At 63.8% G+C, this 452153-nt stretch carries 461 protein-coding genes, 15 tRNA genes, 1 other RNA gene and 6 pseudogenes (2 of these 483 only partly in view); 227 read left to right on the top strand and 256 right to left on the bottom strand.

Annotation, left to right across the window (positions count from 1 at the left end; genetic code table 11):
* Window positions 1–246, top strand: the 3' end of a protein-coding gene (locus tag A3E1_RS0121805) for a sensor domain-containing diguanylate cyclase (protein WP_051105096.1). 1167 nt of this gene lie to the left of the window's left edge; only the last 246 of its 1413 coding nucleotides appear in the window; its start codon lies beyond the left edge, outside the window; the stop codon is at window positions 244–246.
* A 134-nt stretch (window positions 247–380) separates the two neighbouring features.
* Here the strand turns inward: A3E1_RS0121805 and A3E1_RS0121800 are convergent, their stop codons facing one another.
* Both A3E1_RS0121800 and A3E1_RS0121795 read right to left on the bottom strand, forming a co-directional pair.
* On the bottom strand, window positions 381–1439 hold the full coding sequence (locus tag A3E1_RS0121800; RefSeq protein WP_020522920.1) for an aspartate-semialdehyde dehydrogenase: 1059 nt from the start codon (window positions 1437–1439) through the stop codon (window positions 381–383).
* A 6-nt stretch (window positions 1440–1445) separates the two neighbouring features.
* On the bottom strand, window positions 1446–2711 hold the full coding sequence (locus A3E1_RS0121795; RefSeq protein ID WP_020522919.1) for an aspartate kinase: 1266 nt from the start codon (window positions 2709–2711) through the stop codon (window positions 1446–1448).
* Between the two features lie 143 nt (window positions 2712–2854).
* On the opposite strand from A3E1_RS0121795, the gene A3E1_RS0121790 reads away from it, so the two are divergent.
* The 3 genes from A3E1_RS0121790 (at window position 2855) to leuA (ending at window position 6669) form a co-directional block, all read left to right on the top strand.
* Window positions 2855–3643: a hypothetical protein gene (locus tag A3E1_RS0121790; RefSeq protein ID WP_020522918.1), complete on the top strand. Its 789-nt coding sequence runs from the start codon at window positions 2855–2857 to the stop codon at window positions 3641–3643.
* A 6-nt stretch (window positions 3644–3649) separates the two neighbouring features.
* Complete coding sequence (locus A3E1_RS0121785; RefSeq protein ID WP_020522917.1) at window positions 3650–4900, top strand: MFS transporter; 1251 nt, start codon at window positions 3650–3652, stop codon at window positions 4898–4900.
* Between the two features lie 140 nt (window positions 4901–5040).
* Window positions 5041–6669: a 2-isopropylmalate synthase gene (gene leuA / locus A3E1_RS0121780; protein WP_026208698.1), complete on the top strand. Its 1629-nt coding sequence runs from the start codon at window positions 5041–5043 to the stop codon at window positions 6667–6669.
* A 622-nt stretch (window positions 6670–7291) separates the two neighbouring features.
* Here the strand turns inward: leuA and A3E1_RS0121770 are convergent.
* Entirely contained in the window at window positions 7292–8704 is a 1413-nt protein-coding gene (locus A3E1_RS0121770) for an MFS transporter (RefSeq protein WP_051105095.1), read from the bottom strand.
* On the opposite strand from A3E1_RS0121770, the gene A3E1_RS0121765 reads away from it, so the two are divergent.
* Window positions 8652–9311, top strand: coding sequence for an HNH endonuclease family protein (locus A3E1_RS0121765; protein WP_083929589.1), 660 nt, complete (start codon window positions 8652–8654; stop codon window positions 9309–9311). The genes A3E1_RS0121770 and A3E1_RS0121765 overlap by 53 nt on opposite strands.
* Window positions 9302–9493, top strand: a complete 192-nt coding sequence (locus tag A3E1_RS47300; RefSeq protein ID WP_040391298.1) for a hypothetical protein — start codon at window positions 9302–9304, stop codon at window positions 9491–9493. Before A3E1_RS0121765 ends, A3E1_RS47300 begins: the two co-directional genes overlap by 10 nt.
* Here A3E1_RS47300 and A3E1_RS0121755 read toward each other — a convergent pair.
* From A3E1_RS0121755 to A3E1_RS0121735, 5 genes are all read right to left on the bottom strand, one after another.
* Entirely contained in the window at window positions 9468–10472 is a 1005-nt protein-coding gene (locus A3E1_RS0121755; RefSeq protein WP_020522911.1) for an ABC transporter ATP-binding protein, read from the bottom strand. The two genes, A3E1_RS47300 and A3E1_RS0121755, sit on opposite strands and share 26 nt — an antisense overlap.
* Window positions 10469–11494, bottom strand: coding sequence for an ABC transporter ATP-binding protein (locus A3E1_RS0121750; RefSeq protein ID WP_020522910.1), 1026 nt, complete (start codon window positions 11492–11494; stop codon window positions 10469–10471). The genes A3E1_RS0121755 and A3E1_RS0121750 overlap by 4 nt, the downstream gene beginning before the upstream one ends.
* Before the next feature lie 89 nt (window positions 11495–11583).
* Entirely contained in the window at window positions 11584–12567 is a 984-nt protein-coding gene (locus A3E1_RS0121745) for an ABC transporter permease (protein ID WP_020522909.1), read from the bottom strand.
* Window positions 12564–13568, bottom strand: coding sequence for an ABC transporter permease (locus A3E1_RS0121740; protein WP_020522908.1), 1005 nt, complete (start codon window positions 13566–13568; stop codon window positions 12564–12566). The genes A3E1_RS0121745 and A3E1_RS0121740 overlap by 4 nt, the downstream gene beginning before the upstream one ends.
* An 83-nt stretch (window positions 13569–13651) precedes the next feature.
* Complete coding sequence (locus A3E1_RS0121735) at window positions 13652–15307, bottom strand: ABC transporter substrate-binding protein (RefSeq protein WP_020522907.1); 1656 nt, start codon at window positions 15305–15307, stop codon at window positions 13652–13654.
* 203 nt (window positions 15308–15510) lie between these two features.
* Between A3E1_RS0121735 and A3E1_RS0121730 the strand changes: the two genes are divergently transcribed.
* Genes A3E1_RS0121730 through recR form a run of 3 tightly spaced genes read left to right on the top strand, consistent with a single transcriptional unit; the run spans window position 15511 to window position 18827 of the window.
* Entirely contained in the window at window positions 15511–17877 is a 2367-nt protein-coding gene (locus A3E1_RS0121730; protein ID WP_020522906.1) for a DNA polymerase III subunit gamma and tau, read from the top strand.
* A 38-nt stretch (window positions 17878–17915) separates the two neighbouring features.
* On the top strand, window positions 17916–18221 hold the full coding sequence (locus tag A3E1_RS0121725) for a YbaB/EbfC family nucleoid-associated protein (protein ID WP_040391467.1): 306 nt from the start codon (window positions 17916–17918) through the stop codon (window positions 18219–18221).
* 12 nt (window positions 18222–18233) lie between these two features.
* Window positions 18234–18827 (top strand): recombination mediator RecR, encoded by a 594-nt coding sequence (gene recR / locus A3E1_RS0121720; protein WP_020522904.1) that lies wholly within the window; start codon window positions 18234–18236, stop codon window positions 18825–18827.
* Here recR and A3E1_RS0121715 read toward each other — a convergent pair.
* From A3E1_RS0121715 to A3E1_RS0121700, 4 genes are all read right to left on the bottom strand, one after another.
* Entirely contained in the window at window positions 18787–19605 is an 819-nt protein-coding gene (locus A3E1_RS0121715) for a hypothetical protein (RefSeq protein WP_020522903.1), read from the bottom strand. The genes recR and A3E1_RS0121715 overlap by 41 nt on opposite strands.
* 14 nt (window positions 19606–19619) lie before the next feature.
* On the bottom strand, window positions 19620–20120 hold the full coding sequence (locus A3E1_RS0121710) for a SigE family RNA polymerase sigma factor (RefSeq protein ID WP_020522902.1): 501 nt from the start codon (window positions 20118–20120) through the stop codon (window positions 19620–19622).
* A gap of 70 nt (window positions 20121–20190) precedes the next feature.
* Window positions 20191–20679: a hypothetical protein gene (locus A3E1_RS0121705; protein ID WP_020522901.1), complete on the bottom strand. Its 489-nt coding sequence runs from the start codon at window positions 20677–20679 to the stop codon at window positions 20191–20193.
* A gap of 64 nt (window positions 20680–20743) precedes the next feature.
* Window positions 20744–21517, bottom strand: a complete 774-nt coding sequence (locus A3E1_RS0121700) for a (2Fe-2S)-binding protein (RefSeq protein WP_020522900.1) — start codon at window positions 21515–21517, stop codon at window positions 20744–20746.
* A gap of 159 nt (window positions 21518–21676) precedes the next feature.
* Between A3E1_RS0121700 and A3E1_RS0121695 the strand changes: the two are divergent.
* Window positions 21677–22612, top strand: a pseudogene (locus tag A3E1_RS0121695) (helix-turn-helix domain-containing protein); the annotation flags it as partial.
* Here A3E1_RS0121695 and A3E1_RS0121690 read toward each other — a convergent pair.
* Window positions 22611–23723, bottom strand: a complete 1113-nt coding sequence (locus A3E1_RS0121690; protein WP_020522898.1) for a globin domain-containing protein — start codon at window positions 23721–23723, stop codon at window positions 22611–22613. The pseudogene A3E1_RS0121695 and the gene A3E1_RS0121690 overlap by 2 nt on opposite strands.
* A 96-nt stretch (window positions 23724–23819) precedes the next feature.
* Between A3E1_RS0121690 and A3E1_RS0121685 the strand changes: the two genes are divergently transcribed.
* From A3E1_RS0121685 to A3E1_RS0121675, 3 genes are all read left to right on the top strand, one after another.
* Window positions 23820–24536, top strand: a complete 717-nt coding sequence (locus tag A3E1_RS0121685) for a CPBP family intramembrane glutamic endopeptidase (RefSeq protein ID WP_020522897.1) — start codon at window positions 23820–23822, stop codon at window positions 24534–24536.
* A 75-nt stretch (window positions 24537–24611) separates the two neighbouring features.
* Window positions 24612–24701, top strand: a tRNA-Ser gene (locus A3E1_RS0121680).
* A 35-nt stretch (window positions 24702–24736) separates the two neighbouring features.
* Window positions 24737–24809, top strand: a tRNA-Arg gene (locus tag A3E1_RS0121675).
* A 61-nt stretch (window positions 24810–24870) separates the two neighbouring features.
* Here A3E1_RS0121675 and A3E1_RS0121670 read toward each other — a convergent pair.
* A complete protein-coding gene (locus A3E1_RS0121670) occupies window positions 24871–25095 on the bottom strand; it encodes a winged helix-turn-helix domain-containing protein (protein ID WP_020522896.1) in 225 nt (74 codons plus the stop codon).
* 468 nt (window positions 25096–25563) lie between these two features.
* Here A3E1_RS0121670 and A3E1_RS0121665 point away from each other — a divergent pair, with 468 nt between their 5' ends.
* Together A3E1_RS0121665 and A3E1_RS0121660 are read left to right on the top strand one after the other, a co-directional pair.
* Complete coding sequence (locus tag A3E1_RS0121665) at window positions 25564–26175, top strand: DUF6230 family protein (RefSeq protein WP_020522895.1); 612 nt, start codon at window positions 25564–25566, stop codon at window positions 26173–26175.
* 61 nt (window positions 26176–26236) lie between these two features.
* The gene (locus tag A3E1_RS0121660; protein ID WP_020522894.1) at window positions 26237–27544 is read left to right on the top strand and encodes a DUF6114 domain-containing protein; all 1308 of its coding nucleotides are present in this window, start codon (window positions 26237–26239) and stop codon (window positions 27542–27544) included.
* A 35-nt stretch (window positions 27545–27579) separates the two neighbouring features.
* On the opposite strand, the gene deoD is transcribed toward A3E1_RS0121660, so the two are convergent.
* The 7 genes from deoD to ffs form a co-directional block, all read right to left on the bottom strand.
* A complete protein-coding gene (gene deoD, locus A3E1_RS0121655) occupies window positions 27580–28287 on the bottom strand; it encodes a purine-nucleoside phosphorylase (RefSeq protein WP_026208694.1) in 708 nt (235 codons plus the stop codon).
* Between the two features lie 8 nt (window positions 28288–28295).
* The gene (locus A3E1_RS0121650; protein ID WP_020522892.1) at window positions 28296–29255 is read right to left on the bottom strand and encodes an NAD(P)-dependent alcohol dehydrogenase; all 960 of its coding nucleotides are present in this window, start codon (window positions 29253–29255) and stop codon (window positions 28296–28298) included.
* Complete coding sequence (locus A3E1_RS0121645) at window positions 29252–30160, bottom strand: HAAS signaling domain-containing protein (protein ID WP_020522891.1); 909 nt, start codon at window positions 30158–30160, stop codon at window positions 29252–29254. Before A3E1_RS0121645 ends, A3E1_RS0121650 begins: the two co-directional genes overlap by 4 nt.
* On the bottom strand, window positions 30157–30492 hold the full coding sequence (locus tag A3E1_RS0121640; protein WP_020522890.1) for a PadR family transcriptional regulator: 336 nt from the start codon (window positions 30490–30492) through the stop codon (window positions 30157–30159). Before A3E1_RS0121640 ends, A3E1_RS0121645 begins: the two co-directional genes overlap by 4 nt.
* Window positions 30493–30565: 73 nt before the next feature.
* Window positions 30566–31378 carry an MBL fold metallo-hydrolase gene (locus A3E1_RS0121635; RefSeq protein ID WP_020522889.1) on the bottom strand — a complete coding sequence of 271 codons (813 nt, stop codon included), beginning with the start codon at window positions 31376–31378 and terminating at the stop codon, window positions 30566–30568.
* Between the two features lie 94 nt (window positions 31379–31472).
* A tRNA-Ser gene (locus A3E1_RS0121630) sits at window positions 31473–31562 on the bottom strand.
* A gap of 96 nt (window positions 31563–31658) precedes the next feature.
* An RNA gene (gene ffs, locus A3E1_RS45700) (signal recognition particle sRNA small type) lies at window positions 31659–31754 on the bottom strand.
* Window positions 31755–31805: 51 nt separating this feature from the next.
* Here ffs and A3E1_RS0121625 point away from each other — a divergent pair.
* The 4 genes from A3E1_RS0121625 (at window position 31806) to A3E1_RS0121610 (ending at window position 34207) form a co-directional block, all read left to right on the top strand.
* Window positions 31806–31893: transfer RNA gene (locus A3E1_RS0121625), tRNA-Ser, on the top strand.
* Window positions 31894–32015: 122 nt separating this feature from the next.
* The gene (locus A3E1_RS47295; RefSeq protein WP_157631656.1) at window positions 32016–32156 is read left to right on the top strand and encodes a hypothetical protein; all 141 of its coding nucleotides are present in this window, start codon (window positions 32016–32018) and stop codon (window positions 32154–32156) included.
* 167 nt (window positions 32157–32323) lie between these two features.
* Window positions 32324–33430 (top strand): serine hydrolase domain-containing protein, encoded by a 1107-nt coding sequence (locus A3E1_RS0121615; RefSeq protein WP_245571293.1) that lies wholly within the window; start codon window positions 32324–32326, stop codon window positions 33428–33430.
* On the top strand, window positions 33431–34207 hold the full coding sequence (locus tag A3E1_RS0121610) for a class I SAM-dependent methyltransferase (protein ID WP_020522886.1): 777 nt from the start codon (window positions 33431–33433) through the stop codon (window positions 34205–34207).
* On the opposite strand, the gene A3E1_RS0121605 is transcribed toward A3E1_RS0121610, so the two are convergent.
* From A3E1_RS0121605 to A3E1_RS0121585, 5 genes are all read right to left on the bottom strand, one after another.
* Window positions 34187–35419, bottom strand: coding sequence for a serine hydrolase domain-containing protein (locus A3E1_RS0121605; protein WP_020522885.1), 1233 nt, complete (start codon window positions 35417–35419; stop codon window positions 34187–34189). The genes A3E1_RS0121610 and A3E1_RS0121605 overlap by 21 nt on opposite strands.
* Window positions 35407–36993, bottom strand: a complete 1587-nt coding sequence (locus A3E1_RS0121600; protein WP_020522884.1) for a serine hydrolase — start codon at window positions 36991–36993, stop codon at window positions 35407–35409. The genes A3E1_RS0121605 and A3E1_RS0121600 overlap by 13 nt, the downstream gene beginning before the upstream one ends.
* A 90-nt stretch (window positions 36994–37083) precedes the next feature.
* A complete protein-coding gene (locus A3E1_RS0121595) occupies window positions 37084–37494 on the bottom strand; it encodes a hypothetical protein (RefSeq protein WP_026208691.1) in 411 nt (136 codons plus the stop codon).
* A 69-nt stretch (window positions 37495–37563) separates the two neighbouring features.
* Entirely contained in the window at window positions 37564–37953 is a 390-nt protein-coding gene (locus A3E1_RS0121590) for a VOC family protein (RefSeq protein ID WP_020522882.1), read from the bottom strand.
* A 49-nt stretch (window positions 37954–38002) separates the two neighbouring features.
* Window positions 38003–38365: a cupin domain-containing protein gene (locus A3E1_RS0121585; protein ID WP_020522881.1), complete on the bottom strand. Its 363-nt coding sequence runs from the start codon at window positions 38363–38365 to the stop codon at window positions 38003–38005.
* Window positions 38366–38500: 135 nt separating this feature from the next.
* On the opposite strand from A3E1_RS0121585, the gene A3E1_RS0121580 reads away from it, so the two are divergent.
* The 5 genes from A3E1_RS0121580 (at window position 38501) to rfbB (ending at window position 43186) form a co-directional block, all read left to right on the top strand.
* Window positions 38501–39181, top strand: coding sequence for a response regulator transcription factor (locus A3E1_RS0121580; protein WP_020522880.1), 681 nt, complete (start codon window positions 38501–38503; stop codon window positions 39179–39181).
* Entirely contained in the window at window positions 39174–40589 is a 1416-nt protein-coding gene (locus A3E1_RS0121575) for a sensor histidine kinase (protein ID WP_020522879.1), read from the top strand. The genes A3E1_RS0121580 and A3E1_RS0121575 overlap by 8 nt, the downstream gene beginning before the upstream one ends.
* 36 nt (window positions 40590–40625) lie before the next feature.
* Complete coding sequence (locus tag A3E1_RS0121570) at window positions 40626–41171, top strand: hypothetical protein (RefSeq protein WP_026208690.1); 546 nt, start codon at window positions 40626–40628, stop codon at window positions 41169–41171.
* A 169-nt stretch (window positions 41172–41340) separates the two neighbouring features.
* Window positions 41341–42165, top strand: a complete 825-nt coding sequence (locus A3E1_RS0121565) for a GntR family transcriptional regulator (protein WP_020522877.1) — start codon at window positions 41341–41343, stop codon at window positions 42163–42165.
* A gap of 10 nt (window positions 42166–42175) precedes the next feature.
* The gene (rfbB, locus tag A3E1_RS0121560; protein ID WP_020522876.1) at window positions 42176–43186 is read left to right on the top strand and encodes a dTDP-glucose 4,6-dehydratase; all 1011 of its coding nucleotides are present in this window, start codon (window positions 42176–42178) and stop codon (window positions 43184–43186) included.
* Here the strand turns inward: rfbB and A3E1_RS41390 are convergent.
* The 3 genes from A3E1_RS41390 to A3E1_RS41385 are packed head-to-tail and all read right to left on the bottom strand — an operon-like array spanning window position 43143 to window position 45023.
* Window positions 43143–43733: a hypothetical protein gene (locus A3E1_RS41390; RefSeq protein WP_020522875.1), complete on the bottom strand. Its 591-nt coding sequence runs from the start codon at window positions 43731–43733 to the stop codon at window positions 43143–43145. The two genes, rfbB and A3E1_RS41390, sit on opposite strands and share 44 nt — an antisense overlap.
* Window positions 43730–44170, bottom strand: coding sequence for a MarR family winged helix-turn-helix transcriptional regulator (locus A3E1_RS0121550; RefSeq protein ID WP_020522874.1), 441 nt, complete (start codon window positions 44168–44170; stop codon window positions 43730–43732). The genes A3E1_RS41390 and A3E1_RS0121550 overlap by 4 nt, the downstream gene beginning before the upstream one ends.
* 58 nt (window positions 44171–44228) lie before the next feature.
* Window positions 44229–45023, bottom strand: coding sequence for an alpha/beta fold hydrolase (locus A3E1_RS41385; protein ID WP_020522873.1), 795 nt, complete (start codon window positions 45021–45023; stop codon window positions 44229–44231).
* 76 nt (window positions 45024–45099) lie between these two features.
* On the opposite strand from A3E1_RS41385, the gene A3E1_RS0121540 reads away from it, so the two are divergent.
* Window positions 45100–45744, top strand: a complete 645-nt coding sequence (locus A3E1_RS0121540) for a TetR/AcrR family transcriptional regulator (protein ID WP_020522872.1) — start codon at window positions 45100–45102, stop codon at window positions 45742–45744.
* On the opposite strand, the gene A3E1_RS0121535 is transcribed toward A3E1_RS0121540, so the two are convergent.
* Window positions 45719–46555: a glucose 1-dehydrogenase gene (locus A3E1_RS0121535; RefSeq protein WP_020522871.1), complete on the bottom strand. Its 837-nt coding sequence runs from the start codon at window positions 46553–46555 to the stop codon at window positions 45719–45721. The genes A3E1_RS0121540 and A3E1_RS0121535 overlap by 26 nt on opposite strands.
* A gap of 81 nt (window positions 46556–46636) precedes the next feature.
* Here A3E1_RS0121535 and A3E1_RS0121530 point away from each other — a divergent pair, with 81 nt between their 5' ends.
* Window positions 46637–47176 (top strand): cysteine hydrolase, encoded by a 540-nt coding sequence (locus A3E1_RS0121530; protein WP_020522870.1) that lies wholly within the window; start codon window positions 46637–46639, stop codon window positions 47174–47176.
* A 42-nt stretch (window positions 47177–47218) separates the two neighbouring features.
* Window positions 47219–47413 (top strand): hypothetical protein, encoded by a 195-nt coding sequence (locus A3E1_RS0121525; protein ID WP_020522869.1) that lies wholly within the window; start codon window positions 47219–47221, stop codon window positions 47411–47413.
* A gap of 4 nt (window positions 47414–47417) precedes the next feature.
* Here A3E1_RS0121525 and A3E1_RS0121520 read toward each other — a convergent pair whose 3' ends face one another.
* On the bottom strand, window positions 47418–47924 hold the full coding sequence (locus tag A3E1_RS0121520; RefSeq protein WP_026208689.1) for a DivIVA domain-containing protein: 507 nt from the start codon (window positions 47922–47924) through the stop codon (window positions 47418–47420).
* Window positions 47925–48093: 169 nt separating this feature from the next.
* On the opposite strand from A3E1_RS0121520, the gene A3E1_RS47290 reads away from it, so the two are divergent.
* Together A3E1_RS47290 and A3E1_RS47285 are read left to right on the top strand one after the other, a co-directional pair.
* Window positions 48094–48417 carry a hypothetical protein gene (locus A3E1_RS47290; protein ID WP_020522867.1) on the top strand — a complete coding sequence of 108 codons (324 nt, stop codon included), beginning with the start codon at window positions 48094–48096 and terminating at the stop codon, window positions 48415–48417.
* A gap of 1 nt (window position 48418) precedes the next feature.
* The gene (locus A3E1_RS47285) at window positions 48419–48739 is read left to right on the top strand and encodes an STAS domain-containing protein (protein ID WP_020522866.1); all 321 of its coding nucleotides are present in this window, start codon (window positions 48419–48421) and stop codon (window positions 48737–48739) included.
* Here A3E1_RS47285 and A3E1_RS41375 read toward each other — a convergent pair.
* Window positions 48723–49157 (bottom strand): ATP-binding protein, encoded by a 435-nt coding sequence (locus A3E1_RS41375; RefSeq protein ID WP_020522865.1) that lies wholly within the window; start codon window positions 49155–49157, stop codon window positions 48723–48725. The genes A3E1_RS47285 and A3E1_RS41375 overlap by 17 nt on opposite strands.
* 113 nt (window positions 49158–49270) lie before the next feature.
* Between A3E1_RS41375 and A3E1_RS0121500 the strand changes: the two genes are divergently transcribed.
* Together A3E1_RS0121500 and A3E1_RS0121495 are read left to right on the top strand one after the other, a co-directional pair.
* Window positions 49271–50170, top strand: a complete 900-nt coding sequence (locus A3E1_RS0121500; protein WP_211215965.1) for a 2-hydroxyacid dehydrogenase — start codon at window positions 49271–49273, stop codon at window positions 50168–50170.
* An 11-nt stretch (window positions 50171–50181) separates the two neighbouring features.
* On the top strand, window positions 50182–50796 hold the full coding sequence (locus A3E1_RS0121495) for a dihydrofolate reductase family protein (protein WP_020522863.1): 615 nt from the start codon (window positions 50182–50184) through the stop codon (window positions 50794–50796).
* On the opposite strand, the gene A3E1_RS0121490 is transcribed toward A3E1_RS0121495, so the two are convergent.
* From A3E1_RS0121490 to A3E1_RS41370, 4 genes are all read right to left on the bottom strand, one after another.
* The gene (locus A3E1_RS0121490) at window positions 50797–51156 is read right to left on the bottom strand and encodes a YciI family protein (RefSeq protein WP_026208686.1); all 360 of its coding nucleotides are present in this window, start codon (window positions 51154–51156) and stop codon (window positions 50797–50799) included.
* A 123-nt stretch (window positions 51157–51279) separates the two neighbouring features.
* Window positions 51280–51374: transfer RNA gene (locus tag A3E1_RS47280), tRNA-Ser, on the bottom strand.
* A gap of 950 nt (window positions 51375–52324) precedes the next feature.
* Entirely contained in the window at window positions 52325–53050 is a 726-nt protein-coding gene (locus A3E1_RS0121480; protein WP_020522860.1) for a hypothetical protein, read from the bottom strand.
* Between the two features lie 363 nt (window positions 53051–53413).
* Entirely contained in the window at window positions 53414–53797 is a 384-nt protein-coding gene (locus A3E1_RS41370) for an HAD family hydrolase (RefSeq protein ID WP_157631655.1), read from the bottom strand.
* 54 nt (window positions 53798–53851) lie between these two features.
* Between A3E1_RS41370 and A3E1_RS41365 the strand changes: the two genes are divergently transcribed.
* Window positions 53852–54151, top strand: coding sequence for a site-specific integrase (locus tag A3E1_RS41365; RefSeq protein ID WP_026208685.1), 300 nt, complete (start codon window positions 53852–53854; stop codon window positions 54149–54151).
* Between the two features lie 150 nt (window positions 54152–54301).
* Here A3E1_RS41365 and A3E1_RS47275 read toward each other — a convergent pair.
* A tRNA-Ser gene (locus tag A3E1_RS47275) sits at window positions 54302–54379 on the bottom strand.
* 370 nt (window positions 54380–54749) lie between these two features.
* On the opposite strand from A3E1_RS47275, the gene A3E1_RS47270 reads away from it, so the two are divergent.
* The 3 genes from A3E1_RS47270 (at window position 54750) to A3E1_RS0121450 (ending at window position 57168) form a co-directional block, all read left to right on the top strand.
* On the top strand, window positions 54750–55430 hold the full coding sequence (locus A3E1_RS47270) for a hypothetical protein (RefSeq protein ID WP_157631654.1): 681 nt from the start codon (window positions 54750–54752) through the stop codon (window positions 55428–55430).
* Window positions 55431–55939: 509 nt separating this feature from the next.
* Window positions 55940–56251 carry a hypothetical protein gene (locus tag A3E1_RS0121460; protein ID WP_026208684.1) on the top strand — a complete coding sequence of 104 codons (312 nt, stop codon included), beginning with the start codon at window positions 55940–55942 and terminating at the stop codon, window positions 56249–56251.
* A 446-nt stretch (window positions 56252–56697) separates the two neighbouring features.
* Window positions 56698–57168 carry a hypothetical protein gene (locus tag A3E1_RS0121450; protein WP_020522854.1) on the top strand — a complete coding sequence of 157 codons (471 nt, stop codon included), beginning with the start codon at window positions 56698–56700 and terminating at the stop codon, window positions 57166–57168.
* Window positions 57169–57457: 289 nt separating this feature from the next.
* Here A3E1_RS0121450 and A3E1_RS0121445 read toward each other — a convergent pair whose 3' ends face one another.
* The 3 genes from A3E1_RS0121445 to A3E1_RS0121435 form a co-directional block, all read right to left on the bottom strand.
* Window positions 57458–57997 (bottom strand): hypothetical protein, encoded by a 540-nt coding sequence (locus tag A3E1_RS0121445; RefSeq protein WP_020522853.1) that lies wholly within the window; start codon window positions 57995–57997, stop codon window positions 57458–57460.
* Window positions 57994–58698 carry a hypothetical protein gene (locus A3E1_RS44955; protein ID WP_020522852.1) on the bottom strand — a complete coding sequence of 235 codons (705 nt, stop codon included), beginning with the start codon at window positions 58696–58698 and terminating at the stop codon, window positions 57994–57996. The genes A3E1_RS0121445 and A3E1_RS44955 overlap by 4 nt, the downstream gene beginning before the upstream one ends.
* A 90-nt stretch (window positions 58699–58788) precedes the next feature.
* Window positions 58789–59511 carry a hypothetical protein gene (locus tag A3E1_RS0121435; RefSeq protein ID WP_157631653.1) on the bottom strand — a complete coding sequence of 241 codons (723 nt, stop codon included), beginning with the start codon at window positions 59509–59511 and terminating at the stop codon, window positions 58789–58791.
* Between the two features lie 742 nt (window positions 59512–60253).
* On the opposite strand from A3E1_RS0121435, the gene A3E1_RS0121430 reads away from it, so the two are divergent.
* The gene (locus tag A3E1_RS0121430; RefSeq protein WP_245571291.1) at window positions 60254–60955 is read left to right on the top strand and encodes a hypothetical protein; all 702 of its coding nucleotides are present in this window, start codon (window positions 60254–60256) and stop codon (window positions 60953–60955) included.
* Here A3E1_RS0121430 and A3E1_RS47265 read toward each other — a convergent pair.
* Entirely contained in the window at window positions 60952–61149 is a 198-nt protein-coding gene (locus A3E1_RS47265) for a hypothetical protein (RefSeq protein WP_245571317.1), read from the bottom strand. The two genes, A3E1_RS0121430 and A3E1_RS47265, sit on opposite strands and share 4 nt — an antisense overlap.
* Before the next feature lie 127 nt (window positions 61150–61276).
* Here A3E1_RS47265 and A3E1_RS0121420 point away from each other — a divergent pair, with 127 nt between their 5' ends.
* Complete coding sequence (locus tag A3E1_RS0121420; protein WP_083929588.1) at window positions 61277–61471, top strand: hypothetical protein; 195 nt, start codon at window positions 61277–61279, stop codon at window positions 61469–61471.
* 60 nt (window positions 61472–61531) lie between these two features.
* Here the strand turns inward: A3E1_RS0121420 and A3E1_RS0121415 are convergent, their stop codons facing one another.
* Both A3E1_RS0121415 and A3E1_RS0121410 read right to left on the bottom strand, forming a co-directional pair.
* Window positions 61532–62323 carry a protein phosphatase 2C domain-containing protein gene (locus A3E1_RS0121415; RefSeq protein ID WP_020522847.1) on the bottom strand — a complete coding sequence of 264 codons (792 nt, stop codon included), beginning with the start codon at window positions 62321–62323 and terminating at the stop codon, window positions 61532–61534.
* A 16-nt stretch (window positions 62324–62339) separates the two neighbouring features.
* Window positions 62340–63116, bottom strand: a complete 777-nt coding sequence (locus A3E1_RS0121410) for a GntR family transcriptional regulator (RefSeq protein ID WP_020522846.1) — start codon at window positions 63114–63116, stop codon at window positions 62340–62342.
* Window positions 63117–63871: 755 nt separating this feature from the next.
* Between A3E1_RS0121410 and A3E1_RS41355 the strand changes: the two genes are divergently transcribed.
* The 9 genes from A3E1_RS41355 (at window position 63872) to A3E1_RS0121365 (ending at window position 69638) form a co-directional block, all read left to right on the top strand.
* Window positions 63872–64141 (top strand): DUF6284 family protein, encoded by a 270-nt coding sequence (locus tag A3E1_RS41355; protein WP_020522845.1) that lies wholly within the window; start codon window positions 63872–63874, stop codon window positions 64139–64141.
* Complete coding sequence (locus A3E1_RS41350) at window positions 64141–64602, top strand: hypothetical protein (protein ID WP_020522844.1); 462 nt, start codon at window positions 64141–64143, stop codon at window positions 64600–64602. The genes A3E1_RS41355 and A3E1_RS41350 overlap by 1 nt, the downstream gene beginning before the upstream one ends.
* Window positions 64599–65603, top strand: coding sequence for a hypothetical protein (locus A3E1_RS0121395; protein ID WP_020522843.1), 1005 nt, complete (start codon window positions 64599–64601; stop codon window positions 65601–65603). The genes A3E1_RS41350 and A3E1_RS0121395 overlap by 4 nt, the downstream gene beginning before the upstream one ends.
* A gap of 46 nt (window positions 65604–65649) precedes the next feature.
* A complete protein-coding gene (locus A3E1_RS0121390) occupies window positions 65650–65907 on the top strand; it encodes a hypothetical protein (protein WP_020522842.1) in 258 nt (85 codons plus the stop codon).
* Between the two features lie 101 nt (window positions 65908–66008).
* On the top strand, window positions 66009–66464 hold the full coding sequence (locus A3E1_RS0121385; protein ID WP_020522841.1) for a single-stranded DNA-binding protein: 456 nt from the start codon (window positions 66009–66011) through the stop codon (window positions 66462–66464).
* 103 nt (window positions 66465–66567) lie between these two features.
* Complete coding sequence (locus tag A3E1_RS0121380) at window positions 66568–66846, top strand: hypothetical protein (RefSeq protein WP_020522840.1); 279 nt, start codon at window positions 66568–66570, stop codon at window positions 66844–66846.
* Window positions 66846–68924, top strand: coding sequence for an ATP-binding protein (locus A3E1_RS41345; RefSeq protein ID WP_020522839.1), 2079 nt, complete (start codon window positions 66846–66848; stop codon window positions 68922–68924). The genes A3E1_RS0121380 and A3E1_RS41345 overlap by 1 nt, the downstream gene beginning before the upstream one ends.
* Before the next feature lie 166 nt (window positions 68925–69090).
* Window positions 69091–69324: a hypothetical protein gene (locus A3E1_RS41340; protein WP_020522838.1), complete on the top strand. Its 234-nt coding sequence runs from the start codon at window positions 69091–69093 to the stop codon at window positions 69322–69324.
* A gap of 89 nt (window positions 69325–69413) precedes the next feature.
* A complete protein-coding gene (locus tag A3E1_RS0121365) occupies window positions 69414–69638 on the top strand; it encodes a hypothetical protein (RefSeq protein ID WP_020522837.1) in 225 nt (74 codons plus the stop codon).
* Window positions 69639–69873: 235 nt separating this feature from the next.
* Here the strand turns inward: A3E1_RS0121365 and A3E1_RS47260 are convergent, their stop codons facing one another.
* From A3E1_RS47260 to A3E1_RS0121355, 3 genes are all read right to left on the bottom strand, one after another.
* Window positions 69874–70032, bottom strand: coding sequence for a hypothetical protein (locus tag A3E1_RS47260; protein WP_020522836.1), 159 nt, complete (start codon window positions 70030–70032; stop codon window positions 69874–69876).
* A 72-nt stretch (window positions 70033–70104) separates the two neighbouring features.
* Window positions 70105–70572 carry a hypothetical protein gene (locus A3E1_RS0121360; RefSeq protein WP_020522835.1) on the bottom strand — a complete coding sequence of 156 codons (468 nt, stop codon included), beginning with the start codon at window positions 70570–70572 and terminating at the stop codon, window positions 70105–70107.
* Between the two features lie 44 nt (window positions 70573–70616).
* Entirely contained in the window at window positions 70617–70955 is a 339-nt protein-coding gene (locus A3E1_RS0121355; protein WP_020522834.1) for a PadR family transcriptional regulator, read from the bottom strand.
* A 348-nt stretch (window positions 70956–71303) separates the two neighbouring features.
* On the opposite strand from A3E1_RS0121355, the gene A3E1_RS0121350 reads away from it, so the two are divergent.
* From A3E1_RS0121350 to A3E1_RS47750, 4 genes are all read left to right on the top strand, one after another.
* A complete protein-coding gene (locus tag A3E1_RS0121350; RefSeq protein ID WP_020522833.1) occupies window positions 71304–72200 on the top strand; it encodes a bifunctional DNA primase/polymerase in 897 nt (298 codons plus the stop codon).
* Window positions 72197–73699, top strand: coding sequence for a YfjI family protein (locus A3E1_RS0121345; protein ID WP_020522832.1), 1503 nt, complete (start codon window positions 72197–72199; stop codon window positions 73697–73699). The genes A3E1_RS0121350 and A3E1_RS0121345 overlap by 4 nt, the downstream gene beginning before the upstream one ends.
* Before the next feature lie 317 nt (window positions 73700–74016).
* On the top strand, window positions 74017–74244 hold the full coding sequence (locus tag A3E1_RS48840) for a helix-turn-helix transcriptional regulator (RefSeq protein WP_051105122.1): 228 nt from the start codon (window positions 74017–74019) through the stop codon (window positions 74242–74244).
* Window positions 74241–75770, top strand: a complete 1530-nt coding sequence (locus tag A3E1_RS47750; RefSeq protein WP_020522830.1) for a tyrosine-type recombinase/integrase — start codon at window positions 74241–74243, stop codon at window positions 75768–75770. Before A3E1_RS48840 ends, A3E1_RS47750 begins: the two co-directional genes overlap by 4 nt.
* Before the next feature lie 67 nt (window positions 75771–75837).
* On the opposite strand, the gene A3E1_RS0121330 is transcribed toward A3E1_RS47750, so the two are convergent.
* Window positions 75838–75924: transfer RNA gene (locus A3E1_RS0121330), tRNA-Ser, on the bottom strand.
* A 28-nt stretch (window positions 75925–75952) separates the two neighbouring features.
* Here A3E1_RS0121330 and A3E1_RS0121325 point away from each other — a divergent pair.
* Window positions 75953–76867, top strand: a complete 915-nt coding sequence (locus A3E1_RS0121325; RefSeq protein WP_026208680.1) for an NAD(P)H-quinone oxidoreductase — start codon at window positions 75953–75955, stop codon at window positions 76865–76867.
* Here the strand turns inward: A3E1_RS0121325 and A3E1_RS41330 are convergent.
* The 3 genes from A3E1_RS41330 to A3E1_RS0121310 form a co-directional block, all read right to left on the bottom strand.
* A complete protein-coding gene (locus A3E1_RS41330; RefSeq protein WP_020522828.1) occupies window positions 76770–77549 on the bottom strand; it encodes a glycosyltransferase family 2 protein in 780 nt (259 codons plus the stop codon). The two genes, A3E1_RS0121325 and A3E1_RS41330, sit on opposite strands and share 98 nt — an antisense overlap.
* A 75-nt stretch (window positions 77550–77624) precedes the next feature.
* Complete coding sequence (locus A3E1_RS0121315) at window positions 77625–78554, bottom strand: rhomboid family intramembrane serine protease (RefSeq protein ID WP_026208679.1); 930 nt, start codon at window positions 78552–78554, stop codon at window positions 77625–77627.
* 9 nt (window positions 78555–78563) lie between these two features.
* The gene (locus A3E1_RS0121310; RefSeq protein WP_020522826.1) at window positions 78564–79088 is read right to left on the bottom strand and encodes a peptidylprolyl isomerase; all 525 of its coding nucleotides are present in this window, start codon (window positions 79086–79088) and stop codon (window positions 78564–78566) included.
* A 255-nt stretch (window positions 79089–79343) separates the two neighbouring features.
* Between A3E1_RS0121310 and A3E1_RS44950 the strand changes: the two genes are divergently transcribed.
* Window positions 79344–79886, top strand: a complete 543-nt coding sequence (locus A3E1_RS44950) for a hypothetical protein (RefSeq protein ID WP_157631651.1) — start codon at window positions 79344–79346, stop codon at window positions 79884–79886.
* A gap of 12 nt (window positions 79887–79898) precedes the next feature.
* Here A3E1_RS44950 and A3E1_RS0121300 read toward each other — a convergent pair whose 3' ends face one another.
* The 4 genes from A3E1_RS0121300 to A3E1_RS0121285 form a co-directional block, all read right to left on the bottom strand.
* Window positions 79899–81032, bottom strand: a complete 1134-nt coding sequence (locus tag A3E1_RS0121300; RefSeq protein WP_020522824.1) for a magnesium and cobalt transport protein CorA — start codon at window positions 81030–81032, stop codon at window positions 79899–79901.
* Between the two features lie 343 nt (window positions 81033–81375).
* Window positions 81376–82470, bottom strand: a complete 1095-nt coding sequence (locus A3E1_RS0121295; RefSeq protein ID WP_020522823.1) for an aminotransferase-like domain-containing protein — start codon at window positions 82468–82470, stop codon at window positions 81376–81378.
* A gap of 28 nt (window positions 82471–82498) precedes the next feature.
* Window positions 82499–82903, bottom strand: a complete 405-nt coding sequence (locus tag A3E1_RS0121290) for a CBS domain-containing protein (protein WP_020522822.1) — start codon at window positions 82901–82903, stop codon at window positions 82499–82501.
* A gap of 79 nt (window positions 82904–82982) precedes the next feature.
* On the bottom strand, window positions 82983–84083 hold the full coding sequence (locus A3E1_RS0121285) for a glycosyltransferase family 4 protein (RefSeq protein ID WP_020522821.1): 1101 nt from the start codon (window positions 84081–84083) through the stop codon (window positions 82983–82985).
* An 18-nt stretch (window positions 84084–84101) separates the two neighbouring features.
* On the opposite strand from A3E1_RS0121285, the gene A3E1_RS0121280 reads away from it, so the two are divergent.
* From A3E1_RS0121280 to A3E1_RS47250, 6 genes are all read left to right on the top strand, one after another.
* Entirely contained in the window at window positions 84102–84959 is an 858-nt protein-coding gene (locus A3E1_RS0121280) for an Fpg/Nei family DNA glycosylase (protein ID WP_020522820.1), read from the top strand.
* Window positions 84960–85187: 228 nt separating this feature from the next.
* Window positions 85188–86693 (top strand): sugar transferase, encoded by a 1506-nt coding sequence (locus tag A3E1_RS0121275; protein WP_051105121.1) that lies wholly within the window; start codon window positions 85188–85190, stop codon window positions 86691–86693.
* A gap of 41 nt (window positions 86694–86734) precedes the next feature.
* On the top strand, window positions 86735–87406 hold the full coding sequence (locus tag A3E1_RS0121270; RefSeq protein ID WP_020522818.1) for a response regulator transcription factor: 672 nt from the start codon (window positions 86735–86737) through the stop codon (window positions 87404–87406).
* Window positions 87403–88527, top strand: a complete 1125-nt coding sequence (locus A3E1_RS0121265) for a HAMP domain-containing sensor histidine kinase (RefSeq protein WP_020522817.1) — start codon at window positions 87403–87405, stop codon at window positions 88525–88527. The genes A3E1_RS0121270 and A3E1_RS0121265 overlap by 4 nt, the downstream gene beginning before the upstream one ends.
* On the top strand, window positions 88496–90103 hold the full coding sequence (locus A3E1_RS0121260; protein WP_020522816.1) for a DUF4153 domain-containing protein: 1608 nt from the start codon (window positions 88496–88498) through the stop codon (window positions 90101–90103). Before A3E1_RS0121265 ends, A3E1_RS0121260 begins: the two co-directional genes overlap by 32 nt.
* A gap of 72 nt (window positions 90104–90175) precedes the next feature.
* Window positions 90176–90319, top strand: a complete 144-nt coding sequence (locus A3E1_RS47250) for a hypothetical protein (protein ID WP_020522815.1) — start codon at window positions 90176–90178, stop codon at window positions 90317–90319.
* A 439-nt stretch (window positions 90320–90758) separates the two neighbouring features.
* Here the strand turns inward: A3E1_RS47250 and A3E1_RS0121250 are convergent, their stop codons facing one another.
* On the bottom strand, window positions 90759–91658 hold the full coding sequence (locus tag A3E1_RS0121250) for a hypothetical protein (RefSeq protein WP_020522814.1): 900 nt from the start codon (window positions 91656–91658) through the stop codon (window positions 90759–90761).
* Here A3E1_RS0121250 and A3E1_RS0121245 point away from each other — a divergent pair.
* The 4 genes from A3E1_RS0121245 (at window position 91642) to A3E1_RS0121230 (ending at window position 95041) form a co-directional block, all read left to right on the top strand.
* On the top strand, window positions 91642–92592 hold the full coding sequence (locus tag A3E1_RS0121245; protein ID WP_026208676.1) for a hypothetical protein: 951 nt from the start codon (window positions 91642–91644) through the stop codon (window positions 92590–92592). The genes A3E1_RS0121250 and A3E1_RS0121245 overlap by 17 nt on opposite strands.
* Window positions 92593–92715: 123 nt before the next feature.
* Window positions 92716–93948 (top strand): MFS transporter, encoded by a 1233-nt coding sequence (locus A3E1_RS0121240; protein ID WP_020522812.1) that lies wholly within the window; start codon window positions 92716–92718, stop codon window positions 93946–93948.
* 23 nt (window positions 93949–93971) lie between these two features.
* Window positions 93972–94460 (top strand): NUDIX hydrolase, encoded by a 489-nt coding sequence (locus A3E1_RS0121235; protein WP_020522811.1) that lies wholly within the window; start codon window positions 93972–93974, stop codon window positions 94458–94460.
* A 23-nt stretch (window positions 94461–94483) separates the two neighbouring features.
* Window positions 94484–95041: a hypothetical protein gene (locus A3E1_RS0121230; protein WP_020522810.1), complete on the top strand. Its 558-nt coding sequence runs from the start codon at window positions 94484–94486 to the stop codon at window positions 95039–95041.
* Here the strand turns inward: A3E1_RS0121230 and A3E1_RS0121225 are convergent.
* Window positions 94994–95629: a hypothetical protein gene (locus tag A3E1_RS0121225; protein WP_020522809.1), complete on the bottom strand. Its 636-nt coding sequence runs from the start codon at window positions 95627–95629 to the stop codon at window positions 94994–94996. The genes A3E1_RS0121230 and A3E1_RS0121225 overlap by 48 nt on opposite strands.
* Before the next feature lie 84 nt (window positions 95630–95713).
* On the opposite strand from A3E1_RS0121225, the gene A3E1_RS41320 reads away from it, so the two are divergent.
* Both A3E1_RS41320 and A3E1_RS47245 read left to right on the top strand, forming a co-directional pair.
* Entirely contained in the window at window positions 95714–96166 is a 453-nt protein-coding gene (locus A3E1_RS41320) for a hypothetical protein (RefSeq protein WP_020522808.1), read from the top strand.
* A 40-nt stretch (window positions 96167–96206) separates the two neighbouring features.
* A complete protein-coding gene (locus A3E1_RS47245; protein WP_020522807.1) occupies window positions 96207–96365 on the top strand; it encodes a hypothetical protein in 159 nt (52 codons plus the stop codon).
* A 56-nt stretch (window positions 96366–96421) separates the two neighbouring features.
* Here A3E1_RS47245 and A3E1_RS0121210 read toward each other — a convergent pair whose 3' ends face one another.
* From A3E1_RS0121210 to A3E1_RS41315, 6 genes are all read right to left on the bottom strand, one after another.
* Window positions 96422–96763 carry a VOC family protein gene (locus A3E1_RS0121210; protein WP_020522806.1) on the bottom strand — a complete coding sequence of 114 codons (342 nt, stop codon included), beginning with the start codon at window positions 96761–96763 and terminating at the stop codon, window positions 96422–96424.
* A gap of 21 nt (window positions 96764–96784) precedes the next feature.
* The gene (locus A3E1_RS0121205; protein WP_026208673.1) at window positions 96785–97297 is read right to left on the bottom strand and encodes a DinB family protein; all 513 of its coding nucleotides are present in this window, start codon (window positions 97295–97297) and stop codon (window positions 96785–96787) included.
* A 43-nt stretch (window positions 97298–97340) separates the two neighbouring features.
* Window positions 97341–97844, bottom strand: coding sequence for a hypothetical protein (locus tag A3E1_RS47240; RefSeq protein ID WP_157631650.1), 504 nt, complete (start codon window positions 97842–97844; stop codon window positions 97341–97343).
* 234 nt (window positions 97845–98078) lie between these two features.
* Window positions 98079–98396: a hypothetical protein gene (locus A3E1_RS0121190; RefSeq protein WP_020522802.1), complete on the bottom strand. Its 318-nt coding sequence runs from the start codon at window positions 98394–98396 to the stop codon at window positions 98079–98081.
* An 84-nt stretch (window positions 98397–98480) separates the two neighbouring features.
* Window positions 98481–98554, bottom strand: a tRNA-Gly gene (locus A3E1_RS0121185).
* 39 nt (window positions 98555–98593) lie between these two features.
* Window positions 98594–99058, bottom strand: coding sequence for a hypothetical protein (locus A3E1_RS41315; RefSeq protein WP_020522801.1), 465 nt, complete (start codon window positions 99056–99058; stop codon window positions 98594–98596).
* Between the two features lie 122 nt (window positions 99059–99180).
* Here A3E1_RS41315 and dcd point away from each other — a divergent pair, with 122 nt between their 5' ends.
* Window positions 99181–99762, top strand: coding sequence for a dCTP deaminase (gene dcd, locus A3E1_RS0121175; RefSeq protein WP_020522800.1), 582 nt, complete (start codon window positions 99181–99183; stop codon window positions 99760–99762).
* Here dcd and A3E1_RS0121170 read toward each other — a convergent pair.
* On the bottom strand, window positions 99757–100392 hold the full coding sequence (locus tag A3E1_RS0121170) for a GNAT family N-acetyltransferase (RefSeq protein WP_020522799.1): 636 nt from the start codon (window positions 100390–100392) through the stop codon (window positions 99757–99759). The two genes, dcd and A3E1_RS0121170, sit on opposite strands and share 6 nt — an antisense overlap.
* Before the next feature lie 118 nt (window positions 100393–100510).
* Here A3E1_RS0121170 and A3E1_RS0121165 point away from each other — a divergent pair, with 118 nt between their 5' ends.
* Both A3E1_RS0121165 and A3E1_RS41310 read left to right on the top strand, forming a co-directional pair.
* Window positions 100511–101635, top strand: coding sequence for a PP2C family protein-serine/threonine phosphatase (locus tag A3E1_RS0121165; protein WP_026208672.1), 1125 nt, complete (start codon window positions 100511–100513; stop codon window positions 101633–101635).
* Between the two features lie 58 nt (window positions 101636–101693).
* Window positions 101694–102437: a hypothetical protein gene (locus tag A3E1_RS41310; RefSeq protein ID WP_051105091.1), complete on the top strand. Its 744-nt coding sequence runs from the start codon at window positions 101694–101696 to the stop codon at window positions 102435–102437.
* A 68-nt stretch (window positions 102438–102505) separates the two neighbouring features.
* Here the strand turns inward: A3E1_RS41310 and A3E1_RS48835 are convergent, their stop codons facing one another.
* Entirely contained in the window at window positions 102506–102637 is a 132-nt protein-coding gene (locus A3E1_RS48835) for a hypothetical protein (protein ID WP_020522797.1), read from the bottom strand.
* Between the two features lie 221 nt (window positions 102638–102858).
* Between A3E1_RS48835 and A3E1_RS0121150 the strand changes: the two genes are divergently transcribed.
* Both A3E1_RS0121150 and A3E1_RS0121145 read left to right on the top strand, forming a co-directional pair.
* Complete coding sequence (locus tag A3E1_RS0121150; protein ID WP_020522796.1) at window positions 102859–104691, top strand: acyl-CoA dehydrogenase; 1833 nt, start codon at window positions 102859–102861, stop codon at window positions 104689–104691.
* 107 nt (window positions 104692–104798) lie between these two features.
* Window positions 104799–105293 (top strand): SixA phosphatase family protein, encoded by a 495-nt coding sequence (locus tag A3E1_RS0121145; RefSeq protein WP_020522795.1) that lies wholly within the window; start codon window positions 104799–104801, stop codon window positions 105291–105293.
* Here the strand turns inward: A3E1_RS0121145 and trhA are convergent.
* Window positions 105290–105970: a PAQR family membrane homeostasis protein TrhA gene (gene trhA / locus A3E1_RS0121140; protein WP_020522794.1), complete on the bottom strand. Its 681-nt coding sequence runs from the start codon at window positions 105968–105970 to the stop codon at window positions 105290–105292. The genes A3E1_RS0121145 and trhA overlap by 4 nt on opposite strands.
* Window positions 105971–106113: 143 nt before the next feature.
* Between trhA and A3E1_RS0121135 the strand changes: the two genes are divergently transcribed.
* The 4 genes from A3E1_RS0121135 to A3E1_RS0121120 are packed head-to-tail and all read left to right on the top strand — an operon-like array spanning window position 106114 to window position 108992.
* On the top strand, window positions 106114–106926 hold the full coding sequence (locus tag A3E1_RS0121135; RefSeq protein WP_020522793.1) for a hypothetical protein: 813 nt from the start codon (window positions 106114–106116) through the stop codon (window positions 106924–106926).
* 24 nt (window positions 106927–106950) lie between these two features.
* Window positions 106951–107496, top strand: coding sequence for a 5-oxoprolinase subunit B family protein (locus A3E1_RS0121130; RefSeq protein ID WP_020522792.1), 546 nt, complete (start codon window positions 106951–106953; stop codon window positions 107494–107496).
* Window positions 107489–108280, top strand: coding sequence for a 5-oxoprolinase subunit C family protein (locus tag A3E1_RS0121125; protein WP_020522791.1), 792 nt, complete (start codon window positions 107489–107491; stop codon window positions 108278–108280). Before A3E1_RS0121130 ends, A3E1_RS0121125 begins: the two co-directional genes overlap by 8 nt.
* Window positions 108270–108992, top strand: a complete 723-nt coding sequence (locus A3E1_RS0121120) for a LamB/YcsF family protein (protein ID WP_020522790.1) — start codon at window positions 108270–108272, stop codon at window positions 108990–108992. Before A3E1_RS0121125 ends, A3E1_RS0121120 begins: the two co-directional genes overlap by 11 nt.
* Here A3E1_RS0121120 and A3E1_RS0121115 read toward each other — a convergent pair.
* Window positions 108989–110788 carry an NHL domain-containing thioredoxin family protein gene (locus tag A3E1_RS0121115; RefSeq protein ID WP_040391290.1) on the bottom strand — a complete coding sequence of 600 codons (1800 nt, stop codon included), beginning with the start codon at window positions 110786–110788 and terminating at the stop codon, window positions 108989–108991. The genes A3E1_RS0121120 and A3E1_RS0121115 overlap by 4 nt on opposite strands.
* Window positions 110789–110924: 136 nt before the next feature.
* On the opposite strand from A3E1_RS0121115, the gene A3E1_RS0121110 reads away from it, so the two are divergent.
* Complete coding sequence (locus tag A3E1_RS0121110) at window positions 110925–111377, top strand: hypothetical protein (protein WP_157631649.1); 453 nt, start codon at window positions 110925–110927, stop codon at window positions 111375–111377.
* A 45-nt stretch (window positions 111378–111422) separates the two neighbouring features.
* Here the strand turns inward: A3E1_RS0121110 and A3E1_RS0121105 are convergent, their stop codons facing one another.
* From A3E1_RS0121105 to A3E1_RS49195, 9 genes are read right to left on the bottom strand one after another with little or no spacing between them, the layout of a single operon-like run.
* Window positions 111423–111851, bottom strand: coding sequence for an acyl-CoA thioesterase (locus tag A3E1_RS0121105; protein ID WP_020522787.1), 429 nt, complete (start codon window positions 111849–111851; stop codon window positions 111423–111425).
* An 8-nt stretch (window positions 111852–111859) separates the two neighbouring features.
* Window positions 111860–112483 carry a TetR/AcrR family transcriptional regulator gene (locus A3E1_RS0121100; protein ID WP_020522786.1) on the bottom strand — a complete coding sequence of 208 codons (624 nt, stop codon included), beginning with the start codon at window positions 112481–112483 and terminating at the stop codon, window positions 111860–111862.
* 48 nt (window positions 112484–112531) lie between these two features.
* Window positions 112532–113431 carry a diacylglycerol kinase catalytic domain-containing protein gene (locus A3E1_RS0121095; RefSeq protein WP_020522785.1) on the bottom strand — a complete coding sequence of 300 codons (900 nt, stop codon included), beginning with the start codon at window positions 113429–113431 and terminating at the stop codon, window positions 112532–112534.
* Complete coding sequence (locus A3E1_RS0121090; RefSeq protein WP_020522784.1) at window positions 113412–114413, bottom strand: SPFH domain-containing protein; 1002 nt, start codon at window positions 114411–114413, stop codon at window positions 113412–113414. The genes A3E1_RS0121095 and A3E1_RS0121090 overlap by 20 nt, the downstream gene beginning before the upstream one ends.
* Window positions 114413–115408: a C40 family peptidase gene (locus tag A3E1_RS0121085; RefSeq protein WP_020522783.1), complete on the bottom strand. Its 996-nt coding sequence runs from the start codon at window positions 115406–115408 to the stop codon at window positions 114413–114415. Before A3E1_RS0121085 ends, A3E1_RS0121090 begins: the two co-directional genes overlap by 1 nt.
* A 57-nt stretch (window positions 115409–115465) precedes the next feature.
* The gene (locus A3E1_RS0121080) at window positions 115466–116200 is read right to left on the bottom strand and encodes a LamG domain-containing protein (RefSeq protein ID WP_020522782.1); all 735 of its coding nucleotides are present in this window, start codon (window positions 116198–116200) and stop codon (window positions 115466–115468) included.
* Window positions 116201–116222: 22 nt separating this feature from the next.
* Window positions 116223–117236, bottom strand: coding sequence for a hemolysin family protein (locus A3E1_RS0121075; RefSeq protein ID WP_020522781.1), 1014 nt, complete (start codon window positions 117234–117236; stop codon window positions 116223–116225).
* Complete coding sequence (locus A3E1_RS0121070; protein ID WP_026208667.1) at window positions 117233–118522, bottom strand: hemolysin family protein; 1290 nt, start codon at window positions 118520–118522, stop codon at window positions 117233–117235. The genes A3E1_RS0121075 and A3E1_RS0121070 overlap by 4 nt, the downstream gene beginning before the upstream one ends.
* 34 nt (window positions 118523–118556) lie before the next feature.
* Entirely contained in the window at window positions 118557–119879 is a 1323-nt protein-coding gene (locus A3E1_RS49195; RefSeq protein WP_407637383.1) for a (Fe-S)-binding protein, read from the bottom strand.
* A 928-nt stretch (window positions 119880–120807) separates the two neighbouring features.
* On the opposite strand from A3E1_RS49195, the gene A3E1_RS0121060 reads away from it, so the two are divergent.
* Window positions 120808–123462, top strand: a complete 2655-nt coding sequence (locus tag A3E1_RS0121060; protein WP_020522778.1) for a M4 family metallopeptidase — start codon at window positions 120808–120810, stop codon at window positions 123460–123462.
* 73 nt (window positions 123463–123535) lie between these two features.
* Here the strand turns inward: A3E1_RS0121060 and A3E1_RS0121055 are convergent, their stop codons facing one another.
* Window positions 123536–123799, bottom strand: coding sequence for a cell division protein CrgA (locus A3E1_RS0121055; protein ID WP_026208665.1), 264 nt, complete (start codon window positions 123797–123799; stop codon window positions 123536–123538).
* Window positions 123800–123974: 175 nt separating this feature from the next.
* Between A3E1_RS0121055 and A3E1_RS0121050 the strand changes: the two genes are divergently transcribed.
* From A3E1_RS0121050 to A3E1_RS0121035, 4 genes are read left to right on the top strand one after another with little or no spacing between them, the layout of a single operon-like run.
* On the top strand, window positions 123975–124706 hold the full coding sequence (locus A3E1_RS0121050) for a DUF881 domain-containing protein (RefSeq protein WP_020522776.1): 732 nt from the start codon (window positions 123975–123977) through the stop codon (window positions 124704–124706).
* Between the two features lie 16 nt (window positions 124707–124722).
* The gene (locus tag A3E1_RS41305) at window positions 124723–125808 is read left to right on the top strand and encodes a class E sortase (RefSeq protein WP_245571288.1); all 1086 of its coding nucleotides are present in this window, start codon (window positions 124723–124725) and stop codon (window positions 125806–125808) included.
* Window positions 125808–126095, top strand: coding sequence for a hypothetical protein (locus A3E1_RS0121040; RefSeq protein WP_020522774.1), 288 nt, complete (start codon window positions 125808–125810; stop codon window positions 126093–126095). The genes A3E1_RS41305 and A3E1_RS0121040 overlap by 1 nt, the downstream gene beginning before the upstream one ends.
* Before the next feature lie 5 nt (window positions 126096–126100).
* Entirely contained in the window at window positions 126101–126748 is a 648-nt protein-coding gene (locus A3E1_RS0121035) for an aminodeoxychorismate/anthranilate synthase component II (RefSeq protein WP_026208663.1), read from the top strand.
* 15 nt (window positions 126749–126763) lie between these two features.
* Here the strand turns inward: A3E1_RS0121035 and pknB are convergent, their stop codons facing one another.
* Genes pknB through A3E1_RS0121000 form a run of 7 tightly spaced genes read right to left on the bottom strand, consistent with a single transcriptional unit; the run spans window position 126764 to window position 135200 of the window.
* The gene (gene pknB, locus A3E1_RS0121030; protein ID WP_020522772.1) at window positions 126764–128467 is read right to left on the bottom strand and encodes a Stk1 family PASTA domain-containing Ser/Thr kinase; all 1704 of its coding nucleotides are present in this window, start codon (window positions 128465–128467) and stop codon (window positions 126764–126766) included.
* Entirely contained in the window at window positions 128464–129636 is a 1173-nt protein-coding gene (locus tag A3E1_RS41300) for a serine/threonine-protein kinase (protein WP_020522771.1), read from the bottom strand. The genes pknB and A3E1_RS41300 overlap by 4 nt, the downstream gene beginning before the upstream one ends.
* Entirely contained in the window at window positions 129636–131153 is a 1518-nt protein-coding gene (locus tag A3E1_RS0121020; RefSeq protein ID WP_020522770.1) for a peptidoglycan D,D-transpeptidase FtsI family protein, read from the bottom strand. The genes A3E1_RS41300 and A3E1_RS0121020 overlap by 1 nt, the downstream gene beginning before the upstream one ends.
* A complete protein-coding gene (locus A3E1_RS41295) occupies window positions 131150–132556 on the bottom strand; it encodes an FtsW/RodA/SpoVE family cell cycle protein (RefSeq protein ID WP_083929566.1) in 1407 nt (468 codons plus the stop codon). The genes A3E1_RS0121020 and A3E1_RS41295 overlap by 4 nt, the downstream gene beginning before the upstream one ends.
* A gap of 28 nt (window positions 132557–132584) precedes the next feature.
* Entirely contained in the window at window positions 132585–133943 is a 1359-nt protein-coding gene (locus A3E1_RS0121010) for a PP2C family protein-serine/threonine phosphatase (RefSeq protein ID WP_020522768.1), read from the bottom strand.
* Window positions 133940–134419: an FHA domain-containing protein FhaB/FipA gene (locus tag A3E1_RS0121005; protein ID WP_020522767.1), complete on the bottom strand. Its 480-nt coding sequence runs from the start codon at window positions 134417–134419 to the stop codon at window positions 133940–133942. Before A3E1_RS0121005 ends, A3E1_RS0121010 begins: the two co-directional genes overlap by 4 nt.
* 7 nt (window positions 134420–134426) lie before the next feature.
* Complete coding sequence (locus tag A3E1_RS0121000; RefSeq protein WP_026208662.1) at window positions 134427–135200, bottom strand: FhaA domain-containing protein; 774 nt, start codon at window positions 135198–135200, stop codon at window positions 134427–134429.
* 205 nt (window positions 135201–135405) lie between these two features.
* Here A3E1_RS0121000 and A3E1_RS0120995 point away from each other — a divergent pair.
* Window positions 135406–135488: transfer RNA gene (locus tag A3E1_RS0120995), tRNA-Leu, on the top strand.
* 159 nt (window positions 135489–135647) lie between these two features.
* On the opposite strand, the gene A3E1_RS0120990 is transcribed toward A3E1_RS0120995, so the two are convergent.
* Complete coding sequence (locus tag A3E1_RS0120990; RefSeq protein WP_020522765.1) at window positions 135648–136070, bottom strand: protealysin inhibitor emfourin; 423 nt, start codon at window positions 136068–136070, stop codon at window positions 135648–135650.
* 112 nt (window positions 136071–136182) lie between these two features.
* Between A3E1_RS0120990 and A3E1_RS0120985 the strand changes: the two genes are divergently transcribed.
* From A3E1_RS0120985 to A3E1_RS0120970, 4 genes are read left to right on the top strand one after another with little or no spacing between them, the layout of a single operon-like run.
* Window positions 136183–136755: a winged helix-turn-helix domain-containing protein gene (locus tag A3E1_RS0120985; RefSeq protein WP_020522764.1), complete on the top strand. Its 573-nt coding sequence runs from the start codon at window positions 136183–136185 to the stop codon at window positions 136753–136755.
* The gene (locus A3E1_RS0120980; RefSeq protein ID WP_020522763.1) at window positions 136752–138026 is read left to right on the top strand and encodes an MFS transporter; all 1275 of its coding nucleotides are present in this window, start codon (window positions 136752–136754) and stop codon (window positions 138024–138026) included. Before A3E1_RS0120985 ends, A3E1_RS0120980 begins: the two co-directional genes overlap by 4 nt.
* The gene (locus tag A3E1_RS0120975) at window positions 138023–139090 is read left to right on the top strand and encodes an NAD-dependent epimerase/dehydratase family protein (RefSeq protein ID WP_020522762.1); all 1068 of its coding nucleotides are present in this window, start codon (window positions 138023–138025) and stop codon (window positions 139088–139090) included. The genes A3E1_RS0120980 and A3E1_RS0120975 overlap by 4 nt, the downstream gene beginning before the upstream one ends.
* Entirely contained in the window at window positions 139087–139881 is a 795-nt protein-coding gene (locus tag A3E1_RS0120970; RefSeq protein WP_020522761.1) for a WecB/TagA/CpsF family glycosyltransferase, read from the top strand. Before A3E1_RS0120975 ends, A3E1_RS0120970 begins: the two co-directional genes overlap by 4 nt.
* A gap of 1 nt (window position 139882) precedes the next feature.
* On the opposite strand, the gene A3E1_RS41290 is transcribed toward A3E1_RS0120970, so the two are convergent.
* Window positions 139883–140179, bottom strand: a complete 297-nt coding sequence (locus A3E1_RS41290; RefSeq protein WP_020522760.1) for a hypothetical protein — start codon at window positions 140177–140179, stop codon at window positions 139883–139885.
* Between the two features lie 145 nt (window positions 140180–140324).
* Between A3E1_RS41290 and A3E1_RS0120960 the strand changes: the two genes are divergently transcribed.
* Window positions 140325–141002: a hypothetical protein gene (locus A3E1_RS0120960; protein ID WP_026208661.1), complete on the top strand. Its 678-nt coding sequence runs from the start codon at window positions 140325–140327 to the stop codon at window positions 141000–141002.
* Between the two features lie 65 nt (window positions 141003–141067).
* On the opposite strand, the gene A3E1_RS0120955 is transcribed toward A3E1_RS0120960, so the two are convergent.
* Together A3E1_RS0120955 and A3E1_RS0120950 are read right to left on the bottom strand one after the other, a co-directional pair.
* Complete coding sequence (locus A3E1_RS0120955; protein WP_083929565.1) at window positions 141068–141301, bottom strand: DUF397 domain-containing protein; 234 nt, start codon at window positions 141299–141301, stop codon at window positions 141068–141070.
* Entirely contained in the window at window positions 141256–142161 is a 906-nt protein-coding gene (locus A3E1_RS0120950) for a helix-turn-helix domain-containing protein (RefSeq protein ID WP_026208659.1), read from the bottom strand. Before A3E1_RS0120950 ends, A3E1_RS0120955 begins: the two co-directional genes overlap by 46 nt.
* 421 nt (window positions 142162–142582) lie before the next feature.
* Here A3E1_RS0120950 and A3E1_RS0120945 point away from each other — a divergent pair, with 421 nt between their 5' ends.
* Entirely contained in the window at window positions 142583–142831 is a 249-nt protein-coding gene (locus A3E1_RS0120945) for a hypothetical protein (protein WP_020522756.1), read from the top strand.
* Between the two features lie 101 nt (window positions 142832–142932).
* Complete coding sequence (locus A3E1_RS47235) at window positions 142933–143205, top strand: hypothetical protein (protein ID WP_157631647.1); 273 nt, start codon at window positions 142933–142935, stop codon at window positions 143203–143205.
* On the opposite strand, the gene A3E1_RS0120935 is transcribed toward A3E1_RS47235, so the two are convergent.
* Both A3E1_RS0120935 and A3E1_RS0120930 read right to left on the bottom strand, forming a co-directional pair.
* Window positions 143180–143923 carry a PASTA domain-containing protein gene (locus tag A3E1_RS0120935; protein WP_020522755.1) on the bottom strand — a complete coding sequence of 248 codons (744 nt, stop codon included), beginning with the start codon at window positions 143921–143923 and terminating at the stop codon, window positions 143180–143182. The genes A3E1_RS47235 and A3E1_RS0120935 overlap by 26 nt on opposite strands.
* Window positions 143924–143958: 35 nt before the next feature.
* On the bottom strand, window positions 143959–144582 hold the full coding sequence (locus A3E1_RS0120930) for a PASTA domain-containing protein (RefSeq protein WP_020522754.1): 624 nt from the start codon (window positions 144580–144582) through the stop codon (window positions 143959–143961).
* Window positions 144583–144687: 105 nt separating this feature from the next.
* Here A3E1_RS0120930 and A3E1_RS41285 point away from each other — a divergent pair, with 105 nt between their 5' ends.
* Window positions 144688–145611, top strand: coding sequence for a hypothetical protein (locus A3E1_RS41285; RefSeq protein ID WP_051105090.1), 924 nt, complete (start codon window positions 144688–144690; stop codon window positions 145609–145611).
* On the opposite strand, the gene A3E1_RS0120920 is transcribed toward A3E1_RS41285, so the two are convergent.
* The 14 genes from A3E1_RS0120920 to A3E1_RS0120855 form a co-directional block, all read right to left on the bottom strand.
* On the bottom strand, window positions 145507–146730 hold the full coding sequence (locus A3E1_RS0120920) for a CapA family protein (protein ID WP_020522752.1): 1224 nt from the start codon (window positions 146728–146730) through the stop codon (window positions 145507–145509). The two genes, A3E1_RS41285 and A3E1_RS0120920, sit on opposite strands and share 105 nt — an antisense overlap.
* 23 nt (window positions 146731–146753) lie before the next feature.
* Entirely contained in the window at window positions 146754–148232 is a 1479-nt protein-coding gene (locus A3E1_RS0120915) for a glutamate--cysteine ligase family protein (protein WP_020522751.1), read from the bottom strand.
* A 355-nt stretch (window positions 148233–148587) separates the two neighbouring features.
* A complete protein-coding gene (locus A3E1_RS0120910; protein WP_026208658.1) occupies window positions 148588–150987 on the bottom strand; it encodes an ATP-binding protein in 2400 nt (799 codons plus the stop codon).
* Entirely contained in the window at window positions 150974–152893 is a 1920-nt protein-coding gene (locus A3E1_RS0120905; protein ID WP_020522749.1) for an MMPL family transporter, read from the bottom strand. The genes A3E1_RS0120910 and A3E1_RS0120905 overlap by 14 nt, the downstream gene beginning before the upstream one ends.
* A 34-nt stretch (window positions 152894–152927) precedes the next feature.
* On the bottom strand, window positions 152928–154073 hold the full coding sequence (locus A3E1_RS0120900) for an acyl-CoA dehydrogenase family protein (RefSeq protein ID WP_020522748.1): 1146 nt from the start codon (window positions 154071–154073) through the stop codon (window positions 152928–152930).
* Window positions 154074–154083: 10 nt separating this feature from the next.
* Complete coding sequence (locus A3E1_RS0120895; protein WP_020522747.1) at window positions 154084–155598, bottom strand: acyl-CoA carboxylase subunit beta; 1515 nt, start codon at window positions 155596–155598, stop codon at window positions 154084–154086.
* A gap of 107 nt (window positions 155599–155705) precedes the next feature.
* Window positions 155706–156464, bottom strand: coding sequence for a chaplin family protein (locus tag A3E1_RS44945; RefSeq protein ID WP_020522746.1), 759 nt, complete (start codon window positions 156462–156464; stop codon window positions 155706–155708).
* A 99-nt stretch (window positions 156465–156563) separates the two neighbouring features.
* Window positions 156564–157454 carry a hydroxymethylglutaryl-CoA lyase gene (locus A3E1_RS0120885; protein WP_020522745.1) on the bottom strand — a complete coding sequence of 297 codons (891 nt, stop codon included), beginning with the start codon at window positions 157452–157454 and terminating at the stop codon, window positions 156564–156566.
* Window positions 157455–157510: 56 nt separating this feature from the next.
* A complete protein-coding gene (locus tag A3E1_RS0120880; RefSeq protein WP_020522744.1) occupies window positions 157511–158389 on the bottom strand; it encodes a chaplin family protein in 879 nt (292 codons plus the stop codon).
* A 71-nt stretch (window positions 158390–158460) separates the two neighbouring features.
* A complete protein-coding gene (locus A3E1_RS0120875; protein ID WP_020522743.1) occupies window positions 158461–159783 on the bottom strand; it encodes an acetyl-CoA carboxylase biotin carboxylase subunit in 1323 nt (440 codons plus the stop codon).
* Between the two features lie 51 nt (window positions 159784–159834).
* Window positions 159835–160422, bottom strand: coding sequence for a TetR/AcrR family transcriptional regulator (locus A3E1_RS0120870; RefSeq protein ID WP_020522742.1), 588 nt, complete (start codon window positions 160420–160422; stop codon window positions 159835–159837).
* 45 nt (window positions 160423–160467) lie between these two features.
* Complete coding sequence (locus A3E1_RS0120865) at window positions 160468–163275, bottom strand: hypothetical protein (RefSeq protein WP_020522741.1); 2808 nt, start codon at window positions 163273–163275, stop codon at window positions 160468–160470.
* Window positions 163272–165020 (bottom strand): HSP90 family protein, encoded by a 1749-nt coding sequence (locus A3E1_RS0120860; protein ID WP_020522740.1) that lies wholly within the window; start codon window positions 165018–165020, stop codon window positions 163272–163274. Before A3E1_RS0120860 ends, A3E1_RS0120865 begins: the two co-directional genes overlap by 4 nt.
* A gap of 45 nt (window positions 165021–165065) precedes the next feature.
* On the bottom strand, window positions 165066–165803 hold the full coding sequence (locus A3E1_RS0120855) for an SGNH/GDSL hydrolase family protein (protein ID WP_026208655.1): 738 nt from the start codon (window positions 165801–165803) through the stop codon (window positions 165066–165068).
* 24 nt (window positions 165804–165827) lie between these two features.
* Here A3E1_RS0120855 and A3E1_RS0120850 point away from each other — a divergent pair, with 24 nt between their 5' ends.
* The 6 genes from A3E1_RS0120850 to A3E1_RS0120825 all read left to right on the top strand — a co-directional run bounded on the left by A3E1_RS0120850 (window position 165828) and on the right by A3E1_RS0120825 (window position 176661).
* The gene (locus tag A3E1_RS0120850; RefSeq protein ID WP_020522738.1) at window positions 165828–166502 is read left to right on the top strand and encodes a DsbA family oxidoreductase; all 675 of its coding nucleotides are present in this window, start codon (window positions 165828–165830) and stop codon (window positions 166500–166502) included.
* Window positions 166503–166589: 87 nt separating this feature from the next.
* Window positions 166590–167072, top strand: a complete 483-nt coding sequence (locus A3E1_RS0120845) for an APA family fibronectin-binding glycoprotein (RefSeq protein ID WP_020522737.1) — start codon at window positions 166590–166592, stop codon at window positions 167070–167072.
* 134 nt (window positions 167073–167206) lie between these two features.
* Window positions 167207–169327, top strand: a complete 2121-nt coding sequence (locus tag A3E1_RS0120840) for a hypothetical protein (RefSeq protein WP_020522736.1) — start codon at window positions 167207–167209, stop codon at window positions 169325–169327.
* A gap of 131 nt (window positions 169328–169458) precedes the next feature.
* Window positions 169459–171549: a hypothetical protein gene (locus A3E1_RS0120835; RefSeq protein ID WP_020522735.1), complete on the top strand. Its 2091-nt coding sequence runs from the start codon at window positions 169459–169461 to the stop codon at window positions 171547–171549.
* Between the two features lie 136 nt (window positions 171550–171685).
* Complete coding sequence (locus A3E1_RS0120830) at window positions 171686–174118, top strand: choice-of-anchor D domain-containing protein (protein ID WP_211215963.1); 2433 nt, start codon at window positions 171686–171688, stop codon at window positions 174116–174118.
* A 113-nt stretch (window positions 174119–174231) separates the two neighbouring features.
* On the top strand, window positions 174232–176661 hold the full coding sequence (locus A3E1_RS0120825; RefSeq protein ID WP_020522733.1) for a choice-of-anchor D domain-containing protein: 2430 nt from the start codon (window positions 174232–174234) through the stop codon (window positions 176659–176661).
* A 59-nt stretch (window positions 176662–176720) separates the two neighbouring features.
* Here A3E1_RS0120825 and A3E1_RS0120820 read toward each other — a convergent pair whose 3' ends face one another.
* The 7 genes from A3E1_RS0120820 to gyrB all read right to left on the bottom strand — a co-directional run bounded on the left by A3E1_RS0120820 (window position 176721) and on the right by gyrB (window position 184560).
* Window positions 176721–178775: a hypothetical protein gene (locus tag A3E1_RS0120820; RefSeq protein ID WP_157631646.1), complete on the bottom strand. Its 2055-nt coding sequence runs from the start codon at window positions 178773–178775 to the stop codon at window positions 176721–176723.
* Between the two features lie 73 nt (window positions 178776–178848).
* Window positions 178849–178924: transfer RNA gene (locus tag A3E1_RS0120815), tRNA-Ala, on the bottom strand.
* A gap of 8 nt (window positions 178925–178932) precedes the next feature.
* A complete protein-coding gene (locus tag A3E1_RS47995) occupies window positions 178933–179061 on the bottom strand; it encodes a DLW-39 family protein (protein ID WP_020522731.1) in 129 nt (42 codons plus the stop codon).
* A gap of 42 nt (window positions 179062–179103) precedes the next feature.
* Window positions 179104–179177, bottom strand: a tRNA-Ile gene (locus tag A3E1_RS0120805).
* A gap of 108 nt (window positions 179178–179285) precedes the next feature.
* Window positions 179286–180071: a DUF3566 domain-containing protein gene (locus A3E1_RS0120800; protein ID WP_020522730.1), complete on the bottom strand. Its 786-nt coding sequence runs from the start codon at window positions 180069–180071 to the stop codon at window positions 179286–179288.
* A 3-nt stretch (window positions 180072–180074) separates the two neighbouring features.
* Window positions 180075–182561: a DNA gyrase subunit A gene (gyrA, locus tag A3E1_RS0120795; protein WP_020522729.1), complete on the bottom strand. Its 2487-nt coding sequence runs from the start codon at window positions 182559–182561 to the stop codon at window positions 180075–180077.
* A gap of 61 nt (window positions 182562–182622) precedes the next feature.
* Window positions 182623–184560: a DNA topoisomerase (ATP-hydrolyzing) subunit B gene (gene gyrB, locus A3E1_RS0120790; protein ID WP_020522728.1), complete on the bottom strand. Its 1938-nt coding sequence runs from the start codon at window positions 184558–184560 to the stop codon at window positions 182623–182625.
* A 288-nt stretch (window positions 184561–184848) separates the two neighbouring features.
* Between gyrB and A3E1_RS0120785 the strand changes: the two genes are divergently transcribed.
* Window positions 184849–185403 carry a hypothetical protein gene (locus A3E1_RS0120785; protein WP_020522727.1) on the top strand — a complete coding sequence of 185 codons (555 nt, stop codon included), beginning with the start codon at window positions 184849–184851 and terminating at the stop codon, window positions 185401–185403.
* Between the two features lie 307 nt (window positions 185404–185710).
* Here A3E1_RS0120785 and A3E1_RS0120780 read toward each other — a convergent pair whose 3' ends face one another.
* From A3E1_RS0120780 to A3E1_RS47230, 7 genes are all read right to left on the bottom strand, one after another.
* Complete coding sequence (locus A3E1_RS0120780) at window positions 185711–186097, bottom strand: RidA family protein (RefSeq protein ID WP_020522726.1); 387 nt, start codon at window positions 186095–186097, stop codon at window positions 185711–185713.
* 10 nt (window positions 186098–186107) lie between these two features.
* Window positions 186108–186647, bottom strand: a complete 540-nt coding sequence (locus A3E1_RS44940; RefSeq protein WP_020522725.1) for a hypothetical protein — start codon at window positions 186645–186647, stop codon at window positions 186108–186110.
* 35 nt (window positions 186648–186682) lie between these two features.
* On the bottom strand, window positions 186683–187150 hold the full coding sequence (locus tag A3E1_RS0120770) for a DUF721 domain-containing protein (RefSeq protein ID WP_020522724.1): 468 nt from the start codon (window positions 187148–187150) through the stop codon (window positions 186683–186685).
* Window positions 187143–188237 carry a DNA replication/repair protein RecF gene (recF, locus tag A3E1_RS0120765; protein ID WP_020522723.1) on the bottom strand — a complete coding sequence of 365 codons (1095 nt, stop codon included), beginning with the start codon at window positions 188235–188237 and terminating at the stop codon, window positions 187143–187145. The genes A3E1_RS0120770 and recF overlap by 8 nt, the downstream gene beginning before the upstream one ends.
* Before the next feature lie 12 nt (window positions 188238–188249).
* A complete protein-coding gene (gene gnd, locus A3E1_RS0120760) occupies window positions 188250–189122 on the bottom strand; it encodes a phosphogluconate dehydrogenase (NAD(+)-dependent, decarboxylating) (protein WP_020522722.1) in 873 nt (290 codons plus the stop codon).
* A gap of 7 nt (window positions 189123–189129) precedes the next feature.
* Window positions 189130–190266, bottom strand: a complete 1137-nt coding sequence (dnaN, locus tag A3E1_RS0120755) for a DNA polymerase III subunit beta (protein WP_020522721.1) — start codon at window positions 190264–190266, stop codon at window positions 189130–189132.
* A gap of 396 nt (window positions 190267–190662) precedes the next feature.
* Window positions 190663–191085: a hypothetical protein gene (locus A3E1_RS47230; RefSeq protein WP_157631644.1), complete on the bottom strand. Its 423-nt coding sequence runs from the start codon at window positions 191083–191085 to the stop codon at window positions 190663–190665.
* A gap of 138 nt (window positions 191086–191223) precedes the next feature.
* On the opposite strand from A3E1_RS47230, the gene A3E1_RS0120745 reads away from it, so the two are divergent.
* On the top strand, window positions 191224–191481 hold the full coding sequence (locus A3E1_RS0120745; RefSeq protein WP_157631643.1) for a hypothetical protein: 258 nt from the start codon (window positions 191224–191226) through the stop codon (window positions 191479–191481).
* Between the two features lie 54 nt (window positions 191482–191535).
* Here the strand turns inward: A3E1_RS0120745 and A3E1_RS0120740 are convergent, their stop codons facing one another.
* Both A3E1_RS0120740 and dnaA read right to left on the bottom strand, forming a co-directional pair.
* Window positions 191536–192906 carry a glycoside hydrolase family 16 protein gene (locus A3E1_RS0120740; protein ID WP_051105118.1) on the bottom strand — a complete coding sequence of 457 codons (1371 nt, stop codon included), beginning with the start codon at window positions 192904–192906 and terminating at the stop codon, window positions 191536–191538.
* Window positions 192907–193018: 112 nt separating this feature from the next.
* A complete protein-coding gene (gene dnaA, locus A3E1_RS0120735) occupies window positions 193019–194539 on the bottom strand; it encodes a chromosomal replication initiator protein DnaA (protein WP_020522717.1) in 1521 nt (506 codons plus the stop codon).
* A 486-nt stretch (window positions 194540–195025) separates the two neighbouring features.
* Here dnaA and rpmH point away from each other — a divergent pair, with 486 nt between their 5' ends.
* The 13 genes and pseudogenes from rpmH to A3E1_RS41270 all read left to right on the top strand — a co-directional run.
* A complete protein-coding gene (rpmH, locus tag A3E1_RS0120730; RefSeq protein ID WP_020522716.1) occupies window positions 195026–195163 on the top strand; it encodes a 50S ribosomal protein L34 in 138 nt (45 codons plus the stop codon).
* 17 nt (window positions 195164–195180) lie between these two features.
* The gene (gene rnpA / locus A3E1_RS0120725) at window positions 195181–195537 is read left to right on the top strand and encodes a ribonuclease P protein component (RefSeq protein WP_020522715.1); all 357 of its coding nucleotides are present in this window, start codon (window positions 195181–195183) and stop codon (window positions 195535–195537) included.
* Window positions 195538–195572: 35 nt separating this feature from the next.
* Window positions 195573–195806: a membrane protein insertion efficiency factor YidD gene (gene yidD / locus A3E1_RS46255; protein WP_407637382.1), complete on the top strand. Its 234-nt coding sequence runs from the start codon at window positions 195573–195575 to the stop codon at window positions 195804–195806.
* 11 nt (window positions 195807–195817) lie between these two features.
* A complete protein-coding gene (gene yidC, locus A3E1_RS0120720) occupies window positions 195818–196708 on the top strand; it encodes a membrane protein insertase YidC (protein ID WP_020522714.1) in 891 nt (296 codons plus the stop codon).
* A 35-nt stretch (window positions 196709–196743) separates the two neighbouring features.
* Entirely contained in the window at window positions 196744–197361 is a 618-nt protein-coding gene (locus A3E1_RS0120715; protein WP_020522713.1) for a Jag family protein, read from the top strand.
* The gene (rsmG, locus tag A3E1_RS0120710) at window positions 197361–198035 is read left to right on the top strand and encodes a 16S rRNA (guanine(527)-N(7))-methyltransferase RsmG (RefSeq protein WP_020522712.1); all 675 of its coding nucleotides are present in this window, start codon (window positions 197361–197363) and stop codon (window positions 198033–198035) included. The genes A3E1_RS0120715 and rsmG overlap by 1 nt, the downstream gene beginning before the upstream one ends.
* A gap of 450 nt (window positions 198036–198485) precedes the next feature.
* Window positions 198486–199505: a ParA family protein gene (locus tag A3E1_RS0120705; RefSeq protein ID WP_083929582.1), complete on the top strand. Its 1020-nt coding sequence runs from the start codon at window positions 198486–198488 to the stop codon at window positions 199503–199505.
* Window positions 199502–200509, top strand: a complete 1008-nt coding sequence (locus A3E1_RS0120700) for a ParB/RepB/Spo0J family partition protein (RefSeq protein WP_020522710.1) — start codon at window positions 199502–199504, stop codon at window positions 200507–200509. The genes A3E1_RS0120705 and A3E1_RS0120700 overlap by 4 nt, the downstream gene beginning before the upstream one ends.
* Before the next feature lie 41 nt (window positions 200510–200550).
* Window positions 200551–201576 carry a S66 family peptidase gene (locus tag A3E1_RS0120695; protein ID WP_020522709.1) on the top strand — a complete coding sequence of 342 codons (1026 nt, stop codon included), beginning with the start codon at window positions 200551–200553 and terminating at the stop codon, window positions 201574–201576.
* Between the two features lie 198 nt (window positions 201577–201774).
* Window positions 201775–202050, top strand: coding sequence for a GNAT family N-acetyltransferase (locus A3E1_RS0120690; protein WP_407637379.1), 276 nt, complete (start codon window positions 201775–201777; stop codon window positions 202048–202050).
* Between the two features lie 2116 nt (window positions 202051–204166).
* Window positions 204167–204550, top strand: coding sequence for a nuclear transport factor 2 family protein (locus A3E1_RS0120685; RefSeq protein WP_245571284.1), 384 nt, complete (start codon window positions 204167–204169; stop codon window positions 204548–204550).
* Window positions 204551–204615: 65 nt separating this feature from the next.
* Window positions 204616–205284 (top strand): class I SAM-dependent methyltransferase, encoded by a 669-nt coding sequence (locus tag A3E1_RS0120680; protein ID WP_020522706.1) that lies wholly within the window; start codon window positions 204616–204618, stop codon window positions 205282–205284.
* 3569 nt (window positions 205285–208853) lie between these two features.
* A pseudogene (locus A3E1_RS41270) lies at window positions 208854–209426 on the top strand (hypothetical protein); the annotation flags it as partial.
* Window positions 209427–209434: 8 nt separating this feature from the next.
* On the opposite strand, the gene A3E1_RS0120670 reads toward A3E1_RS41270, so the two are convergent.
* Together A3E1_RS0120670 and A3E1_RS41265 are read right to left on the bottom strand one after the other, a co-directional pair.
* Complete coding sequence (locus tag A3E1_RS0120670; RefSeq protein ID WP_020522704.1) at window positions 209435–210373, bottom strand: D-alanine--D-alanine ligase family protein; 939 nt, start codon at window positions 210371–210373, stop codon at window positions 209435–209437.
* On the bottom strand, window positions 210370–211629 hold the full coding sequence (locus tag A3E1_RS41265) for an aminotransferase-like domain-containing protein (protein WP_020522703.1): 1260 nt from the start codon (window positions 211627–211629) through the stop codon (window positions 210370–210372). Before A3E1_RS41265 ends, A3E1_RS0120670 begins: the two co-directional genes overlap by 4 nt.
* 93 nt (window positions 211630–211722) lie before the next feature.
* On the opposite strand from A3E1_RS41265, the gene A3E1_RS0120660 reads away from it, so the two are divergent.
* The gene (locus A3E1_RS0120660) at window positions 211723–212394 is read left to right on the top strand and encodes an N-acetyltransferase (RefSeq protein ID WP_026208652.1); all 672 of its coding nucleotides are present in this window, start codon (window positions 211723–211725) and stop codon (window positions 212392–212394) included.
* Here A3E1_RS0120660 and A3E1_RS0120655 read toward each other — a convergent pair.
* The 6 genes from A3E1_RS0120655 to A3E1_RS41260 form a co-directional block, all read right to left on the bottom strand.
* Entirely contained in the window at window positions 212383–213525 is a 1143-nt protein-coding gene (locus A3E1_RS0120655) for an N-acetylmuramoyl-L-alanine amidase (protein ID WP_020522701.1), read from the bottom strand. The two genes, A3E1_RS0120660 and A3E1_RS0120655, sit on opposite strands and share 12 nt — an antisense overlap.
* Before the next feature lie 129 nt (window positions 213526–213654).
* Window positions 213655–213978 carry a thioredoxin gene (gene trxA / locus A3E1_RS0120650; RefSeq protein ID WP_020522700.1) on the bottom strand — a complete coding sequence of 108 codons (324 nt, stop codon included), beginning with the start codon at window positions 213976–213978 and terminating at the stop codon, window positions 213655–213657.
* 15 nt (window positions 213979–213993) lie between these two features.
* Window positions 213994–214917, bottom strand: coding sequence for a thioredoxin-disulfide reductase (gene trxB / locus A3E1_RS0120645; protein WP_020522699.1), 924 nt, complete (start codon window positions 214915–214917; stop codon window positions 213994–213996).
* A 96-nt stretch (window positions 214918–215013) separates the two neighbouring features.
* Window positions 215014–215847 carry a hypothetical protein gene (locus A3E1_RS0120640; protein ID WP_020522698.1) on the bottom strand — a complete coding sequence of 278 codons (834 nt, stop codon included), beginning with the start codon at window positions 215845–215847 and terminating at the stop codon, window positions 215014–215016.
* Entirely contained in the window at window positions 215844–216452 is a 609-nt protein-coding gene (gene sigM / locus A3E1_RS0120635; RefSeq protein ID WP_020522697.1) for an RNA polymerase sigma factor SigM, read from the bottom strand. The genes A3E1_RS0120640 and sigM overlap by 4 nt, the downstream gene beginning before the upstream one ends.
* Window positions 216449–217912: a protein kinase family protein gene (locus tag A3E1_RS41260; protein ID WP_020522696.1), complete on the bottom strand. Its 1464-nt coding sequence runs from the start codon at window positions 217910–217912 to the stop codon at window positions 216449–216451. Before A3E1_RS41260 ends, sigM begins: the two co-directional genes overlap by 4 nt.
* A 128-nt stretch (window positions 217913–218040) precedes the next feature.
* Here A3E1_RS41260 and A3E1_RS0120625 point away from each other — a divergent pair, with 128 nt between their 5' ends.
* Window positions 218041–219561, top strand: coding sequence for a helicase HerA-like domain-containing protein (locus tag A3E1_RS0120625; RefSeq protein WP_020522695.1), 1521 nt, complete (start codon window positions 218041–218043; stop codon window positions 219559–219561).
* On the opposite strand, the gene murJ is transcribed toward A3E1_RS0120625, so the two are convergent.
* Entirely contained in the window at window positions 219558–221291 is a 1734-nt protein-coding gene (gene murJ, locus A3E1_RS0120620) for a murein biosynthesis integral membrane protein MurJ (protein ID WP_020522694.1), read from the bottom strand. The two genes, A3E1_RS0120625 and murJ, sit on opposite strands and share 4 nt — an antisense overlap.
* A 67-nt stretch (window positions 221292–221358) precedes the next feature.
* Between murJ and A3E1_RS0120615 the strand changes: the two genes are divergently transcribed.
* Window positions 221359–222786 carry a CCA tRNA nucleotidyltransferase gene (locus A3E1_RS0120615; RefSeq protein ID WP_020522693.1) on the top strand — a complete coding sequence of 476 codons (1428 nt, stop codon included), beginning with the start codon at window positions 221359–221361 and terminating at the stop codon, window positions 222784–222786.
* Here the strand turns inward: A3E1_RS0120615 and A3E1_RS0120610 are convergent.
* Genes A3E1_RS0120610 through A3E1_RS0120580 form a run of 7 tightly spaced genes read right to left on the bottom strand, consistent with a single transcriptional unit; the run spans window position 222781 to window position 228911 of the window.
* Window positions 222781–224106 carry an MFS transporter gene (locus tag A3E1_RS0120610; RefSeq protein ID WP_020522692.1) on the bottom strand — a complete coding sequence of 442 codons (1326 nt, stop codon included), beginning with the start codon at window positions 224104–224106 and terminating at the stop codon, window positions 222781–222783. The two genes, A3E1_RS0120615 and A3E1_RS0120610, sit on opposite strands and share 6 nt — an antisense overlap.
* Before the next feature lie 42 nt (window positions 224107–224148).
* Window positions 224149–225624: a flotillin family protein gene (locus tag A3E1_RS41255; RefSeq protein WP_020522691.1), complete on the bottom strand. Its 1476-nt coding sequence runs from the start codon at window positions 225622–225624 to the stop codon at window positions 224149–224151.
* 4 nt (window positions 225625–225628) lie between these two features.
* On the bottom strand, window positions 225629–226123 hold the full coding sequence (locus A3E1_RS0120600) for an NfeD family protein (protein ID WP_020522690.1): 495 nt from the start codon (window positions 226121–226123) through the stop codon (window positions 225629–225631).
* Window positions 226124–226158: 35 nt separating this feature from the next.
* On the bottom strand, window positions 226159–226656 hold the full coding sequence (locus A3E1_RS44935) for a DUF6584 family protein (protein WP_157631640.1): 498 nt from the start codon (window positions 226654–226656) through the stop codon (window positions 226159–226161).
* Window positions 226657–226707: 51 nt separating this feature from the next.
* Window positions 226708–227172, bottom strand: coding sequence for a DUF6584 family protein (locus A3E1_RS41245; protein WP_157631639.1), 465 nt, complete (start codon window positions 227170–227172; stop codon window positions 226708–226710).
* 57 nt (window positions 227173–227229) lie between these two features.
* Window positions 227230–228309 (bottom strand): inositol-3-phosphate synthase, encoded by a 1080-nt coding sequence (locus tag A3E1_RS0120585; protein WP_026208650.1) that lies wholly within the window; start codon window positions 228307–228309, stop codon window positions 227230–227232.
* A gap of 20 nt (window positions 228310–228329) precedes the next feature.
* A complete protein-coding gene (locus A3E1_RS0120580; RefSeq protein WP_020522686.1) occupies window positions 228330–228911 on the bottom strand; it encodes a PadR family transcriptional regulator in 582 nt (193 codons plus the stop codon).
* A gap of 155 nt (window positions 228912–229066) precedes the next feature.
* Here A3E1_RS0120580 and A3E1_RS0120575 point away from each other — a divergent pair, with 155 nt between their 5' ends.
* The 4 genes from A3E1_RS0120575 to A3E1_RS44930 all read left to right on the top strand — a co-directional run bounded on the left by A3E1_RS0120575 (window position 229067) and on the right by A3E1_RS44930 (window position 236501).
* Window positions 229067–229513, top strand: coding sequence for a DUF5318 family protein (locus A3E1_RS0120575; RefSeq protein ID WP_020522685.1), 447 nt, complete (start codon window positions 229067–229069; stop codon window positions 229511–229513).
* A 3-nt stretch (window positions 229514–229516) separates the two neighbouring features.
* The gene (locus A3E1_RS41240; protein ID WP_020522684.1) at window positions 229517–232315 is read left to right on the top strand and encodes a transglycosylase domain-containing protein; all 2799 of its coding nucleotides are present in this window, start codon (window positions 229517–229519) and stop codon (window positions 232313–232315) included.
* A 75-nt stretch (window positions 232316–232390) separates the two neighbouring features.
* On the top strand, window positions 232391–234820 hold the full coding sequence (locus tag A3E1_RS41235; protein WP_020522683.1) for a transglycosylase domain-containing protein: 2430 nt from the start codon (window positions 232391–232393) through the stop codon (window positions 234818–234820).
* 82 nt (window positions 234821–234902) lie between these two features.
* Window positions 234903–236501, top strand: coding sequence for a glycosyltransferase family 87 protein (locus tag A3E1_RS44930; protein ID WP_157631638.1), 1599 nt, complete (start codon window positions 234903–234905; stop codon window positions 236499–236501).
* A 56-nt stretch (window positions 236502–236557) separates the two neighbouring features.
* On the opposite strand, the gene A3E1_RS0120555 is transcribed toward A3E1_RS44930, so the two are convergent.
* Together A3E1_RS0120555 and A3E1_RS0120550 are read right to left on the bottom strand one after the other, a co-directional pair.
* Window positions 236558–238363, bottom strand: a complete 1806-nt coding sequence (locus tag A3E1_RS0120555) for a hypothetical protein (protein WP_157631637.1) — start codon at window positions 238361–238363, stop codon at window positions 236558–236560.
* A 7-nt stretch (window positions 238364–238370) separates the two neighbouring features.
* On the bottom strand, window positions 238371–239144 hold the full coding sequence (locus A3E1_RS0120550; RefSeq protein ID WP_020522680.1) for a deoxyribonuclease IV: 774 nt from the start codon (window positions 239142–239144) through the stop codon (window positions 238371–238373).
* Window positions 239145–239212: 68 nt separating this feature from the next.
* Between A3E1_RS0120550 and A3E1_RS0120545 the strand changes: the two genes are divergently transcribed.
* The 5 genes from A3E1_RS0120545 (at window position 239213) to rplI (ending at window position 241830) form a co-directional block, all read left to right on the top strand.
* Window positions 239213–239959, top strand: coding sequence for a hypothetical protein (locus A3E1_RS0120545; RefSeq protein ID WP_026208649.1), 747 nt, complete (start codon window positions 239213–239215; stop codon window positions 239957–239959).
* Between the two features lie 204 nt (window positions 239960–240163).
* Window positions 240164–240454: a 30S ribosomal protein S6 gene (gene rpsF / locus A3E1_RS0120540; protein WP_026208648.1), complete on the top strand. Its 291-nt coding sequence runs from the start codon at window positions 240164–240166 to the stop codon at window positions 240452–240454.
* A 97-nt stretch (window positions 240455–240551) separates the two neighbouring features.
* Complete coding sequence (locus tag A3E1_RS0120535; RefSeq protein WP_020522677.1) at window positions 240552–241082, top strand: single-stranded DNA-binding protein; 531 nt, start codon at window positions 240552–240554, stop codon at window positions 241080–241082.
* 44 nt (window positions 241083–241126) lie between these two features.
* A complete protein-coding gene (rpsR, locus tag A3E1_RS0120530) occupies window positions 241127–241366 on the top strand; it encodes a 30S ribosomal protein S18 (protein WP_020522676.1) in 240 nt (79 codons plus the stop codon).
* A gap of 14 nt (window positions 241367–241380) precedes the next feature.
* Window positions 241381–241830 (top strand): 50S ribosomal protein L9, encoded by a 450-nt coding sequence (gene rplI / locus A3E1_RS0120525; protein WP_020522675.1) that lies wholly within the window; start codon window positions 241381–241383, stop codon window positions 241828–241830.
* A 60-nt stretch (window positions 241831–241890) separates the two neighbouring features.
* Here the strand turns inward: rplI and A3E1_RS0120520 are convergent, their stop codons facing one another.
* Window positions 241891–243321, bottom strand: a complete 1431-nt coding sequence (locus A3E1_RS0120520; protein ID WP_020522674.1) for a vWA domain-containing protein — start codon at window positions 243319–243321, stop codon at window positions 241891–241893.
* 81 nt (window positions 243322–243402) lie between these two features.
* Entirely contained in the window at window positions 243403–243945 is a 543-nt protein-coding gene (locus tag A3E1_RS0120515; protein WP_026208647.1) for a hypothetical protein, read from the bottom strand.
* Between the two features lie 327 nt (window positions 243946–244272).
* Between A3E1_RS0120515 and dnaB the strand changes: the two genes are divergently transcribed.
* The 3 genes from dnaB to A3E1_RS0120500 all read left to right on the top strand — a co-directional run bounded on the left by dnaB (window position 244273) and on the right by A3E1_RS0120500 (window position 249237).
* Window positions 244273–246498, top strand: a complete 2226-nt coding sequence (dnaB, locus tag A3E1_RS0120510; protein ID WP_051105087.1) for a replicative DNA helicase — start codon at window positions 244273–244275, stop codon at window positions 246496–246498.
* A gap of 103 nt (window positions 246499–246601) precedes the next feature.
* On the top strand, window positions 246602–247354 hold the full coding sequence (locus tag A3E1_RS0120505; protein WP_020522672.1) for a tyrosine-protein phosphatase: 753 nt from the start codon (window positions 246602–246604) through the stop codon (window positions 247352–247354).
* Window positions 247355–247422: 68 nt separating this feature from the next.
* Window positions 247423–249237, top strand: coding sequence for a glycoside hydrolase family 9 protein (locus tag A3E1_RS0120500; RefSeq protein ID WP_020522671.1), 1815 nt, complete (start codon window positions 247423–247425; stop codon window positions 249235–249237).
* Window positions 249238–249285: 48 nt separating this feature from the next.
* Here A3E1_RS0120500 and A3E1_RS41225 read toward each other — a convergent pair whose 3' ends face one another.
* From A3E1_RS41225 to moaC, 8 genes are all read right to left on the bottom strand, one after another.
* Window positions 249286–249696: a DUF6463 family protein gene (locus tag A3E1_RS41225; RefSeq protein ID WP_020522670.1), complete on the bottom strand. Its 411-nt coding sequence runs from the start codon at window positions 249694–249696 to the stop codon at window positions 249286–249288.
* A 75-nt stretch (window positions 249697–249771) separates the two neighbouring features.
* Window positions 249772–250428, bottom strand: a complete 657-nt coding sequence (locus tag A3E1_RS0120490; protein WP_020522669.1) for a response regulator — start codon at window positions 250426–250428, stop codon at window positions 249772–249774.
* Entirely contained in the window at window positions 250425–251630 is a 1206-nt protein-coding gene (locus A3E1_RS0120485; protein WP_020522668.1) for a sensor histidine kinase, read from the bottom strand. Before A3E1_RS0120485 ends, A3E1_RS0120490 begins: the two co-directional genes overlap by 4 nt.
* A gap of 45 nt (window positions 251631–251675) precedes the next feature.
* Window positions 251676–252041: a fluoride efflux transporter FluC gene (locus tag A3E1_RS0120480; RefSeq protein ID WP_157631636.1), complete on the bottom strand. Its 366-nt coding sequence runs from the start codon at window positions 252039–252041 to the stop codon at window positions 251676–251678.
* Entirely contained in the window at window positions 252038–252445 is a 408-nt protein-coding gene (locus A3E1_RS0120475; RefSeq protein WP_020522666.1) for a molybdenum cofactor biosynthesis protein MoaE, read from the bottom strand. Before A3E1_RS0120475 ends, A3E1_RS0120480 begins: the two co-directional genes overlap by 4 nt.
* Window positions 252442–253611, bottom strand: coding sequence for a molybdopterin molybdotransferase MoeA (locus A3E1_RS0120470; RefSeq protein WP_020522665.1), 1170 nt, complete (start codon window positions 253609–253611; stop codon window positions 252442–252444). The genes A3E1_RS0120475 and A3E1_RS0120470 overlap by 4 nt, the downstream gene beginning before the upstream one ends.
* Window positions 253611–254072 carry a MogA/MoaB family molybdenum cofactor biosynthesis protein gene (locus A3E1_RS0120465; protein WP_020522664.1) on the bottom strand — a complete coding sequence of 154 codons (462 nt, stop codon included), beginning with the start codon at window positions 254070–254072 and terminating at the stop codon, window positions 253611–253613. The genes A3E1_RS0120470 and A3E1_RS0120465 overlap by 1 nt, the downstream gene beginning before the upstream one ends.
* Window positions 254069–254545: a cyclic pyranopterin monophosphate synthase MoaC gene (gene moaC / locus A3E1_RS0120460; RefSeq protein ID WP_040391390.1), complete on the bottom strand. Its 477-nt coding sequence runs from the start codon at window positions 254543–254545 to the stop codon at window positions 254069–254071. The genes A3E1_RS0120465 and moaC overlap by 4 nt, the downstream gene beginning before the upstream one ends.
* A 276-nt stretch (window positions 254546–254821) precedes the next feature.
* Between moaC and A3E1_RS41220 the strand changes: the two genes are divergently transcribed.
* Entirely contained in the window at window positions 254822–257359 is a 2538-nt protein-coding gene (locus A3E1_RS41220) for a putative bifunctional diguanylate cyclase/phosphodiesterase (protein ID WP_020522662.1), read from the top strand.
* A complete protein-coding gene (locus tag A3E1_RS0120450) occupies window positions 257319–258530 on the top strand; it encodes a glycosyltransferase 87 family protein (RefSeq protein ID WP_051105085.1) in 1212 nt (403 codons plus the stop codon). Before A3E1_RS41220 ends, A3E1_RS0120450 begins: the two co-directional genes overlap by 41 nt.
* Here the strand turns inward: A3E1_RS0120450 and A3E1_RS0120445 are convergent.
* The 11 genes from A3E1_RS0120445 to A3E1_RS41205 form a co-directional block, all read right to left on the bottom strand.
* Window positions 258462–258866, bottom strand: coding sequence for a PPOX class F420-dependent oxidoreductase (locus A3E1_RS0120445; protein WP_020522660.1), 405 nt, complete (start codon window positions 258864–258866; stop codon window positions 258462–258464). The two genes, A3E1_RS0120450 and A3E1_RS0120445, sit on opposite strands and share 69 nt — an antisense overlap.
* 47 nt (window positions 258867–258913) lie before the next feature.
* Window positions 258914–260296, bottom strand: coding sequence for a glycosyltransferase 87 family protein (locus A3E1_RS0120440; protein WP_020522659.1), 1383 nt, complete (start codon window positions 260294–260296; stop codon window positions 258914–258916).
* Window positions 260297–260427: 131 nt separating this feature from the next.
* Entirely contained in the window at window positions 260428–260916 is a 489-nt protein-coding gene (locus A3E1_RS41215) for a DoxX family protein (protein ID WP_157631635.1), read from the bottom strand.
* Window positions 260917–260926: 10 nt separating this feature from the next.
* Window positions 260927–261319 (bottom strand): LppU/SCO3897 family protein, encoded by a 393-nt coding sequence (locus A3E1_RS44925; RefSeq protein ID WP_020522657.1) that lies wholly within the window; start codon window positions 261317–261319, stop codon window positions 260927–260929.
* 9 nt (window positions 261320–261328) lie between these two features.
* Window positions 261329–264232 (bottom strand): UvrD-helicase domain-containing protein, encoded by a 2904-nt coding sequence (locus A3E1_RS0120425; RefSeq protein ID WP_020522656.1) that lies wholly within the window; start codon window positions 264230–264232, stop codon window positions 261329–261331.
* Between the two features lie 8 nt (window positions 264233–264240).
* Entirely contained in the window at window positions 264241–265551 is a 1311-nt protein-coding gene (locus tag A3E1_RS0120420) for a metallophosphoesterase (RefSeq protein WP_040391382.1), read from the bottom strand.
* A 37-nt stretch (window positions 265552–265588) separates the two neighbouring features.
* Complete coding sequence (locus tag A3E1_RS0120415) at window positions 265589–265819, bottom strand: MoaD/ThiS family protein (RefSeq protein WP_040391284.1); 231 nt, start codon at window positions 265817–265819, stop codon at window positions 265589–265591.
* Window positions 265816–266814 carry a GTP 3',8-cyclase MoaA gene (moaA, locus tag A3E1_RS0120410; RefSeq protein ID WP_407637378.1) on the bottom strand — a complete coding sequence of 333 codons (999 nt, stop codon included), beginning with the start codon at window positions 266812–266814 and terminating at the stop codon, window positions 265816–265818. Before moaA ends, A3E1_RS0120415 begins: the two co-directional genes overlap by 4 nt.
* Before the next feature lie 20 nt (window positions 266815–266834).
* Window positions 266835–267710, bottom strand: a complete 876-nt coding sequence (locus A3E1_RS0120405) for a fructosamine kinase family protein (RefSeq protein WP_020522652.1) — start codon at window positions 267708–267710, stop codon at window positions 266835–266837.
* A complete protein-coding gene (locus tag A3E1_RS0120400; RefSeq protein ID WP_020522651.1) occupies window positions 267710–268531 on the bottom strand; it encodes a hypothetical protein in 822 nt (273 codons plus the stop codon). The genes A3E1_RS0120405 and A3E1_RS0120400 overlap by 1 nt, the downstream gene beginning before the upstream one ends.
* Window positions 268532–268549: 18 nt before the next feature.
* The gene (locus A3E1_RS41205) at window positions 268550–269497 is read right to left on the bottom strand and encodes a DUF4192 domain-containing protein (protein ID WP_157631634.1); all 948 of its coding nucleotides are present in this window, start codon (window positions 269495–269497) and stop codon (window positions 268550–268552) included.
* Between the two features lie 88 nt (window positions 269498–269585).
* On the opposite strand from A3E1_RS41205, the gene mobA reads away from it, so the two are divergent.
* From mobA to A3E1_RS0120380, 3 genes are read left to right on the top strand one after another with little or no spacing between them, the layout of a single operon-like run.
* The gene (gene mobA, locus A3E1_RS0120390) at window positions 269586–270152 is read left to right on the top strand and encodes a molybdenum cofactor guanylyltransferase (RefSeq protein ID WP_020522649.1); all 567 of its coding nucleotides are present in this window, start codon (window positions 269586–269588) and stop codon (window positions 270150–270152) included.
* Window positions 270149–270370: a DUF6457 domain-containing protein gene (locus A3E1_RS0120385; protein WP_020522648.1), complete on the top strand. Its 222-nt coding sequence runs from the start codon at window positions 270149–270151 to the stop codon at window positions 270368–270370. Before mobA ends, A3E1_RS0120385 begins: the two co-directional genes overlap by 4 nt.
* 36 nt (window positions 270371–270406) lie before the next feature.
* Window positions 270407–271423 carry a T3SS (YopN, CesT) and YbjN peptide-binding chaperone 1 gene (locus tag A3E1_RS0120380; protein ID WP_020522647.1) on the top strand — a complete coding sequence of 339 codons (1017 nt, stop codon included), beginning with the start codon at window positions 270407–270409 and terminating at the stop codon, window positions 271421–271423.
* Here A3E1_RS0120380 and A3E1_RS0120375 read toward each other — a convergent pair.
* The 3 genes from A3E1_RS0120375 to A3E1_RS0120365 all read right to left on the bottom strand — a co-directional run bounded on the left by A3E1_RS0120375 (window position 271418) and on the right by A3E1_RS0120365 (window position 274842).
* The gene (locus tag A3E1_RS0120375; RefSeq protein WP_245571282.1) at window positions 271418–273121 is read right to left on the bottom strand and encodes a beta-propeller domain-containing protein; all 1704 of its coding nucleotides are present in this window, start codon (window positions 273119–273121) and stop codon (window positions 271418–271420) included. The two genes, A3E1_RS0120380 and A3E1_RS0120375, sit on opposite strands and share 6 nt — an antisense overlap.
* A gap of 35 nt (window positions 273122–273156) precedes the next feature.
* A complete protein-coding gene (locus tag A3E1_RS0120370; protein ID WP_026208640.1) occupies window positions 273157–273582 on the bottom strand; it encodes an Lrp/AsnC family transcriptional regulator in 426 nt (141 codons plus the stop codon).
* Window positions 273583–273657: 75 nt separating this feature from the next.
* Window positions 273658–274842, bottom strand: coding sequence for an ABC transporter substrate-binding protein (locus tag A3E1_RS0120365; RefSeq protein ID WP_157631633.1), 1185 nt, complete (start codon window positions 274840–274842; stop codon window positions 273658–273660).
* 55 nt (window positions 274843–274897) lie between these two features.
* Here A3E1_RS0120365 and A3E1_RS0120360 point away from each other — a divergent pair, with 55 nt between their 5' ends.
* Complete coding sequence (locus tag A3E1_RS0120360; RefSeq protein WP_040391379.1) at window positions 274898–275410, top strand: bacterial proteasome activator family protein; 513 nt, start codon at window positions 274898–274900, stop codon at window positions 275408–275410.
* Here the strand turns inward: A3E1_RS0120360 and A3E1_RS0120355 are convergent.
* The 21 genes and pseudogenes from A3E1_RS0120355 to pdhA all read right to left on the bottom strand — a co-directional run bounded on the left by A3E1_RS0120355 (window position 275407) and on the right by pdhA (window position 293138).
* On the bottom strand, window positions 275407–276222 hold the full coding sequence (locus A3E1_RS0120355) for an HAD family hydrolase (protein ID WP_020522642.1): 816 nt from the start codon (window positions 276220–276222) through the stop codon (window positions 275407–275409). The genes A3E1_RS0120360 and A3E1_RS0120355 overlap by 4 nt on opposite strands.
* Window positions 276200–277456 (bottom strand): serine--tRNA ligase, encoded by a 1257-nt coding sequence (gene serS / locus A3E1_RS0120350; RefSeq protein WP_020522641.1) that lies wholly within the window; start codon window positions 277454–277456, stop codon window positions 276200–276202. Before serS ends, A3E1_RS0120355 begins: the two co-directional genes overlap by 23 nt.
* Window positions 277457–277466: 10 nt before the next feature.
* Window positions 277467–278150, bottom strand: a complete 684-nt coding sequence (locus A3E1_RS0120345) for a hypothetical protein (RefSeq protein WP_020522640.1) — start codon at window positions 278148–278150, stop codon at window positions 277467–277469.
* A gap of 70 nt (window positions 278151–278220) precedes the next feature.
* Window positions 278221–278955, bottom strand: a complete 735-nt coding sequence (locus A3E1_RS0120340; protein WP_020522639.1) for an AIM24 family protein — start codon at window positions 278953–278955, stop codon at window positions 278221–278223.
* A 99-nt stretch (window positions 278956–279054) separates the two neighbouring features.
* Window positions 279055–279399, bottom strand: a complete 345-nt coding sequence (locus A3E1_RS0120335; RefSeq protein WP_026208639.1) for a metallopeptidase family protein — start codon at window positions 279397–279399, stop codon at window positions 279055–279057.
* 9 nt (window positions 279400–279408) lie between these two features.
* Complete coding sequence (gene pheA, locus A3E1_RS0120330) at window positions 279409–280365, bottom strand: prephenate dehydratase (RefSeq protein WP_020522637.1); 957 nt, start codon at window positions 280363–280365, stop codon at window positions 279409–279411.
* A gap of 18 nt (window positions 280366–280383) precedes the next feature.
* Window positions 280384–280857 (bottom strand): hypothetical protein, encoded by a 474-nt coding sequence (locus A3E1_RS0120325; RefSeq protein ID WP_020522636.1) that lies wholly within the window; start codon window positions 280855–280857, stop codon window positions 280384–280386.
* 37 nt (window positions 280858–280894) lie between these two features.
* Window positions 280895–281338, bottom strand: a complete 444-nt coding sequence (locus tag A3E1_RS0120320) for a transcriptional regulator (protein WP_026208637.1) — start codon at window positions 281336–281338, stop codon at window positions 280895–280897.
* 12 nt (window positions 281339–281350) lie between these two features.
* A complete protein-coding gene (locus A3E1_RS41200) occupies window positions 281351–282016 on the bottom strand; it encodes a nuclease-related domain-containing protein (RefSeq protein WP_040391282.1) in 666 nt (221 codons plus the stop codon).
* 146 nt (window positions 282017–282162) lie between these two features.
* Window positions 282163–283026: a DUF5926 family protein gene (locus A3E1_RS0120310; RefSeq protein ID WP_020522633.1), complete on the bottom strand. Its 864-nt coding sequence runs from the start codon at window positions 283024–283026 to the stop codon at window positions 282163–282165.
* 58 nt (window positions 283027–283084) lie between these two features.
* A complete protein-coding gene (locus tag A3E1_RS41195; protein ID WP_083929562.1) occupies window positions 283085–283501 on the bottom strand; it encodes an ATP-binding protein in 417 nt (138 codons plus the stop codon).
* Window positions 283498–284685, bottom strand: a complete 1188-nt coding sequence (locus A3E1_RS0120300) for a sensor histidine kinase (protein ID WP_026208636.1) — start codon at window positions 284683–284685, stop codon at window positions 283498–283500. Before A3E1_RS0120300 ends, A3E1_RS41195 begins: the two co-directional genes overlap by 4 nt.
* 20 nt (window positions 284686–284705) lie before the next feature.
* Entirely contained in the window at window positions 284706–285473 is a 768-nt protein-coding gene (locus A3E1_RS0120295) for a glycerophosphodiester phosphodiesterase (RefSeq protein WP_040391377.1), read from the bottom strand.
* Complete coding sequence (locus A3E1_RS0120290) at window positions 285457–285792, bottom strand: rhodanese-like domain-containing protein (protein ID WP_026208635.1); 336 nt, start codon at window positions 285790–285792, stop codon at window positions 285457–285459. The genes A3E1_RS0120295 and A3E1_RS0120290 overlap by 17 nt, the downstream gene beginning before the upstream one ends.
* The gene (locus A3E1_RS0120285; RefSeq protein ID WP_020522628.1) at window positions 285793–286818 is read right to left on the bottom strand and encodes an LCP family protein; all 1026 of its coding nucleotides are present in this window, start codon (window positions 286816–286818) and stop codon (window positions 285793–285795) included.
* A 46-nt stretch (window positions 286819–286864) separates the two neighbouring features.
* A complete protein-coding gene (locus tag A3E1_RS0120280; protein ID WP_020522627.1) occupies window positions 286865–287989 on the bottom strand; it encodes an LCP family protein in 1125 nt (374 codons plus the stop codon).
* Between the two features lie 24 nt (window positions 287990–288013).
* Window positions 288014–288976 carry an NAD-dependent epimerase/dehydratase family protein gene (locus A3E1_RS0120275; protein ID WP_020522626.1) on the bottom strand — a complete coding sequence of 321 codons (963 nt, stop codon included), beginning with the start codon at window positions 288974–288976 and terminating at the stop codon, window positions 288014–288016.
* A 9-nt stretch (window positions 288977–288985) separates the two neighbouring features.
* Window positions 288986–289486, bottom strand: a pseudogene (locus tag A3E1_RS0120270) (flavin reductase family protein); the annotation flags it as partial.
* 11 nt (window positions 289487–289497) lie between these two features.
* Window positions 289498–290940 carry a dihydrolipoamide acetyltransferase family protein gene (locus A3E1_RS0120265; protein WP_020522624.1) on the bottom strand — a complete coding sequence of 481 codons (1443 nt, stop codon included), beginning with the start codon at window positions 290938–290940 and terminating at the stop codon, window positions 289498–289500.
* Between the two features lie 4 nt (window positions 290941–290944).
* Window positions 290945–291931, bottom strand: a complete 987-nt coding sequence (locus A3E1_RS0120260; protein ID WP_020522623.1) for an alpha-ketoacid dehydrogenase subunit beta — start codon at window positions 291929–291931, stop codon at window positions 290945–290947.
* Window positions 291932–292010: 79 nt separating this feature from the next.
* Complete coding sequence (gene pdhA, locus A3E1_RS0120255) at window positions 292011–293138, bottom strand: pyruvate dehydrogenase (acetyl-transferring) E1 component subunit alpha (protein WP_020522622.1); 1128 nt, start codon at window positions 293136–293138, stop codon at window positions 292011–292013.
* Window positions 293139–293382: 244 nt separating this feature from the next.
* Between pdhA and A3E1_RS47225 the strand changes: the two genes are divergently transcribed.
* A complete protein-coding gene (locus tag A3E1_RS47225; protein ID WP_157631630.1) occupies window positions 293383–294189 on the top strand; it encodes a hypothetical protein in 807 nt (268 codons plus the stop codon).
* Here A3E1_RS47225 and A3E1_RS41190 read toward each other — a convergent pair.
* Window positions 294128–295399, bottom strand: a complete 1272-nt coding sequence (locus A3E1_RS41190; RefSeq protein WP_020522620.1) for a P-loop NTPase family protein — start codon at window positions 295397–295399, stop codon at window positions 294128–294130. The genes A3E1_RS47225 and A3E1_RS41190 overlap by 62 nt on opposite strands.
* Window positions 295396–296022, bottom strand: a complete 627-nt coding sequence (locus A3E1_RS0120240) for a GTPase (protein ID WP_020522619.1) — start codon at window positions 296020–296022, stop codon at window positions 295396–295398. Before A3E1_RS0120240 ends, A3E1_RS41190 begins: the two co-directional genes overlap by 4 nt.
* 139 nt (window positions 296023–296161) lie before the next feature.
* Between A3E1_RS0120240 and dnaK the strand changes: the two genes are divergently transcribed.
* From dnaK to A3E1_RS41185, 5 genes are read left to right on the top strand one after another with little or no spacing between them, the layout of a single operon-like run.
* On the top strand, window positions 296162–298012 hold the full coding sequence (dnaK, locus tag A3E1_RS0120235; protein ID WP_020522618.1) for a molecular chaperone DnaK: 1851 nt from the start codon (window positions 296162–296164) through the stop codon (window positions 298010–298012).
* Window positions 298009–298728, top strand: a complete 720-nt coding sequence (gene grpE, locus A3E1_RS46250) for a nucleotide exchange factor GrpE (RefSeq protein WP_020522617.1) — start codon at window positions 298009–298011, stop codon at window positions 298726–298728. Before dnaK ends, grpE begins: the two co-directional genes overlap by 4 nt.
* Before the next feature lie 16 nt (window positions 298729–298744).
* Window positions 298745–299908, top strand: coding sequence for a molecular chaperone DnaJ (dnaJ, locus tag A3E1_RS0120225; protein ID WP_020522616.1), 1164 nt, complete (start codon window positions 298745–298747; stop codon window positions 299906–299908).
* A 5-nt stretch (window positions 299909–299913) separates the two neighbouring features.
* A complete protein-coding gene (locus A3E1_RS0120220; RefSeq protein ID WP_020522615.1) occupies window positions 299914–300324 on the top strand; it encodes a heat shock protein transcriptional repressor HspR in 411 nt (136 codons plus the stop codon).
* Window positions 300325–300380: 56 nt separating this feature from the next.
* Complete coding sequence (locus A3E1_RS41185; RefSeq protein WP_020522614.1) at window positions 300381–300659, top strand: hypothetical protein; 279 nt, start codon at window positions 300381–300383, stop codon at window positions 300657–300659.
* Between the two features lie 34 nt (window positions 300660–300693).
* Here A3E1_RS41185 and A3E1_RS0120210 read toward each other — a convergent pair whose 3' ends face one another.
* Complete coding sequence (locus tag A3E1_RS0120210; RefSeq protein WP_020522613.1) at window positions 300694–301128, bottom strand: hypothetical protein; 435 nt, start codon at window positions 301126–301128, stop codon at window positions 300694–300696.
* A 114-nt stretch (window positions 301129–301242) separates the two neighbouring features.
* Between A3E1_RS0120210 and A3E1_RS0120205 the strand changes: the two genes are divergently transcribed.
* From A3E1_RS0120205 to A3E1_RS0120175, 7 genes are all read left to right on the top strand, one after another.
* Window positions 301243–302277 (top strand): WD40/YVTN/BNR-like repeat-containing protein, encoded by a 1035-nt coding sequence (locus A3E1_RS0120205; protein WP_020522612.1) that lies wholly within the window; start codon window positions 301243–301245, stop codon window positions 302275–302277.
* 27 nt (window positions 302278–302304) lie between these two features.
* A complete protein-coding gene (gene clpB / locus A3E1_RS0120200) occupies window positions 302305–304860 on the top strand; it encodes an ATP-dependent chaperone ClpB (RefSeq protein ID WP_020522611.1) in 2556 nt (851 codons plus the stop codon).
* 83 nt (window positions 304861–304943) lie between these two features.
* Window positions 304944–305585: a hypothetical protein gene (locus tag A3E1_RS41180; protein ID WP_051105084.1), complete on the top strand. Its 642-nt coding sequence runs from the start codon at window positions 304944–304946 to the stop codon at window positions 305583–305585.
* A 55-nt stretch (window positions 305586–305640) separates the two neighbouring features.
* Complete coding sequence (locus tag A3E1_RS0120190; RefSeq protein WP_020522609.1) at window positions 305641–306474, top strand: SDR family NAD(P)-dependent oxidoreductase; 834 nt, start codon at window positions 305641–305643, stop codon at window positions 306472–306474.
* Window positions 306475–306521: 47 nt separating this feature from the next.
* Complete coding sequence (pyrE, locus tag A3E1_RS0120185; RefSeq protein WP_020522608.1) at window positions 306522–307052, top strand: orotate phosphoribosyltransferase; 531 nt, start codon at window positions 306522–306524, stop codon at window positions 307050–307052.
* 57 nt (window positions 307053–307109) lie between these two features.
* Complete coding sequence (locus A3E1_RS0120180; protein ID WP_020522607.1) at window positions 307110–307487, top strand: ArsR/SmtB family transcription factor; 378 nt, start codon at window positions 307110–307112, stop codon at window positions 307485–307487.
* Between the two features lie 164 nt (window positions 307488–307651).
* Entirely contained in the window at window positions 307652–309298 is a 1647-nt protein-coding gene (locus A3E1_RS0120175; protein WP_026208631.1) for a VWA domain-containing protein, read from the top strand.
* A 37-nt stretch (window positions 309299–309335) separates the two neighbouring features.
* Here A3E1_RS0120175 and A3E1_RS0120170 read toward each other — a convergent pair whose 3' ends face one another.
* Both A3E1_RS0120170 and A3E1_RS47220 read right to left on the bottom strand, forming a co-directional pair.
* Window positions 309336–310049: a DedA family protein gene (locus A3E1_RS0120170; RefSeq protein ID WP_020522605.1), complete on the bottom strand. Its 714-nt coding sequence runs from the start codon at window positions 310047–310049 to the stop codon at window positions 309336–309338.
* Between the two features lie 83 nt (window positions 310050–310132).
* The gene (locus A3E1_RS47220; RefSeq protein ID WP_020522604.1) at window positions 310133–310291 is read right to left on the bottom strand and encodes a hypothetical protein; all 159 of its coding nucleotides are present in this window, start codon (window positions 310289–310291) and stop codon (window positions 310133–310135) included.
* A gap of 68 nt (window positions 310292–310359) precedes the next feature.
* On the opposite strand from A3E1_RS47220, the gene A3E1_RS0120160 reads away from it, so the two are divergent.
* From A3E1_RS0120160 to A3E1_RS0120150, 3 genes are all read left to right on the top strand, one after another.
* Window positions 310360–310746, top strand: a complete 387-nt coding sequence (locus A3E1_RS0120160; protein WP_020522603.1) for a phage holin family protein — start codon at window positions 310360–310362, stop codon at window positions 310744–310746.
* Window positions 310747–310863: 117 nt separating this feature from the next.
* Window positions 310864–311886: a class II fructose-bisphosphate aldolase gene (gene fbaA, locus A3E1_RS0120155; protein WP_020522602.1), complete on the top strand. Its 1023-nt coding sequence runs from the start codon at window positions 310864–310866 to the stop codon at window positions 311884–311886.
* A gap of 22 nt (window positions 311887–311908) precedes the next feature.
* Window positions 311909–312451 (top strand): hypothetical protein, encoded by a 543-nt coding sequence (locus tag A3E1_RS0120150; RefSeq protein ID WP_245571278.1) that lies wholly within the window; start codon window positions 311909–311911, stop codon window positions 312449–312451.
* An 8-nt stretch (window positions 312452–312459) separates the two neighbouring features.
* Here the strand turns inward: A3E1_RS0120150 and A3E1_RS0120145 are convergent, their stop codons facing one another.
* Together A3E1_RS0120145 and A3E1_RS0120140 are read right to left on the bottom strand one after the other, a co-directional pair.
* Window positions 312460–312945 carry a DUF488 domain-containing protein gene (locus tag A3E1_RS0120145; protein ID WP_020522600.1) on the bottom strand — a complete coding sequence of 162 codons (486 nt, stop codon included), beginning with the start codon at window positions 312943–312945 and terminating at the stop codon, window positions 312460–312462.
* Between the two features lie 36 nt (window positions 312946–312981).
* Entirely contained in the window at window positions 312982–313383 is a 402-nt protein-coding gene (locus A3E1_RS0120140; RefSeq protein ID WP_211215961.1) for a RidA family protein, read from the bottom strand.
* A 62-nt stretch (window positions 313384–313445) separates the two neighbouring features.
* On the opposite strand from A3E1_RS0120140, the gene A3E1_RS0120135 reads away from it, so the two are divergent.
* Entirely contained in the window at window positions 313446–314414 is a 969-nt protein-coding gene (locus A3E1_RS0120135) for a helix-turn-helix transcriptional regulator (RefSeq protein ID WP_020522598.1), read from the top strand.
* Here A3E1_RS0120135 and A3E1_RS41175 read toward each other — a convergent pair.
* Window positions 314411–315001, bottom strand: a complete 591-nt coding sequence (locus A3E1_RS41175) for a DUF2165 domain-containing protein (protein WP_020522597.1) — start codon at window positions 314999–315001, stop codon at window positions 314411–314413. The two genes, A3E1_RS0120135 and A3E1_RS41175, sit on opposite strands and share 4 nt — an antisense overlap.
* A 54-nt stretch (window positions 315002–315055) precedes the next feature.
* Between A3E1_RS41175 and A3E1_RS0120125 the strand changes: the two genes are divergently transcribed.
* Window positions 315056–316222: an LOG family protein gene (locus A3E1_RS0120125; RefSeq protein ID WP_020522596.1), complete on the top strand. Its 1167-nt coding sequence runs from the start codon at window positions 315056–315058 to the stop codon at window positions 316220–316222.
* Window positions 316223–316230: 8 nt separating this feature from the next.
* Entirely contained in the window at window positions 316231–316632 is a 402-nt protein-coding gene (locus A3E1_RS0120120; RefSeq protein WP_026208629.1) for a DUF3151 domain-containing protein, read from the top strand.
* Window positions 316633–316683: 51 nt separating this feature from the next.
* Here the strand turns inward: A3E1_RS0120120 and A3E1_RS46660 are convergent.
* Both A3E1_RS46660 and A3E1_RS0120110 read right to left on the bottom strand, forming a co-directional pair.
* Window positions 316684–317610, bottom strand: a pseudogene (locus A3E1_RS46660) (MinD/ParA family ATP-binding protein); the annotation flags it as partial.
* 1294 nt (window positions 317611–318904) lie between these two features.
* Window positions 318905–319828, bottom strand: coding sequence for a diacylglycerol kinase family protein (locus A3E1_RS0120110; RefSeq protein ID WP_020522593.1), 924 nt, complete (start codon window positions 319826–319828; stop codon window positions 318905–318907).
* Window positions 319829–319904: 76 nt separating this feature from the next.
* Here A3E1_RS0120110 and A3E1_RS0120105 point away from each other — a divergent pair, with 76 nt between their 5' ends.
* Genes A3E1_RS0120105 through purD form a run of 3 tightly spaced genes read left to right on the top strand, consistent with a single transcriptional unit; the run spans window position 319905 to window position 323784 of the window.
* Window positions 319905–321200: an adenylosuccinate synthase gene (locus A3E1_RS0120105; RefSeq protein ID WP_020522592.1), complete on the top strand. Its 1296-nt coding sequence runs from the start codon at window positions 319905–319907 to the stop codon at window positions 321198–321200.
* Entirely contained in the window at window positions 321200–322546 is a 1347-nt protein-coding gene (locus tag A3E1_RS0120100; RefSeq protein WP_020522591.1) for an extracellular solute-binding protein, read from the top strand. The genes A3E1_RS0120105 and A3E1_RS0120100 overlap by 1 nt, the downstream gene beginning before the upstream one ends.
* Before the next feature lie 14 nt (window positions 322547–322560).
* Window positions 322561–323784, top strand: a complete 1224-nt coding sequence (purD, locus tag A3E1_RS0120095) for a phosphoribosylamine--glycine ligase (RefSeq protein WP_026208628.1) — start codon at window positions 322561–322563, stop codon at window positions 323782–323784.
* Here the strand turns inward: purD and A3E1_RS0120090 are convergent.
* The 3 genes from A3E1_RS0120090 to A3E1_RS0120080 all read right to left on the bottom strand — a co-directional run bounded on the left by A3E1_RS0120090 (window position 323762) and on the right by A3E1_RS0120080 (window position 327052).
* Window positions 323762–325303 carry an AMP-binding protein gene (locus A3E1_RS0120090; protein WP_020522589.1) on the bottom strand — a complete coding sequence of 514 codons (1542 nt, stop codon included), beginning with the start codon at window positions 325301–325303 and terminating at the stop codon, window positions 323762–323764. The genes purD and A3E1_RS0120090 overlap by 23 nt on opposite strands.
* Window positions 325304–325376: 73 nt before the next feature.
* Window positions 325377–326594, bottom strand: coding sequence for an acyl-CoA dehydrogenase family protein (locus tag A3E1_RS0120085; RefSeq protein ID WP_020522588.1), 1218 nt, complete (start codon window positions 326592–326594; stop codon window positions 325377–325379).
* A gap of 5 nt (window positions 326595–326599) precedes the next feature.
* A complete protein-coding gene (locus A3E1_RS0120080) occupies window positions 326600–327052 on the bottom strand; it encodes an SCP2 sterol-binding domain-containing protein (protein WP_020522587.1) in 453 nt (150 codons plus the stop codon).
* Window positions 327053–327111: 59 nt separating this feature from the next.
* On the opposite strand from A3E1_RS0120080, the gene A3E1_RS0120075 reads away from it, so the two are divergent.
* Window positions 327112–327747 carry a TetR/AcrR family transcriptional regulator gene (locus A3E1_RS0120075; RefSeq protein WP_026208627.1) on the top strand — a complete coding sequence of 212 codons (636 nt, stop codon included), beginning with the start codon at window positions 327112–327114 and terminating at the stop codon, window positions 327745–327747.
* Here the strand turns inward: A3E1_RS0120075 and A3E1_RS0120070 are convergent.
* From A3E1_RS0120070 to A3E1_RS0120060, 3 genes are read right to left on the bottom strand one after another with little or no spacing between them, the layout of a single operon-like run.
* Window positions 327744–328376, bottom strand: a complete 633-nt coding sequence (locus A3E1_RS0120070) for a nucleotidyltransferase domain-containing protein (protein WP_020522585.1) — start codon at window positions 328374–328376, stop codon at window positions 327744–327746. The genes A3E1_RS0120075 and A3E1_RS0120070 overlap by 4 nt on opposite strands.
* Window positions 328377–328416: 40 nt before the next feature.
* Entirely contained in the window at window positions 328417–329568 is a 1152-nt protein-coding gene (locus A3E1_RS0120065; RefSeq protein ID WP_020522584.1) for a sensor histidine kinase, read from the bottom strand.
* Window positions 329565–330221 (bottom strand): response regulator transcription factor, encoded by a 657-nt coding sequence (locus A3E1_RS0120060; RefSeq protein ID WP_026208626.1) that lies wholly within the window; start codon window positions 330219–330221, stop codon window positions 329565–329567. Before A3E1_RS0120060 ends, A3E1_RS0120065 begins: the two co-directional genes overlap by 4 nt.
* A gap of 112 nt (window positions 330222–330333) precedes the next feature.
* Here A3E1_RS0120060 and A3E1_RS41170 point away from each other — a divergent pair, with 112 nt between their 5' ends.
* The 4 genes from A3E1_RS41170 to A3E1_RS0120040 are packed head-to-tail and all read left to right on the top strand — an operon-like array spanning window position 330334 to window position 333804.
* The gene (locus tag A3E1_RS41170) at window positions 330334–330957 is read left to right on the top strand and encodes a hypothetical protein (RefSeq protein WP_020522582.1); all 624 of its coding nucleotides are present in this window, start codon (window positions 330334–330336) and stop codon (window positions 330955–330957) included.
* Window positions 330954–331970 carry an efflux RND transporter periplasmic adaptor subunit gene (locus tag A3E1_RS0120050; RefSeq protein WP_020522581.1) on the top strand — a complete coding sequence of 339 codons (1017 nt, stop codon included), beginning with the start codon at window positions 330954–330956 and terminating at the stop codon, window positions 331968–331970. Before A3E1_RS41170 ends, A3E1_RS0120050 begins: the two co-directional genes overlap by 4 nt.
* Window positions 331967–332620: an ABC transporter ATP-binding protein gene (locus tag A3E1_RS0120045; RefSeq protein ID WP_020522580.1), complete on the top strand. Its 654-nt coding sequence runs from the start codon at window positions 331967–331969 to the stop codon at window positions 332618–332620. Before A3E1_RS0120050 ends, A3E1_RS0120045 begins: the two co-directional genes overlap by 4 nt.
* Window positions 332614–333804, top strand: a complete 1191-nt coding sequence (locus A3E1_RS0120040) for an ABC transporter permease (protein WP_020522579.1) — start codon at window positions 332614–332616, stop codon at window positions 333802–333804. Before A3E1_RS0120045 ends, A3E1_RS0120040 begins: the two co-directional genes overlap by 7 nt.
* A gap of 100 nt (window positions 333805–333904) precedes the next feature.
* On the opposite strand, the gene A3E1_RS0120035 is transcribed toward A3E1_RS0120040, so the two are convergent.
* Window positions 333905–335578 (bottom strand): DUF885 domain-containing protein, encoded by a 1674-nt coding sequence (locus A3E1_RS0120035; RefSeq protein ID WP_020522578.1) that lies wholly within the window; start codon window positions 335576–335578, stop codon window positions 333905–333907.
* Window positions 335579–335684: 106 nt separating this feature from the next.
* Here A3E1_RS0120035 and A3E1_RS41165 point away from each other — a divergent pair, with 106 nt between their 5' ends.
* Window positions 335685–336644, top strand: coding sequence for a DMT family transporter (locus tag A3E1_RS41165; RefSeq protein WP_020522577.1), 960 nt, complete (start codon window positions 335685–335687; stop codon window positions 336642–336644).
* On the opposite strand, the pseudogene A3E1_RS41160 reads toward A3E1_RS41165, so the two are convergent.
* A pseudogene (locus tag A3E1_RS41160) lies at window positions 336595–337359 on the bottom strand (PHP domain-containing protein); the annotation flags it as partial. The gene A3E1_RS41165 and the pseudogene A3E1_RS41160 sit on opposite strands and share 50 nt — an antisense overlap.
* 66 nt (window positions 337360–337425) lie before the next feature.
* On the opposite strand from A3E1_RS41160, the gene A3E1_RS41155 reads away from it, so the two are divergent.
* On the top strand, window positions 337426–338388 hold the full coding sequence (locus tag A3E1_RS41155) for a hypothetical protein (protein WP_157631629.1): 963 nt from the start codon (window positions 337426–337428) through the stop codon (window positions 338386–338388).
* 20 nt (window positions 338389–338408) lie between these two features.
* On the opposite strand, the gene A3E1_RS0120015 is transcribed toward A3E1_RS41155, so the two are convergent.
* Entirely contained in the window at window positions 338409–339551 is a 1143-nt protein-coding gene (locus A3E1_RS0120015) for a hypothetical protein (RefSeq protein WP_020522574.1), read from the bottom strand.
* A 39-nt stretch (window positions 339552–339590) separates the two neighbouring features.
* On the opposite strand from A3E1_RS0120015, the gene A3E1_RS0120010 reads away from it, so the two are divergent.
* From A3E1_RS0120010 to A3E1_RS0119995, 4 genes are read left to right on the top strand one after another with little or no spacing between them, the layout of a single operon-like run.
* Window positions 339591–340589: a prephenate dehydrogenase/arogenate dehydrogenase family protein gene (locus tag A3E1_RS0120010; RefSeq protein ID WP_020522573.1), complete on the top strand. Its 999-nt coding sequence runs from the start codon at window positions 339591–339593 to the stop codon at window positions 340587–340589.
* Window positions 340586–340882: a hypothetical protein gene (locus A3E1_RS0120005; RefSeq protein ID WP_020522572.1), complete on the top strand. Its 297-nt coding sequence runs from the start codon at window positions 340586–340588 to the stop codon at window positions 340880–340882. The genes A3E1_RS0120010 and A3E1_RS0120005 overlap by 4 nt, the downstream gene beginning before the upstream one ends.
* Window positions 340870–341451, top strand: coding sequence for a tRNA adenosine deaminase-associated protein (locus A3E1_RS0120000; RefSeq protein ID WP_020522571.1), 582 nt, complete (start codon window positions 340870–340872; stop codon window positions 341449–341451). The genes A3E1_RS0120005 and A3E1_RS0120000 overlap by 13 nt, the downstream gene beginning before the upstream one ends.
* A 13-nt stretch (window positions 341452–341464) precedes the next feature.
* Window positions 341465–341881 carry a nucleoside deaminase gene (locus A3E1_RS0119995; RefSeq protein WP_040391270.1) on the top strand — a complete coding sequence of 139 codons (417 nt, stop codon included), beginning with the start codon at window positions 341465–341467 and terminating at the stop codon, window positions 341879–341881.
* Here A3E1_RS0119995 and A3E1_RS0119990 read toward each other — a convergent pair.
* On the bottom strand, window positions 341859–342626 hold the full coding sequence (locus tag A3E1_RS0119990; RefSeq protein WP_157631628.1) for a MaoC family dehydratase: 768 nt from the start codon (window positions 342624–342626) through the stop codon (window positions 341859–341861). The two genes, A3E1_RS0119995 and A3E1_RS0119990, sit on opposite strands and share 23 nt — an antisense overlap.
* On the bottom strand, window positions 342623–343870 hold the full coding sequence (locus tag A3E1_RS0119985; RefSeq protein WP_020522568.1) for a 3-oxoacyl-ACP reductase: 1248 nt from the start codon (window positions 343868–343870) through the stop codon (window positions 342623–342625). The genes A3E1_RS0119990 and A3E1_RS0119985 overlap by 4 nt, the downstream gene beginning before the upstream one ends.
* A 16-nt stretch (window positions 343871–343886) precedes the next feature.
* Here A3E1_RS0119985 and A3E1_RS0119980 point away from each other — a divergent pair, with 16 nt between their 5' ends.
* Window positions 343887–345134: an acetyl-CoA C-acetyltransferase gene (locus A3E1_RS0119980; RefSeq protein WP_245571275.1), complete on the top strand. Its 1248-nt coding sequence runs from the start codon at window positions 343887–343889 to the stop codon at window positions 345132–345134.
* A gap of 9 nt (window positions 345135–345143) precedes the next feature.
* Complete coding sequence (gene purB / locus A3E1_RS0119975; protein WP_020522566.1) at window positions 345144–346562, top strand: adenylosuccinate lyase; 1419 nt, start codon at window positions 345144–345146, stop codon at window positions 346560–346562.
* Here the strand turns inward: purB and A3E1_RS0119970 are convergent.
* On the bottom strand, window positions 346538–347617 hold the full coding sequence (locus tag A3E1_RS0119970) for a phosphotransferase (protein ID WP_020522565.1): 1080 nt from the start codon (window positions 347615–347617) through the stop codon (window positions 346538–346540). The genes purB and A3E1_RS0119970 overlap by 25 nt on opposite strands.
* Window positions 347618–347682: 65 nt before the next feature.
* Between A3E1_RS0119970 and A3E1_RS0119965 the strand changes: the two genes are divergently transcribed.
* The 6 genes from A3E1_RS0119965 (at window position 347683) to A3E1_RS0119940 (ending at window position 353034) form a co-directional block, all read left to right on the top strand.
* On the top strand, window positions 347683–348285 hold the full coding sequence (locus A3E1_RS0119965; RefSeq protein WP_020522564.1) for a TMEM165/GDT1 family protein: 603 nt from the start codon (window positions 347683–347685) through the stop codon (window positions 348283–348285).
* Between the two features lie 77 nt (window positions 348286–348362).
* Window positions 348363–348602 carry a phosphoribosylformylglycinamidine synthase subunit PurS gene (gene purS / locus A3E1_RS0119960; RefSeq protein WP_020522563.1) on the top strand — a complete coding sequence of 80 codons (240 nt, stop codon included), beginning with the start codon at window positions 348363–348365 and terminating at the stop codon, window positions 348600–348602.
* Window positions 348599–349276 carry a phosphoribosylformylglycinamidine synthase subunit PurQ gene (purQ, locus tag A3E1_RS0119955; RefSeq protein ID WP_020522562.1) on the top strand — a complete coding sequence of 226 codons (678 nt, stop codon included), beginning with the start codon at window positions 348599–348601 and terminating at the stop codon, window positions 349274–349276. The genes purS and purQ overlap by 4 nt, the downstream gene beginning before the upstream one ends.
* The gene (purL, locus tag A3E1_RS0119950; RefSeq protein WP_020522561.1) at window positions 349273–351516 is read left to right on the top strand and encodes a phosphoribosylformylglycinamidine synthase subunit PurL; all 2244 of its coding nucleotides are present in this window, start codon (window positions 349273–349275) and stop codon (window positions 351514–351516) included. The genes purQ and purL overlap by 4 nt, the downstream gene beginning before the upstream one ends.
* 22 nt (window positions 351517–351538) lie before the next feature.
* The gene (locus A3E1_RS41150) at window positions 351539–352078 is read left to right on the top strand and encodes an RNA polymerase sigma factor (RefSeq protein ID WP_157631627.1); all 540 of its coding nucleotides are present in this window, start codon (window positions 351539–351541) and stop codon (window positions 352076–352078) included.
* The gene (locus A3E1_RS0119940) at window positions 352075–353034 is read left to right on the top strand and encodes a hypothetical protein (protein WP_020522559.1); all 960 of its coding nucleotides are present in this window, start codon (window positions 352075–352077) and stop codon (window positions 353032–353034) included. The genes A3E1_RS41150 and A3E1_RS0119940 overlap by 4 nt, the downstream gene beginning before the upstream one ends.
* 47 nt (window positions 353035–353081) lie before the next feature.
* On the opposite strand, the gene A3E1_RS0119935 is transcribed toward A3E1_RS0119940, so the two are convergent.
* Both A3E1_RS0119935 and A3E1_RS0119930 read right to left on the bottom strand, forming a co-directional pair.
* Window positions 353082–353954: a transketolase family protein gene (locus tag A3E1_RS0119935; protein WP_020522558.1), complete on the bottom strand. Its 873-nt coding sequence runs from the start codon at window positions 353952–353954 to the stop codon at window positions 353082–353084.
* The gene (locus A3E1_RS0119930; protein ID WP_020522557.1) at window positions 353947–354612 is read right to left on the bottom strand and encodes a hypothetical protein; all 666 of its coding nucleotides are present in this window, start codon (window positions 354610–354612) and stop codon (window positions 353947–353949) included. The genes A3E1_RS0119935 and A3E1_RS0119930 overlap by 8 nt, the downstream gene beginning before the upstream one ends.
* A 47-nt stretch (window positions 354613–354659) precedes the next feature.
* On the opposite strand from A3E1_RS0119930, the gene soxR reads away from it, so the two are divergent.
* Window positions 354660–355082 (top strand): redox-sensitive transcriptional activator SoxR, encoded by a 423-nt coding sequence (soxR, locus tag A3E1_RS0119925; RefSeq protein ID WP_020522556.1) that lies wholly within the window; start codon window positions 354660–354662, stop codon window positions 355080–355082.
* A gap of 12 nt (window positions 355083–355094) precedes the next feature.
* Here the strand turns inward: soxR and purM are convergent, their stop codons facing one another.
* From purM to A3E1_RS47745, 3 genes are all read right to left on the bottom strand, one after another.
* A complete protein-coding gene (gene purM / locus A3E1_RS0119920; RefSeq protein WP_020522555.1) occupies window positions 355095–356201 on the bottom strand; it encodes a phosphoribosylformylglycinamidine cyclo-ligase in 1107 nt (368 codons plus the stop codon).
* Window positions 356202–356229: 28 nt separating this feature from the next.
* Window positions 356230–357729 (bottom strand): amidophosphoribosyltransferase, encoded by a 1500-nt coding sequence (gene purF / locus A3E1_RS0119915; RefSeq protein WP_020522554.1) that lies wholly within the window; start codon window positions 357727–357729, stop codon window positions 356230–356232.
* Between the two features lie 107 nt (window positions 357730–357836).
* Window positions 357837–358199: a sterol carrier family protein gene (locus A3E1_RS47745; RefSeq protein WP_083929559.1), complete on the bottom strand. Its 363-nt coding sequence runs from the start codon at window positions 358197–358199 to the stop codon at window positions 357837–357839.
* A gap of 155 nt (window positions 358200–358354) precedes the next feature.
* Here A3E1_RS47745 and A3E1_RS0119910 point away from each other — a divergent pair, with 155 nt between their 5' ends.
* From A3E1_RS0119910 to amcA, 3 genes are read left to right on the top strand one after another with little or no spacing between them, the layout of a single operon-like run.
* Window positions 358355–359971 (top strand): hypothetical protein, encoded by a 1617-nt coding sequence (locus tag A3E1_RS0119910; protein ID WP_157631626.1) that lies wholly within the window; start codon window positions 358355–358357, stop codon window positions 359969–359971.
* A gap of 33 nt (window positions 359972–360004) precedes the next feature.
* On the top strand, window positions 360005–361144 hold the full coding sequence (amcB, locus tag A3E1_RS0119905; RefSeq protein WP_157631670.1) for a cyclophane-forming radical SAM peptide maturase AmcB: 1140 nt from the start codon (window positions 360005–360007) through the stop codon (window positions 361142–361144).
* Window positions 361074–361268, top strand: a complete 195-nt coding sequence (gene amcA / locus A3E1_RS46235; RefSeq protein ID WP_083929558.1) for a multiple cyclophane-containing RiPP AmcA — start codon at window positions 361074–361076, stop codon at window positions 361266–361268. Before amcB ends, amcA begins: the two co-directional genes overlap by 71 nt.
* Before the next feature lie 10 nt (window positions 361269–361278).
* On the opposite strand, the gene A3E1_RS0119900 is transcribed toward amcA, so the two are convergent.
* Both A3E1_RS0119900 and A3E1_RS0119895 read right to left on the bottom strand, forming a co-directional pair.
* Window positions 361279–361497, bottom strand: a complete 219-nt coding sequence (locus A3E1_RS0119900) for a DUF3073 domain-containing protein (protein WP_020522551.1) — start codon at window positions 361495–361497, stop codon at window positions 361279–361281.
* Between the two features lie 230 nt (window positions 361498–361727).
* Window positions 361728–362789 carry a Glu/Leu/Phe/Val family dehydrogenase gene (locus A3E1_RS0119895; RefSeq protein WP_020522550.1) on the bottom strand — a complete coding sequence of 354 codons (1062 nt, stop codon included), beginning with the start codon at window positions 362787–362789 and terminating at the stop codon, window positions 361728–361730.
* Window positions 362790–362898: 109 nt separating this feature from the next.
* Between A3E1_RS0119895 and A3E1_RS0119890 the strand changes: the two genes are divergently transcribed.
* The gene (locus A3E1_RS0119890; protein WP_020522549.1) at window positions 362899–363711 is read left to right on the top strand and encodes a hypothetical protein; all 813 of its coding nucleotides are present in this window, start codon (window positions 362899–362901) and stop codon (window positions 363709–363711) included.
* Window positions 363712–363915: 204 nt separating this feature from the next.
* Window positions 363916–364125 carry a BldC family transcriptional regulator gene (locus A3E1_RS0119885; protein ID WP_020522548.1) on the top strand — a complete coding sequence of 70 codons (210 nt, stop codon included), beginning with the start codon at window positions 363916–363918 and terminating at the stop codon, window positions 364123–364125.
* Between the two features lie 11 nt (window positions 364126–364136).
* Here A3E1_RS0119885 and A3E1_RS41145 read toward each other — a convergent pair whose 3' ends face one another.
* The gene (locus tag A3E1_RS41145; RefSeq protein ID WP_157631625.1) at window positions 364137–364760 is read right to left on the bottom strand and encodes a TetR family transcriptional regulator; all 624 of its coding nucleotides are present in this window, start codon (window positions 364758–364760) and stop codon (window positions 364137–364139) included.
* A gap of 54 nt (window positions 364761–364814) precedes the next feature.
* Here A3E1_RS41145 and A3E1_RS0119875 point away from each other — a divergent pair, with 54 nt between their 5' ends.
* Together A3E1_RS0119875 and A3E1_RS41140 are read left to right on the top strand one after the other, a co-directional pair.
* Window positions 364815–365378: a hypothetical protein gene (locus A3E1_RS0119875; protein WP_026208622.1), complete on the top strand. Its 564-nt coding sequence runs from the start codon at window positions 364815–364817 to the stop codon at window positions 365376–365378.
* Window positions 365375–366700 carry a PrsW family intramembrane metalloprotease gene (locus A3E1_RS41140; RefSeq protein ID WP_157631624.1) on the top strand — a complete coding sequence of 442 codons (1326 nt, stop codon included), beginning with the start codon at window positions 365375–365377 and terminating at the stop codon, window positions 366698–366700. Before A3E1_RS0119875 ends, A3E1_RS41140 begins: the two co-directional genes overlap by 4 nt.
* 26 nt (window positions 366701–366726) lie before the next feature.
* Here the strand turns inward: A3E1_RS41140 and A3E1_RS0119865 are convergent, their stop codons facing one another.
* The gene (locus tag A3E1_RS0119865) at window positions 366727–366963 is read right to left on the bottom strand and encodes a hypothetical protein (protein ID WP_020522544.1); all 237 of its coding nucleotides are present in this window, start codon (window positions 366961–366963) and stop codon (window positions 366727–366729) included.
* Between the two features lie 79 nt (window positions 366964–367042).
* Window positions 367043–368329, bottom strand: coding sequence for an ABC transporter substrate-binding protein (locus tag A3E1_RS0119860; protein WP_157631623.1), 1287 nt, complete (start codon window positions 368327–368329; stop codon window positions 367043–367045).
* A 201-nt stretch (window positions 368330–368530) separates the two neighbouring features.
* Here A3E1_RS0119860 and A3E1_RS0119855 point away from each other — a divergent pair, with 201 nt between their 5' ends.
* Window positions 368531–368920, top strand: a complete 390-nt coding sequence (locus A3E1_RS0119855; protein ID WP_020522542.1) for a hypothetical protein — start codon at window positions 368531–368533, stop codon at window positions 368918–368920.
* Here the strand turns inward: A3E1_RS0119855 and A3E1_RS0119850 are convergent.
* The 10 genes from A3E1_RS0119850 to A3E1_RS0119805 all read right to left on the bottom strand — a co-directional run bounded on the left by A3E1_RS0119850 (window position 368917) and on the right by A3E1_RS0119805 (window position 374011).
* Window positions 368917–369333 (bottom strand): SRPBCC family protein, encoded by a 417-nt coding sequence (locus A3E1_RS0119850; protein WP_026208620.1) that lies wholly within the window; start codon window positions 369331–369333, stop codon window positions 368917–368919. The two genes, A3E1_RS0119855 and A3E1_RS0119850, sit on opposite strands and share 4 nt — an antisense overlap.
* Complete coding sequence (locus A3E1_RS0119845; RefSeq protein WP_020522540.1) at window positions 369317–370135, bottom strand: nucleotidyltransferase domain-containing protein; 819 nt, start codon at window positions 370133–370135, stop codon at window positions 369317–369319. The genes A3E1_RS0119850 and A3E1_RS0119845 overlap by 17 nt, the downstream gene beginning before the upstream one ends.
* 52 nt (window positions 370136–370187) lie before the next feature.
* A complete protein-coding gene (locus tag A3E1_RS0119840; RefSeq protein ID WP_020522539.1) occupies window positions 370188–370940 on the bottom strand; it encodes a hypothetical protein in 753 nt (250 codons plus the stop codon).
* Window positions 370941–371033: 93 nt separating this feature from the next.
* Entirely contained in the window at window positions 371034–371441 is a 408-nt protein-coding gene (locus A3E1_RS41135; RefSeq protein WP_020522538.1) for a hypothetical protein, read from the bottom strand.
* A gap of 79 nt (window positions 371442–371520) precedes the next feature.
* Window positions 371521–371597, bottom strand: a tRNA-Phe gene (locus A3E1_RS0119830).
* Between the two features lie 18 nt (window positions 371598–371615).
* Window positions 371616–371689: transfer RNA gene (locus tag A3E1_RS0119825), tRNA-Asp, on the bottom strand.
* A gap of 45 nt (window positions 371690–371734) precedes the next feature.
* Window positions 371735–371807 (bottom strand) — tRNA-Glu (locus A3E1_RS0119820).
* Window positions 371808–371910: 103 nt separating this feature from the next.
* Window positions 371911–372450 carry an isopentenyl-diphosphate Delta-isomerase gene (idi, locus tag A3E1_RS0119815; RefSeq protein WP_020522537.1) on the bottom strand — a complete coding sequence of 180 codons (540 nt, stop codon included), beginning with the start codon at window positions 372448–372450 and terminating at the stop codon, window positions 371911–371913.
* Window positions 372447–373655, bottom strand: coding sequence for a phytoene desaturase family protein (locus tag A3E1_RS0119810; protein WP_157631622.1), 1209 nt, complete (start codon window positions 373653–373655; stop codon window positions 372447–372449). Before A3E1_RS0119810 ends, idi begins: the two co-directional genes overlap by 4 nt.
* 65 nt (window positions 373656–373720) lie before the next feature.
* A complete protein-coding gene (locus A3E1_RS0119805) occupies window positions 373721–374011 on the bottom strand; it encodes a hypothetical protein (protein WP_020522535.1) in 291 nt (96 codons plus the stop codon).
* A gap of 22 nt (window positions 374012–374033) precedes the next feature.
* On the opposite strand from A3E1_RS0119805, the gene A3E1_RS0119800 reads away from it, so the two are divergent.
* Window positions 374034–374324, top strand: coding sequence for a hypothetical protein (locus A3E1_RS0119800; protein ID WP_020522534.1), 291 nt, complete (start codon window positions 374034–374036; stop codon window positions 374322–374324).
* A gap of 43 nt (window positions 374325–374367) precedes the next feature.
* On the opposite strand, the gene A3E1_RS0119795 is transcribed toward A3E1_RS0119800, so the two are convergent.
* Window positions 374368–376983, bottom strand: a complete 2616-nt coding sequence (locus A3E1_RS0119795; protein ID WP_020522533.1) for a cellulose binding domain-containing protein — start codon at window positions 376981–376983, stop codon at window positions 374368–374370.
* Window positions 376984–377103: 120 nt separating this feature from the next.
* Between A3E1_RS0119795 and A3E1_RS0119790 the strand changes: the two genes are divergently transcribed.
* From A3E1_RS0119790 to A3E1_RS0119765, 6 genes are all read left to right on the top strand, one after another.
* The gene (locus A3E1_RS0119790) at window positions 377104–377640 is read left to right on the top strand and encodes a hypothetical protein (RefSeq protein WP_020522532.1); all 537 of its coding nucleotides are present in this window, start codon (window positions 377104–377106) and stop codon (window positions 377638–377640) included.
* An 81-nt stretch (window positions 377641–377721) separates the two neighbouring features.
* On the top strand, window positions 377722–378891 hold the full coding sequence (locus tag A3E1_RS0119785; protein WP_020522531.1) for a sensor histidine kinase: 1170 nt from the start codon (window positions 377722–377724) through the stop codon (window positions 378889–378891).
* Window positions 378888–379625 (top strand): LytR/AlgR family response regulator transcription factor, encoded by a 738-nt coding sequence (locus A3E1_RS0119780; protein WP_020522530.1) that lies wholly within the window; start codon window positions 378888–378890, stop codon window positions 379623–379625. Before A3E1_RS0119785 ends, A3E1_RS0119780 begins: the two co-directional genes overlap by 4 nt.
* Window positions 379626–379961, top strand: a complete 336-nt coding sequence (locus A3E1_RS0119775; RefSeq protein WP_020522529.1) for a hypothetical protein — start codon at window positions 379626–379628, stop codon at window positions 379959–379961. It abuts the gene before it with no gap.
* A complete protein-coding gene (locus A3E1_RS0119770) occupies window positions 379954–381573 on the top strand; it encodes a sodium/solute symporter (RefSeq protein ID WP_020522528.1) in 1620 nt (539 codons plus the stop codon). The genes A3E1_RS0119775 and A3E1_RS0119770 overlap by 8 nt, the downstream gene beginning before the upstream one ends.
* A gap of 59 nt (window positions 381574–381632) precedes the next feature.
* Window positions 381633–381905 carry a hypothetical protein gene (locus A3E1_RS0119765; RefSeq protein WP_020522527.1) on the top strand — a complete coding sequence of 91 codons (273 nt, stop codon included), beginning with the start codon at window positions 381633–381635 and terminating at the stop codon, window positions 381903–381905.
* A 62-nt stretch (window positions 381906–381967) separates the two neighbouring features.
* Here the strand turns inward: A3E1_RS0119765 and A3E1_RS0119760 are convergent, their stop codons facing one another.
* The 4 genes from A3E1_RS0119760 to A3E1_RS0119745 all read right to left on the bottom strand — a co-directional run bounded on the left by A3E1_RS0119760 (window position 381968) and on the right by A3E1_RS0119745 (window position 387115).
* On the bottom strand, window positions 381968–383608 hold the full coding sequence (locus A3E1_RS0119760; protein WP_020522526.1) for a solute symporter family protein: 1641 nt from the start codon (window positions 383606–383608) through the stop codon (window positions 381968–381970).
* The gene (locus tag A3E1_RS0119755) at window positions 383605–383898 is read right to left on the bottom strand and encodes a DUF485 domain-containing protein (protein WP_051105113.1); all 294 of its coding nucleotides are present in this window, start codon (window positions 383896–383898) and stop codon (window positions 383605–383607) included. Before A3E1_RS0119755 ends, A3E1_RS0119760 begins: the two co-directional genes overlap by 4 nt.
* A 162-nt stretch (window positions 383899–384060) precedes the next feature.
* Complete coding sequence (locus A3E1_RS45690; protein ID WP_020522524.1) at window positions 384061–385674, bottom strand: SigE family RNA polymerase sigma factor; 1614 nt, start codon at window positions 385672–385674, stop codon at window positions 384061–384063.
* Window positions 385675–385717: 43 nt separating this feature from the next.
* Window positions 385718–387115: a trypsin-like serine protease gene (locus A3E1_RS0119745; protein WP_020522523.1), complete on the bottom strand. Its 1398-nt coding sequence runs from the start codon at window positions 387113–387115 to the stop codon at window positions 385718–385720.
* A gap of 34 nt (window positions 387116–387149) precedes the next feature.
* On the opposite strand from A3E1_RS0119745, the gene A3E1_RS0119740 reads away from it, so the two are divergent.
* From A3E1_RS0119740 to A3E1_RS0119705, 8 genes and pseudogenes are all read left to right on the top strand, one after another.
* Window positions 387150–387896: an SDR family NAD(P)-dependent oxidoreductase gene (locus A3E1_RS0119740; RefSeq protein ID WP_020522522.1), complete on the top strand. Its 747-nt coding sequence runs from the start codon at window positions 387150–387152 to the stop codon at window positions 387894–387896.
* 3 nt (window positions 387897–387899) lie between these two features.
* Window positions 387900–389762, top strand: a complete 1863-nt coding sequence (locus A3E1_RS0119735) for a M3 family metallopeptidase (RefSeq protein WP_020522521.1) — start codon at window positions 387900–387902, stop codon at window positions 389760–389762.
* Between the two features lie 136 nt (window positions 389763–389898).
* Window positions 389899–392265 (top strand): putative bifunctional diguanylate cyclase/phosphodiesterase, encoded by a 2367-nt coding sequence (locus A3E1_RS0119730; RefSeq protein ID WP_020522520.1) that lies wholly within the window; start codon window positions 389899–389901, stop codon window positions 392263–392265.
* 65 nt (window positions 392266–392330) lie between these two features.
* Window positions 392331–392933: an alpha-ketoglutarate-dependent dioxygenase AlkB gene (locus A3E1_RS0119725; RefSeq protein WP_020522519.1), complete on the top strand. Its 603-nt coding sequence runs from the start codon at window positions 392331–392333 to the stop codon at window positions 392931–392933.
* Window positions 392930–394891, top strand: a complete 1962-nt coding sequence (locus tag A3E1_RS0119720) for a carbohydrate-binding protein (protein ID WP_157631621.1) — start codon at window positions 392930–392932, stop codon at window positions 394889–394891. The genes A3E1_RS0119725 and A3E1_RS0119720 overlap by 4 nt, the downstream gene beginning before the upstream one ends.
* Window positions 394892–394949: 58 nt before the next feature.
* Window positions 394950–395604 (top strand): annotated as a pseudogene (locus tag A3E1_RS41125) (response regulator transcription factor).
* Window positions 395604–396977: a sensor histidine kinase gene (locus tag A3E1_RS41120; protein ID WP_020522516.1), complete on the top strand. Its 1374-nt coding sequence runs from the start codon at window positions 395604–395606 to the stop codon at window positions 396975–396977. Before A3E1_RS41125 ends, A3E1_RS41120 begins: the two are co-directional and overlap by 1 nt.
* Window positions 396974–397846, top strand: coding sequence for a TAXI family TRAP transporter solute-binding subunit (locus A3E1_RS0119705; protein ID WP_020522515.1), 873 nt, complete (start codon window positions 396974–396976; stop codon window positions 397844–397846). The genes A3E1_RS41120 and A3E1_RS0119705 overlap by 4 nt, the downstream gene beginning before the upstream one ends.
* A gap of 10 nt (window positions 397847–397856) precedes the next feature.
* Here the strand turns inward: A3E1_RS0119705 and A3E1_RS0119700 are convergent, their stop codons facing one another.
* The gene (locus tag A3E1_RS0119700; RefSeq protein ID WP_020522514.1) at window positions 397857–398438 is read right to left on the bottom strand and encodes a TIGR03086 family metal-binding protein; all 582 of its coding nucleotides are present in this window, start codon (window positions 398436–398438) and stop codon (window positions 397857–397859) included.
* Window positions 398439–398473: 35 nt separating this feature from the next.
* Between A3E1_RS0119700 and A3E1_RS0119695 the strand changes: the two genes are divergently transcribed.
* Window positions 398474–399034, top strand: a complete 561-nt coding sequence (locus A3E1_RS0119695; protein WP_020522513.1) for a dihydrofolate reductase family protein — start codon at window positions 398474–398476, stop codon at window positions 399032–399034.
* A 71-nt stretch (window positions 399035–399105) separates the two neighbouring features.
* Here A3E1_RS0119695 and A3E1_RS0119690 read toward each other — a convergent pair whose 3' ends face one another.
* The 3 genes from A3E1_RS0119690 to A3E1_RS41115 form a co-directional block, all read right to left on the bottom strand.
* On the bottom strand, window positions 399106–400107 hold the full coding sequence (locus A3E1_RS0119690) for a serine hydrolase (protein ID WP_020522512.1): 1002 nt from the start codon (window positions 400105–400107) through the stop codon (window positions 399106–399108).
* A 61-nt stretch (window positions 400108–400168) separates the two neighbouring features.
* Window positions 400169–400798, bottom strand: coding sequence for a response regulator (locus tag A3E1_RS0119685; protein WP_020522511.1), 630 nt, complete (start codon window positions 400796–400798; stop codon window positions 400169–400171).
* On the bottom strand, window positions 400795–401850 hold the full coding sequence (locus tag A3E1_RS41115) for a sensor histidine kinase (RefSeq protein ID WP_020522510.1): 1056 nt from the start codon (window positions 401848–401850) through the stop codon (window positions 400795–400797). Before A3E1_RS41115 ends, A3E1_RS0119685 begins: the two co-directional genes overlap by 4 nt.
* Window positions 401851–401898: 48 nt before the next feature.
* Between A3E1_RS41115 and A3E1_RS0119675 the strand changes: the two genes are divergently transcribed.
* Complete coding sequence (locus tag A3E1_RS0119675) at window positions 401899–402519, top strand: GlcG/HbpS family heme-binding protein (protein ID WP_020522509.1); 621 nt, start codon at window positions 401899–401901, stop codon at window positions 402517–402519.
* A gap of 83 nt (window positions 402520–402602) precedes the next feature.
* Window positions 402603–403184 carry an ankyrin repeat domain-containing protein gene (locus tag A3E1_RS0119670; RefSeq protein WP_020522508.1) on the top strand — a complete coding sequence of 194 codons (582 nt, stop codon included), beginning with the start codon at window positions 402603–402605 and terminating at the stop codon, window positions 403182–403184.
* On the opposite strand, the gene A3E1_RS0119665 is transcribed toward A3E1_RS0119670, so the two are convergent.
* Complete coding sequence (locus A3E1_RS0119665) at window positions 403167–403373, bottom strand: DUF6158 family protein (protein ID WP_020522507.1); 207 nt, start codon at window positions 403371–403373, stop codon at window positions 403167–403169. The genes A3E1_RS0119670 and A3E1_RS0119665 overlap by 18 nt on opposite strands.
* A 108-nt stretch (window positions 403374–403481) precedes the next feature.
* Between A3E1_RS0119665 and A3E1_RS0119660 the strand changes: the two genes are divergently transcribed.
* A complete protein-coding gene (locus A3E1_RS0119660; protein WP_026208614.1) occupies window positions 403482–404339 on the top strand; it encodes an alpha/beta fold hydrolase in 858 nt (285 codons plus the stop codon).
* Window positions 404340–404365: 26 nt separating this feature from the next.
* On the opposite strand, the gene A3E1_RS0119655 is transcribed toward A3E1_RS0119660, so the two are convergent.
* Window positions 404366–405163, bottom strand: a complete 798-nt coding sequence (locus tag A3E1_RS0119655) for a helix-turn-helix transcriptional regulator (RefSeq protein WP_020522505.1) — start codon at window positions 405161–405163, stop codon at window positions 404366–404368.
* A 101-nt stretch (window positions 405164–405264) separates the two neighbouring features.
* Here A3E1_RS0119655 and A3E1_RS0119650 point away from each other — a divergent pair, with 101 nt between their 5' ends.
* Window positions 405265–405621 carry a VOC family protein gene (locus tag A3E1_RS0119650; protein ID WP_020522504.1) on the top strand — a complete coding sequence of 119 codons (357 nt, stop codon included), beginning with the start codon at window positions 405265–405267 and terminating at the stop codon, window positions 405619–405621.
* 405 nt (window positions 405622–406026) lie between these two features.
* Window positions 406027–406563: a hypothetical protein gene (locus A3E1_RS46230; RefSeq protein ID WP_157631619.1), complete on the top strand. Its 537-nt coding sequence runs from the start codon at window positions 406027–406029 to the stop codon at window positions 406561–406563.
* A 60-nt stretch (window positions 406564–406623) separates the two neighbouring features.
* On the opposite strand, the gene A3E1_RS0119640 is transcribed toward A3E1_RS46230, so the two are convergent.
* The gene (locus A3E1_RS0119640) at window positions 406624–408579 is read right to left on the bottom strand and encodes a proprotein convertase P-domain-containing protein (RefSeq protein WP_020522502.1); all 1956 of its coding nucleotides are present in this window, start codon (window positions 408577–408579) and stop codon (window positions 406624–406626) included.
* Window positions 408580–408756: 177 nt separating this feature from the next.
* Window positions 408757–410028, bottom strand: a complete 1272-nt coding sequence (locus A3E1_RS0119635; RefSeq protein ID WP_157631618.1) for an ATP-grasp domain-containing protein — start codon at window positions 410026–410028, stop codon at window positions 408757–408759.
* A 134-nt stretch (window positions 410029–410162) separates the two neighbouring features.
* Here A3E1_RS0119635 and A3E1_RS0119630 point away from each other — a divergent pair, with 134 nt between their 5' ends.
* The 7 genes from A3E1_RS0119630 to A3E1_RS0119600 all read left to right on the top strand — a co-directional run bounded on the left by A3E1_RS0119630 (window position 410163) and on the right by A3E1_RS0119600 (window position 415418).
* Entirely contained in the window at window positions 410163–411089 is a 927-nt protein-coding gene (locus tag A3E1_RS0119630; protein WP_020522500.1) for an ABC transporter ATP-binding protein, read from the top strand.
* 2 nt (window positions 411090–411091) lie between these two features.
* Window positions 411092–411847, top strand: coding sequence for an ABC transporter permease (locus A3E1_RS0119625; RefSeq protein ID WP_020522499.1), 756 nt, complete (start codon window positions 411092–411094; stop codon window positions 411845–411847).
* Between the two features lie 2 nt (window positions 411848–411849).
* Entirely contained in the window at window positions 411850–412662 is an 813-nt protein-coding gene (locus tag A3E1_RS0119620) for an ABC transporter permease (protein WP_020522498.1), read from the top strand.
* A 205-nt stretch (window positions 412663–412867) separates the two neighbouring features.
* Window positions 412868–412939: transfer RNA gene (locus A3E1_RS0119615), tRNA-Lys, on the top strand.
* 89 nt (window positions 412940–413028) lie between these two features.
* Complete coding sequence (locus A3E1_RS0119610; protein ID WP_020522497.1) at window positions 413029–413544, top strand: DUF1877 family protein; 516 nt, start codon at window positions 413029–413031, stop codon at window positions 413542–413544.
* Window positions 413545–413631: 87 nt separating this feature from the next.
* Complete coding sequence (locus A3E1_RS47215; RefSeq protein WP_020522496.1) at window positions 413632–413796, top strand: hypothetical protein; 165 nt, start codon at window positions 413632–413634, stop codon at window positions 413794–413796.
* A 212-nt stretch (window positions 413797–414008) separates the two neighbouring features.
* On the top strand, window positions 414009–415418 hold the full coding sequence (locus A3E1_RS0119600) for an FAD-dependent monooxygenase (RefSeq protein ID WP_020522495.1): 1410 nt from the start codon (window positions 414009–414011) through the stop codon (window positions 415416–415418).
* Here the strand turns inward: A3E1_RS0119600 and A3E1_RS0119595 are convergent.
* On the bottom strand, window positions 415406–415837 hold the full coding sequence (locus A3E1_RS0119595) for a nucleoside deaminase (RefSeq protein ID WP_020522494.1): 432 nt from the start codon (window positions 415835–415837) through the stop codon (window positions 415406–415408). The two genes, A3E1_RS0119600 and A3E1_RS0119595, sit on opposite strands and share 13 nt — an antisense overlap.
* Window positions 415838–416371: 534 nt before the next feature.
* On the opposite strand from A3E1_RS0119595, the gene A3E1_RS0119590 reads away from it, so the two are divergent.
* The 7 genes from A3E1_RS0119590 to A3E1_RS0119560 all read left to right on the top strand — a co-directional run bounded on the left by A3E1_RS0119590 (window position 416372) and on the right by A3E1_RS0119560 (window position 421891).
* On the top strand, window positions 416372–416707 hold the full coding sequence (locus tag A3E1_RS0119590; RefSeq protein WP_020522493.1) for a MerR family transcriptional regulator: 336 nt from the start codon (window positions 416372–416374) through the stop codon (window positions 416705–416707).
* A gap of 91 nt (window positions 416708–416798) precedes the next feature.
* The gene (locus tag A3E1_RS0119585; RefSeq protein WP_020522492.1) at window positions 416799–417656 is read left to right on the top strand and encodes a peptidase inhibitor family I36 protein; all 858 of its coding nucleotides are present in this window, start codon (window positions 416799–416801) and stop codon (window positions 417654–417656) included.
* A gap of 15 nt (window positions 417657–417671) precedes the next feature.
* Window positions 417672–418130 (top strand): methyltransferase family protein, encoded by a 459-nt coding sequence (locus tag A3E1_RS0119580; protein WP_020522491.1) that lies wholly within the window; start codon window positions 417672–417674, stop codon window positions 418128–418130.
* 171 nt (window positions 418131–418301) lie between these two features.
* Window positions 418302–419516, top strand: a complete 1215-nt coding sequence (locus tag A3E1_RS41105) for an Ig-like domain-containing protein (protein WP_020522490.1) — start codon at window positions 418302–418304, stop codon at window positions 419514–419516.
* Between the two features lie 94 nt (window positions 419517–419610).
* Window positions 419611–420207, top strand: coding sequence for a DUF998 domain-containing protein (locus A3E1_RS41100; protein ID WP_020522489.1), 597 nt, complete (start codon window positions 419611–419613; stop codon window positions 420205–420207).
* An 11-nt stretch (window positions 420208–420218) separates the two neighbouring features.
* Window positions 420219–421256 (top strand): sensor histidine kinase, encoded by a 1038-nt coding sequence (locus A3E1_RS41095; protein WP_020522488.1) that lies wholly within the window; start codon window positions 420219–420221, stop codon window positions 421254–421256.
* On the top strand, window positions 421253–421891 hold the full coding sequence (locus A3E1_RS0119560; protein ID WP_020522487.1) for a response regulator: 639 nt from the start codon (window positions 421253–421255) through the stop codon (window positions 421889–421891). Before A3E1_RS41095 ends, A3E1_RS0119560 begins: the two co-directional genes overlap by 4 nt.
* Here the strand turns inward: A3E1_RS0119560 and A3E1_RS0119555 are convergent.
* The 9 genes from A3E1_RS0119555 to A3E1_RS0119515 form a co-directional block, all read right to left on the bottom strand.
* Window positions 421888–422772, bottom strand: a complete 885-nt coding sequence (locus A3E1_RS0119555) for an NADP-dependent oxidoreductase (protein WP_157631617.1) — start codon at window positions 422770–422772, stop codon at window positions 421888–421890. The genes A3E1_RS0119560 and A3E1_RS0119555 overlap by 4 nt on opposite strands.
* Window positions 422773–422813: 41 nt before the next feature.
* A complete protein-coding gene (locus A3E1_RS0119550) occupies window positions 422814–423101 on the bottom strand; it encodes a DUF2218 domain-containing protein (RefSeq protein WP_020522485.1) in 288 nt (95 codons plus the stop codon).
* Between the two features lie 11 nt (window positions 423102–423112).
* On the bottom strand, window positions 423113–423739 hold the full coding sequence (locus tag A3E1_RS0119545) for a GTP cyclohydrolase II (protein ID WP_020522484.1): 627 nt from the start codon (window positions 423737–423739) through the stop codon (window positions 423113–423115).
* Window positions 423740–423842: 103 nt separating this feature from the next.
* Window positions 423843–424307, bottom strand: a complete 465-nt coding sequence (locus A3E1_RS0119540; RefSeq protein ID WP_020522483.1) for a MarR family winged helix-turn-helix transcriptional regulator — start codon at window positions 424305–424307, stop codon at window positions 423843–423845.
* Between the two features lie 19 nt (window positions 424308–424326).
* Window positions 424327–424647, bottom strand: a complete 321-nt coding sequence (locus A3E1_RS0119535) for an NIPSNAP family protein (RefSeq protein ID WP_020522482.1) — start codon at window positions 424645–424647, stop codon at window positions 424327–424329.
* Between the two features lie 67 nt (window positions 424648–424714).
* The gene (locus tag A3E1_RS0119530; protein WP_063825138.1) at window positions 424715–425365 is read right to left on the bottom strand and encodes a hypothetical protein; all 651 of its coding nucleotides are present in this window, start codon (window positions 425363–425365) and stop codon (window positions 424715–424717) included.
* A 117-nt stretch (window positions 425366–425482) separates the two neighbouring features.
* On the bottom strand, window positions 425483–426133 hold the full coding sequence (locus A3E1_RS0119525; RefSeq protein WP_020522480.1) for a DUF4386 domain-containing protein: 651 nt from the start codon (window positions 426131–426133) through the stop codon (window positions 425483–425485).
* Between the two features lie 90 nt (window positions 426134–426223).
* The gene (locus A3E1_RS0119520; protein WP_020522479.1) at window positions 426224–426796 is read right to left on the bottom strand and encodes a hypothetical protein; all 573 of its coding nucleotides are present in this window, start codon (window positions 426794–426796) and stop codon (window positions 426224–426226) included.
* 49 nt (window positions 426797–426845) lie between these two features.
* The gene (locus tag A3E1_RS0119515) at window positions 426846–427172 is read right to left on the bottom strand and encodes a rhodanese-like domain-containing protein (protein WP_020522478.1); all 327 of its coding nucleotides are present in this window, start codon (window positions 427170–427172) and stop codon (window positions 426846–426848) included.
* 35 nt (window positions 427173–427207) lie between these two features.
* Here A3E1_RS0119515 and A3E1_RS0119510 point away from each other — a divergent pair, with 35 nt between their 5' ends.
* Window positions 427208–427831, top strand: a complete 624-nt coding sequence (locus tag A3E1_RS0119510) for a TetR/AcrR family transcriptional regulator (RefSeq protein WP_169454429.1) — start codon at window positions 427208–427210, stop codon at window positions 427829–427831.
* Here the strand turns inward: A3E1_RS0119510 and A3E1_RS0119505 are convergent.
* The 5 genes from A3E1_RS0119505 to A3E1_RS0119485 form a co-directional block, all read right to left on the bottom strand.
* On the bottom strand, window positions 427825–429036 hold the full coding sequence (locus A3E1_RS0119505) for a hypothetical protein (RefSeq protein WP_020522476.1): 1212 nt from the start codon (window positions 429034–429036) through the stop codon (window positions 427825–427827). The genes A3E1_RS0119510 and A3E1_RS0119505 overlap by 7 nt on opposite strands.
* Window positions 429033–429548: a SigE family RNA polymerase sigma factor gene (locus A3E1_RS0119500; RefSeq protein ID WP_020522475.1), complete on the bottom strand. Its 516-nt coding sequence runs from the start codon at window positions 429546–429548 to the stop codon at window positions 429033–429035. The genes A3E1_RS0119505 and A3E1_RS0119500 overlap by 4 nt, the downstream gene beginning before the upstream one ends.
* Window positions 429549–429609: 61 nt before the next feature.
* Window positions 429610–430416, bottom strand: a complete 807-nt coding sequence (locus A3E1_RS0119495; RefSeq protein ID WP_020522474.1) for an SAM-dependent methyltransferase — start codon at window positions 430414–430416, stop codon at window positions 429610–429612.
* A gap of 53 nt (window positions 430417–430469) precedes the next feature.
* Window positions 430470–431303: a helix-turn-helix domain-containing protein gene (locus A3E1_RS0119490; protein ID WP_051105111.1), complete on the bottom strand. Its 834-nt coding sequence runs from the start codon at window positions 431301–431303 to the stop codon at window positions 430470–430472.
* 153 nt (window positions 431304–431456) lie between these two features.
* Window positions 431457–431723: a DUF397 domain-containing protein gene (locus tag A3E1_RS0119485; protein WP_020522472.1), complete on the bottom strand. Its 267-nt coding sequence runs from the start codon at window positions 431721–431723 to the stop codon at window positions 431457–431459.
* A 142-nt stretch (window positions 431724–431865) separates the two neighbouring features.
* Here A3E1_RS0119485 and A3E1_RS41090 point away from each other — a divergent pair, with 142 nt between their 5' ends.
* The 4 genes from A3E1_RS41090 to A3E1_RS41085 are packed head-to-tail and all read left to right on the top strand — an operon-like array spanning window position 431866 to window position 436821.
* Complete coding sequence (locus A3E1_RS41090; RefSeq protein ID WP_020522471.1) at window positions 431866–432612, top strand: GGDEF domain-containing protein; 747 nt, start codon at window positions 431866–431868, stop codon at window positions 432610–432612.
* 9 nt (window positions 432613–432621) lie between these two features.
* Window positions 432622–433308 carry an HAD family hydrolase gene (locus A3E1_RS0119475; protein ID WP_020522470.1) on the top strand — a complete coding sequence of 229 codons (687 nt, stop codon included), beginning with the start codon at window positions 432622–432624 and terminating at the stop codon, window positions 433306–433308.
* 12 nt (window positions 433309–433320) lie between these two features.
* On the top strand, window positions 433321–433878 hold the full coding sequence (locus A3E1_RS0119470) for a TetR/AcrR family transcriptional regulator (protein ID WP_020522469.1): 558 nt from the start codon (window positions 433321–433323) through the stop codon (window positions 433876–433878).
* A gap of 45 nt (window positions 433879–433923) precedes the next feature.
* Complete coding sequence (locus A3E1_RS41085; protein ID WP_157631616.1) at window positions 433924–436821, top strand: glycosyl hydrolase; 2898 nt, start codon at window positions 433924–433926, stop codon at window positions 436819–436821.
* 51 nt (window positions 436822–436872) lie between these two features.
* Here the strand turns inward: A3E1_RS41085 and A3E1_RS0119460 are convergent, their stop codons facing one another.
* From A3E1_RS0119460 to A3E1_RS0119450, 3 genes are read right to left on the bottom strand one after another with little or no spacing between them, the layout of a single operon-like run.
* Entirely contained in the window at window positions 436873–437370 is a 498-nt protein-coding gene (locus A3E1_RS0119460) for a hypothetical protein (RefSeq protein ID WP_026208609.1), read from the bottom strand.
* 23 nt (window positions 437371–437393) lie between these two features.
* Complete coding sequence (locus tag A3E1_RS0119455; RefSeq protein WP_020522467.1) at window positions 437394–438050, bottom strand: NAD(P)H-binding protein; 657 nt, start codon at window positions 438048–438050, stop codon at window positions 437394–437396.
* Between the two features lie 28 nt (window positions 438051–438078).
* Complete coding sequence (locus A3E1_RS0119450; RefSeq protein ID WP_281167384.1) at window positions 438079–439176, bottom strand: winged helix DNA-binding domain-containing protein; 1098 nt, start codon at window positions 439174–439176, stop codon at window positions 438079–438081.
* A 103-nt stretch (window positions 439177–439279) separates the two neighbouring features.
* Here A3E1_RS0119450 and pulA point away from each other — a divergent pair, with 103 nt between their 5' ends.
* Window positions 439280–444328, top strand: coding sequence for a pullulanase-type alpha-1,6-glucosidase (gene pulA / locus A3E1_RS0119445; RefSeq protein WP_040391252.1), 5049 nt, complete (start codon window positions 439280–439282; stop codon window positions 444326–444328).
* A 281-nt stretch (window positions 444329–444609) separates the two neighbouring features.
* Here the strand turns inward: pulA and A3E1_RS0119440 are convergent, their stop codons facing one another.
* Entirely contained in the window at window positions 444610–446694 is a 2085-nt protein-coding gene (locus A3E1_RS0119440) for a S9 family peptidase (RefSeq protein ID WP_020522464.1), read from the bottom strand.
* Window positions 446695–446812: 118 nt separating this feature from the next.
* Here A3E1_RS0119440 and A3E1_RS0119435 point away from each other — a divergent pair, with 118 nt between their 5' ends.
* The 6 genes in view from A3E1_RS0119435 to resB are tightly spaced (at most 21 nt apart) and all read left to right on the top strand, a layout consistent with a single transcriptional unit that may run on beyond the window.
* Window positions 446813–447910, top strand: coding sequence for an FAD-binding oxidoreductase (locus tag A3E1_RS0119435; RefSeq protein ID WP_157631615.1), 1098 nt, complete (start codon window positions 446813–446815; stop codon window positions 447908–447910).
* A 21-nt stretch (window positions 447911–447931) separates the two neighbouring features.
* Entirely contained in the window at window positions 447932–449230 is a 1299-nt protein-coding gene (gene hemL, locus A3E1_RS0119430) for a glutamate-1-semialdehyde 2,1-aminomutase (RefSeq protein ID WP_020522462.1), read from the top strand.
* A 14-nt stretch (window positions 449231–449244) separates the two neighbouring features.
* Complete coding sequence (locus A3E1_RS0119425; protein ID WP_083929578.1) at window positions 449245–449847, top strand: histidine phosphatase family protein; 603 nt, start codon at window positions 449245–449247, stop codon at window positions 449845–449847.
* 7 nt (window positions 449848–449854) lie between these two features.
* A complete protein-coding gene (locus A3E1_RS0119420; RefSeq protein WP_020522460.1) occupies window positions 449855–450385 on the top strand; it encodes a TlpA family protein disulfide reductase in 531 nt (176 codons plus the stop codon).
* Entirely contained in the window at window positions 450382–451116 is a 735-nt protein-coding gene (locus tag A3E1_RS0119415) for a cytochrome c biogenesis CcdA family protein (protein WP_020522459.1), read from the top strand. Before A3E1_RS0119420 ends, A3E1_RS0119415 begins: the two co-directional genes overlap by 4 nt.
* Window positions 451074–452153, top strand: partial view of a cytochrome c biogenesis protein ResB gene (gene resB, locus A3E1_RS41080; RefSeq protein WP_040391330.1) — the 5' portion only. 396 nt of this gene lie beyond the right edge of the window; 1080 of the gene's 1476 nt are visible here — the first part of the coding sequence; its start codon is at window positions 451074–451076; the stop codon falls past the right edge of the window. Before A3E1_RS0119415 ends, resB begins: the two co-directional genes overlap by 43 nt.

Raw genomic sequence — 452153 nt, 5'->3', positions numbered from 1 at the left:
GGAGATGAGCTGTTCCGCATCGGTGGCGACGAGTTCGTGGCGGTCATTGAGGTGCCGTCGCTGGAAACCGCGATCGCCCTAGCGGAACGGCTCGTTGAGGCCGCCCGCGGCACAGGCCGCACGATCAGCGCTGGCGTCGCCGTGCAGAAGGCTGGAGAGACGCCGGTACAAGCGTTACACCGAGCCGACCGCGCGCTCTATCGTGCGAAGGCGTCCGGTCGCGACGCCGTCCAAGTCGCGCAATAAGCGATTGGCGTGCTTGCCGCTTCATCGTGATCCACAGCCCAAGACGTGATCCACAGCCTGCCAGACGTGATCAACAGGCGAGTTGATCACGTCTCAGCGGATGTGGAACACGAAAGGGAGAAGGCGGAAGGGTCCTACTTGGACAGTTCTACAGCGAGCAGCTCGGCGATCTGAGCGGCGTTCAGGGCCGCTCCCTTGCGCAGGTTGTCGCCGGTCACGAAGAAGTCCAGGGCCCGCGGGTCATCCACGGAACGCCGGATGCGGCCAACCCAGGACGGATCGGTGCCCACGGCGTCGATCGGCATCGGGAACTCGCCCGCGGCCGGGTCGTCGACCACGATCACACCAGGAGCGCCCTCAAGCACATTGCGTGCCTCAGCGGCATCCACCTCGGACCCGAAGACGGCGTGCACAGCGATCGAGTGTCCCGTGATCACGGGCACGCGCACACAGGTCGCGGAGACCTTCAAGTCGGGCAAGCCAAGGATCTTGCGCGATTCGTTGCGCATCTTGAGTTCCTCGCTTGACCACCCGTCTTGCTTCAAAGAGCCCGCCCAGGGGACGACGTTGAAGACGAGGGGTGCGGGGAACGGGCCGAGGTCATCGCCCACCGCGTGCCGCACGTTACCGGTGCGCGAGCCGAGCTGACGGTCCCCTGCGACCTTGACGATCTGGTCATACAAAGTCTCTGGCCCGGCCACGCCAGCGCCTGACGCAGCCTGGTACGAGGCGAGCACCAGCTCCTTGAGCCCGTATTCACGGTGCAGTGGAGCGATGGCGACGATCATGGCCAGAGTCGTGCAGTTGGCGTTGGCGATGATGCCCTTGGGACGGTTACGCACCTGCTCCGGGTTGATCTCCGGAACCACGAGCGGAACGTCAGGGTCCATCCGGAACGTGCCTGACTTGTCGATGACGATCGCGCCACGGGCCGCGGCGATCGGCGCCCACTCGGCGGAAACCTCATCGGGCACGTCCATCATCGCGACGTCCACACCGTCGAACGCTTCCGGCGACAGGGCGATGACTTCTACTTCTTCTCCGCGCACGACGAGACGACGGCCAGCCGAACGCGCTGAGGCGATCAGCCGGATCTCTCCCCACACGTTGGCGCGGTTGGACAGGATGTCGAGCATGACGGTGCCAACAGCACCGGTCGCCCCGACGACGGCAAGGGTAGGCAGCTTGGACATCTCAGATCACCTTCCGGTCCCGGCGTAGACAACGGCCTCTTCGGAGCTACCCAGGTCAAAAGCATCATGCAGGGCGTGGACAGCCTTATCCAGGTCTGTGTCACGGCAAACTACTGAAATCCGGATCTCCGAGGTCGAGATGATCTCGATGTTCACGCCCGCGCGGGCCAGGGCCTCACAGAAGGTCGCGGTGACGCCCGGGTGCGACCGCATACCGGCGCCGACCAGGGAAACCTTGCCGATGTGGTCATCGTAGAGCAGACCCTTGAAACCGACCTGTTCCTGGATCTTCTGAAGGGCAGCCATAGCGGCCGGTCCGTCGTCCTTCGGAAGAGTGAAGGAGATATCGGTACGTCCCGATGCCTCAGTCGAAACGTTTTGGACGATCATGTCGATGTTGATCTCAGCGTCAGCCACGGCACGGAAGATCGCCGCCGCTTCACCCGGCTCGTCCGGGACGGACAGGATCGTGATCTTCGCTTCGCTGCGGTCATGCGCCACACCGCTGATCAGGGCTTGCTCCACGGGAAGATCCTCCATCGATCCGGACACGATCGTGCCTGGTTTATCTGAGTAAGACGAGCGAACGTGAATGGGAACGCTGAACCGGCGGGCGTATTCAACACTGCGCAAGTGCAGGATTTTCGCCCCGCAAGCGGCCAGTTCGAGCATCTCTTCATAGGTGATCTGGTCAATGCGACGGGCGTTAGGCACGATACGCGGGTCGGCGCTAAAAACACCATCGACGTCAGTGTATATCTCGCAGACGTCGGCCTTCAGCGCAGCCGCTAGAGCCACTGCCGTCGTGTCCGAGCCGCCACGGCCCAGCGTCGTGATGTCCTTCGTGTCCTGAGCGACGCCCTGGAAACCCGCCACGATCGCGATCGCGCCCTCATCGAGGGCACCGCGCAGACGTCCCGGCGTCACGTCGATGATCCGCGCCCGGCCGTGCGACGACGTGGTGATCACACCAGCCTGGGAACCCGTATAGGAACGGGCCTCATAACCGAGGTTGTGGATCGCCATCGCCAGCAGGGCCATCGAAATGCGCTCACCAGCCGTCAGCAGCATGTCGAACTCACGTCCCGGCGGCAGCGGGCTCACCTGGTGAGCGAGGTCAATCAGCTCATCCGTCGTGTCACCCATAGCCGACACGACAACACAGACCTCATTGCCCGCCTTGCGCGTCGCCACAATCCGCTCCGCCACGCGCTTAATGCGCTCAGCATCAGCGACCGACGAGCCACCATATTTCTGCACCACCAGAGCCACGCAGACAGCTTAGCGGCGACTGCGTGGGCACTCTCCGTGTCAATCTCACGCTATGAGCATCCACAGAAGATCCTCAACCAGCCGGTACTGGTTGAGCCCACCCTTGCGCGGTTAACACCATCGTGACCGGAAGAAATCGCGGTGTGACACGCGCCACCAACGTTCCGCTGTCGGCCACAACCGCGAGAATGTTCCACGTGCGCCTTTTGATCGCTCCGCTCTCGGCGGCCTTACTCGCGTTATCAGCCTGCGGATCCGACCCCGTTCCCGCAGCGACCCCGGCACCCAGTGCGAGTGCTCAAGGCGTACCAGCTGAAGCGACGCAACCAAGGTCGAAGCTGGCGGCCCGCGCGGCGGCGGCCAAAGATCTGCGCCAGGTGGCGTTTTATGTTCTTAAGACGAAGGACCGTCCAGATCGGACAGTCGCGATCACCCGGGCCACCGATGGCTCTTGGCGCGTCGATATTCCCAAGTCGGCGCACGGCGGCACGATCGACATCGCGATCGTGTTCCACCAGAACGCGCTCTATCAGTGCGCGCTGCCAGGCAATTGCGTGAAGGTAGACGGACAGCTCCCCGGCACGTCCGACCCGAAGATCAGTCACCTGATCACGGACTGGCTGGCCGTCATGCTCGACCGGCAGCAGGCGATCGCGGTCAGCATCGCCCAGCCGCTGCCCGGAGCCGCGGGCGAATGCTACGCGATCGAGTCGTCGGCGGTCGCGCTGCCGATGCCGCTCGATGCCGGAATCTATTGCTACGAAAAGGACGGCACGCTCACGGCGGCTCGCCTGAGCATCGGGACGCTCGTGCTCGCCGGGCAGCCCGGACCGCCCCCGCCGACGGTCACGTTGCCCGGACCTGTCGTCCCTGGAGCACCATTGCCACTAGCCGCACCGGCCCCAACGGCGAGTTCAACTCCTGTACCTTGATCGTTTGTGAGCAGGATTCGCGAAAATCTGATTCCCCCGGCTGGACTACCCAGAAAACTCGCGATCCAGAGCCTGCTCTTCGGCATCGGCCGGGGCGCCTTCACGACCGGAAGCGCGGTCTACTTCCTCAAGATGGTGCACCTGAAACCGTGGGAAATCGGTGTCGGACTGTCCGTCGCGGCCGGCGTCGCCATGGTCAGCGCGGTGCCGATCGGTGCGCTCGCTGATCGTTTTCGCTCACGAAGTGTTTGGTACACAGGCGTTTTCATCTGTGCTCTACTGTTCGCGCTCTATCCGGCGGTGCGGGGGTTCTGGCTTTTCACGCTGCTCCTGATCGGGCTGGAGTTGGCGCAGAGCTTTGCCACGACTGGCCGCAACGTTTATCTCGTCGAGAGCCTTGAGCCCGAAATTCGCGTGGTCACGCAAGCTTTCAACCGCTCTTGGCTCAACGTGGGCTGGGGCCTGGGCACGGGCGCCGCTGGGTTCGCCTTGGCTGTGGACAAGCCGTGGGCTTATCACGCCATGGTTTACGTCAACGTCGCGGTGATGCTGATCAACGTCGTGATGATCTCGCGGCTGCCGCGATCACCGTTGGAGCACCACCCGCGAGTCGTTCACGCTAAGCGTGTCGTGTTCAAAGACCGCCCCTATCTGACCGTCCACTCACTGGTCGCCGTGCTGCTCATCCACGGGACCATCTCGCTTGAGGTCGTCCCGCTGTGGCTCGTCGTGCACACCGACGCTCCCAAGTGGATGCTCGCCGTGCTCACCTGGGTCAACACGATCATGGCCACGACGCTTCAGGTCGCGATGACCCGTGGGTCGCACACGATTCCGGGCGCCCGCCGGGTCCTTCGTTACGCGGCCTGGGTGGGTGCCCTGTGCTGCCCCATTTTCTACTTCTCGGGGCTCACCAGTGGGTGGGCCACGATCGCGCTTCTCGTGCTCGCGACGATCCTGGTCACCATGGCCGAACTGTGGCAGTCCGCCGCCCAGTGGACGCTGATGGCCGAGTTGGCACCGCACGACCGCAAGGGCGAATACATGGGTGTCGCCCGCATGTTCGGCTCCGGCCAGCACATGATCGCCCCCGCCGCGCTCATCGCGCTCGCCGTCACCACGGGCGGCTGGGGCTGGTTCGCCATCGCGCTCATCTTCGTCGCCGTCGGCCTGGCCGGCGGTGCCGCCGTCGACTGGGCTGAGCGCACGCGTCCCACAGTCCGGGCAAATGATCCCGTTCCGGCGGTCGCGGCGTAGGGTGAGATCCATCATGTGGTGCGTGGTGCTCCTCCTTCCATGCCGCAGCGAGGCCTGACCTAGCCGTCGACCAGCCTCTCGCTGCGGGATGTGGTGCTGGTCATGTTTGTCAGGACCTCCCAGGAGTGGAGCATTAACCCATGAGCGCTGCAGCCCAGCGACCAAGCAAAATGCCTTTTCATCGATACGAGCCGTACCCGTTCAGTGTTGAACTGGTTGACCGCACGTGGCCGTCCAAGCGCGTCGAGAAGGCACCCCAGTGGTGTGCCGTAGACCTGCGCGATGGCAACCAAGCCCTGATCGACCCCATGTCCCCCGAGCGCAAGCGCCGCATGTTCGAGCTGCTGGTGCGTATGGGATACAAGGAGATCGAAATCGGATTCCCCGCCGCGTCAGAGACTGACTTCGCGTTCGTCCGGCAGCTCATCGAAGAAGACCTGATCCCATCTGACGTGACGATCCAGGTGTTGGTCCAGTGCCGCGAACACCTGATCGACCGCACGTTTGAATCCCTGCGTGGCGCTAAGTCGGCCATCGTTCACTTCTACAACTCGACTTCCGTGCTGCAGCGCGAGGTCGTCTTCGGGCTCGACAAGGACGGCATCACCGCCATCGCCACCGACGGGGCCCGACTGTGCCAGAAGTACGCCTCGATCCACACCCCAGACACTGACATCCGATACGAGTACTCGCCGGAGTCGTACACGGGCACGGAATTGGAGTACGCGCTGGAAGTCTGCTCGGCCGTCATCGAGGTCATCGACCCCCGCCCCGACTGGCCGCTGATCATCAACTTGCCCGCCACGGTCGAGATGGCTTCCCCCAACGTTTACGCCGACTCGATCGAGTGGATGCACCGCAACCTGCCCCGCCGCGACTCCATCATCCTGTCGCTGCACCCGCACAACGACCGTGGCACCGGCGTTGCCGCCGCTGAACTGGGAATCCTGGCAGGCGCTGACCGTGTTGAGGGCTGCTTGTTCGGCAACGGTGAACGGACCGGAAACGTCGACCTGGTAACCCTGGGCTTGAATATGTTCAGCCAGGGCATCGACCCGATGATCGATTTCTCCGACATCGACGAAATCAAACGGACCGTCGAGTACTGCAACCAGCTGCCCGTCCACGAGCGGCACGCTTACGCGGGCGACCTGGTCTACACGTCGTTCTCCGGCTCACACCAGGACGCCATCAAGAAGGGCTTTGACGCCCTGGCCAAGCGCGGGCCGTTCTGGGGTGTGCCTTACCTGCCGATCGACCCGAAGGACGTTGGCCGGTCCTACGAAGCCGTCATCCGCGTCAACTCGCAGTCCGGCAAGGGCGGCGTGGCCTACATCATGAAGTCCGAACACCACCTCGACCTGCCGCGCCGTCTGCAGATCGAGTTCTCGGGCGTCATCCAGCGTCACACCGATGGTGAAGGTGGCGAAGTCACCCCGACGCAGATGTGGGACATCTTCTCCGCTGAATACCTGTCTTCAGTGCTGCCACCTTACGAACTGTCCACTTCGGACGGCAAGGTGGAGATCGTTATCGCTGGCTCGCGAGGCGTAGGTAACGGTCCGATCGACGCCTACACCCACGCTCTGGGCCGTTCCGTGCGCGTCCTCGACTACGCCGAGCACGCCCTGACCTCCGGTGGCGACGCCCAGGCAGCCGCCTATGTCGAGTGCGAAGTGGACGGCGAAGTCCGCTGGGGCGTAGGCATCGACGCCAACATCGTCACCGCCTCACTCAAAGCAGTAGCCTCCGCGGTCGCCCGCGGCTAGTCCTTGTTTCCTCCGGCCGCCGCCAGGTATTCGCTCACCTGGCGGCGGCCATTTCCTTGCCCAACTTCCGTGTTCCTTCCTCCCGCTTGACTGGCCGCACTGCTTCCGCTTCCCTTGCGCGCCCGCCCACCATCGACTCCCTTTCGCCTGCCCCGCCTCCCCAGCGTTCTTGGACCGGTGGCGGAGCCGCGGGATGAAGATCGGGCACCGACGGCATCGCGGGCCCGGGACGCGCGGACATTGAGGGCCTCGCGGGAGGGACGGTCTGGGCCACGGCGGGCATCGGAAGTGGGAATTGAGGTTCTTCGCTTGGATCTGGATCTTCTGATCTGATCCACAGCCCGAAAGGGGTGATCGAATGGCCCGTTGATCACCCTTATTGGGATATGGATCAGCGTTGGAGATCCACATTGGTGCGGGCGGTCGGCAGCGATGCCGCTTCATCGTGATCCACAGCCCAGACGGTGATCCACAGCCACTGAGGCGTGATCAAACCGCCTGTGGATCACGTCCTGCGGGATGTGGATCACGACCCCCAGCGGTGGGGCGCCACAAGCGGATGGCGGGCACGGGCAAAAGGCGGGGCGGAGGCGCGGGCGAAGGGAGGGAGGGAGGGAGGGGGTTAGGCGGGAGGGGTGGGGGAAGTCCGGGCTGGCGGGCGCGATAGGAAGAGGGCGATCAAACCGCCGAGGGCGAGGAAGGCGGCGCACCAGATGGTTGCCGAGCGGTAGGCGGAGGTGAGCGGGCCGGCCTGTTCGTATTCGGCGCCGGAGAGCCCCACCAGGAGTGGCAACGCGGCCACGGCGAGGAGGGAGCCAGCGCGGGCGGCGGCGTTGTTGATGCCGCTGGCGACTCCGGCGTAACGGTCTGCCAAGGCGGCGAGGACCGTCGTCGTCAACGGAGCGACAAGCAGTGTCAAGCCAACGCTGAAGATCACGACACCGGGAAAGATCGACGTCCAGTAATTCGGGCCGGCCCAGCGCAATAGCAAGGCGCCCAATGCACACAGCAAAGGTCCGGCCACCAGCTGCAATCGAGGGCCGATCTTCGAGGCCACGGCACCCGAGCGCGACGAGAACACGAGCAAGAAGATGGTGATCGGCAACGTCGCCAGGCCAGCCTGCAAAGCCGAGTAGCCAAGCACGTTCTGCAGGAAGATCACGAGCAGGAAGAACAGTCCGCCGAAGGCGCCGTAAACAATTACGGTGTAGACGTTCAGCACCGAGAACACGCTGCTGCTGAACAGGTGCAGCGGCATCATGGCCCGTTCGCGGAGCGAACGTTCGATGAGCACGAAAGCCAAGCCCAGCACGACAGCCAGCACACCAAACGGCCACGAGGGCGCGATCAAGGCGTAGGTCAAGAAAGCCAACGTCAGTGCGCCAAGGACAGCACCGCCGAAGTCGAATCGCCCGCTGGCCGAGGCATCGGAGCTCTCCGGAACGTACCGCCACGTCAACAGCAGCACAGCCAACGCGAACGGCACGTTGATGAAGAAGATCCAGCGCCACGACGCTTGATCGATCAGGAAGCCGCCGATGAACGGGCCCAGGGCGGTGGTCACGCCGGACAGTCCGGACCAGGCGCCGATGGCTTTACCGCGCTCTTCTGAGGCGAAGGAAGCCTGAATCAGGGCAAGCGATCCGGGCGTCAGGAGCGCGGCCCCGATGCCCTGGACGATCCGCGCGATGATCAAAGTTGTCGGTTCCTGCGCCGCTCCACACGCGACAGACGCGAGCGTGAACCAGATGACGCCGATCAGAAAAACGCGCCGGCGCCCAAACTTGTCGCCCAGCGCACCGCCCAGCAGCACGAACGCGGCCAAGGTGAGCGTGTATCCATTCACGACCCACTGCAGCTCCGCCAGCGATGCTCCCAGCTCACGCCCGAGGGCCGGCAGGGCGACATTGACCACAGTGGAGTCCAGGAATGCCATTCCTGAGGCCAAAACCGCGGCTGCCAGCGTGCCGCGCCCGGCCGCGCTGCCGAGTCTGAGCTTAGAATCCACTGTGCTCTCCCCTCGTATTGCCTCCATTTTGCTCAGTCTTGCCCTCATCAGCGGTTGTTCAGGCCCGGGCTCGCCGAGTCAAACAACCAGCAAAGGCCCCGCGAACAGCGGCAGCACCAAGGTTTCGCTGCAGAGCCTGAGGATCGCCGACCCCCGTCCGATGAAGGATTACACCCGTGATCGCTTCGCGCACTGGAACAAGGCCGGCTCCAACTGCGACGTTCGCGACACGGTGCTGGAGCGAGACGGCAAGAACATCAACAAGACGGGCTGCAACATCACCGGCGGCGAATGGTTCAGTGTCTACGACGGACAGACACTCACCGATCCGCTGAAGGTCGACATCGACCACATGGTGCCGCTGGCTAACGCGTGGCGGTCCGGCGCGGATGTCTGGGACGACAAGAAACGGTCCGCCTTCGCCAATGACCTGGAGCGCCCGCAGCTGCGCGCGGTTTCCGCGTCGAGCAACCGTTCCAAGGGCGACCAGGACCCGTCGCAGTGGAAGCCGCCGAGCAAAGATTTCTGGTGTCAGTATGCCCAGGAGTGGATTGCGGTGAAGAGTTTCTGGGAACTCACCGTAACCAAGGACGAAAAGGCAGCTCTCACTGAAATGCTGGGGACGTGCAGTTAGATGTGATTGCCCCACCGGGCGGAGTAATGACAGATGAAGTCGGTGCTATCACCGGCGAACTGACGCTGGCGGCGTCCGAAGACACCGCCAGCGTGAAGGTTCAGTACAAGGACGCGGCCGAGTGGTACACGGTCTCGCCCGAGTCGATGGACTGGGTCAAACAGCAGCTAGAAGGCCACTGAGCTCTTCGGCGTAGTGGCAGGCCACCTTGTGGCCGTCCACTTCACGCAGCTCCGGACGCTCCTGGGCACAACGTTCCTTCGCCCAGGGGCACCGGGTGCGGAAGCGGCAACCGCTCGGCGGGTTAGCCGGTGACGGCAGGTCACCCTTGAGCAGGATCCGCTCACGGCGCTCTTCCACCAGCGGGTCCGGCACCGGAACCGCTGACATCAGTGCCTTCGTGTACGGGTGCAGCGGCCGCCGGTAAAGGTCGTTACTGGACGCTTCCTCGACGAGTGCGCCCAAGTACATGACCCCGACCGTGTCGGAGATGTGCCGCACCACGGCGAGATCGTGCGCGATGACGAGATAGGTCAGGCCGAGCTCGTTTTGCAGCTCGTCCAGCAGATTGATGACCTGCGCCTGAATCGACACGTCCAAAGCCGACACAGGCTCATCGGCCACGATCAGTTCCGGGCTGAGCACCAGCGCCCGCGCGATGCCGATGCGCTGCCGCTGACCTCCAGAAAATTCATGGGGGTACCGCGAAAGCGCCCACTGAGGCAGCCCCACCGCGTCAAGCGTGCGTGAGATGAGCGCCCTGCGGCCGTCACGGTTGCCGCCGATGCCGTGGGCCAGCAGCCCCTCGGACAGAATCGACTCGATGTTCTGCCTCGGGTCCAAACTCGACATCGGATCCTGGAAGATCATCTGCATCCGTTTGCGCTGGGCACGCAGTTTCTCCGGCGGCAACGTCGTCAGATCGACGCCGCCGAGCTTGACCGAGCCCGCTGTCGGTTTCGTGAGCTGAAGCAAAGCCCGGCCGAGCGTGGACTTGCCACAGCCCGATTCGCCGACCAGTCCATAGGTTTGCCCCTGCCCGATGCTGAGCGACACCCCATCGACCGCTTTGACGTGGCCAATGACCTTGTCGAAGATGATTCCCTTCGTGATCGGGAAGTGCACCTTAAGGTCGTCGATCTCGACGAGTTTGCCGGTCATTCGATTGCTCCTGAAACCTCGCGTGAATAGAGCGCAGCTTCGTCCTGGCCGGACTCTTCGAGGACCGGGTTGACACAGCGGAACGCGTGAGCGCCACCGGTCAGTTCAGGCGGACCCTCCACACACGCCTCCGTCACCCGGTCACACCGTGGCGCGAAGGCGCAGCCTTCCAGCCACGGCAGCAGGTCACGTACCGAGCCGGGGATCGGGTTGAGCCGTTCCCCGCGCACGGAATCGAGCCGTGGGATCGACGACAGGAGGCCATGTGTGTACGGGTGCGTCGGCTTAGCGAACAGCGCGTGGCGCCCTGCGGTCTCGACGACGCGGCCGGCGTACAAGACGTTGATCCAGTCACACAATCCCGCGACCACGCCCAAGTCGTGCGTGATCATGACCATCGCGGTGCCATCCTGGTGCACGAGTTCCTTAAGCAGCTCAAGGATTTGCGCCTGGATGGTCACGTCGAGCGCCGTCGTTGGCTCGTCTGCGATCAAAAGCCGGGGCCGGCAAGCCACCGCCATAGCGATCAAGGCCCGCTGCCGCATCCCGCCCGAGAGCTGATGCGGGTACTCCTTGAGGCGCCGCCGTGGATCCGGAATGCCGACGCGATCGAGCAGCAGCTCGGCCTCCTTCTTGGCGGCCTCGCCCTTCATGCCACGGTGCCGCGTCAGCACCTCTGTCACCTGGTCGCCAATGGGCACGACAGGGTTAAGTGAGCTCAGCGGGTCTTGGAAGATCATGGCGATCTCCCGTCCGCGAAGGTCACGCATGGTGCGCTGGTCGGTGCGCAGCAGATCCACGCCGTTGTCGAAGATCGCCTTACCGCCGGTCTTAACACCCCGTGGCGGCAACAGTCCCATCAGCGCCAGCGACGTGACCGACTTGCCGCAGCCGGATTCTCCAACCAGGCCAACGATTTCGCCGGAACGCACCTCGAACGTGACACCGTCGACCGCGCGAACGTCTTCTCGCCCTTTGCTATGAAAGACGACCGACAGATCCTGAACATCTAGCAAACTCACGCCGAAGCCTCCCTTCGGTCGGCTTCGCCGCGAGGCACTAGCGACCCTGCAATCCTGATTCGCTCGAGCAAGCTCTCGCTCATGTCACATCACTTCCGCAGCTTCGGGTCGAGAGCTTCCCGCATCGCCTCACCGAGCAAGGTGAACCCGAGGGCCGTGATGATGATGCCGATGGCCGGGAAGAGTGCCAGGTGCGGCGCGTAGTCGAACCGGCTGTTGAACAGGCCGTCGGCGAGCATCGTGCCCCACTCGGCCTGCGACGAGTCGGGGTTGCCCAGTCCCAGGAACGATAGGCCGGCCGCCTCGATGATCGCCGTCGCGAGCGTGAGCGTTGCCTGCACGAGCACCGGTGCGATCGAGTTCGGCAGGATGTGGCTCAGCGCGATCTTGCGCTTGTGTACGCCGAGAGACGTAGCCGCCACCACATATTCCGCATTGGACTGTGCGATCATCGCGCCTCGCAGCAAGCGGGCGAAGATCGGCACCGAGATGAACCCGACAGCGATCATGACGGTCATCAGGCTCGGCCGCAGCAAGGCGACCAAGCTGATCGCGAGCAACAGGCTCGGCATCGCGAGCAGCATGTCGATGAACCGCATGAGCACGTTGTCGATCGTCCGGCCCCGCTTGCCCCCCAAACCGTAAGCGGCACCGGCGATGCCGCCGATGAGGCAGCCGAGCGTGAGCCCGATCGCGGTCGCCACGACGCCCACCAGAAGCGTCTGCCGCGCGCCCACGATCATGCGGCTGAACATGTCGCGGCCCTGGTGATCCAGACCTAGCCAGAACTCACTGTTGGGGCCGGGGTAGATCGCCTGGCCTTCCTTGACCTCCAGCCCAAACGGAATGCCCACCCCGATCTGACCCGGGTCATAGGGCACCAGGAACGGGCCGAGGACGGCGATCAGGATGAACACGCCCAGGATGCTGGCGCCGACGATGGCTGACGGATTGCGGCGTACGCGCTTGAGCGCCTCACGCCACAGGCTCTCGCCCTGCTCTTTGGAGTGAACGGCGGCGAGCTCAGCAAGCCGTTCCAGCTTCGCGATCTTCTTACGGGCCAGTGCTGTCATCGCACACGCACCCTCGGGTCGATGAACGTGTAGGAAATGTCCACGATGAGGTTCACGATGACGTAGACCACGGCGATGATCAGGATGAAGCCCATCATGACCGGATAGTCGCGGTGATCAATGGACTGCGCGGCGAACTGCCCGATCCCGGTGAACGAGAACACCGTTTCCGTGAGCACAGCTCCCGACAGCAGGCCACCGGTCAGCAACCCGATCACGGTCACGACCGGGAGCATGGCGTTGCGCAGCACATGCCGTCCCCTGATCCGCCGTTCCGTGAGGCCCTTGGCCTGAGCCGTGCGCACATAGTCCTCATTGAGCACTTCGAGCACGCTCGCCCGCGTGATCCGGACGATGATCGCCAGCGGAATACTCGCGAGCGTCAGCCCAGGTAGGACGAGATGCCAGAGCGCGTCGAGGGCTGCGTCCCACTCCTGCGTCATGATCCCGTCAAGCACGTAAAAGCCGGTGATGTGGGTCGCGTCGATCGTCGTGTCTTGCCTGCCGAACGTGGGGAACCAGCCCAGCTTCACCGCGAACACGGCTTTGATCAAGTACCCCAGGAAGAAAATGGGAATGCAGATCGCCACGAGCGAGCCGCCGACGGACATGTGGTCCAGCCAGCTGGCGCGGCGTTTCGCGGCGAGATAACCCAGCGGAATCCCGAGCCCGATCGCGAAAAGCATCGCGACGACAGTCAGCTCGATGGTGCCGGGGAAGCGTTCGAGGAACAGATCGATGACGGGGCGTTTCTCGCTGAGCGAGTTGCCAAGGTCACCTGTGAGCAGTTGTTTCAGGAACCGTCCATATTGGACGAAGATCGGATCGTCGAGGCCCATGGCCTCACGCACAGCCGCACGGGTTTCGGGGGTGGCCCGTTCGCCGAGGAGTGCGGTCTCCGGACCGCCTGGCAGGCGGTGCAACCAGATGAAAAGTAAAAGCGACAGCCCGAGCAACGTGGGGATTAGCTGCAACAGGCGCCGGACGATGAAGCGCAGCATCGCGGGCTCGTCTCAGTCTCGAGGGTGGCACCGGCCCCTGTAGAGCACCGGGGTGCGGTGTCCACAGGGGCCGGTGTTAACCGTTATTTGAATTCAGCCGAGGCGTAGCGCTCGTTTGTCAGCGGGCTGGGCTTAACACCGGTCACGTTCTTACCGAGAACCAGTGCGTTCGGCCCGTGCGCGATCGGCACACCTGGCAGGAACTTCAAGAGTTCAGCGTTCAGAGCCTTGTAGAGCTCAACGCGCTTGTTGATGTCCGGCTCCTTGTCGGCGGCCTTGAACTGGTCGAACAGGGCCTGGTTGGTGAAGCCCCACTCGTCCTTGGCACGGTCGAAGAAGGTGCCGATGAAGTTGTAGGCGTCACCGTAGTCACCGGTCCAGCCGAGCAGGTGCAGGTCGTGGTTCTTACCGGTCTGCACGGCGTTCAGGTATTCCGGGTTCCACTTCAGCGGAATCGCCTCGACCTCGATGCCAACAGCCTTCAGGTCAGCCACCATCATCTCGTGGATGTCCTTCGGGGCCGGCATGTACGGCCGGGTGACCTCGGTCGGGTAGTGGAACTTCAGCTTCAGACCGGTAACACCGGCGGAAGCTAGCAGCGCCTTGGCCTTGGTCGGGTCGTAGTCGTACTTGGTGACGCCTGGGTTGTGGCCCGGAACCGTCGGCGGCTGGAAGTTGATCGCGACCTCAGAACCGATGGGGTACTTCGAGTCGATGATCGCCTTCTTGTTGATCGCGTGCGCGATCGCCTGACGCACCTCTGGCTTGGCCAGCGCCGGGTTTCCACTCTGGTTGATCGCCAGGTAGAGGATGTTGAACGCGGGACGCGGCAGCAGGTTGTAACCAGCGTCCTTCAGAGCCTTCTGGTCGGCCGGCGCGACAAGGTCGTAGCCGTCGATGTCGCCAGCTTCCAGCGACTGCTTCGCCGAACCGGTCAGGGTCTTGAAGTGCAGGTTCTTGATCTTCGCCTTTTCACCGTGGTAGTTGTCGAACTTGGTCAGCTTGATGACCTTGTTCGCGCGGTCCCACGCCTCGAACTTGTAGGCGCCGGTGCCGACTGGGCTGTCCGTCGCGTACTTCGGGTAGGTGATGCTCTCCGCGGTGCCACCGATCTTGTCGGCCTCGAAGTCCTTCAGCGCCTTGGGGCTGGACATCGAGAACGACGGCAGCGCGAGGGCGGCGGGGAACTTGCTGGTAACCGAGGTGATGGCGATTTCAGCGGTGTCCGCGCCCTTGACCGTGCAGGACTTGAACAGGCTCGGCGGAAGCTTCGGGTCCTCGCTCTTGGCGAAGCCACCGAAGATGTCCTGCCAATAGGAGGAAACGTCGGGGCTCTGCAGCAGACCGCTGTAGTTGAACCAACGGTTGAAGTTGAAACAGACAGCCTCGGCGTTGAAGTCGGTGCCGTCGTGGAACTTCACGCCGGTCTTGAGCTTGAACGTCCAGACCAGACCCGTGGAGTCGGGGGTAAAGCTCGTCGCGAGGCCGGGCACGATCTTCGCGCCGCCTTCCTCGGGCTGAACAAGCGTCTCGAAGATCTGACGCGCCACGCGCAGCGACTCACCGTCGCTAGCGAATGACGGGTCGAGCACCTTCGCGTCGCCGGCCACACCGAAGACGAGCGTGTCCTTCTTTGGCGCTTCCGGGTCGCGACCGCTCTCCGCGCAGCCCGCCGCTGCGAGGGCGAGTGCCGCGGCCGCGGCGACCGCAATGGCGGTCTTGAGCCGTGGTGCACGCATGGGGGTTCACCTCTGTCTTAGTCCGTCGCCGCTTGCACGCAAACGGCAGGTGACTGTGGTCACCGTTTGGCCGAACCTTAGTAGCAGTTAGGTAGCCAAGCGTGTTTTGGATCAATAGTGATACCGAACCGTTGCATCGATCATGGTCGCTGGCAGGAACGGGCCGAGCGCTGATGGTCATACCCGGGCGGTAAGTTTGCGGCGTGGCATTGGCGCTTTACCGCAAGTACCGCCCTCGCTCATTCGCCGAGATGATCGGCCAGGAGCACGTGACTGATCCACTAAGTCAGGCCCTGCGTAGCGGGCGGCTCAATCATGCCTATTTATTCTCTGGCCCCCGAGGGTGCGGCAAGACCTCCAGCGCACGCATTCTGGCGCGCTCGCTGAACTGCGCCACGGGCCCGACGCCCGAGCCGTGCGGCACCTGCGATAGCTGCATCGCACTGGCACCCGACGGTCCCGGCTCGATCGACGTCATTGAGATCGACGCCGCTTCGCACGGCGGCGTGGACGACGCACGCGAGTTACGCGAGCGTGCCTTCTTCGCCCCAGCTTCGAGCCGCTTCAAGGTTTACATCATCGATGAGGCGCACATGGTCTCGTCGGCTGGCTTTAACGCGCTGCTCAAGCTGGTGGAAGAGCCGCCTGACTACGTCAAGTTCGTCTTCGCGACGACCGAGCCGGAGAAGGTGCTGGGCACGATCAAGTCCCGCACGCACCATTACCCCTTCCGGTTGATTCCGCCGAGTGTTCTGCGGCCTTATCTGGAAAAGCTCGCCGACGCCGAAGGCGTGAAGGTCGAGCCACAGGTCTTCTCGCTCGTCGTTCGCGCTGGCGGTGGATCGGCCCGTGACTCACTGTCCGTCTTGGACCAGTTGATCGCGGGTGCCGGTGCTGACGGGGTGACCTATGCCCGCGCGGTTTCCTTGCTGGGAGTCACCGACGTCGCGTTGATCGACGAGATGGCTGACGCCCTGGCGGCTGGGGATGGGGCCGCAGCCTTCGCCACCATCGACCGGCTGGCCGAGGCAGGCCACGACTCGCGGCGCTTCGCCGCTGACCTGCTCCAGCGTTTCCGTGACCTGATCATCCTGCGCCAGATCCCCGACGCGGTCGAGAAGGGCCTGCTCGACGCTCCCGACGACGAGCTGGCCCGCATGCGCACACAGGCCGGTCAGCTCGGCGACGCGACGCTGTCCCGGTGCGCCGACATCGTCCACAACGGACTCGTCGAGATGCGAGGCGCGGCCTCACCACGCCTGCTCCTCGAGCTGATCGTCGCGCGGATGCTCCTGCCGGCAGCAGAAGAGTCCGTGTCAGCCCTCCTGCAACGCGTCGAACGCCTCGAATCCGGCTCCTTCATCCCCGCCTCGGCTGCTGCGGCCAGTGGTTCCGGCGCTGGTTCGGCTTCGGGCGCTTCCGGCAACGGAGCTGGCTCCGGTTCGGCGCCTGGCGGCCCGGGTGCCGGTGCGGCAATTGCTTCCGGCAGCGGCGGTTCAGCCGGCGGCACTGGTTCGGGCAGCGGTGCGGCAAGCGCTTCGAGTGCTTCCGGCAGCGGCGGTTCGGCTGGTTCCGCAGTCGCTTCCGGCACTGCGGCTTCCGGTGCGGGTGCGGCAGGCGCTTCGGGTGCGGCAGGCGCTTCAGGTGCGGCAGGCGCTTCAGGTGCGGCAGGCGCTTCAGGTGCGGCAGGCGCTTCAGGTGCGGCAGGCGCTTCAGGCGGCGCGGGCTTCGGGGGCGGTTCCGGACCGGGATCGGCACAAGCGGCCGCTAGGGCTGCCGCTTCGCAAGCCGCGTCACGTTCTTCGTCCGGGGCGCAAGCAAGCCGGGGCAAGGACAAGGCGCCTGCGGCACCAGCCGTACCAGAGGAGTGGCCCACCGCCGCGACACCCGGCGCTCCGTCCACAAAGGACGACAGCGCCTGGCCCGAGGCCGCCGCACTGGGAACAGCCACCGCGACGGAAGCCGAGCCCACGTCAACTCCAGCACCACGGTCCGCTTCGGACACCGGCGTTGACGCGGCGACGTTCCGCCGTCACTGGGATGAGATCGTGCGCATGGTGGGCCAGGGCAGCAAGAAAGCGGCCGCTTTCGCGCGCGAAGCCGTTGTCCGGGAAGTCGAAGGCAACGCTCTCGTCCTGGTCTTCAAGCACAAGATCCATGCCGATGGCGTGAACAACGATCCCGCCCCGCTGCGCGAGGCTGTGCGTCAGGTCATGGGCGGTTCGTGGGAGTTGCGCTGCGAGATCGGTGGCGATCAGCGCCAGCAGGCGGCCCGCCCGGTCAGCGCTCCCGTCCCGCAACGGCAAGCACCACCGCCAGCGAGTGCGAGCCCGCCAGCCGCGCCAGCTAAAAAGGCAGCACCCGCCAAGGCGGTGCCAGCTAAGGGAGCGGCTCCCAGCGACGAGGACATCCCGTTCGACCCTGAGTTCGATGGCGGCGGCTTCGACCCGGGTGATGAACCCGACGTGGAGACTGATTCACTGGCAGTGCGCCAAACTAGCGAGGAGCAGGCGCTCGAGTCGCTGCGCAAAAGCTTCAACCTTGAGAAAATCAACGAAACAGGCCGCTAAAGAGGAGCCTCACCATGCGCCCGGGTGGACAGCCCAACATGCAGAAGTTGATGAAGCAGGCCCAGCAGATGCAGCAGAAGCTGGCGTCAGCACAGGCCGAGCTCGCCGAGGCAGAGGTCACCGGCACCGCCGGGGGCGGCCTGGTGACCGTGACCATGAGCGGGTCCGGTGACTTCAAAGCCATCTCTATTGATCCGAAGGCTGTTGACCCGGAAGACGTTGAGACGCTGGAAGATCTGGTGGCCGCGGCGGTCACCAACGCCGCTGAAGAGGTCCGCAAGCTCACCGAGAAGACGATGGGCCCACTGTCCGCCGGTCTCGGTGGCATGGGCTTGCCGTTCTAACGGGCGACTGCTGTGTACGAGGGGCCCATTCAGGATCTGATCGACGAGTTCGGGCGGCTGCCCGGCATCGGGCCGAAAAGCGCTCAGCGCCTTGCCTTTCATGTGCTGGCGGCTGACGCGACCGACGTCAAACGGCTCGCGCTGGCATTGACGCGCGCTAAAGAAGAGGTTCGCTTCTGCACCTCGTGCTTCAACGTGGCTGAGGCTGAGTTGTGCCGGATCTGCCGTGATCCCCGGCGCCGTGACGATGCGCTGTGCGTCGTTGAGGAGCCCAAGGATGTGGTGGCGATCGAGCGTACCGGCGAGTTCCGGGGCCGCTATCACGTGCTGGGCGGGGCGATCAATCCGCTCGAAGGCATTGGCCCCGATCAGCTCAAGGTCCGGGAACTGATGTCGCGCTTGAGTTCTGGCAGCATCAACGAGCTGATTTTGGCGACCGACCCGAACACCGAGGGCGAGGCCACGGCTACGTACCTCGCCCTGATGGTGAAACCGATGGGAATCACGGTCACCCGTCTTGCTAGCGGTTTGCCGGTCGGCGGCGACCTTGAATACGCCGACGAAATTACTCTCGGACGGGCATTTGAGGGGCGCCGGAAGCTGTAGGCAGACCCGGGCCGAAATCCTCCACTTTGGACGGCACGTCAACGTGAACTGGCTCGCCGTAGCCGGACAGTTCATAGGTAACGTCTGAAGTGGTCGGACCGTCGTTTGAGGAGCCAGCGGAGTGCAGCGTTATCTTGGCGATGCGCCCGTCTCCGTCGAGGGTGATGTCGCCGCTCATGCTGCCACGAACGTAGTGGAAGCTGCCGTCAGGGTTCTGCGTGACCGTGGCGCCATTGTCTTGCAGGCTCTTGACGAAGGCGACCGGGTCGCCTGACCGCAAACCGCCCTTCGCAAGCAGAACGAGCATCGTCGATAGATAGGCTCGGTTGCCCGGATGCTTGATCCACACGCCGTTGGCAGCCACACCGCATTGGTAAAGCGTGCCGTTGATGACCCGGCTTTCGTCCTCGGGGCGCGCCGTATTCTTCAAGTATCCGGTCGCGGAAGCCGGATCGAAGGCGCCTTCGGCACCCAAGGTCCACGACTGTGAGCCGACTTTCAGTTCCTCGGTGATCTTCAGCTGATAGCTCGTCCCCGAGCTGGCCGTCGCCGCGGCGGTCAGCGCCATGGCGGGAGTGGGTGCCCTGACTCCCACGGCGATGAAGATCGCTAGTGCGGCAAGGCCGACGAAGCCAGTGGCCAGTCCCGACCGCAGCATGACGGTGCGCCGGCCGTGCCGTTTACGGGCCGCGGCCAAGACGTGAGCCGACAACGGACCAGCGCCATTAGCCTGATCACTTAGCCCAGCGGACAGTTCTTGTTCGAGTTGAGTGTTCATCGCGAGTGCTCCGTTCAAACCTGGGCGGGCTCGTTGTCCCAGGCCGCGGTTAGTTCGCGGAGCCGGGCGAGCCCTCGGGCGGCGGTGGATTTGACGGTTCCAATGGAGCATCCGAGCACTTCGGCGGCTTCGGCTTCACTGAGCTGCTCCCAGTACCGCAGGACGAGCACGGCACGTTGCCGGGGCGGCAACAGCCCCAAGGCTTGTACGAGTGCCTGTCGCAAGTGGACGGTCTCGGTGCCGTCGGGCTGACTCGGCGGCTCGACCGGCGCGAAAACGAGTGGCTTGCGGCGCCGCAGCCTCCACTGGTCTATGGCCAGGTGGTAGAGCGTGCGGCGTAAATAGCCTTCACGATTGCCTGGTTCGACCCGCCTCCAGCGGCGCATGAGCCGTTCGAGTGCGGTTTGGAGCAGATCCTCACCAGCGGCACGGGTGCCGGTCAGCAGTACAGCTGCCGCCAGCAGTCCGTCACCGCGTTCGGCGATGAGTTCGTCGAGCCCCTCAAAGCTGCGCACGGGTTCTCCTTCCGTCGCCCACCAAGGACGACAGGAGACCCGCGATGGTTGAGTGCGAAGGAGAAAAAATCTAGACGCGCACGAGCCGATCGGCGAATCCGACATAGGGCTCGGGCTCGCCCACGCGTGGCGTGAGCATCCGGGGCCGGAAGATGTGGCTGAACAGGGCGTCGAGGTGCCACACCTGTTTGGGGTGGCCGGCGTGGATCCAGAAGCGTTCGCGGATGCCGTCGATAGCGGTCGCGGCGAGCTCGATGGCTGCTAGCCGCGGGTCCGGGTGCCACGTGATGTTGGCCAGGTGCCGCAGTTCCGTGTTCAGGTGCAGGCGAAGCCGTTTGAACACGCGGCTTTCCTGGGTCACGACGAGCCTGCGGTAGGTGAGCAGAATAAGGAACTCCTGACCGAGCGGGCGGTCAGGGCGGTTGGCGCGGGTGACGAGAACTGTCGCGTCATCAGGCTCGACACAGCGCCGGAAGATCGGCATGTGGCGGCTGACGGTCGGCATGGGGAGGCCGGCTTCGTTAGTGGCGGGGAGGAACGTGCGTGAGAAGACGTCCATGCAAATGCAACGAAGCGATTGCATCCGGCGTTATGCGTTATTCACTCACGTGAGGAGGGGTTGACTAACAGCTACGAAGACAGCACCCTGCGCAAATCTTCGGCTGAGGCAGGGTGAAGGCCAGGCAACATGTCTTGCGGTGGATGCCGGCCGGGGTCAGATCGACTAGATCGCTGAGATCCAAAGCTTCCAAAACGGTCGTGATTTCGGTGTGCCCGAAGCCGCCACGCGAAAGCGAATAGGACACGCCTGAGGCGATCGACCCGGCGAGCGTGCGGCGCCCCAGCTTCACGGAGTCGCGAATCTTGTCCAGCAACGGATCCAAGTGCCGGTCAAGCAAGCTAACCCGAAGAGCTTTCAAAAGATCTTCTTCATTTGGTACGACATGAATCCCGCTGTTCCCAGAACTCGCCAGTGGATCGTCCGGCAAGACGGCGAGCGAGAGCGACGACAACCCGGCCTGCAGCAGGGGTGAGCCGGAGTTGATATGCACGAGCACGTTCTCGGCATCCATGAGGGGCACGCGCCGCGCGGCGGCCCAGCTCAGGACGGCGGGCATGCTGACCCAGTAGCTATAGGACTTCCAGGCGAGCGTGGCAGCCGCGTGCGCTGAGGCACCCCAGCGATGGCGGGCGGCGCTCAGCAAAGCTGGCAGTTTCGTTCCATCGATGAGTTCCGTTGCTTGAATCCAGTCAAGCCTGTCGCTCACGATAAGGGGACTTGCTAGGCCGTTCTGCGGGCCCATCGCACTGAGAGTGACCGTGAGGGGGCGGAGCGCAGCGGAGGTGTCGGAGGTGACAAGTGTGCTCACCGGACCATGCCACCTCGCCTTCACCATGGAGGACTTCCAGACGCGTTACTGTACCCGTCTTAGGCTAGCCTAACCAGACCCACCGTGAAGGAAACTACTGACTGTCACTCATCGGACCTGTCAAGGCATTCGTCAGGAAATCAGCATTACTCGGTAGTTGATCCGATTGACACGAAGAATGAACCCATGAGTGTCTCGCCGGTGGAGCGGGCAGCAGAAGCTTTTGCCAATGAGTTGGCGCGGTGGCGTGTAGACCGGGGAATGACAAAAAAGCAGCTGGCCGCCCGCATGGGTTTCGATCCCTCGTACATCAGCCACATCGAGGGGCGTCGACATCGACCGACGGAAGATTTCGCCCGGCGGGCCGAGGCTGTGCTCAGTGCCAGTGGCGCGATCTGGCGCCGCTTTCAGGAATATGACGAGGCCCGCCAGGTGCGCGGCCCGGTCACCTTGCTGACCCGTGAACCGGTGATCCCGACCCAATGGCTGCCTCCGGGCGCCGGTCTGGTCATCGAGCTGGAAGAAGCTCAGCTGACCTATCGCGACGGCTCTTACGAACTCGTCGTGCGGCGCGCGCTCTATAACGCGGGTGGCGAGCCGGTCACGCGCTACCTCATCCGGGTCGCGGTGGACCGCTTCCCCGGGCAGCCGCAGAGATCTAACGCACACCACCGCATCCATCCCTTGTTACTGGACCAGCTCGCGCTGCAAGCCGAGTGCGGGGCACCCGGCACGACCGAGCCGATGCAGTGGCGGGCCAAGGTGGACCGCGACGCGTTCAAAGAGATCTGGCTGCTGTTCGAAAACCACGACGGCCGGTTTCCGCTCTACCCTGGCGAACGCACGACAGTCGAGTACCGGTACCGAGTCAGCGAAGTCCAGTGGGGCACGTGGTTTGAGCGCGCGGTCCGGCTGCCGACCCGGCGGCTCGTGGTGCAGTTGCGGTTTCCCGTAGACCTTGGTCCCCAAGTCTGGGGCGTCGAGACCTCGATGGCGGCGGAGGAAGCTCCACTTAGGACACCCATCATCCGGGAACGCGATGGCGAGCTGGAGATCTTCACGTGGCGCACCGAGGACCCGACGCTGAACGCGCGGTTCCAATTGCAGTGGCGGTTCCGGACTAATGGTCGCTGAAGGCGTCGAAGCGAATACGCGTATGCGGTACCCGCATCTGGTTGAGCTTGCGAAGCGTGGAGCGCACCATGGCCGGGGAGCCGGACACGAAGAAGTCGTGGTCTTTCCAAGGTCCGTAGCGCTCGACGGCCTCGGCGAGCGTCCCCTCTTCCCCACCCCATCCCTGATCGTGGCTGCAAACCGGGACGAGCGAAACCCACGGGTACGCCGAAGCCAGCTGCCGCAAGCTCTCCAGGTCATAGAGGTCGTCTCGGTCCTTGGCCCCAAACAGCACATGCACCCAGCGCGTCCGGTTAAAGCTGGTCAGCTCGTCGAGCAGCGCCTTGATCGGAGCGAGACCGGTTCCCCCGGCGACGAAGACCATGTCGCGATTGGACCGCCGGTCGAGGGTCATCGATCCCATCGGGGCGGCCAGGCGCACCAGGTCTCCGGCCTTGACGCGGCGCACCAAAGCGCCCGAAAGCCAGCCCGCGCCAAGGGCCCGCACGTGAAAGTCCATCGTCCCGTTAGCACGCGGCGCGTTCGCGATGGAGTAGGTGCGCCACACCCGCGGGTGGTGCGCTGGTGACTCGACCGAGACGTATTGACCAGCGCGATAGTCGAGTTGCTGCAGCGGTTTGACAGTCATGACGGCGATGTCGCGGCTGCGCCTTTCGTGGTGGAGCACTTCGGCGTGCCACCAGGCGGGGTTGCAGTCGGCCTCGGCTCCGGCCAGCATCTTGCGGGCGATGACGTCATAGGCATCGCGCCAAGCTTGGTCGTATTCGTGCGACCACTCGGCTCCGGCGAAAGCGCGCAGTGACTCGATGAGCGCCGCCCCGACGACTTCATACTGCTGCGGCACGACGTTGAACTTGCGATGGTCCCGCCCGAGTGAGCGCAGATGCTCGTCGAAACGGTCTGGGTCATCGACGGCCTGGATCGCGGTAACGATGGCTCCCAGCAGGCGTGCGCGCTGGACGTCCATCGTGGCCGGGAACATGTCCCGGATCCCGGGCTGCTTGAGGAAGATCCGTGCGTAGAAGTATCCGGCTAACTTGTCCTGATGTTCTTCGACGAGTGTCCAGCTTTCCTTTAACAGCCGCTGAAGGTCGCTCACATTCAGGATTTTCTTCACGCAGCGCGTTCGGGAATCGCACAATCTGTGCGACCCTACCTACTCGTGACAGAAGTTAAGGTTCGCTTACGGTCCGAGATGTGGCTGGTCCTTGGCGTCTCCTTAGGACAGTCCGCGGTCTATGCGATGCTGCGCATGGCCGACTTGCTGACCCGGGCGAAACCGCTGAATGAGCAGGCATCGAATCTCAACGTTTCACTCACGCCGGACCGGCCGTGGCTGGACCTGGCCTACCAGCTAGCTGGCATCTTCTTTGGCCTGGTCCCCGCGCTGCTAGCGATCCACTTGCTGAGCCGGCACCCGGGCAACGCCAGGGGACTGCTCGGTTTGACGCCCCAGCGCTGGAAGTTCGACCTTGGCAGCGGCACGCTGCTGGCTCTCGTGATCGGACTGCCCGGCCTCGGCCTCTATATCGGGGCTCGTGAGCTCGGCTTCAACACGACCGTCCAGGCGGCCAACCTCATCGATGTCTGGTGGACGGTCCCGGTGCTCATCTTGGCCGCCGCTCAAAACGCCATCCTGGAAGAGGTTGTGGCGATCGGCTATCTCTTCGAGCGGCTGAAAGACCGGTGGGGCAGCTGGACGATCATCATCGCCAGTGCGGTTTTTCGTGGCTCGTATCACCTCTACCAAGGCTTCGGCGCTTTTGTGGGCAACGCCATCATGGGTGTGATCTTCGGCTGGGTCTATCAGCGCTGGGGTCGCCTCGGCCCATTGATCGTCGCGCACACGTTGCTCGACATCGTGGCCTTCGTTGGGTACTCCCTGCTGGCAAAGCATTTGCCCTGGATCTAAAGAAACCGGGATACCGTTTTGCTTCGGCTTACACCGGCACGGTATTCTCGTCCGGCGGTGGTCATGTGCCATCGAGGAGGCTTCGCCTAGTCCGGTCTATGGCGCCGCACTGCTAATGCGGTTTGGGTTTAACGCCCATCCGGGGTTCAAATCCCCGAGCCTCCGCGCAAAACCAGGTTGTGTATGCTGGTCGAGCACGAGCGCCCGTAGCTCAATGGATAGAGCATCTGACTACGGATCAGAAGGTTAGGGGTTCGAGTCCCTTCGGGCGCGCAATACAGTAAGGCCCCGCCAAATTTGGCGGGGCCTTTACAGGTCTTTAGGAGGTAGCGGCTTAGTTCTTCGCCTTTGGGTCCTTGACGAAGACGCCGTCGCCCTGACGGCCTTCAACCAGCTGTTCAGCCTTGAGGACCAGCATGGCACCACGCACGGAGCCATAGCTGACCTTGAACTGGTCGCGAAGCTGGCTGATCGAGGGCAATTTGTCACCGGGTTTTAGTTCCCCGGATTTGATCTGATCGCGGATGGCGTTTGCCAACCGTTCGTACTTAGCAGTCATTCGGTCATCTCCCATGGCTCGCCCCAGTAGTAGATCACCGCCACCCGTTCGAATCAACTCCCAGGTTCTCCCACTAGACATAGTCAACTAACTCAACTAGTGTAGCTCTCGGTCCTGCGGCATCTCCTGGCTCGCACCCCGAGAGCATGGCGTAGGACCGCATGGGTGGGCCGGTTGCCGCAATCGGTGCGTAGCCGGTTTGCCGGGCGTGGTGGCTCTTTAGGGAGAGCCACCACGCCCTCCTTCGTTACCAAACCGTTACTGCCGGGTTAACCAACACTCATCGTGACGATCATTGCTAGCGAAGCGCTCAAAAGTGGGCAACATTCGCGCATTCCATAACGGACAGTGAAATTTGGTGCCCGGCGCATCAACGTCCTGTTACCGGTCGGTAGCTTCGCCTCTTGTGGTCTGCGTCATAAGCCGGAAACATCTTGCCCACTCAAACCCCATCGCGAGGAGGACTCTGTGAAGGACTCGCACGGCCATCTGGTACTGGGGCGTACCAAGTGGCGGCGGTTCGCCGCCGTGGTGGTGCCGGCCACCATCGCCATGACCGCTCTTATGGGCGGGATCGCAAGTGGCGCGACCCCGGTCGCGCTTAATGTCTCGGGCTCGACGGCGATGCTTTCCGCCGACCAGCTCCAGGCGTGGAATTTCAAGCAGTTCCCGGGAACGGTGAAAAAGCCTGATGGCACCGTTATTCCGGTCGCTGCGACCACCGCTGAACGCGCCGAGATCACCAACCTTTGCCAGTCGGTCAAGGTCGGCCCGATCACGCTGTTCATCCGGGGCGGGCGGGAGCCCGGCAAGCCGGTCAAGGCCGAAGACCTCGTCATGGGTATGGACTACATGTCGGGCGACGCGGTCTTTGAAAAGATCCACATTGGAACGGACGCCCACCACCTCAACTCGCAGCTCGGTGAGGTCGGAGGGTTCGGCCAGAACGCTGACAAGGCGACGGTCAACGGGGTGAACCAGCGCTTCTACAGCACCTACGCTGGCAAGTTCTACCTCACTGGCATGAGCTTGAACCTCAAGTTCGACGGCTCGGAATGCTTCACCACCATCAAGAACTGAACCCGCTCGCGATCCGGGTGTGGGTGCCACACCCGGAACCGCAAAGCTATTGGAGGCACTCGTGACCGTGTGGCAGCGGTTCCGCCTTTGGCGGCAGAGCCGGCCTTTCTGGGGTGGGCTCTTTGCTGTGCTGTCCGGGCTCGAGTTCATCCTCAGCATGAACCTCGAGCTTGAGGGTGGCACGATTTCCCTTGGCCAAGAAGGCTTTCCACAGTACCTGCTCGCCTTCTTGATGATCGTTTGTGGTGCGCTCGCGTGGTACTTGCCCACGCACCGGCACCTCTACGGTCTCATCGCGACCTTCGCCGCGGTCTATTCCCTGCTCGGCCTCAACCTCGGCGGCTACTTCGTCGGCATGCTCCTCGGAGTCGCCGGTGGTGGCCTCATCTTCGCGTGGAATCCCGTGTCAGACGCCGAAATCGAAGCGGCGCAGGACGGCGAAGACGAAGCCAGCGAGACCGAAGAAGAGGTGGGCGACCCGGACCCAAAAGCACCTTCGCTGCGTAACGGCGTCCCTTCGCCCCGGCAGGCGGCAGACGACGACAACCTTCCAAAGGGGTTGCCACCCTCCCCGCGGCACGCAGCGTTGCTAGTCCTTGTGGTGGCTCTAGTAGTAAGTCTGCTGACCGCGACGAGCGGGCCGGGCACGGCAAGCGCCGCTATGGCGCCGTGTCTTAGCCCGACTCCCTCGCCGAGCAGCACGGGCCCGGGCGGCATCATCGGGGACATCATCGACTGGTTCGAAGATCTCTTCGGCAAGAAGAAGCCAACGCCCACACCGACTCCCACCGTGACGCTGAGCCCATGCCCGTCTCCTAGTAAGACGGTCAAGCCATCTGGCACAGCGGTGCCAACGGCATCGGGGACGGCTACACCCCCCTCTGGGACTCCGCTGCCGACGGGCAGTTCAGGGTCAGGTCCGGTGAAGGTCATCAAGGCAGCTCCAGGTCAGCCGCCGGTAGGCAAGAAACCGTCGCGGATGACCGGCACCCGGGTACAGATGATCAATCTAGTTTTCGTTGGCGTGGTCGACCTGCCCACCGCCGACGGGACCATCCGGGTGCTGAAGTTCTCGATGTCACAGTCGGACACCGACAACTTCAAGCTGCACGTCTATGGCAACGCGGGCAAGGACACTGACTTGTTGAGCAGCAAGCTCACAGTCAAGGGCGACACGGTCTACTTCTACACCAACCGGTTCCGTGCCAACCTGTTTGGCCTCATCCCGGTGGACTACACGCCGGAGAGCTTGCCTCCGCCCATTCCGCTGCCGTGGGTGTTCTTCACGAACCCTGACGTCCAGTTGGTCTGGGTGGACTCGCCGGTGCTCCTAGCGCCCAACCTGCGGATCAAGCAGGTCGCGTCCTGACAATTGGCTCCCCGGTTTCCCGGGGAGCCAATTGCTTAAGCGATAGCGGTGTCGAGCGCGATCTCGACCATCTGGGAGAAGGTCTGCTCCCGCTCTTGCGCGGTCGTCGCCTCACCACGCTTGATGTGGTCGCTGACGGTCAGGATGGTGAGCGCGCGAGCGCCATAACGGGCGGCGATGGTGTAGAGCGCGGCCGACTCCATCTCTACGGCGAGAACGCCGTAGTCAGCCAGCGCGTCATAGAGATCCGGACGGTCTGTGTAGAAGGCGTCAGCGGCGAGGACCGGGCCGACCCGCATCTCGATGCCACGAGCTTCGGCCGTCTCGACCGCCTTACGCAGCAAGCCAAAGTCACACACCGGCGCGTAGTCGACCAGTCCGTCGAAACGCATGCGGTTCATATTGGAGTCCGTGCTCGACCCGATCGCGGCGACGACATCGCGCAGGTTCAGCGAGTCTGCGAGCGCTCCGCACGATCCCACCCGGATCAGCGTCTTGACGCCATATTCGTTGATGAGTTCGTGCGCATAGATCGAGGCGGATGGCATTCCCATGCCTGACCCTTGCACCGAGACACGCACACCCTTATATGTTCCGGTGAACCCGAACATATTGCGGACCGTCGAATAGCACTCGGCACCTTCAAGGAAGTTGTCCGCTATCCACTTTGCCCGGAGCGGGTCGCCCGGCATCAGCACCCGCTCCGCAATGTCTCCCGGCTTACCGCCGATGTGCGTGCTCATGTGCTCGATCATTCCACAGAAAGAATGACCTTTCCCCGGGCATGCTCTTTCTCCAGCATCCGGATGGCGTCAGCGGCCGCACTCAGCGGGTACTCCCGGTCGATCACCGGTATGACGGCTCCATCAGCGATGTGCCGCAGCAGTTCATCGAGATCCCTGATGTCGCGCTTGGCCACGAGCACGCGCAGCTTCTGCCGGGAGAACATCGAGATCAGCGAGATGCTGAGAAACTTGCCGACCGGTCCGAGGACGGGACCGCCGTTGCCGAAGGACGCGATGTAAATCCCCTGCGGCGCAAGCACCCTGCGCATCGCGGCGAGCGGGTGATTGCCGACCAGGTCCACGATCACGTCATAGATCTTCGTGCCCTGGGTGAAGTCGGCCTTCGTGTAATCAATCACATGGTCGGCCTTCACCAGATCGACATTGCGCGTACTGCACACCGCCGTCACCTCAGCGCCCGCGAGCCTGGCCAGCTGCACCAGGAACGTGCCTACCCCGCCGCTAGAGCCATTCACGAGCACTTTCTGTCCTTTTTGGACCCCAGCCAGTCGCACCGCCCGCAGTGCCGTCACTCCAGCCACAGGGGTGGTCGCTGCTTGTTTTGCTGGTACGCCGTGAGGGATCGATGACAGGTAGCTTTCCTTGGCTGACACCAGCTCGGCGAACCCGCGCTGCTCCACCTCACCCGCGACCCGGTCACCCGGCCTGAACCGGGTTACCTTGGCTCCCACGGCTTGCACCACACCGGCGATATCGCGGCCGAGCACCGTCGCCTTAGGACGCGTCAGGCCGAAGGCCAGGCGCATCAGCCGCGGCTCACCGCGCATGGCAGCCCGGTCGGCGAAGTTGATCGACGTCGCCTCTAGCCGCACCAGCACCTCATCGTCCTTGGGGACAGGAGCGTCTATCTCTGCATACCGCAAGACTTCTGGCGGGCCATATGTTTCGTAGACGATGGCTTTCATCTGCGTACCCTCTTAAATGCTTCGATGACCGAACTAAGGATTGTGCCGATCGCTGTCAGGATGAGCACGATGTTGATCACACGGACCGTTCCGCCGGATAGTCCAGCCGCCGCAACGAACGCCGGGTTGAGCACGTGGTCGGTGACCGTGAGCCAGATGAGCAGCAAGGGCGCGGCCAGATCGACGAGTGTCGCGACGATGGTCAGCGGGACCGTCCACTTGAGGTAGTAGCGCGCGAACGCGACCAAAAGGCCTGTGCTGGCAACGGCGACGAAGACATAGACCATGCCTGTTTCCCACAACCACGGTGAGAGCACCCCGATGGGCTGGCCGTTGGCGTCCGTCTCCCAGCTGAGCCGCGGCGACAGGAGAATCAGCGACGCCGTCAAGACGGTCACCACCGTGAGCGCGACCAGCTCGGCGAATTTCGCCTTACGGCTCGGCGGTTCCGGCAGATCCGAGAGCTGCCAAGGCTTCGATAGCTCCCTTTGCAGATCGGGCAGGCGTTCGATCGCGGCGAAGGCGAGCGTGGTCCAGAACACGACGTGTAGCGCGGTCGTGAACGCGGCTCCCAGCGTGCCCGTGATGATCTGCCCCACGGGTGCGGCATCGAGCGCACGGATGAGTCCCGTGATCGCGGCCACCGCCGGAACAATCGTTGCCAGCAAAGCACTCAGGACTCTCGTGTAGTCCAGATAGAACCGTGGGCCGATCAGCTGAAGTGGACGGTCGGCGTAGCCAGCCGCCAGCTTCGCCGGGTCGCCCAGCTCCGTGAGCACCTCAGTTTCGCTCTGATCTTCCATGGCGTCGGCGATCGAGGCGCGCAACTCCCGCTCGATCTCGGCGCGCTGCTTGTTAGGCAGGCGCCGCAAAACCGCGTCTATATAACGATCCGTCAGGCTCATTGCTCCCCCTTCAGGGTGCGGAATGCTGCATCAAGCTGATCCCAGTCACGGGTGAGCGCGGCGGCGAGCTCCAGCCCTTGCTCACTCGTGCGGTAGAACTTGCGTGGCCGCGCTTCCTCGGTGTTCCAGTCGCTGCTCAGCAGCCCTTGCTTCTCCAGCCGGCGCAGCAGTGGATAGAGCGTGTTGGCATCGACGCCAAAGCCACGTTTTTCGAGGAGGTCGAGCAGCGCGTAGCCGTAGTTTTGCTCTCGCAGGACGAGCAGGCACGCGAGCACGACTGTCCCCCGCCTCAGTTCCTGCAGGTGTGCCGCTACAAGCTCATCTTCTAGCATGTCTCACACGATACTGTGTTTCACACACTATAGCAACATGCACATCATTGTGATGCGGCGCGAGTCGTTGGATTTAGTGGCCGAGGCGCTGAGCTTGTCCCTCGTGGATGTCGCTGACCCATTCCCAGCCGGGCTTAGCCGACGGGCCGAGGCGCGTGTCATCGGGATCACGGCCCTCACGCAAGGCGAGGAGGTAGGCCCGATCCAGCTCGATCCGTGCGCGTGCCTGACCGGACCCGCCGACTGACCCGTGGCCCGGGACGACGACATCGACATCGTCTGCCACGGCCTCCAACAGGCGCAGCGCGGCGAGGTAATCCTCGATGGGGTCGGCGCTGTCCATGTCGAGCATCGGGACCAAGACATCGGAGAGCATGTCGCCCGCGACGAGGACCCGGCGCTCTTCGATGAAGAGCGCCGCGTGCCCCGGCGCATGCCCCTGATGCTCGATGATGCGGACTTGAGGACCATCCCAGGGAACCTGCGTCGTGCCGGCGGGCAGGGCGGTGACCAGAGCGCAGTGGTCCAGCGAAACCCGCCCGGCGACTTCCGTCTCAGCCAGGTGGTCGATGACCTCAGCCTTCGCGTTCGGGTTGGACAGCTGCTCGGCGACCGCCGCCGCGCAGCGGGCCGTGCTGTAACGCGGGGGCGCACCAAACTGAGCGTGCCAGAGCAGGTGATCCCAATCCGGATGCGTCGAGAAGCCTGCCACCACGGTCTGGTCCAAACCGGACAGATCGTTCGCGAGGCAGGCCAGTTCATCGTCCTGAATCCCCGGATCGATAAGCAGCACGCCCGCTCGGCCCTGCACGACAATGCCGTTGCTCAGGATGAACTCGCTCTCGTGGACCAGCACACCATCCGCGACCTGCCTCAGCACAGCCATCTCCTCGTCTCGATAGGGCTGAGCTTCATTATTGAGACCAGGAACGACAAAAGGCGCCCGATAGAGATCGGTCGCCTTTGGTCTTGCTGCTAACTGGCGGTGGCGGCGGGATTTGAACCCGCGGAGGGCTTGCACCCTCACACGCTTTCGAGGCGTGCTCCTTAGGCCACTCGGACACGCCACCGCCGCAGAGCTTACACGAGCGGTTAGGAGACCCCGAAACCCGTATTGACCGCAGACGTGGGGTCACCCGCTTCAGTGACGTGCACAACACCTAAGCACGTAAGCGCCCCCGTGCACCCGGTAGAGCCCGCTTATCCTTGCTGCCTTCCGGCCCTGGGGAGGTTCACAGGTTGCCGCCGCACGGGGGCAAGAGCAACTGTACCTGGTTGTGTGAACCCGTGGGCAAGCCGCTATCCTTCTCGACGGAGGATTCGCCTAGAGGCCTAGGGCGCACGCTTGGAAAGCGTGTTGGGATAAAACCCTCACGAGTTCGAATCTCGTATCCTCCGCCACGTAAGCAGGAAAAACGGGAGCCACCCGCCAGGGAAGGCTCCCGTTTCGCGTTCATGGAATCAGCCCTTTTGCCGTCACAGCGACGCCTAGCATGGCGATTGAGCGGCAGGGAGGCAATGTGATGACCACGCCAGCCAGTGATGACGCGAAGGCCAAGCAGGAAGAACGCGCTGAGGACCAGCAGGCCCAGGCCGATGCCTGGGAGACGGAGCTGGCCGAGTTCGATCCCGAGACGCCACTTGACGACGATCCCGGTGCCTAGGGCTATCTCGTGAATATCAGCGTCAGCTATCACTCCTCCAGAGACAATTCATTATGTCCATTTCGCGGAAGCTTGTGACGGTTACCTGCACGCTGAGCCTCCTGGCGGCGTGCTCAAGCGCTCCGGCGGCCATGCAGCCTGTGGATCCACAGCAGGCTGACGCCATCATGAGAATCGTCCGTGACTACATGGCCGAGGCTCATCTGAAGGCTGTCATCGTCCGGGTAACCGTGGATGGCAAGGAAACTGTCACCGCCGCTGAAGGCGAGTCGATGACGGGCGTACCCGCTACGACCGACATGCATTTCCGCAACGGAGCCGTCGCCATTTCTTATGTGTCGACGCTCCTGCTCAAGCTCGTCGATGAGAAGAAAATCAGCCTCGACGACAAACTGTCGAAGTTCCTGCCGGAAATCCCGCACGCTGACGAAATCACCATTCATCAGCTCGCCCAAATGACGTCAGGGATTCAGGACTTCGTGCTGGGCAACGAGGAGTTCGCGAAAATCGCTTACGCCGACCCGTTCAAAGCGTGGACGACTCAGGATCAGCTCAACCTCGCGATTAACAAACCCCTCTGGTACCAGCCGGGAACGAACTGGAATTACGCGCACACGAACTATGTGATTCTTGGGCTGGTGCTGGAGAAGGTCACCGGCAAGCCCATGGCGGATCTGTTGCAGGAGAACGTGCTCGACCCTCTCGGGCTCAAGAACACCACGCCGAACCTCACCGCCGTGATTCCGGAGCCGGCGTTGCACGCCTTTAGTTCCGAGCGCCGCGCCTTCTTCAAGATTCCGAATGGGGAGCCTTTCTACGAAGAGTCGACTTATTGGAATCCTTCGTGGACCATCAACCATGGCGCCATCCAAACGTCGAACATCTATGACCTCGAGCGCAGCGCTGTCGCTATTGGCACGGGCGAGCTCATCTCCGACGAGTCATACAAGCTCATGACGACGACTGACTTGCGGGGCAAGACAAGTGCGGTGCCGGGTTGTGGAAACTGCCGGGAACTCGACGACTTCGCGACCTATGGCCTGGGACTGTGGATTACCGGAAACTGGTATTTCCAGAATCCGTTGTTCTACGGGTACGCCGCCGTCAACGGCTACCTGCCATCGGAAAAGATAGCGATCGCCGTGGCGGTCACTTACAAACCGGAGGCGTTCAACGACGAGGGCCTTTACTCCAACGGTGGCGATGCTTTGTTCCGTAAGATAGGCGCCTATCTCGCGCCGAACGACGCGCCACCAACGCGGCCGGGGCAGTAGATGGCCGATTGGGACGGCGCAGGTTACGCCCACATCAGCGGGTTGCAGCGCGCGATGGCAACGGCTGCTCTGGAGTCGGTAACGGTTGCGGGCACGGAGCATGTGCTCGACGTGGGCTGTGGCGATGGATACGTCACGCGGCTGATCGCGTCCCGCGTACCAGAAGGTTCCGTCCTCGGCGTGGATCCGTCACCGCGCATGATCGAGGCGGCGCGAGCCGCCGATGACCAGTTGACGAACGTGACGTTCCAGGTCGGCGATGTCACCACGATGACGTTCGGCCCGGACTTCGATCTCGTGGTTTCGTTCAACACGCTGCACTGGGTGTCCAAACAGGAGACTGCTTACCGCAATATCGCCGCGGCGCTCAAGCCCAGCGGACGGGTGCTCGTGCAGTACGTGTGCCACGGTTCCCGGCCGAGCGTCGAGCGCGTCGCGATGGAGGTGACGCGGGATCCGCGCTGGGCGCACGCTTTCGCTGACTTCACGCCACCGTTTGTGCACATCGATCCCGACGACTTGCCAACGATCGCCGGCAGCGCCGGCTTAGAAGTCACGCGGCAATCGGTCACTGATCGCGAGTGGGACTTCGGCTCGCGGGAACAGTTCGCGCAGTGGTGCACGGTCGGGTTCTCTGACTGGACGTCACGACTGCCGGCCGCTGACGTGCCCGCGTTTGTGGACGCCGTCGTCAGCAAATACGAAGCGGTCGCCGGTCAGCCTGGAGTGGTTCGGTTCCTGCAACTGCGGGCAGAGTTAGCCGTGCTGCTTGTCTGATTCCGCTGTCGCCACAGGCGGAGCCTCGTCCGGAGCGAGCAGGGCACCGATCTTGCGGAACAACGCATCGCCACCGTTGGGGTAAGCACCCTTGTCGCTAAAGGCTTCCGGTAGATACGTCACGGCGACGGCGATGGCTACCTTCTTTGACGGCAGATAAGAGTCGACCGCCGCGTAGCCATAGAAGAGCGGGTTCTGGAAGATCCAGCTACCGCTGATCCAAACGCCGAGGCCGTAGGTGCGAAAGTCGTTGAGGGCAACGCAGGTACCGCAACCGTCAACGGGCGTCGTCTTTCCCCGCATGCCAGTGGAGACCAGCGCTTGGTGCGACTCAGGCGACAGCAGTTTGCCCGTGCCGATAGCGATGGCCGTGGTGTGCAGATCGGTGATGTTGCTGGTCTGGATCGCACCGTGGTTGATCGTCCACGAGGGATTCCAGAAGGTCGACTCTTCGTAGAACGACTGCCCGTCAGCAATGTTGAAGAACGACCGGCGCTCCGAGGTGAACGCGTGCAGGACCGGTTCCGGAATCTGCGCGGTGAGGTTCGGCCTGGTGTTCTTCAGCCCCAACGGGTCGAGCACCTTCTCCTGCAACAGATCCGCCATGGGCTTGCCGGTGGCCTTCTCCAGCACCAGCCCGAGAATCACATAGTTCGTGTGGGCGTAACTGAAGTTCGTCCCCGGCTCAAACCACAGTGGTTTGTTGACCGCCAGGTCGAGCTGTTCCTGAGTGGTCCACGCCTTGAACGGATCGGCCAAGGCGACGTTGGAGAACTCCTCATTGCCCAGCACGAAGTCGTGGTACCCGGAGGTCATCTGAGCGAGCTGGCCGAGCCTGACCCGATCGCTGTTTGGCAGGTCCGGCCGGTATTTCGACACCAAGTCGCCGAGGCTGACTTTCTTCTCGTCCACGAGGATCATCAAAAGCGTTGACACATAGGAGATAGCGACCGCGCCGTTGCGAAAGTGCATGTCGACGGTCGCGGGCACGCCGGTCATCGATTCGCCGACAGCGGTGGTCACGATGTCTTGCCCGTCGACGGATACCTTGAGGATGACGGACTTGAGGTGGGCTTCCTTCATGTAGTCGTTGACGATCCGCATGATTTCCGCCGCCTTCGCGGGATCAGCCGACGACACCGCGGGCGGCGAACCCGAGGCACAGGACGCCATCACGGCAACGGCACAAAGCGTCGCGATTACTTTGACCACGTGCCCATGCCTTCTTCGTCGAAGTACTCAAGATTGAGCTGACCGCCGTTGAAGGTCGCCTTTGAAATGGAGCCCGGCGGAGCGTTTTCCGTGTCGAGCACAAACATGAACGTGCCGCCGTCCCAGTGCTTGAGCGGGAAGGTCTTGCCCACACCCATCGCGAGCACGAGGCTGCCGTTCTGTTCAGTGATCGTGGCGGGGCCGTAGTAGGCGTTGGCGTAGGTGCCGGCATAGTCCGCGAGTGGCTTCGCTGGAGCTGGGCTAGCGGGAGCCGATTGGCCGACCAGCGATCCGACGGGCGCCGTGAGCGGTCCGAGGGCTTTGCCCAGCAGGTCGTAGTAGTCCACCTTGATCCGTCCAAATTGGACCAGGTCGGTGAAGCTGTCGTTGATGGTCTCCGGAATGCCGGTAGGCCAAGCGTTGGTGAGCGTCACGATGCCGACGTCAGCCGAGGGCAGGACAGAGATGTTCGTGGCCGCGCCGGAGACGAAGGCACCAGAGTGGTTGAAGCCGGTGCGTCCCGAAAGCGACGTCGTGACGTTGAACCCGAAGCCATAGAAGCTGGCTCGCGCGTCCATCTCCTTGGGCTTCATCGCGACACTTTGGACCGTGATCGCGGGCTGAAAGTCCTTGGGGTCGTAGATTTTCTTGCCCTCAAATGTTCCGTCGCCGAGGATCATGCGCAGCCACTTCGCCATATCGTTGACCGACGAGCTGACGCCACCCGCTGGGTCCTGCTGATCCGGATCGCGTTCCAGACCGCGCACATACTTGCCGTCGATCTTCTGGTGGAGCGTCGCCTTGTTTGTTCGCTTGACGAATTCGTCGTGCCAGGAGCTCGTCGAGGTCATGCCCAGTGGCTTGTAGATCGCCTCGGCGGCCAGGTCAGCCCACGGCATTCCGGCCTTCCTCGCGACGGCTTCCGCGCCGGCGGTCAGGCCGAAGTTCGCATAGGCGTAGCTGGTCCGGAAGGGATTCAACTTGTGCATGCGCAGGCGGTCGAGGATGTATTGCCGGTCGAAGCCCAGATCTTCGAGCTTGTCGCCTGCCGCACCCGGAAGCCCGGTGCGGTGCGAGAAACCATCGCCCACGGTGACGTGCTCGGAGACCCAAGGGTCGGCGAGCTGGAAGCCGGGCATCGCTTCGGCCAGCGGGGTTTCCCATGTGGCGACACCCTTGGTGACTTGGCTGGCGACAACGGTGGCCGACACCGACTTCGACACCGACGCGACCTGGAAGACGGTGTCAGGATCGATTTTCTCGCCGGTCTCGACGTCTTTGACGCCAAAGCCTTTGGCGTAGATGACTTTGCCGCCGTGCACGACGGCGACCGCCGCGCCCGGCAGTCCTGACTTCTTCATGACGTCGTTGACGATTTCGTCGAGTTTGGCGACGGCCCGGTTCACGCTGTCTTTGGGAAGCGGGATGCCAGCCTGCACGTTGGGCGGCTCACCGACGCTCGTCGGGCCAACAGCGGAGAAGTCGTCTGCGGAGCCCGACGAACATCCGAAGGTAAGACCTGCGGTGGCGAGTAGGACACCCGCCACACGCAGGCCAGTCGGTAAGCGTTTCATCGGGTTCCCCCTGCGTCTCAAACCAGGCAAATAGACAAGAATGAGACTAACGTCCGCAATTCAGTTTTGTATGGCGAATAGCGGACGCCCTCAGGCGGCGTCGAGGGCTTCGGTGATTTTGCGGGTCATCTCGGCCTCGGCTGGGCGCGGCTGGCGGCCGAAGGTCGCGGCTTCGATCGCGGTGAGTACCGTGCTGCGGAAGTTGCTGGCCTCTTGCGGGGCCTGCTTCTTGAGCACGCTCATCGCCTGGGTCAGGGCTGGGAGCACGTGATCGGCGATCGCGGCTACGGACTTGCCGTTGAGCTCCTTGCCCTTGGGGTATTCGGCGAGCACGTGCCCGACCAGGCCGGTGGCCGAGCCGAGCGCGATGCTGCCGTTAGTAGCGATCTTGTGTGGTGAACCGCCGGCCGCGCCCGCGGCCGACAGCAGCGTGACCGCGCCGTAGGCGGCGATGCGGATCGTGGTCTTGTCAGTGTCAGAAAGAGTGGCGTTGTTTGTCATGCCGCAACTATCAGCGGCCGTGCTGACGCCAGCCTGCCGTCGCGCTGACACGACCGCTGACACGAGTTCTCAGGCTTCGGTGGCGACTTTCCACAGGTAGCCGTCTGGATCGCTGAAGTAGCCGGAGTAGCCGCCCCACTCGGCGGCGGCCGCTTCGCTGACCACGGCGCCGCCAGCGGCCACGGCCGCCTGCATTACCTCGTCCACTGCTTCCCTGGAGTCGGTGAGGTGGTGCAACGAGAAGCCCCGGAACCCGGATCCCTCAGCGGAAACGCCAGCGTCCGCGGCGACCGCGTCCCAGGTGTAGAGCACCAGCTGCGACGATCCCTCGCCGAGGTTGATCCGGGCGAATCCAGGAAAGGCCTGGCCGACCTTGCCGCCCAGGCCCTCGGCATAGAACTTCTTGGCGCGGTCCACGTCTTTGACGCCCAGCATGATCACGTTCGCTTGCAATGACATGCCCTCATGCTACGAACTGCCTGGTCCGGGCCGCTTCTCGAATCCTGCGCTACTTGCGCAGGGCGTACTCATCGATTTCGCCAAAGTCGAGGAACACCACCGGTTCATCGCCAACAACTTCCGCGTCGTGGCCGGGCGGGATCGCGGCGGCTTCACCCTCGGACATCTCTAGCTCTGTCCCGTCTTTCATGGTGACCCTCATGCGGCCAGACACGACGTAGCCGAGATGGGAAAACTCGCAGAGCTCGGTTTTGACGATCGGCTTGACGTTGGCTGACCAGCGCCAGCCGGGCTCGAAGGTGCCTCGCGCTACGGCCTTGCCACCGAGATGCAGCAGGTCAGCATGGCCTTTGCCTTCAAATGGACGGACTTCATCTGGCTTGTCGAAGCTCTTAACTTCACCAGTGGTCATTGCCTTCACTCCCCCCGAAGTGCGACTCAACTAACCATAGGCGCGTTCAAAAGGGCGACGTCAATGCACGTTCGGCCGCAAAGTGTCTAACAGTTTCCTTACCTGGTTCTTACAACGTTCAGACATCATGGGCCGGTGAGTGAGAAAGGCCTGATCCTCGTCGTAGAGGATGAGCGGCCGATTGCCGAGCTGGTGCGGATGTATCTGCAGCGCGACGGCTACGGCGTGGAGATCGAGTCCGACGGGCTCGCGGGGCTGGCTGCCGCGCGAAAACTCAAACCCGCGGCCTGCGTTCTCGACATTGCCTTACCGAACATGGAAGGCACCGAGATCTGCCGGCGCTTGAGGGCTGAAGACATCTGGACGCCGATCATTTTTCTGACCGCCCGAGACGACGAAGTCGACCGGATCGTCGGGCTGGAACTGGGCGCCGATGACTATCTCACCAAGCCTTTCAGCCCACGGGAGCTGGTCGCGCGGGTGCGGGCGGTCCTGAGGCGATCGTCAGGCACGCCAGAGCCCGACCGCGCCAGGAAGGTCGGACCGGTGCGCATCGATCCCGCGACGCGCAGCGTGACCGTCAACGATGAACAGGTCCACCTCACGAGCACCGAGTTTGATTTGCTCATGCATCTGATGAACCGGCCCGGCCGCGTGTACACACGCGACGAATTGCTGAGCGCGGTCTGGGGATATGCCGCGCATGGCGGGACGCGCACGGTGGATGTCCACGTCGCTCAGGTGCGCGGAAAGCTGGGCGATGCCGCCTCGGTCATCCGCACCGTTCGGGGAGTCGGATACACCGCCGATGCCTGACCGCAGAGATCTCACTGTGCCGATCAACCTGCTCAACAAGCCGCCCAAGCAGGTGAAAAGCATGAGTGTCACGGCTCGGGCCGTGCTCGCGGGCTGCATCGTCGCGACCATCTCCGTCGTGGTCACCGCGCTGATCGCCATTCCGCTCGCGATTCAGGCCACGGAGAAAGCAGCCAAGGAAGCCCTTGTCACGCAAGCGAACGCGGTCGCGATCACCTTACGTGCCCGTGCGCTACGGCCCAATTCGCCTGACGAGCAACGGATTTTGGAGCAACTGCGCAAGCAGGGCATCGAGCCGTTCTTTATCGCCGACGGCAAGTCTGATCCCGCCGGTGTTCCCGAGCGGATGGTCGAGCAGATCAGCAGCGGCAAGCCGGTCAGCACCCGCGCGACACTCATCGATGGCAAGCTCTACATGATCGAAGGCCGCCCGATCGGTGATACCGGCACGGGTTTCATCCTGGCCAAGCCTGCCCGCACAGGCATTGGCGCACAGGTTGTCGCCTGGGTCTGGTGCCCCCTCCTGGCCGGTCTCATCGCCGGAGTCCTCGCTGGGATCATCCTGGGCCGCCGTTTAGCCCGTCCTATTAGGAATGCCGCGATCGCCGCCGCGCGCCTGAGCTCAGGTGACCGTGGCGTCCGGCTCGCGGTCGAACCACCCGCCGACGTCGAGCGGTTAGCCCTGGCGATCAACGATCTCGCCGAAGCCCTGGCCACGAGTGAAGGACGGCAGCGCGAGTTCCTCCTATCCATTTCTCACGAGCTTCGAACCCCTTTAACCACCATCAGGGGGTACGCCGAAGCGCTCTGCGACGGCGTCGTGGATTCCGCGGCGGCCAGTTCCGTCGGGCGCACCGTGCTCACGGAGGCCGAACGCCTGGACCGTCTGGTGGCGGATCTGCTTTCGCTCGCCCGGTTGGAAGCAGCCGACTTCACGATCGAACCCACCACAGTGGACCTTCCCGAGCTGGCCCGTAGCGCACAGAACGCGTTCGCGCAGCGGTGCTCGCGGCACGGCGTCGAGATCCGAACAGAGCTGCCCGCCTACTCAGTCAACGTTTACGCCGATCCGGTCCGGCTGCGGCAGATCGTTGACGGGCTGGTGGAGAACGCTTTGCGGGTCGTCCCGCCGGGCCAGGCCATCGTGCTCGCGGTCTCCTCCGCCGGACGCGAAGCCCTGATCCAGGTGCGTGACGGCGGCCCGGGGCTGACCGACGACGATCTCCAGGTCGCCTTCGAGAAAGGTGCCCTGCACGCTAAGTACCAGGGGATAAGGAAAGTCGGCAGTGGACTCGGCCTGGCACTGGCCGCGGGCCTGGCGCGGCGCCTGGGCGGGAGGCTTGAAGCGGGTCACGCGCCGGAGGGCGGGGCGGCCTTCACGGTTTACCTTCCCCAAACACCGAGCTGACCTGCGGTTCGCCAGTTCAGGGCACGCTCTGGTGTCATGAGAAGGATTGTCTTGACGTTCGTGATCGGGTCACTTGCCGTGTTTGGCGCGACGGCGTGTGGGCCGGGAAACGCCGCTGCGGAAATGGTCGCGTCAGCGGAAGCTGAAGCTCTTGCGGCGATGGGTGTCGAGCCCGAAGACATCGTGGTGGCCGAGCAGGCCATGAGCGCGGCCGAGCCCTCCAAACCGGCCAAGGGCGACAAGGACGCTCGCCTGGACAAGTGGCGCAAGCGGCACGCCGCCAAGGTGGCGCTGCACCGCAACGTGCTGCACGGCGAGGCTGTGGTCGAGACGAAGGAAGGCACGATCACGGTTGCCGTGCAACGCGGCGTGATCACGGCGATCTCTGGCGACTCGGTCACGGTCAAGTCCTCAGACGGCGTCACGTGGACGTGGAAGTTCCACAGCGATCTGCGAGTCGTGGAGAAGCGCGCCAAGATTCAGCCGAGTGAACTGAAAGCCGGCGCGACGGTGGCTCTGGCCGGCCGCAAGGAGGGCGAGACGCTGACGGCCCGCCTGATTGTCATTCCTCTGGCTAAATAGGACAGAACGCACCCCGTTCGAACCGTTCCGAACAACCCCGAACTGCGAACCTTGTTGTCCTGACCCAGAAACCTTGCTTGTATCAAGACGAGGCCGGAAACCTGCCATCCGGCCTCGTTTTTGTATCTAGGGTTCCCAAAATAAGTATGGGGATCTAGCATACAGATTTATGACAGGCCCGCGTTTCCAGTGGCTAGCGGCTGAGCTTCGTGAGCGCATCGCGCTCGGGGACTTTGCCCGCACGGGGGCACTGGACAGCGAGGCCGAACTGGTCCGGCGCTACGACGTCAGCCGGGTCACGGTCCGCCGGGCGCTGGAACACCTCCGTGACGAGGGCTTGATCGCCTCGCGCCGGGGCTCGGGGTGGTATGTCGCGTCCGGAGCCGCTTTCGGTCAGTCCTTGGCACTGGGGTCGTTCCAGCACGCCCAGTCAGCGGTGTCCGCGGCGGGCATTCCCCTCACCCGCAAGGTCATCCAGTACGAGTACTGCCCAGCCCCCGCCGACGTCGCCCGCCTGCTCGACATCGCACCCAACAGCGAAGTGCTGCACGTTCGCGCCGTTCGGCACACGGCCTCCATGCCGCCGGAGTCGCCGTCGGGTCCCGGTCGTATCCCCTCCTCTCGCACGCGCACCGCCGAGCACCCCCTAGATGTGACCACCGAGTGGGTGCCGCTCGCGTTCGGAGCACCGGTCAGCCGTGCTGAAGCCGAAGATCCAGGTGTCTGGGAGACGTTGCGCCGCAGCGGTCACACGATCGACGTCGTGCGGCAAAGCATCGCCGCGACAGCGGCGAGCGAATCCACAGCACCGTTGCTCGACGTTCAGCCCGGGACACCCGTTCTGCTCGTCCGGCGGCTCGCCTTGCTGGCCGAGGGAAGGCCGCTGGCGCTATCGGAACACCGCTACCTCGGGCACCGGTTCCGGCTCGACGTCGAATTCCGGGGCTGGCCGGGCACCGTCACCCCTGATCCACCCGGCATGACAACGATTTAAGGAGTTCGTTTTGAGACTGCTCGTCACGGGGGCCGCTGGCTTTATCGGCACCAACTTCGTTCGCTACTGGACAGAGCGCCACCCGGCCGATCACGTTGTCGCGCTGGACGCCTTGACCTACGCCGGCATCCGCGACAATGTCGACCCGGCGATTCCCTTCGCCCACCTCGACATTGGCGACCTGCCCGCGGTCACCGCGCTACTCAAGCGCGAGCAGATCGACGTCATCGTCAACTTCGCCGCCGAATCACACAACAGCCTGGCCGTCCTCGACCCGCGGCGGTTCTTCCAGACCAACGTCATGGGGACACAGCATCTCCTCGAAGCCGCCCGTCAGGCTGGGGTCAAACGGTTCCACCATGTGTCCACGTGCGAGGTCTACGGCGACTTGGCTTTAGACGATCCAGGGGCGTTCACCGAGGAGTCGCCTTACCGCCCACGTACGCCCTACAACGCCAGTAAGGCGGGAGCCGATCACGCTGTCCGCGCCTATCACGAGACGTTCGGGTTGCCGATCACGATCACTAACTGCGCCAACAACTATGGGCCATACCAGTTCCCGGAAAAGGTCATCCCGCTATTCGTGACCAGGGCACTCAACGGCCTGCCGCTGCCCGTCTATGCCTCCAGCGCCAACCGCCGCGAGTGGCTGCACGTGGACGACCACTGCTCAGCGATCGAGGCCGTGCTCTCCAAGGGTCGCGTGGGCGAAACCTACAACGTCGGCTCCGGCGTCGAGGTGAGCGTGGCCGAGCTGGCCGCCATCGTGCTCGACCACTTCGGGCTGCCCGGCACCCTCATCGAGACAGTCCCCGACCGCCCCGGGCACGACCGCCGTTATCTGCTCGATTCCAGCAAACTGCGCACAGAACTGGGATGGCGGCCGTCGACCGAATTTGAATCCGGTATCGCGGCCACCATCACCTGGTACACCCAAAATCGCTCTTGGTGGAACGGTTTGCTGGAGCGGACCCTCGTCAGTGAGTCGGCGTGGGCTGCTTCCGCAACGCGGCCTTCGTAAACCCGGACGCGTCGTCGGCATAGATCCGCAACTCGCTGATGGGCTCCTCGCTGTAGCGCAGCTGAATCGGCTCGCGCAACACGATGTCCACATTGGTCTGGCTGAAGATGACCAGGCTAAGCACACCGTCGTTCACCTGGATCGTCCGTGACTTCTCGAAATTGCGGTTCTTCTGGCGGATCGTCTCGATGTTGCTCCACGGCACGAAAACGTTGTGGCTGAAGGCATTGCGGATCCGGATGCCGCCCGATTCGACGACGTGTGGGTGGATCTTCTGTGCGGCGAGGAGCCCGATCATCCAAAATAGACCCCACGTGCCCAGGCCCAATCCGATGTACTGAACGGTCCGCCACGGCACGAGCAAGTGGAACACGGGAATCTCGATCGCCGAGATGGCGATGAACGCCCACATCACCGGCGCGACCGCCTGCGTGTAGCCGAACGGGAGGTCCTCGGGCGACGAAGTGACCGGCCGCCGGAAGGTCCAGCGAAACAGGCTGCGCCAGATCGCCAGTTCATACCGCACCGCTATGAGCGCCCACTTCATTTGCCCGCCTCCTCTTCGATCGCTTTCTGCAGTTGTGCCAGCACGTGATCCATGTTTTTGATGAAGCCGTCCAGCTCAGGAAGACCGCCGAACAGCATGTCGGCCAAGTGCTTGTGGTCCTTGGCCATCTGAGCCATGACGTCGGCGCCGTGTTCAGTGAAGCTCACCAGCGTCGCGCGACGGTCCGTCGGATGCGGCTCCCGCGTGACGAAGCCCGTCGACACCAGCCCATCGACCAGCCCGGTGATGTTGCGGGCGCTGACTTTCAGCGCCTGCGCCAGATCCCGTTGCGTGGCCGGGCCGTTTTGCTGAAGCTCCCACAGCAAGTGGGTGCGCGACGTGGTTAGCCCCAGCTTCCCCAGCGCCTGCGTCATGTCCTCGTTTAGCAGGATGCTGAGCTGAAGCAACTGCCCTAGTGCCGTTAGCCGCTCGCTCATTCCCCCATATTAGTGATGTACCTTCACTATGTACAAGCGTAATTAAATGTCGGTGCGCTCACACCTGGAGCAGGTCGCGGAGGCGGACAGCGAAGGCTTCCGGTTTTTCCAGGAAGCCGAGATGGCCCCCGGGGAACATGGCTGGAGATGTGTTCAGTTCCCGGGCTAGCGCACGGGAGACGCGGTCACACAGTTGGCCAATGGATGACTCTCCAATCCCGACGACGATCTTCGGAGTACCAGAGCGGAGTTTTTGAAGGTCTGGCTCCCAAGCGACCGTGCCGCGAAGCATGTGGACAAAGGAGTAGTGCTGGTCGGCATTGTGCTGTGGGTCAGGTTCGGCTGGCGCCATCGAGGCCATCTCTTCTTCACTGAGCTGGATGTTGGCGTTGACCAGAAACTTGAACCACGCACCCCCGATATCGCCGGCCTTGAACGTCGCGATGATGTCTTCGGCCCCTGCCATCCGCTCTTCGCGGTCCTCTAGCAGGGAGTAGAACGGTGGCTCGTGGGCGATGACGGTGTGCACTTGATTTGGGTAAGCCTGCGCGTGCGCCAGTGCGGTAACCGCACCACCGCTTGAGCCCAGCACGACAGCCGGTCCCCTGCCGAGGTGCGTCAGCAAACGGGACAGGTCCTCGGCCCGCAGCTCGGGGGTCGAGTCCCGGCTGGGGTCGTTTAGCCGGCTGCGATTGATGCCACGGGGATCCGTGGTCAGGACCGTGTAGTTCGGCGCCAGCAACTCGGCTAGCGGCTGGAAGGAGCTGGCGTCCATCGGGGCCGCGATGAGCGCTATGAGCGGGCCGTCCCCCCGCACTTCGTAGTGCAACTGGCCGTCGGGAATCTCAAGCATGACTTTTCCCCCTCAGTTTCAGTACTAGACGGGACAGTACTCGTTTGGGTACTGATCCGTCTAGTACTATCGGGGCATGGTGGAAGAAGGCCGGACGGCGCGCAAACGTGGCGCCATCGTGGAGGCAGCGCGGAAACTGTTCCTGCGCAACGGTTACGCGGGCACGAGCATGGACGAAGTGGCCGCGCACGCGCACGTCTCCAAGCAAACGGTCTACAAGAACTTCGTGGACAAGCAGAGCCTGTTCACCGAGCTGATCACCAGCGATATCGGCCAGATCGAGGGACCTGAGCATCCGCTTATCGAGGGCATGCCTCACACCGACGATGTCGAGCGTGATCTGCGCCTTTTCGCCCGGCATCACCTGAGCATCGTGATGCGGCCCGATCTGCTGCGAATGCGCCGCGTCATCATCGGTGAAGCGGACCGCTTCCCGGAGCTAGCCCAGGCTTGGTATCAAAACGGTCCCGTGCGCTCGGCCATGCTATTCGCCACGTGGTTCCAAGCCCTGCACGAGCGCGGACTGTTGCATGTGGACGATCCCGAGATGGCCGCGCAAATGTTCAACTGGCTGGTCCTGTCGATCCCCGTCAACTGCGCGATGGCCTGTCCCCTGGACGAAACCCTTTACTCCGACGAAGAACTTGACCGCATCGCCGCTGAAGCGGTGCGCGTCTTCCTCGCCGCCTACGGCCCTAAAGGATCGGCTTCCCGCCGGTAACGGCGATCATCGCGCCGGAGATGTAGGAAGCCTCGTCGGAAGCCAGCAAGACGAACGCGGGAGCGACCTCTTTTGGCTCTCCTGGGCGGCCCAACGGCGTGTTCTTGCCGAACTCCTCCACGTGATCGGGTGGCATCGTGGACGGGATGAGCGGTGTCCAAATAGGACCAGGCGCGACGCTGTTGGCGCGGATGCCCCGCTTGCCGAGCATCTGCGCCAGCCCTGCCGTGAAGTTCGCGATCGCGCCCTTGGTCGTGGCATAGGGCAACAGCGTGGGCCGGGGCATGTCAGCGTTCACCGACGCGGTGTTGATGATCGAGCCACCTTCGCCCATATGTGGCAACGCTTTCTTGACGAGGCGGAACATTGCGGTGATGTTCACATCGAAGGTGTACTCCCACTCCTCGTCGCTGATCTCCTCGATCGTTTCGTGCGTCATCTGATAGGCGGCGTTGTTCACCAGCACATCGATGCGCCCAAACGATTCCACCGCTTTGTTGATGACGGCATCGCATTGCGCGCGGGTGGCGATATCACCGGCGATGACTTCGGCTTGCCTGCCAGCCTTCTGCACCCAGGAAGCCGTGTCGCGGGCGTCGTCGTGCTCAGACAAGTAGGAGATGAGGATGTCGGCACCTTCACGTGCGAACGCGATCGCGACGGCCCGGCCGATCCCGCTGTCACCACCCGTGATGATGACTTTCTTGCCCTCCAGGCGGCCCGACCCCTGGTACGACTCCTCGCCGTGATCAGGTTTGCGGCGCATCGCGGAAAGGGTTCCGGGCGGTTGCTGCTGCGGTTCCTCTGGCATGCGAATCTCCCCTCTACAGAGCACGAATGCCCTAACCCCTCATGGCGTAAACCAAGGCGTGGTGGGTAAACACACGGCGTTATGGAGGCGACGCCAGCTACCGCACTGGTGGCCGTAGACCTGCAGAACGGTTTCCTCGGCCCGGAAACCCGGCACATCCTGCCCGTGGTCAAAGCGCTGGCGAAGTCGTGGATCGCTGCCGGGGCACCGGTCGTCTTCACCCGCTACCACAACTATCCCGGCAGCCCTTATGAACGCTTGCTGCATTGGTACAAGCTGCGCGGAGAACCGGAGACAGCGTTAGCCGCTGAACTCGACGAACTGCTGCCTCATGCCGCTGGCGTCATCGACAAGACGGGCTACACGGTATTCGTGCCCGAACTCGACCGGCTCATCGCTGACAACGGCTGGACCAGCGTCGTGCTGTGTGGCCTGGACACCGAAACGTGCGTGCTCAAAAGCGCCGCGGACGCCTTCGAACGTGGGCTGACACCCTGGCTCGTCGAAGACGCGTGCGCCAGCAACGGAGGCGAACGCTTCCACCAAGACGGCCTGCGCGTGACTGGACGTCTCATTGGCCTCGAGCAGATCGTGAAGTCCGCGGACGTCTTGACCGTTTAGCCTCGTGTGGACTAGCCGAATGGATCACTAGCGTCGGCGTGCATGACCTCTGGCGCCAGCTTCTACGTCCTGCGTGAATCCGCGACGGTCGCCCATCTCGTTGCGGCCTACGGAATGCGGGACGACGAAGCCAGGCGTGTCTTCGGCGAGATGCTGCTAGACGTGGGCTGGGACTTCATTTTCAACAACCCGCCCGCCGAACTGGCCGCCATCGCCTACTTCGACTACCGCGAGTAGAACGTCATCGCGTGTTGCGGCGGCGCTCTTTCGCGGCTGGCGCGGCGATGGCGAGTTTGCTGGCCGTGCCGTTTCGACGCCCATTTCCGTTGTGGCCGTTGCCGTTGCCGCTGCTATTGCGCAGCGCGGCCGCGGTGATGAGGGCGTCTTCGCGTGCCTGACGGCGGATGCGATCGGCCTCTAGCTCCGCTTGAGCGACCAGATCGTGCGCCTGGGCACGGTAAGTCAGCGCCGCCGCTTCGGCTGAGCGCATCAACTCAGTTATCTCAGTGCTGGCCGCCATGGCCGGGCCCTTGGCCGCCGCCAGGCGTTGCAAACTAAGGACTTCCGCCTGCGCGGCGGCGAGCTCCTGTTCCAGGGAGGCCACCCGCCGGTTGTCTCGCGCGAGCACTCCGGCGTGCTCCAGCAGGTCGTCGACATACGCATCAACAGCGGTGCGGTCATAGCCGAACATCACTACAGGGAATTGTTCATCGATCGGCTCGTAGCCGGATTCGCTGTCAAAAGCCATGATGCCGATCGTATTAAGGTGCTGAGCGCGACATTCCGTGTTTAGCGAGATTGCCGGGTGTGAGATCCGCATGAACATTCGAGTCTCGCGCTACCGTGCGTCGTGCGTCATAGTTTGCGATTACCGACAACCCTTGCGCTCATCGCATGATCGAGTAAGAATCAGCAACGTGAGTACTCGTCGTGTAGTTGCCGATGTCAAAGCCGTGCTGGATTCCATCAGTGGCCCGTCCTCCGTGGCCAGCCACGACGCGGTCCTGGCAGCGCTCGCCGATGCCCACGCTCGCCGGATGCGGGCCGAAGAAGAGATCCGGCTGCTGCTGGCCTACGCGCGGCAGTTTGTCTACCCGCACCCTTACACGTTCGGCGAGCTGGCGAACGCCGCGGGAATGTCGGTGTCGGGAGTCCGCACAGCTTTCGGGCCACACGACGTCGAGAAGGTGTCTGCTGCTACCGGGCTGGACCCGGTGCCCTCTGAGGGAGAGGAAAGCTGACGTGAACGCCGCGCACATCGACATTCAGGGAAACGGCGCCGGCAAAGTCGTGGTGTCCGTGTCTGGCGAGATCGACCTGGCGGTGCATGACCTACTGACCGAGAAGATCGACTCTGCAGTCAAAATGACCACCGAGGGCCCGGTCGTCATCGACCTGTCAAAGACCACATTCCTTGACTCGTCTGGCATCCGTGTGCTCATCGAAGGACTAGAGGCGGCCCGTCACCGGGAGCTTTCGTATCACGTGACGGGTGTGACAGGCATCGTGCACCGGGTCATGGAGGTCACGGGCGTCCTGGAAGTGCTCACAGGCGAGTCCTGATCGGCAGCGCCGCAAGGACAGTCGTGCCCTCTTGCCCCGAGGTGATCGTCAGCTGAGCTGACAGCGTGCGTACGACCCACAGCCCACGCCCATGCTCTTCGCCGGGTGCGGGCTGCTCACGGCCGGCCGCGCCCGGGTTCGGCATGCCTGGCCCGCTGTCGGCCACTTGCAGATAGACGTGCCCGCGATCGGCCCACATGCTGAGCTGCCCAACACCGCCACCGTGCCTGACGGTGTTGATGACCAGCTCACTGGCGATCAGGACCAGCTCATCGATCAGCGCCGTGCTGAGCTGGGCCTGGCTGGCGTGTGCGGCCACGGTGGAGCGTATTTGGTACAGGTATCCCTCGGTGAACGGCAGATCCAGCAAAGGCATGTGGGCAATCTCCTGGAGGTCTTCACCGGCCCGGTCTGGCATGCGATGCCCCGTTTCCGCGATCCGCCAAGGGTAAACATTAAATCGGTGTTAGTTGGGCCACTGGCCCGGCGCGCTCGGTGCTTGAGCACGCGAACCGCAGCATGATTGTCGCCGTGCGCTACCTGATCTCTCACCCCGACGCACTGGCCGAGCTTGGCGATCTGGATGTCGCGTTGTACGACGGCACGCAGCCCTTGCCCGAGAAGCTGAACGACGTCGAGTTCTACGCGGTTCCCTACGGAGTCATCGATTCGCGACTTTGCGAGCCCATTGCGCTAATGCCCCGGCTCAAGGTGGTGCAGACCATCACGGCTGGCTACGACCACGTCCTGCCCTTCCTGCGGCCCGGGCTCACGTTGGCTAACGGCCGGGGCGTGCACGATGCGGCCACCGCTGAGCTGGCTGTGACGCTCACGCTGGCCGCACGGCGGCGGCTGCCGGACTTTGTCCGGGCGAGCGACCAGGGCCGCTGGGCCACAGCCTGGTCACCTGGGCTGGCCGACGCCCGTGTGCTGATCGTCGGGTACGGGTCGATCGGTGCCGCGATCGAGCGCCGACTAGCCGGGTTCGAAGTGGAGATCACTCGCGTGGCCCGCAACGCCCGCCCTGGAGTGCGGCCCATCTCCGAGCTAGCGGAAGTGCTGCCACAGGCGGATGTCGTCATCGTCTCCACGCCGCTGACCCCGGAGACCGAAGGCCTGGTGGACAAGGATTTCCTCGCCACGATGGCCGACGGTGCCTTGCTGGTCAACATTTCCCGGGGCCGCGTGGTCGACACCGAAGCGCTGCTCGCCGAGCTCAACACGGGCCGACTGCACGCCGCCCTGGACGTCACCGATCCTGAGCCGCTGCCTTCGGAGCACCCGCTGTGGTCGGCGCCCAACGTCCTGATCAGCCCACACGTCGGGGGCTTGACCGCCGCGTTGGCACCCCGTGCCCGGCGGCTGCTGGTGGACCAGGTCCGCCGCTACGAAGCAGGCGAGCCGCTGGCGAATGTCGTTATTGGACCGTAAAGATAGAAGCCATGAAGCTCACCACCATCACCTGGGTCACCGTCGACGGCGTGATGCAGGGCCTCGGCGGGCAAGACGAGGACCGCAGCGGTGGATTCGAGCGCGGCGGATGGGCCACGCCGTATTTCGATGACGAGGCCGCAGCCTTTGCCTACCAAGTCTTTCAGCGCGCAGACGCGTTCCTGTTCGGGCGGCGGACCTACGAGATCTTCGCTGGGTACTGGGGCGTGATGCCCGACCCGGACAGCAATCCCATCGCCGGGCCGCTGAACCGGCAGCCCAAGTACGTCGCGTCGACCACGCTCACCGAAGCGCGGTGGGCACACACGACTGTCCTGTCCGGAACGGACGCCATCCGTGAGCTGAAAGCCCAGCCGGGAGGCGAACTGCAAGTCCACGGCAGCGGCAACCTCATCCGCTCACTGCTCAACCACGGGCTTGTGGACGAGATGATCCTGTTCACCTGCCCGATAGTCGTCGGCCAGGGCACCCGATTGTTCCCCGGTTCCGGCCCTGACCTGGCGCTTGACCTGGTCGAGTCACGCACCACCGCGATAGGCGTGACGATCCAGGTCTACCGGCCGGGCGGCCGCCCACGGTACGAAACGGCCGCCTCGAACCCGTAGTCACCCCTCGATTTGGGGCACCCGGCCGAACCGGCGAACCTCTTGAGGCCAGCCGCACGCTTCGGCGATCTTGCCGGCCCACATTCTGGCCCTCTCCTCGTCGGGCACGTCGACCACGGTCAGTCCGCCCAGGAACTCCTTAGTTTCGACATACGGCCCGTCGGTGAACAACACCGTGCCGCTCGTGGCGTCGGCGCTGAAGACCGGGCCGTCCTCCTCTAGCCCTCCGGCGAAGAGGTATTCCCCGGCAGCCTTTATCTCGTTGACGACCGCCATGGCGAGTGGTGCGCGCGTGCCGTACCACTCCTCGGGGTGATCGCCCACCCATTGCTGGTTGAAGTAGATGAGGTACTCGGGCATGTTCGCTCCCTTTGCTCGGCCGGACCCGGTGTCCGCCTCCACCTACGCTACGAACGGCGACCGCCGGATCCGACACGAAGAAAGGGCTAGTTCCAAGAAAATCTTGGAACTAGCCCTTTTCCGCAGAGGGTGAGGGATTCGAACCCCCGAGGGGCTTGCACCCCTAGTGGTTTTCAAGACCACGCGTCTTCTTGCTCTTACCTGCTGAAACTCGCTCTATGTTTGGATTTTTCCGCGTATTTTCCGCAAGCCCCCCGTGATCGCGGTTTCATACATACGCCCTGAAGGCTTAGTGATCTAGCCAGTGGCCCTAGAGGTGCTGAGTCAGACGGGCAGACGGCTACGAAACGTGATGGGTTTCGGTCCGGACGAGGGACGCAGATACCCGCAACGCAACCGCACAGGTCATGTGCTACTTGAGATCTTCGTGTCCCGATGAATGAGACGGATTCGGCCACCGGCTGACCTCAAACGATCTCTATTTTGGCGGTGAAATACGGTCTGAGCTGCTCGGTTGCGGGGGTTGCGGCCATTGCAGGAAATCTGAGGGATGCAACTCACGTTGCCGTCAAGTGATTGGCTCGCGTTCACTTTGTTCGCCCTGTTCCCACCTAAGCGCTCTGCCGGGAGGTCTTCCTAAGCAGGAAATGCCACACCACGTAGCCCGCAGCGAGCAGTGGTAGAACGACGTGGCCTGCCGCAAGTGCCTTTTGGAAAATGAACAACTCGATTACCCACACCACCCAGAAAACGACAAAGGCCAGTGTGAGTGCGCCGACTGTCCGAGCGATGTCAGCTTTCACGTTCTCAACTCCGATTACGCTATAAAACCTGACCCTGCTATTTGCTGATAGAGAAACAACGTGGTGGACCGGGCGCCTGCCGGTCCACCACGCATGGAACGTAGTCAATCTATCTAGTTGGCTGCAGGGCTTGCGCTAACAGCAGCAGTACTTGACGGGTTGGTTGACTGGCGTTGGTCCGAGGAAGGTGTGTTGGCCAGAACTACGCCAACGAGGCATATCAGCAGAAGTACGGCTGCGACCACGGCAAGGCCTGTTAGGACCTTTCGAGTGTTGCTCCAAGGTTCACGTTCCGTATTGGACTCCACCTAGTCGCTCCTCATCGAAACTTCTGAGTATATCTTGCAAAACAGCGTATCAATGCCTTATCCGAGGTGCCACTCCAGTTCGACGATCTGACCCTGAGCGCCGTGGCGGAATTTTGCCCAGAAAGTGCGGGTGTGCCCGCAGGTTCCCCACAGAGGTATCCACGCGTCGCAGAGCTGAAGTACGGTCTTGACATCCCAGGCGCTCCAGTTCACGCCGTAGGTTTCGGACATCGTGCAGCTCAGGAATTCGTAACTTGGGTAGCCGCCATCGATGCCGAAGCAGTTCTTCCACACGTCGGTGATCCAGGTGCCGTCACTGCACCACGTGAGTTCGGTCCGCCCGTGGAGCCCGCCGCCACCGGACCAACCCTGATACCACCAGTCGTCCCAGCAGCTAAGGATGCCAACGCCCGCCGGTGCAATCGCGTTCGATGGCTTCTGAGTGGGCACTACTGGCGATTTCGCCGCAGTTGCTTTGACGACAGTCGGAGCAACGACTCGAATCTCGGCATTTGGAGCGTTCTTGTTTAGGCCTCTAGCCACGATCTCGTCTGGCTGTAGTGCACGTGCGAAATGGACTTTGCCGTCCATCGCGGTCCACGTGATGAAATTGGGGTCGCTGGGTCCGAACACGGTCCGGGCAGGCGTCGTAACCGTTGTAACGCCCCGGCTCTCGGCGCCTTTCTCGTCGGCCGGGTCGGCAACAGCCGGAGACGAAGAAACTGCCACCAGACTCACAGCGACGAAGGTCACCGCCGAGATGAACTTGGTACCTGCGGTCATGTCACTCCTTTGCTTGGGGGATAAGGACCGCTAGCCTCTGTCCCGGTGTGGAGCGTAGACAGAGGGGAAACTTGGCACCAAGGTCGCATTCGTGATCCGCAAGGTCCACTGCTGCTAGTTGTCTTGCACAAACTCGCAAAGCTCCACCGGGGCATTCGAGCACTTCTATGCCTAAATGGTCCGCACTGCCTCGATCAACGCCTGAAAGGCATCGTGACTCTCGACAACAGCGGTCGCACCAGCCGAACGCAGTAGATCCGCCTTGCCAGCCTTGTTGGCGAATCCAATGGAAGCGACCCCCCGCCTCATTGGATACCTCAATATCGCTGCGGGAATCTCCTAACAGGACGGCTGCTTGCGCACTTACGCGAAGATCTCTAAGTGCCCGCTGCACTGGGAAACGTGCGGTTTCATCAGATCCGGCCTCCTGTAAGCCCGTCCAATCACGACTTCAACAGAGACTGACGCCGTCACCCTCTCCAAATTTGCCTGAACTGCCTCTGAGCCGTTATTACTAACAATCGCCAGACGCTTGCCTGACTCACGGACAGCGGCCATGAACTCCACCGCGTACAGCCTTGGTCCGGCCAACTGAACCGCTTCCACTTCGACCGCTATCAACGCATCCCCAACTGGGATCACCAGATCTTTATGACCTGAGGCGAATTCCAAGACCGCAAGCGGGTCATTGGTCCGCGCCACATCGCTGGGCAGACTGACACCGTTGCGCCGCAAGACTTCTCTCATGCGGTCAGCCACTTCGATAAGCAAGATCCGGATTGCGAGGGAGGCTGGTGCAAGTTGGCCAGCCCGCACCTTATCCAGAGGTTCGGCCAGCGCGCCTGCCAGAGTCTCTACACCAAAGCCCGCGAATACGACCTGCGGCACTTTGCTATCTCGTTCTGGCTGCTCGCCGGGGTTTCGATCAGCCAGGCCGCTGCTTGGGCTGGCAACAGCGAGAGCGTGATCTGGGCTTTCTACGCCAAGCTCATGAGCGGTCAGGAGAAAGCCGCACTCGACATGATCGACCGTGCGACAACCCTCTACGGAAGGCCAGTTGACTCCGTAACCGCGCCAGATAGCGAAGCCGACCAGGCATAACGCGGCTCAGAAAACTCCGCGCATACTCCGTGAACACCCGCAAACAACAAGATCCAGCCGTACACAGTCGTACACGGGTACGAAAGAGGGGCTAGTCTCAAGATTCCTTGAGGCTAGCCCCTACCTGCGTTTATGCAGGTCCACCAGCAGAGGGTGAGGGATTCGAACCCCCGAGGGGCTTGCACCCCTAGTGGTTTTCAAGACCAGATGATCTACATGCTCTGAGCTGCTGTTTTCTTAGAATCCACCGACGTTTGGCCGCCAATAGGCCGCAGCACATCATCAATTAGCTACTCACCCAACGCACGCTTGTCTAAATATAGTTAGTATATTAAGTTTGCAAAATTTCATCCATGTAGGGCGCGAGTCCGGGGTGACAGATCAACAGCGGCTGAACCATTAGCTAATGGTTCAGCCGCTGTTTGTGTCGAGACACGACTGACGCTACTTGGAGTTTGGCAGGTTCCACGGTTCATACCGATGAGCATCTGAATCAATGTGATCGGCCGATCCCAGCCAATTTCGAAGGTCGGATCATATAGATGTTTGTTGACGGGTCGGCCCAGGCTCGCGAACCAGCGGCGAATCGGAGCTACAGATGCATGAGGACGCGTTCAAAGAACTGCTCCAAGCAAGCATCGAGGCCGACCGTACTGCGGCTGAGCTCGCTGCGCGAGCCGCAGCGGTGCGGGCCGCAATTCAAGCTCAGACAGAGGCCATAGCACTTGAGTTCGAAAGGCGCGACGCCGCGTTAGAGGGTACAGACCCGGAATCTGCTCTCGGCGTCGGTGGTAGCACGCTTTGCAGACAGTTTCTTGAGTTCATGGCAACGAAAGGCTATCCACGAAGCGTGGGCCTCTCTGGTCCGCATAAACCTGAGAAAACAAGACGCTCGCTTTGGAAGCGCCGTCCCCTCACCGCTGGCGCCATGATGAGGGGCTATCCCATCGGTGTTCTGTCCGACTACCGGCCGGATCGCGTCGTCGATCGACTTCCGATCGCCTTCCTGTGCGAAGACGGCAAGCTCAGACGAGCACGGGGCACCGTATTGGAAGGTGGCATGCCGCTCAGATTCGGTGTCGTGGATCGGGAACGAGACGGCAGTTACTACGTCCTCCCACCGCATGTTGGAACCATTACTTACGAGGAGTATTCAATACCGTGCAACTGCCCCGCAGATAGCGCGCCGCACGACTGTAGGCCTTCCAAAGCTACTGGCCACATCCATCGACCAATGGATCTCGCCACGCTTCTCATAACGCTGGCAAAAGGCGTATAGCAACACGTGCTTCTTGAGTAGGGCTTAGTAGCCGCAACCGGGGTAGACCCTCTCTCGGTGCATGCGGAACGATGACAGCGGTGACACGGTGACAGTCATCGTTTGGATCTCAATCGCCGCAGTTGGGGGAAGGTTTGATGTTGTCACCGTCCTGTGATGACAGGCGGTGACAGCGGGCCGCGTTTCGCGACCGAAGGTCGCTCAACGGTGAGCTGCCGAAGGCGGCCAATCATGCTCTTGGGGTGTCCGTGCCGAGCGATGACAGAAGGCCAGGATGACCCCAGCACGGACCGGTGCGACGTTACAGAACCCTTGGCACACAAAGCAATCGAACATGCTGAGTCGTTTGTGAACTGTCGAGGCGACCGGGCGGAAGCTCGTAATCGCCACGATCAGTTTGGTGTCTTCACAAAGTGTGGCAATAGCGCGTATATACAGCGCATCAGGCCAGACCCCGGTATACAGGACTAGAAACGATGATGTCAGCGAGTCCAACGGGGGTACAAGATATGACTCAGCCTGCCCGGGATTTTGGGCCGTTGGTCCAGTTCGGCGTCAATGATGGCATCAAGCGCGCCCTGGAAATGGACCTTCACCCCGTGGACCAGGCAGGTCTAGAGCCCAAAGACATCAAGCTGATTCAGCAGGAGACAATACGTCTCGTTCTTAAGGCGCTGGACCACGCCCCGCAGACACCCGATCCGCATGTGAGGGCTCTGGCTGAGTTCGTGGCTATGGCGTTCGCCTCGGGCAGGACGCGTGAACAGGTGCGTCAAGCGGTCGCGTCGCTCTGCGGCACCTGGGACAAGCCTTGGGACTGAAAAGAATCGACCCGCCTACCGTGGGGGAGCTGAAAGCAAAGCTAACCTCGTTAGATACACAGCTAAAGGCGATGAGTGGCGGTCTAGTCGTCCTCGTTGCGCTCGGATTCAGTGACTTGACCAGCAAATTCGCAGATGCCGGCCTGCGGTGGCCGATTGCAATTTTCGTCAGTGCCGTGCTGGTTGCGGGGTTCTGTCTGACTCATGCATGGGGTGCCGCGCACGTTGCAGGCATCACCGTTAAGCCGCTTCAAGACGTAGCAGGGCTCAAAACTGGCGGTGCCTTGGCTGCGCACCGCCACTATTCGCTTAGCCTTTGGTGGGCTTTCTTCACCAGGCTCTCTGGCGGGTTTGCCGCAGCGGCGTATCTCCTGGCGTGCTGGCTGTGGGCGCTTTGAGAACGATTGCATCTAAGATTGTCGCTGGGTAGCGGTACCGTAATCGCCATGACCGAAGACCGATCAACCGATGACGAGACTCTGGCCTGGTCATTGGCCACCAACTGCCTCCTGTATGAGGAAGACCCTGGCCCGCGACTGCTCAACATCGGTTCGCCCACAGAGCCGAAGATGGTCCCACGGCGCGAGGCGTGGCGGGAGCTGTACAGCAGGCTTCTCCTCGAAAACATCGACGCCGACCAGGCACGTCTGGAGACCGCGCTCAGCGGATGCCGGGAACAACTTGCCCAGTGTCCCGAAGGTCAGATCAAACCTGTTTGGGAGTGCGCCGTCGACCTATGCGAACAGGCTCTCGGCATGATCCGTGGCGCCGAAGTCCAGGACGAGGCCACACGTGAGCGATTCCTTGCTAGCGTTCGGCACGCCAACACCAGCGATGTCCTCCGGCCCTTCCCTGAACTGGTCGAAGACAGCGCACAAGATCTAATTAAGCAGCTGGGCAAGCTCGAAGACAAGTAGCTCGCAGATGTGTTGACACCTGGCCCGGCGGTTATGCGACCGAAGGTCGCTCAGCAATGAGCCGCCGAAGGCGGCCAATCATGCTCTTGGGTGTCCCTGCCGAGGGGTGACAGCGGTGACAGGGTGACAATCACGGCTTTGAGTTCCGTTGCCGCAGCTAGGGGAAGATTTGATGTTGTCACCGCCCGGTGATGACAAGCGGTGACAACAGCGCACACTCCCGCTTTCAGAGGCCTTAGCTTCGTTCAGCAGCGTTCGTTGAAGCTAGAACCGATCACATGAATGTTGATCAGGCTTCGCTTGTGGGGGCCGCGCTAGCGGTGGCAAGCGGGGCGAATGTGAAGTTAGTTGGGTTGCCGTCTGCACGGAGGAGGCCCAGCGTGATCGCACCGAGTCCGAGCTTCATGGACATATCCTGGATTGTCGCCCGCAGGTACGGGAAGACTACGAAGTAGGCCACTTGCTGGACAAAGAGAGTTAGTAGTTCCTGCGGAGGTCCGCCATCGATGTCCCTGAGGTCGCCTGGAACGTCGAACGACGCAACAATGTGCACTGCGATCCGCGCGCGTTCCTCTCCGTCTCCGTCGAGGATCCGGCTGTCAACATCAAATTTACAGTCAAACCCATCAATGCGATAACGTATCTGCGGCCGGATCTTCTGAGTCATACCGACTGCCGTCACGGGATCTTCACTCTTTACCGCGCCGAAGACAGAGGTAAGCCTGACCCCAGTTAGCTCCGCCTGCTCAATGAAGGCAGAAAGATCGTGCTCAAGTGCGCCCTCTGGATTCGAGTCAACGAGAAGTGGCTGGCTTGTTTCCTGACTCATTTGCTTCCAACTTTTCCAGCGTCACGTCGACGCGTGCCAGCAGAAATCTCGGAACCGCGAATCGACGACCCCCAGCCAGCCTGAGCAGAACCCGACAGCACCTTGTCTTTCAAGGCGGCCGTGATGTGCCTCGGTAGGGACTTGTCCACTGCGACACCTGTGGACGCGGCAGTTGTGGTCATGCTGCTTGCGATCTGCACAAGATCCCACTCGTAATCGATGTTCTCCACGACACGCTGAATGGCGCTGTTTATCCGGGCGATCTCGTCGCCCGGCAATGCCTTGTCGTCCTCGACCAGGCCGTAGTGCTCCTCAAGCCAGCCAGCTACCGCACCCCACCGCCAAACCTTCTGGTCTCCGCCAGGTGTTCCGCAGTGAATAGGGAAGCCACCAGGGCCTCGCTTGCCGTCAACCCAGTTCCGGACGGCCTCACGAGTGAACCCAATCCGGTGTGCAATATCAGAGATGTTCACGAGGTCTTGGTCTACCTCGTAAACCACGGCCGTCGGCAGCTTGTGAAGTATCTTGCGTACAGCTTGGAGTGCTTCGCCTACACGGTCGGTTGAATCTGTGTAGACAATGGCGAGCACTCTCCCGCTGACTTCAGTCCAAACGACGTCCGTCAGGCACTGCTCGATGACTTCAAGCGTTTCAGGACTCTTTAGATCGACACCGCTTACATGCAGGGGAATGCGGTACATGGCTTTCACCCACCACCTCAGACAAGAGGGTTCAGCATAGGTCGACTGTTGGCATCTGCCAACAGCCTACCTCAATGAGATATTGGTTTGTTATAGGCCGCCCAAATGGGCACGAATCTCTCGGATCCGATCCTTGATCTGCGAAAGCCGTGCCATGAGAAGACGCCTTGGGCTCCGCTGCGTAAGGAGTTTCACCTTCTGTTTGGCGGCGTCGGCGACGCCTTCGGCCACATCCACGACGGCCGCTAACGGAAGGTCACTTGCTACCTCGGCTTCTGCCAGTTTCTCCCTAGCGTCAGTCTCGAATGCAAAAGCCTCTTCACCTAGGGCCTGCGCTGCCGCCTCGATCTCCATGGCTTGCTCAAGGATCTCGGCACTCTCATCCGCCCGGAAATTGGCCTGCTCAAGCAACTCCTCGACTCTCAACAAAGTCTTGCTCGAACGATCTAACGACTCATCCCTGTTGAGGAGGGACTCAGCGGCATCCGTAAGTCGTTCGGCCTTTTCGACCATCTGCGCCGCCCTGCCGACGGTCCCGCCGTCGGCGGCGTGGGTGCAATTTCGAATCTTGGTTTGAAGTTCCCTAGCGGCCGATTCTCCGGCCTTGCCAGTTTTGAAGATTGGGAACTCACAATGTGGCTCATCACCGTAGGGGTCTTTACAAGCGGCCAGACCGAAGCTGTAGCCGCTGAACTTGATCAATACCCAGCCAGCGGCCTTGGCTTCCGCTAACGCGTCTCGGAACCATGATTTCGGATGATCAGGCCATTCATCGTCTGGACCGAGGTGGCGGGTGTCGTTCGTGGGTGCCAAGATTCACCACGCCCTTCCAGGTGGCGAAAGCTCAACCCCCATCATCCCATGGTGACGGTGCATCGATCTCCCGATCAATTGCTCGAAGGGATACCCAATTAGTCCGTTTAGATGCTAATTGGAATTGAAAGTTCGTTACCGAAGATCATCGCGCGGCCGCCGCACCCCAGCTACGCAGAGCAATACTCACTCATTTGCATCAGTCCAGATCGGACGCCTGCTCCGACCAAGATGGGACCGTACACCTCGTAAATCCTCAAAGCCAGGACTTCATGTGGACAGAGGTGTGGACAACGTGTGGAAAAGGTGTGGATAACGCTGGATAATCTGTGCATAGAATGTGGACAACCACATCCTTAACAATGTGGATAGAGCGCCGACCTGCAATTTTTCGATCGTCATGCTGTGGAAAAAAGATTCTTGACGAACTTTCGATAAGCGCGACGTTGGCCACGCTACGTGATGGGCGCCACAGGGTGTCGCACGCAGGTTCGAAGAATACGAAACCTTAGGTTTCGGGGCAAACTGAGCAGTCTGGAGTTCTGGCTCAATTCGCACAAGCCTGGTCTGAGCCGGATTACCGGCCGCCGAGCTGAGGCGTTCGCTTTGATTAAACGTTCGCTCGCATTTCTGGCGGCGCTTTGCGCCAGTAGGTACTGGATTTGGGCACAGCTTGCAGCTGACGCTAGAGGCTGGCACAGCCTCTCACAAGTTCGAACCTATGTTCGATAGCCTGGATGGCGTGGGTAAGCCGTTAGCGGTGCCGGGTGTGAAGCGGGCGAGTGATCTCGCCTCGCCCGCGGCTGGCCTCGCGACGGATAAGGCGCTGCCGGTGATCCCGGAGTTGCGGCATCTGTTTCCTGGTCAGGGTTTGCGCCGTGGATCCACCGTGGTCATCGAGCGTTCTCTCGGCTCGCTGTATCTGATGTATGCGGCTTTGGGTGAGGCGACGCAGGCAGGTTCGTGGGTGGGATTCGTTGGCATGCCGTGGCTTGGCGTGATGGCGGCCAAAGAACAAGGCATCGTCTTAGACCGTATGGTCATGGTCCCTTACCCGCGCGATCTGTGGCTGGAAGTGGTGACCACGATGATTGACGGGTTCGACCTCGTGGCGTTCGCCCCGGCCGCGCCGGTCAAACCTGGTGAGGCAGCACGAATCTCAGCCCGCCTACGGGCACGGGAAAGCGTGCTGTTGGTGCACTGCTCCGAGCCGGGCATGTGGCCCGGCGCCGATCTGATGTTGCGCACGACCCAGCAGACCTGGTTCGGCCTCAACCACGGGCGCGGCCGTCTGCAAGGGTGCGTGATCCAAGCCCAGTCACAAGGCAAAGGCAGCGCCAGCCAGCCCCGCCAGGTGACCCTGCATGTCCCGCGTGACTGGCGCCCACCACAGGCTGCCGAGGCTCAGCGCCCGGCGCTGCGCGTCGTGAAAGATGTTGCCTAGCAGGGCTTTTCAACCTCGGTCATCCGGTCCAGCACACCGTTTTGGGCGAGCACCGCGGCGACCTCGTGCGGGTTGGCGAAATCCCCGACGTAGTGGCGTCCGTTGGTGATCCGCAGCCGCTGACGTGCACCGTAGCGGGGAACGGAGATCACGATGGTCTCCACCCGCCACTGGCCGCAGCACGTACAGATCATCACCTTGGCGAGTATGCAGATCAGCAGCTAAGCCAGCTAGAGCAACGCATCATCGCAGGTCAAACGCGGTGAGGTTTAGCCGTTCGGCTGTAGCCAGCTCCCCCAAGTGGATCACTACGGTCAGGCCATGGTCTCCGGTACGAGCTTCTACGTGATCCGTGAAGCCGCGACCCTCGCGGTCATGGTGGCCAAGTACAGCCTCACCCAAGACCAGGCACGCGAGATCTTCACTGAGATGCTGCTCGATGTCGGCTGGGACTTCATCTTCAACCACACCGCCCAGGAGATCGCCGCCATCGCCTACCACGACTACCGCGACTAGAAACCACAGGTTCAGAAGACGACCCAGCCGAGCTAGAGGCATGTCTCAATCACGACCAGATCAGCTAATCCGGCGCCAGATAATCCCGGTGGCATCGTCGTGTGTCTTGCCGCGCCACCGTGTCGGGTCTGGGTCGGCGATTTCAGCTGCTCGCACATCTGCGACCAGGGAATGCATACCTTTGGAAGCGGCCAAGGCGAAAATGTCCAACCAGGACCGACCGTAACGCTCGGCGAGCCGACTGAGGCCATCGGTAAAGACCCCAATGGTGACGATGTCGGCTAGGGCGAAAGAGCCCGTCAGAGCTTCGTTTGCCGCGTCAGATTCTGATGCTGCGACCCAAAATCCTCCGGGACGGTTCCGCACCTTCATCACGAATTCAGGGTCATACCGTCGAACGTCGCTAATGACGATAGGTGCGTTGGGCAGGTGCTCAAGTCTGTCGTCCGTAACAGAGCCGGGCGAATCGTCTTTACTAAGCCACGCAACGGTTACGTCGCCCAGGACCAACCAGTCGAGGCTAGTGCTCGTCTGCCGAACGATGCCGACTGTGGCAGCGGGAGTCAACGGGGTTGAAAGATCGCATTCCGGCCCGTGCAGCGTTGCAGTGTGTCCGATCGCTTCCGCTAGCAGCTGCTCCAACGGTGCGCTGTCGGACGCGTTTGACAGGGAGGCCGCAAGCTCAGCGCCCAAGTGATTAACGAACCATCGAACGCCATGTGTGCAGCCGTTTGCCTGCCCTGGCGTCGGAGCGACGCCGTCCATGACGATCAGCCATTCTCCGGAGGCTAAGTAGAAGTCCTCATTCGGCCGACCAGGGGCAGCCTCGGTTACCGCGTATGTCTCGAACATTCGAAAGCCTTCTTACCTAGTCAGGGATTGGGAATTCGTAAGCGAAGCCGACCATGTCCCCCGCCAGCGTTGCCAGCATCACCTCTACTGCGCGGCCCTTTACGTCGTAAGTGGTCCGAACCAAATCAACGACCGGAGTTCCTGCGGGCAATCGCAGAGCCACAGATTCCGGACCCGTTGGCATGCGAACGGCCAGCTCCTCACGGATGCGATCGAGTCTGTGACCCGCTTCCTCCAGCCGGGCGAAGCCGCCGCCAGGGCCAGTGTTTTCCTCCTGAATCCGTGTTCCCCGAACAACATCGAGTTCGTAGTACGAGTCCGCTAGCTGATTCGGCCGATTGTCGATGAAGGTCGTGCGGCGACGGACCCAAACGGGGGTGCCTTCGGGAATTCCAAATTGGTCTGCCACAACTGCGGGAGCGGGAACTTCCGCGAGTTCGCGTAGCTGTTGGCCCGCGCTCCGTCCCTGCGATTCGGCTTCAGCAGTGTGCAGCGCCTTTCCCTGCGCCCAAGTGCTCCGGGAGTAACGGTCGATACCCCGTCGCCTTGTGGACGGTCGTTCCCGCACGTACGACCCCTTGCCTTGCACAGTCACCACGAGACCTTGCTGGCGAAGCAGATCTAAGGCCTTCCTGACTGCGGCCAAGCTTGTGCCGTACTCGTTAGCGATTTGATCGAGAGTCGAAAGCTGCTCACCTGGCGCCAGCCGACCCGTCTCGATCTTCATTCGAATGTCGTCTGCGATCCGCACCTGTAGCGGACGTGCGTCTGTGAAACCCCCTGCGGCACTCATGCACAACACCTTACCTGCCACTTTGAAGGTCTGCATACAGACGTGTTGACATCGACCCAATCGTGGGCTTAGCCTCTGTGCATGCTTGTAGGTCTGCATACAGACCGACAGACATACAGCTAGGCCGGTTCTTTGAAAACTTCACAGCGACATACGAAAACTCCTAGGTCAGGGCAAGCCCATTGGCGGTCCTGAGCGGCAAGTGACAGGGCGATTCCTTCACTGCGAGGTGCGTGATGGTGGGTGTATCCACAAGGCGTGTGTGGCCGCGAACCATTAGGCGGTTGATGCGTAAGTGCACTCCCCACCGGAACGGCCAAGTGCGGTGGCAGGCGGAACTCTGGATCAAGCTGTGAGCCCCCGGTTGGCTACCGGGGTTCCCGCATACGCGGCCAGTTCCACTGGTGGGCCGTGGTAAGGGTTCGAATCCCTGTGCGGGAGCGGTTTTGGCCAGCGTTCTAGCTGGCTGACCTTCTGTTTCTCTTTCGCCAAGGCGCGGCTGGCCTCGCGAACCAATGTGCCGCGCCCTGGCTTCCCTGTCTCCCCATTAAGGAAGAGGTGTTTGCCATGGTCTCATCCGTCGCTTCGGCTGTGCGGATTACGTGCCGCAAGTCGTCCGTGTACCGGACCTGCGAATGTGGCGCGCTGTTCGCCACGTCTGCCACTGAGGATCGCTGCCCAAGCTGTTCTGGCGCGCGTAAGCCGCGCCGTTCTGGCCCTGGTACGCAGCGTCGTGGAAGGAACTGAGACTTCTCATGAAATCCCTGCATGAACTGTCTGGCCCCTCCGACGCGGAGTTGGCCGCTATCGAGCTTGAGTGGCCGCTCATTGAAGCGGAGCTAGACATCGTGGATGCCGAAATCCGGCTTCTGACCGCACCGAACGGGCCGACTGAGCTGGACTGGCGCCGTTTGCGCCGTGCCGAACACCGCAGGCTCAACGCGCTGCGCGACCTGCTCGACCTCACCGCGGCTAACCTCATCCCCGCCGCACCTGTGGCCCCCGTCCTTGCGGCGGTGGCCTGATGAGCCGCTTCCCTCTCGATCGTCACGTGGCTGACAGCCGGTTCTCGTTCGGTGTGACAGCTGAGGTGGCGAAAGTCCTTGCCCGGTTTGGCTATCCGAACATCATGAGCTTCTACGACGGAGCGCCCGCCGACGCCGACCGGCTACAAGCCGCACTGCTCGCCTTCATCTACGGCCCGGCCGACACTGCCGAGCCTGCTCCGATGGAGTTGCCGGAATGGATGGCACAAGCCACCTCTGAGGCTGTCGCCGAGTCTGGGCCTGCTCCGTTGCGTCCGGTCGGTGCGCCGGTCGAGTTCCGGCTGATCAGCAACCCTGCGGCCGCAACGCATGCGGCCGAAATCCTTCACCACGTCTTCAACGTCACGTACGTGTCCGATCCCCACCCGAGCCGTGACGGCAGGGTTCGTATCTACCTGACCGGGCACCGTGCCGCACCCTACAAGGGAGGCATCAAATGAACCCCGAAACCATGTGGGCGTGGCTGGTGACGAACTGGCCCGCCCTGCGCATCCCCGCCGCTGTCGTGCTCGGCCTGGTGCTGCTGCTTCTGTTGCGGCGCAAGACACGCGGCACCAAGCTATCGATGATCGCGGGAAACATTGCCGCACCTTTGGTGCTGCTGTGGGAAGCCCAGGGCGTCTTCGAACTCGCCCTGACTATGAACATGCCACGCCTGATGTCGTTTGTGGTCTCTGGTGTCGGCGCGGCCGTCCTCATCACGATTGCTGCCAGGGCGCATGAGCACTGGAAGACCTACGGCAACCTTGGCCCTAACGGGCGTCTGCTGTGGCGTATCGCCGTCCCGATGGGCGTCGTGGTGGCGCTCTCGGCACACAGCCTCGCTGAGGCCGCCGCACGGATTTTGCTGCCGCTGCTGGCTGCCACGGTGGTCATGTCGCGGTATCTGCCCGACGAGCCTGAGGGAACACCACGCAAGCGGCAAGAGCGTGGTAGCTGGCGCTGGACGCCACGGCGTATCGGCGTGAGCCTTGGCCTGATTGATCCGACCGACGCAGACCTTTCCCAGGTCCACGCAGAGCGGCAGATCCGCCGCCTCACGGCGACAGCGCACAAGCTCCACCACGGCAAAGTATGGCGCCGTATGCGTGAGAACCGGCTGCGCCGCCTGGCATTGCTGGCCACCCCGGAAATGATCGCCGAAGTACACCGGCGTATCTCACTGGTCAACCAGATCGCGGAACTGACCGCACCGGCACCGGTCGTGCTGGCGCCAGCAGTGACGGCACCGAAGCCGAGCGCCGACGCCAAACCCAAGCCGCGCACCGCAACCAGCAAAACGGCAACGACAGCTGACCGTGTCGCCAAAGCGGTCGTGAAGATGCCGTCAGCTACGCCTGCTCAGGTGGCCGCGAAGCTTGCCGTCTCTGAGCGCACGGTGCAGCGGTACTGGCCCAAGGCCAGCGAAACCCTGGCAGAGCTTGCCCCCTCTCCTGCGTAACCCCGTGTACGGGACTGCCAGCGTGCGGGCCGAACCGTGAGCCGCTGTGCCGGTTCGGCTCGCCGCGCTGGCCGCCATCGTGGCGGCACAACGGGAAGGAGCACCCCTGATGAAAACTGCCCTTGCCTGCCCCGACAACCCCAACCACACCAGCACCCTTGCCGAGCGCACCGCCAAGCAGCTTGAAGCCATCAGCGGCTGGATTGACACCGCAGTCACCCAGCGCCGCGACCCAGCAGAGCTGCTAGAGCAGCTGCAAAACGACCTATGCGACATCGCTTGGCGCCTACGTGAAGGCATCTAACAGTGACCGCCATCATGGCGGGCCAAACCTGCTCTCTTGCAACCGTTTGGCCCGCCCGTGCTGGCCGCCACCGTGGCAGGCCATAGCGAAGGAGCATCCTCGTGGCGAACGAAACGACGCTCACCATCGTGGGCAACCTGACCGACGATCCCGAATTGCGTTACACCCCAACCGGTGTGGCTCTGGCTAAGTTCACCGTCGCCTCGACCCCGCGCATGTTCGACCAGGCTTCTAGTCAGTGGAAGGACGGCGACGCACTATTCATGAACTGCTCAGCGTGGCGGCAGCTGGGCGAGAACATCGCTGAATCCCTAAAGCGCGGCTCCCGTGTGGTCGTGACGGGCCGGTTGCGCCTGAACCGGTGGGAAACCCCGGAAGGCGAAAAGCGAAGCGCTATGCAGCTTGATGTGGAAGACATCGGGGCATCACTCAAGTACGCGCAGGCCAAAGTCATGAAGATGGCCCGCAAGTCCGATGTGGACGCCGCAGGCGGCGACCCATGGGCCACGACGAGCGGCAAGACCAGCGCGCCGCAAGATGACGAACCGCCCTTCTGAGCAGCCGCCAGCGAATCGCACGCAGGGCACAGCACGGTTTCCTAGGCCAGCCGCTGTGCCCTGCTTCATCCCTCACCTCAAGAAGCGAAGGAGCACCAAGAGTATGGGCCAGCAGGCGTGCGGGACGTGTCCCGCCCTGCGCAAGCAGGTAAGCGACCTACAGCAAGCCAACAACACGCTAAGACGGCAGGTCAGCATGCTTGAGCAGCACATCGCGGTGCTTCACGAGCGGCTGGCCGCGTGGCGGGCCAGTATCACTGCCGCAGTAACCCTGATCGTCAGGCAGAACGAGAAACCCACCATGCCTTTGAAGACGCTCATTCTCGCGCTGCATGAGCGCATGAGCGACGCGCTGGAAGCCGATGCCGGAAGGAGACGCTAGTGAGCACATTGGACGATGGCCACCTGTACCGGCCCGATTCCCTGACCGGCGAAACCTTCGATTCAGACGCGGAGCGGGTGACCGAAACCGTTTCTCCGCTTGGCCCGTCAGCCGACAACGCTGATGTTCCGGTCACGTTCACCTGGGCAGACCTAGCCACGGCACCAGGTAAGCGTGCTCCGATCCTGCCCGCGTGGCTGACCGACAAGCGCCAGCGCCGCGCCACACTGCGAGCCATCACCGCGAATGTGTGGTACTGGCTGCGGTTCCACGGCGTGCGCAGCCCGAAATACCTGCTCAAGACCGGCTGGTATGCCCTGACTGGTTTCGGCCGGTCAGCGGGCAAAGTGCTCAAGTGGGCCAGCGCGGAGGAGGGCAATTTCGCCCTGCGGCAGCACGCCGCAGACACCAACGACGCCTACACCTGGCAAGCCCTGAACCGCACCAGGGCGAAGGAATCGCGTGCCCGCTGGTGGGCTGTTGCCGCTGTGACGTTGTTGCTCGGTTGCGGTCTGCCTCTCGCGTATTACACGCGGCTGGTTCCCATGTGGGGCTGGTATACGGCCGCAGCACTTGCGGCCGTTGGGCTGGCGCGTGTTGGGCGTCCCGCTGACAAGCCGATCACTGACCGGATCACCGCCGCGAAGCGGTTCACCCGCCTGACGGCGGAGATGGTCCGCAATGCGTTGCTGGCGCTCAATATTCCGGCGATGAAGGACGCGGCCAGTATCGAGTTCGTTCACCCCGGTATTCACCGCGACGGGCCGGGCTGGCTCGCAAGGGTCAACCTCCCGATCGGCTTGGAGGCCGTGAAGGTGCTCGACCGGCGCGGGGCGCTGTCGTCATCGCTGCGGCTGCCCGTGGATCAGGTGTGGCCGTCAGCCGGGCCAGACCACGCCGGGCAGCTTGATCTGTGGGTGGGCTATCAGCCCGCTTCTGCGATGGGGCAACCGAAATGGTCCCTAGCGGCAGCTGACGCCATCACAAGCGTGTTTGCTGAGAACGAATTCGGCACCGACGAACGACAGCGACCCGTCAAGACATCGCTGTTCGCCCGGTCGTTTCTGATCGGCGGGCAGCCCGGTTCGGGTAAGTCGTATGCCGCCAGAAGCCTCGCGTTTGTGGCGGCACTCGACCCATACGCGGAGCTGAAAATCGCCGAGTTTAAGGGCACCGGGGATTTCATCGACTTCGCGCCCTTGTGCTCCACGTATGTGGTCGGTGTTGACGACAAAGCGCTAGAAGAAGGTGCCGCCATCCTGCGGTGGGCACTCGCGGAAGCCGAACGGCGCGGCAAGCGCATCCTTGCCGCCAAACAGCGCGGCGACGCACCCGAAGGCAAGGTGACACCAGAGCTAGCCCGTAAGGCTGGGTCAGGGTTGCATCCTGTCGTCATCATCATTGACGAAGCGCACGAACTGTTTGCAGCGCTTCCGAGTTCAGCTGACGACGCCGAACGTGCCATCAAACGGTGCCGCGCACTTGGCATCATCTTCGTTCTGGCAACGCAGATCCCGGACAAGACCAGCCTTCCACCGAACATCACCCGCTGTGTCACCAACCGCTGGTGCCTATCGGTCGCAGGGCAGGTCGAAAACGACATGATCCTGGGAACCGGTGCGTACAAGCGCGGTATAACGGGCACGGTCTACCGGCCGGTGCTCGATGCAGGCTGGGGTGTGCAAACCGGTGGCGCCGCACCGGTATCGGTGCGCAGCCAGTACCCCGATGCCGCGACAGCTAAGGCCATGCTGGGCAGGGCACTGGCGTTGCGTGGCGGTACACCTGTTGGCGGGCAAGAAGATTTGCCGCAAGCGCGTGATCTCGTGGCGGACCTTGCCGCGGTTGCCGGTTCAAACGGGCAGCACTGGGCACCAGCGGCAGCCGCGCTAGCCGAACGCTGGCCCAACGCCTACCCCGGTCTCACCGCAGAAGCTCTGTCCGAACTGGCCAGAGCAGCAGGCGTGCCGAGCGTGGACCTGAAAATCTCGCGCCGCAACCTCAAGGGATACCGCCTCGACGCGGTGCGCACGATCATCAGCCAGCGCAACGGCCACCACGACCCGGCGAACAACTAGACCGGAATCGCGGGTAGCGCGCGAGGTAGCGCCACAAGCAGAGGTAGCGGCTGCGCTACCCGTCGCGCTACCCCTTAAAACCGCTCCCAGCCAGCACAAACAGATGGTGCTGGCTGGGTAGCGGCTACCCAAAAACAGCCCTGCAAACGGCCCCAGGAGGCACCTGGTGACACCGGAACTACTCGCTACCCTCACCCTATTCACAGCGTCCGGCGTCTATGCGCTGGCGTGCTGGCTCTACCCGTTCGGTAAATGCCGCACCTGCAAAGGAACCGGCACCCGCCAAACCCTGATCCGCAAGAAGTTCAAGCCCTGCCGCTCGTGCAGCGCCTCCGGTCTCAAGCTGCGCTACGGGCGGCGGCTGTTCAACTACGGCCGCAAGGTGGTGAAAGGCCAATGAACGCCTGGCGCTGCCCCGACTGGTGCGCATCAGATCACCAGTGCACCGCTAGAACCGGCTCACCGGCAGGAGTCCACGCCTCTGATCCGATGCGGTGGAACACGGCCTACGGCTCCCTCGTAGCCGTCCGGTATCAGAACCTCAACGGCCGCAACTGGATTGAGCTACGCGCAACCGCATCGCTCAACCAGACCGGCGCCAACACCCAGGAGCAAGCCTCACAGCTCGCCATCCACGTTGACCTAGCCATTCGCCGAATCGCGTTGCCGCCACTGAAGAGACCGGCCCCGGCCGTCACGAAAGGACCGCACTAGTGAACACGCCTGCTCTGCTGGCGCCCGGTCGTTCAGCTCGGCACCACACGCACCTGTCACCGCTGGGCGACGATGCCCGGAAATTGGGACCGGCTCAACACCCGCGCGCTCTACCCCTCGCGGAATCGTTGGGGTATCCCTGATCTGCCGCCACCTACTACATTCCGAGGCGGCTGGTGGCCCGGCAAGGGTGCGCGCCCATCACGGGAAGCGCACCCATCAGGTATGGCGGGGGCTAATGCGATCCTTGAGCCACCCCCCACCAAATGCCGACGGCGTAGGCGACTGCGGCAAGCGCATGGACGATCACCGCTATAGCCACGATCATGGCGAGCTTGCCCTGCCCGCCCGGTTCGGCAGGCGGTTCCGGCTGAACGGGAGTTGGGTTTACCATTGCATTGTCCTTACTGCTAAAAGGGACAATCGGGCGGGCAGCCGACCAATGGCTAGCCCGCCCACCGCTGGGCTAATCCACTGCCCGGCGACGTTTGAACCGCACCTGAAAAGCGGTGCCCGGCGCGAATAGTGCGAGGCCCAGCACGTAACGCACCTGCCCAAGCCACGACGCACCCGCTTCCCGGCAGCAGCACAGCTCGGCGCGCCACTCTTCCTGGTAGCGCCGACGCTCACCGTGCGGAAAGATCATGCAGATTGCGTTAATCCAGGTGTCGATCGCGGCCACCTGCCGCCGCCATGACACGGTCAAAGTAGAGCTCGGCAAACTGAACAAGATCTTGTGGTCCGCGAAGGATTCATCATCGGCACTGATGAAAAGGTTGAGTTCGTCATCGAAGAACGTTGCTTTCCCTGAAAAACTCGATTGTGGGTCCTGTTCCCGGTACGTGGAAATAGTGCGTACGAGGTGCTCGATTTGGTCAGTCCTGAGGCCGGTCTTCGAACACACAGAGCGGAAGTTGGCGGTGTCAAGGTCCACACCAGGTATTGAACGGAATTCGATCATTATCACGGGCTCGCCGCCTACATGCCGTCGGGAATGGGGACCACACCACCGAAGTGGCCACTTCCAGCGGCGCGGCGACGTATGTTGTCGGCTGCCGCAAGCGTCACGCGGGCGTACTCGGCCCCGTCCGGCGTGAACCGGTAGTACCGTCGGCGCGGTCGTGTTTGAGGCGCGGCATCAGCATCGAGATCCTCCCAATAGCTCTCCAGGATCCCGGCCTTCTCCCAGCGGGCAAGGATCGGGTGGACCGTCCCTGATGGCAGCCCAGACTGCCGTCCGAGCTCAAAACCATGAAGGCCTTCACCGAGGTCACTGCTCAGCAGTGCCCTGAAGATGCGCTCAGTCTGCTCAGTCATTCGTGGCATCGCCACCACGCTCACCACCCTAGGTAGAGATTTACTCGCTAGGTAGCGAACCATTGCTTAGGGTGTCGTGTCAAATCACGCCATCACGTCGCGCCCGATCAGGGCACCAGTTTGGACTGGCAAGGATGGCAATCGATGCATCCGTCTCAATCGGAGGGCAGTGGATGCGGAGCCCTTGGGTCGCAATCAAGGGCGAAGCGCCGATAGCCGCGATCCCCTCTAGCCGCCCAAACCGCAATAACCACAACACATTTCAGCTCCAGCTGGTGCGCGCCTGTTCCGTTTGCGGCGCGCACCAGCTGCGTCCCGGACCACTCAGAGCATGAAAGGACACCTTCGGTGAACTCATCATTGCAAGCGGCTGCGCTTCGCTACGCCGCGCGAGGCTGGCACGTCTTTCCGGTCGCCGTCAACGGAAAGATCGCGGCGATAAAGGAATGGGAGCAGCGGGCCACCACGGATCCAGACCGGATCACCCGCTGCTGGGCGCAGGCCCCCTACAACATCGGGATCGCCTGCGGCCCATCGGATCTGGTCGTGATCGACCTGGACCGGCCCAAGCTCGGCCAGCAACCGCCCGCCGAGTGGCAAATCAGCGGCGTAAACGACGGTTTCGACGCCTTCGCGTTCTTGTGTGAGCGGGAAGACCAGCCACTTCCCGTGCTCACCCACACCGTGATTACCGGTAGGAAAGGTACCCACCTGTACTTCACCCACCCTGCCGGGGAACAGCTGCGCAACACCTCCGGTACCAGCGGGCGCGGGCTGGGCTGGCTAATCGACACCCGCGCGCACGGCGGTTACGTACTCGGCGCTGGCAGCGTCGTCAATGGACGCACCTACCAGACCTTGCACGAGGAAGAGCAGCTGCTCACGTTGCCCGGCTGGCTGGCCGAGCGGCTCACACCCGCCCCACTACCTGAGCCCAAGCAAGTCACGGTGGCGCCAGTGGCAGACCGGCGCGGCCGGTACCTCAACGCAGCAGTTGCGAGCCAAGTCGAATCGGTCGAGCAGGCTGGAAGCGGTGAGAAGAACATCAAGCTGTTTGCCTCCGCTGTTGCGCTCGGGCAGCTCGTTGCGGGCGGATCGTTGCAAGAGCACGAGGTGATAAGTCTGCTGACGCAGGCCGCCTTCCGCGCCTACGGGGCAAACAGATTTCCTGCCCGCGAGGTGTCCCGCACGATCGCCTCCGGACTCAAGACCGGCGCCAAGCGGCCCCGGATGGTGAGCGCATGACGGGCCAAGTGCGTCACCTGGCGGTTGTGTCCGATCAGGACGTCCCGACGTGGGAAGCACCAGTGCCGTTCGGCCGCGCCGAGCAAGCACCGCCAGTGTTCCCGCTTGACGTGCTTCCCCAATGGGCTGCGGCAATGGTCGAAGGGGTCGCCGTTGGCACCCAGACGTGCCCGTCGATGGGCGCGGGGGTGCTGCTCGCGGTGCTGTCCACTTGTGCTGGGGGTCGTATCGAGGTCGAGGCACGGCCAGGCTGGCGCGAGCCGGTCAATGCCTACATCGCCGTTATCGCCGATCCTGGCGAGCGGAAAACGCCTGTCCACAGTGCTTTCGTTGGACCGTTGTACGCGACGGAGCGTGTGATGGCCGATCAGGTAAGGCCGCTCATTGAGCAGCAGGCGGCGCTTAAGGATATCGCTGAGCGCACCGCCGAACAGGCTCGCGCGACCGCTGCGAAAGCAGATGGTTCCCGGCGCGACGAGCTGACTGCCGAAGCGGTCGCCGCTGTCCTGTCTGCTGAGGCGATCACCGTTCCGACGCTGCCCCGGCTGATCGCAGACGATCTGACCCCGGAGCGGCTAATCGGTTTGATGGCGGCCAACGGTGGCCGCATGGCCCTGATTTCCGACGAGGGTGGCATTTTCGATGTGCTCGGCGGGCGGTTCGGCAGCAGTCCCAATCTGGACCCGTATCTGAAGGGCTACAACGGTCGGCCGATCACCGTTGACCGGCAGAGCCGCCAGGGCGAATCGGTGGAGCGTCCGGCATTGACAGTCGGAGTAATGGCCCAGCCGTCAGTGCTGCGCAAGTTCGGCTCTAATGCTGAGCTGTTCGGGCGCGGGCTTCCAGCGCGGTTCTGGTTCATCGTGCCGCGCAGCCTCGCCGGATGGCGCAGACAGGACGCGCCACCGGTACCCGGCGCGGTCATGGCCGGTTATGAGCTGACCGTTCAGCAGCTCGCCGCAACGCTGGCCGAATGGGAAGACCCAGCAGTGGTCACTCTGCTGCCCGACGCCGAACGGGTGCGGGTGGAAGCCGCAGAGGAACTGGAAATGGAGCTCCGGCCTGGCGGGGACCTCTACGAGATGCGTGAGTGGGCAAACAAGCTCGGCGGCTCGATGCTGCGCATCGCTGGGCTGCTGCATGTAGCTCACCACCCTGCCGACGCATGGAGGCGGCCAATCGATGCCGCGACCATGACCGGTGCGGTGAAGGTCATCGGGTGGCTCATTGCCCACTACCGCGCAGCGCTGGGCATCGTCCATGGCGATCCTGCTGCTACCACGGCGCTGCATGTGCTCGACACGCTCATCAACAAAGGCATGGGGCGGTTCACTCGCCGCGAGATCCACAGACGGGTCCAGCGGCAACTCCCGCGAGTCGAACAGGTCCAGGCGGTACTCGCGATGCTCGCCGCTCACGGCTGGGTCCGCTCGACCGTGCTCGGTGACTACGAACTGCATCCCGACGCCGCTGCCTACCGCGCGGCAGGCACCCGATGACTGTCACCGCTTGTCACCGCGCTGCGGTGACAACATCAAATCCCCTTCTAGCTGCGGATAAGGAGATCAAGAAGAGGGATTGTCACCGTGTCACCGCTGTCACCGGTCCTTCGAGGCCACCGACCCGGCTGGCCGTCCTATCCCGACAGTCCAAACCAGACCCTGACCCAACCTGGATACGTCAGAGATCTTGGCTCAAAAGCGCTCTCAGGCGGTTTCTGAAGCTCATGTACGTCGTTCAGACCGCTCCGGCACGGAATGCGACCCCAGGCCGGAGCGACCCCTTCACACCCCTAGATGACGGGAGTAACGCAATCATGACAGCCCCGACGATCGCCCGGAATCGCCCTGCGGAGGGAAAGCAGAAGCAGATCTACCTCACCGTGCCCGAGGTCTGTGCCGAGCTGGACATCACCCGGAGCACCTTCTATGACTGGCGCGCGAAGCGGACCGGGCCGCCGTGCGTGAAGTTGCCCAACGGATCGATCCGGATTCGGCGAGCCGCGTTTGACGCCTGGATCAACAGCAGGGAGGAGAGCTGGTGAAGCCAGCAAACAAGCCCACGATCACCTCATCGAGCCTTGACCTCACCCACAAGGTGAAGATCTGGAAAATCCAGACGCGAAAGGGCAAGCGCCGCGACACCTACCGCGTGCGCTGGGAGACAGCAGGGGTGGAGCAGTGGGAGACCTTCCACGGGTGGTCTCTTGCGGACTCTTTCCGAGCGGAGCTGATCCGGCACGCACGCGCCGGGGAAGCCTTTGACATCGGCTGCGGGCTGCCGGTGCCGATGATCCGTAATGGATCTGGCCGGAGCTGGTACGAGCACCTGTGCCAATTCATGGACGCGAAGTGGAACGCGCTCGCACCCAACTCGCGGAGATCGCTGGCCGACGCGATGGCCTCGACCATCGAGCCGCACCTCACTGGGACGGCCACCGGCCGTCCCTCGGTGGCTGAGGTGCGCCAGGCGGTCTATCTGTGGGTGGCCAACAGCTCGCGGCGAAAGGGCGATGCTGCCCCGCCAGCTGAACTGCTCACGACGGTCCGATGGCTGGAACAACACACGGTTGGGCTCGACATCTACCGTGACCGGCAGACGGGTCCGGATCTCGCACGCCGCGCGCACGAAGCGCTCGCGACCCTAGTGAACGGCGAGAGGGCGAGCGCGAACACGGTAGGCAGGCGGCGTGCGGCGTACTACAACGTGCTGGAATACGCCGTGGAGTCCGGCCAGCTCGACTTCAACCCCGTCAGCCTGATCAAGTGGAAGCTGCCCAAGGCCCGCACCGCGATCGATCCGACGTCGGTCATCAGCCTTGAGTTGGGGCTGCGACTGCTAGGTGAGTTGGCCAGGATGAGCGGCATGGGCAGGCGGCTCGTCGCCTTCTTCGGGCTCATGATGTTCGCCGCGCTCCGGCCCGCCGAGGTCATCGGACTACGGGCATCCAACATCATCAGACTTCCCGATGACGGGTGGGGATCGCTGAGGCTGCGGCGATCCACACCGACAGTCGGGACGGATTGGACCGACAGCGGTGCGGCGCGTGAGGATCGCTCGCTCAAACACAGGGCGGTTGAGGAAACGCGGCTCGTGCCGCTACACCCGATCCTGGTCCAGCTGCTCAAGCAGCATCTGCAAGAGTTCGGCCACGGCGCAGACGGTCATGTCTTCGTCGGGCCGCGAGGCGGGATCGTGCACACCACTGTTTACCTGGAGGTGTGGCACATCGTCCGGCAGGCCGTTCTTACCCCGGAGCAGCTGGCCGAGGGAGTGTGCGAGCGCCCGTACGATCTGCGGCACTTCGCGCTGTCGTACTGGTTGCGAGCGGGTGTATCAGTGGTGCAAGCGGCGCTCTGGGCGGGCAACTCTGCGGCAGTCATTTGGGCCATCTACGCGAAGGTGATGCTCGGCGAGGAAGCCGAAGCTCAAGTGTCCGTGGCCGAGCGTGTGGACAAAGACTTGGCAGCTCTTGGCCTGTCTCCGGCCAAGTTTTTATTCTCGGCCACAAATAGGCCGCAGATACCCGTGGATGACCCGGCAATGCCAGGCACAGCCGGACAGCTCTGACGAACGAAGCCGGGTCCTGGACGGTTCCAGGACCCGGCTTCACCTGCTGTTATGGCAGGTCCACCAGCAGAGGGTGAGGGATTCGAACCCCCGAGAGGCTTGCACCTCTAGTGGTTTTCAAGACCACCGCCATCGGCCACTAGGCGAACCCTCCAGGCGTCTGGAAATACTACCGTGTCCCTGTGCGAGCGATACGAATCCCCACTCCCGGTGCGCTTGAGTACGCCGAAGTTCCTGATCCCGTGCCCACTGAGGGCGAAGTCCTGGTGAACGTCGTGGCCACGGCGGTCAACCGGGCCGATCTATTGCAGGTGGCCGGGTTTTACCCACCTCCGCCTGGCGCGCCTGAATATCCAGGGCTCGAGTGCTCGGGCGTCACCACCGAGGGCGAAGAGGTCTGTGCCTTGCTCGCAGGCGGTGGCTACGCGGAGAAAGTCGCTGTGCCCCGGACACATCTGCTGCCGATCCCCAAAGGTGTCACGCTGGCGCAAGCGGCGGCATTGCCCGAGGTCGCGTGCACGGTCTGGTCCAACGTGACCATGGTCGCGGGGCTGAAGGCGGGCGAGACGATCCTCATCCACGGTGGCGGCAGCGGGATCGGGACGTTCGCGATCCAGTACGCCAAAGCTTTGAAGGCGCAGGTCATCACGACCGCCCGCGCGAGCAAGCACGAAGCGCTGCGCGAGCTTGGCGCCGACGAGTGCCTCGACTACACCACCGAGGACTTCAGCACGGTCAAGGCCGACGTCGTGCTCGACATCATGGGCGGCTCATACCTCGAGCGCAACATCAAGGCGCTCAAGACCAACGGCCGCCTCGTGATCATCGGGCTGCAGGGCGGCCGCAAAGCCGAACTCGATCTCGGCGCGTTGCTGGCCAAGAGAGCCATGGTCGCCGGCACCACGCTTCGCTCACGGCCGTCCTCCGAAAAAGATCAAATCATTCAGGGGGTACGCCGTGAGCTGTGGCCCTTGATCGAAGACGGACTGATCCGGCCCGTTATCGACCGGTCTTTTCCTTTACGGGAGGCTGCTCAGGCGCATCGGCTGGTCGAGGCAAATGCACACGTGGGGAAGGTGCTGCTAACGGTTGTTTGACGGGCCTAAGACGCTCCTTGAAAAGGATCCAGAGCGCTTCGACGCCATCCTTCCACGTGATCTTCTTGCCCTCTTCACGCGTGCGGGCGGTGTAGCTGATCGGCACCTCGTAAGGGCGGATCTTGCGGCGCAGCAGTTTGCCGGTGACCTCGGCTTCCATGCCGAACCCGCGGGACTTGATGCTCAGGGAGCGGTAAAGGTCCAGCGGCATGAGCTTGTAGCACGTCTCAAGATCGCCGATGTAGGAGTTGAACATGACATTGGCGAACAGCGTGACGCCCTTGTTGCCCATGACGTACCAGAAGGAGTAGGCGGCGTGCCCGCCGAAGGTCCGGTTGCCGTAGACGACCGTGGCCTTGCCCTCAAGCACGGGCTCCAGGAGACGCGGAATGTCACGCGGGTCGTATTCGAGGTCGGCGTCGAGGATCACCATGTAGTCCCCGTCGGCGGCTTCGACGGCCGTCTTGATGGCGGCCCCTTTGCCCTTGTTCTTGGGGTGGTGGATGACCCGAAGACGGGCGTCATCCCAGGTGTCGAGGATCTCGGCGGTCCGGTCCTGGCTGCCGTCGTTGACGACGACCAGTTCCATGTCGCATGAATAGGCGACCGCGAGCGATTGTTTGAGTGCCTCGCCTAGCCGGGCCTCTTCGTTGTAGACCGGCATCAAGATCGATAGCTTCACTGCGGGCGTCTCCCTGTGCGGGGCGTGCAAACGTCGGCGCCGAGTCTATTCGCTGCTCAGGTAGATCGCATAAGTTCAGCGCCCGAGAGTGACAACAACGGCGATTCCTACCAAGGCTAGAAGAGTGCCTCCGAGCGCCAGCGTCTGGACTAACGTCCGGTTTTCCTTGGGCGCATAGGCGAGCCCAAGCCCGCATATGGCGCCGGTCACCAAGCCACCGATGTGTCCAGCCACTGAGATGTAGGCACTGAACCAGAACGTCAAAACGAGGTTCAGCACGATCACTGGCAAGATCGCCATCACGTCGCGCCCGAGCTTGCGCAAGATGATCGCGAACGCGGCGAAGAGCCCGAAGATCGCACCCGAAGCGCCGGCCGCCAGCGAGAACGGTGAGAACACGGCAACCGCGACGCTGCCCCCGATGCCGGAGATCATGTAGAGCGCCAGGAACCGGGCCGGGCCGAGAGCCGCCTCAAGCGGACGGCCGATCTGCCAGAGCGCGAACATGTTGACCGCTAGGTGCAGCACGCCGTAGTGCAGGAACATCGACGTCACGAGGCGGTAGTAGGCGCCGCCGTCGAGCCCGTAGTGGATTGGGCCCTCACCGGGCACGGCGCCGACGTAAACCTCACGGGGCTGCCCCGGAATCTCGGTAAACGTCTGTCCCAGCATCGCCGCCCACTCGTGAATAGGCGTCGAGCCGAACAGCGCCTGCTGCGCGTAGAAGATCAACGTCAGCGCGAAGATAGCGACGTTGATGCCGATCAGAATCTTGGTGACGTAGCCCTGCTCACCGATTTGTGAGCCGCCGAAATGAGTTAAGGCGGGCCGCTGGGTCCGCCTTCCTTCGGCTACGCACTCGGGGCACTGGTGCCCGACGGACGCCACGATCATGCAGTCCGGACAGATTGGACGGTCACAACGTGTGCACCGGATCCACGTCTCCCGCCCCGGATGGCGGTAACAGGTCGGAACCGGCTGGCCGTCCGCGGCGGGAGTCGTCATGTTGCGAGATTAGCGCTCGATCTCAATTCGCTCGATAGTGATGGCCTTGCGCGGCCTGTCACCGCCGTCGGTTTCGGCCTTGGCGATCGCGTTGACGACAGCCTCGGACTCCTTGTCGGCGACCTTGCCGAAGATCGTGTGCTTGTGGTTCAGCCATGTGGTGGCGCCCACCGTGATGAAGAACTGGGAGCCATTGGTGCCCGGCCCGGCGTTGGCCATGGCGAGCAGGTAAGGCACGTTGAACTGAAGCTCCGGGTGGAATTCGTCGCCGAATTCGTAACCGGGCCCGCCACGGCCAGTGCCCGTGGGGTCACCGGTCTGGATCATGAAGCCGTCGATCACACGGTGGAAGGGCGTTCCGTCGTAGTACGGGCCCGTGATCGGGGCGCCGTTGCGCGGGTCGGTGGCGCCTTCCTTCGTTCCTTCTGCCAGCTCCGCGAAGTTGCGGACCGTCTTCGGCGCGTGGAAGGGGAACAGCTCCAGGCGGATCGGGCCTTCAGTGGTGTATATGACGGCGTACTTGGCGTCAGCCACAGTCGTCTCCTAGAAGTTGACGGTTTCGTTCAGCCGAATTCTCCCATGTGAGGAGTTTGGCTGATGAGGAGGCATCAAGCAGGGCAGGATGTTTCTGGTGAGGGACACCTCGGGGGTGTCTCCCTTTAGGGCGGGGGGATCATGCTCGGATTCTCGAAAAAGACGCGCGGGGAGCTGATGCGGGCGGAACTCGGCGAAAGCTGGGACCATTTTCTGCAGGCAGCGTCCCATGCAGCGAATGGCGTCGGCTCTTCCATGGGTCCTCGGACGGCGAAGATGCGCGGCGCCGCGTCGCGCGGCTGGGGCACCACCTCGGCAGCGTTCGCACCGCTGGCCGCGGCATACCGGGAAGGTGCTGCTGACGCGATGAAGCTCTCTGCGAAGGCGAAAGCCAAGAGAGCCAAGAAGGGAAGCCAGATGGCAAACAAGAAGATGGGCATGCTTATCGGCCTGCTCGCGGCGGGTGCTGCCGTGGGCGCGGCGGGCGCGCTGGTCATGAAGCGGCGCAAGCAGAAGAACTGGTCTGAGTTCGACCCGAACGTCGCCTTCGAAGGTGGCAGTGGCATCGGTGACGACGCGAAGTCCATTGTGGGCAAAGCGACGTCCAAGATGGACGGTGCCATGGACAAGGCGGCCCATCACACCGGCAAGGTCATGAACAAGGCGGCTGACAAGCTGGAGCAAACGGCTTCGTCGCTGCGTAACTCAGACTTCAAGGCAAAGATGGATGACGCGGCGGAAGCCGCGAACGATGCCACGGACAAGTTCACGGCTTCCAAGCACAACGGACGGTTCTGACGGGCGGGTGGCTCAGAGCCACCCGTTTCGCCTCAGCCCGCGATATACCGCGAATGAAATAGCCACCATCACCGTGATGACGAGTGGATATCCGTATTTCCACTCGAGTTCGGGCATGATGGCGAAGTTCATGCCGTAGACACCGGCGATCGCGGTCCAGACCGCGGCGATAGCGGCCCATGAAGCGATCTTGCGCATGTCGTTGTTTTGATCAACGGTTACCTGCGCGAGCCGCGCCTGCATGATCGAGATCAGCAGATCATCGAAGCTGGTGATCTGCTCCGTCACACGCGCGAGGTGATCCTGCACGTCGCGGAAATACTTGCGCAGCTCTTTGGGGATCTCGGGGGTGTCCGCGATAAGGGTCATCATCGGCCGTGGCAAGGGAAGCACCGCGCGCTTGAACTCCACCAGCTCCCGCTTGAGCTGGTAGATGCGCTGCATCCGGCCGCTGGACTTGGGATTGCGCGCGAACACGGCTTCCTCAAGCACGTCAACGTCAGTGGCGATGCCGTCGGCAGCCAGCATGTAGAGGTCGACCGCCTGGTCCATGACGCCGTAGGCGACCGCCCACGGGCCTTGTTTGAGCAGATCCGGCTTGCGCTCCAAGCGTTCGCGCACGGGACGCAGCCGGCACGCGTCACCATGACGGACCGAAATGACGAAGTCATCGCCGACGAAGAGCATGATCTGCCCGGTGTCGATGACCTCGGAATGTTCCGTCAGTTCCGTGTGCTCGACGTAACGGGCCGTCCGCAAGACAATGAAGTGCAGGTCGCCGAACTGCTCGATTTTCGGGCGCTGGCCCGCGTTGACCACATCTTCCACCGCCAGCTCGTGCAAGCCGAACGCCTCGGCGATGCCTTTCATCTGAGCGTGTGAGGGTGCGTGCAGCCCGAGCCACACGAAGGCTCCACGCTGTTTACGCGCCGCGTTCAGGGCTTCGCGGTAGTCGAGAATCTCTTTGTTCTGGCGAACTCCGTCAAGGTAGAGCGCGCAATCCACGATCGCTTCGTGCTCTAGGACGTGCTGATTAAGCCTTGCCCGCTCTGTTTCCCCGGAAAGCATTCGGCTCATCGCCCGCGCTGGGGCGGAAAGTGCCCGGGTAAGCCGGCCAGGCTCCTCCCTGAAGTTGTCGTCGGCCATGCCCGCCTCCCTTCTGCTCACGCCCGCGTTCGCCGGCACCGGGAGCAAGAGTAAGGGGCGCCGGGCCAACCGTCCGCATTATCGGGGGGATGGGGGTGCGGGTCGGCTTTCCCGGCGCCGCCGAAGGTGAACTGCTCACCTTCGCCGGAACGGCACCCGGGGTGGGGGGTGGGTGGGCGTTCCTTCTTTGGGGGACGGAGGCAAAACTTGAAGCAAGACTTAGGGGCGGGCGTGAATGAGTAAACCGCCCGACGCATTGTGATCCGCGTTGGATGCCCGAAGGAAGGCGGTGGTTCTGTCGGTTTCCTGACAGAACCACCGCCACATAACTGATTAATCCTATTTAGCCACGAACTGCGTCGATGGCTTCGGCGAGCCGCCGCACGCCTTCGTCGACTTCACCAGCGGTCACGGCGCTAAACGCCAGGCGCAGCTCGTGTTCGCCGCCTTCGAGCAGGAAGTCAGAACCCTTCACCACGGCGACGCCACGCTCAGCGGCCGCCGGGGCGAGCTTGTCCACGTGTACGTCGCTGGGCAGCTTGATCCACAGGAAGTAGCCGCCGTCGGGCTCGGTGAACTCGACGCCCGGAATGCGCGCACGCAACGAAGCGGCCAGTAGCGAGGCCCGCTCGCCAAGAGCCGCACTGACCGTCGCGATTGACCGGTCAATGTCGCCGGACGCGCAGAACTCGTAAACGAGACCTTGAGCGACCTGGCCAGCCGAGATGTAGATGTTGGTGGCCTTCTTCGCCATGTCATCGATCTGGTGCTGCGGGCCGATCAGGTAACCGACGCGGACACCAGGGCAGACCGTCTTCGTGAACGAACTGGCGTGGATGACCACGCCACTGTCATCGAGGTTCAGCATCTGGGGCAGCTTCTCGCCCCGGAAGCGGATGTCGACATACGGATCGTCTTCGAAGATCGTGAAGCCGAACTCCTTCGCGAGGCTAATCAGCTCGTGCCGCTTAGCCAGCGAGAGCGTTGACCCACCTGGGTTTTGGTAGTTCGGGATGATGTGCGCGAGCTTGACGCGTACCCCCGAATCGAGGAGGGCCCGAAGCTCAGCCGTATCAATCCCATCCGGCCGCAGTGACACCTGGTGGATGTTGGCCCCACGTTGCTTGAGGCTGAGCAGCGTCCGGTCGTAGGTCGGCTTTTCCACCACGACGTGATCACCGGGCTTGACCAGGTAGTCGAAAAGGAACGCGTCAGCTTGCAGCGACCCATTCGTGATGAGCACCTGGTCGGCATTGACCTCATGCTTGTTGGCGATCCAGTTGCGCAGTGGCGCGTATCCATACGAGTTGCCATAGGCGGTCAGCCCCGCCGGGTCGTTCGCGAACGCCCGGACGGCAGCGGCAGACAGGCCCGGGACATCAACGATGTCCAGGCTCGGGGCACCTCTGGCAAAAGAGATGAGCTGCTCGGCGGTCATGCCGGACAGCGTAACGAACAGGCAATCCTTAGGCGTTGGCAGCGGCGCGCCGGAGTGACCACGCCCGCATGAGATCCCTCACAGAGATGACACCGACGACCTCGTTGTCCTCGATCACGCCTAGGTGCCGGAATCCGCCGCGGGTCATGACGACCGCCGCTTCCTCCAGGCTCCAGTCGGGGTGGGCGTAGACCGCGTCCCACGTGATGTGCTCTTTGCAGGGCTCGACATCGGGATCGGATCCCGCGCCGATGGCATAGAGGATGTCGCGCTCCGTGATGATGCCCGGACCTTCACCGTCCGGGTCGTGCACCAGCGCGCAACCGATCTTGCGCGCGGCCATTAGTTGTGCGGCTTGCCGCAGCGTGTGTTCTGGGCCGATCATCAGGACCGGCTTGCTCATCGCCTCGCGAACTGCCTGGACATTTTGCATAGCCCAATCACCACTCCTTCGGAACGCAACCCCATTGAAACGCACCGTCACGGACATCGTGGACCGAATCGGCAACTCACTACAAGACTTGTTTTATGTGGGTATAGATATTGATTAATTGCCGCGCGCATGCCTCAGGGCTGAAAATGTCGAGGTAACGCTGCCGTGCCACAGCGCTTAGCGCAGGCGCTTGAGCAAAAGCTCCTGGCAGGGCCCGCGCGAGGTCATCAGCGACCCAGCCCGCCGGGCCGATCATTTCCGGGATTCCTCCTTTGTGGGTACCCAACACCGCGCGCCCATTCGCCAAAGACTCGATGACGATGGTGGGGTGAACGTCTTCGGCTTGCGATGGAACGATTACGAACGCGGCCGCCCGGATCGCCGCCCGCACCCCGTCGGCGGCGAGGTTGCCCACGTAAGACACGTGTCGATGGTGCTGAACCAGCTTCTCCAGCGGCCCGCCGCCAGCGACGGTGAGCGTGCCCAGGGCGGGATCCCAAGCATCCAGCAGCTGACGGATGCCCTTGGCCTCTTCGAGCCGCCCCGCGAACAGAGCCCCCGTTCCAGGCGGTGTGGGCGGGCCAGGGTCCTCGGCCGCGTTGGGCTTGACGACGATGCGTTGCGGGGCGATGCCGTAGCGGGTCAGGTGGTCGCGCAGCACGCTCGATGGCGCGATAAACCCTTCCACGGACCGCCACGCGGGCCGGTGCACCGCCAAAGCCGTTGCCATGACAGCACTTTGCGCCCGTGACCCGCGATAGCAGCCGTGCCTGATGGCTGGCGTCGCGAAAGCCTTGCCCACACAGTCGTGGCAGTCGCTGCCCTCGCGGTAGAACAGTCCGTTCACGCACACGTGCCGGTAATTGTGGACGGTCTGCACGACAGGTACGCCGTGACGGTGTGCCGTGTGAATGACGGCTGGCGAGATCAGCGGATACGGATTGTGCAGGTGCAGCACATCGGGCCGGTGTTGCCTGATCAGCCGGGCCAGTTCCCGTTGCGGCGACCAGATCGGCCGCGTGGGCGAGATGAAGGTGATGTCGTCTGAGCTGCGCAGATAGGGAACAACCGTCACGCCAGCCTCAGCGAGCCAGCGCATCTCGTTGCCGACGACCGTGTTCTCGCCTGAGGGCTGGGCAGAGCGATAGAAGTTATGCGCGACGATGACCCGGAGCCCCACGTGCGCCAGAATAGGTGGGTGCCAGAGTTACCCGAGGTAGAAGCGCTGGCGGCGTACTTGCGAGAGCGGGCCGTCGGACAGCAGATCAAGCGCATCGACGTGTCCGCGATCAGTGTCCTGAAAACCTTCAATCCGCCGGTCACTGCCGCTAACGGCAAGCTCCTCACCGGTACCAGCCGATGGGGAAAGTTCTTAGATCTTGAATTGGGCGATGACCTGCACCTGGTGATCCACCTGGCGCGGGCAGGCTGGCTGCACTATCGCGACAACCTCCCGCCCGCACCACTCAAGCCGGGCAAGAGCCCGATCGCGCTGCGGGTGCACCTGAGCGACGGATCAGGCTTTGATCTGACAGAGGCTGGCACGCAAAAGAAACTGGCCGCCTATCTCGTTCGCGACCCCAAGGAAGTCCCGGGCGTGGCACGGCTCGGGCCCGACGCGCTGTCGCTGTCCACGCAGGACCTGGCCGAGCTCCTCAAGGACAAGAACCAGCAGCTCAAGGGGGTTCTGCGCGATCAGCAAATCATGGCGGGCGTGGGGAACGCCTACTCAGATGAGATCCTGCACGCGGCCAAGCTTTCGCCGTTCATGCGTGCCGACAAACTCAACGCTGAGCAGCTGGAACGTTTGCACACCGCGATGGGTGACATCCTCACCGACGCGGTGACCCGCTCGGTCGGCCAGAAGGCCGCGGAACTTAAAGGAGAAAAGCGCGCGGGCATGCGAGTGCACGGGCGTGCGGGCCAGAAATGCCCCGTTTGCGGCGACGTAGTGAGGGAAGTCTCGTTCGCTGATTCGAGCCTGCAATACTGTGCTACTTGCCAGACTGGCGGAAAGCCGCTCGCTGATCGGCGCCTATCGAAGCTGCTTCGCTAGTGTTCAGTGGCATCGCAGGCCGATATAGTGTGCCGGTCCCGACTCCCGCAGGGTCAACGGAAATGCCGGACAAACCGTGCAAGACTGATCATTGTGGGTGAGATCCGGCACAAGGCACGGGCAACGGAGTTAGGGGAGGGCGCGGGTAAAGTGGCCACTAGCCTGAAACCCTTGAAGTCGCCCATTTATGAGGAGACGCCAAGGGGCCCTTATGAACCGGCCGCCGCCCTGAATCACGTAGATCCCGTGCGCTCAAACAAAACCAACGGCGTCGCCCGCAGCGCCTTTGCCCGGCCGGCCGCACGTCGCGCCAGGTGGCACCGCCCTTACGTGCTCTGCCTGATCCTTGGTGACCTGCTGTGTGCCGCGGCGGCAAGCTACACGGCCATCTCGGTTTTCGCCTCCGACCGGATCCTGTCGGGTTTCGATGACGCCCGGGTCTTCTACTTCATCGCCTACGCCGCACTGCCTCTGGGCTGGATGATCCTGCTGTGGGCCAACGGGGCCTATGACCGCCGCATCATCGGCGCCGGCACCGATGAGTTCAAACGCGTTGTGCGCACGACGATCGCCGTGGCCGCCAGCGTTGGCTTCCTGGCCTTCGGTCTGCAGAAGTCAGGTGAAGAGGGCGGCGTTTCCCGTGGTTCGGTCGCCTTCGTGGTGGTCGGCGCGATGGCTTACATCATCGCGATGCGCCTGTTCGCCAGGAAGATCCTGCATGTGATCCGCAAGCGTGGCCGTCTTGCCACGCACCGGATGCTGCTCGTCGGATCGTTGCCAGAGACGTTATTCGTCCACAAAATCGTGTCCCGCAACATCTCGACCGGGCTGATCCCGGTCGCCATTCACTTATCCGAGCACATGCCGGCCGCACGCCGGGCGCAAGCTCCCGTCCCGGTCTACTCCGGCCGCGACCTGGTCGAGCTCGTCCGGGAACTCAAGGCCGACACGATCGCCGTGTGCGGCTCGGCTGGCGGAGAGCCCGATGAGTTGCGGCGCCTGGCCTGGCAGCTCGAAGGCACTGGCATCGATCTGGTCGTCGCCCCTCAGCTCACCGATGTGGCCGGCCCGCGCGTGCACATCCGCCCGATCGAAGGCTTGCCGCTGCTGCACGTTGAGGAGCCCAAGCTTTCCGGCGTCGCGTGGCTCGCCAAGAACATGCTCGACCGGGTCGCCGCGTTCCTCGGCCTGCTCCTGCTGATCCCGGTGTTCCTGGGCATTTCGCTGGCGATCCGGCTCAACGACAGGGGTCCGGCGTTCTTCCGCCAGACCCGCGTCGGGCACGAAGGCCGCGTGTTCCGGGTGTGGAAGTTCCGCACGATGTATACGGATGCCGAAGAGCGCAAGAGCAAGCTCGCCGCAGAGAACGAAAGCGACGGCATGCTCTTCAAAATCAAGGACGACCCACGCGTCACGCCGGTGGGCCGCTTCCTGCGGGCGACCTCACTCGACGAGCTACCGCAGCTCATCAACGTGCTCAAGGGAGAGATGTCTCTCGTCGGGCCACGGCCGCTGCCGGCCGATGACGGTGACTACCTCGGTGACGTGCGCCGCCGCCTGCTCGTGCGCCCCGGCATGACGGGCCTCTGGCAGGTCTCCGGCCGCTCTGACCTCAGCTGGGATGAAGCGGTCCGCCTCGATCTTTACTACGTGGACAACTGGTCACTGGCTTACGACCTGAGCATCCTCTGGCGCACGATCGGCGTCGTTGTGGCACGTAAAGGTGCTTACTAGCTTCACCACTCCTCCACAACCTGGCACTACAGTCCAGGAACATGACAGAGCGTCGTGTCCTGGTGGTGGAAGATGATCCTGCGATCGCGGGGTCAGTGATCGCCCGGCTCAGGGCCGAAGGGTTCCTCGTCGATCACGCCGCTTCCGGGCCAGCCGCCGTTGACATGGCGTTGAGGGTGAAGCCGGATCTCATGATTCTCGACATCATGCTTCCGGGGTTCGACGGGCTGGAAGTCTGCCGTCGGGTCCAGGCGAAATATCCCGTGCCGGTGCTCATGCTGACGGCCCGTGACGACGAGAACGATCTGCTCATAGGACTGGCCGTCGGAGCCGACGACTACTTGACCAAGCCGTTCTCGCTACGGGTGCTGGCGGCCCGCGTACACGCGCTGCTGCGGCGCGCGGAACGCTCCGGCGCGCCGGAAGCCGCGATTCAGCTCGGTGACCTGGAAATCAACAAGCAGGAACGCCGGGTCAAACGCTCGGGCGAGGTCGCACACCTCACGCCCACTGAATATGACCTCCTCGTCTACCTAGCGGAACGTCACCGCAGCGTCCTGCCGCGCGAGCGTCTGCTCGCCGAGGTCTGGGGCTGGAACGAGGGTTACGGCACCAGAACCGTGGACTCGCACATCAAAGCGCTGCGCCGCAAACTAGGCGCCGATCTCATCCGCACCGTGCACGGTGTGGGCTACGCCCTGGAAGTCTCATGATCGACCGCATTCTCGACCGCCTGACGGGCCCGGTCTACTGGCTGTTAGGCCCCCTGATCGCGCTGTCGCATCGCGTGCTCGACCGGATGCCGCGCCCGCTCGATCCGTTCCGCTCGATCAAACTGAAGCTCAGCATTCTGCTCGGCATCGCTGGCTTCACCGGCATCACCGTGTTCTATCTGGGTGTCGGCTGGTTTCCCTTCCGCACAGCGATTTCCGCGGCTGTGGTTGGCGTGATCACGTTGCAGGTCCTGGCACATGGCATGACGAAACCGCTGCGCGAGATGACCGCCGCGGCCCGGGCGATGGCGCGAGGCGATTACGGCCTACGGGTGCGTGCCACCAGCCGGGACGAGGTCGGTGAGCTGGCGCGAGCCTTCAACCTGATGGCGACCGACCTCGCCGCCGCGGATCAGCAGCGGCGCGAGCTCATCGCCAACGTCTCGCATGAGCTGCGCACACCCATTACAGCCCTTCATGGGGTACTAGAAAATCTTGCCGACGGAGTGAGCGAGGCTGACCCGGCGACGCTTGAGATCGCGCTCGCGCAGACGGAACGGCTTGGCAAGCTCGTCACCGAATTACTCGAACTCTCCAAAGTGGACGCTGGGGCGATCGCCCTGAATCCGGAAAGGGTGGATGTCGCTGAGTTCTTGACCGTGGCGATTTCAGGGGCGCGCCTGAGTCATCCACAGACGACTTTCACGGTGTCGCGTGTGGATCCTGGCCTGAAAATCCAGGCGGATCCTGGCCGGTTGCATCAGGTTTTCGCCAATTTGCTAGAAAACGCGGCCCGGCATAGTCCGCAAGGTCAGCCCGTTACGGTCAGCGCAAAACGTGACTCAAACGTTACGGTCTTCGAGGTGACAGATGCCGGCTCCGGCATCCCGTCGCACGAGCGCGACCGAGTCTTTGAGCGGTTCACCCGCGGCAACGCTGGTGGCACCGATGGCGGGACAGGACTCGGCCTGGCCATCGCCCGCTGGGCGGTCGGTCTGCACCACGGAACCATCGCGGTAGTCGATACCCCCGGAAACGTCGGCTGCCGAGTTCGTGTCACCTTGCCCCACCACATAGGAGACCCCACCGATGACCACAGAAGCGCCCGAAACGGAAGCTGAAGTCCAAAAGCCAGCGCAGCTGTTCGCCCCGCTCCCCCCGCCGCCTCCCAGGTTCATGGAAACCCGGTGGAGCGGTCCTTCCTACGGCGGCGGTCCCGCCGCCTGGGGTGCGGCCCTCGCTGGAGGCATCGCCACCGCTGTGGCACTGCCGCTAACCAAGCCGGGCCTTGGCTGGCTCCTCATTGGAATCGTGATTGCCGCAGCTGTCGCTCACGCGGCCCGTTTCGGGGAGAAGCTCGAAAACCGCGCTGACCGTGCGGCCCGCATCGGCTGGACCCTGCTGGCTCTGGCGCTGCTTTCCGTGGGTGTTTTCCTCAACGCCTACTGGCTGTTCTACATCTGCGTGCTCGGAGCGATCGGCTGCGCCTCGCTGGCCGTCGCAGGCGGTCATTCCGTTCGTGCCGTGATCGTTGCGGGGGCGGCGCTTCCACTCGCGACCTTGCGCTCGATCCCCTGGCTAGCCAAGGGCGCCACCGCCTGGCAGCGCACCCGCGACAAGACCACGACCGGCGGCCGCACGCTCTGGGCCATCGTCGTGACGATCGTTTTGGTTGTCGTCTTTGGAGCGTTGCTCTCCTCGGCCGACGCCGCCTTCTCCAAGATCGTGGGCAACATCCTGCCTGACCTGAGTGCGGACACGTTCCGGCGAGCCCTGCTCTACACGCCGATCGGCATGCTCGTGACCGCTGGCGCGATCTTCATCGTCCTGGCCCCACCGAAGCTCACTGGACTGGAGCAGCCCGCGCGGCGGACCATCGGGCGGATCGAACTCATGCTGCCCCTAGGCGCCCTGATCGTCATGTTCGGCGGCTTCGTGGCGCTGCAGTTCCGCTACCTGTTCCGGCAGGAGGCTCCCGAAGGCAGCACCTTCGCTGAGTACGCGGTGTCGGGCTTCTGGCAGCTCGTGGTCGTGACTTTGCTGACGCTGCTGGTGATCGCGTGTGCCAGCCGTTGGTCAGCCAAGGAAACGGCGCAGGATCGCCTCGTCGTGCGCGTCATGCTGGGCGCCGTAGTCGTGCTCAGCCTGATCATCGTGGCTTCGGCCGCCTTCCGCATGTGGCTCTACATGGATGACCTTGGCTGGACCCGGGAACGCCTGTTCTTCGGTGCCGTCGAGCTCTACCTCGGGTTCGTGTTCCTTCTCGTGGCCTTGGCGGGCATTCAGCTCAAGGCGCCCTGGTTCCCCCGGGCGATCATCGCGAGCTTCGCCGGGCTGCTGCTGGCGATCGCCGCCGTCAACCCCGAGGCCTACATCGCTGAGCGCAACATCGCCCGCTTCGAGGACCGCAAGGACGACCCTTCGTACCTGAAGACTTTCGACCTTGGCTACCTGCAGTTCCAAACGAGCGACGCGATCGACGAGCTGATGACATTGGAGGAGCCTTACCGCTCCTGCGCACTGCGGCGGATCATCGCTCAGCTCGATACCCAACCCGACACTTGGTACTCGTGGAACGAGTCCCGCTGGCATGCCCGCAAGGTCATCGAGGACTACGGATCGCGGTACCGGCCGGACGCGTGCGCGGAATGGCATAAAATTCGCGAATCGTCGGGCTCATCGTCAACTTCCCGATGATTCGTAGGTAGGTAAGGCACGTCACCTAATAAACGTTTGAATGGCTGCCTTCTACATGATGAAATAGTTGGCATGAAGCTTTTCAAGTCCAGCCACCGCAGCCAGTCAGCCGCGCAGCTCCACCAGGAGTCCGGTGACCGGCGCCGGGCCCTCAGGTCGCGTGACGCGCTCCTGAACGACCCGATGTCGGCAGTTCTCCTGCGTTCCCTGCGCTAAACCCTTGCCCACGGCGGGTCTCACCAAGACGGTGAGGCCCGCTGTTGTCATGTGTGGGGCAGCCGGGTTTCCCTCGTTGCGGCGAGCCGGTAGGTTGGCAACGCACACGAGGAGGCCCCTGCATGTCGTCCGACCCCACGCACCCGTCCGGCTGGCCGCCACCGGCCGAGTGGAACGAGCCCGCAGAAGAGTCTGGCCAACAGCGAGCATCCGGGCTCTTCGAAGCGCCTGCGGCGCCTGATGAGTTTCCGGTCTTCACGCCATACACCCCGTCGAACGATTCGTCGTTCCCTCCGGACAGTGAGGCCTTCAGCGGCTTCCCGTCCGAACCGGAGGCGCCTAGCTGGGGCTCAACCGACTCCTACGTTCCAGCGCCGGCCGTCGTGCCGATCCCCGGCGTGCGGCACGACTCGGAGCTCTCCCCGCCAAGCTGGGAGACCTACACTTCCGCTCCCGCCGCAAGCGAGCCGTGGCAGCCGTCCGTGCCCGAACCCGAGGCTCCAAGTGGCTCCTGGTCCGCCTTCGCCGCAGGCGAGTCACCGAAACCCGCGGGCAGCCCGCCCTCGTGGCAGTCCACTCCGGAGCCTGAGCCGTCGTGGGGCAGCAGCACCCCGGCCGAGCCGCAGCCGTCGGCGTGGAAGCCAGAGCCCGAAGCCTCATCATGGACCACCGCCTCCGAGCCCGCCTCGTGGCGGTCTAGCGCCGCGGAACCAGAAGCATCCGGCTGGAAGCCGGTGTCGGAGCCAGCGGGCTGGCAACCAGCCGCCGCGGAGCCCGAGCCAGCCGCGCCGTCTTGGTCCTCCACGCCTGCCCCGGAACCTGCCGCACCGTCCTGGTCATCAACGCCTGCCCCGGAACCCGCCGCGCCTTCTTGGACCGCGCAGTCCGCTTCGGAGCCCGCTGCGTCTTCTTCGTGGCCGTCCAGCGAGCCAGCATCCAACTCGTGGTCCTCGACCCCGGCGCCCGAACCAGCGTCTAACTCCTGGTCCTCTGCGCCCGCTTCGGAACCCGCTGCGTCGTCCTCGTGGCCGTCCAGCGAGCCAGCATCCAACTCGTGGTCCTCAACGCCAGCGCCCGAACCAGCGTCTAACTCCTGGTCGTCCTCTTCGGAACCAGCCGCACCATCTTGGACCGCGCAATCCGCTTCGGAGCCTGCCGCGTCTTCTTCCTGGCCCTCCAGCGAGCCAGCTTCCAACTCGTGGTCTTCCACGCCCGCTTCGGAGCCCGCAGCGGCTTCTGCCTCTTGGTCGCCGTCCACGCCAGCCCCCGAGGCACCAGCAGCCGAAGGCGCCGCGGCGGCAGCGGCGGCCGCAGGAGCAGCGGTGGCCGCAGCGGGCACGACAACCGGACGTGTGCGTGTTGCCGCTTCCGTGCCTCCATCGAGCAGGATCGACCCCAACGAGGCGCCCGCTCCGGCGCAGCCCGCTAAGTCGTCCGGCCGTGTGTACGGATCCGCCGCAGCCCAAGTGCCGCAACAGGTTCAGCCTGTCGATAGTGTTGACGCCAACGCCGCGCCGCCAGCGACCCCAGCGCGGGCGACAGCCCGTGCGGCCGTTTCCGTTGCCCGGCCCGGCGAAGTGCCTCCGGCCCCGCCGCAGCAAGCGCCCCGATCGGCCACCGTTTACGGTTCGTCGGCCGCCGCTGCTGCTCCGGCCGAGGTGCAGCGCCAGCCAGGCCAGCCGCCTTACAGCGACTTGATCGCACCCGCGATGGTGCCTCAGCCGGTAAGCCCGCCCCCGCAGCAACAACGTCCCCCACAGCAGGGGATGCCACCTCAGGGCATGCCGCCACAGGGCATGCCTCCAGGCGGTCCTCAGGTTCCGCAGCAGCGCGTGCCGGAGGAGAAGCGGTTCGAGCAGTTCGCTCCCGAGGCGAAACCGTCCGTCGCGGCGACTCCAGAGCCGAAGCCAGAACGCAAGGGCCGGTTGATCCTGGGCGTCCTCGTCGGCTGTGTGGCCCTGCTGGCGATCGCGTTTGGCGGCCTGATCCTCGTCGACAAGCTGGTCGGTGGCGGATCGTCGTTCGCGGTTGATGACTGTCTTAAGAAGGACGCCAGCGATGCCAACGTCGCGGTTGCCGCTAGCTGCAATGAGGCCGGTGCCTTCCGGGTGACCGGGATGGTGTCGGACGCCAGGCAATGTCCTGACCCGACGCAGCCGACCGTGCAGCAGCGCAAGACCGAGATCCTGTGCCTGGCTCCCGCTAACGGGACTCCGGCTCCGGCGGGATCAACGGCTCCGACCGCCAAGCCTTCCGCCAGCACCACACCGTAAGGACTGACCGGCGCTGTGGTCCTGACCACAGCGCCGGTAATTAAGTAGTCCCACGCCGGGGGTCAGCGAAAGACTGGCGTCATGTTCCGTGATGCCCTGCCCTCCCGTCCTGAAGCTCGACGCATGCTCATCGGGACGGCCTTCTCGTCGCTGGGGCGCGGCTTCACGTTGCCATTCTTGTTCATCTACCTGACGAAGGTCCGCGACATCTCCGACGGCACGGCCGGTCTGCTGATCGGCTGGTTCGGCCTGCTCACCCTCGTCGTCGCTCCCGTGGGCGGCACCCTGATCGACCGGCTGGGCGCCCGCAAGGTCGTGCTGCCAGCGCTCGTGCTGGAGGCGGTGTCGATGGGCCTATTGGCCTTCAGCACCAGTCAGTGGCACGTGCTCGGAGCTTTGACGCTCGCCGGATTCGGTGGCAGCACGATCTGGGCCGGCCAGTCCACCATCCTCACGTCACTGACGTCTGATGCTGAGCGGCAGAAGGTCTTCGGCTTACAGTTCGCTTTGCTCAACCTGGGCATCGGTGTGGGTGCGGCGATCGCCGGCTCCATTGTGGACATTGACCGTCCCGGGACCTTCCAGCTCGTCTACCTGCTCGACATGCTGTGTTACCTAGGCCCGGTCGTCGTGCTGTTGACCCTGCCCAAGGTCGGATTGCGGTTGGTGCAGCCCACGTCAGCGCAACGTTCCAGCGGCGGCTACGCGACCGTGTTGCGCGACAAGCCATTTCGCCGTCTGCTCATGTTCAGCTTGCTGCTCACGATTTCCGGTTACGCACAGCTTGAGGTGGGCTTCTCGGGCTTCGCCCTGGACGTGATCAAGGTCGACGAAGGCGTGATCGGTTACGCGTTCACCGCGAACACGATCGTGATTGTGCTGGCCCAGCTGATCGTCATCAAGCTCCTCAAAGGACGCAGCCGGACGCTCACCCTGGCGGCCGTCGGAGCGGTCTTCGCCATGGCATGGCTCATCCTTGGCTTGGCTGGTCTCGTCAACGGAAAGAACGCTGTGCTCAGCACGGTTGGCGTCATCGCCTTCATGGCGGTCTTCGCGTTTGGTGAGACGTTCCTGTCCCCCACTCAGCCGACGATGGTCAATGCTCTCGCGACGGATGCGTTGCGCGGGCGGTACAACGCTTTGGCCGGCATGATCTGGGGCATCTCAGCGGTCGTCGCCCCCGTCAGTGCCGGGCCACTGCTGGGCATGGGTCTGGGCAGCCTGTGGATCGGCCTGGTCATCGGTGGCTGCCTTGTCGCGTCCCTCATCGCCCTGTCGCTGCGGGGACTGATCGACGCCAAGGCTGACGGCACGGCCGAATCACCCGTCCGGGAGCCGGTTGGTGCGGCCGTCTGACCCGTCATTTGAGACACTCGGTCGTGCTCAAACCTGTCGTCGCGACCCTCGCCTACGTCGTTTCACCGGACCGTCAGCAAACGTTGTTGCTGCACCGCAACAAACGCCCCGATGACATTCACTACGGGAAATACGTCGGCCTGGGCGGCCGCCTCGAGCGTGATGAACACGTGGTCGACGGTGCGGCCCGGGAAATCCGCGAGGAGTCCGGCCTCATCGCCACCGAATTCACCTTGCGGGGCACCGTTTCGTGGCCCGGGTTCGGCAAAGGTGGGCAGGACTGGTTTGGCTTCATCTTCCGCGTTGACACCTTCTCTGGAGTCGCTCACGCTGGAAACCACGAAGGGACCCTCCAGTGGGTACCCATAGAAGCTCTTGCTGATTTTCCTTTGTGGGAAAGCGACTTCCGGTGGCTGCCGATGGTGTTCGATGACGACTCGCGGCCTTTTCACGGCGTGATGCCCTATCACGAGGGCCAGATGCTGTCGTGGACTTACGCCCGCACACATTGACATCAGCTGTTACGGTGCCTCGCATGGGGAACACGGGGGTAGTGCGCGCGCTAGCGGCGTGGGTTGTGGTTGTCTTCGCCGGGATCATTGAGCTGATAGCGCTGGTCGACTGGGCTCTGGCAGCGAAGTCTTCCGACGCGCTGCATGGGATCCTCCAAGTCGCGAACCCGGGCATCTGGCTGGTGCTCCTCTTGGGAGCCGCCGTTACGCTGGGCGGCGGTGTGCGCCCGGTGATTCCTGGCCTTCGGCCCCTGGCGCTATTGGCGTTTGGCGAGTTTGGCATCCTGCTGGCATGGAACGCGATTTACGTCGCGGGCGTCTACTCGCAGCAACTCAGCGTGGAGAGTTACCCCTATGAAAGAGCCGCTTCGACCGGACTGATGGAGCCGGTCTTTCACACAGGGGTAGCCGTTCTCGCCGCAGTGGGTGTCTATTTCGCCTGGCGGCTCTACGTTGTCAACGACCCGCTCGCGCATGAATTCGACGACCTAGCCGGACAACTGGCCGAGCTCGATGATGACGAGTTCGATGAGTCAGCCGCGCAGCAGGGCGAGTCCGCCGATGAGAGCTATCCACGCTAAGGGCATCGCGAGCAAGCAGAAGCCTATGCCCAGCTTGAAGAAGTAGTTCGCCTTCGCGCCTTCCTTGGGTTGCCCGAACAGGTGCAGCGTGAGGACTCCACCGCCGAAGGCCAGCACCGGCATGGCACAAAGCGAGGTCAGCAGCGCGGAGGGACTGGTGCCGTTGCTGGCGACGAGAAGTCCACATTGGACTAACCAGCCGACTAAGCTCCAGCTGCCGTAGACGAGGCCAGCCCGCACGGCGGGCGTGGCCTTAGGAAGCAGCGGAGCGGTCAGCTGCTGTTGAATCTCACGAATGCTTGCCTCAGCTTGCAGGAGGCTGTTGCTGGCTTGGTCAAGCGCTTGGTCGCCACTAATGGAGTCAATGCCGACCTGGTTCAGTTGCTGTCCCGCTAGCCATGGCGCCGGCAGCTGAAGCTGAAAAGCCAAGGCGGACAACCTTGTCCGCTGATCGGCGAGCTGAGCCATGAGCTGCTGCAAGCGAAGGTCGCCAGTGCCCGCAAGCAGCGCTTGTGCGATGTCCACATAGGACGCGGCGCTTCGGTGCTGAGAAACCGCTGTGCCGTATGACGCTGCTGCGGTTGACATTGGCACATCCTATGCGTTTAGTGGACATCTACTGTCAGCTTCGGACACTCGCGAATGCGGACGGGTACGCCTATAGTCGCCTTCGTGACTGATCCGAACACTTTGCCAGAGCCTTATCAGTGGTCCAATCCGGGACCGGCCGAACCAGAGCAAGTGCTGGTGACGATTGGCGACATCGCCATCACCCGCACCTTCGTCATCGTTCCGGCCGGGCGCTATCCGTTGCGCGGCACGACTTGGACGGTGCAGGACTCCACCCAGGTCACTGAGACGATTTCGTCGACTGGCATGGTGCTCGGCATCGTTTGCGCGGTGCTCGGCGTTTTGCTCGCGTTCTTCACCTGCGGGCTTTCCCTGTTCCTGCTGCTTGGCTTGCTGTTCCTCATCATGAAGGACAAGAAGGTCACCGGGTTCGTCACCGTAAACGTTATGGGCGAAGGGCTTTACCACAGTTGCCAATTGGCGCCGGGTGAGCAGGCCGCGGGCTGGGCGATGTATCAGGTGAACCAGGCACGCGCCTTGGCGGCCGCTGCCTAATCTGCGAGCGTTTCGAACGCATGTTCGATAGAATGGCGATGTGTATGACATCGCTGCTTGGTGGCATGGCAAGTGGAGCGACGACCAGTTGAGCCGGCTTGCCTATCTGCGCGACGTTTACTCCCTGCCGCAAACCTCTTCCGAAGACGACACTGCCGCGATGGCTGAGGCCGAATCGCCCGTGCAGCAAAGCTCCTGAGTTCAGGCGACCATCGCCGGTGGGCATTGTCTCACCGGCGATGGGAGCGTCAGGCGCTAAGCCGGGCCGCCGCCAAATCCGATTCGGTTGCCATCCGGATCGCGGAAAGTTATTTTGCGTACCCCGTTTTCATAAGTCTCGCGATCGGACGGTTCCAAGCCCCGCTCCGCGATCTGTGCGACACGCACATCTAGGTCGTCGGTAAAGACGGTGTGATTGGCGTGCCCGGCGTGCTCGGGCTGAACCTCAATGTACACGAACCGGTGCTCGGCTAGCTCCCACACCGCTTCAATGTCGTTGGGAATAAACGATGGCGGGCCACCGAGCAGCCGCTCATACCAAGCCACAGCTTCGTTGTAGTCGCGCACAGGAATGCCCGCGAACAGATCTATGGTCATGAGGCCATGCTAGTGAGCAGGTCAGTCGCCGGTCACGCCGTCGATGAGTTCGCGGATGATGTCGGCGTGTCCGTTGTGCCGGGCATACTCCTCGATCATGCCGATCATGATGCCGCGGATGTCCATCTCCTTGCCGCGCTTGGTGACGATCGTGGCGTTCGGGTCGACGTCGGCTGTGATTCGCCGGATGCGCTCACACAAGGCCACGTAACGATCCACGTCGGCTTGCAAACCCTCGCTGCGGCTCAGATCCCAGTCCCAGTCGATTTCTTCGCCATCGTAATAGGGGTATGGCTCTTTCGATCCGGCCACACATTCCACAAACCAGTACTGCTCGATGGTGGTCAGATGCCGCATCAGGCCATGCAACGTCGTGCCCGACTCCACCGTGGGCTGCCCAGCTTGCTCCGGCGTCAGCCCTTCCATCTTCATCAATAGCGTCGCGCGGTGATAGTCCAGCCAGCTATTCAGCGCACCCAGCTCAGAGTTGATCGCAGGTGGGTCCAGCCGCTCCAGAGGAGATGTGAATTTCATGCCGATCATTCTGCGCCGGTCACCCGCACGCCCCAACCGAGTTTCAGCAGGAGTGGGTTTTGGATTCGGTGCGGTTGAACGAACTGCCGTCTTCGGCGACAAGGCTCCACGCGAACTCAACCGGGCCGGGTCCTTCGCCCGGCAGGCCACCTTTGGCGACGTTGCCGTTGATCGTCATCGGCAGGCCGGTAAGGGCACCGTTCACGTTGCGTCGCACATTTCCTTCGCGCAGCGGTTTGCTGGCCGTCGCTTCGACCACGATTTGGAACTTGCCTGGGAACATCGTGTGGCAAACGATATTCACCGTGTAAGTCGCGGTCAGTCCAGCGTTCGCGGGCCGGCTGGAGGTCTTGACCGGAGCCGGAGTCTTAGTCGTTGCCGCCGGAGACGGCGTAGGCGAGACAGTCGCGGAAGCGGACGGCGAACCGGGCGGTGAGGCTAATGACGACGGAGATTCAGAGGGCAAAGCGACGCTCGGCTGGGCGGTCTGGCCGCAGCCCGCGACCAGCGCCGAACCACAGATGAGCAAAGTCATTAGCTTTCGCACGAACGCAAACGATCGTGGCCGCTGATCCCCAGCACCATCCCCGTTTCGGCTAGAGCTGGAAGGCATTCACAAGTGGAGCGGGTGACGAGAATCGAACTCGCACTGTCAGCTTGGGAATTTCCGATCATCGCGAATGTTTTTCTGAAATACACCCCATGAGCAGCGGCGGAACAGACCGTTCGTGACTGTCTGAGGACCGGGTTACTGGCCCGCTTATGGCCCGGGGGCCGCCGCCTAGCCGTCGAGCTTTTGGCTGATCCGTTCGTAGACTTTGTACCTGGCTTCACTACCTACCAGACGGATGAATCGCTGGCGAGTGGGCAGGTGCTTTTCGGCGGTCGCGACAACCAGGCACAGCACGGCGCCGATGTTCCGTTGCCCGGTTCCCATGTAGAAGAACTGTTCCCTGACCATCATGCCGGAGGCAGTGCACGCCAAGGTCATTTTGAAGCAGTTGGGCTCACCAAACTCGGCGATATCCTCGAATGCTCCAGCGATGCTCATTCCGTCACGTGCAGCCTGTTCGGCGAGGAGCCGGGGAATCTCGGACATTCGACGATTGTATCGGTGTGGGTCCATGTGACAAGGACCTACAGATTTAGCTGATGATCTTCTTTGGACCAGGGCTTTTGTCTTTGGAGCGGGTGACGAGAATCGAACTCGCACTGTCAGCTTGGGAAGCTGATGTTCTGCCATTGAACTACACCCGCAAGGGGCACCAATGTAACACAGGCGCCCCTTTCCAGGCTTCAGACGGCGACCAGCTGCGGCCGCCTGGATCTGGCGCGCCAGCTCATCGGGGCAGCTCCAGCCGCATACCGATGAAGGAACGCAGAGTCGATCGTGAACTCGAACAGCGTCCAGTCCACGCCAGGCGCGGCGCGATGCGACCGCGCCAACGCGTCCACAACGGACACGTTGAGCACTTGACGTGCCCGCCCCGTCAGCACGCCTTCGGCGTCGGTTAGCTCGGCGGGAAACGTGTGCAGTGCGAATCGCCCGTCGCGGAACAGGTCGTCGCGTTTGGGCGAGGCGATGACGAAGCAGTAGAGGCTTTCGTCGGTGACGATCGGTGACACCGGGTGCAGCCGGGGACCCCCGTCTTGGCGGATCGTGGCCAGGTAGGCCATTCCCCGCCCGTACTGATGCAGCAGCTCGCGGATAGGTGTGGCAAGCTCCGGCGCTGCGGCCGCGAACTCACTCCAAGTTGCCATGCCCACACCCTATCGAACACACGTTCGATCAAGCCACTCGACACGCCACAAGTCGCCGAACAGCCTTAACCGAGCAACACACGCCGCAAATCAGACAAACCAAAACCTGTAAGCTCACCCACGTGCTGCTATCGGATCGTGACCTGCTCACTGAGATCAAGAACGGACAGCTGGAGCTCAACCCGTTCGAGCAAAGCCTTATCCAGCCGTCGAGCATTGACGTCCGGCTGGATCGCTGGTTCCGGGTGTTCAACAACCACCTCTACACCCACATTGACCCGGCTGAGCAGCAGGACGACTTGACCAGCCTGGTTGAAGTGCAGGAGGGCGAGTCCTTTGTCCTGCACCCAGGCGAGTTCGTGCTCGCGTCCACTTTGGAATGCATGACGATCGGCCAGCAGCTCGCCGGGCGCATCGAAGGAAAGTCGAGCCTTGGCCGCCTCGGCCTGCTCGTGCACTCCACCGCTGGTTTCATCGACCCCGGTTTCTCTGGGCACGTCACGCTGGAACTGTCCAATGTGGCTACGCTGCCGATCCGCCTCTGGCCCGGCATGAAGATCGGCCAGCTGTGTGTGCTGCGCGTGTCCTCGCCCGCCGAACATCCTTACGGCTCAAGCATTTACGGCTCCCGCTATCAGGGACAGCGTGGCCCGACGCCGTCTAGGTCATATCAGAGCTGGCAGGTTTGGCCGACCGGCTCATAGACCAAGAAACTCCAAAACCTTCTCCAAGCCTTTCATGGGTACGCCGAAAGGCGCGCTCCATTGCTCCTTGTCCAGCCGCAGGCGCTGGTCGACGCGCAGCTTGCCCTGGACTTCTTCGCGCCCGATGCCGTCTTCGCGGTACCCAAGTTTGCGCGAGACACCCAGCGAGGCGGCATTCCCGACGAGCGCCGCCGAGATAGCGCTCTGCGCACCGAGGCCGGCGAAGGCGAACTCCAGCACGGCAACCCGCATCTGGGTGCCAATGCCACGCCCGTGATAGGCCTTGCCCAGCCACGAGCCGGTCGCGACTTCGCGAGTGACGGCGAAGTTCTTGGCGCGGATGGTCTGGACGCCAACCGGCATTCCTTGATAGAAGACTGTAAATGGAATACGCCAGTCCTGGACATCGAACGAACCAATGATCTTCCAGTGGTGCAGGATGACTGAGCGCGCGACCTCGGCTGGGCTTCCTGCGGTCCAGGGAACAAGGAACGGCATGAAGTCCGAATCATGTATTCCCGCGGCGGCGACGTCAGCGAGCGCGGCCAGTTCCTCGTTGTCCGGTAAACGCAGCTCAAGATCAGGTGTCTGGAGCGAAAGTCCCTGCAACGGCCAATGGTCGATCAGCATGGGCCATCTTGGTCCGCAAAAGCCCAGCAAAGCGACCCATTTTCGCCAGGTAATCCATCCGGACACATTGCGATCCCCCGAGCGGCCAATCTGACGAGTGTTCTCACTGAGATCAGGCATGCTGGTTGCCGTACGAATGGTCGGAGTCTTGATGGGCGGACGCCCGCGTAGCCCTGGAGCCCGCGCCGGACTCGGCGCGGCCTTTGTCATGCTCGGACTCATCAGCGCTATCGAGCTGGCTGATGGCCGCCCGGTGCGTTACGTGGGGCTGATGGCGACCGTGCCGTTCCTGGCCGCTGTTTTCGCCCCGTGGAAAGAGGTCCTCGTGGCCGGTGCCGCCGCGACCGCGGTGGGCACCCTGTTCGCGATGCTAGGCGACGCCAGCGACTTCTCCCCGTTCATCAACGTTGTCGCCATCGGCATCGCGACCACGATCGCCGCGTCTGTTGCGGTTGTCCGGCAACGGCAAGCGGAAAGAATCGCTGAGCTGGCCCGTCTCGCGAGCATCGCTCAGCAGGCGGTTCTGCGGCCATTGGGTCCCAAGGTGGGCAGTCTGTCGATCGCTGGCCGTTATATCTCCGCCGCCGCTGCCGCTGACATCGGCGGGGACCTATACGAAGCGCTGGACACGCCCTATGGCGTACGGATGATCATCGGTGACGTGCGTGGCAAGGGACTCGATGCCGTCCGCACGGCGAGCATCGTTCTCGGCTCTTACCGGCACGTCGCCTACGAGCGAGCTGACCTGCGTGCCGTGGTGGCCGACCTTGATCGCGCTGTCGCGCGATCCGTTGGCGACGAAGACTTCGTGACCGCGTGTCTGGTCGAAGAACGCGGCGGCACGTTGACCATCGTGAACTGTGGTCACCCGTCCCCGATTCTGCTGCGCCGCGGCGAAGTGATCACTCTCGATCCACCGGCTCCCGCGCCGCCACTGGGCTTCATGCCGGTGGTCAGGACAAGGGTCGAGCGGCTGGAGCCAGGCGACCGGCTGCTCATGTTGACCGATGGACTCGCCGAGGCCCGTCGCGACGGCACCTTCTTCCCCATAGCGGACCGCGCGTGGAGGTTGCTCGGGCACGGAACGGTCGGCGATGGCCTGGCCTCGGTGGAGGCGGCCTTGCAGGAGTGGGTTCACTACCGGCTTGACGACGACATCGCGATGATCCTCATGGAGTACACAGGCCCGCTACAGCCGTCGCCCACCCCGCAGCCAAGCTGGGAAGTCGGCAGCAACGCCTAATGTCCGATTAGTGACATTTCTCGTTCCTAGATATAGGCACAAATCTCTAGGAGCATGAATGTCGTTTATTTCCCGCCCTGTGCCACGGCTTTTGATCGCCGTCGGGGCAGCAATCTTCGCGGTGGTGGCCGCCATCGCCCTATCCATCCAGACTTCCAGCCCTAAGCCGGCGTGGGCCGACACGCCGGTGACGATCAATCCAGATCACATTGGGGCGACCGCTGACGAGTTTGACGAGCAGGACTGCAGTGGGCCGCTGGGCTCGCCGCCTGGGCCGAACTACGACGGCTGGCACTTTGTCCTGCCGTCGTCATCGGGGGACAACTTCACCTCGATCACGATCCAGTTCACGAGCGTGACCGCAGGTCCCATCACAGCCGTGTTCCCGGACACCGACTCGGGACCTGGCTGGGTGGGCTACCTGGCTGAGGCTGGCAACGGCGATGTCATCCACGCCTACATCTTCACGACGCCCACGGGCCAGGCCATCGTCAACGGATCGGCGACCGTATCGCCTGACGAGACCACGCCTGGAACGTTCAACCTGAGCCACACGTGCCCCGGCATGAGCCAGTCGCCGTCGCCGAGCCCGTCGATGTCGGTTAGCCCGTCACCGTCGCGGTCGATCTCGCCGAGCCCGTCGCGGTCGGTCAGTCCAACGCCATCGGTTTCCCGGTCTCCGCGGCCGACGCCTAGCCGGACTACGCCTGGCTATGGATATGGCGGCCCAACGACGCCGCCGCCTGTGGAGCCGGTGCAGCAGCCGCAGCACCTGTCCTGGTGGGAACGCCTGGTGAACTAAGAACCGCCTAGCTCAACGTCGGCACCGGATCTTCATCGATCCGGTGCCGCTCTCGTTCCGGGAGCGGCTCAGGCAGACAGGCGGTGTGGGCGGCGAACGTTGAGCGTGACTACGGGCACGCCGGTCTGCATCCGGTGACGGCCGACATAGCGCTGCGGGTAGCGCGGCTCAAAGAGCAGAGTGCGCAGCTTCTCGATCATCTGAAGGCTCCTAAGCGAGGGTTTTGCGGGGGCCTGTTCACTCGAAGGAACGAGAACCATGACCCACTAGTAACGCGAGACGGCGTGGCGCCTTGCAATTGTCCTTTTTGCCCCACTCTGAGACATCACTGTGAATTAACAGCGATGCGGTTGCAGCGGGTTACTCATGAGTAATACAGTGGGGTTGCTACTCGGCGGTAACCAGCGGAGGCGGGAAAAGGATGACGCACTACCAGAGCAACCTGCGCGACCTTGAGTTCAACCTGTTTGAGGTCTTTGATTCGCCGTTCGGCATCGGCCCCTACGAGGACGTTGACGCCGACACGGCACGCAGCGTCCTGACTGAGATTGACCGGATGGCGCGCACCGATCTCGCGGCGAGTTATGCCGACGCGGATCGCAAGCCTCCCGTGTACGACCCGGCGACCTTCAAGGTCACTATGCCGGAAAGCTTCCGCCAGTCATTCCAAACCTGGATGGACGCGGAGTTCTGGCGGTTCACCCTCCCGGCAGACCTCGGTGGCACCCCCGCGCCACACACGTTCATCTGGTCTTTTGCCGAGCTGGTGCTCGGATCCAACGCTCCTATTTGGATGTATGGCTCCGGCCCCTCCTTCGCCAACGTGCTCTTCCAAGAGGGCACCGACGAGCAGAAGGAATGGGCCAAGCTCTTCGTGGACAAGAAGTGGGGATCCACCATGATCCTCACCGAGCCCGACGCTGGATCTGATGTGGGCGCCGGCCGGACGAAGGCCACTCTGCAAGAAGACGGTTCCTGGCACATCGAAGGCGTGAAGCGGTTCATCACGTCAGGCGAGCAGGACATGACCGAAAACATCATCCACTACGTGCTGGCCCGCCCCGAAGGCGCTGGACCGGGCACGAAGGGGCTGTCCCTGTTCGTCGTGCCGAAGGTTCACTTCGACCCGAAGACGGGCGCCCTGGGTGAGCGCAACGGCGTGTTCGCCACAAACGTCGAGCACAAGATGGGCATCAAGGCGTCCACCACGTGTGAGATGACCTTCGGTGGCCACGGTGTACCAGCCAAGGGCTGGCTCGTCGGCGAGGTGCACGAAGGCATCCGCCAGATGTTCCTCATCATCGAGAACGCCCGGATGATGGTGGGCACCAAGGCGATCGCCACGCTGTCGACGGGTTACCTCAACGCCCGCAACTACGCCCGCGAGCGGGTGCAGGGCGCCGACCTGTTGCAGATGGCCGACAAGGCCGCGCCACGGGTGACCATCACGAACCACCCTGACGTCCGCCGGTCGCTGCTGCTGCAGAAGTCCTATGCGGAGGGTCTGCGCGCACTGGCGATCTACGCGGCGTACTGGCATGACCAGGCCGAGATCGCGAAACTCGCCGGTGACGAGAAGGCGGCCAAGAAGGCCGTGAAGGTCAACGATTTACTGCTGCCGCTGGTCAAGGGCTGTGGTTCCGAGCGTGCTTTCGAGCTGCTTGGTTCGGAGTCGCTGCAGACGTTCGGTGGGTCCGGGTTCCTCCAGGACTACCCGCTCGAGCAGTACGTGCGGGACGCGAAGATCGACTCTCTGTATGAGGGAACGACCGCTATCCAGAGCCTCGACCTGCTGTTCCGCAAGATTGTCAAGGACAACGGCCGGGCGCTCATGACGGTCGCTGGCGAGATCCAGCAGTTCCTCGACAACGAGGCGGGCAACGGTCAGCTCAAGGAAGAGCGGACGCAGCTAGCGACCGCTCTAGGGGACGTGCAGAGCATGCTCGCCACGTTCACGGGCTGGCTGGCCGAGTCGCAGGGCGACGACCCCCGCACGCTCTACAAGACGGGGCTGCACTCGCGCCGTCTGCTCCTGGCCCTCGGCGACCTCGTCGTCGGCTGGCTGTTGCTCAAGCGGGCTGAGGTGGCCCTGAAGGCGCTCAACACGTCGGGCACCGACGAGGCCTTCTACGCCGGTGTCGTGGCCAGTGCCCGGTTCTTCGCGCGTGAGGTGCTCCCGCGCCTCGGTTCGGACCGCCGGATCATTGAGCTGGCGTCCCTTGACGCCATGGATCTTCCTGAAGACGCGTTCTGAGTTTTAGATACCCGATCGGGCGGCCAGCATCGGCCGCCCGATCTTTTTGTCACTCCGCGCGATTATCCGGGGTGCGAGGATGCCGGAGTTGAGGCAAGCTGTGTGCCATGGGCACGCTTGTCCTGCTGCGTCACGCGAAAGCCGACCGCCCCAATGGGGTTGCGGATATCGATCGGCCGCTGACCGAACGTGGTCACGCCGACTCCGCCGCCGCCGGGGCCTGGTTGCTCAAAAACGGCTATGTACCAGGGCTGGTGCTTTGTTCACCGGCCAAACGCACCCGGCAGACCTGGCACTCGGTGGCCGTCGCCGTCGCCAGTTCCGGTGCCCCACACGTGCGCTACGAGCGTGCGATCTATGACGGCAACGCTGAGGAGCTGCTCAAGCTCGTGCAGTCGATCACCGAAGACGTGGAGACCGTTGTGCTCATCGGGCACAACCCGTCGATCTCCTATCTTTCGGAGCTGCTCGACGCGGAAAGTGAAGCCGATTCTGACGGTCTGCGCACGGGAGGGATCGTCGTGCACCAGGCGGACAGTCCTTGGAGCAGCCTCACGCAGGCTCCCCGCGTCGCCACCCACACCGCACGGGCGGCCGCTTAGGCGAACAAGGCGAAGTAGATCGCGATGTGGTGGCAGACAGCGGCCACTAGCGTGCACGCGTGGAAGAACTCGTGGTGGCCGAACACGTCTGGCCACGGGTTGGGCCGGCGTAGAGCGTAGAAGATGGCACCGATCGAGTAGGCCGCACCGCCAGCGATCAGCAGCACGAGCGCGGTGACGCCACCACTGGCGAGGATGTCAGGCAGGACGGCGACCGCGACCCAGCCAAGTGCCAGGTAGAGCGGAGCTGACACCCAGCGGGGCGCGTGCGGCCAGACCAGGGACATGACGGCCCCACCGATCGCTCCCAGCCACACCACCACTAGCAGCACCGTCGCCTTGCCGGACGGCAGCAGGAGGGTGCAGAACGGGGTGTAGGTGCCAGCGATGAAGATGAAGATCATGGCGTGGTCCAGGCGGCGCATCACCTGGTACCCCCGCTCGCTCCAGACCTTGCGGTGATAGAGGGCGGAGATGCCGAAAAGCCCGCACACCGTCAGGCTGTAAATCCCGACGCTGACTACAGGGGCGATGCCTGGCTGGAAGGCAGCGATCGTGGTGAGCACGATGCCGCAGGCGAGCGCGGCGAAGAACGCGTAGAAGTGCAGCCAGCCGCGCATCCGGGGCTTCCCGATGTCCACGGGGCGCAAGCGCTTGGGAGCGGCGGTGACGGTCATACCTCCAGGTTACGGGACCGTAGGTTACTAGTCCGTAGCTTTTGAGCGTGAACTAGGTTACAGACACTCTTCGCGATCAGGCAGTAACAACTGGCTCATTAGTCTATTTAGGAGAGACAGTTCCTCGGCTAAAACCTCATGACATGAACTCTGGGCAAGGACGCATTGTCGCCATCATTGGCGCGGTCGCCGCAGTGCTGGCGCTGATTCTGGCCTTTCCGGCTTTCGGCAGGGAAATGGGGTGGTGGGGCGAGGAAGCAGACACGGCAACACCATCGACGACGGCGCCTGGGCCAAGCACCACACCCGTTTCGGCAACCCCAGCAAGCGCACAGCCCACGCCAGTGAAGTCAACCCAGCACGGCGGGGGCAATGGCAATCAAGGTGGCCAGCCGACAACACCGCCACCACCAGCGGGCAACCCCTACAGCGGCCCGGCGAACCTGCTCTTCGCCAGCCCGATGACCTCTCAGGGAAGCCTGGCGTGGGGCCACCAAGACGGTGGCATGTGCGGCTACGCGGCCGACGGCTACCACGTCAAAGGCAGCAGCGATTACTCCTGCCACGGGTACTACGACCTGAGGGACCTCACCATAGAGGTCAAGGTCAAGTTCGTCGGCAACAGCAGCGTTGGCGTGACCGTGCGCGATGACAACAACGGGCGCAACTACTTCCGTATCACGCTCGACGCCGGCGGTGAGGTGACCGTGTCCAAGATCGTTGACGGGGTGAGCACGACACTGAGGCAAGACGTTTACGTTGGCGCCAAGGCGGAACGCAAACTGGCGATCACGGCTGTCGGAACGAACATCCGGATCTATGTGGACGGTTCATCGGCTGCGGCGGTTGAGCTCACTGAGTCGGCACTGTCCGCCGCGGGTGGCATTAGCTTCCTGGCGACGGGCTGCTGCAGTCCCACCGAGCGGGTTATCTCGGACGTGCGCGTGTGGACGTGACCGTCGAGGTGCCACGATCAAAGCATGAGGGTGCTCGAGTACGGCTGGGACGGTCTGCTGCTTGAGGTCGACGATCCGGTGGGCTGGTTCCTCGCGCTGCGGGAGCACCTCGAGACCGACGTCGATGACATCGTGCCCGCGGCGGAAACGGTGTTACTCAAGGGAGTGCGGAAACTGCCCGCGCTCGAGACGGTGTCGCCAAAGACAGCGATCAAGACGGATCGTGCGGTCACGGTTCCGGTGCGCTGGAACGGTCCGGATCTTTTCGACGGCATCGTGGAAGCCATGCGCGACACCGTGTTCACGGTCGCGTTCTGTGGCTTCGCGCCCGGATTCGCCTATCTAACCGGGCTTCCCGAGGCGTTTCACCGCCCCCGGCTCGCGACCCCGCGCCGGAGCGTGCCCGCTGGATCGGTCGCCATCGCCGGTCCCTACGCGGGTGTTTACCCGCGCGAATCCCCCGGCGGCTGGCTCTTGCTGGGCGTCACCGAGCTCGTGCTCTTCGATCTGTCCAAAGAGGACCCCGCGCTGCTGACTCCCGGCACGACGGTCAGGTTCACGGATGCTTGAGGTGATGAAGGCCGTTCCGCTTGCCACGATTCAGGATCGCGGCCGACCGGGGCACGCCCACCTTGGGATTCCGCACGCGGGAGCACTCGACCCCGTCTCGCTCGACCGGGCGAACGCGTTAGCCGGCAACAGCTCCGCGGCAGCGGGGCTGGAGCTGGCGCCGGGACGGTTCGTGGCACGGTTCCACGTCGATGGCATCTATGCCGTGGCCGGTGCGGTTTCGGTTGCCCCGATGTCGGTTCGCGCGGGTGACACTGTCGAGATTGGAGGATCGGCGGCGGGCATGTTCAGCTATCTGGCTGTCCGCGGTGGCGTCGACGTCCCAGCCGTGCTTGGCTCGCGCAGCACTGACACGCTTTCCGGGATCGGGCCAGCCGTGCTGCGGCGCGGTTCGCTCCTGCCACTCGGCACGCTCTTCGCCGATCGCTTAGTACCACCAGCTCTTGAGATGCCCTCAGGCGAGATCCGGGTCCGGGTCCGCCCCGGGCCGCGAGCTTCGTGGTTCGCTCAAACCCTTTCCGGTGGGTACTCCGTAAGCACGCTCAACCGCATCGGAGCCCGCCTGACCGGACCGCCCCTAACGCGCACCGTGACAAGAGAGTTGCCGAGCGAGGGCCTCGTAGCGGGCGCCGTGCAGGTGCCGCCCGACGGCCAGCCCATCGTCTTCCTCGCTGATCACCCAACGACCGGCGGCTACCCCGTGATCGCGGTGGTCCATCCCGAGGACCTTCCGCTGATCGCCCAGTGCAGACCGTCAACTAGGGTCGTCTTCTATGGACCTTAACGCCGACCTTGGCGAGGGCTTTGGCCGCTGGACGCTGGGCGATGACGAAGGTTTGCTCGACGTCATCACGAGCGCGAATGTCGCCTGTGGATTCCACGCCGGTGATGCCAGCACGATGCGCCAGGTCAGTGCCTGGGCTAACCAGCGCCGTGTGTCGATCGGGGCACAGGTTGGTTACCGGGATCTGCCCGGGTTCGGGCGGCGGTTCATCGAATACGACTTTGGCCAACTGCGTGACGAGATCGTGTACCAGGTCGGCGCGTTACGTGCGCTGTCCGGCGATGCGGTCCGTTACCTGAAGCCACATGGCGCGCTGTATCACGCCGTCAAGCACGTGCCGGCCATCGTGGATGCTGCTCTGATCCTGAAACTGCCGGTGCTCTGTGCCCCAGGATCGCCCTTGGCCAACGCGGCCGGCGATGCCGGCCTGCCCGTCTACGCCGAAGGTTTCGCTGACCGCGCCTATCGCGCCGACGGCACCCTGTTGCCCCGCGACAAGCCGGGCGCCGTCATCGTGGACACCGACGAGGTCGTAGCCCGGGCCCTGCTGATGGCGGTGGACCAACGGGTCATCGCGCTCGACGGCACGGTGGTGCCGCACCCGGTCGACTCGATCTGCCTGCACGGCGACACCCTGGGCGCGGTCACGCTCGCGATCCAGGTGCGTTCCGCCCTAGAAGACGCAGGTGTGACCCTGCGCCCCTTCGTCTAGGCCTCTTCGTCTAGGCCGCGCAGGATGAGCGCGAGTCGTTGCGCCCCACCGTCTTTCACGATGATCGGCACTCCCCAGTCCTGCCGGGTTAAGTGACAGGCGGCGTGCTCGTCGTGGCTGTCACAGGTCGCGGCTTGAGCCACGACCTGAAGCACGCCAACGCCTTCCTTCAACGTGAGCGTTCGCTTTAGTGACGTCGTCACGCCCTCGCCAGCTACGAGAATCTCGGCCGGTGAGGCGCTGACTTCCAGCCGGGTCGGGTCGCCGAAGCTGTAATCGAGCTTCTGCCCAGGCGGCGGCGTGAAGATGATGTCGAGTGTCACCTCACCCGCAGCCAGTTCCGTGGGCGGGCGCTTCACCTTGTGCCGCTTGGCATCCATCGACTGGTCGCCATCGGTCACTTCGACGATGCGGTGAGCGGCGCTTTCGACGACGTGGATGCGTCCATCCGCGGAGAGGAAGACGTCGCTCGGCTCCGCGAGACCGGTGTCCACGGTGGACACCATGCCGTTGGCGTACTTGCGGATCGCGCCGTTGTAGGTGTCCGCGATCAGCACTTCTCCGTTGGGCAGGGCCTGCACTCCGAGCGGGTGTTGCAAGAGCGCCTGACCCGCGGCACCGTCAGCGTGACCGAAGTCGAAGAGCCCTTGCCCGACAGCGGTTCCCATGACGTTGTTCTCGATGAACCGCAGCGCGCTGGTCTCACTGTCCACAAACCACAGCCGCTGACCGTCCGCGCTTACGCTCAAGCCGGACGGCTGCGCCAGCCACACGTCGGGCAACGGTCCGTCGCGCAACGCTTCAACGGTGGTTCCGGCGTATAGCCCGACGGTCCGCTTCACCGGGTCGAACCACCACAGCGTATGCGTTCCCGCCATGGCGATGATGACTTTGCCTTGGTACCACGCGACATCCCACGGCGAGGACAGGTCCATCGAACGGGCGTCGTGCGCGTGATCATCCACAGTGGACCGCCACTGACGGCCCGTTCCGGCGACGGTGGTGACCTCGCCATTGCTGAGCTTGAGCCCGCGCAGCAGGTGATTCACGGTGTCGGCGACGATGACGTCGTACCCACAAATGTTGGAAATGTTGGTGGGGAGCAGGCAGAGGCCTTGTGGCTCAGAGAAGCTGGCCTGCTCGCTGGTGCCGTCGGCGCGGCCCCGCTGCCCGGAGCCGATGCGGCTGACGACCTCTTCGCCGTTGAGCCGGGCGAGCTGATGCCTCGCGGAGTCGGACACCAGCACCGTGCCATCGCTGAGCGGCAAGGCTTTGCCCGGGAACCGCAACAATGTCTGTGCCGTGGGCGGTGGCACGAACGGCCCCACGCCGCGATGCAGGGTTCCCTTCGCTTCGTGCGTCGCGATCAGCTCATCGATGAGGCGCCGGAGCCCTTCGGCGTGCCCCTCCCCCGCCATCGACGCGACGACATACCCTTCGGGGTCGACGACCGACAGCGTGGGCCAAGCCTTGGCGGCGTACTGCTTCCACGTGTGCAGCTCGGGGTCATCGAGCACGGGGTGCTCCACGCCGTACCGCTCGACGGCTGCCACGACGGCCTCGGCGTCTTTCTCGTGCTCGAACTTCGGCGAGTGCACGCCGATAACCACGAGCACGTCGCCGTACTTGTCTTCCAGCGGGCGCAGCTCGTCAAGGACGTGCAAACAGTTGATGCAGCAGAACGTCCAGAAGTCCAGCAGCACGATCTTGCCGCGCAAGTCTTTGATGCTCAGCTCTTTGCCGCCGGTGTTCAGCCAACCCCGGCCCTTAAGTTCAGGTGCCCGCACTCTCGCCACCGCTCAATGATGCCTGACCAGTGATCAGCGAACTTCAGGCCGGTCGCGATGTGATTAAACACATCTCAACAAGATTCGACATGAAGTTTCATGGCGTTGTACGGTCTCCCGCGATGATCTTTGAGCATCAACGGGGATGCGCGTAGTACCAACGGAAGGCAACACCATGAAGCGTTCACTCAAGGTCCTGATGGCAGCGGCCGCTGCGGCTGGCATCGTCTTTGGCGCGCAGGCTCCGGCGGCGGCGGTTTACGACTCGGTGCAGATTCAGATCGCCGCGGATGCGGAAATCATCGCGGCCGACGCTGAGATCACGTACTACTCGTCGGGCCCGAACCTCAAGTGGACGGTGTGCCAGCACGCGCAATGGCTTGGCACCTATGCGATTTTGCGCGTGAAGGACAACACCACCAACACCTGGCTCGGCCGCATCAACGATGTCGTGGACACGCAGAACGCTTGCAAGACCGTGTGGGCACCGGGAAAGGTCGCTGGTCACAGCTACACGGCCGAGCTATGGATCTCGAACGACCCGAACAGCCAGCCGAGCGGCGCCGCTGGATCGGCCACCTTCACCGCTCCGTACTAGCGAAATGTGGACGCTTGGGTCCGCGCACGGTTCAGCCGGGACCGGTTACGCCAGCAGAGTAGCGGCGATTCTGCGGCCTTCGTCGGTCCACGAGGACGGGCGGCCCGTCTTGCCGTCGATTTTCACCATGACGCGCTTGCCCTCAGCGAAAACCGTTGTGCCATCAGCGGAGAGGAACCTGAACGCCCACACGGCACTCGTTTCGCCCAGGCTGTCGAGCCAAAGGTGCACGTCAACGGGACCGGTCGAGCGAATCGGGGCCAGGAACTTGATGCTGAACTCGGCGACGACAGCCACCATGTCTTCGGTGCTGGGGCCGCCGTTGAAGAACCCGACGCCATGCCCGGCCCAGAAGCTCGAGATCGCGCGCTCGACGAAGATCGCGTAGCGCGCGTTGTGCATGACGCCCACGGGATCGAGGTCGTCAAAGTGGACGGTCAGCGGAACCACAGTGCCGGTAAGGGTTTGCATCATCTGGCCTTTCATTCGGTGGGCAGCAGGCCGGGGTCGGTGGCGAGCGCACGCAGCCGCGTCAGGATCACCCGGCGGGCGATGCTGGAATCACTTCCCAGCAAACGGAAGTTCAGCAACGCGGCCGTGCCTGCGGCGTCAATTTCAAATGCGAGATCTTTTTGTGGCGTACCAGATGAAAGCTCTTGATTTTCAATGGCTTCACCGATCAGACGCTCGATCAGCGTCATCCACTCACCGTGCACCTCGGCGAGGCGGTCTTGGACGACACCCGAGCGGCCGATGTATTCGAACTTCGCGTTGGCGAAGAAACATCCGCCAGGCAGCACGCGCTCGGTGTAGAAAGCGAGCCGGGACGTGTGCAAGGCGAAGAGCCGCCGGATTCCCCGAGGTTCAGCCAAGGCAGGGCTGACGATGTATGCCGTCCACTGCGAGCGCGCGTGCTCGATGGCGGCCAATTGCAGCTCTTCTTTGGAGCGCCAGTGCGCGAAAAGCCCCGACTTGGTCATGTCGAGCCGCTCAGCGAGCTGGCCGAGGGTTAGCCCGTCGAGGCCGACTTCGCTGGCGAGGGCGACGGCCACGTCGAGCACGGCGGCGCGGGTGCGCTCACCACGGGCCAGCCGTCCATCGGTCATGACGGCAGCCTATAAATAAAACCGATCGGTCGTAAAGATAGTTGTGGCTCACGACACAACGAGGTTGAGCTGCTTGTTCGACACTCCGACCGTGATCTGCTGCCCATAGCTGAGCACGAGATGATCGGTCTCGACCCCGTCGGCGAAGGCCACGAGACGTTCGCTCTCGCACGTGATCGTGAGCGCGTCCCGCGCGCTGATCCGGCCCGCGGTCAGCGTGGCACCCGTGCCGGGCGACGGCCAGGCCTCACGGACAAACCAGGCGAGCTCCATCGCGATCGGGGCGGGCAGTTCGGCCTGCATCGAGCGTTCGCCTGCGATCGAGACACACCAGCCGGTTGACCCCGTCCCGGTGCCCACGACGATGCCCGAAGACGAGTGCCGCTCCTGCCGGCCATCGGGAGTGGTCAGCAGATAACGCGAAGACTGATGACTGGAGTGTCCAATGTAGATCTCGTTGAGCCCGCTGAGGCGCTGACCGTCATCGAGCGTCGCCGTCGCCATGGCACGCTTTTGCTGCGCGGCCTTGCCGGACAGAACGCGAGGGAGCACCTTGCCCACCTCAGCGGGCGCGAAACAAGCGAGCACACCGGGATTGCGTCGCGGATCGGTGTTGATGCCGATGACCGGCTGTCCGTCGAGGTACTTCGCGACGTTGGCGACAAGGCCATCCTGGCCGACCGTGATCACGATGTCTTCCGGGGCGAAAAGGAAGCGCGGCAAGTCATCGCGGTCGACGTGGCCACGGCGCCAGTCAGCGGGCAGCGCGGCATTGATGGCATCGAGTGCCTCTTGTAACGAGGTGTGCTGACGTTGCACATCGGACACTTTGCGGCCGCGCTGCTTGAGAAAGTAGCCCGCGGCCGCACTCGTGCCGTGCCGGCTCAGGAGCTCATCGAGCTCGCTGCGCCGGGAAACGACGACAACCCTAGGAGCTAGCGTTGCCATTGAACTTGGCGAGCAAGCTCGTCACCACATCCGGCGTGACCGTGAGCTGACCGATCTCGGGCAGCTGCCCGGCAAACTCCTTGAGCGCCAACGACCTCAGCACCTCGGGCGGCAGATCACGATAGGCCGCGAGACGAGCCGCCTCCGCTTCAGCCTCCGCCAGACCGATCACCCGCACCGACGTCGCCTTGGCTTCAGCCATGGTGCGTTCTTGTTCGGCGGCGGCTTGGGCTCGTACGAGCTGGGCAGCCGCGTCAAGCTCGGCGGTCCTGCGGGCGTTCGCTCCACTTTGCTCAACCAGCTGCTGCTCACGCCGGGCGAGCTCAATCTTGCTCTGCAGCTCGTTTTCAGCGATCGCGCGCTCCTGCTCGACCGCTTGAGCACGGCGGGCATACGTCGCGCGGTCGGCTTCGACCTGAACGGCTTCACGGGTTGGCGTCTGCAACGCCCGCTCGAGTTCCGGTTCTGGCCGGATCGCCACGACCCGGGCGCTCACGACGTGGACGCCCAGATCACTGAGCCGCTCATCGCTAGCCAGAGCGGCTGACACCGCTTCGCGCACGGGAGCGACCGCGGTCAGCGCCTCGGCTAGTGGCTGGCGTGCCAGCAGATCCAGCGCGGGTTGCTGCGCCAGCTCGGCCAGCAGGGTGGCGATTTGGTCCAGGGGGCGGGCTCTCGCCGTACCCTTATGGGGGTCAATCGAGAAGTCCAATCTGGACGCCGCTGTCGCCGGGTCAGAGACGCGGTAAGTAACCGTCGCCTGGACCGTGAGATCGGAATAGTCGCTGCTGCGCGCGTGAAAGAGCAACGGCAGCTCGCGGTCGTCGACTGGGACTTCACTTAGCACAGCGGTGAGGGGCCGGTACCAGAATGCCAGCCCGGCCCCTTCACGCTTGACCTGTCCCTTGACCTGGTGGCGCACCCAGAGGGTGGGCGTGCCACGCAGGTGGCGCCAGAACAGGAGGCGGGAGATATCCGCCATCAGCCTGGTCTGCCGTAGCTGTGGATGTTTCCGCCGGAATCCATCTTGCGCATCTTGACGGGCACGCCCGGCCGAGACGCGTGAACGATCCAGCCGTCACCGGCATACATGCCGACATGATGGAGGTCGGAGTAGTAGAAGACAAGGTCTCCTGGGCGCAACTCGGACCGGCTCACCGACGCGACCACACCACGTTGCGCCTTGGCGTTGTGCGGCAGGCTAACGCCGGCCGCGAGCCAAGCCGACTTCGTCAGGCCCGAGCAGTCGAAACTGTCCGGTCCGTCGGCGGCGAAAACGTAGGGTCGGCCGATCTGAGCACAGGCGTACTTGATCGCCGTGCCCGCGGCACCACCGGGATAGGTGGTGGGGCAAGGCACGGGTGCTAGTTCGCCGATGCCACCGCCGTTGGCGTAAGCCTTGAGCCGCAACTGGTCCAGCTTCGCGATCTCATCCTTGATCACCTGAATGCGGGCCGCCTGCTCCTTTTCGAGGGCGTCCAGCTGAGCGATGATCGCGTCCAGGGGCTTCTTGGCTTCATCCAGCTCTTTCTTGGTCGCCAGGACATGGTCTAGGTGGCCGTTGAAGTGCCTGGCAACCTGGTCCATGGACTGGAGACGCTCGGCGAAGACCGTCGGGTCATTCGCGTCGAGCATGGCGCCGATGCCCGCGAGCGTTCCGCCGCGGTACAAGTAGTCGGCGTAGATGCCGACCTGGGTGCGGGTGGTGGCGACCTCGTCTTCCAGCGGCTTGAGTTTCGCCGTTAGCTCGTCGGCCTTCTTGCGCTCAAGGTCGAGCTTGATCCTGACCGCGTTGTGCTCTTCGACGGTGGGTTCGATCTGGTTCCACTTGGCGTCGATCTGTGCTTCGATCTCGGCCGGGGTGGGATCGGCGTAGGCATGGCCCGCGAATCCGAAGAGCAAGGCAAGGGTTGACAGGACCGTGAGCAGGGTCGTGCGTGCTGCGAGCGGCCTTCGCCGCGTGAGATGGCTACACACGGGGATTTACACTAGGCAGCCCCGTAACACGAATGCAACTCGCGGCTGGGTCAAACCCTAGCCAATACTGACAAAAACATCGTCAATCGTGCCGTGGAACTGGTCGTTGTACGGTCCGTGACCCTTGCCACCGATGCGCAATGGATGATCGTTCTCAATGGACAGTTCTATCGGGACAGACGCCACTCGCGCCTCACGGCCATCGATGAATAGAGTCAGCACGGAGCCGTTGCGCGCGCAAGCCAGGCTGTGCCACGTTCCGTCCGCGACGCCCTCGCGAGACAGCGCCACATAGCGGCCATTCGGTGTCGTAATGGCACAGCTCGGGCGGCCCTCCAGCCCGTCGACTTGAAGCTTGTACTGCGTTCCGTCGACGGAGAGCCCTTTTTGCATGACGTTGGCGCCGTCGCTCTTCTCGTTCATCATCATCTGCACCGACGCGCCCCAGTAGATCGGCTGGGTGCCCGGGTTAAGCAGACCCGCTTGCGCACTCTCCAGGATCACGCGAGGGCAGTCACGAGGCGTCACATCGCACACGAACGGGAAGTGGACCGCCCAGTCATCCCCACGCGGCAGCTGGATCAGCTCACCGCCCTGCATCGCGTCCTCGCGCAGCTGGAGCTGACGGCCACGGTCCCAGATCTCGCCGGTGATCCCGTTGGCAAAGTCGAAATACACGTCGATGCGGGCAGCCGCGGCCTCCGCCAGCGGGCGCGGCGGCGCAGCGCCCGCGCCACCGGCCAATACCCCGGTGACGATGAAAAGACTGGCTACCCTTGCAGCCCAAGCCATTCGCCGCACAAGGACCTAACGATCAATGCTCCTTTGTGGTCATGATCGCCGCAAGAACGTCATCAAGAGTGACGATGCCGAGCGGAACCGCTCCCCCAGAAACCAGCATCATGTGCCTTCGTTCCCGCCTCATGGACAGAAGCAGCTCCGCTAGCGACCGCTCCGGCGGGATGATCGCGAGTGGACGGATCACGTTGGCCGGGATCGGCTGCCGACGGGCTGCGCCTTCACGGCCAATCACGTCCTTGACGTGCACAAACCCGAGCACTTGGCGGGTCGTGCGCGCGATCACGGGGAACCGGGAACGGCCCGTCCTGGTCGCGAGCACCTCCAGCGACGCCGGTGAGGTGTCCTCGGTGACGGCCGTGACCTTAGACCACGGGACCAGAGCGTCGCTGGCGGTGCGCTGATTGAGCGCCAGGGCACCGCTGATGCGGGCGTGTTGTTCCGGGTCGAGCAGGCCCTCGGTGCGCGCCTGCTGCACGAGACCGGCCAGCTCCTCCGCCGTGAAGACAGTCTTGACCGAATCGGCCGCCTCGATCCGCCACAGCTTCAGCACCTTCTTGGCCGCCCACTTCATCGCCAGCAACAGCGGCTTGGTCGCGATGCAGAACGCGAGCATCGGCGGCCCGAGCCACAGCACGCTCGCCTCCGGCCCAGCCAGCGTGATGTTCTTCGGGACCATCTCGCCGACAACCGTGTGCAGGAACACCACGATCGCCAGCGCGATGATGAACGCCGTCGGGTGGATGGCCGACTCGGGCAAATGAATCGCGTGGAATAGCGGCTCAAGGTTATGAGCGATAGCCGGCTCGGCGATCGCGCCCAGGCCGATGCCACAGATCGTGATGCCGAGCTGAGCGCCCGCGATCATCAGCGGGATCTGATTCATCGCCGACAATGCCCAGGCGGCCATTTTGGACTCCCGCGCCTGTGGCTCGATGATCGTGCGCCGCGATGCGATCAGGGCGAACTCGGCTCCCACGAAGAAGGCGTTGCCGAGCAACAGCACGATGGTGATGACTATTTCCGTCACGAGTCCGCCTCGGTTTGCTCGACGAGGCGCACCTGTTCGATCCGGTGCTTTTCCATCTCGACGACGGTGAATTCCCAGTTGTTGTAGAGGAGACTCTCGCCGACCACGGGAATATGGCCGAGGCGAGCCATCACAAAGCCGGCCAAGGTTTCATACGGTCCTTCTGGTACGCGGAAGCCGGTTTGCTCTTCCAGCTCATCCTCACGAAGCATGCCGTCAACGAGCCAGGTGCGGTCTCCACCGGGCACAGTTACTTCGATGGACCCTGATTCCTCTTCGTCGGCCTCGTCGTGCTCATCAGCGATTTCGCCGACAAGCTCCTCGACGAGATCCTCCAAAGTGACCACGCCGTCCGTTCCACCGTATTCATCGACGACGATGGCCATGCTGGCAGCGCCGGTCCTCAGCGTTTCAAAGACTCCATCAAGATCAAGACTTCCTGGTACTAGGACCGGCTCGCGCGCGACCGTCGCCACCCTCGTGAAAGGACGGCGGTTCGGAGGGACCCCGAGCGCGTCAGTCAGCGAGACGACGCCGGTGACCGTGTCGAGTGTTTCCTCATACACCGGGAAGCGGCTGTGGCCGGAGTCGCGCACCACGTCGAAGAACTCAGCCACGCTCGTGTTGGCGGCCAGTCCCACGACATCAATGCGCGGCGTCATCGCTTCAGCCGCGCGCTTGTCTCCAAACCGGACGGTCCGTTGCAGGAGCAGGGCCGTTTCCGTAGGCAGCGCGCCCGCCTGGGCCGAGATAGCGGCGAGCAACCCGAGCTCCTCAGGCGAACGGGCGCTGGCCAGTTCCTCCTGTGGCTCAATCCCCAGCCGCCGGACCAGCCAGTTAGCCGAGTTGTTCAGCCCGTGGATGACCCACTTGAGGACCCGCGAGAACGTGCGCATCGGCCCGGCCGTGCGCAGGGCCGTTGGCATCGGGCGGGACAGCGCCGCGTTCTTGGGCACCAGCTCGCCGAACAGCATCGAGAACAGCGTCGCGATGGTCAGCGCGATGAGCTGGGCGACCCCGGCGCTGACCCCGAGCGGCTTGAGCAGATCAGCGAGCGCGGGCTGGGCCAGGAAACCTGTGAGCAGCGTCGTGATCGTGATGCCGAGCTGGGCCCCGGACAACTGAAAGGACAGTTCACGCAAAGCCTTGCGCACATTGCGGGCGCTGCGGTCACCGCTGGCGGCCCGGGAGTCGATTTCGGCTCGGTCAACCGTGACCAAGGCGAACTCGGCTGCCACGAAGAACGCGGTGCCCAGCGTGAGGAGCACGAAGAGCAGCAGCGGCAGAACGGTACTTAAAGCGTCGATGCGGGTTATTTTCTCATGCCTTTATGGAGCGCAGGAGGACGCTCGCGACATCGATGACCTCAACGTCCTCGGCACCCTTTGATGTCTTGGCGTCAAAGAGCATCGTCGAACAGAACGGGCAGCCCACCGCGATGGTCTTGGCACCGGTCGCCAGGGCCTCTTCGGTCCGCTCAACGTTGATCCGCTTACCGATGGTCTCTTCCATATACATCCGTGCGCCACCCGCGCCGCAGCAGAAGCTGCGCTCCTCTCGACGGCCCATCTCGGTGATGCCGCCTTGCGCCGCCTGGTTGAGCACCTCACGCGGTGGTGTGAACACGCGGTTGTGCCGGCCCAGGTAGCACGGGTCGTGATAGGTCAGTCCGCCCTCGATCGGCTTGACCGGCGTCAGCTTGCCGGTCTTGACCAGGTGGGCGAGCAGTTCCGTGTGGTGGACGACCTCGATGTCGAGCCCCAGCTCCTTGTATTCGTTGCCGATCGTGTTGAAGCAGTGCGGGCAGGTCGCGACGATCTTGAGAGCGCCGGACTCCTTGAGTGTCTCGACGTTTTGCTGCGCGAGCATTTGGTAGACGAACTCGTTGCCGATCCGCCGGGCCGGGTCACCGGTGCACGTCTCGTTATTGCCGAGGATGGCGAAGCTGACACCCGCCTCATTCAGCAACGTCGCGACAGCACGGGTCGTCTTCTTGGCCTTATCTTCGAACGCTCCAGCACAGCCGACCCAGAACAGGTACTCGAAGTCCTCAGCCTCGCCCACGCGTGGCACCGGGAACTCCAGTCCCTTGGTCCAGTCCTCACGGGTGTTGGGCGGGGCACCCCACGGGTTGCCCTTGTTCTCCAGGTTGCGCAGCATGGCGCCGGCTTCGGCCGGGAACGACGACTCGATCATGACCTGATAGCGGCGCATATCCACGATGTGATCGACGTGCTCAATGTCCACTGGACACTGCTCAACACAGGCGCCACAGGTCGTGCAGGACCACAGCGCGTCGTAGTCGATCACGGCGTTCTCGGCCGCCGTGCCAACCAGGGGCCGCTCAGCCTCAGCGGCCGCCAGGGCAACCGGGCTTCCGGTCGTGCCGATGGAGGGCAGCTTGGAGTCTGTGGCGCCCTGGAGCTTGGCGTAGGCGTGATCCCTCAGCGACAGGACCACCAGCTTGGGCGACAACGGCTTGCCGGTGTTCCAGGCCGGGCACTGCGACTGGCAACGGCCGCACTCGGTGCAGGTCGAGAAGTCCAGCAGGCCCTTCCAGGAGAAATCCTCCACTTTGGACACCCCGAAGGTGTCCTTGTCCGGGTCGGCTTCTTCCAGGTCGATCGGCTTGCCGCCCGACATCATGGGCTTGAGCGCGCCAAGGGCTGGGGCGCCATCGGCGTTGCGCTTGAAGAAGATGTTGGGGAACGCCAGGAAGCGGTGCCACGCCACACCCATGGTCACGTTCATGCCGATGACGATCGCCCAGATCATGCTGACGCAGATCTTGATGAGCGCGACGATCGTGATCGCGGTGGAGTTGGCCGGCATGACGGCGCCCAGCGCGTGCGACAGCGGGGTCGCCCAAACCGGATAGTCAAAGTGCTTGGTGGCAACGGACAGCGCCCGGATGATCAGGCCCAGGATCAGCACGGCCAGGATGATGTACTCGACGAAATAGCCCTGCCATTGGGTGCTGCCCGCGAACCGGGACCAGCGCTTCTTCGTCGGCAGGTTGGTCAGGCGGATCACGATCAGGGCGAGGATCGCGGCGATGCCAAGGATGGTCAGCCACTCGGTGACGAAGCCAAACACCACCCAGCCGTCTAGCAGCGGCAGACCAGCATGCGGGTCAACAACCTCGAAGTAGGCCTGGAGCACCAGTGAGCTCAACAGGATGAAGCCCATCATCACGAACCAGTGCGCCGCACCGACGACGGTCCACTTGAGCATCTTCGTGTGACCCAACGTCTCACGCAGCATGGTGATCGTGCGGGTGCCCCGGTCATTGGAACGCGTCGGGTCAGGCTGGCCCATCTTGATGACCTTCGTCATCTGCTGGACCGCTTTGACCACGTAATAGACCGCTACAGCAGTGATGGCAGCCGCGATAACCGTGCTGACGATCTGAACGGCGCCCATGCCGCGACCTTCCGACGTAGTTACTCGCTAGTAATATAAGTGCCTAACCTCACCTTAGGTCAACAGGGGGAGGCGCCACGCTTATGTGACCCAATAGACTTCGGGCTCCCTCATCCACGCTTTTGTTACCACGGGGAGATCCACCCTCATGTCACGACGCCTCCGCGTGACGGGTGTGCTCGCGGCTCTAGGTGCCGGAACGATGCTGCTCAGCGCGGCTGTTCCGACCCCAGGGCCCGCCACCTTCGCGCAACCGCGCCAGCCAGCCGCCGCCACCCGGGCGAACGCCCCGGTCCAGCCCGCCCGACCACCATCGGAGCCACCGCCGGGAGCACTTCCCGCCGACGCGGCCCTGTCCGACCTGAAGGCGCTAGCCAAAGGCGGAACGGCCGAAGTGGACCGCACCGGAACGATCCGCGGCATCACCGCCGCGCCCGGCAAGACCCTCGGCGACAACTCAGCTGCCTTCCTGACTCGCTATGCGGCGGCTTTCGGGCTGAGCAAGGGACACACGCTGGACAAGACGTCCACGGCAGGTCTGCCGGGCGGGGACGAAGTCACGCGGTACCAGCAGAAGATCGGTGGTGTGCCGGTGCTCGGCGGCGAGGTCATCCTCACGACCTCGGGCCAGGCCGTGCGCAGCGCTGTGGCCGACGCCGCCTACCTGAATCCCGTTGATGGCAAGCTCATCGGCACCGCCGCGGCACACGACAAGGCGGCCAAAGCCGCGGCCGCGCAGGGACTGACCAGCACGGTGACGGCCACGTCCGAGGTGTGGCTCTATCAGGCTCCCGGCCGAGGTGAGCTGCGCCCGACCTATTGGGTCAAGCTCGGCCAGCAAGGTGACGAGAACGAGACGGCGAGTGTGCTCGTGGACGGTCTCGATGGTGCCGTGAGCGCGGTCGCGCCCCGCCACCGCTCAGCCGGGAAGGACCGCATCGTCTGCGACCAGCAGAACCGCCGGTTCAACCTCAACTCACTGGGCGAATACAAGTGCACGAGCGCTTCGCTTCTCGGGGCGGAAATCTACGCCCGCCCCGAAGGCCAGGGGCCGTCAGCGTCGTCACAGGTCAACCAGGTGTTCGACCGCCTCGGCGTGGTTTACGACTGGTACTACAACAACTTCGGGCTGAACTCCTTCAACGGCAAGGGCGCCCAGATCCGGGCCAACGTCAACGGCTGCGACCTCGGCGGCAGCTGCCCCATGGTCAACGCGTTCTGGGACAGCAGCCAGTTCGTCTTCGGCCAGGGATGGGGAACCGATGACGTCGTCGGGCACGAGTTCACGCACGCCGTGACCGAGTACTCGTCCAACCTGTACTACTGGCACGAGTCGGGCGCCATCAACGAAGCCCTGTCGGACATCTTCGGTGAGTTCATCGACCTCGCCACGCCAGGCGATGGCACGGACGACACGAACAAGCGCTGGCACGTCGGCGAGAACATCCCGGCCAGCCCGTCGTATCCCTCCGGCGGCGCGATCCGCAACATGATGAACCCCAACATCTTTGGTGATCCTTCGACGGTTTACGGCTCCGGCTGGGTGAGCAGTGACACCGATGGAGGGGGAGTGCACAGCAACTCGGGTCCCGCGAACCGCTTGGCCGCGATGCTCTACGACGGCGCGCCAGGTGTCGCGGCGATCGGCCCGCAGAAGTCCGCGCAGCTGTGGTTCCGGGTCATGCACGTGCTCCCGTCAGGCGCCGATTACCGCGACCTCGGCGTGGCGATCAAGTCGGCCTGCCGGGACCTGATTGGCAAGACCACCACCCCAGCCGACTGCGACGCGGTCTCCACCGCCTACAGCGTCATCAGTCCGTCCACTCAGGACGCGATCAACGTGTGTGAGGACGGCTCGAGTTACGGCACCGGCCGCCTGCCCTCCGCGGTGCACTTCGCCGACGACATGGAGGCCGAACAGAACAAGTGGTACTTCAGCCACAACGTCCACTGGATCCGGCTGCCGCACGCGGATGCCCCCTATAGCTACGCCACCAGCGGCCAGAACGCGCTGAATGGCTGGGGAGCGGGATCCGGCAGCTCGGGCACGGGAACTTACATCGAGACCCGCGACTGGATCTCGATCCCGCCCGCGACCGCTGGAGTCACGCCTTGGGTTGGGTTCCAGCAGAGCCTTTACGCGTCCGGCTACTACGGATCATCCGGCGTCAAACTGCTGGTCAACGACGGCACCGGATGGAAGCCGCTAGAGATCGCGCCAAGCTGGGCCAGTGGCAACTTCATGAACGTGCCGACCCGTGGCTACCAGTTCACCCGGGCCAGCCTGGCCGCCTACACGGGCAAGTCGGTGCTGATCCGATTCGAGCTGTCGCGCGGCATCGGCCAGATTGTGGACTGGTACCTCGACGACTTCTCAATCGTCAGCTGCCACGCCAGCCTTCCGGGCGCACCTCAAGACGCCTACGCGTACAAGGACGGCACCGATCTCAAGGTCACGTGGAAAACCGCGCTCTATCAGGTCGACCCGGCCACTCCGGTCAACTACCACTTCGAACTGACCTACGATCCCCCGATCCCGGGCGCTCCGGCGACGTACCGGCCGGAGGCGGGCCAGAGCGGTGACCTGCGCCGGATGGTCGCTGTTCCGGGAGCTGACCTGAGCAAGAACTACCAGATCACCATCCGGGTCAAGCAGGACACGGGCGCGATGCTCCTGGGCCCAGCGACGACGATCTTCTGGACACCTTTCGCCCCGGCCAACTGCCCGAGCGGACCGGTGGAGACGTTCCTGCCGTCGCCTACAGGCAAGTGCATGGCAAACGTGGCCGTGCCACGGATGTAAATGGCAGCGCAACGGGCGGGCGGATCCATCGACCCACCCGCCCGTTGCGGTTTTCCAAGCTAAAGAGCTGCGCCTATTTCCACTTGGACAGCAACAGCAGGGACGCCACCATCGCGCCGAAGCCGACGGCGAGGTTCCAGTAGCCCCACGCGGCGACCGGGTATTCCTGCTTTGACAGGTAGTAGACAACCAGCCAGCCGATGCCGAAAACGATCAGCGCGACCGCTGTCGCGGGGAGCCAGACCGGGCTGGGGCGCTTGTCAGACGCGGCCGACGACGGCAACACGTCTGAGGGCGGCGTGTAAACCTTCTTCTTGCGAATCTCTGACTTCGGCACGGCTACTACTCCCGGGGTTGCCCGCTATGCATGCGGGCGGCGAATAATGTTCGAGAGCTAGCCTAGTCAAGACATTGGCTTTTGGCACGAAGGGGTTGTGGTGGAGTACACATCGGGCGGATCGTCTTGGCGCAAAGCGGTCGGACGGGCCCTTTCCGTACTTCGCCTCCGCCCGGTGAAGCGGACGTCGTGGGGCTGGGCGGTCCCCATCGTCGCCCTTGTCGCTGGCTTTCTGTTCACCCTGAGCGCCACCACAGCCGCCGGAACGGTGCTCCGGGAGGACCGCCGGCTGGAATTGGCACAGCTCATCGAGCGCAAACAGCAAGATGTGCACGATCTGGAGACCCGGGCGGCCGACCTGCGCGCTCAGATCGACGCGATGACCACGGAACGCGGCTCGACGGACAGCTCGGTGCTCGCTGAGCGATTGCGGGGCGATGCGCTGTTGCAGGCCGCGGGGCTGACTGAGCTGCACGGGCCAGGGCTGACGGTCCGCATGAATGACTCGCCGCGGATCACCGACGGGACGACGTTGCCCGATGCGGTCATCGACAACTACGTGATCCATCAGCAGGACCTGCAGGCCGTCATCAACGCGCTGTGGGCCGGGGGCGCCGAAGCGGTGACGATTATGAACGTGCGGATCATCAACACCTCCGCAGTACGGTGTATTGGCAGCGTGCTCCTCCTTGAGGGCAGGCCTTACACCCCGGAGTATGTGATCAAGGCGATCGGTGACCCTGAACGTATGCGCACCGCCCTGCAGCAGTCCAAAGGCGTAAAGGCTTTCGAGGACGCGGTGCGTGACTATGGCCTGCGCTACTCAGTTACCAACGAGGCTGACATCATTGCCCCTGCGTATCGCGGGTCTATCGATCTGCGTTACGCCAAAGTGCCGGAGCAGTGAGAAAGGTGGGATGGGCGTGAGTCGCCACCGGGCCCCCGACCCTGACGACGAGACGAGCATCTTTCCGGTGATCCGGGAGTCTGCTCCGGAACCTGCGGCTGACGAAACGGCCACGATATCCGTCTATGTCCCGTCGGATCCCACGATGATGCTGCCGTCGGTTCAGCAGAAGCCGTCGCCACGCCCGTCGTCGGACACCGCCCAGCCGATCCCGTCTGTCGTAAGTGGACGAGCGGCCGCCACCGACGAGACCAGCATGCTGGGCATCATCCTTCCGGCGCCGCCACCGGCCACGTTCGTGGAGCCCAAGGAACGCGATCGCTGGTCTGGCGATCCGGAGCCACCTCCCGTTAAGGCGATCAAGGACAAAGACAAGGACAGCTGGCGCAGCATCCACTCCGAGTACACGCGGACCACCGTCGGGTCGGTCATCCGCACGACGTTGCGCGGAACCGGCGAAATGCTGATCACCCTTGGCCTGGTGCTGCTTCTGTTCGCGGCTTATGAATACTGGGGCAACCCGGCGAAGGTCGACGCGCACCAAAACGAGCTCGCGCAGCAGTTTGATCAGCTGACCGCACCCGATCCCACGATCTCGCTCAACCCTGCCGCGTCCGCGAGCCCGGCACCTCAGGCCAGCGCGACACCCGGCCCGAACATGGCCAATGTGATTGGGCGCCTTCACATTCCACGCCTGGGCAAACAGTGGGTCGTCGTCGAAGGCGTTACGCAGGCCGACATTCGTTACGCCCCCGGCCACTACCCGAAGAGCGCCAAGGCTGGCCAGGAAGGCAACTTCGCGATCGCGGGACACCGCAACCGCGCGACGTTCTGGGACCTCGACTTGATGGAACCAGGCATGAAGCTTTTCTTCGAAACGGCAACCACCTGGTACACCTACGAAGTGGTCGAGAAGAAGATCGTGCTGCCGACACAGGTTGAGGTCGTCGCACCACATCCGCCAGGCCGGCCGGAGGCCGCGTTGATCACGCTCACCACGTGTAACCCGAAGCTGGACAACTACCAGCGGCTCATCGTGCACGGCAAGCTCACGGGCAGTCAGCCGCGAAGCGACGGCCGCCCCGACGGGCTGGGGGGCTGATGTACGCCTGGATCTGGCGGAAGCTGCCGTTTGGCTTGTGGGGCAAGCTCACCGGCTCGGTGCTGATGATTGGCGCCGTGTCGCTGGTGCTGTGGATGTTCGTGTTCCCAGCGGTCGAACCGATGCTCACGCCCTTTGATGACGTTCAGGTGGGCGATCCCAACTCGGGCTACAGCGATGTGTCGGATCCCTCCGGTGTCACGCCAAGCACCAACCCCGGCGACCACGAGATCCCTTATGAGACCACGGAGCCGACGATCTCGCCGTCGCCATCGAAACGGCGGTGACCACAGTGGACCTGCTCGTCATCGATAACTACGACTCGTTCGTCTACAACATCGTGCAATACCTGGGCCAGCTCGGGGCACGGTGTGAGGTCAAGCGAAACGACGAGATCACGGTCAGCGAGGCCGGCCGTCTGGGTGCCGATGGCATCCTCCTCTCCCCCGGGCCGGGCGTACCCGAGAACGCTGGCATCTCGATGCCGGTCATCGAGTCCTACGCGGGCAAGATTCCGCTGCTCGGTGTCTGCTTAGGACACCAGGCGATCGGGGCCGTCTACGGAGCGACCGTGCGCCAGGCGCCAGAGCTGTGGCACGGCAAGACTTCCACCGTCGAACACGACGGCACGGGTGTCCTTAGCGGACTGCCTAACCCGTTTACCGCCACGCGGTACCACTCGCTCGCGGTCGTCGAGGACACGCTGCCGGAAGAATTGGAAGTCACCGGGCGAACGTCATCGGGAGTCGTGATGGCGATGCGTCACCGCACTCACCCGATCGAGGGCGTGCAGTTTCACCCCGAATCGGTGCTGACCCAGGGCGGGCATCTCATCTTGGCCAACTGGCTCGCGGTTTGCGGTCTGCCAGCGGCGCGGGACAAAGCCCCAGAACTGGCCGCGGAAGTTGAGGCGCGGCGCACGGCGGCTTTCGCCTCCTAACGCCGCGCCCACACGTCAACTCGTCGGAGTCGCCGTCGGCGTACTAGACGGTTCCACCCGCGAGATGTAGATCGTCACCGTGGTCTTGTCCGCGACGACGAGGTTGTTCGACGCACCCGGCTCCTGCTGTGCCACGGTCCCAATCTTGCTGTTGCCTGCGGGCAGGTAGGTGCCGTGGTTGAGGACCTTCACGTTGAAGCCGTCAGCGGTGAGCTTGGCGCGCGCGTCCTCTTCGGACATGCCGACCACGTTGGGCACCGGCTTCTTGTTGCCCTTGGACACACGCACCTTCACGGTGCTGTTCTCCGGGACGACCGTTCCCGCGACCGGGTCGGTGTTGACCACAAGATCCTTGGTGAGCTCGCTGTCGATCTCCTCGAAGACATACTTCAAGTTCAGGGACTTCAGCGTCGCTTCGGCGCCGAGGCGGTTGACCCCTTGCAGGCTAGGAACCTGCTTGGTGTTGGGTCCGGCGCAGACGCGATAGGTGACCGTGTCGTCCTGCCGGGCGCTCTCGCCCTTCTTCGGGGTCTGCTCCACGATCCGGTCGACCGTGCAGTTGCCCGTCGTGGGGTCACCAGCGCGGCCGGCCAGGCTGGCGCCCGCCAGCACTTGCTCGGCCTCGGCGACGGTGAGGTTGGCCAGGTCGGGCACGACTGTCGTCTTTGGACGGTTGGCCAGGATGAGGCCCGTCGTCAGCGCCGCGACAGCCAGGACACCCAGGGTCGACAGTGCGGCGATCACCCAGCCGGAAGCCTTGCGGCGGCGGGCATCCCCGACACGTGCCGGAGTGTTGCGCCCAGTGCCGGCGCGCTGAGCCGACGACATCTGTGACGTCTCGTCCTCACGCAGCAACGGCGTCGCCAGAACGGGCCGCCCCGCGGCTGCCCGCAGCACGTCGGCACGCATCTCGCCAGCGGACTGGTAGCGGTTGACCGGGTTCTTGGCCAGCGCCTTGAGCACGACCGAGTCGATGTCGGGCGTGACGTCACGGTTGGAGTTGCTCGGCGGTGGCGGATCTTCCCGCACGTGCTGATAGGCCACCGCGACCGGGGAGTCCCCGACGAACGGCGGGTGCCCGCACAGCAGCTCGAACAGCACACAGCCAGCGGCGTACACATCGGATCGGGCATCGACAGCCTCGCCCCGCGCCTGCTCGGGAGAAAGGTATTGGGCCGTACCGATAACCGCGGACGTCTGGGTCATCGTCGTCGCACCGGAGGCAAGCGCCCGCGCGATGCCGAAGTCCATGACCTTGACCTGGCCGTTGGGCGTCAGCATGACGTTGCCCGGCTTGATGTCGCGGTGAATGATGCCGTGCCGGTGGCTGAACTCAAGCGCGGCACATATGTCGGCGGTGATCTCCAGAGCCCGGCGCGGCATGATCCGGCCCTCGGCGGCCAGCACCTCTTTAAGCGTGCGGCCCGCCACGAACTCCATCACGATGTAAGGCAGCGCCTCACCGGTCTGCGCCCGTTCCTCGCCAGTGTCGTAAACAGACACGATGGCCGGGTGGTTCAGCGCAGCCGCGTTCTGCGCTTCCCGGCGGAAACGCATCTGGAACGTCTCGTCCCGAGCGAGATCCGTGCGCAGGAGCTTGATCGCGACATCACGGCCAAGCCGCAGGTCACGGCCACGGTGGACTTCGGCCATGCCGCCGTAGCCGAGTAGCTCGCCGACTTGGTACCTGCCCCCTAGCAGGCGGGCCTGCGCGTTCATCGCGTACTTAGTCCTTCGGTCTGGTGGTGCGCCGAATAGTCCGGCTGGATTTGTGCCGCCGTCATTGTGACTCCCGCAGGCATTGCTTGGTTGCCCCGTTTTTGTTGTTGCTTGGCCCAATAGCCCGCCAGGGCAGAGCAGACGAGGACGGTAATCATCGCGAGCACTACCCATACAACGGCCAGCCGGCTCCGGCCGGTGCTGTCTGGCGCGGCGGGTTTGACCAGCGCAGGCTGCTGATAGGTGTTCACCGGCATCCGTGGCGGTGGCGCAGGCGGTGCCTGGGCGACGCCACGCTGGAACGGAACGTTGCCCGCGGCCGGTTTTACCTGCTGCTGCACTGTCGGCGGGTGAGCCGGCAACGTCGCGGCACGCCGCGCCGCGACGGCGAACTCGGCCGCGGACTTCCAGCGCTTGGCTGGTTCCTTGGCCATGGCCCGCTCGACGACCTGGCGGATCGGCACGGGCACATCCTGAGCCAGCGGCCTGGCTGTGCCGTTGACGTGCTTCATCGCGATCTCAAGTGGAGTGTCACCCTCGTAGGGGCGGCTGCCAGACAAGCACTGGTATGCCACGACACCCAAGGAGTACACATCGGAGGCCGGGGTCGCCGGCTGGCCAGAAGCTTGCTCTGGCGAGAGGTAGGACGCCGTGCCCAGGACCGCTCCGGTGGCCGTCAGCTGCGCCGCGGCGGCGCTGCGCGCGATGCCGAAGTCAGTGAGAATGAGCGTCCCGTTTGGACGGACGAGCAGGTTGCCCGGCTTCACATCGCGGTGGATGACGCCCTTTTCGTGCGCCGCTTCCAGGGCCTCCGCCGCTTGGGCGACAAGGGACATGGTGCGGGCCGGGGTCAATCTTCCAACCCGATTGAGGGTACGCGAAAGGGGCTCCCCCTCAACGTATTCCATGATCAAATAGGCGACCTCGTCGTGCCCGAAGTCGTAAATCCGCACCACACCGGGATGATTGATCGTGGCCATCGTGCGCGCCTCGGTCCGGAAGCGTTCCACGAACCCACGCTCTTCAAGCAGGGCAGTGAGCATGATCTTGATCGCGACAGTGCGGTCAAGAACCTCGTCTGTCCCTTTCCACACGTCACCCATGCCGCCGGTGGCGATGCGCTCATCGAGCCGGTAGCGCTTGCTCAGCAGCACACCCGAGGAGACCATCACTTCCCCGCCCTATCCGCGATCATGCCGCGCATGACCTGTCCCGCGATACGTGCGGCCTCCGCACTGCCGCCCTTGCCGGCATTCTCCAGGAACACCGCAGTGGCCGCTATGGGCTGCCCGTCCTTGAGCGCGAACCCGACAAACCAGCCGTGTGTTTCCTCATCGTCGCCAGTTTCCGCCGTGCCGGTCTTCCCGCCAACTTGATATCCGTCGATGCGAGCGTTCTTGCCGGTGCCCTCTTGCACGACGTTAATCATCATCTGCTGCAACGAGCCCGCCGTCTCCCGTGAACACGAGTCCTGCAAAACCTGCGGCGCGGCCCGGTAGTGAATCGTCGTCAGGTCCGGCCCGACTTGCTGCTGCACCAGATAGGGACGCATCTGCTTGCCATAGTTGGCCACCGTCGCGGCGATCATGGCGCCCTGCATCGGGCTGATCCGCACGTCGCGCTGGCCGATGCCAGACAACGCCAGGGCGGGCTTGTCATCCCCGCCGGAACTCGTGCGCAGTTCACCGAGCGTTCCCTCGGCGACTGTCGCACCACGAGCGATGCCCTTGCCGTCCAGTCGCCCGACGGCGAGGTCCCGTTGATACCACCCGAATTTGGTGGCCACATCGGTGACGCGCTGCGCGCCGAGGTCGACGGCGAGCTTGGCGAAGGCGGTGTTGCACGAGACGGTCAGCGCCTGCTGCAGCGAGATGCTGTCCGCGCAGACGACGCCGGTCGAGTTCGGGATCTTGTGAGTCGTGCCCGGTGCCTGGTAAGTCGCGCCGCCCTGAATCGCCGAGTCCGGTTGCAGACCCAGGCTCTCCAGTCCAGCGGCCGCGATGACGACCTTCATCACCGAACCCGGCTCTTCGATCTCGGAGACAGCCCGGTTGTTGAGCGGCTTGTCCGCGTTGGCGAGCAGATCGTTGTAAACCTTCTGCGCCGCGTTGGTGTCGTGACTGGACAGAGCGTTCGGGTCGAAGCTAGGCATCGACACCATGGCTTTGACGGCACCGGTGGTCGGGTCCAGCGCGACCACGGCTCCCTTCGTGGCACCCACGCGGTTGTTCGCGAGCTCGGTGAAAGCCTTCTCCTGAGCCGTCGGCGAGATCGTGAGCAGAATGTTGCCGCCCGCGGTTTGCTCACCGGTGAAGATGTCGCGGAACCGGTCGCCAAACAGCTTGTCCGACGTGCCCGCCAGGAACTCGTTTTCCGAGGCCTCGATCCCGGTCGGGCCGATGTTCACCGGTTTGTAGCCAAGGAGGTGCGCGTACATCTCCTTGGCCGGATAGGTCCGCAGATACTTCAGCTCGTCTTCGGTCGCCACACTGACCGCGACCTGCGTCCCGTTCGCGAGAATGACCGCGCCCCGCTGGCGCTTGTACTCATCGAGGCGAACCCGGCTGTTATAAGGACTGTTGCGGTATTCGTCGGCCTTGTAAGCCTGGACCCAGTTCAAGTTGGCGAAGAGCAGTCCAAAGAGGACCAAAATCACGACGCCGACCTTGCGCAGTGGGGAGTTCACCGCGCACCTCCCGTCCCCGCGGGCGTCCGTGCCGCGTCTGAGATCCGCAGCAGGATCGCCACTAACAGCCAGTTGGCGACGAGCGAGGATCCACCCGCGGATAGGAACGGGGTGGTCTGACCCGTGAGGGGAATCAGTTTGGTCACCCCGCCGATGATGACGAACACCTGCAACCCAAGAGTGAAGGCGAGACCGCCAGCCAGAAGCTTGCCGAAGGAATCGCGAACGGTCAGCGCGGCCCGCAGCCCACGCTCGACCACGAGCAGGTAAAGCACCAGGAGAGCGGTCAGCCCGAACAGGCCGATCTCTTCACCCATCCCGGCGAAAATGAAGTCGTTGTGCACCTCAGGCACCTCAAGCGGATTGCCCGCCCCAGCACCCTGGCCGAACAAGCCGCCCGTGCCCAGCCCCAGCAAACCTTGGCTGAGCTGATAACCCGACTTGTACGGGTCGGCGAACGGGTCGAGCCAGACGTCAACCCGCGTGCCAAAGCTCGCGAACGGACCGCCGGCTGTTTCGGCGAGCACGTAGGCCATCGTCGCGCCACCGAAGAACAGCAGCAAACCGATGATCAGCCAACTGACCCGTTCGGTCGCGATATAGAGCGTCACGACGAACATGCCGAAGTAGAGCAGCGAGGTGCCGAGGTCCTTTTCGAAGATGAGCACCATGAGGCTCAGCGCCCACACCACGAGCACGGGACCAAGGTCGCGCCCACGCGGGAAGTCGATGCCCATGAAACGGCGGCTCGCCAACGCGAGCACTTCCCGTTTGCGCACCAGGTAATAGGCGAAGAACGCGAGCAGAGCGAGCTTGGCGAACTCACCGGGCTGAATCGCGAACACCGAGCCGAACTTGATCCACAGCTTGGCGCCGTTGACTTCCGAGATGCTGCCCGGCAACACGGCCGGAAGCATCACGAGCACGATGCCAGCAAGACCAAGCGTCCACGCGTACTTGGAAATCTCACGGTGATCACGAATGAACCAGAGCAACGCTGACGCGCCAGCGACGGCGATGAGGGTCCACATGAGCTGGCGGCCGCCGAGACCCATGAAGACGGTCAGCTCCGAACGCTCGCTCGGCTTGGCACGAGCCAAATCCAGCCGTCGCAAGAACGCCACTCCGAGCCCATTGAGCAGGGCCACGGTCGGGATGAGAACCGGGTCTGCCCAAGGTGCCGTGATCCGCGCGACGACGTGCAGCACGAGGAACACCAGACCCAGCACCAGCGCGGGGAAGAAGAAGTCAGGCGAAATCTTCCCCTGCATGTTGGCTTCGACCGCGGCCAGATAGCAGCCGACCAGAACCATCGCCAGCACGAGCAGCCACAGTCGGCGGATCTCGCTAAGCACCCGGGGGAGGCTAAGCCCGCCTGTTTGAATGACAGGCGTAGCTCCCATAGGCGTTGCAGGAGTGGACACAGTAATCCTAATTGGACCGGCAGGGCACCGGGCTTGGTACCACCGCTGGTTCGGTGCTAGGGGGCACGTCGGATGGGCTCGCGGTCGGATCCGGCGTCGCGGATGCCGTTGGCGTAGCCGAAACCGAAGGTGACGGCGACGGGCATCGGGGCAACAGGTTCACGTTGGCGGGATCATCGCGGACGAGGTCGTTGAGACGCTGACGGGCGTCTTCTTCACTCGAGGCGGGGATTCCCTTGCGGACCTGTTCCTGAGCGACAGTGGTGAGGTCAACGAGCTTGATGCCGCTGACTTCCCACTTCTCCGACAGGCTGAAGCCAGCCAGCTGTCCAGGGACTCCCTGGAAGATCGCGACCTCACCGGCCTCCGTGGCTCCGATGTAGAACTGCGAACGCGACCAGCTCCACAGGTACCAGATGCCGCCGGCCAGCATGCCGAACAGCACCAGCAGCACGATGAGCGCCCGGACGGGGTGCCGGCGGCGGCCAGTGGAAGCCGTGGCCGGAGCCGGTTGTTCAGCCGGTGCCGCGGCACGCGGGGGATGAAGCACCGAGGCGCGCTGGGCAGGAGTCGATTCGACCGTGGCCTGCGCGCTCGTGTCTTCCCGGCTCGCCGCCCCACCCACGACCGGGGCCTGCTCGACGATGTTGTCGTCGGTCGCGTCGGCCACGATGATCGTAATGTTGTCGGGACCGCCGCCACGCAGTGCCAAGGCGAGCAACCGCTCGACACACTGCTCGGGATCGACGTATTCGCGCATGGTCTCAGCGATGGTTTCCGCACTGACCACACTGGACAGACCGTCCGAGCAGATCAGGTAGCGGTCTCCGGGCAGAACCTGGCGCACCGAATATTCCGGCTCGGCGTCGCGGCCATCCATCGCCTTGGTGATCAGCGACCGTTGCGGATGGACACTGGCCTCCTCGGGCGTGATCCGGCCTTCGTCGACCAGTATCTGCACGTAGGTGTCGTCCTTGGTGATCTGGTGAAACTCACCATCACGCAAGGTGTAGGCCCGGGAGTCCCCAATGTGGACCATGCCGAGCCTGGTGCCAGAGAACAACATCCCGGTCAGGGTGCTGCCCATGCCGTCGAGACGGGGGTTTTCTTCGACCGTTTCGCGTAGCTGCTGGTTAGCGGCCGCGACCGCTTCCCGCATCGCGTCGATCAAGTTGTCGGGGGCGACGTCGTCGTCCAAAGGGGACAACGCCGAGATGACGATGTTGCTAGCGACGTCTCCGGCGGCCATCCCGCCCATGCCGTCGGCGACCGCCAGCAGCCGCGGGCCGGCGTAAACCGAGTCCTGGTTGCCGTCCCGGATAAGACCGCGGTCGCTTCGGGCCGCGTAGCGCAGGATGAGTGTCATGGCCGTAACTCGAGAGAAGTGCGGCCGATGCGAATCGGCACGCCGAGGGGTACGGGAGTGGGACCGCTAACTTTCGTCCGGTCCAAGTACGTGCCGTTAGTCGATCCGAGGTCCTCGAGCATCCATTGCCCGTCCCTGGGGACAAGACGGGCGTGGCGCGCGGATGCGTAGTCGTCGGTGATAACCAGGGTGGAGTCCTCGGCCCGGCCAATCGTTATGGGGGCTTCGCCGAGCGTGATCTTGGTACCTGCGAGTGCGCCGGCTGTTACGACCAACTGGTGCGCCGCCCGGCCTTTCTTGACTTTAGCCGGGCGGGCTCCCGCTACGACGTTTACCCCACGGGGAGTGGCGACTAGCCGGCTCGCGCGCGAACCGGCGAACATGTCCCGGCGGATAACCCCGACCACGGTGAACACAAAGATCCACAGCAGGACGAGGAATCCGAACCGGGCAGCAGCGAGGACGATTTCAGGCAACGGCTACTCAGCCATCCACCCGGAAGGTCAGCGTCGTCGTTCCCAGCTGGATCATGTCCCCAGGGTTCAGGGCTACAGCGGAGACGCGCTGGCCGTTCACCATCGTTCCATTCGTTGACCCGAGGTCGGTCAGGATCACCTGAGCACCATCGAAGTCGAGCCGGGCGTGCCGGCGCGAGATGCCTACGTCAGGCAGGCGCATGTTGGCCTGATCACCGCGCCCGATCACGGTCTGGCCGATGGCCAGCGGATAGGTGCGCCCATCGCCTGACACGAGCCGCACATTGCGGCCACCTTGCCCACCCGGCATCTGCGGCGCGGGCGGACCCTGCTGCGGATAGTTCGGGTATGCCGGCGGCGGAGGGGGCGGCGGTGGCTGATCGGCCGTATAGACCTCAGCCGACACCCGGAACATCCCGGTGTCCAATCCGTCCCCACGCTCGATCTCGACGATGACGTCGCCATAAACGGTCCAGGCCTGCTCACCGATGAACTCGGCTTGCGACTGGGCCAGCTCCTGTGCCAGCGCTGCGGCATAAGGCGCGAGACGGCTGTGATCATATGGTGAGAGATCAATCACATAGCGGTTCGGTACGAGCGTTCGCCCACCGACCAAGATGGCCTTGTGGGCCTCAGCCTCCCGCTGCATGGCGTTCAAGATCTCCACAGGGTGCACGACACCCTTGAACACCTTGGCAAAGGCGCCCTCTACTAGGCCTTCCAGGCGTTTCTCAAAGCGTTGCAACACGCTCACCGGCTCCTCCTCGGGTTCCGAGGACATGATGCTATCTGCCCTCAACACCCCGCGTCTGCGCCAAGCCCCCCGGATGCATTGAGGGACACATTCACCCTGCTCATACTTCGTGCTAATGTTCTCCAGCCCGCACGGCCAAGCCAATTGGCGGCGGGCCCACGGCATAGCGTAAGCTGTGCCAGCTGTCATGAACAGCTCGCTCACTGAGCAGCGGTTTAGCGATAGTACTGCCGGGGAAGTGGCGGAATGGCAGACGCGCACGGTTCAGGTCCGTGTGCCCGAAAGGGCGTGAGGGTTCAACTCCCTCCTTCCCCACGAGCTGGCCTCGCTTGCTCATTGACCTTCGGTCAGATTCGCCGAGGCCGCAATATGGCCCCGGGGCCCAGCCCCGGGATCCCAGGACAGCGGTGGCCGAGCCCCCTGAAACCCCCACGAAAACCGGCGCGGGTCGGCGTTACGACTGTCGCGAACTGGCTATGAGATCGCCTCGTTGACGAGTTCGACGATTTTGCTGGCTGTTTCGGGTAGTGGGCCATCGGTCGAGCAATCTACATATCGGACAGTCGTCTTTCCGGCGGTAACGCTGTACTCAAAGGCATCCCGGCACTGCGTCTGCGGTCGTGTTTGCGTCGCTTCGGCGGCGAGCTTGGGATTTGCCGCTAGTTCCTGAAGTTGCTGGCTCTTCTCGACGGTGAGCCGGCCGGAAGCCTGACCTTTGGTCCACTTCCCGCTCTCGTCGATTGTGATCTTTTCGGTCACTCCGGCGAAGCCGCCGGTCTTTTCCACCGTCACCGGCACGGGGTCTCCTTTGGACGGTGAAGGCGGGCTGCTGCCCGGAGTCTGGCCCGCCGCGCATCCGGTCAGGAGCAGCAGCAGGACGAGCGTGGATCGAATCATGGTCGCCAATCTATCGGGTCAACGTTCAGACACCTCGTTTGACGGGCCCCGCCACGGCAGCGTTCCAGCAAAGGGATTGTAGAGAACACTTTATAAAGCTATCTTTAGAAACATGTCTGAAGAGATGCCGGAGAGCATCACCCTGACCGACCCCAAAGCGCTGCGGGCCTACGCGCACCCGTTGCGCATGGCGCTGATGGGGCTGCTGCGACGTGAGGGACCGCTCACGGCCACTCAGGCAGCCGAGCGACTGGGCGAGTCCGTGCCTAACTGTTCGTTTCATCTACGTCAGCTAGCCAAATACGGTCTGGCTGAACGCTCCGAAGGTGCCGACGCGCGAGAAAAGCCCTGGCGCGCGACTGCTCGCTACACGAGCTGGTCGACCGGCTCAGACGACCCCGAGATCTTCGAAGCGGCACTAGCCGTGACCCGGGTGCAGATCGGCCGCTATTTCACCTACGCACAGGACTGGCTCGCCCGTGCCCACGAGGAGTCAGCCGAATGGCGCGAGCAACTCGGCGCCGGTGACTACCTGCTGCACCTCACGCCAGACGAGCTACGCCAGATCACGGAACGCATCGAAGCGATCATGGCCGAGTTCGACAACCGCGAAACCATCCCCGAAGGCGCCCGAGCGGTGAGTCTGTTCCAGCTCGCGGTCACGAATGAAAGGCCAGTCCCGTGAGCGTTGCCGAGCTTCCCCTCACCCGGCGCCTGATTCCAAAGCTCCTGTGGGAGCGCGCGTTCCGTCGTTATTGGACCGCTCAGACCATCTCGCTGCTGGGCGATCAGGTCACGCTGCTGGCCATCCCGCTGCTCGCGGTGCTGGGGGCCGGTGCTGGCCCGGCCCAGATGGGTTACCTGACGGCCGCAGGGCTCGTCCCCCACTTGCTGTTCTCGCTTCTCGCGGGCGCGTGGATGGACAAGCTGCCCTACAAACGGCTCAGCATGATCATCGCTGATGTCTTCAGAGCCTTACTTCTTTTGTGGGTACCAGTGAGCTATGCCCTGGGGACGTTGACGCTGACGCAGCTATACGTCGTCGCCTTCCTCACGGGCACCTTCAGTGTCATCTTCGAGGTCTCGCGGAACACTCTTTTCGCGGCACTGGTGTCCAAGGACGACTACATCCCAGCCGAGACGCTGCTCAACGGCGCACGTGCACTGTCCTATGTGGCCGGTCCCAGCATCGGCGGCGTGCTGATTCAGGTGCTGTCAGCTCCGGTCGCCCTCATCGCTGACGCTGTGTCCTATCTCTACTCGGCTTTCCTGCTCAAGAAGGTCGAAGCAGTTGAGCCCGCCCCGCAACCGAGCGAGAAGCTGGGCATCGGCGAGGGCCTTCGCTACATCTGGCATTCACTTCTGCTGCGCAACATGCTGGCTGGCACCACTACCTTGAACCTCTTCAACTACATGTTCTCCGCCCTGGTGCTCCTCTACATCAGCATCGATCTGCACCTGAGCCCCGGCATCATCGGGCTCGTCATAGGAGCGGCGAGTGTGGGAGCCCTGATCGGAGCGTCCGTCACCGGACGGCTGGTCGCGAAGTTTGGCAGCGGGCCCATGTTGATCGTGGGTTACGTGCTGTTTCCGGCTCCGCTGGTCTTGGTGCCCCTCGCCACCGGCTCACAGCCCACCGTCGTGATCATCGCCCTGCTGTTCGCCGCGGAGTTCCTCAGCGGATTTGGCGTGATGGTGCTCGACATCCTCGCTGGGTCGTTTCAGATCGCCGCCGTGCCTGACGCTCTGCGGGCCCGGGTCGCGGGCGCCTACCGCACGGTGAACTACGGCATCAGGCCGATCGGGGCTCTTATCGGCGGCGCTTTGGGGAGCTCACTTGGTACCCGCGAAACGCTTTGGATATCTGCGATCGGAGCTGTCGCCGGCGCGCTTTGGCTGCTCCCGGCGGGGGTTTGGAGAATGCGGGAGTTGCCCGATGTCGTTGATCAGGTGTGAGTGTCGCACTGGTGACCGGCTCGGCCGGGCTGATTGGTTCGGAAGCGGTGCGGCATTTCGCCGGCCTGGGAATGCACGTCGCCGGGGTCGACAATGATCTGCGCCGCTACTTCTTCGGGCCGGACGGCTCGACAGCCTGGAACCGGCACCTGCTGATCACATCGCTCGCTTCGGCGTACACCCATTTCAATGTGGATATTCGCGACCGGGCGGCGCTGGCGAAGATCTTCAAGCGCTATGGCCGCGATATTTCCCTGGTCGTGCACGCGGCCGCCCAGCCGAGCCATGACTGGGCGGTCCGCGAGCCGTTCACCGACTTTGACGTCAATGCCGTTGGCACGCTGAACGTTCTGGAAAACACCCGCTTGCACGCGCCTTCGGCTGCCTTCATCTTCTGCAGCACCAACAAGGTTTATGGCGACACGCCCAACCGGTTGCCGCTGACGGAACACGAAACGCGTTACGAGCTTGAGCCCGAACATCCCAGCTACAACGGCATCGACGAACAGATGACTGTCGACGCCACGATGCACAGCCTCTTCGGGGTCGCGAAGCTCGCCGCTGACGTGATGGTCCAGGAATACGGGCGCTACTTCGGGATGATGACCGCCTGCTTCCGGGGCGGAACACTGACCGGGCCAGGGCACTCGGCGGCCGAGCTGCACGGCTTTCTGGCCTATCTCATGCGGTGCGTGATGGAAGGCCGGATCTACAACCTTTACGGCTACAAAGGAAAGATGGTTCGCGACGCGATCCACTCCCACGATGTGCTGCGAGCGTTCGAGGCCTTCTATCGCAACCCGCGCCAAGGTGAGGTCTACAACCTCGGGGGCGGCCGGTTCGCCAACGTTTCGCACATCGAGGCGTTCGCGCTCGCCGAGAAGATCACCGGCAAGCCAGCGAAGGTGAATTACCAGGAACAGAACCGGCTCGGCGACCATCAGTGGTACATCAGTGACATGAAGAAGTTTCGGAAGCACTATCCCGAATGGGCTCCGAGCTATGACATCCCGGCGATCATGACCGAGATCTACGAGGCCAACGTTGATAAGTGGCTGGAATGAAGCGCTCAGTGTTGGGAGTGCTCGTAGACACGTGTGATTACACGAGTGCCACTGAACAGATCATGAAAGCGGCGGCGGACCGGCGTGGCTTCGCCGTCACCGCGCTCGCGGTCCACGGCGTCATGGCCGGGGTGACCGATCGGGTGCTGTGCCAGCAGCTCAACAGCTTCGACCTCGTGACGCCAGATGGCCAGCCCGTGCGCTGGGCCCTGAACCTGTTGCACCGCGCCGGTTTGCGCGACCGCGTTTACGGCCCTGAGCTGGCGCTGCGCGTGGTTGCCGCCGCCGCCGGGGCGCGGCTTCCGGTTTACTTTTACGGCTCGACAGCGGCCACGCTGCACCAGTTATCCACCGCGTTGCGGCGGCGCTATCCCGATCTGATCATCGCTGGAGCCGAGCCGTCCAAGTTCCGCGGCGGTTCGCTTACGGAGGCCACGCGGATCGCCGAACGAATCACCTCGTCCGGTGCCCGGGTCGTCCTGGTCGGGCTCGGCTGCCCACGGCAGGAACGTTTCGTCTACGCGATGCGCCCACTGCTGCCTATGCCCGTGCTGGCCGTCGGGGCCGCCTTCGCCTATCACGCTGGAGAGCTGCGTGTTCCGCCTCGGTGGATGCAACAGCACGCCCTGGAGTGGGCATGGCGCCTGGGACACGAACCACGCCGCCTGTGGCGCCGTTACGCCTTCGCCAACCCGGCCTTCCTTGCCCTGCTCGGGGCACAAAAGAGCCGGGTCTGGCCGGCCGCTCCCCCGCCTGCCGCGGTGAGGCCACCGGCCATGGTCCCGGTCTGAGTCAGCGCCTGTTGTAGATCAAGTCGAGCACGGCGCGCGCCGCCTCGAACCAGCGATCCATCCACTCCGGAGACGGCTGGGCGCCTTTCGGCGGAAGCTCAAGCAAGAGACCACGCAACAACGGGTGGTCAACGAGCGAGCCGCCCGCGCCCTCCATCCAGGACGATGACGCGAACGTGGGCTCGTCAAATCCATCGAGCACCAGCGAAGGCACCGGCTCTAGCAGCCCCACACCCTGGTCGTTGCGGTGAGCTTGGAACGTGCTGGACGGGGTGGGGCCATGGTCGGGAGTTGCCATACGTCTTCTATCCCCCTTTTCGGCGGGTTGCCGCCATTTGATGCCTGCCATCTGGTACAACGACCGCAGCGGAACACAGGGACGGTTGACCCGCGGTCGTCACTTGTGGTGATCATCGCTAGTTGAGCAAGCATGCGGGGGATATATGGCTATCGGTTCTGAGTGCACACACTGCGTGGCCTGCGGTTCTGCACCCATCCGGTCCTCGGTTCCGGCGGCTCGGGAACCACTGGAAAACCGGAGCGCGTTAGACGAGATCAGCGAAGACGAACGATGGCTCTGGCGCCTTGTCGATGAGGCTGACCGGGTTATGTCGGCTGCCCCGCCCGCACCCGATGAGCAGCGACTGTCCGAAGTAGAGCAGCGGTATGCCATCGTGCGCACAGCCGAAGAACGCGTGCAGGCGCGCATTCGCGCCACTGAGCGGGCCCTTGCCCGGCCCGGCTCCTGGTTGCGCCCCGCGCACCGGTCCGCACTCGTCAAACACCTGCGCGAAGACCGGTCAGCCGCGGTGGCCACTGCTGTCCAAAGAGGACGGGTGGAGGAAGTCCGCAACCGGCTGCTGTCCACGCGCACGGCACGCGAGGCCTACTTGGCGCAGCATCACACGATCTTGTCGGCGGGGCGGAACGCTCGTACCGAATTGGAACGGATCTTCGATGACCTCATCGACAGCTACGCACGGCTGCCCGAACCGCCAGCCTGGTTCCGGTTTGGACTTGAATTTCCACCTGCGCCTGGTACGCAACGAGCGTGGCTAAATCAGGCGCGGGAAGCGGTGGCACAACGGCGTCGTCAAGCTATTCAGCAGCCCATATGGTGAAGGCGCGACCGGTCATTCAGGACCAGATCGCGCCATTCCATAATTGACTGATAGTGCTCATTCAATTACAGGTCGAATTCGCCATCCTTGGCACCCGCGACAAAGGCATCCCACTCACCACGAGTGAAAACCAGTACGGGACCAGTAGTGTCTTTGGAGTCACGCACAGCGATGGCGTCATCCACAAACGCCACTTCAACACACATGTCAGAGTTGCCACCACTACGGGTGCTCTTGCGCCAGCGTGCATTCGTTAGGTCGAGGTCGTATCCCTTGTGCGATCCCAGACTCTGTTCCATCTCGGCTCCTCCGCCAAAAAAGCGATCCGCTTCTTGGAGTCCTCAGGGCTAAGCGCGGTCACCCGAATCCTATCGAAGAGTTCGCGGTAATGCGTCAGTTCCTTTTCTTTATCGAGGAAGAGTCCACCTGTGGCATTTTCGACATAGACAATGCTTGTTCCGTCTGTCGGGGAGAAGTCAAGAATCGCAAACGTCCCTTCCATCCCGGCATGCGCACCGGCATCAAAGGGCAGCACTTGCATCGTCACATTCGGCAACTCCGCGGCTTCAATAAGTCGCTGGATTTGCGCGGTCATGACCTCTGGTCCGCCAACGGGCCTGCTTAGGACTGCTTCATCGAGGACCACCTCGAAGTGGATAGGGTCATCCTGTCGGTTGAGTAACGACTGACGGCCCAATCTGACGCGGGTCCGCTCCGAAATTTGTTCGTCACTGAAATTCGGGTTAGCGGCCTTGAAGATCGCTCGCGCATAGTCTTCAGTTTGAAGTAAGCCAGGAACGACTTGATGCTCGTAAGTCTTGATGTGGTTCGCGGCATTCTCGTTGCCGACGTAGGCACTAACCAGCACGTTGTTGTAGGGATGCCACCAACTGCGCTGGCGTTCCTGCTGGCGTGCGTCGCGGGCCATGTCCATGACATCGCCGGCGGTCTCCTCATCGACCTCATAAATGATCAGGAGATCTCGCACGTCGCGCATGTGGACAGAACTATGCCCGGTTTCAATTCGCGAGATCTTGGATTGAGAGCAATCCATCCGTTCCGCGACTTGCTCCAGGGTCATGCCTCGTAACTCGCGTAACTTTCGCAGTTGCAGGCCGATCCGGCGTCTTCTCATCACCGGCACTTGCTGGCTTGCCACGGTCCGCACCTCCGCGACGAACGTCGGCAATGCCAAAGGCAGCACCGAACAGGGATTTACTCCGCCCCAACCGGCATGTAAGCAACACCGGCCCGTCCCACCCTTTCGGACACGACGCTGCCGAGTCTGCGCCGCCGACCGGCCATAGTTCAAGCACCCGATCGCACAAATCGCCAGGGACCGGCCGCCGCGCGCGACTGGGATCAGTATGTCTTATACCGGACGAACGACACCAGGGCGCAAATCCAACTTGCAACTTGCATCGATCAAGGTCTTGATGCAGAGTGTCGGATATGACACGGCTAAGAGTTGATCGGGCGATTCCATCATCACGATGTGTCAGCCATGTCTCATCTCTAAGTGCTCAACGATTTGGGCGCCCGTGCTGAACGCACTTCCGGTGCGACAAAGGATGGAGATCATGAGTCCTCAAGCTGGAGACATCCTCCACGTGACGCGTGATGCCAGCGTGCAGTTCATGCGGCCGATGATGTTCCGGGTTATCAGGGTGCATGACTGGCCCACATATGACGGCTGGATGTGGCTGGACGGTTACCAGCTCAACTCGGCCGGCGACGCCGTCGAGCGGCGTTCCATCTTTGTGCAGCGAGCAGGTCTGAAAAGAATGGGTGACCGGCTCACAACCCTTGCGGCAGCTGGAGCGAGATAAGTTCGCGATTTCCCAACGGCCACTGTGGAACGAGCTTAGGATTTTAAGCACCCTAAGGTAAACCCTCGCCTGGCCCGGCACCCGAACCTGGGGACGGCGCCATGCATGAACCACCGCACCACTATCAGTACCGGCCGAGACGGCTCATGGCACTGTGCGGAGCTGCACTTGCCGCGGCATTGTTCACGCCGGTTCCTGCTACAGCGGACACATCGGAGCGAGCGCCGGTAAAGGCGCCGCCACCGGCAGTAAAGACGCACACGCCAATGTCGGCGGGTGACCTGTCGCAATCACTCATCTCTACCGGGATGATCGGCATCGGCCTGGCCATGGGTGGCCTGGTAATCGTTACCCACCGCCGCCGGCAGTGGTAGTTGGGCTCGGCGAAGCGGACTTGCTCGGCGGCTGATCGATCGCGATCACCAACGTCACCGTTGACCCGAGCGGCACGAACTCGCCTGGCGCCGGCTTTGACCCGATGACCGTATTTTCTGGAGCCGGCGACGGCTGGTAGTCAAAGTTCCAGAACAAGCCAAGGTCCTTGAGCGCGTTCGCCGCGGCGTCCTGATCCATGCCGACAAGGTTGGCCGGGATGAGCACCAGTTGCTCCGCGGACGCCGATGGCGACGCGGACGGCGGCGTGGGGCTGGCCGTCGGCGACGGCGTGCGGGTCGTTGTGGCGACGGTCGGCGAAGCTGTCGGCTCCGGGCCACCATTGTCACGGGTCATGAGCCAGGCAGCCAGCACCACGATGCCGACCAGCCCAAGCGCTAGAAAGCCCAGCAGCAAAGGTGTCCACCACGTGCGGCCGCCGGTTTGCTGTGGTCCGTGTGGTCCCGGCGGAGCCGACGGTGCCGGTGCGCGGACTTCGGCCCGTCCAGCCCAGGCCGGCGCGTCGTCAACGGGTGGCATGATCCGTGTGCCGTCACTTGGTGGCGGCGTCACTATCCGGGTGGCGTCACCGTCAGCCTCTGGTGCTTCAGACGCCGGGACTATCCGCGTGGCCTCGTCATCAGCCTCCGGCGCTGGGACGATCTGAGTCGCCTCGTCATCGTGCGGACCCTCGTCGTCTTTGCGCTGCTGCTCGGCCATCTAACCGTCCTATCACCTCGGCGGTACAGACACCCTTATTCCACGCAGTAGAGCTTCACCGAAGTTCCCCACACCACAACCGCGGTCGCCGTCGGCTCTATCTTCGTGACTTTGCCCCGGGTGCCACTCGGGTACGAATCGATCTTAAAGCCATGGATGTCGACCAGCTCATCCTTGGCTGCCGTGCACGCCTTGCCCACCACGTTTGGCATGGTCGTGTAGGGCGCGGGCCCCGACACGTAAAGCTGCATGGTCCATCCTTTTTGGATCAGGACGCCCGCCTTGGCTTCCTGTCGCTCGACGGTCCCCTGCTTACGCTCCGACGGTGTGTTGAAGTGCACCTCTACGCCGACCTTCAAGGCGAGCAGTTCAGCGCGGGCCTCACGGAACTCCTTGCCGACCACATTGGGCATCGGGAAAGCGTCAGCCGTGCTCACCACGGTCGTGCTAGCGGACGGTGTTTTCGACGGCGCCGGTGAGGGCGTGGGCGATTTCGTCACCTGGGTCGGGCGTGAAGTCGCTGTCGGCTCCGGGCTCTCCTGGCTCACCGGAGTTCCAGCGCCGCCGGCCAGCCAGCCAATCGACCAGCCAATGATCGCCAGCACCAAGAAGGTGGTGGCAAACGCTGCTGTGGCTGCGGGACTGAATCCGCGCTTCATTGCCCGACCTCGCTGTACGCCGATGGATGTCCTACGCCTGGCAAGAGTAAACCTTCCACACGAGCCAAGCTCGCGTTGAATCCGGGTGCGGGATAGTGTGCGGACATGCCCCTGTCCCAGATGGCTCAGCGGATGGCGACCGCCTTCGGCGCCACCGCCATGGCGGGTGCCGCACAGCTCGGCATCGGCTATAGCCTCGGTGTTTTCTCTTGGCTGCCCACGATCACCGACCCAGGTGACGCCGCTTGGCTAGCGAGTCTGGCGTGGACAGTGTGGATCACCGCGACCAGCGTGGTGATCGGCGCGATCGTGGCCGACCGCAGTGTCGGATTGTCGGCACTGTCGCGTTTGCTGCTTCGCATCGCGATCGTGCTCAGCGCCGCGCTTGGCGGTGTGCTCGTGTCACTGATCATCGCGTTCCCGGCGCGGGCCGCTGTGCGGGCCGACACCTTCGCCCCGCAGATGATCGTTGGCGGGTACGGCATCGCGGGTGTCCTGCTGGGTTTGTTCATCGCGTTCGCCGTGGTGCATGTGCGCCCAGCTGCAGTGAACGTTCTCGCCACGACCGGCTGGCTGTGGCTCCTGGCCGCGATCACCTTCGCGGATTCTCAGGCGGCCGACCGTGGGCTGACCGTCGCGGAGCTGGGTGTGTGGCACGTGACGATCGCCGGCCCGACCTACCGCGACATTTACCTGCCCGGTGCGGTGATGCTGATGGTGGCGACGCTCGTGATTGGAGCGTTGTCGGCGTGGCCCTACGCACGCACGAGCGGCAGCCGGGCCGCGGCAGCCATCTCCGGTGCCGCTGGGCCAGCCCTGCTAGCGGGCGCTTATCTGCTCACCAGCCCAGCCTTCGCCGCGGATCTGTTCGCGCCCAGTGCCGCCGTGCTGTCTGGGCTGATCGGCTCCGTCGTGATGGCCGGTCTAGCGGGAGGGCGAGGGCGACGGGGAAACGCTATAGCTAGTAACAATGACAAGCCCGCTCTTGTCGCCGCCCCGCAGCCGAAGGTAGCCGGAGATGCGGTCTAGCGTGCTCTGGTGAAACCGGCGCGTGATCGCTGACAAGGCTGGATTGGCCAAGTATTTCGGCAGCTCGATGACGCGCAGCTTGGGTGTTTGCTCGGTCCACGTGGGAATCGCCTCGGCTGTCGTCACGCTCCACTTGCCGGGCGCGGTTTCGGTGAGGGTCATCCGGGCCATGATGCCCTCGCGGCTCGATTCGAGGTTCTCGGAGTGCCGGGAGACCTGATTGCCGAGTCCATAGGCGACCCATTTGTCGCCGAGCTTTTCCATCGCCTGCACCGAGTGGGTATTGGTGCCCAGGATGAGGTCGATGTCGGGTGACCCGAGCAGCTCCGTCGCCCAGCGCTGCTGGTCGGCGTTGGGCTCGTGCTGGTTTTCCGTGCCCCAGTGCATGCTGAGCACGACAATGTCGGCTTTGGCCTCTTTAGCTTTGCGTGCCGCCGCTTTGATGACATCGGGCTTGATGATGCTGACCATATATTCCTTGCCGGCCGGAAGCTTCACGGAACCGGTGCTATAGGTATAGGCCAGATGCGCGACCTTTATCCCGCGTACGTCATAGATCTTCGGGGTGGCCGCTTCCTCCGCGGTGCGGGCTGTCCCGGCGTTGCCAAGCCCAGCCTTCTCCATCGCGTTGAGTGTCCGGACCAGACCGTCGGTGCCTTTGTCGAGAAGATGATTCGACGCAGTCGAGCAACCGTCAAAGCCCGCTTTCTTTAGCCCATCAAGCACTTCCGGCGGAACGTTGAACGACGGAAAGCCCGAGGGCATGGCACCAGCCGTGGCCACAGGGGTTTCCAAGTGGCATAACGCCAGATCGGCGCCGGCGATGGTGCCGCTGACGTGTTCGAGGATCGGCGAGAAGTCATAACCCGTGCCGCCACTGTCGAGACGCGCCTGGTCCCACACGGGCGGATGCACGATCACGTCACCCGCGCCGAGCACCGTCAGCTGACGGGGCTTTGCCGGCGCCGAAGAAGGCGAAGCCGAAGCCTTCGGCGCCGGGTTAGCTTGTGCGACGTCAAACTTGCGGATCATGCCGTAAAGCAGCAGGCCCGCACCGGCCACGGTGGCGGTCACCGCGGTCAGGGCGATGAATGTGTTTCGCGTTGGCCGGTCGGACACGGCGTTAGATTAACGCAAACTTGTCAATACTCAACGGGCCAAGTGTGCACTGGTTCGTTCGCTCGTTGCAGTTCGGCATAGCGCGCGAGCATCTCCTGAAGAGCCTGCTGACGCGTACGCCCACGGGCCTCCAACCCTGTCACCATCTCGACTTGCCAGGACGACCCGTTGCGCTCGGTGAGACAGCGCGCCTCGATGATCCCGAGCAGGCTGTCGCGCAGCTCTGGTTCGACACCGAAACGGTCCAAACCTTCGTAGGCCCGTGGCAGCAGGTGATCCAGCAGTAGCCTGGTCGCCCGGATCTCGCCGAGCCTCGGCCACCACACCGGCGCTGTGATGCCCCGGCGGCTGGCGGCGTGGAAGTTGTCCTCGGCGACGGTGAACGGCATCTGTGTCCACAGTGGCCTGTCGTCTTCGGCCACGATGTGCACGAGACCGAAATACAGCGCCGCGTTGGCCATCATGTCCACGACAGTGGGCCCAGCGGGAAGCACCCTGTTCTCCACGCGAAGGTGTGGACGGCCACCCATGATGTCGTAAACGGGACGGTTCCAGCGGTAGATGGTTCCGTTGTGCAGCCGCAATTCGTTGAGCTGCGGCACGCCTCCGGCCCGCAGCACTTGCAGCGGATCCTCTGGGTCCGAGATGGACAGCAAGGGCGGGAAGTAGCGCACGTTCTCTTCGAACAAGTCGAAAATGGAGGTAATCCAGCGCTCTCCAAACCACACCCGTGGGCGTACCCCCTGGGCTTTTAGCTCATCCGGCCGGGTGTCGGTGGCCTGCTCGAAAAGCGCGACCCGGGTCTCCGACCAAAGCTGGTGACCGAACAGATAAGGAGAGTTGGCCCCGACCGCTATTTGGAGACTGGCAATTACCTGCGAGGCATTCCAGTAATTCGCAAACTCCCCTGGTGAGACCTGCAGGTGGAATTGCAGGCTGGTGCAGGCGGCTTCCGGAGCGATCGAGTCCGTGCGCACACGCAGGTGATCCACGCCGCGGATGTCCAAGCCAATCTGCTCGCCGCGGACCGTCAGGATCTCCTCGTTGAGAACCCGGTAGCGCCCCGTCTCGGAAAGGTTGGCGTGAATCGTGTGATCCGTGGTGAGGGTCGGCAAGATCCCGATCATGACAAGTTCGGTGTCGAACCCCTTGGCGTGCTTGTTCGCGTTTTCCAGCGAGTTGCTGATGAACTCGCCGTAGCGAACGAGCCCTTCCCCGGCGATGAGCCGTGGCGGCACGTTGAGCTCTAGGTTGAACCGGCCTAACTCGGACTGGAAATACCTGTCGTTCATCTGAGCGAGTACTTCGGCGTTACGCATCGCTGGCTGCCGGTCGGCATCGATTAAGTTCAGTTCGATTTCCAACCCAGTCATGGGATGGTCAGCGTCGAAGCTGAAGTCATCCAGCATCAACGCGAAAACATCTAAGCAGCGGCGCACCTTGTACCGGTACTGCTCTCGTTCCTCGCGACTGAACGTCCCCCGTGAGATCTCCTTGCCCATGGACGCCCTCCCCGACGCACTGTGACCGAGTGAACTCTCAGAGTACTTTCCACTGACGACGATCGACTCGCGAGTAGGCCACCAATTACCCCCGCTAGCCGATGTGGCACACCGCGTCCGACCACCGGCAGAATCCCCGGCAGAAGTGGCCCGGCTGTTCCGCTAAAGCCGCTAAAGCCGACAAAACACTTGCTCTAGGTTGCTAACGTCAAGGTCCCTTGGGGAGGGCGACCCGCTACCAGCGGGAAACTGGGCGGTTCTTTCGGGAACCAGCGCGGGGGCGCATTTGGCGCGGGCGGAGACGACGGGGAGACTGGGGCTACGTCGGGGGGACCGCCCGCGCCTTACTTTTCTCCTAGTCCAGCTCTTTTAGCCCGGCGATCCGCAGCTCGCGTGGAGTCAGCGTGATCCCGGTCTGTTCGCACAACTCTCTTAGTTGAGCGCGCGTGGGCTCCGTGTCGTCACTCATCGAGATCAACCCGACGAGAGCCTCGGCGACATCGCGCTTGTCGGTCCCGCGCGCGCCAGCCTGTGCCGCGGCCGAGAACCAAGTGGCGGCAAGCATGCGTTCGCCACGCTGCCCCGCGAGCGTCGCCTCGATCATGGTGGTATCCCAGTCTTCCCCGGTCTCGGTGGCAGCTGGGGTGAGCTGACTGGCCCGCATATCAACCAGGACCTTCTCGGCATCATCAAGTGCGCCGCTGAGGGCGTAAGCCAGGCCGATCACGCCCTGCAGCTTGCGCCGCTGAGCCGGGTGCCCGACTTCGGCCAGCATCTCCGCCGCTTGCATCGCGACCCGGATCGACTCGCTATAGCGTTCGTCCAATCGCAACACTTCAGCCAAGTTGGCCCGCGCGAGAGCCCGCAACTGGTGGTCGCCGCACCGCACGGACAACCGGTCGACCGCGGCCAGCCGCCGCTGCGCGTTAACCAGGTCAGCGTTGCGCAGGTCGTGCCAGATGAGGTTGTGTTGCGCGACCGCCATGTCCCTGACACGGCCGGTCTTGGTGGCCAAGGCCAGTGACGCCTCACCTTGCCGGCGCGCATCGTCGTAACGCCCGGCACCCTGGTTGATAACGAGCAACAGCGTGCGGGCAGCTAGCTCGCCCGTGACATCGCCTTCGAGCATGAACTGCTGCAAGGCGTACTCAGCGCGGCTGATTTCCTCAAGCCCCGCATCGTGTTCCATGGCCAGCTGAGCAACCCCAAGCTCGGCCCAGGTTCGCACGTTTTCTGGAGCGTCGGCTGTCCGTGGGTCTTCGAGCAACCGGGTTAGCCAGCGGCGGCCCTGCTGATCGCGACCCCGGAAACGCCACCACCGCGGCAGTTTGGAGGCAAGGCACAGCGCGGTGTGTGGGTCGTGGTCGGTGGAGTAGGCCAGGGCCGACCATAGATCGCCGGCCACATCGTCCAATCTGGACACCGCGCTCGTGAGCTTCGTTCCGGTCAGGTCAGGGGCGATGCGAGCGGCGTAACGGGCGAACACAACACCGTGCTGGCGCTGGATTTCCTCGCGCTCACCGGCCGCCTTAGCCTGCTCACGCGCGTAGGCCTTCACCACGTCAAGCAGAAGGAACCGCATCGCACCCGAGCCACGGACCTGCACCAGGCCCAGCTCCACCAGCCGTTCAAGAACCGGGACCACGTCATAGTCCGGGCCGAGCAGCTCTTCGGCCAGCTCGATGGACCAGCGGTAGCCGAAGCCCGACAGCCAGCGCAGGGCTTGCCTGTGCGCCGGTTCGAGCAGGCGATAGCTGGCGGTCACGACATCGCGCAGCGTTGTGGTGGCGTCTGACCCGAGTTCCAAAAGCCGGTCGCCGTAACGGACCAGCATCTCCGGCGGGTCAAGCACCCGTCCACGGGCGGCGGCGAGTTCGATAGCCAAAGGCAGACCGCCGAGCCGGCGCACGAGCGCGACGAGGGCGGAGATCTCGATGTCGCCCGGGGGCTGGCCGCGCACTTGACTCCACCTGGCGATAAATAGAGCGCTTGCCGGATATTCGAGAACTTCAGCGAGCGTCAACGCGCTCGCCGGTGGCAGCGCGAGCGGGCTCACGGGCCAGACCGTCTCGCCGGGCAACCCGAGTGGCGCTCGCGCCGAGGCCAGCACACGCAGGTGCGGAGCCAGCTCCAAAAGCTCAGCGAGGGCTTCCGCTAACGGGCCACTCGCCCGGTCGACGCCGTCGGCAAGCAGCAAGATCGGTTCTTTGACCCGCGCCGGGATCTGCGATTTGCGCGCGATGCCGAACACGGCACAGATGACTTGGATGATGTCGCCGACGGTGTCGCTCTCAGCGAGGTTGATGCCCGCCACACCACCGGGGAAATACGGCTCGAGGCGGCTCGCGACCGTCCACGCCAGCACGCTTTTGCCGACCCCAGCTAGCCCAACGAGCGTCGTCAGACCTGGCTGGTTCACCAGGTGCCCCGTGAGCACCCCGATCTCGCTCTCGCGGCCCAGCAGCTCGGGCGGCTGGGGCAGGCTGATCACGGGCTGCTGCCGTTGAACCGGGATCTGGCCCCGGGCTGCGGCGAGGAACGTCGCCTGCTCGGGCTGATTCAAGCCGAGCGCCCCGCCCAGCAACTCCACGGTCGAGCGCTGCGGGCGTGCCGCTCTGCCACGCTCAAGATCCCTGACGGTCCGCTCGCCTAGGCCAGCGCGTTCGGCCAGCTCGGCCTGGGTGAGCCCGGAGGAGTGCCGATGCGCACGCAGAAGCGCCGCGAAACTGGCGCTCGGTGCATCATCGGGGGTCATGGCCGCCAACACTACGGCCCCCGGGCCACCAGTTCCACCCTCCGAGTAACTTCATGACGGAGGGAAGCAGCAGGCCACGCACTATCGTTACATCGATGATCAAGGCTACGGCCATCCCCAAGCCGATCTCCTTGACCGGAGCCAGCTCACCGAGCAGGAACCCGAGGAACACCACCACGAGGCAGGCCGCGGCCGCGGTCACGACCGGTCCAGTACCCACGATGCCCTTCAAAATCGCCCCGTCATTGTCCTTTGTGGAGCGATAGGCCTCGGTGATCCGGGCCAGCAGGAACACCTCATAGTCCATGGACAGCCCGAAGATGAACACGAACAACAGCACCGGGGTCGTCATGTCGAGGGTGCCGAACACGAGGGTCAGCACACCGAGCGATGCCGCCAGGGGAAGCAGGTTCAGCAGGAACGCTTTGACCGGGATGATCAGCGATCCGGTCAGCAGGAACAGCAGGCCGAGCATGACGGCAAAGAGCACGGCCAGCACGAGCGGCAGCTTGCCCAGCACGGAATCGCGATAGTCCACGGTCTCGGCGGCTGTCCCACCCACGAGGACGGAGGCGTTGACCGGCACGGCGCGCGCCGCCCGCACGACATCTTGCGCCACGGCTTCACTGTCCGGAATCAGATCGATGACCGTGACGTTCGGCGGCATCTCGATCCGGGGTTCCATGAGCGCGACGCCGTCCAGCTGATTCAGCTTGTTCAGGTAGTCGCGCATCTCGGCCCCGGTCGCGTCGCGCTCGACGATGACCACCACCGGTTCCGGCCTTCCGTGCCTGAAGGTGTTCAGGACTTCCTCGTACACCTGACGCGCCTCACTTGCCGCCGGAAGAATGCGAGCGTCGGTGCCACGCACGTTCACCCCGAGGAAAGGCAGTGACAGGAGCAGCAGCACCACTACCGCACCGAACGCGACCGGGCCTGGCCGCCCCAGCGCATATGAAGCGAGCCGGGGAAGCAACGTGAAAGTGGGCTTGGTAGCGGGTGGAATCCTTTTCGCACCAAGGTTGATCAGCATCGGGACGAGCGTTAACGCCACTGCGGTCGAGACAACCGCGGCCGCCAGGCCACCGAGTGCCATCGACGCCAGCAACGGCTCACCAAAGACCATGAGAGCCGCCAGCGAAAGCGCAATGGCAGCACCGGAAATCAGCACCGTGCGCTTGACCCGGCCGGCGGAACCGTCTTCGCGATAGCGCCACACCATGAGCAACGCATAGTCGACGGTCAGTCCCAGGCCGAGCAAGGTCACGACGTTCAGGGCGAATTCGCTGACCGTCGTCACCTCTGCCAGGCCCCGCAACACGAGCAGGGTCACCGTTATCGAGGCGAGCGCGGCTCCCATGACGATCAGCACGGGGACGGTCCGGCGGAAGATGACGAACAGCAAGACGATCAGCACGGCGATCGCGACTGACTCGCCAAGGGCCGCGTCCCGCACGGCTTGATCGGCGAATTCCTTCTCGGCCACGCTTTGCCCGCCGACCAGTACCCGCGGCGCTTTGATCTTGCGAAGCTCCGCGATGACTTGCTCTTCGTAGCGCGGGTCGAGCAGCTCGGCCCGGATCAGGGTGCTCTTGGTGTCACGGCCGATCCCGCCGCCCGGGGTGTTGTAGATGCTCTCGACCTTGGCGATGCCTGCGAGCGCTTTGGTCACCTCGGTCACGCTGGCGACCAGTTCCGGATCGAACGGCTCCCGGTCCTTAGTCACCGCGAGGATGACCGTGCCCTCGGGTTCGATCTCGTCGAGCCGGGCCTCTGCGCGCATAGCTTCGGCAGAGGCACTCAGCTCGTCGACCGGGGCGGCCTTATCGAAGACCTGCCCGCCGAATACGCCACCGGCGATGGTCAGCGCGAGCCAGATCGACAGCACAAGCCAGCGGGTCCGCATCGCGGCAGCGTAACGGATTCATGTTTGGTAAGCGCTAGCGCAAGCCCAGATCCCGCGCGATGACCATCTTCTGGATTTCCGAAGTGCCCTCGCCGATTTCCAGAATCTTGCTGTCGCGCCACATGCGGGCCACCGGGAACTCGTTCATGAAGCCGTAGCCGCCGTGAATCTGCGTGGCATCGCGGGCGTTGTCGACGGCGACCGTGCTGGAGTGCAGCTTGGCGATCGCGGCCGCGCGCTTGAAGTCCTGTCCCGCGACGAGCCGGGCCGCCGCGTCACGCCAAGCCAGGCGAGCGGTGACCGCACGGGACTCCATGTCTGCGATCATGAACTGGATCGCCTGGTAGCCGCCGATCGCGGAGCCGAAGGCCTCGCGCTCCTTCGCGTACTTGATGGACTCGTCGACACAGCCCTGTGCCAGCCCGGTCGCCAGTGCGGCGATGGCGACCCGGCCTTCGTCCAAGATGGACAAGAACTGGGCAAACCCCCGGCCGCGCTGCCCCAGCAGATTTTCGGCTGGTACTCGGCAATTGTCGAACGTGAGCTCATGGGTGTCCGAGGCGCACCAGCCGACCTTCGAATACCCCGGTGCGACGGTGAACCCGGGCGTGCCCGACGGCACGATGATCGCGGAGATCTCGTCCGGCCCCGTGAGCGCCGTGACGGTCACCAACGAGGTGATGTCGGTGCCGGAGTTGGTGATGAACACCTTGCCGCCGTTGATGACCCACTCGTTGGTGGCTTCATCCAAAGTCGCCGTCGTGCGGATGCGGCCCGCGTCTGAACCCGACGAGGCCTCGGTCAGGCCGAATCCAGCGAGCTTCTCCCCCGCGATCAGGTCGGGCAGCCAGCGCCTCTTCTGCTCGTCGGTGCCGAAGCGGTAGATCGGCATGGCACCAAGGGAAGTCGCCGCCTCCAGCGTGATGGCCACGCTGGAGTCCACCCGCGCCAGCTCCTCAAGTGTGATGCCGAGGGCGAGGTAATCGCCGTCCATGCCGCCGAACTCGCTAGAGAACGGCAGCCCGAACAGGCCCATGCCACCCATCTGCTTGATGAGCTCGTAGGGGAACTCGTGCCGCTCGTAGTACTTGCCGATCACGGGAGCGACCTTGTCCTGTGCGAAGCGGCGCACCGTCTCGCGCAGCTCGCGGTGTTCCTCACTCAGACCGAAGTCAGTCATGTTCTCCCCTTTAGACCGGCGTGACGCCGTGGCGGCGACGCGAGAAGTGGCGATCTTTGCCAGCGGTGGCCGCAAAGCGTTTGATGAGTTCGCCACGCAGCTCTTCTGGAGCCACGATGGCGTCGATGACGAGTTCGCTGGCGAGGCGTACGAGGTCGATGTCCGTCTCGTATTCCGCCCGCTTCGCGGCGACGAAAGCTTCCCGTTCTTCTTCGGGCAACGCCGCGATCTTGTTGGCGTAGACCGCGTTGACCGCGGCTTCCGCGCCCATGACAGCGATCTTTCCGGTCGGCAGGGCGATGGTCGCGTCAGGCATGAAGCCCGGCCCCGCCATCGCGTAAAGACCGGCGCCGTAAGCCTTGCGCACGACAACGCAGATCTTGGGGACGGTCGCCTCACTGATCGCGGAGACCATCTTGGCGCCGTGGCGGATGATCCCCTGCTTCTCCACCGCGCTGCCGACCATGAAGCCGGGAACGTCGGCCAGGAAAAGCAGCGGGATATTAAAGGCGTCGCACAGCTGCACGAAGCGGCTCGCCTTGTCGGCGGAGTCCACAAACAACACCCCGCCCTTGTGCAGCGAGTTGTTGGCCACGACGCCGATGACCTGGCCATTGAGGTGTCCAAAGCCGACGGTCAGTTCACGGGCCCAGCGTGCCTGGATCTCGAAGTATTCGCCGTTGTCGAGCAGGCCCTTCACGAGCTTGCGCATGTCGAAGGCACGACGCTCACTGTCGGGGATCAGATCGGCGGCGATCCCGGGCGCCTCGGCCGGTTGCACCGACGGCGGCTGCTGCGTCCAGTTCTGCGGAAGGTAGGACAGGTAGGACTTGACGACGTTAAGTGCCTCGTCCTCGTCTTTGCACAGGAAGTGACCGACGCCGGACTGTTCACAGTGGACCTTCGCGCCGCCCATGGCTTCCAGCGTTGTCTTCTCGCCGGTCACCATTTCGACCATGCGATCGGATCCGAGGTACATGCTCGCGTTGCCGTCGACCATCGCGACGACGTCGCAGAAAGCGGGGATATAGGCGCCACCTGCGGCACTCGGGCCGAACAGGGCACAGACCTGCGGAATGCTGCCCGATGCTTTGACCTGCTGATAGAAGATGTGCCCCGCACCGCGCCGGCCCGGGAACAGGTCAACCTGATCGGTGATGCGGGCACCAGCGGAGTCAACGAGATAGATCATGGGCGCGCCAGCGGCGTACGCCCGTTCGATGGTCCTAATGATTTTCTCGACCGTGCGGGCGCCCCAGCTGCCAGCCTTCACGGTGGAGTCGTTGGCCATGAGAAAAACGGTGCGCCCATCGATCTGGGCACTGCCCGTGATCACACCGTCGGCCGGAAGGCCTTCGGCCTGGGCGTTGGCGAGCATGGAGTCTTCGGTGAAGGAACCCTTGTCAACCAGGCGCGCGATCCGCTCCCGGGCAAACAGCTTGCCCTTGGCGAGGTTCGCCTCGTGATACTTGGGCGCGCCGCCAGCCGCGACCTTGTCGCGTAGGCCGTCCAACTCATCGCGCACAGCGCCTCCTTCAAGGGGTTTCCTGAACGATCGTTAGGTTACCACCTGATGGGAAGCAAACGAATGGGGCGGCGCTCGTCAGCGCCGCCCCAAGAGATGAACTTTTGTCAGCAGTACGTCGCCGAAGCGCCGCCCTGGCTGTAAGCCGACGCGGTGCCACCGATGGTGGCCGCGACACCCGAGACGTCAACCGGCACCTGAACCGGGACGTAGACCTGGTTGCCATTTAGGACACCGATGTTGCCCACGCTCGTCCAGTTGAGGTCACAGGACCCACCATCGGCACCGCCGTTGTAACGCGCGGCCTTGACTTCCTTGTCACCGATTCCCAGCAGTCCCGTGAGCACACCGCCCAGCGATTCGCGCTTCTTGATGACCTTCGCCTTGGGAGCGTCGGACTTCTTCTTGGCTGGCAGCGTGCGGGCCGGCCTGTGGTCGTAGCCGTTGCCGCCTCCGTTCGACGGAGGCTCGATGACGGCGTCGGAGCCGCCCTTGCAGCCCGCGTTGGCCGAGCCGAGAACGCTGATGGCCACGCCACAGACGTTGATCGGGGCCTGTACCTTCGCGACAACCTGGTTGCCGTTGCCGAGGCCGATGTTGCCGCTGGAGACCAAGTGCTGAGCCGAGCCACCACCGTTGTACACAGCGGATGCACCGCCTTCGCAGCCAGCGCTGGCGTCGCCGAGGATGCCGATCGCCAGGCCGCAGACATTAACCGGCACCTGAGCCGGAATGTAGACCTGGTTGCCGTTCAGCAGTCCGGTGTTGCCCGTGGACGTCCAGTCCAGCGGGGCAGCCATTGCCGGGGCGCCGCCAATCAGCAGCATTCCTGCGGAAATGAGCCCGACGTTGAGAGTTTTGCGCATGGTGAAATGTCACCTTTCCATCCGGGGGGAATGAATTGATGCGTGATACCACTAATGCCCCATTTGGGCATTCGGTTCACTCAACGATCCGGCCGAAGGTCAGGTGATTATCCGGCTCCTTGGTCCTGCGCGAAGAACGCCTGAAGGCAGTTCCCGCCCAACGATTTTCTCGGCCATCGCGGCCACTTCGATCATCTTTTCTAAATCGATTCCAGTGTCTATTCCCATGTCATGCAACATGTGGACGACTTCTTCCGTCGCGACATTTCCGGTAGCGCCCGGCGCATAAGGACAACCACCCAATCCGCCGACACTGGCGTCAAATTCGGTGATGCCAAGATCGAGCGCAGTGAGCACATTGGCCAGAGCGGTGCCACGGGTGTTGTGGAAGTGCAGCAGGAGCGGCAGATCAGGGTGGTTAGCGCGGACTGCTTCGATCACCTTTCTGACACGAACCGGGGTCGCCATGCCGGTCGTGTCGCCAAAAGCGACCCGCTGCGCTCCATCGGCCACGACCCGGTCGACGATGCCGGCCACTCGCGCCGGATCGACATCGCCCTCATACGGACAGCCAAACGACGTGGCGATGATGACTTCAACCGGGGTCTTCGCGAGGATCGACGAGATCTCACCGAGCGATTCCTCGGTGGAACGGTTGATGTTGCGGCGATTGTGCGTGTCGCTCGCCGAAACCACGACCTCGATCTCGGTGAAGCCAGCGTCGAGCGCCCGCTGCGTTCCCTTGAGGTTCGGCACGAGAGCGCTGTAGTGGACACCGGGAACCTTGGTGATCGACGCCCACACCTCATCGGCATCCGCCATCTGCGGAATCGCCTTCGGGTGCACGAAGGAAACCGCCTCGATCCGTTTCACCCCGGTCTGGCCGAGGGCATTGATCAGGCGAACCTTGTCAGCCGTCGGGACGGGTGCCTCATTTTGCAGCCCGTCCCGCGGCCCTACCTCACGAATCGATACGCTGGCCGGCCACATGGGTCCAGCCTAACGTGCGTTAAGGCGACGTGGCAGCGCCGCCTTAACCTGCAAGATCAGCTGCAGTAGTTGGCGGTCGCGCCACCGACAGAGGAGCCCGAAGCCGAACCCAGCAGGGCGATTCCGTTACCGGCGAAGTTGACCGGGATCTGGATCGGCGCGTGCGCCTGGATGCCGTTGGCGATACCCACGTTGCCGAACGTGCTCATGCGCACGTCACCACACCGGTCGTCGTGACCGTGGCCGCCATTGCCGTTGCCGTTGCCGCCAAGGCCCAGCAGTCCGGTAACCGGGGAGAGCACGTTGGCGAGCAGCCCCTGCTCCTTCTTCTTGGGCGTAGCAACCGTGCGGATGTTGTTGGGCAGGGCCTTGTTCACGGCCTTGTTGGCCGCTGGGCGCGGTGCGATGGTGCGCGGCGTCGAGTACGGCATCGGCGGGCGGTGCCGGTGGGTCGACTGGTGTCCACCGGAGAACGCGTTGGCCGTCGCGCCGCTCTTGTAGCAGGACGCGGTGGCGGAGCCAAGGATGCCGATGGCGTTGCCGCAGATGTTGACCGGAACCTGAACGAGAGCGTCAGCCTGGATGCCGTTGGCGATACCAACGTTGAGGTTGCTGCTCAGGTTGGAGTCGCCACCACGCGGGCCGTGGCCGCCACCGTTGTGACCGCCGTAGCCGTTGTGGCCACCGTGGTGGTGGTCATCGCCGGACATGTAGTTGGCCTTCGCTCCGCCAACGCAGCTGGCTGTCGCCGAGCCGAGCAGACCGATGGCGTTGCCGCACACGTTGATCGGGGCCTGCACCGGCAGGTGAGCCTGAATGCCGTTGGCGATGCCGATGTTGAGGTTGCTGCTCATGTTGGTGTCGACCGCTTGAGCCGGGCTGCCGGCGAGCAGGAGCCCCGCCGAAACGACACCCAGTGTGGACGCCTTGCGCATATGTTTAATCCCCCGTGCTTCCTAAATGCGTTAATGCACCGAATGCCTCAACGATCTAGGAAGGCAACAGGTCACCGCATACGTGAGACGAGCGCGGTGTCGTAGTCGCCGGAGCAGAACTCCTCATTGGACAGCAGCTCAAGGAAGAACGGCAGATTGTTCTTCGGCCCCACGATCTCGAAGGCGGCAACGGCCTCTCGTGCCTTCTCCAGAGCTTCCTCACGAGACGCCGCGGAAACGATCAGTTTCGCCATCAGTGAGTCGTAGCTTGGCGTGACCTTATTGCCCGCCGTGTAACCGGAGTCGACCCGCACACCGGCGGGCTCATTCCACACCGTGATTGCGCCCGGGCCGGGCAGGAACCGCTTGGGGTCTTCGGCGTTGACGCGGAATTCAATGGCGTGGCCGGACGATTCGGCCGGGACCTCGACTTCCAAACCGGACGCGACGCGGAACTGTGCCTCGACCAGGTCGATGCCGAAGATCGCCTCGGTCACCGGGTGCTCGACCTGCAGCCGGGTGTTCATCTCCAGGAAGAAGAAGTCGCCACTGGCCGGATCAAAAAGACACTCGACGGTGCCTGCGTTGCGGTAGTTAACAGCCTCGCCAGCGCGCACGGCCGCGGCCAAGAGCTTTGAGCGCTGGTCGCCGTTAAGAGCCGGCGACGGGGATTCCTCGACCAGCTTCTGATTGCGCCGCTGCACCGAGCACTCACGCTCACCGAGGGCGACCACGCGTCCGTCGGCCAGGCCGAGGATCTGCACCTCAATGTGGCGCACCCGGGGGAAGTAACGCTCGATGAGCACGGATCCGTCGCCGAACATGCGCTCGGCGAAGCCGCGGACCTTGTCATACTCGGCGGTCAGTTGGCCGGTGTCGTTGGCAACAGCCATGCCCATGCCACCGCCGCCAGCGGCAGCCTTGACCATGACCGGGAAGCCGATCTCCTCGGCGGCGGCAAGTGCGGCCTCGACAGACCCGGCTGGGTCGGTCGTCCCCGGAGCGACCGGCACTCCGGCCGCGGACATGAGGTTCCGGGCGTTGATCTTGTCGCCCATGGCGGTGATCGCCTCGGGGGACGGTCCAATCCAGACGATTCCCGCTTCGGTGACAGCTCGCGCGAACGCGGCGTTCTCCGACAGGAAGCCGTAGCCGGGGTGAATCGCGGCAGCATTCGTCTTGCGCGCCGCCTCGAGCACGGCATCGACGTTGCGGTAGGACTCGGCGGGGGCGGCCGGGCCGATCAGGACGGCCTCGTCGGCTTCGAGCACGAACGGCAAATCAGCGTCGGCCTCCGAGTAGACCGCGATGGCCCGGATCCCCAATCGCTTGGCTGTGCGGATGATCCGCCGCGCAATCTCACCACGGTTAGCGACCAGCACGGACTCGATCATGGGTTCCTCCTGGGAATGAAGACGGCCGAGGGTAACGGCGACCCAGCCAAGCTAACCCATCAATGCCGCGAGGGTAGCGGCGCGTAGAAGGACAGCTCGGCGAGCGCGGTCGACCTCTCCGCCAAGGAACGGGGTGGAGTTCATCAGGCCAAAGGCGGCGTGAGCGAGCACGCGCGCTTCACCGGCTGACAGCGCCGGGCGCACCTGGGTCAGCACGGCCACCCAGACCTCGACGTATTGCCGCTGCAGACGCCGCACTTCGCGGCGTGGCTCCTCGGGCAGCCGGTCGAGCTCATGCAAATGCAGCGCGATGACGGCCGGGTTGGCCAGGGCGAACTCAACGTGGAAGTCGACTAGCTCGCCGAGCGCGCGGCTTGAGTCACCGTCGCAGGCCTCGACACAGGACTGGCCACCGCTCAGGAGACCTTCGCTCACCGGCTTGAGGGCGGCGGCAAGCATCGCCTCTTTGCCCGTGAAGTGGTGGTAGAGGGCTGGTCCAGTGACACCGGCGGCAGTGCCGATGTCGTCCATGGAAACCCCGTGGTACCCACGCGAGGCGAAGAGGCCGACGGCGATCTCTAAGATCTCGTCGCGTCTTGACCTGCGCTTCGCTGCGGTCAGCTTGGTGGAGACTGTCACCTCAAGAACCTTACTCGCGAGTCAACCCCAGACCTTAACGACCGTTTAGTCCAGTTCAAAACCGAAATGGTCGGCTATGCCCTTTGCTTCCTTGTGCTTGTCCTGCTGCATAAAGGCGTGGGCAAGCGCATAGGCGGCCCGTGGCAGGGCGCCAGCGTCACGCGGCAGTCCGCCAACCACGCGTTGCAGCACGGGTTCCGCTTCGGCGGGCCGCCCGACGGTCAGCAGCACCTCGCCCATGGTCAGCTCAGCGAGGAACGCCTCACCAAACGACTCCAGCTCACGGAATTGGCGGGGCACCGGCGTGATGCGGGTCAGCGCCGCTTCGGCTTCACCCGTGCCGGCGAGCACGCGAGCACCATCGAGCGCGAGCCACGCCAGCTCATAACGCAACTCCGGCAACGGATCACGAAGCTCCGCCGCGACATCGTCGGCGACCGACAACACGTGCTGGGCATGCTCGGCACCGAGCCCGAACATCGCCGCCACCGACTGCCGGCGCAACGCGCGCAAGCGGTCCAACGTGGACCCGGCGACTTCGTAGTCGGTCGCCGCGGCCCCGAACCGTTGCGCCGCAAGAGCATCCTTGTCCAAGTCGAAGAGCAGATCTCCGGCTTGCTCCAGAACCTTCGCCCGGGACTGCGCGTTGTCGAAGCCGTCGAGGTTCTCGGCGAGGCGATCCAAATGCGACAGTGCTTGGTCTGGATCATCGAGCCGCTGATAGATCGCCGCCAGCAACTGCCGCAGCTGATCGGCCAGGCCGTGATTTTCCGACCGCTCCGCACCGTAAAGCGCTTCTTCCGCGACCTCTGCGGCATCGCTGGCCCGGTCGGCGTTGAACAACGCGACCGCGAGCTGGAATCGCGCGTAGTCGGCTTCCTCGTCTTGGCGTTCCGCGACGAGCCGGGCGACCAGCCCAGCGAGGTCGGCGATCGCGTCGGCGGCCCGCCCGGTGCCCGCGAGCAACATCGCCCGCCGCTCCAGGATCTCGCGCACGAGATCCGGTGGCATGCCTTCGTATTGCAGCGCGCGCTCGAAGCTCTGCACCGCCGCCCGGGCGTCCTCAACGAGGAGGTAACTCTGGCCGAGGATGAACTCCGCCAGCCCTGTCAGCTCACTGTCCTGCACATCTTGGGCACCGTCCAAAAGCGACTTCGCCGCGTCGATCGCCAGGCGTGCTTGACCGTCAGCTCCGAGGGCTTGGGCCTTAATCATGAGCGCCTGCAGGCGTACCCGCGGCCCAGGGTCTGGCTCTTGTGCCTCGCTAAGGCGATCGAGAACGGTGACGGCCTCCCCCGGCTGACCCGCGTGCAGGAGCGCGACACCGAGCCGGCGCAACGCACCCGCCCGGTCCTTCGGCGCCCCATGAGCCATCAGGTATCCCGTCGTTTCCCGCACCTCGGCCAGGCCTTGCTCCGGATCGCCGTGACGGCACAGGTGCAAGCCAATGCGGCCACGAGCCCGCTCGGCCTTGACGACTTCGCCCGCCTCAACGTAAAGGTCGCGCGCCTCCGTCCAAACGCGAACGAGTTCCTCGGTTTGCGTGTCGCTCAGGCGCATGCCCTTGAGATCGGCAAGACGAGCCCGTTGCAGGACAGTCAGTTCGGCTCCAGCACTTGCCGCTTCCACGCGTGGCCAAAGCGCCTCGACGCGGGCCGCGTTGTCGCGCCAGAGCGCTTCTTCGGACAAATCAAGGAGAAGATCCAGGCTCGCGTCGGCCGGCACGTCGTCTAGCTCGGCCATTTCGGGGGCAGTCCTTTGCTGGGGTGTACGCCATGAGCCCGCCCCAAGCTGAGCCGTGAGGCTGAGCGGAACGTGCGCGATTTCTGTTGCCTCAAGCACTTCGGTGACGCGACGGGTTTGTTCGGTGGTCCCGTTGCGCGCGTCGAAGAGTGCCGCGAGTTTGCGTGCGCGGTCGGTCAGTGCCACGCGGTCCATCTCCCGGGTGTCGAGCCCGGCTTCTTCGGCTAGCCGCAGCACCAGGGCGGCCGCCGCGCTGAACCGCATTTCCGCGTGTGGCGTGGGCGCTTTGGCCAGCCAGGGCAGGTGCCGGCCGAGCAGTTCCAGCGCGTGCGAGACGTTGCCGCTCACGGCCAGGAAGTGCAGGTGGCTGGCGATGCTGTCGATTTTGGCGGCGTTGCCGCGAACAGCGCGATAGGCGGTGTGGAACGCTGCGCGTGCCTCAGCCAGCCGTCCCGTGCGCAGGTAGGGCAACAGCAGCGAGGTCTGAATGGTGTGCGGCTGCTCGGTGCAGGTGAGCCGTCCGGTCAGGATGGGCTCGGTGAGCGCGATGGCTTCCTCATCACGGCCGCGGTTCGCGAGGTGGTGCACCTGATCGGTCGGGTCGCAGCCGCGGCAGTCGGAGTTGTTGTCCCGTGGCGCTGCTTGCCAAAGTTCATAGTGCTCATCGGCCGCCGTCTGATCACCGATGTGGGTCGCGATGAGCCACCGGTGTTTGTAGACGGCTTGCAGACTGTGCCCGCCTTGGCTGTAGCGGCGCTGCATGTCATCGATCACCGCTTGCGTGCGCGCGAGCGGAATCTCCGGGAACCGGGCCAGCGAGTTGATCATGTATTTGAAGTACCAAAGGAGCAACGGTTCACGGTCGCCAAACCGGCCCGGGTCACGGTCATACCGCGCGAGGCACCAGGAGAAGGTGACGAAACCCTTTCCGGGCTCGCCGCCGTACTGATACGCGGTTGTCGCGACCATCCGGGCGTCGAACTGTTGCTCTTCATCGCCTAGCGCATCGGATTGCGCGATCGCCTCCTCGGCGAGCGCGACTTGAGCCGGGCCATGCGGACTGTCCCAGCAACGCTGAATCAGGTCCGCGATCTTTTCGGGGGTGGTCATGGTTCTTCTCCCGTCACCGCACGGTCGAGCAAGCCCAGAAAGGACCGGTTGAGCAAGGCAGTGTCCGCGGGGCGCATCGGATGGTGCCCCAGCAGAAGGGACTGTGCGTAAAGGGACTCGATCGCCAGCTCTATGAGACTGGAGTCGCTGAGCGACGCGATCCGGCGCACCAATGCGTTGCGGTAGTTGATAACCAGCTGCGGCCGGGCTTGGGCGGCCGTCTGCGCGATAGCCGCGAGCACCCCAGCCCAGTCATCGTCGACCTCGTCCTGGGTTTGGCGCAGGTGCTGGCTAAACGTCGCGTCGCGGTCAACGAGGTAAAGCGCGGGAAGTGTTACGGGATCAAAGCCGCGCACGACAGCTTCACAGCCCAGCCGGTCGAGCACCCGTTGCGCCTGGCTCCGCAGGGGATCGAAGGCCGCCTGCTCCCCCGGGCTCAAGTGATGAAACCGTGTCGTCAGGTCACTGGGATCGAGCCGGTCGACCAGGATCGAGGAGTCGGCCATCCCCAAGCGCTCGATCAGCTCGGCGTCATAGGTGTAGCCCGCGTTGACTACGGCCAGCTGTTGCGCCGCCGCGACAGCGGACAGCTGACGGAACTCGTCCAAAGTGGAGCAGTAACGAATCACGCCGTACCGGTTGCGGAACTCCTCCAGCGTCAGGCGCCCGAGATTCGTCTCCATCGGCCACCACCGGTCGACCAAGCGCAGCATCTCATCGTCGTGTAGCGCCAAGGCTTTGACGCCAAGGTGGTGGATCGCCAGGAATTCCGTCACCCTGGCGGGAGCGCGCTGGGACAGGCCGACGAGCCAGCCGCGCAACTGGTCGCCCAGGCGCTCTCGCGTTTGCTCGAGCAGCCCGTCTTCGTACAAGGCTTCGCGGCTGGCCGTCGGGCGCAGCTCACTCGCGTCGATCACGCACCGCACGAAGAACGCCCAGTCGGGCAGCAGACCTTCGGCACCCTCGGCAAGCAGCATCCGCTTGAGGTAGACGCGATGCCCCGCCTTCGCCGCTGGGCTGGCCGGGGTGGGCAATACGTAGGCGAGCCCTTTGAGGCCCGCCTCGGGAACGTCGAGCTCGATGACGTCATAGGGCGTGAAGCCAAACACCTCTTGGCAGAACTGGACGCGCTCGCCACCTTCCTGCCAGGGCAGCGGTCTGCCAGTGACCGTGTTGGTGCCCACTTCGACCGTGACCGGCAGCAGCGAGCCGAACAGCCGCGCTAATTCCGTAACACGTTGCGGGGCAAGCCAGTCCTGTGCGCCGGGGCGCGGCTTGACCGTGACGGTCGTGCCGGGCTCGTGCCGCTCGGGACCGGCGGACACCTCATAGCGCCCGTCTGAGAATCCGGTCCAGTAGACGGTTGGCGCCTCAGCAGCCTTAGTCACCACCTGGATTTCATCGGCCACCAGGAAGCACGAAAGCAGGCCGATGCCGAACTGGCCGAGGAACTCGTGCCGGGCGAAGCCAAGCTCATCTCGCTTGCCTGAGCGGCCAATCGTGGCAAGCAGCTCGTGGACCTGCTCCTCGGTCAGCCCGATGCCGGTGTCGCTGATCCGCAGCAGATTTCCACCGCACTCGATGCGCACGAGCGCTGGCGCGGTTGGTTCGACGCTCTGGCGGGCCGTGATCGCATCGACAGCATTCTGAAGCAGCTCGCGGAGGTAGACCCGCGGGCTGGCGTACAGGTGGTGGCTAAGCAGGTCAACTACGCCACGGAGGTCGACCTGGAAGGAGTGGCCCACGCCGGACACCGTACCTGCATATTGGCTTGCAAGTGACCCCCAGATTCAGTCGAATGCGGGCCGCTTAGCGGAAATCCCGTCCCCGGAGGACCTTCCCGTGAGCCGGCGCTTGATCCATGGGGCCAGATGTTTACCCGCCCACACCGCGTCAGCCGCGCGCGCCGCAGGCCACGATTTGGCCTTCGGCCACGGCGGAACCGACCACCAATCGGGGTCAGGATCCACTCCCAGCGTGGTCAGAACGTGTGCCGCGGTCCGCCGGTGTCCGAAGGCTGACATGTGCAGCCGGTCTGTGCTCCACATCGCGGGATTGGCATATTCCTCATCCGCCCACAGATCAACCAGCAGCGCACCGTGCCGTTCGGCCGTCTCGCCGACCGCCTGGTTGAGAAAGATCACTCTCGGGGCGATCATCTTGGTGCCTGGCAAGCGCGCCATGACGTCGGCGAACCGGAACACGAGCACATCGGCGCCACTTGAGCGCAGGTCTTGAATCACCTTGTCGTAGCGGGTCATCAGCGTGGGCGGATCGCATTGGCGCCGCAGGACGTCATTGCCCCCGGCCGCGAAACTGATCAGGTCTGGCTTCAGCGCAAGCGCTGGGGCGACTTGCTCGGTGACAACACCGTCAAACAAACGCCCACGGATCGCCAGATTCGCGTATTTCACCTTCAGCGCCCCGGCCACCAGATCGGCCCAGCCCCGGTACGTCCCGTCCGGCAGCCGGTCGTCCATTCCCTCCGTGAAGCTGTCCCCGACCGCTACGTACTTGGTCCATCTCACGTTTCGTAGTTTTACATGAGGGGAATGCGGCTGGTGGCACGGCAGTTGCACCACATCGTGGAAATTGAGATCTTCTCCGACGTCGTGTGTCCCTGGTGCTGGATCGGCGAGCGCCGTCTCGTTGACGCCATATCCGCTAGTGGCGCTGAGGTAACACTGCGCTGGCGGGCCTTCCAGCTCGACCCCACGGCCACCTCAACCGGCACTCCCCTGGTGCAGTGGCTGGGTCGCCGCTATGGCGGAGAACACAACGCCCGCCGCATGTTCACGAACGTGACGTCGGTCGCTTCGCAGGCCGGTCTCACCATGAACTTCGACAAGGCCATCAGCGCCAACACTTTCGACGCGCATCGCCTAATCTGGATGGCGGGCCGCGACGGCGCCGATCAGCGCCCCATGGTCGAAGCGCTCCACAAGGCTCACTTCACCGATGGCCTTGATCTCGGGTCCAGGCCCGCGCTCGCCTCCATCGCCGCCTCGGTCGACCCTTCTTTTTCTGGGGTACTGGATGAGCTCTCCTCTGACGCCGGAGTCGCCGAAGTCCAAGCCGAACTGTCCGCCGCCCGGGATCTAGGGATCACCAGCGTCCCGACCTTCATCTTCGACAAGCAATATGCCGTGTCTGGCGCGCAGGACTCACACACGTTCCAGCAGGTTCTCGCGTCTCTCGACGTGTGTTCCGTCGATGTGCCCTGTTGACATTGTTAATGTTCCACGTGAAACGACATTGTCCGCTTTAGATGCGTGACCTATAGTCGTGCCGACATCACTGTCGCATGTGGAGGTATGGGGTTGACCGCCTTCCGCCCTGGTCACGTCGACGACTCGATAGCTGGCCTCCGCTACCTTCAGCCGGATGGCTGGGCGCAGCAGGAGCACGGCCTGGTGACTCCACTGACGACCGTGCTCACTGACGGATCTGACGCGATCGTCGCTTCAGGGCGCTGGCAGGAACTTCTCGCTGAACCACCCTCGGCCGACGAACTGATGGCGGGCGCCGCTTGGCTCGCCTCCGAATACGGCGAGTTCTATCTGCCTTATCCAGGCGACCGCGTCGAAGTGCGCATGGAGCAAACAACCGCGGCGGGCCGCCCCGCCGCCTTTGCTGGTTATCAACTGGTTAGCCCGAACCGCGAGCCAAGTTACGTTCGCGTGCTCGTTGTCGCGCTTGGCACCGACCTTGTTTCATTTGTTCTCGCGGTCGCACCGATCACGGCACGTCCCCTGATCGACGAGATCCTGGCAAGCGTTCGGCCCCTTGGGATCTGACTGTCCTTTTCGGGCCCTCGCGGCGACTTTTTCCGCCGGCAATACGGGTGCCGAAATTTGACTCCCGCAGTTAGTGTGCTTAACCGTCCGGTGCGGACAGTCGTCCGCACATTCACGGAACACGGGGAGATCATTTGCGCACCCTTCGTGGCGCCCTAGCGGGCGTTCTCCTGCTGACGACCGGAATCGTTGCCCTCACGGCAACGCCCGCGGTCGCGGCACCACCCTCCGTTCCCTATACGGCATTCGTGCTCGATGGCCGCGATCACACGTCCTACCCGCTGTATCGCTCAGTGGTGCTAGACGCGAACAACGCCACCTTCGCGCAATACCCAGGGAGCACCTATTTCCGGCTGGTCGGAACCGAAACGGGCGGCGACTACTTCGACGTCAGCTTCGGGCACCCGGCCGACGCACCGTTCACCCCTGGAACGACCTACACGTTCGGGCCAGGAGCGAACACCGTCGGAATGAGCCTTTCCAGCACGGGCCGGGCATGCAGCACGCATAACCCTGGCGGCACCTTCACCGTGCACGAATTCGCTCGCAACGCGGAGACCTTCGAGATCACCGCGTTGGCCGTCACCTTCAGCATTGGCTGCGACAACGTCGCCAACGCGATGGCTGGTGAGATCCGCTGGAACTCCACCGTTGCCTACACGGGCGTGTCCTCCTCACAGAGCTTCGCCTCGTTCGGCACCCTCCCCTTCGGTGATCCATCCGCGCCCAAGAACATCACGTTCACCTCGGGAGGTTCTTCCTCCGCGGTGTTCGGCACCGCTTCGCTGGGCGGCGCGGCGCCAGGATCGTTCGCGATCACGGCCGATGGATGCGCCGGCAAGACCCTGACCTACGGCCAATCGTGCACGGTCAGCGTCAAGGCAACCGCCTACACCCAAGGTGAAGTCCACGCCAAGCTCATCGTTCCCGACAACACTGTTGGCGGAAACAAGATCGTCAACATGTCGGTCAGTGGCCAGGACAACGCCAAGGGCACGTACTACCCGGTCAACCCGGAGCGTGTGCTCGACACCCGCACGGGCAACGGTGCTCCTGCCGCCAAGGTGGGCACCAACCAAACGGTCTCGTTGCAGGTTCTCGGCCGCGGTGGCGTTCCCACCAGTGGCGTGAGTGCCGTCGTTCTCAACGTGACCGTCACCGAGCCGGAGACAGCCGGGCACGTCACGGTTTATCCCAGTGGCGTAGCTAAGCCCACAGCGTCCTCCCTGAACTACGTCTCAGGCTGGACCGGCGCGAACTCGGTAACGGTCGCTGTTGGCGCGGACGGCGAGGTCAACCTTGCCATCACCGGTGGAAAGCTTCATCTCATCGCTGATGTGATGGGCTTCTACGCACTCAACAACGACATCCTCCAGCACAAGCCCACCAAGGGTGGACGCCTGTTCACCCACCCGCCGGTCCGCATCTTCGACTCCCGTGAAGACTGGGGCGAAAAGCTTCCCGGTGGTGAGTGGGTAAAGACCGCTGTCGGCTACAGCCCCAGCGACACACCGAAAATCCGGGCGCTCGTCGTCAACGTGACGGTGACCGAGCCTAACGGCGCGGGCCACCTTCGCACCTGGAACGGCGTGGGCGAACCACCGGCGACCTCAACGCTCAACTTCGAGGCGAACAAGACGGTGCCCAACTTCGCGATCGTTCCGGCCGTCGCTTGTGACTGGTACCCCTGCGGTTACCAGTACCCGATGATCGGTGTGTTCGTGAACCAGACGACCCACGTCATCGTGGACGTTGTTGGCTTCATCGACGACGGCACGATGACCTACACCGACGCCCTGCGGTTCGCGCCGCAGACGCCGGAACGGATCGTCGACACGCGCATCAACCAAGGCATCGCGGGCCGCATCGGCCAGGGCGTGACCAAGACGGTCACCACCCCCGGCTCGATCGCCACGGACGCCACCTGGGCGCTCGCGCTCAACGTCACCGGCATTCAGCCGACCGTCGACACCAACATGATCGTGTGGGAGAACGGCATCGCCAAACCTGGCGTTTCCAACCTCAACCCGGCCGCGGGACAGATCATCCCCAACGCCGCGATCACCGGCATCGACGTGGACTTCAAGTTCAACGTCTATAACCATGGCGGCACCATCGACACGGTCATAGACGTGGTTGGCATCTTCTATGTCTTCGATTTCGAGACATCGGCGATGCTCGCCAAGGGCGCTACCGCGGGCAAGCCGTCGGTAATAGTGCCTACGGGCGGTTACTCCACTCGGGTAACCGGCTAAGCCTTACCAGCCAAAGGGGTCCTGAGAGATATTCAGGACCCCTTTGCTGTCCTCAGCAAAGATCAGCTAAGTTTCCTAACCGTCAGTGCGCAGCGACCTGCGCGATTAGCCAATTCAACGGGGAGATCACCTTGCGCACCCTTCGTGGCGCTGTTGCCAGCGTCATCGCGCTCGCCTTCGCGGCGCTCATCCCAAGCTCGGCGGCGAATGCCGCACCCCCTGCTGCCCCCTACACCGCCCTCATTCTGGACGGCCGCGCTGGGAGCTACGTGCTCAGCGGAACCCTCGCGTTCGGCAACGGCACCGGAACCGTTACCGCCAGCCCTTTTGGGCAGGGTGGCATCAGCATTGACGCCGACTCGCCGGGGCACGACTACTTCACCAGAATGGCGCCCCCGAGCGGGCAGCTCTTTACGGCGGGGACGACGTATTCCACTGACGTCACGTCCTTTCACCTCAGCGGCGATGGCCGCGGCTGCAACCAGCAGCCCGGTTCGTTCATCGTCCACGAGGCGGTCTACAACGCGGAGAGCACGCTGACCGCCTTCGCCGCCACGGCGAGCATCGGTTGCGAAGGCCCAACCGTTTCCACGGTCGCCGAAATCCGCTGGAACTCAAGCATTGGCTACAAAGCCGTGCTCACAAGCGCTGGCTTCCTGTCCTACAACACGCAGGACCTTGGTGTGGAAACCGCTCCGCAGACCATCACGGTCAGCAACGGTGGCACCGAGGCAGCCGTTTTGGGCGCGGCTTCGCTTGGTGGCGTCACCCCAGGCGCTTTCCGGATCACCTCCGACAACTGCGCTGGCAAGACGCTGGAATTCGGCGCCACCTGCACCATCGGTGTCGCGGCCAAAGCCACCGCCGTTGGAGCACAATATGGCCAGCTCGTCATCCCGGACAACACCAACGCCGGCAACAAAATGGTGACCCTTGGCGTCACCGGCCAGGTGTCCATCAAGGGCATGTACCACCCCCTGAGCCCGTCGCGCATCCTGGACACCCGTTCCGGCAACGGTGCGGCCTGGCGCAAGGTCAACGACTACGAAACGGTGAGCCTTCAGGTCACCGGCCGGGGCGGGGTTCCCGCCAACGGCATCTCCGCCGTCGTCCTCAACGTCACCGTGACCGAGGCAGACCAGGCCGGGCACGTAACGGTCTATCCGACCGGGGTCGCCAAGCCGACCGCCTCTTCGCTGAACTACACGCGCGGATGGACCGGGGCCAACTCGGTCACTGTCAAGGTCGGCGCCGACGGCAAGGTCAATCTCGCCATCACCGGCGGCAAGCTGCACTTGATCGCTGACGTTGTTGGGTTCTACGCGCAGAACAACGACGCGAAGAACGGCTACTACGGCACCAGCGGACGCGTCTTCACACACGAGCCGGTCCGGTTGTTCGACTCCCGCGAAGACTGGGGCGACAAGCTTTACAGCCAGGAGTGGGTGAAGCTCACCGCAGGGTACAGCGCGGCGACGGCACCGCACGTCAAGGCGTTCATCGTCAACGTGACCGCGACCGAACCAAACGGTGCCGGCCACCTGCGCACCTGGAACGGCGCTGGCTCCCCGCCGGACACGTCCACTTTGAACTTCGAGCGCGGCAAGACCGTGCCGAACTTCGCCATCGTCCCGGCGACCACGTGCGACTTCCAAGACTGCAACGGCAAGCCAATGATCGGGGTCTACACCAACACGGACACTCACGTGATCGTGGACATCGTTGGCTTCATTGACGATGGAACACTTGAAGGTGGCATGCGGTTCGAGCCGCGGACGCCGGAACGGATCGTCGACACGCGCATCAACCAGGGCATCACCGGCCGCATCGGACAGGCCGTCACCAAAACGGTGACGACACCGGGAACCATCGCGAATGCTGACACCTATGCCTTGGCGCTCAACGTAACCGGCGTCCAGCCAACGGTCGACACCAACATGATCGTGTGGGAGAACGGCATCACCAAGCCAGGCGTTTCCAACCTCAACCCGGCGGCTGGCCAGATCGCGCCAAACGCTGTGGTGACGGGAATCGACACGGCGAACCAGTTCAACGTCTACAACCACGGCGGCACGATCGACACCGTCATCGATGTCGTTGGTACGTTCTACTGGATCGAAGGCCTAGACGGATTCAGTGCTTCGGCCCGTGGCGCGACTGCTCACTCAGTACCAGCTGATGGTTTTGCACCTGCTATTGGAAGCGTTAGCCGGCAGCGATAAAACGAACCTGAAGGAAACGGCCCCCGGAATTTGTCCGGGGGTCATTTCTTTGGCTCTTCCGCTTGTGTATTGGACGTGCCTAGAGTGAGCGCTCCGGCGCACACCTCTTGTGCGCACTATCAATACGGGGAGTTCAATGCGACGAGCCCTTCGCGGCACCACTATTGGCGTTCTCCTGGCGGCAGCTGCTGTGGTTTTCCCGGCATCGGCCTCCGCCGCCGCACCACCAACAGCTCCTTACACCGCGGCTATTTTGGATGGGCGCGCCGGGAGCTATCTCCTCAAAGGCACCCTTACCTTTGACCCGAATGACAGCATCTTTCCGGGCGGCGGCAGCGAGTGGGGCGTTGGTATGTATCACCAGCGCAACGACGGAAGCCACCTTTGGTACACGTCGTTTAGGGCCATCGGCGAGCGATTCGTTGCCGGACAGACGTACCCGGTGGCGCGAGCCATGCCCGATCCTGGCGATGTCGAACTTGACACCGGTGGCGACGGGCGCGGGTGCAACCAGCAAAACGGCACCATGCTGGTGCGGGAAGCGGTCTACGACGAGGTCGAGAAGAAGTACACGGCCTTCGCCGCCTCTGTACGTGCTGGCTGTGAGGCAACCGCGCCTGACGCCATCGCTATGGAGTATCGCTGGAACTCCAGCATCGGATACACCGGAGTCGACGTCGATGTGGCGCAGTGGAACTTCGGCGAGCAGCCCATTGGCGCCAACGGTTCGGCGAAGACCATTACCTTCACCGGCAAGGGCTCCGAACCGACTACGTTCGGCGCGGCATCCATTGGCGGTGGCAACGCCTTCGTCATCACGGGAAACACATGCAGTGGAACGTCTGTCTCTTATGGACAGACCTGCACCGTGACGGTGACAGCGAAAGCTACGGCGGTGGGCGAGCAGGCGGGCCACCTCGTCATCAATGACAACACCATCGGTGGCAACAAGTTCGTCCAGCTAAGCCTGTCGGGGATCGTTCCGCAGAAGGTGTCGGCATCGCCAAGTTCGATTGACTTCGGCAGCATCCCGATCGAGGGATACACGGTAACCACTGTCGTGGTCTCCGTGACCGGTAGTCACAACACCTTGTTCGGCACGGCATCGTTCGTTGGTGACAATCCGGAGATCTTCCGGACTGGCGGTGATACGTGCTCAGGCGAGCTATTTGGAGACAGCGTCGCCACATCCTGTTACATCCACGTCGTTGCCGATATCTCTAGCCGCGGTCACTTCACCGCAACGCTTCAGTTACCCAGCAACGCACCTGGCAGCCCATTGTTAGTTCCGTTGTCAGCAGACGGCCCGCCGGACGTCAAAGGCAGGTACTACCCACTTTCTCCGAGCCGGATTCTCGACACACGCGACGGCAACGGAGCACCGTCAGGGGAGGTCGGCGGTTTCCAAACCGTCCCCTTGCAAGTACTGGGGCGCGGCGGCGTTCCCGCCTCAGGTGTCAACGCGGTCGTGCTGAATGTGACGGTGACGGAAGCTGGCCAGGCCGGGCACGTAGCGGTCTACCCAGGCGGTGAACCGAAGCCGACCTCGTCCTCCTTGAACTATGTGAGTGGGTGGACAGGTGCCAACTCTGTGACCGTCAAGGTCGGCGCCGACGGGAAGGTCAACCTCGCTGTTACTGGCGGACCTTTGCATCTGATCGCCGATATTGTGGGTTTCTACGCCGCCAACAATGATCCCCAGACGATGTACGGCAACGGTGGCCGCGTGGTCATCCACGAGCCAGTACGTGTCTTTGACTCTCGTGAAGACTGGGGTGAAAAGCTGCCCGGCGGCGAATGGGTGAAGGTAGCCGTTGGCTACAACAGCACCACAACAGCACACCTCAAAGCTCTGATCGTGAACGTTACGGTCACCGGCACCAGCGGGCCTGGCCATGTCAGCACCTGGAATGGCATCGGTTACCCGCCGGGAACGTCAACATTGAACTTTGAAGCGAACAAGACCGTGCCAAACTTCGCGATCGTCCCGTCGGTGAGATGCGATTGGAATCCGTGTAGCGGTCAATACCCGATGATGGGCGTGTTCTCTAATCAGACAACGCACGTGATCGTGGATGTGGTCGGTTTCATCGATGACGGCACACTTGGTTACGGCCTGTTGTTCGAGCCGAAGTCACCCACCCGGATCGTCGACAGCCGCACCGGTTTCGGCATTCCTGGTGCCATTGGGCAAGGGCAAACCGCGACGGTGACCACACCAGGTTCCGTAGCTGACCCGGCCAGCGTTTTCGCGCTGGCGTTGAATGTGACCGGGATCCAGCCGACGGTGGACACCAACATGATTGTCTGGGAGAACGGCATTCCCAAGCCGACGGTGTCCAATTTGAACCCGGCCGCCGGCCAGATCATCCCTAACGCGGTGATCTCCGGTATCAGTGAAGAAGGCAAGTTCAACTTCTACAACCACGGCGGCACTATTCACACCGTCGTCGATGTCGTTGGCACGTTCTATTTCGATGGCGTCTCGTTGATGGCTGCTCGTGGATTCACCGTAGGCAAGCCGTTCGCGGCCGCGCCAACGGATAGCTGGTTCGCCAGGGCCCGTTAATTTTCTGGCACCCCAGCTTTAGCCAAGCTGGGGTGCCATTTTTCTCGCGGTTGCTGTTTACTGTGCGTCGCAGTGTCCACGCTCTGTGGACGCATATCAAAACGGGGAGAGCAATGCGACGCACCCTTCGTGGCGCTCTGGTTGGCGCCATCGCGTTCGCTACCGCCGTCGTGGCTCCGGCTACCACGGCCTATGCGGCGCCTCCATCCGCCCCTTACAACGCGTTCATCATCGATGGACGTGCGGGCAGCTACCTTCTGGACGGAACGCTGACGTTCGATGAGAACAACAGCACGTTCGAGGCGGTCGCCTGGGGCACACCGGGTCTTGATTTCAAGGCCACCATGCCTGGCCACTATGCGCAGGCTTTGTTGTCACCGCCCAAGGACCAGCAATTCGTGGCGGGGACTACATACACGATCATGCACGAGCCCCCGTACGAAGGTGCCTTCGCGTCCATCGGTATGGATCACCGCGGTTGTGGCGCCGACGTTCCGGGAACACTCGCCGTGCATGAAGCCGTGCACGACGCCACTTCCGGTGAGCTAACGGCATTCGCGGCCTCGTTCACTCTTGCTTGTGGCTCACAGGCCGATGCGATCTCTGGCGAGATGAGGTTCAACTCATCCATCGGTTTCAAGGGCGTCGGTCTCAGCGCTGGCGTGGTCGCCTTCGGGGATCAGCCCGTCGGCGCCAACGGCACCTCGCAAGTGGTGACTTTCACCGGTGCTGGCTCGGAATCGACTGTCATGGGTGCCGCTTCGCTTAGCGGCGCGACGCCAGGCGCGTTCACCATCACGGGCAACACGTGCGCTGGGGCAAGTCTCGCCTACGGCGAAACATGCACAGTGACGGTTCGTGCCAACGCCACCGCGTTAGGCGAGCAGACCGCTCGGCTTGTGGTCGGGGACAACACCTTCGCCGGCAACAAGAATGTGCGGCTGTCGCTAAACGGGATCGATCAGCGGTTGGTAACAGCCAACCCGACGTGGCTGAGCTTCGGCACGCAGGACATCGACCGTGACAGCGCGGTGAAGACCGTTACGCTGAAAGCGGCCGGCACGCTGTCGACCACATTTGGTCAAGCGGTGTTCGGGGGCGATAACCCAGGCACGTTCCGCATTTCCAGCGACACGTGTTCGGGCCAGATCATTCCCTCCGGGCAGACATGCAGCATCGGCATTGTCGCCCGGCCTCACGTCACTGGCACCCTTTGGGCTCAGCTCCAGGTGCCCAACAACAGCCTTACCACGCCAACCGTTGTCGGGCTTGGCGTCGAAGGTGTAGACGGGCTCAAAGGCCGCTACTTCCCACTCAATCCGCAACGGCTCCTCGACACCCGCATCGGGCTCGGGGCACCGGGAGGCAAAGTGGGTACGGGACAGACCGTCCGCCTAGAGGTCAAGAGCCGCGGCGGACTGCCCATGACCGGCATCGCGGCAGTCGTGCTCAATGTGACTGTCACCGAAGCCGACCAAGCCGGGCACGTAACGGTCTTCCCAGCCGGAGTAGCCAAGCCAACCGCGTCGTCACTGAACTACGCGCGCGGCTGGACTGGCGCTAACTCCGTCACCGTTGGCGTTAGCCCCGACGGCTTTGTCGACCTGTTCGTCTCCGCAGGAGGAATCCACCTCATCGCGGACGTCGTCGGCTTCTACGCCAGCAACAACGATCCCTACTACTACGGCAAGGGCGGCCGCGTCTTCACCCACGCCCCGGTGCGGTTGTTCGACACCCGCAACGACCCGGACGGCAAACTGCCTGGAGACTCCTGGCTTCAGCTGTCCATCAACTACAACGCGACGATCAACCCCCACATCCGTGGCCTGATCGTCAACGTCACCGCGACCGAACCCAACGGCCCAGGTCACCTGCGCACGTGGAACGGCAGCGGCGACCCACCGTCGACGTCCACCTTGAACTTCGAGCGTGGCAAGACGGTGCCCAACTTCGCAATCATTCCAACGGTTCCGTGTGACTGGTACCCGTGCAGCGGTACGCGCCCGATGATCGGTGTTTACACCAACATGGACGCGCACGTGATCGTCGATGTCGTCGGATTCATTGACGACAGCACCCTCGGCGGCGGCATGCTTTTCCAGCCGCAGACACCGGAGCGGATCGTCGACACTCGGGTAAACCAAGGCATCAGCGGGAAGATCGGTCAGTCGGTCACTAAGACCGTCACGAGCCCGGTCGGCAACGCCGCCACGGGTGCCTTGGCGCTCAACGTAACCGGCATCCTGCCCACGGTCGACACCAACATGATCGTCTGGGAAGCCGGTATCGCAAAGCCGGGAGTGTCCAATTTGAACCCAGCAGCCGGTCAGATCATCCCCAACGCGGTGATCACTGGCATCAACGATGCGAACCAATTCAGCGTCTACAACCACGGCGGCACGATTGACGCGGTCGTGGATGTCGTTGGCTGGTTCTATTGGCTCGGCTTGCCGGGCGCACCAAACGTGCAAACCCGGGGAGCCGACGGGCCTGGGCTGCCAACGTATTTGCCCACACCCGACGGCATGCATCAACGCTCATAAAAGCCAAAGCGGCCCCGCAGGAAACCTGCGGGGCCGCTTTCGTTAGTGGTCGGCTTTCGTCAGCGTTCGACGGCGAAAAGCTTTCCTGCGGCTGGGCTTGCCAAAGCACGCGCGTCCATCACGGCGTCGGCATAGAACATCCCGACGACATCCACGACGACATCGATCGTGCCGCCGTTGTTGCGGATATTGAACTTGTAGTTCTCGTCAATCCCGGTGATAACCGCGTTCGGAATGATTTGGCCAGCAGCGGGATTCAAATTGGACACTCCCGGCTGGGCAATGCCGTTCTCCCAGACGATCAGGTTGGTGTCCATCGTCGGCTGAACGCCAGTGACATTCAGAGCGAGTGCCCAAGTGTTGTCCTGGACGAGAGCGCCCGGCGTGGTGACCGTGGCCGTCTGCCCCTGGCCAATCCGTCCAGTGATGCCTTGGCTGATACGCGTATCCACGATGCGGGTCGGGCTGCTCGCCTCAAACCGCAAACCTCCACTGAGCGTCCCGTCATCCACGAACCCAACGAGGTCCACAATCACGTGCGTGGTCTGGTTGGTATATAGCCCAATCATGAGAAGCGACGGATCGCAGCCCGAAACGATGCAGGGCGATGTCGGAACGATGGCGAAGTTCGGCACCGTCTTGCCGCTTTCGTAGTTCAGCGTCGACGTGTCCGGAGGACCGCTGGCACCATTCCACAAGCGCAGGTGCCCGGACCCGTTCGGCTCCGTCACCGTGACGTTCACGATCAGCGCCCGCACGTGTGGATTCACCTCCGGGTAGCTCAGGGAAAGGCGGAACCAGCCCCCGCCAACGAGCTTCTGGCCACCATCGTCGACGCGGGAATCGAACAGGCGCCCTGGCTCATGTGTGAACACACGGCCCGCCGCGCCCTGGAACACCGGCTTGTAATCCGAAGCCGTGTAAAACCCCACGACGTCGGCGATCAAATGCAGCTTGCCGCCAGTGACAGCGAAGTTGACCTGACCGTTGGCACCGACCTTCACCGTGACCGAATTCGCGCCGGTCCAGCCTCGGGTGTAGTTCAGGGCCGAAGCGGTCGGCTTGGCCTCACCCCCGGGGTAAACAGTCACGTGCCCCGCCTGGTCTGGCTCGGTCACCGTCACGTTCAAGACCACTGCGCTGACACCGGTCGCCGGAACGCCGCCACGGCCAAGCACCTGCAGCGGTACGGTTTCAAAGTCGGTGAGCTTGTGCGCCGCGACGCCATTGCCGGACCGGCTATCCAGAATGCGGGCGGGATCGAGCGGCTTGTAAAGCCCTTTGTAGCTCGGCTTACCCTCGACCTGCATGAGGATGACTTTGCTGCCATTCAGGGTGTTTGACGGCACGACCAGCATGGCTTCTTGCCAGCCAACAACTCTCGGCGATGCCCAAACGGTGACCGTGCACGCTTGCCCGAAACTCAGAGTCTTGCCGGAGCATTGGTCGTCGCGGATGGCGAAGGCGCCCGGTGTGCTGCCGCCCAAGTGGGCGTTGCCGAAGACAGCATCCAAGGATCCGCCCGAAGTGAAGGTGAGTGTCTTCGGATTGGTCAGTTCCCCAACAGGAGCGGAGACGTAGCCGCTGTAACCACTTGTGGCGACGCCGGTGTAGGGAACGCTGGACATCCACCGCAGCTCGCCAGAAATCGCGTCGGCCTTGTTGTGGCAGTCCAGCAGAAACGAGACCGCGAACGTACTCACGAACTGAGTTTCTGCGTCCCGGACCAGTTCGTGCACCGTGAACGACCCGTTTCCGGTGCACGAGAGCATGGTCCCCTGGACGCTCATGGAGACATTTCCGACGCCCGCCTGGTAGGTCTGCCCAGAGCTGAGGCTAGGCGCGTGAAGGTTGACACTCCAATTGCCACCGTCCTGGAATCCAGACAAGCCAACGCTGTCAATCCCGATGTTCGCGGTGAGCTGAGAGTTCGAGTGGTCCATAACGCGGCTTGGTGGCGAGCTCATCGGGTCCGACAGATTGCGGACGTCGAGCACAAAGGCGCTGTAGGGGGCGGTTGGTGGGGCCGCTGAGGCGGCGGTCGCTGGCGCGATCACAGCTGCGGCAATAGCGATGGCGCCCGCTAAGGCGCCACGAAGGGTGAGGGTATGCAACGGTTCTCCCCGTGATGCAGAGACAAAACTCCTGCACCTTAACGGGGTAAAGATCAGAAAGCCAACGAGATGCTGGTGGAGCCTAGGAGAATCGAACTCCTAACCCCCGCCTTGCAAAGGCGGTGCTCTGCCAATTGAGCTAAGGCCCCGTGCGCTGCTAGCGCAGGTCTGGTGCTGTTACCGCTTCGTGCCACAGGGCACGCTCGTCGCTGTTGGCTTTGACCTTCTTGGCCACCAGCGCCACAGCGACCCCGATGCCCGCCAGGACCAGAAGCTTCTTCCACATGACAGCCGCCTCAAGACTTCGTTGACTTCACGCGTGCATAAGTGGGGCTAGAAAGAATCGAACTTTCGACCTCAGAGTTATCAGCTCTGCGCTCTAACCGACTGAGCTATAGCCCCTCAGCGACAACGAACCTTACCTTACCGAGCCGGCGTCTCCCAAATCGGATTACCCATGGCGCGCCGATGGCCGTGACTAAGCACGGCCATCGGCGTTTTCGCCTGAAGTTATTCGCGTTCGGCGAGGGTGACTTCAACGCCGCCGACGAGGTCGGCACACACGTTGTAGACAAAGGCGCCGAGCGTCATCAGCGCGGTGAACAGCACCACGTTGATGGCTCCGAGGGCGGCCGAGAACCCGATCACGCCACCAGCTGTGATCTTGAAGGCGTTCTCCCCGCCACCGTTGGAGGTGAACAGTTCGGCCATGGTCTTGTTGAGTGAGTCGAAGACGTCCATCGCGTCGAGCGCCAGGTAAAGCACCGAGGTCGCCACGATGATGACCACGAGCAGCACGAAGGACACGGCGAAGGAGAACTTCATCACCGACCACGGGTCGATCCGTTTGATGCTCAGCCGTGCGCGGCGTGGGCCACGGGACGCACCCGCGGTCACTCCGCTGCGGGCCGCGCGGACCGCTTCCGTGACGCGCACCGCCCCGGCTGTCGCACTGTTGACAACGGACCGCAGCGTGGCTGCCCCCATTGCCGCACGGCCAGTCGGTGCCTTGCCTGCCGCCACTTTGCCGCCACCGGGGCCCACTTTGGTGGGAACCTCCTGCGGTTTCTGCGTTGGCTCCTCGGCGGGCGCGGGCATGCCGGCCGGCCGCGTGAAGGTAGAACCGGGGGCCGGAGTGGATTCGGCCGTTGGATCGGCGGGGACCGTCGCACGGCCAACGGCCGCCTTACCCGCTGCCGAGGTCGCCTCTGCCGTGGTGGCGGCAGGCGCTTCGTTCTCGGCGGCCGGGTCGGCCGGAGTCCCCGCGGTCTCCGACATCGCCTGTGTCTCGGTCATGCACTAGTCCTGTTCGTCCGGTTCGTCGGCATTACGGGCAATGGCGACGAGGGTCACGCCTTCAGGGAGGTCCATCAGCTTGACTCCCATTGTGTTCCTATCGCGCGTCCTGCGCACGGGCTTCACCGGAGTCCGAATAACTCCGCCATTGCTGGTGATGGCGAAGAGTTCATCGTCCGGGCTGATAACGACCGCGCCCACCAGTCCGCCACGGCGTTCCGTGATCTTTGCGGTGAGGACACCCTTCCCGCCTCGGCCTTGGATGGGGTACTCCTCGATGGGCGTGCGCTTGGCGAACCCACCGTTCGTCGCGACGAGCACATCCATGCCGTCACGCACGACCTCCATCGCCAGAAGTTCATCGCCATCGCCGAACCGCATGCCGATAACGCCGGAGGTCGCCCGGCCCATCGGCCTGAGGGCCTCGTCAGTGGCGTTGAATCTGATCGCCTGAGCCTGCTTGCTCACCAGGAGCAAGTCGTCTTCAGCGGAAACCAAAGCCGCACCAACCAGTTCGTCGTCGTCGCGCAGGTTGATGGCGATGATGCCACCACTGCGGTTCGAGTCAAACTCGCCAAGCGCGGTCTTCTTCACTAGTCCATTCTTAGTGGCCAGCACCAAATATGGGGCGACATCGTAATTCTGGATCTGAATTACTTGGGCAATCTGCTCATCAGGCTGGAACGCGAGCAGGTTCGCCACGTGCTGGCCCTTTGCGATGCGCGAGGCTTCCGGCAGTTCGTAAGCCTTGGCACGGTAGACGCGTCCCTTGTTCGTGAAGAACAGCATCCAGTCGTGAGTGGACGTTACGAAGAAGTGGCTGACGATGTCGTCCTGGCGCAGCGTCGCACCGGAGACACCCTTGCCACCACGCTTCTGTGAGCGGTAAAGGTCAGTCTTTGTCCGCTTGGCGTAACCGGTCCGGGTGATCGTGACAACGACGTCTTCGCGGGCGATGAGGTCTTCCATGGAGACTTCACCGTCAAACGGAATGATCTTCGTACGCCGCTCATCGCCCCACTTGGTGACGATCTCCGCGAGCTCGTCCGAGATGATCTTCCGCTGACGTTCCGGCTTGGCCAAGATGTCGAGCAGGTCGGCGATCTCAATCTCGATCTTCGCGAGTTCGTCGACGATCTTCTGCCGCTCCAGGGCCGCAAGGCGCCGCAGCTGCATGTCGAGGATCGCCGTCGCCTGGATCTCGTCGATCGTGAGCAGCTCGATAAGGCCGGTACGCGCGACTTCAACCGTGGGCGAGCGGCGGATCAACGCGATGACTTCGTCGAGCGCGTCGAGTGCCTTGACCAAACCACGCAGGATGTGAGCGCGCTCTTCAGCCTTACGCAGGCGGTATGCCGTACGCCGCTGAATGACGTCGATCTGGTGGGCGACGTAGTGCCGCAGGAACTGGGCGAGGTTCAGCGTGCGGGGCACACCGTCCACAAGCGCCAGCATGTTGGCACCGAACGTCTCCTGCAGTTGCGTGTGCTTGTACAGGTTGTTCAGCACGACTTTGGCGACGGCATCGCGCTTGAGCACGAGGATGAGGCGCATACCCGTGCGGCCTGACGACTCATCACGGATGTCGGCGATGCCGGTGAGCTTGCCTTCCTTGACGAGCTCGGCGATGCGCTCGGCGAGGTTGTCCGGGTTGACCTGGTAGGGCAGCTCGGTGACGACCAGGCAGGCACGGCCGCGCTTGTCTTCCTCGACCTCCACGACGGCACGCATGCGAATCGAGCCGCGGCCGGTCCGGTAGGCCTCTTCAATGACCGTGGTGCCCACGATCAGACCGCGCGTCGGGAAGTCCGGTCCCTTGACGATCTTGATCGCGGCTTCGAGGGTTTCGGCCTCGTCAGCCTCGGGGTGCGCGAGGCACCACTGAACCGCCTCGCCGATCTCGCGCATGTTGTGCGGCGGGATCTTCGTGGCGAAACCGACCGCGATGCCCTCCGAACCGTTGACGAGCAGGTTCGGGAAACGGGCCGGCAGGATGTCCGGCTCCTGGTTACGGCCGTCGTAGTTCGGGCTGAACTCGACCGAGTCCTCGTCGATGTCCCGCAGCATTTCCATCGCTAGCGGGAACAGGCGGCATTCGGTGTACCGCATCGCGGCGGCGGGGTCGTTACCCGGCGAACCGAAGTTGCCGTTGCCGTCGATGAGCGGATAGCGCAGCGACCACGGCTGCGCCATGCGCACGAGCGAGTCGTAGATCGCGGTGTCACCGTGCGGGTGGTAGTTACCCATGACCTCACCGACGACGCGGGCACATTTGAAGTACCCGCGGTCGGGGCGGAAGCCACCGTCGTACATGGCGTAAAGAATCTTGCGGTGCACTGGCTTGAGGCCGTCACGCACGTCTGGCAGCGCCCGGCCGACGATCACGCTCATGGCGTAGTCGAGGTAGGACCGCTGCATTTCCACCTCGAGACCGACCGGCTCTATGCGGCCGTGAATCGAGTGTTCAGCGGACTCTGGCGTCTCTGTCACTTATTGCATCCTTCTCGGAACTGTCTGTGGATAACCCTGTGGACACTGTGGATAAGTGTCGCTAGATGTCTAGGAAGCGAACATCCTTTGCGTTCCGCTGGATGAAGGAGCGCCGTGACTCGACGTCTTCCCCCATCAACACGCTGAAGAGCTCATCAGCGGTTGCGGCATCGTCCAAAGTGATCTGGCGCAGGGTCCTAGTCGCCGGGTTCATCGTCGTTTCCCAGAGCTCGGGGTAGTTCATCTCACCGAGACCCTTGAACCGCTGAATGTCATCTGGCTTGGCGTTGGGCTTGGACTCCTGCCGGAGCCGGACGATCCCGTCACGTTCCTTGTCGGAATACGCGTACTGGAAGTCGTCACCCTTCTTGTTCCACTTGATCTTGAACAAGGGTGGTGCGGCCAGATAGATGTGACCCAGCTCGACGAGCGGGCGCATGAAGCGGAACAGCAGCGTGAGCAGCAGCGTCTGGATGTGCTGACCGTCCACATCGGCGTCGGCCATCAGCACGACCTTGTGGTAACGCAGCTTCTCGATGTCGAACTCGTCGTGGATGCCGGTGCCCAGTGCGGTGATCAGCGCCTGAACCTCGTTGTTCTTGAGGATCCGGTCGATGCGCGACTTCTCGACGTTGAGGATCTTTCCACGGATCGGCAGGATCGCCTGCACGCGTGGGTCACGGCCCTGCTTGGCCGAGCCTCCAGCGGAGTCACCCTCGACGATGAACAGCTCACAGACCTTGGGGTCGGTGGACTGGCAGTCGGCCAGCTTTCCGGGCATGGAGCCGGACTCCAGCAGCGACTTGCGGCGGGCGAGCTTGCGCGCCTGAGCGGCGGCTATGCGTGCCCGGGCGGCCTGCGAAGCCTTGGTAATGATGGTCTTTGCTTCGGCCGGGTTGCGCTCGAGCCAGTCGGCCAGCCACTCGTTCGACGCCTTCTGCACGAAGCTCTTGACCTCGGTGTTGCCGAGCTTGGTCTTCGTCTGGCCCTCGAACTGAGGGTTGGCCAGCTTCACCGAGATGATCGCGGCGAGGCCTTCCCGAATGTCCTCACCGGACAGTTTCTCGTCGCTCTTGAGGAACTTCTTGTCCGCGCCGTACTTGTTGACGATCGTCGTCAGCGCCGCACGGAAGCCTTCTTCGTGCGTCCCACCCTCGTGGGTGTTGATCGTGTTGGCGAACGTGTAGACCGACTCGCCGTAGGACTCGTTCCACTGCATCGAGACCTCAACCGACATGCCCTCGGTTTCGGCTTCGAACTCGATGACCGACTTGTGGATCGGGCTCTTGGTCGCGTTGAGGTGACGGACGAAGTCGCTGATGCCGTTCTTGTAAAGGAACGTGACCTCGCGCACATCATCGCCCTGTGGGCGTTCGTCACGCAGGTGAATGGTCAGTCCCTTGTTAAGGAACGCCATCTCCTGAAGCCGCCGGTAGATGGTCTCGAAGTTGAACTCGACGGTCTCGAAGATCTTGGCGTCGGGCCAGAACGACACGGACGATCCGCTGCGGGTCGTCTTCTCGCCCTTCTCCAGCGGAGTCGGCTTGGAGTCGTGGTACTGCTGGCGGTAGACGAAGCCGTTCTTGTGGATCTCCAAGGCCATCTTGTAGGACAGCGCGTTAACGACGGACACACCCACACCGTGCAGACCGCCGGAGACCTGGTAGGCCTTGCCATCGAACTTGCCACCCGCGTGCAGCACGGTCAGTGCCACCTCAACGCCGGGCTTCTTGAGCTTGGGGTGCATGTCGACCGGGAAACCACGGCCGTTGTCGATAACGGTCACGCCGCCGTCTGCGAGCAGGATGACATCAATCGTGTCGCAATACCCCGCCATTGCCTCGTCGACCGCGTTGTCCACAACTTCCTGGACTAGGTGATGCAGACCACGCTCGCCTGTCGAGCCGATATACATACCGGGCCGCTTGCGGACTGCCTCGAGCCCTTCAAGCACGGTAATTTGATCTGCGCCATATTCCTGCTTGTCGCCGCTAGCCACACGTATCCCTTCAAATGAAATCCAGGCAACCCAGTCCCGTTTGCCGCGCCCAAGGGGAGGGCGCCTCGCGATTCAGGACGGAATCCTCACCGCAATCCTACTGGGCGACCCCGACACTGCGCGCGCGACGGCACCGTGCGGGTACCTGACAGGTCCACAGCGGGACTAAATCGCCGGGCCGCAACTCCCCCTACGGGCGCGCTCGGGATTGTGAACGTTTTGGGGGTCGCGCGATGGGCCAATTTTGCCGTAAGTTGCGCACGCCAGTTTGATGCAGGGAGAGCACAGATGGGCCTGGACAACGTCGCCGTTCAATGGCCGGCCGAAGGTCGTTTTTACGACCCTGTCGCCCCGGCCGAGTTTGTCGACTTCGCCGTGTTAGCCGATGAACCGCAGACAGCGGCACCCACCGCCGCACTCGCCGGGCATATAGCCCGCACGGGAACGGTCCGCGCGACGGCGTACACGGAAGTAGTGGATCTTTTGCTGGGCCTCGGTGGTGTTCTCTACGCGACCGAAGCGGCAGCCGAAGACGAAGACCCCGTGATCGATCCTGATGGATGCGCTTGGATCGCGGGCGGCTTAGAGAAATTCGTCATCGGCCACGAACCCATCGGCGACGTGGTCACCTTCGAGTCGGTCGCCGAGGTCATGCGGTCAGCGCTGACCGACGCCCGTCTCGCCGACCAGCAGCTCCGCTGGCTCGAACAGCGTCTCGACGCGTTACGCGATGACAGCGGTGGCGCTCCACAATGGAGCTTCCCGCTATCGGAGTTCGCCGTTCTCGCCCGCTTCTACCGCCGCTGCGCCGATCGCGGTTTCGCCGTCTACGCCGAAAGCTGAGTAGTCCGGCTTCACGTCGGTGACTTGAGCCCGCGCCGCGACTCGATGAAGTCGCGGCGCGGGCCTTGGTTTATGCCTGTTCGGTCGCGGTCATGGGCCAAGACGTCTTGAGCGGCTCATTCTCGGTGGCGACGCGAGGCGTTTAGAGCATTATTTCCGATGTCCGCGGTGCTTACGACCGTCCCTCCCGCGAGGCCCTCAAGGTCCGCGCGACCAGGGCTTCGATCGCAGCCGTCCACCGTCCATGGACCTGGCGAGTGCTGGCGCTGCCTGGTCGTGATCCACAGCCCGATAGCGGTGGACGGGGTTAGGCGGCGGCGATGACTTCGATTTCGACGAGCCAGTCGCTGACGAGTGTTTCGGCGACGATGGCTGTGGTGGGGACGGGACGTCCACCGAGGGCGGCGACCCGGGCGACAGCGTTTTCCTCCGCATAGGACGCGTCGCGAAGGTAGCTCGTGAGGCGCACGATGTTATCCACGCTCAGCCCGGCCGAGTCGAGGATCGTGCGGATGTTGGACCAGATCAGGTCTAGCTGCTCGGTCAACGTGGCGCCTGCGGTGCCGCTCGGGTCGAGGCCCATCGTTCCGGAGACGAACAGGAACCGGGACGCGCCCCGAACTTCCATCGCGTGAATGTAGTCGTCAGTCGCTGGATAGATGCCCTCAGTCGGGCTGTGCGGGATGAGCTGCATTCAGACGATCTTAAGACGCGTCAGCTGTCGGCGTCCGGTGCATTCGGCGGTAGAGGAAGTAGCCGGCACCCGCGGCGACGGCCGCGAGGAACGTGGTGCCCAGCCAGAAGAAGACGTTGCGAACTGGGCTTTCGTCATCGAGCACCAGTCCGGGTGGGACCGACCCGAGCCCGAGGGCCACGTTGCCGGAGCACAGCCCGGTCTCCCCTTTCGCCGCGTAGACGCGGTAGCGCGTACCCAAGGCGAAGTTCATTCCGCAGCTCGCTGAGTCCATAGCGGAGGTAATCTTCACGACCCCTGGTGCCTCGCCCTTCTCGACCTTGTCCACGGAGAAGGTGAACGTCACGGGATCATCGCTGGACCTGATAAAGCTCGCCGGCGGACTGTCCACTTTGGCCACTGTGCCCGTGAACACCAGGTCAGCGTACTCAAACGACTGCTGCGGGGTAGAGATCGCGCAACTGCATGCGCAAGCTGGCTGTTGTGCTGGCAGGTAGACGAGCCCGGCCGCCAAGGCCAGCAGCGTCAACAGTCTCCACGCGATCCGCATGACAGTTAGATCGTTGAGCCTGCCGAAAAGGTTCCCTAGGTTCGTTTACCCCGCGGTGAACGGCCAGGTGTCGAGGGGCCGTGAATCCGCAACTTGGTCACCAAGTTATGCCCGACGGTCGAACCGATGCGGGACAGAATGTCGCGCTGGAGCATCCGCATCTGCGTCGCCCACGTGGCCGACTCGGCCTCGATCGTCAGCTCGCCATTGTCCAAAGTGACCGGACGGCTGTGTGCCGCGATGTCGGGCCCGACGATCGTCGCCCACGAGCCGAATAGCGTCGCCTCGGCGGCCGGTTTCGACCAGCCGCGCTGAGCGATCAGTTTCGCGAGCACATCGCTGAACTTGGCCGGGTCACGTGGATCGGGCCCAGGCCCGGAGTAGCCACGTTTGCGGGGTGAGGAACGCTGACGCGGCTCGGACGCCTTCGCCGCTCGCTTGCGTAAAGCCGCTTCTAACGCGGCCCTCGCCAAGTCGGGCCCCTTCTGGCTTTCGTCAGTCACGCCGCACCTCACCCGGGGTCACTAGATATCGGGCTCCTCGTAGTGATTCCGGCACATCAGCTTCGACAGCGCAAGTTATCAGCACTTGAGCAGCATCTCTGACGAGTTCGGCCAGGCGCTCGCGACGGCCCGTGTCGAGTTCGGCGAATACATCGTCGAGCACGAGCACCGGCTCGATCCCCTCGGACCGCAGCAGGGTGTACGAGGCGAGGCGCATAGCCAGGGCATAGGACCACGACTCGCCATGGCTGGCGTAGCCCTTGACCGGCAACTCACCGAGCCGCAGCAGAAGGTCGTCGCGATGTGGCCCGGCCAGTGTCGTCCCGCGGGCGATCTCTTCATCGCGCACCTGAGCGAGCACCTCAAGGATCGTCCCCGGCGTCGTGGTGGCCTTATATTCCATGACCGCTTTACCCTCACCGGCGCTGACTCGCTGATAGGAGTCTTCGAGGTGCGGGGCGAGCTGCTCGACCAGTGACAGCCTGGCCTGCAGTAACTGGGCGCCGAAGTCGGCGAGGTGCTGATCCCAAGCCTCCAAAGTGGATAGATCGCGCTTCTGCCCGGCGACCTTGCGAGCGAGGTAGGCACTGCGGAGCAGGGCATTGCGTTGTTTCAGCACACGGTCGTAGTCGGCGCGAACACCCGCGAAGCGCGGTTGCCTGGCCACGAGCAGGTCGTCAAGGAAACGCCGCCGTTGTTCGGGATCGCCGCGGACCAGGCTCAAATCCTCGGGAGCAAAAAGCACGAGCCGCAACGCACCGAGCACGTCGCGGGCACGGCGGACCGGCGATCGCCCGAGCCGTGCCCGGTTGGCTTTACCGGGCACGATCTCAAGCTCAACGAGCAGTTCACGTCCTTCGTGGACGATCGCGCAACGGATCACCGCTGTTTGCGCGTTCATCCGCACCAGCGGTGCGTCGTTGGAGACCCGGTGACTAGCTAGCGTCGCCACATATCCCATGGCTTCGACGAGGTTGGTCTTGCCAACCCCGTTTTGTCCGATGAGGACACTCGCACCGGGTTCCAGGTCGATCGCGGCGTGGGCATACGACCTGACATCGGTCAGCTCAAGCCGCCGGACGTGCATGGGCGCTCCGGCCTACTTCTTGACGGCGTGGCCGCCGAACTGATTACGCAATGCGGCGATCGCCTTCATCGCTGGCGAGTCCTCCTGGCGGGAGGCGAACCGGGCGAACAGTGACGCGGCGATGACGTTCATCGGCACCGCCAGACGGATCGCCTCTTCGACGGTCCATCGTCCTTCGCCGGTGTCTTCGGCGTAACCCTTGAGGTTGTCCAGGTGTGGATCTTCCTCAAGCGCCCGGTCCATCAAATCGAGCAGCCAGGAACGCACGACCGTCCCTTCGCGCCAGGACTTGAAGACGCCCGGCACGTTCGACACGATCTCTGATTTCTCCAGGAGTTCGAAGCCCTCGGCATAGGCGTGCATGAGGCCGTATTCGATGCCGTTGTGGACCATCTTGGCGTAGTGACCCGCGCCGACCCCGCCAGCGTGAACGAAGCCGAACTCGCCCTCAGGCTTGAGCGCCTGGAAGATGGGCATCGCCTTCGCGACGTTCTCATCGGTGCCGCCGACCATGAGGGCGTAGCCATACTGCTTGCCCCACACGCCGCCAGAAACGCCGACGTCGATATAGCCGATGCCGTGTTCCCCCAGCCGTTCCGCGCGCGGACCGTCATCGGAAAAGCGTGAGTTCCCGCCGTCGATCACCACGTCACCAGGGCTCAGCAGCGGGATGAGTTCGTCGATGGTCTTCTCGGTGATCTCGCCTGCGGGCACCATCGTCCACACCACGCGCGGTGCGGCCAACTTGCTCACCATGTCAGCGAGATCGCTAGCGTCGGAGAGATCTGGGTTGCGGTCGTAGCCGACTACTTCGTGCCCCGCTGCACGAAGGCGGTCACGCATGTTCCCGCCCATTTTGCCCAGACCAATGAGTCCTAGCTGCATGTACTAACTACCTTCCGACCCGAATTGGCATGATCAGGTACCGGAATCCTTCGATCACGGCACCATCGTCTCCCGCGGGCGTGATAACCGCAGGCTTTACCGGGTCATTGAAGGAGAAGACCGCAGTCGGGGCGTTAAGCGCACCGAGGCCCTCGACCAGGTATTGCGGGTTGAACGCCACCGTGATCGAGTCTCCGCTGTAGGTCGCTTCCATCGCCTCGCTGGCGCGAGCCTCTTCGACACCGCCGGCTTCGACGACGAGCCCGTCATCGCTAAAGCTCAACCGCACCGGGGTGGCCTTCTCGGCAACCAGCGACACACGCTTGACGACCTCGGTCAGTGCCGCCACGGGCACCCGGGCCTCGGAGGTGTAAGACGGCGCGAACAGCGAACGGACCGGCGGATAGCTTTGCCCGTCAAGCAAACGGCTCGTCGTGCGGCGTGTTCCACCGACGAAGCCGATCATGCCTTCGCCAGTTCCGCTGCCCGAAAGCGCGATGGTTACTTCGCCGCCGAGCGGGCCAAGCGTCTTGGCGGTGTCGGCGAGGGTGCGAGCCGGAACGAGGGCGTTGGCGCTGAAGTCTGGGTCGCCAGGAGTCCACGTGATCTCGCGGACGGCGAGCCGGTAGCGGTCTGTCGCGAGCAGCGCCAGGCCTTCGCCGGACAGTTCGATCCGGACACCGGTCATCATCGGCAGCGTCTCGTCTCGCCCAGCGGCCATCGCGACCTGAGCGACGGCGCTGGCGAAGGTCGCCGCGTCGACAGTGCCGGCGCTAGCTGGCAGCTCCGGAAGAGTCGGGTAGTCCTCGACAGGCATCGTCGGAAGGGTGAAGCGGGCCGTTCCGCAGACGAGCTCGAGATGAGATCCCACAGCGGCGATCTCGACCGGCTTCTTGGCCGGGAGTGCCTTGGTGATTTCGGCAAGCAGCCGTCCGGAAACGAGCGTGGCACCGTCGGCGTCAGCCTGGACGTCAACGTCGACCTGGTTAGAAACCTCGTAGTCGAACCCTGAGACGTGCAGGCGCCCATCGGAGACGCGCAGCATCGCTCCGGCGAGCACCGGAACGGACGGCCTGCTCGGCAGGCTCTTAGCCGTCCATGCGACCGCATCGGCCAGCGCGTCTCGTTCCACCCGGAACTTCATCTGTCCCTCCCAGCTGTTGTTTCGCTAGCACCATATGCCCCGGAGACGATCTGCATCGAACTGGTCCCTATCCACAGATCGAGCGCCGGTGATTTTGTTTTGTTTTCTCTATAAGAGATAAAACCCATGTTCTTAATAGGCCCTGTGGAAACTGGGGATAACCCAGGTTTCGACTGCTCAACGAGCGTCGGACCCTGTGGACGGGCTGTGGACCATCGGTGGATAACTTGCCTGTTTTTCCACAGCTGCGGAATCACCCACAAGTTGTCCACCGCCGTCCACAGGTTATCCACCGGCTGTCCCCATGGGTTATCCCCAAAATGTGGACGAAGACAGATTCCTTACCCCACAGGGATATCCACGGATCATGGAAGGTTTTCCACGGATCATGGAGCGTCATCCACAGCTTTTCCACATCAAGATTTTTTGACGAATTTCTGTCCACAGCCATCCACAGGCCGTCCACAGGAAATCCACCGGGTTATCCACTGAGTTATCAACAGACAACGCTGGAAAAGCTCTTGAGAACCGGCGGCAACCTTTCTTCTTCCCCCTTCTCTTCTTCGTGTCATAGCCTTCCACGACCATCTGACAGAACGGGGAATCCGAAATGGGCAAGCACCTCTTCACCGCTGCTATCGCGGTTGCTGCTCTCGTCGGCTGCAGCACGACGACGCCACCGTCTGTCGCGCCAACCTCAACGGCCGCAAGCTCTTCAGCTTCAGTGAAGCCCACACCCAAGCCAGCGGCGACGCGGCCATCCACAGACTTCGGCAACGCGACTTTCGAGATCCCCGCTTTTCCCTCAACCGTGGGCACAAGCCTGCCCAGCGGGAAAACGCACCTTTAAAGATGGCCTTGCCGCCATTAAGCCCGGAGCCGCGATCGCCATCAACGCAAGGGTCCCGGCCGTGGTGGGCGACCTCGATGGCCAATCTGGTGACGAAGCGGTCATCCATGCTTCATTGCGCTGTCGAAGGGGCGAGCCCGTTCACCCCATTCGTCATCAAGCTCGACGCCTCAGGCAAAGTCACCGGTTCGCTCGGCTTTGTCCTCCAGGAGCCGGGAAAGCCGTTTCTTATGAGCGAGGAAGAGCAGCCAGTGTCCATTGTGGATGGTGTGATTCAGGTCGACGTGCTTGGCGAGTACGACAATCAAAGCCCGAAGCGGACCGTTGGCTACACCTACCGCGACGGCAAGTTCGTTCAGGCGTGAAGTGTCCACTGTGGACTGTGGGGCAGCGGAACCTTCCCGCTGCCCCACAGTCATTTAGCGGCGGAAGAAGAAGTGGTCGACGTTGACGTAATCGTTTGGCTGTCCACTGGTGAAGGTCAAATACACCGTGTGGGTACCAGTCACGCCTCCCACGTTGCCGGGAACGTCTCGCCACGCTTCCCAGCCACCCGTGTTGGCGATGGCGAAGGATCCGATCGGTGCCGCTGTCGGACTGTCGATGCGGATCTCAACGAGTCCACTGATGCCTCCGGCCGCGCCAGACGCCACGCGGGCGACAAAGTCCCGTGGCCCGGGCGAGCCGAAGTTGACGTTGTCATAGCGGGCCCAGTCGCCGTTGCGGAGACTGCCCATGTAGTAGCCGTAATTCACGACGCCGTTATTGGCGTTGTGGCTCTCGCCCTGAATCGGCGCGTAGGCGTCACGTCCACCGCCCGGCGGCGGTGAAGTGGGAGGTGGCGTCGTGGGCGGTGGGGTGGTGCCGGTCCCTCGCGTCCACACGGCGACGTAGTCCACCCGCATCGGAACGCCCGAAGCCGTGCTTGCCGTCGGCGTCCCCATGCCCGCTAGCGCGTTCGGGAAAGCCCCGCCCATCGCCACGTTCAGCAGGATGAAGTAACCGGCGTGGCTCGTCATCTGACCCCAGTACGAGCCCACCTGTGATTGGTTCACCGTGTGGAATTGCTGACCGTCCACATACCACCGCAGTTGCTGGGCGTTTTCGTTCGTGCGGTCCCACTCGAAGCGGTAGGTGTGGAAGCCGGATTGGCACGACGAGCCGGGGCAGGCTCGGTTTGCCCCGATGCCGGTGGTCTCATTGCACGGACCGCCCGGGTTCACGCCGCAGTGCAGCACTCCCCAAACGGCATTGAGCCCGTTGACGTTCTCCATGACGTCGAATTCGCCGATCCCGGGCCAGTTCCAGTAGTTGCCGCGGTAGGGCGCACCTAGCGCCCAGAAGGCGGGCCAATAGCCGAGGGCCGCCGAGCCGGTGACGTTGGGCATCTGGATGCGGGCCTCGATCCGCAGGATCCCGCCCGCGGGTGCCTTAAAGTTGCTGCGCTGGGTTTCGATGCGGCCTGACGTCCAGCTGCCGCCGCTCCTAATAGGAGTGATGACGAGGTTTCCAGCCCCGTCTTGGCGCAGGTTCGCTGTGCTGTTCGTGTACGTCTGAACTTCGCCGGTCCCCCAGTTCGCGGGGCCGCCCGGATAGCTCGTCCCGGTGTCGATGATCCAGTTGGCACCGGACGGCAGGGTGTTGTTAGCGCCGTTGAAGTCGTCGGCAAAGGACAGGGTCCAGCCGGTGGGCGTCGGCGGAACCGCGGCGTTGGCGCTGACGGCAAGGGCGGCAGCCCCGGTAACGGCGAGGACGAGCGCGATGGGCAGTAAACGGGAGCGGAGTCTCATGCCCATGACCTCCTTCGATGGGAAGAGCGTTTTCTCAACGCCTGGAAATAGGCGTGAGAGCGCTCTCTCAATGCTCGGGAGGCTCGTTCAAGATGTCAAGAAGGTCGATGCGTCAGTTCTGCTTGATGCGGTTCGTCAGCTCAGCGATCTGGTTGTAGAGCGAACGCCGCTCGGCCATCTGCTGACGGATCTTGCGGTCGGCGTGCATGACGGTGGTGTGGTCACGCCCCCCGAACGCCTGGCCGATGCGCGGCAGGGACAGGTCGGTCAGTTCACGGCACAGGTACATAGCGACCTGACGGGCGTTCACCAAGACCCGTGAACGGGAGTGGCCACGCAGGTCTTCCAGCGAGACGCCGAAGTAGTCCGAAGTGGACATCATGATCTGGTCAGCCGTGATCTCCGGTGCCGCGTCATCGGGGATGAAGTCGCGCAGCACCTCCTCCGCGATCGGCAGCGTGACGGCTGACCGCGAAAGGTTGGCATAAGCGGTGACGCGGATCAGGGCGCCCTCGAGTTCACGGATCGAGTTCGAGACGCGCGAGGCGATGAACTCCAGCACCTCGCCCGGGGCGTGCAACCGCTCCTGCGCCGCCTTCTTCTGCAGAATGGCGATGCGCGTCTCCAGATCCGGCGGCTGAATGTCAGCCAGCAGGCCCCACTCGAACCGGGTGCGCAGCCGGTCTTCCAACGTCGCCAGCGCTTTAGGGCTGCGGTCGGAGGTAATCACGATCTGCTTGTTGGCGTTGTGCAGCGTGTTGAACGTGTGGAAGAACTCCTCCTGGGTCCGTTCCTTCTTTTCCAGGAACTGGATGTCGTCGATCAGGAGGATGTCGACTTCACGGTGCCGCCGCTGGAAGTCGTGCCCACGGTTGTCGCGCAGCGAGTTGATGTAGTCGTTGGTGAATTCCTCTGTGGACACATAGCGAACCGTGCGCGCGTGCCCGAGCTCCTTGGCGTAGTGCCCGATCGCGTGCAGCAAGTGCGTCTTGCCCAGCCCAGAACCGCCGTAGATGAACAGCGGGTTGTAGGCCTTGGCTGGCGACTCGGCGACGGCGACCGCGGCGGCGTGTGCGAAGCGGTTCGAGGATCCAATGACGAAGGTCTCGAAGCGGTACTTGTGGCTGAGCTTGCTCGGGCTCGGCTCCGGCGTTGGCCCCAGATTAGGACGGCCCAGTGGGCTCGGGATCGGGTTGGGTGGCGCTTCGAGGACCGGCGCCGGCGCTTCTTTTCTTTCCACCGGGCGGGGCGAGGGCACCGAGAACAGCGCACCCTCGTCTTCATCCAAAGACATGTGATGCTGCGAGTACGCCGTGAGCCCGGACGAGGTCATAGGAGCCGGTGTGGCCGATGCTGGGGCCGGAGCCAGTGGCGGCGTGTCCTCCGCAGGGCGGACGGTCGCGACGACCTGAAGAGAGCGGCCAAGCACGCGAGACAGAGCTTCGGTAATAGCGGGACGGAGCCGCTGCTCGATGATTTCGCGGACCTGTGGATTGGGGACACTCAGCAGCGCGGTGTCCTCCACGATCGCACGCAGCCGGGTCAGGCGAAGGTAAGCGCGTTGTTGCTGGGAAACGATCTCGTCATGCAGCTCGTCTGTGGCGGCCTGCCAGACGGCTTCGAGGTCGTTCACGATCTTCCCCGCCCTTCAGTGCGGTCGGCTCCGAGCTATCACGATGTGTTCACTGTCCGTGGCTAGCGGAGATCCCATCACCGGGTCAAACCCGGATTCCACAAAGTTCTCCACAGGTTATCCACAGGCCATGACCGCGGCCCGGAGAGACGCCCATCCCGCAATTTGGCGCGTGCCCACCTTCGTTGTGCCAACGAGCCATATGCCGCTGCGGTTTTGCCGCAGCACCAATTAACAGTGACGGTTTTCCGCTTGTGCCACTATCGACTGGAGTCCCCCACAGATCCGGCACCTGGGCACGTTAACAGGGTTATCCACAGGCGTCCACAGTTGTCCACAGGGTAACGCTGTGTGTTCGCAGCGCAGTTACCACCCCCGCGTTTTGGCGGTATATCGAGGTGGCGTGTAGGCTGGACCGGTTGCGCCGCCCGCTTCGCGGTCGCGGCTGCACCGAGAGCGAAGATATCAAGCCCCAGGAGACCTGACGTGAGCAAGCGCACCTACCAGCCGAACAACCGCCGGCGCGCGAAGACCCACGGCTTCCGGCTGCGCATGCGCACCCGTGCCGGCCGCGCTGTCCTCTCGGCGCGCCGTGGCAAGGGCCGCGCCCGCCTGGCGGTCTAAATCCCCAAGGAACCCACATGCTGCCTGCGGCGCACCGGCTCCGGCGAAGCAGTGACTTCGCCAGCACTGTGCGCGGCGGCCGGAGAGCCAGCCGGGGCAGCGTCGTGGTGCACGTCACGAAACCCGCTAACGTCAGCGATGAGCCGGCGAAAGCGGGTTTCGTCGTATCCAAAGCCGTGGGCGGAGCCGTCGTGCGCAACAAAGTGAAGCGCCGTTTGCGTCATCTGGTCGCCGAGCGCATCGGTGACCTTCCGCTCGGCTGTCAGCTCGTGGTTCGGGCGCTTCCGACAGCCGGGCTCACGGCGTACCAGCAAATGGGTTTAGATCTTGATGCGGCGCTGGCGCAGGCCCTGCGGCCGAAAGCAGCGAAATGAGCGAAGTGCAACGCCCCACGACATGGGCCGGTCGCGTGCTGGCTCTTCCTATCATCGCGTACCGTCGTTGGGTAAGCCCGGGCCTTCCGGCCCGCTGCCGGTTTCACCCGACCTGCAGCGCCTATGCGCTGGAGGCGATAGCCCGCCATGGTGCGCTTAAGGGAAGCTGGCTCGCGGTCCGGCGGATCGGGCGCTGCCACCCCTTCCATCCGGGCGGATACGACCCCGTGCCGCCCGGCCGGACTGAAGCGACTGGAGCAAGATCCTAATGGATTGGCTGATGGGGCCGATTTACACCGGCATATCGTGGATCCTTCGGGCCTGGCATTCCCTCTGGGACAAGATTGGCCTGGATGGTCTGTGGCTCGGCACGACCTGGGACTGGATCCTGGCGATCGTGTTCCTGGTGCTCACGGTCCGGGTCATTATCTTCCCCTTGTTTGTTAAGCAGATCCGCTCGCAGCGGGCGATGCAGGCCCTGCAGCCACAGCTCAAGGCGCTTCAGGAGAAGCACAAGGGCGATCGCGAGACGCTTCAGCGCGAGATGATGGAGCTCTACCGGCGCGAGAAGGCCAACCCCTTGATGGGCTGCCTCCCGCTGCTGCTCCAGATGCCGATCTTCTTCGGTGTGTTCCACATCGTTAAGCGGATGACCCCCGCCAACCTTGGCCTCGCCGACGCCGACAAGATGCTGTATGGCTGGCCTGTTAGCCAGTTCAACAGCGCCGCTGACGCCAAGCTGTTCGGTGTTTCCATCGGTGCGACCTTTACCGGCTACGGCACCGGGGCGATGATTCTGTGTGGCGTGCTCGGCGTGGTCATGATCGCGACGACGTATATGACCAGCCGCCAGATGATCCTCAAGACCGGCTGGTCCGAAGACCCGCAACAGCGCATGCTGCAAAAGATCATGCTGTACGGCATCCCCGCCACACTGATCGTTTCAGCGGTGGCCTTCCCCCTCGGTCTGATCATCTACTGGACCACCTCCAACCTGTTCTCGCTTGGGCAGCAGATGTGGGTGCTGAAGAAGTACCCGCCGCCGAAGGTGGCTGGCGCCAAGGCTGAGCCGAAGCCGGTCGACCCCGAGCTCGCCAAGGCGCTCGCGCCGAAGGTCGGTGCCAAGCCTGCCAACCCCAAGCGCAAGACCGTGAAGAAGAACGTCGGCTGACGTTCCCCATCGCACCACCACTATCGGAGTAGAACGTGACCGAACAGACCGAGCGCCTCGACATCGAAGAACTCGACGACACCGTCGATGCGGCAGACGTCGAAGAAGCGCAGGATGTCGAAGCGCAGGACGCTGAAGAGTCCTCGGATTCCGAGGAGTCCGAAGAGGACGCTCCAAAGCGGAAGGCGCTTAGCGATGCCGACCTGTTCCGGCAGAGCGAGGTCGCCGCTGACTACATCGAGGGCCTGCTCGACATCCTGGATGCCGACGGCGACATCGATGAGCTTGTCTCCAATGGCCGCCCGGTGGTCGAGGTTGTTGGCGCCAAGCTGCAATCGCTGATCGGCCAGCGGGGTGCCACTCTCGAAGCCCTTCAGGAGCTGACCCGTCTCGCGATCTTCAAGCAGACGGGTGAGCCCAGCAGGCTGCTGCTCGACGTTGGCGGCTACCGCGACCAGCGCCGTAAGGAACTCGGCCTGGTGGCACAGAAGGCTGTTGAGAAGGTGAAGCAGAACGGCGAAGCGGTTCGGCTGGAACCGATGTCGGCGTTCGAGCGCAAATGCGTCCACGACGTCGTGAATGCCAGCTACGGCGTCGCTAGCGAGTCCGAGGGCGTCGAGCCTAACCGCCGGATTGTGGTCCGGCCTGCTTGATGGACTCTGTGCCCGCTGAATTCCGGCACGCGGCCGAGACGGTTTTTGGTGATCGTCTCGGCCTTGCCGTTTCCTACGCCTCCCTTTTGGAAACCGAAGGTGTCGTACGAGGGCTCATTGGCCCCCGCGAAGCGCCGCGACTCTGGGAACGGCATCTCCTCAACTGTGCCGTGGTTTCTGAACTCATTTTTCCGTCCGCCACGGTGATCGATGTGGGGTCCGGCGCTGGTCTGCCAGGTATCGTGCTGGCTGTGGCGAGACCGGATATTTCGGTCATTCTGGTCGAGCCATTGGCACGGCGTACCGCGTTCCTGGACGAGGCGGTGTCGGCGCTGGGGCTGTCCAGTCAGGTTGAGGTCAAACGAGGTCGCGCGGAAGAGTTCGTCGGGCGGCTATACGCAGACTTTGTTACCGCGCGAGCGGTCGCTCCTCTTGACCGGCTGGCGGGCTGGTGTCTTCCGCTCGCTCAAACCGGTGGCCGAATGCTGGCGATGAAGGGTGCCTCCGCGGCGGAAGAGATCGACACACATCGAGCGGTGCTCACTCGGCTCGGTGGTGGCGAACCAGTCATCCGGCATTGCGGGTCAGGTCTCATTGACCCGCCGGCCACGGTCGTCGAGGTCGTTCGGACTCGGGACGCAGTGCCGCAAAGCCGAGGGCGGCGCAAGCGGTAAATCGCAGATCTCCGTCCTCAATGGACGGGGGAACGGATGCTTGGATGGCCAGACCAAGCCGATCAGGTGAAGTACGGCGGCCGCTTAAATCTTGTGCCTGGGTTGATGCTTTTCGTCCCAGTGGTTCGTGTTATCAATTCGTCGGGCGCTGGCGAGTGCCGCCCGGTTTCCGTAGGCTGGCCAAGCGCCGATATCTTATTCACGCAAGCATCCGTCGCGACGTCTGCGACGGGTCATCCGATCGGCGCAACCATCCGATCCAATGCGGGCAGGGATGTGACGGTGCACGACTACGGCATGAGTGTTTATGGCAATGCCTCACGGTCCTTTGTGGGCACCGCGAGGCCATACAGCGTTGTTTCACGTGAAACATTTGCGGTGGGCTTCCAGTCCCCTGTCCCGCAACCGGACGCGACAGGCTACCGCCTGGAGGCGTCGGCCGGTGGGGGTATGCCCTCTGCGGAATTCATCCCTCCAGTACAACCGGGCGTCACTGGCTTCCAGCCAGACGCTGCGTCAAATAGGCCTCCCTCCCCCCGCCCTCAACCGGGATTAGCCGGAGCCGAAGGTGGTGCGGAGGCGGCATCAGAGAGTTACTCGGAGGACCCACCGTTGGCTATGGAAGCAATGCGCGCCGTGCAAATCTTGAACCCGAGCGGCGAGGTGACCATGCCACGCCCGGGTCGGCCGCGCGTTATGTGCGTGGCGAATCAGAAAGGTGGCGTGGGTAAGACCACCACCACCGTCAACCTCGCCGTAGCCCTCGCGCTCCATGGGAACCGGGTGCTCGTCATCGACCTCGACCCGCAGGGCAACGCGTCCACGGGACTCAACGTGCCGCACCACGCCGGCGTGCCAGACGTCTACGACTGTCTCATCGACAACGTGCCCCTGGCCGACGTCGCGCAACTGGTGGAAGGCATCCCGAACCTCCACTGTGTACCGGCGACGATCGACCTTGCCGGTGCCGAGATCGAGCTCGTGTCCGTGGTCGCCCGTGAGTCACGGCTGTCTCGTGCCATCAACGGCTACCCCGGCGAATACGACTACGTCTTCATCGACTGCCCACCGTCGCTCGGTCTGCTGACCGTTAACGCTCTGGTTGCGGCGCAAGAGGTTCTCATCCCGATCCAGTGCGAGTACTACGCACTTGAAGGTCTGAACCAGCTGCTGAATAACATCAACCTGGTTAAGGCACACCTGAACCCGGACCTGGACGTGTCCACGATTCTGCTCACCATGTACGACCGCCGTACCCGGCTGGCCGACGCTGTCGAGCAAGACGTGCGCAACCACTTCGGCGAGAAGGTATTGACGTCTGTCATTCCCCGGAATGTCCGTGTGTCGGAGGCTCCGAGCTACGGCCAATCCGTGATGACTTACGATCCAGGTTCGCGTGGTGCCACGAGCTACTTCGAGGCCGCGCAAGAGATCGCAGAACGTGGCGCAAAGATTGGGGTGCGGGCATGAGTGCTGCTGCCGGCAAGACGAAGGGTGGGCTTGGCCGGGGACTCGGAGCGCTGATTCCGACCGGTCCGGCTCCTGCGTCTGCGCCCGCCCCTGCGGCCCCAGCGACGGTGGAGACCACTTCCCCATCGGTGCCCGCCCAGCCGGCTCCGGCTGCCGCGGCTGTCGCGCCGCAGAATCCCAACGAGCTGTTCCCCGTTCCTGGGGCCAGGTTCGCTGAGATCCCGGTCGGCTCGATCGTCCCCAACCCGAAGCAGCCGCGGTCCGTCTTTGACGACGAGATGCTTGAGGAACTGAAGATCTCCATTCAGGAGGTCGGCTTCCTCCAGCCGATCGTGGTTCGCGAGATGAGTGCGGACAAGTACGAACTCGTCATGGGTGAGCGCCGCTGGCGGGCCGCTCAGGCGATCGGCCGTGAGCACATCCCGGCCATCATCCGGGACACCCGCGACGACGCGATGCTGCGGGACGCCCTGCTGGAAAACATCCACCGCGCTCAGCTGAACCCGCTCGAAGAGGCAGCCGCCTATCAGCAGCTACTCGAGGAGTTCGGGGCGACGCACGACGAGTTGGCGCGCAAGATTGGCCGCAGCCGTCCGCAGATCTCCAACACCATTCGGCTCCTGAACCTCCCGGCTCAGGTGCAGCGCCGGGTTGCCGCCGGAGTCCTGTCAGCAGGTCACGCACGCGCGCTGCTGAGCCTCGACGAACCCGAGGCGCAGGAGCAGCTCGCGACCCGGATCGTCGCGGAAGGACTGTCCGTCCGCGCGACTGAGGAAATGGTGACGCTGGCTCTGGCTGGCGACACCGTGAAGCCTACCGCCGCCAAGCGCCGGGCCAAGCCGCACGCTCCGGCACTATCCGATTTGGCCGACCGGTTGTCCGACCGCTTCGACACCCGCGTAAAGGTCGACATCGGACGCAGCAAGGGCAAGATAACGATCGAGTTCGCCACGGTCGACGACCTAGAGCGGATCGTCGGGATCATCGGGGTGGAGAAGCAATAATTCGATGTTTCACGTGAAACGTAGGCACTAGCCTGTAGCGCGTGAACTTCACCAAACTGAAGCCCGGAGACCGAGTCGCGATTCTCTCGCTCTCCGGCGGGTTGCCGGAAGTCCTTCCACTGCCGTTTGAGCTAGGCCTCAAGCGATTGCGGGAGGACTTCAGTCTTATCCCGGTGGAGTACCCAACGACTCGGGTGTTGCGATCTTCGCCCGCTGACCGCGCGGCGGACCTGCATGCCGCGTTCGCTGACCCTTCCGTGCGGGCTGTGATGGCGACCATCGGTGGGTCAGATCAGCTGACAGTGCTCCCCCACTTGGATGCCGAACTACTGAGGGCTAATCCCAAGCCCTTCTTCGGAATGAGCGACAACACCAACTTGCTGGCATACCTGGCGTCGATTGGTGTGGGCGGCTACCACGGCGGATCGGTGATGGTCCACCTTGGACGGCCCGGCGGACTCCATCCGCAGTCGACCGAATCCCTGCGGGCAGCCTTGTTCGACTCTGGTCCCTACGAGCTGACTCCAGCTACCCGCTTCACCGACCTCGACGGTGACTGGACAACTCCCTCGGCTTTTGAAACCGAGGTCGAGTCATTTCCAGGGGATGGCTGGGTTTGGCACAACGCTGAGTCCGTTGCCTCCGGGCCATCGTGGGGTGGCTGCGTAGAAGTGCTCGCCTGGCTCTTGATGGCGAACCGCTGTATACCGTCGTCCTTGGATGGTGCGGTGCTCATGCTGGAGACCTCCGAGGAGATGCCGCGGCACAAGGACGTCTACACGATCCTGCGGAGCATGGGCGAACGCGGATTGCTGGCAGGAGTTGCCGGGGTCATGGTCGCCCGGCCGAAGACCTCGAACTTGACGTTCCGTGCATCAGAGGCGTCTCGCCGGTCGTACGTGGAGGATCAGCGGGCGGCGGTGTCGCGTGCGCTGACGGAATACTGCCCGTCGGCCGTGGTGGTGTTCAACGTGGACTTCGGTCATACGGACCCGCAGCTGATCCTCCCCTACGGCGGAAACGTGACCCTCGACGGACCGTCGCAGCGGATCGTGGTCTCTTACTGATGCTCGCTACCGCACTCCCCCAAGTGGTGCTGCGGCCTCTGACGGTTTCGGATGCACACGCCTATCACGACTTGCTGACGTCGAACCGTGGTCACCTGACACGGCACGGGAACTTCGTGGAGGAGACAGCCTGGAGTCTCGAAACGGTCCGCTCCTCCCTGGCATCTTGCCCTAATCACGCCTTCGGTATCTGGCGCCTTGGCGTTCTGCTGGGGGCGCGTGGACCTGGTGCCGGTGGAGCCGCCGAAGTACGGGCTGGGTTACTTGCTGGCCTCTTCTGCGACTGGGCAGGGAGTCGCGACGGAGTCCGTTCGGGCTGTGGTGGCCTGGGCTCGGGACGTCCTGTTGGCGGAAGCGGTGTTCGCCGGGGTGACGCACGGGAACTCCCCGAGCGTGGCCGTGCTGGAGCGGCTCGGGTTCTCGGCGGTCCAGGAGTTCGAGTCGTACACGCGGTTCCGCCTTTGTTTCACGTGAAACATCGCGCTCGTGGGCGGAACGCTTCGGCTGTCGGGGATCTTGGTGGCTATCCCTGGGCTCGAAGCGTTCTCTGAGGCCCGGCTTTCGGTCTGCGGCATGGTCGGCCGAATTCCCCTGAGCACACCCTCGACGCCGTAGCTTGGTGCTTGGTGCTTGGTGCTTGGTGCTTGGTGCTCGGTCGTTAGGGCGGTCTCGTCCTGCCCTCGTCTTCCCGGCGGCGGCGGTCGTCGCATGCTCCCCGTCTCTCGGCCCTCAGTGGACACCGAACCGGGGGTCCATTCCTCGTTATCGGCGAGTTCTGCCCGGGATTTCAATGTGGGCCGGGTGGTCTTGGCCTGTGCTTGGGGACCTCGGTCCCTGCTCCCTGGATTCACGATTCGGCGTAGTTCGAGAGCTGGCCTGCTCCTCCCCTGGCGATGCTCGTTCGGTGGTAGCCCAGGGCTTCGGCACGCTGGTGGTACCAGCGCCCAGTGCCAGGCCCATGCCTGGAACGGGGACCAGGCATAGGACTGGCGCCTGGACCAGCCGCCAGTTCGGCGCCAGGGTCATGGCCGAGCCGTCGAAGCGTGGCCTGGGCCTCCAATGCGAGCCCCCAGCGGTCGGCCGATGGTGCGCTCGTAAGGAGATTCGGGAGGACTGGAGGATCCCGCTCGGTTGATGCGTCCCGTCGCTAGAGGCCGGGAAACGATCGACGGGGAGACGCGACTAACGCCAGGAAGCCAATGAAGAAGAACAGCGAGCCGGGATAGATCTAAGCTCCGCGAGGAATCGCAGTGTGGGGTTCAGGCCCGATCGGCATGCCGATGTTTCACGTGAAACGTCGGCCCGGGCCGGAATCTCGGCTCGGGTTCAGGGGTCGTAATGCGCTACACGTTCACTCCCCCGGGATCGACATCCCGGTGTACGGGCATGGCGTTCATCGCAAGGATGTGGCGGCGATTAGCCGTTAGCTGCGACTGTTCAGGCTATGTCCCAGCAGCCCCAGTTCCAATGTTTCACGTGAAACATTGGAACTGGGGCTGGGAAAGACGACGGTCGGGAGCTGTCGAGCCCTGGGTGCAGATGCCCGAACAGGCGATCCGCGCCGGTTGCGGTGTGGGGCTTGAGTAGCGGCCAGAGGCACCGTTGGCGCGAACTGGCCTTCCCTGAGCTTGTCCTCGAAGTCCCCGATGGCCGGCAAGGGCAGCACCTGGCCGCCATTTTGCGGGTCTGATCTGGAGGCCACTGCGGCGACGATGCCAGCACGGGGCGAAGCCAAGATGTCAGAAATCGGGGAACCCTCCCCCGAGAGCAAGTCGTTGGCTCGCCGCAGGCGTCGGCGCCTAGTGTCTCGCACGTTCTTCGTGATCTGTCATTGGCCTGCCTCCGGGACCGCAGGGCGGGTCGTCCGGCTTACCGAAAGAGCGGCTTCCACCCGCAGTGGCGTAGCGCATCCCGCCTCCGGTTCGTGGATGGAGGAGCGCAGCCGACCTCATGGACTTCTCCTGGGGCCTCGGTTTCCGGGCTGGGTTCTGGTCGGTGTTCGCGGTGGGTCCGGCTCTCGATGCGGCTTTTCGATGCCAGGAAAGGAGGCTCCCGACGCCCGATTCGTCGGCGCCAGAACTTTCCGGAGGACGAATGGTGGTGCCTGGAAAGTTTGGCGGGCACGTTCCGGAGGTCCCAGCACGGAGGCGCTAGCCGAGGAGGGCGGGCTCCCACTCCCCCCGGTTGATTCGACAGGAGTGCGTCGGCGACGGCGATCGAGTCCCTTCTGCACCATCCAACGCGGACGATGCGCCTAAGGCCCACAGGCCCATGTGGCGACGCGATGATGCCCGGGCTGGACTGTGGCGTGCCGGGCCTCCTGCCCGTTCGTCAGCGACCCGCGGGTCTTACCTATGGGGCTAGATCGCTCGATGCTCTGCTCTGGAGCCGATGTTTCACGTGAAACATCGGCAGCGACGGCACAGGGCCCAGGAGTCGGCGCTCCCTTCGGACGCACTTCCCGCAGACTCTGTGCCTTCGGGCACTCGGATTTGGCGGCGAGAAATGACTCCAGACGCGAACGTTTGGCACTCCCTGCGGCGAACTAGGAGGCGCGGAAATGTCGGTGCCGGCGGATAGCCTTTCGGCCATGAATTCCACCTTGGACACCCGTGCCGTAGCGGCCGCCTACGTCGACGCATTGGAGGCACGAGATTGGGGACGGCTGACAGATCTGCTCGCCGAAGACGTCGTCTACGAGATGCCACAGACACGCGAACGGATCCGGGGCCGTGGCGCCTTGCTTCAATTCAACGTCGAGTATCCGGGCGACTGGCACCTGAGCGTTCGCCGTCTAGTGGCCGATGGCCCAACGGCCGCCGTCCTGATGGAAGCACGTGTGGATGGCGAAACTCAGGAAGCCTGCGTGTGGCTTGAACTGTCAGACCAGGGCCGGATAACGCGGATCGTGGACTACTGGCCCGAGCCATACGAGCCGCCGACAGGTAGGGAACATCTCGTCGAGCGGTGGTAACGGCGGCAGTCCGGCTTAGCTGTGAGCAGCGTGCGTTGCTGCCTTCCCTTTGCGAGGATCGCTAGATGGGGAAGGCAGCTTATGACGACATCGCCGACTGGTATGCCGAGTGGGTGACGGGCACCTCGGAGTACAACGACCTCGTGGGCTCGCTAACGATTGACCTTGTTGGCTCGCCGCCAGAGAAACCAGCCGTCGTGGCGGACATCGGTTGTGGCACCGGCGCTCGAACCGTTGTGCTTCAGGAGCTTGGATGGACACCGATTGGGTTCGACTTGTCTGCCGGTCAACTCAGGCACGCAGCTCGTCAGTTTCCTGTTGCGCAAGCCAATGCCACTGCCCTGCCACTGCAGTCGAGTTCGGTGTCTTTGGTGACCGCGGTCCTTTGCCATACGGATGTGCCGGACTACGCCGCCGTGGTGAGAGAAGCCGCTCGGGTGCTCAGGCCCGGCGGACGGATGGTCCACATTGGCGTCCACCCGTCGTTCGTCGGCGCCTTCGCTGATCGCTCCAACCCTGCCGAGGTTCTCGTAGACCACACCTACGACCGTCTGGGTAGGAGGTTCGATTCGTTCACTCCGCATGGCGTCCGGTCGAAAGTCGGGGCGTGGCATCTGCCCCTCGACTCCTTTCTCCACTGTTTCCTCGACGCAGGGCTGACCCTCACTCGAGTCCAGGAGTCCCGTCGACCCGACACCGTTCCGGATCTGCTCGGCATTGTCGCGCGCAAGTAATGGACCGATTTGATCTCGCGGTTTCACGTGAAACATTCGACATTACGTCCGCCCCGACAGCCCCGCCGTGAGGTGACGTCTCTTCGGACGAACTCCCGGCGCGGACCTACGAGACGTTCACAAGACAACTCCGCAGACAGTTGTCACGAGCGGACTGACTCCAGGAAACCTCGTAGCTCGGCTACCTCCACCCAGAGTTCTGGGGATCCGGTGTCGGACGACAGCTGGTAGGCGATTCTTGGCGGCGAAGGCCCACGACGGTAAAGCTGACCCGGTCGTCGGACGCACTCAAGCGACCCGGCTGCTTGGTGGGGGCACGGAGTCGGCAACGTTGCCCGCAGGGAGAGCACCGACAAGCTGCTATGACCGACAGGTTTACGTGGAGGCAACACAGCTAGCGACGCGATGCATCGCGCCGACCTGACGGCTGCAGCGCAGCGACTCCGCCAAGTCGAAACGGCGGCCGAAGATGGTGCTCTTCCACCTCTTTGATTTTGGATGGCCGACCTCAGGCCTGCACCCTCCCCCGCTCCCGGCGGGCGACGGCATTTACGCGTCAGCAAAGTCAGCAGAACCCAGCGAGCGCGATGGGCCGCTCGGCCGATCGGCATGCCAATGTCGTGAAAGCCAGGCGGCTACGCACCGCACGAGACCATGCGACTGGCCGCGGCGCTGTTGAGTAGTTCTCCGTGCCCATGCTTCGAGCGATGGCCGATGGGCGCGTTCTGATCCTCTGGGCACTGCAACGGGAACAGCGTGAATAGGCCACACCACGCGGGGGCGGAGCACGGCCACAGCCGGGCGGAACAGCAGGGCGCTAAAGAAGCCTCCTCAGCCTGTGGCGTCCGCATTGGAGGCGTCGGCTGTTGAGGCAGCCGGTAGCTCCCTTGCATTCGCTTCCGGCACGGCATGGCGGTTCGACACAGACACTCCGGGGCGAGCCCGGCGCCAATGAAGCGGGCACCTTCTGGCTCACCGACCTGATACGAGTCGAGCACCGGTCGACTCGCATCAGGTCGGCGATTGTTGTGGTGCGGCCACTTGCCACTCCCCCTGTGTCGGCGGCAGCCACTGCCAACTCCAAGCAAAAGATGGTGCGCCACCGTGCTGCGGTCGCTACCCAGCAATAGGCAGACATCTGGAAATCTGACCCCGGTGGCCATCATTCGCTGCCACCCACGCCGATTCGTCGCTGCGGCTACACGGATGGCGACGTGGCTTGTTTCGGCTGAGCGTGAATCGCAGGGCGAGGCAAGGCAGCAGGCTCCACTCGGTGGTCACGCCCAGGCAGTCGTGGTCGGCTACCAAAGTCGAGGATCTCCACTGCCGACAGACGCTTAGCTGATTGCTGTCGCAGACGGGACGACAACCAGGGTCGGCTTCGGGGGCTGAGCCTGGCGACCCATCTGACGAACACGCGGATCGCGGAGGCAAGGGTGGCAGCGCGAGAGGCTGAGCAACGGGGCCTTCGGTGGGTGTTCGGGCACCGTCCACGTGCCTCTACGATGGTCTGGTTCGGAGGCGTATTGCTGGCAGCACCGAGCGAGCCAGTTGCACCGGCACGCAGCCGACCCAGAATGTGCCTGCAGCAATGGCCTGTCTGCGGAGGTGATGCCCGACACCGCCGAGCGAGCTGGCTGCAGCCGATAACCTGTCCTGCCGCGATGGCCTGGCCGTGGAGAGATCGCGGGTGGCGCCTATCCGAGCCCCTGCCGCCGCAGCCCAGAACGTATTCGCAGGCGAACTGACTGGCTTCCCCAAGCAAGCTAGCCACTCGGAGAAAGCTGCCCTCAGCAAGAGAATCGAGTAAGTTAACTATATGGTGAGCTCGTGGCTGCTGAGTTCGTCGACACAGGGAGACGAGCAAGCCGTAGGGTCAATCGCTGGGGATCTCCGTCAGAGGCCACATTCGCTGACATGGGTCAGCTCGAGGTCGTCCTTGTCCAGTGCCCTGGTAGGCCAACGTCCTGAACGTGGCCGACGACCAGTCAGTGCCTGTGTGTTCGTTATGACCAGGGAACTTTCGGCGCGATAGCCCAACGGATCGCGAGGATCCGCTTGCTGGCGGCGTGCTCAGAGAACGTGTGGATGCAGGCACGCACAGGTCCAAGATGGACGAGCAGACGCTGGACGCCATCTGTCGAGCGGCTACAAAGGCACTTCGCCACCAGAAGGCCGCTCAGCGCTTCACAGGGCCACGGAGCGACCGGGCTACCTCAACCCGAACTTCGTGCCCCACAAGCGATCTCAGGCCGTCACACGAGGCCAACGAGGGTCGGCTCCAGAAGCACGGTAAGCGGGGCCTGGCGCCAATCGAGGTAGAAGCGTCGCAGGCAGCGTCATGGACACAGGCCGAGTTTTGCTTACGTTGTGAGCTGCGGCTTCGCCTGACTTCAACCAGTCGGCGGGCGAGCATGAGCGATTCGCCGACGTTCGTGGCCTCGAATGAGCCGCCGTGCGCCAAAGGTCGAACGCCCACCGCAGCGTCTCACCAAACGTCTGCAGTGGAGCCACCAACAGCACGACGCAACTCGAGCATCAAGCGTCCAAAGACGAGCTAAGCACAACGCCCTCCAAATCGACCCCCAGCGAACAAGCTTCAACGGGCCAGCGGCTCAACGCGGCGCTTCAACGGGCCAGCGGCTCAACGCGGCGCTTCAACGGGCCAGCGGCTCAACGCGGCGCTTCAACGGGCCAGCGGCTTACCTTCGTCGGGGCCTTATCTGCGCCAGGGCCGCAACCGACCGACCGGCGAACTCGGCAGGCAAGCCGCTGAGACAGCAGGCCGTACCCACACGCCAGACACGCCCCCGCCCACAAAGCCAGAGATGGTCAACGCGAGAAACACACTCAGCAAGCGAGACCAGCAAACCGGGAGCGTCTGAACCGACAGCACCAACCGGGCGCCATGTGACAGTGCCGAGCACACAGCCTGTGGATAACTCCCGCCCCAACGTCCGTGGCCGTAGCCAACCACGACAGCTACCCGGACCCGTGCACACAAATGCCCAGCTCACCACGACTCTCAGGCCAAGTGTGAGCGCCGCCACACCCCGGCCAACACAGCCATGCTGCCGACTCCAACCAAGGCAAAAGGCGAGGCTCATCCACAGCCGCTGGCACCTTATCCACACCCTCCAAGCGTGCGGAGAGCATTGTCCACAACACGCCCTGTGGACGACGAGCGTCGCCCGTTTCACGTGAAACGCGGACCCCACAACGGCAGCGGGTGAAAGAACTACCAGCTCACAACGCACGAACTGTAAAACCGACGCCAAACAGCAACCTCGGACTTCAGGTTCACTTAAGCAAGACCAGCGCTCTACCCACAGAGTTATCCACAGGCGCCCGACGGTCATGTTTCACGTGAAACGGGCAGTACCGCCGCAGTAAACCGCTGGCCACCAAGCCAAACAACATGTGTGTTCTTCCGCAGGCACCCGCCGGTCGGCAAATCGGTTACGGCTATCCACAAAGTTATCCACAGGGGGTACCGGCTATGTTCACAGCCCCTTGGGGTGGACTAGATTCTGCTGGTGGCTGACTCCTCAACTCCCCCCGCCCCCGAGTTGCCGGCCTTTACGGCTTGGCCATCTTTCCCCTTCGAAGGCGACCTAAAGATCAAGGCTCTAGAGCCACCGGTCGAGACTGAGCCACCCCGCAAAGGTGAAGACGTTGCCGAATGTGCGGCATGCCAGGCACCCGATTCCGACTACGTTTGGGTCAATGAGCGCTGGCGTGTGCGTTCCCTCGACAAGCCGACCGGCTTGCCTATGGTGCTGCTGCTGGAGCCGCGCTCGCATTTGGACCTAGGCGACCTGCCAAACCTGCTCGCTGCTGAGCTAGGCGTCATGACTGTCCGCGTGGAGCGCGCGATGCGTTCGCTCGACAACGTCGCACGTGTGCACGTCTACCGCTGGGGTGACGGTGCCGCGCACCTGCACCTGTGGTTCATGGCGCGCCCCAAGGGGCAGCTTCAGCTTCGTGGCACGTTCCTGCCGATGTGGGATGACATCATGCCGCCGATCCCTGAGGCGCAGTGGAAGGAAGACTTGAGCATGATCGCTGCCTGGCTCGCTGAGTTTGGTGGCGACGCGATAGCCCAGCCACCCAAAATCGAATGGCAAGCGCCGTCGAAACTGTCTGACGACTAGACGCGCACCGCGGCACGCCGCACGATCTGGGCGAGCACCTCGCCCAGATCGAGGCCGGCGGCTTGAATAGCCATTGGCAGCAGCGAGGTCTCGGTCAATCCGGGTGAGACGTTGACTTCCAGCACCGTGCAGTCACCATCTGGTGTGACGATGAGGTCTACTCGGGACAGATCGCGCAAACCCAGCGCCTCGTGCGCGGCGAGCGCAACCTTAAGAACATCTGAAGTCACTGACGGCGACAGCCGGGCGGGCGAATGCCACGTGGTAAGACCGGCTGTGTAACGCGCGGCGTAGTCGTAGATCCCGTTGCTCGGGACTATTTCCACAGGTGGCAACGTGACTGGGCCGTCTCCCGTGTCCAGGATGGACACCGCGATGTCCACACCTTCGGCGTACCGCTCGATTAATGCTGTTTGGTCATAAGCGAAGCAGCCCACCATGGCGGCCGGGAGCTCGGAGGCGTCCTTGACCACCGTGGCACCGAGGCCGGAGCCGCCTTGAGCAGGCTTAACCATGAGCGGCAAGCCCAGGCGGCGGACGATGCGGTCGAGGACGGCGATGGCGCCGAGCTCAGAGAACCTGTCATGTGGCAAGGCGACCCAGTCTGGCGTCGAGATGCCGGCTTCACGCAAAACGGCTTTGGCGGAGGGCTTATCCCACGCGAGCCGCGACGCGCGCGCGTCAGCTCCGACGTAGGGAACGTCGCATAACTCCAGCACACCACGTAGCGAACCGTCTTCGCCCTCGGCACCATGCATCGCGATGAACACAGCTTCCGGCGGATCGGCCGATAGCGAGGGCAGCAAGCTGACGTCAGCGTCGCGCATTTCAGCTTCGACACCAGCGCCGAGAAGGGCATCGGTGACTCTGCGGCCAGACCGCAGCGACACGTCCCGCTCGTAAGACAATCCCCCGGCAAGAACGAGAACGTTCACAACTCTCCATTGAAGACGGCGCGCATCGCGGCTTCCTGCTCGATCACACCGGCGAGCCGGCGCACTCCTTCGCGAATGCGTTCTGGAGTGGGATACGAGAAATTCAACCGCATGTTCTGCCGGCCGGTGCCATCAGCATAGAAGCCATTGCCAGGAACGTAAGCGACGCGGCCAGCGATCGCCCGCGGCACCATGTCCTTCGCGTCCAGGCCGTCCGGCAGCGTCGCCCAAACAAACAGACCACCCTTCGGGTGGGTCCAAGACATGCCGTCGGGCATCAGGTCCGCCAGAGCGCTCAGCATCGCGTCGCGTCTTTCCGCATAAATCTGCTGGTACGCCTTGAGCTGTTCCCGCCACGGCATCGTGCTCAGATAAGCCGTGATGACCGACTGCGCGAAGTTGGACGGGCACAGGATGTTGGCCTCGGTCGTCATCACGAGTTTGTCGCGCACCGCGTGCGGAGCAAGGATCCAGCCGACCCGCAGTCCAGGGGCGAAGGTCTTGGAGAACGTGCTGAGGTAGAAAACTCCTTCGCGGCGGCGGGCGCGCAAAGGCAGCGGAGCCTCGCCGTCGAAGCTGAGCCGACCGTAGGGGTCGTCCTCGATCACGAGCAGGCCGGCCCGCTCGCAGATGTCTAAGACCTGCTCACGACGTGAGTCGGTCAGTGTCACGCCGGCGGGGTTCTGGTACGTCGGGATGGTGTAGAGGAATTTCACCCGCTTGCCCAAGCGCTGCTGCTCCAGCAGAGCGTCGGAAAGCGCGGCCGGGATGAGGCCGTCTTCGTCCATGGGCACGTGCACGACCTGAGCCTGCGCGGCTTGGAACACGCCGAGGGCGCCAACGTAGGTCGGGCCTTCAGCGAGCACGACGTCGCCTGGGTCGAGGAACAGCCGGGCGACGAGGTCGAGGGCTTGCTGACCGCCCACGGTCACGACGACGTCGTCGGGAGAAGCTCCCATGCCCACGTCGATGCCGACGTCAGCCATCAGCTCGCAGATGCGCTCGCGGAGCTCAGGCATGCCTTGACCCAGCCCGTACTGCAACGCGGAGGCGCCCTGGGAGGCGACGAGTTCACCGATCATGCTGCCGACGGTGTCGAGGGGCAGCGCGGAGATGTATGGCATCCCTCCGGCGAGTGACACGACTTCTGGGCGGTTGGCGACGGCGAACAGTGCCCGGATCTCGGATGCGGTCATTCCGCTCACGCGGTGCGCATAGCGATCCGTGTAGTCGTCGAGTGTCGTGCCACCGGTCATGCCAGCTCCCAACAAAGCCGTGAGGTTCTCGATCCTATCGGTTATCAAGGAGTAGAGTCAGTGAGTTGGGTCGCGCGCTGAAGGGGGTCGCTTTTGTCGCGCCGCATGGTGAACCTGACCTTGGACACCCTGGAGGATCTGCCCCGGGGCTGCCGTAGTTGTGTCTTCTGGGAGCTTGACCCCGTCTCCGCTGAGCGGGCCTGTGCTTCCGGTGACACCGGGTTCGAGAAAGAAGCATGGGTTTCGCAGACCCTACTGGAGTGGGGCTCGTGCGGCAAAATCGCTTACGTTGACGGCATGCCGGCTGGTTTCGTGCTTTATGCGCCGCCGAGTTATGTCCCACGGGGCAACGCCTTCCCGACGTCGCCCGTCTCCCCCGATGCCGTCCAGCTGATGACGGCTCACGTGGTGGCAAGCTTCTCCGGTGGCGGCCTAGGACGCATGCTGATTCAGAGCGTGGCCCGGGATCTGACGAAGCGTGGAATTCGGGCGATCGAGGCCTTTGGTGACGCCAAGTTCGGCGATCACTCAGAGGATGACGACAAGCATCAGCAGACGATGTGCCTGGCTCCGGCTGACTTCTTCTTGGCGGTGGGGTTCAAGACGGTCCGGCCACATCCCCGGTTCCCGCGGTTACGGATGGATCTGCGGACAGCCTTGTCGTGGAAGTCCGATGTGGAATACGCGCTGGAGAAGCTGCTCGGCTCGATGACGCCCGAAGGTTTACTCAGGCCGGCCCGGCCAGCGACGCGATCACTGGGATAGGGCGAGCCGGATCGCGCTGACGTCGATCATGCCGGTCTTGACGTCCATTTCGGACGGGAAATACATCCGCTGGACCGCCGCGATGATCGACTCGACGACCCGTTCACGGAACATGGGGTCGATGAGACGTTTGCGGTCGACGGGCGAGGTTAAGTAACCGATGTCGACCCGGACGGCGGGCATCCTCGTGTAGCGCAGCAGGTCCCAGGTCTTGGCATGAACGTGGCAGTTGCGCATGCCGGTGCGCGCGACGATCTCCCGCAACACGAGCCCGGCGAGCTGCTCCCCCATCGTTGAGGTCACGCCGTTGTCCGTGCCGTAGTGGTAGGCGGCGACACCTTCGGCCAGCGAGTTGGCGTGTCCGTCCACATGCAACGAGATGAGCAGGTCGGCCTGAAGGTCGTTGGCGAGCTGGGCTCGGTCCAGATCAGATGGTGCTTCGGTGGCCAGTGGCCCACGGGTCAAGTGCACCCGCATCCCCGCCGCGGCGAGCCGGCCCTCCAGGCGGGAAGCCAAGTCGAACGCGATGTCAGACTCGGTCCACCGCAACGGCCCATCGGGAACGACGACGCCAAGGTCGTTGCCGCCGTGACCCGGGTCGATGACGATGAGCCGCCCGACGAGCGACGGGCCAGATTGGCGGAACAGTTGTTCCTCGCGGAGTTTCTGGGGCGATCCGCCGGTGACTTTGCGTCCCAGGCGCCGCAGCGCGGCCAGCGTGTGCGGACCGCACCCACCGTCGGGGTAAAGGCCCACTTCGCGCTGGAAGGCACTGACGGCACGGGCCGTGCGGGCACCGTAGATGCCGTCGTGGCGGCCCACGTCGTATCCCATCTCCAGCAGTCGTTCCTGCAGCTGGCGAACGTCGTCGCCGTGGAGCGGATTGTTGACACTGAAGTCGAGAGTGCGGGCGCCGAGGGTCCAGCGAGCGGCATCAAGGGCCCGCCAGGTTTCATCGCCGACGGAGCCGTCGACGGAAAGTCCACGCTGTTGCTGAAAGACCCTGACGGAACGCTCGACAGACTCGTCAAACAGATCGTCTGCCGATGACGAGAGCAGGCCAAGGGTGACCAAGATCGATCGGATCTCGGTGACGGCGGGGCCCTGCTCACCGCGACGGATCGAACGCACCGCTGACCTCCAGGGTGGGGAAACCACACAAATGCCACAGGAGCCTACCGTGCCGAAGGCACCAGTGGGCCCCACAAGAAGGCCGCGCCGGCACCGGAGCGCCGCGCGGCCAATCGCAGAGTGCGCGAGTTACAGGGCTGCCTCGATGAGACGCACGATGTCCGCCTTTGGTTTCGCGCCCGCCACCGACTGCACCGGCCTGCCTTGCTTGAAAATGGTCAGGGTCGGCACCGACATGACGCGATAAGCGCGGGCGGTTTCCGGGTTGGCGTCGATGTCGAGCTTCACCACGGTGACTCTGTCTGCCATCTCGTTGGCGATCTCTTCAAGGACTGGGGCGACCTTGCGGCACGGTCCGCACCATTCAGCCCAGAAGTCAACGAGAACGAGCTTGTCTGACTGCAAAACGTCGCTGACGAATGAATCGTCAGTAACTGCCTTCGCAGCTCCCATGAGGTGCCTCCTCTTTCAGTGGGCGAGAAAACGTTCGGCGTCAAGCGCCGCGGCGCAACCGGTTCCGGCTGCCGTGATCGCTTGGCGATAGGTGTGATCAACAAGGTCGCCGGCAGCGAAAACACCGGTGATGTTGGTCGCGGTCGACGGGGCCGAAACCTTGATGTAACCGTCGGCGTCCATGTCAACCTGGCCACGGAAAAGTTCACTGCGGGGGTCGTGGCCAATGGCGACGAAGACACCCGTCACATCGAGCACGGATGTTTCCTCTGTCTTCAGGTTACGCACACGTACCCCGGAGACCTTGCCATCAGTGCCGAGGATCTCCTCCACCACGCTGTTCCAGGCGACGGAGATCTTCGGGTTGGACAGAGCCCGCTCGGCCATGATCTTGCTGGCCCGGAACTCCTCGCGCCGGTGAATGATCGTCACACTCTCGGCGAACTTCGTCAGGAAGGTCGCTTCCTCCATGGCAGAGTCGCCGCCGCCCACGACGACAATGTTGTGCCCACGGAAGAAGAAGCCGTCACAGGTCGCACACGAGGACACGCCATGTCCCAGCAGTTCGTCCTCGCCCGGCACGTTGAGGTGTCGCCAGGCCGAGCCGGTGGTGAGGATGACGGCACGTGCACGGTATTCCGTCTCGCCGACCCAGACGCTCTTTACCGGACCGTCTAGCGCGACGCGGCTGGCGTTGTCGGTGATGTAAACAGCCCCGAAACGCTCAGCCTGCTTGCGCATCTGGTCCATGAGTTCCGGCCCCATGATCCCGTCGGGGAAGCCGGGGAAGTTTTCGACTTCGGTGGTCGTCATCAGCGCACCGCCGGACTCCACACCTTCAATAACCAGGGGCTTGAGGTTGGCCCGGGCAGCGTAAACCGCGGCGGTGTAGCCCGCCGGGCCGGAGCCGATAATGATCAGGTCTCGGACGTCTTCCACGTTAGGTCCTTCTCAGATGGATTCAGCGCCCTGTCGCAGGCTGAAACGTCATCGTACGGAGCCTAGATTCCACTTAAGCGCCAGCCGTGCGTCAGCTCACTTAAGTGGCGTGCGGAAGAGCTCGTGCGCACCGTTAATGCCACAGCTGGGACCCGCGACGAACACCCATCGCTGCGCGCCCGACGTGATGGAGATCACGAGAGCGGGCTGTCCCTCAAACGAGGCGTAATCGACAAGAGTAACCACTCCTGGAATCACCTTGGCGACTTCAGCCAGGCAGGCCTTCAGGTTGACCGGGCTCGCTGACGCGGCACTGCCGAACGTGCGCGGCACATTCAGCTTTTCCCCACCGGAGCGCTGCGGCTCAACCGCCGGAGCGACTGGCTGCTGTGTCACGGTTTGCCGGCTGTAGTCGCGTCCACTTGAGACGGTCGGCGGTGTGCCCGCACTGTCTTCGGCGGCGCCTGGGGCCGAGGTGTCGACCGCTTTTTCCGCCGTCATGTTGCCGCCGCTGTCTTGCTGTGGCAGCAGTCCAGTTTGGAACACGAAGAACCCGGCCGCCGCGACCGCCATCGCGGCGACGGGCACTGTCCACTTGCGCCAACTCGTGCGGCGAGCAGCGGAGCTGGAACGTTGCACGCGACGCTCGGCCAGGGGGTCCCTCGCCGGTGATGGCTTGGGCGCCATGGCCGGTGAGGCGAAAAGATCGTCAAAGCGAGCCGCGATATCGGCTGGCATGCTTTCGGAGTACCCACTGAGGTGTTGAAGATCTTCGGAAACCGCACCAAGCGCGGCCGTAAGCTCGTCGGCTGCCGCACGCCAGGCTGGTGAGGTGGCGATCAGTGCGCCGACCCGTTCCGCTTCCGGGGTGCCCTCGAGCGCGCCGCCGACGTAGTCAGCGAGCAGTTCGTGGTCCACAGGCGCGCTCACAGGTGTCCTCCCGATGGTGATTTCCCAGGTGGGACGGAGCTGGAGGAGTCTGGGTTGCGTAGGTGGCCCAAAAGTGTTGCAAGTCTCGCCCGTCCGCGCGAGCAACGGCTCTTAATGGTCCCCTCGGCGACGCCGAGCATCCCGGCCACTTCGGCGACCGAGTGCCCTTCAAGGTCCACGAGCACGAGCGATACGCGCTGGTCGTAGGGCAGCTGCTGGAGTGCCTGGCGGACGGTCATGGTGGTGTCGTGGTCGGTGGCGGGCGCGGCTGGCTCGCGGTAGTCATCGGTGTCAGAACCCGGCAGCGGAACGGTCTTCTGCGCTTGCCGGCGTCGTAGGCGGTCGACACACGCGTTGACGACGATGCGGTGCAGCCAGGTCGTGACGGCTGATTCGCCCCGGAAGCGGGCAGCCGCCCGGTGCGCGGACAGCATCGCCTCCTGCAGTGCGTCGGCCGCGTCTTCCCGGTCGCCGGTGGTGCGCAGCGCGACCGCCCACAGCCTGTCGCGGTGCCGGCGGAACAGCTCGGCAAACGCCTGCGGCTCCCCTGCGGCGTGGGCTAGCAGGAGATCTGAGTCGCTGCGTTCCTCCGGCGTCGTGGTCACTGCACCTCGACCGAGATCTCCTGAACAGATATCCGGTAGGGGTGCTCTGAAGCCTGGTCGGCAAGGGGCAGCTCGGTGAACCAGATCAGCAGGTACTGCGTCTCGATGCCGGCCGGGAAGACGACCGTGGTGCCGGTCGACGTCTGCACGTTGCCGAGGCGCTCATAGCTGGTGACGATCGCGGTGTCTCCGGCCGAGTTGGCTTCGCCAGACACGTGGCCGGTTCGCAGTTCCACGGCCGCTCCGCCGAGGGCGAGCTGAAGCTTCACGCTGGCCACGTTGACGGGCTTGTCGAGGCTGATCAAGATGCCCATGCCGTCTTTGGAACCACCGAAGTTGGCCTTGGTGTAGCCGTTGGTCTTCCAGGTGGTCTTGATGTCGCCGTCGATGACGTTCTCGGCGTTCTTGGTTTCCTGCCGGTCGCCCTTGGGATCGACGATGCGGATTTGCGCAGGAGTCAGCTTGAGCGTTTCGGTCTGGCCCTTGATGCTCGGAGTGGCCGAAATGGACGCTGGCGGGTTCTGCGGATCGGCCTTGGCGTTGAGCGCCTTCACTCCGAGCACGAGACCCGTGATGACCAGGGCCAGCGCCGTGCCGCCGATCGCGACGAGTCGCGGTGTCGGCGTGCGGGAAGGCTCAGCGGTGGTGCCTTCGTCAGCGAAACCGAGCGTCCCGCCAGACCCGAAGAAGCCTTGCTCACCCAGATCCAGCCGGGCTAGCTCAGCTGACAGCACAGCCGCTGTCGGCAAGGACAGCTCAAGGTTGAGCAAGTCCATGATCAGATCGTCGAGATAGGACGGCACTCCAGCGCGCACCTGACGAGGCGCGGCAAGGGTTCCGGCCGCGTCACGGCGGCCATCGGGCAATGCCGACGGGGCACGCCCGCCTTCCCAGGGCCAGTGGCCGGTCAGCATGAAGTAACCACAGGCGCCCAGCGCGCGTACGTCGCTTTCCGGGCTGGTGCTGGCATCGACCCGGGCGTCGGTAAGGACGATCCGGCCATCGTTGCCGACGAGAATGGTGCCTGGGTGGATGTTGCCGTGCGCCATGCCGCTGGCGTGCAGGGCACTGAGCGCCGAGGCGACCGCGTGCAGCACCGACGTGGTGCGGTCGGGGTCGAGCGGCTCTTCTTCGGTGACCATGTCACGTAAGGCGGATCCTTCGATCCACTCACGGACCACGAAAGCGCGGAAGCCCTCGTCGATCGCGTCGTAAACACCGATGAGGTTCGAATGGCTTACCCGGCTAGCCGTCACGGCGGCAGAGAGCATCTCTTCCGCGGCGTCGCCCCCCGGAGCACGCATCACGACAGCGACCGGCCTGCGCAGCACGACATCAACTCCACGCCAGACTTGCCGTCCAGCGCTGTCATCGTTGATGTGCCGCTCCAGCCGGTAGCGCTCAGCGAGCAGATCTCCCGCAGCCGTAACAGGCGCGGGACCGTCGCCGACCTGGGTCACCCATCCTCCCTAAGGTGCAAGTCGCGTTTCGGGCATGGCAAAGCTCTGCCGATGACTGACCTTACCTGCCTTAGGCGAATTCGCGAGAACTCATCCGCCTTACGGAAGCGTTCTGGATACTAAACAACGTGGTTGATGTAGAAGCGATCCGAGCGGGTTACACGTTTTCCGGGCCCGCGCTTGATCTTGGCGCCCTCGTCGTCGATGGCAAGGCTGACCCCGAAACCCCCATCAAGATCCCGCTCTCGCTGATAAACCGGCATGGCCTGGTCGCGGGAGCCACCGGTACCGGCAAGACCAAAACCTTGCAGGTCATGGCCGAACAGCTGGCCGCCCAAGGGGTGCCGGTGTTCCTGGCTGACATCAAAGGCGACGTCGCTGGCATGTCCCAGCCCGGTGAGCAGAACGCCAAAATCACCGAGCGCATGGGTGAGATGGGCCAGAAGTGGACCCCGACCGCCTACTACTGCGAGTTCCTGACACTCGGCGGCAAAGGAATAGGTGTCCCGGTTCGGGCGTCGGTCACCGACTTCGGCCCGCTGCTGCTGTCCAAAGTGCTCGATCTCAGCGACGTCCAGCAGTCCTCGCTCAACCTGGTCTTCCACTTCGCTGACCAGAAAGGACTCCCGCTAGTCGACCTCAACGACCTGCGGGCGGTCATCAACTACCTCGTGTCAGACGAAGGAAAAGAGGAACTCAAGACGATCGGCGGGCTGTCCAAGCAGACCGCTGGCGTCCTGTTGCGCAACCTCATCGCCTTCTCCGACGCGGGGGCCGACGCGTTCTTCGGCGAACCCGAGTTCGACATCAACGACATGCTGCGTACGACCGGGGATGGCAAAGGCGTCGTCACGTTGCTTGAGCTGCCAGAGGTCGTGCAGCAGCCAGCCTTGTTCTCCTCATTTCTCATGTGGATGCTCGCCGAGCTGTTCCAGAGCCTGCCTGAGGTGGGTGACCTGGACAAACCAAAGCTGGTGTTCTTCTTCGACGAAGCTCACCTGCTATTCAAGGACGCCTCGAAGCAGTTCCTGGAGTCGATCACGCAGACCGTCCGCCTCATCCGCTCCAAAGGCGTCGGTGTGTTCTTCGTTACGCAGACCCCGAAGGACGTTCACCCCGACGTGCTGGCTCAGCTCGGTAACCGCGTCCAGCACGCTCTGCGCGCGTTCACTCCCGATGACGCGAAAGCCTTGAAGGCGACCGCTTCAACCTTCCCGCACTCGGACTATGACTTGGAGAAGGTGCTCACCCAGCTCGGCACGGGCGAAGCCATCATCACGGTGCTGAATGAGAAGGGCTCCCCGACTCCCGTCGCGTGGACACGTCTGCGCGCTCCCGAGTCGATGATGGCCGCGATCGAGCCCAACGTCATGGCCGCCATGGTCGGTGGGTCCTACCTCTATCCCAAGTATTCGGAGAAAGTGGACCGCGAGTCCGCCTACGAGATGCTGGCGAGCCGGGTGCAGCAGCAAGCCGAAGCACAAGCGCAGGCGGAGCCGCAGCCTAAAGCCGCGCCGCAACGGCGTACCTCGGCCAAAGCCGAGAAGGGCCTCGCGGAACAGATTCTCGGCTCAAGCACGACCAAGAGCATTCTCACCGCGTCGGCGACTCAACTGATCCGGTCGGTGTTCGGCACCCGCAAGCGTTAGCGCCCGATCTTGCGGCGGATCAATCCAAAGACATCTTCAATCTCGCGGGTACGCAGTAAGCGCGCCACGATGAGGTAAACGCCACCGATCACGGCACCGCCGACGATCACGAGCACGAAAGCCATGCCCTTGCCGAGGGTCCCGTCCGGGGTCAGCAGCTTCATCGCGCCGATGCCGGCCGCCGCGGCGGCAAGTGAAGCGACGAGGACCTTGATCCCGGTCGTGGTGATGCTCTTGAGCCCGATGCGGCCAATGCGCCGGCGCAGCAACATGCCGGACAGCAGCGCCGCGAGCACAAAGGACACTCCATTGCCGACCATCATGCCCATCGCCGTGGCGGAGATCGCGAACGTGGCGAACCAGGCCAGCTGAACGGACAGCCGCAGCGCCACCACCGGCAGGTTGATCAGCGCCGGGGTCTTGGTGTCCTGTAGGGAGTAATAGGTGAAGTTGAACAGCTGGCTCACCGACATCGGCACGAGTGTCAGGCCGGCGACCATGAGCACGTTCTGGCTGGCCTCAGAGTTCTCGGGGGTGAAGGCGAAGCCTTGGAACAACGCGACCGAGATGGGTAAAGCGAGCACGGTGTAGATGACCGCGATCGGCGCGAGGAGCACCGTGACCATGCGGATGCCCTGGCTCAAATCATTGGCGATCTCCCCGGCGCGGCCGTCGATGGCTGCCGCCGACATGCGCGGAAGAAGTGCCGTGATCACGGAAACCGCGACGATGCCGTGCGCCATCATCAGCAGCAAGAACACGTTGTTGTAGATCATCGGTCCGGCGTCGCCGTCGCCGCCGCGGTTGAGCAGGTTGACCAGCATTATCAAGGCGAGCTGGTTGACGATGACGTAGCAGAACATCCAGCCACCGACGGTGCCAAGCTCACGCAAGCCCAGCTGGCGGAAGTCGGTGCGCCACTTGAACCGGAAGCCGGTCTTTCGCAGGGCGGGCAAGAGACCGAACGCCTGCGTCAGGATGCCGAGCAGGAATCCGCCGCCGAGGACCAGAATCCGCCCTGGGGTCATGTCCTCCGGATCGATCTGGCCGGTCCCGAACGTGACCATGTAGAAGATGCCGGTCGCGATGACCACGATGTTGTTGAGGATCGGCGTCCACATAGGAGCGGCGAAGCTGTGCCGCGCGTTGAGGATCGCCCCACAGAGCCCCGACAGACCGTAGAAGAAGATCGTCGGGAGCATCAGATAGGACAGCATCGTGATCACGTGCTTGGAGGCATCGCTCGCTTCACTGGCGTAGGCGAACGCCAGGAGCGGCGCGCAAATGACCGCCAGCAACGTTGTGATCCCGAGCACGATGAAGCTCAGCGTCAGCAGGCGCTGCGTGTAGGACTCGCCTTTGTCCGCGTCCTTCTTGCGTGCCTTGACCAGCATTGGGACGAGAACGCTGGACATGATCCCGCCGACGAGCAGCTCATAGATCATCCCGGGGAAGAACTGTGCTGTCGTGTAAGCGTTGCCGACGAGCGAGCCACCGAGGGCCATCGCCATTACGGCTGTCCTGATGAACCCTGTGCCCCGGCTCACGAGCGAACCGACCGCCATGATCGCCGAGTTGCGTGCCGCGCCGGAGCCTTCGGGCTCGGGATCTGACTCGGGCACCGGCACCGGCACCGAAGCTGGTTCCGTGGCTTCCACGACGGGAAGCAGCGCGGTCGGTTCGGTCAGGTGCTCTGCCGAGTGCCGAGGGCGATGCTCGGGGGGATTCATGCCCTGCACATTAGTGCAGTTAACCCAACGGCGGATCGGCCATCGTGGCCGGTAGCCTTGATTTCCGATGTCACGCCTATCCGAAGCCCAGCGCAACGCTGTCGCCGAACTCCTGCGGGTTTCCCCTGTCGCCGACGAGCTCGGCCGCCGTTTCGCCAAAGCCGGTCACGAGCTGCACCTCGTTGGTGGCTCTGTCCGCGATGCCCTCCTCGGGAGGCTCGGTGACGATCTTGACTTCTGCACCGACGCCCACCCGGAACAAACCCTCGCCATCATCAAAGGCTGGGCCGAAGCGACCTGGGAGACCGGCCGTGATTTCGGGACGATCGGGTTCCAGAAACATGGCCTGCGCCTAGAGGTCACGACCTATCGAGCCGAGGCCTACGACGGCGGGAGCCGCAACCCGACGGTCCGCTACGGGATCTCGCTGCACGACGACCTGCTACGGCGTGATTTCACGATCAATGCGATGGCCGTCAGTCTGCCTGGACACCAGTTCACCGACCCGTTCGGCGGCTTGGAAGATCTGGCGGCACGAGTCATTCGGACCCCTGGGCCACCGGCGATGTCCTTCGGCGACGATCCGCTGCGCATGCTGCGCGCCGCGCGCTTCGCCGCCCAGCTGGAGTTCGTTCCCGGCCTCGATGTCCTCAAGGCCATGAGCGAGATGTCTGGCGACCTGAGCCGCATCACGGCCGAGCGGATCCGCGACGAGTTCAGCAAACTCATGCTCGGCACTGATCCCGTGACCGGGCTTCGCCTGCTTGCCGACACGGGCCTGGCCGACATCTTCCTGCCTGAGCTGACCGGCCTGCGACTGGAGATCGACGAGCACGCCCAGCACAAAGACGTCTACGAGCACACGCTCAAGGTGGTCAGCAACGCGGTCGCCTATGACACCGCTGACGGTGGTCCCGACCTGATCCTGCGGCTGGCCGCCTTGCTGCACGACATCGGCAAGCCGGCCACGAAAGCGGTTGGCCGCGACGGTGGGGTCAGCTTCCATCACCACGAACTGGTCGGGGCGCGGATGGCCAAAGCCCGGCTCAAGGAACTGAAATACCCCAAGGACATCATCGGCCCAGTAACCAAGCTGGTCGCGCTGCACCTTCGCTTCTACGGCTACGGCCGGGGCGAGTGGACCGACTCGGCCGTCCGGCGCTACGTGACCGATGCCGAAGATCAGCTCTCCCGGCTGCACAAGCTGACGCGATCGGACTGCACGACGCGCAACAAGCGCAAAGCCGCCGCGCTCGCGGCCGACTATGACGCGCTTGAGGAACGGATCGTTCGGATCGCCGCTGAAGAAGACCTGGCCCGGGTGCGGCCCGACCTTGACGGCAACGCGATCATGGAACTGCTCGGGATCCCGCCTGGGCCGATCGTCGGCAAGGCGTGGGCACATCTGAAGGAACTGCGCCTGGAACGGGGACCGCTGTCACGGGAGGACGCCGAAGCCGAGCTCAAGGCGTGGGCAGCGAGCCAGGGACTATGACGTCGTGACCGGGGCCGCTTCCGTGCGGCTGCGGATATAGGCGTACCAAGCCGAAAGCGCCATGAATCCCAACGCGACAGACAACAGCCCCGCGACAGACTTGCCGTTGGCGGGGAAGGTCGTCGCGGCGACGAACAGCCCGCACACGAAGAACATGTTGAAAGCGGTGTCGTTGATGCTGAAGATCCGCCCACGGTAGGTGTCTTCGCACTCGTGCTGAATCGTCGCGTCCACAATGATCTTCATGCTCTGAGACGCCACGTTGATCAGGAATGCCGCGGCCACGAGCGGGATCTTCGCGAAGGGCAGCCCGCAGACGAGCACGACCAAGCCAACCGCGAACACGAGCCCCGTTAGCCAGCGCCCAGGGCCGAAACGGCGAACCGCGGGCGGGGTGACGACGGCGGCCAATGCGGCTCCAGCAGCTCCGGCGATGACCACGATGCCAAGGTCACCGAGCGATTGCGCGGCGCTGGCGTTGTGCCCGAAGTACTGGCTGAAAAGCAATAGTGTCGCGAGCGTGAGCACGCCATAAAGGCCGCGGTAGAGCGCCTGCAACGTCATGGCCCGCAGGGCTTTGCGCTTTCCGTAAAGATGCTTGCCCCCGGCCACCATGCCCTGAGCGACCTCGACGACAGCCCGGGAAAGCTTGCCGGTGTGCTTTTCGTGCTCCAGTGGACCTAGCTCTTCGCGGCGAAACATCGTCCAGGCCAGCACGCCAGCGGCGGCGTAGCCGACCGCACCGCCAGCCGAGATCAGTCCGTAGCCGTGTTCTCCGGCGCCAATGAGATTCAAGCCCACGATGGCGGTGGAGCTAAACAAGCCGATCGAATAGCAAACGGTGCCAAGCGTCGCGGCAAGAGCGTTCGCTGGAACCAGTTTTTCATCGGCCACCACGCGAGGAAGCGCTGCGGAGTAACCGGCTAGAACGAACCGGTTGATCGCGATAACCATGAGTGCACTGACCGCGAACCACAGGTCGTGTGATCCGTGCCATAACAAGATCGCGACCGGGATGACGAAGAAAGCCCGGGCAAGGTTGGCCACCGACAAGGAAGCCCGGCGATCCCAGCGGTCCAGAAGCACCCCAACATAGGGGCCAAGAATCGAATAAGGCAGCAACAGGACGGCAAAGCCCATCGCTATCTCAACAGGGCTCGTCTTCTGGTTGGGATTGAACAGAATCGAGCCCGCAAGCCCCGCCTGAAAGAACCCATCGGCGAGCTGACTGCTTAACCGCACCGCGAGGAGCCGCCGGAACCCTGAACTGGCAAGGATCGCCCTGGAACCGGGGGTGGCTGAGATCACGGTCTGCGGCACGACCCCACCTTACGTGGCAAAGGTGGGGTCGTGCCCGTTCGCTTACTCCGTCGGCTTAGGTGCGGTAACCCGCGAGAGCAATGCGGGAAGGTCGATCCCTGTGAGATCGGTGCCCAGCTGAAGTCCCTGAGCGACGTTGTTCGCCACCGACTTGGTCAGCGAGCTGGCGCCATCGGTGGAGATCACGGTCAGCTTGTCGATGTTGCGCATCGGCTCAGAGGCGGCGGCCACCACCTGAGGCAGCATCCGGACCAGCAAGTCGAGCACCGCGGCCTCGTTGAACTGGGCGAAGGCTTCCGCCTTGCGCTGCAGCGCCTCGGCTTCGGCCTGTCCCTTGGCGAGGATCGCCGTGGCTTCGGCCTGGCCTTCACGCTCCAGGGCGTCAGCGATCGCGGTCCTGCGGCGCTGCTCCGCTTCACCTTCCTTGGCACCTTCGATGGCATTGGCCTCGGCGAGTGCCGCACGGCGGGCCCGCTCACCTTCACCGGTCAGCTTGGCCTGCTCAGCGTTGGCCTGTGCGGCCGCGATTGTCGCCTGACGGCGAGCGTCGGCTTCCAGGATCGCCGCGTTACGGGCGGCTTCGGCTTCCTGCTCCACTTTGTACCGTGCGGCGTCGGCGGGCTTGCGGACTTCGGTGTCGAGCTGACGTTCCTTAAGCTCGGCGTTGCGTTCCGCCACGCGCTGCTGCTCGGTCAGAATCGCTTGCTGCCGTTCGGCTTCGGCGAGCGGACCAGACGCCGCTGACCGTGCCTTGGCCGCGTCGATCTCAGCCTGGATCTCGGCCTGCTTGAGGGCGAGTGCCCGCTGGGCGACCGCGATGGCTTCCTCCGCCAGCAACCGCTCCTGCTCGGCGGCCTGACGAGCCCGCGCTTCGGCGATCGAGGCGTCCTTAAGCACGCGAGCGGCTTCCGGGCGTCCGAGGTCCTGGAGGTAGGAACCCTCGGCGACGATGTCCTGCAGCTGGAAGGTGTCGAGTACCAGACCCTGGTTGGTCATCGAGTGCTCGGCTTCCTCGGCGACATTGCTCGCGAAGGCGGCCCGGTCCCGGATGATCTCCTCGATGGTCAGGCGGCCCACGATCGAGCGCAGTGAACCCGCGAGCACCTCGCGCGTGAACTCCTCGATTTCAGCCTGCTGGTGCAGGAATCGCTGAGCCGCGGCGCGGATGGCGTCCTCGGTGCCGCCGACTTTGACGATGGCCACCCCTTGCAGATTGGCCCTGATGCCCTGCTTGCTGACCGCCCCCGTGATCTCCACGTGGATCCGGCGGCTGGACAGATCCATAACTTGCATCTTCTGCACGACGGGCAGAACGAAGACAGACGCTCCCATGACGACCTTCTGGCCGGAGTTGTCATGTGAACGGACGCCGTCAGCGGATTCGATCCGCTTTCCCTTGCGGCCGGTGACGATGAAGGCCTCGTTGGGACCGGCCACCTTGATGCGTGATACGACGAAAAGGCTTAGGAGCAGGACGAATAGGGCGCCCCCCGCCCCCGCGATGATGAGGGGTGACAAAGTTTCATTCCTCCGTGACTAGAACGCTGGTCTCGCTAAGCGCTTGGGTGACAACCACCGCGGCGCCGAGAGCAATGGGATTGGACGCCCGGGCGTACAGCTTCATTGGCTGCCCACCCACCCGGACCCGGACTTCGCCGAAGCCACCGGCCGGGATCGGGGTGACCACAACGCCTCGCGCACCGGCCAGGTCGGCCGCCGTCGGTGTGGCGTCGGTCGGCATTTCGCTCATGCGCGTCATGAACCGGGTCGCCAGCAACGCCGCCGGGACGGCGACGATGATGCCGATGCCAGCCGCGCCAAAGGCGCCAATCGAAGCGCCGAACAATTCATTAGCCGCGGCCGCGCTAAAGCCGAATCCACCGAAGAAAGCCGCGATGGCTTCGACAGAGAAAAGGCCGTCACCGATATCGAACAAGCTCCCGCCGAACATCGCCAACGCGGCGATGATGATGGCGAAGGCGCCGATGCTGAGAAAGATGATCGTGGCGAGGGTCACGCCCCGACACGGTAGACGGGCCTGGCAAGTGCCCGCTAGTCCACGATCCAGCCGATGAGCTTAATCACGCCCACTCCGGCCATCGCTGTGACCAGCACAAGCGCGATGATCGTGAACAGACATGGCCAGGTGACGCCATGGGAGGGTGGCGGTGGGCGGTAGTCGCCACCCCATCGGGTCGGCGGCCCGGAGCGCTGGGCCTCATCGGCCAGCTGGATCAGCCGTTCGGAAACCTCGCTCGACAGGCCGGTCGGGTCACCCGTGAAATGCAGTAGCCGCAGCCTTTGCCAGGGATCCGGGTTGGCCTTGGCATAAGCCGCTAGTTCATCAGCACGCACGTCCTCGGTCAGGAAGCCCCATCGTCCTGCCTCAACCGGGTTGCCCGTCTGCCGGTACACGCCAGCTAGGAGCGATCTGATTTCAAGATCGTCCGGCAGCGTGGCAAGCAGCGTTCGCAACCTCTGTATCGCCACATGGGTATGTCCTGCGGCAAGGTCCGCGCGTACCCGGGCTAGAACGTCCGCTTTCGCCACGTGACGATCCTCAATGAGGAGTGAGCGGAAGTAAACCCATCATTCACATTATTAGCGCAAGAATCCATCCACGATTGTGTAGACGCCTAGAAGCGAAAGTCCACAAACGACGGCTGCGACGGCGAGGCGTCCCCAGCTGAGCCGGATCGAGATGCGCGGCCGCACCGTTGCGGCTGATTTTGGTTCAGTGAGGGGCAATGCCGCAAGGCGATCGCGCACCCAGTCTGTCGGGGCGAGTGCGCCGTCCGGCCAGCGAAGGGCGGCACGGCGGCTCGCGAGGGGGAAGGCCCTTTCAAACGCGGCGAGTTCTGCCTCGTCGGCGCTTTCGTCTAAATAGGACCAGCGGCCCGCTTCCACCAGGTCGCCGGTCTGCCTATAGATCTCGGCCAGCTGACGGCGTAGATCCAAATCGTTGGGGTGAGCGGCGATGAGGCTATGTAACCGCTGCTTTGCCGGGTGTGTATGACCTTTGGCCAGGTCATAGGCCACCCGATCCATCAAATTCGACTTAGCCATGAAAACACTATGCCCTGGATCGATTGATCAGATCCAGGGCATAGTGACATTCCGTGTTCAGCGATCAACGTTTCCAGTGATGAAAGCCTCGACCGCCTCGTGAGCGTCGTGATCGGAATACTGCACCGGCGGCGACTTCATGAAGTAGCTGGATGCGGAGAGTAACGGACCGCCCACTTTCCGGTCGAGTGCGATCTTCGCGGCCCGCACGGCGTCGATGATGACACCGGCTGAGTTGGGTGAGTCCCACACTTCCAGCTTCAGTTCCGCGTTAAGTGGAACATCACCGAAAGCACGGCCTTCCAAGCGAATGTAAGCCCACTTGCGGTCGTCGAGCCACGGCACGTGGTCAGACGGTCCGATGTGGACATCGCCCTTGGCGACCTCGTGCGGAATCTGCGAAGTCACCGACTGGGTCTTCGAGATCTTCTTGGACTGCAGGCGCTTGCGCTCCAGCATGTTCATGAAGTCCATGTTTCCGCCGAAGTTGAGCTGGTAGGTGCGCAGCAGTTCGACACCACGGTCTTCGAACAGCTTGGCCAGCGCCCGGTGGATGATCGTGGCGCCGACCTGGCTCTTGATGTCGTCACCAACGATCGGCAGATTGGCGTCGGTGAACTTCTGTGCCCACACCGGGTCTGAGGCGATGAAAACGGGAAGCGCGTTGACGAAGGCACAGCCAGCGTCGATCGCGGCCTGGGCGTAGAACTTGGCGGCGTCCTCCGAGCCCACCGGCAGGTACGCGACGACCACATCGGCCCTAGCGTCCTTGAGCACCTTAACGACGTCGACCGGAGCCTCATCGGATTCTTCGATGATCTCGCTGTAGTACTGCCCCAGGCCGTCAAGCGTCGGTCCACGCTGGACAGTCACGCCCGCTGGCGGCACGTCACAGAGCTTGATGGTGTTGTTCTCGCTGGCGACGATGGCCTCGGCGAGATCACGGCCAACCTTCTTGGCGTCGACGTCGAACGCTGCTACGAACTCGACGTCGCGGACGTGATAACCGCCGAACTCAACGTGCATGAGTCCAGGCACGCGCTGGGACGGGTCGGCGCCGCGGTAGTACTCAACCCCTTGAACCAGGGACGAAGCACAGTTCCCAACGCCGACGATGGCGACACGGACGGAACCCATCGTGGGTGCCTCCTTTTTCTTCATGGCCGCCACGGGTTGTCCGCAGGCGGGTTCTGGCTGTTCTTCCGTTCGTTAGCGATCAGCTCTTCGAGCCAGCGGACTTCGCGGTCCGCCGCCTCTAGGCCGTGCTTCTGAAGTTCGAGGGTGTAGGCGTCGAGTCGTTCGGCCGCCCGGCCGAGCACGTCGCGGAACCCTTCACGGCGTTCCTCGATCTTGCGGCGGCGGCCTTCGAGGATCCGCAACCGGACTTCGACATCGGTGCGGGCAAAGAAGGCGAAATGAACACCGAAAGCGGCGTCTTCATAGGCTTCTGGGCCAACTTGCGCCAGAAGATCCTGAAAGCGCTCTTTGCCCTCGGCGGTAATTTTGTAGACCACGCGACCCCGGCGGCTCGTGAGCGGAGGAACGGCTTCGTCATCTGCCGGAGTTTCGCCAGCTTCAGCGATCCAGCCCGCGGTTTGAAGCCGGCGCAGAGTGGGGTAAAGCGAGCCGTAACTAATGGCCGCCCGAATGGTCCCGAGTTTGGTGCTGAGCTGTTTGCGCAGCTCATAGCCATGCATAGGCGACTCTTGCAGCAGTCCCAGAATGGCCAGGTCCAGCACGAGTCACCTCCTTCGTCTAGCGCGATGTATCGGCTCGATACATCGTTACGTTAGAACGCTGCGTTAGCTTCGCGCAATCCCCGCACGGAGCATGGCCTTGATCACGCTCAGTGACGGACATCGCGGTCTCCAGGCTGACCCGTTACCCTGCATGCATGCGTGTGACCCAGCCGCAGCACAAGTCGATCGACTACTCGCTTCAACGGCGAGCGCTGCTGCGTGAGGTCTATGCCGGGCGGGTAGGCACGTTTGAGGTCTGTGACGCCTCGCCCTATCTGCGAAGCGCCGCCCGGTTTCACGGTGAGACCACGGAGAAGCGGTGCCCTATCTGCCGGCGTGAGTTCGTGACGCACGTGCACTACATCTACGGTGATCAACTCAAGCACTCCGCTGGCCAGGCACGCAGGCGTGCTGAGCTGGCCGCTCTAGCAGATACGCTCGCTGAGTTCCAGGTGTTTGTGGTGGAAGTGTGTAGACGCTGCAACTGGAACCACCTGGTGGAGCAGTATCTTATGGGTAAATCAGTGGCCCCTGCCGCTGCTCCGCTTGATCTCCGCGAGGCCCCGCCGCGGCTGACGAATGCCCCGACCGGAACGGTGTGACAGATGACTTCGTACGGCGACCCCCACGCCGGCTCTGAATACGACGACGGCTATTACCAGCAGAACAACGCTGGCCGGGCCTCTGTCCCTCAGCAGGATGGCTATAGCTACTCCGGCGACGCTGGTTACTACGGCGACGACTATCAGAGCCAGAACAACGGGTATCAGAACAACGGGTATCAGAACAACGGCTACCAAGAGCCCAGCTACGAGAGCGCGGGTGGCGGCTACGTCACCTACCCGGCGCAAAATGGCTCGGGCTACGACGGCCGGGGCTTCGGCGAAGGCTATGAGGAATACCCCGACCAGGGTTATGGCGACAGCTACGTCTCGCAGCCCTATAGCCCTCCGGCGACGGGCCGGGCGAGTGTCCCGACCGGGCGCGCGAGTGTTCCGATGTCATCGGGCCGGGGTCCGGCCTTGCTGGCTCCCCCGCCGTCCGGCGCGGGCCGTGCTTCGGTCCGGCCACCGGGCCTAGAAGGCGAAGAAGAGGGTGGCGAGCGCCGCCCTAAGAAGAGCAGCAAGCGCAAGCGGGCCAAGTGGCAGAAGTGGACCATCGCGGGAGTGGCCGTCTTCGTGTTGCTGGCCGGCGGTGGGCTGATCGGTGGCACCTACTTCTACGACCAGGTGCTGCCGCCAAACGCGCAGCTCCTCAAGAACAGCACCGAGGTCTTCGCGGCCGACGGCACCCAGCTCGCCAAACTCGGCACGGAGAACCGCACCGAGATCGCGATGTCCAAGCTCCCCAAGCAGATTCAGCAGGCGCTGGTCGCTGGCGAAGACAAGGGCTTCTGGGAGCACGACGGCATCGACCTGTGGGGCATTGGGCGTGCGGCGTGGAACAACCTCACCGGCGGTGAGACGCAGGGTGCTTCGACGATCACCCAGCAATACGCGCGTCAGGCGGCACAGGACCTCGACGTCACCTACGCCCGTAAGCTGCGTGAAGCCGTCATGGCCCGCAAGCTGGAAGACAAATACTCCAAGGAAGAGATCCTTGGCTTCTACCTCAACACCGTCTACTTCGGACGGGGCGCGCACGGGATTGGTGCCGCGGCGGAGGCGTACTTCAAGATCCCGCCAGACAAGATTGACACGTTGACGGTGTCGCAGGCGGCCGTCCTCGGAGCGATTCTCAAGCAGCCAGAAGGCAAGAACGGGTTCGACCCGCACTTCAATTTGGACAACTCGAAGGACCGCTGGAACTACGTCCTCGGGAACATGATTGAGAAGCAGTGGCTGACTGAGCAGGAACGCGCCGCCCTCAAGTATCCGGAGCCGGCTAACCCAGAGGCGCCGCAGCCTGGCGAACTCCAGAAATACAACGAATCCAACGCCGGTGGTGCCACGGGATACACCGACCGCGGAACGGGGTATGTGGTCAATTATGTGGCCGAGGAACTCGAAGCGCTGGGCGTCGTGAAGCTGCTCAAGGACAAGGGCATGGGCAACTGGAAGAACGCCGGCCTGAGGATCACCACCACGATCAACCCCGTGGCGCAGGCGGCGTTGGAGCGTCAGCTCAACCGGGGCATCCCTGAGTCCACCATCGCCAAGCAGCGGCCAAACATCATTGGCGCCGGTGTCTCGATCGACCCCAAGACCGGCCGCGTGCTCGCCTACTACGGCGGAACGAATAGTGGTGTTGAGGATGACTGGGCTGGAGCGGATCGCCCGCACCCGCCGGCTTCATCTTTCAAGATCTACACGTTGGCCGCGGCGATTGACGCCAACTACTCGATCCACTCGATGTGGGACCCGACTCCGCTGAAGAAGGGTGTCAACGGTTCCCAATTCGACCTGGGCAACGCCAACCGTGAGGGTGAGCTTGCCTGTCTCACCTACTGCACGCTGGAAGAGATGACGGTCAAGTCATACAACGTTCCGTTCTTCCAGATCGCCCAGAAGATCTCGCCCAAGCGGATCGTCGAAATGGCACAGAAGGCCGGCGTGCGCACGATGTGGGGCACGAACCCGTTCAAGCCACACGACTTGTCGAAAGACAAGATCGACGTGACTGACCCGTTCTTCTACCACGTGGGCTTCGGGCAGTACCCGATCACCGTGATGGATCACGCGACCGGAACGGCGACGCTGGCCAACCACGGCATCTACAACAAGCCGCACTTCGTCACGAAGGTCGAGCAGAAGGACCGCAAGACGGGTCAGTGGGTGCGCCTGAGCCAGGGTGACGAGAAGCTCGCGCCGCAGCAGACGATCAAGGCGACTGTGGCCGACGAGGTCACCTCGGTGCTGAAGAAGATCGCGCCGAAGCTGTCAAACGGAACCGACGCGGCCGGCAAGACCGGAACGTGGGAGAACGGCCTGAAGAAGGAAGACGGCAAGACCAGCGTGTACAAGGACACCAACGCACACGTGTGGTTCACCGGCTACACCAACGAAATGGCTACGGCGATCTGGTTCGGCAGTAACGACGAGAACAAAACGCCCATCAAGAAAGCGGGCACGGGCGACTTGCTCAAGGCTGGCAACATGGGTTCAGACTTCCCGAAGGATGTCTGGCGCCTGTACATGAACGACTACAACAAGGCGGCCGGAGTCAAGGTGTCGCGGCTGTCCAACGGCACCGGTGGTCAGCTCGGCAGCAAGGACATCGGCACGGGCGTTTCCCCGACGCCGGCTGCTCCAGACTGCATGTTCCCCGGCACGCCGCTTTGCCCGACCCAGAACCCAGGCGGTGGTGGTGGCCCAGGCGGTGGCGGTGGTCCCGGTGGAGGGGGTGGTGGCCGTGGTGGCGGAATCGTCATCCCGGAGCCGTCGCTTCCGCCATACAGACCGTAGATAGGTGAGGCAGATCAGCTTGGGGAGCCGGCTTGATGGCCGGCTCCCCAACTCATAACCGGAATGGTGTGAAAGATGAGCATGCTTAACGATCCCCACCCGGAAGATGACGTTCCGGGTTTAGAACCCGCGCCGGCTGTGCCAGTGGTTGGGCGGGCGTCGGTTAGTGCCTACGTCCCCCAAGCTGATGCTGAGCCAGAACCCGCGCCGGCCGTGCCTGTCCGGGGCCGGGCGTCTGTGCGTCCCGTTTCCCCTGCCGGTGCCTACGCCCCTGAGCCGGTCATTGGGGCGGCCGCGACTCCGGGCAAGACGAAAAAGCCTGGGGCGAAGAAGCGAAAGAACCAGCGCCGCAACATCATCATCGCTGTGGCCGCGGTCGTGGTGTTGTTGTCGGGTGTCGCGTTGATGGGTGCCACGTATTTCTACGACAGCGTTCCTCGCCCCGATGAGCTGGCGCTGAAGAACACCACCGAGATCTACGCCGCTGACAACACGACGCAACTGGCCAAGCTCGGCACGGAGAACCGCTCCGAAGTCTCGATGGAGAAACTGCCCAAGCAGGTCAAAGACGCGCTGATCGCCGGTGAGGACAAGAACTTCTACGACCACGACGGCATCGATCTGTGGGGCATCGGCCGCGCGGCGTGGGTCAACCTCACCAACGGTGAGCAGCAAGGGGCTTCGACGATCACGCAACAATATGCGCGCCGGGCCGCCAACGACATGGACATCTCCTACGCGCGAAAGCTGCGCGAGGCGGTCATGGCCCGAAAGCTTGAAGACGAGTACAGCAAAGAACAGATCATGGGTTTCTACCTCAACACCGTCTACTTTGGACGCGGTGCTTATGGGGTGGGTGCGGCAGCCGAGGCTTACTTCAAGATTCCGCCAGACAAGATCGACACGATGACGGTGGCTCAAGCGGCCGTCCTCGGAGCGGTGTTGCGCCAGCCGGAAGCCGAAGGCGACCACAAGGGCTACGACCCGGCGAACAACCCGGAAGCCGCCAAGGACAGGTGGAACTACGTCCTCAACAACATGATCGAAATGAAGTGGCTCTCCGAGCAGGAGAAGGCGGCGCTGAAATACCCCGCCCCCGCCGATCCCGCCAAACCACAACCCGGTGAGCTACAGCCGTTTGACCCCGCCGTGGGAGCGGGAGCCTGGGGCTGGACCGATCGTGGCACCGGTTATGTCGTGAACTACGTGGCCCGCGAGCTCGAAGAGCGCGGAGTCGTCAAGTACCTCAACGACAACGAGCTCGGCAACTGGAAGAACGCCGGTCTCAGGATCACCACGACCATCAACCCGAGCGTTCAAGACGCGCTGGAAGCTCAGCTGAACCGGGCGCGTGAAGGATCTTGGGTCGCGGGCATGCCCCCGAACATCGTCGGTGCCGCGGTCGCCATCGAACCAAGCACAGGCAAGGTTTTGGGGTACTACGGCGGCACGAACAACGGCACGGATCAGGACTGGGCCGGAGTCGACGAGCCGCACCAGCCCGCTTCGTCGTTCAAGATGTACACCCTGGCGGCCGCCGTCGAGGCGAATATCTCCACGCTGTCGCACTGGGACTCCAACGAAATGAAGAAGTCCGAAGGTGACAAGGTCGACCTGAAGAACGCCAACCGTGAAGCTGACGTCAGCTGTGGCGAGTTCTGCACGCTGGAGCAGATGACGGTGCAGTCCTACAACACCCCGTTCTGGCTTATCGCCGACAAGATCGGCGCCAACAAGGTGCTGGATATGGCCAAGCGCGCGGGCATTCGCACGGTCTGGACGACCGATCCGGTCAAGCCCTATGACATCAGCAAGGGCGTTCCGTCCAATGTGTTCGACCCTTATGTGGGCATCGGCCAGTACCCGATCACGGTGCTTGACCACGCCAGTGGCACGGCGACGTTCGCGGCGCACGGTGTGTACAACAAGCCGATCTTCGTGACGAAGGTCGAGCGGAAGAACAACAAGACCGGTGAGTGGGAGAAGCTGGCCCAGGGCGACGCGAAGATCGGCGGGCAGCAAGTCATTCCAGCGCGCATCGCTGACGAAGTGACCAGCGTGCTCAAGGGCATCGGCCCCAACTTGCAGGGCGGTTTCGAGCGCGCGGGCAAGACGGGAACCTGGGAAAACGGCATCGATAAGAGCAAGAACGCGCACGCCTGGTACACAGGATTCACCAATCAGGTCGCCACGAGCATCTGGATCGGCAGCCTCGATCACAACAAGACCCCGATCAAGAAGGGGAATGGAAGCTCGATCGGGTCTGGCGATGTGAAGACCATCTGGGGCAATTACATGAACCTGGTGAACAAGAATCTCAAGCTGAAGCCTGAGAAGCTGACGAGCCAGGTGCATGGCGCGTTCGGCAGCAAGGATGTCGGCAACGGCAAGTCGCCGTCGCCCTCACCCGAGCCGACATTGCCGCCGACCACGGCCCCGCCGACCCCGACGGTGACGCCGACCAAGAAGCCGACGCCGACCGTGACTCCTACCAAGTCGCCGTAACCACGATGCCCGGCCGGGTGGACAGTAGTGGCCCGGCCGGGCTCGGTACGGCAGGATGTCGGTCTATGAGCGAGGCTTCATCATGAGCGATCACCGACACGTGCTTGCCCCGAGCCGGGAAGATCCCTTCGTCTCTGGACTGTCGCAGGCGGTCGGTGGCCCGCGTGGTCAGCACTCGGTGCCGGAGAAACCCAGCCGCCACAGCGGGAAGGTCATGACCGCGGCGCGGATCATCCTGGCCCTCACCTGTGCGATGCTCATGGCCCACTGGGTCCAGAAGTCTCCGTGCCAAGACGGCGCCTGGGTGAACCTCAGCCAGTACACGAACTTCTGTTACACCGACGTCCTCGCGCTCTATTACGCCGAGGGACTGGTCGACGGCAAGATTCCCTACGTTCCGGAGACTCCGGTTCCCGATGAGCACCAGGTGGAGTACCCGGTTCTGACCGGCGTGTTCATGGGTCTGCTCGGGCTACCGGTGAACGCGCTAGGCGAACAGATTCAGATCAACGAGGGGCAATGGTTCTATAACCTCAACGCCCTGGTGCTGTCGGCCTTCGCGGTCGCTACGGTCGCGATGCTGATCTCGCTGAGACGCAGAAGACCTTGGGACGCGGCGCTTTTCGCGCTCTCCCCCGCGATGTTTGTCACCGCGACAGTCAACTGGGACCTGCTGGCGATCGTGCTCGCGATTGCCGCGATCTGGTTCTGGGCCAAGCGACGGCCGTGGCTCGCGGGACTCTTCTTTGGACTCGGCACGTCGGCGAAACTGTGGCCGCTGTTCCTGCTCGGTCCGTTGCTGCTGCTGGCGATCCGAAAGAACGAACTGTCAGACCGCGCGTTCGCGGCTCGTGATCGTGTCGTAACCAGTTTCCGTGAGCGCGATATTCCAGAACTGTTGGCGTCCTCGGCACAGTTTGTCTGGCATGCCTTCCACGGAAGCAGTCTCGCGCGCGCGACTAAAGCCTTCACAGCGACTGCGGTGACCTGGCTTGTGATCAATGTGCCGGTGATGCTGATCAGCATGAAGGACTGGCTGAAGTTCTGGGACTTGAGCGAGACTCGCCCGATCGACTGGGGGACGTCTTTCTACATTGGACGGTTCATCGACGGCGAGTTCCTAGGCGGCATCTGGGGCCAATTCTGGAACGACGTCGACGCGATCAACACGTGGTCACGGGTGCTGTTCGTGGTTTCGTGCCTGGCCATTGGTGCTCTGATCTTCACCGCGCCAGTTCCGCCGCGCTTGGGGCAGGTGGCCTTCCTCGTCGTGGCGATTTTCCTTGTCACGAGCAAGGTTTGGTCGCAGCAGTTCAACCTCTGGCTGTTGCCGCTTCTGGTGCTCGCCCGGCCGAAGTGGGGAGCCTTCCTCGTGTGGCAAGTGGCCGAGGTCTGTTACTTCCTCGCGTTCTACGGCGAACTCATGGGAGCGAGCGGCTCGCCCGTCTTCCCGGAGAAGGTCTTCATCTTCGCCTCGCTGTTCCGGCTCGCCACGGTGATCATGCTGATCGCCTTGGTGGTCCGTGAAATCCGCCGCCCTGAGCTCGACGTCGTGCGTGCCGTCTACCGAGGCGATCCGGACGACGGTGATCGCGAATTGCCCAGTGAGGCAAGCGAACCAGCGTCGATCGTCCGGATTGGACGCCAACCCTGGCTCACCCCGGCAGGCACCAAGGGTTAGAGCGACGAAAGCCCGGAGCGTGAACACGCTCCGGGCTTTCCGTTAAACCGACGTTGCTAGAGGCGGAAGATAATCGCGTCGGGGCGTTCTTCGCGTTCGATGCCGAGGGAGGCACCGTCGTCGGTGAGCGCCTTGGCGTAGTCCGTGCCGGCCGCTTGCCGCAGCACCACGACGTGCCGCACCCCGAGGTTGCGTAGCAGATCGACGCTGGCCTGATCGGGGAAGTTCTTGGCGGCCTCGCGGATTTGGTGCGTGACCATCGGCGAGAAGCCACTGCCGCCGTTGACGATTTGCTGATAGTCCTTCGTGAGCCACAGCATCACGTGCATGTCGAAATAAGTGTCCGACGGCAACACGAGCATCGGGCCGGACACCGTCGCCAGTGACGGTGGCGGTGGTGTCATCACCGGATGCTTGGTGTTGTTGAGGCCTTCGCCCAGGACGAGCACGACCGGCAGGAGCAACAGCAGGCGTACCACCGGATGCGGGCGGCCGGACACCTGCACCGACGGAAGCTCTTTCACCTGATCAACAAAGGCACTGACCGCTCCGGCGGCGAGGATGCCAAGTAGAAGCGTGGTCCAGATGACGAGCCGTCCCGGGGTGCGCAGCGCGTCCCAGCCGGGAAGGATGTCGTAGAGCGTCAGGTAGCCGGGGCGTCCTCCGCCGGGTGCTTGGCTGCCCATCGCGAGGAACAGAGTCACGACAACGCCTAGTAATAGGAAGAGGCGCTGGCGGATCGTCCACAACGACATGATCAGTCCCGCTGCGGCCAGCCCGCAGATGACGAAACCGATCAACATCGTCATTTCGGGCTTCACTGGCAACGTTTCCCGGGCGACAGCGTGTGCTTCACCCCAGATCGCGGACGACTCCGGGGCGACAAAGAACCCGAGGAACGGCGGCGAGTAAAGGTTGACCTCTGCTTCACTGCGCACAGCATGCGGGTGTAGCTCAGCGACCCTCAGGTAGACCAGGGCCATGCCGATCGTGGTGCCCGCGAAGGCAAGCACACCAGCGGTGTCGGCGGCGAAAAGCTTCCAGCCGAACGGGAACGGGCCGTGGCGGAACCGGCGGACCAGCAGGAGGGTCAGCGCGACGAGGCCGATGCCGCCCATGACGTAGCCGAAGGGCAAGCCGATGCCGAAGCCGAGACTGATCTGCCAAGCGGCGACGAGCCAACCGGCCAGCGCCCAGCCAGGTTTAGCCGTCTCTGGCCGGTAGCCGTGTTTGAACGAGAACCCATGACCGCGCGCGAGCATCGCGAGCGCGAGGGCAATGCCACCGGTCGAGATGATGTGCATGTGCCCGGCCTGGGTCAGCCGCCATGGAGCGAAAGCGAAGGCGGCGCCAGCGACGGCCGCACCCGTCTTGCCCGCGCCCAGTTGACGTGACAGCACATAGGCGCCAAAGAAGGCGAGTGCCTGCACCAGCACATACATGATGTTGTAGCGCACGAGCGCGGCCGTGAAACCTTCACCGATCATGCCCGCCGGGAAGTAGCCGAGCAGAGTGTCCGTGAAGGCGTAGCTTAACGGCTCGGGATAGAAGCTGTTGGCGTTGAACACATGCAGCGGGTCGGTCAGCATCCCGTGCCCGCCCCACGACAGCATCCACGCCACGAGCGTGGGGTCGCCCAGGTCTTCCGGCAGCGTGTGACCCGGGTATTTCAGGGTGGGCCAGGTCAGGATGACCGAGATAACTACGGAGAACGTCGCGGCGATCGTCCACTCGTGCGAGAAGAACTTACCTAACGCGCGCGTTGTACGGCGTACCCACGAAGGGTTTTCTTCTGGAGCGGGCCCAAAGTTAGCGAAGGCGTCGCTCTCGGTTTTCTCCTCTTCGGGCACCGCTGTCTCCATCAGTCACTCACAAACGCTCGCGCAGGTAGGCAATATCGGCAGAGTGCTCGTCGGCCCCACCGGGGGTTTCGACGACGGCCGGGGCACCCGCGGCCTTCACCACGGCTGCCACCAATGCGGCGTCGAGCGTCCCGGCGGATCCGCCGCCGAAGAGATTGTCATGCCGATCCCGCCCAGAGTCGAATCCGTCTTTGGATCCGTTAGCGTGCACGAGGTCAATGCGGCCGGTGATCGCCTTCACACGGTCAACGATGCCGATGAGATCCTCGCCGCCGGCGTGAGCGTGACACGTGTCGAGGCAGAAGCCGACCCCGAGGTCACCGACCGCGTCCCAGAGCCGGGCAAGATCGTCGAACCGGCGGACACAAGCATTGTCGCCACCCGCGGTGTTCTCGATGAGGATCTGCACGCCGGTGTCCTTGTGCTGCTGCAGGGCTTTACGCCAGTTGGCGAAGCCGTCGGCCAGATCAGCGTCCTTGCCCATGTGTCCACCGTGGACGATCAGCCCTTTGGCGCCCAGCGTCGCGGCCGCCTCGGCGTGCGCCTGCATGAGCTTGCGGCTGGGGATGCGAATGCGGTTGTTCGCGGTCGCGACATTCACCAAGTAAGGGGCGTGGATGAAGACGAGCAGGCCGCTATCGCGGATCGCTTCCGCGTCCTCGCGGGGCTCCGGGTTCTTGAAGCCCTGCGGATCGGTGAGGAAGAACTGAACGACGTCGGCGTTGCGGGCTTTGGCCTCGGCCAATGGGTCGGTTCGATCGACGTGAGCTCCGATGCGCATCTCGCCAGCCTAGTACTCCGTTAGACCTGTTGCCCGCTTCGCTGTCCCCACGACGAGGGAGTCGATTGATGCTCCGACGAATAGCAGTTCTGACCGCGACCGGTTTTCTGGCGATGCTTCCAGCAGCCTCCGCGCTGGCCGCGAACCCAGGACCCGGCGTGAACTTCACCGGAGGCGGGCTCGGCTTGCTGCTGTGTGGTTCGAAGCCGGACGCCCCACGGATCACCGTGGGCGCGGAAAGCAAGATCCGGTTGACGAACTCGCTCGGCATGGGTGCTGAATTGAGGATCGACGGGTCGCCCAGTGCGACGCTTGCCAGTGGTGAGACCGTTGAGGTGCAGTTCCATCGCGGTCCTGTCGCGGTGACGATGGTTCCGGACTGTGCGCTCAACTTGAACCCCAAGTTTGAACAGCTGACCGTCGATGTGACGCCTACTCAAGCGAACCCGGCTCCAGCCAAGCCCGCTCCGGCACAATCCAAGCCGGCGGCCAAGCCGTCGACGGGTGTCCCGGGCAACGCCCAGCCGGGCAGCTCGCCGGGAGCTGCGTTGCCGGAACTGCCCGAAGACCCGCTTTTCCCTGGTGCGGTCACGAATGTGCCTGGTGGCACACCGGATGGCAGTGGCGGTACCCTCGAGTCATCACCGGCCACGGTCGTTAACTCGGCCAAGAAGCCGACTAGCACTTCGGGGCCGGTGGATAAGGGGCCAATCGGACTTTTGGCAATTATCGCGACAGTGTGTGTCGTAGGTGTGTCAGCCGGTGCAATCCGCGCTATTATCACACAGCGGGCAACTCGCGCTGAGTTCGCCTAACAAGTTCAAACACCAAGTCTCCGCGGAGCGTTTCTCTCCATCTCGTCGGTGTGGTCGTTCCTCCCCAGGTCCCACCCAGCAGTCGGAAGTACGCTCCGCGGTCTTTTTTGCCCAGGTGAGCCCGCCGGCTAAACTTCGACGGTCGCTAAGACCTCCTGCTCCGGATCGTCCGGGGCCGCCTAGCCCATAGGAGGTGAGAAAGTCTTGCGTCATTACGAAATCATGGTGATCCTCGACCCTAGTCTCGAGGAACGCACCGTTGCCCCGTCGCTCGACACGTATCTCAACGTGATCCGGACGTCCGGTGGTTCGGTCGAAAAGCTCGATGTGTGGGGCCGTCGCCGGCTCTCCTTCGAGATCAAGAAGAAGGCCGAAGGAATCTACGCCGTCATCGACCTGCAGGCCACGCCTGCGGCCGTGGCTGAGCTCGACCGTCAGCTCAAGCTGAACGAGTCCGTGCTGCGTACCAAGGTCATCCGTCCAGACGTCCGTTAAGGACACTCTGGAGCTATCCGAGCCTGCCCTTCACACAACCTGTCGCAGGGCTGTGGGAGCCTGAACAACAGACATGTGTGATACGAGGAGCTGAGTTATGGCTGGAGAAACCACCATCACCGTCATCGGTAACCTGACCGATGACCCTGAGCTGCGCTTCACTCCGTCAGGTGCCGCGGTGGCGAAATTCCGTATCGCCTCAACGCCACGGACACTTGACCGCGCTTCCGGCGAGTGGAAAGACGGCGAGCCGCTCTTTCTCGCTTGCTCGGTGTGGCGCCAGGTCGCCGAAAACGTCGCCGAGTCGCTTCACCGCGGTTCGCGCGTGATCGTTTCCGGCCGGCTGCGCCAGCGCACCTACGAAACCCGCGAGGGTGAGAAGCGCACCGTCATGGAGCTGGAAGTCGATGAGATCGGCCCGTCGCTGAGGTATGCCACGGCGAAGGTGCAGAAGATGTCTCGCTCCGGCGGCGGTGGCGGAGGCTTCGGCGGCGGTGGCGGCGGCAACTCTGGCGGTGGCGGTGCACCTAGCCAGGGCGGAGGTTACGCCGACGATCCGTGGGCGACCTCGGTTCCGGCAGGCGGCAACTCGGGTGGCGGTCAATTCGACGACGAACCACCGTTCTGACCGGAGTGCTAGCAGCTCCGGCGAAAAGCTGAAGGAAACGAGAAATGGCAAAGGCTCCGGCCCTGCGTAAGCCAAAGAAGAAGGTGAACCCGCTTGAGAAAGAGGGAATCGCCTACATCGATTACAAGGACACCGCGCTGCTGCGCAAGTTCATCTCCGACCGCGGCAAGATCCGCGCTCGCCGGGTGACTGGCGTTACCACGCAGCAGCAGCGTCAGATCGCCCGTGCGGTCAAGAACGCCCGTGAAATGGCGCTCCTGCCGTACACCACCACCGGTCGCTGAGAGGAGGCACCGCAATGAAGGTCATTCTTACCAACGAGGTGCCGAACCTTGGTGCCCCCGGCGACATCGTTGAGGTCAAGGACGGCTTCGGCCGTAACTTCCTGCTGCCGCAGGGCTTCGCGATTCGCTGGACCAAGGGTGGCGAGAAGCAGGTCTCCACGATCAAGCGGACGCGTGCCGCTCGTGAGATCCGCGACCTCGGCCAGGCCAACGAGCTCAAAGGCCAGCTCGAAGGACTCAAGGTCACGCTGTCGGCTCGCGCCGGCACCGGCGGCCGTCTGTTCGGTTCGGTCACGGCCAGCGAGGTCGCCGAGGCCGTTCGGGCCGCAGGTGGTCCCGCGCTGGACAAGCGCAAGATCGAGCTTCCGGGCGCGATCAAGACCACCGGTGGTTACACGGTGCAGATCAAGCTGCACAGCGACGTGACAGCGAAGTTCAACCTGAACGTCGTCGCAGCCAAGTAAATACGCAAACGACGGTGCTCCCCACGCCCCCGTGGCTTGGGGAGCACCGTCGTTTTTGGACTAACCTCGGCGCTGCATCTTGTCGATGAGCTCAATGAGCTGCCGCACCGCCGCGTTGTCCAGTTCCGGCTCGGCCTCCCTGGCGATCTCGAGCAGCTGGCTTAGCGGCGCAGATGGCTTGCGCCGCAAGGATTCAGCGAAGAACGCGGCCACGTAGGTCAGCTTGAACGTGGCATCCGTGCTGTTGAACGAGTCACCGAACTCGTCAGCCTTGATGGAGACCGACTTCTCGTCGGCTGAGCGGTCCTTGGGATCCAGCCAGCGCACTCGGACCTGCGCGACCTGCCCCTGAGCGCCTTCGCGCAGCTTCACGACATAAAGCGCCGTAACGGAATGCCCCGGGCCCACCTCGCCACCGTCGACCCTGTTGTCACGGAACTCTTTGTCGGCGATCAGGCGGTTCTCGTACCCGATGAGCTGGTAAGAGTCCACTGTGGACCGGTTGAAGATGACCTGAGCCTTGGCGTCGTAGGCGCGGATCGCCAGCGTAGCGGGAAGCTTCTTGACGAACAGGTCACGAGCCTGCTGACGCTCGGAGATGTAGACGACGAAGCCGTCTCCCTTGTCGGCCAGCTGTTCCATCAGCTCGTCGCCGTATTCGCTGCCGACACCCACGCCGAGCAACGAGATCTCCTTGTCGGCTTCGCCGCGGATTTTGCTCAGCAGGGCATCGCTTGACGTGGTTCCGGTATTGGCCAGCCCATCGGACAGCAAGATGACCCGGTTGGTCGCGCCTTGCCGGAAACTATCGCGTGCCAGCTGGTACGCCGTAACGATCCCCTCGCCAAGATTGGTGCTGCCGCCGGCGCTTAGCGAGTCGATCGCCGTGTGCAGACGCTCCTTATTGGACACTCGCGTCATCTCCCGGGCGATGCGCGCGCGATCGTTGAAGGTGACAATCGCGACGGCATCAGTGGGCCGCAATTGGTCCACGAGATAGTGCAAGGCGTCCTGAACCAGATCGAGCCGCCCCCGCTCGGCCATCGAGCCCGAGACGTCAATGACGAAGGTCAGGTTGGCGTCCAGCCGTTCTTCGCCTTCTTCTCCCCTGGTCTGCAACCCGACCCTGAGCAGACGGCTGTTGGACGACTGGGCGTGCCCAGACGGGAACTTCGCGGCATCGACGTGGACGGCGAAGCCATCCCCGGATGGTTCGCGGTAGCTCTGCTCGAAGTAGTTGATGAACTCTTCGGGACGGATCTGCGACGGGTCGGGATAGCCTCCGTTGGTGATCTGCTGGGCCGCGTAGGTGTAGGAGGCGGTATCGACATCGAGGGCAAACGTCGATGTGTTGTCCTCTTTGGTGTCGATCAGGTTCCGGTTGCCGTCTGGCTTTTGGGGGGACGCGTCGTTGCTGGTCCCCTTATTAGCGGAACAGCCGGCCACCACGAGGGCTAGCGTGACGGCGACGAGGGCGAGTGGCTTTCGCATGCCCTATGGACTGATGACGCTGCCAGGTGTTTGCGGCCGTGTCTGACCTGACACCGGGCCGTGCGGAGTTCGTTATCTGGGCTACCAGATGTGATAGAGGACCGTGATTGCCCCGCCGGCCACGACGGAGGCGCAGAAGCCGATCGTCATCGCCCGCCAGCTGTCACTGGCCCACCGCAACACCACACTCAGACCCAGGGCCGCGCCCAGCGCGACAAGCCAGACCGGCGAGTTGTCGATTAAATCGGCGAGCGCCTGCCCGCGCGGCGATGAGCACGCGCCCAAGCCGGATTCGCACACCGAACTCGTCTCGCCAGACTGCGTGACCGCACGCAGCACCAGCACGATAAGAGGGATCGCGAACCAGATGAGCGTCCACAGCAGAGCCATCCAGTAGTCGCGCTTGGAAGCTGGCTCGTCATCCTCTTCGTCGGTGTCGTCAGAGCTGTCGTCGGGCGCGGTCGCCGACCAGTTGTCTGGCCAGCGTTCCTGCCCGCCGTTGGTGTCGTAAAGGTCGCTCGTGGCATAGGTGTGGAAACCCTGATAGGGCGGATCGTCCACGGGCCCATAACGGGCCGTGGAGTCGTTGGGCCGGGCAGGCCGGGACCAGTCTGGAGAGTCCACAGCACGGAGACTGAACCTGGTGCGCGCAACGTGCAATCCCCCGAACTGCTGAGAATAGCTAGTTGGCAATGAAAGAAAGTGGTGAAGAATCTTTTACCCACAGCCTGTGTACGAGATTCATGCAGGCAGGAGCGTTATCCACACCTTGTGGACAGAGGTTTTCCACAGGCTGTGCACAGGGTTGCCCACAGACTTTGGGCAGTTCTCCACAGGTTGTCCCAAGGGTTGTCCACCGGTCAGTTTGTATTGGGCAGCACCGGCTCGTAGCGTCATCGTTCTGTTGTCGTACCTTTCGGGGATAGTGCTATGTGGAGAGGGGGCGGCTTTATGACGGCGGGGAGCATCGAAGAGGTCTCGGCCGAAAAGCCCGCGCCCACACCGTTTGAAAAAGCACCGCCACAAGACGTCGCCGCCGAGCAATGTGTCCTCGGGGGCATGATGCTGTCGAAGGACGCCATCGCTGACGTGGTGGAAATCCTGCGCGTCAACGACTTCTACCGGCCGGTGCACGCGACGGTCTTCAACGCCATCCTCGACCTCTACGGCCGCGGCGAGCCCGCTGACCCCATCACGGTCGCCGGAGCGCTGGAAAGCGCGGGCGAGCTGAGCCGTATTGGCGGCGGTCCCTACCTGCACACGCTTATCTCCACTGTGCCGACAGCCGCGAACGCCTCTTATTACGCCCGCATCGTCAGCGAACGGGCTGTCTTGCGCAGGCTGGTCGAGGCGGGGACGAAGATCGTTCAGCTCGGCTACGGTTCGGCAGCGGGTTCCGGCCGCGACGTTGACGACATCGTCGACCTTGCCCAGCAAGCCATCTATGACGTGACCGAGCGCCGGGTCAGCGAAGACTTCGCCGTCTTGGCCGACCTGTTGCAGCCCACGCTTGACGAGATCGAGGCTGTCGGTGCCCACGGTGGCGTGATGACGGGGGTTCCCACCGGCTTCAGCGATCTGGACCGGCTGCTCAACGGTCTTCAGCCGGGCCAGCTCATCATCGTCGCCGGGCGTCCCGGTCTGGGTAAGGCACTCGCGCTCGACACTCCCCTGCCCACGCCAGCCGGCTGGACCACCATGGGTGAGGTTAAGCCTGGGGATCGGTTGCTGGGCGCTGACGGTCAGCCGACCACCGTGGTCGCGGCGACCGAGGTACTGCACGAACGCCCGTGTTATGAGGTGGAGCTGAGCGATGGCACCGTCATCGTGGCCGATGGCCTGCACTCATGGCGCACCACAACGCATGATGGCCTGACCGCGATCCGCACCACCGAAGACATCTTGGCCTCCCTGGCAGACGGCCACACCATCTTCAATAGCGCTCCCGCCGACCTTCCCGCGGTGGAGCTGCCCGTCGCGCCTTATACCTGTGGGGTTTGGCTCGGCGGTGGACACCGCGACGAACCCGAAGTGATCTGGCACATGGACGCCGAAGAAGGCCCGTCCCAGCCGCTGCCCTCACGCAAGCGCCTGCCCGCCGCCTATCTGCGCGCCTCGATCACCCAGCGCCGGGCTCTGCTCGCGGGGCTGCTCGACACCGGTGCCTGGGTCTGCCGCGACGGCGCGATCCGGTTCAACGGTGCCACTCAGGAGCTGGCCGACGATGTCGCCGAGCTGCTGAGCACGCTGGGCTATCAGAGCGCGCGGGCCGGTCACAACACCATCAGCTTCATCACGACCGACGACGTGTTCCGGCTTGAACGCAAACGATTGGCACACAAGGAAAAGGTGGCTTCGCTCGACCCGTCGCCACATCGTGGCCGGCGCATCACCAGCATCCGGGCGATAGCGTCCGTGCCGGTGCGTTGCGTGCAGGTGGACAACGCTGACCACCTTTATCTCGCGGGCAAAACCATGGTGCCCACGCACAACTCCACCGTCAGCATGGACTTCGCCCGCCATGCCGCCGTGCGCGCCAACCTTGCCAGCGCCATCTTCTCGCTCGAAATGTCCAAAGTAGAGATTGTCATGCGTCTGTTGTCCGCTGAGGCGCGCGTGCCGCTCAACGTGCTGCGGTCAGGGCAACTGTCCGATGACGACTGGACCAAGCTCGCCCGGCGCATGGGTGAGATCTCCGAAGCACCAATCTTCGTCGACGACACCCCCAACATGAACCTGATGGAGATCCGGGCCAAGGCACGCCGTCTCAAGCAGCGTCACGACTTGCGCCTCATCGTCGTCGACTATCTCCAGCTGATGACGTCTCCCAAGCGGACCGAAAGCCGCCAGCAGGAAGTCGCCGACCTGTCCCGTGGGCTCAAGCTGCTGGCGAAGGAAGTCGAGTGCCCGGTGATCGCGGTCAGCCAGCTGAACCGTGGCCCCGAGCAACGCACCGACAAACGCCCACAGTTGTCCGATTTGCGCGAATCGGGATCTATTGAGCAGGATGCTGACGTTGTGTTGCTTTTGCACCGCGACGATTACTACGACAAAGAGTCGCCGCGTGCGGGTGAGGCTGACTTCATCGTGGCTAAGCATCGTAACGGTCCCACGGACACGATCACGGTCGCGGCGCAACTGCACCTGTCGCGCTTCGTCGACATGGCGATCGGCTAGCACCAGCTCTGTGTCGCAAGTGGACGGTGCGCGATACCGCTCAAACCAGCACGCACCGGCAGCCTGGCTAAGATGGTGATCTAGGACCGGAGATGCAGGGGGAATGGTGCGGGACCTCGGATTGGCTGGTTTGCCAAACGCGCGTGACCTTGGCGGCTACCGCACGGTGGACGGCCGCGAAGTGCGACAGGGAGTGCTGTTCCGGGCAGACGCCCCGGTAAGGGCAACGGAAGACGATCTGAAATCGCTGGCCGCGCTGAACTGCATGCAGGTGATCGACTTGCGTGGCGCGCAAGAGATCGAAATGTTCGGCATGGTCACGTGGGGTGTGCCGCGTGAGCATCTGCCGGTTTCTGATGCGGCGCAAGAGATTGTGGGCCTGATCCGGGAGTCCAGTGTGCATGCCGCCGAGGCCGAGCGGCTGATGATCTCGATGTATCGCGGCTTCGTCTCGCAAGAACCCGCTCGCGCGCAGTTCGCGATCGCGTTGCACCGCATCACGACTAACAGCCCGCTTCTGTTTCACTGCACGGCAGGCAAGGACCGTACGGGCTGGCTGAGCGCGATCGTGCTCACGGCGCTCGGGGTCGACCGCGAGACGGTCATGGCTGACTATCTGCTGACTAATGAGCGGTTCACGACAGGGCGTGGTGCCGTTGGGCGTGGGCATTTGCTGAAGGCGCTCAGTGAACTGGTCGCCGACGTCAACGATGTGCTCCCGGTGCTCGACGCGAGGCCCGCCTACTTGCAGGCCGCTTTCGATGAGGTGGATGCGTGCTACGGCACGTTTGAGGACTTCCTCAAGCAAGGCCTCAACACCGACGTCGACCGCATGCGCGAGGTTCTCCTGAAGTAGGGATTGACGCTCAGCGACATTCCGATTAGACAGACAGTCTAACTAACTATCTAGTTCGGAGTGTCGGCATGAGACGAATAGCTTTAGCGCTCGCCCTCGTCGTCAGCACCACGGTTAGCGCGGGAGCAGCCGCGAACGCGACCCAGCCGCAGGTGCACCTGCGCGTCGACCAGGTCGGGTACGCGATCGGCGAACAAAAGACAGCCTACGTCCTCGCCAAAACCGCGATCGGGCAAGCGAGGTTCGAGGTCAAAGATGACCGCGGCCGAGTCGTGTTCACGGGACGGGCTGGCGCTAGCAACGGTCAGTGGAGCCCTGCGTTCCAGGCTGTGCAGCCACTCGACTTCAGCGGCCTCAGAAGACGGGGCACCTACACCATCCACATCGGACAGTCAGCGTCGCCGCCGTTCCGTGTTGACACCGCCAAAGAGCTGTTCAGCGGACTGGTCAAGGACACGCTGAACTTCTTTGACACGCAACGGGATACGGCTCACCTCACCGACAAAGACGCCACGGTCTACCACCATCCCGTGTTCAGTGGCGATGGCGGCGACGTGCCGGCCGAGCCGCTCAAACCCTGGGCCAACGCCGCGAAAGCCGACGTGCACGGCGGCTGGTTCGACGCCGGTGACTTCGTGAAGTTCACCCACGCCAGCGCCTACGCGCTGAGCAACATGCTTTATGCCCAGCGGGCGCTTGGTGCGCAAGCACCCGCGGCACTCAAGCGTGAGGGTGAGTTTGGCCTGGCCTGGCTGGACAAGGTGTGGGACAAGGACGCTCGCAACCTGTTCGTGCAGGTCGGCATCGGCACCGGTAGTGAGGAGTTCGGTTTCCTAGGCGACCACGACGTTTGGCGCCTGCCCGAGGCCGATGACGCACTGGAGACCGGGCCGGGCGACCCGTGGCAATTCATCAAGTACCGTCCTGTTTTCCCGGCAGGTGCGCCAGGCGAGAAGATTAGTCCTAACCTCGCCGGCCGTGGCTCGGCCGCGTTTGGACTGGCCGCTCAGCTGGCCGCGCAACGAGGCGACAAAGCCGCCGCCCGCAAATGGTTCGCCGAAGGCTGGGCCCTTTACACCAGCGCCAAAACCACCGACGTCGGCGAACTCGTCACCGCCTTCCCTCACGCCTACTACCCCGAGGACTCGTGGCAGGACGACATGGAATTCGGTGCCACCGAACTCGCCCTCGCCGCCTTGAAAATCAAAGATCTAAGAGCTTTCCATCTGGTACGCGACGCGGCGCGCTGGGCGCACGAATACATCGCGAGCGACGCCAAGGACGCACTGAACCTTTACGACACCAGTGCCCTAGCGCACGCCGACCTTGCGGCCTTGCTGCCTCACGGTTCCCTGAAAGACGCTCTGATCGGGGACCTAAGGCGTCAGCTCGACGATGGCGTGACCTCGGCGCAGGGGCACCCGTTCCGGCACGCGGTTGACGTGACCGGTTTCGACGCGGCGACGCGCAGTTTCGGCTTTGCCGCCACGGCGAAACTCTATGAGCGGTTGACTGGCGACCGGCGTTACAGCTCATTTGGTACCAGCCAAAGGAATTTTGCCTTTGGAAACAACGCCTGGGGCACGTCTCTCATGGTCGGGGCGGGCACGGTTTATCCCCAGTGTCCGCAGCACCAAGTGTCGAATCTTCGTGGCGAGGTGCGGGGAGCCGTCGTGAACGGACCCAACGGCGCGGAGAACTTCGAGTGGATCGGCATCCCTGACGGTGCCAACGCGTGCCCGGCCGATGGCGTGAACCGGTTCGCCGAGTTCGACACTCCAACGGCCCGTTACCTCGACGATGTGCGCGCGTGGCCGAGTTCCGAACCAGCGATCGACTTCACAGCGACAGCCCTGCTGGCTCTGGCACTAACGGTGGCATAAAACGGCCTGGTGGCACGGAACAGGGACGCCCTGTTCCGTGCCACCTGCTTATCTCACTGCCAGTGCTACTGGAGCGGCGACGTTCTGAGCCATCTCGGTCTTGCGTGCCACGAACAGTGCGTAGATGCCGAGCGCGAGGGCGAACCAGAAGCCAGACATAGGCATGAAGAACAGCATCGGGGCAGCCGTGCCGGCCAGCCAGGCCCCGACGGCGTAAGGCATCCGGCCAGTCTGGCGCACTATCCAGAAGATGAAATGTGCCTGAGCCAGCCACGCCAGCCCAGCGATGTTGAACCATGCCACCGCTTCGCGCACCGGATCGCCGTTGAGGCTGTTAAAGGCGAGCATGCCGGGCAACGGATTCGGACCGTCGAATAAGGACGGAAGGACGAACAAGCCAAACGCGAGGTGCACGCAGGCGACCGCGACAAGCAGCCGGGGGACCCAGATCGGTTTCATACCCAAACCTTCGCCCGCCGCGGGAACGAAAACGTCGCGCGCTGGTCGCGGCGCTATGCGACCAAAGGATGACTTCTATACCGGGCGGACCAGCCGATGGTCGTATGCCCAGATGACCACCTGCACGCGATCTCGCAATCCGAGCTTGGTCAGGATGCGCCCGACGTGCGTTTTCACCGTGGCCTCGGAGAGGAAGAGTTTCTCGGCGATCTCCGCGTTCGAGGCGCCGTGGGCTACCGCGAGGAGCACCTCACGCTCACGTTCGGTGAGAGGTGTCAGCGGATCAGGGCCTGGCACCGGTGCCGGTAGGTCGGCGAGAACCTGCTCCAGCAACCGTTTCGTCGTTGAGGGCGCTATCACCGCGTCGCCCTGGTGCACCGTGCGGATAGCCGCGCACAGATCTGCCGCCTCGGCATCCTTGAGCATGAACCCGCTCGCCCCGGCCCGTAGCGCCGCGAACGCGTACTCGTCGAGGTCGAAAGTGGTCAGTACCAACACCTTTGGTGTGGGAGCGGGGCGCACGGCCAGATGACGGGTCGCCTCCACCCCATCCATCTTTGGCATCCGGATGTCCATCAACACCACATCAGCAGGTACGCAACTGAGCCCCACTAAAGCAGAAGCCCCGTCACCTGCCTCGCCTACGACTGTCATGTCGGATTGCGCCTCGATGACCATGGCCAGTCCGGCCCGCACCAGAGCTTGATCGTCCACGAGAAACACTCGGATCATTCCCGCTCCTCAAGGGGAACCGTTGCCTCGACCGCGAACCCGCCCCCGGCCGCGGGCCCGGCGATGACGGAGCCTCCCACAATCGCCAGCCTCTCCCTCATTCCGGCTAGTCCGGCGCCTTTCCCGCTAGTCGTCGTGGCAAGTGTTTTGCCTGTGTCGTGAACTTGAACCTTCACCGCTTGATCGCCCCAGTCGAAGCTCAGCCGTGCGCGCGCGCCCGGACCGGCGTGCCGCAGCGTGTTCGTGAGAGCCTCCTGCACCAAGCGATAGAGGGCCAACTCAGCGGCAGGACCGAGTTCGCGAGGCTTTCCCCGGTCTGAGCGGGAAACGTGCAGTCCGGCACCGCGCACTCGCTCGATGAGCGCCGGCAGCTCAGCCAACGTTGGCGGCGGGGCGAGGCCATCGGTGTCGGTGCGCAAAACGCCAACAAGCCCGCGCATGTCGGCGAGTGCCTGCCGTCCGGTCGCGGCAATGGTGCCAAGGACTTTCCCGGCCCGTGCGGGATCGGCCGCCGCTATCAGCTCGCCGCCCTGAGCCTGGGTCACCATCACCGAAAGCGAATGGGCCACAACATCGTGCATCTCACGAGCTATCCGGGCACGATCGTCCGCGATCGCTCGCTGCGCCCGCTCCTGCTGCTCGGCTTCGAGTACCTCGTAGAAATCCATCCGCAGCCGCCGGAGCCGGGCCGTGCCCCACGCCGCGAAGACCACGGTCATCATGAATCCGAGGAAGAAGACCCACGCCAACGGAGTGCCAAAGCCCGGACTGGCAGGGCTGTCCACCGGCCAGACTTTCGCCGCCCGGATCGTCAGCATCACGGCGCCGGCGAGGCCGATCCCGATGCCGACCCGGGCGAGCCAGCGGTTTCCGTAGGCACAGAGCGAATAGAGACCAACTGGGAAGAGCGCGGCGCACGGGAGAAACGCTGTCTCAAACCGATAGGTGGCAATCGGTGCCATTGTTTGCACCAAGAGGGCGACGCTCATCAACACGAATGAGGCGAATGGCCAACGCCGGCGGCCGCCGATCGAGGCATGGGCGACAACCGCTGAAATGACAAGCGCGATCCGCCATGGTCGAGGGGCGTCCAGGGCGATCGTGACCAATGACATGGGCAGGAACACCGCGGCAACGCCGATGGCGAGCAGAGCATCGATCAGGAGTGGGCGATCTTGGGCCCAGGAGTACCAGCGCCCCATGATCTCGAGCGTAGCCCCAGGGTCGCCAGCCCAAGACTCGCGGGCCTAATCCCGCAACCAGCCACCTGTGCGCAGGCCGAGCCAGGCCGCGAACAGTCCACAAACGACAGAACCGGCCAGGTAACCGATCGCGATGCCTGGCCGCTCCTCGCTCAGCAACTGCTCGCCCTGCCAGGCGAACGTGGAAAAGGTCGTAAACCCGCCAAGCACTCCAACGCCCAAGAACGTCCGGGCCATGACGCTGTGGCCGACCATAGCGATGATGATGCCGAGCGCGAACGACCCGATCACGTTGATGGCGAACGTGGTCCACGGAAAGCGGCCGAAGGTCTCGGGCCAGATCAGGACAGCCGCGTAACGGGCGGTCGCGCCGATCGCTCCGCCTGCGGCTACGGCCAGAAACAACTTCACGGGCAGTTGACCCATTCGTCGGTGCCGTCGGTGAAGACCTGGTGCTTCCAGATCGGCAGCCGTTGCTTGACCGTGTCGACGAGACGCGCACAGGCGGCGAACGCCGCGGCACGGTGTGCGGTGGAAACGGCTGCGGCCAAGGCGACATCGCCGATTTTGAGCGGGCCATGACGATGCGACACGGAGATCGCATAGACGTCGGGGTCCGCGGCGATTTCTTCGACTACTTCACGCAACACGTCTTCAGCTGACGGATGTGCTTCGTAGGTCAGGGATTCCACGCCACGCCCATGGTCGTGATCGCGGACCACCCCGGCGAAGCTCACGACCGCACCCGCCTGCGGGACAGAGACAGCGGCCTCGTGTGCGGTGACATCTAACGGATCTGTGGTCACGCTAATCATGGCAACTCCAGGAAATCGGCCTGCTGCCCGGGAAGACCCTGGCTATGCGGCGGGATCACGGCAAAGCCCTCAGCGCTCGCGAGGCCCCGCAGCATCGATGAGCCCACGTGCGTCGCGGGCACCCAGCCGGCGTGCTGACGGCGTACCAGCGATAAATGGGTGAAATCACCACGGCCCGCAACGGGACCGGCGAGGGTGACCGGCGACGGCATCGGCTCTTCGGCCCCGGTCAGGCCGGCCAGCAGCGGCACGACAAGCGAGACGAGAGCGACGACGGCCGACTGGGGATTGCCAGGTAGACCTGCGATGAATGTGGTCTTTCCTCCATGTTGGACAGAGGCCACCAGCATCGGGAACCCCGGCCGCACAGCCACTGTGTTGACCACGTATTCCGCGCCAATCGCCTTCAGCGCGGGATGCAGATGATCCACCGGACCATGCATGGTGCCGCCTGTGGTGCAGATGAGGTCCGCGTCGAGCGCGGCCCGCAGCCCGGCGACATGTGCGTCGAGGGTGTCTTCCACAGGACCTTCGATGTGTACGACGTGAGCGCCCAGCCTGGTCAAAAATGCTGGCATAGCCGGGCCAAGGGCATCGCGCACCCGCCCGTCGCCAGGCTTGCCTGACGTCAGCAGTTCGTCGCCAAAGATCAGCAGGGCGACCTTGGGCTTGCGGGTGACCGTGAGTTCGTCGTATCCGCAGGATGCGGCGAGCCCGATGAGCCCGGGCGTAACCGGTGTCCCCGCCGGGAAAAGCTCCTCGCCCGCGTGAGCTTCTTCGCCCGGCTCGCGCCACTCCTTGAGTTCCTTAGCCGTGCCGCTGACGAGGTCACCGTCCACAGTGGAGTGCTCTATGCGCAAGATCGTGTCGGTGCCCTCTGGCACCATCGCGCCCGTGGCGATTTCGGCGGCGGTGCCGTCCTCGGTCAGTGGCGCCGCGGTTTGCCCCGCGAGCACTTTGCCCGTGATGCGCCACGGCCCAACGCCACGCAGCGCCCAGCCGTCCACACTGGACGTCGGGAAGGCGGGCAGATCCGTTCGCGGCGTCAGCGGCTCGGCCAGCGTCAGACCGTCGGCTTCGTTGAGCGGCACCGTTGTGGGTGGCAGTTGTGCCCTTCGTCCCGCCTCGTAGACCGTCTTGCGGGCTTCCCGCCAGTCCATGGGCATCAGTGGTCGCCACCTTTCAGCTGATCAACAGCGTGCTTCAGTAAGTCTGCCAGCACGGTGAGACCGTCCTTGATTCCGCCAGTGGAACCGGGGAGGTTGACGATGAGTGTTTTGTCTTTTACTCCGGCGGTGGCACGCGACAGGGCTGCCAGTGGGGTCTTGCCCCTGCGCCGGATAGCTTCGGCGATGCCGGGCACTTCGTAATCGAGCACCTGCTTTGTCATGTCAGGCGTGCGGTCAGTCGGGTTGATCCCGGTGCCGCCGGTGGTAACGATGACGTCAGGCTTTTGCTTGAGCGCGTTTTGCAGCGCTTCTTTGACGGGTTCGCCATCGGGGACCACGACTTTGGTGACGTCTTCGCAGCCGAGCTCCTGCAGTCCCTTGACGAGCAGTGGACCGCCCGTGTCCTCGTACACCCCCGCCGCCGCCCGGTTCGACGCGACGATCACGACCGCTTTCATGGCCGCTCCCACGTACCGGTTTTGCCGCCTTCTTTGCGCAGCACCCTGACGTTATGTATGGACGCCGCCGGATCGACCGCCTTGATCATGTCGATGAGCGTCAAGCCGGTCACGGCGACGCTTGTTAGCGCTTCCATTTCCACGCCGGTGCGATCGGCGGTTCTCACGCCTGCCTCGATCAAGATCTTGTCGCCGGCCAGGGACAGGTCAACCGTTACGCCATGGATAGCGATCGGATGGCATAACGGAACCAGATCGGGGGTACGTTTTGCGGCCATAATGCCAGCAACCCGTGCTACCCCTAATGCGTCACCCTTTGGCACCCCCTCTCCACTTAGGAGTTCCACGACTTCGGGAGTGGTATGCACTTCTCCGGCAGCGAGTGCATAACGCGAGGTCGCAGCCTTAGCTGTGACATCGACCATCTTCGCTGCGCCTTTATCGTCCAGATGGGTCAGTCGCTTAGGGCCGATCGGCTCGGCAGAAGTAGGCGCCACGACATGAGCCTAGCTTCCGCTCCCGGGACACTAAATGTAGACACAGCGAGTAGGCGAACGGTCACATTGAGTGACAATTCGCCTATCTCGTCTGTATTATAAACAGACCGTGTTAAATCGCCGGTGGCAAACGTACGCTCCTCCACAGAAGTTCGCAAGCGCTATGGAGGAGGCCCAAATGCGCGTGTTTGATTGGCACTGAACTTGCCCTAGGCTGACGGGCGACTGACCGTTATCAACGGAGTAGCCCGGGTGACATCAGCCAAGCCGAAGCCCAGAAACGACGGGACCGAGACCGATAAAGCCATCAAACGGCATGTCGGTCTCGTCGGCGTTTTTGCATTCGCCGTCCTGGTCACATCGATAACGATGGTCGTTCGGCAGCCTCCCGAGGTCAGCTGGCTTTCACTGGGCGCACTCGTTCTTCTCGTCATCGTTTCAATGTTGATCTATGTCCGGGTTCGCGTCCGGTCCACATTGGTCGCCATGACGTGGATGGAGGTCGCCATTTTGGTGGCGGCTTTCCTGGTTCCCGCCCCAGTCGCCGTCCTCGTGGTTTTCGCCGGCGTTCTGATCGTGAAACTGAAACAGCGCCTGGGTCCTATTAAGACGATCTTCTCGGTCGCTCAGAACACACTGGTTGCCGCCGCTGCCGTCATCGCGCTTGAGCTCGTCGGCCGACACGAACTCGATAGCCTTCAAGACCTCATTCCTTACGCGATCGCGTTCGTCGCGCTGACCTTGACTGACGAGCTTGTGTCGATGCCGCTTTTCGCCATCGTCACCAGAACCAGCATCCGCGAGCTTTATCTGTCTGATATCGACATTCGCTGGGGATTTAACCTCGTTCGTTTTGGTGTAGCCGCCCTTGCCTTGTTCGTGCTCGAGCAGGAGCCGATGCTGCTGATCGCGATCGCTCCGCTGGCGCTTGGCCTACATGTCACGCACCAGGGCCGTCTTCGGTCAAGAGCCGAACGGGAAGCGTGGGAGCAGCTCGCTCAGGCCACAGACGCCTTCAACGTCGTGCAGATGGAAGCCGTTCTCCAGACGGCAGTCAACAAAGGATCGACACTCTTCTCTGTTGATCAGGTCGAGGTGGAGACCTGGGTTGACGGCGTTAACCTGCTGATTCGCGGCACACGCGACGAAGTCACCTACTACGGTCCGCCAGATCGCAAGGGTTACGACCCGACGACAACAGCGATCGTGCAGCTCATCGCAGATGTCGACGAATCGCGCATCGGTGAATTGCGGCTGCGTTTCCGTTCCCCGGTAAGCCTTTCCGAGCGGGAGAACTTTACGCTCAGGACGTTCGCGGGGGCTTTGACGACGGCGATCCGGAACGCGGCCTCTTATAACCAGCTGGAGCAACTGGCCGGCAAGCACGAGCACGACGCGATGCATGACGCGTTGACTGGGCTGCCAAACCGCCGCATGCTGGCCACCGAGGGCGCCGAAGTAATGGCGCAACACAATGAGCATCAGGGCACGGCGGGTTTGCTGCTGCTGGACTTGAACCACTTCAAAGACATCAACGATGCTCTCGGGCACTCGGCTGGCGACAAGGTTCTGATCGCGGTCGCGCACCGGCTGAAGGCCGCCGCGGGCGAGGACGCCCTCGTGACACGGCTCGGCGGGGACGAGTTCGCCGTGCTTTACCGGTCGCTCGCGTCACCTGCATTGGCGATGTTCCGGGCTGCCGCACTGATCGCCGTGTTGCGGGAACCCATTGAGGTCAACGGAATGCCGCTGACCATCTCGGCCAGCTCCGGCATCGCGATGGCCCCGAACCTTGGCGGGTTCGTCGAGCTGATGCGCCGTGCTGACGTGGCGATGTACCAAGCGAAGCGGGCCAACGTTCCGGTCACGCAATACGACCCCGATAACGACAGCGCCGACCCGGCCGGACTGGAAGTCGCGGGACTCTTGCCGCAGGCGGTGGCAGATAAAGAGTTCACGCTCGAGTACCAGCCGATCGTGAACCTCGTCGACGGCACGATCATCGCGGCTGAGGCCCTCGCCCGGTGGAACCGGCCCGACAAGGGCAAGGTCGACCCGCGCAGCTTCCTCGAACCGATCGAACGCTCCGGCCTGCTGACCGCCTTCACCGATGCCGTGCTCGACCAGGCGCTGTCGGCCGCGAAGCAGTGGCATGCCGCAGGCATGCGCTTCCCGGTAGCCGTGAACATTTCGCCCCGCAGCCTGCTCGACCGCCGGCTTCCCGTGCTTGTTCAGGCGCGCCTCAACGACCACGGTCTGACCGGCCCTGACTTGATCCTGGAACTGACCGAGTCACGGACCTTGAGCCAGCTCGAAGTGGTCGACAAGGTGCTCGCCGAGTTGCGCGAGCTCGGCTGCCGCCTCGCTCTCGACGACTTCGGCACCGGCTTCTCTTCGCTATCGGTTCTGCCGCGGATCCCGACCGTTCAGGAACTGAAGATCGACCTGTCGTTTGTGTGGGAAATGGAAGACAAGCCCAGCTCGGCAGCTGTAGTCCGGTCCACCGTGGAGCTAGCTCGCGGCCTCGGGCTCCTCGTCGTAGCCGAAGGCGTGGAGACAGAAAGCCAGCGCCGCAAGCTATGGGAGCTCGGCTGCACCGCCGCGCAAGGTCACCTCTTCGCCAAGCCGATGCCGCTGGAGAACATCCTTCAGCTGCCGCCCAAGCTCGGCAAACCCATGCACGAGCCCGGCTCCGTCATCGAGTTCCCCCAGCGCGACCAGCTCCCCGAGCGCGCTGCCGAAGACAACGATGACGACGACACCGGCGAGGCCTGGCGCGCCAAACCCTAGACTCGGACGCGTGACGTTGCTGCTGGACCTTGTGCTCTATGCCCTGTCGGGAGTGTTCGCGCAGGTCACTGCCATGACATCGAACCTTGGGCCCCACCGCACGTGGGGGAGCATCGCCGTCTGGGGCTATGCGGGCGCGGCACTGTTCGTCTACGTGTTTCGCCAGCGCCTCTGGCTGACCGTCACCGCGTGGCTCGCGGTCGCCGTCGTTCCGTTGATCGCTTTGGCCAGGCTCCGGGAGTACCAGGAAGAAGTCTTTGTTGTTGAAGAGAGCGCGCGGCGGCTACTCGAAACCGGGACTCCTTATCTAGATCGTGCCGGGATCGCGGCTTTGCCGGAACCGTTGCTGGGTTACACGCCGTACCAGCCGGCGATGGCGATTTTTGGGCTCCCTAAAGCGATTTTTGGCGACTATGTGCTGACGGACGCGCGGGTGTGGTTCGCGATCGCGACAGCGGCGACGCTTGCGGGGGCCTATCTTCTGCTCCAGCCGCATGACCGTCTCGTGCGTGCGCTGCAGATGTCTTCTGTGCTTCCCTTGTGCGCGTTGACGTTGGCGACCGGTGGCGACGATATGCCAGTGCTTGGCTTGTGCGTGCTGGCGTTTGCTTTGGCCGCTCGGCAAAAGCCAGGCTGGGCGGGGGTCGCGATCGGTGCGGCTGCGGCGATGAAGCTCTTCGCGTGGCCGGTCGCGATTGTGCTCGGGTTCTACCTGCTGCATCGCAAGTATTTCCTTGGTGCCATTGGCATTCCGGTGCTCGCGTTGCTGCCCTCGGTGCTCATCAACGCTGGTGCCGTGGTCGAGAACGTGATCCGCTTCCCTACCGGCCACGGTCTCGTCACGTCGCCAGCCGCGTCGCCGTTGATCGGCTATCTGCTCGCGCGGCATGTCCCAAGTGGACGGACGATCGCGCTGGGCCTGCTGCTCCTGAGCGGCGCCGCGATCGGGGTCTACTTGCTACGCAAGCGGCCGACCGACGTGCGCCAGGTCGCCTATATCTGCGCCGTCGGCCTGCTCGCGGCCATCCTGCTCATGCCAGCGACCCGTTTCGGCTACTTCCTCTACCCCGTCGCCTTCGCCTTCTGGGCACCCTGTTTGATGTCACGCGGCGCTGCCGAGGATGCGATTGGGGGTCAAGGTGATGGTCACGCGGAGGTCCTCGGGCGGTAGCGCCAGGTATTCGTCTCCGGCGCCTTCTCCTTCGTATTTCTCCGCGAGCTCAACGGCCAGCTGTCGCCCGACGTCGACGGACACCGTGGCCGTGCCGCGGACTTCGAGATAACGCGACGGATCCGCCGCGTCCACAATGGTCAGACTGGCGCGCGGGTCACGGCGCAGGTTGCGCTCTTTGCGCCGACCGGCTTGCGACGAGATGACCACGTCGTCTCCGCGACGGCCGACCCACACGACGGAACCTTGCGGGCTGCCGTCTGGGTTGAGCGTGGCCAAGATGGCGATGCTGGTTTCGTCGATGAGCTTTCGGGCGGAGTCACTAAGCGCGGTCATAGCCGAGATCCTCTCGCGACCCACCGACAATCAGGCCAGAGGCATCATCAGAGGGGAGCACGCGGGGAGTTTACGGGGAACTCGCGGTTGGCGACGGCGGTGCGCTGGCGAGGCTGGGTGGCCCAGGTCGGCGTGGGCACGGAGCGGGGGCCGAAGGCTGGCTCGGCACCTGGGCGGCTGGGGAGCATGGCGACCAGCATGATGAGCGCGATCGCGAACGAGCTTTCGGCGAGCAGGCCGAAGAGGCCGTCGGCGTAGTGGGAGCCGGCGGGGAGTTGATGCTCGTAGGGCCAGATCGGGGACAGCAAGAAGAGTAAATACAGCGCTCCGGCCGCGGCGAAATGGCGCGCGCCGGTTAGGGCGGGGAACCAGATCGGCTCACGTAACCCGGGCGTGGCCCGACCACGGGCGGCGATGCCGCGGGAAGCGTTGCGGCGGCGCATGGCCTGGTCGAGCAGGGCGACGATCGCCGGGATGACCCACACCAGGTGATGTGACCACGAGATCGGGCTGATCACGTTGGCGGTCAGGCCGACGAGGGTGAAGGCGGTGAGCTCGTCGCCCTCCTGGTGGGCGTTGCGGGCACGGGACATGCCGACGGCGAGGATCACCAGGATGAAGCTGATCCACAGCAGTGTTGGCGCGTGGGTGGTGTCGTGCAGGCGCGCGAGAAGACCAGCCAGTGACTGGTTCGGCGTCATGTCAGCGGCACCGACGCGTTCGGTCTGCCAGAGGATGGTTCCCCAATAGGTGGACGACTCATTTGGTACCACCAAATGGGTTAAGACAGTGACGCCCGCGGCGGTGGCGGTTGCCATGGCGGCTGTTCGCCATTGCTTGCTGAGCAGCAAGTAAATGATGAACAGCGCTGGCGTGAGTTTGATGGCGGTCGCGAGTCCAATGCCGACACCCGCCCAGCGCCAGCCGCGGCGCAAGGCGATGAGGTCGGCCATGATCAGACCGAAGAGCAGCACGTTGACCTGGCCATAGCCGAGGCTTTCGCGGACCGGCTCCAGCGCGGCGAACAACGGCAGAGCGATGGCGACGGCGCCCCAGCGGGACCAGCCTTCGCGGCGTGCGAGGGGGCCAAGCAGCGCGAACAGCACGAGCATCAGCGCGGCGAGTCCAAAGACGACATTGATCCAGCTGGCGTCGGCAGCGGAGAACGCAGACATCGGCAGCATGGTCAGCGCGGCGAACGGGGGGTAGGTGAACCCGAGCGTCGTTCGTGGAGCGACGAATTGGTACAGCTCGCCGCCTTGGGTCCACCAGACCACGGCACCGTGATAGATCTTCATATCGAAGAACTCATACGGACGCCCGAACGCGAGTGTGGCACGCCACGCCACATACGCGATCACGGCGACGATGCCGATGCGAGCGAGAAATCGCCATGGCCTGGAGGGTCTGCGCCCGCCGATAACCGGCATGGAGCCGATACCTCCGAATGTCTGTGTCCCGTTCCCCTTGGCCGTAAGCCTAGAACGGTCCACCACGCCGTTACCTCCCGTGTTACCCGACCGTGTCGATTCCCACATTCATTTGCGACATTTCTATCGGGTTAACGGGTGGCGACCGATTGCGTCACCTTTCGCCTGGCCTGGTCTAACGCGTGTTTGGTGCGCCATCCGATGCTGGGAGAGCCCGCGGTGTCGGCTGCGGCGAGTAACAGCCCGCCGAGAAGGCCGAGATTCTTGGCGAAGTGAACCTGCTCGACTCGTTTGACCATCGGATTGCTGATCTTCCAGAACGGGTGACCCACCAAAGTGGCCGGGAGCAGGGTCCCCGCGAGGATGGCGGCCGCTGGCCGGGGTGCCGTGCCAGTCGCCAGCATGAGGCCCGCCCCCAACTGGACTGCTCCATTGATCTGGACCAGCGTCTTGGCCTCGGTGGGGAGACGTTCGTCGACCTTCTGCAGCAGCGGCGCGACCTGCTCGGCTAGCGGGGCCGCCTTCGCGGCGTAACGCCCCGGCTTGAGCAGGGCTTGGGCACCGGCGGCGATGAAGAGCCCGCCCATCAGGGCACGGGCCAGTCCACGGACAGGTCTCATATGGCCATTATTAAGGCCGTTTGCTCATGCAAAGGACGAAATCGAAACTATCCGGCAGTTCACTGTCATAGAAGTAGTAGAAGGCCGAATTCTGCACAGCGTCGCAGGCCTGCTTGTGCGTCGTGCCCTCCAGCCGCTCCAGCACCTGCAAAGCACCGGGACCGCAGGTCACCACGATCATCACGGGCTTGTCCTGGGTGCCCTGGTTCTGCAGACAGTCCCCAGGCTGTGCCAAGCGAACGGATTTCGACAGCTGCGACGGGCCATGGCTGGGCACGGCCGGATCACCTTTGCTGTGGAACGGGTTCAGCCACAGCACGAGGCCAAAGATCGCTACCGCTGCCACGAATCCGGCGACGCCCAGGATCGCTGGGGTCTTGCCGCCAAGTCTCGGCTCCTCCACGCGCGTACGTTATATGAGCCGAAGCTGCTGGTCACGTGGACGGCGAGGCTCGGTTTCGCCGAGCGCCTCAAGCAGGACTTTGTCTATATCGGACAGGAACGGCGATGGTCTGCTCTCGCGCTCGCTGCCGAACCGGACACGGTTTGCCGCATGGCTGATGAACAAGCGCTTCTGCGCCCGCGTGATGCCGACGAAGAACAGCCTGCGTTCCTCGGCGATGTCCTCTGTGGACGGTGGCCGGCCCGGCATGCGGAGCGGGAGCAGGCCATCTTCGGCGCCGGCGAGGAAGACCACCGGGAACTCCAGGCCCTTGGCCGCGTGCAGTGTCAGCAGCGTGACCGCCTCGGCGCGCGGGTCGAGCGCGTCCACCTCGGCCCCGGTCGAGACGTCGTTGTAGAACTTCTCGAGATCATTACCGCATCGCTGAGCCAACGGCAGCAGAAGATCTGCGGCCTCCCACGTTTGCGTCTTCTCCGCTATGGCTTTGACCTTCGTGGTGACGGACCCCGTGAGGCTGTTGTCCAAGCGCAGCTCAGTCACCAGTTGCTTCACCGACGCGCGATCCCGCAGGCGATCATGCGATCGCTTCTGGACCGGGATGCTCGTCTTCGCCAGAGCGTCGACGATCGCGGCCGCCTGCGCATCGGTGCGGTAAAGCACCGCGATGTCGCTAAAGGACACATCTGAGGTGTTCAGCGTCTTGGCGCGATGGGACGTGCCGCCGACCAGCTCCTCGACCTTGCGCGCGATGAAGGACGCCTCATCAGCCGCGGTCGCCGCGGGAAACCGGCCAACGAGGGGCGCTTCCGGGTCCACTTTCGCCGGATCCAAACGCCTTCCTGGTACTAGCGAGCCTGGCGCTATGGCCTGAACAGCCGCCGCGATGATCGGTGCCGACGACCGGTAGTTGCGTGTCAACCGCACCACACGAGCGTCGGTGAAGTCCTGCGAGAAGCGAAGGAAGAACTCGACGTTGGCGCCCCGGAACGAGTAGATCGCCTGATCGGGATCGCCGATGGCGCAGATGTTCCCGTCGGGCGGGACGATCAGCCTGAGCAACTCATACTGATGCTGGTCGACGTCCTGGTACTCGTCGACGAACACCCAGGGCCATCTGAGCTCAGGTCGCTCCTGGAGGATCTTGACGGCCAGCGGCACCAGCTCGTCGAGATCAGTGACCTCATAGTCCGGCTGGTTCTCTTTGATCAGCGAGAGGGCCAAGGAATGGAACGTGCTGACCGTGACGTGCTTGGCGACCGGCCCGAGCAGCCCCTTGAGCCGGTGGCGCAATTCGTCGGCCGAACGTCTCGTGAACGTAATCGCCAGGCACTGCTCGGGATAGACGTTCATTTCAGCACAAAGGTAAGCGAGGCGGTGCGTCAGCGTACGGGTCTTGCCCGTTCCGGGGCCAGCCACGATCAGCAGCGGCCCGCCCGGCGCGGACGCGGCGACACGCTGCATCGCGTCGAGGCGGTCGAGCAGTCCCGTGCCCACCTCTTCCATCCCGGCCAGCATCGGCTCAAACGGTTCGTGCGGGGACGTCGCGATCTCAGGGAGCGGAGGTGCGCTGACCGGCTTGATGGCTTTGCGTGGAGCCGCTTTCTTCTTCTGCACGGCCACTTCCGCGTCCGGTGGCAGGTCGAACAGCGCATCGCCAGACTGGCGTAGCTCATCTGGCTGAAACAGCTTGATCACTCCGTACTCACCGTCGTACCCGGGCACCCGGCTGACCTCGCCAGCCCGCAACCGGCGGACCGCCTCCCCGAGGAGTTCCCCGCCAGCGGAGCTGATGTCCGGCACCGGGGTCGTGGTGAGGATAGCCAGCTCCGGGCCAAGCGCCGCGACCAGTGCCGTCACCTTGCCTTCGACGGTCCGGCTCTTCGGGCCAACGCCTTCGATCTCCCCAACGATTTCGTGGAGCTGGATGAGATGGGTGACGCCCTTATCGTCGCGGCGGTAGTTCACGGGACGATCCGCGAGATCTTCTACGCGCGTGAGCACGCCGACGGTCAGCTGCTTGCCGCAGACAGGGCAAACGCCTTTGGCCTGGCGGGTTTGCGCGGGCTCCCAGTTGATGCGGCAGTCGCGATGACCGTCGCCGTGGTACTTGCCCTCTTCGGGGAAGAACTCGATCGTGCCGTCAAGTCCCTGCCCGGTGCTCAGCGCCGCCTTCACCGCGAAGTAGTCCAGCTCGCAGCTGAGCCTGGTGGCCTCGCGTGCCAGCGCCTGCGGCGAGTGAGCATCCGAATTGGACACCAGCTGATAGGCGTCCAAACTGGACACCCGATGGTTCATCTCAGGATCGCTTGACAGTCCCGTTTCCACGGCTTTGATGTGCTCGGCCAAATCGGCGTAGCAGTGCGCGATGTCGTCAAACCCCGACTTCGAGCCGAGCGCGGAAAACCACGGCGTCCAGATATGAGCCGGCACAAGGAACGCGTCCTCGCTCGCTTCGAGCGTGATCTCAAGCAGGTCACGCGAATCCAGCCCGATGATCGGCCTTCCATCGCTAGACAGGTTGCAGCCCAGCTTGAGCAGCGCCTCGCGGAACCGTTGCGCCGCCTCAAAATCCGGCATGTAGATCAGGTGGTGCACTTTCCGCGTACGGTCGTCTCGCTTATAGATAGTCGAGATCTCGGCGCTGAGCATGAACCGCACCGGCTCACCCTTCAGCGACGGCGGCAACCGGTGATCGATGTCCTGCTTGAGCCGGAACAACCCAGGCGCATCAGGGATCAGGTTGTCCCGCAGGTGTTCGATCCACGCGGGATGCGTCAGATCACCGGTGCCAAGCAGGGCGATGCCTTTACGGCGAGCCCAGAAGGCGAGATTGGGCAGCTCCAGGTCTCTGCTGCATGCCCGGGAGTGCTTGGAGTGGATATGAAGATCTGCAATCCAGCTGTCGCGGGGCACGCTGGAGTTTAACCGGCGCGCAGCTCCACGAGTGTGATGTCGGGTGGCGCGCCGACTCTTACGGGTGGTCCCCAGAACCCGGCACCGTTGGTGACGTAGACCTTTGTTCCGTCCACATCGCCGACTCCCGAGATCACAGGCTGCTGAAGCCGCGCGATGTAGTTGAACGGCACCATCTGACCACCGTGCGTGTGCCCGGACAGTTGAAGGTCCACTTTGTACTTCGCGGCCTCGCTCGCCTGAACGGGCTGATGCGCCAGCAACACCACCGGCTTAGCCGCGTCGCGGTCACCGAGCGTCTTGACGAAGTCAGGCCCGCCCCCAGCCTCGGGGAACTGTTCGCCCTGCACATCGTTGACACCGGCCAAGTCCAGCCCGCCGATCTCCAGCCGCTCGTTCTGCAGCGGGCGGATGCCAAGCGAGCGCACGTGGTTCACCCACTCCTGGGCGCCGGAGTAGTACTCGTGGTTGCCCGTCACGAAGAACGCGCCATCTCGGCTCTTGATCAGCCGCAACGGCTCGGCCTCGTCGCTCAGCTCCTCAACGCTGCCATCGACCAGATCGCCGACGATCGCCACGATGTCGGCATCCATCCCGTTGATCGACCGCACGATCCGTTCCGTGTGCGAGATTCCGGTCAGTGGGCCGAGGTGAATATCGGAAACCAAGGCGATGCGGTACCCATCCATGCCGCGCGGAAGCTTGGCCAGCGGGATTTGCACGTGCTTAAGCACAGGATCACCGAGCGCGGTCTTCACTCCATAACCGACGATGCCGGTCGCGGTCAGCCCAGCGAAGATCGCCGCACTGCGCGTCAGGAAAAGCCGTCGCTCCAGCCCGGGCGGATCAACAGCGACCGTTTGCGGGCCCGCGGTGGCCAGCTCACCCTCGGCCTCTTGGCCCGGCAGCGGCAGCCCGTCGCCGGCCGAATTCGGAAAAGTCGTTGGTGCGAAAGTGAATTCGGACGCGTTACTCGCGTCTCGGCCTGCGGCACCCGGCTCGGCTGCCGTCGGATGCGCGGAGCCTGGCGAGCCGGAGGCGTGGGCGATCTTGCCTGGGAGCAGGAAGCGGCGCGGGATCTCCAGCACCAGCAAGATGAGGAACAGGTAGAACATGATCGCTAGCCACATGTAGCCGACCAGCGAGATGAAGAAGCCGGACTCTGCTCCCACGACACGCGGCACGATGAACGCGGCGACCATCGAGACAGGCAGCACGAGAAACGCGGTCGTCACGAGCTTGCGGCCACGGCCGGGGCGTGTGGTGTCCCGGACCATCCGGCGCCACAGATACCAGTGGATCGGGCCGAGCACCACCATGGTCAAGCCCAGGAAAATCAGGCCTTGCAGCACGTTGTCAGCCTCCGGCGAAGGGTGGGAGCACGTCGACAGTCACGCCCGCGGGCAGTGGGACGCTTCGATCGTGCCAAGCTAGCCCGTCAACCAGAAAGCTGGCTGAAAGCAGCACCTTGCCAAGGTGACCCCGGTCACCGGCGATCTGGTCGAGTCTCGTTCCAGAAGGAAAAGTCTCCTCCGAGACCCCGGCAGCCGCGCGGGCTCCCGCGAAATATCGCACAGTGATCATCATCCACCGATCGCAGACATGGGACGGGCCGGTTGCAAGAACTCGGGGTTGTCAATGCCGTGCCCAGGGAGCTTGCCCCACATCGCCTCGCGCCAGCGGTCTGCGATCGCCTCGTCCGGAGCGCCCGAGCGCAGGAGCCCACGCAAGTCGGTCTCACCGGTGGCGAACAAGCAGTTGCGAATCTGCCCGTCGGCGGTCAGCCGCGTGCGGTCGCAGTCACCACAGAACGGGCGGGTCACCGAGCCGATCACGCCGACCTTCGCTGGGCCGCCGTTGACCAGCCACGTCTCGGCGGGAGCGCCAGCGCGCTCGGCCGGGTCAGGCGACAGGTCGAAACTCGTGTTGAGGGCGGCCAAGATTTCCTCAGCCGTGATCATCTCGCTGCGGTTCCAGCCGTGCTGCGCGTCGAGCGGCATTTGCTCGATGAAGCGCAGCTCATAGCCGTGTTTGAGGGCGAAGGTCAGCAGTGCTGGCGCTTCGTCGTCGTTCACACCGCGCAAGAGCACAGTGTTGATCTTCACGGGGGTCAGGCCCGCGTCGACCGCGGCGGTGAGCCCGCGCAGGACGTCGGGGAGCCGGTCGCGATGGGTGATCTCGTGGAACCGTTGCGCGTCAAGGGTGTCGAGCGAAACGTTCACCCGGTCGAGCCCGGCCGTCTTGAGCCCTGAGGCAAGCCGCTCGAGGCCGATGCCGTTGGTGGTCAGGGACAGCTTTGGGCGGTTCGCTAACTGGGCGCAGGCCGTCACGATGGCGGACAGCCCGGGGCGCAGCAAGGGTTCGCCGCCGGTGAAGCGCACTTCGGTCACGCCGAGCAGCGTCACGGCTATCCGCACCAGGCGCACGATCTCCTCATCGGTGAGGATCTCCGCCTTGGGCAGCCACGGCAGCCCCTCGGGCGGCATGCAATAGGAGCAGCGCAGGTTGCAGCGGTCAGTCAGGGACACACGAAGGTCAACCGCACGTCTTCCATAGCGGTCGAGGAGCCCGGTTCCCGTCATGCCTTCGACGGTAGCCGACATCACTGACGAACCGCGGCGGCTGTCTCACGGACGCCGGGGGCGAAGGCGGCGCCGAAGAGTGCCGTGTGCAGCAGATACATCGATAGCTGGTGCAGTTTGACGCGCTCGCGCCAGCCGTCTGCCAGCGCAAACACCTCTTGGTAGGCGGCCAAGATGCGGTCGAGGTGCGGCGCCCCGCCCCACAGCTGGAGATAGGCGAGGTCAGTTTCGCGGTGACCTCCGTGCGCCGCAGGATCCACCACCCAGCACTGACCATCGGCGCCCCAGACAAGATTGCCGGTCCACAGGTCGCCGTGAATCCGGGCGGGTAGCTCGTCGCTGTCGGCACCGATGCTGCTGATGACCCGCTCGACGAGGCGCATGTCGGCACTGTTCAGCGCCTGGCGGTCGACGGAAGCCCGCAGGTACGGCGTGAGCCTCCGCTCGGCATACCAGGTGTGCCACGGTCCGTTGTGGAGCGTGTTGTCCATCGGGGACGAGCCGTGAAAGCCGGGCCACGGTGCGCCAAAAGCCGCGGCGCCCGTGCGGTGCAGCCCGGCCAATGACCGTCCAAAGTGCTCTGCCGCTTGCGGTGTCGGCTCGCCGGGCTCGACCCAGGCCAGCCCCAGGAGGTCGTCGGTTTGGACGAGAACCTCAGGCACCGCAACGGTTTGCGTCTCGGCAAGCCAGCGCAGGCCGCTCGCCTCGGCCGCGAAGAAGCCCTCCGGCGGACTGCCGGACGGCCACTCCTTCGTGAACAGCGACTCACCGTTGTCGAAGGTCAGCCGGGAGGCGCGGCAGATCGATCCCCCTTCGACCGGCGTCTCCCGAATCCGCTGATGCGTCAGGAACGTGCGCAGGTGCTGCGGGTGCTCCCGCACATACGCCAAATCCACTACCGGACCTTAACGCCCGGCCAGTTCACGTATTTGCCGAGGCCTCGCCACAGCAGCGGCAAAGCCAGCACCCCGCCGAGCAGCACGGCGGGGCCCGTGTGCGCGAACCGCTCCACCATGCCCCAGCCCCACAACGGCAAGGCTGGCCAGTCGGTCATGATCCCGCTGCGCCACTGGTACTGGTTGTAGCCGTTGGCCCAGAGCGTGATGGCGAGGAAGATCGCACCGGCGATCGGGGCGACCGGCGAGTGCCAGGTGTCCGAATACAGCGCGGCACCGCCCAGCAGCGCGAAGATGGTGAGGATGAGCAGCACCCAGCGCGGCTCAACCGCGAAGACGTAGGCCGAGATGCGCCCCGTTTCAGCGGTGGCCGGGTCGACGCCCTGTAAGGCCGCCGAGAGCAAGAGCATGCCGTAGCCGAGGAACAGCCAGCTGCCCGCGGCACTAACCGTTCCCCACCATCGGTTAACGCGCCGCCCCGGGGCGGACAGCCCGATGAGCAGCAGGATCGCCGCGTAGATCCCGGAGAACCAGAACCGGCCCTGCCCCGCGAACGTCATCGCTATCAGCCCGCCCGTGATCATCAGCCAGGCCGGCTCACGAATGTCGGTCTCCAGCAGCGCGGTGAAGAAAGCGCCTGCGAGCAGCATCAGCAGCAGACCGCTAAAGAGACCGATGAGGCCACCGCCACCGGAGTTCTTCGCGCCAAACCAGCCAAAGCGCATGCTGAGGACGTCATGGGCCAGATAACTGGCGATGACGGTCAGCACGGCGAAGACGCCGGCCAGCCATTCACGATGGCTGCTGTTCAGCTTGTTCACGGCCGTTAAGGTTACGGCTTATTTTCGCGGAGGCCAGGGGCTAAAAGCCGACGGTGGCTGACCGTCTTGTAACGCGGCCAACAGCAGCCCGGCCAGCGAGTAGTCAGGGCTGATGCACAACGCCCGCCGCAGAGCCTCGCCGGCCAGCAGACCGTCGCCGCGGCGGTAGCAGCACCAGCCGAGCAAGGTCGTGATCGGCGCGGCCAGCACCGGCTTGGCCCGGCGGCTGAGCCCGAGCCACAGCTGAAACTGCCAGTCTTCTCCGTCCGTGCGCTCCCAGGCGTGATCACGAACCGTCAGATCGGCGAGCACCACCGACAGCCAAGCCACCTCGTCGATCGAGGGCTCATCGCCGCGCTTGGCGATGGCGAATGCCTGATTCACGGCGAGCTTGCCCTGCGTGACCAGGGCCCGAATGCTGCGGGTCTGTCCTAAGCGGACTTCAGCGCGGTCAACGGCCTGTGTCATGGCGACGGCGGCCAGACCGCCTAGTGGCCGTAGCTGACCGACGGCTTCTTCGCGGCTTGAGCGCGCGACGAGGCCAGCGGCGACCGCCGAAGCCGCCGCTGACGAGGCACGGAAGTCGAAGACCTTGCCGCCGGCCGCCGAGCAGTTGTCGCACAGCAGGCAGTAGAACCGTTCGCCCTCAACCCACATCGCCGCGTCCATCTGAAAGCTCAGCTTGCCGGTCAGCTCGGCGAGCAGGGACTCGGCAGCGGCACGCACCTGCCAGCCGCCGTAGGCGATGAGCGTGAGATGGCTGTCAGCCGACCGCAGGCGGACCGCCCGGCGTAACTGGCGCAACAGGTCACGGGTGGGCGCGGCGGCGTCAGCACGCGCGGTGAAGCGAATTTCGCCTCCCTCGACGGCCAGCAGCACGATGCTGTCCTGCGGGTGGTAGCCGAGCGCGAAGGGCACGTATCCGAGCAGATCTTCCGGACAGCCGATCCGGATCGAGACGGTCATGGCGCTGAGCCTGGCTTCCCACCAGGCAGCGGTCAGAAGATCACGGATAGCCTGTGGATGACACGCCGACGCATCCACAGGAGGTGCCGTGCGCTATCACGCGATCGTGCTGGCCGGGGGCAGAGGCACGCGCATGGGCGGGGTGCTCAAACCCTTGCTCACGGTCGCCGGTGTCCCCTTGCTCACGCGCGTGCTGACCGCCCTCGAACCAGCCGATCACCGCACCGTGGCCGGACCGTCCGAACTGGACAGTTTGCTGGCGCCGGGTGTGGAACGCGTGCAAGAGGATCCGCCCGGTGGCGGGCCGGTGGCGGGAATCCGCGCCGGGCTCGGGGACCACCAGGCGGATAAGGTGATCACGGTGGCGGGGGACTTGCCGTTTCTGACCTGGGAGGCCATCACGTTGCTCGACGCGCACACGGCCAGCTGTGTGTTGTTTGTGGACGGTGACGGACGAAGGCAACCGCTGGTGGCGGTGTGGCAAGGTAGCTCACTAAGGCGCGCGCTTTATGGCGTACCAGCTGAAGGAAGATCAATGAGGGATCTGCTGGCGGCTGCCGACGTGGCGCAAGTGCGATGGCCTGGGGCTGGGCCTGAGCCGTGGTATGACTGCGACACCCCTGAGCAATTACGGCAAGCTGAGGAGATGTTGTGACAACGATCGATGAATTCGTGACCGCTGCCTGTGCCGAACTTGGACTTCAGCCCCAAGAGGTGGACACCGCGCTCATCCTGGACCTCGCCCGGGAAGTGGCGCACAACACGCTGCGGCCGGCCGCTCCGGTCAGCACTTACCTGCTGGGATTGGCTGTAGGCAAAGGCGGAGATGCCACAGAGCTAGCTGCCCGATTGACAGCGCTAGCTCAAGCCTGAAAGCGTTTCCCGCAGTCCTGATATCGGAGGAAAGCGATGACACCAGATCTGCCAGAGGCCGGGCTCCTTGACGAGCCGACAACGGCTGACCTCGGCGCGAAGGTGGCCGAAGCCTGGCGCGAGTTCGCCAAGGCCGTCGGCGCCGTGCTGCCGGAGCTGCCGGCTGGCGCCCACCTGGACATCACGCTTGACCCGACAGCCTCCGGCACGGGCAACGCGGTTTTCGGCGTGAGTGTCGAGCAGGATGAGTCCGGCCTGGCCGCGCTGGCGGTCGGCAACGCGAGCCTCCCCGAGGGATACCGGCTCGACCGTGCCGCGGTCGGCGCGATGGTCGCCCTCGGCTGGTCGCCGCCGGGAGTCATGGCGGCGGAAAGCTTTGGCGTGACCGGGGTCGACAACGACCAGCTCGCCAAGATGATCACCCGGACCCTGCGTGATGTCTATGGCGCCCCGCACCCGGCCTTCCTTGTCTACGCGGCACGCGCCGCCGACGACGAGCCGCTGGAGGTCGCTCAGCTGGCGCTCGCCCGGCACGAATCCACGGTTAACGGCGGTGTTCCGTCGCTGGGAGACATTGCCGATAGCAGCGGCCTTGACCTGGCCGAGCGCGTCCGGATCGTGGTCGCGACCCTGACCAAGACCGACCCCGAGAAGCTTCAGGTCGACGGCGACGGAGACATCGGCATCCGTGCCGGGTCCGCGATGGTTTTCGTGCGGGTACGCGATAACCCGCCCCTCATCGACGTGTTCTCCCCCGTGCTGACCGAAATCGAGCCGAGCGAGAAGCTTTTCGTCAAGCTCTCCGAGCTGACCAACCGCATGCCGATCGGGCGGCTCTACTGCACTTCCGGCACGGTGTGGGCGTCGGTTCCCGTGTTTGGCCGCGACTTCCAGGCGACGCACTTGTCGCTGGCGATCCAGGTCATGACCGGCCTCGCCGACGAACTCGACGACCGTTTGCACGGTGAGTTTGGTGGCAAACGGTTCTTCGGCGAAGGGGACACTCCTGGGAAGGCCCCCTCCACCGAAGAACGGATCGGGCAATACCTATAGCGGCAGCCACGCCAAGCGTGTGCCACCGTCCAATGTGGTCGCCAGGAGCCCGCGGTCAGAGATCGTCCACAACGTCTCACCGATCACGAGGCTCCGGCGGATGTAGCCCTGCTGGTGCGTGAGCCGGTTCAGTTCCGTGAGCTGGCTGTCTTCAACCTTGAGCAGCACGGCTTCGTTGTTCACCGGCACGACAAGGAGTTTCGTCGCGGGCCAGTAGAGGAACGCGTGCGGGTCGTGCTCGGCTTCGCTGTGCCCACGCGGAATCTTGAACTGGGCGATCCGCTTCGGGTCGCTCAGGTTTCCGACATCAAAGAGCGAGATTTGGGTACCGGTAACGCGTCCCTGATCCGTGGCATCCTGGCCGACCCCAATGAGCCGGTCCGCCCCCACGGGATGCAAGTAGGCGCTGTAGCCCGGGATCTTTAGCTCCCCCAGCACCTTCGGCTTCGCCGGGTCCCGCAGATCGATGGTGTAGAGCGGGTCCGTCTGCCGGAACGTGACCACGTAACCGACGGTGCCCACGAAACGCACGGCATAGATGCGTTCCTTCTTGCCGAGTCCGCTCACCTCACCGATCTGGTTGAGGGCACCGCCTTCACGCTTGAGCGTGTGCACACTGGACTCGATCTGCCCCATCGTCGTGGCGACGCGGAGGATGCCTGCGTGCTCGCTCATGGAGTACTGGTTGATCAGGTATCCCGGAACGCTGCCGCTTGCCACATATTCAGCTTGGCGTTGCGTCACGTCGAACTGGAAGATCTCGGTGCGGCCGCGTTGGTCGCGTCCACGCCAGCTCTGGTCGTGCGCCAGATACAGGTTGGGCCCACTGCCGTAGACGGTGCCGCCATCAGCCATGACTGACACGGGATCGCCGTCGTTGAGCGAGTTCAGCCCGAGGTCGAAGCTGAGGATCGTGACGATCGAGCTGCCGCTGAACTGATCGGGCAGTTTCACGCGCTCGCAGCCGACCTGACCCTTGGTGCCATTGACCGAATAGGACGGAAGCCAGCTCGTCACCGGTGCGTCGTCAACCTTGGTGGGGTAGTCGATGCGCGGATAGCTGCGTACCACCACGCGGGCGAGGTTGCCGACCTGTCGAGCGTCCACAAGCGACGCGTCGATGCGGAAGTCGCCGACCACCTTTGGTGTTCCGCTGACGTTCACCATCTGCACCCGTGTCGCCTGCGGCGCGATCTTCGTCAGCCGGGAATCGGCTTCCGGCATCGGGGACAGGTTGGAATAGCTGGAGCTCAGCACGAGTACCTGATTGCCTTGGAGCAGCAACTGATGCGCGCCCATGTCGACGCCGACGCTGCCCGTGATCCGCTTGCTTGCCGCGTCAATGACCTCCAGCGAACCCTGTCTCACCACGAAGATGCGATTGCCATCGGTCTTGACCAGATCTGGCTCGTCCACCCCGGCCGTGTGCGTGTTGGTCCCGGAATAGTCGCTGCCCTGGGTCTTCGACGACAGTGAATCTTTTGCGGTCGCCGGTGCTGGGGCGGCTTCAGCCCGCGTGGCACCGCCACCCTGGGGGTGGATGTTCTTGCGGGCCGCCTCCCGCAGCACGGGTAACAGACGCTCACACGAGTCATAGGAAACCAGCCGCAGCAGCGGCTGCGGTGGTTCGTTAGAAGTCAGCGTATTGGTGCACCCGGCTACTGCGAGCAGGGAAAACATGGCTAGAGCCCGTCTCATGAATCCTTGGACGGATCAACGGGGCTGCCGGTTGCTTAGTCGCCTAGGCGGGACAGGACGATCATGCTCCGGGTCGACGTGATGAACGGCTCCGCGCGCAGCCGCTCAAGCACCTGCTCCAAATGCTGGATGTCAGCCGCACGCAGATGCACGAGGGCGTCTGCCTCGCCGGAAACCGTGTAGGCGCCAACGACTTCCGGATGCCGTCTGGTCGCTGTCGTGATTTGTGCCGGAGTGGTCCGTCCGGTGCAGAAAAGCTCCACAAACGCCTCGGTCGTCCAGCCGACCGCTTTCGGGTCAACGACAGCCGTGAAGCCCTTGATCACACCAAGGCTCCGGAGCCGGTCCACTCGCCGCTTCACCGCCGGCGCCGAAAGCGATACCGCTTGCCCGATCTCGGCATATGTCGTGCGCGCATCGCTGACCAGCGCACCGATGATGCGCCTGTCCACCTCATCTATCACGCGCGAGTGGCTCACAGATTCACCGCTGGGCCGCTCGCCGAGATGTCTAGCTGCACGAAGGTGAGAATAGACCTAACCAAGCGTGGCGAGATCACCGATCAGCGTGTTGGACCAGATCGTTCCGTCCAGGCGGATCTGCCGGAGGTACCAGCGTTGCTGCGGCGTACGTCCCTGGGTGAACTGCCAGTTGCCGCGCGGGCTGACCACCTGGCCGACGCTGGAGATCTGCTGGTTCAGCAGCGTTGGCGTGATCGTCTCGTCGAGGCACAGCGCGATCGCGCTGTCGACCACGGCTGCCGCGTCGTAGGCCGCCACAGCGAATGCCGTGGGGGAGCGCCGGTGCTCGGCCTGGAACTGTGCCGAGAACGCCCTGTTCGACGGGTTGCTCAGGTCGCTGGAGTATTGCATCGCGGTGTAAAGGCCCTGTGCCGCGTCAAGCTGTTGCATCGTCAGGCTTTCCGACGATAGGCCCGGCGCGAAGACGCGGCCATTGAAGCCAGCCGAGCGCAGCGCGGTCAGGAACGACACGATATGCGTCGCCGGGACCCAGCAGAACAGGTCGCTCGCGCCAGAGTTCTTGACCCGGGCGGCGGCACTGGCGAAAGCTCCCGGCTCGGCTTTGATCGCCGGGTTGAGCCACTCCGTCATGACGGCACGGCTGTTGCGGTCCTGGAAGCCGCGGATGACGTCTTGGCCGAACTTGTCGTCGATAGACACGAGAGCGACACTTTGCGCGCCTTGGGCACGAAGGTGTAATCCGACCGCCTGACCCGGCTCGTTGTTAACAAAAGCCGTGCGCCAGATGTAAATCGCGCTGCTCATATCCGCCGAAGAACCGTGAGCGGCCAGCAACGGCACCCTGTTCTTCTCCACGAGGTCGCGCACCGAAGGCAGCAAGTCAGGGTTGGCGATGCCGATGACAGCCGCGACTTCCTTGCTGTGCAAAGACTCCAGCGCCTTGATACCGCTTTCGACCGTGTCGCCTTCCTCTTCGATGATGAGCTCGATCGGGTGGCCGCTCATCATGCCATCACGCATCTGGAGGTAGAGCTTCACGCCATGTTCGAGGTCTGCCCCGACAGGCTTGTTGGGACCGCCCGCGAGGGGAGCGATAAGTCCCAGCCGGACAGTGCTCTTCGGGTCGTCAGAACTTGTCACGCTGCATCCGGCCAGTCCCGCGGCACCGACGCCGGCGAATACGCCCAGCATGCGACGGCGGGAGAGGTTGTTGAGACTCAAGCTGTTTTTTGCGGCCACTGTGGCTGTTTACCCTGTCCAGGCGCCAACGTCAATGCCGGTGCCCGTCAGTAGGATGGTCCGCGTGACTGAGCAGCCGGAGCAAAAGACCGTAGTCGTTGTGGGACCGGACGGCGCGCCCATCTTGAGCGAGCGGGACGATGATCCCTCGCGCCTCATTGAGCAGCCTGCCAAGGTTATGCGCATCGGCACGATGATCAAGCAATTGCTCGAAGAGGTACGGGCGGCACCGCTGGATGAGGCGGGCCGGCAGCGCCTTGTCGAGATCCACCGGCGGTCCATTGTGGAGCTTGAGGATGGTCTGGCCCCAGAGCTTCGCAATGAGCTGGAACGGATTTCCCTCGCCTTCGAGGAGGGCACGACACCGACCGAGGCGGAGCTGCGGATCACGCAGGCACAACTGGTCGGCTGGCTGGAGGGCCTGTTCCACGGCATCCAGGCCGCCTTGGTCGCCCAGCAGATGGCGGCCCGCATGCAACTGGAACAAATGCGGGGTCGCCCCGCGCTGCCACCGGGCCTTGGCGGCGTCCAACAGCCGGAGGGCAAAACCCCGGGGCAATATCTTTAGGCCCGTTTGAGCATCTCGTCGAGGTAGACGGCGACGCCGTCGCGTTCCACCGAGAAGGTGATCTCGTCGGCGATCGCGGCCAGTGCCGGGTGTGCGTTTTCGACCGCCACCCGGCGCCACCCAGCCCACTGAAACATCGGAATGTCATTGGGCATGTCGCCAAACACGAGCACTTCTTCGGGCTTGACCCCGAGTGCCTGTGCCGCGATCGCCAGGCCGGTTCCCTTGTTCACGTCAGGTGGCGTGATCTCCACCCAGCCAAGCCCAGCGTGCGTCACCTCAGCGACGCCCGGCACGATGATTTCCTTCGCCTCATCGAGCAGCCGGTCGGCATCGCCCGTCGGAGTGCGGATGAACGCTTTGATCACATCGTGCCGCAAAGCCCACTTCCGGTCTTTGACCAAAAGATCATCCGGGTACGGCCATTCGTCCGTCTCATCGCCCCAAAGTGGCTCACGCTCACCGTCAAGCGCCTCGACGATCAGCTTGATCGGGCCCAGATGGCTTTCGAGCTGCTCGATGACGTTAGCCACGACCGCGCCGGGCAGCCGGGCGTCGCGCAGAACGGTCCGTGTGCGCAGGTCCACCACGCGTCCGCCTTGCCCGAGCACGAGCAGGTCGGCGTGCGGTAAATCCATGCGGCTCAGGGACTCCAGCCGTGGCCCACGTCCCGTGACCCCCACGATCGGAATGCCGGCCGCACGCACACGGTCAAAGACCGCATGCGTGAAACCGCTAACCGTCTCGTCCGGCCGGACGATGGTTCCGTCAAGATCAGTGGCGACTAACTTAGGCAGGTTCAAGGAGGTCACGTCCACCAAGGTACGGCTGGAGCGCCTTGGGAACGCGAACCGAACCATCGGGTTGCTGATGCTGCTCGAGAATGGCAGCGATCATCCGGGTCGTCGCCAGCGTGCCGTTGAGCGTGGCCGCCGTCTGCGTCTTGCCTTCGGCGTCACGGAAGCGCACGTTCAAACGGCGAGCCTGGAAGGTGGTGCAGTTCGACGTCGACGTGACCTCGCGGTACTTGTCTTGCGTCGGGAGCCACGCCTCACAGTCGTATTTGCGGGCGGCCGACGATCCGAGATCCCCGCCGGCGACGTCGATCACGCGGTAGGCCAGCTCAAGTTTGCTGAGCAGCTCTTCTTCCCAGGCGAGCAGTCGCAGGTGCTCGTCGTGAGCCTGCTCGGGTGTCGCGAAGACGAACATCTCGGCCTTGTTGAACTGGTGCACACGGATGATGCCCCGGGTGTCCTTGCCATAGCTGCCCGCCTCGCGGCGGAAGCAGGTCGACACACCCACGTAGCGGCGCGGCTCGTCCAGCTGCAGGATCTCGTCGCGATGATAGGCGGCGAGGGCGACCTCGCTCGTGCCCACGAGGAAGAGGTCGTCGGCCGGCAGGTGATAGACCTCGGTCGCATGCGCGCCAAGGAATCCGGTGCCTTCCATCGACTCTGGCTTCACGAGCACAGGCGGAACCATCATCGTGAATCCGGCTTCGACCGCTTGCCACACTCCAAGCTGGATGATGGCGTTTTCCAGCAAGGCCCCTTGCCCGGTAAGGAAATAGAAGCGGCTTCCCGAAACCTTCGCCCCGCGCTCCATGTCGATCGCCTTGAGGCCTTCGCCCAGCGCCAAGTGGTCTTTGGGGCTATCAAGCTTTGGCTTCGTGCCGACCTCACGCAGGACGATGTAATCGTCTTCCCCGCCGGCGGGTGCGCCTTCTTCCACCACATTCGACAGGGCGAGCTGAGCTTGCCGCAACACGGCTTCCGCCTCGGTGACCGCGGCTTCGGCAGCCTTGACCTGCTCGGCAAGCTCCTTCGTCTTAGCCAGCAGGGCGGTCTTCTCCTCGCCGGTGGCCTTTGGCATCAGCTTGCCCAGCTGCTTCTGCTCGGCGCGCAGCGCCTCAAAGGAGGAGACCGCCGACCGCCGGGCCTCATCGGCGCGCAGCAAATCGTCGACAAGTTCGACCGACTCACCACGCGTCTGCTGGCTTGCACGGACCAGGTCGGGATTCTCCCGGAGCAGACGCAGATCAATCACAGCAGCGAGTCTACTTACGCATGTACAGCTCATGCGACGCAGATACCGGCTTGGTCTCCTCGACCACGACCGTTAGATCATCCGCTTCGTCTTCATATTCGCCGGCGTCATAGAGCACGGGCCGATCGATGACCTCAGCTGGTTCCACGGCGCTAAACATAAGCGCCCCAATGGAAAGCAGCACCGTCGCCATCGCGGCGTAGATCCCCCACGTGAGCCGGACGGTGTATAGCTCGGCGATTTCAGACGACAAGCCGTAAAGAGCGCCAGTGCGGTCTGGGTATTTCGACACGCTGTAGACCGCTAGAGCGATCAGCGCGGCCGCGAACCCGCAGCACGTCAGCCCAGCTAGCCGGGCGTTGGTGCGCACAGGGCCTTCGCCACGCATGGCAAGCACGATGGTGACCGCGACCGCCAGCAAGGCGAAAATGTAGACCAGGCCGAAAGTGGTGCTGTCGAAGTTGTAGAGCATCGCGCGGTCGGGCGCACTCGGTGTCGCGTTGCCGTTGCCTCCCGGAGGCGTATACGTCGCGGTCTGCCATGTCATCGTCAGCGAAGCCAGTGCGGCGACGGCCGCGCCACCGGCGAACGCGTACCCCACAGGGAAGGGGAGCTTGGGCACCGTGATCTTGATCCGGCTCGGCCGGCGTTCGCGCGGGGTGGCGCCACCGAACTCGACAACGTCCTCAGACATTGATGCTCCTGGAAAAGCTGAAGGGGTGAAGCGACTCTATCGCTCCACCCCTTCGCACATAAGCCCTTGATTAGCCGCCGAGGATGCCACCCAGCAGGCCACCCTGCTGCTGCTGTCCGCCGCCGGCGCCGGCGAGACCGCCGGGCGGTTCCTCCGACGGCTGCACGACGACGAAGCCCTGGCCCGCGAAGCTCATCGTGAAAGCCTCACCGGTGGTGCGGCCGAGCAGCGTGCCGATGCCGAGCTGGTCGGCGCGGTGGTAACCGGTCTGCAGCGTGGAAGACCAGCAGATCGCCGCTTGCGGGTCGGCGTAGGTCGGCTGGTCGACGGTCAGGACGACCGGGGTGCCCTGCGTCGTGATGGCGATGCGGCCCTGCCCGGAGAACACGCAGTTGAACAGGCCAGCGTTGGACAGCATGCCCATGCCCTGCACCATCTTGATGTCGTATGTCAGCGACGACTCGAACGCGAGAACGTTGGTGCCGTTGACACTCAGCGAGTCGCCAGGCGCGAGGTCGATCAGGTGCACGTCGGCGGCGCGGTCGGCAAGGAACACATCGCCACGGCCGGACAGCTTCATCAGCGGAACGCCTTCACCCGTGAGCTTCGACTTGAGCCACTTGGCGGCCCCGCCGGAACCAAGAGCCTGGAACTGGATCTGGCCCTGGTAGGCGACCATCGACCCGGTGCGGGCCATCACCTCGCCGTTCAGCTCGACCTTAAGCATTTTCGAGTTCTGCAGCGTGAGGCCCGGAGTAGTGGACTCTTTCTCCAGGTTCTCCGCCGCAAAGAGTGCACTCTGCATGGGGGATGTCCTCCTAATAAGGGGTTAGGCGGTGCAAGGGTAGCCGCTCAATGCAACGTGTCGCCGGCAGGCGATTTAGTCGGCGTAGCCGATCACAGCTCAGTCCCAACCGAGTTGATGCAAACGATCATCGGAGATTCCGAAGTGGTGCGCTATCTCATGCACGACAGTCACGGCGACCTCTTCGACGACTTCATCCTCGGTATCGCAGATGTACAGCGTCGGATTGCGGTAGATCGTGATGCGGTCTGGCAGCACTCCGGCGTAATCCCAGCCTCGCTCGGTGAGCGCGTGACCCTCATAAAGGCCGAGTAAATTCTGGCCGGGTGGTGGATCATCTTCCACCAAGATGACCACATTGGACATCACATTCAACAGATCAGCTGGTACTAGGTCGAGCGCGTCCCCGACGAGTTCCTCGAACTTCTCGCGCGTCATTTCCACCGGCATAGGTCAGCCAAGGTCACCTTGACGCAGGCGGCGCAGCCAGACAGCTGAATCCGCGTAGTCCACATCGGACAGACCGGGCGGCGGTGGCACCGGGCGTTCGGGAACCGCGCCGGGCTGAGGTGCCCGCTGATAGGACCCGAGGAACCGAACCTCGGCACACACGCGGCGCAAGCCCTGCAACGCTTCTCCCACCCGGGCTTCGGCTACGTGACCGGTGCATTCGAGGAAGAACACGTAACGGCCGAGCCGTTCTCCAGTGGGCCGTGACTCGATCCGGGTGAGGTTCACCCCGCGGACCGCCAGCTCCGTCAGCACGCCGAGCAAAGCACCGACGCGATCGTGCGCGATCCAAATCGCTAGCGAGGTGATGTCGTCACCGGACGGCGGCGGCGGCGGGCCGGGCCGCGACAGCAGCACGAAGCGGGTCACCGCGTCGGGGTGATCGGCGATCTTCGTGGCGATTTCCTTGAGTCCAAAGCGTTCGATCGCGATCGGGGCGCAGATGGCGGCATCGTGCTCGCCCTTGGCCACCGCTGCCGCGGCGGCGCCATTCGACAGCACATCCACGATCGTCGCGTCGGGCACGTGCGTGCGCAGCCAGCCCCGGCATTGCGTGGACGCCTGCGGATGGGCCGCGATGCTGAGCACCTGATCCAGATGCGTGTGTGGGCGCGCGGCCAGCACGAACTCAACCGGGATCACGACGTCGCGCGTGATCACCAGCGAGTCACCATCGATCACCTCGTCAAGGGTCACGCCAACGGCGCCGCCCACGGAGTTTTCCCACGGCACAAGAGCGGCGTCAGCCTCCCCTGACCGGACCGCCTCCAGAGCCTCGGGAACACTGCGCGCCGGAGTGCGGATGCCTTTGACGGCAGCGGGAATCGTCAGCAGAGCCTGCTCAGTGAACGTGCTCTCAGGGCCGAGGTAGACGAAGCGGGTCGGCGGGACACCAGGCATGACGCCACGCTAGCGCGTTTAGCAGCTCGCGGCGACGCGGACACCGTAGGGAGCCTGCTGCTGCACGTCAGCGGTGCAGATATCGGTGCCGGCCGCGAAGAGGGTCAGCCCCGAGGACGTCGCGATCGTCAGCACGTGCACCGGTTCCTTTCCCAGCACCTCGAACAAGGTGTAGTGCCACGCCCCCGCGCACAGCGGTCCCGTGAGCGCCTTGCCCGTCGTGACGGAGGCCTTCTGCTTCACCAGCGAGGCGATCTCCGCGGCTGACGGTTTCGCACCGCAGGGCACCGCGCTAAAGATCGGGTAGGGCGAAGCCGTCGCGCTGGGAGTGCCTGTCGGCCGCGGCGAATAGCCAGGCGGAAGGGCTGGCGAAGCGCTCGGTGAGGCGGTGGGTGGCGAGGCACGCTGATCCGGCGTTAACTCCGGCGGCACGCCACAGGCCGCGGTGAGGAACAGCAGTGCCAGAGCGCCGAGGGATTTCAGGGGTGGCATAGCCGCCGATGGTAGTGCTTTTCGCGCTCGCCCGCCGTCACACTTCAGCGAAGAAACTCAGCGACCCACTGACCTCGCCGCCGTGACGCAAGGGGCTGGCGACGGCATCGAGGGTGCGAGTGTCTTTCTGGTGCCGCAACCGCATCAGGCCCCGGGCCAGGCGCCCGGAACTGAGCGCCAGCAACGGAGGGATCTGGCCCCGCTCGGAACCACCCAGGTCGGCACCGGCCGCGGTGAAGTCAATGAGCGACAGCACGGCCGGGTCGAGCAGGTGACGCCCCGTCAGCTCAAAAGGCTTCTGGTGGCAGAACAACAGAGCGCATGAAGGCGACGCGGCGATGATGATTCCCTCGGCATCGATGACCAGACAGGCTTCCTCAGCCATCGCCACTGTCGCGGCCCATTGCTCAAGAGGGTCCGTCTGGCCCGTTGCGTGCGGCGAAGGATCCAAAGGAGACAACGAAAGCTCGATATGGGTCATCGTCCGCACACGTTACCCGCGTGTTGTTCCCTTGTCACCGGTCGTCGCACCCTCCGGATACCACTGGTAACCCGAGGTATCGGTCCACGTCCATGGGCTTTTGGCCACTTGGGACAGTTTGCTCGCGGTGCTCGCGGATATCCGCTGACCTGTCGAGGTGAGGACCTTGTCCAGCTCGCGATAGGACGTGATCACACAGTCCTTCGGCACGCCATTGACGCTGATGGTTCCGCTGCCCACGAACGCGAGGACGGGGAAAACCTTTATGTCGTAACCGATCGCGGCGGACAAATACTTGCCGACCTTGCGCGCGTCGCGGCGCGCCTGAGACACATAGGACGGACGGCGCCCATCGACCTGGATGATGTCGCCGGCGATCAGCACGCGATAGCGCCCGTGCTGGGCGACGGAGACAGCGAACACGCCGCCGGGACCGATCGCGAGAAAACCGGTGAGCGGAGGCGTCTTGCGGCTGACCGTCGCCGTGTCCGTCGCCACTGGAGCGAGCGGCCAGTCGAGCACGTGCCAGCCTTGCCCGAGCCGGCTCGCCGCCTTGTCTTCCATGGCGGCCGTTCTTCGCACCTGCTGTTCCGCGCGAACGCGTTGTGCCCAGGTGAGAGGGGCGGGAAGCTTTAGGGAGTCACTGAATTGCGGCTGATGGTAGGGGTAAACAGTCATTGCCTGCCTCCGGCGGTGCCACGCACTGAGTTAGGGTTCCCTTACCGTACGTGTTCCACCTAGGGCAGACCTAGAGGTTCCCAAGGGCTGAATTCTTTTCTCGTGATGAGTGAGCGCGTGAATGTCCGATTCAGACGGACAGCCACCTAGCGAAGCGCGAGCTGGCGACCAAGAAGCCCCTGCTTGGCCCGCCGCTCCTCTGGAGATAGAGGCTCATCAGTCTTAGCGGCCGCGTAGCGATCAGCCAGGAGGCTAAGTGGCTCCTCCCAAGTGGCTGCTTCCGCCTCCAAAGGAAGATCAAACACGGGTACGAGGAGACTGTGCGCCCGGAACATTCCGGCGAACTTGGTGTCATCGCCCAGCTTCAGGTGCCCGGCGGCGCTAAGGCGCGACAGCGCGTCCATCGCCTTGTCCTCGGCGTCCGGCAGAACCCAGCGAACATGCGACTTGCCCGGAACACGGCACCAATAGGCCGCGTGAGCTGAATTCATGCGTACGGTCGGGTAAATGGCGGCGTTAGCGGCCTCAAGCGAGGCGTTGACTTGCTCGTCGCGCTCCTGATCGGTGTCGAGCCAGAAGTCGAAGCCCTCATGCATCGTGATCTCGAGCGGTTCGTTGACGATCACGTCGGCCAGCCGTGGACCCTCGCCCGGCAGGGCCGGCGTGGACACCGTCGCGCCTGGTTCGGTCTCGAGCGCGTTCAGCAGCGCGACGGTGATGTCGCGGTTAATGTCGCCGGAGCGCTCGTTTCGTTGCAGCCCAATGAAGATGCGGCCGTCAGGCTTGGTGAGTGCGGGCCACGCCATCGGCAGAACTGTCGCCAGCGTGATATCCCGGTCGCCGTATTTGGCGGCATAGTCGCCGGTTAGCTTCAGCGGAGCTGTCGCGGCTGGAACCAGCTCACGAAGCGCCACGAGCTCTGCTTCGGCGGCGAGCCCGGCGAAGGGCCGGGCAGCGAAGACATCGCGAACCTTGGCTGGCTTAACGGCCTGGCGGCTCTTCTTACTCACGTCGCGGATTGCCTTTCAGCCGGTCTGGCTGGCCGGGTGCGGCCGTGCCACTCGCGGGTCAGCTTAGTTCAGCCCAGACCGACTGGCCGAGACCGTCCCGGTCGACGCCCCAGCGGTCGGCCAGTGCTTCCACGATCGTGAGCCCGCGCCCGTCCGGATCTTCTACGTTGGCGGGACGGGGCCGCGGAAGCTGAGGCGCGCCCCCATCGGTGACGCGCACTTCGACGAACCGGCCTTCATCAGAGGTTCGCAGTCGCCATGCCAGGCGAACGACACCACCCGGAAGTGGCTCGGCATGCCTGACGGCATTGGCGACTAACTCGGCTGCGACGGAAATCACATCGGCGAGCAAGGCTGGCGGAATGGCGCCGGCGAGTGCCGTAGCCAGCCGATGGCGAGCCTGCCGGGCGCCGCGGGCATGGTGTGGCACCACCACGCACCAGGCGCTTTCTGCGACAGCCGTCGACACTCTCATGCCTCCCCGACACCTATGTCTCCGCGTGGCAGGCGTACCTCTGCGACGGTACCTCCCCCATCCCGGGGACGTAAGGACACCCAACCGTTTTGTCGTTCAATGGTCTTTCGGACGAGGAAAAGACCTAGTCCGGCACCACCGTATCGCCGATCGTCGCCGGTGTCGCCCTGCCAGAACCGCTCAAAAGTGTTTGCCGCCGCACCGGCGGAGATCCCGATGCCCCGATCGGCAACCTGGAAATAGACCGTGCACCGGTCGAAACCAGCTGTAAGCATCACAGGTGTGGCACCTGGGGCGTACTTGTCAGCGTTCGTCACCAGCTCGGTCAGCACGCTCGCGATGCTCGCTCGCTGCCCGAGAGCCGGGGGCAAAATGTCGGGCAGTTCGGCCACGAGACGTTTCCGCAAGTTGACGGACAGCTCGCTAGCGGAGCGCAGGAGCGTCTCGGCGAGGTCGAAGGGCACGCGAGAGTCGGCCGGCAGACTCGTGCTCGCGTCGAGCAGCCGGTCGATCATGCGCGCGAGATCCCCGGCGCGCTGCCCGATCACGTGCACGGACTCGCGCCGCTGCTGATCGGCCAGCTGATCCCAGTGGTCGCGGAGGGTCTCGGCATAACCCTTGATCACGGTGACTGGTGTCCGCAGTTCGTGACTGGTGACCGCCATGAACAGCTCGTACTGCGCGGCCTCGGAGGGTTTCGCTGAAGCGTGCGCGGCGCCCGTGCGATAGGCGTAGCCGACCGCTGCCGCGACGAGTTTCATCACGGCGGTCTGATCGGGGTTGATGTCTTGCCCGGCCTCGAAAAGCGCGCCCAACAGCACGGCCGGCCGGCCGTTCACCTTGATGGGGTGGACAAGCGCCCACCCGGCGGCGGAGTCCTGCAACTGCCGGCGGGCGATCGGCTCCAGCACGTCGAGTTCGATGCGAAACGGCGGTGGCTCGGGGCGAAGGCACGCGGCCACCACATCGGCACTGATCAGCCGCCCGAGTGCCCAGCTCGACACTCCTGTCGCCGCGACGATCCGGCTGGCGGGCTCAGGGCCTTCGCTCAGCTCGCCGATCGTCATGCCCAGCGCGCTTAGCGATCGGTGTGCCAACCGGAGCAAACGGTCGAGAAAGCCTTCCTCAACGTGAGCCTCGTCGACGAGTGCGGCAAGGTCGAACACCAGGTCGCGGTACGCCATGCTCACAAGCCGGAAGTCTTTCACTTCCCGTCGAGCTGGGCTAGCACCTCTCGTGGACGATCCGTGATGAGTCCATCGACGCCCAGGCTGACGAGCAGCTCGACGTCTTCGGCTTCGTTGACCGTCCAGACATAGACCTGCTTGCCGCCGGCTTTGAGCCGCCGCACCAGCTGTGGACGACGGCGCACCAACTCCAGCCCCGGCCCAGCGATCTGGGTGCCAAAGGGCAGCCGCGTCACGCGCAATCCTGGTGGCAGCAAATCAATGAGCTGAACCGTGGGCAGGCCCGGCATGAGATCACGGCTGCGGCGAACGGCCAACGGCGAGAACGACATCACCGTGATCTGAACCTTTTCCCGGTCGTCTAGCAGCCCGTGTCGTTTGAGGACGGCCCGCAGCCGGTGCTCAACCGCGCCGCCATAACGGTTGGGGTGCTTGGTTTCCACCAGGAGCCGCACCGGGCGGCCAGCGCCCTTGAGTAAGTCGAGCAGCGAATCAAGCGTGAGCACCGGGGCGGATTTGCCGCTGGGGTGCCAGCTGCCGAAGTCGAGTTCTTCCAACTGTTTCAGTGTGTGCAGAGCGAACGGTCCGCTGCCGGAACTCGTGCGATCCAGGCGGCGATCGTGAAAACACACGAGATGGCCGTCGCGTGTAAGCCGGACATCGCATTCCACCCCGTCGGCGCCAGCGTCTAAAGCGGACTCATAGGCGGCGAGGGTGTGTTCGGGCAGCTCAGCGGAGGCACCGCGATGGCCAAAGACCAAGGGGCGGTTAGATGATTTCGGCAGCACTGCCAGTGTCCGAAACAACGGGACGGCCCGCGGCAGCCCAGCTCATCATGCCGCCTTCGAGATTGATGACGTTTTCCCAGCCCTGCTGGATCAGGTAGCCAACGACCTGCCCGGACCGCCCGCCCACCCGGCAGACCACGACAACCTCGCGATCCTGCGGGACCTCGGCCATGCGTGCCGGGATTTCCATCATGGGCAGGTGCACGGCGCCGGGGGCGTGCCCGGCCGTCCACTCATCGTCTTCCCGGACGTCTAGCAGATAAGCCGTGGAGGGGACATCAGTAACGGTCACGCTCGGGATTCGCACGCGCCAAATTTACAGGGAGTGCGCCCACTGCGGGTTAAGCGCCGCCCAGTCACTGAGCCGGGCTGTCTGCATCGCTTCGAACAGGGCCGGCGCCTCTTCGCTGAGCAGGATGACCGACTCCGCGCCGATCCAGTCAGGGTAGGAGGGGACGGTGACGCCCGACATGCGCTCAGGCCGCAGTCCGCGCAGCGCGAGCAGGACGTCAGCCAGCGAAGCGCCACCGGTGTCGAGCGTGAGTGAAGCACCTAGAGCCCGGATGAAATGATCAATCTTGAGCGGATTCTGGGCGACTCCGTTGCTTAGCGCCGTACTGAAGATCGCCTTGAGCAGCTGCTGATTGTGCCGCTGCCGGTCGTAATCGCCGCTCTCCAGCCCGTAGCGCTGACGGGAGTAGTCAAGTGCCTGCGCGCCAGTGAAGATCTGGCAGCCCAGCGGAAACAGCTCGCCGGTGTGGATCGAGGTGACTTCCGTGTCGACACACATCCGCACACCGCCCAGCAGGTTGACGATGTTCTCCATCCCACTGAAGTCGATCACGGCAGCCCCATCGAACCTGATCCCGAGAAGCTGCGCCAAGGTGGCAGAAAGCAGCTGCACGCCGCCCGTGCCTCCACCACCGTGATGGAAGGCGGCATTGATCTTCTCGGTGCTGCCGTAAAACTCCGTGGCCGGAAACTCGGGTATCTCCGCGACCAGGTCACGAGGGATCGAGACCAGGTGGGCGGCGGTTCTTTCCCCGTTGAGCTGGACGATGATGATCGTGTCCGCGCGCTGCCCTTCGTGTGGCTGTCCCTCACGCCAGTCCGACCCGATCAGCAAGAAGTTGAGCGGGCGGCCCGACGTTAGCCACGAGGCGTGCTCGCCAGGCGCGGTGCCCCGGGCGCTGGGGGCTAGCAGCACATCGCGCGTGACGCTCGCTTCGTACCGGTTGACGAGCCAGTTCATGCCGGCGAACGCCGCTGTGGCCACGAGCACGAGCGCGAGCCCCAAGCCCAGGAAAATCTTCGGCCAAAGCATGGAACGTGACGCGCGCATGTGCCTAGCTTATGAATGTCTCAGCATAAAAAGGGCGGTTTCGTCACTATTGGCGGGCCCCTGAGCTGGGGCTCGGATGGGCCGCGGCCATGTATTCGGCCATCTTGTCCGCCGCCATCGCGTTGTAGAGCTTGATCGCGTTCGGGCGGTCTGACACGACGACGCTCTCGTTGCCAACCATGTCGCTGCCGAGGTTCGGGCTCGTCATGAACGACAGGTCCTTGCTGCGCAGGCTGCGGAACTGGAAGGCCATGTCCAGCAAGGAGAAGTCCTGGTCGACCTTGACCGCCTTGGTCATCGCGTTCATGAACGCGTTGAACTTGGGCAGGTTCGTGAGCGTCTCGGTGCTGGCCGCCTTGTCCAGCATGACCTTGAGCAGCTGCTGCTGGTGGCGCATGCGGGCGAAGTCGCCATCGGGGAACTGCTTGCGCTGGCGGACGTAGTCGAGCGCCTCGGTGCCGTTGAGGTGCATCGTGCCCTTGGTGAACTTGCGGTAGGGCTCGTGGATCGAGGTGATGTTCTGCTCGATTTCCAGGTCGACTCCGCCTAGAGCGTCAACGACCTGCTTGAATCCGCCAAAGTCGATCTGCACGACGTGATCGATGCGCACCGAGGTGAAGCATTCGACCGTCTTGACCAGCAACGGGATCTCGCCCCAGGCATACGCGGCGTTGATCTTCGCGCGCCGGTTGCCGCATTCCTTGTCCGTCGCTTTCTGCGGAATCGGAACGTAAAGGTCCCGCGGAATCGAGATGATGTAGCCACGGTCCTGTGTGGACGGAATGTGCATCACCATGATGGTGTCCGTGCGAGCCGAGCCCGGCTCATCCGGCTGCGACTCAGGGTCAGCGAAGTCGGTGCCGACCATCAGGATGTTCTGCATCCCGTCGACTGTCTTAGGCGGACGGCCGCCAACGGTGAAGTTTTCGATGCGGTCGATGTCGCCCTCGATCGACTTCGCGTAAAGGTAGGCACCAAGCGATCCCAGACCACCGCACAGCGCGATGGCTAACGCGACGACAAGCGCGATGCGGCCCCACTTAGGCTTCGGACCCCTTTTACCGGCGGGACGCCCATAGGTGGACGTGCTGCGTGAAGCCGCAGCAGGGCTTGAAGGAACCGCCTTGCCTGGTACCCGGGCACGGCCGACCGGTCGCTCGTCGTTCGACATGAAATCCAGGGTAGAAGGTCTGGACTAGAGCGCCCGGAAGTAATCGATCGTGGCGCGAAGCCCATCGTCGGCGCCGACCTCTGGCTCGTAGCCAAGCTTTTGCCTGGCCAGCGTGAGGTCGGGGCGTCGCCGGTCGGGGTCGTCGGCCGTCCGTGGAATGAGCACGATGTCAGATTTTGAGTCGGCAATCTGCACGATGCGCTCGGCTAGCTCCAGCATCGTCATCTCATGCTCGGTGCCGCAGTTGATCGGCCCGGCCTCGGTCGAGTCGAGCAGCAGCAGGATGCCGCGGACCAGATCGTCGACAAAGCAAATAGAGCGCGTCTGGCTGCCCGTCCCGGTCACTTCCAGGGGCTCGTTGCGGATCGCCCGGTTGATGAACGTCGGGATGGCGCGGCCGTCGTCAGCACGCATCCGGGGGCCGAAGGTGTTGAAGATGCGCACGATCGCGGTGTCGACGCCATAGGCCCGCTTGTACGCCATCGTCGTCGCCTCAGCGAACCGCTTGGACTCGTCGTAGACGCTGCGGATGCCGATCGGGTTGACGTTGCCCCAGTAGCTTTCGGGCTGCGGGTGCACCAGTGGATCGCCGTAAGCCTCTGAGGTGGAGGCGAGCAGGAAGCGGGCGCCGTCGTGGCGGGCGCGGTCCAGCATGTGGAACGTGGCTAGCGAGCCAGCGCGCAGGATCTCGATCGGCAGTGTGCCGAAATCGGTCGGGCTGGCGGGTGAGGCCATGTGCAAGATGGCGTCGAAGCGGTCGGTCACGTCGGCAGGGATGCCGTCGGAGATGTCGGCCTTCACCAGCGTGAACAAAGGGTTCCCGGCCAGGTGGGCGACGTTGGACTCGCTCCCGGTGAGGAAGTTGTCGATCGCGACGACCTGGCACCCACGGGCGATAAGGCGGTCGATCAGGTGGGAGGGGACGAACCCGGCGCCACCCGAAACGAGCACACGATGACCTTCGCCGAAGCGTGGGGGAACCTGCATGCGGCTAGCTTAGCGGCCACCTAGCTGGCGGTACGAACCCGTGTGGTGCAGCAGTGGCTCGGCTCTCGGGCCCAGCTCGATCTTGTCAATCACGCCTTCCACCAGCAGGCTCCAGCCGGTTTGCCGCGAATCAGCGAGCTGACAGCCCACCCAGGTGTCCCCGTGCACCGGTCCAAAAGGAGTGTCAATCCATCGATCGCCTTGCCTGAAAAGGCCACCCGGTGACGGGAGCAGACCGGCGAAACGGTCCGCTAACTGCTGGTCTGCGGGGGTAAGCACGGAGACGGCGAACTTTCCGGATCGTGAGATGGCCGTCCACAGCTCCGACTCGTCGTCGATGAGCCCAAGGACTCGCCCTGGCTCGCCGTCGGCCACCAGGCAGGACGACACCGTGAGACCTGCTGGTCCAGGCGTGGTCCATAGCGTGACGGTCTGGGCGAAGCGGCCCCGCAACCGGCGCACTGGTGAACGCGCCGGCTCCGGGGCCGCGAAAGGATCCGTGTTGTGGATGGTCAGGAGACTCAGCCCCAGGCGAGCAGGGCGGCTTCCGGATCGGTCAGGAACGCACCGACGTCACGCAGGAACTTGGAGCCAAGTTCGCCATCGATGATCCGGTGGTCGAACGAGAGGCCAAGCGTGGTCACCTGACGTGCCTTGATCTTGCCCTTGTGCACCCACGGCTGTTCGCGGACGGCACCGAAGGCGAGGATCGCCGCCTCACCAGGAGGCAGAATCGGCGTTCCGGTGTCCACTCCGAACACCCCGACATTGGTGATCGTGAACGTCCCGCCGGTCATGGCCGCAGGCGGCGTCTTGCCCGACTTGGCGACCGTCACGAGGTCGGTCATCCCGTCGGCCAGCTCCCGCAGCGACAGCGTCTCGGCGTCCTTGATGTTCGGGACGATGAGCCCACGGTCGGTCGCGGCAGCGACGCCCAGGTTCACGTAGTTCTTGACGATGATGTCCTCGTCGGTCCAGCTGGAGTTGATCATCGGGTAACGCTTGATGCCCAGCAGCACCGCCTTGGCGACGAGCAGCAGTGGCGAAACGCGCACGTCACGCCAGTCGCGCTGCTCGCGGAGCCGGTCGAGAGCCTTCATGCCCCGCGTTATGTCGACCGTCAGGAACTCGGTGACGTGCGGTGCGCTGAACGCCGAAGCAACCATGTTGGCGGCGGTGAGCTTGCGAACGCCCTTGACCGGGATGCGGGTCTCGCGCTCGCCGCGCGCGACCGTGACGGCCGGTGCGGCGGAGACGCCGTTGACCGCGGCCTGCACGTCATCACGCGTGATCGAACCCTGCGGTCCGCTACCCACCAATGTGGACAGATCCACGCCCAGGTCGCGGGCCATCTTGCGGACCGGCGGCTTAGCCAGCACCGACCCCGAAGAAGCAGCGACCGGAGCAGCAGCAACTGGAGTCGAAGCAGCAGCTGGAGCGGAAGCCACCGGCGTTCCCGGAACTACCGCGCCGGAGCCGAACGCGGCACCCGTGGCCTGCTCAGCCGAAGCCGGCTTGACCCCGGCGGGAGCGGTGCCCGAAGGAGCCGTACCTGCCGGCCCTGCGGGAGCGCCCGTGCGTGCGCGGCGCTTGGCGGTGACCGTCTTCGGGCCGTAGCCGACCAGCACAGCGGTCCGTCCGTCGGCCTTCACCTCGCCGATGAGACCACCTTCGCCTTCCGCGTTCGCGGCTGGCTCAGTGGCCGCGACGGTGCCTGAACCGCCGCCGGTGTCGATCGAGATGATCGGGTCGCCGACGTTGACCACTGTCCCTTCGGGATAGTGAATCTTCGCCACGCGACCGGCCCACTTCGCGGGGATCTCGACCGCGGCTTTAGCGGTCTCGACCTCGACGATGGGCTGGTTGAGTTCGATGACGTCACCTTCGGCGACGAGCCACTTGAGGATCTCGCCCTCGGTCAGCCCTTCACCAAGGTCTGGCAACGGAAAGTCTTTTACCGACATGAACTCACCACCCGAACGAACGGTCTACCGCGTCAAGGACACGGTCGAGATCGGGCAGGTATTCCTCTTCGGCACGAGCAGCCGGGTAGGGAATGTCGTAGCCGGCGACGCGCAGCACGGGTGCTTCAAGTGAGTAGAAGCATTCCTCGGTGATGCGGGCGGCCAGTTCGGCACCCATGCCGAGGTTGTGCGGCGCCTCGTGCACGACGATGGCGCGGCCAGTCTTGCGAACGGAATCGAAGACCGCGCCCATGTCCAAAGGCGACAGTGTCCGCAGGTCGATCACTTCCAGCTTGCGGCCGTCCTCAGCCGCGGCGGTGGCCGCGTCGAGAGCCACGCGCACCATGGGGCCGTAGGCCAGCACGGTCGCGTCCGTTCCGGAGGTGAGCACCTTGGAGGAGTGCAGCGGGAACGCCGACTCCAGCGAGCCTGACGTGTCGACTTCACCCTTTTCCCAGTACCGGCGCTTGGGCTCGAAGAAGACGATCGGGTCGTCGGAGGCGATGGCCTGCTGGATCATCCAGTACGCGTCGGACGGGTTCGAGCACGCGACGACCTTGAGACCGGCCGTGTGCGCGAAGTAGGCCTCGGGCGACTCGGAGTGGTGCTCGACGGCGCCAATGCCGCCACCGAACGGAATCCGGATCACGATCGGCAGTTTGACCTTGCCCCGTGAGCGGTAGTGCATCTTCGCGACCTGGCAGACGATCTGGTCGTAGGCCGGGTAGACGAAGCCGTCGAACTGGATCTCGATCACGGGCCGGTAGCCGCGCAGCGCGAGACCGACAGCGGTGCCGACGATGCCGGATTCAGCCAGTGGCGTGTCGATAACGCGCTCGTCGCCGAAGTCCTTCTGCAGCCCGTCGGTGATGCGGAAAACGCCACCGAGCTTGCCGATGTCCTCGCCCATGAGGATGACCTTGGAGTCGTCCTCCATCGCGCGCCGAAGCCCGAGGTTCAGCGCCTTGCCAAGCGTCAACGTCTCGCTCATGCCAAAGTCTCCCTTCGGTCGTCTTTGGCCTGAGGCACTAGACACCCTGCGATATTGATTCCCTCGCGCAAGCGCTCGATCATGAGTGCGCTCCTTCAAACGAGGCGTGGTAGGCGGCGAATTCCGCGGCCTGCTGGTCAACCTCTGGCGAACCGTTCGGGTAGACGTGCTTGAACATCTCGCCCGGCTCGGGGTCAGGCAGCGTGAGCACACGCTCGCGCAGTTTGACGGCTTCTTCACGCGCGTAGGCGTCGACCTCGGTCACGAAGGCCTCGTCGATCAGGCCTGTCGACTCGAGGTATTTGCGCAGGCGCAGGATCGGGTCCTTGGCTTGCCACTCTTCGACTTCACTGGCCACGCGGTAACGCGTCGGGTCGTCGGACGTGGTGTGCGCACCCATGCGGTACGTGTAGGCCTCGATCAGGGTCGGGCCGTTGCCGTGGCGGGCGTTGTCCAGCGCTGCCCGGGTCACGGCGAAGGTCGCGAGGACGTCGTTGCCATCGACGCGAATGCCGGGGAAGCCGAAGCCGGACGCCCGCTGGTACAGCGGCACCCGGGTCTGCCGGGTCAGCGGCTCGGAGATCGCGTATTGGTTGTTCTGGCAGAAGAAGACGATCGGCGCGTTGTAGACCGAGGCGAAGATGAACGCCTCGTTGACGTCACCTTGGCTGGTCGCTCCATCGCCGAAGTAGGCGATGACCGATTCACCTTCGTCGCCGCCGACCTTGCCATCCTTGGCCACACCCATGGCGTAGCCGGTCGCGTGCAGCGTCTGCGCACCGATGACGATCGTGTAGATGCCGAACTTGTTCGCGATCGGGTCCCATCCGCCCTGGTCCACGCCACGGAACAAGCCCAGCGGCATGATCGGGTCGATGCCGCGGCAGTAGAGAACGCCGTGCTCGCGATAGGTCGGGAAGGCCATGTCCTGCTCGCGGAGCGCCCGGCCGGAGCCGACCTGCGCTGCTTCCTGGCCGAGAAGGCTGGCCCAAATGCCCAGCTCGCCTTGCCGCTGCAAAGCCGTGGCTTCGGCGTCGAGCTTGCGGACAGTCACGAGGTCGCGGTAAAGCCCGCGCAGTTCTTCATCGCTGAAGTCGACGGAATATTCGGGGTGCGTAACCCGCTGCCCGTCCGGGGTAAGTAGCTGCACGAAGTCGGGTTCAGCGGCTTGCGCCGCTGCCGCGCGCTTCGAGGAGGCTCTGGTCATCCGTGTCTCCCAATGTCAGGTCCCGGCAGCGGGGTGTGCCACCGGATGGCCACGCATGGCCCCGGTAGGGGTTTACCCGCGTGGTGAAGATGGCACGCCATCTTCTAGGCATGGCATAACCGCGGCTGAACCTTCAGCGAACGGCACCATTGCCATCGGCACCAATATTGCCGTATCGGTGGCTGCCGTCACAGCTGCCTCACGTGATCTAAATCTCCAGCCGTACCTCAAGAGCGTTAGAGAAGTGGGATTCCCCCCGCTTTGGTATGAGGTAACCACGATGTCCGATTTCCTGGAAGAGGTGCTGTCCGCGCCTCCGCCCAGTCACCGCCGCGCGCCCGCGCTAGGCCTGTCCACCACACGCCGTTACGCCTTGATGCTCACGGTCATGGCCGGGATGACCGCCGTCCCGACCTGGCTGGTGCTCAAGGCCGGATCAGATTCCTTATCGAGCTCCGCGCCCCCACAGGTCAGCCCACTGCTTGCGCCTCCAGCCAGTCAGGCATTGCAAGATCCGCCGTGGGTACGCGATGAGCCCGTCCCCGCGAAGCAAACGCCCAAGATCGTTGCGCCAGAGCCAGCTCCACCAAGCGTCAAGGAGTCACCGGTCGAGGAGCACACGGCGGTCGTCAAGACGAAGAAGCGCCCGGTCCACAAACCGAGCCGCACGCCCGGATCACTATCGCCGGGCACGCCATCATCCTCGACCTCGCCCAGCGCACCGGCGTCGCCGTGGCCAAGTGGCACCGGCCAGCCAAGCACCCCCGGCTCAGGTCATTCGGGCGCGCCAAACGGTCAGTTGTTCCCAAGTGGCGTCGGCCATCCAAGCAGCCCTAGCCCGGGTTCGCCTGCGGTGCCCTTGCCAGGTGCGCCGGGATCGAGCGGACAAGGCGACGTGGTCGCGGTTGACACCGGGCAGCTGAAAGCCTTGCTGGAGGCGGAGCTGCGCGCGGAACTGTCCAAAATGGAGCAGGAGATCCGTGACGAGGTCAGGAAAGAGCTATCCGGGCTCGTTCGTATGTCGCCAGGGTCCGGCGCACCGGCTCGATGACATAGCGCAAGGCGACCTTGTCGATCTCTTGCTGCAGCAGGGTTTCCGCCCGGGCGTCAGCGCGCTTGCGCCCGCCCGGGATCCACACCCGGCGGGGACGGCTGGCCTCGGCCCGCTCGGCCGCCTGGTTTAGCGCGCCGGGAAGGTCGGTCAAACGGGACTGCGCCGTGCGGAGGACCGCGTCTTGCCATGCTTCGGGGAGTCCACTTGACGCGGCGGCGGCGTAATCCCGTACCCCCTGGTCAATGTCTTTGCGAACCAGAGCGTCCACCAGCTTGCCGGCGGCTGGAGGCGTTCCGGCCGGGCGGCTGACCAAAGTGGACACGAGTTCCAGCGCGGAGTTGACGTCGTGATTGACGGTGTCGGCGCTGGCCGTTCCGCTGGCGATGACCGGTTCCAGGATGGCGCGCAGATGCGCGACGCCCTTGTAGCCCTTGGTGGATTTCTCGGCTGAGAAGGGGCCCGGCTTGGGTTTGATGGGCCCGCGCTTGGTGGCGGGCATTTCCGGGACCTCGCCCGTCGCCGACGTGGCCACGAGCGGAACGTTTTGCAGGCCAGCCTCATCGAGGAGCTGACGCAGGTCGGCGCCGACCTTGGGCAGGTGCGCCGGAAGAAGCTTGTCGGTCTGGTTGAGCGCGACGATCAGCCGGGCGCGATGCGACGCGAGCTGGCGCAGGTAGCCGCCTTCCATGAGCTGGTCGGCGTATTTCTGCGGGTCGCAGATCCAGACCACGACGTCGACAAGGTGCAGCAGACGGTCGACCTCGACCCGGTGCCGTGGCTCGATGGAGTCCACGTCGGGGAGGTCGAGCAGGATCATGCCGCGCAGGCCAACCTCGTCGTTGGCGTCAAGTGCGGATTCTCGCGTGAACCGGCGGCGGGACGAAACCCCAAGCCAGTCAAGCAGTTCGTCGGCTTGCGTCAGCGTTCCCCAGACACAGGCATAAGGCTCAGACGTCGTTGGCCGCAAAATCCCGGCCGGAGACCGGTCGATCGTGGTGAACGCGTTGAACATGCTCGACTTGCCGCTGCCGGTGGTGCCGGTCAGCGCGACGGTCGTGAACTGGCGGGGAAACCTCAGCCGGTCTGACGCGCGCTCTGACAGCGCCTTGGCTTCCACGAGCTGGGGCAGCTCGCCAAGGGGTTCAGCAGCGATATCGATAAAGTTCTGCAGCATGTCCAGCTTGGCTTCGGGGGTGCTTGCGGTCACTGAGCCTCCTCCCGTGAACTGTCGCCTTCGGACATACCTGACATCTTGTCGTTCGCACACTTATGTAGGAATTCCCAGATCGGGGTGACAACCCGTTCGGGGAGCATTCCTTGCCGGTCTAGCTGTGAGTCCGGCACCACGAACAGTGGCACGGGCTCACCGAGCAGCTCGGTCAGATGGGGCACGATCTCGTCCACCGCCTGGGGCGGCACCCGGTCAAGCACCACCGCGAGCCCGACCTTGCGTTCCTGCGCAGCGCGCAGATGACGCCAAGCCTCCGCGTCAGCGTAGCGGGCAGCGGTGGTCACGAACACCCATACGTCTGCGTCGTCAAATAGCTCATTGGACAAGTCACGGTTGGCTTGTTCGATCGAGTTGATGTCCGGAGCGTCGATCAAGGCCACACCAGCCGGGAGGGCCGGCGCGGAGATCGGGACCAGGCTGTGCCGGTGCACGTGCGCCCAGCTCCGTGGGTGGCACACCAGCACGGGCCGGCGTGTCGTCGGGCGCAGGATGCCGGTCGCGCTGACCGGTGCCCGAACCAGACTGTTGACCAGCGTCGACTTACCCGCGCCGGTCGGTCCGCCGATCACCGCGAGTAAAGGAGCTTCATGGTCACGCACACCCGAAGCCTAAGCGGAAGTGGCCATCCGTCACCATAAGTTGCTCCGCCTACACTCAACCTTGTACCTTGAGTCTGGTCCACTCAACTATGGGCCGGGCGGCGCTGGCCGCCGCCGGGAACTTTTGGAGGAAGCAAACATGGCACGTGCGGTCGGCATCGACCTCGGGACGACGAACTCCTGTGTCGCCGTCCTAGAGGGTGGCGAACCCACAGTAATCGCGAACGCCGAGGGCTCCCGCACGACGCCCTCGATCGTGGCGTTCGCCAAGAACGGTGAGGTTCTGGTCGGCGAGGTCGCCAAGCGCCAGGCTGTCACCAACCCGGATCGCACCATCCGCTCGGTCAAGCGCGAGATGGGCACCAACTGGACTATCGACATCGATGGCAAGAAATACACCCCGCAGGAGATCTCCGCGCGTGTGCTGCAGAAGCTCAAGCGCGACGCCGAGTCCTACCTGGGTGAAACGATCACCGACGCCGTGATCACGGTTCCTGCCTACTTCAATGACGCTCAGCGCACGGCGACCAAGGAAGCCGGTGAGATCGCGGGCTTCAACGTGCTGCGCATCGTCAACGAGCCGACCGCCGCGGCGCTGGCCTACGGTCTGGACAAGGGCTCCAAGGAACAGACCGTGCTCGTGTTCGACCTCGGTGGCGGCACGTTCGACGTGTCCCTGCTCGAGCTCGCTGACGGCGTGGTTGAGGTCAAGTCGACCAGCGGTGACAACCACCTCGGTGGTGACGACTGGGACGAGCGGATCATCGAGCACCTGGTCAAGACGTTCCGCGGGCAATACGGCATCGACCTGGCGCAGGACAAGATGGCCATGCAGCGTCTCAAGGAAGCCGCTGAGAAGGCCAAGATCGAGCTGTCCGCCGCGCAGACCACGAGCATCAACCTGCCCTACATCACGGCTGGCCCGGACGGCCCGCTGCACCTGGACACCTCGCTGACGCGGGCCGAGTTCCAGCGCATGACGCAGGATCTGCTCGACCGCTGCAAGGGCCCGTTCGAGTCGGCCATCAAGGACGCCGGCGTCAAGCTCTCCGACATCGAGCACGTGATCCTCGTTGGTGGCTCGACCCGCATGCCCGCCGTGACCGAGCTGGTCAAGTCGCTGACCGGCAAGGAGCCGAACAAGGGCGTCAACCCCGACGAGGTCGTCGCCGTGGGTGCCGCGCTGCAGGCCGGTGTGCTCAAGGGCGAGGTCAAGGACGTCCTGCTGCTCGACGTGACCCCGCTGTCGCTGGGTATCGAGACCAAGGGCGGCATCTTCACCAAGCTGATCGAGCGCAACACCACCATCCCGACGAAGCGTTCCGAGGTCTTCACCACGGCTGATGACAACCAGCCGTCCGTGCTGATCCAGGTCTTCCAGGGCGAGCGGGAAATCGCGGCATACAACAAGAAGCTCGGCACCTTCGAGCTGACCGGGCTGCCGCCTGCGCCACGCGGTGTGCCGCAGATCGAGGTCACGTTCGACATCGACGCCAACGGCATCGTGAACGTGCACGCCAAGGACCTTGGCACCGGCAAGGAACAGAAGATGACCATCACCGGTGGGTCTTCGCTGGCCAAGGACGACATCGAGCGCATGCGCCGCGACGCCGAAGAGCACGCCGACGATGACCGTCGCCGTCGCGATGAGGCTGAGGCACGCAACGTCGCCGAGGCTCGTCAATGGCAGACCGAGAAATTCCTCGCTGAGAACGGCGACAAGATTCCCGGCAACGTCAAAGATGAGATCAACGATGCCCTCACCGACCTGCGTAGTGCGCTCGGCGGCACGGACATCGAAAAGATCAAGTCGGCACACTCCAAACTGGACGAGGTGTCACAGAAGGCCGGTGCGGCGCTATATGAGCAGCAGCAGGCCGCCGGTGCCACCCCGGGCGCGGGTGACGCGGGTGCTCCTTCCGGCAGTGCCGGCAAGGATGACGATGTGGTGGACGCGGAAGTCATCGATGACGAGGGCAAGAAGCAGTGACGGAAAAGCAGGATGTGCCACCGCCAGCGGAAGCTGGCGGCGAGCGCATCGTGATCAGAGACAAACGGAAACTGAAAGCCGACGCGACCGAGACTCCAGAAACGACGGTGCCTGCCGACGGCGAGCTCGTCGAGGCTGGCGAGGCACACGACGTTCCTGTCGAGGTGCACGAAGAGAAGTCCACCGACTCGGCTGAGATCGGTGAGCTGCGCTCTACATTGGACGAACGCACCGCCGATCTGCAGCGGGTGACGGCGGAATACGCCAATTACCGCAAGCGGGTCGAGCGGGACCGCACCGTGGCGGCGGAGCAGGCGGTTGGCATGGTGCTGGCCAGTTTGCTTCCGGTGCTTGACGATGTGGACCGCGCGCGCGAGCACGGTGACCTGACCGGCCCGTTCGCGTCAGTGGCCGAGCAACTCAACAATGTTGTCAGCAAGCTGGGGCTGACCGGTTTCGGAGCCAAGGGCGATGCCTTCGATCCGAAGCTGCATGAAGCCGTGGCGCACTTGACCTCTCCCGAGGTGACCGAGCCGACGTGCATCGACGTGATGCGCCGGGGTTACCTGCTGGGCGAGCGTCTGCTGCGTCCGGCGATGGTCGCCGTCGCCGATCCAGCCGAGGCGGAAACGCCTGCGCCGGTTGAGGAACCATCCTCTGCAACCGGCAGCGAAGAAGAAAAAGCAAACACATCCGAATCCGAGAAGACTGAGTAGGCGGGGTACACCTCCGGTGAGTTCCAAGGACTGGCTCGAGAAGGACTTCTACTCGGTGCTTGGCGTTTCTAAAGACGTCACAGCAGCCGATATCAAGAAGGCCTATCGAAAGCTTGCCCGCGAACTTCATCCCGACCACAACCCGCAAAACTCAGGTGCCGAAGACCGGTTCAAAGCTGTGTCTGAGGCATATGACGTGCTCTCCGACGATCGCAAACGCCGGGAGTACGACGAGATGCGGTCGCTGTTCGAGTCCGGTGCGTTCCGCAGGGGCGCCCGCGGCGGTGGTGGGCAGACGTTTGACATGTCTGACCTATTTGGACAGGCCGGCCGTGATCAGCGGTTCGGCGGTGCGAGTTTCTCCGACCTGTTCGGGACGATTTTCTCCGGTGGCGGTGGGCCTGGTCAGTCCGCGGCCTACCGCACCGGCCCGGCTCGTGGACGAGACGTTGAAACCGAGGTGACCCTCGACTTCCTCGACGCCGTGCGCGGAGTCGAGCTGCCGATTACCTTGCGCGCGCCCGGGCTTTGCGACACCTGTCATGGTTCGGGCGCCAAGCCCGGCACGACACCGCGCACCTGCCCGCACTGCGGCGGCACCGGAATGGTGACCCGCAATCAGGGCGCCTTCGGCTTCGCCGAGCCCTGCCGTGACTGCCAGGGCGTGGGCACGATCGTTGACGAGAAGTGCCCGGAGTGCGGTGGCACCGGTGGTGTGACCAAGACCCGGACGCTGACGGTCCGCATCCCGCCGGGTGTCAATGATGGGCAGCGCATCCGCCTAGCCGGTCGTGGCGAGCCGGGTGACCGGGGTGGCCCGGCTGGCGACCTCTACATCAAAACCTTGCTGCGGCCGGATCCTGTTTTCGCCCGGTCCGGCGATGACCTGACCGTCACGATTCCGGTGACCTATCCCGAAGCCGTGGTGGGCGCCGAGGTGCGAGTGCCCACATTGGACGGAATGGTCAAGGTTCGGGTGCCCGCCAACACCCCGAGCGGCCGTGTGCTGCGCGTGCGTGGACGTGGCGTGCCGAAACGCGATGGGCAGTCTGGCGATCTCTTAGTTACCGTCGACATTGTCATGCCTGGAGAACTATCCCCTGACGCCCTCGCGGCTCTGGAAAAGTTCGCTGAGCTGACCCCTCCCGCTCGTCGCGATCATCTGGAGAATCTGAGGTGACCACAATGGACTCATCTGCGAAAGTGCTGCTGATCTCGGTGGCCGCTCAGCTCGCCGGGATGCATCCGCAGACGCTGCGGCAATACGACCGGATGGGCTTGGTCGAGCCGGGGCGCTCGCCCGGTGGCGGTCGCCGCTACAGCATGCGTGACGTCGAGCTGCTACGCGAGATTCAGCGGCTCAGCCAGGAAGATGGCGTTAACCTCGCGGGCGTAAAACGGATCATCGGCCTGGAACGGGTCGTCGTGGAAATGCGGGAGCAAATGGCCGAAATGGCCGAAGAGCTCGCGCTCGCGCGTCAACGGCTGGCCGAGCTGGAGACCATTTCCGCTTTCCCACGCACCGACATTCTCCCCGTGCACCGCACCAGCACCGCACTTATGGTCTGGCGCCCTCGTTCTGCCTCCGACGACTGACCGCGCCGGTAACGTTACGTTCAAGAGCAACTTGCCGACTGAGGTTGGGGGATCTCATGGGCATCTTGGACAAGGCCAAAGACATGCTGGGCATGGACGACGCCAAGGACGCCACGAAGGACGCAACGGGCAAAGCGTCCGACGCGGTCAAAGACAAGACCGATCAAGTCAGCGGAAAAGCCAAAGACGCGATGGGTGGCCTTAAGGACAAGGCCAAAGGCGCCGTAGATGACGTGGCGACCAAGGCCAAGGACCGAGTGCCAGATGGCATGGACAAGCACGTGGACACAGGTTCCAACGCTGCCAAAGAGGGCATCGACAAGATCGGCAACTAGCTAGCTAACTAGCGTTCCAGCGTCCGCCGCGTTGCTATTGCTGCAACCGGCGGACGTTTCTTACCAGCCCGCCTTCGCACCAGTCGTGATAGTCGAAATGCGACGGCCGGGCGAGCAGGACGCGGGTGTTGTGCGCCCACACCGACATCAGCTCGTCGCCTTCCTCCTCCGCCTCTTCGACAAGTTTGCGCAGCTTGCGGCGGGGGTGTGCCTTGAAGCCGGTGCGGATGGCGTCAGCGGCGTAGATATAGCAGCAGTGCAGGGCGAATCGCCGGGCCGGGCACGCGGGGTCCATCGCCAGATCGAAAAGCGTCGAGATGAGCTGATCGCCAGCGATCAGCAGGTCCCAGTCTGGTGGCATGGAACTTAGCGGCACCGAGTCTGGTGCGTAAGCCCACGACCTGAGTTCAGCCGCACTTGGATCAACCGGGTTGGCAAACCCGCGAAACGTCGCCGAAGTCGCACTCATCCTCTGACAGCCCCCTTACCCGCCCGCAACGTAGCCTGCACTCGCTGTGGTGGGAAGAGGACTTCACCAATCCGTTATCGGAACCACGTGCCGGGTTGGCGACTCTTCCACACCATGAGACAACTCATCGCGGGGGCCTTGATCGCAGCACTGGTGGCCGGGTGCACCCCCAAGGCCGATCCGCCTCAGGCAACAGCGACGCTCACCGAGCGGTCAGTGACAGTCGTTGTGCCAGAAGGTTTTGACGCCCCTTTCCTCGAGTTCGCGACCAAGACCCACGGCTACGGGATGTTCGTTAAGCAGGGATCGCCCGCTCTAGCCCGCCTCTTCCGGACCACCGATGGCGGTCAGTCTTGGCACGAAGTCGCCCATCCACGCACAGTTGCTGACAATCACCAGCTTTATGTCGCCGGTCCGGACACCGTCGTGCTGCTGGCCGAACCGCACAGCTGGCACGTGACCCATGACGGCGGCAAGACCTGGACGGAGAAGCCCTATTCGCCGACTGGGCCGATGCCCGACGAGTATCCCGACTACACCAACCATGAGCTACGCAAGGGCAAGACCGTGTTGCCGGGGTTCGAAGAAAGCCAGGTTGTCGAGGACGGGCAGCACGGGTTGTGGCAGGCATCGGTCAGGGACGGCAAAGCCGTGACCGCGGTTAGCGTCCCTGGGAGCACGAGCTTTTCCCTAGTACCAGTTGAATTGCAGCCTGGCCGGAACGTGATGCTGGCGCGTATCGCGGTGTCTCCTGATGGCCTGGATGTGTGGCTCATCGCGGAGCAGGAGCCGCCCAGCCTGAGCGGCCCGCGATCAGTGCGGATGAAGGCGTCCGGTCTGCCCTTGTTGTGGCGCTGGGAAAACGGGGCGTGGAAGGCATGTCCAGTGACCGGAGTCAAGGACGATCCCCAGCACTCGTACTCGGTGACACCGGTCGGCGCGGGAACGCTAATGCTCACAGCTCCCATTGGCACCGGCTATTTCACGGACCGTTTCACCCTCGTCCCGGGGACGCCGAAGCTGAGCTGGTCGGGCCGTTTGGCAGACGGCACCATCTGGGGATCCGGGCAGGATGCCGGCGTCGTCTACTTGAGCACCGGCAGTGGATCTCAACGGGATTGGATCCGGGTTCAGTTGTCGCGTTCATAAGTTGAGTCAGTTAGACTCAACTTCGTTATGGATACGTCTCGCCTAACCACCAAGTCTCGTGAAGTCATCACCTCGGCGGTGGCCAATGCCCAGCAGCGTGGGCACGCCACCGTCGAGCCATGGCATCTCCTGCTGTCGCTCCTCGACACCGGTGGGTCGACCGCGGTCGGCCTGCTTCGCGCGGTCGGGTCCAACGCGGCAGAGGTGCGCCGCGCCGCCGCGCGGGCCGTCGAGCAGCTGCCCGCCGCACACGGCAGCAGCGTGGCCGAGCCGAGCCTCTCGCGCGAATTCGTCAACGCCATCAACGCGGCCGAGCAGATCGCCCGTCCCCTAGGCGACGAATTCGTGTCCACTGAGCACCTGCTCGCCGGCTTGGCCAAAGTGGGCGGTCCGGTGAGCCAGTTGCTGCGCCAGCACGGTGCCACCGAGGAAGCTTTGACGGGCGCGTTCCCGCAGATTCGTGGCGGTGACCGGCGGGTCACGACTCCCGAGCCCGAGCAGCAGTATCAAGCGCTGGAGAAATACAGCGTCGACCTGACGGCGAAGGCTCGCGACGGCAAAGTCGATCCGGTCATCGGACGCGACGCCGAGATTCGCCGGGTGATCCAGGTGCTTTCCCGGCGTACCAAGAACAACCCGGTGCTGATCGGTGAGCCAGGCGTGGGCAAGACCGCCATCGTCGAAGGGCTCGCACAGCGCATCGTCGCCGGTGACGTGCCAGAGTCGTTGCGCGACAAGCGATTGGTCTCCCTCGACCTCGGCGCGATGGTCGCCGGAGCGCAATACCGCGGCCAGTTCGAAGAGCGGCTCAAGAGCGTGCTTGAGGAGATCAAGGCCAGTGAAGGCCAGATCATCACGTTCCTCGATGAGCTGCACACGCTCGTTGGAGCTGGTAAAGGCGAGGGCTCCATGGACGCCGGCAACATGCTCAAGCCCATGCTGGCGCGTGGTGAATTGCGCATGGTCGGAGCGACCACATTGGACGAATACCGCGACCACATCGAGAAGGATCCCGCGCTGGAGCGCCGGTTCCAGCCGGTCGTCGTGGGTGAACCGTCCGTTGAGGACACTATTGGCATCTTGCGAGGGCTGAAAGAGCGATACGAAGTGCACCATGGTGTGCGCATCACCGACGCCGCACTCGTGGCCGCCGCAACGCTTTCCGACCGCTATATCTCCGACCGTTTCTTGCCAGACAAGGCGATCGACCTCGTGGACGAGGCAGCTTCGCGGCTGCGCATGGAAATCGACTCCCGTCCGGTGGAAGTGGACGAGATCGAGCGGCAGGTGCGCCGTCTCGAAATCGAGGAAATGGCGCTAGAAAAGGAACCAGACCCCGCGTCAGCCGAACGGCTCGCCAAGCTGCGTGCCGAGCTTGCCGACAAGCGGGAGCAACTGGCCGCGCTGAGCGCCCGGTGGAAAGAAGAGAAGTCGCATATCCAGCGCATCTCGCAAATCAAAGAGCAGCTTGAAGAATTGCGCAGCCAAGCCGACCGGGCCGAGCGCGATGCCGATCTGGGCAAGGCATCCGAGCTGCGCTACGGCCGGATCCCGCAACTAGAAGCCGAATTGAGTCACGCCGAAGCCGAACTCGCTGTCCTGCAAGCGAACGGGGCGATGCTAAAAGAGGAAGTCGGCGCCGACGACATCGCTGAAGTCGTCTCATCGTGGACCGGCATCCCGGCTGGCCGCATGATGGAAGGCGAGACGGCGAAACTGTTGCGAATGGAGGATGGCCTCCAATCGCGTGTCGTGGGCCAAGATGTCGCCGTGCGAGCGGTCAGCGACGCGGTCCGCCGCGCTCGAGCCGGTGTCGCCGATCCGGACCGCCCGACCGGCTCGTTCCTCTTCCTGGGCCCCACTGGCGTCGGCAAGACCGAGCTCGCCAAGGCACTAGCCGAGTTCCTTTTCGATGACGAGCGGGCCATGGTCCGCATTGACATGAGCGAATACAGCGAAAAGCATTCCGTGGCAAGACTTGTCGGTGCTCCGCCCGGCTATGTCGGGTACGAGGAGGGCGGTCAGCTGACCGAAGCGGTGCGCCGCCGTCCCTACTCCGTCGTGCTGCTCGACGAGGTCGAGAAGGCCCACCCGGATGTGTTCGACGTCTTGCTGCAAGTGCTCGATGACGGGCGGCTCACCGACGGCCAAGGCCGGACGGTCGATTTCCGCAACGCCATCCTCATTTTGACGAGCAACCTTGGTACCCAATATGGAGAGAATCCCGAAGCGGTGATGGCTGCTGTCCGGGCGCACTTCAAACCGGAATTCCTCAACCGTCTCGACGACATCGTCATCTTCCACGCCTTGCGGCCCGAGGAGCTAGGCGAGATCGTCACCATTCAGCTGGAGCGGCTGCGCAGGCGCCTAGCCGACCGGCGGCTCAGCCTTGAGGTGACGGTTCCCGCACGGGAATGGCTCGCTAAGCACGGCTATGACCCGGTTTATGGCGCACGCCCGTTGCGGCGGCTGGTGCAGACGGCGATCGGCGACAAGCTCGCCCGAGCGCTGCTGGCCGGTGAGATCCGCGATGGGGACACCGTAACGGTCGATTTGGACGGCGACGCGCTGACGGTTAAGTAGGGGCCGGTGCTCCTCCTCAGGACGGAGCAGGATTCCGCCTGAAGTGGCAGGCACGGGTTTACCCGGTGGCTTACGGTGATCGTATGTCATACACGACACCTCCTCCCTCTGGGTATCTCGTGCCCGAGCCGGCTGGCAAGCCAGCCCGTCCCGGCACGGTCACCATGGCGAGCCTTTTGCTGTACCTGCTCGGCGCGCTCAGCCTCGTTAGCGTCGGCCTTGGTGCTTACAGTGCCAGCCTGCTAACCCCTGAAAAGGCCGAAGCCGCTTACAAAGCCGCGGGTATGTCAGCAACGGACGCTGAGGCCGCCGCCGGATTCGCTTCTGTTGGGGGCTACATAGGCGCCGGATTCAGCTTGCTGTTCGCGATCCTCTACTTCGTGCTCGCCGTGTTCGTTGGCAAAGGTGCGCAGTGGGCACGTATTACCGCGTGGATCGTTGGTGGCTTGGCCATCTGCTGCGGCGTCATCGGGCTGGCTTCACAGGCGTTGACGAACAGCCTCAGCGGCATGGGCGGTCAAGCGGGAGTCGACCAGGAGAAGCTGGTTCGCGAGCTTGAGGCGCTTCAGCCGAGCTGGCTCGGCTCGGTAACCATGGTGCTGGGCGTCATCTCGCTGCTTGCTGCGCTTGGCGTCGTGATCCTGCTGGCGCTGCCGCCATCGCACCCGTTCTTCCGCAAGGCGGAACCCGTCTGGACCCCGCCACCGACCTTCCCAAGCGCCTAGGCCCGTTTTCAGTGGCTCCCTTGCGAAAAGGGAGCCACTGTCTATGGTGTGTGGCGTGAGCGAAGTTTTGGCTGAGCCGGTCCTTACTGAGGCGGCATCCGCTGGGAGCCGCAAGACGGCCCTTGTAACCGGTGCGACTGCGGGTATTGGCAAGGCTTATGCCGTCAGGCTCGCGAATCAGGGCTGGGATCTTGTCCTTGTCGCCCGGGACGAGCAAAAGCTCCAGGAGCTGTGTTCATCACTGTCAGCTACGTATGGCATCTCAGCTAAGGCGCTCCAGGCCGATCTCTCCACTACAGAGGGTTGCGAACGCGTCGAACAGCGGCTATCCATAGGCGTCGATCTGCTCGTGAACAATGCCGGGTTGTCGCTCAACACTCCGTTTATTAAGTCCACGGTGGACAAAGAGCTATATCTCTTGTCCGTAAATGTGAATGCTGTGATGCGTCTAACGCACGCGGCGTTACCGAGCATGGTGGCTCGGCGTAGCGGCAGCATCATCAACGTCTCTTCGGTGTCTGGATTCGCTGCCACGATGCCCGGAAGCACTTACCCCGCATCGAAAGCGTGGGTAATCAGTTTCAGCGAATCTATCGCTCTTTCCGTTGCCCGCCATGGGGTCAAGGTGATGGCGCTGTGCCCTGGGTTCACGCGTTCGGAGTTCCATCAGCGCGCAGGAATCGACATGAGCAAGACTCCTAGCTGGATGTGGCTCGAGGCACCGAAGGTAGTCGATGACTCCCTGCGTGACCTGGGTAAAGGCAAGACAATCAGCATTCCCGGATGGAAATACAAGGTTCTCGTCGGCGTCATGCGGCACACGCCGACGCGTCTGTTGCGGCGCCTTGCAAAGGGAGCAAGGGTGCGAACCGGACGTGACACGGAGTAGTGCACCCCCTGTAGCCAGCGGACATCACGCGTTGTAGTCTCGGGTCCATGTCCGCACGTGACGAACTCCGTAAATTCATCACTGATCTCGCGGTGGTGCGCGGAAGTTTCGTTTTGTCGTCCGGAGCCACCTCTGATTGGTACTTGGACATGCGTCGACTGACGCTCGATCACCGTGCTGCACCGCTTGTGGGGCAAGTTCTTAACGAACTCACAGCAGATTGGCAGTTTGAAGCGGTGGGCGGGCTCACGATGGGTGCCGATCCAGTGGCAGCGGCGATGATGCATACATCGAACCGTCCGCTCGACGCGTTCGTTGTACGAAAAGCGGATAAGGTACACGGACTGCAGCGCCGGATCGAAGGTCCGGATGTCTCAGGCCGTAAGGTGCTCGCTGTAGAAGACGTCAACACTACGGGGAGTAGTGTTCTCACAGCTGTTGACGCTCTTCGAAACGCGGGCGCCGAGGTCATCGGCGTTGCGGTTATTGTCGATCGAGGCGCGGGTGAGGCGGTGCGTACCGCCGGACTGTCATATCGAGCCGCCTATACGTTGGCCGACCTTGACCTGTCGGCCTAACGGAAGTCAGATCCGTACCTGCTAATATGTAGGTGGATCGATGCTGTTGTTGGAAGGATGGATCACGTGGGAACTGCCCTGGTGGAAACCCCGCTGCCTCAAATCTCACCGCTCGCCGGTGAGCCAATCGAACGAGCTGACGCCGAGCGCCTTGCCGGTGTCCTGAAGGCACTTGCCGACCCCGCCCGGCTCCGGCTGCTCAGCCTGATTCAGTCGGCACCCGAGGGCGAAGCGTGCGTTTGCGACCTCACCGCCCCGCTCGGCTTGTCGCAGCCGACCGTTAGCCACCACCTGCGCATCCTCACCGAGGCCGGACTGCTGAACCGGGACAAGCGTGGAGTGTGGGCCTACTACAGCCTGGTGCCGTCGGCCATCGCCACGGTCGCCGAGCTGCTTACCCCGCCGCGTAAGCGCGCCACCAAAAAGGCTCGCTGAGCGATAACACTTTCTAAAGGCCACGTGGGACACCACGTGGCCTTTAGTTTTGCAAAACTGACCGATCCGCGAGTTGCCTTCATCTTTGGTGCTTCTAAGATGGCGCAACTATGGGACGTCATCGTCCATCTCGAATACTGGCTAAGCCAGCAATACGTACCCCCGTGATCATCATCAGCGCACTGGGGTTAATAACCCTTGCCACGATGGCGATTCGCGCTGTATCGGCCGATGCGGATGGCTGTAGCAGCGCTGGGATCCGGCTCACAGTGGCCGCGGATCCCGCGATCGCCCCGGCGATCGCCGACATTGGTGCTAAGTGGACAGCGACCGATCCCTCCGTGGAAGGCGACTGCATCCATGTTGATGTGGTTGCTAAATCGTCGGTGGAGTTGGCTGAAGGCTGGGGCACCTGGGCGGGCGGGCTGGTTGATGTCGCGGCCAAACCAGCGCCCACACCGTCCGAAGCGGACCTCCCGATTGTTTGGATTCCAGACTCGTCATATTGGCTGGGACGGGTGCGCACGATCGACCGTGAGCTCTTTGAGGCGAGTGCTCCTTCGGTCGCTTCTAGTCCTATCGTCATCGCGTTGCCAGAAAGCGCGGCTCGTTCCCTGAACTTGCCAGCGGGACTGGACATGACCGCGTTGTCGAAACTCGCGCTAAACCTCAAGGGCGAAAACGCTTTGCGGATAGCGATAACGGAGCCGCGCCGGGACACGGCTGGAGTCGCCGGTGCCATGGTTCTCGCCGACGCCCTTGTGACCTCAGAAAAGGACCTGCCCAAACTGGTGCTGGCTTACCGCAGCCTCGGTGCGCAAGTGAACAACACCGACGCGCTGTGGAAAGCACTGGCGGCTTCGACGGACAAACCCATGGCGGCGCCCGTTAGCGAACAGGCGCTTCTGGCCTACAACGCTGGCGGCACAACGACTCCCATGGCGGCGGCCTATCTGCCCGATCTGCCAGCGCTCGACTTCCCGTTCGCGGTTCGCAACCATCAGCCGCACAAGGTTTCCCTGGCGGCGGCAGCGTTCCAGTCAGCGATCGTCAGCCCGCAGTTTCGTGGATTGCTGGCACCGCACCGGTTGCGGGCGCCAGACGGAACGGCGGCGACCGGTTTCCCCACCGGTCATGGCGTCACGGCGAACATCGTGCACGTGCAGCCGGTGACGGACATGGCGAAGGTGCGTAAGTCGCTGTCCGTCTGGACCGCGGCGAGGACCCCGTCACGGATCGTCGCGATGGTCGACTCAACGTCGTCGATGGGTCAGATCATGGGTGCGGGAAAGACGCGCATGGACGTGATGCGGCAGGCGTCGGTCACCGGGCTGAGCATGTTCACCGACGACAGCGAACTGGGCCTGTGGGCCTTCGCCGGCAAGGGACATCTCAATTTGGTGCCACTGGCCAAACTCGGCCCGGCCAAGACACCGGGCGGACAGCGAACGAAGCTGGAGACAGCGATCGCGGGGGCTGCGCCACAGCCAACGGACGCGTCACCGCTGTATCAGTCGATTCTGGCTGGGTACAAGGAAATCCTGACGGGTTATAAGCCAGAGCTGTCCAACACGCTCGTCATCTTCACTGACGGGAAGGACACGACGGGTCTTGACCTCGGCGACGTGCAGCGAGAGCTGGAACTGCTAGCCGATGTCACCCGGCCGGTCCGGGTGGTGCTGCTGGGCATGGGCCCTGACGTTGACCTCGCCGCAATGGATTCCATCGCGAAGACCACGGGCGGTGCTGCCTTCACGGTCACCGATCCACGTGACATGGAAGCCATCTTCTTAGCGGCCTTGCTGACGTAAAGCGAAAGGCCCCGGGATTTCCCCGGGGCCTTTCGCTTTAGGCGTTGACGTCTACTTTGACTTTGGCCCTTTTGGCACGCCGCTCGCGTGCCATCTCAATGAAGATGGGAATCGCGGAGATCAGCACGATCACGAGCACGAATGGGATGATGTACTTGTCAATCTTGTCCGGGCCACCGATCAGATCGACGAGCGTGTCACCAGCGTAGTAACCGACGAGCAGAATGCCGTCGACCCAAAGGATCGCGCCCACAACGTTCCAGACGAAGAACTGCTTGGCCGGCATGCCAAGAACACCGGCGACCGGGTTCAGGAACGTGCGCACGATGGGGATGAAGCGAGCCAGCACGACGGCCTTACGTGGGCCGAACTTCTGGAAGTAGTGCTCGGCCTTCTCCACGTACTCCTTCTTGAAGAGCCGGGAGTTCGGTTTGTCAAAGAGCTTGCGGCCATACTTCACGCCCAGCCAATGGCCTAGCTGTGCGCCAAGGATGGCGAAGATAGGGCCACCGATCAGCAGCGGCACGATATCGAGCTTGATCCCTAGCGCGGTGCCCGCGCCCGTGGCGAGGACTCCGGCCACGATCAGCAGCGAGTCGCCGGGGAGGAAGAAGCCAGCGAGCAGGCCCGTCTCGGCGAACAGGATGAACCACACCCCGTAGACCGCGAACGAACCAAACAGCTGCAGCCAGTCTGTGGGGTTGAGTGGATTGAAGCTGGCCACTTCGGCGACGGCGTGGATAGTGTTCACGCTCGCCAAGGGTACCGGCTAGCAGGCCACGCCGGCTTCCCGACCTACGGCCGGACATTACCGGCCAATCTTTGGAACCGGGTTTAGCGGTAGTCGTCTTCTTCGTCTGGCACGGGAATCGACTGCTCGACCACGTCGGCCTCGGGCAGGTCCAGGCCCGGGGACGGCGGTTCGGGCTGCACCTCTTCTGGATCAAGCGGGATGGCTTGCTCCACTGCGTCGCCTTCGGGAACCTCGGTCATCCTCTCAACGTAGGCCCTTACTGCCTGATTCGCCAGCAGATGGGGGTTTAGGCATAGAAGATGAGATCATGGGGTTTCTCATCACATGGGTCATCAGCGCGATCGCGCTCTGGGTGACCACCAAGGTTGTCTCTGGTATCGACGTCACTGGATCATCCACGACGAAGAACCTGCTTACGCTGCTGGCGGTGGCGCTGATCTTCGGTCTCGTCAACGCGATCCTCAAACCGATCATCAAGGTTGTCGGCTGTGTGTTCTACGTGCTGACCCTCGGGCTGATCGCGCTCGTGGTGAACGCGCTGCTCTTCCTGCTGACCGACTGGCTCGCTGGCCTGCTGGATCTGCCGTTCAACATCAACGGATTCTGGCCCGCATTCTGGGGTGCGATCGTGATGAGCATCGTTACCTGGGCGATCAGCCTAGTCATCCCCGATCGCGTAAAGGGCGAGGCATAGGTAATACTCCAGGTCAGTAAACCTCACCGCCCAGCGAGCGCTCCGGTGTGGTGAGGTTTAGCCTGGGGGCACAGCGCGGTAGCCCCACCAGTTTGAAGCACGTGAGGAGCAATACCGATGCCTATCGCATCCCCCGAGGTCTATGCCGAGATGCTCGACCGCGCCAAGGCTGGCGCGTTTGCCTACCCGGCCATCAACGTGTCGTCTTCGCAGACGCTGAACGCGGCGTTGCAGGGCTTCGCCGAGGCGGGCAGCGACGGAATCATTCAGGTTTCCACCGGTGGTGCCGAGTACCTGTCCGGCCCGACCATCAAGGACATGATCACCGGATCGGTCGCGTTCGCCGCCTACGCCGCCGAGGTCGCGAAGAAGTACCCGGTCAACATCGCCCTGCACACCGACCACTGCCCCAAGGACAAGCTGGACAAGTTCGTCCGCCCGCTGCTGGCGATCTCCGCCGAGCGAGTGAAGGCCGGACAGGACCCGCTGTTCCAGTCGCACATGTGGGACGGGTCGGCTGTGCCGCTGAAGGAAAACCTTGAGATCGCCGAGGAGCTGCTCGCCCTCGCCTCCGCCGCGAAGATCATCCTCGAAATCGAGGTTGGCGTCGTTGGTGGCGAAGAGGACGGCGTCGTCGGAGCCATCGACGAGAAGCTCTACACCACGGTTGAGGACGGTCTGGCCATGGTCGACGCGCTCGGCCTGGGCGAGAAGGGCCGCTACATGGCCGCCCTGACCTTCGGCAACGTGCACGGTGTGTACAAGCCAGGCAACGTCAAGCTGCGTCCCGAGATCCTCAAGGAGATCCAGGACGCTGTCGGCGCCAAGTTTGGCAAGTCCAAGCCGCTGGACCTGGTCTTCCACGGCGGCTCCGGCTCGCTGCTGACCGAGATCCGCGACGCGCTCGACCACGGTGTGGTCAAGATGAACGTCGACACCGACACGCAATACGCGTTCACCCGCCCGGTCGCGGCACACATGTTCACCAACTACGACGGTGTGCTCAAAGTGGACGGTGAGGTCGGCAACAAGAAGACCTACGACCCACGTGCGTGGGGCAAGGCGGCCGAAAACGGCATGGCTAAGCGCGTTGTCGAGGCTTGCCAAGACCTGCGTAGCGCGGGGACGTCGCTGAAGTAGGTTTGCCCTCGTTGTCACCGATGTGGCATTTGCAGAGGCGGCTGGCGTGTTAGGCATCGAAGGTTACGACCCCACTTGGTACCACGATGCGAACGCGCTAGCCGCCGCGCACCGGCAGCGGTTCGCGCGCCTCATCGGCCAGCCACTCGTAGGTTCGTGGCTGGTCTGGGACCTTGACGAGCAAACCTGGTTCACCGGCGGCCCTGTCGTGTTTGGATTCCCCGACGCCAACGTCGAGGTGACTCACCGCAAGTTCGACGAGTGTGCGATCAGCTGGGACAGCATCGACATGCAAGCTGCCCTCGATTGGCCCGGCCTGCGCCTGGACTGGTGGGCCGATCCGCATCCCGCGATCCAAGCCGCGCTCGGCCGTCCGCTGACGTCAGTCAACGTCGTGGAACGCATCAGCCCCAATGCCTGGCGCCCCAACGTCTTGCACGCGCTCGAGTTCTTCTTCGGCGACGTTCGCGTGGCGCTTTTCAACGCGATGGACGAAAACGGTCTCTCCGGCGATCCAGAGGTCTCCCTGCCGGTCGGCTTCTGGCGGCGCGTCCCGATCGCCTGAGGTTTCCTCTATTCCGGGCGAAGATCCGAGACCACCAGCTGGTACTCGGTGTGCAGCCGCCCGGCGACAAGAGACCGGTGGCACGCCTCGGGGTCGCGCTCGACGCAGAACAGAGCCGTCACCGCGTCGGCTGGAAGCTTAGCCACGAGTGCACCTAGGTCGAACGGGTCGAGGATCTCTTTCGTATAGCGCTCGGCATACGCAGGCGCCAGCGCGATCCGGTTGCGCTTGCCCACCTGCTGGCGATCGTCCTCGCGGTACTGGAGCTGGCGCAGCTCCGTTGTCGGCGCTAGTTCCTTCACATGCCGATAGCCGATGTCCGCCGCGGCGAGCGCCTGCTGTAGCTGAGCCGAGTTCGCCCAGGCGTATTCGGGTCCCCGAACGCCGCGACGCTGGCGTAAGTCGAGCAGCAGGCTGACATTCGCATGCCGCAGTCGTTCCAGAAACGATTCCCTGTCGAAGTCATAGACGCCGATTGTTACCACTCTGAGCACCGCGAATCACCTCACCTGCCTGCTGCTCGCGCCGCCTTACGCGACAGCTGTTCCCTCAAGCTCAACCAATAGCTCGGGGATCGCCAGCCGGCTCACGCCGAGCATCGTGGTGGGCGGGGCGACCCCTGCGGCACCCAGCCGTGACGCCAGCACGCCATAGTGCTCGAAGAGCCCATCGACGTCGGTGGTGTAGACGTTGAGGCGGACGAGATTCGCCAGCGACATCCCGGCCTCGCCCAGGATGGCCTCCAAGTTGTCGAGGCTCAGCGCCACCTGTGCCGCCATATCCCCGGCGTGCTGCGGCTTACCGTCACCGCTCATCGCGGTTTGCCCGGCGCAGTAAAGGGTTCGGGTCTGCCCGGATACGATCTCACCCTGGTTGTACCCCAGTGCCACTGACCAGGTCCACGGGTTGATTGCCGCTCGATTCAATGTCATTGGCTGAGCCTCGCAGGGCAATCACGACACCCTCTGTCATGTATTCGAAGTAAAGTTCGGGCATGCGGGCCGACCGGTTGGTGTCGCTGGTGCTGCTGCTACGCCAGCGCGGCCGGCTGTCGGCCACCGCGCTCGCCCGCGAGCTGGAGGTGTCCACTCGCACCGTGCTGCGGGACATCGAAGCCCTGTCAGCGGCAGGCGTCCCGGTCTACACCGAACGCGGCCGGCTCGGCGGATTCGCTTTGCTGCCCGGTTTTCAGACCGAGCTAACTGGACTGAACCATGACGAGGCGCTCGCCCTGCTGATCGCCGGATCGAGGCGGGGCGCGCAGGCGTTCGGCCTTGGCTCAGCGCTCGCTTCGGCGATGCTCAAGGTGATCGACGCACTGCCGGAAAGCTATCGGGAAACCGCGGCGGGCGCTTCACAGCGATTGCTGATCGATCCGGAGACGGACCTCCTGTCCCGCAGGCAGGTCGCCGACGAAGTGCCCGACACCATCGTGGCCGAGGTGCGCCGTGCGGTGTTCGCCGGACATAAGCTTCGCCTTCAGTACGCCGCCGCGGGCCAGCCAGCGAAGTGGCGCACCGTGGATCCGATCGGTCTGGTGACCGTGCGCGACCAGGGTTACCTGTTGGCGGCAAGGTCTGGCGAGGACCGCACCTACCGGCTGTCCCGGATCGTGGCCGCGGAGGAACTTACCGAACCAGCGGAACGATCAGACCCAGTCGACCTAGACCGGGCCTGGCAAGAACGCAGCACGCGGTTTCGGGCCGGCGGCGACACGGTCACCGTGCTGGTGCGGATAAGTCCAGCGCGGCGAGACCAGCTGATAGAAACCGCTGTTGCCGTCCTCGCCGAGGAGCCCGACACGGATGGCTGGCTTCGGCTCGAAGTGACCTTCCAAGATTCAAGACACGCCGTGTGGGCCCTATGGCAGCTCGCCGCGAGCGCGGAAGCCCTGTCACCGCAATGGTTACGCGACTCCCTGCGTGAACGTGCCACTGCGATCGCTGCCCGCTACGAAGGTTAGTAGTGGTCTTTATGAGTCTGCGTGTGCGTTGGCGGACGAAGCGTGGCGACGTCAGGTTCGGCGGCCGCGGCCACACCGCGTGCCACGGAGGTCATCTGATCGTGGCTGGCCATGTTGGCGAGGATGATGCCGATCCCGGCGATGACGAAGTTGCGAAACGCCGGTTCTAGTCCGTTCCACTTGGACGATTGCCACATGGCGAACCACTCGCCGCCGATCGTGATGAACAGGCCGCCAAAGAGGATGAGGCCCATCGTCCAGCCCAGAGTGGACAGCCGCCGTCCCATCCGGTCGTTGCCCCGCAACCACTTGAACAACGCGCACAACAGGACCAGCGCGATCAAGCCCTCCCAGATGATCACTCCGATGTAGGCAATCGATACGAGTCCGTTGTTGCGGATGCGGCGCCACATCAGGTGTTCATCGTCAAACGTCGTTCCCATGTCGAAGACATTGTCGACGAAGTCGAAGTTCGTCCTGTAGTCAGTGACGTTGCCGAAAGCGACCAGGAGGTAATAGAGAGCCGTGATTGCGGTCAGTACGATGACCGCGGTCCGCAGGGTTCCTAGCCGAGCCAGCCGTTCCATAAAGCGGACATTACGCCTAATTCAGTAATAGCGTGGCGGCTTTATGATCTGCTCATGCCCACGCCTTTGTCCCAAGTGATCACTCCGGTCGACCACAGTCCACATGAGGTGGAGTCGCTGGCGGAACTGACCGTCCACTTGCGCCGGGGCAGCGTGGCTGACCTGACCCTGCAGGGCGTTGACCTCACCGCCGTCGAGCTAGCGGACATCGACGTCACCCGTGCCTTGTTCGTCGGCTGTCTCATGACCGAGCAGCAACTGCTAGAGCTGGTCCGGCGGGGCGCCCACGTGGTCCCCAGCTTCCCCGACGTCCCGTTCCCGACTCAGCCATCGCAGCTGTACACAGCGGACGATCTGGCGGCCGGGTTCGACACCGCTGGGTTTGAGGGCATGTATGACACCCGGATCTACCGGCACTTCGTCGCCCAAGGTGGAGCGACGCCGGAGTTGCGGGAAGCGTTGGCGCAACGCATTCACGACCACGGCATCGACAACGCGCTCGCGCACGACACCGATGGCTGGATCAAAGATCACGGTGCCGGCACGATCGTGGGAGTCATGGGCGGACACGCGGAGCACCGCGGATCCACCGGCTATCGCGACGCGGCCAAGCTCGCCTGGTTGCTCACGCGAGCGGGCCGCTTGATTTTGACCGGTGGCGGACCGGGCGTGATGGAGGCCGCTAACCTCGGTGCCTATCTGTCAACGCGTCCGGCCGAAGACCTGTCCCTCGCGATCGATCAGCTCGCTGAGCACAGCGACTTTCGGCAGAGCCAGGCCTACACCGCCGCCGCTCTCGCGGTCCGGAAACGGTTCATGCCGGACCCGGCGGCGGGCTGGGAAAGGTCAGGCGGGCTGTCCATTCCGACGTGGTTCTTCGGGCACGAGCCCGCCAATCTGTTCGCCGCCCGGGCAGCCAAGATGTTCAGCAACGCGGTCCGTGAGGAGCAGATTCTCAAGTTGTCACGGGGTGGCATCGTGTTCGCTCCCGGCCGGGCGGGAACCGTCCAAGAAGTCTTTCAGGCGACGACGATGACCTATTACGGCACTGTGCACAGCTCAGGGCCGTTTGTCTTCATTGGACGGCGCTTCTGGACCGAAGAGTTGCCGGTCGAGAAGCTCTTGCGCCCGCTGCTGGCTGGCTCGCCGCTCGGCGATCAGAGTGAACTCATCCACATCACAGACGACCTCGATGAGGCTGCCACGCTTTTGCTCCGATAATGGATGGCATGCGTGATCTCATGCCTCAGCCCGATCCGACCCTGCTACCCACTGATCCCGGTGCGACCGCCCTGGCAGCAGGTGAAGAACCGGTCAAGGCGGCAGCGGCTTACCCGACGAGCAGTGCTGCTTGGGCGGCTCTCGCCCAGCAGGCCCTGACCGACGGTCAGCTGGTCACCGCTTATGCCTACGCTCGCACCGGCTATCACCGTGGCCTGGACCAATTGCGCCGCAACGGCTGGAAAGGTCACGGCCCGATCCCCTGGTCACACGAGCCGAACCGCGGATTCCTCAGCTGTCTAGACGCCTTGGCCAAGGCGGCAGCTGGCATCGGTGAAGAAGACGAAGCCGCCCGCTGCGCCCAGTTCTTGCGCGACAGCGACCCGGCAGCGGCCGACGCTCTGTCCTAACAGCAAAAGAGCGTGCGCTGGAGGTGTGTCCAGCGCACGCTTTCTCATGCCTTAAAGGCCGTCGGCCACAGCGGCGGCGATGGCGAGCCAAGCGTCCTGGCTCTCGACCGACAGCCGGGCGTAGTCGATCGGCTCACCGGAGTCGAGCATCCGCTCATAGGGCGCGATCAGGACTGCTCTGGTCCGGGCAGCGAAGTGCCGCTGGATCGCCGGAATATCGAGTTCCTTGCGGCTCGGTGGCAAAGAGACGATCGTCACCGCTTGCCGGACCAGCCGTGACCGGCCCGTCTGCTCCAAGTGATCGAGCATCCGCGCGGCAGTCTCAGCCGAGTCGTTACGAGCCGACATCGTGACCACGAGCTGGTCGGTCGCGTCGATCGCGGCCTGCCAGTTCTCAGCGCGGACGTTGTTCCCGGTGTCGACCATGATCAGCTTGTAGAAGCGGCTGACCACCTCGCGGATTTCGGCGAAGGCGTCAGCGGTGAGCATCTCGCCCGCGGTCGCTGACTCGTCGGAGGCCAGCACCTCGAACATGCCGTCGCCCTGCGCGCGAACGTATTGCGACAGGTCGCCCACGCGGCTGTTCACACCTTGGAATTGATGCAGGTCGCGAAGCAGGTCACGGACCGTCCTGGAATGGAAGTCCTGCTGTGAACGCATGCCGAGCGTGCCCTGGGTTTCGTTGTTGTCCCAGGCCAGAACGTAACCGCCGCGCTTGCGGCCAAACGTCATCGCCAGCAGCAGCACCGCACAGGTCTTGCCCGCTCCACCCTTCGGGTTGACGATCGTGACCTGACGCAGACCGCCAAAGTTTCGCCGCACGATGTCGGTCTGACGGCGAATCTCCTGCTCACGTTGCCCGGGCGACAGGTTCACCAGGCCAAACGTGGTCTTGCGTAAAGCGGCCTGAATGCCCATGTGCGCCACGGGATCGGCTGGCCGTTGTGCCCGTCTGCGTGCGAACTCTTCCGCCGTCGGCAGGTAGACCTCTTCGCTGGGAAGAATCGGCGTCGGCACCGAAGGTGGACCCTGCGACGGCGGCGCGATCGTCGGCAGCATCTGCGTTTCACCGGTGCGCGGTGGCTGTCCCTGCACCGTTGGCTGGAACTGCGGCGGAGGCGGCGTCGCCGGGCGCTGTCCCGTGGGCGGCACCCCTACGAACTGCGGCGGACCGCCAGGCCGACCGCCCGATGTCGGAGCACCGCTCGTTGGCGCACCCGATGCCGAACCGGTGGGCCGTCCACCCGCGACCGAGCCGCCTCCAGCCCCACCAGGCGGAAAGCCCGGACCAGAAGCCGAAGCACCGCTAGGCGGAAAACCCGCCGACGGACCGGAAAGCGAAGAGCCACTGGCAGAGCCGCTTGGAAAGGGCCCGCCAGAGGAAACGCTACCGGGGCCAGCGGCAGCACCGCCAGGCGGGAAACTGGACGCGGGACCAGAGCCGCCGGGAGCACCGCTAGGCGGAAGACCGGGACCAGAAGCCGAAGAACCGCTGGACGCAACGTTGGAAGGGCCACCCGGAAACGAGCCGGCCGAGGGGCCGGAGCCAGAAGGGCCGCCTGGGAACGAGCCAGCGGAAGGCGCACCGCTATTAGGCGTGCCGGTTGGCGGGAAGCCTGCCTGTGGGCCGCCGCTGCCATAAGGGCCTGAGCCGGAGGGGCCCGAACCGGAAGGTCCCGAACCGGAAGGGCCCGAGCTGCCAGAGCCGGAAAGGCTGGTGCCGGAAGGGCCGGATCCGGAAAGCCCTGAGCCAGGAGGGCCGCCTGCGGAGGGGCCACCGGCAGACCGGCTACCGGAAGAGAGGCCGCCATTAGAAGGGGCGCCGGAAGTCGGCGCGGTCGAACCAGCAGAACCGAAGGCAGGGGCGCCCGAAGTCGGTGTAGAACCGGCGGGGCCGAAAGTGGGAGCGCCGGAAGTCGGGGCGGGCGACGGGAAGGTCGCCGGGGGCGGCGGATAGACCGGGCCTGAGGTGGGCGGCGGAGGGAGTACGGGTGTCCCTTGCTGGGTCAGCGGCACGGGCGTCGTGTGGGGACGCACGGGGATTGGCGCGCTGTCGAGCGGGACGGCTGGCTGCTGGCGTGCTGGGGGCACGGGCAGGCCGGGCGGTGGCTCAAGCGATTGCGGTCCGGCGACGGGTATCCCGGTGGGCGGTCCGGCCACGGGCATGGGTATCCCTGCGAGCGGAACGCCTGGCACAGGTGCCGAGGCTCGTGCGGCGGGCTTGATCTCGTCGGTCGCCGGTCCGTTGATCTCGTCGGGCGGCCACTCCATGTCAGACATTCGGATCGTTCCTCCTCCCCGTCGCAGTGTAGACGGACCAGGCCCCTGGCTCGATCCACCATGATCGCTTCCTGGTCAGGGCACCGGGGATGGTGTCGTCGATGAACGGCAGCTCTGTCGCGTGTGGAGTGACGGCGACGGCCCGTCCACGGGCGCGGCGGACCTCGTAACGCATCCGCTGCCGCCCGAGCAGCGGTTTGTGCACGACAGGTACGGCGATGGCGACGTCGATCAGACCGTCAGCCGGATCCGCCGCAGTGATCAACGGCAATCCGTCCAACGTGGCCGTCCCGTGGCCGTTGGCGATCGCAAGAGCGACGATGTGATCGTTTCCGCTGCTCAGAACGACGTCGTCGACCTCGATGCGGCCTTGCCAGGGCACGGGCACGTCACCCTCGCCCGCTTCGCCGAGGAGCACACCGTCGAGCGTGACGGAGCCACCGTCGTGTCGCAGCAGGTCGAGCCGTTGGACCGTGCCAGCCGTAACAGCCGCCGCGACGTCGGCGGGGGTGCTGGGCAGGTCCAGCTGCCCGATGAATTCAAGATCGGCTAGCGGAAGGATGCCGAGCGGCGGAAGGTCCGGAATGGTCCGCCCGTCGGGAAGGTCCGCTGGGCGCTTGGAGCCGGGCGCCGCGTAGCGCCGGACAAGGCGGCGCAGGATGTGACGAAGTTGGCCCGCGTTCTCGACGGCGGCGATTAGGCGGACCGATGACGAGGTCGCAGGCCAGGTGAGCCCGTCCGCTCGCGCCGGGTCATCGAAGCGAGCCAATACCTCGTCGATTTCGGCGTCTGAGGCGGCAGCGACAGTGGTCACCGTGGCGCCTGTGGCGCGCAGTGCGTCTGAGCAGTGCAGCACTGGGACACGCTGACTACAGGCACCCCCGTCGACCAGGCTCAATATGAGTACGTCGTGCACCGCAGGCATCCTTTCACTGTTAGCCTGACAACCTTGGTGGCACCGATTTGCGGTGCCCGCCAGGAAGGCGAGAAGGATGCCAGCGATAGTGCTCCTCGGCGCCCAGTGGGGCGATGAGGGCAAAGGCAAGGTTACCGACCTGCTCGGCAGTCGAGTGGACTACGTCGTCCGCTTCTCGGGCGGCAACAATGCCGGCCATACCGTGGTCACCCCGGATGGCCAGAAATATGCCTTGCACCTCATGCCCAGCGGAGCGTTGCACCCCAACGCCAACATCGTGCTGGGCAACGGTGTCGTCATCGATCCCAAGGTCCTGCTGGCCGAGATCGATGGGCTGACCGAGCGGGGCGTCGACGTCTCAAGGCTGCTCATCTCAGCCGACGCGCACTTGATCATGCCGCATCACCGGGCCCTGGACCGCGTGATCGAGCGGTACCTCGGCACAGCGCGCATCGGCACCACGGGACGTGGCATTGGCCCGGCCTATGGCGACAAGGTCGCGCGGATGGGCATCCGGGTCCAGGACCTGCTCGACCCGGGCATTTTGCGCCAGAAGCTTGAGCTGGTGTTGCGGGAGAAGAACCAGATCCTCATCAAGGTCTACAACCGCAAGGGTTTTGACGTTGGTGCCGTGGTCGAGGAATACCTGACTTACGCGGAGCGGCTGACGCCGTTCATCGCTGACACGCGGCTCCTGCTGAACAAGGCGCTCGAAGAGGGCAAGACCGTGTTCATGGAGGGAGCTCAGGCGACGCTGCTCGACCTCGATCACGGGACTTATCCGTTTGTCACGAGCTCGAACCCGACGAGCGGTGGCGCCTGTGTCGGCACGGGCATACCGCCCACGCGCATCACCAAGGTCATCGGTGTGACCAAGGCTTACGCGACGCGGGTCGGCGCCGGTCCTTTCCCGACCGAGTTGCATGACGACATGGGCGAGCACCTGCGCAAGACGGGTGGCGAATACGGCACGACCACGGGACGCCCCCGTCGCTGTGGCTGGTTCGACGCCGTGATCGGGCGCTATGCCGTTCGCGTCAACGGCATCACCGACCTGGTGGTCACGAAACTCGACATCCTGAGCGGGCTCGACCGAGTACCCATATGTGTGGGTTATGAAATCGACGGTGAGCGCGTTGATGAGATGCCCATGACCCAAACGGGTTTTCACCACGCCAAGCCGGTGTACGAATACCACCCCGGCTGGTGGGAAGACATCTCCAAGGCGCGCACCATGGAGGAGCTGCCCGACAACGCTCAGCGCTACATCCTGCGGCTTGAGGAGCTTTGTGGCGCACGGGTGAGCATGGTCGGCGTGGGACCTGGCCGCGAGGAGAATGTGGTCCGTTTCGACATGCTGGCAGACAGCTGATGGCTCGCCGGCGGATGGTTCTTTCCCTGATGGCCGCCGGCTTGCTTTCGTCGTGCACTAAGACACCGGAGAAGCCAAAGGTTCCGCAGGCTGAAGGTGAAGTCACCGAAGCGAATCCGCTGGGCGTCAAGAACGATGCCGAGCTTGAGGTGATTTTGTTCAGCGGCGGTTATGGGACGCAGTTCGCCACGGCGGCGCACATCCCGGCATACCAGAAGCTGTTTCCTAAGGCGAATGTGAAGTTCGCGGCGATCGAAGAGATGACGGTGCTGGCGCCACGGTTCGCGGGCGAGAACCAGCCTGATCTGGTCAATAACGCCGGGCCGAAGCCACTCAACATGCCGGCGCTGATCGCGGGCGAGCAGATCGCGGATCTGACCGATCTGCTCAAAGCACCGGCGGCGGTCTTGCCTGACCCGAGTGGGAAGTCGCCTAAGCCCGAGAAGCCTGTAACGGTTGAAGAGACGCTGATTCCCGGCGCCGTGGTCACGTTTGACGGCAAGCCTTACGCGATCAACTACACGTATGTCGCTTATGGACTGTGGTATTCCGGCAAGCAGTTCCGTGATCGGGGCTGGTCCGTCCCGGTGACGTGGCCCGACTTCATCGGCTTGCTGGAGCAGATGCAAGGCGCTGGCATCACGCCTTACGCCTATGCCGGTGTGGACGGTGCGATGCATCAGATTCAGGCGATGCTCACGACGGCGGCCAAGATTGGTGGCGCCGAAGTGTTGTGGGCACTGGACAAACTGGCCGATGGGGCGTGGCGGCACGACGCGATCCGGCAGGCCGCCGCGCTGTGGGCCGAAGTTGGCAGCAGGTTCCTCGACAAGGGTCACTTCACGTCCACACGGGCGAAAGTGCAAGCGCTGCAAGCACAAGGGCGTGTTGGGTTCTACCCGTCCGGATCATGGCTGGAGCACGAGCAGGCGAAGGTAGTCCCGCCGGGGTTCGACTACCGGGCGGTCACCCTGCCGTCGGTGTCCCCTGACGACAAAGCCGCGGCGGTGCTCGCCGAGCCGGGCAACCTGTTCTTTGTTTCCGCTAACGGGAAGAACTCGCGTGGGGCCAAGGAATACCTGCGGCAGATGCTGTCGGCCGAAGGCGCCCGCAAGTTCACCGAGCTGACCGGGTCGCCGACCGTCGTGAAGGAATCGCCCGCTGGTTCGGCCATGGCCAGCGCTCTGCTCAAGGACGCTGAGACGGTTAGTTACCGGTGGCCTGAGCTCTATCCGGGCATCGCCTATGAGTGCCAGGAAGCCACGAACGACCTCATGTTCCGGGGCGGCTCGGCTGAGGCGTTCTGTGAGCGTATGCAAAAGGCCGCTGACGCGGCGAAGAAGTGAAAGGGAACGGACACGTGCGCGTTCTGTTAATCGGCTCGGGTGGGCGCGAGCACGCGCTGGCGCTTGGCTTGTCAAAGGACCCGGCAGTCACGAAATTGATTGCGGCGCCGGGGAATCCGGGCATCGCTGAGGTGGCCGAGCTGATGCCGGTGGACGCGCTCGATCCGGCGGCGGTGCTGGAGCTGGCCTTGAAGACACAGGCCGACCTCGTGATCGTCGGCCCGGAGGCGCCACTGGTCAACGGTGTCGCCGATCCGTTGCGGGACAAGGGCATCGCCGTTTTCGGCCCGTCGCGCAAAGCCGCCCAGATCGAGGGGTCTAAAGACTTCGCCAAGCGGGTCATGGCCGAGGCCAACGTGCCGACGGCGCGCTACTTCACGTGCACGACCCGCGATGAGATCGAGAGTGCGCTCAACGCCTTCGAAAAGCCTTATGTCGTCAAAGACGACGGCCTTGCCGCGGGCAAGGGCGTTGTCGTGACAGACGATTACAACACCGCGTTGAAACACGCTCTGTCCTGTGAACGGGTCGTCATCGAGGAATACCTTGCCGGGCCGGAAGTCTCGCTGTTCGTCGTGTGTGACGGCGATACCGCCGTGCCGCTGTTGCCCGCGCAGGACTTCAAACGCATCAACGACAACGACGAGGGTCCGAACACGGGCGGCATGGGGTCATACACACCGTTGCCGTGGGCGCCCAAGGACTTGACCGAAACCGTGATGGCCCAAGTGGTCCAGCCGACCCTGCAGCACATGAAGGAGCAGGGCACGCCGTTCCAAGGGCTGCTATTCGTTGGTCTAGCGATCACGGCGCAGGGCCCGAAGGTGATCGAGTTCAATTGCCGTTTCGGTGACCCGGAAACACAGTCCGTCTTGGCGATGCTGAAGTCTCCTCTGGGCGAGTTGCTTTACGCCGCCGCCACCGGCAAGCTCGCCGACTTCCCACCGCTTCGCTGGCGCGAGGGTGCGGCCGTTTCGGTGGTCATTTCCACCAGTGGGTACCCAGAAAGCCCGCGCGTCGGAGACGTCATCACCAACGCCGACGGACTGTTCCACGCCGGCACCAAGCTCGACGGCAAGGACCTCAAGACGGCCGGTGGCCGGGTGCTCACAGCCACGGCGACCGGCCCTTCGCTCAAGGAAGCCAGGAAAGCCGCCTACGAGCTGGTGTCCAAGGTGGACATTGACGGAGCGCACTACCGCACCGACATCGCGCTTAACGCAGCAAACGCGGAATGACCTTTCCCGTTGCCGTGCGCGGCAACTCGGCTAGGAAGTGAACGTCCCGCGGGACGCTGAACCGGGCTAGGTAGTGCCTGACATACTCACGCACTTCGTCTGCGTCTAGATACGTGCCCTCGTGCAGGACGATGTAGGCGGCTAGCCGCTGGCCGAAGTCGGCGTCGGGCACGCCAACCACGGCGACCTCCCGCACTTGGGGCAGCTGGGCGAGCAGTTCCTCCACGGGACGGGGGAAGACGTTCTCTCCTCCGGAGACCACCATGTCGTCGGCGCGTCCGTCCACGTACAACAGTCCGTCGTTGTCGACGTGACCGAGGTCGCCGGTGCCGAGCAGTCCGTCGCGTATGTCGCCGGACGGCCCCGCCGTGTATCCCTCGAACAGCATCTCGTTGCCGACGTAGATCTGCCCGACTTCGCCTTTGGCGACCCGCTTTCCCGACGGTGACAGGATCTCCACCCGCGTCCCGTGTGGCGGGCGTCCCGCGGTGCCGGGGTGGTGCCGCAGGTCGCGGGGCGTGGCGATCGAGGCCCAGGACGCTTCCGTTGACCCGTAAAGGTTGTAGAGCGAATCGCCCCACGAGTCCATGAACGCCAATGCCATCCCGCCGGGCAGAGCGGAACCACTCACGGCCACGATCGATGGCTTAACCGACGGCACGAGCCCGCTTTCCATGAGCCGTTGCACCATCACGGGCACGGCGAAAAGTGAGTCGCATTTGAACCGCTCCAGCACCGACACACAGGACGCGGGGTCGAATTTGCGTTGCAAGACAATGGTTGCCCGGGTCGCCAGGGCTAGCTGCAGTGCGGCGTACCCCCAGGTGTGAAAGATCGGGGCGGCGATGTGCATGCGCTGCCCGACGCGCAGGGGGATGCGATCGATGATGGAACAAAGGTTGCCAAAGCCGGTGGGCGTGGGCCGGCGGGCTCCCTTGGGGGCACCCGTCGTGCCGGACGTCAGCACGATCATGCGGCCGTCACGGGAAGAGGTCCAGGAGCGCGGTGGCGCGGTCTGGCCGATCAGGGTTTCCACATGCGACTCGTCGAGCCGTTCACACGGCACGGCCGCGGCGATGCCGGAGAACTCGCGATCGTGAATCAGCAGTCTCAGCTTCTGCTGCTCGGCGACGGTGGCGAGCTGCGGCGCGGACAGTGCCGTGTTCACGAATACGGCGTCGGCCCCGATGATCGAGCAGGCGACCATGGCTTCGATGAATCCGGCGTGGTTGCGGCACAGCAGGCCGATGCGATCTCCGGTCCGGATCCCGCGCGTGGCTACGAGACCTGCGGCAAGGCGTTGTGAACGCCTGACTAAGACACGGTAGGAGACCGGCCCGCGGTGCTCATCGATGACGGCTATCTTTCGTGGATCGCGTGCTTCCGCGGCACGCAGCTCCCCGGCGAGGGTGAAACCCCACCGGCGGAACGTGTTGAGCTGATCGAAGACTCGGTCGGGACGGCCTGGATGGAGCAGGCCGCGACGCGCGAGTGTCTTGCCGATGAACAACAGGTCCACGTGACGCAGATTACTGGCCGGTAACAGAGATGTGAAGCCCCCTGGTACCGGCCAGTACCAATGGTCGAGCAACTCAGCGCAACGATGCCCCAGAAATGGCACGTGCGATGACCAACCGCTGGATCTCGCTCGTGCCTTCAAAGATGGTGTAAATCTTGGCGTCGCGGTACCAGCGCTGCACCGGGTGCTCCCTGGTGAAGCCCGCGCCACCGAGGATCTGAAGCGCCCGTTCGGCTGCCCAGACGGCCACTTCACCGGCCTTAAGTTTGGACATCGAGCCTTCGCCGGCCGCGAACGGGCGGTTGTTCTTGCCCATCCAGGCGGCGCGCCACACCAGCAAACGGGCGGCGTCGATCTCCATCTTCATGTCGGCCAGCGTGAACGCGATCGCCTGATTCTCGGTGATCGGCCGTCCAAATTGGACCCTGCCCTGCGCGTATTCCAGTGCGTATTCATACGACGCACGGGCGATGCCCAATGCTTGTGCCCCAACGGAAGGCCGTGTCAGCTCAAACGTCTTCATTGACGCTTGACCGCGCGACGAGCCACCGGAGCGAGCCGAAGCCAGGCGCTCGTCGAGCTTTTCCTTGCCGCCCAGCACGAGATTGCCCGGGATCCGGACATCGTCGAGGAAGACATCAGCCGTGTGTGAGGCACGGATGCCCAGCTTCTTGGTCTTGCCCGGGGACGACAAGCCCTTCGTGCCCGGCGGAATGATGAACGCCGCCTGGCCACGTGAGCCCAGCGACGGATCGACGACCGCGGTGACGATGTGAACGTTGGCGATGCCACCGTTGGTGGCGAACGTCTTCTGCCCGTTCAGTACCCACTCGTCTTTGGCCTCGTCGTAAACGGCCCGCGTCTTCATCGCCCCGACATCGGAGCCCGCTTCCGGCTCGGTGGAACAGAAAGCTCCCAGGAGCGGCTCAGACTCGGTGCCAAAGCACTGCGGCACCCACTCGACCAGCTGATCGGGCGTTCCGCTGCCGTAAATCGCGGCGGTGGCCAAACCAGTGCCCATGATGGCCAGGCCGATGCCGGCGTCGCCCCAGAACAGTTCCTCGTTGGCGAGGCAGATGGACAGACCCGTTGGGTCGGCCCAAGTGGTGGCCAGGAACTCAAAACCGTAAAGACCCGCCTTAGCCGCTTCTTGAATGACCGGCCAGGGGGTCTCTTCGCGCTCGTCCCATTCGGCGGCGGCTGGGCGCACAACCCCGGCGGCGAAGCCGTGCACCCAGTCGCGCAGCTCGCGCTGCTCTTCGCTGAGATCGAGGGAAAACTCAGCAGTCACGGCGATTAGGCCTTCGGGATGTTGAACAGGTTGGCGATGTTGGCGGCCAGGCCCAGGTCACCCTTTGCCTTGAGCTTGCCGGTCATGAACATCATCACCGGGTTGCCGTTGCCGGAAACGACCTTCAGGAAGTCGGCCGGGCCCATGGTCAGAGCCAGCTTTGGCTCGTTTTCCGGGGACGGCGACAGCTTGCAGGTGCCATCCTCGATCACGACCTCGTAGGTGTCCGAGCCACCGTCAGCCGCACCCGTGACGATCCAGTGGATCACCGCGTTGGTGTTGCCAGCGCGGTCAGGGCGGAACAAGGACGGCATGCGGCCGAAGACCTCGTCGAGGATCTTCTTGCGCAGGTCGCCGCTCATAACCTCGTTGAGCTGAGCGTCAGAGGCGCTCTTGACGATCTGAGCGAATTGCGCCGGGTCGATGTTCTCAAATTTCGACAGGTCGAATTCGGCCATGGTGACCTCCATTAAGAATTGAACTTACTCGCGCGTAACGTTACGTTGAAGTAGGTAAGCTGGCAAGCGTGCAGACCAAGAGACTTCCCCGCGCCGTCCGCGAACAGCAGATGCTGGACGCGGCGGTCCGCGTCTTTTCCAAGCGCGGCTTTCACGCTGCCAACATGGACGAGATCGCGGAGCTTTCCGGCGTCTCCAAGCCCATGGTCTACGCCTATCACGGCACGAAGGACGAGCTCTTCCTCGCCACATTGCGCCGCGAGTGCTCTCGTTTGATCGAGCACATCATCGCTCTGGCCGACGCCTCCCTGCCGCCAGATCAGCAACTGTGGCGTGGACTCAAGGGCTTCTTCGAATTCGTCGGCGCGCACCGCGACGGCTGGTCGGTCCTCTACCGCCAGGCACGCTCGCTTGAAGCGTTTTCCGCCGAGGTCACCGACATGCGCCGCAACATCATTCAGGTCATCGCGCATCGCCTCGACGTCGCCCTGCAGCTCGAAGGCCGCCAGGTGCGCCCAGAAGACCTTGCGGCCCAAGCACTTTCCCTCGTCGGTGCCAGTGAGTCGCTCGCCGACTGGCTAGCCGATCACCCCGAAGAAGACCCTGGCCGCACCGCGACCCGCCTCATGAACGCCATCTGGATGGGCGCCGAGCAGCTCCTTCAGGGCAAAACCTGGAAACCCCAGACCCCTTAAATCGCGGGAATCCAACTGTGCCCGGGATGGACCTGGGTCAGCCACGCCTTGAACTGCTGCCGTTGTGCCTTGTCGAGCAGAGGTAAGGCTCCGGCGAAATCGGCTTCATCCTTGGGGCGCACGCTTTTGGCTTTGAAGAGCAGTACCACTTCTGGGATGACATATGGAATCCCGTCGGCGTTGTGCCTAATAAGCTCGGCGTATGGCAAACGGATCGTCTCGTCGCGCCGGCAGATCCACGTGTCGCCGTCATGTGGCTCGCGAAAAACGTCGACCAGGTAGTTGCCATTGGCGGGATCACGGAACCAGGTCTGGTGCGTGATTCCCAGAACATCCTCCGCGGCATCCTCCCAGATCTGGCCATCCGCCGGGACATCAGCGCTGTACTCCGCTAACCGCTGTCGAATCTCGCCAAAGTGCCCGGCCGGAATCGCGATCTCGAGATCCTCGTGTTCGCGGGTTTGCTCACCCCGGAACAGATCTAGCGCCCAGCCCGCAGCCACAGCCCACGGTGCTGACACGCCGTCCAAACGCGACACCACGTCAGCTGGGCTCCAGCAATGGAGCCACTTAGCGTTGATCTCCTCGTGGCTGAGCACAATCCCACCGGGCGGCAACTCATCACTCATCCGCGCAGGATCTCATGGTCCGCTACAGCCAAAGAGCGAATTACGCGGTGAAGGTGACGGAGAGGCCGCCGCCGGGACGTGGGGATGCGGTGACTTTGCCCCCGTGTGCGTTGGCCACGGCACGGACGATGGACAGGCCGAGGCCAAGGCCGCGGGTAGCGGAGCGTTCGCGGCCGAGACGGCGAAACGGCAGGAAGATGGTTTCCACGTCATAACTGGGCACGACGGGACCGGTGTTGGTCACGGTTAGCCGGGCACGACCATCCACTGTGGAGGTTTCCACGCGCACCCAGCCCGACGGGATGTTGTGCCGCACGGCGTTTTCGATGAGGTTTTGAGCGACCCGTTCCAGGAGCACCGGGTCACCTGAGCACACTGCCCGGTCGAGGTAGCGGCTCATCTTCACGCCGCCTTGGGGCGTCAGGTCGACCACGTGACGGGCCACGTCGGCAAGGTCAACGGGGGTGCGGTCGGTGATTTCGGTTTCGCTGTCGGCCAGCATGAGCAGGCCCTCGATCAGTTTTTCGTGCCGCTCGTTGACTTTGAGCAGTGCCTCGCCGAGCTGCTGAGCGTCGGGGCTGACCGCTGGGCGGCTGATCGCTAGCTCAACCAGTGCCCGGTTCAGGGCTAGCGGCGTACGCAGTTCGTGTGAGGCATTGGCGACGAAACGTCTTTGCCCGTCAAAGGAATGGTCGAGTCGCGCGAGCATTTCGTCGAACGTGTCGGCTAGCCGTTTGACCTCGTCGCGTGGGCCGTTCAACGCGATGCGCTGATGCAGGCCACGGCCGTCTTCGGAGATGCGTGCCGCCGTCTCGGTGATGCGCTGCAGCGGCTGAAGCGCTTGCCCCGCGATGAGCCAGGCGAAGCCAGCCGCTACAGCAAGCGTGATGAGAAACGTGACGCCGCCTTGGGTGAAGAAGGTGGTCAGCGTCGAGTCCCGGATCTCGGCCACTTTCTCGTTGACGAGCGCGACCATTTCGTCGCCCGGTTGGGGCATCGCCCCAAAGCTCGATGTCCCGGTCGTGACAGCCTCGACGGCGGGGTCGGCCCCATTTCTGGAAGACACTTTGATGCCCATCGGCAACTGGCGCTCGATGAGCACATAGGTCACGGCAAGCAGCACGACGCCTGCGGCTGAGAACAGCGCGGTGTAAAGCAGTGTCAGCCGGGCGCGGATGGTCAGCCTGTTCATGGGATGCGATACCCCACTCCTGGAACGGTTTCGATGATCTGCGGGTCGCCAAGTTTCTTGCGCAGCTTCATAAGCGTGACGCGGACCGTGTTGGTGAACGGATCGATGTGCTCGTCCCACACCTTTTCGAGCAGATGTTCGGCGGACACGACCGATCCGTCGGCGCGCAGCAGTTCGGCGAGGAGAGCAAACTCCTTGCGGGACAAGGAAAGCAGGACACCGTCGCGATAGGCTTCGTAGCCCGCTGGGTCGAGCGTGATGCCGCCGCGATTGAGGGTCAGCGGTGTCCGGAAGGGGGCGCGCCTGGCCAGGGCGTGCACGCGGGCAGCGAGCTCGACCATGGCGAAAGGCTTGATGAGATAGTCGTCGGCGCCCAAAGCGAGCCCTGCCACCCGATCGCGCACGGCGGCGGCCGCGGTCAGCATGAGCACTCGCGTCGCGGGACACGTGCTGGAGATCTCCCGGCATAGCTCATCGCCGGAAACCCCTGGCAGGTCACGATCCAGCACGACGACGTCGTAGTCGTGCACGCCAATGCGCTCCTGAGCGGCCGTGCCGTCATAGGCGATGTCGACGGCGAAGGCCTCGCGCCGCAGCCACTCGGCCACCGCGTCGGCCAGGACGTCCTCGTCTTCCACCACCAGCACTCGCACGGAGCAATGATGGCCGCTACCCACGTAACGGCAACGTAAAACACAGGATTGACAGCAAGGACACAGGTGATCTTTACGGCCGGGTTACCGCCTCTGAGCTGGACTGACCCTCATGAAATTCACGAAGCTCACCGTGCTGACCGCACTGTTCGCCAGCGCTGTGGCGCTGTCGGCTTGCGGCGCCAAACCGAACGATGGCATCGCCACCGCCGGAAATGGCAACGGCGATACCAAGACATCAGACGTCTCCAGCGATCCGCAAGAGCGCATGCGCCAATTCGCCCAGTGCATGCGTGAACAAGGCATCGACATGCCTGATCCAGAGTTTGGCGAGAACGGCGAAGTCACGATGAGGGCCGGGGTGGCGACAGAAGCCGATCCCAACGACCCCAACGCGAAGATGAACGCGAAGGAGGACATGGCTAAATTCGAGGCCGCGCACAAGGCCTGCCAGAAGTACCAGCCTGAGGGCGGTCCGATGGGCGGCAAGCTAGACCCGGAGATGGAAGCGAAAATGCGTGAGTTCTCCAAATGCATGCGGGAGAACGGTGTTGAGAACTTCCCGGACCCGCAAGAGGGCGGCGGCATCATCGTCCGGGGCGGCCCTGGTGCCGAAGGTGGCATCGACCCCGAGGACCCCGCTTTCAAGGCAGCGCAAGAGAAGTGCGGCAGCATTCTGCCGAAGATGCAGGGCGGCGGCCCAGCGACCACGTCGAAGTCGGGGGAAGGTTCGTGAAACGTCGCACCATCCTTACGGGAGGGATCGGGGCCGCCGCGGTAGCGGCGGCCGCGGTCGGGCTGTCCATCGGCTTGCCCACGGGCGAAGACCCCGCACAGGCCGAAACCAAGCCACAGAAAACCGCGAAAATCACCAAGCAGAGCTTGTCCGACACCGAAACGAAGAACGGCACGCTCGGCTACGGCACGACGACGAAGCTGAACAACAAGGTGAATGGCACCTACACGGCTTTGCCCACGGCCGGTTCGGTGATCGAGCGCGGTCAGGTGTTGTACAAAGTGGACGATCTGCCAGTAATCGCGTTTTGCGGCACGCTGCCTTTCTACCGCCCGTTGTCGGCGGGCATGGAAGGCAATGACGTCAACCAGTTCGCGGCTAACCTCAAAGCACTCGGCTATGGCAGCTTCTCCAGTTACAACATCAAGCGCTGGCAGAAGAAGAACGGTCTGTCGGAGAACGGGGTCGTGGAGCCGGGACGGGTGGTCTATGTGCCCGAAGCGATCCGCGTCGACAGCGTCAGCCCAGCCGTGGGTGACAACGCCGGGCCGGGCGAAGCCCTGAGCTACACCGGCACGAAGCGGGTCATCATCACCGAGATGGAAGTCAACGACTCCCGTCTGGTGAAGCTGAAGGAGAAGGTCAAGGTCACCTTGCCTGATGGCAAAACTGTCGACGGCACGATCGACAGTTCCCGGATCGTGGTCGAGAACAGCCAGCAAGGCGGCGATCCGACCAACAAGATTGAGGTCACCATCGGCCTCGGTGACACCAAAGTGGACTATGACCAGGCGACGGTGAAGGTCGCGTTCACGGCTTCCACCCGGCCCAATGTGCTCACGGTTCCGGTCGCGGCACTGCTTGCCCTCAGCGAGGGCGGCTATGGCGTGGAAATCATTGAAGGCACGTCGAAACGGATCGTCGCGGTCGAGACCGGCCTGTTCGCCAGTGGCCGGGTGGAGATCACGGGTAACGGGATCAGCGACGGCATGACGGTAGGAATGCCGTCGTGATCCGGCTGCACGAGGTCACCAAGAAGTATCCAGGGGACGTTACAGCTCTCGACGGAGTGTCTGTCTTCATTGGATCGGGTGAACTCGTCTCGATCGTGGGCCCCTCCGGATCGGGCAAGTCAACGATGCTGCATGTCATTGGTGCGCTGGACCGGCCCAGTGCCGGGACCGTCGAGATCGCCGGTCACGACCTGGCCAAGCTCAGCGACCGGCAACTGTCAGCCTTGCGTGCCAACCGGATTGGCTTCGTGTTCCAGCAGTTCCACCTCGCTCAAGGGATGTCCATTGTGGACAACGTCGCCGATGGCTTGCTCTATAACGGGGTCAGTCAGAACGAGCGCCGCACGCGCGCGGTCGCGGCCCTGGAACGGGTCGGGCTCGGGCACCGCCTCACGCACCGGCCGCATCAGCTCTCCGGTGGCGAGAAGCAACGTGTCGCCATCGCTCGCGCGGTGGTGGGCGACCCGCCCCTGCTTCTGGCCGACGAGCCGACAGGAAACCTCGATTCCCACTCCGGTGAAGTGGTTCTGGAGTTGTTACGTGAGCTGAACGAAGAGGGCACCACCGTCGTCGTCATCACCCATGACCGGGAAATCGCCGACGGGATGCCCCGCCAGATCGTGATGAAGGATGGGGTGATCACATGTTGACCCCCGCCCGGCTGCGCATCGGGGATCTCATGCGGGTTGGCGCGGTCGGACTGCGTACCCGCAAGATGAGGGCTTTTCTTTCGGCTCTTGGCATCGCGATCGGTATTGCCGCCATGATTTCGGTGGTGGGAATCTCGGCGTCCTCGGGTGCCGAGCTCGATCGCAAACTGGCTGCCCTGGGCACCAACCTGCTGACCGTGGGACCGGGCAACACGTTCTTCGGCGACGCGTCCAAACTGCCGCTGGAATCAACGTCGATGGTGAACCGCATCGCGCCGGTCACCGATGTGGCCGCCACGGCCAAGCTGGAACAGGCCGTTTACCGCACCGACCGGATTCCGAAGGCGGAGACCGGCGGACTGTCAGCACGCGCGGCCGAACTCGAGCTGCTGAACACGGTCGGTGGGACCGTCCGAAGTGGATCGTGGCTCAACGAGGCCACCTCGCAGTACCCAGCGGTGGTGTTGGGGCATAAAGCCGCCGAACGGCTGGGCATCACCGATCCGGGCGCCGATGTGCAGATCCTCATCGGCGACCAGTGGTTCACTGTCGTGGGCATCCTCGACCCCATCCCGCTGGCACCCGAGCTGGACACTTCGGCGCTGATTGGCTGGAAGGCGGCGGAGTCCTATCTGGACTTCGACACCCACCCGACCAACATCTACGTCCGGGCGAAAGACCATGCGGTGGAAGCGGTTCAGTCGATTCTGGCCGCGACGGCCAACCCTGAGGCTCCCAACGAGGTCAAGGTGTCACGTCCGTCGGACGCGCTCGCGGCACGCGAAGCCACGGACAAGACCTTCACCGGGCTGCTGCTCGGGTTGGGCGCGGTGGCCCTGGTCGTTGGTGGTGTTGGCGTGGCCAACACGATGGTCATCTCCGTGCTGGAGCGCCGGGCCGAGATCGGTCTGCGCCGTTCCCTTGGCGCGACTAAAGGACAGGTACGCAGTCAGTTCCTCACCGAGTCGCTGCTTCTCGCGGCGATGGGTGGCTTGGGCGGCGTGCTCCTTGGCGGTCTCGTGACCACGGGTTACGCGTGGTACCAGGACTGGCCTAGCGTGGTGCCCCCGTGGGCGATGGCGGGCGGCATCGGCGCGACTGTCGTGATTGGCGGCATAGCTGGCCTCTACCCTGCTGTGCGCGCGGCCAGGCTTAGCCCGACCGAGGCTCTCGCCACACCGTAGAAACGCACTGGGGCCGGGAGGTCAGTCCCGGCCCCAGCACCCCCGTTTAGTTCGACTGCCGTAACACGTGCCAAACGGGGTAAAGGTTGCACACGATTTCTTAGAGCCTGGCCAGAGCCTTGCGCAGCGGGTCGAGGCCGAGTGAGCCCAGGTTGAGCGCGTCGGCGTGGAACTGCTTGAGGTCAAACGAGGAACCCTTGCGAGCCATGGCGTCGTCACGGGCCTGCAGCCAGATGCGCTCACCGACCTTGTAGGACGGTGCCTGGCCCGGCCAGCCGAGATAACGGTTGAGCTCGAAACGCAGGTTCTCGTCGGGCACGCGGCAGTGTGCCCGCATGAACTCCCAGCCCAGCTCCGGCGTCCACCGCTCACCCGGGTGGAAGCCGAACGGGTTGTCCCGCGGGATTTCGAGTTCCAGGTGCATGCCGATGTCGACGATCACACGCGCGGCCCGGAACGCTTGCCCGTCAAGCATTCCCAGCTTGTCAGCCGGGTCGGCGAGGTAGCCGAGCTCGTCCATGAGGCGCTCGGAATACAGGGCCCAGCCTTCGCCGTGACCGGAGCTCCAGGACAGCAGACGCTGGTACCGGTTGAGCAGCTCGGCGCGGTAGACAGTCTGCGCGACCTGAAGGTGGTGTCCAGGTGCGCCCTCGTGGTAGACCGTGGTGACCTCACGCCACGTCGAGAACTCATCGATTCCCTGGGGAACCGCCCACCACATGCGGCCCGGGCGCGAGAAGTCCTCGCTGGGGCTCGTGTAGTAGATGGCGCCGTCGCTCGTGGGGGCGATGCAAGCCTCGATGCGGCGCGCGGGCTCCGGGATGTCGAAGTGCGTGCCGTGCAGATCGCTGATGGCCTTCTCGCCCAGCGCCTGCATCCACTCCCGGAATGCTTCCTTGCCGCGGATGGTGTATTTCGGGTTGGCGTCAAGCTTGGCGACAGCGTCGTCAACGGACGATCCAGGGCCGGCGATGTCGATGGCGATGGCCCGCATCTCCGATTCGAGCCGGTGCAGCTCGGCGAAGCCCCAGGTGTAGGTCTCTTCGAGGTCGATCTTCGCGCCGAGGAAGTACTGGCTGGCCAGTTCATACCGCTCGCGTCCGGCGGCCTGCTTCTCGCGGCCCAGCGGAGCCATCTCGTCGCGGAGGAAGGCGCCAAACTGAATCGTGGCCTCGTTGGCCGCCTCGGCGACCTCGTCAAGCCGCGTGCGCAGCGCGCCGTCAGCTTCCAGGCGCCGGGCCAGACCGCGGTAGAAGTCGTCGCCTTCAGCGCTGGTCCAGATGTCGCACTGCTTCGAGACTTCGATCATCTGGTACCGGGCGGAGACGTTGCCCTTGGCGGCTTCGGTGCGCAGCGTGTCCTTGAACTGCTCCAAAGCGCCGGGGAACTGGCTGAGCCGGCTGACGATGTTTTCCACCGCCTGGGTGCCTTCGGTCGGCATCAGGTCGAAAACCGAGCGCAGGTCGTGCAGACCGCTGGAGATGACGTTCATCTCGCTCGCCGTCTCGCCCGCGTCGTAGCGCGCTAGGGACAGTTCCAGCCGCTCTTTCATCGCCTCTTTCGCGACGAACTCGCGGTCGTCAACGGGTTCGATGCTGTTGAGCTTGGCCAGGGTGCTGCGCTGGAGATCGGCCATTGCCGCATATCCGGCCGGGGAAAGGTCATCGAGTTTGTCGTCGTGACCCTCAATGCCGATGGCTGTGGCGCCGCATGGCGAGAGCGCGGCCCACTCATCGACGTAGCTGTCTGACAGCTGATCTACGCGTCGTTCCATGGCGACGAACCTATCTGAAACCGTGGAAAAAACGAGGCCGGTTTTCGTGGTTACCTGTCCGAAATCCGCACGCAAGGGGCGTACTTGATCTGGCAGAGTGTCAGGAGTGATCGCACCAACCACTCCTGACAAGCGCTCGTGGCTCCCAGCCTTCCTCGCCAACGCGGTGATATGGGGTGCTTCGTTCATCTTTATTAAGATCGCGGTAGAGACACTGCACCCAACGTGGGTGGCGGCGGGCCGCACGATCGCGGGCGCGGCAACACTCTTGATCATCTTGGTGCTGATGAAAGAGAAGCTGCCTCGCGAACGCTGGCTCTGGGGCCACATGATCGTTCCAGGCGTCGTCGGTGTGGCGATCCCGTTCTCGTTGTTCGCCTACGGCGAGGAACACATTTCGAGCCTGCTCGCTGGCATTTGGAACGCGACGACGGGGCTCTGGGTGCTTCCGTTCGCCGTGCTCGTTTTCCGCACGGAGAAGTTCACCGTGCGATCCGTCGCGGGACTCATTCTGGGCTTCGTGGGCGTGCTGGTCGTCCTGGGCTTCTGGCACGCTGACGGCGGCGATCTCATGGGCCAGCTGATGTGTGCGATCGCGGCGCTGTGCTACGGCATCTACGTTCCGTACACCAAGAAATACATCACCGGCCGCACGAAGGCTTCCGGTGTCGCGCTGGCCGCCATGCAGGTCTCGATCGGCGCGGTCGCGACGACCATCGCCGCGATCGTCCTATCCGGACTGCCGCCGAGCATCGGCACGTGGGGCTGGGATGTCACCGGCTCGATTCTGGCCCTCGGGATCTTCGGCAGTGGCATCGCGCTCGCTTTGAACATGCGCGTGATTCAGATCGCGGGAGCCTCAACCGCCGCCTACGTGACCTATCTGATTCCGGTGGTCGCTGTCGCCCTGGGCATTCTGGTACTAGGTGAGTCCCTGGCCTGGAACCAGCCCATCGGTGCGCTAGTCGTCCTCTTAGGAGTCGCGGTCGCGCAGGGAGTGTTTACACGTAAGCAGGTCAGTGCTCCGCTGCCCACGCCAGAAGTCGCTCAGCCGGCCAGGCGTTGACGACCCGGTCGGGCGTGATCCCGGCCTTCTCCGCGCGTTCGCAGCCATTGCTCAGCCAGTCGAGCTGAGCGGTAGCGTGCGCGTCTGAGTCGATGGCGAAGCGCAGGCCCTCGACGCGGGAAGCCTTGAGCAGCATGGCCGAGGGCGGGTCAAGACGATCCGGCCGTGAGTTGATCTCAATCGCCTTGTCGTAGCGAAGAGCGGCCTCGAACACGGCGTTGGCGTCGAAATTGCTCGGTGGCCGCATCCTGCCCGCGCCGTGGGAGGCATCCGTGCGCACGGGCAGTTTGCGTCCCGTGCAGTGGCCAAGGATGTCGAGGTGCGGGTTGGCCAGCGCGGTGACCATCCGCTTCGTCATCGCCGCTTTCTCCATGCGCATCTCGCTGTGGACCGATCCCACCACGATGTCGAGCTGAGCCAGCAGAGACGGGTCCTGGTCGAGGGAGCCGTCGGGAAGGATGTCGGTCTCGATTCCCGTGAGCACGCGAAAGCCCGTGCCCGCGAGACTCTCGTTGATCTCCCCGATCATCGAAAGCTGCTCACGCAGTCTTTCCGCTGACAGTCCACGGGCGATCTTTAGCCGCGGCGAGTGGTCAGTGATGACGACATAGTCGTGCCCGGCCTCCGCTGCCGCCCCGATCATGGCCGCTAGTGAGTCACCACCATCCGACCAGTCGGTGTGAACGTGACAGTCGCCTTTCAGCTCGCCTCTCATGAGCCCATTGTCCTCATTGGCCCGGCGGCGTTAGGGTCTCCCCGCTAACAGAGGGAGTTTCATTTCATGCCACCGGTCGAGCCGATGCCTACGGGAGAATTCCGCATGGTGCAGCAACAGTCCGTTCTCGCCTATACACAGCCCGACGGCGAGGAGGAAGACACCACGAGGACCGGCCGGGTTGGAGACATCCGGTTGTTCACCATGTTGCTCGGCGGAGCCGTGGGCGCGGCGATCGCGTCGCGCAGCTACACGGCGGAGGCGCAACAGAAATGGCTCATCTTCGCGATCGTGGCGACGTTGCTCGGAGCCGCGGCGGGCGAAGCGTTCGGGTTTGGTCTGTCCCGCTGGGCTGAGGTGCGGCAGTACCACGTGATCAAGCGGTGGAGGGCCTGGTTCTCCGTCTTGGTCATCTTGGTGTTCGCGGCCGGCCTGATCGCCGCGACGCCCTACATCTTCCGCGGCAAGACCCCGCTGGAGCAGATCACCGCGACCGACAACCTCACGGTCAACGGCATCTCACTGTCCGTTTTGGCCATCATGGGCGGCCTGCCGATCGCGCTCACGCTGGCGGCCATCAAGCAGGTCGTCTCCGACCCGCTGCCCGGTGGTCCGGGCGCTCAGCTCGACATCCTGCTTCGCTTGCGCCGCATGACTTCCCGGATGCTCAACCAGCTCGGCGTGCTCGTGCTGCTCGTCATGGGCGTCAACGCGGCCGCGATCGGCTGGGGCAAGGTCCAGCAAGACCCCAACGTGTCGATCTTCTCCGGTGTCGTGGCCTCGCTCGTGGTCGCGATGATGTTCGTGCCGACCGCGTCCAACCTGCGCAAGCGGGGCGCGATTTATGTCGAGCGCTACTTCCCGCTGGCCACCGTCGCGACCTCGAACCTGATCACGGCGGCTGAGGACCGGGGCAAGCTGGAGAAGATGCTCGGCCTCGACCAGACGACGTTCGGCGAACTCAAAACGGGACTCGTCGTGCTCACGCCAGTGGTCGTTGGCGCTCTCGCGTCCTTGGTGAAGTTCTAGCTCACCGCCAGTGTGAAGCTCTAGCTCATCGACAGGCGGAATACGGCGAATCGGTTCTGAGTCACACCATTGATCTTGGTGAACTCGCCACACACGATCAGCTGCCCGCGGCCCGGGTCAGCGATGATCGCGTGCACGCCGACCGAACCGTTGCCGTTGGCTGTCCAGGCTTGCAGCATCCCGTTGAGGTCCACAGCCGCCAGCTTGACCCGAGTGTCGTTGCCGTCCAGGCAAGCACCCTTGTAGCCCACGTTCGCGGAGCGGCACACGTTGTCGAAGTGCCCGCCGAGGTAGACCGTGCCGTCGAGTTCGGCGACCGCTTGCACGTCACCGTCGGTCGTGACTGTCCACTTTGGAGTGCCGTTGAGTTCCATTGCCGTGGCCCGGCCGCCGCTGCCGTCGATTCCGGCGTAGACGGTGGCGCCGCTGATGAAGATGTCGTGCACCATGGCGGTCACTTTGGATGTGAAACCCGTGTCGACGGCGGCGCTATCGGGGCGCACGACGGCGATTTTCGCGGTACCGGCCGCGCCGTTGATGCTGTCGAAACGGCCGCCTAGGTAGACGCGGTCGCCTGAGGGGACCACCGACATGACGGTGTCGTTGATGGACGGTGCCCAGGCGGCGTCGAGCGCGCCTGTCGCCGCGTTGAACGCTGCCGCCCGGGTGCGGGCGTTGCCGTTGACAGAAGTGATGCTGCCACCGATGTAGACGCGCCCGTTTGAGGCGGCGATGGCTCTCGGGCTGCCGTAGATCTTGTGGTTGAACGTGCTGTGCAACCCGCCCGATATGAGATCTATTTTCGCGAGACTGTCCCGGCGTACGCCGTTGACGTAACCAAATTCGCCAGCGATGTAAACCCCGCCGGAGTCGGCGGCTAGGGAGACGACGAGGTTGTCCGCCGTGGGCTTCCAGTTCAGCAGAGCGCCGTTGTTGCGGTCGAGTGCCGCTAGCCGTTGCCGCGTGTAGCTGACGCCGTTGACGCGGGCACTGGTGAAGTTGCCGGCCACATAAATGACCTCACCCCAGACGGCTGCGGTGTAAACCGGCCCGTTGAAGGTAACCGAGGGCGCTGGCACGGGGTTAACCGGTGCGGCGTGGGCGGTTGCGGGCAGGGCTAGCGCAAGCAGGGCGGCAGCCGCGAAGGTGATCACACGTGACACGTGGTGTCCAACGAATCAAGGTTATGGAAGGCTGCGACCGTGAACATTGCGGTACTTGGTCTCGGGCTCATCGGTGGTTCGCTACTTCGGGGGCTCGCCGCGCTGAAGGTGCATCAGGTGCTCGGGTTTGACGCCGATCCGGCGATCCGCGCGCTGGCCCGCGACGCGGCGGCCCGGTTGCCCGCGGCGTCGCGGTGGCAGGTGGCGGGGACGGTCCGCGATGCGGCGGCCGATGCCGACCTGGTCGTGCTTGCCGTGCCTTTGCCCGCGCTCGACAGCGTGCTCGATGCCCTGGTGTCCAGTGGCTTTCGTGGGCTGATTACCGATGTGACGTCGGTCAAGGGTCCGGTCCGCGAGGCGGTCGCGCGGCGCTTGGAGCGGGCCGCGAATCCGGTCGCTGGATACGTTGGCGGGCATCCGATGGCCGGCCGCGAGAAGTCCGGCTTTGGCAACAGCGATCCGGCTTTGTTCACGGGCGCGGCCTGGGTGCTCTGTCTGGATGATCCGGTGTCTTTGGACGATTGGCTGACCGTCGCCGAACTCGTCACGCAGTTGGGTGCGCGGGTCGTCCCGTCGACGACGCCGGAGCACGACCGGGCGGTGGCCGCGATTAGCCACGTGCCACATCTGGTGGCGTCAGCCATGGCGGCCAACGCGGCCGATGACTTGCTAGCGCTGACGCTGGCTGCCGGATCGTTTCGCGATGGCACGCGCGTGGCCGCGTCCCGCCCGGATCTGGTCGCCGCTATGTGCAGCGGCAACGCCGACGCCGTACGCGATTCCTTACGCGCCTTGCGTGAGCGGCTCGACGAGGTGGAGCTGGCGCTGGAAAGCCGTGATTCGCTCAAGAAGATCCGGGACTGGGCACAGGAAGGGCACGCGGCCCGGATGGCGTGGCCACCGGACCCGGGTCGCCCGCAGGAGGTGCCCGTCCAGCCGGAGACGTTGCTGCGCCTAGGTCGCGCCGGAGGATGGATCACAATGGTTGCCCCGGATCGGCGTACCGTGACCGGCTTTCTGCCGGTTAGAAGTGCATGACCAGACCCACTTTGCGGGAGCCACACCCGGTGCGCCCTTCGGCCGTGCTGTGTGGAGCGATCGCGGCCGGGGTGTGGCTCTTAGCCTTCGGCACTTTTGGCGTTACTCTCCGTGGCTATTTGGGGTGGACGTTGCTGTCGGGAGGCTTGGCTTGGGTTGCCGCCGTCCTTCTTTCTGCCCGGGGCGACCGGGGAGTGGCAGTGGGTGTAGCTGCGGCAACAGGCGTCGCCTGGGCGGTGGCGACGCTTTCGGTCTTCGCTGAGTGGGCGCGGATGGGCGCATGGCCGGTGTAGCCGCTTACGATGAGTACAACAGCATCGACACTTGGGGGAGTCACGTGTCCTTGGTTAGCTCCGCACACTTTGCTGCCGCGGTAGTCCGGGACAAGTCCGGATGGTCCGCGTCCGAGCTTGACTTGAACGGTCTGGCCGACGTGGACGAAGTTGCCGACTTGCTGCGCGACGTCGATCCAGCCGCGCAGGTATCGCTGCTTTTCGTTGAAGCCGTGGATGCCTATCTCGTGGTCATGCGCCTTGATGAGGGCGAGGATCTGCGCATCTTCGGTTCGGATTCGGCCTTCGCTGAGGAGTCGCGGCTAGGCAAGCTGCTGCTCAGCGATGTTGAGTCGCCCGCGCTGGAGCTTGAGCTCGGCGAGGACGGCGACGATGACGAAGACAAGCCAGCGGCCGACCCGACGGCCGACCCGGTTGGCGATGCCGACCTTCTCGCTGATCTGGGAGTGTCCGCGCACAAGCTGTTGCAGCTGTGCGCGACCGATGGCTTGCTGCCCGCTGATATCACCGCCGAGATCTGCCAGCTGATCGGCTGCGGTGACGAAGTCGAAGAGCTTCGTGAATCGTGAGTTCTCGGCTTGGATGCGGCTGGCCCTTGAGGTAGCGGCCACGTCCGAAGACGACGTCCCGGTCGGCGCGATCATCGTGTCGCCGGCCGGGGAAGTGCTAGCGGCCGGGCATAACGAACGCGAAGCGGTGAAAGACCCGACGGCTCATGCCGAGATCGTGGCGATCCGGCGCGCGGCTTCACTGCTGGAAACCTGGCGACTCGACGGCTGCACGATCGTGGTGACGGTCGAGCCCTGCACGATGTGCGCCGGGGCGATCGTGCTCTCGCGTATAGCCCGGGTCGTGTTTGGTGCGTGGGAGCCGAAAACCGGTGCGGCAGGGTCACTTTGGGACGTGCTGCGCGACCGCCGCCTCAACCACCGTCCCGAGGTCTACCCGGGCGTCCTAGAAGAGGAGGCCGCCGAACTCATGCGGAAATTCTTCCGCTGAGGTGCGGCTTGCCGGTTTGGCGATCCGTGAGCGTGAACTCGTTGTGGCTGTAGCGAAACGCCGTCTTCGCGGGCAGCAGCACCGGCAGTTTGAAGCTCACGTCGACGGTCAGCTGTTCGGGCAGACGCGGCTCCAGCGCGCCCAGGCACCGGGCCATCGTGAACATGCCGTGCGCGATCGGCCGTGGAAAGCCAAATAAGCGGGCACCGATGACCGAGGTGTGGATCGGATTGTGGTCCCCCGAGACCCTCGCGTAGGACTTGCTCTCGGTGAAGCGCCAAATCGCATGTGGCACAGGCGGTTCCGCCTTCTCGCGCGGTTCCTTCTCGGCCTGCTTCGTGATCTTCAGATAGGTAGAGACCTCTTGCCAGCCCTGCGCTGTCGTCGTCACGATGTCGAACTGCTTGCCACGCGGGTGATCCCGCAAGTTCTGCGTTTTGACGGTGATCGTCAACTCGTCATCCGCGGTGAGGGCGTGCGCTTGCTCGATGCGGTTCGCGATATGGACCAATCCCACCACAGGGAACGGGAAGTCGTTGCGGGTCATCAGACTCATTTGAAGATCAAATGCCAAGATATGGGGGTACGCGCACGGCAGTCTCGTGTCTCTGCGGTAGCCGCACACCCGTTGGTACTCGTTCAGGTGCGCCTGATCGACCTGCACCACTTTGGACAGTTCCGCTTCGGGCAACTGAGCCGGACGGGGCCGCGGGATCAGGCCTAAAGCCGCCTTGAGATACATCATGCCCCCAGCATCATCTGACCGCAGACCCGAATGACGTTGCCCGTGACGGCCGCCGATCCCGGAGCGGACAGCCAGGCGACGGTCTCAGCGACATCGATGGGCAGCCCGCCCTGCGACATGCTGTTGAGGCGGCGGCCGCCCTCGCGCACGAACAGCGGCATCTTCGCCGTCATGGCGGTCTCGATGAACCCGGGCGCCACCGCGTTAGCGGTGATGCCGCTCGCGGTCAGCCGCGGGGCCAGCTCGTGAATCCAGCCAATGACACCGGCTTTGCTCGTGGCGTAGTTCGTTTGCCCACGGTTGCCAGCGATCCCGGCGATCGAGGCGACACCCACGATGCCGCGCCGGATCAGGTTCTCCGCGAGGAGGGCCTCGGTCACGCGTACCGGGGCGATGAGGTTGACGCCGAGCACGCTGTCCCAGCGGGAGGTGTCCATTTTGGCCAGCGTCTTGTCGCGCGTGATGCCGGCGTTGTGCACGATCACATCAATGCCGCCGTGGCGGTCCTTGAGATAGCTCACGAGTCGTTGCGGGGCATCGGCTGCGGTCAGGTCAAGCTGAACGGCTTCGCCCTTGATGTCGTTAGCCACCTTGGCCAGATCCTGTCCCGCCGCCGGAACGTCAAGCCCGATCACGTGATAGCCATCGCGGGCGAACACCTGGGCCATCGCCGCCCCGATGCCCCGGGCCGCGCCTGTCACTAGCACGATCTGTTTCGGTTGAGGGGTCGTGAATTCCGCGTAACCGATGCTGACCGTCTGCCCGCTGACGTAGGCCGACTTCGGTGACAGGAAGAAGTCCAACGTGGACTGAGCGTTGGCCAGCGGTGCTCCCTCGGCGAGCCGAATCAGCTGAGCGGTGGTCCCCCGGCCAAACTCCTTGCCCACGCTGCGAATGAACCCATCGAGGGCGCGCTGTGCGGCAGTTTCCTCGGTCGAGCCGACGACGATGACGCGTCCACTGGGCGTGAGCGAGCGCGCCACCGGATGGAAGAAGTCGTAAAGCTCGCGCAACTCCTCCGGAGTGGACAGTTCGCGGGCGTCAAAGACCAGCCCGTAATAACGATCCGCCGGTGCCGTTTTCAGCAACGTGGCGAGATCGCTGCCGTCTGGGCCGACGAGCACGGGTCCTCGTTCCCAGCCGTCACGCCACCGCTCCAGACGTGGCGGGTCGGGCAATCCGAGCCGCTTCACCAGCGTCTTGCCTAGCCCCGACCTTGCGAAACTTGTGTATGGGTCGCCCATGGGGTACACCTTACTCGTGAGTAAGAATACCGTGCGTGTGGCTGTCCTTGGTGGCAACCGGATTCCTTTTGCCCGTTCCAACGGCAAATATGCGAAGGCCTCCAATCAAGACATGCTGACCGCGACGCTCGATGGCTTGATCGCGCGATTTGGCTTGGCCGGTGAGCAGCTTGGCGAGGTCGCCGCCGGTGCGGTGCTGAAACACTCACGAGACTTCAACCTCACCCGGGAGTCGGTGCTCGGCAGCCGCCTCGACGCCCGCACCCCGGCGGTCGATATCCAGCAAGCATGTGGCACCGGTCTGCAGGCGATCACCTATATCGCTAACAAAATCGCCTTGGGGCAGATGGATTCCGGCATCGGCGGTGGCGTGGACACCACTTCGGACGCTCCGCTGGCCCTCAACGAAGACATGCGCCGCACGCTCATGGAGATGCGGGCCGCCCGCAGCACCGGGGCGCGCCTCAAAGCAGCGCTGGGTCTGCGTCCATTGCAACCGTTCAAACCGGAGATTCCCCGTAACGCGGAGCCTCGTACCGGCATGTCGATGGGTGAGCACGCCGCCATCACGGCCGAGAAGTGGGGCATCACGCGCGAGGCGCAAGACGAGCTGGCCCTGGACTCACACCGCAAGCTGGCCGCCGCCTATGACAGTGGGTTCTTCGACGACCTCGTCACGCCCTACCTCGGCCTGACTCGCGACCAGAATCTGCGCGCCGATTCCTCTTTGGAGAAACTCGCCAAGCTCAAGCCGATCTTTGGCAGCACGATGACGGCGGGCAACTCGACGCCGCTGACCGACGGCGCGGCGCTGGTATTGCTGGCGAGCGACGAATGGGCCGCCGCACACAAGCTGCCCGTTCAGGCGCACTTCATCACGGCGGAGACGGCCGCGGTCGATTTCGTGCACGGCGACCCTGAGCCGGAAGGTCTCCTCATGGCGCCGGTCTACGCCGTGCCCCGGATGCTGCAAAAGCAAGGCCTCAAGCTGCAGGACTTCGACTTCTATGAGATCCACGAGGCCTTCGCCTCGCAGGTGCTCGCGACGCTCGCCGCCTGGGAAGCCAACGGTCTGGGCACGATCGACCAGACCTTGCTCAACGTGCACGGTTCGTCGCTTGCCGCTGGGCACCCGTTCGCGGCGACGGGTGGGCGGATCATCGCCACGGCCGCGAAACTGCTCGCGCAAAAGGGCAAGGGCCGGGCGCTCATCTCCATTTGCGCAGCTGGTGGCCAAGGCGTGACGGCGATCTTGGAGCGTTAGGCTGGACACGTGATTCCGAACGTGCTCGCGGCTCGCTATGCCTCCCGTGAAATGGTCAACATCTGGTCGCCAGAGGAGAAGATCCGGGCGGAGCGGCGGCTGTGGCTAGCCGTGCTGAAGGCACAGCGCGATCTCGGCATTCCGCTGGAAGACGGCGTCATCGAGGCTTACGAGCGCGTGCTCGACCGGGTCGACCTGCCCAACATCGCGGCCCGGGAACGGGTGACCCGCCACGACGTCAAGGCCCGCATCGAAGAGTTCAGCGATCTGGCCGGGCACGAGCACGTGCACAAGGGCATGACGTCGCGTGACCTGACCGAAAACGTCGAGCAGCTGCAGATCCGCGACGCGCTCGGGCTCATCCGCGATCGCATGGTCACGTCACTGAAGAAGCTCGGGGAACGAGCCGCTGAGTACAGCGACACGATCATGGCTGGCCGCTCACACAACGTGCCGGCTCAGGCGACCACGCTCGGCAAGCGTTTCGCTAGCGCCGCTCAGGAAATGCTCATCGCGTTCGACCGGATCGAGGACCTAATCCAGCGCTATCCGTTGCGTGGCATCAAGGGTCCCGTGGGCACGAGCGCGGATCAGCTGGATCTCTTCGACGGTGACGATGACAAAGTCGCGTCGCTGGAAAAGCGTGTGGCCGAACACCTTGGCTTCAGCCACGTGCTCGACAGCGTGGGCCAGGTTTACCCACGCTCGCTTGACTATGACGTGGTGACCGCGCTGGCTCAGGCGGCCAGTGCCCCGAGCAGTCTCGCGACGACGATCCGGCTCATGGTCGGCCAGGAGCTGGCGACCGAAGGCTTCAAGCCCGGCCAGGTCGGCTCAAGTGCCATGCCGCACAAGATGAACACCCGCTCCAGCGAACGCGTCAATGGCCTCGCCGTGATCGTGCGCGGTTACGTGAGCATGATCGGTGAGCTGGCTGGCGATCAGTGGAACGAAGGCGACGTCTCGTGCTCGGTGGTCCGGCGGGTCGCTCTGCCCGACGCTTTCTTCGCCCTGGACGGACTGTTCCAGACGTTCCTCACGGTTCTCGATGAGTTCGGTGCCTATCCGGCCGTGATCAACCGCGAACTCGACCGCTATCTGCCGTTCCTGGCGACGACGAAAGTCCTTGTCGGCGCGGTGAAGAAGGGCGTGGGACGGGAAGTCGCGCATGAGGCGATCAAGGAGCACGCGGTCGGCGTGGCCCTGGCGATGCGAGAAAAAGGCCAGGCGGAAAACGATCTGTTCGACCGGCTGGCAGCCGACGACCGGCTCAAGCTTTCCAAAACAGAGATCGCTGATTTGGTACGCGATAAATCTGCCTTTGTTGGTTCGGCGCCTTCGCAAGTCGCTGCGATCGTCGCCCGCGTGCAGGGGATCGTGACGCGTTATCCGCAAGCGGCGGCTTACTCGCCTGGTGCCATCCTCTGAGCGATGTCCACATAGGACGCCACATCGCCGTCGTGATAAGGCCGTTCGCTGGGCTCGATGTTGTCGAGGAACATCTGGTAAACCGCTGCCATCCGCAACGCTGCCAGTGGCCGGAGCAGCTCGATCGCCTGGATCGGATCGCTTCCAGGGTAAGCGTTTCGCCAAAGTTCGGACCAGTACGCGATGACGGCGGCGGCGTCTGCGGGCATCAGGCGCTCGGTGAGGCGAATGATGTCGAAGGCTGGGTGGCCGATGAACGAGTCACCCCAGTCGATGATCGTGCGCTGCTCGGCCGTGCCGAAGACGTTGCCGGGGTGTAGATCGCCGTGCACCAGGGTTTCCGGCAACCCACACGCTGCCGCCCGCGCGGCCAGGGTGGCGGCCCATGGCGCGGAAGAAGATATGGCGGGCGGCAGCGAGATCATGGGTGGCACTCCGAGGGAACGCAGGCGAGGCAAGTCGGCCGCGGCACGGAGCTGGATGTGAACGATGTCCTTGACGATGGCGATCAGGGTGGGGAAATCCGCCTGGTAAAGGTCGGTTCCCGGGAGGTTGGCGATGAGCTGACGGCCTTCAGGGCCGGCCGCTATGAGCACCGGCTGGCCGAGGTAGCGCAAAACGCTGGGTTCGTGGGCGAAGAAGTGCGGCACCTGCTTGAGCCACACCGGCTCGGCTTCGCCTTCCACTTCGAGCTTCCAGATCGCGGACAGATTCCAGGTGCGCTTCTGTTCCGCGTTGACGATACGTTTGCCTAACGCTTGCTGGGCCCAGGCGAGGGTCCGCGCGGGACCGCCTTGCTTGGCGTAATCCGGCCGCAGCGGGTGATCGTCTTCGGGGATAGGGGTCTCGCCGCCCTGGGCGAGGTAGGTAACTTGGCCACCACCGTTAGGCCGGCCGGGCTCCGTGCTCAGGATGCGCAAGATGGCAAGGTCCAGCCCGAATCGGGCCTTCGCGGCCGCGATGATCTCGGCCACCTCCTGCCACCAGGGCAGTTCCACGTGAAACGACGGCAGAACCCGGCCATCGGTAAGGACCAAGGTCACTTCGCGAGACACGCGCGTCACGTTAGCGGTAGTGGGTCTCGTTCCGCACACCCTTATTGCTGATCTAGGCTCGGTCAGTGGAGTTTCTGGGGGCGCTGGCTATCGCATTCGTCACCGTCTTCCCGGTTGAGCTCCCCGACAAGACGTTTGTCGCCACCCTCGTGCTTTCTACGCGCTACCCGGCTCTGCCGACTTGGATTGGCGTGGTGGCCGCCTTCGCGATTCAGTGCCTGGTCGCCGTAACTGCTGGTCATTTCATTTCCAAGCTTCCGGCCAAGCCGGTTCAGCTCGTGGCCGCAGGGCTCTTCCTAGTTGGCGCCTTCGTGCTGGCCCGCGGCGCCTCGAAGGCTGACGCGGAAGAAGTGGAAGCCGAACAGGAGTATTCGGCGAAGATCCGCGAACCGAAGCGCGGGCTCAAAGCGGCCGGGGCGAGTTTCCTGGTGCTGTTCGCCGCCGAGTGGGGTGATCTGTCTCAGCTGGCGACGGCCGCACTGGTCGCCAGCGGCAATAACGCCATCGGCACTGGCCTGGGGGCATGGCTGGCGCTAGCCCTGGTTTCGGGCCTTGCCGTCATTGGCGGGCGGTGGCTGCTGAGGCGCGTGAGGCTGTCGTTGATTCGGTATACCGGTGCCGGAGTTTGCCTCATCCTCGCCATAGTGACGGCTGTCTCAGCCTTCTGAGTCCCCTGAGAAGCCACCTGTCAGGGTGCCGGTAGGCTGGTCATTGCCCGCCTGACCCCCCGTTTTAGGAGATCACCGTGGCTCGCGTCGTGGTTGACGTCATGCTCAAGCCCGAAATTCTCGACCCACAAGGTCAAGCCGTCGCCAATGCCCTTCCCCGCCTAGGCGTCAGTGACGTCGCCTCGGTCCGGATCGGCCGTCGCGTGGAGATCGAATTCGAAGGGGAAGCCGACTTGGAGCGGGCCCGCGAGATCGCCGACAAGCTGCTGGCTAACCCCGTCATCGAGGACTTCCAGATAAAGGTAGAAGAGGCGTGAAAATAGGCGTTGTGACCTTCCCTGGGTCACTTGACGATGGGGACGCGGCCCGTGCGGCGCGCATCGCCGGCGCCGAGACGGTCCGCCTTTGGCACGCCGACCCCGATCTGCATGGCGTTGACGCCGTGGTTCTGCCGGGTGGCTTCTCCTACGGTGACTACCTGCGCTGCGGAGCGATCGCCCGCTTCGCGCCGGTGATGGACTCGATCAAGGCGGCCGCTGGCGCAGGACTGCCCGTGCTGGGCATCTGCAACGGCTTCCAGATCCTCTGTGAGGCACACCTGCTGCCCGGTGCGCTGACCCGCAACCAGCACCTGCACTTTCGCAACCGCGACCAGTGGCTCCGGTTCACCAGCGTCGAAGGCGTCTGGACCGGTGACTACAGCGAGGGCCAGGAAATCCTGATCCCGGTCAAGAACGGCGAAGGCTGCTACGTCGCCGACGACAAGACGCTCGATGAGCTGGAAGCCAACGGGCAGATCGTCGCGCGCTATCACAACGGCAACCCCAACGGCTCGATGCGTGACATCGCCGCGATCCGCAATGAGGCGGGCAACGTGCTCGGCATCATGCCGCACCCGGAGCACGCCGTTGAAGACCTGACCGGCCCGTCCCTCGACGGTCTCGGCTTCTTCACTTCAGTCATCAAGCACATCGCGGGCGTGAAAGCATGAGCATCGATACCGTTGAGCGCGCTGATTCCACTCCAGACGAGCTGCAGCCTTTCGCGGAACTGGGCTTGAAGGAAGACGAATACCTGCGCATCCGCCAGATCCTGGGCCGTCGGCCGACCCAGTCAGAGCTAGCGATGTACTCGATCATGTGGAGCGAGCACTGCTCTTACAAGTCGAGCAAGATTCACCTCAAGCAGTTCGGCGAGAAGGCCCCGCCCTCTGACCGCATGCTCGCGGGCATCGGTGAGAACGCCGGCGTTATCGCGATCACCGACACGCTGGCCGTGACGTTCAAGGTCGAGTCGCACAACCACCCGTCCTTTGTGGAGCCACACCAGGGCGCGGCGACGGGCGTTGGCGGCATCGTCCGCGACATCCTCGCCATGGGCGCCCGCCCGGTCGCGGTGATGGACCCGCTGCGCTTCGGCGCGGCCGACCACCCCGACACTCGCCGGGTCCTGCCTGGCGTGGTTGGCGGCATCGGCGGCTACGGCAACTGCCTCGGGTTGCCCAACATTGGCGGCGAGGTCGTGTTCGACCCGTCCTACCAAGGCAACCCGCTCGTCAACGCCCTGTGCGTCGGCGTCCTTCCGGCTGACCGCCTGCAGAACAAAGCCGCCGTGGGACCGGGCAACATCGTGGTGCTCATGGGCGCCAAGACCGGCCGTGACGGCATCGGCGGTGTCTCGGTGCTCGCCAGCGCGACCTTCGACGAAGGTTCCGAGCAGCGGCGCCCGAGCGTTCAGGTCGGCGACCCGTTCATCGAGAAGCTGCTGATCGAGTCGTGCCTGGAGCTTTACGAATCAAAGCTGATCGTTGGTGTGCAAGACCTCGGTGGTGCCGGGCTCACCTGCGCGCTGACCGAGACCGCCGCCGCGGCTGGCACGGGCATGGACGTCCAGCTGGAGAAAGTCCACCTGCGTGAGGCTTCCATGGAGCCGCATGAGGTGCTGGCCAGCGAGTCGCAGGAGCGCATGCTGTTCATCGTCGAGCCGTCCAACTTGGACGCCGTGCTTGGCGTGGCCAGCGTGTGGGGCGTGATCGCGACCCCGATCGGCACCGTCACCGACACTGGCCGCGTCCGCGTGACATGGCACGGCGAGACCGTCGTGGACGTGCCGCCGGGCAGCCTCGCTGACGACGGACCGGTTTACGCCCGTCCGCTGCGCGAGCCAGCCGACCTCATCCTGCTGCAGGCTGACCGCGCCGAGACGCTGCCGCGTCCGTCCACTCCAGACGAACTGCGTGAGACGCTGCTGCGCTTGGTCGCGTCGCCGAACCTGTGCGACAAGACGTGGGTCACCGAGCAATACGACCGCTACGTGCTGGGCAACACGGTCCTCGCGCAACCTGAGGACTCCGGGATCATTCGCATCGACGAAGAATCCGGTCTTGGCGTTGCCCTGTCGGTCGACGGCAATTCGCGGTACACCCGGCTTGATCCTTATGAGGGCGCGAAGCTGGCGCTGGCGGAGGCTTTCCGCAATGTCGCTGTCACCGGCGCCACCCCGGTCGCCGTCACGGACTGTCTCAACTTCGGCTCGCCCGAAGACCCAGCGGTCATGTGGCAGTTCGCCGAGGCCGTGCGCGGTCTGGCCGACGGTTGCCAGGAGCTGGGCATCCCGGTCACGGGCGGCAACGTCAGCTTCTACAACCAGACCGGTGCGGTGGCGATCCACCCGACGCCGATCGTGGGTGTCCTCGGTGTGCTGGACGATGTGTCCCAGCGCATCCCGATGGGCTTCACCCAAGCCGACGACGTGCTGTTCCTCCTTGGTGAGACGACAGCTGAGTTCTCCGGCTCGGAGTGGGCGTGGGTCACGCACGAGCACCTGGGCGGCAAGCCACCGCGCGTCGACCTGGGCCGGGAGCAAACGCTGGCCAGCCTGATGCAGCGTGCGTCGGCCTCGGGCCTGGTGCACGCGGCGCACGACCTCTCCGATGGCGGTCTGGCACAGGCCCTCGTGGAATCGGCGCTGCGCAAGAACATTGGCGCGACGGTCAGCCTCGGCTCGGACCCGTTCGTGACGCTGTTCAGCGAATCGGCAAGCCGCATTCTCGTCGCGGTCTCGGTCGGGCACCGCCAGGCGTTCGAAGCCCTGGTGACCGAGCACGAGATTCCGCACAGCGTCATCGGGGTCACCGGAGGATCGTCGCTGGTATTCCGCGATCAGTTCGAGATTCCGCTCGACGAGCTGCGCAGTGCCTGGTCGGAGACCTTGCCGAAACTGTTCGGCTAAAAGCCGGGAACAAGGACGGCCAGTGTGGGCAAGTAAAGATATGACCACACTGGCCGAAACCACGGACCTCGGCCCGAGCGACATCGGCGGCATGTTCGAGCGCTACGCGCGTGATCTGTTGCGCTACGCCACGCAGCGCGTTGGCGAACACGTCGCGGAAGACATTGTGGCGCAGACGTTTCTTGTCGCACACGAGCAACGTCATCGATTCGATCCGGAGCGCGGCGCGATGCTGCCGTGGCTTTACGGCATCTGCTCCAATCTGCTGCGCAGGCATAAGCGCACCGAGCTGCGAACGCTAAAGGCGCTAGCGGTTACCGAGCTGTCCACATTGGACGGCAGCGCCGATGATCGCATCGATGCCAAGCGCGCCATCGCCAAAGTCGCGGGCACCCTGGCGAAACTTCCCCGGCGCCAGCGCGAAGTGCTGCTGCTCTTCGCCATCGCCGAGCTGACCTATGAGGAAATCGCCACCGCTCTCGACATCCCGCTCGGATCGGTCCAGTCCGCGCTGCACCGCGCACGGACGAAGGTCCGCAAAGCCCTCGGAGACAACACATGACAGACCTAGATGGGGTACGCGCGCTGGCGCCCCAGCCCACCGATGAGTCGGTAACGCGCACCTGGTATCGCATCACGCAACTGGAAGCCAAGCGGCACAGCATTTCCCGCCGCCGCTTCCTGATCCCGGTGGCTGGTGCCGCCCTCACGGTGCTCGCCGCGGGATCGATCTTTTCCATCGTCGGCAACTCCGGTGACGCACCACGGTATTTGGCAGGAACGCCGCTGGAGCTTGGCCCTACTTTGGACGCCCTGGCGGCGGTCGCCGCACAGACTCCGCCGATCGTCCTTCCTGACGGAAAGATCGTCTACACCGAGATCCGTGGCTGGGCGGCGAAACTGTCCGTCAATGGCAACACCGGAGAGCTGGAAACGCAGGCCCGCCAGATGTGGCTCGACCCCAACGGGGGCACGCCACTGCGGCTAGAGGCCGACGGCGCCGACCTGCTTTCCGGTCCTCGTGCTGGCGGAGCGACCAATGAACCGGCCGCCGAGCCGGGGGTACGGTTCCCGACGCTCGCCTGGCTGGCATCCTTGCCCACCGAGCCGTCGGCTCTGCTGGCCGCGCTGCGCGCCTCGACCGGCACCCACGACAAGTGGTCGGTCGACCAGCAGTTGTGGGACGCGATGGGTGGGCTTTACACCAGTCACGAGATCGCGCTGTCGCCGACGTTGCGTGCCGCGCTTTTTCGGTCCTACAAAGGAATCAACGGGCTTGCCGCTCGTGAGATCACCTTTGACGGGCGGCCCCTCGTCGCGATCCGCTTCGTGGAAAACGACTACGGTCAGGAGATCTTGTTCGATCCGCTGACCGGGCGTGCCGTCGGCCGATCGTCGCTGCACTTCGGCGATATCAATATCACCCGGCCATCGTCAGCGCCGGCGGACGGCCCGGTAGCCGAGCCGGCCCTGACCTACATCGCAGTGTGGACCCAGCAACTCGTTGACCGTCCTTAGCTCAAAGCAACGCCGGCATCCCCCGTTATGTGGATGCCGGCGTTAGGTCACGGCGCGGAAATGCGCTGCCGCAACGATTCCGCGTCGAGGCCGTGCCATCGGGCGTGATCCTTCGGTGTGCCGAAGCGGTGCAGATCGGCCCGCTGCACGCCGATGTTGCGTAAGCGGAAAGCCTTGTCCGCGAAGGTTTCCGCCACGAGATGCGCTGAGGTGCCCTCAAGGTAGGGCTCGACCATGACGATGTCCGGCTCGGCACCCGCGATCTCCCCGAGTCCACTGTGGTCAAACGGACGGGGAGTGTGCGTGTAGGCGACCGTGACGTCGAGGTCTTTCGTGGCTTCCAGCGTGGCACCGAGCATCGCCCCGACGGCGACCACGGTGCGTTTGCCGCCCGGCTTGATTACCTTGAGCCGCAACGCGTCTGCGTGAGCCTCCGGATTGTGCTGCGTCGAAAGGCGTACGTAGACCGGCTCGTCGTGGCCAACGGCGGCTCGCAACATCGGCCCGACCTCGTCGGCGTGACCCGGCACATGGACGATCCATTCGGGCAGCGTGTCGATGAGTGCCACGTCCATGGGTGACATATGGGTGTACCCAGCCTGCGCACCGTCATACGAAGCGCCCACGCTCACAAGAATCGCGCCGACGCCTTGGTGCCGCAGGTCCAGTTTGATCTGCTCATAAGCCCGGTCGACCAGGAAAGTGGCGTAGCTGTGCGCGATTGGCCGCAAACCGGTGAGGGCGAGGCCACCCGCGACCCCGAGCATCAGCTGCTCCCTGATGCCCACGTTGATCGCCCGGTCCGGGTAGTTGGCGAGGGCTTTGCCGAACGGGTCGGCCGAGATCTCCGCCAGCACGAGTGCGGTACGCGGGTCATCGTCGAGGATGGCCAGCGTTTCCTTGATAAAGGCGTCACGCATTTTTAGTCTCCGTCCGGGCGACGACCACGTGGGGTCCTGGGTGTTGCTCCGTCAAAGCGGCATAGATGGCTTCGTGATCGCGTCCGTCCACTTCGGAGGCTATCCAGCCGTGCACCGTGAACAGCGAACCCAGCCCACCCGGCGGGGAATATGAGGCCGACCGGTTGTCGATGACGATCGCGGTCACACTGTCCACATTGGCCGCTCCGGCGAACGCGATGGCTTCATGGTTGGAACCTTCGTCGAGCTCGGCATCGCCAAGCAGCACGAAGACCCGGGGCTTGGCGAAACCTTGCGCCTTAAGCCCTAACGCCGTTCCGACGGCGAGACCTAGGCCGTGCCCCAGTGAGCCGCTGCTGATCTCGATACCGGGCACACGCAGCCTGTCCGGGTGATGGCCGAGCGGACTGGACGGGCCGCCAAACTCATCTAGCCAGTCGTGCGGCACGAAACCCTTAGCGGCCAGCACGGCGTAATAACCGGCGACACCGTGTCCCTTGGACAGGAAGAAACGGTCCCGCTCGGGGTCGTCCTCGTGGCCGGGACGCACGTTTAGTACCCGGTCGTAGAGCACCCACAGCACATCAAGCGTGGAATGAGCGCTGGGAGCGTGTTTCTCGTCGCCCGTCAGCCTCGTGAGAAGCGTCGCTAACGTCATGAAGGTAGCCTGCAAGTTAAAGTGCCCTTTAACTCAAGAGGCTTGTGATGCTCACCATTGGCGAACTGTCCGCCCGCAGCGGTGTCGCGGCGTCAGCCCTGCGTTTCTACGAACAACAGGGGCTGATCCGCTCCACGCGTACGGGCGGAAACCAGCGCCGTTACGAACGCTCAGAACTGCGCCGCGTCTCGTTCATCCGGATCGCCCAGCAGGTCGGCATCTCCCTGGAACGGATCGCCCAGGCCCTGTCAGACCTGCCGGAAGAACGCACCCCGACGAAAGCCGACTGGGCACACCTTTCCCGCGTGTGGCGGTCCGAATTGGACGAACGCATCACCATGCTGCGAAAGCTGCGCGACAACCTGGACGGCTGCATCGGTTGCGGATGCCTGTCGCTGACCGCGTGCAGGATCTACAACCCAGGCGACGAACTATCCGCCGAAGGTCCTGGCCCTCGCAAACTGCTTTAGCCGCAGGCGTTTCTAGCCGCGGGTGTAGGAGCCGAGCATGTGGACCTGACCCGAACCGGCGACGATCTCGCCCACTGGCCACGCCTCAACGCCCCGGCCCGTCAGCAACGCCAGCGCCCGGTCGGCGTCTGCCGCGCTCACGACCGCGAACATGCCCACGCCCATGTTGAACGTCGACTCCATGTCATTGGAGTCGATGCGTCCCTTGCGCTGAATCAAGTCGAAGATCGGCGCGGGGTGCCACGTCGTGCGGTTGACGATCGCGTCAAGGTGCTTAGGCAGCACGCGAACCAAGTTGCCGGGAATGCCGCCACCGGTAACGTGCGCGAGGGCGTGCACCTCACACTCCTGAATCAGGGAGAGGCAGTCCTTGGCGTAAATCTTGGTCGGCGTCAGCAATTCCTCGCCGAGTGTGCGCTGATTGCTCAGCTCATCGATCACGCTGTCGAGCTTCATCCGGGCCTGACCCAGCAGCACGTGGCGCACCAGGCTGTAACCGTTGGAGTGCAAGCCACTCGAGGCCATCGCGATCACGACGTCGCCGAGCTGCACGCGCTCGTGGCTGAGGATGTCGTCTTCTTCAACGACACCAACACCGTTAGCCGACAGGTCGTATTCGTCGGGACGCATCACGCCCGGGTGCTCAGCGGTCTCGCCGCCTAGCAAGGCGCAGCCGGCGTAGCGGCAGCCATCGGCGATACCCGCGCCGATCTCGGCCACGCGGTCGGGAACGACCTCACCACAAGCGATGTAGTCCAAGAGGAACAACGGCTCCGCGCCACACGCCACCAGGTCGTCGACAACCATCGCGACAAGGTCGATGCCGACCGTATCGTGGATGTTCATCTGCTGGGCGATGACGAGCTTGGTTCCCACACCGTCGGTCGACGAGGCCAGAACGGGCTTCTTGTATTTCTGGGTGTCCAAACGGAACAGTCCGGAAAAGCCACCGAGCCCGCCCAGCACCTCGGGCCGGTGGGCCCGCTGCACTTTGCTCTTGAGGAGCTCAACGGCCTTGTCGCCGGCGTGGATGGACACGCCAGCGTCGGCATAGGTCACCGTCTTGCGACGCCCGTTCTCAGCGGACCAGGGAACACTGCGCTCGGTCACGTGGGTCACGGCCTCTCCCCTTTGGAGCTAAAGGAACTCATGTCGACTTGCTTCCCACCATTTCGCCCTGCTCGGTCGCGGCACGCTTGGCCGTTCCCTCCAGAACGTGCTTGCCGATCAGGTTGCCGGCGGGCAGCTCAATCGGGTACGTGCCGTCAAAACAGGCCCGGCACAGGCGCGAAGCTGGCTGCTCAGTGGCGGCAGTCAATTCGGCCAGCGATACAAAGCCGAGTGAGTCGGCTCCAATGGATTTGCGGATGCCGTCGTTGTCCAGCCCGGTGGCGATCAGCTCGGCCCGGGTGGCGAAATCGATGCCGTAGAAACACGGCCAGAGGACCGGCGGTGCCGAAATGCGCACGTGAACTTCGAGTGCCCCAGCTTCACGCAACATGCGGACGATGGCCCGCTGCGTGTTGCCCCGGACGATCGTGTCGTCCACCACGACGAGGCGCTTGCCGCGCACGTTCTCGCGCAGTGGGTTCAGCTTCAGGCGGATGCCTAGCTGGCGGATGGTCTGCGAAGGCTGGATGAAAGTCCGGCCCACGTAAGCGTTCTTGGTGAGCCCTTGTCCGTAAGGGATCCCGGAGGCTTCGGCGTAACCGATGGCGGCCGGTGTCCCGGACTCGGGCACAGGAATGACGAGGTCGGCTTCGACCGGGTGCTCCTTGGCGAGCCGGCGGCCCACCTCTACCCGGGCCGCGTAAATGTTGCGGCCACTGATCGTCGAGTCGGGGCGCGCCAGGTAGACGTATTCAAACAGGCAGCCCTTGGGCTCGGGCGTCGCGAAGCGGGAACTCCGGAGGCCGTGCTCGTCGATGGCGAGCAGCTCGCCCGGCTCGACCTCACGGACGACCGTGGCACCAACGATGTCGAGGGCGGCCGTTTCACTGGCGACGACCCACCCGCGCTCCAGACGGCCGAGCACCAACGGCCGCACGCCGTGTGCGTCGCGGGCGGCGTAAAGCGTTGTCTCGTCCATGAAGACGAAGCTGAAGGCGCCCTGAATCGTCGGCAGCACTTCGAGTGCGGCGGCTTCGACGGACATGTCCGGCCGGGCTGCTAGCAACATGGTCACGAGAGCGGTGTCACTGCTGGCGCCGCGCGTGTCCAGACCCAGGTCCGTCACCTTGCGGGCCATATCGGCCGTGTTCACCAGGTTGCCGTTGTGCGCCAGGGCGATCGTGGTGCCAGCTGTCGTCGCCTGGATCGTGGGCTGAGAGTTTTCCCACGTCGAGCCACCGGTGGTCGAGTAGCGCGTGTGCCCGATGGCGAGATAGCCACGCAGGCTGGCCAGGGTGGGCTCATCAAAGACCTGGGCCACGAGGCCGAGATCCTTGTAAACCACCACACCGGAGCCATCGCTGACCGCGATGCCCGCCGCTTCCTGCCCGCGATGCTGCAACGCGTAGAGGCCGAAATAGGTGAGTTTGGCTACATCTTCGCCAGGCGACCAGACACCGAAGACGCCACATGCGTCTTGCGGGCCTGGCCGGTAGGGGTCGAGCTCATGACTCAACCGGCCGTCGCCTCTGGGCACCCTGCTGCTCCTAGGTGTAGCTGTCACTAGCACTGGTCATTGCCGCAGAACGACAGTCTACGTGAGGTGGCGCGTTAACTGAGAGCCACCTTGTAGATGCACATTGTTCAGCGGAGGCAGAAAGGAAATAGATGGGATATATCGGCCCTGATGCCGCTAGCTGAGATTCTGCCATCCCGGACGGCGTCTGCCCAAGTCGTACGCCCGGTGGCAATCTCGACAAAAGTCACAGGGCTCATTTCCACAACGTTTGCCGGAGTGCCTCTGGTGTGCCTGGGGCCTTCCACGCACTGAATCGCACCGTATGGCGGAACCCGCACCTCCACCGAACGGCCAGGAGCCAAGGTCCCGAGGTCCTTCAGAAGGGCACGCACCGCTTCACGCAAGGCTGCTTTGTCTGGCTCGGTGCCTGCTGCCAGGGACGAAAGCACTTCATCCACCGCTGGGGACTTTTCTGGCGTAGAGGACACACAGGGACGATACGACGCGACAGTTCTTCGCCTTTGTTGGGCCCTGGGTCGCGTCAGCGCGGTATCGCAAGGCATAGTTGCGTGGGCGTATTTCCCGCGGCTCCCCTATGCCCCCCATCCTGTCGCGGGACCAACGTTTTTGGAAGGTGGTGGACGTGACTACCCAGCGGCGATCCTGGATAGCACGCATCGGCGTGGTCGCAGTGGTTTCGCTTGGCGTGCTGGTCGGTGTCACCACACACGCGTTCGCTGCAGGCGAGTCACTGGTCAACCCTCGCCTTGACGACAACACGATTGAGGTCGGGACGACCACGACGTTCAAGTTCAAGATCCGAGTGCAGGCGACGCCGCCCCCAACTTCCATCTCCGGGGTCACCATCGACTGGACGGTGCAGAACAGCCCGGCGAGTTGCACTCAGAACTGCAGCCCCGGCACCGTGGCGCTGAACCCGACCGGGCCGAACGTGTCCGAAAGCGACGAGATCCAGATCAAGATCAAGGCAAACGCCCCGGGGCAAGTGGGCATCCGTGTCAAAGCGAATGGAGCGCCGCCCGAGGGGATCGGCTCGGCGACGCCGTTGACGATCACTGGCGGGCAGCAGGCGCAATACGTGGGTGTCCTTTCCGGACAGGTGCGTAATGGTGCCGACCTCAAGCCGATCGCGGGCGCGGTGGTGACCCTCGTCGATGGTGCCAGCAAGTCGCATCAGGCGACCTCGGACAGCAACGGCATCTACCGCTTCGACGGCCCGGCCAAGAAGATCGCTCCGGGTCTGGTCGCGATCCAGGCGACGAAGAACCCGTTCTCGATGGTCGGTGGAGTCGCGAAGACCGCCAACGTCGCGGCCGGGCAGGATCGGGCCGATCTCGATCTCGTGATGGAAGATCTCACGCTGCCGAGCGCGACACCGATGGCGACGCCAACCGACGTGGCTCCGTCCACGACGGCCAGCGGCGAGGCGACCGCGCCGAACACCAACAACGCTTCCGATGAAGACGGTCTCGACAGCATGACCTGGGTCATGATCATCGTCGGTGGTCTTCTGGTCGCCCTGGGCATCGGTGCGATCGTGCTGCTTTTGGTGCGTCGCAACAACGATGACGACGATGATGAAGACGATGACGACGAGCCGGGTCAGGGTGGCCCACGTCCGGGTGGTCCCGGTGCTCCGCCGTTCCGTCCTGGCGGCCCGCAGGGCTATGGCCCGCCGCAGGGCGGTGGCTACGGCCGTCCGTCCGACCCGACGCAGATCGCGCGCCCCGGTGAATACGGTGTGCCACAGCAGCGGGGCGGGCAGACCTACGGCGCGCCAACGCAGCAGTGGAACCCGCAGCAGGGCGGTTACGGCCAGCAGACGAGCGGTGGCGGTGCTTATGGCACAGGCCCGACCTCTGGTGCCGGTGGCTACGGTCAGCAGGGCGGTGGCTATGGCCAGCCTCCGGGCGGCGGCTACAGCGGCGCTGGCGGACAGTATGAGGAGCCGACGTACTACGCGGGCCCGACCTCGGGTTCGGGTGGCTACGGCCAGCAGGGCGGCTACGGCCCCACCTCAGGCGCCGGCGGCTACGGTCAGCAAGCCGGTGGCTATGCCCAGCAAGGTGGCTACGCTCAGCAGCCGCAACCTGGTTACGGCCAGGAACCTGGCTACGGCCAGGAAGGCTACGGTCAGCAGCCGCCCGCCTATGGTCAAGACCCCTACGGCGGTCAGCCAAGCGGCTATGACGACCGCCGCAATCGGGGCGACCGAAGGCTGGACTGGCTCGACGACTGACCAGACAATGAAATAATGGCCAAAGCAGAGGGCATGCGGGGGATCTCCCACATGCCCTCTTACGTTGTCATGCAACCAACCACACTGTGCAATCTGGACTGTCGCTATTGCTATCTGCCGCTGCGGCGGGCCGACAACCGGATGAGCGTCGAGGTCGCCAAAGCGGTCGCTGCCGACGTGAACGTGTGGGCACAGGAAGGCCGCTTTTCCGTGGTGTGGCACGGGGGTGAGCCGATGGCGGCCGGGATAGCCCATCTGAGCGCCCTCATGGCCCCGTTCGCGCCCGAGGTCGAGCATCACCTGCAGACCAACGCCACGTTGATTGACGACGCATGGTGCGACTTCTTCACGGAGCGCCAAATGCGCGTCAGCGTGAGCGTGGATGGTCCGGAATCGTTCAACCATGAGCGGATCGATCGCGGCGGGCAGCCCGGCTATCGCAAGATCAGCAACGGCATCGCCCGGTTACGTCAGCACGGGTTGCCGTTCGCGGCGCTCTGCGTGGTCAGTGAGCCGCGCCCGGGCATCGCTGCCCCGCTATACGAATACTTTCTGAACCTTGGGTGCGACGTCCTCGGCATCAATGTCGAGGAGCACGAAGGGGTGAACACGAGACAGACTCGGCATGACCCGGCGAGTGTGCGGGCCTTCTGGGCCGAGTTGCTTGCCGCGTGGCGGATCGCCCCGGCTGTTCATCTGCGCGAGGTGGAGTGGTCGTTGCGCTATCTAACCGCCGTGCTGGACGGCACCGATGACGACCTGTTGCCCCGGCGGCTAGACCCGATTCCCACCATCGCATTTGACGGCTCAGTGGTCCTGCTATCGCCTGAGCTGGCTGGGTTTCACGATCCGCGCTACGGCGATTTCAGCAGTGGCAACGTGCTGACAACACCGCTAGCCCGGTTGCTGACGGGCACCCATCCGCCCTGGGTCGACGAGTTCGTGACAGGGGTGGAGGCGTGCCGTGAATCGTGTCCCTACTTCGGTTTCTGCGGTGGCGGGCATGCCGCTAACCGCTACTTCGAGCACGGCAGATTCGACGGAACGGAAACCGAGCACTGCCGCAACAGCAAGATCAACCTACTGGAAGGAGTGCTCGGTTATGCCGCAACATCAAGACCTGCTCACAGCGAGAATCCGCCTTGCACGCGCGGAGCTAACTCCTCTGCTTGAGGAGGCTAGCGCCGCGCGTACTGAGCGAGCCGAAGTGGCAGACGCAAACAGCAGCGCTGTCTGCGCCTGGAATCACTTCGAGAACATCCCGACGTTCTTCAACTGGAACAACAGGCCGCGGTAGGTGAACCCACCTACTTGCGCTGTGCCCAGGAAGCGTCGTCGTCTTCATCCTCAGAGGCATACGGCGAGTACTTGTCGTACCCGTCGTCGTCGAGCTCCTCATCGGGAGTCACCGAGTTGCCACTTCCAGCAAGCTCTCGCTGCAAGGCGTCAAGGTCAGTGTTCGGGGAGTGATACTTCAACTCCCTGGCCACCTTCGTCTGCTTGGCCTTCGCTCGGCCGCGCCCCATGGCCGACCCCCTCGCACATGAATACGGGGCTGCCCAGCGCGCGAACGACCGGCGGGCCCCGATTGACTCAGACATCTCTCGTGGCTCATACGGTACATGCCCGGTGGCAGGTTCGGCATCCCGGGTTGCCGGGCGTTTTTTGAGCCTGTCGGATTTGTGTCAGTAAGGGCTGGATGGATTTCTGGTCATGACCGAAGCGGGCCGGCGGTGGGCCGGCCCGCCCCAGATGGTTAAACGCGAATGACTGACAGCCGGCCGACCTCGCTCATGCGCTGTTCAGCAAGCCGGTCCGCGGCGGTGGCGGGGGAAATGCCATCGGCGTCAGCGAGTTCGAGAATCCGCTTGGTGGTGTCAAAGATCTTGGTAGCACGCAGTTTCGCCCGTTCGAAGTTAAAGCCTTCGATCTCGTCTGCGACCTGAATCACACCACCGGAATTGACGCAATAGTCAGGCGCGTACAGGATTCCGCGGTCCATCAACAGCTTCTCCACCCCGGGGTGGGCGAGCTGGTTGTTGGCCGCACCCGCAACGATTTTCGCCCGCAGGAGGGGGACGGTTTCGTCGTTGAGAGCGAACCCGAGCGCGCATGGCGCATAGATGTCGATGTCGCTGGTGATAAGCGACGTGGTGTCAGACACCAGCGTCACCTGGGGATAGGCCGACCGGGCCCAGTCCAGCGCCCTGGGATTGACGTCGGTGGCCACGACGTTCGCGCCGTCTTCAATCAAGTGCTGGGTTAGGTACTTACCGACCTTGCCCAAACCTGACACGCCAACGGTGCGCCCAGCGAGCGTCGGCGACCCCCACCGATGCTCGGCTGCGGCGCGCATGCCCTGGAAGACACCCCATGCCGTGAGGATGGAGGAGTCGCCAGCGCCGCCGTGTTCCACGCTGCGGCCGGTGACGAATCTCGTCTCCTTGGCGACGTGGTCCATGTCCCAGGTGTACGTGCCGACATCGCACGCGGTGTAGTAGCGGCCATTGAGCGATTGCACGAACCTGCCATAAGCGCGCAGGAGTGCCTCGCCCTTGATCTGCTCCGGGTCGCCCCAGATGACCGCCTTGCCGCCGCCGAGGTCGAGCCCGGCGAGCGAGTTCTTATAAGCCATGCCGCGCGAAAGCTCCAGCACGTCGTGCAGTGCCTCTTCTTCGCTGGCGTAGGGGTAGAAGCGCGTTCCGCCCAGGGCGGGTCCTAGCGCTGTGGAGTAAATACCGATGATCGCCTTCAGGCCGGTGGCCCGGTCCTGGCAGAACACGACCTGCTCGTGCCCGCCTTCACTGAATACGCCCACTTCGTGGCTCCAACTTCGTTGTCGGCCCTTGTGAGGCCATTTTGACGAATAAGCGCCGCGGGGGTGTGCGGCGCTCCCGGTTCCAGCCTAATCGTGCGAGGATCGCGACGTGCCGACACAGTTCGCCGCATATCTGCGTGTGTACGAGCCACTAACCGCGTTCGCTCCCGAGCGGCAGCGGTTCTGGCGCCGATATGTCGCAGAAGGAAAGGCCATTGGTCCCTCTGACGGGCCGGGCCGCCAGCGCACCGTGGTCATGGAAGCCCTGGGTGCCGGGTGGTCGCGGTTGCCGGAGCTGCCCGACGAGGCCTACGTGCTTGGCACGGAAGACGCGGCTCTCGTGTGCCCATGGAATCTGCGGAAACGGGTCGCTCAGGCGGCGCTACAGGCGCGCGACGGCGTGCCGCAGGTGCTCGCCGACGCCTTCGTCCCGCCCGCGCTCGTCGGCCTGGCTCAGCACGTCGTGGCGAGCGTCAACGACGAGGAGCGGGTTCATGAGCAGGTGGCGACGTGGGGTGTGCCACTGCGCTGGTTCGTGCTGTTCGCGATGTCCGAGCGGGACATGGTGATCGGCGAGCAGAAGGTTCTGCGCTACCGCGTGGAGATAGGCAAGGCGCGTCAGCGTGTCCACAAAGGACTGCGCATCCTGCGCCGGTCATTAGGCGACGTCCCGATAACGGACTCTCTGCGGGAGACCGCCCGCTGGCTCGAAGGCTTTCATCCCGGTTCGGTTGTCGAACTCGACTACGGCGGGCTGACCGATCTTCTGTCGGATCAAGCACTCAAAGATGACGACTCAGTCGAGCTAGTCGCTACAGGGCTCGCCGGACTGTCTCAAGACGACGGTGCCGCCGCAACCGCAGCTTACGAGCGTCTTGTCCAGCGCTGGCGCGCAATTCAGCTGTTAGAGCGAAGTAACTAGTCGACTACTTTCAGTAAGAGCATTTCCGAAGAAGACATGCTGTGCTGGGAAAAATGCGACATGTCGTTCTTTCGTCATCCGTCCATCCACGGACCTTCACCCGTTCGGCCCATGTCGGACATCGGGGACTAGCCGGACTATGGGTAACGCGTGAGGCCGGCGGGACCCCGGCCTTCGTTTATAGGTACTTGTGGAGGAGTGACCATGGCGTCGCGTACGCACGAACCAGAGCCGCTGCTCACCCCGGCAGAGGTCGCGTCGATGTTCCGCGTCGACCCGAAGACTGTGACTCGGTGGGCAAAGGCAGGCAAGCTCAGCGCAATTAGGACGCTGGGTGGCCACCGTCGCTACCGGGAGTCGGAGGTGCGTGCTCTGCTTCAGGGTCAGATCCCGCACCAGCGTCAGGGCGACTGAGCTGAGTAGCACTAGGAAAGGGACGCCAGCCCCCAAGGCGTCCCTTTCTTTATACCCACTGTGAGCTGGGCAAATGCCTCACGTCGTAGCGGAGCCAACTCCCCTGCGCCGGTAGCCCAGGCCGACAGGGCGACATCCCATGCCGCGGCGGCAGCAGCGGCGATCATGAGCGGATAGGGATCTGTTTCGGGCAGCCCCAGACGGGCGGCGATGAACACGCCAACCTGCCGCTGGAGCTCGTAGTTGATGCGCAAATAGGTTGGCAGCAAAGAAGGCTGCTCCATCATGAGGTTCATCCGGGCCTTGATCTGGGCCAGCTCGGCTGCCCCGGTCACGTCTGACTCATCGAGAACGATCCGCACGGACTCCAAGGGATCCTCTGCCGTGGGGCGGGCTTCCAATGCCGCAGTGAATTTTGACACTCGGTCGAAGGCGACGTCGCCGAAGAGCACGTGCCGTTTCGAGGAGAAGTAGCGGAAGAACGTCCGCACAGAGACTCCGGCCAGCGCGGCAATCTCATCAACGGTGGTTGATTCGTAGCCCTGCCTGGCGAACAGGTCCATCGCTGCCGCCTCGAGCGCACTCCTGGTGTGCTGTTTGTGCTGCTCGCGTCGGTTAATCACCTGGCCGGCCACCAGCTCATCCTATTTCGCCGCGCGGGGGACCTTGATCCCGCTAACGTTCGGTTCATGGTGGCGGCTAACCGGTGGTGGCGAAACCTCGGCGGCTCCGCGTCCGTGCTGGGGGCTTTGCTGATCGTCGTCTTTGGACTTCCCGCGCTCGATCGCGCCGTGCCCGTCAGCAAGCAGGCCGCGGCTTCGGCCACGCGGCACGAGATCGCCGGAGGCGTCTCGCTCATCCCGCCCGTGGGCGCATTGATCTCCAAGCGCACGCGCTCTGACGCTGAGGAGGGCACAGCGCTCTTTCTCATCGGCCCGGCGCGCTATGTGGTCGCCGTGTCGCGCTTCGAGGGCGACCTTCCGGCCGCTTCCACCAGGCTCAGAGACAAGATCCAAAACATGCGTGGGTACCAGGTGACCGCCGGCGAAACACCCGTGATGACCGCGAGCGGGCTGTCCGGCCGGGCCGGGACGTTCACGGCTCCGGGTCGCGTGGGCAGATACGCGGCCTACCTCGCGCCTGGGCACCTCATCGAGGTCACTGTGACCGGGTCGGAAAGCGATCTGCGGATGGCGCTGGAACGCGTTGACGAAAGCATGGCGACGATCGCCTATGGCGGTGAACAGAAGTGACCACCGCTGCCCCTTCCGCCAGACGCTGGCGGTTTTCTGTTACCCCTACTCCCCGCTGGAGCAGGGCACTGAAGTCGTTGCAGCTCCCCGCGTTCTGGGTGCTGGCCGTGGTCATGACCATCTGCGCGATGAGGCTGTTTGACCTGCTGAGTTCGCCGTTCGCGCGGTTCCCCACCGCCACGATGACGGCCATCATTTTGTTCGCGCTCTACGCGGTGCCGTTTTGGCTGTTCATATCGTCGATGGACTTCCTGGAGCGCGAGCCGCCACTGTTGCTAGCGACCGCGTTCGCCTGGGGCGCCCTAGTGGCCACGACGACGGCGATGCCCGGCAACCGTGCGCTGCTAGGTCTCCTGGCGAAGCTGATCTCGCCCGACTTCGCCTTCGCCTGGGGTGCCGCGATCGTCAGCCCAGTCATTGAAGAGCTGCTCAAGGCGCTCGGCCTGGTAATGATCGTGCTGATCGCCCGTAAGCAGATCAACAGTGTGCTCGACGGCATGGTCTACGGCGCGCTGATCGGGCTCGGCTTCCAGGTCATCGAAAACGTCTTCTACTCGATCAACGCCGTCGAGGCTGCGAATGCTGGCGACCAGGTCGGCCCGGTGGTCGCGACCTTCTTCTTACGCGGGTTCCTAGCCGGGCTGTGGAGTCACACGCTCTTTAGCGCGATGGCCGGCGCGGGCATCGCCTGGTTCCTGGTGCGGACCGACAAGTCGCTGATCGTGCGCTGGCTGGGTTTGCTCACGGGACTTTTCCTGGCGTGGGGCATCCACTTCATCTGGAACTCACCGATCCTCATGGACGGCATGGGTTCTGGCGGAGCCGGACTGCTGCTGGGCTTGCTGCTCAAGGGGCTGCCCGCCCTGATCCTGGTCATGGGACTGCTTTGGGTCGCCCGGCACCGGGAAGCCAGCTACTACATAGACGAGCTGCGGCGATTGCAGGATCCGATGGTGGCGACCGCCCGTGAACTGGACACGCTGGAACACGGTCACCTGCGCGCTGACGCCCGCAAATATGGACGGGACCGGGCTGGCAAAGCGGGGAAGAAGGCTGTCCGGGCGATGCAGATGGCTCAAGCGCATTTAGCTGTCGAGTTGAGCCGTAGCCCGGATGGCTTGGCAGGCAACGATCCGGTCCTCATCTATTCGCGGGACCAGGTGCTTGCCGCGCGCGAGAAGCTCATTCAGCTGGGCCATCCCGAGGCGATCGCCTCTCCGATGCGGCCAGCGGTGCCCCGCGTGGTGGTGCTGGGGATTGTGGCTGTGCTCTTGCTTTGTGCCCTGATCTGGCTCGCCATCCAGTCCATGAACGCGGCTTAGGACGGCGAGCCAGATCGGCTGGTTCCTCAGGCGGGGGCGTGTCCGCCGTCGCCGCTGACGATCTTGTCGGGCTTGCCGTCTTGGTCCAGGTCAACCATGGTCACGTCGACGACTCCGTCGCCGTCGGTGTCGAACTGGAACAGGTCGGCCTTGCCGTCACCGTCGGTGTCGGACACCCAGAGGTCGGCCTTGCCATCCCGGTTGGTGTCACCGGTGATCAGGTCAGTCCGCTCCGTGCCGCGGGTCTCTACTTCCTCGCCCATGAGTGCTCCTTCTTAGTGGTGCTTCACGCCTCTTGCCGTGCGGCGCCGAAGCTGCTGCGCAGCCAGCGCCGGCCAAACGTTAGTGCCTAAACGCCAGCTTCGCGTCAGCCAGTGCTTTGATCACGTCTGCCGATTCCGCCAGCCCGACGATGAGCACACCGTCTGGCGCGAAAGCGGCCGTTTGCTGGGCCAGCGACTTCACTTCTTCGGGATCCTTGACCTTGTCAGAGGCGATCTCGTAGGTCAGCAGCTTGATCGCGTTTTCGGGCATGCCCGCGGCGATCAGGTCCTTCTTTACCCCTTCGATGAGCCCCTTACCGTAAGAGTCGTTGCGGCCGATGAGCGTCGCCTTGCTGACCCCATCGCGCATGATCATGTCGGCGAGTGCTTTGGCCTGCAGCGTGTCCGAAGGAGCGGTGCGGAAGTACAGCCCGTTGTCGGGAAGGCCGATCAGTCCCGCCGCGGTGTTCGAGGGCGAGAACATAATCATTCCGCTGTTCACGACGTCGGGCATGATCGCGTTCGCGACACCGGACGAACCGGTGCCGATCAGGATCTGGACTCCGGCGGTCTTGTGCTTGGCCAGCGTCTGCAGGGCGACGTCCTTGTTGACGCCGTCGCCGTCCTTCCACTGAACCGGGGCACCAAGGACACCACCGTTATCGTTGATCTCCTTCACGGCGAGCTTGGCGGCGGCGTGCCGGGCATGGCTGCCCGCCTTGGCATCGCCGCTGATCGTCATGATGCCGCCGAAGATAAGCGGAGACGCTGTCTTGCCACCTTGTGCCGCGGCCTTCGGGCCAGCGTCCTTGGTGGCGAGCTTGTCGTCACCAGCGCGCAGGAATTCGGTCTTGCCGTTGTCGAGCCGGTTGGACGGGCCGAAGTGGACAGTCCCGTAACTGGTCGACGAGGGTTCGCCCGCGTCAGTGAATCCACTGCGGACAGTGATCCCGCGGTAGGCGATGTCCTTACCCTGCTTGATAGCGGTGACGCAAGCAACGAACGTGCTGCAAGCCTCTCCGCCCATCGTCACCCCATTGATATAGGTGGCAACGATTTTAGGGTCAGTCGTGCCCGCGGTCTGTGCGGCGAGGGCGGAGATCATGACGGAGTCATAGGCCTCGCCCGCGTAGTTGTAGTCGGTCAGTGAGCCGTCCATCGACTTGACCCTGGCCATGAATTCCTCACTCATGGCCGTCAGCGGTCTGGTGCCCTTCATTCCAGCTAGGACACCGGGATACTTCTCGAAGAGGGCACCAACGGTGTTGGTCATGTTTCCGTCGGCGCCATATAGGTGAGCCCCGGAATAGTTCGCTCCGGGGGAATTGGTAGCCGGTCCGCCACAAGCGGTAACCGTGGCGAGCAAAGAAGCGCAGCTTAAAAGAGCTAGCGCGCGCGAAATTCGCATAGGGGTGCCTCCGTGGCCAGGCGTGCAAAGGCACCTTAGCGCCAAGTGGAGGATTGTGGGAATTCCTCTACGCAGGTGCTAAAGCGGAACAGATCGCTGGACAGGCCCTGGGATTCGCGTGGCTGATTTTTGTTGTGTTCGCCGGATAGGCTCGCGTGTGTGGCTTCAGTTCCAGATCAGGCGTTTGAAGACGCAGCTCTCGTGCTCGACCAAGCGCTCGCTGGCGACAGTGCGGCCGTGGCCGGCACCTTAGATGAGGTTGTCAAGCGCGCGGGCGCCTATGAGATGGCGCGCTGCCTGGCCGGCGCGCTCGCGGGCGACGGGCTCCACGTTGGAGGGTGGCGGCTCGAGTTTCCCGACATCGACAACGCGGCCTACGACACCAAGTGGGTGGCACGCTTTGTGAGCGCCTATGTTAACGATGACGAGCCGACCGAGGAGGCCCTCTTCGGCGCCGCCGTCGCCGATGGGCGTCTGCCCGAGTGCCTCATGACTTTGGCGGGCTCCACAGCGGCGACACTGCGAGCCCGCCAGCAAAGCGGCACCTAAATCGTCGGGACATAGGCGGCGAAGGAATCGAGCAGATACTCGCTGCCCTCCCGGGACGTGTCGCACGACTCTTGCGACTTCAGCTTTTGGTGCAGGGTGACTGCTGTCTGAGTACCCTCTGAGGTTATGGCGAATTCCATGGTTTCTGGGGTTTGACCAGGGACGTCCATCGTCATCACGATGCGCTTGTTCTTCACGACCTTGGTGAAGCGGCCGGACAACGGGAATTCCTGTCCGTCAGGCGTGATGAGCGTTGAGGCCCACGAGCCTCCGGTGCGAACGTCGAGAGAGACCGTCTCGGGAACGGCGTTGAACCACGTGGCGTAATGCTTGGGCTCCGTCCAGGCCTGCCAGACCTTCTCGACGGGAGCGTTGATCGTGCGGGTCACCGTGTACTCAAATGTTGTCGTCATGCTCAGTCAGACCGGCCGCCGCACCGGAACTCATCGCTGGCCAGTCAAGATTATTTCGCAGGTACGTGATGGTCGCCGCTTCCAGCTCGTGTGGCCACCGCTGTCCCGTGCGCTCAGCCAGCAGACGTCCACGCCGGCTCACCTCATCGGCAGTCCTGCGATCGAAGGCCAGAATCGAGGCTGTCTCGTGCAGCAACGGTGGATACGACTCCAGAAAAGCGATCTGATCCGGTGTGAGATAGGCGTTCTGGCGTTTGCGGCCATCGGTCTTGCGCACGCCATTTTCCGCGAGCATCAGCTGAATGAGCCCGTCCAGCCTGGCGACAGCACCATAGACGGCGAGGTTGAGTTCACCGCGGCCGAGCACGACGACCGACAGCCCCAGCATGTAGTAGTAGAAGCTGATGACCTCGTCCGGGAAATATGGTTCGCCCCAAGGGCTTTGGGCTGGCGTCAGCTCCTGCGGCAACAGCCCCGTGTGGTCGAACAGCGGCAGACAGCCCCGCAGCTCCGGAACACTGGTGTGGCAAACGATGTCGAGATGCACCCACTCCGGCGTGATGACCAGCCCGCCGTTGAGCCCGGGGATTGGTTTGGCCAGCACACTCGGCGTCACCTTGGCGGCGAACGCCACCCAGTCAAATGAGTCATCCTCGAGGAGCAGGTGCAGGTCGATGTCGCTGTATTCGTCAGCTGTCCCGTTGCCATAACTTCCGGCCAGCCACGCCGCGCGCACTCTGTCGTCTTTGGACGCTTCCTCGCGTACCCGCTGAATGAATTCTTCTTTCCTCCCCGTGAACATCCCCGAATTCTAGGCTGGCCACCACCTCGGTGAGGCGGTGGCCAGCGGCTCGTTAGGCGACGGTCCACCCATCGGCGAATGTCCTTGGGCTGACCGGCTTTTGCGAGATGACGCACCGATCTTCGCCCAGCCAGAACCACCCGGCTGACAGCGCGAGTGACTGCCACGTGTCGAATTCGGCTTCGACTTCAGCCGGGTACTTGGCTAGCCCCAACCGTTGCCAGACGTCGAAATAGGCGATCCAGTGCGCTTCCTGCTGCCCATACCAGCAGACAGGACTAGGTTCGCCGAGCATCCGTTTCGCCGGCCTGAAGAACCCGTCCCCGAGCTTGGCCAGCAAGGCCTCCCGCACATACCACCGAATCACGCTAGTGAACGCGACGTTGCGGGCGAGGGCTTCCTCCGGTGGCAGATGCTGCCACTCTTTGCCTTTGTCCTTCTTGGACTGCTTCTCGTCGAACCAGACCGGCCGAATGTGTTCCTCAAGCCGTCCACGCAACCGGCCGACCGCGGCGGCGAAATCACTGGCCAGCGGCGGCGCTCCGGACGCGGGAGGCTCCTTCACCCAGTGGTAAAGGTCGTCGAGGGTCGGAAGATGTGCCACCAGAGGCTGCGCCTCGAGTGGTGACCGCACCCAAATGAACTGTGGCCGGTTGCGGCCAATGGACCGGTACAGCCGGCTTATCGCTCGCTCGGCAGCCGCTTGATCGGTTGTCCCGCAAGCACTTCCGTGAGCTTCCCACTCATCGCGGATCTCAGCTGCCTGCTGCCAGAAAGCGGCACCAATGTGCCGCACGGCGCTCATGCGCTAAGGGCGAACACGCCCTTTCGTCCAGAAATCATGTCGCCCATGATCCCAGCCCCCGCCCCGCCTCACAACCCCATTCGCCTTCTGCGGCTATGCCTTGCGGCTTGCCTGGAGGTCGACCATTGACCGCGCCCACTGAGCTTTGTCGCGCACGCGAGGGTCGTTGTCTGAGGCCAGCTCGTCCACCAGTTCAGCCGCTCTGCCGATGTCAGCCCAGATGGCCTCCATGATCGTGGACCCCAGCGAGTCCTGGTCGTCGCCAATGTCCACAGCGGACGCACGAATCAGGACCGGAAGTGCTTCCACGCCTTCAATCTCAGCGATCGCGTCGGCGATGACGTCACGACCGTAGAAGTGCTCAGCCGCGATGAAGCTGCCAAGCTCGTCAACCAGGCGCGGTGTTAGCGACCTATCCCGCGACGCGGTCAGCTCGTAGGCGCGGGTGCTGTCATCGTCGGGGTCATCGATACAGGCGAGCAGATCCTCAATCGTTGCCACACAGCACGAATACGAAGATCGTTCACTTCAGATGCTCGCCTCAAACACAAAAAGACCAGGCGTAATGCCTGGCCTTCGATGGTGGCTCCGGGCGGGGTCGAACCGCCGACCTTCCGATTTTCAGTCGGACGCTCGTACCAACTGAGCTACAGAGCCCTTGCAGAAAAAACTGCGCGGTCCTGACGGGACTTGAACCCGCGACCTCCGCCTTGACAGGGCGGCGAGCACTCCAACTGCTCCACAGGACCTTGCTTCCTTGCTCGGTGACAGACTGTACCAGCCTGCTACCGCAGTACCCCCAACGGGATTCGAACCCGTGCTACCGCCTTGAAAGGGCGGCGTCCTAGGCCTCTAGACGATGAGGGCATCTCGACCATCATTACACACTGTCTCCGATGGCTTGCTCCCATCCGGGCCCGCCGGAGGCTCGGAAAGCATATGTGACCACCGACGGTTCCGCCAAATCCAATTACAGCGTGCCGCCGAGTGCGATGTCAGTCACGCCCGCGAGCCACGGGACGAACTCGCTGGGCTGGCGTTTTAGCGCCCGCAGCAACTCTGTGGTGGGCATCCAGCGCAGGGCGGCGACTTCGCTTGGGTCAGGCCGGGCGACTTCGGAGGACAGCAGGCCGAGGAACACGTGGTCGTATTCATGTTCGACCCGGCCGGTCTCTGGATCTTCGGCTCGGTAGCCGTAGACACCGATTTCGGTCAGCTCGACGGCACCTAGGCCGAGCTCCTCGAACAGGCGACGGGACGCGGCTGAGGCGGGCTTTTCGCCGGGGGCGGGGTGGCCACAGGTGGCGTTGCCCCAGCGGCCGGCGAAGCGGGTCTTGGTCAGGGCACGCTGCTGCAGCAGGAGCCGGCCTTTTCCGTCCATCAGGTGAACGGAAAACGCCCGGTGACGCATGCCTGGCGCCGAATGGGCGTCGGCGACCGTTGCCGAGCCGAGAGCGGAACCCTGCTCATCGACAAGTTCGACGAGGTCGCCTTCCCGGGAAGTATTCATATCCGTACCACTCGATCCGCGGCGCGGGCGCCCGCAATCAGTCCAGGCCCAGCAACAACAGCGTTGGCGAGCGTTCGGTGAAGTTTAGCCGTGCTATTTCGGCTGATATGAGGGATGCCATATGCCATTCCCTGCCGCGCCCAGTCGCTCGGCGTGACCACATAGGACAGTCCTGCTCCAGCCCCCAGATCGAGGTATCCCCGGGCTTCGAGTGTGGCGATAATCTCTCCCGCGTAACTGCGCGTCGCGGGGACGTTCCAGTCGATGGGTGCGGTCCGCAGATTGGGCACCGGAACCACGATCTGGTAGACCGCCTTGCCTCGCGGGGCTGCTGTGCGGTCGGTCTGGCTGGGGGCCAGCACCGTTATCGACGGGTCGGTCATCATCTCGCCTCTCGTTAGCACCTCGTGGCGGCTGCGCTGCCACAGTTTCCCGAAGTGCACGTTGCTGTGCGCGATCTTGGAGAAAGTCGCCCCAGTGCCAAGATGAATAACGAGGTGGGATGAACGCCAAGGGACATTTGGGGTCTTTACTGGGAAAACAAAGGCGTCCGCTTTGAGACGTTCGCCATCGCTCGTGTGCACAGCGGTAATCCGTCCCGCTTTTGTCTCCCAATGTTCGGCCCGCACCCCGAACTGAAATGACACCCCATGCTTTTCCGCCGCGGCACCTAATCCGCGAGCCACCGCCTGGTTACCGCCGCGCGGGTACCAGCGGCAATCGGCAGGAGAAAACCCGAACAGCGAGGTCAGCCCAAACAACCGCAGGGTCCGGGGATCATTCAAAACAATCCCAGGGGGTACTAGGTGAGCCCTCATGTAGCGCAGAAAAGCCCGAGCCTCCGGCCAGCCACACAGTTGCCCGATCGCGGCGGCTGTCTTGAGTGGATCGGCGTGTGCGTCCAGCGTGGTGCCGTCGGGATAGTGCGCACGGCAGACCGGGTCGACGGGCAGGAGTTCGATCCAGTCCCGCACGGTCTCGCCAACGGCATGCAGTGGTCCCGCGAGCGACTCAGGCGTGAAGAAGGTGACCGGCCCGGTATCGAACCGGTAGCCATCTAGCTCCATGCACGTGTGCCGTCCGCCCGGCCCCGACTGCTGATCGAGGACCAAGACCTCCCGGCCCGCGGCGGTGAGGTGCAGGGCGGCGGACAGTCCGCTCAGGCCAGCACCCACCACAATGACACGATTTGTCCGACTTACCACTCTCACAGCCTGGCACGATCACGGCCCGGCATGCCCGATTTGTCCACGTGCCGAACTGTCAGCTTTCAGCCCAGAATCGACACCGAACAGATCTCACCATCGACGACCTCCAGCGCGAGCAGTCCACCGCGGGGCCAGAAGAGCATCACGTTGCGGTGACCCGGCCCAGCCGAGCCGGACGGCTTCGGCGCGGTGTAGAAGCTTTCACAAGTGTCTTCGCCGCACGCGCAGGGAGCGTAGAAGCGCAGTGAGCGGACCGTGGCGGCCAGCTCAGCTTCTCCTTCATTCAGCAGGATCCGCTCTAACGTGTCCGCGATCTCTGGCAGGACGTCGGTGAGCAGGGGCCTGTCGGTCATGACCAGAGGATAGGGTCCAGCGGTGACGGTGCAGATGTGCGTGCTGCTGTGGGCACGGGCGGGTGCGCAAGAGGCACTGGCCGCCTATGAGGACAAGGTTTTGGCACTGTTGCCAGACCACGGTGGGCGAGTCGTGCAGCGAGCGCGAGTGACGGGCGCGGGCGGCGGGCAGCCGACGGAGATTCAGTTGCTTGAGGTCGAGTCGCAGGCCGGGATCGACAGCTTCATGGTTGACGAGCGGCGGACAGCGCTGGCGGCTGAACGGGACGCGGCGATCGAGCGGACTGAGATCTATCCGGTTGAGCTGAGCTGAGAAGGCCGCCGGGACCAAAGGTGATCCCGGCGACCGTCCGTCCTTATAGGACAGTGCAGGTGACTGGGGGAACCGGGTTAGAGGTAGTCCAGGAACCGTTGAAACCAAATGATGTCGTCTGGCCTGCCCCGATCACGCCGTTGTAGCTCATGTTGGTGACCGTGACAGCGTTTCCGGATGCGGTGTAGACGCCACTCCAGAGTTGGGTGACCGCCTGGCCGGAGGCGAACGTCCACTGGACGCGCCAGCCGCTTGTGGGAGACGTGCCGTTGTTGCGCACGACCACGCTGGCGCCGAAGCCACCCGGCCACTGGTTGGTGATGGAATACGTTGCGGTGCAACCGGTACCGCCTGTTGGAGAGGGCGACGGAGACGGAGAGTTTGACGGGGACACCGAAACCGACGGTGACGGCGAAGCCGACGTAGGCGTAGCCGTGGGCGTCGGCGGCACCGTCGACGTGTCGCCGTATAGGATGCCGCGACCGTTGGTGCCTAGGTAAACCCGGCCATACACGCGCGGGTCACCCGTGATCGCTTCACCCATGTTGCCCCACTGGTGAGCGTTGTCGTTGATCCGCACCCAGGACGCGCCAGCGTCATTGGAGCGGAACACGCCGTCGACGCCATCGACGGTCGCGACGGCGTACAGGGCCATGTTGGTGCGTCCCGGCGCGGCTTTGCCGAAGCCGATGTTGCGCGCGGAGGACACATTGGACAGTTTCGTGAACGACGTCCCGCCGTTGACGGACCGCCACAAACCAGTGGCACCAGTCGTTCCGGCTAGCCAGATCTCACCAGCGACACCCGGCATCGCCTTGAACCGTGCATCGGTGGGCAAGCCAGAGGCCGCCGCTGAGAACGATTGCCCGCCGTTGGTGCTGACGTAGAACGTCCCGTTGGCGACACCGTAGAACGTGTTGGGGTTGACGCGGTCTGACTCAACGCGCGCTCCAGCTGGCAGACCGGACGACGCTGCGAAAGTACCCCCAAAGGAAGTTGAATAGAACACGCCCGATGATTCGGTGGACCAGACCACCCTGCTGTTGTTCGCGGACAGGGCGATGGTCCCGGCTGCCGCGCCTGAAGGCACGGAGCCTTGCCACCAGTTGGCACCGCCATCAGTGGAATAGCCGATGGTCGTGGCACCGGTGCGGTCGGTGCGTCCCACGCGAACCATCCATGAAGGATTGAGCTCGGCGTAGTCGATGCTCGTGGTGGCACCAAAATAAGGCTGGTTGAACATCATGGACGGGACCGATGTCAGCGACGTGTGCCGGAAACCGCCGATGTCACCGAGGCCGGAGAACAAGGGCGCGCCCGTGGGCGGGCTGACGAGATCCAGGACGGCGGTCTCCTCAAGGCCACGCACCATGGGCTTGAGCGAAACGGTGCCGCCCGTGTCCAATGCGGTCAGGTTGGTGGTGCCGTAAATCGTCGCGCCGGTGCCGAACATCATGCGGTTCGGGTTGTGCGGGTCGATTTCCAGCGCCTCGGTCATCCAGCCGAGCTTGGGTGATTGCTCGGGCAGCGACTTCTGTTCCGCGAACGACAGCCACGGAACCTCGGTGATGTCGAGGGTGTACTTGTTGGTGCGGTTGGGCCAGGCGTAGTCGTAGAACGAACGCCACGTCGCACCGCCGTCAGTGCTGCGCCAGATGAACGTGTCCGGATACCACGAGCTGTATCCCGTGACCATGATCGTGTTGCCGACGACGGACAGCCCGGAGTAACCGAAGTAGCGGTCCGTTGACGGGGTGATCATTGTCCACACCCCTGTGGATAACTGGTACTTCCAGACGTCTCCGGCATTGCCGTCGTACGGGCCGCCTTTGTCGCTGGTCGTCAGGTAGAGGTAGCCGTTAGCGATTTGCCCTTGGTGCGCAAGGTATCCCGTGGGCTGACCGGCAAGCCGTTCCCAGGTGGCACCGTTGTCCAGACTGCGGTAAACGGTGTTCTGCAGGTCAGCGACGCCAACGTAGACGCTGTTGGACGGGCCGAACGCGATCCAGGTGACGCCCTGGTTGTAGGTCAGGTAACCGTTGGGGTCACTGGGGTCTTGCACATAGTTGCCCGGGTTCGGGAAACTGCTGACCTTGCCCCAGGTCACGCCGTAGTCAGAAGAGCGCCACAGCCCCTGGCCCTCTGTGCCGAAGTACACGACGGCGTTGTTAGCGGGATTGACAGCAAGTCGTTCTCCCATGCCGCGGCCGGGCATGTTGCCGCCGACCTTGAAGGGCAGATTCGTTATCTGCCAAGTGTTTCCCTTGTCAGCGGACCGCAGGATCGCCCCATTGTTGGGGTCCCAGGAGTTGAGGTACATGCCGGTAGCGGCGTAGACGCGGTTCGTTTGCACGGGATCGGTGGCGATACTGAGCACGCCGTTCCAGCCCCATTTGTCCCAGCCGACCCAGTCGAGCAGCGGAGTCCAGTCCCCAGTGGACTGATTCCAGCGATAGGCCCCACCGATGTCGGTGCGGGCGTAGATGAGGTTAGCCTCGGTCGGGTTGAAGACAATCCCGGGGACGAACCCGCCCCCATCGATGCGGACGTTGTTCCACGTATAAGCCTCCACCGGGGCGGCCGCTGCCTGGCTGAGCACGGCGAAGGAAACGCCAGCAGCCACTACAGCGGCAAGAGCACCACACAGTGCCTTGCGCATGAGTCGTCCTTTCACGACGGTCTGAAAGAGATCACGTCGTGCACCCTCGGCTCGCTGGGAAGGCTCCCATGTGGACCGCGGCTATGTCAAAGGTGACTGGTCCAGGTAACGTGCGCGGCTATGAGCTACGCCCCTCGTATTAACTTCATCAGCCGCTCCGGCGCGGGTGTCGTCGGCGGTGTCGCTGGTGGTCTCGTCCTCGGGCTCGTGCTGTGGATCATGAACAAGCTGTTTTTGTACGGCCAGCTCGTCGGCGACGACACAGTGTCGACCTCGTGGGTCATGGTGCTGGTCGTGGCTGGCGCCCTCGGTGGCGTCTTCGGTGCGTTCCTCGGCAAGTTCATCTCCGGCCAGATCGTCCCGGCGATCGGGGTGGGCCTGGTGTGGGGCATGATCAACTGGGTCGCGCTCGCGATGCTGGTGCTGCCGCTCTTCGGAGACGGCGGCGTCTTCAGCATCAAGGACAGCGGCGGCATCGCCGTGCTGGGCACCTACACCTTGTTCGGTGTGGTCACGTCCGTCGTTTATGCCATCGCGGGGCCAAGGCGCAAGGTTTACTGGCGGTCTAACCGCAACTACGGCTACGCGCTAGCGGTTCCCACGCTGCGCCGCCGTCGGCGCCGGCAGGAATCCTCCGAAGACGAGGTCTTGGGTTAACGATCGCAACGCCCGCCCCTTGCCGGGCGGGCGTTCTTTTTGCCTGGTGGCAGCGGGTCGAAAAATCCGTAGTATCCACGCATGCCCGCACCACTGGCCGTCGCGGCGCTGATCGGCGCATTCGCTGTGGCGATCTACGCCGTCATGCGCTTGCGTCAGCGCAAGGCGGTGGCCACTCCGGCACAACGGGCGACCTACGGCGTCCTGCACACGGCAGGGCTCGCCGTCGAACCACTGCGGCACGGGCTAACCCAGGCGACCGCGGCCAAGTCGGTCAAGCATTTGCGGACGCTCGTGGGAGCCGACGGTTTGGCTCTTCTCACGGGACAGGATGTGCTCGCGTTCGACGGCGGTGGAGCCCATCACCGGGCGCAGCTCGCCGAGGCGGCGGCCAAATCCATCGCGACCGGGCGCTCAACCGTCCTCGGCCTCGATGACCTGCCCTGCGACCAGATCGACTGCACGATCCGGGGCGCGATCATCGCCCCGCTGCATTCAGTGCCCGCGGCCGTCGCCGCGACGGCGGCCGAACCTCCGTCGCCGGGACTCGTGCAGGCCACGCTGGAAACGGCCCGCTGGGTGAGCACACAGCTTGCGTTGCACGAGCTGGACTCCTCGCGGGAGCGGCTCGCTCAGGCCGAGTTACGCGCGCTCAGGGCCCAGATCAGCCCGCACTTCATCTACAACGCACTGGGGGCGATCGCCTCCTTCGTGCGCACCGACCCCGATCGCGCCCGGGACCTCATCCTCGAATTCGCCGAGTTCACGAGGTATTCGTTCCGCTCGCACGGAGAGTTCACGACGCTCGCCGAGGAGCTGCGCTCGATCGACCGTTACCTCACGCTGGAGAAGGCGCGCTTTGGCGAGCGGCTCAAGGTGCGGCTGCGGATCGCGCCCGAGGTGCTGCCCGTCGTGCTGCCGTTTCTGTGCGTTCAGCCGCTCGTGGAAAACGCCGTGCGCCATGGGCTTTCCCGCAAGCCAGGGGCTGGAACGGTCAGCATTGAGGCCAGTGACGCGGGCGCGGAGTGTCACATCACCGTGGAAGATGACGGGGTGGGCATGGATCCAGCGGTCTTGATGAGCACGGCACCGGCCGAGGACGGCCAGCACGTCGGCCTGTCTAATGTGGACGATCGCCTGCGTGCCGTTTTTGGCGACGAATTCGGTCTCGTGGTGGAAACCGCCCTCGGAGCGGGAACAAAGGTAAGCATGCGAGTGCCGAAATTCCATCCCGGAGTGGTGGCGAAATGAAAGTCCTTGCTGTTGACGATGAATTGCCGGCCCTGGACGAGCTGGCCTATCTCCTGCGCGCTGATCCCCGCGTCAACAAGGTGTTCACCGCGAGCGACGCGACAGAAGCCTTGCGTGCCTTGCGTGACACCGATGTCGACGCTGTCTTCCTCGACATCCGGATGCCCGGTCTCGACGGCATGGAGCTAGCGCGAGTGTTGCGCCGCTTCGCCCGTCCGCCCGCGATCGTGTTCATCACGGCCTATGACAACGCCGCCGCCGATGCCTATGACCTTGGCGCGCTTGACTATGTGCGCAAACCGGTGCAGGCCTCGCGGCTGGCCGAGGCCATTCGCCGGGTCGCGGCCGCACTTTCCATCAACCCCAGCGACTCCCGCGCCGACGACGATGATCAGGCAATACCCATTGAATTAGCTGGTACGACGAGAATGCTGCCCAGGTCGTCGGTGCGCTGGGTGGAAGCTCAGGGCGACTACGCGAGGCTGCACACCGCCGACGGCTCACACTTGGTGCGGGTCCCGCTGGCGACCCTGGCCGACCGTTGGTCCGACTCAGGTTTCGTGCGCATCCACCGGTCTTACCTCGTGCAGCTGCGGCTGATTGACGAGCTGCGCATGGTCAATTCCGGTTACGTGGTCGTGCTCGGCGGCACGGAGTTGCCGGTGTCCCGCCGCCACACACGTGACCTCAAGGACCGTCTCGTCCGCGCGGCCAAGCAAGACTGGACCCGGTAAATGGAACGCACGCGGGTCGTTTTGCGCGAAGTGCGGCAGCGGGCCGTTGAGCAGGAGCTCGCCGAGCAGACACAGGTGGGCGAAGCCCTGATCAAAGGGCTCATGCGAGCTCAGCTGTCACTGGCGCTCCGGCTCGCCGTGGTGGTCCTCATTGGACTGGGCGGACTACCCCTGGTCTTCTATTTCGCGCCACCGCACGGCAAATCGTCGATCCTGCCGTGGCTGCTGCTCGGTGTCGCCGCCTATCCGTTCCTGTTCGCGGCCGGTTATACCTACGTCAAGCTGGCGGAAAACAACGAACGCGACTTCAGCGCGGTCGTGAGACGCGATGGATAGTCCGTTCACGGTTCCCGCGATCGTCATCGTCACGTTAGCGACGGTCATCATCGGGGCCTACGGATTGCGGCTCGCACGCACGACTTCTGACTTCCTCGTCGCCTCGCGGACGGTCAGCGCACGGTGGAACGCGGCCGCGATCGGGGGCGAATACCTTTCCGCCGCCTCGTTTCTCGGCGTCGCCGGGCTCGTGCTCAAGTTCGGCGTGGACGTGTTGTGGTATCCAGTGGGCTTCGCGGCTGGGTACCTGGCGCTGCTGCTGTTTGTCGCGGCTCCTTTGCGGCGCTCGGGAGCGTTCACCCTGCCCGACTTCTGCGAGCTGCGGCTGCGCTCACGGCGGCTGCGCAAGCTGGCGACCGCGTTTGTGGTGTTTATTGGGTGGCTTTACCTAGTACCCCAAATGCAAGGCGCTGGCCTGACCCTCACGACCGTGACCGGTGGTTCCTACCTCATGGGCGTCTTGCTCGTGGGGGTTGTGGTCACCGCGAGCGTGGCGTTGGGCGGGATGCGGTCGATCACGTTCGTGCAGGCGTTCCAGTATTGGCTGAAGCTGACGGCGCTTGCCGTTCCCGTGCTGTTTCTGGCGCTGCACTGGCAAATGGAGGGCACCACACCGCCGGATCCGGTGTTCCGCGAGACGACCACGGTCCACTTTGATCACCCCGCCAAGCTGACCCAAGCTGACGGCACGGTCCTGGCGCCGTCGGCCGGGGAAACCTTGACGTTCCAAGCGGGCGAGCCGGTGCCGAAGGTCGAGTCGGTGAACTACGGCACGGATTGGCTGCTGCCGGGTGAGCGTGGGCTGTTCGCCACGTACTCGCTGATTCTCGCCACCTTCCTTGGCACCATGGGACTTCCGCACGTGCTCGTGCGGTTCTACACGAACCCGGACGGCTCGGCGGCTAGACGCACGACACTCGTGGTGCTGGCGCTCGTTGGCATGTTCTATCTGTTCCCGACGCTCTACGGCGTGCTCGGGCGGGTCTACACGCCGGAACTGTTGCTCACGGGACGCACGGATGCCGTGGTGCTTCTGCTGCCGAGCAGTGCACTGGGCACGGGCTTGCTGGGGCAACTGCTCGGTTCGCTCGTCGCGGCGGGTGCTTTCGCCGCCTTCCTTTCCTCCAGCAGCGGTCTGCTCACGAGCGTGGCGGGTGTGCTGTCAACGGATGTGCTCGGCCGCGGTTCCGTGCGCGACTTCCGCATCTCAGCGATCGCGGGCGGCATCGTGCCGATCGTGCTGGCGCTGAACGTGTCGGGATTGGACGTGTCGCAAGTCGTCGGGATGGCGTTTGCCGTTGCGGCGTCTAGCTTCTGCCCACTCCTCGTGCTCGGCATCTGGTGGCGTGGGCTGACCGACGCCGGGGCGGCCGCGGGCATCCTCGCCGGCGGCGGTGCCGCGATCGGTGCCGTGCTGCTGACGGTGTTAGGTCCCCCGTTGCCTGGCTGGCTCAGTGTCCTGATCGGACAGCCCGCCGCCTGGACCGTGCCGCTCGCGTTCGCGGTGATGGTGCTGGTGTCCCTCGCGACCCGCCATCGCCTCCCCGGCACCGTGAGCACGATCATGCTGCGCCTCCACGCCCCGGATCCGGTCGCCGCCTCGCGTGGATAGGAAGGCGGGTTCTGGGGTAAGGCCTCCTTCGAATAGCAACTGGATGAGGAGGCCTGCTCATGGCTAAGAACGGCGAAGTGGCCGCGGCGGTCGACACCGTTAAGGACAAGGTGACGGAGTCTGGCCAGGTCATCGCGGCTCAGGCGGCTCTGGTCAAGGACAAGGCCGGCGAAGCAGCGAAGCAGCTGGCCGACCAGCTCCCGTCGACCCCGGCCGAATGGGAATCCGCAGGCAAGGACCTGTTGGACAACATTAAGCGCAACCCTCGCCCCTGGGTCATCGGCGCGGCGATCTTCGCGGTCGCTTGGCTGATGGGCCGCAAGTCGAAGTAGCTGAACGCGAAGGAGCCGCGGGCGCCCCCAAAGCAACCCGCGGCTCCTGTAGTGGAGGTTCGCTAATGCGCTCCAGCGCCCGTGAGCGCACGAACCTCCATTTCGGCGTATTTTCCTTCGTCCGCTTTCTCGCGCGATAGAACCGTGCCGAGCCAGCCGAAGAAGAAACCTGCCGGGATGGAGATGATGCCTGGGTTCGACAGCGGGAACCAGTCGAAGTCCAAAGTCTTGAACATCGAGGTTGGCGTTCCGGAAACAATCGGTGAGAAGAGCACCAACAACACCGCTGTGGTGAGGCCACCGTAGATGGCCCACGTGGCGCCACGGGTGGTGAACCGCTTCCAGAACAAGCTGTAGAGAATCGCTGGCAGGTTGCCCGACGCGGCGACCGCGAAGGCAAGCGCCACAAGGAACGCGACGTTCAGGTCACGGGCCAGGATGCCCAGGACGATCGACACCGCCCCGATGGCGAAGGCCGAAATCCGGGCGACCGTCACCTCCTGACGTTCCGTCGCGGTGCCCTTCTTGACCACGGCCGCGTAGAAGTCGTGCGATAGCGACGACGACGAAGCCAAGGTAAGCCCGGCGACCACAGCAAGGATCGTGGCGAAGGCGACCGCCGCGATGACCGCTAGGAACGCTGTGCCGCCAAGCTCTCCGCCGAAGAAGCGGCGGCCGAGTTCTTGAGCTAGCTGTGGCGCGGCCGTGTTGCCACCGGGGTTCTGTGCCTTGATCGCGTTTGCCCCGACCAGTGCCGCGGCACCGAAGCCGAGTGCCAGCGTGAATAGGTAGAACGTGCCGATGATGCCGATCGCCCAGAGCACGCTCTTGCGAGCGATCTTGGCGGTTGGAACGGTGTAGAACCGGATCAGGATGTGCGGAAGGCCGGCCGTTCCGAGCACCAGGGCGATGCCAAGCGAGAGCAGGTCCATCTTGTTGTAGAAGGTCTGCGTCGCACTCGCGACTTCCTTGCCGTAAACCGTTCCAGGATTGAGGAACGCGTCGCCCTTGCCACTCGTGGCCGCCGCGTCACCGAGCAAACTGGACAGATTGAATTTGAACGCGGCGAAGACGAGCACCGTCATGACCGCCGCACCGATCATCAGCATGAAGGCCTTGACGATCTGCACGTAGGTGGTGCCCTTCATGCCGCCCACGACGACATAAACGATCATCAGGGCGCCGACCATGACGATGGTCGCGACCTTAGCCGTGTTGGCGTCCATGCCCAGGAACGTGCTGTTGGGCGTGATGCCAAGCAGCAGCGCGACGAGGGCGCCCGCGCCCACCATCTGAGCCAGCAGGTAGAACACCGACACCGTGACCGTCGAGACGGCCGCCGCGGTGCGCACCGGGATCTGGCGCATCCGGAAGGCCAGCACATCGGCCATTGTGTAGCGCCCGGCGTTGCGGAGCAGCTCCGCGACCAAGAGCAACGCGACCAGCCAGGCGACGAGGAAGCCAATGGAGTAAAGGAATCCGTCGTACCCGTTGAGGGCGATGATGCCGGCGATGCCGAGGAAACTGGCCGCCGACATGTAGTCGCCACCGATCGCCATGCCGTTTTGGAACGCCGAGAACTGGCGCCCGCCGGCATAGAAGTCAGCGGCACTACGGGTTTGACGGCTCGCCCACACCGTGATCGCCAAGGTGGCTAGGACGAACAGCAGGAAGAGCACGATGGTAAGGGTGCGTGGGCTCATCGTGTCCCTCCATTTTCGACCTTCGCACGCAACTCGTCGGCGATCGGGTCGAGTTTGCGTCCAGCGAACCGGGCATAAAGCCAGGCGATGAGGAATGTCGTGACGAACTGCAAGAGGCCAAACACCAGAGCGACGTTGATATTGCCGATGAGCTTGATGCTCATGAAGTCACGGGCGTAGGCCGACAGCACGACATATAGCAGGTACCACAGGAAAAATGCCGCGGTCATGGGGAAGACGAAACCGCGCAGAGCTTTGCGCAGGGCGCCAAATTCTGGCGTGCTTTGCATGTCACGGTAGGGGTCGGAGGCCACGGGGATCACCACCTCGAGGTCAGGATTGTTGCGCGCACGTTAAGCAGCGCTACCCGTCACTCGACAGCGGTGATCGCGGGGTCTGCGCCGAGCGGCCGCCCGGCTGCGCCCAGTGACCTAGGCCACACCGCTTACCGGTTAGCTCCCGGCCTTACACAGCCATGTCACCGGAACACCGTTCACCTGGCCGGCTAGGCGGGTGCCATCGTCGCTGAAGAACTCGACCTGGATGTCGCTGTGGAGCTTGCCGTCGAGGCGACCGCGGAGTTCGGTCTGGTTGCCCTGCAGGTCTTTCAACGCGGCTAGAAGGATTAGCCAGCCCTGGGCATTGGTCCTTTGTGTGTACGCCGCCTGGTCAAGAACGGGCTTTCCGGTGGTCAGATCCCAGAGCACCGTGCGGCCCGTGCTGCCGCTAGATGCCGATCCGATCGCCCACTTGCCGGCGGCATGGTAGACCCGTGTCCAGGTCAGGCCGTTGCCCGGCAGCAATTCACGCGACGTTCCATCCGGGTACCAGGCGAAGGCACGTGGCACGCCTGAGTCGGTGAAGTTGTAGTTGGCCTCGCCGACCACGCCCACGATGACACCGTCTTCGGTGAGCCCGGTGGCCGAACCGACGCGCTCGCCAGGAGGTAAGGGCAGGTACTCGGGATTGGTCTTGCCAGGACGCCACACGGCGGGGCGGTCCTGAACGCTTCCGACGATGGTGCCCGCCTCGTTTATCGCGTTGGCCATCGCGTGGGTTCCCGCTAGCTTGCGGAGCTTCCCGTCGTGAACCCAGGCGGTGGCGACGACGTTCTCCCCACCGTCCAAAGTGGTTCCCACGGCGACGCCCTTGCTGTTGACATCGTTGAGGTCGACGTTGCCGCCGGGCATCTCGAAGGCGGCCTGCATGACGGCGTCTCGCCAGATCACGAGCCGGGTCTCGTTGCCCAGCTTCACCTTGCCGACCAGCCACCGGCCGGTAGGGTCCGCACCCTGCACACTGTTTTGTTCCGTGAATCCTTCGGGCACCGGCAGGCTCTGTCCTACACAGTCATAGGGCAAGCCGCCCGGTTCTGGCGAGGGCACGAGCGAGTGGTCCGGGATGGGCGTGGCGGGCGGCAGCGGACTGGGGTCCAAGATCCGGAATGAACTGAACGCCAAGATGACTGACAAAACCACGAGGGCACTCGCGGCGACGATCCCGGTGCGTTTATTGCGTTGCCGCTTGTCGCCCTTCTTGCGCACGTCCTGCGGCGCTTGCGGGCTGACGTTGCGGCGCACTTCGTCGCCAAGGTCAACGGTCAAACTCGCCCTGCCGCGATGCAGCCACGACTTAATCGTTCCCTCAGGGGCGCCCAGCTCGGACGCGACCTCGTGAATCGGCAGGTCCAGCAGGTAATGCAGGACGATCGCCTTACGCTGCGTCACGGGCAGCCGCTTCAGCGCCGTCACCACGTCGACACTGTCCGGGCTCAGCTCAGGCAAATCCTCGGTGCGCTGGCGCACAAGATAGGCGGTGGCCACCTTGAGCCGGCGCCACCGCGAATGAGCCAAGTTGGTAGCGACCCGGCGCACCCAGCTCAGCGGGTTGTCGTAGGTCGACACGACGGTCCAGCGCTGCCAGGCGCGCGTGAACGCCTCCTGGGTGATGTCCTGTGCCTCGCCTAGGTCGGCCGTGAAGCTGAACGTCATGGCCACGGTGTCGCCGAAGTGGGCTTGATAGAAGCCATCGAAATCGGCGGCGGCTGCGGCTTTGGCGCGGGTCATATCACGCCACACGCGCTTGAGCCGGTGGCGGTTGCAGAATGTGTCACATCCGTGGGACGGGTGTTTCCGCTCCTGGCTGCGGCACCAACTCGAACTGGTAAGTCGATCCGGTCCGCTCGGTGAGCCGGTCGAAGATCCGCGAGATCGGTGAGTACCAGTTGCGCTCGTTCGGGTTCGTGCAAGCGCCCGAGCCCGGGTCGCCGCCGGAAAGCACCCCGAGCGCCTTGCCGTCCGGGGTGAATAGCGGTCCGCCGCTGTCGCCCTTGCGGGCACAGATCTTCACGGTGATGCGGCTTCCCGTGCTTTCCACGATGCCGCAACGGGTGCCGGGCACGTAGCCAGTGCCGGCCCCAGAGTCCACATAGGACTCACCGGCGGCTGGCGTGTAGCCAGAACCGCTCGCGCACACGGTCGAGCCCGGGACAACCGAAGCCGCGGGGAGGAAACCGTTGATGAGCACTCCGGCATGGGTGCTGATCGGCAAGGGACCGTGCAGGCGGCCATTCGCGCCACCAAGCCAATACGCCTCACCGGCCGGCTGCAACGGCATCACGGCGTAGTCGTGCAGGTTTCCACCCGGCTCGTTTTCGGTCAGCAACGTGTTGGCGTCCTCAATGGACACTGGCAGTTTCGGGCCGTACCACTGGTGGAACGCGCTGTCGACGTGTGCGTGGGTGCTGCCGAGAACGCAGTGCCCAGCGGTCAGGATGTAACGCTTCTTCGTCACCTTGGACTGCAAGTGAAAGCCCATCGAGCAACCGCCGACCGAACCGTCGACCCGCTGAATGTCCAGCCGCACACCGCCGCGCAGGGGCGCGTCGGCGCACCAGCGCGTGTCGCACTTGAACTCCCAGCCGGGCAGCGACTCCGCGATCCGGACCGCTTGCGGGTCAACAGCTTTGGCGGCGGAGTCGGCACCGCGGACGACGACTTCCCCAGCGATCGGGTCAAGGGAAACCTCGGCGCCCGGGGCGGCGGCGCTCACTCGGGCCGCGATGTCTTCTAGCGAGCGCAGCGAGCGTTTCGCAGGGAAGGCCGCGACACCTGGCAACGACGGGACCAAGGCGGGATCGGTCATGCCGACGCGCAGCACACCGCCGTTGGCCTGATCCAGCCAGAGCCCGGCGTATTCACCGGGGTGCTGCGCGGCCAGCTTCGCGCCCAGGGCCGGTGCTTCCTGCTGAAGCTTCAGGCGCCGTTCGGCTTCGGGGCGGCTCACTGAGTACTCACGCATCAAGAAGGTGATGGCACTCTGCTCGATGGCCGGCGATGGTGCGGTGGCACCGCGGGCCTGGCCCGTCTGGGCATGACCGCGGCCGTCGGCGGACTCCTCTGTGGGCACCGACGGATCCGTGGTGGCAGGGAGCGTTCCGGTAGCAACGCTTCCGCATCCGGAGAGCATCGTGGCGAGAATCAGCCCGGCAATCACCTTCTTGCGCATTCGCGGGAGTCTAGACGGCGGCTAGAGTTCCTGCATGACCTCTCCTGTCGCCGCGGTAACCGGCGCCGCACAAGGCATCGGTGCCCGGATCGCTGAAGTCCTTGCCGCGCAGGGCTATCAGCTTGCTCTGCTGGACCGGCAACCGATCGACAATGATGACGCGCTAACGTTCGCTGGCGATGTGACGAGCGAGGCCGATGTAGTCGCCTTCGCCGGAGCGATAAATGAAAAATACGGCCGGATCGACCTGCTCGTAAACAATGCCGGAATTGCCTGCATTAGTCCGGCGGAAGAGACCCCGGTCGCCTTGTGGCGCCAGGTGATGGAAGTCAACCTCACCGGGCCTTTCCTTCTGTCGCAAGCGCTCGGGCGGCAGATGCTCGCGGCAGGCAAAGGGTCGATCGTCAACATCGCCTCGGTGGCCGGGCTCTTGGGCGTCGCCGACCGTGCGGCCTATAACACCAGCAAGCACGGGCTGATCGGGCTCACCCGCACCCTCGCGGTGGAATGGGGTGGCCGTGGCGTTCGCGTTAATGCAGTATGCCCAGGATGGGTGAAGACCCCGATGGATGACGCTTCGCAGAGCGAAGGTGCTTACGGCGACGCCGATATCACCGATCATGTTCCGGCTGGGCGTTTCGCGACGCCGGACGATGTAGCGCAAGCGGTGTTGTTCCTCGCGGAACAGAGCTTTATTAATGGAGTGACGTTGTCGGTAGACGGCGGCTGGGCAGCCGATGGCTCCTGGCAATCGCTGCGGCTGGGAGCAAGGAGCCGGTAGGAAATGCTTACTGCGGAAGAACTTACGGCCAAGGTCGCCGAGGCGATCGCCAACCCGGTGCTTGGCCCGGGCGACACTCTTGAAGAGTTCGACGAGCTGATGGACCGCATCGACACGGCGCGGCGGCTCGCGAGCACGATGACTTACTGCCACCCCGATGCGGCAATGCGCAAAGCAGGCGAAGAGGCGGAGGCTGCCGCCGACAAGGTGGTTACCTCGCTGGCGCTCGACCGTGCGCTTTACGGCCAGCTCGCTGGTGTTGATCTGTCCGCCTCGGACGCGGCGACGCAGCACTGGGTCACTAAGGTGCTGCGCGACTTCCGCCGGGCCGGTGCGCTGCTGCCCAAGCCCGAACAGGGACGCCTGCGTGAGCTTCGTGAGGAGCTCGTCAAAGTGGGCCAGGCCTTCGCCCGCAACATCGCCTCCGACACACGGATCGCTGAGCTTCCACCGTCGGCATTGGACGGTCTGCCTTCGGATTATGTCAACGCCCATCCCGTGGGCGAAGACGGTCTCGTGCGCGTCAGCACCGACTATGCCGACCTGTTCCCGTTCATGTCCTACTCCCGTTCGCCGCAAGCGCGCGAGCAGGTGTGGAAGATGTTCCGCCAGCGGGGCTATCCCGACAACATCGAGGTCCTCAAGCAACTGCTGACACTGCGCAAAGAAATGGCGACCCTTTTGGGGTACACCTCATACGCGCAGTTCGTGACCGAGGACAAGATGATCGGCAGTGACGTCGCCGCCGCTGAGTTCATCGCGAAGATCTCAGCTGCCGCCAAGTCGCGAATGGACAGTGACTACGCCACGTTGCTGGCACGCAAGCAGGTTGAGGACCCGTCGGCGACCGAGGTCGACCCGTGGGATGTGGCTTATCTGCTGGAGCGCGTGAAGGCGGAGCAGTTCGCCTTTGACTCGCAAGCGATGCGGCCCTACTTCGAATACAGCCGGGTCAAGAACGGGCTGATGGCCTTGGCCGGTGACCTGTTCGGCATCGAGTTCGTGGCACGGCCGGACGTCGAGGTGTGGCACGAGGAAGTCGAGGCCTACGACGTCTTGGAAAACGGCGTCAAGATCGGGCGCATCCTGCTCGACAACTACCCGCGGCCGGACAAGTTCAGTCACGCCATGGCCAAGGCGATGGTCGTGGGCAAGAAGGGCTCCCGGCTGCCTGAGTGCGTGCTGGTGTGCAACTTCCCGCGTCCGGGCGGGCTCATGCTCCCCAACGAAGTCACGACGTTCTTCCACGAGTTTGGCCACTTGCTGCACCACGTCTTCGGCGGCTCGCAGCGCTGGGCCGGCATCAGCGGCATTCGCAACGAGTGGGATTTCGTGGAGGCGCCGTCTCAGCTGCTGGAAGAGTGGACCCGCGACCCGGCGACGCTCGCCCGCTTCGCGGTGCACCACGAGACCGGCGAAACGATCCCAGCTGAGCTCGTGGAGCAGATGCGCGCCGCCGACGAGTTCGGCAAGGGACTGCAGGTGCGCCAGCAGATGGCCTACGCCGACTTGAGCCTGTCCCTCTATACGGCCGACCCGGCACACGTGGACATGGTCCAGACCGAACGGGACGCGTTCGCCCGGCACCTGCCTTACAAGCCCGTCGACGACGTGTGGTTCCACCTTTCTTTCGGTCACCTCGACGGTTATTCCGCCATTTACTACACGTATATGTGGTCGCTCGTCATCGCGAAGGATTTGTTTACCGCCTTTGACGAGTCCAATTTGCTGGATCGTTCAACTGCATTGCGTTACCGGGAAATGGTGCTCGCTCCGGGTGGTTCACAATCAGCCGCCGCGCTGGTCAGGAACTTCCTGGGCCGGGATTACCGGTTCGACGCGTACAAAGCGTGGCTCGATTCGTAGCCGTTCTCATTAGACACTGTGTAACCGCCGTATTAACTGACCACTTTGGACTGTGGTAACTAGACAGCAATGGGCTAGTATCAACCGGCGTCGCTGCCTGGCCAGGCGGAGGATAGGCAGCTACACCATTTGTGCGATGTTTGTTCACGGATGGGGAGGCGGCCCGGTGACGGCTACAGCCATGCGCGCGAAAGTTGATCGCGACCTCTATGTTCTGGGTTCCCCCCTCTATAGGGCGGCCAAAATCATCGTGGTGTCACTGGGGTTCACTTATGCGGCCCTAACGCTGATCCCCTTTGGTGAAGAACAGAAACCGCTGATCCACACCTGGTTCTATTCCGTGGTGCTGGTGTTGACCTGCGCACTCGCGCTCGCCCGGCCACTGCTGGTGCGGCGCAACCGCAAGGCCTGGCTGTGTGTGGCCCTCGCCGTGACATCTTGGTCGGCGGGCGACATTTACTGGTCGGCGGCGTTCTCCGATTTGGACGCCAGCGAGATCCCAGTGCCGTCGATCGCCGATGCGTTCTACGTGGGGATGTATCCGCTGGCCTACGCCGGGTTCATCGTCTTGGCCCGCGCGGCGGCCAAGCGGCTGCCCGCTTCGGTGCTGCTCGATGGCGTGGTGACCTCGCTGGCCGCTGGCGCGATCTTCTCGGCTGCGGCGCTGACCGACGTTTTGTCCAAAGCGGAGAACCTGACCAACCTCGCCTACCCGATCGGTGACCTGGTGCTGCTGGTCGTCAGCGTGGCGGCCCTGGCGATGGTGAGATGGCGCGCGGATCCGGTGTGGTGGATGCTGGGTCTGGGTGCGGCGTTCTTCGCCGTCGCTGACACGAGCTTCCTGTTTACGATCAATAACGATACCTACGTCGATGGCATGTGGATCGACGGCTTGTGGATGATCGGCCTGACGCTCATGTCGGTGGCCGGCGCGATGAACCGCAAACGCCCCGCCGCTGACGTGCGCGGCTTCATGGCGTTGCTGGTGCCTATCGTCTTCTCGTTCGCCGCGCTCGTGGTGCTGATCGTCGGCACCTTCGTGCACATGCACGCGGTCACGATCGTGCTCGCGAGCGGCTGCCTCGTCGCCGCGGGTATCCGCACCGCGCTGACGTTTGAACAAACCCGCGAGCTAGCTCGCACCCAAGTCCAGGCCAACACCGACGAACTCACGGGCCTAGGCAACCGCCGTCTGCTCGACGCGCAACTGCCCAATATGGTCGCCAACGTTCCGGCCGGATCGCAGCTGATCCTGACGATCGTCGGCATCGACCACGTGGCTGAGATCAACGGCGTACTGGGCTATCCGGCTGGTGACGCGATCCTGTCGACTGTGGGCCAGCGGCTGCGCCAGCACCTTCCCGCTGACACGCTGTCGGCCCGTCTGGGCGGCGTCGAGCTCGCGATCCTGCGGATCGTGCGCGCCGCCGACCCAGCCGCGGTGGACCGGGAAACACGTGCCCTGCTGAAGAATGTGGCGCTGCCGGTCGCTGTGGGCGAGACAGCTGTCCAAATTGAACTGAGCGCGGGCGTCGCCGTGGCACCGATTCACGCCAACGCACCAGCCGATCTCATTCGCTGCGCGGTCGACGCTTTGAGGACCGCCCGGGAGAACCGGTCAGAAGCCGAGATCTACGACCCTTCCCAGCACGAGGGCAACCGCATCGACCTGCGGCTCGCCCCGGATCTGTTGCGTGCGCTGAACAAGGGCGAGTTCATCACGTGCTACCAGCCGAAGTTCGACATCGCGAGCGGACGGCCGGTCGCGCTCGAAGGCATTTTGCGCTGGCAGCACCCGACCCGCGGGATCATCGAAAGCGAGGCGGTGCAACCACTCGCGGCTCGCATGGGCATCACGCGCCAGCTCACCCGCAGTCTGCTTGAGGCGACGCTCACGCGGTGCGCCGCCTGGTACCGCCAGGGAGTGGAGCTCGGCATCGCGGTCGACGTGACCGCGGCAGATGTGCTCGACATGCAGTTGCCTTACGACCTCGCCAAGCTCATCAACAAGGTGGGAGTGCCGCCGTCGGCACTGACCCTGGAGATCGCTGAAGACGTGCTGCAGATCGACCCGCGCCGCACGGCCACCGCGCTTGGGCAGTTCCGTCACTTTGGCATCAAACTGGCGCTCGATCACTACGGCCGCTCCGCGCCCTCGCTCACTCGCCTGCGCTCGATGCCGGTCGACGAGCTGAAGCTCGACGGCTCATTCGCCAGAGCGATGCTCAACAGCCCGCAAGACGCGGCCGTGCTGCGCTCCACTGTTGAATTGGCCCGCTCCCTAAACATCGTGACCGTGGTCGATGGCATCGACTCGGTCGAACTTTACAACGCGGTCAGTGCGACGGGTTGCGTTGGGGCGCAAGGGGTTGCGCTAGGCGAGCCGATGAGCGGGGACACTCTGCGCAACTGGCTGGAACCCTTGGTTTCGCGGTCCAGCCTCGAAAATGACACCGACCGCCGTGACTGGTTGCAAGACACGGGCATGAGCCGGATGAACTAGGTGTCGCGACGGGGATCAAGCTTCGCTGGGGCGGCATTGTCACAGGTGCCGCCTACCCTGGCGCTATGCTCGCGCCTGAGCCGTTCCAGGGCTCGCTGTTCGACCTGCCGCCCGCCGCGCCTGTGCGCACCGAGCTGGCCCATGGTGCGTGGGTCGAGTTCTGCCCGGGCTGGCTCGATAAGCCTGATGGCGTCTTCCTGCGTTTGCGCGACAACGTCGCCTGGCGGGCCGAGCGGCGCCAGATGTATGACCGCCTGCTTGACGTGCCGCGCCTGGTCGCGAGCTACGTCATCGAGGACGGGCTGCCCGACCCGGCGCTGGAAACGGCTAAGGACCGGCTCAACGCGATCTATAACGACGAACCGTTCGCGACCGCGGGCCTGTGCTTCTACCGCAGTGGACAGGACAGTGTGGCCTGGCACGGCGATACACATGGCCGCGGATCAAAGGAAGACACCGTGATCGCGATCGTGTCGGTCGGTGCGCCGAGAGCTTTCCTGATGCGGCCGCGAGGCGGCGGCAAGTCGCTGCGCTTCGAGGTGGGGCACGGTGATCTCCTGGTGATGGGTGGCAGTGCCCAGCGCACCTGGGAGCACGCTGTTCCCAAGACGGCTCGCGCGGCCGGTCCTCGCATCAGTGTGCAGTTTCGCCGAAGGAATGTCTGGTGATGGTGCGCCGGGCGGCTGGGCTCGCCTTCGCGGTAGTTCTGGTCGTCGCCGCGGCTGGTTTGCCGACTGAGCCGCCAGGCAATGTGCTGGTGTCCGGCGAAGGGACCGTCACGGTCTACGGCCGGCCGGGCTCGTTCGGCGCGCTTGATGCGGCATTGCCCTCGGGGCAGGATGTCGCGACGGTGGGCTTGCCGGGGTTCGCCTTCCCGCCGGGCCGGCATCCGCACCGGCTGGTCAAGGCGGGCAGCACGCTTCTCATGGCGCCGCGTGATCTGGGTGTGTGGGATCACCCGAGTTCAGGTGACTTGTTCGTGGCCGCTTTTGAGCTCGGCACCAAGAAGCTGACCACGATCAGCATTCCGACGACGGCCGGCAAGGCGAGCGTCTGGCGCGACGGTCATGCGATCGCACCGTCCATTGCCGACATTGTGCCGGTCGGCGACGACATGGCGGTCTATACGGCTTGGCCAACGCAGATCGAGCAGAACCCTGAGCGAGACGGGGACTGGCCGGTCCTGGGGCTGCTGCTCAAAGAGAACGGTCAGTGGAAAGCCGGGTTCAAGTGGACGGGCGGCTCACTGCGCGCCGCTGGCTGGGACAAGGCCTGCCCGCCGGACAAGAAGCGGCCCGATCAGTCTGACTGCCGTGGGCTAGGACGGATGGCCCGGCTCAAGTCCGGCGAGATCGTCGTCACCCAGCAGGACGGCCTGGCTGTCATCCGTGTGCAGCGTGGCCTCGTCGAACTCGTTGCCCAGTATGACTTTCCGGCCGGGGCCGGTAAGCCGTGGGAGGTCACCGCGCACCCAGCGGAGGACCGTTTCGTGGTTGGCCTGAAGGTCCAAAACGGACCGTCCACGGTGCAGGAGTTTCAGCTTCAGGGCGGGTCCGTCATTCCTTTGTCGGCGCGGTTGCTGCCAGCGGAACCGAAGGCAACCGGAGCTACGCCCTCATCGCCGCGCAACGACGAGCCGGTCAAGGCCACGGGGCGCGCGGGATATGGTGCCTCGGCCTATGACGCCAGCGGCAACCTTTGGGTCGCGCGGAACAACGAGGTTGGGGCCGGCCCGGTCGCGATCTTCACCAAACCTCGCTGCGCTCCGGCTCCTGGACCGGTCGTGTGCCGGCCTGACTATGAGGTGAATCAGCCACAGAAATTCGATACCGCCGAAGGAATGCTGTTCGACCCGGCCACCAACACGATGCTCTACTTGGCAAGGCACGGCGTCCTGCTGGCGATTCGCTTTGATGGCAAGACGTTCTCGATTGGCAATGCGGTCGATTTGGGAAGCCGGCTGTTGCTGGGCGGCGATGTGGACACGCACGTCGCGCATCAACTCGGGGTGGTCGATCAAGGAAAGGTCTGGTTGCCGGGGCTGCAACACAAGCCCGGGACCGTCGCTGCGCCATACGACCATTGGCTTTACGCGGTGAACCTGAGCGACCTGTTCGCGCCCGCGCCGCACGTGCTGCCAGTGACACCGGGCCGGACTGTCACGATTCAGGCCGAGCGCACGGTCGATAACTCAACGCGTGTGATCCCCGGAACGGCTGGGCTGCAGCACGTGGTGGCGAAGGTGACCGCTGGCGGATGCTCGGACTTCCCGGCCGGTGTCGCCTGTGCCGCCGATAACGTGGCCGGCAATGGATTCCAGGTCGGGCACGACAGCATCTTTGGCTACATAGGCGATCCCATCGCGTATCAGATCAGGGTGCCGGAGTCGGGCACGTACCGGTTGTCCCTTCACGCCTCGACCTATCCCAACATCTCCACTTCCGCTGTCGAGATAACGGTCGCTGGACAATCAGCACGCATACCTGTGCCTCCTGGCTGGAACTACCACCACCTTTCCGCGACGACGATGTTCACGCTGCCCGCCGGCGTGCACACGGTGCTGGTGGGTCACCGGCCGGGCGAACACGGCTGGTTCCTCAACTCGCTGACCTTCCAGCGGATTTAGTGAAAATTTTGCGGTCCGCCCTCTCGCGCCCCTCCTCCGCGCGCACGACTATAGACAGATGCGAGTGCTTCTCGTGGAGGATGATGCGCGGTTCGCGACGGCGCTGACCAGTGCGCTCAAGCGCGGTGGTTACGAGGTGACCGTCGCGCCGACCGCTGCCGCCGCGTTCGCTGCGCCCGAGGTTGATCTGGTGTTGCTCGACATTGGACTGCCCGACGGCGACGGGGGTCGACGTGTGCCGCCGCATCCGGCAGAGCAGCGATGTCGCCGTGATCATGCTGACGGCCCGTGGGCAGGAGCGTGAGCGTGTCACGGGGTTGCGGGCTGGCGCCGATGACTATGTGGTCAAACCCTTCGGGTTCGCCGAGTTGCAGGCCCGGATGGAAGCGGTGTTGCGCCGTGCCCGCCCCGCCCGTACTGCCGGTGTGCTGACTGTTGGCAAACTCAGCGTCGATCTGGACAAGCACAGCGCCTTCGTTAACGAGAGCCCGGTTCCGTTGACCCGCAAGGAGTTTCAGCTGCTCGCCATCTTGATGGCCGAGCCGGAGATGGCGGTCCGCCGGGAGCGGCTGTTCTCGGAGGTGTGGCGAACCACCTGGCAGGGCACCTCGCGAACGCTTGACGTGCACATGACCACGCTTCGTTCCAAGATTGGCGGCGGCGCCGAGATTCAAACCATCCGCGGCGTCGGCTACCGGATCGTCGGGATCTGATGCGCCGCCGTCTCATCTGGACTTACCTGACGTTCTTGCTCATTGTCCTGATGGGATTGAGTGTGCCGCTGGGCTTGGTGCTTGCCGCCCGTGATGCGCAAACCATGTTCATGGACCGGCTTGGCGACACGATCCGTTTCGCTGCTCTGGCCGAGCCTGCGCTTCTGACCAACCGGATGAGTGCGCTCGACGCGGAACTCCGGCATTACGACTCGTTGTTTGGCATCACGGCCGTGGTCGTGGACCGCAACCGGCGCATCGCCGCAAGCTCCCGCGAGGCGGTCAGCCTGGAGACGGTGGAGATTCAGGAACGAATAAGCCGAGCGCTGTCCGGGCAGGCGAGCCAGTTTCCCGGGGTGAGCTGGCCGTGGGATCCCGCCCCACTGATCATCGCGGAGCCGGTCGGCAGCGGAGGGGAGATCGTCGGGGTCGCGCTGACGATCTCTCCGTCTGGGGAGCTGCAAGCGGGCACTTGGCGGAACTGGTTTCTGCTCGGCTCACTCAGTTTGCTCACGCTTTTGCTGGGTGCGTTAGCGACCGGGCCCGTCGCGCGCTGGACGCTGAAACCGGTGCACGACCTGGACGAGGCCGCCCATGCACTCGCTGTCGGGACCTTCTTGCCGGATCAGATCACGGGCTCGGGTCCGCCTGAGTTGCGCCGGCTCACGGAATCCTTCGCCACCATGGCTTCCCGCGTGACCGCGCTATTGCAACGCCAGCGCACCTTCGCCTCCTATGCGAGCCATCAGCTGCGTACGCCCTTGGCGACCTTGCGCTTATCGATCGAGAACCTGAGCCCGGCGGTGGACAAGTCTGGGGCCGGCGACTATGCCCTGATCGCCAGCGAGATCGAGCGGATGGCGGGCATGTGCGACGCGCTGCTGACCTATGCGCTAGCTGAAGTGCCCGCGGGCCCGCAGACGGTGATCGACGCGGCCGAGGTCGCCGCCGACCGGGTCACGTTCTGGTCCGGGCCAGCTGAACGGGCGGGTCTGCGGATCGCCTTGCACACCAACGCTCCCGCTAAGGCGATGGCGGCGGCAAACGTGCTCGACCAGGCGCTCGATGCTCTGCTCAGCAACGCGATCAAGTTCGCGGGGGCAGGTGCCGACGTCCTGGTGACCGTCTCGCCTCACCCCGATGGCTTGGTGGAAGTTCACGTCAGTGATACGGGTCCGGGACTGTCCACAACGGACATCGCTCGCGCGCCGGAAGCCTTCTGGCGCGGTCCGGCCGATCAGAACGCGGACGGTTCCGGCCTTGGCATCACCATCGCCGAGTCACTGATCACCGCGTCAGGCGGCGAACTCCTGCTGCGGCAAGCTGTTCCGCACGGACTGCACGCCATCATCCTCCTGCGGAGCGCGCCATGAAGCGGCTGCTAATCGTCGCGTTGTTACTGCTATCGAGCTGTAAGGCCGCTGATTCACCCCAGTTATCTGAGCTGACACTCGCGAGTGGCGGCTTTGAAACGCTGGGTCACGACGTGGCACGGGTGTCCCCGATGCCGGCGAGACCTGTGCCTGCGGGCAGCTCTGTCGAAAACATCAGGCTCGTCGCCGAGGGCAAGGCACAGGCCGGCTTCGCCGCCATCGATTTCTGTTTGCTTGCCGCACAAGGCGAACAGCCCTTTGGCCGGGCCTTGCCGCTGCGCGCGCTCGCTGTCTTGCCCGAAGACTACGTGCAAGTGGTGGTGCGGGCCGACAGCACGATCACCAACTTTGCCGCGCTGTCCAAGAAGAGGGTCGTCGTCGGCCCGCCCATGGTCGCCAACGTCACCGCCAACCGGGTCATCGACGCGACCCGGATCGATGTCGTGCGGATGGAACTGTCCACATCGGACGCCTCGGCCGCGCTGCGCTCAGGCGACGTCGCCGCGATCGTGCACATCGGCGGGCTCCCCAGCCAGGTGGTCACCGACTTGGGAATCCCGATCCGGGTCCTTCCGCTGCCGATCGGCGTCGAGGAGCTAACCAGCCGGTTCGGCGACATATACGTGGCCCGCACGATTCCAGCGGGCACGTATCAATCCACCGTTTCGGTCGAGACGTTCGGCATCCCCAACCTCTACCTCGTGCGGGAGGATCTGCCGGACAAGGCCGCCTATCAGCTCACCCAGCTGCTGTTCAAAGCGCGGCCGCAGCTCGATCGCCGCCAGGCGGCCGCCGCCTCACCCCTGCCACTGCACCCGGGCGCTGTTCGTTTCTATCAAGAATCAAAACCCTTCGCCGGTATGCCGTGAGCCCTACCCCTCAAGGCTGCCGCCCGATAGCGGCAAGCAGCTTGTCCTGCTTCGAGGCGTCATCGGGCACCTTGACTTGCGGCCCGTACACGAAGATGCCCGGGCCAAACGCCTCCGGCGTGCGCATCTTGTCGAGCAGTGAAGCCGGGATCGCCTGAAGATCTGTCCACATGCGATCGACATCTTCGGGGTCCATGGTGTCGTCTTGGCCCGTCGCGCGGGCGAGATCCCAGCCGTGCAGCACCATGTCGTCGCTGACGACCTGATCAATGTGTTGGGCGGCGGTCATCGGGCCGGTCGGCGAGGGGCTCTCCTGCCCGGCTAACGCCGGGTCGGCGAGCACCGCTTCCACATCGGCACGGGCGGCCCGGAAGGCGGCGAGCGGATCATCGGCGACGGATGGCGCGGGGCTAAGACCGCGGCCCACCGGACGGAGCATCGCGGCGTGCATATCGACGATATGGCTCACCACATCACGGGCGGTCCACTCCGCGCATGGGGACTGATTTGCCCACTGACCAGGCGCGACAGCGGCGATCTTGGCTTCGAACTGATCCGCGTGTTTTTTGTAGCGGATTTTTATCTCGTCCATGTCGAGAACCTACCGCCGGGCTACGACTAAGGGGCATGAGGAAGCTTATTTACTGGGTTCACACGTCCATCGATGGTCACATCGCCGGCCCGAACGGCGAGTTTGACTGGCCCGCCCTGGGCCCGGAACTCGCTGACTACTCCTACGCGCTGGAAGACCGCTGCGACACGTTCGTCTACGGCCGTGGCGTCTGGGAGATGATGGCCGCTTACTGGCCGATCGCGGAAACACTCGACGATGACGAGCACACCAAGAAGTTCGCGCCGATCTGGCGGGTCAAGCCCAAAGTCATCTTCTCCCGGACACTGGACAAGGCGGACTGGAACTCCCGCATCCTCGGCGGAGACCTCGCCGAGGAGGTCGCCAAGCTCAAAGCCGAGCCCGGCACCGATCTGCTCCTGACCGGTGGCACCGAGCTGGCTTCCGCTCTGGCGGTGCTGGGGCTGATCGACGAATTCCACATCGCCATCCACCCCGTCGCTCTCGGGGGCGGGCTGTCCGTCCTCAAGGTCACTGACCGGGTCAATCTCCGCCTGGCCGGCTCAAAGATCACCGACGAGCGCATCATGGTGCTGCACTACGAGCCGATGTCATAAAGGCATTGCTGGCCAGCGAAGAAACGTCGCTGGCGCGCGGGCTGCGCCGAACAGCCCGCGCGCCAAGGTGTTTAGCCGCCGTTGACGGGCTCGAAGCGCTCCACGTGGTGGCGCGCCGCGATGCCGGGGCGGGTCTGCCGGTTGATGGTGTCGAACATGACGCGGCCGAGCACGGCGTGGGCTTCGACAGCGGGATGCGTGGCACCGTAGTTGCCGAGGTCACCGAGCGAATCGGTGAAGAAGGCATAGGTCAGCACGGGCGCGCCGTCGGCACCGAACATGATGCCGGCCTCATTGCGTTGTGCCCCAAGCGTATTGAAGTCAGCGCCATATTTGGTCGCGATGCGGCTGCGCTCGTCGGAGGACATGTTGCGCCGGATGCCGTCGTGGTATCCGTTGACCCACCGCATGATGCGCAGCAAGAAGTCGCAGGACGCGGGCGACAGCAGGGTCTTGTTGGCCAGCCGCCACATCAGGTCGTGCACTTCACGTGGCGTGGTCACGCCGAGGAAGAACCGGTTGGGGTTAGCCACCGGCTGCACCCTCGTGTGCACGAATCCTTTAGCGGCAAGGATTTCGTTCACCTCAAGCGCTGGCACGACCCTGCCACACATCCGCACCGCGGTGTTGTCAGACATCAGCAGCAGCGCGGTGAGGAAGTTGGCGATGGTGATCTGATCGCCGTAGACACCGTGCAGGTGATAGATGCCGCTGCCGCCGAGGATCAAATTGGCCGGAAGGTCGAGCTTGTCGTCCAGGCGCAGCAGACCCCGGTCAATCTTGTCCATCACCGTAACCGCGACGGCGACTTTCTGCACGCTATAGGCATTGGTGACAGCGTCAGCGTCGTCATCGACGATCGCGTCGAGCCCACCGGAGTCGTTGATGACAGCGACGTGGGAGTGCCAGTTGCCACCTACACGCGTTTTCTGGCCCAGGTAGCGGCCCCGGATCCGGTCAACCCCGGCATAACTGTCAGTTTCTTCAGCGTGAGCCGTCTGTCCGAGAGCGACTGTCGTCGCGGCCGCGGCTCCCAGGCCAATCGCCGCACGGCGCGAGAAATTCAATGTCACGAAACTTTCCTCCCCGTCAGGTTTTTCTAGACCCAGCCACCCTAGAGGAAGATTGGCCGCTTTACTGCCCCGGCAACCGGATCAGGCGGCGCGCGACGGCTGCCGTTACCGCCGCGGTGCGGCTGTCGACACCGAGCTTCGCGAAGATATGCACCAAGTGCGTCTTGACCGTGGCCTGTCCAATGTGGAGCTTGCGGCCGATCTGCGCGTTGGTGAGACCCTCGGCTAGCAGGTGCAGGAGCTCGACTTCGCGCGGACTCAGGCTCGGCTCAGGCGTGACTGTCCGCCGGGCGAGGCGGGAGGCCACGGGAGAAGATAGGACGGTCCGGCCCTGTGCCGCCTCTTTGATCGCACGGAACAACTCTTCCGGCGCGGTGTCCTTGAGCAGATAGCCGGTCGCTCCAGCAGCCACCGCACGCACGATGTCAGCATCGCTGTCATAGGTGGTCAGCACCAGAACCCTTGGCGCGGGAACGATTTGCGCCATCAGCCGGGTCGTCTCCACACCGTCGATGCCCTGGCCTAGCTGCAAATCCATCAGCACGACCTCGGGATGCAGGGCCGCCGCCATGTGCAGGGCTTCCTCGCCGGTGGCCGCTTCGCCACACACCTCGATGCCTTCGACACCACCGAGAAGAGCACGCAAGCCAGCGCGCACCACCGGGTGGTCGTCGACCAACAGCACCTTCATTTGGGGGCCTCAACCATGACGAGGGTACTCAGTGAGTCCCCCGACCGAACGGTAAGCGTCCCCCCGATGAGCGCCGCACGATCGCGCATCGCCTCGAGTCCGTAACCGCGACCGGGGCCGGGCTGCGGCGCGGACGGATCAAACCCGATCCCGTTGTCAGCGATCTCCAGCCGCACTCTCGCGGGCTCGAAAGTCAGTGTTACCACCGTTCGCGTCGCCTGAGCGTGCTCGGCGACGTTAGCCAGGGCACTCTGCGCGATGCGCAGCAACTCCACGCTTGTCTTGGTGCTCAAGGCAACCGGCGTGCCATGGGTGCTGAACTCGGCGCCGGTGCTCTGGCACAGCTCACGCAACGCTTCCGTGAGCGGTTGCTCTGTCAAAGCGGCCGGCGTGAGGCCTGCCACGACCCGGCGCGCCTCAGCCAAGTTGTCCCGTGCGGCCCCGGCCGCCTGGCGCACATAGGAACGAGACCGCTCGGGTGCTCTTTCCCAATCCCGGTCAGCGGCCTGCAACAGCAGGTTCACACTGGACAGTCCCTGCGCGATGGTGTCGTGGATGTCCCTAGCCAGTCGTTGCCGTTCGGCGAGCACGCCCGCCTCCCGTTGGCTGACCGCCAGTTCATCGCGCGCTTTAGCCAGCTGAACGAAGGCAGCGGTCGCGATCACGGTCACGGCGACCGGCGCCAGGATGAGACTGGGGTCGATCGTGGTCGCCCGCAGCAGCCCAGCCAGGATCACCGATGCCGTGAGGGCGACGGCCAGCACGATGGCAGTGCGGGCCGAGAACTCCCCTAGTGCCGCGAACAGAACCGGCACGGCACACCAGCCGAAGCTGGGCGCTAAGAACACGAGCGGAAGCCACACCACGAGCAGAGCGATGACCCAAGCCTTGCGGGGCAACGGGAACAGCATGCCAGCGCTGTAAACCAGGGCCAGCACTCCCGCCACGCCCAGCACGAGCGGTGCGCGGTCAGTCAAGCCGTGCCGAGCCGCATACTGCGCTGCGGACGCGGCGAGCAGCAGGTAGAAGCCCGCGTGCATCCAAGTGCGCATGTGTCCACGGTACGGGGGCTGGCGCCGCGCACATCAACCATCTGATGGATGCCACCGCCGGCCGCCTTCACCACGTGCACCCTTCAGCGCGGGGGCAGGCTCATGGAGTACCCGCTGATGGTTTTGGAGGAAAAGATGAAGCTGAAGGGGCGCATGGCGCTGGTGGGAGTCGCGGCTGGGCTGAGCGTGGTCGCTGGGTCGGCGGGCCTGGCGCTCGCGGGCGGGCCGGCGGCCACCGCGGGCAAAGCACCGAACGCTGCGGACACGACCCAGGTTCGCGTGCTGAAAACCGACGCGGCGGTCCAGATCGCTCAGGCCACTATCGATGCCGCTGAACAGGGCGGCCATCACGTTACGGTGGTGATTATGGATCGCTCCGGGCAGGTCCGCGTGTCATTGCATGGCGATGGCGCCGGTCCACAGACCGATGAGTCGGCCAAGCGCAAGGCTTTCACTGCGGTCTCGTTCGGCCAGCCGACCACGGCACTGGCGGCGAACGCGGGCGGCACCAACCCGTCGATCCGTGATCTCCCCGGCACCCTGTTCCTCGGCGGCGGCATCCCGATCACCATCAACGGCGAAATCGTTGCCGCCATTGGGGTTGGCGGCGCGCCTAGCGGAGCGCTCGACCACCAATACGCCGAAGCCGGACTGGCGGCCACGCGATGAAGCGCGGGCGCCTGGCGGTGGCGCTTCTGGCATTGTCACTGTCAGGCGCCTGCACAACCGCCGCACCAGAAGGAGACGCACCAATGACTGACCTGCTTTCGGCCGCGCGTGCGGGCGATGTGGCCGCCGCGCAAGAAGCTATCGCCGCTGGGGCGGAGTTGGAGAAGCGCGACGAACGCGGGCGTACGCCGCTATTGCTCGCCGTGACCGAGGATCACGTTGAGGTGGCACGGCTTCTCGTCGCCGCCGGAGCCGATCCGGATGCCCTCGACGATCAGCACGACACGCCGTGGCTCGTGACTGGCGTCACCGGAAGCGTTGCCATGCTTGAAGTTCTGCTGCCCGCCAACCCAGACATGACGATCGTCAACCGGTACGGCGGCATTTCCGTCATCCCGGCGAGCGAGCGTGGACACGTCGAGTATGTGCGGCGTGTCGTTCAGACGGGCGTCAACGTCAATCACGTCAACAACTTGGGCTGGACCGCCCTGCTGGAGTGCGTGATCCTTGGCGACGGCTCCGCCAAGTACCAAGAAATTGCCCGGATTCTCATCGAAGCTGGCGCCGATGTGTCCATTGCGGACAAAGACGGGGTGACCGCGTTGCAGCATGCTGAACGACGCGGCTTCACTGAGCTCGCAGAGGTGCTAGTCGCGCAGTCGTGACTGTTCGATCTCCCGGTCGGGGAACCGGCGCAAATATTCGGCTTCCAGCTCCGCCATCCGCTCGGTGTGGGTGTCGAGGGCGTTGTCCGACCCATGCCGCATTGTTTCGTGGCGCGTGCGCTGCACTTGATATAGCTCCCGGAGCAAATCGTCGTCGCTTAGCTGATCTGCCCGTATTCCCTCTTCCATAGCCGTCCACTACCCAGATTGGCCCGGCTAAAAACTTCTTCGCGCTCGCGCGATGAGTTTCGGAGATCCGCCTCGTCTTAGAGTTAGAACTCCGAGAAGGGAACGATGATGACCTCGACCGAAACCCATACGCTTGACCTGCCCGGCGTGACTTTGACCTACGACGTGCGCAAGGCGGCGGAAACGACTGAACCGCCATTGCTGATGTTCGGTTCGCCGATGGACGCCAGTGGATTCGCCACGCTCGCGGAATACTTCCCCGATCGCACCGTGGTCACCTACGACCCTCGTGGGGCTGGCCGCAGCAAGCGCACCGGCGGCTCGATCGAGTCAACCCCAGACCTGCACGCCAGCGACGTTTACGCAGTGATCTCCGCTGTGGGTGGACCGGTCGACATCTTCGCCAGCAGCGGCGGTGCCGTGAACGCCCTCGCGCTCGTGGCCAAACACCCGTCAGTGGTGCGCACCCTCGTGGCCCACGAGCCGCCCGCGGCCCAGGTCCTGCCGGACCGTGAAGAAGCGTTGTCCGCCATCGCTGACATGCGCCAGACCTACGAGCGGGACGGCTTCGGTGCCGCGATGGCCAAGTTCATCGCCATCACCAGCCTGCAGGGCCCGATTCCGGCTGATTTCGGCAGCGGACCGATGCCGAGCCCGGCTGATTTCGGGATGCCCACGGAAGACGACGGCTCACGTGACGATGTGCTGTTCGCCCAGAACCTCATCACCTGCACGCACTATGAGCACGACTTCGAGGCGCTCAGCGCCGCGCCGACCCGTATCGTGCTGGCCGTTGGGGAAGAGTCGGAAGGCACCTTCGCCCGCCGCGCTGGCGAGGGCGTGGCCGAGCGTCTTGGCCTCAAGCCCGTCATCTTCCCGAGCCACCACGGTGGCTTCATGGGTGGCGAGTTTGGGATGGCCGGACAGCCAGAAGCCTTCGCTGGAGCGCTCCGCGAAGTCCTTTAACCAGCAACGCTTTTCGGGCCCTCCGGTTAAGACCGGGGGGCCTTCGCCGTGCCGAGAAGGTGCTGAAGCGCCGTGGGCGTGTGCCCTACGTGTTCGCGCAACGTGCGGGTCAGATGGGCCTGGTCGGCGAAGCCGAGGTCGGCCGCGAGCAGGCCGAGATGGGCTTCGCCGCCTTCCAAACGTTCTAAGGCGTGGGCGACCCGCACGCGGTTGCGATAGCGGGTAAGCGAAACCCCCATCTCGCGCGTGAACGCACGGCTCAGCCGATAGGGCGAGACCCCGAGCGATTCGGCGAGCGGGAACAGGCCCTGGGTGGCGGGATGACCTTCGAGGATGGCTTCGCGCGCGGCCGCGACCACGGCCCGGTCAGCGGCGCTTGTCGTCTTTGGACGGACACCGCTAATCAGTTTCACGAGTTGTTCAGTGAGCGCATAGTCGATGTCACCCACCTCGGCGGCACGCAGGAGGCGCCGGTGCACGAGGTCGACTCGCCCGTCGACATAAAGGGTTCCTGACGTGATGCCCGCCGTGTCGCTGGTGATGGTCTGCCACAGCGCCGGTGTCAGCGTGATGGAGGTGCACACGTCACCGCCAGCGGGATGGGCGAAGCGCTCCTCCTCGCCGGGCAGGCCGATATAGGCGAGAGTCGGATCGATGTCGGCCGCTGTGCCGGTGGCCATCCGGCGGAATCGTCCCCTGCGCACCAGCACCACGCGAAAGTCGTCGCGCGACTCCGCCTCCGACCACCCACGGTGATCGTCGCGGCAGCTCACCGCCATGACGGAGAACTCCGGCCGCGAGGCGAGCGAAACGAAAGAACGCACGAGCCAGACGCTACGACGCGGGTGTGACAGGACAGACGGTGTCTTAGGCGGCCGCAAGAATCTTCAAGACGCTAACGCCCGCTCGCGGCAGCCTTTTCGGCATGAGTTCAATCGCCAACCTCAGCACGGTCGTCCTCGATTGCGTCAATCCCGCCAGCCTGGCCGAGTTCTACACCAAAGTGACCGGGTGGAAGGTCACGTACTCCGACGAAGACTGCGTCTATCTCTCCGACGGCGGCCCGATTCAGCTGGGCTTCCAGCGGGTCACGGACTACCAGCCGCAGAAGTGGCCCGACCCGGCCAAGCATGCCCACTTCGACTTCAAGGTCAGCGATATCGACCAGTCCGTCAAGGAACTGGTCGCTTTGGGCGCTTCGAAACCGGACTTTCAGCCCGGCGGAGACCAGTGGACGGTTCTCGCTGATCCCGAAGGTCACCTATTCTGCGTGGCCGCCTGATGACTTAGGGATGGATTAAGGGTTGTGCCTAATGCGGTGACTTGCCCGAATTGCGATTCTTAAAGCACCCCCGTTGGCGGCGGAGTAGTCGGAGATCAGCGTGGATCCCCGCACTCCGCCGCCGGGGCTTAACTCTGCTGTAGCCCGGAAATCCCACAGAATCGTGGCGCGGTCGCCGGCCTGAGCTTTGTGGAGACCGGGCGCTCTAGTCCGGGGCGGCCGTTGGTGCTTCGGCTCGCGGAATCGCTTGAACTGTCCCTGCGCGACCGCAATTCGCTGCCGACAGCGCCGGATTCACGCCCGCGTTCGCTGTGAGACCACATTGGACGATCCGAGGCTAGGGGCCGATCAGACGTCCGCGGATGCCTTGGCATCGCGAGTGAGCCAGGTGATACTTTCGCGATCATGAAAGGAAGTCGCATTGGCTCGCTAGTGGGAGCCGTCGCCGGAATGGCATTTATCTTCGCCAACTCCACGGAGTTCGCCTCCTCTGTCACCACCATCGTGCGGGTGGCCGGGGCGCTGGCATTTCTGGCGGTACTGTGGCTTGCCGTCATCAAGCCCCCGCCATCAGCACCCGAGCGACCGCCAAGCCGGGCGGCGATTCGCACCTATGGCTTCAGTGTCACGGCTATGGTCCTTGCCATGTTCGCGGGATCGTCGGTCATCAGCCGCGTGCTGGAACAGCCGAATCTGGTCGTTCTATGGGTCATCTTCGTGGTCGGCGCGCACTTTCTGCCGTTCGCCAAGGCGTTCGCCGCTCCGGTATTCACCTGGCTTTCCCTGACGATGATGGGCCTTGCCGTCGTGGGAACAGTGCTCGCTCTGACCGTGGATCCGGTCGCCGCGAAGTGGACGGCTGTCGCCACTGGGCTGACCCTCCTGTTGTTCAGTTTCCTTGGCTCCCGCATGAAGTCCGGCCATCCGGTCGCGGCGGTTTAGTGACATAAATGAAAGCGGCTGCCTGGCTGAGGATCCAGGCAGCCGCAGTCATCTTGGCGATTACAGGGTTAGCGTCCAGCTGTCGATATAGCCGGTGTCATTGTTCGCGTTGTCATTGACCCGCAGGTTCCAGGTGCCGTTCTTGACCTCACTCGACAGGTTCGTGGTGTAGGTCTGGTTGATGTTGTCGGCGCTGCCACCCGTGCGGTTGTGCAGGGTGTAGAGCGTGCCGTCGGGTGCCACCAGCTGCACGAGCATGTCACCGATGTAGGTGTGCACGATGTGCACCTCCACAGTGGACGTCGCCGAACCGTTACCCGAGCAACCCGAGATGGTGATCGGGCTGTTCACGGTAGCGTTGTCGGTGATGTTCACGTTATTGGCGTTCGTGCCGGTGCAACCCGGAGGCGTTGAGCCACCAAGGTTTAGCGTCCACGTGTCGATGTAGCCCGTGTCGCCGCCAGCGTTGTCGTTGACGCGCAGGTTCCAGGTGCCGTTCGCGGCTTCACTCGACAGGTTCGTGGTGTAGGTCTGGTTGATGTTGTCCGCGCTGCCACCCGTGCGGTTGTGCAGGGTGTAGAGCGTGCCGTCGGGCGCCACCAGCTGCACGAGCATGTCGCCGATGTAGGTGTGCACGATGTGCACCTCAACCGTTGACCCTGAACCAGCGTTGCCGGCACAGCCACTGATCGTGATCGGACTGTTGACGGTCGTGTTGTCAGTGATGTTGACGTTATTGCCGTTGGTGCCACTGCAACCCGGCGCGCCGTTGACCGTCAGCGTGAACGTGGCCGTCCTGGTCGCGCTCGCTCCCGTACCAGTAATGGTGATGGGATAGGTGCCCGGCGGTGTGGCAGCGGTCGTCGAAACCGTGAGGGTCGATGAGCCGCTGTTGGAGCTGATGGACGTCGGGCTGAAGCTCGCCGTCGCGCCGCTGGGCAAGCCAGAGGCGGTCAGGTTCACCGTCTGGGCCGAGCCGTTGGTCAGCGTCGCTGAAACCGTTGTGTTGACTGAACTTCCCGGTGCGACCGCGCCAGAGGTGGGCGAAGCGGCAATCGTGAAGTCGTTCTGCGCCACGTCCCGCACCGCGAGTGTCCACAGGGCATATGCCGCCGCGTCACCCGCACGGTTGAGGTGCGTGTCACTGATGTTGCTGGGGTAGGTGTCGCAAGACGCGTGGTAACACGGGTCGTAATCGCCGGTGTTGCCGCCCCACTTAGTGACCTGAGCACTGGTCTTGTTAGCACTCGCGCCCGCGGCGACGCCGGAGGTCTGAATGCCGACCGCGTTGAATGACGCGTCGTCGGAACGGCCCGCTCCTTCAACGTTTTCTTCCGGGGCCAGGCCCGGGAAGTTGGTGTCGTAGTACTGCTTGAGCACCTGGCCGGGCACAGACGAGATGCGGTTGATGAAATAGCCGCCGTTGGTCGAGGCGACCATGTCGAAGTTGAAGTAGGCCTTGATCTTCGACCGCTCCGACGTCGGCAGGTTGTTGGCGTAGAACTCAGAACCGTTGAGGCCCTGCTCTTCATCGGTCCACCAGCCGAACCTGACGTGGTTGAGCATTGACGGGTTCGTCGACGCCAGCGTCAGCGCTAGCTCAAGCAGCATGCCCGAGCCCGACCCGTTGTCGTTGATACCGGGACCTGCCGACACACCGTCAAGGTGAGCACCGAACATGTAGACGTTGTTGCCGTCTCCGCCTGGCCAGTCGGCGATAACGTTCGGGCCGGAACCCGAGGTGCAGCCAGAGGTGCAGTTCTGCTTGACCACGGTGAAGCCGGCCGCGACCAGCTTGTCGTAGACATAGTTCACCGAAGCCGTGTAACCAGCCGTGTTGGAACGGCGGTTGCCTCCGTTAGCGTTGGCGATGTTCTGGAACTGCTGCAAGTGCGCTTTGGTGTTGGTCAGCGAAATATCCGGGATGACCAGTTGCGCATTTGCTGTGTACGGAGCGGAGACGAGCGCGCCTGCGGCTAGCAGCGCAACGGCAAGTCCGCGCAGAGTTCGTTTCACTCTGACTCCTCACGAGGGGACGGGTAGTGGGAATCGCAACCTGTCTCGGGCATCGAAATGCACTACGGCAAGGTAGGGAACGGCTCTTCGCCATAACGTTGCGGCGTGAGGGTCAACGCAAGGGTTTACCTTCATAGATGGGCGTGCCTGCCCGGAGTACCATCCACTAAACGTTCGCTAAGGCTGGCTCACGCGCATCCCCGCCTTACAGTGCTCCAGTTGCATGGCGACGAGGCGCGGGTTGCTCGCCTGGACGAGGACGCGGCCAACGGCACCAGCGTGCCGGGTTATGTCCGCGTGCAGCGACGCGGGCCATTCTCCATCACCGTGCGCTAAATCCGGCAGTGGGCCGAACGGCTGCACCGTGACGCGGGAATCGGACTCGGACATGAGGCGCCGTGCCGCGTCGAGCTCTTCTGGATGCCGCATGGTGAAGTGGCCGGCGTAACGCAGGTGGGGCGCTGGCTGACGTGGGCTGGCTGGCTCGCCGAGATGGCTTCTGAATGCCTCCTCACCCCAGTCGTACCCGGAAGCTAACGTGACAAGCTCCGTGACTCGCATGCCAGACAAGCGAAAGCCCATTTCCAGTAGCAGCAACGAATCGCCGTCACGGATGAGGTCGACATGGAACGGTCCCGTCTGGTAACCCACCGCGGAAATGCATCCCTGAGCGAATGCCTGCAGCGCCGCGTCGGCTTCGTCGCCCGGATAAGCGATATGCCCTGACTCACGAAAACTTGAAATGAGCGAGTCCTGCTCGGTTTCAACGGTGATGACCTTCTCGCAGTAGGTCAGAATCTGGACGTTGCCCTCCCTCGCGACGCCCTGGACCGAAACCTCGGTTCCCTCCACGAATTCTTCGATCAGCCAGTCATCGAAAGTGCTGCCACCGTAATTGGTCACCTCGCGAAGTAACTGTGCCGCTTCGGTTAGCGCACCGGGCTGGCTAACCAACAGCACGCCTAGCCCGCCGCCACCGTTGCCAGGCTTGACCACCACAGGGAAGGTAAGGCCGCAATCCAAGGACGGTGTTAGATCCTCAAGCGAATCCAGCAGGATGTGGCGGGGCTGCTGCACTGCTATGCCCGCCAACGCGACCGCGGCGCGTTGTGCCCGTTTGTATGGCGCGGTGAACGCTGGAGACTGTCTCGCCGGGCGCGCCCCCAGTGACTCAGCCGCCGTGTAGGCCGAAGCTGTATAGCGTTCAAACCCGGGGAGCATCAGGACGGGAGTTGCATCTAGCGCATCCACTAGTGCTTGCGGATCCGCTGGATTTTGCACGGCAATCGTCGCGTCGAATGGCCGGCGTCCTAATTGCTCACGAAAGATTAAGTAGTCGGGCGTTTCCACGAGTACAGCGGTTAGACCGCGCCGTCGTGCCGCGTCCAGATAGGGGTCCAGTCCATCGCGAGTGGCACCGACTTGTACGAATAAACCCTCACTTGGCACGTATGCCCTCCCTGCGCGACATATCAGTACGGCCATCCATTTAGGACGAACCACAATATCGATGAATGTGCATTCAGTAAACTAAATCATAGGACGCACTAGAGAACCATCGATGTATCGAGTAGTTTCGCTACGTGACTGAACCTCTCATCTATGCACGCGCCCTGGAGAAAAAGTTCGGGGATTTCGCCGCGGTCAAGGGGATTGACCTGGAGGTCGCGCCGGGTGAGGCGTTCGGTTTCCTTGGGCCGAACGGTGCTGGCAAGTCTTCGACCATGCGCATGATCGGATGTGTTTCCGAGCCAACCGGGGGCGAGCTGCGCATCCTCGGCATGGATCCCGTGCGAGACGGCTCGCGCATTCGCGCCCGTCTCGGGGTTTGCCCACAGCACGACAACCTCGACCCTGACCTGACCGTCTTTGAGAACCTCACGACCTATGCCCGCTACTTCGGGATTCCGCGTTCCGAGGGACGGCGCCGCGCGACAGAACTGATCGAGTTCGTGCAGCTGGCCGAGAAGGCCGACGGCAAGGTGGAGCAGCTTTCCGGTGGCATGAAACGACGCCTGACCATTGCCCGCGCGATGGTCAACGAGCCTGACCTTGTGCTGCTTGACGAGCCGACGACCGGCCTCGATCCGCAGGCACGGCATCTGTTGTGGGAGCGGCTTTTCCGGCTTAAGCAAGCTGGCACGACGCTTGTGCTCACCACCCATTACATGGATGAGGCCGAGCAGCTGTGCGACCGCCTCGTCGTGATGGACCGCGGCAAGGTCGTCGCGGAAGGCTCACCGCGGTATCTCATCGACACTCATTCCACAAAGGAAGTTGTCGAGCTGCGCTTCGGCACGGAAAGCCCGGCATCATTCGTGGAAAAGCTAGCAGGCATTGGCGATCGGCTCGATCCGCTGCCTGACCGGCTCCTGCTCTACACAGCCGACGGCGAGGGCGCGGTTAGCGAAGTGCACCGCAGGGGCTTCACCCCGTCGAGCGTGCTGGTGCGGCGCTCCACTTTGGAGGATGTGTTCCTCATCCTCACCGGCCGAACGCTGGTGAACTAGCCATGGCAGGCACCCTCGCCACGCTCGAACGAAACCTGATCACCTACAAACGCAATTGGCGAGCCTCGGTTTTCTCCTCATTCGTCTTACCGTTGTTGTTCATCATCAGCATCGGCATAGGTGTCGGGAGATATGTCGGCACCGTCAACGGGTGGGACTACCTTTCCTTCATCGTGCCCGGAGTGCTTGCCGCTGGGGCATTTCAGACCGCCCACGGGGAGTCGACGTTCGCGGTCATGAGCGACTTCAAGTGGAGCCGGGCTTATCACGCCATGCGGGCCACTCCGCTGCGGATCGGCCACATGATCGGCGGTTGGCAGCTCTACATCCAGATCCGGGTCTTCATCGGCTCAGCCATATTCCTCGCTGTTAGCGCCCTCTTCGGTGCCGTGCACTCGCCGTGGGTTCTAGTGACTCCGCTCGTGTGCGCGCTGCTGGCACTAGCGGTAGGAGCACCGGTCAGCGCTTTCGCGGCCAGCCTCAACAGCCAGTCTTACTTCCCACTGCTGACCCGCTTCGTCGTCATTCCCGCGACGCTCTTCTCCGGGGTCTTCTTTCCCGTGACCCAGTTGCCCACGCTGGTGCTTCCGCTGGCTTATGCCTCACCGCTGTGGCACGCCGTCGAGCTGTGCCGCGCGGCGATGCTGGGCACCGAGCCCCTGTGGCCCGCGCCCGCCCACGTGGGCTACTTGCTTCTCATCGCCGCCGCCGGCCTCGTGTGGGCCAACCGCGCCTATTCCAAGCGACTGAAGGACTAACGATGGTGACGACCTACGCCGTCACGCACGGCAGGCAAATGCCCGCAATCTCACGTGTGGCGTCCATTCTCAGCCGCAATGTAGCGGCGCTGCGTTCCGGGCCGTCCTATTGGCTGGTTCTGCTCTCGGGCTTCTTCGAGCCGATGCTCTACCTGCTGTCGATCGGTGTCGGCGTGGGCGCCCTCATCGGCAACATTTCGGTGGGAGACAAGACACTTAGCTACGCCGCGTTCGTCGCCCCAGCCATGCTCGCTGTGTCGGCGATGTCGGGCGCACTGGCCGAGACCACGTACAACTTCTTCGCCAAGTTCAAATTCGTCAGATCCTATGACAGCATCCTCGCCACACCGCTCAAGCCGATGGACATCGCGGCCGGTGAACTGGTCTGGGCCATGCTGCGCGGCTCGCTCTACACCGTCTGCTTTCTGATCATCATGGTCGCCCTGGACCTGACGACTCCGCTATGGGCGCTGGTGACCCTTCCGGCCACCATGCTCGTCGGTCTCGCCTTCGGCTCCATCGGCATGGCGATCAGCACCATGATTCGTGGCTGGCAAGACTTCGACCTCGTTCACGTGGGGCAGTTCAGCATGTTCCTGTTCTCCGGCACGTTCTCACCGGTGCAGGACTATCCGTTCGCCGTGGAGATCCTGATCGCCTTGACACCGCTGTACCACGCGGTCGAGGTGCTGCGGGCCCTGTCAACAGGCGCGCCGAGCTTGGGCATACTCGTGAGCATCGCCTACCTGGCACTTACCACCTTGGCTGGATTGATGGTGGCAAGCCGCCGCATGTCCAAGGCGCTCCTGGCCTAACCCGCTTATCCACAGCCTGTGGATAACTTGTGGACAAACGTTCGACTCCGCAGGTGAAGTGCCTTCTTTGGGGTTTGGAAATCCCGTTGATGCCGCACCTGCGAGCCACGTACCGTAACGAGCAGCGCAGCCACCGGAGGCCACAATCTTTCGCAGGCACCAATCCGGTAGCCTAAGGTGCGCATGGCGGGCCTCAACCCGCCACGGGCTGCTAGCTCAATGGCAGAGCTGCGGACTTTTAATCCGTAGGTTCAGGGTTCGAGTCCCTGGCGGCCCACACGTCTCCGCAGGTAAAAGCCCTCCTCTAGATCACTAGAGGAGGGCTTTCGCGTTGGTGGAGCGTCGGGCTAGGGTGCGCGCGTGAGCATGATTGGCGAGTACGTGAGAGTGACGCCAGAGGTGATGCAGCGCGCCATCGCCGATCCAGCATGGGCGCGGAACTACATCGACGAACTCCAGGATGCTGAGGATGAGTCGGATGGACCAACCGCCGTCCTTGTCGAGGAAGCCAAGCGACGGCTGTTCTCGACGTACAAGGTATGGAACATCATTGGATACCTGCTAGAGCGGGCTAAGTGCCCCGTGGATGTGGTGTTCGGCGAGGAGGAATTCGCTGGCGACGATTGGGGATACGGGCCGCCGCTCTTGTTGCCTCCCGACCGGGTTCGGTTAGCTGCCGGGGTGTTGCGCGGTTACAAGTACGAGGATCTCGCGGCTGGGGTGACTGATGCGGACTTGCATGCTGCTGACGTCTACCCGATCCCGGAACCGAGCGAGGCCAACCACCAAGTTCTTTGGGCACAGCATTGGTTTCAGCCATTGGTTGAGTTCTTCGCTGCGGCCGCGGACGATGGCGACGCGGTCATCGCGTGGATCTCCTAGGGACGGGTGGGTCCGAGTTTCTACTTAGGCCAGTCTGAGTAAGAGAACGCTGTCGGTTGCCCAGCATTGTCTGCGGTAATTCACGGCATGTTTGGTCTGATCGGGTTCTTGTTACTTTGCGCTGGCGGAGTGTGTTTCGCCTCTGCTGGTAATGACGAAAACACTCCTCCCGCCATCGCTCTGGGCGTGGTCTTCGTCGGTGTGGGGCTGCTTTTGCTGACCGTCGGGCTGGTGGACAGCATGTTTTCCTGAGCCCTGATCCGAAAGGATTGGACGCGACGATGTTCGGGCTTGTAGCTTTCAGCTGACCGTGACATCACTCAAGGAGGTGAGACCCATGAACGTTGTATCGATGTGGGTGCTCCCCCTTCCCCTCACGGACGGGCGATTGACGTAGGTATCGCCGGGAGCGCCTCGCCAACAAGGCACTCCTGAAGGGCAAACCTATGCACTCTCAGCAATCCATGTTCGACGTGATCATTGTCGGCTGCGGGCCAACTGGTGCGATGCTGGCCGCGGAATTGCGGCTGCACGATGTCCGGGTTCTGGTGCTGGACAAGGAAACCGAGCCCCTGTCGTTCGTACGCATCGTCAGTCTGCACATGCGCAGTCTCGAGTTGATGGCGATGCGCGGACTGCTTGACCGCATTCTCAAACACGGAAGACAGCGTCCAGTCGGCGGCATCTTCGCCGCTATCAACAAGCCCGCACCCCATGGCCTGGATTCCGCGCACGCCTATCTGCTGGGCATCCCGCAGCCGGTAATCGTTCAGCTGCTTGAAGAACACGCCATCGCGCTGGGCGCACAAGTGCGGCGTGGCATCCCCGTGGCCAGTTTCGAACAGGACGACGAGGGTGTGACCGTCGAGCTCGCGGATGGGGAACGACTGCGTTCGCGTTATCTCGTTGGCTGTGACGGGGCGCGGAGCATAGTACGCAAAATGCTTGGTGTTGGTTTTCCTGGCGAACCTTCGCGGACCGAAACGCTGATGGGTGAGATGGAAGTGGGAGTCTCGCAGGAGGAGATCGCCGAAGTCAGTGGGGTCGATAGACGATTCTGGCTCAGGCCCGCAGGCGTTGGTATCTATAGCGTTGTAATCCCAGCAGCGGGAGTCAGCGACCGCGCGGAACCGCCAACAATTGAGGATTTCCAGCAACAATTGCGTACCATCGCCGGCACTGATTTCGGCGTGCATTCCCCGCGATGGTTGTCCCGCTTCGGTGATGCCACTCGGCTGGCCGACCGTTATCGAGTCGGGCGGGTGTTGCTGGCAGGCGACGCGGCGCATATCCATCCGCCAGCGGGCGGCCAGGGACTCAATCTGGGCGTTCAGGATGCCGTTAACCTCGGCTGGAAACTGGCCGCGCAGGTGCGGGGGTGGGCGCCGGAAACACTGCTGGACACCTATCACGCCGAGCGTCATCCGGTCGCCGCGGCCGTGCTGGACAACACCCGGGCACAGATGGAGTTGTCGTCCACTGAGCCAGGTGCTCAGGCTTTGCGCAGGCTGCTCACCGAGCTGATGGACTTCAACGAAGTGAACCGCTACCTGATCGAGAAGATCACCGCGATGGACATCCGCTATGACTTCGGCGTGGGATCTGATCTGCTCGGTCGCCGCTTGCGTGACCTCGACGTGAGACAGGGCCGTCTCTACGATCTCCTGCATCGCGGCCGCGGTCTGTTGCTGGACAGCACCGAACGCCTGACCGTTAGCGGTTGGTCAGACCGCGTCGATTACCTAGCCGATTCCCTTGCGGCACTGGATGTTACGGCTGTCCTGATGCGACCCGACGGTCACGTCGCCTGGATCGGCGACGATCAGCAGGATCTTGACGACCACCTCGGCCGCTGGTTCGGTCAGCGGAGGTAGTAGGCCTCGATAGGCACGCGTGCCTCATCGAAGAGGGCTGGGCCGTCCTGGGCTATCTCTGGCCAGCCCCCGGAAGGGTTGAGTCCGATCAGCTGCTCGGTCGACAGTGCGTAGACGACCCGGCCCAGCCCTGAGCGGACGATGCCACCGGTGCACATGCCGCAGGGCTGGCAGCTGGTGTACATGGTGGTGCCCGCGGCCGTTTCCCGGTCGAGTTCGCGGGCGGCCCAGCGGGCGAGCTTTAGCTCCGGGTGGGCGCTGATGTCGTTGTCGCGCTGCACGGTGTTGTGGGCCTCGACGAGAATCTTGCCGTCTGGGCCCGCCAGCAGGGAGCCGTAGGGCGCGTCGCCCAAGGTGACAGCTTGGGCCGCGATGGCGATCGCACGGCGGAGCAGTTCTTCGTCGGCAGTAGTGATCACGAGGTGTCCTTCTCCGATGTCTGGCCAGCGCGGTGAACAACCGCCAGGCTATCTCGCTCCAGCGGTCTCAGCGGGATGGGCCAGGGAAAACGCTGCATGGCGCCCCGCCAAAAAATCTGTAACCGCGATAGTAGACATGCGTGCCTGGCTTGTGTAGGGTCTCAGGTGTTGCGAAGGATGAATTAGTGCGACAGCCGAACTGGCGCACAGGCAATACAAAACGATCGCGCAATACAGATCTTGCGGCCACGAAGGTGAAAGGGGCTGCGGGATAACGCGCGAAGTTGGTGTGAACAGCAGGTACGAGGGAGAGGAGTAACGCCATCGGATTGCCCGCCTGGCCGCGTCACGCGCCGGTGGTCATATCCACGCCATAGTCCCGCACTACGGCCCTCACGGCGGTGTGAGCGGGAAAGACGAAAACCGGTGCAACTTAACGGCCGGTGGTGGTAGATAACTCGGCTTCTCCCCAGGGTCCCAGCACCGCAAGTTGGTGCTGGGACCCTTACCCGCGTTGAGCAGACGAGGATGTGTATGACCGCTGGCGAAACGACGTCGCCGGACCGATTCGACGACGAGCACTACCCGGCCTACACGATGGGCCGCGCGGCAGAAATGATCGGTGCCACGCCCGCTTTTCTGCGCTCGGTGGAAGCCGCCAAACTCTTTGATCCGCTGCGATCGGATGGCGGGCACCGCCGCTACAGCCGCTATCAGTTGCGCCTTGCCTCACGGGTCCGCGAGATCGCCGATCAGGGAACAAGTGTGGAATCGGCCTGCCGGATCGTGATTCTGGAAGACCAGCTCGCCGAGGCGCTCGAACTCAACCAGCGTTATGCGCGCGGAGACGTTGGCCCAGCAGCGTCTTGAGCTGAAAAACATCTGCACATGTAGATCTATTGTAGATCTGATGTAAGAGTCATCCTTAGCCTCGTCCCCGGGGTGCACCGTATCGAGGAGGATGACGTTGAAGAAGTTTGTCTTTGCCGCACTCGTTGCTCTGCTGGGCAGTTTGCTGGTTGCCACCCCGGCGCAGGCGGACGCCCGCAACGGCGTGTGCGAGGACGGCGAGTTCTGTCTCTACTACAACAGCAATCACGACGGATCGCTCGTGGACTTCACTGGCAATGTCCAGGACTACGGCACGGGTTCCGGATGCGTGAAGTTCATCAGCAGCGGTGCGGGCCGAGGCCAATGTGTGAAGAACAACGCCGCTTCGGCGTGGAACCGCAAATCAGTACCAGTAACAATTTTCTATAAGAGCACGTGGTCTGGAGCGATCGACTCGTTCATCTCCGGCAAGAAAGCCAATCTCAGTGCGTCGCTGAAGAACGAGAACGCTGGGCACATCGTTGGTGAGTCAGGCAACGAGTGGATAGAGGTCGGCCTTTACCACGACACGGGTGGAGCCATCTCTTCGTACTTCGATGGTTACCTGTTCACCAACGGCCGGCACGAGGGAATCGACTTCACGCGTGGCGGCGGTTCACCGGTATTCGCTCTCCTTTCTGGAACGGTGATTTTCAAGGAAGAAAGTGGCGGAAGCGGGCTCTCCACGCTGTCGATCTACAACGCCTCGCTCGACGTGACGATCATTTACTTGCACACCGATCCACTTGTGGGCGTTGGCGCCTCGATCAGCCGTGGCGAACGGATCGCGACTGAAGCCGCGCGGGGTGCCCAGTCGGCTCATACCCACGTCGAGATGCGTCCCGGCCGGCGTGAGCGTGCCGCGGACAGCACTGGCGATCCTGTCCTGGACAACCCGGTGCCAACCTCGTTCTGGATGAACCGTGGCTACAACATTTGCTGTCAGTAAAGCGATAATGGACTTATGCCGGGTCTCATTCAGCGCCTGAGCAACATTCCGCTTCCAGAGCCGAACCTAACCGCGATCGCGATAGGGATTGCGCTTCACCGGGTTCGGCCCTGGACGCCTCCAGGACCAAAAGCCATACACCGCTTGGCAGGAGGATTGCTCATCGCTGTTGGGGCAGGCGTCATCGCCCGTTCATGGCAGGCAGCCGGGCAGGTGCGGCTCGCCAATCCTGGCGCGCTCATAACCTCTGGCCCGTACGCCGTCAGCCGTAACCCGATGTACATCGGCTGGTCCTTGCTACAGCTCGGAATTGGCCTCGCCAGCCGCACCACGTGGATCGTCGCGACACTGCCGCCAGCCGCACTGTGGATCCACCGCCAGGTCGTGGGCGAGGAACGCAGACTCACCGATGCGTTCGGCGACGATTACACCCAATACCGCAGATCCACACCCCGATATCTCCCACCCCGCTAACAGCGGTCGCGGTTTCTGTGTGTGGTCGTTTGGATACGGCATGCGATGCGCTTTGTAATGCAGGTCACGCGAACGCGTTCGCCCACTTGTCTTGGGACGCCTGGCCGGTAGTGCAGCGAAGATCTGGTGTGTTAACTTCCGGCCGGTTGACGAATTGTCGGAGGTTGCGGGATGTCTGCTCGGCTCGGAGTGGCGGCTTTGCTCGGCGTGACTATCGCGGGCGGCCCGATGCTGGCTTCTCCGGCGTTCGCAGCGGCACCTTCGGTCACGATCAACCAGGGACTGTCGCAAGTGGACCCAGCGTCGACAACGCCGATTACGTTCACGGTTCAATTTAGTGAGACGGTGACCGGGTTTGACGCGACCGATGTGACCCTTGGCGGCACAGCGGGTGGATCGCTGGCGGCAGCTGTCTCTGGTTCTGGTGCGGCCTACACCGTCACCGTGACCGGTATGACCACTGGTGGCACCGTCACGGCGTCGATCGCGGCTGGCGCGGCGGCAAACGGTTCAGGTGAGGCGAGCGAAGCCTCCACGAGCACTGACAACACGGTCACCTGGGAAACCGACAACACCGCACCGATGGTCAGCATCAATCAAGCAATGTCCCAAGTGGACCCCACATCGGTGAGCCCGATCGCGTTCGCGGTTCAGTTCAGTGAGCCGGTGACGGGATTCGACGCGACCGACGTCGCCATCAGTGGCACGGCTGGCGGATCGCTAACGCCGAGCATCACGGGGTCGGGTGCGGCCTACACCGTCACGGTGACAGGGATGACCACGGGCGGGACAGTCATTGCCACCGTTCCGGCAAGCGCGGCCACCGATGCGGCAGGCAATCCGAGCGGTGCGTCGACGAGTGTTGACAACACGGTCACGTGGGCGCCAGGGCCGCTTTCCGTCACGATCAACCAGGGGCCGTCGCAAGTGGACCCCACCTCAACCACGCCAATTACGTTCGCGGTTCAGTTCAGTGAGCCGGTGACGGGGTTTGACGCAGCCGACGTCACGCTGAGCGGCACAGCAGGTGGATCGCTGACAGCGAACGTCTCCGGCGACGGAGCGGCCTATACCGTCATGGTGTCGGGCATGACATCCGAAGGCACCGTGGTCGCCGCGATTCCCGCCGGTGCGGCGACTAACGCCACAGGGACGCCTAACACCGCGTCGACAAGCGCCGACAACACTGTGACCTGGCAGCCACCGGCCACGACGCCGACGCCAGCTTCCCCGACACCGACCGCGACGGGAACGACGCCAGTTAACGGCGGGATGCCACTGACCGGTGCGAACATCATGTTCATGATCTCGGCTGCGCTCGGGCTGCTGATCGCTGGCGCCGCTGTTCTGCTCGTCGCTCGCCGCCGGCGCCCCGCCGACCTTTAAGCCCTAAGGGGTTTCACCTAGCCGGTGCGGGGGAGGCGCAGGACCGCTCTGGCTGGCGATGGCATGAGACGCTCGCGCGCCGAGCATAAAACCCATGATTCTCAAGCACTTCGCCCTCTTCGGTCTGGTCCTTTCCGGTGTGATGACGATCGCTGGGCACGCGTCTTCGGTGCCGGAGCTGTCGCCGTGGCACCACACCATCAGTGACTTCGCGGCTTACGACCGCGGCGGGCTGGTGGAGTTCGCGATGGGACTGGCCGCCATGTCGTCGCTGGCACTGCTGCCCAGCATCAAGAAGTTTGGGCGGGCAGCCGTGGCGCTGATGGGAACCTGGAGCGGTTCGCTGATGGTCGCGACCATCATTCCGACCGATCCCGTGGGCGAGGCGCTCGGGACGGCTGGCTACGTGCACCGGTATGCCTCAGCGCTCGCCTTCTTGGCTTTGCTCGCTGGCGGACTTCTGATCGCGCAGCGTATGCCTAGTACCACCAAAAGAAACATGCGCTGGCTCAGCGCGGTCGGCATCGTGAGCGGCGCCGCGATGATGGCCTCAACCTATGTGTTTGACCGGATCGCGATCGGGGCGACTGAGCGGGTGATGGCCGCGGCCGAACTGGCAGTCATCGTGATCGTCGCGATGGAAGGGCTACCCCGCGAGCTAAGGTTGGCACCCACTCCAGAAATGATCTAGCTTTGCTCCCCGTGCTGAAGGTGAAATGGGTCGACGTAGTGCTGGTGCTGGCGGTGTTCGCCGCACAGTCGGCACCGTTCTTCGGCGAGCCCACGGCCAGAGGGGAATATGCGTGGCTAGCGCATATCCCCGTGGCCGGCACCGCTCTTGCGTTGCTGTTGCGCCGCAGCCGGCCGGTGATGGCTCTGTTCCTCACCTCCGTCTGTATCGCGCTCTATGGCGAAGTGGGAGACGGCCCAGCACAGCCAATCTGGTATGCGGCGCTCATCTGCATGTTCAGCCTCGGCCTGTACGCCAAACGCTCGCAACAGATCTTCGCTGTCGCCGTCTCCGCTATTGGCCTGCTTTCCGTGGTCGGCTCGGTCGCGACCGCGGTTAGAGAAGTCCTGATGTGGTCAACCGCGTTCGCTCTGGGCCTCACGTTCAAAGCGCGGCAAGAACTGGCCGCGAAGGCGGCAGAGTTGGCCGCGGAACGGGAACGCACCCGGATCGGCCGCGATCTGCACGACATCCTTGGTCACGCGGTGAGCCTGATGATCGTGCAAGCCGAGGCTGGAGCCGCGGTAGCCAAGAAGGATCCCGTGAAAGCCGAAGCGGCACTGGACGCGATCGCTGAAGCGGGGCGGTCCGCGATGGGACAGCTGAGAAGTTCAGTGAGCGGTCTGCGTGGCTCGCTGGAACCACAGCCGGGTCTGGCCGAGCTTCCCGCTCTTATCAAGAATGCCGGCCACGCAAGCCTTTCGGTCACGTTAAGAGAACAAGGCCATCCGATAACGTTGCCGCCTAACATTCAGCTGGCCGTCTATCGCGTTACCCAAGAAGCACTGACCAATGTGGTCAAACATTCGGGTGCGACGAGCGCGGAGGTGTTGCTCGACTGGGCGGACGGCAAGCTGCGGCTCGTCATCTGCGACAACGGTCACGGCGCGCCCAAGTCAAAGTCCGGGCACGGGCTGACGGGCATGCGCGAACGGGTCGCCGCCGTGGGCGGAAGGTTGAGCACGCGCTCACAAGACAATGGATTCGAAGTGGAAGCGGTGTTCACATGATTAGCGTTGTCGTCGCCGACGACCAAGAACTCGTCCGGGCTGGGTTCGTCACGATCCTTGGCCTGCAAGACGATATCGAAGTGGTCGCCGAAGCAGCGGACGGAGTTGAGGCCGTCGATCTGGTGCTCACGCACCGGCCGGACATCGCGCTGCTCGACATTCGCATGCCAAACCTCGACGGAATCCAGGCGTGCCAACGCATTTGCCGCGAGACCAGCACGAAAGTCATTATGCTGACCACGTTTGACCACGATGAATACGTCTTCGACGCCCTGCGCGCGGGAGCCAGTGGCTTCCTGCTCAAGGATGTGCGGCGCGACGATCTCGTGCACGCGGTGCGGGTGGTCCAAGCCGGACAGTCGTTGCTGGCTCCGGCGGTGACCCGTCGGCTCATCGACACCGTGACGCAGCGCAACGCCAAGCCGGCTTCGGCGGCACGGCTGGCAAACCTTACCGAGCGGGAGCGCGAGACGCTTATTCTCTTGGCACGCGGACTGTCCAATGCGGAGATCGCCGCCGAACTCGTCATCAGCGAGCACACCGTCAAGACTCATGTCAGCAGTGTGCTAAGCAAACTTCACCTGCGGGACCGGATTCAAGCGGTGATCTGTGCTTACGAATCCGGTCTCGTCTAGGCGATCGTGACGACGGTCTTCCCATAAGCATTGCCGGACTTAGCCTCGGCGATCCCGGCGGGCGCGTCCGCCAAGGCGAACGAAGCTCCAACGGTGACCTGAAGTTTGCCAGTCGCGGTAAGTTCGGCGAGCAGTGTCAGCTCTTCGGTGGTGGCGTGATTGGTCACGTTGACGCCACGGATATCTTGGCGGATAAGAGAACCAGCCGCGTGATTCGTGTTGAGCAACGTGCCGCCCGGCCGGAGCACCTCGGCGAGTTTGTCAATGTCGCCACCGGGCGTGTGCACCAGATCCAAAACCACATCAACATTTCGGGGGTACTCCGAAACAGCGCGCGAAGTGAAGTCGATGACCTCGCTAGCGCCGAGCCCGAGAATGTGGTCGCTCAGCGCTGGTGTCGCGGTCGCTAGGACACGAGCGCCCGCCTGAGCGGCGAACTGCACCGCGAATTGACCCACCCCGCCGGTTGCCCCGTTGATGAGAATCGTCTGTCCACTCTGCAGTCCGGCCATGCGGATCGCTTGGTAGGCCGTGATGCTAGCGGTCGGCAAAGCGGCAGCAGCCGTAAACGGTAGCTCCAACGGAATGCGCGCGATCTTTCCGTCCGCCGCCGCGATCGTGTATTCCGCGTAGGTGCCGTGCCCGCGCTCGAGGTCCATGAACTGCCCGTAGACATGGTCGCCGGGCTGATAGTCGCTAACCCCAGCGCCAACCTGCTCGATGACACCGGCCCCGTCGTTGCCCAGAACGAGCGGGAAGGCATGCGGGATAACGTCTTTGAGGACGCCCTCGGCGACCTTCCAGTCGAAGGGATTGACGCCAGCGGCATGCAGCCGAATCAGCACCTCACCCGGTCCGGGCTGCGGGGCCGCAACTTCCATCAGCAAAGGGGCAGTCCCAAAAGCTGTGACAGCAACGGCTTTCACGACGCCGGCCCCCACTGAACGGACAGTTCGTTGCGCGCGCCGAATCGCTCAAGGTGGCTACCGAGCACGTTTTGAGCGTTGGTCAAAGCCTCGGCATCCGCGGCGGTGGCCGTCATCAGGAGGTGGTCGGCTTTGGGCACGAGGACCGCGGAGAAGCTCTGAAACGTTAGCGCGTAACCGTCCTCAGTCGATTCAACAGTGATCTTGTGCCCGAAGTGGGACGCGAGCTGCTTGGCATAGCGAGCCGAAGCGTCCGTGGCGACCTGTGCGTGTGAAGTAGGCATCTGGCATCCGATCAGGGGAGTTTGATGGTGTGTGCGGTGTGAGCGACCTTAGCCGCGAGGTAGCGCAGGTTCTCCGGCGAGGTGTGCACGGCGGTCGGGTAGACCTCGCGCACGTCCACACCGAGAGCCCGCAGCTGTGCGGGCTTGTCCGGGTTGTTGGTCAGCAGGTCGACCGTGCTCACGCCAAGGGCGTCAAGCATTTGCGCCGCCGCGGTGTAGTCACGCTCGTCGTCGGCGTGGCCGAGCGCCCGGTTGGCCGCATAGGTGTCCAGGCCAAGGTCTTGCAGGCTGTAGGCGTCGAGCTTGGCGTACAGGCCGATCCCACGGCCCTCCTGGCGCAGGTAAAGAAGGTAGCCACCGGTGCTGGCGATGCGCTCAACCGCTTCGCGCAGCTGGGGTCCGCAGTCGCAGCGAGCCGACCCGAACACGTCTCCCGTCAGGCACTCCGAGTGCGCGCGTACCAAAGGCACTGGCGCGGAACGGTAGTCGCCTAGGCCAATCGCCAAGTGTTGCTTGCCGTCGGCCAGGTTGGTGAACGTGTAGATGTCAGCTTCGGTGGCGTAACCGTCGCCGAAGCGCATCGGCACCCGCACGCTGGTGCGGATCTGTGTCGCCGGCGCATCTGCCAGGGTGGTCATCGCTTTACCTCTCGACCGCATTACTTGAAGCTTCAACTCACTGCCGAGCGTAGGCCCTGGTAGTTGAAGCGTCAACAGACCGAGATCTGAACCACAGCGGGAATTAATCCTGATCGTCATCGATCGCACGCAGAATGCGCTGGCCAATCTCGCGCATCTGCTTGACCTGTGCTCCGGTGAGCGGATCGAAGACCAGGCTCCGGACCGCCTCGACATGTCCCGGGGCGGACTCAACGATCTTGGCCCAGCCATCTTCGGTGAGGGTCGCCAAGGTGATGCGGCCATCTCCGGCGGCGGGCTTACGGAGTACCCAACCTCGTTTTTCCAATCGGTTGACCGCGTGAGAAAGCCGCGACAGCGAGCCGTTAGCCACGACCGCCAATTCGCTCATGCGCATCGTCCGGTCTGGTGCCTCGGACAGCATGGCGAGCACTTGGTACTCAAAGTGGCTTAGCCCGGCGTCTCGCTGCAATTGAGCGTCAAGCGCGTTGGGCAGCCGGATCAGCAGCCTGGCGAGCGCTAGCCAGCTCTGCATCTCTTCGGCGTTGAGCCATCGCGTCTCGTTCACGCCTCCAGGATAGGAAGCGTTAGCGCCGCATGCCGTCAACAACCGCCTTGTCGAGCTCGACAACCACGGTGTGATAGCTCTCGATGCAGCTGACGATGGCTTCGCGGGGGCCTTCTCGCCAAACGGCACTGCCGTAGAAAGCGTCCTCTTGAGCGTCGCGCTCTTCAAGACTGGCGAAGGCGCGGATGAGGTAGGCGTCGTGGTCCACAAGCGACCGTCCACACGCCACCACATCGAGACCGGCTGCCGCGAGCAATGGCGCCGCCTGGTTGCGCATGACGGCAACGAAATCTTCTGCCGTCCCGGGCTTGAGCCGGTAAGTACGAATCTCCACGATCACGCCCGGATGCTACTCGCGAACTATGACAGGGGACGGCCGGCGACGTGCCCGGCCGTCCCCTGTGGCGTTATCGCCTTACCGGAAGCGGTGCCGGGAGGCACGACTCGGTGGTCAGCGATGTCACTGTGCTCTGAACTCCCGTGACCTGGCCTTGCACTGCCGTCACGTCGGGAACACCAGTCCCGCCAACGAGTTCCAGCAGTGACTCCAGGAGGCCGAATACCAGTGACAGCAGCCCCGCCGCGGGTGCGGCGCACTTATCGACGGCCGGCGTTCCTGGAACTCCCGGAAGTCCCGGCGTTGCGGGCAGGCTCGGCAGGACGGACAGTGACGGTACCGGAATTCCCGGGATCGGCAGCTTCCCCTTCTCATCTACTGCCGCGGGCAGATCCGCCGCTGGCAGCTTCACCGCGCTGGCCGGATCGGGCAGACAGCCCAGGTTCACCAGGTTTGTCGCTGTGGTGGTGAGCTTGCCGACCAGACCGGTCGCTTTGCTGATGTCAGGGAGCGCCGGCGGGATGGTGACCGGCGGCACCAGGGCCGACGTGACATCGCCCAGGATCGCGGTGATCTCGCTCGTCAGGTCGGCGCAGGCGGCTTTACCTTCAGGCTGGGGCTGCGTCGCGAACACCCCTGAACCAGGTAGAGCGAAACCGGCCACTGCGGCTGCAACTACCGTGAGTGACAGCCAGAGGCCATGCTTCCTCAGTTTGCTCATTGTTTCCCCCGTGTGAGCTAAACGTCCCCTTCGGACAACTACCCAATGTAATCGCCGGCATGATCCTTTGTGGTCAGTCCTAACTAGATAAATCTCTTTCACGTTTCGGGCGCGAGGCTAGGACGCGGCGAACCTTCGGCGGGCGAAGAGCAGATAGCCGACCATCCATAGCTCCGCGAGCGTGGCCGGGATCAAAGCGATGGGCGATCCGATGTCGGAGGCGGCCGGGAACAGGAAGTGCATCAGCAGATCCGCGACGTAGCCAAAGCAGCCAATCATGAGCAGCACGCCGAGCGCTTTCGGAAAGAGCCCTGAGACGTAGGCGAGATACCCCATCGGAAACAGCCAGAGCCCGAAGAACACTTGCGCGATAAGGAAACTGTCGGCCCGCATCTCCAGGAACATGAGGAGCAGAGCCGGGTCCTTTTGGGACACAAGCGCGCCCACGTGACTCATGAAGGTCGCACCCATAAGCGCGGCACCGACCGAGGCGAAAACCACGATCGTGGCAGCGAGTTCCTTGTTTGTGGCCCGGAAAACGCGGAAGAAGCCGAGAGCGGTCAAGACGTAGACCGTCATGCCGACGACATCGGCCACGAGCACCAAGCGGAACGCGAAATCGTTGGCCGCCACATTGGCCGCCGTGGCCACCGCGTCACCACGAACCAGAATTTGCGACTGCATATAGAAGAAGGGTGCTCCGCCAAAGATGGCGAGCAGCAGGTAGAGGAGGCCGGTAATCCGGACATCACGTTTGAGGGATGACATAAGCACCTCGCATGTAAAGCAAACTTGACACGATGAAGGTAAAACTAATCCGACATCGTGTCAAGTGTTCTTTACATGCTCGCGGAACGGTCAGGCGACGAGGCGCGAGCTGTCGAGCGCGAAGACGCCTTCGTGGCCAGGCTCGGTCGTGGGCTGCCAGGTGTCTTGCCACTGCCCCACGCGCTCGCTATCCCAGTACTGAAGCCACACGAGCTTGACGGCATCAGCGAGCGAAGTCGTTTCGGGCACGCCGAGGTCGGCCGCGATGGTGCTGCCCGGGCCAAACTGGGCGCGCTGTTCCATGACTGGCGCGCCATCGGCCAGCATCCACGTGACCATCAAGTCGACGGCGGTAGTGCCTGGGCCGCAATCGATGTGGCCGACGAGGTTGCCTTCGGCGGCAGTGAACCTGACCGACAGCTTCGGCCGCGAGTTGCGGGCCATCGCCTCGTGAGCCTTGCGTGCCGTGGCACTGCTTTCGTTGGCGGCACGCACGGAGCCAAAGGCGGCCAGTGCGGCGAATCCAGCTGCGGCAACCGTTCCGGCCGCGGACAGGGCGCCAACAAGCTGTGTCTTGTTCTGGAAGCCAATGAACAAAGCGAACAGTGCCATCGTCGCGACTGCGACGAGGCCGTAGTTGATGAGGTTCCTGTAACGAAGCACCTGGGGAGGATACTTGTGGGGCAGCACCAAAGCGCTGCCCCACAAAGCGTTACGCGGTTTCGACCGGCAGCCCGGCCTCGACCCAGTCCTGAATTCCTTCGTGATACTTGCGCACGTTGGTGTATCCCAAGGCGTTGAGGCGGTTAGCCACCTGCTGACTGTTGGCGCAGAGAACGTTGGAGCAGTAGGTCACGATCGCAGCGCTCTTATCGGGCAAGAGCCGGGGTGCGAGAGCGGCGACGTGTGCCTCGGCGAGAGGGATCGCCGTCGGCAGGTGCTGCTTGGCCCAGTAGTCGCCGGCGAGCGCGTCGACGACCGTCACGGTCCCGGCCGCGATGGCTTCACGCAGCTCATCCCGGCTGATCAGCGCGGTCATTTCTTCTCCTTCAATTAATGGACTACAGTCCGCTTATGTCTAAAGACGGTAACGGACCGCAGTCCGCTTATAGTCCAAAGGTGATGCAGCTCACCAAGCCGGTGAAAGAGCGTGCCGACGCGGCCCGCAATAGGGCCTCCGTGCTGGAGGCCGCGGCCCGCTTGTTCCGTGAGCATGGCGTCGACAACGTGTCCATGGACGCGATCGCCGCCGAAGCGGGCGTCGGCAAGGGCACACTGTTTCGCCGTTTCGGCGACAAGGCTGGACTGGCCGTCGCGCTACTTGATGACCGTGAGCGCGAACTGCAGCAGGCCATCATCAGCGGTCCGCCGCCGTTGGGTCCGGGCGCCCCGCCCGCGAAACGTTTGGCGGCGTTCTTCAAGTCCTATTTGGACCACGTGCTTGAGCATTTGAGTTTGAGCCGGATGTCCGAGACGGCATCGCCTGGAGCCCGCTATCGCATTGGTGCCTATAGGTTCTGGCATCAGCATGTGTCCTACTTGCTGAATCTGCTTGACCCGAAAGGCGATGCGGAGGCCGTCGCGCACATGCTTTTGGCGGTAGTCGGCGCCGAGCATCTCAGTGCTACCACAGCGGAACTGGGCACCAAGCGCGTCCGGGAAGCCGTCATGCGCTTGGTGCCCAAGTCATCTCACTGACAGCGCCAGATCACCGCCACCACGTCGTGAAGCACATTTTGCGGGTCGCTGGCTTGCGGCACCGTCTGATAGCCGGCCACCGTGCGGCCGTCCGTGCTGACCGTGGTGATCCTTGAGACGGGTAGCACCTTCGGATCGTCATTCACGTGCCCGGCAACGTTCGGCAGCGGCACGCGCATGTCGCCTGCGACAAGGACCGCGGAACGGCGCGTTTGGCTTAGCAGGAAGCCGTTTTCAGTAGCCAGCATGCCTCCTGTGTCGGTCCACGGCAGCTTGGTGGACAGGCCCGTGGCAAGGTCGATCCGCCAATATTCCTTCTCTGGGCGGTTCATGGAGCTCGCTGAAACATAGGCGTCCTTTTCAAACAAGCCGATCGTGCCGGCCATCAAGTCTGGTTTGGACCCGCTGTAAGTGCGGAACAGTTTGCCGTCTGGGGACCAGATAGCGGCCTGCCCAATCAGTTCTCTGGCCTCCGGAACGCTTGTCCCAGCGACGAAACCCGCGTTGTTGATGTGCCGGACGTTCGCCATCTTTGCCCCATCAGGCAACGGCAGGCGCTCCGGCTCCGCGGTGAACGTGCGCCAGATGACCGGCTCGCCGCTCAGGCCTTCGCCTCTCGAGCCCACGATGACCCCGTTGTCGTTAAGCGCCGTGGCCGTAACGTTAGTGCCCTTGAGCCGGATCATCTGCCCGTCTTGATAGACCCACGACTGAATCTTGTCGCCGATGTAGCCGGTGATGAGCGCGGTTCCGTTGCGGTTGATGGCCACGATGTCGGCGTCGTCGCCCATGGTCGGCAAGGTCCTGACTTGCCCGCGATCCCAGAGCAGCAAACGATTCTTGTCATCGGCCGGGTAGGCGCGGCCGCCGTGGAACCGCCCGGTCGGGTCGCCCGCGCCAAGAACACTTTTCTGGGGGTACCCGGCGGGCACCGGCATTCTTTCGACGGTGCAAGCGCTCAGCTCAGGCGTCCTAGACGGAGCCGGCGATGGTGATGGCGTGGCCTGAACTTGCGGTGACCGCACCGCGCTGTGGCTGAATATCAAACCCAGGGCGACCACACCCGCGATCGCTGCCGCACCACCGGAATTGGCGATCAGCCGTATCCGGCGGCGGCGACGTCCCCCGGCCCACGCGAGTTCGGTGACGTCATATACCTTGGCGCGCTTCGCCCCTTCTTCGAGAAGGTTCCTAAGCTCAGTCATGCGAACACTTCCTTGGCTTCGCGGGCAAGGACGTCGAGCTCAGGAGCCAGCACCCGCAACCGGCCAAGAGCGTGATGGAGCTGGCTTTTGACCGTGCCCACGGAACAGTTCATCGCGGTGGCAGTGTCTGCTTCGGACAGATCCTCAAAGATGCGCAGCACGATGACGGATCGCTGCCGTGGAGTGAGCTTGGCGAGAGCCTGCTCGATGACGATCCGGCGGATCGACGCTTCCATCTGATCCGGCCCGGGCGCGGGCTCGGGAACGTCGGCGTGACTGCGCTCGAGTTTCACGCGCCGCCAGGCTGAGATGTGCTCGTGATAGAGAATCTTGCGAAGGTAAGCGTCGACGTTGCCGTCCTTACGCACCTGTTTCCACCGGCTGGCAAGTTTGGCCAAGGCGTTCTGCAGCAGATCCTCAGCCGCGTGGTGATCGCCCGTGAGCAGGTAAGCCACCCGGGACAGACGTGACAGTCTCGTTTGCACAAAGTCACGAAAGCTGTCTTCATCCATATCCTGCCCCTCCCTTCGCCGTCCTATACGCGGGGAGGGGCAGCAAGGTTGGAACTAACTTCTAAGCCTTGCGCGCGACACCACACCACTCAGTGACAGTGGTGGTGTCGTTGCCATCCGGGCGCCATTGCGAGACCGTGACCACGCCTGGCTCAAGCAGCTCAAGACCCTCGAAGTAACCGGTGATCTGGTCTGGAGTGCGAGCACAGATGGGTGCCGAACCGCTGGCGTTCCACTGCGCCATCGCCTGCTCGACGGCCTCGCGGTGCACTTCCAGCGTCGGATGCGAGATGACGAGGTAGCTGCCGCTGGGCACGGCGTCGACGAGCTTGCGCACGATAGAGGTCGCTTCGGCGTCGTCGACCACGAAGTTGACGATCCCGAGGAGCATGACGGCGATCGGCTTGCTGAAGTCGAGCGTGTGCGCGGCGGTCTGCAGGATCTTCTCCGGGTCGCGCACGTCAGCGTCGATGTAGGCGGTGGCGCCTTCCGGAGTGCTTGTCAGCAAAGCGCGCGCGTGCACGAGCACCATCGGGTCGTTGTCGACGTATACGATTTTGGCATCGGGCCTGGTGCGCTGCGCGACTTCGTGGGTGTTGTTGGCCGTCGGCAAACCGGTGCCGATGTCGAGGAACTGCCCGATGCCGGCTTCGCCTGCCAGATGCCGGACGGCCCGTCCCAGGAACTCCCGGTTATACCGAGCGGACTGCACGAGGGCCGGCATGTAGGCGAGCACCTGATCCGCGGCTTCCCGGTCGGCGGCGAAGTTGTCCTTGCCCCCGAGAAGGTAATTCCACAGCCGCGCGGAATGCGCGACCGATGTATCCAAACGCGACAGAAGATCGCTAGTGTCAGTCGCTTCGCTCACGGGGACCTCACAGGTTTAGGGATGCTGCGGTCGGCGTTGAAAGGTTAAGCCCATCAATCGGTGTGCTCAAGTTCGTGCGCGATCTTATGCAAGATAGGCACGGTGTCTTCTGGAGGAGCAGCCTCTATACAGAGCGTTTCCATGACATATGCATATTGGTCCACGTCGTCACGCTTGTCGAGGTAAAGCGAGCTTGTCAGCTGTTCGACGTACACGACGTCGGGAAGGTCGGGCTCGGCAAAGCGCAGAATGCTGAAGCTGCCACCGTGCGCGGCGTGCCCGCCGATGCGGAACGGAACGACTTGCACCCGGATGTTGGGCTGCGCCGTCGCTTCGATCAGGGCGTGGATCTGTTGCAGCATAACGGTTTTCCCGCCAACCGGCCGCCGTAGTGCCGCCTCGTCAACGACCGCCCAGAACTGGGGAGCGTCAGGTCGCGTCAGCAACTGCTGGCGCACCATGCGCAGTTCAACCCGCCGGTCGATCTCCGGTGCTGGGGACCGGCCGTGCCCGAGCATGACGACAGCTCGTGCGTATTCCGGGGTTTGCAAGAGCCCTGGTACAAATTGGACCTCGTAATTGCGGATAAGTGAGGCCGCTGTTTCCAAGCCAATGTAGGGCTGAAACCAGCTCGGCAGGACGTCGCTATACCGATGCCACCAGCCAGGGGTGCTCGCGTCGCGCGCGAGCGTTAGCAAGCGTTCACGTTCGTCGCCATCCGAAAGGCCATAGAACGTCAGGAGATCGGCGACATCGCGTTCCTTGAAGCTGACGCGGCCCAGCTCCATTCGGCTGATCTTCGACTCGGACGCGCGGATGTGCCAGCCGGCGTTTTCCCGCGTGATGCCTTTGCCCTCACGAAGGCGCCGCAGGTTTGCCCCGAGCATGATGCGCAGCACGGTAGGTCCGCCCGTTGCCCCGGCATCGTTAGCTGGCACAGTCAACGGCTCGACCTCCGATCTGCTTTGCCTCGCCGAAAAGGCAGCCCGTCATTTGACATGTAAGCATGTCATGATCCCTAGTGCTGCGCGCTAGGCCTATTAAGCAACGAGATCATCGAAGTCGCCATCGCGTACACCGTCCACAAAGGCGGCAATCTCGTCGTTAGTGAAGACCAGAGTTGGCCCGTCCGGGTTACGCGAGTTGCGGATGGCAATGCCAGTTCCCTCGGGCAGCTTGGCAATCTCCACGCAATTGCCGCTGGCGTTACTGCGACCGCTTTTCCGCCATGTCAGCAGGGAAAGTGTGGGACCAGGGGTGCCGATGACAGTCACGAAGTTGATTCCCTCCCTCGGGTGCGAGAGCATGTGCACAGGGCGCGTGCACGTGCATCCGCTCTTGCATTTGCACAATGCGACGTGCATCATAACTCCAAGTGAGCAGAGAAGAAGTCCACTGAAATAAAGCCGAATGGCCAGCTGACGGTGCTGCGAGGAGAGGACGACTCGCGTGGATCCATTCATCGTTGCCGCTGCCAGTGCCGCTGCTGTCGCTGGCGTTTTCACGGCCACCTGGTTCAGGCGCCGTGCGCTTCAGGCTGAAGCCGAGACGGTCCGGTTGCGCTGCGAGGTGCTCGACGAACGGATCGCCGCGAGCAAAGATCCCATCACGGGTTTGTTTAACCGCAAGGGTTTCGCCGAACTCGCGCACACGCTGACCGCCGATCCTGCCAGCTGGCCGCTGGTGGTGATCGTTGTCGAGGTCGACAACTTCAAGCGGGTGACCCTCTCGTTTGGACAAGAGGTTGGCGACAAGCTCCTAACGGCTATCGGCCGCCGTCTGTCTGACTACACCAATGGTCCCGTGGTGGCCCGCCTTGACGGCACGAAGTTCGCCGCGCTGCTCACCAGCAAGATCGCTGGCGACGGCACGCACTATCCACACCTGCGCGAGCTGGCACACCTGCTCTCAGAGCCGGTGTGGGCGGCGGGCCGTTTGTTCCGCCTTCGGGTCGGGGTAGGGGTGGCCAATGTGGACGCTTCCGGCGACCTCGCCAAGGCGCTGATCAAGGCGGAATCGTCGATGCGGTCCAGTGCGCCCGACTTCGACATCGCGAACCGGGTGCCTGTGCAGTTTGTCCCGCAAGCAGCCAAGGAGCAGGACCTCGCCCCGGTCTACTACCGCTCACGGGTGATCGCCCGCCATCAGCGCCGGCGCCAGCCGGGCCGGGCAACGCAGGGCACCAACCTCGACTAACCTGCGGGCATGCGGGCCGTCATCTTCGACTTCTTTGGCACCCTGAACGATCCTGCCGCAGAACGCGAACGTGGCGACGTGTTCAGCGCGACCGCCGCCGTGCTTGGCATTGCGGCGCAACGCTTCTGGGCCGAGATGAGTGGCAGCTTTGGCGAACGCATCACCGGTGTTCACGGTGGCACCCGCGATACCTTGCGGACAATGGCGCAGCGGTGCGGTGTCACGCCTTCGGATGACCTGCTAGACCGCGCGGTGACCGTCCACCTTGCTGAGTCGGCGCGGCTGCACCGGCCGCGCGACGGTGCGCTCGCTTTGCTGGACGTGTTGCGGAACAAGGGGTTCAAGCTTGGCCTCATTAGCGACTGCAGCAGCGAGCTTTACGAGCGATGGCCACAAACGCCTTACGCGGCACGCATTGACGCTCCTGTCTTCTCCTGGGAGCACGGGTTCCGCAAACCGGATCAGCGCCTTTACTCGGCCGCTGCGCGGGCTTTGGGAGTACCAAATGAGCAGTGCTTTTATGTTGGAGACGGCAGTGGCCGGGAGCACTATGGCGCTAGCACGGCCGGAATGACGCCCGTGCTCGTCACCAATGCGGCCGTGCCTGGCGCGGATCAGCATCGCGTCGATCCCGACGAGTTCATCCCCGATCGCGTCATCGACGACCTCAACGAACTCACGGCACTACTGGCGTAGTAGCTTGCTCGTGTGGTGACACGGCAAGAGCAACTCCTCGACGCGGCGATCGAACTCATCGGGAGCCAGGGCATCCGAAGCCTGACGCATCGCGGTGTTGACGCGGAGGCGGGAATCCCGGCGGGGTCAACGTCGAACTACTACCGCACACGCGATGCGTTGCTTGAAGCTATCGTCGCGCGGTTCGCCGAGCGGGAACGCCTGTCGTGGGAGGCGATCGCGGGAGTGGTTCAGCCGTCGTCGCCCAAGGAACTCGCCGCCGCGCTGGAACATTTCGTGCGAGACGCGACCGGCCCGTCCCGTGCGCTGACCCTCACGCGGCAGCTGCTTTTCGCCGAGGCGGCTCAGCGTCCGTCACTGCAGCCGGTGCTGGCGAGCAACGCGAAGGCGATCCGGGCGTGGGGTGCGCAGTGGCTCAAGGCGGTTGGCTCGGCACATCCGGAACGCGACTGCCAGATCGTCCTCAATTACCTAGACGGCCTAATCATTCACCAGCTGGCCTTCCCGGAAACGCCGTTCTCCCCCGCGCGTCCCCTCCTAGGTCTCCTCAAGGCCTTGATCGCGAGCTAGAGATGGCATCGATAGATATCGAAAAAGGCCGTAGTCTATCTCAGCATGAGAAAACGTTCAGTGAATGCCGTGCTCACTTGTGCGGTATTGGTGGCGCTAGTGGCTGGAAGCCAGGCGATCCCGGCTGACAGCGGGCCCACGGAGGCCCTGGAACTCACGTCGAATTCGCCAGCGAAAGGCCCGGTTGGTGCCGACGAATGGCTTACCGCGCAACGGGTCTACCCGTTTGGCAAGCTGGATCTAGGCAAGCTGCACAGCAACGCCAAGGCGCAGGCCGACGTCTTGGCGAGCAAATCCATTGGGGTGCAGGCGGCGTGGCAGTTCATGGGCCCATCCAATGTCGGCGGCCGGGTCACTGACATAGTCGTGGATCCGGTGCGGGCCAATACTGTCTACACAGGTGCGGCTTCCGGTGGCGTGTGGAAGAGCACCGACGGCGGCAGCACCTTCCAATACGCGTGGAACCCCAACATGGTGCAAGCCATTGGGGCGCTGGCGATCACGAGCACCGGTGTGCTTTACGCGGGCACGGGCGAGGCGAACCCTGGTGGCGGCAGCAGTTCCTATCCGGGCACGGGGCTCTACCGGTCAACGGACGCTGGTGCGACGTGGCAATCCGTCGGGCTGGCCGGAACGGACCGCATCGGCGGGATCGCGATCGATCCAGCCAACAGCAACCGGATCTTTGTGGCCGCTGTCGGCAGCCTGTTCCTGCCCGGTGGAGAACGCGGGCTCTACCGCACCACTGACGGCGGAGCTAACTGGACGAAGGTTCTGGCCGGAGCCAACGCGACCACGGGCGCGATCGATCTGGCGATGGCGAACTCCAACACGCTTTACGTCGCTATGTGGGATCACTACCGCACACCCCAGGGCCGTAACTATGGCGGTGTCGGCTCGGGCATCTTCAAGACCACCGATGGTGGCGCGACGTTCACTCGGCTGGCTGGCGGGCTTCCCGCGTCGAGCAGCAACCTGGGACGCATGGGCATCGCGATCGCCAAAAACGATCCCAACCGGCTGTATGCCATAGCCGCCAGCACTCCCGGGAACTTCCTCGGCTTTTGGACGTCCACTAACGCCGGTGCCAACTGGACCGCGATCACCAACACGTCTTCGCTGTCGAGTTCGCAATCCACCTTTGGCTGGTGGTTCGGCAAGATCTGGGTCGATCCGGCGAACGCGCAGCACCTGTGGGTCGCGGGTGTGCCCATGCTGGAATCGACCAACGCGGGTAGCACCTGGGGCAGCAACAGCAGCTCCTTCCACGTGGATCAGCACGCTGTCGCCTTCGACCCGTTGGTAGCCAACAGAGTTTTCATCGGCAACGACGGCGGCGTCTATCGCAGCACAGCCAACGGTTCTCTGAGCGGATCGTGGACGAAGGCCGCAAACCTTGGCAACATGCAGTTCTACACGATCGGGGTGTCGCAACAGGACCCCTCACGCATCAACGGAGGCTTGCAGGACAACGGTTCCGTACGCTCGTGGGCGAACTGGGGTTCGTACTACGGCGGCGACGGACTGCAGAACCTCATCGATCCGACGAACCAGCAAAAGGTCTATGCCTGTTCGCAGAACGGAAACTGTGGCCGCTCCACCAACGGCGGCACGTCGATGTCAGCGTTCGGCTCGACCACGTCCTCGCGGCGCGCATGGCTGACGCCGGTCGTGTTCGACCCGAGCAACCCGGCGATCATGTATTACGGCGGCAATCAGCTCAACCGCTCGACCAACTCGGCGCAGTCGTTCACATCGATTAGTGGCGACCTGAGCCGTGGCAACTCCGGCAGCACGTCCTACAACACAATCAGCACCATCGCGGTCGCGAAAACCAGTGCTAGCACCATTTATGTGGGCACCGACGACGGCCGCATGTGGCGCACCACCAACACGGGCACGTCATGGACCGAGATCACGACTGGGCTGCCTAACCGCTGGATCACCCGCGTCACCGTCGATCCCACGGATGCCAACCTGGCCTACGTCACGCTATCTGGGTACCGCAACGGGGAAAACATCGCGCACGTCTACAAGACCGTCAACGGCGGCTCAACGTGGACGGACATCTCCGGCGACCTGCCGGACGCGCCGGTCAACGATTTGGTGCTGCACCCACAAGACCGCAACACCCTTTTCGTTGGTACTGACGTAGGCGTGTTCACCTCAGCCAATGCTGGTGTGAACTGGACCCCGGCAGGCACCGCACTGCCACAGGTGTCCGTTATGGACTTGGAGACGTCGGTCTCGGGCGGGCAAGCGCAACTGACCGCCGGCACCTACGGCTTGGGCATCTACCGGCTCACGCTGGGCGGCGCGGCTAACGACTTCTCCATGTCGGCCTCCCCGTCAAGTGGCTCGGCGGGCCCCGCTGGCGGAACGCTCACGAGCACGATCTCGACGGTCATCACGAGTGGCTCCGCTCAGACCGTCGGCCTGTCCGTCGGCGGGCTCCCACCGGGAGTCACCGCTGCGTTCAGTCCCGCGTCGGTAACCTCGGGCGGCTCGTCCACCTTGACGCTCACGGTTTCCACCGGTGTCACAGCCGGCACCTACCCGCTGACCGTTACAGGCACCGGCACGGCGGTCACGCGGACGACGGCGTACACGTTGACGATCACCGGCGCTAGCTCGTGCAGTGGTTACGAATCCCCTTACAGCGGAACGCTTTCCAGCGGCGCCAACGCGTACCACCCGAGCACGAGCGGTTTCGTCACGACAGTCACCGGCCAGCATCGCGGCTGCGTCGACGGTCCTGACGGGACAGACTTCGACCTGTACCTGCAGAAGTGGAACGGCTCCTCGTGGGCCAGCGTCGCCAGCTCCACCTCAAGCGGTCCCGACGAAACCGTCACCTACAACGGCACCGCGGGCACCTACCGGTGGCGTGTGCACGCCTACTCCGGCTCCGGCACCTACTCCGGCGCCTACGACGCTCCCTAACCCTTTGTCCCCCTTGGGATGCCCCCTCACCCGGGGCATCCCAAGCCCTTGTCAGCAGGGTTTACTGATGGGGATGTGGGCGTCCTGTTGGGTGGTGCCGACGCGGATGACGAGGGTGGCGCAGCGGGGCTCGGTGACGGAGTAGCCGCCGGCGAAGACGATCCAGCCGGGTTGGCCGGTGCAGCTCACGCGCAGGTGCGTGACGTCGCCGAGTTCGGCGTTGCCCCAGCCGATGGTCACTTTGCCGAGGTCTTCGCCGGAGACGACAAGGTCGACGGTGGAGTTGTTGCGCACGATGAGGCCGTGCTTGGCGAACAGTTTGCCGGGCTCGTTCGTGGGGTGGGCGGTCAGCGTTTGGGTCGGCAGGGCCACGGTGTCCAGGACGATCTCGTGATCAGGCGGGGGCGACGAAAGGAAGTCGATTTGGTGCGAGCAGGGAACGACGAGCACGCCGTCAGATGAGGGCGCGGGTGACGCGGAAGGAACGGGAGCAGGAGCGGGCGTAGTGCAGGCGGCAAGCAGCAAGACGAAGGAGAACGCGAGTCTCATGCGCCGGCAGAGTCGCCAAGTGGCTACGGGGTTCCCAGGACGGCGTTGATGTCCGGTGCTTCGAGGACACGTTTGGGCGCTCCGGAGCGGGCGACCTGCAGCATGGCCTGGCCGATGCTTTCGGTGGTCAGCGACTGGCGTGGGGCGAGGCGCTTGTAGAGGCCGAATAGAGGCCGGGCGATGACATAAAGCGTGTTGTACAAACGTGTCTTGGACCTGATGCCGTGCATGGGCTGGATGAAACCGGGTCGGAACATGAAAGCGTTGAGCGGCATGGCAAGCAGTGCCTGCTCGGTCTCCTTCTTGACTCGTGCCCACATGGCTTTGCCATCGGTGCCGGCGCCGGACACGTAGATAAAGGTCATGCCGGGGTTGAGCTCAGCGAGCAAGCGCCCGGCGTTGACGGCCATGTCATAGGTGATGTGCCGGTATTCGGGTTCCTTCATGCCCACGGAAGTGATGCCGAGGCAGAAGAAGCAAGCGTCCACTCCAGACAGTGCCGTGCGCGCGCTAGACACATCGGCCAGGTCGGGCACGAGCACTTCGGTCAGCTTCGGATCGCGCACGCCCGTGGACGAGCGTCCAAGCACGACGACCTCGGTCACGTCGGTGGCGAGGAGGGACTCACGGAGAACCCCTTGGCCGACCATTCCGGTCGCTCCAAAGATGGCCACCTTCATGCCGCGTCCTTTCAAAATCTGTAAGAGATTACAAGTGGGCTCGGGCGGTCACCTCGCCGATGGTGAGCGACACGGCAGCCTCTGCCAAGAGTCCCACGCGTTCGGCCTCGGCCTCTAAAAGCCGGCGCATTTTGGAGGAGAGTTTCAGGAAAGGTTCAGCCGTCACGGCCAGCTTCTTGCCGGTCTTCTTCTGGTGCCAGACACCCTGAACGGTGCCGTCGATGAGGATCACCGCAACGTTGCCTGCTTGGCCCCGGGCGAGGGCACGCTCGGCGGCGGTGCCCGGAAACAGCAGGTCGCGTGGATGGCATCCCACGGTGTATGCGTCGAACAAGGGCAGCAGATGCAGCCCGGGAACCAGCGTGTGACCGGGCGTCCCGCGCACGAGCCAGGCCGACTTCCCTTCCAGCGACACCTCTTCCAGCTGATCGCCCAGGCGACTGAACAGTTCCATGGCGGGCCGCTTGGGGATCGCCAGCCACTGCGCGAACTGCTGCGGCGTCGCGGGTCCGTAGCTGGCGAGATAGCGCAACGCTAGATCGCCGAACGGATCCTCCGAGGCGTGCGACGAGGCAGGCACCCAGCGAGACGGGTTGGCATAGGTCACTTTGCGGCCGCGGTTAGGTCCAAAGCAGAGTGCCCCGCGATTGGCGGCATCGGACATCGCCATGCGCCACAGCGGCCACATGCCGTCGAAGGCTGGCATGACAAGCGCTCCGGCCCAGGCCCCGGCGCGTTTGACGACTTCGCCGGTTAGCTCATCGGCCGTCAAGAAGGTGTCCTGCAACGCGGCACCGATCGCGGCGACGATGTCGTCGACCTGCGCGGGCGAGAGGGTCAGCTCAGGGGGCAGGCTGCGCGAATAGGGCAGTGAGCCCAACGCGGCTCCCCAGAACGGCAGCTCATCGGCAGGGAACAGGTGAATCGTTCCGCGCAGGCCAAAGGTCTTGACCAGGGAACGGTCCGTCCACAGTGCTTCCCGGACGGCGGTCGCGGTCTCGCCGGTGCGGATGCCTAACGACAGCTCGGCGGCTGTCATGACTTGAGCGTGCACGCCGCATATCGACGAAGCGGTGGCTGCCAATGAGGGGGCTTCAGCGGTTAGAAAGTGCCGGTTTAACCGCATGGCGCAGGCTTCTTGCCAACTTACGTGACGCATAGGTCTATCCAAGCATGAAAGAACAGAGCAACTCTTGCGGAAACATTTCAGAAACCCGTAGGGTGCGCGCATGAGCCTCCGTCGATTGCGAATGCTCCTCATAGGACTGTTATCGGTCGCTTTGCTCAGCAACCCGGCCTATGCCGGGCGGGAGAAAGAAACTCCTGGTCACGATGATGTGCGCGAAGCTGAGCAGTTCTATTTCGTCGTGCCAGACCGGTTCGCTAACGGCGATCCCAGCAATGACCGTGGGCACTACCAAGGTGACCGGACGAAGACCGGTTATGACCCAGCGGACAAGGGCTTCTATCACGGGGGCGATCTGCGTGGCGTGATCAACCGGCTGGACTACATCCAGGGCCTGGGGACCACGGCGATCTGGCTGGCGCCGATCTTCAAAAACCAGCCCGTGCAAGGGGATTCGGCCGGCTACCACGGCTACTGGATCAATGATTTCACCCAGGTTGACCCCCATTTTGGTACGCGTGAAGACCTCAAAGAGCTCGTCAGAATCGCCCACAAACGGGGCATCAAGATCTACCTCGACGTCATCGTGAACCACACGGCTGACCTGATCTCCTACCGTGAGAATCAGCAGTCCTATGTGGACAAGAAGACCGCGCCCTACCTTGACCGGGAAGGCCAGCCGTTCGATGACACGAACTACGCTGACGGCTCGCAAGGTTTCCCGGCCGTGGGCAAGACGCCGTACACCCCGGTTGTCAACGGCCCCAAGGTTCCCGCTTGGCTGAACGACCCGATGATGTACCACAACCGTGGGGACTCCACGTTCTCCGGTGAGAACAGCACGTATGGTGATTTCTTCGGCCTCGACGATCTGTGGACGGAACGCCCAGAAGTCGTGCAGGGCATGACGAAGATCTACTCCGACTGGGTCAAAGACACGGGCGTTGACGGCTTCCGGCTCGACACCGCCAAGCACGTCAACATGGAATTCTGGCCGCAGTTCTCCGACGCCATCATGAACCGGCACAAGGACTTCTTCATGTTCGGCGAGGTCTACTCGGCGGACCCGTCGATCATGTCCAGCTATGTGCGTGAGGGCAAACTGCCAGCCGTGCTCGACTTTGGTTTCCAGGCTGCCGCGACGGGTTTCGTGAACGGTGGCTCCGGCACGGGCTTGGCCGAGCTTTACGCCGCTGATTCTCTTTACACGTCAAGGAAGACCAACGCCAACGCGCTGCCAACGTTCCTGGGCAATCACGATATGGGCCGCATCGGCACGTTCACGGGCAGCCTGGAGAAGTCGCGACTGGCGCACGAACTGATGATGCTGACTCGCGGGCAGCCGGTGATTTATTCGGGCGACGAGCAAGGCTTCACCGGCAACGGCGGCGACAAGGACGCCCGGCAGGACATGTTCGCCTCGAAGACACCCGACTATCTGGACGACGATCTGCTCGGGACGGACCGCACACACGCGCAGGACAACTACGACACGAACCACCCTATGTATCGCGCGATTGCCGAGTTGGGTGCGCTGCGCAAGAACCATGAGGCGCTGCGCAACGGGACGCAGACGACGCGTTACGCGGGCGATGGGGTGTTTGCCTTCTCGCGCTTGGGTGCTGACGGCACCGAATACATCGTGGCCGTGAACAGCTCCACGTCAGCGAAAACGGTGCCCATGAACACGTTTGGTGCCGCGAGCTGGAGCCGCATCTACGGCTCGGGCGCGTTTGACGGTTCGGCGCTATCCGTTGGCGCGCAGTCGACGACAGTCTTCCGGGCCGCAGCGAAGGCGCCTTCTAGTGCGTTGAACCTGACGCTCAACGTGCCGTCGCTGCAGCACACGCAGTCTGTCATCACGGCCAGCGTTACCGGCGATCCCAACGCGACGGTCAGCGTTTCCGCTCAGGTCGGCAACGGCAAGTGGCAGATGCTCGGCACCGCGACGACCGCGCCACACCGCGTGCACCACGATCTGAAGGGACTCGCTGGAAACACGGTGGTGCGCTATCACGCGGTGGCCCGGGACAGTCGCGGGCGCACGGTGACGGCGAGCGCTTCCACCACCGTCGCGACGCCGCCGCAGGCGGCGCAGCGGGATTACGTTTTGGTGCACTACCAGCGCCCCGATGGGAACTACGCCGACTGGCGCTTGTACACCTGGGGTGACATCGATCCGACGCAGAATCTGCCGTGGCCGCAAGGTCAGCCTTTCGCCGGCCGTGACGCCTATGGCGCCTTCGCCTGGGTGAAGGTCAAGCCCGGGGCAACCTCGATCGGGTACTTGGTAATCGACGCCAACGGCAACAAAGATGTGGCGACTGACCGTTTCATCGACCCGAGCCAGACCTATGAGGTGTGGCTGAAGCAGGGCGAGACGGCCCTTCAGCCCGCGCCAGCTCCCACTGAACCACCCGCTAACACGGCAGTTCTGCACTATCGCCGAGCCGATGGCAATTACGCCGGCTGGGGTTTGCACCTGTGGGACGGCAACGCTAACCCGGTCGAGTGGAACTCCCCGATGCTGCCAACGCGGATCGACTCGTACGGCGCGACGTTTGAGATTCCTTTGGTGCCAGGAGCAACGGGAGTCAGCTACATCGTGCATAAGGGCGACGAGAAGGACCTGCCAAACGATCAGCGGCTGAACTTCAGTGTCTCCGGCCGCGAGGCGTGGATCCTGTCAGGCCGTCAGGCCTACCTGCGCCCAGAGGTGAAGACGTCTGGTGGCAGCGATATCGACCTGACGAAATCGTTCGCCCAGCTATTGGACCGGAGCACGCTCGCGTGGAAGAAAGCGAACCCCGATGGAAAGGTCTACGGGCTGGCGGTCTTCCCCAACGGCGGGGCGTCCATTGTGGACGGAAAGCTCGCGGGCACGTTCTCCACCGTCGCGATGACGGCCAAGCCCAACGGTCTGACCGAAGCACAACGTGAGCGGTTTCCACAGCTTTGGGAGTACCCCACCTTTGGCTTGGAAATAAAGAAGAGTGACCTGCGCGGACAGGTGATCGCGACGGAGAGTGACCACACCGGAAAGCTCTTGTCCGCGACTGGTGTGCAGATCGCTGGCGCGATCGACGACCACTACGCCCCGGCAGCATCGGAGAAGCTGGGCGTCATCTATGAACGTAATCAGCCGACGCTAAAACTCTGGGCGCCAACGGCACACAAGGTCGAGCTGGAGCTGGGCGACACGGTGGTGCCGATGCGGCTAGACGAGCGCACGGGAGTGTGGAGCGCCAGCGGAAAGCGGGACTGGGATGGCAAGTCCTACCGCTATCGCGTGACGACATGGCAGGGCACGCGCTCGGTGACGGATCCGTATTCCGTTGCCCTGACACCGAATTCGACCCATAGCGTGATCGCGCAACTGGGCGCGGCCAAGGTGGAGAAGTTCGATGGGAGGCCGCACGTTCAGGAAGTCTCCGTGCGGGACTTCTCGATCACGGATGCCTCGGTGCCTGCCGAGCTGCGTGGCACCTATGGCGCGTTCACCGTTGATTCCGCGGGAACGCGTCATTTGAAGGCGCTCGCGGAAGCTGGTGTCACGCACCTGCACCTGTTGCCGGCATTCGATTTCGCGACGATTCCCGAGCTGCGTTCCGATCAAGCGGTGCCCGCCTGTGATCTGGCCTCGCTGCCCGCGAACTCGCCGCAGCAACAAGAATGCGTTGACGCGGTCCGGGCCCGGGACGGTTACAACTGGGGATACGATCCGCTGCACTACACGGTGCCCGAGGGTGGGTATGCGGTGAACCCGGCCGGAACAGCACGCAACGGTGAGTTCAAAGCCATGGTGGACGCCTTGCACGCCAAGGGTTTGCGGGTCGTCATGGATGTCGTCTACAACCACACCTCGGCACCGTCGCCATTGGACAGTGTCGTGCCGGGTTACTACCACCGGCTGGCCGCCGACGGCTCGATCGAGACGTCGACCTGCTGTCTCAACACCGCGCCCGAGAACATGATGATGGGCAAACTGGTCGTCGACTCCGTCGTCACGTGGGCGTCCGCCTATGGCGTCGACGGGTTCCGGTTCGACCTGATGGGCCACCACCCCAAAGCCAACATGATCGCCGTGAGAGAGGCACTCGACAAGCTTCCCAACGGGAAGTCGATCCTGCTTTACGGCGAGGGCTGGAACTTCGGCGAGGTCGCCAACAACGCCCGGTTCGTTCAGGCGACGCAGCAGAACATGGCGGGCACCGGGATCGGCACGTTCAACGACCGGTTGCGTGACGCGGTTCGTGGTGGCGGGCCCTTCGACGATGACCCACGACAGCAAGGCTTCGCGTCGGGCTTGGGTGCCGGGGCGAAACTGTCCAACTACGAGGATCTGATCAAAGTTGGCCTGACCGGAAACTTGGCCGACTATAAGTTCACCGGCTCGTCAGGGTCAGTTGTGCGGGGCCGCGACGTGCTCTACAACGGTTCTCCCGCTGGCTATACGGCAACACCGTCCGAAGGCGTGACCTATGTCGACGCGCACGACAACGAGATCCTGTTCGACGCGCTGGCCTACAAGCTGACCGGAGTCTCACCGGCTGACCGGGCCCGGATGCAGGTCCTCGCTCTGTCCACGGTGGTGCTCGGCCAGGGCACCGGCTTCGTCACCTTCGGTTCCGATCGCCTGCGCTCCAAGTCCCTCGACCGCAACTCGTATGACTCGGGTGACTGGTTCAACGCGGTCGAGTGGGATTGCGCCAAGGGCAACGGTTTCGGGCGCGGTCTGCCCCCGGCTTGGGACAACGCTGGCAAGTGGCAATACGCGGGCCCGTTGCTCGCCGACCCGTCACTCGTCCCGTCCTGCGCCGACATCGCCCTGGCGACGGCCCGCTATCAGGAGCTGTTGCGGATCCGGAAGTCCTCGAAGCTGTTTGCTCTGTCCACGTTGGACGAAGTGCAGCGGAAGGTCTCCTTCCCAGTCACGGGCACCTCGGGCGTGATCACGATGGTGCTGCGCGATGATCGCGAAACCATCGTGGTCGTCTTCAACGGCACCGGCGCGGCGGCGACTCACTTGCTACCAGGTCTCGGCACGCTGAAGGTCGCACCCTCGGTTGATCCCGTGATGGCAGGCGCGTCCTACGCCAACGGTGTCCTCACCGTCCCGGCACGGACCGTCGCCGTCTTCACCTCGCGGTAGGCGTTTGAGGGCTGTGCTTGATCGCGGCCCTCTTCCGCTTTCCACCTATAGCGGCACTGCCTTGATCGGCGGGGGCGTGCAGGTGGTAGGTGGTTGTTCTGCCCCTTTGCTTTGCACCCATACGGGCTCGGGCGGTGCATATTCGTTCCCGTATGGGTGCAAAGCAAATGCGTTGTGCGCAGACACATGCCCGCAGCTCAAAGGCACGTGCCAACCCGATTCGCCCCACGCCGCTTTGGGTGCAGAGCGAAACAGGGCACGCCTTAGCGGCCAGCCCGAACTCAGGCCACGCCGAGGCGGTCGAGCGCCCAAGCCGCCATGAAGGCTTCTTCTTTCCACACGTCATAGCGCCCGGATGGGCCGCCGTGGCCGGCGCCCATCTCGGTCTTCAGCAAGTAGGAGCCCTGCGGAGCGCGCTCGCGCAGGCGGGCGACCCACTTGGCGGGCTCGCAGTAGCGCACGCGGGCGTCGTTGAGGCTCGTCATCGCCAGGATCGGCGGATAGTCCAGGTTGGACACGTTTTCGTAGGGCGAATAGCCCTTCATGTAGGCGTAGACCTCGGGCGACTCAATCGGGTTGCCCCACTCTTCCCACTCGGTGACGGTCAGGGGCAGGGACGGGTCGAGGATCGTGGTCAGCGGGTCGACGAAAGCGACCTGCGCGACGATGCCCGCGTAGGCGTCGGGGGCGAGGTTGGCGATCGCACCCATGAGCAGCCCGCCCGCTGAGCCGCCACGTGCCACGAGCCGGTCCGCGCTGGCCCAGCCGGATTTCACTAGGTGCCGTGCGCACGCGTTGAAGTCGGTGAACGTGTTGCGCTTGGCGAGCATCTTGCCCTCTTCATACCAGCGGCGCCCCATCTCGCCGCCGCCGCGGATGTGAGCGACGGCGTAGACGACGCCACGGTCCAAAAGCGACAGCCGTGGAATGGAGAACCACGGGTCCATGCTCGTCTCGTAGGAGCCGTAGCCGTAGAGGAGCAGGGCCGCGGAACCGTCGCGCGGGGTTCCGGCCTTGCACACGAGCGAGATCGGGACCTGTGTGCCGTCGTCGGCGGTCGCCCAAACACGGTGCTGCTCGTAGTCGGCTATGTCGAACGGCCGCCCGTCCGGGCCGGCGAGCACCGGCTTTTGCCTGCGCAGCAACAATTCCCGCGAGTCGAGATCGTAGTCGTACACCGAGTCCGGCGTGATCATCGAGTTGTAGGACATGCGCAGCTGGCGCTGGTCATAGTCGGCGTTGCCGCCCAGGCCCACCGTGTAGATCGGTTCCGGGAACGAGATGTCGTAAGGCTCACCGTCGTTGGGCACGATCCGCAGCCCGGTCAGCCCGTCCTTGCGGAAGTGCACGACGATGACGTCTTGGAAGGCGTCCACGCCTTCGAGCCGCGTGTCGGAGCGGTGCTCGATCAACGGGTGGTAGTCGCTGTGGTCCTCGACCGGCACCCAGCCCAGCGTGAAGTTCTCCGCGTTGTCGTTGTGCAGCACGAGCCACCGGTCACCCTGGTGATCTAGGGACAGCTCAACGCCTTGACGGCGCCCTTCACCAAAGATCACCGCCTCCTCCAGCGGACGGTCGGCCGGGATCAGACGGGCCTCCGAGGTGAGCTTGCTATTGCTGTCGATCACGAGGAACTTCTGTGAGCGGGTCAGATCGATGCCGACCCAGAACCGCTCGTCGTCTTCTTGGAAAACCAGAACGTCGTCTATGGACGATCGCAGCACGTGCCGCCACACGCGGTGCGGGCGCCAGGCGTCATCGATCGTGAGGTAGAAGAAGGTGCTGTTGTCAGTTGCCCAGGCACCGCCGTAGAACACGTCTTTGATCTCGTCGGGCAGCAGCTCGCCGGTGCGCAGATCTTTGAAGCGCAAGGTGAACCGCTCGTCGCCGGAGAAGTCGGTCGAGTAGGCGAGCAGGTTGCTGTCGGGGCTGACGTCGAAGGTGCCGAGGGAGAAGAAGTCGTGTCCTTCGGCCAGAGCGTTGCCGTCGAGCAGAATTTCTTCACCCGGAAGAGGGGCGCCATCCTTGGCGACCGGCGGGGCGGTTTCGCCCTCAGCGATCGGCTTGCGGCAGTGTATGCCGTACTGCTTGCCCTCTTCAGTGCGGGTGTAATACCAGAAACCGTTGTGGCGCAAGGGAACCGAGAGATCGGTCTCCTGGGTGCGGGCCTTGATCTCCTGGAAGACGGCCTCGCGAAGGCCGGCAAGGTGAGCCGTCATCTTTTCTGTGTAAGCGTTTTCCGCCTCAAGGTGGGCGATGACCGCTGGGTCTTCCTTTTGCTCAAGCCACGCATATTCATCGATGATGGTATCGCCGTGGTGGGTCCGCTCAACCGGGAGCCGCTTCGCAACTGGTGACTGGGTCATGGCGTAAACGCTAGCTGAGCCCTGATGATGACCGCCATCAGTGCTATGCTTCGAACACATGTTCTAAGATGTTCTCAATCTGGAGGTGCGCCAGAGAATGCGTGGCCGCGCAGGAGACGTGGCAGATCAGTTGGAAGGTGCCGAAGTCCGCTATGTGGTGCGGCCTAGCTCGGTCAGCGAGCTGAGTGCCCTGATGGCCGAGGCGCGAGAAGCTGAGATGTCGGTGTTACCGAAAGGCGGTGGCAGCAAGCTGGGCTGGCTTGATCTGCCGCCGGTCATCGATGTGCTGCTCGATTTGAGCGCCTTCGATGGCTGTTCATACGCGCCGTCAACGGGAAACGTGACGGCTGGGGCAGCTGCCCCCTTCGCGGTTGTGCAAGACGAGCTGGCCCGCTTCGGCCGCCGGCTGGAGCTTGACCCGCCTTCGTGGCGCGGCACGGTTGGCGGGATGGTGGTGACGGGTGAGGCAGGCCCGATCTCGCACCGCTTCGGCCCACCCGCGGCACACATCGTCAACGCGACGGTGGTCCTGCCAGGTGGTGAGATCGGCGAAGTGGCCGATCGCGTCGAGCTGGTCGGCAACTCGATCTGTGATCTTCGGTGGGCGTTTCCGGGCTGGCCGCATCCGTCGTGCGTGGTCGTGGAAACCGTGCTGCGCACCCACCCGCTGCCCGATAGTCAGGCGTGGGTCACGTTTCCGGTGGAGCAGCCCTTTCACGTGATGAATCTGCTCGATGAGCTGCTGGCGGTGCACCCGTCGGCGATCGAGCTTGATCTGCCCGGCATGCGTGCCGTGGCAGGCACGCGCTATGCGACCGGCGCTCTATCGATCTTGCTCGAAGGCGCCGCTCCCGGTGTTGAAGACAGGGTGCGCCGGTTCGAGGGCCGCGGCCAGGCCAGTGAGTATGCGCCCGCTTGGTGGGGGCGTTATCCCTTCCGGCCAGGCGAGGTGGCGGTCCGTCTCACGATCCCGGAAGGAATGCTCAACGTCATTTGCTACACCCTCGCTGACGCGGCTGGCCTGCCGATTCCGGTACGCGGCAGCCTGGGTCACGGCCCGTGCTGGGCGGCGATCCCCGCCGATCTGACCCCGCAGCGCCTGGTGGCGGTGATCGAAGCGGCACGTAATGTTCTGCTGGCCCGCAGCGGTTCAGCGGTCGTTCAGTGGGCGCCGGCACACCTGCGGGAGCTTGTAGCTCCGTATCGATATCCGTAGGTCTGGCACAATAGCGGCACTGTGATCGATGCATACCCTTATGACGCCCCGGCGTCTCAGACACTGTTTGACCGCGCCTCGGCGATCGTGCCCGGCGGCGTCAACTCACCTGTGCGTGCTTTCAAGTCGGTGGGAGGCACGCCCCGGTTCATGCTGCGCGGCGAGGGCCCATGGATGTTCGACGCTGATGGCCGCAAATACGCCGACCTGGTCTGCTCCTGGGGCCCGCTGATCCACGGTCACGCCCACCCGGCTGTGATCGAGGCGGTGCAGCAGGCGGCCGCCAAGGGCACGAGCTTTGGCACGCCGACGCCGGGTGAGGTGGAGCTGGCCGAAGAGCTGGTCGCCCGCACCGCCGTCGAGCAGGTGCGGCTGGTCAGCTCCGGGACGGAAGCCACCATGTCGGCGATCCGGCTGGCCCGTGGCTTCACCGGACGGTCCAAAGTGGTCAAGTTCGCGGGCTGCTATCACGGGCACGTCGATTCCTTGTTGGCTGCCGCGGGCTCTGGCGTAGCGACACTGTCCATTCCGGACTCTCCGGGCGTGACGGGAGCGACCGCTAGCGAGACGATCGTGTTGCCATACAACGATCTTGATGCGGTCCGTAAGACGCTAGAGGCCGAAGATGTCGCGGCGATCATCACCGAGGCCGCGGCCGGAAACATGGGCGTCGTCGCGCCGCTGCCCGGATTCAACGCGGGCCTAGCCGAGCTGGCGCACGCGCACGGGGCCTTGCTCATCATGGATGAGGTCATGACCGGCTTCCGCGTTTCGCGCGGTGGCTGGCAAGGGCTTGAGCCGGTGAACGCGGATCTGTGGACTTTCGGCAAAGTCATGGGCGGTGGGCTTCCCGCGGCCGCCTTTGGGGGTAAAGCTGAGATTATGTCGAGGCTTGCCCCGTCCGGGCCGGTGTATCAAGCAGGCACGCTGTCGGGTAACCCGCTGGCCTGTGCCGCGGGACTCGCCTCGCTGCGGCTGGCTGACGACGCGACCTACGCCAAGCTCGACGCGACTGCCGCGACGATTTCTGGGCTCGCGGTCCAAGCCCTGGCCGCCGCCGGGGTCGAGCACCATCTGTCCGTCGCGGGCAACATGTTCTCGATCTTCTTTACCCCTCATCGGGTACTCGATTACGACGCCGCCCGCGGCCAGAATGTGCCCCAGTTCAGGGCGTTTTTCCACAGCATGCTGGCACATGGCGTCTACTTGCCGCCCAGTGCCTTTGAAGCGTGGTTCGTCAGCACCGCCATCGACGATGAGGCTCTAACCCGGATTGCCGAGGCACTCCCGGTCGCGGCAAGAGCGGCGGCGCAGGCGTGAAAACGATCGTCCACATGCTCCGCCACGGGGAAGTGCACAATCCGGCGAAGGTCCTCTACGGCAAGCTTCCCGGTTACCAGCTCAGTTCGCTCGGGCAGCAGATGGCCAAAGCGGTGGCGATGGCTTTGTCGAGCAACGACATCACTTATGTCGTGTCGAGTCCGCTGGAGCGGGCACAGGAGACGGCCGCCCCGATCGCGGAGCAGTTTGGCCTGCCCATCGCCATCGATCCGATGTTGATCGAAAGCGACAATGTCTTCGAGGGCACCCGCGTCGAGCGGTCGATGCGGGATCCGAAGTTCTGGCTGTCGCTGCGCAACCCGTTCCGGCCGTCCTGGGGCGAGCCCTATGCGCTGATCGCCACCCGGATGCTCGCGGCGCTCGCGGCCGCTCGCATCGCGGCCGCCGGGCACGAGGCTCTGTGTGTCTCACACCAGCTTCCTATTTGGACACTGCGCCGCTTCCTGGAAGGCCAGCGGCTCTGGCACGACCCGCGTAACCGCCAGTGCAACCTGGCCAGCCTGACGTCGTTCCACTTCGACGATGAGCGGCTGTCACGCATCTCATACTCCGAACCCGCCTCCCATTTGGGCCCTGGGACCGGCCGCGGGGCATGATGTCCGCATGAACCGTCGTGCCGTTCTTCTCGCGGTCGTTGCCGCGGTCGCTGCCGGGTGTTCCGGCGGCGGCAGCGAACAGACGGCCGGGCAGGTGGTTCAGTTCCCAGCGGGCAAACGGGCCGACGCTCCTGAGCTCAAAGGAACCCTGCTCGACGGTGGCAGCTTCGACCTGGCCACCCTCAAGGGCAAAGTGGTCGTGCTGAACTTCTGGGCGAGCTGGTGCGCGCCCTGCCGCATCGAGGTCGCCGACCTGGAAGCCGTGCACAAGGAAATGCCCGGTGTCGCTGTCGTCGGGCTGAACACCTATGACGACAAGGACAAGGCGCTCGCGTTCATCGAGAACAAGGCGACCTACCCGAGCCTGCTGGACACTTCGGGCAAACTGGCGCTGGCGTTCCGGGATGTGCCGCCTAACGCGCTGCCGTCGACGATCATCGTGGACGCCCAGGGGAAGATCGCGGCTGTGATTCGCCGCGCTACGACCCGCGACGAACTGGCCGGCCTGCTCACTCCGCTGCTCGCGGAGAAGGCATGAGCGAGGTCGTCGCTGGGGGACCACTTCTGCTCGCGGTGGGGGTGGCCCTGCTGGCGGGCCTGGTCAGCTTCTTGTCTCCGTGTGTGCTCCCTTTAGTACCCGGATATCTGTCTTATGTGACCGGCCTGGTTGGAGCGGACCTTGACTCTCCCCGCAAAGGCCGGGTGCTGGCGGGTGTGGGTCTTTTCATCGCGGGATTCGCTGCGGTGTTCATCACGATTAGCGTGCTGGTCGCTGAGGCCGGGCGGATGCTGCTGCGTTACGACCGGCAGGTGCAGATCGGTGTCGGCGTGCTCATCATCTTGCTGGGGCTGGCTTTCATCGGCCTCGTGCCAGGGATGCAAAACGAGCGGCGCCTCCAGAAACTGCCCGAGGCTGGGCTGCTCGGCGCGCCGGTCTTCGGTGCCGTGTTCGCGTTGAGCTGGATCCCTTGCGTATCACCGACTTTGGGTGCCGTGCTCGGCCTGGCCGGCGTGGGCGGAAACTCGGGCCGGGCGGTTGTGCTCGCCATCGCCTATTGCCTCGGCATCGGCTTGCCGTTTCTCGTGTTCGGCCTGGGAATGCGCCGTCTGGCGGGCGTGATCAAGACCATCCGGCGTAACTCCAAGTGGGTCACCCGCATCGGTGGCGCCATGCTGATTCTCGTGGGACTCGCGCTGGTGTCAGGCTTCTGGAACGACTTCATCACCTGGCTGCGCGTGACGGTCGGCCCCGGGAGCGTCGGCATATGAAGCCGGCTCTGGCGTTTCTGCGCAATAGCTGGCGGCAGCTGACCAGCATGCGCACCGCCTTGGTGCTGCTGTTCCTGCTGGCGATCGGGGCGATCCCGGGCTCGATTCTTCCCCAGCGCCGGCTGGGCGAGACCCCGGTTCAGCAGTACTTCATCGAAAATCCCAAGCTGGCACCGGTCCTGGATCAGCTAGGGTTCTTCGATGTCTACGCGGCACCTTGGTTTGCCGCGATCTATCTGTTGCTGTTCACCTCGCTCGTCGGCTGTGTCCTGCCGCGACTGCGTGATCATGTCCGCGCGCTGATCAAGACGCCGCCCGAGGCGCCTAAGCGGCTCGAACGGCTCCCTCAGCACACCGTCTACGGCACGCATCCGACGCTCGATTTCAAGGGCTGGCGCAAAGTCCGGCGGGAGCACCCTGACGGCTCGGTCACGATCTCGGCGGAAAAGGGCTACCTGAAGGAAACGGGCAACCTGCTTTTCCACAGCTCTCTTCTCGTGATCCTGGCCGGCGTCGCCATCGGTGCCCAGTGGGGCTGGAACGGCCAGCGCATTCTCATCGAGGGCGCTGACAAGCCGTTTTGCAATGTGCTCTACCAATACGACCGCCCCGTGCTCGGACCCTACGTCTCAGCGAGCGACCTGCCGCCGTTTTGCCTTGAGCTGGAAGACTTCCAAGCGTCCTATTTGGAGAACGGTCAGGCCACGTCGTTTGAGGCGACGGTCAACGGGGGGCAGAAGTTCCGGGTCAATCACCCGCTGCGCCTCGACGGCGCCAACGTTTATCTGCTCGGCCACGGTTACGCCATCGAGGCGCGTTACACCGATGCGGCAGGCAGGGTGCAGCAGGTCACGGCCGCTTTCCCGGACAACAACGACATGATGGCGAGCATCGGCGTGCTGTTGTTCCCCGATGCCAACGGTGGTGACCCGAAGAACCAGATCGGTTTCGAGGGCATCTACCTGCCGACGGCCGAGGGAGCTAGTTCACTGCACCCCGAAGAACGCAATCCCAGGCTGACGTTGATCCCGTGGAAG

The organism is Catelliglobosispora koreensis DSM 44566 (genome assembly GCF_000379685.1).
GTDB classification, from domain to species: domain Bacteria; phylum Actinomycetota; class Actinomycetes; order Mycobacteriales; family Micromonosporaceae; genus Catelliglobosispora; species Catelliglobosispora koreensis.
The sequence above is the reverse complement of the archived record's forward strand: the minus strand, read 5'-3'. Positions and strand labels throughout refer to the sequence as shown.

Excerpts from the sequence above, each read along its gene's own strand:
- dnaB (WP_051105087.1), top strand. The coding sequence starts at position 244,273 with ATGACGGCGGGGAGCATCGAAGAGGTCTCGGCCGAAAAGCCCGCGCCC.
- amcA (WP_083929558.1), top strand. The coding sequence starts at position 361,074 with ATGCCGCAACATCAAGACCTGCTCACAGCGAGAATCCGCCTTGCACGC.
- A3E1_RS48835 (WP_020522797.1), bottom strand. The coding sequence starts at position 102,637 with ATGATCGAGAAGCTGCGCACTCTGCTCTTTGAGCCGCGCTACCCGCAG.
- A3E1_RS0119875 (WP_026208622.1), top strand. The coding sequence starts at position 364,815 with ATGGTGGCGGCTAACCGGTGGTGGCGAAACCTCGGCGGCTCCGCGTCC.
- A3E1_RS0121685 (WP_020522897.1), top strand. The coding sequence starts at position 23,820 with ATGTGGCTGGTCCTTGGCGTCTCCTTAGGACAGTCCGCGGTCTATGCG.
- A3E1_RS47295 (WP_157631656.1), top strand. The coding sequence starts at position 32,016 with ATGACCACGCCAGCCAGTGATGACGCGAAGGCCAAGCAGGAAGAACGC.
- A3E1_RS0120945 (WP_020522756.1), top strand. The coding sequence starts at position 142,583 with ATGAGTCCTCAAGCTGGAGACATCCTCCACGTGACGCGTGATGCCAGC.
- A3E1_RS0121530 (WP_020522870.1), top strand. The coding sequence starts at position 46,637 with ATGGAGGCGACGCCAGCTACCGCACTGGTGGCCGTAGACCTGCAGAAC.
- A3E1_RS0121480 (WP_020522860.1), bottom strand. The coding sequence starts at position 53,050 with ATGACCGCAGGTACCAAGTTCATCTCGGCGGTGACCTTCGTCGCTGTG.
- A3E1_RS0121290 (WP_020522822.1), bottom strand. The coding sequence starts at position 82,903 with ATGCAAAATGTCCAGGCAGTTCGCGAGGCGATGAGCAAGCCGGTCCTG.
- A3E1_RS0120035 (WP_020522578.1), bottom strand. The coding sequence starts at position 335,578 with ATGGAACGACGCGTAGATCAGCTGTCAGACAGCTACGTCGATGAGTGG.
- A3E1_RS0121135 (WP_020522793.1), top strand. The coding sequence starts at position 106,114 with ATGAACTCTGGGCAAGGACGCATTGTCGCCATCATTGGCGCGGTCGCC.
- A3E1_RS0119780 (WP_020522530.1), top strand. The coding sequence starts at position 378,888 with ATGAAAGTCCTTGCTGTTGACGATGAATTGCCGGCCCTGGACGAGCTG.
- A3E1_RS0120830 (WP_211215963.1), top strand. The coding sequence starts at position 171,686 with ATGCGACGAGCCCTTCGCGGCACCACTATTGGCGTTCTCCTGGCGGCA.
- A3E1_RS0119505 (WP_020522476.1), bottom strand. The coding sequence starts at position 429,036 with ATGACTGAGCTTAGGAACCTTCTCGAAGAAGGGGCGAAGCGCGCCAAG.
- pyrE (WP_020522608.1), top strand. The coding sequence starts at position 306,522 with ATGTCCGCACGTGACGAACTCCGTAAATTCATCACTGATCTCGCGGTG.
- A3E1_RS0119725 (WP_020522519.1), top strand. The coding sequence starts at position 392,331 with ATGCTCGCGCCTGAGCCGTTCCAGGGCTCGCTGTTCGACCTGCCGCCC.
- A3E1_RS0121550 (WP_020522874.1), bottom strand. The coding sequence starts at position 44,170 with ATGAGCGAGCGGCTAACGGCACTAGGGCAGTTGCTTCAGCTCAGCATC.
- A3E1_RS0120180 (WP_020522607.1), top strand. The coding sequence starts at position 307,110 with ATGGATCACGTGGGAACTGCCCTGGTGGAAACCCCGCTGCCTCAAATC.
- A3E1_RS0120685 (WP_245571284.1), top strand. The coding sequence starts at position 204,167 with ATGAATTCCACCTTGGACACCCGTGCCGTAGCGGCCGCCTACGTCGAC.
- A3E1_RS44930 (WP_157631638.1), top strand. The coding sequence starts at position 234,903 with ATGAGCGATCACCGACACGTGCTTGCCCCGAGCCGGGAAGATCCCTTC.
- A3E1_RS47265 (WP_245571317.1), bottom strand. The coding sequence starts at position 61,149 with ATGATCTGTACGTGCTGCGGCCAGTGGCGGGTGGAGACCATCGTGATC.
- A3E1_RS0120985 (WP_020522764.1), top strand. The coding sequence starts at position 136,183 with ATGTCTGAAGAGATGCCGGAGAGCATCACCCTGACCGACCCCAAAGCG.
- A3E1_RS0121445 (WP_020522853.1), bottom strand. The coding sequence starts at position 57,997 with ATGAGTCAGGAAACAAGCCAGCCACTTCTCGTTGACTCGAATCCAGAG.
- A3E1_RS0119420 (WP_020522460.1), top strand. The coding sequence starts at position 449,855 with ATGAACCGTCGTGCCGTTCTTCTCGCGGTCGTTGCCGCGGTCGCTGCC.
- A3E1_RS0121740 (WP_020522908.1), bottom strand. The coding sequence starts at position 13,568 with ATGCTGCGCTTCATCGTCCGGCGCCTGTTGCAGCTAATCCCCACGTTG.
- A3E1_RS0120680 (WP_020522706.1), top strand. The coding sequence starts at position 204,616 with ATGGGGAAGGCAGCTTATGACGACATCGCCGACTGGTATGCCGAGTGG.
- A3E1_RS0120800 (WP_020522730.1), bottom strand. The coding sequence starts at position 180,071 with ATGACCGAGACACAGGCGATGTCGGAGACCGCGGGGACTCCGGCCGAC.
- trxA (WP_020522700.1), bottom strand. The coding sequence starts at position 213,978 with ATGGGAGCTGCGAAGGCAGTTACTGACGATTCATTCGTCAGCGACGTT.
- A3E1_RS0121395 (WP_020522843.1), top strand. The coding sequence starts at position 64,599 with ATGAACCCCGAAACCATGTGGGCGTGGCTGGTGACGAACTGGCCCGCC.
- A3E1_RS0120915 (WP_020522751.1), bottom strand. The coding sequence starts at position 148,232 with ATGGGCAAGGAGATCTCACGGGGGACGTTCAGTCGCGAGGAACGAGAG.
- A3E1_RS0121495 (WP_020522863.1), top strand. The coding sequence starts at position 50,182 with ATGAAGCTCACCACCATCACCTGGGTCACCGTCGACGGCGTGATGCAG.
- A3E1_RS47250 (WP_020522815.1), top strand. The coding sequence starts at position 90,176 with ATGAAGCTTTTCAAGTCCAGCCACCGCAGCCAGTCAGCCGCGCAGCTC.
- A3E1_RS0121040 (WP_020522774.1), top strand. The coding sequence starts at position 125,808 with ATGTACGCCTGGATCTGGCGGAAGCTGCCGTTTGGCTTGTGGGGCAAG.
- A3E1_RS41195 (WP_083929562.1), bottom strand. The coding sequence starts at position 283,501 with ATGAGAGTGTCGACGGCTGTCGCAGAAAGCGCCTGGTGCGTGGTGGTG.
- A3E1_RS0120380 (WP_020522647.1), top strand. The coding sequence starts at position 270,407 with ATGACACCAGATCTGCCAGAGGCCGGGCTCCTTGACGAGCCGACAACG.
- A3E1_RS41170 (WP_020522582.1), top strand. The coding sequence starts at position 330,334 with ATGAAATTCACGAAGCTCACCGTGCTGACCGCACTGTTCGCCAGCGCT.
- A3E1_RS0121535 (WP_020522871.1), bottom strand. The coding sequence starts at position 46,555 with ATGCCAGAGGAACCGCAGCAGCAACCGCCCGGAACCCTTTCCGCGATG.
- A3E1_RS0120545 (WP_026208649.1), top strand. The coding sequence starts at position 239,213 with ATGCTCCGACGAATAGCAGTTCTGACCGCGACCGGTTTTCTGGCGATG.
- A3E1_RS41185 (WP_020522614.1), top strand. The coding sequence starts at position 300,381 with ATGGGCATCTTGGACAAGGCCAAAGACATGCTGGGCATGGACGACGCC.
- A3E1_RS0121190 (WP_020522802.1), bottom strand. The coding sequence starts at position 98,396 with ATGTCCGAGATTCCCCGGCTCCTCGCCGAACAGGCTGCACGTGACGGA.
- A3E1_RS0121090 (WP_020522784.1), bottom strand. The coding sequence starts at position 114,413 with ATGGCGGATATCTCCCGCCTCCTGTTCTGGCGCCACCTGCGTGGCACG.
- A3E1_RS0120880 (WP_020522744.1), bottom strand. The coding sequence starts at position 158,389 with ATGCGCAAGGCGTCCACACTGGGTGTCGTTTCGGCGGGGCTCCTGCTC.
- A3E1_RS0120550 (WP_020522680.1), bottom strand. The coding sequence starts at position 239,144 with ATGCGCATCGGAGCTCACGTCGATCGAACCGACCCATTGGCCGAGGCC.
- A3E1_RS0120970 (WP_020522761.1), top strand. The coding sequence starts at position 139,087 with ATGAAGCGCTCAGTGTTGGGAGTGCTCGTAGACACGTGTGATTACACG.
- A3E1_RS0120585 (WP_026208650.1), bottom strand. The coding sequence starts at position 228,309 with ATGGGTTCCGTCCGTGTCGCCATCGTCGGCGTTGGGAACTGTGCTTCG.
- A3E1_RS0121150 (WP_020522796.1), top strand. The coding sequence starts at position 102,859 with ATGACGCACTACCAGAGCAACCTGCGCGACCTTGAGTTCAACCTGTTT.
- A3E1_RS0119865 (WP_020522544.1), bottom strand. The coding sequence starts at position 366,963 with ATGGGCGAGGAAGTAGAGACCCGCGGCACGGAGCGGACTGACCTGATC.
- yidC (WP_020522714.1), top strand. The coding sequence starts at position 195,818 with ATGGGGCCGATTTACACCGGCATATCGTGGATCCTTCGGGCCTGGCAT.
- A3E1_RS0120740 (WP_051105118.1), bottom strand. The coding sequence starts at position 192,906 with ATGAGACTCCGCTCCCGTTTACTGCCCATCGCGCTCGTCCTCGCCGTT.
- A3E1_RS0121700 (WP_020522900.1), bottom strand. The coding sequence starts at position 21,517 with ATGGTGAAGGCGAGGTGGCATGGTCCGGTGAGCACACTTGTCACCTCC.
- A3E1_RS0121415 (WP_020522847.1), bottom strand. The coding sequence starts at position 62,323 with ATGTTCGAGACATACGCGGTAACCGAGGCTGCCCCTGGTCGGCCGAAT.
- A3E1_RS0121725 (WP_040391467.1), top strand. The coding sequence starts at position 17,916 with ATGCAGAAGTTGATGAAGCAGGCCCAGCAGATGCAGCAGAAGCTGGCG.
- A3E1_RS0120865 (WP_020522741.1), bottom strand. The coding sequence starts at position 163,275 with ATGACCACCCCCGAAAAGATCGCGGACCTGATTCAGCGTTGCTGGGAC.
- A3E1_RS41200 (WP_040391282.1), bottom strand. The coding sequence starts at position 282,016 with ATGACTGTTTACCCCTACCATCAGCCGCAATTCAGTGACTCCCTAAAG.
- A3E1_RS0120960 (WP_026208661.1), top strand. The coding sequence starts at position 140,325 with ATGGCTATCGGTTCTGAGTGCACACACTGCGTGGCCTGCGGTTCTGCA.
- A3E1_RS0120280 (WP_020522627.1), bottom strand. The coding sequence starts at position 287,989 with ATGTCGAACGACGAGCGACCGGTCGGCCGTGCCCGGGTACCAGGCAAG.
- A3E1_RS0120485 (WP_020522668.1), bottom strand. The coding sequence starts at position 251,630 with ATGGGGCGCTGGTACTCCTGGGCCCAAGATCGCCCACTCCTGATCGAT.
- A3E1_RS0121595 (WP_026208691.1), bottom strand. The coding sequence starts at position 37,494 with ATGACAAACAACGCCACTCTTTCTGACACTGACAAGACCACGATCCGC.
- A3E1_RS0119685 (WP_020522511.1), bottom strand. The coding sequence starts at position 400,798 with ATGAAGGTGCTGTTGGTCGACGACCACCCGGTGGTGCGCGCTGGCTTG.
- A3E1_RS0119490 (WP_051105111.1), bottom strand. The coding sequence starts at position 431,303 with ATGCTCGGGGCAAACCTGCGGCGCCTTCGTGAGGGCAAAGGCATCACG.
- A3E1_RS0119740 (WP_020522522.1), top strand. The coding sequence starts at position 387,150 with ATGACCTCTCCTGTCGCCGCGGTAACCGGCGCCGCACAAGGCATCGGT.
- A3E1_RS0121060 (WP_020522778.1), top strand. The coding sequence starts at position 120,808 with ATGTCACGACGCCTCCGCGTGACGGGTGTGCTCGCGGCTCTAGGTGCC.
- A3E1_RS0119705 (WP_020522515.1), top strand. The coding sequence starts at position 396,974 with ATGAAGCGGCTGCTAATCGTCGCGTTGTTACTGCTATCGAGCTGTAAG.
- A3E1_RS0120470 (WP_020522665.1), bottom strand. The coding sequence starts at position 253,611 with ATGCCCATGGACTGGCGGGAAGCCCGCAAGACGGTCTACGAGGCGGGA.
- A3E1_RS47220 (WP_020522604.1), bottom strand. The coding sequence starts at position 310,291 with ATGACCGAGGTTCCCGAAGGCGACGCAGTGGAGCAAGCCATCCCGCTT.
- A3E1_RS0120465 (WP_020522664.1), bottom strand. The coding sequence starts at position 254,072 with ATGAAAGCGGTCGTGATCGTCGCGTCGAACCGGGCGGCGGCGGGGGTG.
- A3E1_RS0121420 (WP_083929588.1), top strand. The coding sequence starts at position 61,277 with ATGGTCTCCGGTACGAGCTTCTACGTGATCCGTGAAGCCGCGACCCTC.
- A3E1_RS0120345 (WP_020522640.1), bottom strand. The coding sequence starts at position 278,150 with ATGTCTGAGGACGTTGTCGAGTTCGGTGGCGCCACCCCGCGCGAACGC.
- leuA (WP_026208698.1), top strand. The coding sequence starts at position 5,041 with ATGAGCGCTGCAGCCCAGCGACCAAGCAAAATGCCTTTTCATCGATAC.
- A3E1_RS0120065 (WP_020522584.1), bottom strand. The coding sequence starts at position 329,568 with ATGAACAGGCTGACCATCCGCGCCCGGCTGACACTGCTTTACACCGCG.
- idi (WP_020522537.1), bottom strand. The coding sequence starts at position 372,450 with ATGAATACTTCCCGGGAAGGCGACCTCGTCGAACTTGTCGATGAGCAG.
- A3E1_RS0121380 (WP_020522840.1), top strand. The coding sequence starts at position 66,568 with ATGGGCCAGCAGGCGTGCGGGACGTGTCCCGCCCTGCGCAAGCAGGTA.
- A3E1_RS0120555 (WP_157631637.1), bottom strand. The coding sequence starts at position 238,363 with ATGGAGACAGCGGTGCCCGAAGAGGAGAAAACCGAGAGCGACGCCTTC.
- A3E1_RS0119770 (WP_020522528.1), top strand. The coding sequence starts at position 379,954 with ATGGATAGTCCGTTCACGGTTCCCGCGATCGTCATCGTCACGTTAGCG.
- A3E1_RS0120990 (WP_020522765.1), bottom strand. The coding sequence starts at position 136,070 with ATGATTCGATCCACGCTCGTCCTGCTGCTGCTCCTGACCGGATGCGCG.
- A3E1_RS0120125 (WP_020522596.1), top strand. The coding sequence starts at position 315,056 with ATGCCCACGCCTTTGTCCCAAGTGATCACTCCGGTCGACCACAGTCCA.
- A3E1_RS0119985 (WP_020522568.1), bottom strand. The coding sequence starts at position 343,870 with ATGGGCGACCCATACACAAGTTTCGCAAGGTCGGGGCTAGGCAAGACG.
- A3E1_RS0120070 (WP_020522585.1), bottom strand. The coding sequence starts at position 328,376 with ATGAGTGATGAGTTGCCGCCCGGTGGGATTGTGCTCAGCCACGAGGAG.
- A3E1_RS0119510 (WP_169454429.1), top strand. The coding sequence starts at position 427,208 with ATGTCTAAAGACGGTAACGGACCGCAGTCCGCTTATAGTCCAAAGGTG.
- moaA (WP_407637378.1), bottom strand. The coding sequence starts at position 266,814 with ATGACGGGAACCGGGCTCCTCGACCGCTATGGAAGACGTGCGGTTGAC.
- A3E1_RS0120475 (WP_020522666.1), bottom strand. The coding sequence starts at position 252,445 with ATGATTAGCGTGACCACAGATCCGTTAGATGTCACCGCACACGAGGCC.
- A3E1_RS0120105 (WP_020522592.1), top strand. The coding sequence starts at position 319,905 with ATGCCAGCGATAGTGCTCCTCGGCGCCCAGTGGGGCGATGAGGGCAAA.
- A3E1_RS0119735 (WP_020522521.1), top strand. The coding sequence starts at position 387,900 with ATGCTTACTGCGGAAGAACTTACGGCCAAGGTCGCCGAGGCGATCGCC.
- A3E1_RS45690 (WP_020522524.1), bottom strand. The coding sequence starts at position 385,674 with ATGACCCGCGCCAAAGCCGCAGCCGCCGCCGATTTCGATGGCTTCTAT.
- A3E1_RS0119695 (WP_020522513.1), top strand. The coding sequence starts at position 398,474 with ATGAGGAAGCTTATTTACTGGGTTCACACGTCCATCGATGGTCACATC.
- A3E1_RS44945 (WP_020522746.1), bottom strand. The coding sequence starts at position 156,464 with ATGCGCAAAACTCTCAACGTCGGGCTCATTTCCGCAGGAATGCTGCTG.
- A3E1_RS0121590 (WP_020522882.1), bottom strand. The coding sequence starts at position 37,953 with ATGTCATTGCAAGCGAACGTGATCATGCTGGGCGTCAAAGACGTGGAC.
- A3E1_RS0119845 (WP_020522540.1), bottom strand. The coding sequence starts at position 370,135 with ATGTTCACGGGGAGGAAAGAAGAATTCATTCAGCGGGTACGCGAGGAA.
- A3E1_RS41310 (WP_051105091.1), top strand. The coding sequence starts at position 101,694 with ATGTCGTTTATTTCCCGCCCTGTGCCACGGCTTTTGATCGCCGTCGGG.
- A3E1_RS0121130 (WP_020522792.1), top strand. The coding sequence starts at position 106,951 with ATGAGGGTGCTCGAGTACGGCTGGGACGGTCTGCTGCTTGAGGTCGAC.
- A3E1_RS47995 (WP_020522731.1), bottom strand. The coding sequence starts at position 179,061 with ATGTGGAAGAAGCTTCTGGTCCTGGCGGGCATCGGGGTCGCTGTGGCG.
- A3E1_RS0121080 (WP_020522782.1), bottom strand. The coding sequence starts at position 116,200 with ATGGCTTGGGCTGCAAGGGTAGCCAGTCTTTTCATCGTCACCGGGGTA.
- A3E1_RS0120780 (WP_020522726.1), bottom strand. The coding sequence starts at position 186,097 with ATGCAGCTCATCCCGCACAGCCCGACTGAGGGCATCTATCCAGCGACT.
- A3E1_RS0120910 (WP_026208658.1), bottom strand. The coding sequence starts at position 150,987 with ATGACCCCCGATGATGCACCGAGCGCCAGTTTCGCGGCGCTTCTGCGT.
- A3E1_RS0120260 (WP_020522623.1), bottom strand. The coding sequence starts at position 291,931 with ATGAGCGAGACGTTGACGCTTGGCAAGGCGCTGAACCTCGGGCTTCGG.
- A3E1_RS0120845 (WP_020522737.1), top strand. The coding sequence starts at position 166,590 with ATGGGGTTGACCGCCTTCCGCCCTGGTCACGTCGACGACTCGATAGCT.
- A3E1_RS0121715 (WP_020522903.1), bottom strand. The coding sequence starts at position 19,605 with ATGAACACTCAACTCGAACAAGAACTGTCCGCTGGGCTAAGTGATCAG.
- dnaN (WP_020522721.1), bottom strand. The coding sequence starts at position 190,266 with ATGAAGTTCCGGGTGGAACGAGACGCGCTGGCCGATGCGGTCGCATGG.
- A3E1_RS0120420 (WP_040391382.1), bottom strand. The coding sequence starts at position 265,551 with ATGGTGGTGCTCGGCCCGATCCACTGGTATCTGTGGCGCCGGATGGTC.
- A3E1_RS0120320 (WP_026208637.1), bottom strand. The coding sequence starts at position 281,338 with ATGACCCATATCGAGCTTTCGTTGTCTCCTTTGGATCCTTCGCCGCAC.
- A3E1_RS0120885 (WP_020522745.1), bottom strand. The coding sequence starts at position 157,454 with ATGTGGCCGGCCAGCGTATCGATTCGTGAGGTAGGGCCGCGGGACGGG.
- A3E1_RS0121565 (WP_020522877.1), top strand. The coding sequence starts at position 41,341 with ATGACAGGCCCGCGTTTCCAGTGGCTAGCGGCTGAGCTTCGTGAGCGC.
- A3E1_RS0121645 (WP_020522891.1), bottom strand. The coding sequence starts at position 30,160 with ATGAGCCTGACGGATCGTTATATAGACGCGGTTTTGCGGCGCCTGCCT.
- A3E1_RS41295 (WP_083929566.1), bottom strand. The coding sequence starts at position 132,556 with ATGGGAGCTACGCCTGTCATTCAAACAGGCGGGCTTAGCCTCCCCCGG.
- A3E1_RS0121210 (WP_020522806.1), bottom strand. The coding sequence starts at position 96,763 with ATGACCATAGATCTGTTCGCGGGCATTCCTGTGCGCGACTACAACGAA.
- A3E1_RS0120415 (WP_040391284.1), bottom strand. The coding sequence starts at position 265,819 with ATGATGATCACTGTGCGATATTTCGCGGGAGCCCGCGCGGCTGCCGGG.
- A3E1_RS41350 (WP_020522844.1), top strand. The coding sequence starts at position 64,141 with ATGAGCCGCTTCCCTCTCGATCGTCACGTGGCTGACAGCCGGTTCTCG.
- clpB (WP_020522611.1), top strand. The coding sequence starts at position 302,305 with ATGGATACGTCTCGCCTAACCACCAAGTCTCGTGAAGTCATCACCTCG.
- A3E1_RS0120535 (WP_020522677.1), top strand. The coding sequence starts at position 240,552 with ATGGCTGGAGAAACCACCATCACCGTCATCGGTAACCTGACCGATGAC.
- A3E1_RS0121145 (WP_020522795.1), top strand. The coding sequence starts at position 104,799 with ATGGGCACGCTTGTCCTGCTGCGTCACGCGAAAGCCGACCGCCCCAAT.
- A3E1_RS41375 (WP_020522865.1), bottom strand. The coding sequence starts at position 49,157 with ATGCCAGACCGGGCCGGTGAAGACCTCCAGGAGATTGCCCACATGCCT.
- A3E1_RS0121460 (WP_026208684.1), top strand. The coding sequence starts at position 55,940 with ATGACTCAGCCTGCCCGGGATTTTGGGCCGTTGGTCCAGTTCGGCGTC.
- A3E1_RS0119620 (WP_020522498.1), top strand. The coding sequence starts at position 411,850 with ATGGTGACGACCTACGCCGTCACGCACGGCAGGCAAATGCCCGCAATC.
- A3E1_RS0119660 (WP_026208614.1), top strand. The coding sequence starts at position 403,482 with ATGACCTCGACCGAAACCCATACGCTTGACCTGCCCGGCGTGACTTTG.
- A3E1_RS0119940 (WP_020522559.1), top strand. The coding sequence starts at position 352,075 with ATGACAGACCTAGATGGGGTACGCGCGCTGGCGCCCCAGCCCACCGAT.
- A3E1_RS0120080 (WP_020522587.1), bottom strand. The coding sequence starts at position 327,052 with ATGGCCGAATTCGACCTGTCGAAATTTGAGAACATCGACCCGGCGCAA.
- A3E1_RS41300 (WP_020522771.1), bottom strand. The coding sequence starts at position 129,636 with ATGGTCTCCTCGGGTGTGCTGCTGAGCAAGCGCTACCGGCTCGATGAG.
- A3E1_RS0120120 (WP_026208629.1), top strand. The coding sequence starts at position 316,231 with ATGCGTGATCTCATGCCTCAGCCCGATCCGACCCTGCTACCCACTGAT.
- A3E1_RS0120700 (WP_020522710.1), top strand. The coding sequence starts at position 199,502 with ATGAGTGCTGCTGCCGGCAAGACGAAGGGTGGGCTTGGCCGGGGACTC.
- A3E1_RS44940 (WP_020522725.1), bottom strand. The coding sequence starts at position 186,647 with ATGCGGATCGCGTGGAGACTGTTGACGCTGCTGGCCTTGGCGGCCGGG.
- A3E1_RS0121165 (WP_026208672.1), top strand. The coding sequence starts at position 100,511 with ATGCTGGTTGCCGTACGAATGGTCGGAGTCTTGATGGGCGGACGCCCG.
- A3E1_RS0120220 (WP_020522615.1), top strand. The coding sequence starts at position 299,914 with ATGGACTCATCTGCGAAAGTGCTGCTGATCTCGGTGGCCGCTCAGCTC.
- A3E1_RS0119440 (WP_020522464.1), bottom strand. The coding sequence starts at position 446,694 with ATGACCCAGTCACCAGTTGCGAAGCGGCTCCCGGTTGAGCGGACCCAC.
- rplI (WP_020522675.1), top strand. The coding sequence starts at position 241,381 with ATGAAGGTCATTCTTACCAACGAGGTGCCGAACCTTGGTGCCCCCGGC.
- A3E1_RS0120935 (WP_020522755.1), bottom strand. The coding sequence starts at position 143,923 with ATGGCCGAGCAGCAGCGCAAAGACGACGAGGGTCCGCACGATGACGAG.
- A3E1_RS0119460 (WP_026208609.1), bottom strand. The coding sequence starts at position 437,370 with ATGAGACTCGCGTTCTCCTTCGTCTTGCTGCTTGCCGCCTGCACTACG.
- A3E1_RS47235 (WP_157631647.1), top strand. The coding sequence starts at position 142,933 with ATGCATGAACCACCGCACCACTATCAGTACCGGCCGAGACGGCTCATG.
- A3E1_RS0120705 (WP_083929582.1), top strand. The coding sequence starts at position 198,486 with ATGCCCTCTGCGGAATTCATCCCTCCAGTACAACCGGGCGTCACTGGC.
- A3E1_RS0119675 (WP_020522509.1), top strand. The coding sequence starts at position 401,899 with ATGCCACCGCCGGCCGCCTTCACCACGTGCACCCTTCAGCGCGGGGGC.
- A3E1_RS0121105 (WP_020522787.1), bottom strand. The coding sequence starts at position 111,851 with ATGATGCAAACCCTTACCGGCACTGTGGTTCCGCTGACCGTCCACTTT.
- A3E1_RS0121635 (WP_020522889.1), bottom strand. The coding sequence starts at position 31,378 with ATGGCTGTGCTGAGGCAGGTCGCGGATGGTGTGCTGGTCCACGAGAGC.
- A3E1_RS0120275 (WP_020522626.1), bottom strand. The coding sequence starts at position 288,976 with ATGCAGGTTCCCCCACGCTTCGGCGAAGGTCATCGTGTGCTCGTTTCG.
- A3E1_RS0120875 (WP_020522743.1), bottom strand. The coding sequence starts at position 159,783 with ATGATCGAGTCCGTGCTGGTCGCTAACCGTGGTGAGATTGCGCGGCGG.
- A3E1_RS0121365 (WP_020522837.1), top strand. The coding sequence starts at position 69,414 with ATGCGGTGGAACACGGCCTACGGCTCCCTCGTAGCCGTCCGGTATCAG.
- A3E1_RS0121640 (WP_020522890.1), bottom strand. The coding sequence starts at position 30,492 with ATGCTAGAAGATGAGCTTGTAGCGGCACACCTGCAGGAACTGAGGCGG.
- A3E1_RS0121355 (WP_020522834.1), bottom strand. The coding sequence starts at position 70,955 with ATGACTGAGCAGACTGAGCGCATCTTCAGGGCACTGCTGAGCAGTGAC.
- A3E1_RS0121295 (WP_020522823.1), bottom strand. The coding sequence starts at position 82,470 with ATGACCGCCGAGCAGCTCATCTCTTTTGCCAGAGGTGCCCCGAGCCTG.
- A3E1_RS0120000 (WP_020522571.1), top strand. The coding sequence starts at position 340,870 with ATGGCCGGTGTAGCCGCTTACGATGAGTACAACAGCATCGACACTTGG.
- A3E1_RS0120040 (WP_020522579.1), top strand. The coding sequence starts at position 332,614 with ATGTTGACCCCCGCCCGGCTGCGCATCGGGGATCTCATGCGGGTTGGC.
- A3E1_RS0121125 (WP_020522791.1), top strand. The coding sequence starts at position 107,489 with ATGCTTGAGGTGATGAAGGCCGTTCCGCTTGCCACGATTCAGGATCGC.
- A3E1_RS41245 (WP_157631639.1), bottom strand. The coding sequence starts at position 227,172 with ATGGCTAAGTCGAATTTGATGGATCGGGTGGCCTATGACCTGGCCAAA.
- A3E1_RS0121205 (WP_026208673.1), bottom strand. The coding sequence starts at position 97,297 with ATGAAATTCACATCTCCTCTGGAGCGGCTGGACCCACCTGCGATCAAC.
- A3E1_RS0120160 (WP_020522603.1), top strand. The coding sequence starts at position 310,360 with ATGGGGTTTCTCATCACATGGGTCATCAGCGCGATCGCGCTCTGGGTG.
- A3E1_RS0121670 (WP_020522896.1), bottom strand. The coding sequence starts at position 25,095 with ATGACTGCTAAGTACGAACGGTTGGCAAACGCCATCCGCGATCAGATC.
- pdhA (WP_020522622.1), bottom strand. The coding sequence starts at position 293,138 with ATGACCAGAGCCTCCTCGAAGCGCGCGGCAGCGGCGCAAGCCGCTGAA.
- A3E1_RS0120360 (WP_040391379.1), top strand. The coding sequence starts at position 274,898 with ATGGTCCGCGTGACTGAGCAGCCGGAGCAAAAGACCGTAGTCGTTGTG.
- A3E1_RS0121270 (WP_020522818.1), top strand. The coding sequence starts at position 86,735 with ATGACAGAGCGTCGTGTCCTGGTGGTGGAAGATGATCCTGCGATCGCG.
- A3E1_RS41240 (WP_020522684.1), top strand. The coding sequence starts at position 229,517 with ATGACTTCGTACGGCGACCCCCACGCCGGCTCTGAATACGACGACGGC.
- A3E1_RS0119600 (WP_020522495.1), top strand. The coding sequence starts at position 414,009 with ATGTTCGACGTGATCATTGTCGGCTGCGGGCCAACTGGTGCGATGCTG.
- A3E1_RS0120135 (WP_020522598.1), top strand. The coding sequence starts at position 313,446 with ATGCGGGCCGACCGGTTGGTGTCGCTGGTGCTGCTGCTACGCCAGCGC.
- A3E1_RS0121120 (WP_020522790.1), top strand. The coding sequence starts at position 108,270 with ATGGACCTTAACGCCGACCTTGGCGAGGGCTTTGGCCGCTGGACGCTG.
- A3E1_RS0121000 (WP_026208662.1), bottom strand. The coding sequence starts at position 135,200 with ATGTCCTCGGAACCCGAGGAGGAGCCGGTGAGCGTGTTGCAACGCTTT.
- rnpA (WP_020522715.1), top strand. The coding sequence starts at position 195,181 with ATGCTGCCTGCGGCGCACCGGCTCCGGCGAAGCAGTGACTTCGCCAGC.
- dnaK (WP_020522618.1), top strand. The coding sequence starts at position 296,162 with ATGGCACGTGCGGTCGGCATCGACCTCGGGACGACGAACTCCTGTGTC.
- A3E1_RS41385 (WP_020522873.1), bottom strand. The coding sequence starts at position 45,023 with ATGCTTGAGATTCCCGACGGCCAGTTGCACTACGAAGTGCGGGGGGAC.
- A3E1_RS0121170 (WP_020522799.1), bottom strand. The coding sequence starts at position 100,392 with ATGCTGATCGACCATTGGCCGTTGCAGGGACTTTCGCTCCAGACACCT.
- A3E1_RS0121745 (WP_020522909.1), bottom strand. The coding sequence starts at position 12,567 with ATGACAGCACTGGCCCGTAAGAAGATCGCGAAGCTGGAACGGCTTGCT.
- A3E1_RS0119585 (WP_020522492.1), top strand. The coding sequence starts at position 416,799 with ATGACGTTGAAGAAGTTTGTCTTTGCCGCACTCGTTGCTCTGCTGGGC.
- A3E1_RS0121410 (WP_020522846.1), bottom strand. The coding sequence starts at position 63,116 with ATGAGTGCCGCAGGGGGTTTCACAGACGCACGTCCGCTACAGGTGCGG.
- A3E1_RS0120745 (WP_157631643.1), top strand. The coding sequence starts at position 191,224 with ATGCTTCATTGCGCTGTCGAAGGGGCGAGCCCGTTCACCCCATTCGTC.
- A3E1_RS0119530 (WP_063825138.1), bottom strand. The coding sequence starts at position 425,365 with ATGAGCAAACTGAGGAAGCATGGCCTCTGGCTGTCACTCACGGTAGTT.
- A3E1_RS41370 (WP_157631655.1), bottom strand. The coding sequence starts at position 53,797 with ATGAGAGAAGTCTTGCGGCGCAACGGTGTCAGTCTGCCCAGCGATGTG.
- A3E1_RS0119455 (WP_020522467.1), bottom strand. The coding sequence starts at position 438,050 with ATGAAGGTGGCCATCTTTGGAGCGACCGGAATGGTCGGCCAAGGGGTT.
- A3E1_RS0119670 (WP_020522508.1), top strand. The coding sequence starts at position 402,603 with ATGACTGACCTGCTTTCGGCCGCGCGTGCGGGCGATGTGGCCGCCGCG.
- A3E1_RS0119475 (WP_020522470.1), top strand. The coding sequence starts at position 432,622 with ATGCGGGCCGTCATCTTCGACTTCTTTGGCACCCTGAACGATCCTGCC.
- A3E1_RS0119840 (WP_020522539.1), bottom strand. The coding sequence starts at position 370,940 with ATGAGCGCCGTGCGGCACATTGGTGCCGCTTTCTGGCAGCAGGCAGCT.
- pheA (WP_020522637.1), bottom strand. The coding sequence starts at position 280,365 with ATGCCTGGTGTCCCGCCGACCCGCTTCGTCTACCTCGGCCCTGAGAGC.
- recF (WP_020522723.1), bottom strand. The coding sequence starts at position 188,237 with ATGCACGTCCGGCGGCTTGAGCTGACCGATGTCAGGTCGTATGCCCAC.
- A3E1_RS0120005 (WP_020522572.1), top strand. The coding sequence starts at position 340,586 with ATGACCAGACCCACTTTGCGGGAGCCACACCCGGTGCGCCCTTCGGCC.
- A3E1_RS0121450 (WP_020522854.1), top strand. The coding sequence starts at position 56,698 with ATGACCGAAGACCGATCAACCGATGACGAGACTCTGGCCTGGTCATTG.
- A3E1_RS41085 (WP_157631616.1), top strand. The coding sequence starts at position 433,924 with ATGAGAAAACGTTCAGTGAATGCCGTGCTCACTTGTGCGGTATTGGTG.
- A3E1_RS0121300 (WP_020522824.1), bottom strand. The coding sequence starts at position 81,032 with ATGGCCGACGACAACTTCAGGGAGGAGCCTGGCCGGCTTACCCGGGCA.
- A3E1_RS44955 (WP_020522852.1), bottom strand. The coding sequence starts at position 58,698 with ATGTACCGCATTCCCCTGCATGTAAGCGGTGTCGATCTAAAGAGTCCT.
- A3E1_RS0121260 (WP_020522816.1), top strand. The coding sequence starts at position 88,496 with ATGACCACAGAAGCGCCCGAAACGGAAGCTGAAGTCCAAAAGCCAGCG.
- A3E1_RS0120900 (WP_020522748.1), bottom strand. The coding sequence starts at position 154,073 with ATGACTGACTTCGGTCTGAGTGAGGAACACCGCGAGCTGCGCGAGACG.
- A3E1_RS0119485 (WP_020522472.1), bottom strand. The coding sequence starts at position 431,723 with ATGCTCTCGCACCCGAGGGAGGGAATCAACTTCGTGACTGTCATCGGC.
- A3E1_RS41265 (WP_020522703.1), bottom strand. The coding sequence starts at position 211,629 with ATGACCGGTGGCACGACACTCGACGACTACACGGATCGCTATGCGCAC.
- pulA (WP_040391252.1), top strand. The coding sequence starts at position 439,280 with ATGAGCCTCCGTCGATTGCGAATGCTCCTCATAGGACTGTTATCGGTC.
- A3E1_RS0120265 (WP_020522624.1), bottom strand. The coding sequence starts at position 290,940 with ATGTCGGTAAAAGACTTTCCGTTGCCAGACCTTGGTGAAGGGCTGACC.
- A3E1_RS0119755 (WP_051105113.1), bottom strand. The coding sequence starts at position 383,898 with ATGCAAAGCACGCCAGAATTTGGCGCCCTGCGCAAAGCTCTGCGCGGT.
- A3E1_RS0119590 (WP_020522493.1), top strand. The coding sequence starts at position 416,372 with ATGACCGCTGGCGAAACGACGTCGCCGGACCGATTCGACGACGAGCAC.
- A3E1_RS0119785 (WP_020522531.1), top strand. The coding sequence starts at position 377,722 with ATGCCCGCACCACTGGCCGTCGCGGCGCTGATCGGCGCATTCGCTGTG.
- A3E1_RS41155 (WP_157631629.1), top strand. The coding sequence starts at position 337,426 with ATGCCACCGGTCGAGCCGATGCCTACGGGAGAATTCCGCATGGTGCAG.
- A3E1_RS0119790 (WP_020522532.1), top strand. The coding sequence starts at position 377,104 with ATGAGCTACGCCCCTCGTATTAACTTCATCAGCCGCTCCGGCGCGGGT.
- A3E1_RS0119795 (WP_020522533.1), bottom strand. The coding sequence starts at position 376,983 with ATGCGCAAGGCACTGTGTGGTGCTCTTGCCGCTGTAGTGGCTGCTGGC.
- A3E1_RS0119700 (WP_020522514.1), bottom strand. The coding sequence starts at position 398,438 with ATGGACGAGATAAAAATCCGCTACAAAAAACACGCGGATCAGTTCGAA.
- A3E1_RS0119425 (WP_083929578.1), top strand. The coding sequence starts at position 449,245 with ATGCTCCGCCACGGGGAAGTGCACAATCCGGCGAAGGTCCTCTACGGC.
- A3E1_RS0121230 (WP_020522810.1), top strand. The coding sequence starts at position 94,484 with ATGGGGAACACGGGGGTAGTGCGCGCGCTAGCGGCGTGGGTTGTGGTT.
- soxR (WP_020522556.1), top strand. The coding sequence starts at position 354,660 with ATGCTCACCATTGGCGAACTGTCCGCCCGCAGCGGTGTCGCGGCGTCA.
- A3E1_RS41315 (WP_020522801.1), bottom strand. The coding sequence starts at position 99,058 with ATGGCAACTTGGAGTGAGTTCGCGGCCGCAGCGCCGGAGCTTGCCACA.
- A3E1_RS41105 (WP_020522490.1), top strand. The coding sequence starts at position 418,302 with ATGTCTGCTCGGCTCGGAGTGGCGGCTTTGCTCGGCGTGACTATCGCG.
- A3E1_RS0120955 (WP_083929565.1), bottom strand. The coding sequence starts at position 141,301 with ATGGAACAGAGTCTGGGATCGCACAAGGGATACGACCTCGACCTAACG.
- A3E1_RS0121315 (WP_026208679.1), bottom strand. The coding sequence starts at position 78,554 with ATGACGACTCCCGCCGCGGACGGCCAGCCGGTTCCGACCTGTTACCGC.
- A3E1_RS0120210 (WP_020522613.1), bottom strand. The coding sequence starts at position 301,128 with ATGAGTGCGACTTCGGCGACGTTTCGCGGGTTTGCCAACCCGGTTGAT.
- A3E1_RS0121345 (WP_020522832.1), top strand. The coding sequence starts at position 72,197 with ATGACGGGCCAAGTGCGTCACCTGGCGGTTGTGTCCGATCAGGACGTC.
- A3E1_RS0120785 (WP_020522727.1), top strand. The coding sequence starts at position 184,849 with ATGGGCCTGGACAACGTCGCCGTTCAATGGCCGGCCGAAGGTCGTTTT.
- A3E1_RS46230 (WP_157631619.1), top strand. The coding sequence starts at position 406,027 with ATGAAAGGAAGTCGCATTGGCTCGCTAGTGGGAGCCGTCGCCGGAATG.
- A3E1_RS0119625 (WP_020522499.1), top strand. The coding sequence starts at position 411,092 with ATGGCAGGCACCCTCGCCACGCTCGAACGAAACCTGATCACCTACAAA.
- A3E1_RS0120905 (WP_020522749.1), bottom strand. The coding sequence starts at position 152,893 with ATGCGGACCCGCTGGCTTGTGCTGTCGATCTGGCTCGCGCTGACCATC.
- A3E1_RS0121800 (WP_020522920.1), bottom strand. The coding sequence starts at position 1,439 with ATGTCCAAGCTGCCTACCCTTGCCGTCGTCGGGGCGACCGGTGCTGTT.
- A3E1_RS41180 (WP_051105084.1), top strand. The coding sequence starts at position 304,944 with ATGTCATACACGACACCTCCTCCCTCTGGGTATCTCGTGCCCGAGCCG.
- A3E1_RS0121600 (WP_020522884.1), bottom strand. The coding sequence starts at position 36,993 with ATGAAACGCTTACCGACTGGCCTGCGTGTGGCGGGTGTCCTACTCGCC.
- A3E1_RS0120285 (WP_020522628.1), bottom strand. The coding sequence starts at position 286,818 with ATGCGCGCGTCACGTTCCATGCTTTGGCCGAAGATTTTCCTGGGCTTG.
- A3E1_RS0121100 (WP_020522786.1), bottom strand. The coding sequence starts at position 112,483 with ATGACCGATGGACGGCTGGCCCGTGGTGAGCGCACCCGCGCCGCCGTG.
- A3E1_RS0121615 (WP_245571293.1), top strand. The coding sequence starts at position 32,324 with ATGAGAATCGTCCGTGACTACATGGCCGAGGCTCATCTGAAGGCTGTC.
- A3E1_RS41215 (WP_157631635.1), bottom strand. The coding sequence starts at position 260,916 with ATGAGACCTGTCCGTGGACTGGCCCGTGCCCTGATGGGCGGGCTCTTC.
- A3E1_RS47215 (WP_020522496.1), top strand. The coding sequence starts at position 413,632 with ATGTTTGGTCTGATCGGGTTCTTGTTACTTTGCGCTGGCGGAGTGTGT.
- A3E1_RS0121650 (WP_020522892.1), bottom strand. The coding sequence starts at position 29,255 with ATGAAAGCCATCGTCTACGAAACATATGGCCCGCCAGAAGTCTTGCGG.
- A3E1_RS0120930 (WP_020522754.1), bottom strand. The coding sequence starts at position 144,582 with ATGAAGCGCGGATTCAGTCCCGCAGCCACAGCAGCGTTTGCCACCACC.
- A3E1_RS0121570 (WP_026208690.1), top strand. The coding sequence starts at position 40,626 with ATGAGAAGGATTGTCTTGACGTTCGTGATCGGGTCACTTGCCGTGTTT.
- A3E1_RS0119850 (WP_026208620.1), bottom strand. The coding sequence starts at position 369,333 with ATGACGACAACATTTGAGTACACGGTGACCCGCACGATCAACGCTCCC.
- A3E1_RS41225 (WP_020522670.1), bottom strand. The coding sequence starts at position 249,696 with ATGAAACCGATCTGGGTCCCCCGGCTGCTTGTCGCGGTCGCCTGCGTG.
- A3E1_RS0121520 (WP_026208689.1), bottom strand. The coding sequence starts at position 47,924 with ATGGCTTTTGACAGCGAATCCGGCTACGAGCCGATCGATGAACAATTC.
- A3E1_RS0119650 (WP_020522504.1), top strand. The coding sequence starts at position 405,265 with ATGAGTTCAATCGCCAACCTCAGCACGGTCGTCCTCGATTGCGTCAAT.
- A3E1_RS0120450 (WP_051105085.1), top strand. The coding sequence starts at position 257,319 with ATGACGACGACACCGGCGAGGCCTGGCGCGCCAAACCCTAGACTCGGA.
- A3E1_RS0121770 (WP_051105095.1), bottom strand. The coding sequence starts at position 8,704 with ATGGAGGCAATACGAGGGGAGAGCACAGTGGATTCTAAGCTCAGACTC.
- A3E1_RS0121265 (WP_020522817.1), top strand. The coding sequence starts at position 87,403 with ATGATCGACCGCATTCTCGACCGCCTGACGGGCCCGGTCTACTGGCTG.
- A3E1_RS0121110 (WP_157631649.1), top strand. The coding sequence starts at position 110,925 with ATGCGCGTAGTACCAACGGAAGGCAACACCATGAAGCGTTCACTCAAG.
- A3E1_RS47270 (WP_157631654.1), top strand. The coding sequence starts at position 54,750 with ATGCATGAGGACGCGTTCAAAGAACTGCTCCAAGCAAGCATCGAGGCC.
- A3E1_RS0119765 (WP_020522527.1), top strand. The coding sequence starts at position 381,633 with ATGGCTAAGAACGGCGAAGTGGCCGCGGCGGTCGACACCGTTAAGGAC.
- pknB (WP_020522772.1), bottom strand. The coding sequence starts at position 128,467 with ATGAACGCGCAGGCCCGCCTGCTAGGGGGCAGGTACCAAGTCGGCGAG.
- A3E1_RS0121240 (WP_020522812.1), top strand. The coding sequence starts at position 92,716 with ATGCTCATCGGGACGGCCTTCTCGTCGCTGGGGCGCGGCTTCACGTTG.
- A3E1_RS0121225 (WP_020522809.1), bottom strand. The coding sequence starts at position 95,629 with ATGTCAACCGCAGCAGCGTCATACGGCACAGCGGTTTCTCAGCACCGA.
- A3E1_RS41290 (WP_020522760.1), bottom strand. The coding sequence starts at position 140,179 with ATGGCAACTCCCGACCATGGCCCCACCCCGTCCAGCACGTTCCAAGCT.
- A3E1_RS0119560 (WP_020522487.1), top strand. The coding sequence starts at position 421,253 with ATGATTAGCGTTGTCGTCGCCGACGACCAAGAACTCGTCCGGGCTGGG.
- A3E1_RS0119990 (WP_157631628.1), bottom strand. The coding sequence starts at position 342,626 with ATGATGTATCTCAAGGCGGCTTTAGGCCTGATCCCGCGGCCCCGTCCG.
- A3E1_RS0119515 (WP_020522478.1), bottom strand. The coding sequence starts at position 427,172 with ATGACCGCGCTGATCAGCCGGGATGAGCTGCGTGAAGCCATCGCGGCC.
- A3E1_RS0121735 (WP_020522907.1), bottom strand. The coding sequence starts at position 15,307 with ATGCGTGCACCACGGCTCAAGACCGCCATTGCGGTCGCCGCGGCCGCG.
- A3E1_RS0119930 (WP_020522557.1), bottom strand. The coding sequence starts at position 354,612 with ATGACGTTAGCGACGCTTCTCACGAGGCTGACGGGCGACGAGAAACAC.
- A3E1_RS0121490 (WP_026208686.1), bottom strand. The coding sequence starts at position 51,156 with ATGCCCGAGTACCTCATCTACTTCAACCAGCAATGGGTGGGCGATCAC.
- A3E1_RS0119900 (WP_020522551.1), bottom strand. The coding sequence starts at position 361,497 with ATGGGGCGCGGCCGAGCGAAGGCCAAGCAGACGAAGGTGGCCAGGGAG.
- A3E1_RS0120375 (WP_245571282.1), bottom strand. The coding sequence starts at position 273,121 with ATGAGACGGGCTCTAGCCATGTTTTCCCTGCTCGCAGTAGCCGGGTGC.
- A3E1_RS0120825 (WP_020522733.1), top strand. The coding sequence starts at position 174,232 with ATGCGACGCACCCTTCGTGGCGCTCTGGTTGGCGCCATCGCGTTCGCT.
- A3E1_RS0120100 (WP_020522591.1), top strand. The coding sequence starts at position 321,200 with ATGGCTCGCCGGCGGATGGTTCTTTCCCTGATGGCCGCCGGCTTGCTT.
- A3E1_RS41120 (WP_020522516.1), top strand. The coding sequence starts at position 395,604 with ATGCGCCGCCGTCTCATCTGGACTTACCTGACGTTCTTGCTCATTGTC.
- amcB (WP_157631670.1), top strand. The coding sequence starts at position 360,005 with ATGCGGGGGATCTCCCACATGCCCTCTTACGTTGTCATGCAACCAACC.
- A3E1_RS0120440 (WP_020522659.1), bottom strand. The coding sequence starts at position 260,296 with ATGCCGGTTATCGGCGGGCGCAGACCCTCCAGGCCATGGCGATTTCTC.
- A3E1_RS49195 (WP_407637383.1), bottom strand. The coding sequence starts at position 119,879 with ATGTCGGGCGGCAAGCCGATCGACCTGGAAGAAGCCGACCCGGACAAG.
- A3E1_RS0120505 (WP_020522672.1), top strand. The coding sequence starts at position 246,602 with ATGGTGCGGGACCTCGGATTGGCTGGTTTGCCAAACGCGCGTGACCTT.
- A3E1_RS0119775 (WP_020522529.1), top strand. The coding sequence starts at position 379,626 with ATGGAACGCACGCGGGTCGTTTTGCGCGAAGTGCGGCAGCGGGCCGTT.
- A3E1_RS0121575 (WP_020522879.1), top strand. The coding sequence starts at position 39,174 with ATGCCTGACCGCAGAGATCTCACTGTGCCGATCAACCTGCTCAACAAG.
- A3E1_RS0120325 (WP_020522636.1), bottom strand. The coding sequence starts at position 280,857 with ATGCCACCCCTGAAATCCCTCGGCGCTCTGGCACTGCTGTTCCTCACC.
- A3E1_RS0120340 (WP_020522639.1), bottom strand. The coding sequence starts at position 278,955 with ATGCAGAGTGCACTCTTTGCGGCGGAGAACCTGGAGAAAGAGTCCACT.
- A3E1_RS0119805 (WP_020522535.1), bottom strand. The coding sequence starts at position 374,011 with ATGACCGACAGGCCCCTGCTCACCGACGTCCTGCCAGAGATCGCGGAC.
- A3E1_RS0119935 (WP_020522558.1), bottom strand. The coding sequence starts at position 353,954 with ATGCGTGACGCCTTTATCAAGGAAACGCTGGCCATCCTCGACGATGAC.
- A3E1_RS0119525 (WP_020522480.1), bottom strand. The coding sequence starts at position 426,133 with ATGTCATCCCTCAAACGTGATGTCCGGATTACCGGCCTCCTCTACCTG.
- A3E1_RS41235 (WP_020522683.1), top strand. The coding sequence starts at position 232,391 with ATGAGCATGCTTAACGATCCCCACCCGGAAGATGACGTTCCGGGTTTA.
- A3E1_RS0120490 (WP_020522669.1), bottom strand. The coding sequence starts at position 250,428 with ATGATCCGAGTGTTTCTCGTGGACGATCAAGCTCTGGTGCGGGCCGGA.
- A3E1_RS0119545 (WP_020522484.1), bottom strand. The coding sequence starts at position 423,739 with ATGACCACCCTGGCAGATGCGCCGGCGACACAGATCCGCACCAGCGTG.
- A3E1_RS0119885 (WP_020522548.1), top strand. The coding sequence starts at position 363,916 with ATGGCGTCGCGTACGCACGAACCAGAGCCGCTGCTCACCCCGGCAGAG.
- A3E1_RS41175 (WP_020522597.1), bottom strand. The coding sequence starts at position 315,001 with ATGGAACGGCTGGCTCGGCTAGGAACCCTGCGGACCGCGGTCATCGTA.
- A3E1_RS0119550 (WP_020522485.1), bottom strand. The coding sequence starts at position 423,101 with ATGCCTACTTCACACGCACAGGTCGCCACGGACGCTTCGGCTCGCTAT.
- A3E1_RS0120300 (WP_026208636.1), bottom strand. The coding sequence starts at position 284,685 with ATGGCGTACCGCGACCTGGTGTTCGACCTTGCCGCACTCGTCGACGAG.
- A3E1_RS0120850 (WP_020522738.1), top strand. The coding sequence starts at position 165,828 with ATGCGGCTGGTGGCACGGCAGTTGCACCACATCGTGGAAATTGAGATC.
- A3E1_RS0121540 (WP_020522872.1), top strand. The coding sequence starts at position 45,100 with ATGGTGGAAGAAGGCCGGACGGCGCGCAAACGTGGCGCCATCGTGGAG.
- A3E1_RS0120445 (WP_020522660.1), bottom strand. The coding sequence starts at position 258,866 with ATGACCGCGCTTAGTGACTCCGCCCGAAAGCTCATCGACGAAACCAGC.
- A3E1_RS41205 (WP_157631634.1), bottom strand. The coding sequence starts at position 269,497 with ATGACCGTCTCGATCCGGATCGGCTGTCCGGAAGATCTGCTCGGATAC.
- purL (WP_020522561.1), top strand. The coding sequence starts at position 349,273 with ATGAGCATCGATACCGTTGAGCGCGCTGATTCCACTCCAGACGAGCTG.
- A3E1_RS41115 (WP_020522510.1), bottom strand. The coding sequence starts at position 401,850 with ATGCGCACTTGGATGCACGCGGGCTTCTACCTGCTGCTCGCCGCGTCC.
- A3E1_RS48840 (WP_051105122.1), top strand. The coding sequence starts at position 74,017 with ATGACAGCCCCGACGATCGCCCGGAATCGCCCTGCGGAGGGAAAGCAG.
- A3E1_RS0120500 (WP_020522671.1), top strand. The coding sequence starts at position 247,423 with ATGAGACGAATAGCTTTAGCGCTCGCCCTCGTCGTCAGCACCACGGTT.
- rpsR (WP_020522676.1), top strand. The coding sequence starts at position 241,127 with ATGGCAAAGGCTCCGGCCCTGCGTAAGCCAAAGAAGAAGGTGAACCCG.
- murJ (WP_020522694.1), bottom strand. The coding sequence starts at position 221,291 with ATGAATCCCCCCGAGCATCGCCCTCGGCACTCGGCAGAGCACCTGACC.
- A3E1_RS0119745 (WP_020522523.1), bottom strand. The coding sequence starts at position 387,115 with ATGCGCAAGAAGGTGATTGCCGGGCTGATTCTCGCCACGATGCTCTCC.
- A3E1_RS41355 (WP_020522845.1), top strand. The coding sequence starts at position 63,872 with ATGAAATCCCTGCATGAACTGTCTGGCCCCTCCGACGCGGAGTTGGCC.
- A3E1_RS0121525 (WP_020522869.1), top strand. The coding sequence starts at position 47,219 with ATGACCTCTGGCGCCAGCTTCTACGTCCTGCGTGAATCCGCGACGGTC.
- deoD (WP_026208694.1), bottom strand. The coding sequence starts at position 28,287 with ATGAGCACGCACATCGGCGGTAAGCCGGGAGACATTGCGGAGCGGGTG.
- A3E1_RS0119665 (WP_020522507.1), bottom strand. The coding sequence starts at position 403,373 with ATGGAAGAGGGAATACGGGCAGATCAGCTAAGCGACGACGATTTGCTC.
- A3E1_RS0121755 (WP_020522911.1), bottom strand. The coding sequence starts at position 10,472 with ATGACCGGCAAACTCGTCGAGATCGACGACCTTAAGGTGCACTTCCCG.
- A3E1_RS0119995 (WP_040391270.1), top strand. The coding sequence starts at position 341,465 with ATGCGGCTGGCCCTTGAGGTAGCGGCCACGTCCGAAGACGACGTCCCG.
- A3E1_RS0119450 (WP_281167384.1), bottom strand. The coding sequence starts at position 439,176 with ATGCGGTTAAACCGGCACTTTCTAACCGCTGAAGCCCCCTCATTGGCA.
- A3E1_RS0121705 (WP_020522901.1), bottom strand. The coding sequence starts at position 20,679 with ATGGACGTCTTCTCACGCACGTTCCTCCCCGCCACTAACGAAGCCGGC.
- A3E1_RS0120140 (WP_211215961.1), bottom strand. The coding sequence starts at position 313,383 with ATGACATTGAATCGAGCGGCAATCAACCCGTGGACCTGGTCAGTGGCA.
- A3E1_RS0120520 (WP_020522674.1), bottom strand. The coding sequence starts at position 243,321 with ATGCGAAAGCCACTCGCCCTCGTCGCCGTCACGCTAGCCCTCGTGGTG.
- trhA (WP_020522794.1), bottom strand. The coding sequence starts at position 105,970 with ATGACCGTCACCGCCGCTCCCAAGCGCTTGCGCCCCGTGGACATCGGG.
- A3E1_RS41285 (WP_051105090.1), top strand. The coding sequence starts at position 144,688 with ATGCCCCTGTCCCAGATGGCTCAGCGGATGGCGACCGCCTTCGGCGCC.
- A3E1_RS0120205 (WP_020522612.1), top strand. The coding sequence starts at position 301,243 with ATGAGACAACTCATCGCGGGGGCCTTGATCGCAGCACTGGTGGCCGGG.
- A3E1_RS0119580 (WP_020522491.1), top strand. The coding sequence starts at position 417,672 with ATGCCGGGTCTCATTCAGCGCCTGAGCAACATTCCGCTTCCAGAGCCG.
- A3E1_RS0120575 (WP_020522685.1), top strand. The coding sequence starts at position 229,067 with ATGCGTGTGACCCAGCCGCAGCACAAGTCGATCGACTACTCGCTTCAA.
- A3E1_RS47260 (WP_020522836.1), bottom strand. The coding sequence starts at position 70,032 with ATGGTAAACCCAACTCCCGTTCAGCCGGAACCGCCTGCCGAACCGGGC.
- rsmG (WP_020522712.1), top strand. The coding sequence starts at position 197,361 with ATGGACTCTGTGCCCGCTGAATTCCGGCACGCGGCCGAGACGGTTTTT.
- fbaA (WP_020522602.1), top strand. The coding sequence starts at position 310,864 with ATGCCTATCGCATCCCCCGAGGTCTATGCCGAGATGCTCGACCGCGCC.
- A3E1_RS0121095 (WP_020522785.1), bottom strand. The coding sequence starts at position 113,431 with ATGGCAACGCTAGCTCCTAGGGTTGTCGTCGTTTCCCGGCGCAGCGAG.
- A3E1_RS0119730 (WP_020522520.1), top strand. The coding sequence starts at position 389,899 with ATGTTTGTTCACGGATGGGGAGGCGGCCCGGTGACGGCTACAGCCATG.
- A3E1_RS0119500 (WP_020522475.1), bottom strand. The coding sequence starts at position 429,548 with ATGGATGAAGACAGCTTTCGTGACTTTGTGCAAACGAGACTGTCACGT.
- A3E1_RS0119610 (WP_020522497.1), top strand. The coding sequence starts at position 413,029 with ATGATTGGCGAGTACGTGAGAGTGACGCCAGAGGTGATGCAGCGCGCC.
- A3E1_RS41390 (WP_020522875.1), bottom strand. The coding sequence starts at position 43,733 with ATGAAGTGGGCGCTCATAGCGGTGCGGTATGAACTGGCGATCTGGCGC.
- A3E1_RS41100 (WP_020522489.1), top strand. The coding sequence starts at position 419,611 with ATGATTCTCAAGCACTTCGCCCTCTTCGGTCTGGTCCTTTCCGGTGTG.
- A3E1_RS0121610 (WP_020522886.1), top strand. The coding sequence starts at position 33,431 with ATGGCCGATTGGGACGGCGCAGGTTACGCCCACATCAGCGGGTTGCAG.
- gnd (WP_020522722.1), bottom strand. The coding sequence starts at position 189,122 with ATGCAGCTAGGACTCATTGGTCTGGGCAAAATGGGCGGGAACATGCGT.
- A3E1_RS0119415 (WP_020522459.1), top strand. The coding sequence starts at position 450,382 with ATGAGCGAGGTCGTCGCTGGGGGACCACTTCTGCTCGCGGTGGGGGTG.
- A3E1_RS0120615 (WP_020522693.1), top strand. The coding sequence starts at position 221,359 with ATGTCACGCCTATCCGAAGCCCAGCGCAACGCTGTCGCCGAACTCCTG.
- A3E1_RS0119760 (WP_020522526.1), bottom strand. The coding sequence starts at position 383,608 with ATGAGCCCACGCACCCTTACCATCGTGCTCTTCCTGCTGTTCGTCCTA.
- A3E1_RS0121010 (WP_020522768.1), bottom strand. The coding sequence starts at position 133,943 with ATGACACTCATCCTGCGCTACGCGGCCCGAAGCGACCGCGGTCTTATC.
- A3E1_RS0119555 (WP_157631617.1), bottom strand. The coding sequence starts at position 422,772 with ATGGAAGTTGCGGCCCCGCAGCCCGGACCGGGTGAGGTGCTGATTCGG.
- A3E1_RS0121585 (WP_020522881.1), bottom strand. The coding sequence starts at position 38,365 with ATGACCACTGGTGAAGTTAAGAGCTTCGACAAGCCAGATGAAGTCCGT.
- A3E1_RS44950 (WP_157631651.1), top strand. The coding sequence starts at position 79,344 with ATGGGTCCTCGGACGGCGAAGATGCGCGGCGCCGCGTCGCGCGGCTGG.